The sequence below is a fragment of the Sporocytophaga myxococcoides genome (assembly GCF_000775915.1).
Classification (GTDB): Bacteria; Bacteroidota; Bacteroidia; order Cytophagales; family Cytophagaceae; genus Sporocytophaga; species Sporocytophaga myxococcoides_A.
On record NZ_BBLT01000001.1, the window covers coordinates 461,371 to 922,743 of the forward strand.

The following is a 461,373-nucleotide window of genomic DNA, read 5'->3' on the forward strand; positions in this document are numbered from 1 at the left end:
TTAACCAATATTTTTGATTCATCTATTGTCCTCAGAAGTTCGAACGTAAGATCTCCTACTGCTGCCTGATTGACTTCAAATATCTGATTCTGAAATACTGTATTTTCCTCAAGATCGGTCAGCCAATCCTGATAAAGGAAAAATGTCTGGAATAGTAATGAGTCACAGCTTATTCCGGTTTCTCTCAGAAATTTTACCAATTCCGGATAAGGATAACTTTGGAAAGAAATAAGTTTATTTATTTCTGCGTAGATCGATGAAGCAAAATTTTGAAATGGTGTATCAGGCTTTACGTCTGAATAAACAGGTTGAACGTTTGAGAAAAATCCCAAGGCCGTTTCAAATTGCTCTTCCGGACGATTTAAAAACGCAGTTCCTATGGTTAATGATTCTTGCCTTGTATACTTATAAAGCAAAACAAAATATGCTGATAAGAAAAGTGCATATCTGCTGATTTTATTTTTTTGTGCTATCGTATCGGCAGCTACCAATAAATCTTCTGGAAGACTAAAACATAAAATTCCTGGTGAAGATGAATTGGATGATTGAGCATCATAAGGAAGATTTAATCCTTGAAATAAATTGTTTTTAGATGTCCAGTATTCTTTGAGGCTTTCACTATTGGTTTGTAAAAGATTTTTGCTTTCCCAATCTGCAAAATTTAAAAACTGTAAATCTGTTACCTTTCCCCATTCCTCAGTAATATTAATATCCTTCTGATTATATAAACGAACGATTTCTTTTAATAGAATCTGACAGGACATACCATCTAACAATAGGTGAGAAGCATTCAGGTAAAGATATTTTTTGTCGTTGGAGCCTTGGATGATCTCAGTGTGAAACAGAGATTCTGTTTCTGAAGGTTTAAAAGGAATCCATGCTTTACTTAAAATATGTTGAGTGATTTCATTTCTGTCTCCGGGTACATTTGAAATTCTTAAGGATACTTTCTTTTCTGAAATTGTAAAGACAGGTTGATTGTCTATTTCAATAATTCTTCCTCTTAAGACTGGGTGATTATCCTGGATTTCGTCAAGTACTTTTGCCAAAAGGGTGATATTAATTTTATCAGAAAGTTGAAAAGCTAAAGGAGTGTTGTACCTGAATGTATGATGGTTTCTTGAGTAATCGATCAAAAGTCCGCGCTGATTTATAGATAGACCTGATTTTACATGAACACCTGATTCTTTATTATATGAATTTTCAGTAGTAGTCTTAGGTTCCGATATTTTTTTTAAAACCAAGTCCCCAAGTTTTCTGATATTTTCAGAGGTTACTATTTCACTTACTTCAATATTGATATCATAATGATTCTTTATTTTTCTTGAAAGCCTTATGAGTTCTATTGATCCAAGTTCAAAAATGGATATGTTTTCCGGATTACCTTTAAAGGATGATTTGTTAAAATCTGAGAAAAATTCCCTGATCTGTATTGTTATCGTATTTTCTTCATAAGCGTCATTTTTACTGTGAATCTCAGCATAGTAATCTTTGTGAAATGTTATTGCAAGACTGTTTGATTGAAATAGATTCTTACAGGCATTACGTTGCAGTTTCCCACTGGCTGTCGTTGGCAGTGACCCTCGTTTAACGAATATTAATTCGCCGAGCCTTATTCCATTGTACTCCAGCACGGATGCTGCCACCTTTTTGCAAAGTATGTTTATTTCATTAACTTCTGGCGGCTCTTCTGCTATGGCAATAATCTTTTCGTCCGAGTGATTATCAATAATTGAAAAAACAATTTTTCTGACATCAGCCAATAAGGTATCGCTTATTGCAACAGAGGTTTCTATATCGGCAGGGTAATGGTTTTTGCCATTTATAATTATCACTTCCTTAGTTCTACCTGCAATAAATAATTCCTCATCTTTAATAAACCCCAGATCACCTGTCTTAAAATATCTTTTTCCATTTCTCTCGGCAAATCCAGAATCATTATGACTGGTATTGGTATAGTTTTTAAAAAGAGACGGTCCAGATATCCATATTTCTCCTATTTCATCTGAAGCAGCCTGTTGATGATCATCTTTAATTATAAGTATATCTACCCCCGGTAGAGGAGTGCCACATCCTGAAATGGTTTTAGAAGTTCCGATTTCAGATGATTTTGAAATTTTATTCTGATTTAAAGCCTGGAGATCAATTTGCATAAATACAGGTGTACCCGAGTCTTTGGCTGCAACCGTACATGCCTCGGACATTCCATACATTGGCTTGAAGAAATCTACCCTGAGATTATGACTTTTAAATTTGTTATAAAATCGGTGGTATGTATTTTGTTTTATTGGTTCTCCTGCACAAAATGCAACACTTAAAGCTGTCAGATCACAAGATGTATTATTTTTTTCTGCTTCTATTGCTGCACAGTCAAAACCAAAGTTGGGAGAGCCAGTATGTGTAGCTTTGAAGTAGGATAGATGTTGGATCCATCTAAGTGGATCTGCTGCAAAGTCAGAAGGGGTAAAGAGTATAGATCCGGAACCTGAAAATAAAGGATATATAATATTTACAAGCATTCCGAATGCGTGAAAATGTGGAAGCCAGGATACAGTGATGCTGTTTTCTGAATAGCCATACCTACTTGTTACAGAAGCTCCGTTGTGTATCAGGTTATCCTGCGTTATTATTACTCCTTTAGGAGTGGAAGTTGAACCTGACGTGAAGAGGAAACAGGCATTTTCATTAGGCTCTTTAAAAAAAACTGTTTCTTCCAACAGTGTATGCTCAATTGCTATAATGTTAAAGTCAGAAAATAATTTATCGAGACTTTCTTTAATGACTTTATTCGTAATGATAGCCACCTTTTTCGAATTTTGTCCGGAAATAGTTTTAATCAGCGCTATAAAATTCGTGCTGTCTGGATTTGCAGGCAGAGGTAATGGAATTACCGTTTTTCCCGAAATGCCTGTAGCAAAAAAAGATTTTATATAATCCAGTCCTGCCGGAAATAGAAGAATTGCAGCATCTGAGTCTCCTGCATTATTATCTATGTGTTTTGCGAAAGATATACAGAAGGATAGTAATGATTTATATGTAATTTCTTCTGAAAGTATGCCCTCCGTATTGATGAAGCTGTAGGCAATTTTGTCAGGATGCATCTCCGCTTGCTTTTGCAATACATCGAAGAGTGATCTTGGTTTTTCCATAGGAGTATAATAAGCTTATCAGGTTATTGAAAGATGTTTTCCAGATCAGGTTTTTTGATCATATATTTTTGCTGGGTTGTAGCATCTGATTTCTTTTCGTTATCAGCTTTGTCATCTGCAGGACCTATTTTATAGTTTTCAAATTTTCCGAACTTGGTCAGATATATTGCTCTGAGTAGGGCATAGGCTTTTACAAGAATTTCTTTGTATTCTTCCTCCGGGTTTGATTCGGCAATGACTGCGCCTCCGCTACCGAATGATACTTCACTTCTGTTTTCATGATTTACAATTGTTCTAATCGCTATGTTAAAATCTGCCGCATGATCTATGGAAAGGTAACCTATACTACCAGTATAGACACCACGAGGACGTTTTTCCAAGCTGTTTATGATCTGCATGGTTCTGAATTTTGGGGCACCGGTAATTGAGCCACCAGGAAATGCTGATTTCAGGACGTCTACAGCTGTTGTTCCTTCTCTTAGTTTACCTTCTATAACTGATGAAAGCTGAAGCACAGTCGCATATTCTGTGATCTTCATAAAGTCGCATACATTAACTGTTCCTTTTTCACAACTCATACTTAAATCATTCCGGATAAGATCAATGATCATAAGTAATTCAGAATGATCTTTCTCACTCTCTGCAAGGCTTTTCCTTATTTCCATATTTTCATTTTCACTCTTGCCTTTAGAGCGAGTACCTTTAATCGGCTCACTTCTTATGTTACCGCTTTTGTCAAGAGTAATAAAACATTCCGGAGAGGAGCTCAGAATAGCTGTTCCAGGCATTTGTATATAGGCCGAGTAGGGGGCAGGATTGGATATTCTGAGTACTTTATATAACTCAAATGAGTTTATGTGAGCCTTAATTCTGAATTCGTTAGATAAGCACACTTCATATGTATCTCCGCTCTTAAGATAATTTTTAATTTTGGAGATATTGTCGAGATATATTTCTCTTGACTGGCTTAATGTAAGGTCCAGTCTGGGTGTCTCGTTTACTTCTTTGGTAACTAAGAACCTGAGCTTATTCTTTGTCTCCTTTTTATTAAGTTTCTCCCTGGTATTTAAAAGCCATTGATTACCTGATTCAAGATCTGGCCCTGCATAACAGAGGTATAGTTTGTTTTCCTGGTGGTCAAATGTTAAAAATTTTTCTACCCACATCTGAAGAGACTCAGGATACTCTAATGGATATTCATTTAATTCAATGTTTAAATGCATGGTGCTTTCATAGCCCAGGTAACCTATGAAACCTCCTTTGAAAGGGATTAAAGATCCGTTACTTTCTATTTCCTCATTTAGTAAACTTTCTTTTAGTATTCCAAATAGGTCTGTACTTATAATTTGAGATTTGTTTATGGTTTCAGAAGAGGTGGTGATAAAACGTATCTTTTTATTATGAGCTTCTATAATATACTCGGGGAGTCCCATAAATGAATATCTTCCATTGTACCCCGTTTTGCTGCTATCTAACCAGAATGAATAGGTTTGGTTCAGAAAGAGGTTTTCAAAAACTGATTCCGGATCTTTCCATTGTGTTTCCAGTGTGGTAAATTTTCTCTTTGTTTTTTTTGATGCCACAGGTAATCTTTTTGTACGGATCCAATAGTCACTTATATTTTTAAAGTTGCGAAATATTTCTTTGCCATATTCTGTTCCGATAGATTCAGGATGGAATTGTACTCCGTAAAATGGCTGTGTTTTATGTTCAAGAGCCATGACCAGTCCTTGATCTTTGGTTTCTGCAGTGCAGCTCAGATGTTCGGGGAATGATTCTCTTTCAACAATTAAAGAGTGGTATCGCACAACATTTATAAATTCTGGAAGGCCTTTAAATAAAGGAGAATCATGTATGATTAATTCAGAGTATTTTCCATGCATTTCCATTGGAGCCTTTTTAACAATACCTCCAAAATGCTTTCCCATGCATTGAAGTCCAAGGCATACACCCAGAATAGGAGTATCACGAAATCTTTCCAGGACTTCCATGCTTAATCCCACATCTTCAGGATTGTCAGGTGTTCCAGGTCCTGGAGATATCACTATGTTGTCAAACGGAATATTGGAAAGTTCATCAATATGAAATGAGTTATTTTTTATTACAATAGGTCTTTCTCCATTGATCTCCCATAAGTATTGATAAATAATATAAGTATAAGAATCATAGTTGTCTATTAGCAAGGTTGTCATAGCTTAGGTATTTTTAATGTCCTGTATATTCGCAAAAAATAAAGTAAACTCCGTATCCCATGTGGGCTTCGTGACTGTATTCCGGTTTGCATATGTTTCTGAGTACCAGTCCACCTTTTTCTATCATTTTTTTAAAAATTAATATTGGTTCTTCCGGTCTGTTATCCCAAGGTTCTTTTTGAAAACTAACTTCAGGTTTTTTTTCAAATGGTTCAAAGCAGCTTAGACAAACAATTGCACCCGGAAACAGGTAAGATCTTATTTGTGTGTAAAAGGCTTCATGAAGTTTCCACTTTACATCACTTGATATCATTGCATTTACATCGTTATTTATTTCATAAGCCCATGGGGGAGATGCTACCACAAGGTCGAATTTTTCATCTTTCGGAATACCATTCAAATTATCACCCCAATACACCTCAGCACGGTTTTCTAATTGGTTTTCTCTTATTGTTCGTTTTGCACAATCAGTAGCTTCACTATTTAAATCAGTTAATCTTATGTATTGAGTTAGATTATTTGCTAAAAGATTAAATCCTATAAATCCTGGTCCAGAGCACCATTCTAAGGTTTTGAAAAAGGTTCTATTAGGGAATTGTTCCCGTATAAGTCTGTTAAAGACATTTGAGTAAGTAGTACCTCCTCCGTCCAGATGAATTTTATACCATACTTTAAGCTTTCTGAAGTCTTTTACAAGCCATGTCCTTTTTAATTTTCTTAGTATTTCAATAAAATAAATTATCATCTCTTTTTCTTTGAATCCATTTGATAATTCAAAGAATGATTCATATAAGGAAATGTCTAAAGACAAGTGTAGGTCATCTTTATATTTTATAAATAAACTCTGAATATTTTGAATTAAATCTTCATCGTAGGTGTCTGTTGAAATAGTTGGTAATAGGTTGTTAAGTTCTTTAAGCAGGTTGATTCCTTTGGTTGTTTCTGTCTTTAATTCTTTAAACATATAGTAGTCCTTTTTGGAATCAGTATTGTTATAAGTTTGTCTTTATATATGATGGATGATGTTTTGTATTGTATAAAGTTATTGAATGTACATTCAATAACTTTTTCTTCATTAATCAATATCTTATCTATCTCAAATAGTTTCAGTCCACATGTAAGACCGGTAGTCAATACCTTTCCTAAGCATTCTTTGGAAGTCCATAATGTTGTCAGAAAAATATCAGTGTTTTCTTCGCCTGATAGTTGTATAATACTTTTTTCTCTGTCTGTCAGTTGAGAATATATAGATTCTCTGTTTGATCTATTTATTTGTTCTATGTCAATAGACATAGGATGACTTTCATTATATACTGCAGCAATTGCGGCTTTACCACTATGTGATATACTGACCTTTGTTGCTCCTATACTGGGAGCTTTTATCACAGGTTGATTGAAAACACCCGGTTCTATCCAGATAGAACTTGGTATGGTTATATTGCTATGTTTCTGTAACGCCTTTTTTACGCAATATCTTCCGAGTAAATAACTTTGTTTCCTTATGTCACTCGTGTAAGAATTATATCTTATTAGCTCTTCCTGATGTAGATATGATTTAAGACTTTCAATCTTGGATTCATCATTTAATTCTGCATAATATATGGATGAATTCAAATCCGTGAAATTATCCCTCTTCATGGAAATGAAAAGAAAGAATTCATTCATTATTGTTTCAATAAAAAAAAGCTTTGATTGTTAATGTCGCACCACCAAGATCATGACACAAAAAAAATTGTGTGCTCCTTCATTACTATAAACAAAAATAAATAAATTTCGGACAAAACAATTAAAGCTAACTTAATTTTAATAATTATTTATTTATAAAATTTATAATCAATATGTCCATTAATTATTTTAAGTATAAAGCTTCATATATATTCAACAGGCTTCTTAAAGCTTACTTCAGAATGTTGTTTCAAACATTGTTACTGAAAAAGGAATCTAAAATATGGAAATTGTATATTGAAAGATTGCAACATCCACTGGGGATTCCATATGCTATGTTAAATGCGCCTCGCTGGAATACTCATGCTTTCATAGCTTCAGCAGGTCCTGTTACAATCAATGAAAGTATAACTATTGATTTCTCAGAAGTCAATATGCTGTGTTCAAGTTGGACTTTTATTTTATATAAGCTCCCTGCAAATGTTACCAGTAAAGTGATTTCTTGTCTTGATGATTCAACTCTTTGTCATAAGGTGAATGTCGAACGTGGATCATATTCAGTTGTGCTTCGCTGTTATGAGTTAAAATATCCTGTCGAGCTTCCAGAGTTGATTATAGATAATGGAAAAGTGGTTATCGAAAAAAGATTATTATTGAATAAGACTCCAGTGTATCCCGATACCATTATGACTAAGGAAAGCAAATTTTATAGTTTTGTTCATTATTATCTTCATTATGCTTTCAGATATGGGAAGAGGTCAATTAATAGAAATTTAGAGTTTGAATATCTACCTGTAGGCAATCCGGAGACTACATTTTTGTTTGGATATTATAACAGGAATAGCATTGTTTATGTTGATATATTAGATAGAGCTGGAAGCTTTTTGATTTTTATTACCTGTTACAATGAAAGTAGTTTTCCGGTTTATTCTGAAAAAATACCTGTTTACGGTATTGATCTTTATAAGTCTGCATTACTTCCTGCTAATGGTACTTATCTTATAAGAATTATACCCTTAGTGAAAGGATTAACATCAGAGATGCTTAAGAAATGTGTTAAAGTTAATGTGGTTGAAGGAATACCTGATATGAATGCTGGTAATGTGAAGAAAGTTGCTGTTCAGAAATAGTGACTTGACTTAAAGAAATTCCATAAAGTTTTTTTGATTCGTTCGCATCCTGAATTTTATAAATGTTTCTTCATCATCAATCTGCATATAGATATTTGTTTTTAAAATAGATTCTAATTCTAATCCTGGGGCAATTCCATAGGAATGTCCTGGGAATATCTTTACTGATTTATTCAGATTCTTTTTTAAAAGCTGAATGGATTTAAACATTTCATTCGGGTTTCCTCCAAGACTTGTACAAATTCCGCATCCTTCCGGAAATAGAGTGTCTCCGCAAAACAGATGATTGTTTATCTTGAAGCAGGAGCTTCCTGCAGTATGTCCTGGTGTTACAATAGTTACACACGTGCAGCTTCCAAATTGAATTTCCTCATTATTGTTAAAAAGTAGAATATTATTAAGATTTGGTTTGTAAAATTCATATTCTTTTTCTGAGATCCAAACTCGAGCACTTGTTGTGTATGTATAATAATCGGAAAGGTTAATGTGATCAAAGTGATGATGAGTGAGTAGAATATGTCTTACAATGACTTCATGTTCATAAAGCGCGTTATTTATTTTTTCTGGTTCCCAACTTGGGTCGACTAATATTCCTTCTCTGGATGATTTGTCATAAATGATATAACAGAAATTTATGAATGATCCTTTGGTGGTACGAATTCCAAGGATAATAATGTTTTCATCCTGATGTATCATTGATAATATTAATAGGTAATTCTGCCTGATGAAAAAAGTTGTTCTATTTAATTAAAAACTTATTTTAATTCCAAGTCTCCAGGTATTGTCAAATCCATAAAGATTAAAGCTGGACTTATCTGTATTTAGTAGGAACTGATATTGAAAGTACAGGTTGAATCTCGATTGGAATTTGTAATAAATACCTAATCTGTTAAGGCTTCCAAGATCATTGATACAGGCAAAGGTAATCCATTCCAGTTCTGTATTTTTGAATAGATTGTTTCTCAGTAATCTTGCGAACATAAAGTCTCTTCTAAGAGGAAATACATTTGAGGTATATATTTTTTTCATTGTTGAAGTTGCAGTAGGAGCAAGGTTTTCAACGGCCCTCATAGCTTCAAGAGATTGAATGGTGTTCTGAAGCAGAATCCATTCATTGCCAGAATAACCTTCGCTGATATGAAAATATTCCAGTACTACGTTGTAATTTTGATTGGGTGACCAGTTGGCGCCAGCAAGGATGCGATAGTATAATCCTTTTTTAGTATTAAAATCAGAGGGGTATAATACATTGCTCTTTGAACTCAGAATAGCATCTGAGTGAAGTTCGAGTTTTTCTCCAATTGCTGCTGTCTGGTTGAAACCTGCCTGGTATTTACCGTCTAAATCTATTCTTCCTACAAGACTTATATCAAATGAATGGACATTTGTAAAGTATCTGAATGCTGCTGAGTGATTATTGAAATATAAATCATTTACGTTTGTTTTAGGCATTAAGTATATATCGTATTGTGACTTGGATCCTATGTAGGATGCCTGAAATAAATCGCTTCCTTTTATCTGAAATAAACGATCTGAGGGATCTGTTGGGGAAGGTGGATTTGATACGATATCTGTTGGACTTGCAACATATCCAACTCCCCATTTAATTCTTTTCCTTCCTATTCCCAATGTGAAATTGTTAAATGATTTCTGATAATATAGTTCGTTTGGATTGAAACGTATTTTATAATCATTAACATCGTATTTGTTTATTTCATCTCTGCTCAGCTGATTGAGCAAAGAAAATCTAAGATTGCCATTAAGTGAGCCTTTATAGATTTTAAATGACTTGTTATACAGAAATATATTGTTGACATTAATATATGGTAATAGCTGAATGTTTTGAGGATTCAGCCATTTTTTATTGATAGTATTGTATTCTACTTCACTTATGTATTTGGACGTTTGTGCCTGAACAGATAGTCCGTTCAAAAGTATAAATGCAACAATCAAGTATACATTATATGGTATTATTTTACTCACTAACCTCATCTGATACTTCGGCTAAGGAAGTTTTTATAAAAAATCTGTTTGGAATTGTTTTCTCTTGTGCAATTTTTGAAAAGTTCAATATGGATTTTTGATTAGCATTAAAGTGATCTATAAATTCTATTTGTGAATTGACTTCTTTATTATTGATGATTTCATACTTTGTAAATGTCATTGTTTTATACATCTTCCCGGATAATAAAAATACTTCTGATTTTAACGGCTTTGAAGTCTTTTTATCTACCCATAATTTTATTTTTTGATAGGTGGCTCCTTGTGATTTGGCTGCAAGATTAAGGAGGTAAGTTTCCGATGTGCCATTTTCGGTTTTTAATTCAGTTTCTTCACTTGAAACTATTATATAATCTTTAGACCAGCCAAGTCTGGCAAGATCACCATAGGAAACCGAACCGGATAATCTTTGCACGGGTGTTATACGAGTAGGCTTTTTGGTTTCTCTTACATAGTACCATAAATCTGCATCTACCATTAGAAGTAAATTCCCCTTTTCAAACTGAGGCTCCAGAAATGCGACTAGAGTATTTGTTTCGTCTTTAAAATAGACTTTATAAATACTTTTGGTTGTGCCAGATTTTGCATTAGTGTTTAACTCTGCTGTCATAGACATTTGTGTCCATGGTGATCTTTTGTTTTCAGCCTCTTTCAGGATTTGTTCCGGGTTTTTTTCTGAAATGAGTATTGTTGAAGATGTGAAAAGGGCTAATGCAAAAAATGCAAGCAAACCCTGAAGTTTAGTTTTCATAAAAGAGCTAAATCTTAAGCGTGTTCTAATGATTCTACTATGGTTAATTTTCTAATAATAAAGAATGCAGAGAGACTTGATAGTGTAATAGCCAAGACCACTGCAATCGCTATGAAGAGGTGGTAAGGTGATAAAGTATATACCTGTAGTGCATAGCACTGGTTCATTCCTGGTACAGGTGGCATTTCAATATTTAAGGCATTAATGATGTTGGATAATATTACTTGTGCTATTATTCCTATTAAAAGGCCTATTATGCTTATCAGAAATGCTTCAAGTAAAAAGATGAAAGTAATATTCGTATTTTTTAAACCTATTGCTCTTAATGTACCTATTTCACGAATTCTTTCCATTGTTGTCATGTTCATAATGTTCCAGCAGCTGAGTATGACTATGGTTAGAATAATGATACCCATAAAGCTAAAGATCATGTTAAATAAATCTTTTGCTGCTGTATAGTATTCTGCTAGTGTTTCCCAGGTTATCACTCCGATAGTTTTATTGTTATCCGGTCCTTTTGTAGAGGCCAGGATACTTTGAATTGTACTTACTTTGTAATCAAGGGAATCTCTGTTTTTAAACATCACAGATATTAGACTTATTTTATCTGTATTTACAAGTTTTTGTACCAGGTCTATATGTGTGAGCAAATAGTATTTGTCTGTTTCATTAAGCCCTGTAGACATTACTCCGACAAGTTCTACATCAATTGCATTTACTGCACCCTGCACAGTTGCTCCATATAGCATTAATGGATCTCCGATTTTTACACCAAGTGCGTTTGCAAGTTTTTTACCAAGAATTATCCCGAATTTGTTTTTGTCAAGTGGTTTGATTTCTTCACCTAGTTTGAGATTCGGATTAATGTCTGAAAGTCCGCCTCTTAATGCTGCTTCATGCATGGACTCTACACCGTATCCTATGAATGGAAAAGATTTATCACCTGTTGTGACAAGTCCTCCAAACTCTATTCTTGGTAATACATAATCTACTTCTGGTTGGTTTTTGATAGTTTTAACCATTTTCTGATAATCAGCCAGCCCGAATTCCAATGTATATTTTTCCTGACTTTCTAAACTTCTGCTATCTTTTATCTGAAGATGTCCTGTGCCTCCAGCCCCCCCGAAACCATTGCGGATTGTCATTTCCTGTAAGCCATAGATAGAGAATCCGTAATAGCCTAATGCTATGGCCATGGCTGCATATCCAGATGCTGCGATGAATATGGCAAATAAAGTTCTTCTTTTATTTCTGAATAAATTCCTATATGCCAAATGTAGTATTTTGGAAAAATGTTGTATCATACCAGTTCTTCTTTAAAAATTTTACCATCCTGAATTACTATTTTTGCTTTTGCTTTTTCTATAACATATGGATCATGGGATGCTACAATGATTGTTACCTTGTCATCTTCATTCAGCTTTGTGATGAGTTCCATAATTGATATAGCTGTTTTTCTATCGAGGTTGGCAGTTGGTTCATCTGCAATGATAAGTTCCGGATTTCCCACCAGTGCTCTGGCTATTGCAACACGTTGTTTCTGTCCTCCCGATAACCTTGCAGGCAAATGATCCATTCTGTCCTGAAGGCCTACTTTTTCCAATACAGTCGTAACACGCTCTTTAATTTCTTTTTTACTTATATTTTTAAAGAGCAAGGGGAGTTCTACGTTTTCATAAGCAGTAAGAACCGGGACCAGATTGAATGATTGAAATACAAATCCAATTTTGTTTAGTCTCAGTTGATGCAATGCTTCCAGGTTTACATGAGTGATGTCTAAGCCATTGAAAAGGATGTTTCCGGAGGTCGGTTTGTCAATACTACCCAGTATATTAAGAAATGTTGATTTTCCACTTCCGGAAGGGCCTGCAACGACAATGAAATCGCCCTTTGTAACATTAAAATATACATTGTTGAGCGCCTGGATTTCCGTTTCTCCTACTTTATATTTTTTAGTGACGCCTCTTAGTTCTGCTATAGATATGCTCATTTCATTAGGAAGGTTGTTTGCGTTTATTTTCTATGTTCTCTTCAAGCTAAAGAGTGTGTATATTCAAGATTTATTTTACTAGTTATTTCTTCTGTTTGCTGATTGGAGAATGCTTTCCGGTAAATCTCGCTGGCATCTCTTATTAATTTCAATCCAATTTCATCTACATGACGATTTCTCCAGTCTTCAAGGCGTGTTCCATTCACATATTGGTTGAATGCTCCAAGTGCCGGGCCACACTGGATTTGGAAATCGACTTTATGCGATAAGTCTCCGTTAAGTGCGTGTTGAGTCGACAGGACAAAATAATATTTAAAAATATTGGCCATTTTTAATTTGGGGTTGGATTGCATTTTTGCGAGTGTCTCTGGTCTGGCAGATTTAAAATAGTTTTCTACCTCTTTCCATACTTTTTCAAAAGATTTTCCAAAATATTTCTCCTGAATCATTTTAGAAGTTTCCTTAGGTAGCTCTTCTAACGAATTGTATTGTTTGTAAAGTTCGTATAATTTTTTCCCTCGCACAGGAAACAGAACTCCTTTTTTCAATACCTGAACCTGAGCCCCAATCTCAAACATGTCTCCGGCAGGAGCATAGTCAGTATCCTGAATGTTCATCTTTGAGATCATATCTTTGACTATATCGCTGGTTCCAGCCTCTACGGTGCATTGGTTGATTGAGCCAGTCAGGACATAGTCTGCTCCGAGCATAATTGATGCAACTATCGCCTGAGGTGTTCCAATGCCTCCGGCAGCGCCTATATGTATTTTTTGGTTATAACCGAATTTTTGTATGAATCTGTTTCTGAGAAGTGATATTACCGGAATTAATGTAAATGCAACGCCTTGATCAGTGTGGCCTCCGGAGTCAGCTTCAGTAGTTATGTCGGAAGCTAATGAAATATATTTTCCAGCTTCTGCTTCTTCACTGGTAAGATAACCTTTCGTCAATAATTCGTTGATGATGTTTTCTGGAGGAGGACTCAAAAATACTTCAGCTACTTCTGGTCTTGAAATTTTAGCTATAATATAGTGGTTAGCGAAAGCCTTACCATTTTCAAATTTTGCACCTTTCAGTCTGTAATATACCAGAGCAGTTGAAGCTGTTGCAAATGCGGAAGCTTCAATAACTTTTATGTTTTTGCTGATGCATAATTTTGAAAGATCTAATTCCCACTGTGGATTGATTGGGTTGTGCAGAAAATTTATTCCAAAAGGCTTTTGAGGAGATATATTGCTTTGAATATCTTCTATGGAACTTTTAATTTGTTCTAAACTCATCCCTCCGCAGCCAAGAAAACTTAACAGATCTGAATTAGCCATTTTTATTACCATCTTTGAAGATGATATCCCTCTGTACATGGCACCTGCGACATAGGCTTCTTGTATTTTATACCTGTTTCTGAAACTTTCAGATCCTATTTTAAATTGGGTAGAGGGAGTACTTTTAGGTGTGTTAGTTACCGGATAATTAGTCTCTTTGATTTTTTGTATGAGTCGTGTCAATACAACACCTGGCCCCACTTCTTTAAATTGTTCAGTGCCCTTATTAAGAACCATTTTTACTTGTTGTTTCCAGGAAACCGGATTAGAAATTTGTTTCGTGAGAAGATCAGCGGTATTTTGTTTTGTATATGCTATGCAATTGTAGTTTGAATAGACTGGTATTACGGGATCATTAAAAGAATAATTTAAAACAAATGATTTAAATTTTTCTCTTGCAGGCTCCATATATCTTGAATGAAAGGCTCCGCTCACATTCAATAATATTGTTTTCATTCCTGCTGCAGTAAGGAAAGGTTCGGCTTGCCTTAGCTGATCCTGGTTCCCCGATAGTATAGTTTGCTCATCAGAATTGTAATTGGCGAAATCTAATTGAGGAAATCTTGTTTTAATAATTTCTTCAAGATGGTTTTGATTGCCTCCCATTACGGCCATCATACCACCATCTTTAATTTCTGCAAAAAGTTCAGCGCGTCTTTTAACTATTTCAAGTCCTGTTTTAAAATCCATCACGCCGGCAGCCACAAGGGCATTGTACTCTCCAAGACTGTGACCTAAAAGATAATTTGTTTCGTTTGCACCTGATTTTATATAATCAAGGTAATACATCGTGTTTACAACATACAAGGCAGGTTGTGTATATTTTGTATAGGATAAATTACCGCCAGAGTCGTTCAGGCAGAGATCTGCTATGGAATAATTTAATATAGAGTCTGAGAGCTCTACCAGTTCAGGATACTTTTGAAAAAGCTCCTTGCCCATACCCTTGAATTGTGACCCTTGTCCCGGAAATACAAGACAGGTTTTCTTTTCATTGTCGGTTAACATATTTACCTTGATAAAAGAATAGCTGTGTTAAATGATATGATGAAGTCCCTTCTATGCTCTTAAAAAAAAATCCATATAACTAGTGAGGGACTGCCGAACAATTATCGGACTTATTTTTGATAGTTTCAAAAAAAATAAAAGAAAAATATACTAAAGTTAATTTCTTAATAATTTTTTAACTGAATTAATCATGAATTTATCGGTATGCTGCGTTCTCATTATTTATAATGATTAAGGGATGTTAAATGATGTTATTTTTTTTTATGAAGCTTATACACTTTAATGTTTTATGAATTACGCATACGGTAATTGAAGAATTTAGAGTCAAGACATATCGGTTAGTCTACTTGATTGGGATTTTTGTAGAATTTATTTAAAATTATTTGTTGTAGTATTTTTAATATTATGAGTAGTTGTCATGAAGTGGATGTGCATATAGTATAGCATTCTTACTTATTATTTTTCTTGTTCTTTAAAAAATAACAATATGGATATAAGTTTAATTAAATCTTTTCAATTATCATCAATGGTTATATAATCTGGCGGGTTTGGGAGCATTAGCTAACGTAGGAAGGATGTTTTGAATTTGTGTTTATTGTAAAGATGATGTTTTATAAAAGCTTCAAAAAGGAGCGGGTAGCAGGGAATGGAGAAATATCGAAAATTTGTTGATTGCCATATAGGAAGATTATACGATCATAAATTGAATCATATTGTTTTTTAAATCATAAAATGAAAATCAATGACATTTCGCTTATTAAACTTTGAAGTTTCATCGATGTTATTTGTAGATTAGAGGAGTGAAAAAAGGTGATATCTAAAAGTAATTTAGATTAAAAGAAAAATGTATAAACGGTTTTCCTGATATATTAAAATTCTTTATTCAGATTAGTTCGCAAAGATTGTTATTAGCATTTTATTCTTATTGAATTATTTCTTCGATTTCATTTGCTAATACAATTCAAAAGGACTTTTATGCCAGTCAAGAAATGACATTGGCGTTTTATGATAGCGATATCTTTTTTATCCTTCTATATCATTTGGTGAACTATAAATTATATACCACATATATGGGGATCATGATTTAGTTGGCTCGTTGATAATCTCTGTTTTATGTAATGATCTTCTTCATCAGGAATATTCCGATTCATATCCTCTTATATTCCTGTCAGGAATTGTATAAGATTGTTTGGAACTAAGGCAATGCCAATTTTTTTTTCTTGCGTATAATTAAATAAAGGATTAGAGAAAGAAAAGTAATATTAAAACTTACTATTATATAATTTATAGATAGTACGATACTTGAAAGATTAATATATCACAGACATTTTTAATACCTCTTCTCCTTTATTGATATTGATCAGATAGTAGGCTGCAGGTACTCTGCGATCGTTTGCATAACCGTCCAACAGTTTAGGCAATGTAAGATTGCAAATAGTATTGCCGAATTTATCAACAACTATAGCATTAACAGATCGAGTAAAATAATAATTGTCATTTACTCCGTCACCATTGGGAGTAAGAACTAACTGCTTACATTCTTATCGGTGAATTTCAATGGAATTTGGTTCTTGAGTAGGAACAGCCATATGTTGCAGATATCGTAAGTTTATATTCCGGATCTTCTAAATTTGCGAATTGACCTATATTGAAGAATGCTTAATACGTTTCTGCACTCCAAATTTATAATTGCTGTCAGGCTGATCAGATAAACTGATTTTTACTGCTCCTTGCTTCATATATAAGCTTCCTGTTATTATATATCTAACGGTCATATTGACACAAAATATAATATCAATATTAAAAGCATCAGTCTTTAATGTAAGATCAGGAAACACAGGGTGAGTTATTTTGACATAATAAATGCCCTTGTACGAAAGATTTGCTTTAATTACATTATAATCCTGGATGTTTGTCCCGCATTAAATCCTGAAAGGTTAAGTAGTTCTTATATAATCTTACTTTGTTAAGAAATAGGTAAGAAGTTAATGAGGGTATTTCTGAAATAAGGTTACTATCAAGATATACAGTTTGAATTCCTTTGGGCAAGGTGGGAAGTTCTTAATAAAGTTAATACTTGTGTCAAGTATCTTTAGGTTATCCAATCCTGAAAGATCTGGCAATTGTTTGATTTTATTTCTGAAACATTCTAGTTTCCTTAATTGGGGGAGACCAGTCAGATCCGGAAGTGGGAGATTCCAGTCAATGAGATTACCAGAAATTCAAACTTAGGTAATTTTAAAGCAGGTACATTATTAAATTTATTTGTATGGACTAATAACCGGGCAGTAATTTCTTTTCAAAGTATGTTCTTTTAATGATTTCCTGGCATTGTCAGACTTATTTTTAGTTGAATTAATTTGATTTTCAGAATTTATATTTGTTCTTAAAGTTGCTTTGGGAAGTTCTCAATAGATTTAACTTTTATTTCACTTTCTGTATATTGTTGTTTATTGGGGTACTGTCAGTTGAAACAGTGTTATTTTTAGTTTTTTCCATTTTACAATTTCTTAAGAAGATCGGAGTTTTAATAGTAATGGAGTTTTTTAGAATTTTTTTTGAATATTTTTATTTTCACCAAGACTAAGCTTTATTTTTTTTTTACTTTACAGGTGATTAGAAATTGTATTTGAGGATCATAAATTTAGGAATTTGAGGATAGGATTTTTGTTATATTTTTTTGAATTCACTTTAGTCTCATGATGGAAATATTTTCATCTTTTCTTTTTTTAAGCACAATCATTTTCTGCTATGCCCAGCAGATCAAGAACATTTATTTTTCCGATTATTATTCTTCAACTTCATTAGATTATTTAGCACTTATTAATTCAGCCTGGACTGCCGATAAAAGAGGTGACCTTAAATTGGCTTTATAAATCATGATTCTAGCTGTTAATGAAGTTGCTACTCAATCACAAGGCAATGTTGGATAGGTTTCAAGGGTAATATTTCAGGATAAAAAGAAGGGATCATATATATCGTCTCGCTATTTTTTGGGCAATTATGCAGTTAAAATACCTTTTCGAGAAGTTCTCTTTCTCTCATTATTAGCATTATTATATCTTAACTAATCTAATAATCTGATAATTATAAATTTTACCTTTAATAGTCGTTTCTTGAGTAATCGTCTTCTTACAAACGGTTCATATAAACTTGGCCTGTAATTAGGATAGTCCATTGAATTGGTATTCAGTATATACTAAAGCTTAATTTGTTTTTTTTGTTGGTATCAAAAGATACAGAAGGGGAATTATTTTTTTTATTACACCTGTGTTTCTTAAAGAAAAGAGCTCTATAAAGCATAGAATAATTAACTCAAAATTAATTCCACTTTTAAGCAAGCAATTAATTGCAAATGTTTTTAATATTGCATTGTAAAAGTTCAGCTTTTTTTAACAGGGCTTCGGTATTGCCCGCGCAGAGGGTGTTTAACAATAGTTTAATATTACTGCAAGGTCGTTTGTAAAGTTTTAAAGTATATTTGTAAAAGTTACATTTCTTTTTCAGTTGAAAAAGCTGTTTGATGTTTCCGTTTAGCTATGTTGTAAGTTTATTTATGGTAAAAAGATTAATTTTCAGTGTTGTTATTTTGTTTTTTGTTTCCCTGAATTTAAGTTATGGACAAGAAACATATACGCTTAGTGGCTCAGTCAAAGATTCGGCCAACGGAGAGGCAATGATAGGGGCCGTAGTAACAGTTAAGGAAATCAAGGCCGGTACTGCTACAGATATCAAGGGAGATTTTTCTTTAAAAGTCCCTCCGGGAAAATATACGGTTGAAATCAATTTCGTTGGTTATGGCACTGTTTCCCAAACTATTGTTGTGAAAGAGGATACCAAAATGTCCTTCAACATGAAGGAACAGATGTTGAAAGAGGTTGTTGTAACAGGAGAGCGTCCGGATGCTCAGGTGAAGAACCTGGAGATGGGAACTCAAAAGCTGGACATGAAACAAATAAATGCTATCCCGCCTTTGCTTGGAGAGGTAGATGTCATAAGAAGTATTCAGCTGTTACCTGGAGTATCAACCGTTGGAGAAGGTGCTTCCGGTTTTAACGTCAGAGGAGGAGCTGTAGACCAAAACCTTATATTGCTTGATGACGCTCCGATATACAATTCCTCTCACATGTTCGGATTTTTCTCTGTGTTCAATCCTGATATGGTAAAGGATATCAAACTATCCAAAGCAGCCATACCGGCTCAATATGGAGGCCGTTTGTCTTCCGTACTTGATGTGAAAATGAAAGAAGGAAATCCAGAAAAGATTGGAGTTCAGGGAGGAATTAGTACGATCTTCAGTCGTCTCACAGTTGGTGGACCAATTAAAAAAAATAAAGCATCGTTTATTATAGCAGGAAGAAGATCTTACGCCGACGTGCTGGCCAGGCCTTTCCTTACCAAAGCCTTCAAGGATGCCCAGCTTTATTTTTATGACCTGACTCTTAAAGCCAATTACACTATAAATAACAGAAACCGCCTATATCTGTCAGGATACATGGGAAGAGATGTATTTTCAGTTCCGGGAGCTTATTTCGGATGGGGGAATTCTACAGCTTCGCTGCGCTGGAACCATCTTTTCAGTGACAAATTACTTATGAATCTGATAGGATATTACAGCAACTATAATTATCGTCTGGAATTCGGGGAAAATATGACGGAAGATTCCTTTAAGTGGACGGCTAAAATTTTAAACTACAGTGTTAAGCCTGAGTTTACATTTTATTTGAACAGCAACAATACAGTTACCTTCGGTGGTCAGGCCATATATTATACTTTTGTTCCAAGCTCAGGAATTTTTTATTCAGGTGGTAACAGAAGAGATATCAGTCTTCCGGACAAATATGCAACGGAAAATGCTCTTTATATTGCCAATGAACAGAAACTGACATCAAGAATAACGCTTCAATATGGTTTGAGATACTCTTTCTTTAATTATCTGGGTTCTGGTACTGCCTACTATTATGATTCGACAGCAGGGAATTATGTCAGAAACCCTGTAAACATGGAACAATTTGGCGGCGGAAAAACCATTAAAGCATATACGCAGCCGGAGCCAAGGATAGCAGTAAATTATTCCCTGTCAGAAAATTCATCTGTTAAAGCCAGCTACAACAGAATGGCACAGTATATACACCTAATTTCAAATACTACGGCTTCTGTTCCTCTGGACGTATATCTTCCAAGTACAAACAATATTAAACCTCAGTTATCTGATCAGTACTCTTTAGGGTATTTCAGAAATATAGGTAAAAAGCAAAATATTGAAACTTCAGCCGAGATTTTTTATAAAGACATGTTGAACCAACTGGATTATATAGATGGGGCTAATCTGTTCTTTAATCCAAATCTTGAGGGTGAAGTCATTCCCGGTACAGCCAGAGCTTATGGACTTGAATTATTCGTTAAAAAGAAAGAAGGACGTTTTAATGGCTGGATCAGCTATACGCTTTCCAAATCTGAAAGAAGAGTGAACGGGATTAATAAGAATAACTGGTATCCGAACAGGTACGATAGAAGGCATAATCTGAGTGTTGTCGGTATATATGAACTTTCCAAACGAGTGAGCCTTAGCGGTACATTTGTATATGCATCAGGTACTCCGTTTACATTCGCAACAGACAAGATGGTAGTGCAGGGAGTTACGGTTCCTTTTAATCCGGGAGGACCAAGAAACAACTACAGATTGCCGGATTATCACCGTCTTGATGTGGCAGCAACTCTTAAGAGCAAAGAAAAAATTCGTAAGTCTAAAATCTTCGGTAATTACAATTGGGATCTGGTATTTACGGTATATAACCTTTATTCCCGACGCAATGCATTTGCTATTATGCCGCGACAAAACGAGGATAATCGTCAGATAAGCGAAGCTGTACGTTTCTCTATTTTCGGATCTTTTGTTCCTGCAATTACATATAACTTCAAATTTTAAAAGAATGAAAAATAAGGTTTTATTATTTTTATTACTTATAGGGCTTGCAGCGTGTGAGGATAAAGTTGATTTAAGTAAAACACTTAAATCTGGGAAGCCTGCTTTAGTAGTGGATGCTTTTATAACGGATCTTCCCGAAAAACAAACGATATATCTTTCAAGTACTCAATATTATTTTGACAATTCCGGACCTAAAAAAATAAGTGGAGCAACTGTTAAAGTATTGGATCAGACAACTCAGAAAGAGTATGTGTTTACGGAAGCTGGGGCAGGAGTATATGTTTCGCAGGTACGAGGAGATTCAATGCTGATTGTTGACCATTCTTACCGATTGTTAATAGAATTTGAAGGGCAAACGTATTCGGCTTATTCTTTGATGACAAGAGTTCCTCCGGTTGATTCGGTCTTTTTTGATCCTATAAAGGATATTAATGATGAAATCATACCCGGAAAGTATCAGGCAGAATACAGAGCAATAGATCCGGCAGGTTTGGGCGATAATGTATGGATCAGAAGTTATAAAAATGATGTCAGAAATACTGATGCCGACAGAATTGCTATTGCTTATGATGGAGGTTTAAGTGAGTCAGCAGGTGCAGATGGTCTTATGTATATCTATCCTTTAAGACGATTTCCTGTGAACGATAATGGAGGGGATGAAAATGATCAATGGCTGGATGGCCAAAAGTTTATGGTTGAATTGTTTTCCGTTACTAAAGATGCTGCCTTTTTTCTGCAATCTGTAGCTTCTCAGGCTTCACTTGGAGGCGGCGGACCTTTAGGAGCTTTATTTTCTCCTCCACCAGCCAACGTTCCAACCAATATTGTTAATATTACATCAAAGGATAATGAGGCTGTAGGCTTTTTCTGTACCTCTGCCGTTTCGAGAGCAGAGACTATTGTACCAAACTCATACGGCCGTATTAAATAATATAGCAGCCATACTTTTGTTCACGCATAAGTATGGCTTTTAAATTCCTTTTTATTCTTTTTATTTTTTCTCCTTAAGAGAATATTTTGAGTAATTAAAAATACACTCTCCTGTTTTGGGAATAATAATGGAAATTTTGGTCTAATTGGGATAACCTATTTGCGCATAAGGGTTAATTATATACTTTACTAGTTTTTATTTTTTATAGAAGGAATAAGTTAATCATGCTGACGTCCTTTTATTAATGGAAGTAAAGTCAATATAAGGACATAGAGAAAGCAAACAATACTTGCAGATCTTAGAGAAAGTATAAAGAAATTACCAAATGCTCCAGATTGATTGGTTCGTGAATCTCCTATAAGGAGTATGTTTTTTAATGATAGACTAAAAGCTTCTTTGATTGTAAAGGTTTTTCCGAAGTTAATAGTATCCATTAGATAAAATCCTAATGTTCCATATAATATTATTACAATAAATAAGAATAACGGAAACTTAAAATCTCTTTTGAAATCAGAAAGATTGGTTTGTAAAGTATAGTTTCTTTCGGTGTATAATAGTATTATGATGATCAGAAATGAAACTATCGAGTATTCATAATACCCGCCTTTGGTCAGATGTGCTATAGAGGATATAAAAGCTCCAAGAAGGGCAATGTACCATGCAGTTCTGTAACCTTGCCACAGATAAATAGAATTGATAATTAATATAGCGCCTGTCACATATTGTACATAGGTTGATGTATAAAAAAGTTCATTAGAAATCATGTCCCTGATTACATTGAAATGTATGAAATCTGCGGGAATTAGTAAGGTCAGGATATTAAGCATTCCTAACAAGAGGCAAACCAAGGCCGGTAATATTTTCAGAAATAAACTGTCTTTATACAATAGATATGAAAAGACAGAATAAAGCAAAGGAGTCCAGAAGCTAAATAATCTGTAGATAAGCGCTGTTAATAAAGCATGGGCCGGCGATAACCCATATTGCTTAAATAAATAAGTAAGTGCAGCTTCAATTGCTCCCAGTCCATTCATAAATGGAGAGATCATAGAGATGAAAAAAACAACGACATACGAGAGAAAAGCCATAGCCAGACTTCCTTTTCCTGATATAGCTTTCATTGCAGAGAAAGCAAAGTAAATGCCTGTAAAGTCAAGAAGAGCAGAAGTTAAGAAGGTGTAGATCAGAAATTTTGTTGAGAATTTTTCAAGATTTATCTCGTCTAATCTCTCTGACAAGGTGGGGTAATTCTTTTTAATTAATGTATAAGCTCTGCCGTGTTTTTTATAGGAGGAAAAAGTAATTACCAGTATTGCAAGTATAATGATTACCGGAATGACAATAAGAGGGTTTATAAGATTATCTTTTTCTGTCAGTGATGTGATCAGTATTGCAGGAATTGAAAATAAGAAGATTGAGGTGCAACTCGTGAACATGTATATGGATGATCCGAAAATTAATACGGGTCTGGATATATTTTGAGATTCTGTTTCCTTGGTTGAGAAAGCCAAAGATGTAACTCCACCAGCAGGTAGGATGACACTGATTAAGAATCGCTTTAAATAGAGTATGACCATGCTGAAATATCCTGGATAGCATCGTATGGTTCTGAAGCTGAAAAAGTATAATAGTCCCTGCAAAAGTACATAAACTACACTTGTTAATAATCCGGTAATGATCCAAAATGTATGAGCCTTTTCTAGTGCAGAAGATATTTCTTTGATCTCATTTCCGGATTTGGCAAAAAAAATGACAGCAAAGAAAAAGCAAAGAAGTCCTAATAGTATTTGCCAGTATGATCTTATCCAGGATTTGATTTTTTTTAACAAACTCATAACAAAAGAAAACCTGACTAAGAATAGAATGTTTTCTTTATGAGAATAAAAAATAATTGGAATTGAATAAGGTACTGCTTTAAGTTGTTGAATAACGTCAGTGTCTAAACTTTAACCTCTTGGGCTCCTGTCGGTTTTGTTGGTGTTTGAATTTAAATTATGTCGGGAAGTTTTTCAGTTTATTTTTCAATCTATTGAAAAATATAAAAAGTAGTGATTTTGAACAAGTTTAAACAACTTTTTTAATCATTTGATTAAAAAAGTTGTTTAAATGAGTGATTGTATTTTATTTGCAAAGAGGAATGATATGGCAAAAAAGAAAGAAAAAGAAATGGAAGCTGATTTTTCAGCTGAAGAGCGGTTGAAGGAAGCAGCCATAAAAGTCTTTACTCAGAAAGGTTATGCTGCAACCAGAACAAGAGACATTGCAAAGGAGGCCGGGCTCAACCTTGCTTTACTTAATTATTATTTCAGAAGCAAAGAAAAGTTATTTGAGATCATTATGATGGAAAAGCTGCAGCAGCTGTTTGAAATCATTATACCATTGGCAAATGACCCCTCCACAAGCCTAGATAAAAAGCTGACAGCAATCGCTTCGGAATATATAGATATGCTATCTGTAAACGAAAATTTGCCGTTGTTTATTCTTCATGAAATCAGAAGTAATCCTGAAAGATTTGTAAGTAAAATGCAGGTAACAAAAATATTTTCTGATTCTGTAATGATAAAGCAGATAAGGGAAAGAAGGTCTGATATAAACCCAATTCATTTTGTTATTAATATTCTTGGGATGGTTGTTTTTCCTTTCATTGCAAAGCCAATACTTTTTTCTTCTGGTCAGGTTGATGATAAAGCTTTTGGAGTACTTATCAACGAAAGAAAGAAACTGATCCCCTTATGGGTAAAGGCAATTTTGAAAGCAAAATAGTGAGATATGCATTACATTCGGATATGTTTCCTCTTTTGAGATTATAATAATGGATTTATGACAAGTAATATGAATACAGTAATCAAGTATTTTGGGGGATGTTTAATAGTTATTATCCTATTGTCCTGTTCCAAACAGACGTCCTATGATGCTACAGGTACTTTTGAAGCAGTTGAAACAATTATTTCTTCAGAAGGAAATGGAGTTATAAAGGAATTTGAGTTAGAGGAAGGACAGGATTTGAGCCAAGGTCAATATGTCGGATATATAGATACCATTCAGCTTTTCCTCAAAATGAAACAACTGGAAGCTCAGATTAAATCCACAATTAGTCAGAAACCTGATATAAGCAGGCAGATAGCTTCTCTGAAGGCCCAGATAAAGGCTGCTGAGAAAGATAAGGAAAGGTTTACGGACCTTGCAAAGGAAGATGCTATTCCTCAAAAGCAATTGGATGATATTACAGCTCAGGTTGATGTATTGCACAGGCAGCTGGATGCTTTGTATTCCTCTCTGAATATTACATCCAAAGGTATTACTCTGCAGGCAGATCCTATTACCATCCAGATAGCACAAGTCGAAGATCAGTTGCGAAAGAGTATTATTCTAAACCCTGTTAAGGGAACAGTGCTGAGTAAATATGTTGAAGCAAATGAAATCGCATCTGTTGGAAAACCTTTATATAAAATTGCAGATCTCTCAACTATTATTCTCAGAGCATATATTACAGGGAGTCAGTTGCCTATAGTAAAGCTGAATCAGAAAGTAAAGGTTCTTGTCTACGCAGATAAAGGTTCATACAAAGAATATTCTGGTATGATTGAGTGGATTAGTAGTACAGCAGAATTTACACCAAAGACAATTCAGACAAAGGACGAGCGTGCAAACCTGGTTTATGCCATAAAGATCAGGGTGAAAAATGACGGATATCTTAAAATAGGCATGTATGGTGAAGTAAAACTTTAGTGGGATCGTATGTCAGCCATAACAGTAAAAAATCTTACCAAAACCTATGAGAAAGGCAAAATCCTTGCCGTAGATAATATTTCATTTGAAGTAGGAAAGGGAGAGTTATTTGGCCTGATAGGTCCTGATGGAGCAGGAAAAACCAGTATTTTTAGGATGCTCACGACCTTATTGTTGCCTGATAAGGGAAAGGCTTCGGTTGATGGATTTGACGTTGTAAGGGATTTTAAAAAAATCAGAAATACGGTCGGATATATGCCTGGTAAATTCTCCTTATATCAGGATCTGACAATCGAAGAAAATCTGAATTTTTTTGCCACAGTTTTTAATACTACTGTTGAAGAAAATTATTCTTTAATAAAAGATATCTACATACAGATAGAAAAATTTAAAACAAGGAGAGCCGGTAAATTGTCAGGCGGGATGAAACAGAAGCTGGCTTTATGTTGTGCGCTTATTCATAAACCAACTACATTGTTTCTTGATGAACCCACAACTGGTGTAGATCCTGTATCCCGTAAAGAATTCTGGGATATGCTTAAACGCTTGAAGGAACAAGGAATAACAATATTGGTATCAACTCCTTATATGGATGAAGCCAATAGATGCGACAGAATAGCCTTGATTCAAAGCGGAAAGATTTTATCAATAGACACACCAGCTGCCATTATAAATTCTTTTTCAGAAAAATTATATGCCATAAAAGCAAACAAAATGTATCCTCTTCTTAAGCTATTGGAATTGTTTCCTCAAAGGAAATCCAGCTATGCTTTTGGAGAATTTGCTCATGCTGTTTTTGATCCGCAGATGGAAGATAATGAATTAATAAAATATCTTGAGGAGAGAGGATTAAAACAAATAGAAATAGAAATCATTGAGCCAACAATAGAAGATACTTTTATAAAGTTGTTAAGCCGATACAATCATGCACAAGAATAAATCTGATGCAATGGAAAAAGTAATAGTTTGCAAAGATCTTACAAAGCGCTTTGGAGATTTTATAGCTGCAAATGAGATTACATTTGATGTATATAAAGGAGAGATCTTCGGATTCCTTGGTGCAAACGGTGCTGGTAAAACCACTGCTATCAGGATGTTATGTGGTTTGTCGGTTCCGTCTTCAGGTCATGCGATGGTTGCCGGTTATGATGTTTATAAGCAAACTGAAGAGATCAAGAAAAACATCGGCTATATGAGTCAAAAATTTTCTTTATATGAAGATCTTACCATTCTTGAGAATATAGAATTTTTTGGAGGAATATATGGTCTTACAAGGAAGGAGATTAAAGATAAAGGGAGAAATCTTGTAGAAAAGCTTGATCTTGAGAATGAAGCTAGAAAGCTGGTTGCTTCTTTACCATTAGGATGGAAACAAAAGTTATCGTTCTCGGTGGCGGTGCTACATGACCCTAAAATCGTTTTTCTTGATGAACCTACGGGAGGTGTAGATCCTTTGACACGCAGACAGTTTTGGGATCTGATTTATGAGGCATCAGAGAGAGGCATAACTGTTTTTGTTACGACCCACTATATGGACGAGGCTGAGTATTGTGATCGTATCTCTATAATGGTTGACGGAAAAATGGAAGTACTGGACACTCCTTCCAATCTGAAGATAAATTTCAAGGCAACATCAATGGACGAAGTGTTTTATCAGCTGGCAAGAAGTGCAAAACGATCAGATTAGGAGATGAAACAATTTTTAGTATTTGTAAGAAAAGAATTCTATCATGTACTACGTGATAAGAAGACTTTATTGATTCTATTTGGAATGCCAGTTGTTCAGATACTTTTATTCGGATTTGCTTTGACCAATGAAGTGAAAGATTCTCCAATAGTAGTGGTGGACTATGCTCGTGATGAGGCTTCTCAGTCTATTATCACCAGATTAGGTGCCAGCCGATATTTTAAGCTTGAAAGAAATGTTTTGTCTCAAAAGGAATTAATTCAGAGTTTCAGAGATGGGAAGATTAAAGCTGCAGTAGTTTTTCCTGATCATTTTAATGAAAATCTGGAGCATATGAACAAAGCTCAGATACAGATTCTTGCCGATGCTTCTGATCCCAACACAGCAACTCTGGTTACTAATTACGTGTCAGCGATCGTCAGAGATTATCTATCCGATCGTATGGAGTTGATGGCGGTTCCATATCAGATTATACCTGAGGTGAGAATGTTATATAATCCTCAATTGCTGGGTGCTCCAAATTTTGTTCCAGGTGTAATGGCATTGGTCCTGATGCTGGTGTGTGTGATGATGACGGCTATTTCCATTGTGAAAGAAAAGGAAATGGGCACAATGGAGGTTTTGCTTGTTTCGCCCTTTCAGCCTTTTCTGGTGATTTTATCTAAAGCTATTCCATATATAGCGCTATCTTTGGTCAACCTCGGAGCTATCCTTACCTTAAGCACCTTTTTGCTGGAGCTACCAGTCAGAGGAAGCCTGATGTTATTAATAGGAGAAAGCACCCTTTTTATTATTTGCTGTTTGAGCCTTGGTATACTTATCTCTATTAAAGCCAAATCTCAGCAAGTGGCGATGATGATCTCTCTGGTGGGAATGTTTCTGCCTACCGTTTTATTCAGTGGATATATGTTTCCGATAGAGAATATGCCTCTACCTTTGCAGATTATATCAAATATTGTTCCTTCAAAGTGGTATTACATTATTGTAAAGTCAGTGATGATTAAAGGAGTAGGGTTTATGTATATCTGGAGAGAGACTTTAGTTCTTATAGGGATTACAATAGTGTTTCTGTTGATTAGTCTCAAAAGTTTTAAAATCAGATTGGAGTAAAAGATGATAGTCCGGTTATGAGAACATTGATCTTTTTATTAAGAAAAGAATTCAAACAAATATTCCGAGATAAGGCAATATTGGCCATTATATTTGTGATGCCTTCGGTTCAGCTTATAATTATGCCTCTGGCGGCTAATTATGAGGTGAAGAAGATTAATCTGGCTGTTGTTGATAATGATAAATCTACTTATACCCAAAAACTGATATCTCAGATCACTAGTTCTGGTTATTTTCGGTTGCAAAGTTATAATGCTTCTTATAATGATGCGTATGAATCAATTAAATCAGATAAAGCCGATCTTATATTGGAGATTCCTCATGGGTTTGAAAGGAATTTGGTAAGAGAAAATAAAGAGAAAATATTTGTTGCCATAAATGCTATTAATGGAACTAAAGCAAATCTTGGGGGAGCCTATCTTTCAACTATTATAGGTAATTTTAATAATGACCTCCGAATGAAGCTCACGGTAGGATCGAGATTTAGTCAGGCTACTACAATTGAAATAGCTTCTTCTAACTGGTTTAATATGTATATGAACTATCGGTTATTTTTTGTTCCAGGTATACTGGCAATATTGGTTACATTAGTGGGTAGCTTTCTTACCGCACTCAATATAGTCCGTGAGAAAGAAGTAGGTACAATTGAGCAAATAAATGTTACCCCGATAAAAAAGCATCATTTTATTCTTGGAAAGTTGATTCCTTTTTGGGTGCTTGCTAATGTGATATTCACGATAGGGCTGCTCCTCGGAAGGTTTGTATATGGTATCAGTCCTGTTGGAAATTTTGGACTATTATATCTGTTTGTAGGAGTCTATCTTCTGGCAGCCCTTGGTTTGGGATTACTTATATCCACCTTTGCAGACACTCAGCAGCAGGCCATGTTGATCATGTTCTTTTTTATGATGGTATTTATATTAATGGGAGGATTGTTCACTCCCATTGAAAGCATGCCTCAGTGGGCACAGATTATAACAAAATTTAACCCGGTAAGATATTTCATAGAAGTAATGCGTATGGTTATTCTTAAAGGTAGCACGCTGAGAGATGTGGCTTCTCAGTTTATTGCAGTGATTCTATTTGCTATTGTACTAAATAGTTGGGCAATATTAAATTATAAAAAGAGGAATTAGCGGACATTTAAGTAGTGTTATATCAGGGACAGTGAAGGAATTTGATATATATACATTATAGGATTTTTGATCTATAGTAAGTAATGGAAAATATTCTCAAGAAGATAAATCAATTGTATCCTCTTTCTGCAAAAGCTGTGGAACTGTTTCTGGATGGAATGAAGATTGTTTCTTTAGCAAAGGGAGCTATATTATTTAAGGAAGGAGCGATAAGCAGCAAAATATATTTTTTAGAAAAAGGAGCCGTAAGAGCATTGTATTATAAAGAAGACAAGGAGATTACATTTTGGTTTGGGTTTGAAGGAGAAATGATTATGACCCTTCATAGTTATATTGCAAATAAACCCGGGTATGAAACCATTGAATTGCTTGAGGAGTCTTTGTTGTATGAGATGGATCTTAACTATCTTCAGGATTTGTATAAAGAAAATATTGAGCTCGCTAACTGGGGAAGAAAAATGGCAGAGGAGGAGTTTTTAAAAGCTGAAAAAAGATTTTTGTCTCAGCAGTTTCAGACAGCAAGAGAAAAATACGAATCTCTTCAAATGCAATATCCTCGGATCACAGAGAGAGTTCAGTTAGGTTATATTGCATCATATTTAGGTATTAATCAGGTTACATTAAGCAGAATAAGGTCAGATCTGAGAAATTCTTAAATGATGAAAAATTATACTAAGAACGTTACCGTAAAACATTGATAAACCATTCATTGCTTATTTAATTATTTGTTTAATTGATGTTTTTTAAAACGTTTACAATATATAATGCAATTAAACTTATTATGAATTGTTTTATAGAATTGTGAAGGTGTCTTAAGTATTGTCGGATATGATGTCCATCAGTAATTTTAAGATATGTAAAATGCTTTTAGTGGTTAATTTTTGGAAAAGAGAGGGAATGTTTACCTTTTTAATAATTAGCATGTTTTGCGATTGAGATAGATGAAGGAAGAGTTTCTGTGTTTTAAAGACATTTTAGGGGAGTCCTGGATGTATAAGAAATTCTGAAATTTTTGAAATGAAGTACCATGAATTTACAAAATACCATTAAATAAGTGGCTCCTGCAGGACCTTACACCTGCAAGAGCCAAAAAAATAACCTTTAAAAAGTAACCCTAAAAAGAACTAAAAAAAAAGAGTTTTATTTTTTCAGTAGCTAGTATTCGTGCCCCGGAAATTCTTCTATTGCAGCTAAAGGTGCAATTTTCAGAACTGTTTCAATACCTTCCTCCCGGAGCCTTGGAGTAGGATACATTTCACTTTTACCTATGCGTTCCCCATTAGCAGATCTCAGGATAAAGTAGTACTCATTATTATTTGAAATTACTCTCTCGTATCTGGAACTCTTTGATGCACTGGATTTAACATGCTCTATTTTGTTGATGCATTCCAACCGTGTGGCATATCCCTCGCCGGTTAGAACTATGTCTCCTTTTGGAGATTTTAATCTGTAAAAATTAAGATAAATTTGGAATTTTGGATTGCTTTCCATATCTGTTTTAGCGTTTTGGTTATATCAAAAATATATTTTGCCAACGCAAATCATTTGCGTCCCCAAAAACTAATTTTACTTTTATAAAAGAATTGAAGAATTATGGCAGGAAGTAAAAATCAGATTTCAAGATATCAGGTAATTGACGAATGTCTTTCAGGAAAAAAGAAGTATTGGACTAAAAATGAATTGATACAGAGAATTGATGAGCGCGTTGATATTAAAATCAGTGCAAGGACTCTGGATAATGATATCCACAATATGCGTTATAATGCGCAGTTAAAATTTGAAGCACCTATTGAATTTTGTAAAGATCACAATGGGTATCATTATACAGAACCGAATTATTCTATTTATAGAATACCTCTTAACGAAGCACATTTAAAAGCTTTTGAATTCGCAACGGCTGTATTAGGGCAGTTTAAAAATTTTGGAATTCTGAATGAATTTGCAGGAGCTGTTGATAAAGTTGTAAAGGTGGTAAATAACCTGAAGAACAAAAATTTTGATATATCAGACACTATAGTTGATTTTGAAAAGGCTCCTTATTACAAAGGAGCTGATCATCTGGAAACCTTGATTGATTGTATAAAGGATAAAAGAGTTGTAGAGATTGTCTATAAAAAATTTAACTCAAAGACTGAGAAGAAACATATCATTCATCCTTATCTTTTAAAGGAGTATGCAAACCGCTGGTATTTGCTGGGCCTTGGTGAAAGCAGGAAGGAGGTTATCACACTCGGCCTCGATAGGATTGTAAGTATCAGTAATCATGAAGGGCTGATAAAATTCTCTATGCTGAAAGATTTCAGTGCAGAAGATTATTTTAAAAATACAATCGGAATAACTTATTCAAAGGGGCCGGTAGAGGATGTTATATTATCTTTTTCGCTCAACCAGGCAGAGTACCTGAAAACACAATATCTGCATAGTTCTCAGAAGATAATTAAACAGGATGATAAAGAGTTTATAATCAAGCTGAATCTGGTACCTAATTATGAACTTGTCTCCAAAATTTTAAGCTATGGAAAAGATGTGAAGGTGCTAGCTCCTGAATCTTTGAGAAAGCAGGTAGGAGAGGTGCTGAAAGAAGCATATGCGTATTATTGGGAGTAGAAAGCTTAAAGCGAAAAGTTAAAAGTATAAAGTTTAAAGTTGCTCAGACAACAAGCATTTTTACTCCTTCTTGCACTATTACATGACAGTTTAATCGACAGTAAGCACAATTTATTTTTTATTCATTCATAATTTTGAAAGTTCTTGCAGGTATTGTCCTGCAAGAACTTTTAGTTTAAAAAATGATTCCTTAAAAGTTAATTGCTTATGAGAAAAATAAGATTAAAAAGTATAGTCAAAAAGTTTAGAATATAAAATCTGCGTATTGTTCCACCATTGAGAATGGTGCTGTTCTGCTGACTTCGTCAATGGCTTCTTCTCTTGCTTCATGCGAGTAATACATTTCACTTCTGCCAAGTGAATCTCCGTTTGCTGATCTTAGTATAAAATAATACTGGTTGTTGTTTAATGAATTTTTTCTCTCATACCTGCTATCGTATGGTGCACTCGCTTTTACCTGTTCTATTCCTTTACGACACGCTTCCTGAGATATATAGCCTTGTCCGGATAAAATAACTTTTCCAGTTGTAGATTTTAATCTGTAATTAAACTGGTTATTAAACGTGATTTGAAACTTGGGTATAAATTCCATTTTTATTGCTTTTTGTTGATATATCAAAAGTAGAAGGAGGGGACGCAAGTGGTTTTCGTTGTGAAATATTTTTAAAAAAATGCTAGGAGCGTGTGGGATTAAAGAGAAAATAAGAGAGAAAGATAATGGGAGTGAAGTAGTTAATATTTAAAAAGAATGCTTGGAAATCGCATTGATCAATTTTTAAAATCATTAAAAATAAAAAATCCCTTCATTTATTTTGAATGAAGGGATCTTAATTCTGGTTGAAATTGATCTTATAATTTTACCAGTTTTACAATCTTTTTGTATTGATTATCGTGGTCTTCTATTTTTATAAAATAAATACCAGGAGTAAGGAATGAAAGATCTGCCTGACCTCCAGAAAGATTATTATAATCCTTTTCAAATTGAACAGTACCATTGATATCAGAAATAATAATTTTTGCATTTTCAATCTCCGGTCTTATTGTTACTTTATCAGCAACAGGGTTTGGATATATAAGTGCATCTGTTGAACTTAATGATGTTTCTTGAGCTGACTCACGTGCAGGGTAGTTCACAATCACTTCTACAGAAGAAGAGGTTATTGATTCTCCGTAAATGGTTTTAGCAACAGCTGTGATCTGGTAGTTTCCTGGATTTACATTTTCAAGAGTCACAGAGTATGGAGCGGTAGTATCTTCACCTAATTTTACAGATCCTTCATAAAATTCTACTCTGCTCACGTAATCCTGAGAAGTTGCAGGTATAAGAGAAGCATAGAGTTGGCCGCCTACAGCTCCGCCGTCAAATGCATTTTCAATTTTGGAATCTCCAAACCATAAGAATGGTGCAGAACCTCCTGTAAAGATGATCTTCTGTATACCTATTTTAAATGATCCCGCATTAGCACTGTATGGGAGCTCGAATACGTTTAGCTTTGTAAAGTCGATACTGGAGTCAAATGCTGATAATGGAATTGTAATAGTTACAAATTGATTCGTTGCGCCTCCTGCCTGACTGATATATGGAGCAAGAGCTACAGGATTGGCAATGCTTCCGTTTGGTCTTACCTGAATTTTTGTCCAGTCTGCGTTCCCGTCAAAATCTCTGAGGGTTATTTCAAGTTTATTGTTACCACCTGCAATTACGTTTTTAGTGGCATGGTAAATATTTACAGAATCATAACCCAATTTAAGCTTTCTATAGCCTGGAACACTTTTGATCAATAAATAAGCTTTCTGATCTGAAAGTTCAGCATCTACTTTAATGTCAGCAGGAGCTTCAAAGTTTGTACCTGTTGTAGGGTTTACAATAGTAATAGCTGGTTGGGAAATAAATTCAAATGCTCCAATGTCAGGCCTTGTTCTTAGATATCCCCTTTGATCAAAAGTAGCATCATTGGTAAATTTACCGCTATTAATGCATCTGCTTCCTTCCAGCAAAGAATGAGTAGTGGTAATGCCCCCATTATTTTGCAGGGGCCCTAAAAGTGGATTAATGGGTTTGGTTACATAACCTAGTTTGTTTGTTAATGCAGTCAGGTTGATCCCGTCATTTACGCCGATGAAGTTGTACCCTAAATCATTTACAGTGCCATATACTGATCCGTCTATTGAAAGAAGTTCTCCATATATTACAGGATCTCCTTCAATCTCATATAAGTTTAAAGGACCGTTCTGAGCGATGATTGTGTTTTTTATAGTTAGCGTTCCATAACTATACAGACCGCTATTTTGATGTCCGCCAAAAGAATAGCTTATATTAAAAGCAATAGTGGAGTTTTCTAAGCTGAGCACATTTAAGTTGTAAATTCCACCAGGAGAACCTCCTTTTGAAGAAGTTGAATTGCCGCTGATCGTGGAGTTGTAAATATTCAAATATCCGGAATTTTTAATTCCTCCTGCACCTGAGCTATATTGTCCGCTGGAAAGGTTGTTATTTATAGAGCTATTGTATATGCTCATTGTTCCCAGGTTAGATATACCGCCAGTGCCTGCATCTAGAAATATACCAAATCCGCTGTTGTTGCTGATTTCGCAGTCTGTAATCACTGCGGTACCTTCATTGAATAGCGCACCGGCGTCACCTTTGTATTGGCCAGTATATACAAAGTTGCCCGATATAATAACTTTATTGAGTGTAAGTGAACCGGTGTTGTAAATAGCACCGGCTGAATTTCCTTTCATCGTAACAAGCTCCATCGTAAGATTTCCCTCTGAATAGATGGCTCCGGAATGCAGATCATCACCTTCATAAGGAACATTTCCATCTGTTATTGTAATACCCGAAATAGAAACGTTTACAGCAGGTGCTATATTAAAAATCGCCCATCCATTGCTGCCACTAACAGATAGTTTATCTTGTCCGGGGCCTAGTATCACAAGATTTTGAGAAATCGTCAGTGAGCCTCCTGATAGAATAATTTTGGAGTTGTTAATAATTGGTGAAAAAATAATGGTATCACCTGGTGCTGAATTATTGACGATGTGGCGCAAAGAACCTGCACCATCGTCGTTGATATTAATAACAGTTAGTTTTGTTGCATGAGATTCTACAATCCTAAGAAAGCATAGCAATGCTAATGTAAAAATTAGTCTTCTTTTTTTCATGATTGAAATTGGTTGTTTTGGGTTAAAAAAAACAGTGCAATATACTGATAAATAATTGGTATACAACTTTTTAGCTGTAAAGTTGTTCGGTCTATTATGAGCAGGTTTGTATTATATAAAAAAGTAATGAGTTGGGATTAATATAACTCATTAGTAAAAAATAATAGGCAGAAAATTATTAAAAGTATATATGCAGTGGTATTATATCAGACCACTGCCTTTCCACGGATACTTTATCTTCAATGAATGTTACTTGAGAATAGTACAACTTCCTCCAATAATTTGCCACATGTCATGATTAAATTTCCATACTCGAAGGTATCTGTATTTTCCGTCTATGGTTACATCCATAAATTTACCCTTTAGTTCAATGGTGACTGCAACTACTGCGGTAGAATCGATAATATTAATTTTTCGATCGCTGGCGGAGATTTCAGTCACTTTCATTTTTCCTGTTCTGTATGCATCCAAATCCATAGACTTAGTACCGGTTTGTCCATCAGGCAGGTTGAAAAGTAAATTATCATGAATCAGTTCGTTTAAAGCGGATACATCACTTTTCATAACAGCTGATAAAAGTCTGTTTTCCTGTTCCTCAATTTCCTTGATTATTTTGGATTGATCAATGGTAGATTCCATATCGCCTTTTTTAGATTTATCAAGTTTTATATGTAAGTTGTGAAAATTATGATAAAAAAATATAAATGACAAAAGTATTATTGATCGGAGGAACAGGAAAACTAGGAAGGGCGATCATTATAGAATTAGTTAAGAATAAATGGGATATTGCTCTTTTAATAAGACATCCAAATCAAAGGGCAATTGAAAGTGAACATGGACTTACATTTTTTGAAGGAGATATTCTAAAACCTAATTCAATAGAGGTGGCGGTCTCCTGGTCTGATATTGTAATTAATGTAAGTGGATATGTTAGTTATAAAAAAGATCTAAATAAGCTCAGAGCAATTAATGTAGAAGGCACTGAAAATATCGTGAAAGCCTGTGAAAAGTTTAATAAGAAACTCCTTCATACCAGTTCTGTGGTTATATATGGAAGCACAATAAATCCTGATGTTTTGAATGAAGAATCTGTTCCGGTAGTGTCCTATAAATCTGCTTATGCATATTCCAAGATAGAGGGAGAAAAGATAGTTTTAGATGCCCGAATTCCAAGAATTATACTTCGCCCTTGCAGTCTTATTTCTAATGAAAAGTCTACAGTTAAAAACCTTTATAAATTTTATAGAAAGGGCTTTGTTGCCGGACTAAAAGGTGGAGCTGGTTTTGCTTTGATGGAAGATGTTGCTAAAGCTTATATTTTTGCTATTGAAAGACTTATTCTACAAACATCTCTGAAACCGCAGATTTATAATCTTGGAGGAAACAATCTTAAAATTAGTGAAGTTTTTGAGTGCTTTAAAAAGCTGGATAAGAGAAGTACAATTTACCTGCCTGCTGGTATTATGTTATTTTTAAGTTTGTTTAATGATAAAATTCTTTACCCGCTTTTTGGCAAATCTCTGATAACACATGAGAATTTTCTTACAGGGAATCATTTTATATATGTTGATTCATCAAAAGCCAGGAAGGAACTCAATTATGAAATAACTTCCATTGAAACCTCTATCAGGAGAATAATTCAATGCTCTGAAGAAGAAGAGCATTATTTTAACAAAGAAGAGTAGAACAGACAGAGTAATAATAAACTCTGTCTGTTCTTTTTACTTAAGCTTTTACCAATCCCTCATACGCATCTTTTAAATCCTGGATTATGATTTTGTCCATTTTTAACATGGCCTGCATAACTCTTTGAGATTTGGCTGGGTCCTTATCTCCCATAAGTTCTCCAAGAATTGGAGGAATAATTTGCCATGATAATCCGAATTTATCTTTTAACCACCCACATCTTCCCTTGGAACCTCCTTCAGATAATTTCTCCCACATGCTGTCTATTTCAGATTGTGTTTCGCATTTAACAAACAAGGAAATTGCTTCTGTAAATTTGAACATTGGACCTCCATTGAGTGCCATAAATTCTTGTCCGTTTAAGAGAAATGTTGCTGAAATAACCTTGCCATCAGGCATGCGGCTCATATTAACTACTTTTGAGTCTTTAAACATAGAAGTATAAAAGTTGACAGCTTCTTCTGCTTGTCCGTCAAACCAGAGAAATGGAGTAATCTTTTGCATATGATTGATTTTAGTCAATGAATAATTTAACGTAATTATTGCAAAGATAAATTAAGGAAAAGATTTGTTTGGATGTCATATTTGACAAAGAATATGGGGAAGTGCGACAGTTTAATTTTATTAACATGAATTATTATAAATTAAAGAAGCTGCAGATTGCATATCTGCAGCTTTCGATTACCTGGGGAACCCTTTAGCGGATTGGATGATGTATGTATTTAGTGATGGCTTATCCAGAACATTATTTTTTTTCAAATACGATTCTGTAATGATCCATCAGCTCTCTTTCAAAGCATACCATATTCGGACTTATTTTGAACACAGCTACTTTGTGTCTGAATTCTTTATCAGTAAGGTAACTTGGAATAAGGCTAAGGTAGTTAATGTATTTTTCCAGGTTAAATTGTCTGAATTTTTTTCTCCATTGTTTGATGGTTTCTATATAGTCTAATCTTCCGCTACTCATATCTACCAGACTAAAATAAGGATCTGCATTTTTTAAAATCATTTGAGATCCATATGGCAGCCAGGATCCAGGAAATTGTTTTTCCATTAAAGCCAGAATATAAGCATCTGAATTTTTATCTGCGTTGATATCAAATTTTTCATAAGGTATCATATTTTTACCGAACACCATTGTTTGAAGATAAAACCTTCCGCCTTTAGGTAGTAAGTCTGCGACAGATTTAAAGAAGCTCTGGTAGACTTCTTCTTGTTTGCCTGCTTTATATTCTTCTACAGAACAGAAATGCTCAAATGCACCCAAAGAAACCACTGCATCAAAAGTGTTGAAGTCTGTTGGTTTTACTTTTCTACAATCCTTAATGTGTACCTCAAATCCTTTGCTTTTGCAAGCTTGTGCCTGTCCGTCAGATAAGGTAAGTCCGATACATTTTGCACCTCTGTTATATGTTGCGTAGTTGATAAATGGTCCCCAACCACAGCCTAGGTCTAATACCCTTGATCCTTTTTTGATTCTTAACTGATCTGCTATATATTCATGTTTGGCTTTTTGTGCCTCTTCGAGAGTAAGAGAGAAGTCTCCATTGTACCTTGCTCCGCTGAAATCTCCGGTTTCCCCAATGCTGAGACGAAAAATTTTATCAAGTGTAGTATAAGTAAAATCCAGATCCTGTTTGGTTGCCATATATTAATATTGTTTCGGTTAAAATTGTTGTTTGACTTTTAATCAGATCGTGAGCACGGCCTGATTCTTAGGATAAGAAAAATTACCTTTTCCTGTTTAAAATAATTTTTTGAAGAAAATGTTTAATTATTTAGTATTTATTTTTCCTCAGGCATTGTTTTGAATACATAATCCCAGAAAGGTGACGATACACCAAATGCTTTTCCTGAATCTTTATAATGATGAATAGCATGGTGTTTCCAAAGTATTCTTAGTTTATTTCTAGGTGGAGGATAGGCATGTATGGAATAATGAATATAGAGATAAGTTGTATAGCCCATCACAAACCCTGGTAAGAAAGCAAATGCAAGGTCATTAATTAACATATAAGTGATTAATAAGAGCAGTAAGGCAACAAATAGTGAAAGGATAGGAGGCATTGCCAGCCTGCTTTTATCCTTTGGGTGATCATGATGAACACCGTGAATAAGATACTGTAATCTTTTAATTTTTTTGTTGTAAGTTGAATTGATATGATATAAAAATCTGTGCATTAGATATTCTGCCAGTGTGAATGCAATCATTCCTGTAAAAAATAATAAAAGGATGGGAAATGTCCTCAGATTTGTGTAGGCAAATGAGAAGCAAAGGAGAAAAGACGAAAATATAATAAATATACCTATCGGTACAGCAATATGTGTATGTGTTAGTTTCTCAAGATTACGATTCTCAAAAAGTTTGGGGGATCCAGCATTTTGTGAAGTTTTGGTTCTGATCATAGCGTTCAACTGGGTTTTCGGTTTGATTTATAAGGAAGACATTTAATCCTGTGAGAACCCCTATGAGGTATGAATATTTTTTTTAAAAAATAAAATATTGCAGTTGAATCTATCCGATAAACTTCACGGTGTGATATCCATTCAAACTAAATCAGATGTTCTGTTTCAGCTTATTTTTATACAATTCTCTGAAATTTTTAAGCTTTGGATCAATAACATTCTGACAATAGCCTCCTTCAGGGTTTTTGTTATAATAATTCTGATGGTATTCTTCTGCTTTATAAAATTGCTTATAAGCTGCAATTTCAGTGACAATTTTTTCATCAAGTAAATTTTGAATTTCTTCAATCACTTTAATTGCTGTAGAGTTTTCTTCTTCGTTTTTATAAAATATGATGCTTCTGTATTGTGTACCCCGGTCAGCTCCTTGTTTGTTAAAGATTGTGGGATTGTGCGTTGATAAGTGGATGCTTAATAAGTCTTCATAGCTGATTTCTGAAGGAATATAAGTAACTTCAATTACTTCAGCATGTCCAGTTTTTCCGCTTGATACTTCTCTGTAGGTAGGATTAACAGTAGTTCCGCCGCTGTATCCGCTTTCAACTTTTACTACACCTTTAAGCTGATGGAATAAAGCCTCCGTGCACCAGAAACACCCACCACCAAATACAGCTTTTCGTTCCTCTGATTTGATTTTCTCCAATGATACAGCATTGATACAGTAACGCAATCCGGAAGGAGGTGGGCCATCCTGGAATACATGTCCGAGGTGAGCATCGCAGGTATTGCATGTTACCTCTACTCTGTACATCCCAAAAGAAACATCTTTGTGGTATGCAATTGCATTTACCTTTATGGGTTGAGTAAATGAAGGCCATCCTGTACTACTCTGAAACTTTTCTTCACTATCAAACAACACGGTATGACAACATACACATGCATATTTCCCAGGTTCAAACAGATTGCACATTTCAGAACTATGAGCCCGTTCTGTCCCTTTTTTTCTGGTAATATAAAATTGTTCTTCGGTAAGTATCTGCTTCCATTCTTGTTCCGACTTATTTACCCGTTGGTCTGGTTCCGGATTACCTTGATTAATAAATTTTAGTACGTCGAGCCACTTTAGTATCATTTGAAGTTGGATGTTTTAGTTCACTTTTTTCTGAATGAACAAATTTAGATAGGAAAATTTAGTTAAAATATATAAAAAACAATCAATAACTAGAGTTTTTTCAAAATGACAGTCTTAAAAAAAAAAGAGACGCCTTATACGGCGTCTCTCCAATTAATATGAATAAATTTCTGTAAGGTATTATCGCCATCCACCTCCAAGAGCCTTGTAGATATTAGTCTTTGTAATATTTTGCCTTTTTCTTGCTTCCACGAGCAGGAGTTGAGCATCCAATGACTTCTGCTGGGAAATGATTACTTCCAGATAGTTAGCGCGTCCAGATTTAAACAATTCAGTGGAAATATCTACAGATTCACTCAGTGCCTGGGATTCCCTGGTTCTCAGGTCGTGAATCTCTTGAAGCCTTTTTAGTTTTGCCAGTTCATTATATACTTCAATATGTCCATTAATGACACTTTGCTGGTAATTGTATAATGCTTCTGTTTGTGCTGCGTTAGCATTCTGAAATTCTGCTTTGATCTGGCTTCTGTTTAACAGTGGAGCTGTAAGGCCTCCGAAAATCGTATAAGCTATAGATTCAGGACTTCTAAACAGAACCCCGGTTTTATATGCCTGATATCCATAGGCACCTGTAAGGTTCAGTGAAGGGTAAAAGGCAGCCTGTGCTGCTTTAACATCTGCTTTAGCTGCTTTTAATTGAAACTCTGATTGTCTTATGTCAGGGCGGTTTCCAAGCAAATCAGCAGGTGCGCCAACATTGACGATAAAATTAAGGGAATCTTTATATTGATCTTTATCTCGTCTAACGGACTGAGGAAATCTTCCAAGCAAAAAGTTTATTCTGTTTTCGGTTTCAAGTATTTCCTGAAGCGTTTCTTTCTCCAGGTTCTTTGAATTTAAAACTTGCCCTTCAAGTTGTTTTACTGCAAGTTCGTTGGTAATACCGGCCTCCTTTTGTGTTTGCACGATCAATAGTGCATTTTCCTGAAGCTTTATATTTTCTCTCAGAATTTCAAGTTTATTGTCGAGCGCTTGTAATTGATAGTAATGATTGGCTACATCAGCAATAATATTTGTCACAATAAGATTTTTGGCTTCAATGGAACCAAAAAATCTGGCAACAGCAGATTTTTTTCTGTTACGGAGCTTTCCCCAGATATCAATCTCCCAGCTGGTTTGAAGGCCGGTATAATAATCTCGTAAATTTATTGGTACAATTTCATCCGGGTTTATATATGTTGAAATATTACCGGCCCCATCCATAGTATAAAGTCCGTATCTTCTTTGTGCCACAGAACCGAACCCACTGACAGTCGGGAGCAAGGCTCCTATAGAGGCCCTGACACCTGCTCTGGAGGCCTCAATCCGCTGAAAAGATTTAAGTACGTCAAAGTTTTGGTTTAATGCGGTATCAATCAGATCTGTGAGAATAGGGTTATTAAAGTATTCTCTCCAATTGATCTTTGCAGCGTTCAGGGAGTCTTTCTCTCCGAGATAGGAGGAAGGTATTCTCTTACTAAATCCGGAACCTGGATCGGTGCTTTTGCACCCTGAAATAAGGATACACAAAGTTATATTTATAACTACTAATAAATTCTTCATTGGTTAAATCGACTCTGTTAATGAAAATTGTTCTTTCATGGCTTTCTTCTCTCTGCTTTCTACAATCTTTGCAAAGAATACATATAAGCCCGGTATGATGATCAAACCAAACACAGTTCCGAAAAACATTCCTCCGGCAGCTGCTGATCCTATGGTTCTGTTGCCAACTTCCCCTGCGCCGCTGGCAAACATAAGCGGAATAAGTCCGGCAACGAATGCGAATGAAGTCATTAATATTGGCCTTAATCTGATCTGTGAACCTTCTATAGCAGCTTGTAGAGGTGTTTTACCTTCTTTCTGCTTTTGCATTGCAAATTCAACTATAAGGATTGCATTTTTACCCAATAAGCCTATGAGCATCACCATAGAGATCTGAGCATAAATATTATTTTCAAGGCCAAGTATTGACAGCATGAAAAATGCTCCGAATACACCTACAGGAAGTGATAAGATTACAGATAAAGGAAGTATGAAGCTTTCATATTGTGCTGAAAGCAGGAGGTAAACGAAGAGTAGGCAGATAATAAATATATATATGGTCTGATTACCGGACATTACTTCGTCTTTAGTGATACCGGCCCAGTCTATTCCATACCCTGAAGGTAGTTTGGTTGCAGCAACTTCCTGTATAGCTTTAATGGCATCTCCGCTGCTGTAACCCTCTGCAGCTTCGCCATTGAGCTCAGCAGAGAGAAACATATTATACCTGGTAAGCTGTTCCGCTCCGAAAATTTTCTCAAGCCTTATAAATGCAGAAAGAGGAACCATTTCATCTTTATCATTTTTTACCGTCAGTTTCAATATATCATCAGGGTCGGCTCTGTATTCGGGTAAAGCCTGCACCATCACTTTATACATTTGTCCGAATTTGATAAAGTTAGTTGCATATTCACTACCCAATAATGTTTGCAATGAATTCATGGCTTTTCCTACCGTTACGCCTTTCTGAGCAGCCTTGTCATAGTCTACATGCAGCAGATACTGAGGGTAGCTGGCATCGAAGATGGTGAATGCAGTTGCTATTTCAGGTCTTGCTTTCAAATCTTCTATAAACTGATTTACCACACTTTCCATCTTTTTGATATCTCCTGTACCGGCCTTATCTAAAAGTCTGAGCTCATATCCGCTGGCATTACCATATCCGGGAACAGCAGGAGGAGGGAAGAACTCAATCTTAGCATCCTTTATATGAGAAGTTTTTTCTATTACAAGATCCATAATTTCATCAACAGACTCATCTCTTTTATCCCATGGTTTGAGGTTGATAAGGCAGGTGCCGAATGTAGCTCCCGTACCATCTGTAAGGATGTTCGTTCCTGCAAGTGTTGATACAGACTCAATAGCAGGAATATCTTTAGAAGATCTTTCTATTTCATCTACTATAGCTTTGGTCCTTTCCAGTGTAGAACCTGATGGTGTGGTAATACTGGCATAGAACATTCCCTGATCTTCTTCGGGAATGAATCCTGAAGGAAGCGTAGTACCTAATATTCCTGTTCCCGCTGAGAATGCCAGTAAGACAGCAAAGGTTACAACTTTTCTGTTTGCTATCATGCTTAGCAGTTTTTGATATCTTCCGGAGATCTTTTCGTACCAGAAGTTAAATATTCCGAAGAATCTGCCTAAGAAGTTTTTTTTGGGCTCGTCATGATGAACAGGCTTTAGAAATAACACACAAAGAGCAGGGGTAAGGGTAAGTGCACCAACACCAGAAAGAATAATGGCTATAGCCATAGTTATTGAAAACTGCTGATAAAAGATACCGACAGGCCCTGTCATAAATGAAGTTGGAATAAATACTGCTGACATAACAAGGGTAATGGCAAGTACTGCTCCGCTGATTTCTTTCATAGCCCTTTCCGTAGCTTTCTGAATAGTATATTTTCCTGTTTCCAGTTTTGCATGGACAGCTTCTACGACAACTATGGCATCATCAATTACAACACCAATTGCAAGTACTAAAGCAAATAAGGTTATCAGGTTCAGGGAAAAACCGAATAACTTCATGAAAAAGAAAGTACCTATCAAGGAGACAGGAACGGTGATAGCAGGAATGATAGTAGATCTGAAATCCTGAAGAAATATGAAAACTACCAGCGATACAAGTATAAATGCTTCAATAAGGGTTTTAATCACCTCATGTACGGAGGCATCAAGAAATCTTGAAACATCATAGCTGATCTCATAATCCATTCCTTTTAAAAAAGAAGCTTTCTTGATTTCTTCCATAGTGAGTTTTACATTTTTAATAACCTCACTGGCGTTAGAACCGGGTAGCTGCTTTAACATCAAAGATGCAGATGGTTTTCCGTTGAGCTTTGATTCTACGTCAAAGTACATAGTTCCGAACTCAATATCTGCTACATCCTTTATTCTAAGAATTTGTCCGTCTGAATTGGCTCTGATAGGTATATTGGCATACTGCTCCTCTGTGTTAAATCTCCCGGTATATTTTACAATATACTGCAATGCCTGAGCTGATTTGTCTGAACTTTCACCTATTTTACCCGGAGCAGCTTCTATGTTTTGTTCCTGCAGGACCCTGCTGATATCGTCTGTGTCAATATTATAAGCAAGCATCTTATCCGGCTTAAGCCATATCCTCATGGAATATTCTTTGGCTCCCAGGATATCTACATAACCCACACCCTGAATACGCTTAAGCTCGGCAAGGATATTTATATCTGTAAAGTTGTAAATGAATTTTTCCTGAAGATTCGGATCAGAGCTGAAAACATTTAGGTATAAAAGCATACTGTTTTCAACTTTAGCGATCTTTACACCGTTTTTGATAACCTCAGAAGGTAATTCCCCCATTACAGCAGAAACTCTGTTCTGCACATTTACAGCAGCAATATCAGGATCAGTACCGATATCGAAAATGATCTGAACGACACCGACACCATCGTTTCCAGCATCGGAGGACATGTATTTCATTCCCGGCACCCCATTGATAGCTCTTTCCAAAGGCACTATAGCGGCTTTGATCACTGTTTCTGCATTGGCTCCAGGGTATTCAATGGTTACGTTTACTTCCGGAGGAGCTATATTGGGAAACTGAGTCATTGGTAGCTGAGTCAGAGACAGCAATCCCAGCAAAGTGATAATCAGAGATATCACTATTGATAACACAGGCCTGTGTATAAATTTTGAAATCATAATGTACGCTATTTAAAAGCCTGTATTAATTATTTATTGAGTTAGCTGAATATAAATCAATGGAGGTAGGTTCTGGAATGATCTTATCTCCTTCACGAACTCTTTGCAATCCTTCATAGACTATTCTGTCTTTAGGAGAAAGACCAGATTCAAGCACAAACAGGTGAGGAAGCCTCAGCTTAGTTTTGATGTTCTGCAGCTTGACTTCATTGTTCTGATCCACAAGGAAAACAAAGGTTTTATCTTGTATGTCAAAGGTAGACTTCTGAGGAATGATCATCACCTTGTTTAGGTTAGTCTTCAAGAGTACTTTACCGCTTGCCCCATGCTTCAGAATTTTATCAGGGTTTGGAAAACGGGCTCTGAAAGAAATGTTTCCTGTTGCTTTATCAAACTCTCCTTCTATGGTTTCAATCTTGCCTTTATAAGGGTGTTCCGCTGAATTGGCAAGAAGTAAGCTTACCTCTCTTTTCTCTGCCTGTTGTTTTGCATGTGTTACAAAATTCAGGTATTCATTTTCAGAAACATTAAAGTATGCGAAAACTTCATTGTTATCAGATATGGTAGTTAATAGTGTTCCCTCATTTACAAGACTTCCCATCTTAAGAGGTATTCTGTCAATAAGACCATCAAATGGAGCTTTGATTTGTGTAAAGGATAGTTTCAAACTTGCATTGGATACCAGTGACCTTGCTTCTTCAATTTTTGCGTTAAGTGCTTCCAGCTTGGCTTCAGCTCTTGCCACTTCTGTTGAGGAAACAATATTTTTTTCAAGAAGGGTTTTGGCATTGACTAAATCAAGCTCCGCCGATTTAGCTTCTGCAACTGCATTTTTTAAATTAGAGTTAGCCTTGGAAAGTTCTTCCCTGTATGAATAATCTTCAATGCTGAAAAGCAGTTGTCCTTGCTTCACCGCCTGTCCTTCATCTATATGGATCTTTTTGATTTCTCCATATACTCTGGCTCTTATTTCGACATTTTTTACTGCATGCAGATCGGCAACATATTCTTTTATGTATGAAGTATCGAGTATAACTGGACTTGTTACTGGAAATGTCTCTATTTTGATTGGATTTTCTTTATGTGAAGAGCAAGCCATTATCAGTATGCACAAAAGCATACAAGCCGTCCCTGTATAATTTTTCATATTTAAGTCTTTTAAAAAGAATGGGAATACTTCAGACAGAATTTTTTTAAAGGAAATTCTGACTTAATGAAGTATCATTTAGATAATACTAAACAATCGTTCAATGCTATAATAAGCTATGAATTTGTTAAAATATGAATGAATTATGCCTGCTTTGGGGGAGGTGATGAATGTTCCAAAAAAGAAGAATAAGGCCTTAAAATTAATGGCGATTTTGGATCCTCTATCAAAAGGAAATGTTCTATCGAAATATCTATAATCTGACAATAATAAAAATCGTTGGTCTTCTTGACCCAGTCGGGATTGTCATCATCTTCATCTTCTGGAGTGTCGTCCGGCATTTCCAGGAAAACCTCCAGGATCAGCTCGACGATACTGTTATATTCTTCCTCCACTTCCTCAATATCATTGAAGGGGGTATCATCTTCATTTTCGCCAGGCAAAAGTGCAGTGTTGATAAAGAATAGTAATAGTATATATGTCAGCGCCTTTTTCCACATATGTTAGCCAATATAACGAAAAGATTTGCTTCGTTTGTACTTTTCGAATGGAAAAATAATTAAATAATTAAAAACGGCATAGGATATTGTATTATTGATAGAAATAATTGATTAAATTCATAGGCGGAAGGGGATGATGTAAAAGATTCAATTTCTTGCATCATATGTTTACAAAAAAACGAAGTTCTAAATAAAGTAAAAAGAGGAAGGTGATAGGGAAGATAATCAATCCTATAATAAATATGGCCTTTCCATGCTTTCGGTCATTTTGTATGTAAGCATAGATTTTTTGACCATTTGGAAGAGATTTTTTATAAGTTATTATATGCCAGTTGATAAATATTTCAATGAAGCCACCAAAAATAACCATTATATATCCCATTAATATCCAGGATTTTTGACTTTCTTCAGGTCTGGCTAGGTCCTCGATCCTCTGCGTCCTTAGGGCATTTAAAAGTTCAGGATCAAATTGTTTTCCTCTTTGTGTCAAGAGTTTGTGGGCGATCTTGTCATTAATATTGCTCCACGTCAGGTTTCATCAACATCTCATAAAGCTCTTCATCCGAAAAGCTGTGCAGGTAATGAGAGTCTTCTTCTGTCGTCAGTTGATCCGCTTCTTTGTCAAGAAAAGCATTGGCTTTTAGTTATGTTAAAGTGTAGATTTTGATAGTCAATGAAGTATAGGGCGATATTTAATTTCCGTTAATTTAAGGATATGATATCCGAAAAAAATATTTTTTCCCAGGTGACCTTTTATCAGATCTACCATTAATAATAAAAAACAATAATCATGAGTGACGAGCTTATTATTGAGTTGATTAAAACTAACAAAGAGGATAAAGCTTTTCGGGCCTTGTATAAGCATTTTCCAATGATCAGGAAAATGATCCTTTCTAATGGCGGAAAATTGGAGGATGCAGAAGATGTGTTTCAGGAGTCTCTTATTATTCTTTATAAGAAAGTAAGATACACTGAATTTAAGCTGACTTCCAAGCTAAGTACATATCTGTATAGCGTTTGTCGGTTCCTTTGGAAGGATATTTTAGTAAAAAATGGAAGGAGGGATTTCTCTGAAATAATTGATTTAAATGAAAGTAGTGAGGAGAGTATTTGGACAGAATTAACAGAGCCAGAGAGTGATCTGAAGATTTCGGAGAAAATCATAAATGAATTGGGGAATCGCTGTAAAGAACTATTAATCCTTTTCTATATAGAGGCAATGAAGCTAAAGGATATCGCATCAAGAATGGGATATAGTTCTGAGTCTACAGCTAAGAATCAAAAGTATAAATGTCTTGAGTCTGCAAAGAAAAGATTGAAAGAATTAAAACATTTAGGTTAAATATTATTGAATTTCAAATATAAAATCATGAGCAAGGCATTTGAAATAACAGAGATGATAGAGCGATATCTGACGAATAGACTTAGTGAAGTTGAAAAAAGGGAGTTTGAAAAGAACCTGTCGGAAAACACTGAATTAAAAGAAAGTGTAGAGCTTCAGATGGAAGTGATGAAAGGTGTGGAAAGTCTGGCATTGAAACAGAAAGTATCGAAAGCATATAAAAATTATAAGTTAACGAAATTACTTATTAAAGCTGGTATTATTAGTATTGGAGTTATAGCAGCCATTTTAGCCGTGCTTATCTTTAAATCAGTTAAGTCTGAATCTCATTCATCACATACCAATAAAGAAGAATTGTTTAATACAAAGGATATTCAGCCTGAAGAAACTAATGCACTCCCCAAGCAGCAATCCAAGCAAGGTACAGAAGAACAAAGAACTTTTAAGAAAAGCATATCAGAAGCAGGTCAATCTTTGCCAACGCAATTATTCATTTTAAATGCTGAAAGAGATACTATAATACAAACCAGAGCGGGTACTGTACTTGCAATCCCTGCACTGTGTTTTATTAATGAAAATGGTAAGCCTGCAAAAGGAAGAGTGCAACTGACGTTTAAAGAGGCCATGGATGCGGCTTCAATAATGAAAAGCGGGCTGACAAGTACTACCGACGGTGCTTTGCTGGAAAGTGCAGGTATGTTTTTTATCAGTGCCAGACAGAATGGCAAGGAGTTAACTGTTGATTCATTAAATAGCATTTATGCAGAAGTACCTACAAATAACAAAAGAGGTGATATGCAATTATATGATGGTGTACATACGAAGGATGGAACTATCAATTGGGTTAAGCCTAAACCTCTGAGTAATTATTTAACTCCTGTTGATATTCATTCTCTTAATTTTTATCCTCCTGCATACCTTGATTCTCTTGATAAGTGGGGGTATGATGAACGAAATAAAAAGTTTACAGATAGCCTTTATTATTCTTTTGCTGGTTTGTTTGTTAGGTCTGATGAATTAGACCAGGAAACTATTGAAGGTGGTGATGCGGTACAATATTCGCATACCAAGAAAAATTATAAACTGAATAAAAATGATATTCATGCGATAAACCCAGGCAAAATAAAGGCTATTTGGAGTGATCGTTTTCAGAATACTTTAATTGCAACACGTGAATTTCAGGAGCGGATACCATTCATCCATAAAACATGCAATAATAAAATACTGGACTTGTATGTGAAGAATATGAATAAGTCAATTTCTGCAATTGATCAAATGGCAGCTGAGCAGTTAAATGGAGAGTTAAAAGAAGTTTTTCTTGACTTTGCCTCCAGAAAAGAAGGAAAGGTAAATCTAGGCAATAGCCAGATGAAGAAGCTTGGTCAGTTCTATTCAATGCAAGCTAAAGCCGTCTCTGAAGCTGCATTTAAAACAGAACAGGCAATCAGAGAAGAACAGAAGAGGCTTGAACGAATGGCTCAAAAGAAAAAAGTAACCCATGATAGTGAAGATAAAGTAAGAGAAATTATGAATCTTCAACAGGAATATAGTCTTAATCTTAATGAGGCCTGTAGACAATTGGGGTTCGTAAAACCTGTTTTCGCATCTGCACAGGTTTATGGATTTCCAATACGATCTGGAGGTTGGAAAAATATAGATAGACTGGTCTGGGAGGCCACAGTGAATAGGACTACGTTCAAATACTCTGCAGGTGGAAAGAAAGCTGAAATTAAATATCTTCCATTCTCTGTGAGGTTCAAAGAGTATAAAAACTATGACAGGGTCTATGTTTATTTATTAGCAGATAAGCTGAACAGTTTTATGCGACTGAAGCAGGACAATAACCTGTTTATGGAACAACTTAATGAGTTAATGAAATACAAAATGGTTTGCCTTGGCTTTAAAGGTGATAAGCTTTATTTCTCTGAAGTTGAAAATGTAGAACCAAAAGTACATGAAGATATCATTTTGCAGGAGATAGATGAAAAGGTCTTAGATCAAAAGCTTAATACATTAAAGAATTTAAATCAATTGCAGGAGATAGTAAAAGAAGTGGATTATTGGAAAAGTGAACTTCAGGAGGAGAGAAGGAAGAAGAAGGAAATGAATAGATTGGAATTCAGAAAGAAGGTTATGAGGGTAATATTTCCGTGCGCCTTGATTACATTAAAGGAAGAGTCAGATTCGAAGAATTTTAAATTTTAGAATAAGGTGGGTGAATGAAACCCAAAAAAGATGCTCCAAGAACTTCAAGTTCTTGGAGCATCGTAATTAGATTTTCAGCATAGCAGATTTATTATCAAGAAACTCTTGAATTTCCTTTTCCAGACCTTCAAACAACTTTATCATATTTTCACCTTCCGATGTGAGTATTGCACCTTCACCCTCACCCTCTTCTCCGTCGATAATTTTTTCTACTAATGGCACCGAAGCTTTTTCATTCATAGACTGGATCAGGTGCAATGCTTGTTTATCGGCCATTTCCATGATGCAGCAGCTTTTGAAAAAGAGCCATTTTCTTTTCCTTTTTTAAAGTTCGACACGCCCTCGGCCCCAAAACGGCTGATCCAAAATCTGCCATCAATGCTATATTCAGAATTAGAAGCCTTGCTCATTTTTTTTTATTTTTGTCCGATAAAGATATATAAATGAATTTAATTAATGAATTGCCATTTTTAAAGCTTATTTTTTATTGTTAAGTTTTTGATTTAAAGTGTATTAATTGTAGGTGGTAATAATAGTAATATTTTTTTTGATCAACCTGTAACTTTTGAATTGAGTCGGTTGTCTTACGACTGATTTATCTGAACTGTGAGCATTTAAATGATTTGCACTAGGGAATATAATACTGCTGTAAAAGAGTATTCCAGAAATATTTTCAGGTATGTATACAAATGCATCAAGGACGAAGACGAAGCCAAGGATATCGTCCAGGATTGCTATTTGAAGCTGTGGACGCATAGAGCCAATGTTAATCCTGATAAAGTAAAATATTGGCTGTTCACCACTGCGCATAATACCATGCTCAATCATTTAAAAAAATCTTCAAAAGTTGTTCCAATGGAAGGCTTGTCTAACATAGATCCTTTTGTAGTGCCTAATGATGGCTTTGATTTGAAAGGGCTTATAGACAAATCTCTTGATTTACTTCCTCAGGTTCAAAAGACGATTATAATCTTACGGGATCTTGAGGGGTACAATTACAATGAAATAGGAGAAATGATGGAGTTATCAGAATCACAGGTAAAGGTGTATTTGTTCAGGGCGAGGCAGAAAATGAAGGAGTCGTTGAAAGAGTTTAATAAGTATTATGAGAACAATTGACCAAAGTAATTATGAAGAATGGATCTTCGAATATTACGAAGGTACATTGACTGCTGAAGAAGAAGTTCAGGTGTTGGACTTTGTGCAGCGGGATTCTATATATATGGAGGAGTTTGAAGCTTTCTCCAAAACTTATTTAAGAGAACCACTTCCTGATAAATTGTCTATAGAAAGTTCTTTGTTAAGAAAAGGAAGTTACTTTAATATAAATTATTCGATAGCTTCATTTCTTTTTATAATCGTCTCCGGATTATTTTTTATTAAAACATCTGAAGAGCAGTCTGAAGTTATCAATGCTTCTAAAGAACTCATTGTTCAGGAGGAATATCAGGAAAAGGAGGTAGTAATAAAGAGCTCTTCTATTCCAAAGCATAAATCTATAATTCCTCAGTTAAGCAGAAAGGAGAGGACAGAACAAAGTTATATGCATAACCAGAACTTGTATACAGATACAGGAAATACATTTATTCCCAGTATAGATAATGAGGCACATAAAGCTAATAATGATGTGATTAAAATTGATTACGATAGTCTACCAGCAGAACAACCCGTAATCATAAAAACAGAAAGGGCATCCGTCGGAACTACAAAAACAATTGTAAAGAAAACAAGACAGGAAAAGAAAGAAGAACGGAGAAAACAGAAGCAGATAGCCAGATTCAAAGAGAAGCAGAGAAGAAACAAAGAAGCTCAGCAATTGATGAAAGGGAATATGCCTTATGTTGTTCCGCTGGATCCTAATACTTTTTAATATAAAACAGATAGCATGGCTAAAGTGTAGTCTCCTGAAATATTGGAGAAGCAATGGCTACTAGTCTCAAAAAAATGGACTTAAATCATAGAGTCCAAAGAAGTAATTTATTGAAATATCAATCCATTTTGAGTTGAGCAAAGTCTTTTATAAAATTTTTTTAACAAGTATGAAAATGAAAAACATATATTTTTTATTCCTGATGATAGTGGTTGTCGGGATGTGTGAAAAGACTCATGCTCAATCTCGGTGGATTGGCATAATGCCTATGGAGTATAATCCTTCCTTTGCGGGGAATTCTGGTGGGCATAGGTCCGTTGCTTTTGCTGGATATACTTCCTCCGAAGGAGGAAGGAAATCATATAAAGGGGATGATCATCTTTTTCCAAAAACAAGTACTCCTGTTTTAGGGGTTTCATATGATAATTTTATTCCTAAAATTGCCAGTGGTGTTGGTTTTTTTGCCTCATGGATGCATTCACATGAAAGGAGATCGAGAGATGATCTTAAAGTTTCCGGATTAAAAACTGGAATTGTTATTTCTCCTAAAATCAGTTTGAAAGGAAAATATACAATAGCTCCTTCTTTAGGATTGACTTATAAATATTCGGAGGGTGAATATTGGGATCTGTATAAAAGTAAATATGAAGCATTTAATCTAAGTGTAGGACTGCTCTTTAATACTGAAAGGTTTTACCTGGGTTATGCCAATTATTATAACCCTTTTAAAGGGGAAGATATTCTCTTATTTTTTGAGGATTTTAAGCAAACTAAGGTGTATGGTTGGACTTATGGCCTTATACAAACCGGGTTTAAATATCAGAGAACTAAAATGTCAAAAACATCATACACATTACAAGCAGTATTTAGAATACGCGAGTATACTACATGGATTGGTTTGGTGAATAACATAAGTTTAACTGTTAAACATAATAAATTACTGTTTGGGGTTACAGCGGCAGAAGGAGTGATGGGACCAATTTTTTATACTCCCCCGCAAGATGAATTACATGTAGGTATTGGTTATCAGACATCCAAATTTAAGATCTTTTATTCACAGGATCTTATCAATTTAAAATTTCGCTATCGGAGTGAGATAACATGTCGTTTATTGTTACCTAAAAAAGGGAAAGTTATAAGTCAATTTTAATTAACAATATCATCAATCCAATTTGAGTTGAGCAAAGTCTTTTTCAAATTTTTTTTTAATGAAATTTAATATGAAAAACATTTACTTTTTATTCCTGATGATAGTGGTTGTCGGGATGAGTGAAAAGACTTTTGCTCAATCTCGGTGGATTGGCATAATGCCTATGGAATTTAATCCTTCTTTTGCCGGGAATACGGGAGGGCATAGGATTGTAGCATTGGGAGGATATGAGCATTCCGGAGGAAGAGCTAAGCAAACCAGTCCTAATTCTTCTATAGGTTTTATGAAACTGAATTCGCCTCTTGCTAGCATTTCTTATGATAATTTTATACCAAAAATTGGAAGTGGGATAGGCTTTTATATGTCCTCAAGAAAATATTCTTCAGGATCAAGAGAAGATGAGAATACTTATACTTCATTTGATGCTTTTAAAGCCGGCCTTATTATATCACCTAAGATCAGTATCCGAGGTAAATATACAATTGCCCCATCTATAGGATTAAATTATAAAAAACTAAGATATGATTATCAGCCAAGCGAGTTGTTAATAGATTTTGATTCTTTAAATTATAAGCCCGAACATTATAAGTCTGATATTTTTTATTTAACCGCGGGTTTATTGTTTAACACAGAAAACTTTTACATTGGCTATGCTCATTATTTGCCGACATTTAATGGAGCGCGACAAAAGAATTCTTTCTATGAAGAAAGGTACATTTCACATAATAAGCATAATTATTATTATTTGGACAAGCAATATGGTATCATACAGGCAGGTTATAAATTTCAAAAAAGTAAAGATTCCAAGACTTCATATTTACTGCAAAAAATGATTTGGACGAATCGCAAGCTGGATTTAATTACATTGTTCATAAGTAATTTATCATTTGTGTTTAAATATAGAAAAGTCCTTTTGGGAATTTCAACGACAGACCATTTTTTGGCTGGTGTAGGTTTTCAAACGAGCAAAATAAAGATATTCTATTCTCAGAATCTGGATTATATTAATTACCAGTACAGTGGAGAACTATCCTGTCGTGTTTTAATCCCAAACAAGAAAAGAACTTTTTATCAGTTTTAGCACCAACTTGTTATTAACCTTTAATTTTAATTGTTCAATTCAATTCCTTATTTTTATTACTTTTATAAGTAATGAAGGAATACGTAAAATCGTTTCATCTTCTTACTGAAGATGAAATAAATACATTTCTATCTAAGGCTGAGGTCTGTAATCTTGAAAGAGGGAAGTATTTCATCCGTGAGAGTAATATTTGTATTTCTCTACTATCAGGTATTTAACTTTTAAGTTGATCATGTGTCCTTCAGGAGTAGTAGGGTAAGTACCCTATCCATTATCGTGAATGGGACTTAAATAGCTAATCCAAAAAAAATATTTTATAAGTTTAATCGGAATGTTTTAATACTTCTGAACCTATTGGTATTAATTCTGCCTTAGCTATTTATATTCTTTAAAGGAGGCTTAACCCTCCTTTCTAATTACCTTTGCCATTGGTCTCATTTAGGATCCATATTGCATCATGTCTAATCATTGTGTCAAGAGGAAGATTTCTCTCAAGTGCCTTTTTAGCAACGGATGCTAACCATTCAGGAGAATTTTTGATGTTAGCTTCTACTTTTAATATTTGATATTCTCTGGGATTTAATTTAATTAATTCAGGATTGTTCAAAAGGTCGTAGGCTCTATCTCCAAAGTCAAATGAGAAATTTGAAAGATTTTGCTCTGTGGAAACTATAACAACAATATCTCTATTTTTTATTTCATTATAGAGATGAAATGTTCCGACATCTTGTCCATTTGCATGCTCTTCCGGCCAATATATGTATTTGTTGTAGCTCCAATATCTAGAGTCTGGAAGTAGTAATTCCTGAAAATAAGGATAAAATCCATAAAAGCTCTGAGTGAAACTATCACCGATAAAAAGACCATTTATTTTTTGTGTACTATCATTTTTTTCAAATTTAACAGTTGGATAATAAAGCGTGTCTGACGCTATAGGGAAGAGAAGGTTCATAGCATCTCCAATATCGTTATCCGTGTATTTTAAATTTATATTGGTTTTTTCTCCTGGTAGACAATGAAAGTTTATTAGGTTCTTATGACACAATCTTTCAATGGTTTTAAACATGGTATCAGCTGCAAGCGTAGTACCATATCCGCTCCAATGGATTCCGCATTTAGGGAAAAGAGGATAAGGAGATGAACTTTTCTGTTTGAGGAAAAACTGTTTCAGGTCAATATAGTTAACTCCATAGTTGTTAAATTCTCTTACTATAACATCATAATTTGATGTGCCTTTTTTGCTTTGCTCATATTGTTGAGGTAGATATTCCGGATAAAATGAGGCCTTCCCGGGTGCTATAACAAACAGAAACTGCACATTATTTTTTGCCAATTCATCCTGAACATATTTTAGTTTGGAAACCTTTGTTTTAATTGTTTCTTCACCAAGGAAGTCGTGTCCTAACAATGCTGAAATGTAAAAATCCTGAAATAGAACTTCATTTTTACCAACTATAACATTTGAAGCATTTACTTTATCAAAAGCGGAATATTCAATTTGATTTTTGATTTTTACAAACCAAGGTTTGAAACCTATTGCATCATTGATATATTCCTCAACACTGGATTGATAGCTGGACGCAAACCAGTCTTGGGTCTTAAACTCGGGTAAGTGTTTTTCTCTAAATGCGCCTTTAAGTGATTCTAAGGGAAATATGTTAAACTTATGTTGCAGTAATGGAAAAGTAAGAAATATAATAAATAGACTTACTAAGAATTTTTCTTTTTTCATTTTTATCTTAAAATCTGAAGTAAATGAAAGGATTAAAGCCTGTGGAAACTAATATGCTGGCGCTGATTACTAAAAGGACAGCTGTGGATATGTATCTTATAAAAGAGAACTCTTTAAGTGCTTCAGTTGGAGAAAAGAAATTTTCGATTTTCTGTTCCAGTTTTGGTATTGCACCGATAAATGAAAAGAATATTGCAATCAATAAGCTAATCCAAAAGCCTTTGTGAAGCTCCATAAATGTTAATCCTTCATCTTTAAATAGAAGCATTCTTCTTATGAAGGCAATAGCATGTTCCAAATCGTTAGCTCTGAATAATACCCATCCAAAGATTGTTATAGTAAAGGTTATGGGAAGCGCCATTTTAGTTCCTGTCTTTTGGTAAAACTCTAGCAAAAAGAGCCTGTCTATAATAAGGAAAAATCCATGGTATGCACCCCATAAGATAAAGGTCCATGCTGCACCGTGCCACAACCCTGAAATTAGAAAGACTATAAGTAAGTTCATTAAAACTTTGTTTGGAGTTACCCGGTTTCCTCCAAGTGGTATATAAAGATAGTCTCTCATCCATTGTCCTAGGGTGATGTGCCATCTTCTCCAGAATTCTGTTATACTTTTTGATATATATGGCAAATTAAAGTTTTCCGGAAATGTAAAGCCCATCATTTTTGCTAGTCCTATTGCCATATCTGAATATCCTGAGAAGTCGAAATAAATTTGGAACGTATAAGCCAATGCTCCAATCCATGCTGTAGATGAACTCATCATGTTAACATCTAAGGCAAAGATCTTATCTGCCTCCTCGGCAAGGACATTAGCAATCAAAACCTTTTTGGACAGCCCGATTGTAAATCTGAAAAATCCATATAACCTGTTGTTTGCATTATCTTCATTGTCTCTGTTACGAATCTGATCTGCGATTTCATGATACCTGACAATTGGGCCAGCAATCAGATGAGGAAATAAAAGTATATATAAAATGTAGTCAGAGATTTTTTCAAGAGGATTATTAAGTTTCCTGAATATATCTATTGAATAAGTAATTTTTTGAAAAGTGAAAAATGAAATTCCTATAGGTAAAACAACAGCAGTCCATTCTATTGAATTAAGTCCAAACTTTGTTAAAACCCAATTAAAGTTTTCAACAAAGAAATTAGAGTATTTAAAATAAGCCAAAAGCCCCACATTTAAAATAAGAGAGATGCCGAGTAGATATTTTCTGAAATCTCCTTCTACAGTCGCCATTTTTCTAACGATAAAATAGTCAACTATGATGGAAGCTAGAATCATAAATATAAATTTTGGCGCCCCCCAGGAATAGAAAAAAAGACTGGCTGCTACAATTACATAGTTTCTATATTTTCTAGGAGATAATATATAAACCAATAAAAAACAGGGAAGAAAATAAAAGAGAAATATTGTACTGCTAAATACCATTTTGTTTAAAAAAGTTTTCTGAAAATTAATGAAAAATTAGTTAACTAAGAATTGTAAAGTAATTATGTACTTGATTTTTTTTTACATGGTCAAATTGATTATGCTGAATTTAACTTTATATGTTATTGATTTTTAGTGTTATTTTTCTGTGTGTTCAAAAGGGAGGTATGCTGGAATAATTATTTTTTCTTTTAAAATACAAGCTTTAAATTTGAAATATTAATATCCTTAATAATATTCCATCAATAAGAGATTATTCAATGAAAAATTTTTTGAAATCGTTTAATCTTCTTACTGAAGATGAGATAAATTCTTTTCTATCTATTGCTGAAGTCTTTAATCTTGAAAGAGGAGAATATTTCATCCGTGAGGGTAATATTTGTAATACAGTTGCGTATGTTGATTCAGGCATATTGAGATCTTTTTATACTACACCTGAGGGAGAAGAAATGACATATTGCATTTCATTTCAAAATTCATTCATGACTGCTTATTCCTCTTTTATTACTGGGATTCCAACAATGGAAAACGTTCAGGCCATTACTCCTGTAAAACTTTTATTGCTTCAAAAAAAAGATATAGAACAAATTTCAGGAAACAGTGCGAACTGGCTCAGGTTTGCAAAAATAATGGCTGAAAATGAGTATCTGGAGCTGGAAAAAAGAGTGTTTTCCTATCAGCGTGAAAGTGCCAGGGAACGCTATAGAAATCTTTTACAGACGCGTCCTGAGTTTATAGAACAGATACCCTTGAAATTTCTCGCTTCTTATCTTGGTATTACTCCAAGACATTTAAGTCGCTTAAGAGCAGAGATGATTTAATAGACATTTGTCATTTCTGCCTTATCTTTCTTATTCTACTTTTACCGGAAATGATTTCGGTAAATATGAAAAATGTATTAATAATTAATGGTCATCCCTTCAGGGAAAGTTTTAATGCCTCTCTTGCCTACGCATATAAAAAGGGGGTACAGGAAGTAGGAGGTAGTGTAACAGAGATCTTTATCGGCGATCTTACTTTTAATCCGAATCTTCAGTACGGATATAGTAAAAGAATGGAACTTGAGCCTGATCTCCTGGCTGCCTGGAAAGCTATTCAACAGGCTGATCATCTTGTTTGGGTTCACCCGGTTTGGTGGGGAGGTTTACCATCGGTTATGAAAGGATTTATAGACAGATTGTTTCTTCCCGGAATGGTCTTCAGCTACAAGGAGAATTCAGTTTGGTGGAATAAATTACTCGCTGGTAAAACTGCAAGAATTATCACTACCATGGATCAGCCTGGATGGTATTACAGGCTTGTTTATGGCAGACCTAGCATCAATCAACTAAAAAAATGTACTCTTGAGTTTTGCGGGATTACGCCTGTGGCTGTTACCACTATAGGGATAATCAAGACTTCCGATAAGGCAAAAAGGGAGAAATGGATTAAAAAGGCTTATGACCTTGGATTAGCCTTAAGCTAAGTAAAGAGTAAATTTGTAATTTTCACAATTGGGAAAAAATTGGACTGTTTTTTAAAAACTTTTTGTGACCTTAAGGTTATTATTTAATCGATTTACTTCTATGGTTTCAAAAAAGCTTTTTGAGGCTCCATATTGTGAAATAAAAGAGCGCAATGATGGTATTATCTATGCTAAATGGAAAGGCTTTCTTAAGCCAGGACAAGTAAAGACAGGATGTCGGTTTATGACAGAATATGTCAGAAATAATAAGATTACTGTGCATTTGAGTGATCACAGGGATCTTAGAGTACTATCAAAAGATGTTCAGGATTATCTCATTACTGAATGGTTTCCTGAGATTGAAAATCAGGGGATGAGGAAAATTGCAGCCCTGGAAGCTCCTGATCCTTTTGCAAAAGTGACTGTGGATAAGGTAAATGTTGAAGCACATGTGGGAAATCTTATCATCCGTTCTTTTGAGACAGAAGAAGAATGTGTCAGCTGGTTACTTGAGTAATTTTAAATTTAAAGGAGATAATTTATGATATTAACTCCTTTAAATTTATTTATTTTTGAAGGCCTAATATCGGGTTACAAGCGCTAATCCCTGAAATTTTTCCAAGTCATTTTCTTCAACAAAAACGGTCTCTCCACCCTTGCATATGTTTTTCTCAATCATTTCATCAATTAGGTCATCAATGACATCAGGTTCATGGAGAGCACTATGATCTTTTAATTTTATACCATCACTTTCAACAATCCCTGGCTGAAAATGCCCCTTTTGTACATACAAGGTTTTACCCCTTCCCTGGTCAATAGCATTCCATATCTCGGTGATGTCACTAACGAATTTACCTGTTCCCACAGCAGATTTTAGTTCATTTATTCTTTCCCTCGCAGAATTTTTATGGAACTCATTTACTGCAGGCCATACCTTTGCTATAATCTGGTTTGTTTTTACTTCATTCCTGTCAATTGTTACATTTCCTATGATAGCAGATTTATTGTCTGCTACATTCATATAATGTACATAATTTCTTTCTTCAGTTGCCAGAATAAGTGGCTTGGGATTGTTTATAAGAATTTTCTGAACTTCTTTGTCCACTTTGTTGAAAAACTCCTCGGTGAGGTTTTCCTGCCCTTTTGGCATAGATGCAGCATGTCTGTCTTCAGGATAGGGTGAATCATTCATTATCGGAAATGGAGAAACATTATCCGTAATTTCCTGATCATTGAAAGCTTCTATCAATCGAGCTTCCTGAAGGCTCAATACCAGGATATAGTATGAAACTTGTTCATGAAGAGCTCTTATAAGATCTCTTGTGGCAAATGTATTGTCGATGATGACTCTGTCTTCTACATGAATAGGTAATCGTGTATATTCAAGTATGTCATCGTTAGCGAAAATGACCAGACTTTCTTTATTGTGATAGCTATGATTCAGGGTAACTGAAAGTTGGTTTAACTTATTTATTATATTTTTTGTTTGCTTTTTATCATTGTAGGCAGATAGCCTTTCCTCTGCTTCATTTATCAGGTTTTTAAGTTGAATAGGATCTTTTTTATTATCAGGGTGTGTTCGATGTGTATTTAAAATAATCGTGACACAGACGTCAGATCTGATATCTTTCAACTTTTCAAATAGCTCATTTATCATATCTCTTTCCTTTAGGTTCCTTCTTCATAAGAGGTAACAATGAATTCGAAGCTAAAAGTTTAGTGGTAAGTTTAAAGCTAAAAGTTTAAAGCTTAAAGTTTTGGAGAAACACTATTTAAAGTTATATGTGTTTAAGGAACATAAAAAGTCTGCTATCGTTCTTTCAGCATTGAATTGCAGATTCTCGCTTTATGTATTCTGCTTTACGAATTAATCTTTCATTTTCTGACTTTGAACTTTTTACTTATAACTTTCCAGTTTAAGCTTTAGCCTTTTGCTTTTCCCTTTAAGCATATTTAAAACTTAACAATTTTAAACTCCACTCTTCTGTTCAGTTTTCTTGTTTCCTCTTTAGTATTGTCGGCAATAGGTTTGGAACCTCCATAGCCTTTTCCAGATATTCTATCTCCTGATATTCCTTTGGATATAAGATAGTTTTTTACAGTTTCGACCCTTTGCTCTGAGAGCGTAACATTTTTTTCAGGATTACCCATATTGTCTGTATGTCCTGATAGTTCTATCTCTATTGTAGGGTTTTCAATAAGTAACTTTGCAAGTTTGTTTAATTCAGGGTAAGATATGGGCAATAATTTTGGTTCACTTCTTACAAAGAAGACGTTCTTCAATGGAATATCTTCTCCTACTTCAAGCGGAGTAAGATAGATATCACGCTCAATTTCCATGTATTCAGTTATGTTCGGAACACTGATGGTATCCCGAACGGAATAAAAACCGGGATGTTCAGCAAAGAAAGAATAAACCTGATTGTATGGTAATGCAATTTTATAATCTCCATTATGTGGATCTGAGCTTGCTATACCTGCCTCTTTATCATCATCAAGATCTCTGTAAGTAATACCTGTTTCAATAGGTTCCTTGGTCTTGCTATTAAGTACTTTTCCATAAATAAGTACTAGTGGATTAGGCTTAACAGGTCCTGGCAGCTTTATTCTGAATATATCACTTTTACCTGTTGCCTTTTCTTCAGAAATAAAATAAGCATACTCTCCGGAAGCAGGAATGCTGTAGTAGGCGTCCATACCTTTGGAATTTACAGGTAAACCTATATTTTGTGGAACGGACCAGTTGGTCCAGGTATTATCTAGTCTCCTTGAAACAAATATATCATTCTTTCCATATCCCGGATGTCCTGTGCTGCTAAAGTATAATGTAACACCGTCTGCTGCCAGGAACGGTGAAAGTTCAGTTCCTGGAGTATTAACAACTGGCCCTATGTTTTTAGGTACAGACCAGGTATTGTCATTTTCCAGAAATGAGACATAAATATCTCTTGAACCATAAGTTTCATCTCTTTGGAGCGCCATGAGCAATACTTTTTTATCACTGCTTAAAAAGTATTCGTTGAAGGTACTTTTATTGTAATAGTTCCTTACGTTAACCTTTGTCGGCATGCTCCATCCATTTTTGGTTTTATTAGACATGGATAATCCCATTCCCTGTGCAGCACCTTTAGAGTCATAGGTATTCATCAACAGGACTGTGTTGCCGTCAGGACTTACGGAAGATACAGCATTTGGTCCGTCATTATTGATAGGAGCTCCGATATTTACAGCTTTTCCCCATTTGCCATTCTGATAGCTTGAATAATACACATCCTGATAATCGCCAGTACCACCTTTGTTTTCCGGGGAATAATTTCTTGTGAAATATAATCCTTTTCCATCTGGTGTAACGACGGGTGTTAACTCTCCATACACAGTGTTTACACCAGCACCAAGGTTTTCAGCCGGGGAGCTGTAGTTCAAATTAGGAGCAGTATTAATTTTAAGTTTTGTTCCTTTGATAAAAAAATCATCTACGTCAAATGAAGAAGCGCCCCAGGCTGAAAAACCTACAGCTTTGCCTGTAAGAGCAGGGTAACTGATCTCTGTCAAAACATAATCATTGGCAAGAAAACGAACCGTAGATCCGCTCTTTTCTATTTTAAGGATATTATTGTCAACCTTTATTTTTAATGAAGTTGTAAAATCTTTGATCAAAGTGGGTTTTCCTTTTTTAATCTCAAGTACCCGGTATTGAAGATTTTTAACATTAAAGTATAAAGCATTCTCCTGATCTGCTCCAATCATCAGCCCATATTCGCTTCCGGGCTTGCGGATTCCGAATTTGGCCTCTGCTGAAAATGCGGCAGAGGTATTGAGTAAATTAAAGTAGTTGTTGATACTACCTCCCGCAGGATCGTTGTGTTGCCATACCAGTTTACCGCCTCTGATGTCTGATTGATCTGTAGGGCTATTGGGAAGCCGCCATCCTGTTTCGTTATTGTCAAAATGATCTTCTTCTACAATCCCTGCTGTTTGTGCATAAGAGGTAGCAGATAAAATAAAAAACAGCAAAATAAGGATGTTGGCTGATCTTGTCATATGTACATATTTAGGGAGTAACGAATGGCTTGAAGATAATATTTTGATGAAAAATATAAAATCAACTTCTCATTTAAATTGAAGAATCAATTCGGATAGTGTTATATGTCAGTCGTTTGTCGGGTTTTAATTTCTTTGATCATTTTATATGATATATATCCGATACCTGACATCAAAAGTAATATTGTAGCCCAGATTCAAAGCATTGATAAGAAAAGTGTTCGTTCATACTTTCCAGCTGTTGAGAAAGATCAATGATGGTTCAGGATTCTATATGACAGTTAAGTAATATACAAGTTGATAGCATATTGTACTTTTATCTTAAACCTTGTTGTCAGAATTTCAATGATAAGCTGGAAATTTTAAGTTAAAATGATCCAGGTCAGGAAGGATAGGGGGATGATAGTGTTATCCTTAATGAAACACCAATATTTTTTGTTTTCTTCTTTGCATCCGAATTTTTATGATCAGGCATATGTTGTCAATCTTGTTTTCTGTTGAATTCTGATTCTAATTGTAAATTTCTATTAAATGCTATAAAATAGATTTATTCTTATTAGTTTATTTTTAGGAATCCAAGGGAAACTTCTGGCCAGAATATCAGGTTCATTGCAGTCGCACTAATATATTGGTTATTATGTTTTTTATATAAGAATTTAAAAAAGGAGGGGAGCATGAAAAGTGCAGTAATTGCTAGGATTTACACGCTGGTATTTTTTGTACTATTTCTTTCAGGGTGTAAGGTGATAGAAGGTATTTTCAAGGCTGGTATGTGGACAGGAATCATTATTGTGGCATTGGTTATAGCCCTTATTATTTTCGTCCTCAGAAAAATATTTTGAGTAAGATTATTGAACATGGTTGTCTCTGTAGTTCTCTGAGAATAGTTTTAAATTAATTATCCGGAGAATACAGGGATGAATGATTTAAGGGAAATTATATACCTCTCAATCTTGAGTATGGTTAATGCTTTCTATAGCACTATCGACTACGAGAGAATTCCATCCGTTAAATTCTTTTTTATCGAGTACTTTAATTCGATCTTTGATTTTTTTCTTAAAGTTAGAGCAGGTTGATTTTCTTAGTGATAACATTTCGGATAATTCATCTGATGTGAGGTCTTGTTTATTTGAAACAAGGTACATCATGTAAAAGGCCTTTACTATCGGAAATTTAAGCTTATGAAAGATAGTATTTGCTGTTACAGATTCATTATATCCGCATTTGCTGCATCTTCTGTCAAATTGTTCCTTACCTTTTCCACAGCTGTTTGAATTGCATTTCTTACATTGAAATTTGTTTTGATTTTTAAGTTCTTCGAGGTATCTGAAACACGTGAGTTCATCGGGATAAACTTTAACAAACTCTTCAAAGTTTACCTGATTCTTCATAATTCTGGTCATGGCTATATCAGACATATCTTTCTTAAGAGCCCTGTTTGCAAGGTCCAATTGAAGATTCATTGCAGTGATTTCTTCAGTTTGGTTTATTAGTCTTTCATAAGCTTGTTTAAGCAGTTCTGTTCTCTCTGCTACTTTCTCCTCCAGTTCTTTGTTGATTTTATCCTTTAACAATTCTTTCTCCTTCATTTCTTCAATAGCTTTGTTCTGCGCTGCCTGTCTCATCTTAATTTCAGCGCCCATTCTGTCTGTCAGAGACATTGAGAGTAAAATTATATCAAGTATGATTCCAATATTCAGGCTGTATACTGTGAAGATATTTGACGTTATAAATCCATAGTTTTCTAATGCTGTTATTATAAATGCGGCCAAAAGACTTGTATATGCAACACATAAGAAAAAAGCTGTTTTATTTCCTTTTAAATAACTTCTAAGGGATATTTGATAGGCCAGGAAAAATGGTATAATATCAATGTATATAGCGAATAATACATTTCTGTTGAAGAATAAACCAAATAGTAATATCAGTCCTCTGATGACCACTATGAAGTTGATAACTTTGTTAAAAAATGGTTGAGTCTCCTTCAGGTTTAGAAATCCTTTTATGAATAACAGAGAAAAGGTAATGATGCCATACAAGGCAAGGCTGAATGCATAGAGATTCCATTCAGGATGATCTGGCCAAAGATACTGAAAAGCAAAGCCACTCTGACACATAGAATAAAGACTGAAGGAGAGTACATAAAATACATAGTACAGGTATATGGACATTTTAATGGATATGTACATTAAAAGATTGTACAAGGCCATCATGATTAAAATACCATAAAAAATTCCCAGTACATAATATTCTGCCAGGGCATAGGATATGAATTTTTTATAAGTTCTGATTTGTGGACTTAAATTGTTTTCGTTTTCTGAATTTATTCGAATGTAAAAAGTGTAGGTGTGATTATGAGGAATCTGTAATTCGAATTCTGGGTTTTTATGAAATAACATCCGTTTTTTAAATGAAATCAGGTTGCCCGATTGTGTCAACTGATATTGTCCGTTTTCATCTGGAGAATAAAATGAGATGTGGTTGATATTGTGATCAAACAATTCAATCAGCCAGTTTTTCTCATTTTTGGTCAAGTTTTTAATGGAAAATCTGAGCCAGTAAGCTGAAGCCTTATTATGGTTTACCGGATCAGAAGACTGATACATGAAACTGTCAGCATATGCAGGACTCAAAATCTCCTTAATACTAAGTTTGTTTGTCTTGTCTTCATACACGCCCAGATATTCTTTTCTTATTCCTTTTTCCTCAATGTCATTAGTCAATAAAAATATACTCTCAGCCTTTAAAGAGATGCTTGAAAAGTGTATTAGAAAAATGCAAAAAATACAATAATATGTTTTCATATTATTTTGTGGTTGTTAAAAACTTGTAAAGGCTAAATTAATAAGTTTTTTTTAATATGATGATGGATGGTCTGAAAAAAAATATAGATCAATATATGCCTACTTTAGATGAATGAAAAGTTTGTCTTTTAAATGTTTTTAAAAACAATAATCGTTGAAATTTGAATTTTTAGGCTTGTTTTTGTTGTCTTTTAAGCGAAAAATATAACTGATTTACTTGATATTAAATGGGTGTAAAACAAATTTTTCCTTCATTAAAATTTGACTTCTTCTCATCTTCTCGATAGTATGGTTTATAATCAGACCCGAATGTGAATAACAGTATTGTTAATGTCACTATTCTGGGAATATTCAAATTTATTAAATAAAAGAGTCATTAAATTTTATCTGAGATTTTGCCCAAACATTAAGTAATAAGACTTATGGAAAGAATTTTAAGTACACCTGTAATTGGATTAGAGGATCAGTTTAATTTCTTTGAACGGGACTTAAGAGTTGAACTGGCTGCTGCTAAAATTGAGAAATTTGAAAAGGGAAGTCGTATTCACAGGCAGAATGCCTTCCTGGTTTCTGTTCCTATACTATTAGATGGAAGTTTAAGAATTTTTCGTCAAACGGAAGACAGAGAAATTTTGCTCTATTATGTAAATAAAGGTGAAACCTGTATGATGTCTTTATTGTCGTGCTATGGCCAAAGACCAATGAATGCGGCTATGGAAGCGGCTGAGAAATCCGAACTGATTCTGGTTCCACGAATTAAAGTGTATGAGTGGCAAAGAAAATATTCCTCCTGGAACGATTATGTACTTAAAACTTTTGCCCAAAGGCAGGAACAATTGCTGGATTCCTTTGATTCGCTGGCTTTTTCAAGTATTGATAAAAGAATTAAGGATTACCTCATCAGGCTTTCTTCCAAAACAAAACAGCAGATTGTTTCAATAACACACCAGGAACTTGCCAATGAGCTAGGCACAACCAGAGTTGTAATTTCCAGAATCTTAAAATGTCTCGAAATAGAGGGAGCCATTGAATTGCTTCGTGGGGCAATAAAAGTAAAGGACTTGAAACTTAACTAAGGATTTAACTTTAATTTCTGCTTGTTTTGTAGCTATTGGTAATCCCAGGTATTATCAATAGCTTTTTTTTCAGTATACTTTTTATCGTTTTCTGTCTTCAGACTTTTTTTAAAAAAAAAATAAATAAAAGAACAAAGAATTCTTAGCTAAGTACAACTTAAACTAAGCTTAACTTTAAGTTATTGTATTATTTGTATATGTATTAGGATTTAAGGTTAAAATTGAAAATTGCTGGAAACTAATTTTAGGTAATTTCATCCTGGATATAAATTCTAAGAAGATGAATAAAACCATACTGTTTTTTTTAATGACTATATTGCTGGCTCCTCTGACAGCATCATCCCAATATGCTACACCCTGGTTGCATGTTGAGGGAAATCTAATAAAAGATCCAGCAGGAAACACTGTTATACTAAGAGGTGTCGATTTTCAGGATATCAAAGAACAAGCCACAGATAGAACCGTTGGCCTGAATGGCTTGATTGATGTAGTGACAAATCTTGATGATACATTATCCCAATCACCAGGATGGTATACGAGAGTAATTAGATTTACAGTAGAACCACCTATTTCAAATCTGGAGGAATATTATCAGCAGACTTTAAAACCTGCTGTGGACTACGCTACATCTAAAGGTCTTTATGTAATTATAGACTGGCATTACATTGCTGATGTAAACGGTAATATTGAGTCTACTAATGCTTTCTGGACTTATATGGCACCTAGGTTCAATAATTACTCCAATGTATTATATGAGGTATACAATGAACCTATTAATACTAATCTTACATGGGGGCAATTCAAACCATATATGCAGGCATGGGTAGATCTAATAAGAAAGTATGCGCCGCATAATCTTATTCTTGCCGGAAGTCCTGTATGGGATCAGAGAATGGGAGATGCCGCTACCAATCCGTTAACCGGAGGTAACATTGTGTATGTAGCCCATATCTATCCTGGTCATTGGACGGCAACAGGTGCTGGCTCAGTAAAATCACAGGTAGAGAGGGTGGTAAAGGTTCATCCTGTATTTTTATCGGAGTGGGGTTTTAGCGAGACCGTTTCTGCTACCAGTGCTTCTTTATTGAAGGGATCTATTGCAAGTTATGGAGATCCAATAGTTAAGTGGGCGGAAGACCTTGGCATAAGCTGGTCAGCTTGGGTTGCTGATAATGACTGGGAACCTGCGATGTTTACAAGAGACTGGAAGTTAAAAGTTGGTCCGGGAGAAATGGGAGGTTTTACCAAAGATAAGCTTTATGAATTCAGAGACGATCATCAGCCTTCTGATGTACCATGTTTCGCTCCTTACTTAGGTCTTCCTCAGACTTTATGCGGGAAAAACTCTGTTACAATCGGTCTTCAATCAACTTCCGATGATGTCTCGTTCAAGTGGTTTAAAGATGGAGTTGAACTAACTGATCAAACTGAAGCCTCAATTGAGGCTACTGAAACAGGAAGGTACAAGGTTGAAGCTACTTTAGGTTCTTGTACAATGGCTGATGAAGTGGAGGTTGTAAAAACTATGTTTCCTGTTAGCCTAGGAAAAGGAGCAGTCCTCAGTAAAGATCCCCTTATTATAAAGGTTGATAACGCGGAAGAAAAGTTTACTTACCAATGGTATCATAATAATAAACTGATTGAAGGAGCAGATTCAAGTTCTTTAGCGGTCTTCGATACTTGTGGCTCATTTTATTCTGTTCTTGTTACTTCCGAAGATTGCGGGTTTGTCTCAGATACATTTAAGATTTTATGTCCAAGAGGATATTTTAAAGGTAAACCTTTCGATATTCCTGGAATCATTCAGGCAGAGGATTATGATTTTCAAAATATTGCCAATACAACCTATTTTGACTCGGAGCCTGCAAATCAAGGTGGTGCATATAGAAATGATGAAGTTGACATAGAAGTAACTAAAGATATAAACGGAGCTTATAACGTGGGCTGGACAGAAACAGGGGAATGGTTGGAATATTCAATTTCAGTAAAAGAAAACGGGGAATATCCGGTATATCTCAGAGTTGCAGGAAATCCGACACCGGCAGTTGGAGGAAAAGTTCATATAAAGCTGAATGGTAAAAAAGCATCTTCTACGCTTACTCTTCCTGTAACTGGTGACTGGCAAAAATGGGAAACGGTATCTTTAGGTATTGTTAATTTCAATACTACTGATACTTTATTAAGATTATTCATTGAAGCCCCAGGTTTTAATATTAACTATATAGAAGTTGGGGCGAGGGTAGAGACTAGTATTTTCGGTAAAAGCAATACATCTTCATTAAAGGTTTATCCAAATCCGGTAAATGATCTCGTATTCTTCTCAGAGGAAATTCCATATGATTGGACAATTACTACGATTTTAGGAAATGTGCTACTTAGCGGGAACGGCATTAGTGCAGATGTGAGCAGCTTAAACAGAGGTACCTATCTGTTGAATGTGAATAGCAATGTCGTGAAAATAATTAAATAAATAAATAGTTAAGTGAATAAAGCAGAGTAACAAAGAAGGCCGATTGTCGGCCTTCTTTGTTTGTCAGATAAAAGTATAATTGCATTGCAATTTAATTCTTAATTGGATTATCAATAGTGTTGGAAACCTCCGGTACCTGAATGCCAGTATCTCAGCTTATCCATAGATTCTTATTCTGTCGATATAAACTCCAGAACAAAAAAACTAATTTTAATAAGATTTAGCCAGTTCAGGATGTTTTTGCTGATTATTGGACAACTAAAACGATCTTCAGTGTATGCGGGAATATTAATGGGGAGGTAACTGAACTTTTAATAGAAATTTCACTAAAGCAGTGATAAAAAGATATAAAAACAAAAGGGGCATTTGCATGCCCCTTATTGTCTGTCAAAAAAAGTAACCAACTTTTTTTACACCTTGTGAATTATAAAATTCACGACACCCCAAATTGTGAAATCCATTGTATCTGTAATTTCGACTGGCTTTTCAGCATTGTCAGAAAAAAGGTACAGTTTATTTTGATGTTTTCCAACCCTTTTTAAAACCATTTCTCCGTTAATTATCGCAATTACCATAGAGTTCTGGCCAGGTTCTTCTTTTCGGTCTACCACTAAAAGATCACCATCTGTGATCCCGGGCAGCTGAAGTTTGTTACCCTTTATACGGACATAAAACGTCGAGGACGGATTTTTGATGATAAGATTCTCCAGATTTTTTTCTTTTTCATTTTCGGATACTCTTGTTGACTGATTTACAGTGTTTTCATTAAAAATAGCCTCCTCGATTTTTAATGAAATTCTCTGGTCATTTGCAGATACTCTTAGCATTTCCGTTAATAATTTTAGCAAATATATATACGATATGCTAAATAATTTAGTTTTTGTGAAAATATTTTTTTTAACTTTGAGCCGTTAATCAGGAAGCTTTAATAAGAGAAAAAACGCATTCCTCCTGTTTAACTGTTCAAAATTTTTATAATCCATATGGTCACTTGCCGGATATAAAATAAATTTAATTTAACAAAGATTTAATGCTTTTTGCAATCGTCGATATTGAAACAACGGGGGGCTATTCCGAAGGTAACAGGATTACCGAAATTGCTATAATAATAACAGATGGCTATAAGGTTATAGACAGATTTGAGTCTCTGATTAATCCAGGTGTGCCAATTCCACCTTTCATTACGGGCCTCACAGGCATAGATAATTCAATGACTGATGGTGCTCCTCATTTTAGTGAAGTGGCCGAGGAAATTTATGATTATCTTAAAGACTGTATTTTTGTAGCACATAATGTTAGTTTCGATTTCAGTTTTGTGAAGTCAGAACTTGCTGAAGCTGGCATTGAATTAAAGGTAAAAAAACTCTGTACGGTAAGGTTATGCAGGAAAATATTTCCCGGATTTCCATCTTACAGCCTCGGTAACTTATGCAGATTTTTAAATGTGGAAATTGAAAACAGGCATAGGGCAGGTGGTGATGCCGAAGCTACCTACGAAGTGTTCACTAAATTGGTGGCCAGTGATTCGGAAGGTTTTATTATTACTTCTTTAAAAGCCAATTCAAAGGAAACTACGCTTCCTCCAAACCTTGACAAGGAACAGTTTAATAGCTTACCATCTTTTCCGGGGGTGTATTATTTTCATGATGAAAATGGCAAAACCATTTATGTTGGCAAAGCAATAGATATAAAAAAGCGCATTGCCGGACACTTTAGCTCCAGAAATTCAGCTGAAGAAAAACTTAGATTTTTTAACAATATTTACAGTATCTCATTTGAACTTGCTGGCAATGAGTTAGTGGCATTTCTCATGGAATCTCATGAAATAAAAAGACTATGGCCTCCTTACAATAAAATACAGAAATTTCCGGAAGCTCAGTTTGGTATTTTTTCCTATTATGATCAGAATGGTTATCAAAGGCTCAGTATAGGAAAGGTCCAGAAGACACCCCCCTTGTTTTCCTTTAACTATTTGACTGATGCCAGAGACTTTCTGTATGCTGCTGTCAGGGATTTTGATCTTTGTCCCAGATTGTCAGGGCTTCAAACTACCAAAAAAGCCTGCGTGGATTACAGTCTGAAAGCTTGCAAAGGAGCTTGTGTAATGGAGGAGTCTCCAGAAGACTATAATAAAAAGGTCGAGTATGCATTGGATGGAATGAAACAGGAAAAACCAACTTTTGCTATTATCGGTAAAGGTAGATCTCGGTATGAAAATTCGATAGTTCTTATTGAAGACGGGAAGTACCAGGGCTTTGGTTTTGTTGAAGACAATACCCTTAATCACATCGATGATTTCAGAAATGTCATCACAAAACAAAAGGAAAGTAAGGATATTCAGAAGATTATAAGTCAGTTTGTTGCAAAGCAGGAAAAAGGAAAACTGAAAGGATATAAATTTATTACCCTTACATCAGATAAAATCGTTGTTGAATAATAAGAACTCAGTCTTACATTTTTAATTAAAAGGGTCCCGGTGGAGGGACTCTTTTTTATTGAATGCATTCATTCAAATTTTTTATAAATTCTATAGAATTCTTTTATCTACTCTTGTTTTATGCCATTTGATATAAGTCTTATAAACTTTGGAACCTGGGTAGATTCATATGTTATATTAAAATCTTCTTTAGTTCCTGCTGTTATGAGGTAAGCAGAGCTTTAACGCAGCCATGAATAGTTATAATATTATTCTGCACCTTTTATCTTTTCTCTTAGTAAATCATTCTCCTGGTTTAATACTTTTAACTGCTGGCTCATTTCCATCTCTCTTCTCATCATATCTTCTTGCGTTGCACCTAGTTCTTCAAGGTTTTGTCTCATCTGCTCTTCCTGCTCTCTTAATTGCTGCGATTTTATCTGAGTTTCATCAAGAAGTTTTTTCATTTTCTCTGCTGTCATTGAATTTGAAAGAGAAGCAGCGATATTTTCAGATATCTTTAACAAAAAGTCAATTTCATGCCCTGCAAATATTTTAAAGGAAGCCAATTCTATGACTCCGTATATTTCTTCATTGTATTTAAGTGGAAATACAATAACTGATCTAGGCATTGCCAATCCTATACCGGACCTGATCTGCACATAATCCTCCGGTACATCGGACATGAAGATAGGCTCTTGCTCTACCCATGCTTGTCCAGCCAGCCCTTCTCCTTTTAAATAACGGGTTTTTCCGAATTTTCTTCTATTCCATGCATAAGACGCAATCTCTTCTATATATTCTTCCTCATTTTCTACCTGACAGACAAGGAACATTCCCTGGTTTACATCAAGGTATTTTACCAGAGAAGAAAGAATAGTATAAGCAAACTCTGTTCTGTCATTATAGTTATTCCTTAACAGGTCATTAAACTTCGCATTACCTTCGTTAGCCCAATTCCTGATCTTATCTTCCTCTGAAACTTTTTTAAGGTTGTTCCTCATTTCTAATAATGAATTTCCAAGAACATCCTGGTTACTTAAGGGACTAAAATCTGCTTCAAAATTTCCTTTCCCGATATTCTCTGCAAACTCAGAGGTTGCTTTTAATCCCTCAATTAAAGTGTTGATTCCTTTAGCCATTTTACCAACCTCATCGTTTTTAATGTTCTGAAGAGGTTGCGGATGCAAACCTTTGCTAAGATCTTCTGTGACTTCTCCGATCTTTTTAATCTGATTGAGAACCGTATTTGATGTATAAACTGATATTACCACACAGACTACTATGATTAAAATACCGGATATGAATAATCCATTTTTAAGAGACCCGAAAAACTCTGTCATCATCAATTCATCCTTTTCTTTTTCGGTTTCTTTTATCTTGATTATTATATCAGTCTGTTCTATAATCTTGTTTGCAATAGGGATAACTGTTGCCTCAAAAGCTTCACTTTCCAAAGAATCAGATGAACTTGCTTTGTAATTATTTATAATTGTAGTTTCAAGAGCGATAAGTTTATCTACATTATTCATTACTCCCTTCAATAGTTCTTTTGATTCATCTTCTTCCCAGAATACTCTGTTGGCAAGTAAATCTTTTTTCAACCTGTGTAAATTACTTATATAATTTATGTCGGATGTTTTATCAGCTTGTACAGGAGGATAGCCATAAACAAGACCGGAGATGTTATGTACACTTTGCAGTACTTCAAATCTGAACTGATTAAGATTTTGCAAAGAAGGATCTTTCTCTTTTAAAATCGCCCAAAGGGCTCTTTGAGAGTTGTTAATAGCAGAAAGGTTAAATACACCATTTAAACCAAAAATGATTATTAGAATGAGGAAACCTCCAATGATTTTCTCTCTTATTCCGAAGTTTTTTATTTCCATTGCAATAAGCTTCTATTCAACTATCTCAGAATGTTTTTGAAAGTATCTGCCGTAAAAAGCTATATAAACGTAACAGATAAAAGCTATAATTAGCGCTGCTTTAAGTCCTGAAAACGAACTTAAAGATTTATAGATTAAAGGAATAATTGCTCCTCCTGCAATACCCATAATAAGTAATGAGGCTCCTCTGCCTGTGTATTCACCCAACTTGTGCAATCCAGATGCAAATATTCCAGGAAACATAATTGAATTGAAAAAACCAATTGCAGCAAGAGCATAAATGCTAAATTCCTCAATTCCTGCAATCCCGACTGTTAGTAAACATAAGGTGCTCAAGGCAAAAATAAAAAGAAGCTTACCTCCATTAACATACTGTAAAATAAATCCTCCCGCAAACCTTCCTGCCATTGCCAAAGCCCAATAAGCGTATATAACTGTAGCTTTATCACTTGTCAGTTCCGGGCAATATTGATCTATGATGGCTCCTAGGTTCGATCCTATAGTCACTTCTGCACCAACATACATAAATATCCCAAGTGCTGCAAGGTACAGGTTTTGTTTAGAGATGTTTTCATTATTATGTTGTGTAGTTTGATTATTCTTTACAAGATCGGGCATGGGAAGAAAGAATATCAGAGAGCCAAGGATTATCAGCCATATGGCAACTGTCCAGTAGGGAGATTGAACAGCTATAGCCTGAATTTTTCTGAAAGACAGTAATTGGTCAGGTTGAAGTAGAGAAATCTCTTCATGGGTAAGGCTTGCCGTTTTCATTATCAGGAAAGTTCCAAGTATTGGTCCAAGTGTAGCTCCCAGAGAGTTTAATGCCTGAACTACTGTAAGTCTTGAAAATGAATTTTGAGAAGATCCAAGGTTTACAATATATGTATTTGCGGATATTTGTAGTAAAGTTATGCCTGAGGCGAGCACAAATAATCCTCCCATAAACAGAGGAAATGAGAGAAGCGTTGAAGCTGGATAGAACAGATAAGCTCCTGCAGCTGCTATTCCCAGTCCGGTTACCGTTAAATATTTATAACCAAAAAAACTTAGTAGATCTTTTTTGTATTCGGAGAAAAGAAAAAAAGCCAGTGCTACAAAGAAGTATGTTCCGAAGAACGTGAGATTTATAAGACTCTTTTTAAAATCGTCAAGCTCGAATATATAATCAAGCTGGGCTATAAGAGTACCATTTAATGAGGTCAGTAATCCCCATCCGAAAAATATTATGCTGAATGCCAGTAATGTAGTGTTTTGAAATGGCGGCGGTTGTATTTTCATTTTATAGTTTACATCGACAATATAATAATTTTCATATTCAACCCTCAACGGAAAGTATTCTAATTGGTTGTGCTAAGGGCTTGATTCAGTTAGATTTCCTAAGACTTTTATGCCTATTTTAAATTCATTTTTTGTTCAGAATAGCGTAAGAAAAAATAAGCTAATTTTTTTGAATGGTATTTTTAAATAAAGTCTTGATAATGTTTTATTAAGGCCATAGAATATGTGGTGCAGAACCATTTATATGAGATTCTGTTAATAATGAAGAAGGTAAATTCAAGAAGGTATATTCAGACAAAGAAGGAGGAGAAGTATGGAACTGATATCAAAGATTATTTGTCCTACAGATTTTTCAATTAATTCGAGTAATTCGGTACGCTACGGATATGAGCTGGCTAAAGTTTTAAAAGCAGAGCTTGTTTTATTTCATTGTATTGAATCAAAATATAAAGATGCATTTGATGAAAGCATTTACCGCGAAAAGGAAAAGGCTTTAAAAGAGTTGAATTCTATTGCTGAAGGGCATCGAATAAGGGATAAATATGGTAACGTAACCATTTCATCTTTAGTATCGGCAGGAAATCCAGCCAATGAGATCATCAAGACTATAAAAGCTGGGGAAGGAAATCTGGTAGTGATGGCTACAAAAGGAGTATCAGAAAGGTATGCCCCTTATAGTCGTATTACTTCAGAGGTAATTGAAAGAACATGCTGTCCTGTATTGGAAGTACCTCCGGGAACTACCTATACTCCTATTCAGAAAATAGTATATACAAGTGAGCTTTCAGGTGAGGATGAAAAGACAGTAGTCGATTTTGTTATAGGTCTTGGAGAATGCCTTCATGCGCATATCGATTTTCTCACTATTCAGGACAAGGAAGATTCACCTAATGCAGATGACCTTATTAGTTATGGTTATAATAATTTCCTGTTGAAAAGTGATACTAGCGATGTAGCCTTTTTTGTTCTTGAGAAAAAAGACATCATAAAAGGGATTAATGAATTTACAGAAAGGCATGAGGCTGATCTGATCATTATTTCACCAGGTCATGATAAAATGTACGACAATTTTATGGAAGCTAGTAGTACTCATCAGCTAGTTAATAAAACAAGTTTTCCTGTTTTGGTAATGCATAAGAATAAAGAATGTCTGGCTACTGCTTAATAAAATTCACAAATCATAAAATCCATAATTATGGAACAATCAGGGTTGAAGTCATTGGTTGGGGAAATTGAGCGTATAGGAATAACCAAAGCTAAGAATATATACTGGAATCTTTCTCCGGCAGAACTTGTTGAACATGCCATCCGAAACGGAGAGGGCATATTGACCAATGAGGGATCTCTTGCATGTGACACCGGAAGGTTTACCGGAAGAAGCCCGGATGATAAATATTTTGTTAAGGATGAATTAACAAAAGGAACCATTCATTGGGGAGAGATCAATCATCCCATAGATGGAAAATTCTTTGATGTTGTCTTCAAAAAAATGCTCGAATTCTCTGAGGGTAAAGAGCTATATGTAAGGGATGCATTTGTCTGTGCTGATTTTAATTACAGAAAATCACTTAGGATAATTACAACCAAAGCATACCATAATCTATTTAGTTATAATATGTTTATAAGGCCTGAATTATCAGAGCTTCAATATATAGACCCTGAATATACTATTTTATGCTTTCCTGAGTTTGAAGCCAATCCTGAGACAGATGGAGTGAGAAGCAATAATTTTTCTATAACGGATCTTACAAGGAAAGTAATGCTTATTGGTGGAACTGCATATACAGGAGAAATCAAGAAATCGATATTTTCAGTATTGAATTTTGTCCTTCCTCATCAGCATCAGGTTTTATCCATGCATGCTTCTGCCAATATAGGAAAGGAGGGTAGGGTAGCGGTGTTTTTTGGTCTTTCAGGAACCGGAAAAACAACTTTGTCTGCAGACCCTGATAAATTTCTTATCGGAGATGATGAACATGGTTGGGATGATAAAGGAGTATTTAACTTTGAAGGTGGGTGTTATGCTAAAGTCGCTAATCTTGATGCTAAAGCTGAACCTGAGATTTACGGTGCAATCAAATTCGGTTCAGTACTGGAAAACGTCAGATGTTTTCCTCATTCAAGAGAGGTCGACTACACTGATACGCGTGTAACTCAGAATACAAGGGTTTCATATCCTATTGATTATATTCCCAATGCTGTGCACTCTTCCAAAGGTGGCTTACCTTCTAATATTTTCTTTCTGACTGCTGATGCTTTCGGGGTTTTGCCTCCGATATCAAAGCTTACTCCTGCTCAGGCCATGTATCATTTTATATCCGGATACACAGCTAAAGTAGCCGGTACTGAGGAAGGGGTAGATGAACCTAAACCTGTGTTTTCAGCATGTTTTGGTGCGCCGTTTATGCCTCTGCACCCAACAGTATATGCTAACTTGCTCGGGGAAAAAATGAAAAAGAATAAGGTGAATATATGGCTTATTAATACTGGATGGACAGGAGGGGCATATGGCACGGGGACAAGAATTAAGCTAAAGTTTACAAGGGCAATGATTACAGCAGCTCTTGAAGGAAAGCTTGAACATGTTAACTTTAAAAAAGAACCGTTCTTTGGCTTGATGGTACCTGATACTTGCCCGGGAGTACCTAATGATATTCTTTTACCTTATAGTACCTGGCAGGATAAGGAAGGTTATAAATTGACTGCAGAGAAACTTTCAGATGCATTTGTAAAAAATTTTGAATCATTTGAAACATTTGCCAATGAAGAGATCCGTGCAGGAGCTCCGGTGGTAACAATCTAAGTTATTCAGAAAGCTTCTGTAAGATAGAGATAAAAGCCGGAGGAATTTTTTCCTATAGCGAAATCGACCCTAAGGTTGATTTTCTCTTTAGGTAAAATAGCAAAGCGTATGCCTGTTCCCAATGAATATTTCAAGCCATCTATGGAATAGTCTTTCAAACGTTCGCTTACTTCTCCTAATCCGGCAAATGCAACCGCACCAAACCTTCTCCATATATGCATTCGATACTCGCTTTGCACTGCTATAGCATTGTTATCTCTGTACCTTCCCAGATAGTAACCTCTCATAATAAATGGCCCTCCAATGTATGAAAGGTTTCTGACAGGAACGTCACCTGCTGTGATCTGTGAAAACAGCTGTAGAGCTAGTACATTCTGACTGCCTAATTTTATAAATTTTCTAAAATCAAAAAAGTTGGTTTGAAACTTAAAATTACTGCCGGTGATTTTTCTGTATAATACATAGGATACCTGAAGATATGCTCCTTTGGTAGGATAAAATGCATTGTTACGGTTGTCCCAGGCAATAAGTGGTCCAAGACCAGAGGCAGTGCCACCATTTCTACCTAAGATATTCTCCTGATCGAATAAACCTCCCGGTTCGTAATCAAGACTAATGACATCCTGTAGTTCATAATCAAATCCAGTATATAGCTTTTTATATATTTTCCTCATGTATTGAGAGGTAAGATATATTTGCCTGTATGTATATGTTTCCAAATTACTTTTAGGTGTGTTATTTCCCAGACCATAGAATCTGTCAGGGAAGTAACTATAAGTTCCAAACCATTTAACTATGTAGTTTTCTTTATTAAAAAATAATCCTCCTCCACTTTCTATGATGATTTGTTTCCTCTGAGTATAGATGATAAATGACTGCACATTGGAAGATCTTACAATTGTGTCTTTACCTATCTTAAAAATTACAGTGCCAAGCGCACCTCCTCCAAATTTTGTCTCAGGAGTGTTTATTACAAGCGGAAGAACAAGAAACGCTCTTTTCTTTCTGAGAATAGTAATGCTGTCCTGCACAGAGGATATTGCAATAAGAGATCTTGTGAGAAATAAGAGTAAAAAATATATTTTGATAGATCTCATATTTGAATTCTTCAGGTCAATTTTATAATTATCAGCGCAGCTTTTTGTTATTGAATCTTTATATTTATATGTCAAAACATTGAATGAGATAATTTTGACATTATCTAAGTTTAAACAGGATTTATTCATTTAGTTTCAATAAAATCCTGTGGAAAAATAGTTCTGGATTAGATTATCTTTTATTTTTATATTTCGTAAACAGGCTTGGAATGGAGGATATGGAAATCTAAATATAGTCGGAATTGAATGTAGGTAGCCGGAAGACAAAATCCGCTAAAAGTAAATATGAAGCTCTTAATTATTAATGAGTTATATATAATCCAAGTTTAGTACTCACAACAGGAGCAACCTGGAATAAAAATTACTTAACCTAATTCAATACTGCTATGAAAAAGATCCGTTACTATACTTTACCTTTCTTTTTTTGTGCAATATTTATTTCATGCGACTCGCTGGAAAAAAACGTATTTTTTAATCCTTCTTATCTTAAAAACTCAGCTTCTATTAATGTTAATAACCATGAACCTAGGGAATGTATTGCGTCTGTTGAGTTGTTCGATACTTTGACTAACTGGCAGAATAGAAAGTTTGATCCTTCCCGGGAGTTGGAAGGTTATATACAATATTCAGCTCAGGTATCGCATGGGATTGGGGAATATGGACTTCTTACTTATCTTAATAAGAAGGATTCTTCTTTTGTTATGATCTTCGCAAAAACTGCTGGTGATATGGTTTGTGAAGTAAAAGGTGTAAAAAGAATTATGGTTCAGGACAAGCAAGTTTTGTTTGAAACTTTATGCAGAACCCAGTGCGATTTTGAACAACCTGCTACAAGCATGATTAAAATCGATAAAGACGGAAACGTGAGAACAATAAAATCATGGGTGGTAGATAAATCAGTGGGAAAAGTTTATAAACTGAAAATTTCAAAAGTTGATTGTGTAGAAGCTTATTATACTGACTATGATTAATGAGGCTATATTTAAAATACATTTGGTGCAATAGTTATTAAATTATTTCAAAAGCCTGATTTTAGTTGTACCTTTGCATTCAGATAGAAGAGTAATCCAGTATGAATTTCAGTAAGTTGCAAAGAGTAGTTGTTATTCTTGCCGTTTTATCGTCAATTTTTATCCTTACCATTTTTTTACTAAGGGCTTCCATTGCCAATTGGGCTCTAGGTAAAGTCAAAGAAAAATTCAGAACCGATTATCATGCGACTCTTTCATTCAATAATATTTCTGTTCATGGCCTTTCCGGTATTAGCGGAAAAGAATTTTATATCGTTCAGGATAATAAAGATACTCTAACTAAGGCTGAAGCCCTTTCATTTGAATTGGACCTGTTTCATGCATTAACCGGCGATTTTAGATTTAAATCTTTTTCTATCAGAGACGGATATTTTCATCCTGTAAAAAAAGGGAAGGAAGATAATTACTCTTTCTTATTGAATAAGGGTACAAATCATGAAAGTTCCGATACATCCAAAGGGTATGGGTATATGCTTAACAGGCTTTTAAGATCATCCTTTAAAGCACTGCCTCCCAAATTAAAGATTTCTGGATTTAACTGTGTTTTTATAAAAGACCAAAAGGAGTTTGTTTTCATAATAAAGAAATTTTTTCTGTATGACCAAAATTATAGGTCATCTATAGAAATTCCGGATACCCATCAGGTTGTATTATCAGAGGGGCAAATTAATAAGCGCAAAAGACTGATCAGTGGAAATTTGTATGGTGAAGTCTCATCGATGGAAGTCCCATTCCTGAATGATCTTTTTCAGTTGGATTTCAGGTTTGATACACTCACATTTAATCTTGCAGAAAATAGATTTAGTGATGAAAAGCTAAATCTTAAAGGGAAAATTAAATTTGATGCTTTAAAAATTAAACATCCCAAACTTGATTCCAATGAATTGGCTTTTAAAAAAATAGCTGTGAATTATTTCATTTCCCTTGAAAAATCTTCAGTTACTTTTGAAAGCGATAGTGCCTATTTGAATGATATCTGTCTTAATGGTAAAGCCACTATTGACAGGAAGAATCAAGGCATATACTCTTTAAATCTGAACATGCCTGAAATGGAGGCTCAGAAGTTTTTTTCGTCATTACCGGTGGGATTATTTTCCTCTCTGGAAGGAATTAAGGTAGAAGGTAAACTTTCTTATCAACTCAACTTTTATCTAGATAGAAGCATGATTGATTCTTTAAAGTTCAGTAGCAACTTTAGCGAAAGCGGATTTAAGGTGATCAGTTATGGTAAAACGGATTTTTCTAAAATGAATAATCCCTTTGTTCATACCGCATTTGAGAAAGGGGTGGCTGTAAAATCTTTTACTGTAGGTATTGATAATTCAGAGTTTACGCCCATTGATCAGATATCTCCTTATCTTAAAAATGCCGTATTGTGCTCCGAAGATGGTAGCTTTTACTGGCATAAAGGCTTTAGAGAGGATGCTTTTGTAATGGCAATGAAAGATAATATTCGTAAGGGAAAATTTGCAAGAGGTGGTAGTACTATATCTATGCAATTGGTAAAGAATGTATTTCTTACCAGAGAAAAAACGATAGCCAGAAAGGTAGAAGAAGCTTTAATCGTATGGATTATAGAAAATAAAAGACTTACGGGAAAGGAAAGAATGTATGAGGTTTACCTTAATATCATTGAATGGGGGCCAGGTATCTATGGTATCGGTAATGCTTCAAAGTTTTATTTTAATAAGAAGCCATCTGATCTTACAATAGAAGAAAGTATTTTCCTGGCAAGTATAGTTCCTCAACCAAAAGCGTTTAAATATTATTTTGATGGAGGAGGTAAGCTGAAGCCCTTTCTTAATCAGTATTTCAAGAAGATAGGAACATTGTTACTGAGAAAGGAAATTATTACAGAAGAGGAAAATAATAAAATCGTTCCTTTGGTAAAACTCACTGGCGGAGCAGCTCAGTATGTATTCCAGGATAGCCTTGCTATTGATTCTTCTTTTTTTCAGCAAGATGAAACTTTGCCTTCGTATTTTATAAAAGAATAACAAAATTATCATACTCAGGTTAAGGTTGAAAAATCTTATAAACATGGGAAATAAAAATCAGCCTAAGGAAAGAGACAAGGCAAAAGAGAATCCATCTGAAAAAGATAAACTTCCAAACAAAGGACCATCTCAGCCAAATCCAAAGGAAAGAAATCGTTAAAGAAAAAGGGAGCTAGCTCCCTTTTTCTTTTAAAATCAATAGCTTATTTCTTTCTTTTCTTTAGGGTGTCAGGTTTGGCTACTGGCATATTATCTTTTGATTTTGGTTTCAGTACAGTTTCGGTATCACTATTTTTAGGGGGAAGTTTGGTGGGAATTGTATCTTCCTGAAGGGAGGAATCTCGCTCTAAGAGTGTCGTATCGACCATGTCAGTCCCTGTATCGACAGTTGTAGAAAAAATTTTTTCAGTTTTTCTCTCATTACATCCCAGAATAATAAGGCTTAATATAAAAGTGAATAGTCTGATATACTTCATAACCTTTTATTTTAAGAACAATAGGGATATCAGATTGTTTTGATCATTATAAACACATTCCATATTAAATTTCTGTTGGCATGGATAAATTGTTAAATCAGCTCAGATATATTAAAGCTGGCGCTATTTGCATGTTCTTTGCATTGTGTGGTAATCTTTTCAAAGGGGATGCTCTCAATAACTGGTATACTCAACTCACGCTTCCGGCATTTACTCTACCTATCTTATATTTCTTTGCTATGGGATTTATCTTCTATTTCATTTGTGGTGTATTGCTATACAAATTATTCTCTGAAGAAAATAATAAAAAAGAAACGATTTCTCTGATTACTCTGGTTGTCATTATGATGGCATATTACACGACTTGGGATCTTGTGTTTTTTGGATTAAGAAGTCCAATGGCAGGTTTTTTTGCTTATATACCATTTACCTTGTTTGTGTTTTATATCTTTTACAGATTTGCCAGATTGTATCCTGCCATATCAATCGTTTTCCTGCCATTCATTGGATGGCTTGCCTACGCATTCTTTTGGCTTATCAACTTATGGACATTAAATTAATAATAAAAAATCCTGATGTTTGTGCATCAGGATTTTTTAAATTCTGCTTTCCTAAGCCTGATATAATTTCTGATAATATTCTGTAGCCATTCTGTCTGAATCAAACTGTGGGTATACATCACACATAGCTTGTTTCATTATTGTCGTCCATCTGTTTGGATCCCTGTAGTAGGTAGGTATAATCTCTTCTTCTAATACTCTGAGTAGCTCTTTGTTATCCTGATCATCCCTTTGTACCCAGGAATCAGTTGGCTTACTGTTGATTATAAAACTATTTACTCCATGTTTGGCAAATTCAGGAAACCACCCGTCCGGAATTGAGAAGTTAATAGATGCATTCATTGAGGCTGTCATTCCGCTGGTTCCTGATGCTTCCCTTGGGGGAATCGGATTGTTAAGCCATACATCGGATCCTTTTTTCAACATGGCGGAAAGTTTCATTTCATGGCCTGTAAGGATTGCACAACGATCAAATTGCTCTACTGTGTGATTGATATAATTAAATATATCAATTCCCAGCTTGTCTTCAGGATATGGCTTTCCTGCCCATATGACCTGGATTGGTTCGTGCTTTCTGCTTATGAGGCCAAGGAATTTTTCATAGTTATGGAGTAAAAGCTGTGCTCTCTTGTATCCTGCAAATCTCCTCGCCCATACAAGAGTTAGTACATTCGGATCGAAAATCTTTCCGGTCTGGTCTGCAACCTCTTTAAATAGCTCTTGCTTTAATTCTTTCTTGCGCCTTACCAATAGTTCATCATTATTGGTATTGAGAGCATCTTCCAATACCTCATCTTTCCAGAATTTTTTATTTTGTGCATTTGTAATATGTATGATAGGACAAACTCCTTCATTGCCCTGCCACATAGATTGAGATACTTTAGAATGTATTTCCGATACTCCATTAGCTATTTTAGATAGTCTTAATGCTGTAAGAGTATAATTCAATGTATCACCACTGATTTTGGCGATTCTTTTCACTTCATCAAGAGGTATGCAGTGAAGAAAACTCATTTCTTCAAGCAGTTCCAGAGAATGTTCTTCATTACCTGCAAGTTCCGGAGTATGGGTAGTAAATACCATTCGGTTTCTGACTGCTTCTTCACTTCTGAATTTGGAATAAAGGTAAAATACCAGTGGAAGCGCGTGACCTTCATTCATATGGTATACCTCTGGTTCTGATCCAATAATATCCAGAAGCTTGGCACCGCCCACACCTAGTACAATAGACTGAGCTATCTTGGCTGCAAGGTTAGAATCATATAATTTATGAGTGATAGTCCTTGATAAATAATCGTTCTCAGGTATGTCAGTAGAAAGCAAAAATAAAGGTGCTGTACCGAATACATCTGGGGGAAGAAAATAGGCTTTTACGTTTACCTTTGAATCGTGAATTGTGACCGGAAATATTATTCCAGTATCTTCCAGAAAGGAATATTCCTTTTTCACAAATTTAGCCTCCATATAATGATCCTGATTCCACACCTGATCATAATATCCGTATTTCCATAAAATCCCGATACCAATCAGGTTTTGCTTTAGATCATAAGCACTTCTTAAATGTGACCCGGCAAGAAAACCCAGTCCTCCTGAATATATTTTCAGTGATTGATCAACAGCAAACTCCATTGAGAAATAAGCGGCCCTTTTGCTGAATTTAGGGTTTATATCATAAGTATGAAGTCTGTTTAGAAAAGTCCCATGCATAGAATTTTGCTTTATATAAGTATTCATCTTAATAATTCGATAGTCTTGATTTTGTTTCTTCCGATTAAAAGTAATTGAAGGAAAGATATGAAATTAATCCAATAAATTATGAATAGGCAGATGTCCTTATTGTCGGATTTATGCATCGCTATAATTAGGTTTTACATGTTTCTTTTTCCCTTTCTGTAATCTTTCTTTCAGATAAAGGGCGTTAAAGGGTGCGTAAGCATTTTGGTCATTATCAAAATATATAAAAACATCTTTTCCATCGGCCAACCAGTTTTTACAGCTTTCAGCCCATTCATTAAGTTGCTTTTTGGAATAATCCCCGGAGTATTTTTCTTCCGGACCATGCAATCTTATATAAACAAAATCGGCCGTTGTAATCACAGGAGACATATGATGATTTAGCTCATAAATACAAAAGGCACAATTGTTCTTTTTCAATAGTTCATATACTTCTTCATTATACCACGAAGGGTGGCGAAACTCAAATGTATATCTGAACCCTGAAGGAAGGTAACTGATGAATTCTTCTAACCTTTCAATATTCAATTTCATATTCGGAGGAAGTTGAAATAGAATAGGGCCAAGTTTTTCTTCCAGAGCTGAAATGCTGTCAATAAGTTTCTTTATACCTTCAGTGGGCATATTGAGACGTTTGATATGAGTAATGTATCTGCTTGCTTTAATACTGAATAAAAATCCCTTAGGCGTGTTATTATACCAGACTGAAAATTGCTCTGATGTGGGAAGTTTGTAAAAGGAATTATTTAATTCCAGGGTCTCAAAAAAACTGTCGTAATAAGCCAACAAATCTTTAGATGCCATTTTTTCCGGATAAAATTTTCCTATCCAATGTTTATAGTGCCAGCCTGAAGTACCTACAAAAATTTTCCCTTTTTTTTCTAACATAACCTTTTTTCTATAAAACATTATACAATAAGATTTTAATTCATTTAACTGATTGCAATGAGCTTTCTTCCTTTCTGCATCTGATGGAAAGTCCTAAACAATACATTGTTCTGAGGGTTTAGGCATTTATGAGAAAGAACAATTTAACAGGGACTATCCCTTCATTATGGGGGTTCCTATTCATCGGTTTTGCCATTGTTCAGTTAAATGATCAGGATCCTTTTATATGGATTTCTATCTACTCATTCGCAGCTTTAATATGTTTCTATTCTGGAATAAAAAGAATTCATTCACTGATATTAATGTTATTCGCCTCTTTATTTGCTGCTGGTTGCATTTATTTATGGCCTCCTGTATATGAAGGCATAGCAATGCCTATGGACTACAGCTCCAATATAGAATTGGCAAGGGAAGCTATGGGTCTTCTGATTTGTGCGGTAGCCATGATAAACCTCATTGTCCTTAACTGGATTTTCATGAGAAGAATAAAGATGGCTAAAAAAAGAGTTCACTAAAATCCGAAGAAACACTTATATGGAAAAAACTTTTTCTATACAGGAAGTAAAGGCCGCCAGGTACTTTATAGAAAAAAAAATTGCTCTTTTTATTACCGAAGATCAATATAAATGGTACATAGAGCAGATTGAAAAGGTAAGATCAGGAGTTTACAGAAATATTTATTTTGCTTTCAGTAAAGTATCAACAGTCTTTGGTAAACGCATACTTGATTTAAATGAGAATGATCTGATAGAAGCGGTTATAATTCGAAAAGGCTGGAATCCTTCTTTCTGGACTGTTTCTGAGTTTATAAGGATAAACATGCTGATGGAACTTACTTTTCTGAGTGGGGAAGAATTTCTTAATCTGATTAAAAATATTTTTGGTACTGCTGATCTTGATGAGCGGGTAGCAATATTAAAAGGCTTGCCTATTATGCCTTATCAAAGCAGATTGACTGAAATTGCTTCCGAAGGAGTGCGTTCAAATTCCAAACTGCTATTTGAAGCTATCGCCCTGAACAATCCCTATCCTTGTGACTTCTTTACTGAATCACAATGGAATCAGATGGTACTAAAGGCAGCTTTCATAGATAGTCCAATCAGCGATGTATTTGGTTTGGAAAGACGTGCCAATGCTGCTCTTTCTGATATGTCAATCGATCTCGTACATGAAAGAAAAGCGGCAGGAAGGGAAATCACTCCTGAGATCTGGAGAATCATAGCTCCATTCCTTTCAATAGATCATCTTGACGATGTAAAGGCTTTGTTTAATGATAACAATGTATTAAATCAGGAGACTGCAGCATTGGCTTGCTATATAAGCAATACAGAGGAAGCTATTCTAATGTTGCTTGAGTACAGACCTGATCTGCATACAAAGATGATGGATAATGAATTGTCCTGGCAGGATATCACCAATAAGTGGAATAAAAAGAAATTACAGGAGTTGTAAAATTTTAAATATGAGAAGATTTATTGATCCCCATGTCCACATGGTTTCAAGGACTACCGATGATTATCAGAGAATGGCTGAAGCAGGAATAGTTGCTGTCATTGAACCTTCTTTCTGGGTAGGACAGCCACGTACTGAAGCAGGTTCTTTTAAAGATTATTTTAGTGGACTTATTGGCTGGGAAAGATTTCGCGCAAGTCAATTCGGGATCATGCACTATTGCACAATAGGTCTTAATTCAAAGGAAGCCAATAATCAGCAGTTGGCTGAATCTGTTATGAACATTCTACCTTTGTTCTTGTGTAAAGAAAGGGTTGTGGGAGTGGGGGAAATCGGATATGATGAACAAACTCCATTGGAAGAAAAATATTTCAGACAACAGTTGATTTTATCTAAAGAGACTTTGTTGCCTGTACAAATTCACACCCCTCACAGAAATAAAAAAAGAGGTACTTTAAGAAGTATGCAGGTTTGTCTTGAACATAAAATTGATCCTTCATGGGTCCTGATTGATCATAACAATGAGGAGACAATAAAGGATGTATTGGATCATGGATTCTGGGCTGCTTTTACCATTTATCCGAATACGAAAATGGGAAATGAAAGAATGGTGGAAATTGTAAAAAAATATGGCAGTGAAAGAATCATTATTAACAGCGCAGCGGATTGGGGGATAAGCGATCCATTAGCTGTTCCCAAAACTGCCTTGTTAATGGAAGAAAAAGGTATTTCTTCAACAGACATCGATAAAGTCTGTTATCTCAATGCTCTCCGTTTTTTTGCTCTGAGCGGAAAAATTAGGGAGTCCGATTGGTTAAATACTGAAGAAAATATTGAGAATACTTACAATGGTAATTCAGTATTGAGGGGAGATCAGAAGCTGAAAAAAGTTGATCGAAGGTCTTTGCCAAAAAATGATAGTTCAAATACAATTGTCTGATGGGAAAGTTACAGGCATATTTAACAATCGCGAGACCTGCCAATCTGTTGTCGTCTGCTGCCGATGTTATGAACGGTGCATTCATTGCGACCTCTTCATTAGCTTTGTTTGACGATAATTCTTTGTTGTGGAAGGCTTTGATGCTTGTGTTATCCACAGCATGCCTTTATGCTGGAGGAATTGTATTTAACGATGTCTATGATTATGACATAGACAGAATAGAACGTCCTGAAAGAATGATTCCGAGCGGAAAACTTACAATTACCGAAGCAAAAAGGTTTGGCATTTGTCTTTTCTTTTTTGGTGTTTTCTTTGCATTGATGGTTTCGTTCTCCAGTGCTGCTTTGGCCCTTTGTATCGTGATTTCAGCCTTTACTTATAATGCCAAAGCTAAGCATTCTATTGTCTATGGTCCTTTAATGATGGGCATCTGCCGAGGTTTAAATATGTTGCTGGGAATTTCGATTGTGAGCAACAGCATTATTCAACATCTTTATCTGGCATTAGTACCCTTGTTTTATATCATTGGTATTACATTAATAAGTAAATGTGAAGCAGGAAGAATTAAGAAACGTATTCTGGATGCAGGATTCTTTTTTTATCTCCTTGCCTGTTCAGGTTTGATTACAATACTCTTTATAAAAGAATTTTCATTACTAAGTATATTGCCATTTTTGTTCGGCTTTCTGCTGCTTACTTCCATACCAATTATAAAAATGCAGGTGAAAGTCAACTATGGAGTAATCAGACAGGCAGTTAAAAACGGTATAATCGGAATAATCCTTTTGGATGCTACTCTGACCGCAGGATATGCCGGACCAGAGTTTGCTCTTGCCATATTGGCGCTGCTGCCAATGTCTATTGCTCTATCCAGATACTTTGCTGTTACCTGACTATTGTAAAGATAGATCTTTAGTTAGATCGGGTTTCCGTTTGTTTGATTACTAATAGTTGATTGAATATTTATGAAAAGTTTGCAGCAATCATTCTTAGTCCCTTTTACCTATAGTGTATTTTTTACAGAAGATATATTCGAGGAAAGAAATCATATTCTGAAAGGATTAATTAATAAGTCCCCAGACGAAAAGGTATTAGTGATATATGATGAAAATGTTCTTTGTAAAAGCGATAATTTATTAGCAGATACTAATCAATATTTTGAAAAAAACCTTCCCGGACAGCTTACGGAAGTTATGATTCTTCCCGGTGGTGAGGCAATAAAAAATGAAACAGGGAGAGTTAATGAAATCCTTGAAGCGATTGAGAGGGGAAAGTTATCAAGACATTCTTACATAATTGTAGTTGGTGGTGGTGCCTTACTGGACCTTGCTGGATATGCTGCTTCAATTGCCCATAGAGGCATTCGTCTGATAAGAATTCCAACTACCGTTCTTGCTCAGAACGATTCGGGTGTGGGAGTGAAGAACAGTGTGAATTATTTTAATAAGAAAAATTTTCTCGGATGTTTTGCTCCACCTTACGCTGTCATCAATGATAGAAAGTTTCTCATGACATTGGAACAACGTGACTGGATTGCCGGTATTGCTGAGGCTATTAAAGTCTCATTAATAAAAGATGAAGAGTTTTTTTATTTCATATTGAGTAATGCTTCTTCTCTTGTTGCAAAGGATCAGGATATAATGCAGGAGTTAATATACAGGTGTGCGGAACTTCATATGCAGCACATTGGTGGAGATGATCCCTTTGAGAGAGGCTCTTCTCGCCCATTAGACTTTGGACATTGGGCTGCTCATAAGCTTGAACAGATGGATATGTATCAGATAAGACATGGAGAAGCAGTAGCAGTAGGTATAGTTCTGGATGTGACAATCTCTTATCTCAGAAACTATATATCTCAGAAAAGCTGGTATCAAATATTTGACTGTATCAATCAATGCGGGTTTAAAGATATAATAGCTACTTACCTTCCGTTTCTAATCACCAATTATCTTGAATTGGAAAAAGGATTACATGAGTTTAGAGAACACCTTGGGGGAAAGCTGACGATTATGCTACTTGCCGCTATTGGAAAAGGAATTGAGGTAGGGACGATTGAAGGTGAAGAAATTTTACGAAGCTTAAAATATGCAAATTCATATTACCCAAAAAATGAAATAAGCCAGTTATGACTTTTAAGAAAGGCTTTCATCTTACATATTGCACCAATATACATCCTGGAGAAACCTGGGAAGAGACTTTCGGAAATCTGAAAGAATATCTTCCTTCAATCAAAGAGAAGGTTAATCCTGGAAGGCCATTTGGGATCGGTTTGCGTCTGTCTGATATAGCGGCAAGAGAATTGTTAGCAAATGATAATCTCTTCAGATTTCGTCAGTGGCTGGAAGTTAACGGCTTCTATGTATTTACTATTAATGGCTTTCCCTATGGAGGCTTTCATAGAACCATTGTGAAAGATAAAGTACATCTGCCTGATTGGAATTCTCGTGAACGTATTGAGTATACAGTCCGCTTGATTAAAATTCTGAACTTTCTTCTACCTCAAGGAATAGAAGGAGGAATCTCAACTTCTCCCGTTTCTTACAGGCATTGGTTTAAAACCAATGAGCAAATGGACCACATATTCAGAAAGGCAAGCTTTCATTTTGCGGTAATAACGGAATACCTGATACAGTTGAAGAGTGAAAGTGGAAAAATAATTCACCTCGATATAGAACCTGAGCCAGATGGTATTATTGAAGATACCAGAGGGATGATTAATTTTTACAACAACTGGCTCCTTCCTGGAGCAATAAAGTATTTTTCTGAAGTGAAAAATATGAGTGCCCACGAGGCAGAGGCTGCAATCAGAGAACACATTAAGGTTTGTTTTGATGTATGTCATTCTTCAGTGCTCTTTGAAAGCCCCGCTGAAATGCTCGCTTTATATAAGAAAGAAAAAATAGGTATTGGTAAGATCCAGATAAGTGCTGCATTAAAGTTCCGTCCTTCAGGATTAGATCATAAAGAACTAACCAATAAGCTCAAATCTATAAGTGATAAGATTTACCTTCATCAGGTCGTGGGAAGACATCAAAAGGAAATGAAGAGATATAAGGATTTACCCGATATGATTAATGACAATAATTATGGATCATGCGAAGAATGGAGAATCCATTATCATGTACCTCTTTTTGTATCCAATTATGGAATACTTGAATCAACTCAGAGTGATATATTAGATGTATTTCAATTACTGCAACATCAATCTGTCACTAATGTACTTGAGATAGAAACATATACCTGGAGTGTTTTGCCTGAAGAAGTTAAAATTGATTTGACGGAATCAATTGTAGGTGAATTTAAGTGGGTACTTGACAATTTGAAAGTTCAATATCAGAATTTATGGATAAAGTAGTTGTAATTAACCTTGTAGCTTTGTCTTCAAAGTTGCTTGGAGATTCTACTCCTTTTTTGAAGGAGTGGTCCTCCGGAAAAAAAGCAGTGCCTGTTAGACCAGCATTTCCTGCAGTTACATGTACCGCTCAAAGTAATTATTTAACAGGTAAAACTCCCTCGGAGCATGGTATTGTCGGGAATGGGTGGTATAGTCATGATGATTGCGAAATAAAGTTCTGGAAACAATCCAATAAACTTGTCCAGTCTGAAAAGATTTGGGATGTAGCAAAAAAGATTGATCCTAATTTTACATGTGCCAATATGTTCTGGTGGTACAATATGTATTCATCTGCTGACATTTCCGTAACTCCGAGACCACAGTATCATGCCGATGGAAAAAAACTACCTGATATTTACTCTAATCCTTCAAACCTGAGAGATTACCTGCAAAAGAAACTGGGTACATTTCCTCTTTTTAATTTCTGGGGGCCTAATACTTCTATAAAGTCGAGTAATTGGATTGCTGAAGCTTCCATGCTTGTTGATGGTATATTTAATCCAACCCTTACCTTAATATATCTGCCTCATTTGGACTATTGCCTTCAGCAATATGGACCTGACGATTCCAGGTGTAAAGCAAACCTAAAGGAAATAGACGAATTATGTAAAAGGCTGATTAATTTCTATGAAAGAAGAGGAGCGAAAGTGAATGTTGTTTCTGAATATTCCATTACGAATGTTTCCAATCCTATTCATATTAATAGAATTTTAAGGGAAAATGGATATCTGAAATTGAGAGAGGAGAGTGGTCGGGAGCTCTTGGATGCGGGAGCTTCCAAAGCTTTTGCAGTAGCGGATCATCAGATTGCACATGTTTATATTAACGATTTATCCATTAAAGAAGGTGTTAAAAAGTTACTTACATCATTCAAAGGTATTGATGTTGTTTTAAACGGACTGGATAAGGAACTTTTAAATATCGATCATGTAAGAGCTGGGGATTTAATTGCAGTTGCAGATAAGGACTCGTGGTTTTCATATTACTATTGGATGGAAGATCAAAAAGCACCTGACTTTGCCAGAACTGTAGAAATACATAAAAAACCAGGTTATGATCCTGTTGAATTGTTTTTTAATCCTGAAACAAAATTTATTAAAACCAAGGCAGCGTTTAAATTACTGAAGAAAAAAATGGGCTTCAGAACACTTATGGATTTTATTCCACTTGACGCAAGATTAATTAAAGGGTCACATGGAAGAGTTCCTGAGTCTAAGAGCGAATGGCCCTTGCTGATAACCAGAGAAGATTATAAATGTCCTGAAATTATTGAAAGTACGGGAGTGTATAGGGTATTATTAGATCAGGTTTTTTCTGAGGTTCCTTATCTATAGTTTATCTGGATTTAAAGAGAGCTCACTATCATTAGGATTTAGGAGGTGGCTACTCTAAATAAATGATTAAATTAACTTCTTTCTGAGTGATATTCCTGTATCTGCATGTTTAAGAACTTTTTAATTTTAATGTTATTTTTTTCAGTCATTATTCCGCAGATATTTTATTATTCTGCGGGATCAGGCACGACTTTGAAGAAAAAAGTTTCATCTGTTAAGATAACTATGGATGAAGAAGAGTCTGAAGATGATAATGAAAATGAGGAACAGAGAAAGGGTAAAGGAAAAATGTGTCTTGCATTAAAAACATTTGTATTGGAATTTCTTATTTTCAATATACAGTTTACCTATTCAAATTCCATCCATCTTCTTGGTCAGTCTCGGAAAATGATCAGCCCACCACCTGAAGTAGCTTAGAAACATTACCTGTAATTCAGGTTATTATCATTTCATAATTTATCCTGCCCAATATCATTGCCAGGGGATAATAGTTTCAATCTATTTAAAATTTTTAACATGAGTTTATTACATAATCTTTCAAAACAAATATCTGCTAATGCAAAATATGATATTCCATCTGGTATAGTGGTTTTTGTAGTTGCATTACCTCTTTGTCTTGGTATTGCTTTGGCTTCAAAAGCACCACTTTTTGCAGGTATCATAGCAGGTATAGTAGGAGGGCTTGTAGTTGCGTTGCTGAGCGGCTCTCCTCTAAGTGTAAGCGGGCCAGCAGCAGGACTTACTGTTATAGTTCTTAATGCTATCACGGAGGTGGGGTACAACGCTTTTCTGGTAGGAGTATTAATTGCGGGTTCAGTACAGATTATTTTAGGATTTATAAAAGCAGGTTCAATCAGTCTTTTATTCCCATCATCAGTGATTAGAGGAATGTTGGCTGCAATAGGTATTATACTTATCCTTAAACAAATTCCGCATGCAATTGGCTATGATGTGGATTATGAAGGCGATCTGTCATTTGAGCAGTTTGATAAGGAAAATACTTTTTCAGAACTTTTAAGGGCTTATCAGTCTTTGAATAAAGGTGCCATTATCATATCTGTTCTGTCGCTTCTTGTGATGGTTTTCTGGAATAAAATCACCAAGGGCTTTTTAAAATCAATTCCAGCTCCTTTAATAGTGGTAGTAATAGGCTCTTTATTAAATATCCTGTTTGTAGAAAAAATTCCTACCCTGGCTTTAAGTAAAGAACATCTTGTCTTAATTCCGGAAATAAAAGGTTTGGATTCTCTTAAAGAACTTTTAATATTTCCTGATTTCGGCGAGGTTACAAATTTTAAAGTATGGAAAATTGGACTAACTCTGGCTGTGGTAGCAAGTATTGAAACACTACTTAGTATTGAGGCTGTCGATAAACTGGATCCCTTAAAAAGACATACACCAACGAATAGGGAGCTCAAAGCGCAGGGAGTAGGAAATATCCTTTCAGGTATCATGGGTGGTTTACCTATGACAGCCGTTATTGTAAGAGGAACAGCCAACGTATCAGCCGGTGCTAGATCAAAGCTCTCCTCTTTTTACCATGGTTTATTCCTTTTGCTGTGTGTTATATTTTTTCATGAAATCTTAAACAGGATCCCACTGGCAGCACTGGCTGCGATACTTCTTGTAATTGGATATAAGCTTACTAATATAGGGTTGTACAAAGCTATTTTTAAAAATGGTGTAGAACAGTTTGTTCCTTTTATATCGACAATCCTTGCAATAGTAGTAACAGACCTTTTAAAAGGTATAATAGTAGGCATCATTGTCGCTATTGTATTTATACTTAGACGGAATTTGAAACTTGCTTATTCCTGTTCTATGAAGGAGGATGAACATACAAAAGTTATGAGACTTGATCTCGCAGAAGAAGTTTCTTTCCTGAATAAAGCAAGTATTATGACTATGCTCCGAAATATTCCTGATTATTCAAAAGTTATTATTGATGGTTCGAAGGCGAAGTATATCGATTATGATGTGATCGAGATATTGAATGACTTTAAAATAACTGCTAAAACCAGAGGGGTGGACTTGCAGATAGAAAATATTAAAGAGAGTTATGATATAGGATATAAAAACGAAAAGTAGTCAGATCGGAAGATGCTCATAACTTTTGAAATTCTTTTATAGTTCTTTTTATGGATGTGTATGTGAAAGGAGAGAATTATATGAGAAAAATAAAAAACCTGTTATTCCTTCTGATAGGAGGAATGTTATCCTCTTGTGCTTATGAGGAAATAGGTGGGCATCAGCAGTTTACAACATCTTCTTTGCCTGGTCAGAAAGTAAGCTCTGCTGATAATCAGAATTCAGGACACCATAGCCCTAGTTATTTTCATGAGTGGTTTGAAGATGAAAAAATAACCTCAGAGCAAAATACTCTTAAGCTTAACTCTTTCGGGAACCATGTAATTTATGAAAATATGGATTATGAATATAACAGATTCAACGATTACCTGGGGGGAAGTAATCCTCACAGATATCCTGAAGGTGATGAAAACCCTATAAGGTGGGAAGATTGGATTGGTTTGGAGGTTTATTATGCTCAGCGAGACTCTTCGTACCTGCAAAAAGGATATATATATCCTGAAACCGCATTTATTCCCCCAGGATTTTATCAATATCTTCAAAGTCAGGACTCAGCAGATGCGGAAGTACGCACTTGTTGCCCTGGAAGAAAAAAAGTAAGTGAAGCTCCTGAGGAAATTAAGAATGAAGTACTTCATGGTGAATCATGTTCTAAAATGAACAAATCATTATAGGAAGCGGTTGTATTAATAGAAGGTATGAGAGAGAGAGAAAGAAAAGTGGAGACTGGAAACCTTCGAATATCTTAAATAGCTAAACGTTATTTAAATATATGAGCTGCCTGTAAAAAGGCAGCTTTTTTTATGTGTAATTGTTTTTCTAATGCTTAAACTGTTACCGCTTTCTTTTTAACTGATTTTGTGAGGAGGCTAATGCTTTAAAATAAGCTCATATCAATATCCAATCCGTCATAAGCTAAATGAACATTTGCTGGCAGTTCACTCTCTACACTTTTGTGTAATCCCATTTTATGGGCTATATGAGTAAAGTATGCTTTTTGAGGTCTTATTTTAGCAACTACTTGTAAAGCCTGCTCAAGGTTAAAGTGGGATATATGTTCCTGTTTCTGAAGAGCATTCAGAATTAAAACCTTGGTCCCCTTTACTTTTTCAAGTTCCGGATCGGAAATATAATTAGCATCGGTAATATAAGTAAAGTCCTTTATTCGAAAACCAAAGACTGGCATTTTGTAATGCATTACCTCTATTGGCATAATTTCTGTTTTCCCGATGCTGAATGGTTTATTTTCTATTTCAATAAGCGTTAATTCAGGTACACCCGGGTATTTAAATTCGGTGAAGGCATAAGAAAATTCCTTTTTCAACTGCTCCAGAGTGGCCATTCTGCCATATACCGGCATGTCCCTTTTCTGAAAGTAATTGTAAGCCCTGATATCGTCAAGACCTGCTGTATGGTCTTTATGTGCGTGGGTTATTAAAACTGCATCCAGTTTCTTTATTCTTTGTCTTAAAGCCTGTGTTCTGAAATCCGGGCCGGTATCTACTACAATGCTTTGATCCTCCGTTTGAATATGAATTGAAGATCTGAATCTTTTGTCTCTGAAATCAAGAGAAGAGCATACCTCGCAATCGCAGCCAATTACAGGTATGCCCTGAGATGTACCGGTACCCAGAAATGAAATGATCAAAGGGATAATTCAGTTTGATTGATTTCCAGATAAAACTTTTTGTTTTTTTCACTCAATCTTGATACATCAAGCTTAATAGAACGAAGGATTTCAATTAAGCAGTTGATTTTACCTTCAACCGGAAAATATTTGTTGACAACCGCTACTTTGGTGTCTTTCAGAATGCAATAACCAGAATGAAAATTGCCCTTTTCATATCTGAGCATATATTCTGACTCTGCGAAAATATCTTCCAGTTTATTTAAAAACTGATTGGTGTATTTTATTTGCATCGTTTTATAAAGTCCATTTTTTCACGGTTTCGACCAGTTTGTCGAAATCGAGTGGTTTCTGAAGATACTCATTTATTCCGGCATCAACAAAATCTTTATCACTATAGTTTTTAGCATTCCCTGTTATAGCCACAATCGGCACTTTTGCTTTTATAGCATCAGGGTTTTTCCTGATTTCTTTAGCGCAAGTCATACCATCCATAAGTGGCATGTTTATATCCATCAAAATTATGTCGTAATTCTCTGATTCAACAGCTTTTAATACGTCTTTTCCGTTTTTTACGCTTGAAATTTTGTAATTCTGAAATTCCAGGATTTTTTTGGTCAGGTTTTGAATGACCGAACTGTCCTCGGCAATAAGAACTTTCTTGTAAGTGCTCATAATCTCTATTCTTTAAAAAATATTTTTGTAATAATCTCTGAATTCTTGAAAGGCGGCTTCTAATTCATTCAGACCTTCTTCCAGATTTGTCAAATTGTTTTGTTTTAGTCTTCCCTCTATTTCTCTTGCCAGCTCCTCTACCTTTGCAATTCCGAGGGTGCCGGATGTCCCTTTTAAGGTATGCAAATTATTTAAAATATTCTTAATATCTTCTGTTTTAAAAGAATTTTTACATGCCTCTATTTGCTCAATAGCCTCTGTTTCAAAGTCATTATAAATGGTAAACAAAGTGGCGGAATCGGCAAAAGCTTTCAGTTTTTCCAAAACCTCCTGATTAAGAATTGCATTGTTGGTCTTTAATGTTTCCTGACTGACATTTGTAACTGATTTTGTCTCAGACTTGCTCCATTCTCTCAGTTTGCCGATTAGATTTTCTGGTTTTATAGGTTTGGACAGATAATCGTCCATTCCGTCTTTTATAAACTTCTCCCTATCTTCCTTCATGGAATAGGCAGTCATGGCGATGATGGGAGGTGTTTTTGCAAGATTCAGCTTTCGTATTTCCTTTGTCGCTGTTACCCCATCCATCTGGGGCATCTGGATGTCCATGAAAATCAGGTCGTAGGAATTTGACTTTACTTTTTCAATTGCCTCAATGCCATTTTCGGCTATATCCACTTTGCAGCCAGCTTTCTTCAGTATCTCATTGGCCACAAACTGATTAATTTGATTATCATCTACCAGCAGCACATTTAATGGATTGTCAGAGTATGATTTGGTCTCTGACAGGTTCTCTGAAAGACTAGCTTTGGGCGATACCCGTTTACTCTCCTGGGCTTCGAATGTAAACCAGAAGGTACTACCCAGGCCTAGCTCAGATTCCACTCCAATCTGTCCATTCATCATTTTGGAAAGCTCTTTAGATATAGCCAACCCTAAACCTGTACCTGCATAGGCTTTGGTGGATGATGTATCTACCTGACTGAAAGATTCGAATAACTTTTTCTTATTTTCCTCAGAAATACCAATTCCTGTATCTTTTATCAATACTTTAATCCTGTAAGTACTTCCTTTTTTCTCGTCAAGCACTAATTCGATATTTACACTTCCATGATCTGTAAATTTGATTGAATTACTGGTAAGGTTAGACATGATCTGTAATAACCTTATTTCATCTGCAAGGATATATTTGGGAATATTATCGTCAATAGTATAGGCAAAATCAATTTTTTTGGAAGCTGCCTGCTGATAGAATAATGAAAATAATTTTTCAACAGTAGACTCTATAGAAACTGAAGTCAGACGAAGCTGCATCTTACCTGCTTCAATTTTCGAAAGGTCAAGTATGTCATTCAGAATGGTCAGAAGTGTTTCTGAAGACTTCTTAATGGTCTGAACATACTTTCTTTGTTCTTCATTAAGATGGGAATCAAATAATAGATCAATCACCCCAATGATTCCATTCATTGGTGTCCTGATTTCATGACTCATGTTGGCAAGGAAACTTTCTTTTACTTTCAGTGACCTTTCGGCAATTTCCTTGGCTTTAAGTAATTCTTCTGAAGCCTTTTTCAGATATGTAATATCTCTGGCTACACCATCTACCGCAATAGGCTTGCCTTCTTTGTTATAGATAAGCCTGATATTCGAAATGGATTGAATTACAGTTCCGTCTTTGAGCACCAGGTTGTTTTCGTAGTTTCTGATCGTTCCGGTACGTAGCAATTGTTTTACAAGCGCTGTTTGTTTTTTAGGACTAACGTAGAACTCTGTTATGTGTCTCCCAATGATCTGATCCTGGCTGTACCCGCTTAATTCACATCCTGACGGACTTACCATATTGATTCTGCCATGAACGTCTGTTCTGTAATAAATGTCCTGAAAGGATTCAAATATATTACGGAACTTTTCCTCACTTTCCTGCAGTGCAATTTCCCAATGTTTCTTTTCTGTAATATCATGTGAAATACCTGAAACTTCTTCTATTCTTCCATCAGGAAGAAATATGGGATTCAGGAAGGTTTCTCTCCATGTTTCCCTTCCATCAATGATTGTGCGGGCTTCAAAATGCTGTTGTTTGCCTTCAAATGCTTCTTTATATCTTGCATTGACAAAATCATGATAAATCTCATCCGAAAGCATTAATATTTTAGGCTTTTCAGAAGCTTGGTCCAATTCAGGGTAAGAACCAAATTTTCTCTTTATAGCTTCAGCATAGTTTCTGTTGAATGAGGTAAGGCCTCTTTGTCTGTTAACGGACCATATAAGGTGAGAACTACTTTCAAAAATTGAATTTAATCTGGCAGTTTGTTCAAGAATCTTTTCTTCATTTCTCTTCCTTTCAATTGCAATTGCAATCTGGCCTGATATAAAGTCGAGAAGATCCAGATGTCTTCTCTTGAATTTATTTCTGTCACTATGACTTTTTACTGCAATGACTCCAATGGTCCGGTTTTCCAGTCGCAAAGGAACTCCCAACCAAATTTTGGGTACTGGACCCATTAATTCTACTTTTCCCGAAGCTGCCAGTTCGTGAATGTCTTCCTCATAAAGAAATGTAGGTTTGTCGTTAAACAGAGAATATTCAGTTAAACCTTTTCCTACAATCCTTTTTTGAGTAGTGATTCTATCTCCGAAATTTTCATCAACATAGTAAGGAAAATTAAGATAGTTTTTATCCTTGTCATAAAGCGCAACGTGGAAGTTGTTTACTGCTATGATAGTCTTAAGTTCCTGATGGATATTGTATAGGAGAGATTCAAGGTTGTTGCTGCTTATTGTAAGATTGGCAATTTTGTAATAAAGAGTAACTCCTCTTTCAGCTCTTATTCTTTCAGTATTGTCGTGGAAAATACCTCTGAATGCTATAGGCTTTTCCTTCTCGTATCGAACGTTTACGCTACCTATTACATGAATAGATTTACCAGCTTTTGTAGTGAAAACAGTTTCGATTTTGTCTCCTTTTTCTCCGCTTAATATTTTTTGTAAATGATCAAAAGTAGCTTGCTGGTAGTCTTTGTGGACAATTTCTTTGAAATTAAGATTGGTAATATCGTCGTCTACATAACCAAGGGTATTCTTCCATGCATTGTTTACAAAAATAATATCGCCTTCAAGAGAAAATACCTGAATAAGATCATTGGCATTTTCAAAAAGATCATGAAGTTGCTCATTACTTTCCTTTAATGCTTTTATAACCCTCTTTTTTTCTGTTACATCTTCCCCCACGAGGGTAGTTTCAGAAAGCTTTCCATCCGTATTATTTTGAATCAAAACCTGAAATCTCACTGTTCTAACCTGTCCATCTTTGGCTATGATTTTTCTCTTGATGTTATTAAAAAGCTGGCCATTTTCAATAAGACTGAAAATTCCCCTATCTTCCTGGCCTTTACCTTTATGAATAATACTAGTCCATTCCTTTCCTAGAAGTGCTTCTTTGGAAAAACCAAGAAAGTCAGCAAATGTCTGGTTGCAATAAGCAATTTTCCCATCCTGATTGATTGTAAGAGCGAATAGGGTAATTTTTTCCAGGGCATTACGAAAATTCAGGTCAATCTCTGGTAATTTTTTTTCTGATTGTCTTTCAATTAAATTAATTTTATCCTGAAGCTTCAGGATCTCCGCAGCTAATTCTTCTCTCGATTTATTTTCTAATTCCATGGATACTCAGAGGATAAATGGACTTAAACAAATATAATCAATTTGATCTATAAAATCTTTTTACGCTAAAAAGCCCTTGTTTGTAATAGGTTGGTTTTTAGAATGTTTTTCGTGAACTCCTTAAAAAATAATTTTGAACTCCTTAAAAAATAATTTTCATTTAATTTATCTTACAAGAATTAGGTTACAATTTTTAAGTCAAATAATCATGAACCATTGAAAAATCCTGTTAATCATTATAATGAATAATTTATTGTGAATTCTAAATGAATTGATTAACAATGATATTTTTTTAAATGATTAATCCCGGTTTAATTTGCAAAAAAAATAGGCAATGGCCAGAATTATTTTTACGGTAACAAACGATCTTTCCTATGATCAAAGAATGCAAAGGATTTCAGCCACTTTGGCTAAAGCCGGGCATTCTGTTCTACTGGTAGGCAGGAAAAGAAAGAAATCTATAAGGTTGAAACAGGAACTGTTTGAACAAAAGAGGCTTAATTGTTTTTTTGAAAACGGAAAGCTTTTTTATCTGGAGTATAATTTTCGTCTCTTATTATTCCTTATGTTCAGAAAGGCGGATATAATCTGTGCTATAGATCTCGATACAATTCTTCCCTGTTATGTTGTTTCGAAGATAAAAAATAAGCCTTTGGTGTATGACGCCCATGAGTTATTTACTGAGGTAATTGAAGTTGTCAGAAGACCTGTTGTAAAGTCTATGTGGCTGAAGCTCGAAAGTTATATAGTGCCAAGAGTAAAGTATTCATATACAGTGAGTGAAGGGGTGAAGAGAATTTTTGAAGAAAGGTATCCCGGGGTTGGTTTTTCCTTGATCAGAAATCTTCCTTTTTACATGCCTCTTGAGCCTGAAACATCAAAAGAAAAATATATCGTATATGCAGGAGCAGTAAATGAAGGAAGAGGAATAGAACAAATGCTCAATGCAATGCCTGAAATCAATTGCAGTCTTTATATCTGTGGAGATGGTGAAATGTTAGAGAAGATGAAGGCTAAAACAAAGGATATGAATCTGGATGATAAAGTAAAATTTTTAGGCTATGTGGAACCGGAAAAGTTAAAAGAAATTATTCGTGGAGCATATGCAGGTGTGTTGCTATTGGAAAATAAAGGAGCTAGTTACTATTATTCACTTGCTAATAAATTTTTTGATTACATGATGGCTGGAATACCGCAGGTAACTATAAATTTTCCGGAATACAAACATTTAAATGACGAATATTCCTTTGCTTTACTGGTAGACCTTAAACATGAAGAAATAGTAAACGCTTTCAATAGATTGCTTAACGAGCCGGAACTTTATAATGAAATTAAGCAGAATGCTTTGAAAGCAAGAAAAGTTTTCAATTGGGAAAAAGAATCAGAAGTGCTTGCTGATTTTTATAATAGGGTTGAAAGTGGAAGGTAAATATCTGATCGTAATTGCAGGCCCGACGGCAGTAGGTAAAACTGATCTTTGTGTTGAACTGGCACAGCATTTTGGAGTTCCGGTGATATCAGCTGATTCAAGACAGTTCTTCAAAGAAATGAACATTGGAACAGCTAAACCTACCACTGCTGAGATGCAAGGCGTTACGCATTATTTTATTGATAGTCATTCCATTGCAGAGCCATTCAATGCAGGATTATATTCAGAGGAAGCTTTGAGGTTAATTGATCATTTGTTTATTGAAAAAGATTTATTAATTCTTACAGGTGGTTCGGGGTTATATATAAAGGCTGTTTGTGAAGGATTTGACGAAATGCCGGAGGTGGAGGAGGAGACGAGAAATAAGCTGGTTTCAGAATTCAATGATAAAGGACTCTCGCCTTTTTTGGAAGAATTGAAAATTTCTGATCCCGTTTACTACGAGCAGGTAGATAAAGCAAATCACCAAAGAATTCTCAGAGCTCTTGAAGTAATCAGAACTACAGGAGTTCCATTTTCTTTTTACAGAAAAAATGAAAAAACATCAAGAAATTTTCACATCATCAAAATTGCTCTTGAGCGGCCAAGAGAAGAATTATATGAAAGGATAAATCGACGGATGGATCTAATGCTGGAAGCCGGACTGGAAGCGGAGGTGAAGGCATTAATCCAATATAAAAATACGAATGCATTACAAACGGTGGGATATAAAGAGGTTTTTGATTTTTTAGATGGAGTGTATGATCGTGAAGAAATGATTCGTTTGTTGAAGCGGAATTCCAGGAGGTATGCAAAACGTCAGTTAACCTGGTTTAAAAAGGATAAAGAATATCACTGGTTTAATCCGGTCCAGAAAGCTGAGATTATTAATTTTATTAAAGCTGAAAGCGAAAGGCGGAAAGCTTAAAGTCAACAAAAAAGCCCCCGACACGTCGGGGGCTTTTTTTATTATAAAATTTCTCTTTCAATGTTGTGGTATTTTCTACCGTTCAATATCTCAACAATACGGATTAGCTCTTTATTAATTGGCTTTTTCTTCGTAATTGTATCTTTGAATGGTGTATAACACAATGTTCTGTTGATTACACCAGCCATCACATTCGTTTTACCCTTTATTAAACCTTCAACAGCGCCAAGTCCTAATCTGCTGGCAAGTACTCTGTCTGCAGCTGTAGGAGCTCCTCCTCTTTGTACATGGCCTAAAGTAGTTACCTTAGCGTCAAGTTCCGGAAGTTCTTTTTTCACTTTATCAGCGATACTTTGAGCTCTTCCTACTTCATGCCCTTCTGCAACTATAATAATGTGAGAAGATTTAGACTGGCTTGTTCCGTGTTTTAATTTTTGGATTACTTCTTTAATAGAGTTTTTACTTTCAGGCATTACAGACATTTCAGCTCCACCTGCAATAGCAGATCTTACAGCAATATAGCCAGTATCGCGACCCATTACTTCAATAAAAAATATTCTTTCATGAGCATCCGCTGTATCTCGGATTCTGTCTATTGCTGAAAGAGCAGTATTTACTGCAGTATCATAACCAATAGTGAAATCCGTACCATAAAGGTCGTTATCTATTGTTCCAGGAGCTCCAACGCAAGGTATCTGAAATTCATTGTAAAAAACTTCAGCACCGGTAAATGTTCCGTTTCCTCCAATCCCAACTAATCCGTCAATTCCAAATTTTTTAATATTTTCGTAGGCTTTCTTTCTTCCCTCCATAGTTCTGAATTCCTCACTTCTGGCTGACTTTAAGATCGTTCCACCTCTTTGAATGATGTTACTTACCGATCTGTCATCCATTTCGATAAGGTTACCATGAATCATTCCGTCATAACCTTTCAAAATTCCATATACTTCTAAACCAAAGTAATGCGCTGACCTAACTACAGCTCTTATACAAGCGTTCATACCTGGTGCATCACCACCGGAAGTGAAAACCGCAATTCTCTTCATACTTTATAACCTATATTTTCTGGGTCAATTTTAAGAAAAAATTTTATGTTTTTAAAATCCTTGTAATATAACAATCGATAAATCTGAAATTTCATCACAATTATATATACATAAGGTTTAATTTTTAAGCCTAAACGAATGTGTTTAAATAAAATTGAAAAATCAAGCTATTCATAAAAAATAAGATAAGTGAGTGATTTTATGGATTTAAGTATGTTTTTCTTTTGAAGTTTATTTTTCGACAAAGGTTGTTTGCGCTATAGAAGTTTTATAACCAGCTTCAAAATCTTTCTAAAATTGAAAAGTAAGGATACTTCAATAGTGAATGAATTGATAAAAAGTAACTTTGAGAGTTTTGTTTTATAGATTTTTTAATTGAGAATTATTTTATATGGGTTTTATTTATACTTTTTGCTAATTGGCGTTTAATGACTAAAACAACTTTAAACTGTGATTAAAATGCAAAATATATATTATATTTCGAGATAAAATAAATTGATTTTTTGTTGTAATAAGGTTCCTGATCGTGTAAATCAGAATTATCTGGTTATGAAATATCAGAGCTTTAATTGATTTGGCAGGACTAATCATAAGATGTTAAAAGGTTATATAGTATTGATTGTTTGATTCATTTAAAAATACTAATAACTTGGGATCTAATGTATTATAAAAAAAACGTGTTCTTCCTTCTAAACACATATGCAGAACACTAAAAGAAATAGCAAATAGAATACGAATATGAATATAGCGGTGATTACTGGCTCGGCCGGATTGATAGGAAGTGAAGCAGTAGGTTTTTTTAGTGATAAGTTTGATTTGATATTAGGTGTAGACAATGACATGAGGCAGTATTTTTTCGGAAAAAATGCTTCAACAGATTGGAATAGGCAAAGACTCGAATCTTCTTATAAAAATTATATTCACCACGCTCTTGATATCAGAAATCAGTCAGAATTAGATAAGCTATTCTCTCAATATGGCAAGGATATCAAACTTGTTTTGCACACTGCTGCTCAACCAAGTCATGATTGGGCTGCTAAAGAGCCATTTACTGATTTTACAGTAAATGCCAATGGTACTTTGAATATGCTGGAAATGACCAGGAAGTATTGTGATGAAGCCGTTTTTGTTTTTACTTCCACCAATAAGGTATATGGAGATACACCTAATTTTCTTCCTTTAGTGGAATTAGAAAACAGGTGGGAAATAAGTGAAGATCATGCATACTTCAAAAATGGAATAGATGAACATATGACTATTGATCAGTCTACTCATTCGGTTTTTGGAGCGTCTAAAGTAGCCGCAGATATATTGGTACAGGAATATGGTAGATATTTTGGACTGAAAACCGGCGTATTCAGAGGGGGATGTCTTACAGGGCCAAACCATTCAGGTACACAATTACATGGTTTTCTTTCTTATTTGATGAAATGTGCAATTACAGGAGAACATTATACTATCTTTGGCTATAAGGGAAAGCAAGTCAGAGATAATATACATAGCTATGATTTGATTAATATGTTCTGGCATTTTTATCAAGCTCCTCGTCAGGGTGAAGTATACAATGCAGGAGGAGGGAGATTTGCCAATTGCTCCATGAAAGAAGCTATTCTGGTTTGTGAAGAAATTACAGGGAAGAAAATGAATTATTCATATTCTGAAAACTCTCGTGTTGGCGATCATATCTGGTATATAAGTGATTTAACAAAATTTAAAAATCATTATCCTGGCTGGAATTATAAATATGATCTCACGACTACCTTAGAAGAAATTTTCAATGGTTTGAAAAGTAGAGTTTAGATTATTTTTGGTAATAGCGGATTATATAATCCGCTATTACTTCATATGATGATATTTCCATCGTATGTAATTGGTCAGCAAGTACGGCAGATTGTTTTTTCTTATTTTCTACCTGCTCTCTGGAAATATTTTTAGTAAATGTGTCCAATTGATTTTTTAAACTTTTATTGATATCAATGAGCCAGGATGCATTCTGAAGCATGAACCAAGTATCGGCTTCCTCATTTCCATAAAATAAAACAGTTCCACCGGTACATATAGAACTAATTGCTTTTGACGGAACGGCAATATGATTAAATTGAGGAAGTAAACTTACAAGGTGGATGTCTATATAGTGAAGTTGACTTCTTGGAACGTTTTTAAGGAGTGTAATTCCTGGTTTACCTTTTGCATATTCCAGGATATCATTAGCCTTAGGACCATACACGGCAAGTACTAAATGTTGAATATCCGGATTGAAGGAGTCTATAAATATTTTGAGGAATTCATGAGAATGAGGGGCACCCAGATTACCACAATATCCAAAGTATATTTTCCCGTCATTCTCTTTCCATTCCGGAATTCGTGTGTCTTTTTCGTAGTCTGTGAATACCCCGCAAGGTAAAATTGTTGTAGGTGGATTCGTTTTGTAATTTTCTAAAATATGTTCCGCCTGTTTAGGGCCTAATGAAATAAGTAGTTCTGGTTTGTTTCGATAAGTAATGGATTTGATGATCCTGTAAAGCAGAGAATTGTTGTTTATTTTTCCATTTGCTACAAAAGCTTCAGGGAATAAATCCATCGACCAGAAATACCACCTGATGCGAAATAATCCAAAGAAGATGGATGCCCAAAAAGGAAGGAGAGGTGGGCTGGTCATACAAATCACAGGTCCTTTTTTTACAAAAAGGGTTTTTATAATCAGAAATAATCCGTCAAGAAAGCCCGCAAGGGATTTGAGACTTTCATTTTTACCTTTGTATAAAGTGGGTACTGAAATTGTTTTCCCAATCGGACGTCTCACAGCTCCCCCGCCATCATCATTTCGAAGCACATGAATTATTTGTACCTGAATATTATATTTCTCTATAAGGTATTTGCTTAGATCCCAGGCAGATTCGCCAGTTATTCCAGGATTAGGTGGATAATGCCTGTTTACAATTGTTACCCACTTCTCTTTTTTATAATTATTAGGCATTATTAATTTAATTTACTTTTGGAAATTACCATCAGAGATTGATGTAAAGTTAATACTTTTATTTCAATGAATAGAAGTAATGGAGGTCAATGAAAGTTCTTTACTATTTCACTTTTATTGCAATCCAGGCAGAAATAGAGAAATAAGTAAACTGTTTAATTTGATATCAGAAAGAGAATTATTAAAATCATGAATTGAGCTATAATTTTAATCAAAATTTGTAAGTTTGTTTGATAAGGAAAAAGTACCAATCAGTCTGTAGCTCTTTCTGTTCAGACCTAAATTTATTTCTGAACTAATATAGAATAGCTTTATGTTGGAAATTCAGACAGAAGATTAAATTAAGTTAATTGCAAGTGATTGGTCAAAATTTATTTTCATACATATTTCTTTTGAATCCCTAAAAAGAGAATTTCTTTAGCAATGAATAATATCCCATACGGAAGACAACATATAACAGAGGAAGACATCGCAGCAGTAACAAAGGTCCTTAAATCTGATTTTTTAACTCAGGGACCAAGTATTGAAGAATTTGAAAAGAAGTTCGCTGAATATATAGGCGTTAAATATGCAATCGCAGTTGCAAACGGAACAGCAGCCTTGCATCTTTGTACAATGGCTTTAGGTGTGAAAGAGGGGGATAAGGTTTTAACAACACCCATTACTTTTGCAGCTTCTGCCAATTGTGTGAAATATTGCGGAGGAGATGTGGATTTTTCGGATATTGATTCAAAGAGTTACTTACTCGATTTGAATAAGATTGAAGACAAATTAAAGAAGTCTCCGGATAAATATAAAGGAATTATACCTGTAGATTTCGCAGGAGCAGCAGTAAATCTTGAATCATTAAAATATATTGCCGATAAATATAACCTTTGGATCATTGAGGATGCCTGTCACGCTCCGGGTGGATTTTTTACGGATAGCAAAGGAATCCAGCAAAACTGTGGAAATGGTAATTTTGCCGATTTAGCAATCTTTTCATTTCATCCTGTAAAACATATTGCAACAGGAGAAGGAGGAATGATTACAACAAACCGAAAAGATTTGTATGAGAAGATATTATTACTAAGAACTCATGGCATAACTAAAAATCCATCTCAAATGTCAAAAGTTGATGGAGGATGGTATTATGAAATGACTGAACTTGGATATAACTATCGCTTATCAGATATACAGGCAGCTCTGGGAGTTTCCCAATTATCCAGGGCCGGTTTAGGGTTAGCCAGGAGAAAAGAAATTGCTTCCGAGTATGAAAGAGCATTTAAAAATCTTAATTTAATTACTCCTATTAATGATAAGGGGCATGCCTATCATCTTTATGTGATTCAGATTGAAGACAGAAAGGGATTGTATGATTATCTTCGTACTAAAAATATCTTTTGTCAGGTTCATTATATTCCTGTTCATACAATGCCATATTATCAAAGTTTAGGATGGAAAAAAGGAGCTATGCCAATTGCAGAAAATTATTATGAAAAATGCCTGAGCATCCCGATGTATCCTACTTTGACGAAAGAAGAACAACAAAGAGTCATCGATGCTGTGACTGAATATGTTAAGTAGTTAACCTCAATACTTCATATAAATGGATTCTCCAGTTGAATCTTCGTTTTCAAATATTCTTTTTAGTTTTGACTTGTTAACATTAGCATTTTAAACATATTTGCTGAGACTAAATATCTCCATCTCACAACTTTTCAAATGGTCCGTACCTGATTGTTTTGATTTTTAATAAAAGTATTTGATTAGGAATCAGTTGTTTGTCTGATTTATTTCTATTAGTTGTATTAGTTTGAAGCATCTTCTAGTTATAATGCTGAGTTTAATATTTTTTTCTTAAAGATATTTAGAGCACTGGTAGTCAATGAAAGCATTCTTTATCTTTTACTTTAGGTGTGGTCCGTCAGAATTGGGGAATGAGAATGCAGAATAATTTAGCAATGATCAGCAGTCAGGAATTATTAAAATCAGGAATGAGGCAATAATTTTAATCAAAATTTGTAAGTTTGTTTGATAAGATAAAAAATACAAGCATGTTAGATTTGAATAATGCCTCGATTTTGATAACAGGAGGTACGGGTTCTTTCGGGAAAAAATTTATCGAAATCCTGCTTAAAAAATATCCTAATATTAAAAGACTGGTAGTTTTTTCCAGAGATGAGTTAAAACAGTTTGAGATGTCTCAGATATTTCCAACAGAGAAATATAAATGTTTAAGATATTTTATCGGGGATGTAAGAGATAGAGACAGGTTGATGCGGGCTTTTGAAGGTGTAGATATAGTTATACATGCCGCTGCATTAAAACAAGTACCGGCAGCAGAGTATAATCCAATGGAATGTATAAAAACAAACGTTCTTGGCGCTGAAAATATAATAGAAGCAGCTTTGGATAAAGGAGTAAAAAGGGTTGTTGCATTATCTACAGATAAAGCAGCAGCGCCCATTAATCTATACGGAGCTACCAAATTATGTTCTGATAAATTATTTGTAGCAGCAAATAATATGAAAGGGAGCAGAGATATTAAATTTTCCGTAGTAAGATATGGAAATGTAATTGGGTCGAGAGGTTCAGTCGTTCCTTTTTTTCTAAATCAAAAAAAGAAGGGCTTATTGCCGATCACAGATCCTAATATGACTCGTTTCAATATATCTCTGGAAGAGGGAGTGGATCTTGTTCTTTATGCATTAGAAAATTCCTGGGGCGGTGAAATTTTTGTGCCTAAATTACCTTCATTTAAAGTAACAGATCTTGCTGAAGCTGTGGGACCGGAATGTGAGAAAAAAATTGTAGGTATCCGACCAGGCGAAAAAATACATGAAGAAATGATTACAGAAACAGATTCATTTAGTACTGTTGAATTTGATAAATATTATGTAATCAAACCATCTACTCCATTGTGGGATGAAAATGAATGGATGAAGACATTTAATGGAAAACCGGTTGAGCAAGGTTTTAAATACAGTTCAGGAAATAACAACTGGTGGTTGAATGTCGAAGAACTCAGAGGTCAGATTCGTCAACACGTGGATCCGAATTTTACAGTATAGTTTTGGATCTAAAAACGGGATATGACAGTTATAAAAAAGTATTATGAAGAATGCCGGAACTTACCTGATTTTAATGTTAGGTGAAGAGCTGGATTATAACTGAAAGGATCAGACATTATTTCAAATGAAAAAGGTTGGAATTGTTACTCAAGCGAGGATGACCAGCACCAGACTGCCTGGGAAAATTCTTAAAGAAATAAATGGAAAGTCCCTTCTTCTTTATCATCTTGAAAGACTTGCCACTACCGGCCTCCCGGTCATAATTGCCACAACAGAAAATGTTACTGATGATCCAGTTGTGGAATTTTCGAAAAAAAATTGTATACCCTATCACAGGGGATCGGAAAATAACGTATTAAGTCGGTATTATAACGCAGCTGTGGAAAACAGCCTGGATGTGATTGTAAGGGTAACCAGCGATTGTCCTCTAATTGATGGACAGCTTATTCGTGCTGGAATAAACAGATATTTGGAAGAAGGTAATGAAAGTACATATCTGTCCAATGTATTAAAAAGGTACTTTCCCCGCGGATTTGATTTCGAAATATTTTCGTTTTCTTTATTAAAAGATGCTTTTATGAATGCTCAGACAACTTCAGATCTGGAGCATGTAACTCCCTATATCAATCAGAACAAATCAGGCAAAGTCAACTTTCTGGATGTAGTGGATTCAGAAGATAATTCGGATATCCGAATTACAGTTGATACTCCTGAAGATTTTTTGTTGCTTGATAAATTAATAAAAAATTATTCGGCAGATGTTTTGTCAGGTAAGGAGATAACAAAATTATTTAGAAAATTTCCTGAACTGATGCAAATAAATGCTCACATAGAACAAAAGAAGCTTTGAAATATCAGCGTGCCATAGCTAAACTATCAATAAAAGGCTGCCCCCAACCTAATTTTCGAACTATATGACCATTCACTTCAGGGCAGACGGTGATTCAAATATTGGCTTAGGGCATATTATAAGATCAGTAGCTTTGGCAGATATGCTGAAAGCTGATTTTAATTGTCAGTTTCTGATTCAGGATCCCTCTGATAAAATTTCCTTATTAATATTAAATGCCGGTTATGGCTTGCAGAAGCTTCCAATAACAAAGGATTATGCAGCAGAAGCCGAAGCAATTGCTGAGACTTATATTAATAATGGAGACATTGTTGTTCTGGATGGATATCATTTTGATATTAATTATCACAGGAAAATACGAAAGAAAGGGGCAAAGCTTGTTTGTATAGATGATCTCCATGAACAGGGGTTTGACGCTGATGCGATCATTAACCACTCTGAAGGAATTTTTCCTGCTGACTATCGGGCTCCATTTTATACCAGATTTTTTTTAGGAAGCAAATATGCTTTGTTGAGGAGACCCTTTGTTGTCGCTTCTAAAAGCCAACGAAAAATAGACAATATAAATACAATTTTTGTAAATCTTGGAGGAGCGGATCCTGATAATATTACTCTGGGTGTACTGAAAAAGTTGGATAAGGTAGCCTCAGCTAAGAAAATACATGTTGTACTGGGAGGTGCTTATCTTCATAGGAATACATTGGACTCTTATCAGACTAATTCAAAAGTCAAGCTACATCATGACCTTACGGCAGAAAAGATGTGCGAACTGATGCAAGATTCTCAAGCTGCAGTTTGTTCAGCAAGTACAGTTGCTTGTGAATATTCATCTGTAGGAGGAATTTTACTTGTAATCAAAACAGTAGAAAATCAAAAGTTAATGTATGATTTTCTATTAAAAAAAGGACTCGCAGCCGATTTTAAAGATCTTCAAAATGTGCTTTCCCAGCCTGATTTTGATATGGTCAAAAATCAAAGAAAATATTTTGATGGAAATTCTCCTTTGAGATTAAAACAAGTATTTGATAGCCTTTTGCTTGAAGAATCAATTACAATTCGAAGTGCAGAAGAAAAAGATGTCATGACTTATTTTGAATGGGCAAACGATAAAGAGGTAAGGCAAAATTCAATTAATAAAGAAAATATTAAACTGGAGGACCATTTAAACTGGTTTAACAGTAAAATAAAAAGCGAAAATCACTTTTTTTGTATAGCTGAAAATAGCAAAGGAGAAGCGCTGGGGCAGGTTAGATTCGACAAGAAGGAAAATGAAACCTGGTTAATCAACTTTTCAATAGATCGGGATGAAAGAGGCAAAGGTATAGGAGAGATCATGCTGCATAAAAGTATGGCAATGATTAGAAAAGATATAAATGCTTCATTATTTATGGCTTATGTTAGTATTCATAATACTTCTTCCCTTTCCATTTTTAATAAACTAGGATTCATAAAACTTCGACAGGAGAGGATAGGTAATGAAGACTATTTTTATTTTGAAAAGGAATAGTGCAGCTCCCTTCATCTTTTCTTTCGTCTCTCTCCTCTTTTATTTTTTCCATAAAGTAGTTAAGATTTTAGTAATTTAGCTTTCACAAAGAATTATTTTAACTTAATCTTAGTTCTCATTTAATTGATGGAGATAAAAATTGCAAATAAGGAAATAGGTGACAGTTCTCCGGTATTTATCATTGCAGAACTTTCTGCAAATCATGGACAACAATTAAATGTAGCACTGGATACGGTTAAAGCTGCCAGAGATACCGGGGCAGATGCAATAAAGCTTCAGCATTATTTGCCTGATACGATTACGCTAAATTGCGACAATCAGTATTTCCAGATAAAACAGGGAACAATCTGGGATGGAACAACGCTACATAAATTATATCAGGAAGCATACATGCCTTGGGAATGGACTGAAGCTATAATGAAAACGGCAGAAGAATGTGGTCTTATTTGTTTCTCCTCTCCATTTGATTCAACAGCAGTAGATCTTTTGGAAACGTTTGATGTTCCGGCTTATAAGATTGCAAGCTTTGAGATAAATGATATTCCATTAATAAAATTAGTAGCATCCAAAGGCAAACCTGTTATTATTTCCACAGGTATTGCAACTCTCGCAGACATTGAGTTAGCTGTCAAAACGTGCAGAGATGCAGGAAATAATCAGATTGCCCTGCTAAAATGTACTTCTGCTTATCCAGCCTTGCCTGAAGAAATGAATCTAAGAACAATTCCTAATCTGAAAGAAACATTTAACGTTGTTACAGGCCTTTCAGATCATACTCTAGGGATTGGTGTACCAGTGGCTTCAGTAGCTCTTGGAGCTAAAATTATTGAGAAGCATTTTATATTGGATAAATCATTAGGAGGGCCTGATGCTTCATTTTCACTAAATCCAGTGCAATTTACAGAGATGGTGAACGCTGTCAGGGAAGTTGAAAAGGCTTTAGGAACTGTGAATTATGATCTTTCTGCAAAGTCTATAAAAAACAAAGAGTTCTCCCGGTCTTTGTTTATTGTGAAAGATGTTAAAGAAGGAGAATTGGTGAGTAAAGAAAATGTCAAATCAATTCGTCCTGGATTCGGTATGCATACTAAGCATTATGAAACTGTTTTAGGCATGCGATTTCGAAAAGATCTATCCAAAGGAACACCACTGAGTTTTGATCAATTAAGTTAAATCATGATTTTTTTCTTAAAGAGGATTTTTGAGAATACAGAAGAACTGTTACTGAATATATATCATACAGTAATATCAATTATGAAGTTATTGCTGTTAAGTAAGTTTGGAATCAAAAATCCTAAAGCTACAAGTGAGAATTGTATCATATTGGGCAACGGACCATCTTTAAAGACATCATTCGAAGATAACTTTGAGTTCTTTAAAAAACACCCGCTTTTTTGTGTCAACCACTTTGCTCAGTCTAAGGAATATGATGAGTTAAAGCCGCAAAATTATGTCTTTCTGGATCCTAATTTTTTCTCAGAATATGGAATGAAAAGAGACCCAAACGTTTCAGGCACTATTAAAAAGTTGAGCACTGAAACCAATTGGGATATGAACCTATACATTCCTTTTATATCAAGGAAATCAAAGATTATTCGACAAATATTAAAACAGAATCCGAGAATTAAGTTGATATATTATAACTACACTATAGTTAAAGGTTTTAAGTCAGTCATCTTTTATCTTTTTAAAAGCAATTTAGGAATGCCTCTTTGCCAGAATGTCCTGGGAGCTTGTATATTTTTATCTCTTAATGCCGGGTATAAAAAGGTTTATCTATTTGGTGCCGAACATTCCTGGATACAAAATCTTAGAGTAAGTGATGATAATCATTTGTACATGAATCATGTTCATTTTTATTCGAATGAGACGAAACCTATGGTGACAAAAATATACAGATCTCAAGAGAGCGAAGAAAAGATGCCTATCAGTGAATACTTCTATGCATGTTTTAAAACCTTTAATGTTTATTATATTTTAGAAGCATATTCAAAAAAGATAGGAGCAAAAGTATTTAATTGTACCAAAGATTCTTACATAGATGCTTTTGAAAAAAAGACATTTGACAAAAACTTTAACGCTTAATGAAATCCATTCTTCAGATAATTTTTAGAAATCAGGTTTATTTAACCAAAGGAAAAGGAATATCTATTCTGGATAAACTTAAGTTGAAAGCTCAGGCCAGGTATAAATCAACTGAAATAAAATTTTTTGGAACCCCATTTTATATTAGTGATGCTTCTTCTTTTGTGTCAATGTATGAAGAGATATTTATAAAAAAAATTTATGAGTTTAAATCCATTTCATCCCAACCTCTTATTATAGACTGTGGGTCCAATATTGGCGTAAGTATTCTTTACTTTAAGAGGCTATATCCTAATGCAGAGATAATAGGTTTTGAACCGGATCCGACCATATTTAAACTTTTAAAATCTAACATTGAAAATCAGGAATTAGACAAGGTTGATCTAAGACAGCAGGCTGTCTGGAAGAATAGTGAACCACTGATCTTCCAAAGTCAGGGAGGTTTGTCTGGGCATATTTCTCAGGAAGGAGAATTTAATAATGTTACTAAAATAGATGCTTTCAGATTGAAGGATTTACTTGAATCAAAAGCTGCTATAGACTTTCTAAAAATTGACATAGAGGGAGCAGAATATGAGGTTCTGAAGGATTGTAAAGATGTCTTACGGAGTGTTAAAAATATTTTTGTTGAATACCATTCATTGGAAAAAGAGAACCAAAAGCTAGATGAAGTTCTTAAGATTCTTTCTGATTCTGGTTTCAGGTATCACATTCAAGAGGCATTTACTTCCTCTCAACCATATATGCATGTTAATACAATGTGTGAGATGGATCTGCAGTTAAATATTTTTGGGTTTAGAAATTAAAATTTTGACTGGGAAAGAAAATATTGTAGTTATAATTCCTGTATATAAAGAGGAACTTTCGGACGGAGAAAAAATTTCTTTTATGCAGGGATGTAGAATACTGGGAGATTATGATATCATTTTAGTCGCTCCCTTATCGCTTGACTTAAACAATTATTTTTCAATAGCCGGAAACACTCCTCTTAAAATAGAGAGGTTTCCATCAGAGTATTTTAAGGGAATAAAAGGATATAACCGCCTGCTACTGGGGAGCGAATTTTATAAAAGATTTTTATCATATGAATATATGCTCATCTATCAGTTGGATGCCTTTGTGTTCAATAATTCTTTAATAGATTGGTGCAAAAAAGACTTTGACTATATTGGAGCTCCATTTATGGATCCCGATTGGATAAAGAAATTGGAAATAAAGCTACATTTTCCCGTTGGAAGATGGATTAATAGGGTAGGGAATGGAGGCCTTTCATTGAGAAGAGTAAGTAAGTTTTATAGAGGAGCAAGGCTGTTGTTTCCACTTGCATATCTCTGGAAATACAATGAAGATTTTTTTTGGACCTCAGTAGCTGCCAGAATTTTACCTTCATTTAAAATCCCTGATTTTTCTACAGCCCTTCAATTCGCTTTTGAAGAGCGTCCTTCAGCAGCCTTCCGGATGAACAATTCTAATTTGCCATTCGGTGTGCATGCTTGGGAAAAATATGAACCTGAATTCTGGAAGGATTATATCGAAAGTTTTGGCTATCAGATCAAAGACTAAATTGATAGCCAAAACTTGGATTAATATTCTCAATCTAAAAATGTAAGAGAACTTGAATTTTTTATGATCTCTCTTTATTATTCTTTCTTACCTGAATGATCTGGAATCCTAACAGGGAGATAATCGAAACTAAGAATAGTATGGAACCAATTCTTGAAATTTTTTCTCCAACTATATAAGATCTAGGTTCGAATTTGAATAAAATTTCATGTTTCCCTGTGGGAATCTTCAACGCTCTCAATATATAATTGACTCTGATATGTTCTACAGGTTTTCCGTCTATATAGGCATTCCATCCGGGTTGGTAATATACATCAGAGAACACAGCAAGTTGATCACTATTGGTTTCTGCTTCAAATTTCAAATGATTTGGATGATAATCAATCAACTCTATAGTTGCGGTGGTGTCTTTTTTAGGGTTAATCCCTTTTACATATTCTTCAAACCTTTTATCCACAATAGCAGTTTCGGCTGGGTTAAAATTTTTCAACCCAATTAATTCTTCATCTGGTCCGGGTACTATTCTTATATTATCTACAAACCAGGCATTGCCCAGAGCGCCTGGGTTATTTTGAACCATAGGCTGATTAGTTTGCTTATCAGGAAAAATAAAATATTTTGTATTGAGCATATTCAGCACAGACATGTTGTTTTTGCTTAAGCAGGAATCAATCAGGTCCTGATACCTTGCCAGTTTGATTGCGCTGTACCCACCAATTGATTTGTGAAAATATGATGTTATGGCATCTGAAAATGGATTAGCAGTTACATTAAAGACTCTGAAATATGTGTCAGGATCTTTTTGAATAATTTCATCCGCTTGAGTTGGAACAAAGATTGACTCTTCATAATTTTCTTTTTTCCTAAAATCGCTATTGTCTAAGTACCTTTTATCTATACTCCATAAATCGATGAGTACAAGAGCAGATATTGCAAGGTAACATACGGTGGATTTTAGTTTATCATTGATGTAAAGCCAAATAACAGCCGCTGCTGCAACCACGAAGAATAAGGACCTGAAAGCATCCATTCTTAAATTTGACGCTCTGTCTTCTTTTAAAGATTCAGAAAGCCATTGAGGTACTTGCGCATCTGTAGCGCTTGAAAAATCAAAAAATGCACCTCCAAGAATTGCAAAAAATAATGCTATCCCTCCTGTAATACCCAAAGAAATTTTAAGTCCTTTTTGTATTTCATCTTTACTTAGCTCTCCATCAAATATCTTTTTTAATACAATAAATCCCAGCAGAGGAAATGTTATTTCCGCCATAGTAAGAATCATTGTTACACTTCGGAATTTATTATAAAGTGGAACATAATCAAAAAATAAATTAGTTAGGAGTTCAAAATTCTTACCCCATGAAAGAGTAATAGATAAAACTGTTATTGGAATAATCCACCATTTAATTGGCCCTTTTATAAGTACAAGGCCTAATACAAAGAGGAAGCAAACTATTGCACCAAAATAAATTGGTCCCGAAGTAAAAGGCTGATCGCCCCAATATAAAGGCATCCCTGAGATATATTCCTTAGCCTGGCGCTTATCTACACCATTTGAAATGAGGGTTTTATAGGTTGCAGAGCTAGTGCTTAACGGTTCATGAGAACTTCCACCATAAAATGATGGGATGAATAAAGTCATAGTTTCCATTACTCCGTTACTCCAGCTCAGAGCATAATCTTTATCGAGACCATCCCCTTGTGATTTTTTGGCTTGCAAATCAGATCCTCCTCTTGGAGTAGCTTTGGAATATTCAGACATAGTCCACAATCTTGAAAAGTTGGGTCCTATGCTGATGATGGCGCAAACTGCCAATATAAATGATGCAATAAAGAATCTTTTAAGTTGTTTTTCCTTTAGTGATCTTATAAACTCAGCAATGACTATAAATATGATCATTATCAGAAGGTAATAATTGATCTGTACGTGGCTGTAAAAAATTTGAAGGGCAAGGAACAGAATAGTAAGAGCAGCACCTGACACCATATTTCTCCTGTAGGTAAGAATAACCCCTGCCAGAACCGGAGCCATCAACATCATGTCAAATACCTTGTTTATATGACCTGCTTCAATGCTTATTAAGTTATAGGATGAAAATGTATATGCAAGACCACCGGCAAAGCACAGCCAGTAATTAAGTCCATATATATGTAATAGAATGTAAAATCCAAGAAACCCGAGAATGCAAAGTAAAACAGGGGTAGGAATGATGTTATTTATAAAATGATTTGCTTTGATGAATATATTTGTACCATAACCTCTCCACACTGGCATACCACTAAATGTACTGTTTGACCATAATATTTCTTCTCCTGTTTTCTTTTCAAAATCAACAGATTCTTTTAGAGCACCGATAGTTTGAATCATGTCATTCTGAGCCAGACTTTTATTGCTAAAGACGGGGGAGAAATAAATAAAAATAATAACTAAAAAAGCTGCAAAGGCAAGCAGATGTGGTAAAACGTTTTCTTTAAAATAATTAGTTTGCATATTCGAATTTAATGAATATTTAAATTTAAAAACTCAATCTAGTGCGGCAAATATATGGGAATTCTCCTATTACTAGTATATTTAACAAAGATTTCATTCAAATAGAAGTATGGGGATAGTTGTTCGGCAGGGAGTCAAAGGTACAGTTGTTACTTATCTTGGGGTTTTAATAGGAGCGATAAATCTTTTATGGATATTTCCCAAATTTTTGAAGCCCGAAGAAATAGGATTGATAAGGGTCTTATTGGATATTGGAATGGTTGTCGCAGCTCTTTCTCAAGTAGGTGCCGGAAATATTGCTGATCGCTTTTTCAGTCATTTCAGGGATGAAGAGAAATTCCACCATGGTTTCCTGGTTTTTTTGCTCCTTTTCCCATTGCTTGGCTATCTTTTCATAGGCGGAATTCTTTTAATCGGAGAAACTTATTTTATTGAATTCTATCAACAGAAATCTGCTTTAGTTTCTCATTACTTCTATTCCATTTTTCCTCTTGCATTCTTCCTGGTCTATGTTGGAGTTTTTGAGGCTTATTCTCGAATACACATGCGAATAGCAATTCCGGCCTTTTTCAGGGAAGTCCTTCTGAGATTATTGCTCGCAGGCATTGTTATTGTTTATTATTTCAAATTAATAGACCTGGATGGATTAGTTTTTCTGCTCATCTCTACCTATGCCATTAATTTTATTCTTCTGTGTTTCTATATTAAATTTCTGGGAAGGTGGTATCTGAATGCAGGCTATCTGAGGGCTAAAGTTGGATTGATAAAGGAGATAATTTACTATGGACTGTTTATTTTTCTGGCTGGTGCATTTGGCTTAATTGCAACAAAAATTGACATAATCATTTTAAGTGCTTACACAGGGCTAAAATTAACAGGAGTGTATACCATTGCATTTTTTATGGGAACAATAATTGAAATCCCAAGAAGATCTTTAAGTCAGATTGTAAGCCCTTTAATTGGAGAGGCCTGGAGAAATAATGACTTTGTCAAGATTGATGAGTTATATAAAAAGACAAGTTTAAATCAGCTTATTTTAGGAGTTCTTTTATTGTTACTGATCTGGGGGAATATTAATGAACTATTTTTTATGATCCCAAATTCAGAAATTTATATTGCCGGGAAATATATAGTTTTGATTATTGCTATATCAAGACTATCAGATATGGTTACGGGAAGCAACGCAGAAATCATCCTGAATTCCCCATTTTATAAAATAAATTTCATAATAGTTATAATTTCCGGAGTTTTAACAATCGCTGCCAATTTTATTCTCATTCCTAAATATGATATGTATGGTGCGGCTTTTGCAACCTTTATCAGCTTTGGAATTATGAATTTTATTAAATCATATATTATTTACAAAAAGATAGGATTACATCCTTTTACAAAGGAAACCCTTCATATTATCCTAATTGGCGGTGGAATTTTCTTACTCCTGGAGTGCGTGCCCGAAATAGGTAATAATAATATTTATTGGGTTCTGTTTTCGATAGGTTTAAAATCCTTCCTGACTATAATGATTTTTATATTTCTTGTATATTATCTCAAATTTTCAGCTGAACTAAATAATATTATTGATATGATATTACAATTTATCAAAAGTAAACTTTCAAAAAGGTAAAGGGGGGAAAACCTTATCTTTGTGTTTAGTTTTTAAAGTAGAATCTTGATCTTTTTTTAAGTTTTCCTTTAAAGAGGATGGCGGATTCAAAATACGTGGGGAGTAAAGTATAGAAAAAATAAAAATTGAAATTAAAGAAACAGCAATGGTAAGATTATTAAAGCGGTTTAGTTTTAAATAAACTGGCTTTTTATGAAGTGCATCATAAATTTTATCCCAAGCATACGGATCCGGAGAGGTTTCTAACACCTCTAGCTTATTTTTTATCAGCTCATATTTTGGATCTTGCTTTTCCATTCCCGTTCAGGGATAATTTTATTAAAAATAATTTTTTTAAAAAAAGTGAACAATCAAAAAAGATGTCAGGTTCTCTTTTAATTAAAACTCCTTATTACTAGATGCTTTTTTTTAGAAAAAGGTTGTATCGGCCAGTTAAAGATTTTTCTAAAAAATGAAAAAGAGCCTAAAATGCAATTAATCAATTGAAAATTACTCCTTAAATTCTGACAGAATTCAAGGTATTTCTTAATTTTGTGTTTTATTACTGATAATAATATGTTCGAAAGTTTAAGTTCAAAAATTGATAAAGCCTTAAAGACTCTTAAAGGGCAGGGAAAAATTACTGAAATTAACGTAGCTTCTACGGTTAAGGAAATCAGAAAGGCGCTTATCGATGCCGACGTAAATTATAAAGTTGCAAAATCTGTAACAGATAGTATCAGAGAAAAAGCTTTGGGCCGTGAGGTGCTTATCGCAGTTTCTCCAGGTCAGCTTCTTGTTAAAATTGTCAGTGAAGAGCTTACTGAACTGATGGGGGGGACCAAAGAGGATATCAATACCAAAGGAGATCCTGCTGTTATTTTAATTGCAGGTTTGCAAGGTTCAGGTAAAACTACTTTTTCTGCAAAACTTGCAAGTTTTCTTAAAAAGCAAAATAAAAATGTATTGCTGGCAGCCTGCGATATTTATAGACCTGCGGCAATTGACCAGCTTAAAGTTCTTGGTGAGCAGGTAGGGGTCGAGGTTTATTCAGAACCTGAAAATAAAAATGCAGTTCAGATCGCTAAAAATGCTATTGAACATGCTAAAAAGAATAATAAAAAAATTGTAATAGTCGATACTGCCGGACGTCTTGCGATAGATGAGCAGATGATGAAGGAAATTGAAGAGGTAAAAGCCTCAGTTAAACCTTCTGAAACGCTCTTTGTCGTTGATTCAATGACTGGTCAGGATGCTGTAAACACAGCTAAAACCTTCAACGAACGACTGAATTTTGATGGCGTAGTTCTAACCAAATTAGATGGTGATACCAGAGGTGGTGCTGCTTTGTCAATCAGGGCAGTCGTGGACAAGCCTATAAAGTTCATTAGTACAGGTGAGAAAATGGAGGCATTAGACCTTTTCTACCCTGATCGTATGGCTCAAAGAATCCTGGGAATGGGAGACGTTATTTCGCTTGTTGAAAGAGCGCAGCAGGTTTTTGATGAAGAAGAAGCAAAAAAGCTAAATCAGAAAATAAGAAAAAATCAGTTTAGCTTTGATGACTTTTTAGCCCAAATTCAGCAGATTAAGAAGATGGGAAGTATTAAGGACCTGGTTGGGATGATTCCTGGTATGAATAAAATGATGAAGGATATAGATATCGATGATAATGCATTTAAACCTATTGAAGCTATTATAAGAGCTATGACCTTGGAGGAAAGAGAGAACCCGGATATCATCAACGGTAGCAGAAGAAAGAGGATTGCAGATGGTAGCGGTACTACTATTCAGCAGGTTAATAATCTTATCAAGCAATTCTCTGATATGAGAAAGTTAATGAAGAATATGAATAAAATGGGGAAAAAAGGGATGCCTAATATGAATGCATTTGGAAGGTAGTTGTAGGTGAATAAATCTATAAAATGATATATATAAAAAAAGGGGCTCTCGTTAATCAGAGTCCCTTTTTTTATATATAAAGACTTAAAGTAAAAATTATTGTTCAAGTGCCTGAGCTCTGGCCATCCTGCTCCTTAGTATTCTGGTATACTTTAAAGCCAATTTAACATTGTAATCTTCATAAGCTTTTTGGGCCCATTTCATTGCTGAATCAAGATCACCATTTATTTCATGGATTATAGCATAATTATAAGCAGCTCTTCCTGCAATCTTTGGATCTGAATTTGAACTTTCATTTTTCCATATCTCTGCTGCACCGTCCCAATTACCAGCTCTGGCTTTTCTAGTAGCAATTTTCAAAGCATTATTACCTCTTATATAATAGTCTCTTGAAACACGTGTCCAGTATGGAAGTAGCCTATTGGCATAAATGGTACCAGATTCTCTACCCAAACGTGTTACCACTTCTTTTCTATTTACCAATGCTTTTACGGCTTCCATTGGATTTACTCCTTGACTATGTGAAACGAAGCTTCGGTCGAGATGACATTCATCCATTATGACCAGTGAGCCCATTGGATCGTATATACGCCATCCAGTTTTTACTAGAGTATTCAATGTGGCGTTATGGACTATACCCGGTACATTTCCCAATGGGGTAGAAATAGTTGTATTTGCTACATTTACAGCTAGTTTTGTGTCGGTATCAAAAAATTCAAGAGATAAAATTGCATCCACTTGATATGTTTGGCAAAGTTGAGACACTGTTTGAAGTGGAAGCGAATTAGGAAACACTCCAGCTCCCAAGGTTTTAAGATCATTTTTCTCAATGAATACCAAATTGAATCTATCCCCCGCAAGCTCATTTTGGAGAGCAGTGATGCTTGCTTCTGCACCTTCTTTATCCATATTTATTCCTTCAAGAGTCAATAACTTTTCTAAATCATCCAAAGGTTTCGTCTTTTGAGCAGGCAGTGTTCTGTTTATTACTCCAAACCTTTTTATGGATGGGTGCACCCTAACTACAGAGGGCTCAAGTACATTCATGGTAATAATGCCTTTTTTGCTACATGATGAAATTACTACAAGAGCAAAAAGCAGGTAAATGGTTCTCATTAATAAGTAAAGTTTAAAAGGCAAGGAAATAGCTAACCTACATAAGGTTAGATAAAAAGTAATACGAGAAATTATGGATTTGGTTAGCTGGAAAAGTTTAAAAACAGAGGTATAAAATAAAACAGACTGCCCTTGAGGCAGCCTGTTTATAAAAATTACAATGTAGAAAACTTATTATCTGTATAATACAGACTTGGCAGCTTCTACAGTTCTCTTAACGTTTGGAAGTATTACTTCAATTAGAGTTGGAGCATACGGAAGAGGAAGATCTCTGTTAGTTACTCTTCCAATTGGAGCATCAAGATAATCAAAGGCATATCTTTGTACATGATATGCAATTTCAGATGAAATACTCGCAAGTGGCCATGCTTCTTCAACTATAACTAATCTGTTAGTTTTTTTAACAGATTCGACAACTGTTTTATAATCAATTGGTCTTACCGTTCTTAAGTCTATAACTTCTGCGGAAATTCCATCTTTTGCAAGTTCTTGAGCTGCATTAAGAGCAACTTTCATAAACTTACCAAATGACACGATAGTAACATCAGTTCCCTCTCTTTTAATATCAGCTGTACCAATTGGAGTCAAGTATTCGCCTTCTGGAACAGCGCCTTTGTCTCCGTACATCAATTCAGATTCCATAAAAATAACCGGATCGTTATCTCTGATAGAAGCTTTTAAAAGTCCTTTTGCATCTGCGGGAGTAGAAGGAACCACTACTTTTAGTCCAGGGCAGTTTGCATACCAGTTTTCAAAGTTTTGACTATGCTGAGAGCTAAGCATACCTGCGTTTCCTGTTGGCCCTCTGAAAACCATAGGAGCGGAGTATTGTCCGCCTGACATTGACATTAATTTTGCTGCACCATTGATAATCTGGTCAATAGCGACAAGAGAAAAGTTAAATGTCATAAATTCCACAATTGGTCTTAAACCATTCATGGCAGCTCCTACACCGATACCTGCAAAACCAAGCTCTGCAATAGGAGTGTCAATAACTCTTTTGGGGCCAAACTCGTCAAGCATTCCCTGACTCACTTTATATGCACCATTGTATTCAGCCACTTCTTCACCCATAAGAAACACTTTATCATCTCTTCTCATTTCTTCAGACATGGCTTCTCTTAAGGCTTCTCTAAATTGAATCTCTCTCATAGTTACTAAAATGTTTGCAACAAAAATAAAAATTTAAGGGTTTAAAACCCAATAAAATAACAAAAAGGTTATAAACATTAGGGTATACTTCTTTAAAATTCATTTAAGGCATAGGAATTCAGAGATGATGAAAAGGCGATTAGTTTATAATTATTTGTAAATAAGAGTGGTGGGGTTGGCAAAAAAAAAGGCCACCATTTCTGGCGGCCCTTTTCAGTTTTCCACTTTATGCTTATTTAATAGCATTCTTAAAGTTTTCTGAGTTTTGATACTCAAGGAATTCTACATCGTTAAGTGCTTTTTCAGTTAGTTTGCTGTCTAATTGAACTGCTCTCTTAAGATTTTTGGTAAGAGTTCCTTCATCTTTTAATCTTGCAGCAGTAACTGCACTTAGGTAATAACCCCAAGCATTTTTATCGTTGCCTGCAGTAACAGCTTCGAAGCCTTTTTTCGCAGCATCATAGTTTCTGCTCAAAAGATTAGCCAATGCCAGGTTGTATAGAACGTCGTTGGTTTCGTTAGCTTTTGAAAGGCTTTGGATAGCATCATTGTATTTTGCTTGTTTGATTTCCAACGTTCCTTTTACAGCATTGATACCTTTTTTAAGTTCAGTAGAAGCTTGAAGAGCATCAGCTTTTTGTATTTCGGCAGTTGCCTGATCTTTCAAACCTTTAATAAGGTAAGCCACTGCAAGGTTTGTACGAGCTTCAGCATTGTCTTTAATTTTTAAAGAAAGCTCAAGTTGGTTGATTGCCTTATCAGCATTTGCAATCTTAGTTCCATTGTCAATAGCTTTTGCAGCCATTTCAAGATATACAGCTCCAAGGTTGTTATGAGCATCCCATGTATCTTGCTTTTTAATTAAAGCTGTATAGATAGCTTCTTTCTCAGTTAAAATAGGAGTAAGAGTAGCTGCATATGCCAATTCGTTGTAGTTAAGAGTATCTGCTTTTAAACCTTTTTCAGAAATTTCTTTAGCTAAAAGAGAAATCTGAAGGTCACTTTTCTTTGGTTTTACAGTTAGTATCTCAGTTTTTGCAGTTCTTAATTCAGGATAAACTTTTGTAATCAGTTTTTTGAAAGATTTCAGTTTTTCAATTTCTTTTTCTTTATCTAGGAAAGAGCCTGAACCATTGATAATTCTTAATATTTCTGATTTTTCTTCAGGAGAAAGAACTGTTGTAGATTCTAATTTCGCTTTTAGAGGTTCCCAATCCTGGAACACGCTCTTAGTTACAAAGTTTATGGAATCAATTGCATTTTTCTGATTGAAATACTTCATTCTGTCTTTGTAGTATTTCTCAATAACCTTAGCTCTTTCTTCAGCCAGTTTTGAGTTTTTGGCCTCAGTTCCTTCTGGTGAGTGATATCCTATGATTGTTACAGTTCTTGTAGCATTTTTCTTTGCTATAAAAGCATCAAGGTTTTTAGCTTCAGAACCTTTGGTCTCATTTTTAGAAAGTTTAGCACTTCCTTGCTCAAAATAAAAACCTACATTAACAGGGATCAGCTCTTCCTTATTGTTATACCCATGTTCAGCATAGGCAGAATAATAAATGTCTTTTACAAGTCTGGATGTTGTGATCAAACCTTTTGCAACTGGCAATTCAGCCGAGCTTTTGGTTTTGCTTTTGGTGATGTTTGAAGCAGTTCCTACTACAACAAGATCACCATTACCGATTTCAGGTTTGTAACCAAATGAAAAAGCTTTGCTTACTTTTGGTTGTTCTGTTTTAGCGTTCGGGAAATCAGTAGATTTAAATTCTACATCTGCAAGGTTAATTTTTTGATCTCCGTATTTGTAAGCAGTATTTAAGGTGTAGATTTTGTTCTTCTTAAGCATCTTAAGAGGAAGAGCGGCCGAAAGGTCAAATTTAACACTGTCACCATGCACCTCCAAAGGAGAAGGGGTCACAGTCAATTGTTGGTCTTTTGCCATCTTTACCATTTGCTTCAGGGCACAGCCATCTAAAAGCAAAACACCAGTCAAAAGCAATGCAACAGGAGCTTTTTTAGTCAAGGTCATATTAAAAGTGTTTAATTTCATCGTTGCGAAAATATCGTTATAATTTAATTAATACAACATCTTCATTAGGAAATTTTTATACCTATTCCAAGTTTTCAGATATTTTTTATTATATTTGAAATAGGTCAAAAAGATCAACATATGATTAAAATTCTGGCATTCTTTGAGAAACAAGCTTTTGGCGTGTGTTCTACTCTTGGGGAAAAATTGGGGATTGCTTCTTCCGCAGTTAGAATGTTTTTCGTATACGCCTCTTTCTTAACTTTTGGTTCTCCTTTAGTGATTTATCTTTTCCTGGCTTTCTTGGTAAATATTCACAAATATCTTAGAAGGAAAAGAAGTACAATCTGGGATTTCTAGAATTTCAACTTTCCGAATTTATTTTTCCGGAATAAAAAAAACTGCATTATAATAGATTTTTTTAACACTGTGGCGTCTTCTGACAAATACTGGTAACCTGCCTTTTTCAATCGCACCCTCTTAATATATAATTTTTTATACTGGCCATAAACGCTGAAATGAGCTTTGATGACTGCATTAAAATGTCTGTAGGAATCAGAAAATAACAATTTAAATGCCGCAACGCCATCTAATAACATCCGAATGAATATCGTTCTGAAAAAATGTTTATCTGAATGATTTTTAATTAATAAGGCAAGGTTATTTCTGAAATTTAAATATGTTTTTTGCGGATTTGTCGCAGAAAGGGTGCCTCCTCCTACGTGGAATACTTCAGCCTTTCCGCAATACATTATTTTATAGCCCAGTCTTTTTAGTCTCCAGCATAGGTCAATTTCTTCCATGTGTGCAAAAAAATCATCATCAAAGCCTCCTGTTTTATGGAAAAGTTCTGCCTTAATGAACATGCATGCGCCAGTCGCCCAGAAAATTTCTTTAGAATCATTATATTGTCCTTTGTCTTTTTCCAGTTTTTCAAATATTCGTCCTCTGCAAAAGGGATAACCAAGATAATCTATAAATCCTCCTGCTGCCCCGGCATATTCAAAATATTCAGGTTCTAAATATGATTTGATCTTCGGCTGGCAGGCTGCAATTAATGGATCCGAATCCATTAGGCTGATTATAGGGCTAATCCACCCTGCAGTAACCTGAACATCTGAATTTAATAATACATAATATTCAGCCTCAATTTGACTTAAGGCTGAATTATATCCTTTGCAGAACCCTTCATTTTTGGGTAATTGAATAATTTCTACTTCCGGATGATTTTTCTCAACATATTGGAGGCTTTCGTCAAAAGAATTGTTGTCTGCTACATAAACAGTGGCCTCCGGACTATATTTTATTACGTCAGGTAAAAACTTCTTTAAAAATGTTAAGCCATTCCAGTTAAGGATGACTACTGCTACTTTCATGTTAAATTATATTTCCTAAATCCAAGCCTGGTATGTTTGGCAATAAACCTTCTGTTGATTTTTTAAGACTTTCTTTGATCTTTTCTTCTATTTCTTCCATTCCTTTATTTACCGCTGCTACTACCAGGTCCTGTATCATTTCTTTGTCGTTACTTTTAAGCATTTCCGGATCAATATCCAGCTTTACTATTTTACGGTTGCCATTGATAGTTGCTTTAACCATTCCTGCTCCAGCTTCGGAAGTAACAGTGATGTTTACTAAATTGTCTTTAGCTTCTTTTACTTTTGCTTGTACTTCTTTTATTTTTCCAAGCATGTTCATCATATCAAACATGTCTATATCAATTTTTTTCTCAAATCTAAGATTTTATCTTAATAATGTAACTGTTCCTTTATATACCTTTTCTCTTCCTCGGTTATCTTTTGCTTTTATTAGGTAAGCATAGCTGTCTTGTTTAGCTACATCTCCTTTATAAAGTCCATCCCAACCATTATTAATGTCGGTACTGTGAAATACTATTTCTCCCCACCGGTTAAAAACGGTCATTTCAAATTCAGTAAAGAATTTCCCCTTTGGAATAAAAACATCATTAATACCATCTTTGTCCGGAGTAAATGCTGTAGGGGTAAATATCTGAATTTCGTATTTTACTGTTTTTATATTTGACTGTGAAAAGGGGATGACTTCAATTCCCGCCGGAATTGCTTTAATATAATATGTGAACCCAACAGAAGTGTGAGGATCAATTTCTGTGTCTGTAAAAGAAAGACTGGTGCCAGCATCAATTTCTTTTAAAATATTTCCTGATAGATCTGACTTTACTATTACGTATTTTGATATTCCTGAAACAAAACCTGAATAGGGTGTCCATTGCAGCATATTCTCGGTCTCGGACTCTTCTAGAGTGAGTACAACCGGGCATGTCTGATTACTCAGCGGTGATTTATTTCCGCAAGAATCCGAAAATTCAATCTGGTAACAATCACTATCTAAAAAGTTGATTGATGTAAAATAGGGCTGTTGCTTTACTTCTGTTATGATTTCAGGTGATCCTCCATTCGTACTTTTTAAAATAGTGTACTTTGGTATGGAAGAAACAGACGAACTCCATAATATTTTTACCTGATTGTTTTCTATGGTTGAATTCAGGTTACTAATAGCTGTGGGGATATTGTTAGATATTCCTTTTACACAGATTGCCGGAGATTCAAATACTCCTCCTGAAATCAGATGAGTGATAAGTTTATAGCAGTCTTCCTTTCCACATTTGATATCTGTATCACTGATGGTTGTTGTATTACTGGAGGTAAATGTTGAAAGTGTTACACTATTTTTAAGAATCTCATAGCTTTGAAAGCCGGGTTGATGATATTGAGTCCAATTGATATTGTTTGCATTGTTGATAGCCGAAACTGAAAAAGGAGAGGAGCAAATAGTTGAAGAAGAGCTCATGTTATTACAGTCATCAAAAGCTGAAATTCTGTAACAGTAGGAGTTGTTTTCTGTGTTTAGGTTTTCATCAAGAAAACTCGTATTGGTACCATCAATGGTATCGATGGGAGTAAATATCCCGGAATAATTAATGTCTCGTTCAACCTTGTATTGATTAAAAGAAGTTGAAACCGAAAACAAAATATTTATGCTGCCTGATGACTGACTAAAGTTGTTTGCTATGACTTTGTTTAACTGAGGAACCGGCAAAACGGAAAATGGAGTCACATTCTGGGTTGCTGAATTTCCACAAAGGGTAGGTCTGAATCTTCCTGTTAATTTTATAGCGGTCGGTCCTGCCAAAGTAACTATAAGCTCCTGCCCTGAATTAACTGCTATAGGGCCAGTGCCATAATCAAGCAAATATTCATGGTAATAAGTATCGGTAATTCGGATTTTGACCTGATTACTGATGCATCTGAAAACTTCAAAAGCAGGAGGAAGTTTATCCATCACAACTACTGTCTTCTTGGCAGTGTAACTATTGATAATCTGATCTATGACGTATGATCCGGATTTTTTATAGATATAGGATTTGCAAGCTACATAATTATCATATGTAATAGCATTAGGAATTGTGCCGCATGTATCAAGATTGGATCCGTGAAAATTGTAGTAAGTATTTGGTTTGTTGTCGTCACTGATAGTTAATAAATCGCCAACGCAAATAGTGTCGGCAGATAAATCAAATTTTTCCTGCCCTATACTATAAAAGCAGTGGAAAAGTAAAATGACCCCAAAAAAATACTTTACAAATTGAATCACCAGGCTTTGTTATTTTAGTTTTGCGATAATCTCATCAATAGTCAAAGACTCCTGTTCCCCGCTTACCATGTTTTTAACTGCGACTTTTCCGGCTTTAATCTCTTCATCACCTATGATCCCAACGTAGGTCACCTGTTTTTTATTGGCATAGTCTAACTGCTTCTTGATTTTTGCCACATCGGGATAGATCTCACTATTGATACACGCAGCTCTTAACTTGGTAAGCAATGGAAGACCGAATTGTTGTCCCTTTTCGTCAAAATAGCAAAGAAGAATTTTTGTAGAATCTAAATGCTCTTCCGGAAATAAATTTAATTCTTCCATTACATCATAAATTCTGTCAACCCCAAAAGAAATACCGACTCCGGAAACTCCCGGTAATCCGAATACACCAGTAAGATTATCGTAACGACCTCCGCCACTGATACTTCCTATTTGAACTCCGATTGCCTTTACCTCGAATATCGCTCCTGTATAATAGCTCAGGCCACGGGCAAGAGTAAGGTCAAATTCAAGACTGGAGGTTGTCAAACCCAGCAAGCCTACTTTTTCAAGTACAGCATTTATTTCTTCGATCCCTTTTAAACCAGTAGCCGAACTTGCCAGAATTTCTTTCATTGCTTCCAGTTTTTCTTTGCTATCACCTTGCAGATGAAGAATAGGTAAAAGCAATTCTATACTTTTTTCATCAAAATCCTTTTCTCTTAATTCTTTCAGAACTCCTTCGATCCCGATTTTGTCAAGCTTGTCAATGGCAACACAAAAATCTGTTTCACAGCCTGGCTTACCAATTATTTCAGTAATTCCGGACAATATCTTTCTGTTATTGATTTTTAAAGCGAAGTTTTCAATTTTCAGTTTTTTAAATACCTCATGAACCATCAAAACGATTTCAGCCTCGCATAATAAAGAGTCTGTGCCGACAATATCCGCATCACATTGGTAAAACTCACGATATCTGCCTTTTTGTGGCCTGTCTGCTCTCCAAACCGGTTGAATCTGATATCTTTTAAATGGAAAAGTTATTTCATTTCTGTTCATAACGACATACCGTGCAAAAGGTACAGTAAGGTCGTATCTTAAAGCTTTTTCCGTAAGAATATCAGAGTTGATGTTTTTTTCCAGGCCCTTATCAAATTCAGCTTTTAGTTCCTCTTTATTTTTCGCCTCGTAAAGCCTTGAGTTCAATATTTTGAAGATAAGCTGATCTCCTTCATCACCATATTTTCCCGTAAGGACTGAAATATTTTCCATGGAAGGAGTTTCCAGAGGAAGAAATCCAAAACGGGTAAAAACTTCTTTTATAGTAGAAAATATATAATTTCTTTTGGCCATTTTTTCAGGGCCAAAATCTCTTGTACCTTTTGGAATTGAGGGTTTTTGAGTACTCATAATCAGAATTTGCCGGCAAAAATACAAAAAGCGGCTAACAAATGACCTTTTTTGACCGTAAATAAAGGTCCAATTTGAGTAAAAATGAGTGTTATGAAAATTATTAAAAGTTTAGATTACATTTTAAAGAAAAGAGAAAATTACAAAATGCTATTAATCCCCGTGCTATTTCTGATTTTTGAATGTAGCGTGGCATTAATTCTGAATTGGGAATTGTTCGGAGAACGATATAAAGTCAGTGAAAAGACATTTTTAACAGAAGCATCTGTATCAGTACATAATCCATTGATTGTAATAAAGCCTATTCACTCTGACAGAGTGACTAATCCATTTGGAATAGAGGAGGCGAGAGGGTTTATCAGTTTTCATAGTCCAAAAGCTGCAATAAAAGCTGTAGTATATATTTTAAGCTTACTTTGTTCTTTCCTGGGTATATTTATAGCTGTGTTGTGGATCAAAAGGTTTTATGGTCAAAATTCAATAAATATCCGATGGGAGTTGTGGCCGGCAGCATGTATAATGGCTCATATCACATTTTACCTGATAGCCAGTGGAAATTTTAATAATATCTTTTAAAAAAGTTTTTCCATTATTAGAAAAAAGTATATCTTTGCGGACTCAATTCTAATTTTAAGAACAATGGCAGTCACTAGATTAAAAAGAAAAGAAAAAAAGAATAAAACTGTTTCTAAAGCAAGAACTACAAGCATTAAAAGACTTACTGCTGTTCCTGTGATCAAGAAAATAGATCTAGAAGAGTTGAAAAAACAAGCTGGTGCATAATAAAGCATTCATAAAGTTATTATAAAAAAAGGTGAATTCAGGTTCACCTTTTTTATTTTATCCTCTTTTGCCTAATTCAATTGCCTTCACATTTTCCAGTTTTTTATTATTGAGGTCAAATTTCATAATTGTTTTTATTTTATGAAACCCTTGATTACCAGCAGCTCCTGGATTTATCGAAATCAATTTAAGTTCCGGATCGGATATTACTCTGAGAATATGAGAATGTCCGCAAATAAAAAGATCAGGTTTTTCCTTTTTCAATTGATCTTTAATTCCTTTGGCATAGTGCCCAGGATAACCACCAATGTGAGTGATGAAGATTTTAAATCCTTCTTCTTCAAAAATCAAATCTTTTGGAAATTCAAACCGAATATCTTTATCATCAATATTGCCATATACACCTTTTAACGGCTTAATTCTGGCTAATTCTAATGCCACTTCTGCTGGTCCGAAATCTCCTGCATGCCAGATCTCATCTACATCTTTAAAATGATCAAAGACTTTTGGATCCAGAAATCCGTGAGTATCGGAAATTAAACCTATTCTTTTCAACGTGTTAAGACTTTTAGGCTAAAATTGTAAAGCCTTTCAAAGAGGATTTATGTTAAATCCAGCTTCGAAAGGCTTTATTAAAATTATAAAAATAAAAAGCTTATACTGACCATTTTTCGGGAGCTGTTCTCCAGGAACTTAATGTTTCCAGATCACTTTCTTTAATGTATCCAAGTTTGATGGCTTCTTTAAGCAATGCATTGTAATCTGTAAGTGATTTTAATATTACTCCTTTGTCTTTAAAGTTTTTCTCTGCAATATCAAAACTGTAAGTAAAGATGGAAACCATCCCAAGTACCTCGATACCTCCATCTCTCAATGCTTCTACAGCTTTTAATGAACTTCCGCCGGTGGATATAAGGTCCTCAACGACAACTACTTTTTGTCCCGGATGAATTTTTCCTTCAATAAGATTTTCCATTCCATGATCTTTTGGCTTGGGTCTTACGTAAAGGAATGGCAAGTTCATTTTGTCAGCGATTAGAGTACCTTGGGGGATACCTGCAGTTGCCACACCGGCAATAGCTTCTGTCTGAGGAAAATATTCTTTTACAAGAGAAACAAGTTCTTCTTTAATGATGTTTCTAACATCAGGAAATGAAAGAGAAAATCTGTTGTCACAGTAAATTGGTGAGTTCCAGCCTGATGCCCATTTGAAAGGATTTTCAGGACGAAGTTTTATCGCACCGATTTTAAGAAGGGATTCAGCTACTTTTTCTGAAGACATATAAATTTATTTGAAGGCAAATTTAGAATAATATTTAATAGCATGATACAATTCTATTTGTTACTTTGCATGATATATAATCAAAATTTACCATCCCAATTACCAATTTAAATGAAGCTTTTTTTGAATGACAAGCCTGTATGGATAGTGCAGCTTGGCGAGCAATTGGACAGCAGTGCTTATGATGCTGTGCTCGATGGCAAAAATGAGATTATTTCCAAAAACCTCGTGGGGAATGTCATTATTATGGGAGCTTCTCCTTCTCATATTGACCGTTTGCTTAAGTTACTGGAGGTGAAAAAATTGAAGAAACTTAAAGAAATAACCTTTGCTGTTCCTGATAAAAAATTTGCTGTTGAATTTGTCAAGGATCAGTTTAAGATTGTTAAAGCAGCAGGTGGGATTGTCGTGAAAGAGGATAAAATCCTCATGATTTTCCGGTTAAAAAAATGGGATTTGCCAAAAGGAAAGTTAAGAAAGAAAGAGGACACGGAGAAAGGCGCTAAAAGAGAGGTAGAAGAAGAGTGCAATATCAAGGTTGAGGTTAAAGAAAAAATTTGTAAAACCTGGCATACTTATGTTCGCAAGGGAAGAAGAATTTTGAAGAAAACGACCTGGTACCTTATGGAAAATGTAAATGACACTATGATGCGTCCCCAAATTGAGGAGTATATTGAAGAAGTCAGGTGGATGGATAAAAAGGATGTGAAAAAAGCTACTAAAAACTCCTACAGATCTATAGAAGAAGTTCTTGATAATTTTTATAGGGAAAAAACTATTTTGTAGGATAATCTAATTCATAAGGCAGAAAATGATCTGCCTTTGCTCCATATCTATGCAAATCTCTTATAATTGATGAGCTAAGTGCTGCTAATTCAGGCGAGGTTATTAAAAATATAGTCTCCATTTCATTCCAAAGGAATTTATTTGCCTGAGCTATGCCACATTCATATTCAAAATCTGTGGTGTTTCTTAATCCTCTGATTATAAATTTTGCATCTCTTCTCTTGGCAAAATCTGCAGTAAATCCTTCATAAGATTCAACGCTCACTTGTGGAAAATCTTTAAATACACCTTTAATTTTAGTCTCTATAAACTCCAAAGGAAAGTACCTGCTCTTATTACTGTTTTTTCCAATGCCTATAATAACTTTATCGAACAAACTGATACTGCGCATCACAATATCCAAATGTCCTTTGGTAAATGGATCAAATGATCCGGGAAAAAGTGCTATCCTTTCCATTCGTTAGTGCTATTCACAAAGGTGCATAGTATATAGATCAAAAAATTTGTGGTCGAAAACTTCATCAAAGTTATATCCAAAGTGAAGGCTGGAAGGCTTATCTCCGAACGAAATGTTTTTGATATATTTATAAAGTTTTTTATATAAGGTTGAATCAGGGCTGATTTCTCCGAATACAGTAACAGGTACTGATTCAGGGTTGATCTGAAGCTGATCCATCACAAACATGGTGAAGTATACAAAATCTTCCGGACTTATATAATTAAAAGAATTACAGTACTCTAAATTTTTACTTCGCTTTACCAGGATGGTCATATATTGATTTTCAACATTGATCACTACTGATAAATCCTGCTTATTAGTTCCGGTAAGCAAAACCCCCTCAATTAATGGGCTTGTATGATGTACAACCTTTACCTTTTTGGAAGGGTATCTTAAGTTAAACCATTCGATTATTTTTTTATCTGCAGAAAAGATATTCACCGCGTCCAATCTGTTCTGACGATAATAATATACTTCATCGTTGTTGTCATCAGAAAAATGACAATTGATATGCAGATAGTCTTTCAGATATTGTTTCTCAAATAGCGAGAAAGGAATTAAAGAGAAACAAGTATTTTTTATAGCAAGTCTTACATCCTTCCAGAACCCTGCTTGTAATAAAGCATGATCTTCATAAAGAAGTCTTAACTGCTCGAGCAATTGGTCCGGTGTGCGGATATTCTGTAGTTGATAATCTTCAAGTAATAGACACCTGTTTTTAACAGAATCTGTAATGCAGATACGGAAAAGGTCTTTACTTACCTGAAGTGATAGAGTATACCTTGCAATCAAGTCCACATTGAACTGATCGTCTTTTATTTTTTTGTTTAATTTGTACTGCGCTGTTAGTTCTTCCATCTTAACAAGATATTCACATTGCCTGAGGAATAATGTGGATAAATGGTTAATATATTATTTCTCTTTAAAATTAACCAAATTTTTACTGTTGAAAATATTTTTTCCACAAAAATGTTAAAATGTGGAAAAACTTTTCTTAACTATTATCTTTTTGAAGAATATAACCTTTTAGATTTAACAATTCTGTATTGGTTTTAGCCAGGCGAAAAATATTATGGAACAAACTGGCATCTTTTTTTTGAATGTCGCCAAGGTTCCAGAATTTAACTTCTTCTATGATCTGGCTGTCTGATTCCATCTCAGGGTCTTTCCCTAGTTTTAATTTCCCTCCTGTTTCTTCTATTTCAAAGAATAGCTCAACCTCATGAAATGGGGGATGAAGATATTCATGAGTGAAAAGGAATTTATTAATTCTGACTATAAGTCCTGTTTCCTCATAAAATTCTCGTATCAGGGATTCTTCAGCTGATTCTCCGAAATCTATTCCTCCTCCGGGAGGGGAATAAAAGAACTTATTTTTACCTATAGTAAGGTGCTTAATGAGTAGTACATCGGAAGTGTTTCTAAACAGTAATCCTCGTACTTTTACTCTTGTTTTGTTTCCAAAGATGTCAATTATATTCTGTTGAAGGTCTTGTATTTCTTCCATACCCTTAATCATTCCCTTTATGAAGAAAATAACCTTTTAGGTTTAATAGTTCAGACTTGGTTTTAGCCAGGCGAAAAATGTTGTGGAATAAACCGGCATCATTTTTTTTGATTTCTAAAAGACTCCAGAATTTTACTTCTTTTATTATCTGATTATCCAGTCCCATCTCCGGATCTTTTCCTAATGAAAGTGTTCCTCCAATTTCTTCAACTTCAAAGAAAAGTTCTATGGCATGTAACGGAGGCTCAAGGTATTCATGAGTAAGAAGGAATGACTTAATTCTTACTTTTAGCCCTGTTTCTTCATGAAACTCACGGATCAGAGACTCTTCAGCCGATTCACCAAAATCTATCCCACCTCCCGGGGGAGCATAAAAGAATATATTTTTCCCGATGGTCAAGTGCTTGACTAATAGTATATCGGAGTTTCTGAACAATAACCCACAAACTCTGACCCTGATTTTATTTCCGTAGGTATTGATTATTTCCTGATGATGCTCTTCCATATTAGTGCAATTTATCGGAAATTTGTATCCTGTGCGACCTTCGGCTTTAATTTCCTCCAACTTCCCTTTTGAACCTACCTATGGTCAGCAGGCAGTATTTAAAATGCTGGACGATTTCCTCTTTTCAAGGCAAATGAAAAAGCCTGTTTTTCTATTAAAGGGGTATGCAGGAACAGGTAAAACTACATTGGTTAGTGCTCTGGTAAAAGCTCTGGACACTTTGGAGATGCCCGTTGTATTAATGGCTCCTACCGGAAGAGCAGCTAAGGTCATGAGCAACTATTCTGGCCGAAAAGCTTTTACCATTCATAAACAAATCTATGTAAGGGAAGAGGATTCTGCTAGTGGAAACCTTCAGTTTAGAAGGAAAAAGAACCTTTTTGCCAACACATTATTCATAGTGGACGAAGCCTCTATGATTTCAGACGATGGGGATTTCGGAGAAAGAAAACTACTAACTGATCTTGTTGAATTTGTTTTCGAGAAAAAGTCTAACCGATTAATGCTAATCGGTGATAATGCTCAGCTTCCTCCAATAAAAAGAGAGATAAGTCAGGCATTGGAGGGGGATTATCTTCAGAGTAATTTCGGTGTTGATCTTGTGGAATACGAGCTCAATGAAGTGGTAAGGCAGGAGCAAGCGTCGGGAATTTTGTTTAATGCGACTTCGCTTCGCACGAATTTAGCTAAAGATAATTTCGATATCCGTTTTACAACCAAAGGATATAAGGATTTTTATAAAATGACGGGGGAGAAACTGGAAGAGGGTTTGAGATACGCATATGACAAGTACGGAGAAGAAAATACAGTCATTATTTGCAGGTCTAATAAGTCGGCTACACAATACAATAACTATGTTCGCAGAGCCATACGTTTCTGTGAAAGTGAAATTGAAGCAGGAGATCTGCTAATGGTTGTCAGAAACAACTATACAGTCCTGGAAGAAGGTACAACCCCTGGCTTTATTGCCAATGGTGATTTTGCGGAAATAAGGAAAATCAGAAGTATTACAGAGGCTCATGGGTTTCGCTTTGCAAAAGTTGAACTTCAGCTGATTGATTATCCTGATCTGCCAGCTTTCGAAACGCTCATTTTTCTGGATACTCTTCATAGCTTTACACCTTCCGTATCACAAGAGGAGAACAAGAAGCTATATGATTCCGTTCTTCAGGATTATCTGGACATAAAGACTAAAAAAGACAGGGTTGATGCTATCAGGAAAGATCCTTACCTTAATGCTCTTCAGGTAAAATTTGCATATGCTTTGACTTGCCACAAGTCCCAAGGGGGGCAGTGGAAAGCAGTTTTTGTTGATCAGGGATATCTTACTGAAGAGCAAGTCAACAAAGAATTTGCAAGATGGTTATATACAGCAGTCACCAGAGCGTCTGAGGAATTATTTCTTGTGAATTTTAACAGTAAGTTTTTCTGATAAATGGCAGGAAAATTGTTATTTTTAAAAGAAAAATGGAATAAGAATATGAAGCCTTTTATAATATATAGCCTTACTTTTTTTCTAGCGTTAGTTTTAAATTTTGAGACAAAAGCTCAGACTTCTAATGGCCCAGTACTCGAATTTGCAGAAAAGTCCTTTGAATTTGGAGATATCGTTCAGGGAGATTCTGTAAAACACGTATTTAAATTTACCAATACAGGTAATGCACCGCTTATGTTAAGGGAAGTATTGACAACATGTGGATGCACAGTTCCTAAATTTTCTAAAGAACCGATTATGCCTGGTAAAGAAGGCGAAATACTTGTGAAATTTAATTCAGAAGGAAAAGAAGGCCGGTTAACTAAAGTGATTACAATATTAAGCAATGCAACAAATAATCCTGCACGAGTTAATATTGTGGTTAATATCCAGCCTAAGAAATAACTATATTCAATCAGAGATTTCTCAAAATACTAATCAAAGCAAAGATCCATCCTGCGATTAGGAATAACCCTCCAATTGGAGTTATTGCTCCCCATTTGGATACATTTGTAAGACAAAGCACATACAAAGATCCACTGAAGATTATTATACCAGTTATAAAGCAATACCCGGAATAATTAAGTGTTTTAATATCACCTTTGATCAATAGTACTAATCCGATAAAAAGAAGAGCAAAAGTGTGGTAAAACTGATATTTTACAGCTGTTTCAAATACATCAGCTCTTCCAACTTTAAGAAGGTAATCTTTAAGTTTGTGAGCTCCAAAAGCCCCAATCATTACAGATAAAGCTCCTGATATGGAACCTAAGGTTAGGAATAATTTATGCATGATATTTTAAGTTATAAGTAATTTCTGGATCCGAATATAGCACTTCCAACCCGCACCATAGTACTTCCTGATTCGCATGCTAATTTATAATCAGAACTCATACCAATAGACAATTCTTCCATTTTTATCCGATCATTTTGATAAGAAGATTTAATCTGATTAAAGAGTTGTTGAATGTGCTGAAATTCTTTTTTTATTTGACTCTCATTTTCAGTGTTGCTAGCCATTCCCATTAACCCCAAAATTTGAATGTTCTTCATATCTTTAAGTTCCTCAGATTGGATAGTAATGAAAAGTTCTTCTTCCGAAAAACCAAACTTAGTTTCTTCCTGAGCTATGTGGATCTGTAAGAGACAGTTGATAATTCGGTTATTTTTTTTAGCCTCTTTATTTATTTCTTTTAATAATTTGAAAGAATCAACCGAGTGAATCAAATGTATAAAAGGAGCAATGTATTTTATTTTATTGCTTTGTAGATGCCCAATCAAATGCCATTGAATATTTTTAGGGAGAACTTCATATTTTGACATGAGTTCCTGAACTTTATTCTCTCCAAAATCTGTTTGTCCTGAGTTGTAAGCTTCTAAAATTATATCTGCAGGATAGGTTTTGGAAACTGCTATTAATTTGGTTTTAAAGGGATCTAAAAAGGATCGGATTTTCTGAAGATTTTGTGAAATACTCATTTAGTTCTTTTTGCTTGTAAAACCACGTAATTTTACTAAAAAATAGATAAAAGTTTAAATTCTTCAATTTATCTTAGCATTATTATTGCAAGGGGTTGGAGAGATAATTAGTTTAAGTTTAAAGTCTTTTAAAAAAACTGGCAGGAATGGCGTTATTTGGTGCTATATTAAACAAAGGGATTAAGCTAGGGAAAAAGATTGAGAGTGAGCAACGTTCTGCATTTGAAATGCAAAAAAAAGAGCTGAAAAAGCTTTTAAAAAAAGCCTCTGAAACACAATTTGGGCAGCATTATCATTTTCAAGGAATACTTCAGAATTTTAACGTTGGGGGAGAGAGCTTTTATTCAGAATATAAAAAGAATGTACCCATCTGGAATTATAATCAATTATTTAATAAATGGTGGCATAAGAGCAAAGCAGGAGAACGCGATGTCTCCTGGCCGGGTATAGTTCGGTATTTCGCTCTAAGTTCCGGTACTTCAGAAGCTTCTACCAAGCATATTCCTTTAACAAAGGATATGATCAAATCCAATAAGCGAACCGGTATTCAACAGATCCTTTCTCTTTCTGCTTATGACCTTCCAAGTGAGGCATTTGAAAAAGAAATTTTAATGCTAGGAGGAAGTACAGAGTTGCTCAAAGCTGGTTCATACTACGAAGGAGATTTGAGTGGAATTCAGGCTAGTAAAATACCTTTGTGGTTTCATCTTTTTTATAAACCAGGAAGAAAAATTGCTAAAAACCGTGATTGGGATAAAAAGCTTAACGAAATTACTGTTAATGCAAAAAATTGGGATATCGGATTTGTAGTTGGCGTACCAGCCTGGATCCAGATAATGATGGAGAGGATTATCGAATATCACAAAGTCAAAAATATTCATGAAGTTTGGCCTAATTTAAAAATATTTGTGCATGGTGGAGTTTCCTTTGAACCATACAAAAGGGGATTCGAAAAACTACTGGGAAAACCTTTGATTTATATGGAGACTTATCTGGCATCCGAAGGTTTTATAGCATTCCAGTCTAAGCCGAATAGCAAATCCATGAAACTTGTTTTAGATAATGGTTTGTTTTTCGAGTTTGTTCCTTTTAATGAAAAGAATTTTAATCAGGATGGAGACTTAGTTGACAATCCTGAAACTCTGATGATACACCAGATTGAGGAGGGTGTGGATTATGCTTTGTTACTGAGTACAAATGCAGGTACATGGAGATACCTGATCGGTGATGTAATCCGATTTGTATCTAAAGCTGAATCAGAAATAATCATTACAGGTAGAACAAAACATTTTTTGAGTCTATGTGGTGAGCATCTTTCTGTTGAGAATATGAATAAGGCTATACATCAGATTTCTGAGGAGTTTAATATTGAAATCAGGGAATTTACAGTTTCAGGTATTGAACATGATTCACTTTTTGCGCATCAATGGTTTATCGGTACTGATCAACCAGTAGATCAGGAAAAGCTTAAACTTCGACTTGATGAACATCTGAAACAATTGAATGATGATTACAGGGTTGAAAGGGGACATGCTTTGAAAGATATTTTTGTAAATGTAATTCCTTCTGCAGTTTTTTATAAATGGTTCAAAAGTAAGGGAAAAGAAGGGGGGCAGAATAAGTTTCCAAGGGTAATGAAGAAGGCTTTGTTTGATGAATGGTCGAAATTTGTGAAGCAGGAAACTGAAAACCTTCATTAATGGCCGAAATCATTGCAAGCGCTTTAGGATTTGCGGCATTGCTGGCATTGCTTCCCGGTCCTGTTTTCTTTGCTCTGATTCAGACAAGTATTCAGAAGACTTTTAAATATGCGGTTTTTTTCGCTTTGGGAGTCGCATTGAGTGATATTTTTTTTATCCTCGCATCTTATTTGGGTATCTCAAACTTTATAGATGATGCACACTTCGAAAAAATAATAAAATCTACAGGAGGTGCAATCCTGTGTCTTTTTGGGTTGTTCTATTTTTTTAAACCTGAAGATAAAAAAGTTAACCTTGAGCCTATTCAAAAGGAATATAAAAAGGGCAATTTTATCATTAAAGGTTTAGCGTTGAATTTCTTAAACCCTTCAACATTCTTTTACTGGCTTGCTCTTACCAGCGTCGTTAGCGTCAAGTATAGCGATAATCAGGCTGATGTATTTACTTTTTTTGCAACTTTGATCCTTTCGATCTTCGGAATGGACATACTTAAGTCTTACCTTGCTCACAGGATTAAAAAGGTATTTACTAATAACACAATTTTATTATTGAATAAACTGTTGGGAGGAATATTGGTCCTGATCGGAGTAAATTTTTTGGTCTCGGCCTTTATAGGTGTTACATTGGTTTAATACTCCGGGAGTCAATCCTCTAAAGCATTAGAGATAAATGTAGATTTTAAAAATAGCCATATCAAGTAAATGATCATTGCCCAGAATAAATATACCTGATAATAATCACGGGTATTTTTGAATCTGTTTTCTTTGATAATTCCTTTTTCGAAAGAGTCAATAAGTTTAAAGGTTTGTTCAAGAGCTTTTCTGTTAGAGGCTCTGAAAAACTTTCCATCACTGATTTGGGCAATTTTTCTTAAAGTAGTTTCATCAAGATGTGAATCGACATATGCTTTTTGTCCATAAGTATCTTTCCCCCAGGCTACTTTTCCTTCCCGGCCAATTGCGATGGAATATATTTTTATTCCGAATGCTTTTGCCAGTTTAGCAGCCATGAGCGGGTTCAAATTTCCTGCAGTATTTTCTCCATCACTTATCACAATCATCACCTTTGATTTGGATTGTGATTCACGAAGTCGGTTTATTGCAACACCTATTGCATTTCCAATGGCAGATCCTCCACTTTCTATCATTCCCGAGTTCAGTTCTGCAATAAAACTTTGGACAAGTTGATGATCTGTTGTAAGTGGTGACAAAGAAAAGGCATCCCCTGAGAATACGACAAGACCTATTCTGTCTTCCTTTCTGGATTCGATAAAACGGGAAGCAATATTTTTGGCCGCGGAGAGTCTATTTGGATTCAGATCCTCTAATTCCATAGATTCAGAAATATCAAGGACCAAAATAATATCAATGCCTTCCTTATAGACTTCTACTGTTTCATCATTCTTTTGAGGTCGGGCCAGCGCTAAAAGCAATAACCAGATACTAATAATTATAAAAAAATATGGAATAAATCTAAGCTTACCCACAAACCAGGAGTAATTTATATCCCTTAAAGGAAAAGCAACATCCAGCTTCTGTCTGAATCGATAATAAAATGCCCATCTAAGCAAGACCAAAAGTGGAATTACCGGAATCAGGTAAAGAAAGTAAAGTGAGTCCCAATGAAAAGACCTTAAAGTAGAAGGAAGAAACCAACTCCAGGAAAACCAGTCTGATATATCTTTTAAAAAATCAAACATTGCTCAATTTATTCTTTACTTCGAGAAATCTTTTATTAGAAAATTTTTTCAGGATTGCAAGAGACCTTGCAGGTGCGGCAGAAACAAGACCTCCGTATATTGCCCGGTCAATATCCTGTAATCCTTGCTGTAAATCTTCCTGCTTATATAAGTCAATAATTTCTGTAGTGGTATATGTATTAACAGGAATGTTTTCAAGTCTGGTAAGATATACTTTCCATAGATTTAAAGCCCGCTCGACAATGTCAGGATCATTTTCCGTCTTAAATTCTTTTTCATGTTTTTCAAAGTTCCTCAGAAAAGTGAGATGTGCTTTTCTTATGACATAAAGTTTATAACTTCTGACAATCGCCTTTCCAAAAAGCATGTAAAACAAGAAGAGGAGGAAGAAAATGATTGCAGCTATTCCAATAATCAAAGGGTAATTGATTGTTCTCTTTACTTTTGAATAATGTGTATCACTTAAGAGCTTCTGTCCTGACAATGTCTTAATGTTTTGGATGATTGCAACAGAGTCTGACTGACTATAAATCTTAAGGCTATCTCCATTACGAATGTAAAAGACCGGAAGGCTTAATTTTTGTATGCTGTCTGTTTTAAAGGTTTCAAAAATGTAAACGACACAATCTTTACTGATTCCGTTAATTGTTTTAGTCGGAAAATAATTTTTGCTTATGAGTTCGAACGGTTTATAGTTGTAATTGGAGTCTGGGAATAAAACCTGTTCATCTGCATTATAGGAAAGGCTAAGGGCAAAGCTAAACGGGGCACCTATTTGAACAGAGTCTTCCTGAAAAAATCCCTTGGGAGGTAAAGTCTGACTCATTGGAAGAATTGGATATATAATAGTAAGAAGTAACGTCAACAATCTTTTCATCTCTACCTTTTGCTTCGTATTCTTCTTATTTTAAATAACTGAACAAGTTTAGTTAAATAATCTTCATTCGTATTTACCCAAAGATAGTTAGCTCCATTTCTTCTGCAAAACTGCTCAAGTTTAAGTTTATTTTCAGCATGGCCTTTATTTATTTTTTCTCTGAATTTTGAGGAAGAAGAATTAACCCAGATTGTCTTTCTGGTTTCTTTGTCATAAAGTGGGATAATGCCAAGATTGGGAAATCTGATCTCTCTAGGATCGTTGAGATGAATAACAACCAGGTCATGCTTGTGTGCAAGAGCAGAAAGATTGGTATGATAGCCAGTGTCTATAAAGTCAGAAATAAAAATTACCACACTTTTTTTCTTGAGCATGGTTAAGGTAAATTTTAAAGATTTCTGAAGGTCTGTTTTTATTGAAACCGGAGTCAGATTGAAAAGAGTGCCAATCATTTGATAGGCGTGGCGCATTCCTTTATCAGGTTTTATATATGCTTCCTTCTGATCACTGAAACATATCAGGCCAACACTTCCATTGTTCTTAACAGCTGACAGTGCAAGCACTGCACATATTTCTCTCCCAATATCAATTTTTCTTGTATTTTTTCCTATTTCCTGAGAAGCACTAACATCCAGAATGAAAAATACGTTTTGTTCTTTTTCTTCTTTAAAAGTCTTTACGAAAGTACCATGGCCTTTTGCTGAAACGTTCCAGTCAATTGTCCTTACATCATCCCCATATTGATAGGAGCGGACATCATCAAATTCCAGGCCTGATCCTTTAAATACAGAATGAAAGTCACCATGCATGTGATTATTCACTGCTTTTCTAATCTGTATTTCGTATTTCCGTATTTTCTTTAGAAGTTCTTTCATTGCTGAACTTAAACAAGGGAAAGAGACTTTTTAAAATTAGCATTAAAATAAGTAATTTTCGACGTGAAAAAGTTTTTTTTGGTTTTATTATTGGCAATTGCATCTTGCAAGGGGCCTGCTGAAGAAATTCCTGAGGATATCCTGCCAAAGGAAAAGATGGTTCAGATACTTATAAGAATTCATATTGCGGAAGCAGCAGTAGGAGTGAAAAACCTGCCATCAGACTCAGCTTCAAAGCTTTATAAGTCATATCAGAATGAGATATTCAAAGAAGAAGCTGTAGGAGATTCGGCTTATGCCAAAAGTTATTCCTATTATGTTGTAAGGCCGGAGCTGATGGATAAAATTTATGGTGCAGTAGTAGACAGCCTGAGTCTTCGGGAGGCAAGAGGTAAACTGAATTAGTTTACCTGTCTTTTTCCTGATTTTGTTTTTTCAGAGGGCTTTCGGATGAATTACCTTCATTTTCGGAAATCCAGATTGCTAGAAATACAATAAGAATTATCAGAATAAATCCGAGAAATTTTTTGTCTTGGTATAATGGTCTTACTGCCTTTTTATAGTCAGTCAGCTGATTATAATTTTTTATTAACTGGTCAAAGTTTTGATGACTGGCAATTTTATCGTCAGAGGGGCGGGGTTTATTTTTGTTAATTTTAAATTTTCCCATGGTCAGGCTTTAAATCTTTGATTAAGGATTTCCCTTAATTTATCTAATATTCTGTAGATTTTTACTTTTGCATTATTTTCGGTTATTCCCAGAATGTATCCTACTTCTTTGAATGATTTCTGATCAAAGAACCTCAGTTCTATCATTTGCATTTCTTTTTCATTCAGGTTTTCCATGGCTTTGAGCATTCCATCTTCAATGTTTTCAGTTTTGTCAAGGTGAAGCTCTTCTTTCAGTTCTAAAATATCCGCCTCTTCAATATTTATAGAACGGACAGATTTAGTTTTTCTATAATACAAATTCACTTCATTTGTAGCTATACGAAAAAGGAATGCTGAAAAGGGGAGACCTTTAAATTCATACTTTTTAATATTAACCAGTGCCTGAAGAAATACATGGCTGGTAAGATCCGCAGTCAGGTCCTCATTGTCTGTTCTTTTATATATAAACAGAAAAATCTTTCTATAGTATTTATTATATATATGAGAGAAATGTCTTGGGTCAGACCTGGAGGCCTGTATCCATTCCAATTCCCTGGCGATTTCTTCTTTGGTCTGATGATTACTCAAAATAAAAAGTTTATTATATAATACGGAAACTTAAAAAAGATACAGATAAAACGTTATATTTTTTTTATTTCATTTAACGCACCTCTGGCTTTGTTGTCTATACCGTTTTTGTAGTAGTAGTCTTTATAGGTCAGAGCTTTTTCGAAGTAAAAAACAGCCTGTTCTTTATTGTTTTGATATCTGTATATGTAGCCTAATTGAAGGGCAGCATTAGGGGCAAAGTATAGCTTCTTGTCTCCTGAAAGATCAATGGTTTTTTTATAAAATTTTATAGCCTCTATAATTTTACCTGTTTTATGATAAAACCTAGCAAATCTGTAATAGTATTCAATTTTATCTTTTTGGGAGTGAAAATCATTTGGGGATAACTTCTGTAGAATATCTTCTGCAGTATTGAAATATCCGCCATCAATCGCCAATCTGACTTTCATAATATTTTTGTCGGAAAAATCTCTGTTTTCTGCAAAGTAAAGTGCATACTTATCTCCATCATAAATAGCATTACCTTCTTTTTTTATCTGTGGTAGTATTTGTATAGCTTTATCATCTTCATTATTTAGCCAGTAACAAAGGAAAATTTTATAATAGGCTTCCTTTTTAAAATTTCCTCCTCTGTATTCATTGAGAAATCTTTTATAGAGGTAAAATGCTTTGGTATAAATACCTTTTTGGAGATAGATATCACCAGTCATCAGATATAGATAGGCAAAGTTGAGATAGTTGCTACTGTAGTCAGGACTGCTTTCCAGAATGCATAGAGCTTCCTCTGAATGAGCATTTTTCATGCAGACGGAAGCATATAAAAAAGTGTAAAGTAAGTTGTCATTTTCACTGAGATATAAATCTTTTACAGCTTTCTCCGATCCAGTTTCCTTTCCCAAAATAAAATTCAATACAGCAATGCGAAGTATTTTTGCCTCTGAAGCAAAAGGAGTCTCAGATTCCGATACTGTCTTAAGCATTTCCAGACCTTCTTTTACACTTCCTTCCATGCCCACAAGATTTACAATCCATGTATATTTTTCAGGAATTGATCCTACCAGTATTTTTAAAAGTCCGATGGATTTGTTGTTTGGAAGGAAATCAGGATGTTTAATAGCATTTTCAGCAAGAGTTTTATAGGCAAGCCTTAATTCCCACATGGAACTTATTTCTTCTCCGAATTTGAGCTTTACAAAAGCCCTTTGGAGTTTTATTTCCCCTAATACAAATAAATAATATGGAGAATTTGGGTTTAATCCGGATACCTTTATTTCTGCTGCTTCAGAATTTTGCTTATACCTATCAAGAAGCTCTGGATTTTCTTCAACCAGCATTTTAATTGTTTCAGCAAGGTGTTCTATATACGTATTTATCCCATTTGCTGCCTGGTCTTGCTGTGCAGAGGGAAAGCCTGTCACGGATTTTAATTTAAGTACTTCCTTATATTTTGCTTGGCTGGCTTCGGTGAAGAAAAATTGTGCACATAAAGCGGGAGAAAGAGAAATGAAAAAAAGTATAAAAAAAGGGCGTACTAAAATAGCAGCCCTTTTTTTATATTTCTGATTAAAAACTTTAATCTTCAAATTGTTATTTTTTTGCAGTTTCAAGCACAATAGTTTCAACATCTGCGAAAATACGACCGCAATGTTCACAAACAATCAACTTTTTCTTATCTCTGATATCTACTTGTCTTTGTGGGGGTACAGTGTTGAAACATCCGCCGCAGGCATCTCTTTTAACAGAAACAACAGCCAGACCATTGTTTGCGTTAAGACGGATTTTATTGTAGGAATTGAGTAATCTTTCTTCAATTGATTTTGAAGCTTTTTCTCTTTCCTTTAAAAGTTTGGCTTCTTCGTCTTTACTTTCTGAGCTTAAAGTTTCGAGCTCATCTTTTTTTAGCTTCAGATCTTTCTTTCTGTCATCTAGAATTCTTTGGGTATTCGCGATGTCATCATTTTTCTGGTTGATCTTGTGCTGGTATTCTTTGGTTCTCTTTTCACTAATTTGAATTTCAAGTTGTTGTAATTCAACTTCTTTAGTGATAGCATCATATTCTCTGTTGTTTCTTACATTTTTCTGCTGATCTTCATACTTTTTGATATTTTTCTCAGCGTCTTTTATTGCAAGCTTGTTTTTGGTAATTTCGTCGTTTAGGTTTTGGATATCACTCAGATACTTTCCAACCCTTGTCTCGTATCCTTCAAGCTCATCCTCAAGATCCCTAACTTCTTCGGGTAAGTCTCCTCTTATTTTTTTTATTTCCTCGAGTTTAGAGTCGATGGTCTGAAGTTTTACCAGAGCCTCAAGTTTTTGTGCTATCGTGGTTTCCATTTATTCTAAATATAACTTATGGGGTTTGTGTTAATTTTTGACAAAACGACTGCAATATTAGTAAAATTTTTGTTCAAAAGCTCGCAAATTAGCTCTTTTGTAAAAACTTCACTTTCATAGTGCCCAATATCAGCAATGACTATCTTTCCATCTGCGTCGAAATACTCATGATATTTGAAATCTGAGGTGATAAATATATCGGCTTTTTGCTGTATTGCATTCTTTAAAAGAAAATTTCCTGCGCCGCCACATGCCGCAACTTTTTTAATTTTTCCTGGAAGTAATTGGGTAAATTTGATTACTGACAGATTCATTCTTTCTTTTAAGTACTTCAAAAACGCTTCCGGATCCATTGCTTCCTGCAGCTCTCCTATAACACCCGATCCTGTTTCTAAGTTCTCATTTTCCAATAATAATATGTCAAATGCAGGTTCTTCATATGGATGAGATGCTCTCAAAGCCTGTACAACCTGTCTTTGAATATGGCCTGGAAATATAATTTCTATTCTGGCTTCTTTTACGAATTCAGGCTGATTAGCTTTCCCAATAAAAGGGCTAGCGTTTTCATTTGCCTTAAATGTACCAGTACCTTCAAGCTGAAAACTACAATTGCTGTAATTTCCTATATTACCTGCACCTGCTTTGTAGAGAGATGATAAGACATTTTCTTTATTGGCAACAGGAACAAACGATATAAGCTTTTTTAATAATCCTGATTTGGGTGCAAGGATTTTTGGATTCAGCAGAGATAGTTTTTCTGCAATTTTAAAGTTTACACCATTTGTAACATTGTCGAGATTGGTGTGAATGGCGTAAAGACAAATATCATACTTAATTGCTTTGATAACTGTACGCTCCACATAATTGCTTCCGGTAAGTCTTTTTAGTCCTCTGAAAATAATTGGATGGTGAGCTATAATCAGATTGTATCCCAATGATTTGGCCTCCTCAATAACCTCTTCTGTTAGGTCAAGGGTAACTAAAACTCCTGAAAGCTCAGCTGCTGCATTACCTGTGAGGAGTCCTGAATTGTCATAATCTTCCTGATATGCAGGTGGGGCAAAAGATTCCAGAAAGTCTATAACGTCTTTAATTTTGGTCATTTTAACACCTTTTAAAAAATAACATGCTATTTTACTAAATTGCAGCCTTGACAGCAATTAATTTGAGATGTTTGTTTTGAAAATATTACTATGGCCTTTTGCAGTTCTTTATGATGCTGTCACAAGAGTAAGAAATTATCTTTTCGACATTGGGAGAAAACCATCTTTTTCTTTTGAAACTTTTGTTATAAATGTCGGGAATCTTACTGTTGGAGGTACTGGTAAAACTCCTCATGTAGAGTTACTTATAAATGTGTTGTCGGATCATTACAAAATTGCTACCCTGAGTCGTGGATATGGCAGAAAATCCAGAGGATTTTTACTTGCAGATAAAAATTCTGATGCAGATTTATTGGGGGATGAACCTATGCAGTTTTATCATAAATATGGAGAGAAGGTTACTGTTGCTGTTGGTGAGGAAAGGGCGCATGCTATTCCCTGTATTTTACATGAAAGAGAAGATACAGAAATTATTTTACTAGATGATGCCTATCAGCATCGATATGTCAAACCTGATATAAATATTCTTTTATCTGATTATACCCGACCTTTTTATAAAGATATGGTCTTGCCTGCAGGCAGACTCAGAGAATCCAGAAAAGGAGCAGTGAGAGCAGATGCGGTAATAGTTACCAAATGCCCGGAACTATTATCTGCCGAAGAACAGGAGAGGATCATCAATGATGTCAGAAAATATGCCGGTAAAGAAAAGCCTGTTTATTTTACTACCATAAAGTATCTAAAACCTGTTCCTGTTTTCAAAAAATCTGAGGATATCCCGAAGAAAATAGTTTTTTTTGCAGGTATAGCCAACCCATCGCAGGCAATTGAAAAAATCAGTAAAGATTATAACCTGCAGGAAAGTGTCCGATTTTCGGATCATCACACTTATAAACTAAAAGATGTTGAGCATTTAATATCAAAAGCCAGAGTGTTTGGGAATGATACCGGATTGCTTACAACAGAAAAGGATATGGTACGACTTTTGACCCCGGAATTTACCGAAATATTAAAAGTTATTCCTTTTTTTTATATCCCTATTGAAGTAAAATTTCTTGAGGGAAAACAAAAATTTGAAGAATGGATTTTAAATTCTGTCCATTCTAAATACAATTCTGACAAGATTTGATTAATATTGAAAGTGACTCTTAGACTACTTTTTATTTTATCCTTGAGTTTATTCTTGTTTGTGCGCAATGTCAGTGCACAGATTCTGGATGATTCTACAAAAAACATTTATGGGCCGACTACTACCAGATACATTCTGGAGGAAGATTTATATAATATAAAAGGCAAACCTCATAGTCTGGATACCTCTCTGACTAATGCACACCTATATGATTATCTATACGGATCAAATCCACATCAGAATCTTGGCTTGATTGGTACACCTTTAAATCCGATTTATTATACACCTCCACAGACCATAGGTAGAAATTTGGGTATTAACATTTTTGATGCATATGCCTATGATCCAAGCGGAATCAATTACTACAATACCAAATCGCCTTTTAGTAAATTAAGATATGTGCAAGGAAGCAGAGGACAGCAGATCCTTGAAGCTGATTTTGCCAGAAATGTCAATCCCCGCTGGAACCTCGGAGTTGATTTCAGAAGAGTTGCTTCTGTAAAGCAAGTAGGATCCACTGTTGCCAGGGATCCTCAAGCCAGTGGTTATGCTGCTGCGGTTTACACCAGGTATTCTACCAAAAATCAAAGGTATCAGCTCTTGTTTAACTATACGCATTTGCACCAAACTAACAATGAATTTGGAGGCATATTAAATAGTGATTCTGTTAGAATTCAGGACTTAACTAATTACAGAGTGCTTGATGGTCAGTTAAATAGCGGTGTAACAAGAGAAAGACGAAATAACTTTCATCTTTACCACCAATATGGAATTCTAAAAGATTCAGTACTACAGATTTTTCATATTGCAGATTATCAATATAGAGATAACAGATATCAGGACCTTGCAATGGCCGGTGACTCATTTTACTTCAATTTGAAAGTTATACCTAGAAATTCCTCATCAATGACAGACAGGACCGATTTTAATCTTTTTGAAAATAAAATCGGGTTAAAAGGACAAATTAAAAGGTTCAATTATAAAGCTTATTTCAGGGCTAAGCAATTTACATACGAACAAATTACTACTGATACTATTAAAAGCAAATACGACTACAAAGAAGATTTTTTAGGAGGAGAACTTGCTTACGTTTTTAAAGACACATCCGTTCTATCCTTTTCAGGACAAAAGTATGTCAGGGGAAGAGACTATTATCTTAAAGCATATTATACAAGCAAATTTTTGTCAGGAGGTTTTTACAGGATAAATTATTCTCCAACTCTGGTTCAGTCAAACTATATCGGAAATTTTTTTAGCTGGAACAATCCCAACTTTGATAATACTACCACCGATAACCTCTGGCTGGACTTAAATTTAAGGGTCGGTAAGTTATTGAGGATTAATCCGGGAGTAAGATATACCGGCATAAAAAATTATATATACTTTAATGAAAGCTTTGTTCCGGCTCAGGAAAATAGCAATATTAAGTTATACATGGCAAGTATGAATTTTTTCTTGCGTTTAGGGACCTTTAATATAACCGAAAGGTTTATTTATACTAAGTATGATGGTGCTCCGGTATTGAATGTTCCGGAAGTTTACAGTCATACCAGGGCTTATTTTCAAACAAGAGCATTTCATAAGGCTGCTGTATTGCAATTTGGATTAGATGCATTCTGGAGATCTACTTACTATGCCAATGGATACATGCCTATTATAGAACAGTATTATCTGAATAATTCAGTACCTGTAAAGAATTATATGCTTGTAGATTTGTTTTTAGATGTAAGAGTAAAAAGAGCCAATGTATTTGTGAAAATCTCTAATTTGCTTCAGGGGGTAGGTTCTTCAACTTCACCATTTAGAAAAACTTATTATACTACTCCCGGCTATCCAGGTCTGCCCAGGTCTTTTGATTTTGGTATTATGTGGATGTTTTTTGATTAATGAATTGAAGTCTGTATTTATAAATAGGAAGGCCGGAAGCAAAACCGGCCTTTTTACTTTTTATGAAGACTTTTATCTTTGTGGCTTATTTAATGAATTATGCTTGGTTTGAAGCTTCCCACAGATCCGCGCTGGGTAAATCTCGCGGAAAAAAGTATTGAAGAAATCTTGATAGATCATGCCTATTGTGAGCAAAAGGCAGCTTCTACCTGTATTTCACTGATTATTCAGTTTCCTGAAAAAGAAAAGATGGTTGAAACCTTAATGCCAATTGTCACTGAAGAGTGGGGGCATTTTCGAATGGTACTTAAGGAGCTTAAAAAAAGAGGCTATTCACTTGGACGAAAAAGAATTGATAAATATGTTGTAGAGTTGATGAAGCTTGAAAGAAAAGGCGATAAGCTGGAACGTCAACTCATGGATAAATTGCTGATCAGTGCCTTGATTGAAGCCAGATCCTGCGAGCGATTCAGACTTCTGTCAGAGAGCATTTCAGATTTGGAACTGAGAGACTTTTACAGAGAACTTATGATTTCTGAGGCTGGGCATTATCGTACCTTCCTGGACCTTGCAAAAGAATATATGCCGGAAGATGTTGTAAAAGTAAGATGGCAGGAAATGCTAGATGCAGAAGCTGAAATTATCCGCAATCTTGAGATCCGGGGAGATAGAATGCATTAAATTCGAAAGACATTTTGGGTGAATTTGAAAAGCAAAAAACGATCAGGTTTTTTGCTTTTTCTTTTTAGCGGCAGGAAATAGAATATTGTTCAAAATCAATCTGAAACCCGGAGAGTTTGGATGTAAATTCAGGTCTGTAGGCTCTTCTCCCACAAAATGTTGGTAATCTTCCGGGTCGTGACCACCATAAAACGTCCAGGTCCCCTTTCCAAACGTACCGTGAATATATCTGGCTTCGTTTATAGATTTGGTTTCACCAAGCACCAATACGTCAGTTTTTAGTAATTTTTTCTTAAATGCTGTTGTTTGGCCCATAAAACCTTTAATGTTGGATTCATGACACTGGGTAAGCATAGTAGGTACTGGATCCCACTTTGCAGAAAACTGGAATAAGTTAAAGTAATCATTGTTTTCAACAAGATTTCTTTCCTGAGGAAGGTTATCTATATTGGAATATTCATATTCATAGGGGTCCATACTAATGGTAAAATCTTTGAAAGCAAAAGTTTTTGAGAAGTCTAGCTTTCTCTGGGCAGACGGATCCGCTTGATCACCATCATACATAGATTCACAAATATCGACCCCCTCAGCTGCAAGAGCAATATCATAAGTATCAGTAGCAGAACACATAGCAAATAAAAAACCACCTCCGGCACAGAAATCACGGATCCCTTTAACTACAGCCAGTTTTAGCTGTGAAACTTTATTGAAGCCGTGTTTTCTCGCAGATTCTTCATATTCTTGCTGTTGTTTTACATACCAAGGTTGAAATTTATACATGGAATAAAATTTTCCATATTGTCCGGTAAAATCCTCGTGATGGAGGTGGAGCCAATCATATTTTGGTAAATCTCCATTTAGAACTTCATCATCAAAGACTACAGTGTAAGGAATTTCAGAGTAAGTCAGCACCATGGTCACTGCATCGTCCCAGGGTAATTTTGTTTTAGGGCTGTAAACAGCAATTTTAGGTGCCTTTTCAAGTTTAACAACATCCATATTAACATCAGGACTACTGATTTCCTCAAGGATAGAAAGTTGTTGTGCATCTGAGATTACCTCATAACTTACACCTCTTATAACGAGCTCATTCTGAAATTCTCGACTTTGTTTAAAAAGGAAACTTCCTCCTCTATAATTTAAAAGCCAGTTCACTTCTACCTCTTTTGTTAGAATCCAATAAGCAATACCGTAAGCTTTTAAGTGATTTTTCTGAGTATTATCCATTGGTAACAGCAGGTAGGACGCTTTTACCTCTGAAAGGATGAATAGTAAAAAGAAAAAAAACATCAATCGTTTTAGCATAAAGTATAAATCAGAAGTTATGGAAACTGTTAACGCAAAGAAAAAAAATATGTACTTTTTTCTCTAAAAATAAAACGATTTTTTAGAGAATACGATATAAGACTAAAAATATTTTAAACGAATTAAACTCCACTTTTAAAAGAAATTGTTTCTGATTTATCAAAAGGAATATAAATGTTAAGCGAAAAGGCTCATTAAATTCTCAGGTAACGCAAACTTTTTTTGAAAATTTTTGTCTAACAAAAAGTGATAAAAATAATAAGTTTTGTTACTTGTAAAATTATTAAAATATGCGCATTTTTGTTTAGATTTGTATTTAATGGATAAGATTAGCTTATACAAATTCTTTTGATTATCAAGAACTGAATGAAATTTATGAAAACCAAATTTTTGTTATTGTCGCTGATTCTCTTTGTTACCGGAGCAAAGGCTGGGATTTTAACAGTTTCAGGCGTTTATCAGGGAAAAAATCTCTATGTGCAGAACCCTTTCACAGGAAACATGAAGGATTTTTGTACTAATGACGTTTTTGTGAACGATGTGAAAATCATGTCTAATATTCAGTCTAGTGCTTACGAAATTGACCTTTCAAATTTAAAGTTGAATGATCCGGTTACCGTAAAAATCACTCATAAAGATGATTGTAAGCCTAAAGTTCTTAATCCACAGGTAATCAGGGCGTCAAGCAGCTTTCAGTTCAGTTCGTTCAATATTGACCCTGAAAATATTATGTGGGCTACTAAAGGAGAAAAGCCGAGAGGGAAATTCTTTGTAGAGCATTTTATCAATAACAGCTGGGTTACAGTAAAAGAAATATCTGGTAAAGAATCAGGAATGTTAAATAACTATGATATTAAATCTGCTCATCATTCAAAGTTAAACAAGTATAGAATCAAATATCTTGAAAATGACGGACAGGTGTTTTATTCTCAGGTGCTTGAGTTTAATTCTGATTTGGCTCCAATTAACTGGTATCCAAAAAGGGTTACAGATAAGATTTATCTTTCAAGAGAGGCTGATTTCGAAGTATTAGACGCATATGGAAATGTAGTGAGAAAGGGTGCAGGTAAAGAAATAAACATGGCAGACTTATCTTCCGGTGTTTATTACCTGAATGTTGACAATACAACTAATAAGGTTTTGAAAAAGTAAGCTTAGCTATAGAAATCAATAAAAAGAAAGAGGCTACCTGAAAAGGTGGCCTCTTTCTTTTTATTGATTTCTTACTTTGTATCCATCCTTAAATGTCAGGAGATTAATTTTTAATCAGGGAACAGAACTACTTTTATTAATCGATTAAGTTTATTTGCTTTTCATGGTAATTGAATAAACTAAAATTGAGTATCAAGTTTAGGTGGAGGAAATAATAAATAAAGAAGAATAAATACTGGCTGGGGGAGATGAAAAAATATATAATTCTTGGCAAGAATAATTAATCAGAAATCTTATTGGGTAACAAAAAAAACTCCGGAGTGGCTTGCTCCGGAGTTTTTTTGCATATTATCTTAAGAATAACATTTCTCTGTATTTTACCAAAGGCCAATCCTCGTCATCAACCAAAAGTTCTAATTTGTCAACAGCATATCTTATCGTCTCAAAATGACCTTTAACTTCGCTGCCATACATAATTGCTCTTTTGCGTGCTTCGTCAGTATGGTTGGCTTTCTTTCTAGCTTCAGTCATTTCCTCAACTTCAGTCTGAATAGTGCTGATATGCTTAGAGATTTCTTTAATAATCTCAATCACTGGCTTAGACTCTTTTTCAAGACCAAGATCTTTCAATCCTTTCACGTTGGTGATAAGTTTGTTTTGATAAGCGATAGCCGTAGGTATGATATGGTTTAGGGCAAGGTCTCCAATTACGCGGCCTTCAATCTGAATTTTCTTGATATAATTCTCCAGCATGATCTCATGTCTTGCATGAACTTCACGCTCGTTCATAACATCATGTTTTGCAAATATTTTAACAGCTTTTTCTGTAGAGAAGAAATCTAGCGCTTCTGGAGTTGTTTTTACATTTGACAATCCTCTTTTTTCAGCTTCTTTAACCCACTCTTCAGAGTAACCGTTAGCTTCAAATCTGATTTTTTTAGAAGCAACAATGTAATCTCTCAATACATTGATGATCGCAACTTCTTTCTTTGTACCTTTTTTGATTTGCTTGTCAACATCTTCTTTGAATTTAGTAAGAGTCTCAGCAACAATAGTATTAAGAACAGTCATCGGAAGCGCACTGTTTTGGCTTGATCCAACCGCTCTGAACTCAAATTTATTTCCTGTAAATGCAAATGGAGAAGTTCTGTTTCTGTCAGTATTGTCCAAAAGGATTTCTGGAATTTTGTTAATTCCAAGTTTCATATAAACGTTATCACCTTTGTCAATCTTGATGTTACCATTTTTCTCCAGTTCATCAAGCATTTCGCTTAGTGTTTGTCCTACGAATACAGACATGATTGCAGGAGGTGCTTCGTTAGCGCCTAATCTGTGGTCGTTACCTGCAGTAGCAATAGATGATCTTAGTAGATCTGCATAATCGTGAACTGCCTTTATTACATTCACAAAGAAAGTAAGGAAGATCAGGTTTTCTTTTGGTTTGCTGGTTGGTCCAAGAAGGTTTTTCCCAGTGTTGGTGCTTAGCGCCCAGTTATTATGTTTTCCGCTACCATTAATTCCAGAGAATGGTTTTTCGTGGAAAAGGACTTTCAGATTATGTCTTTCTGCTACTTTCTGCATCACATCCATCAAAAGCTGGTTGTGATCACAGGCCAGGTTACACTCTTCAAAAGTAGGAGCTACCTCGAACTGGCTTGGAGCCACCTCGTTGTGACGAGTTCTTACAGGAAGACCAAGTTTTAGAGCTTCAATTTCAAAGTCAACCATGAAATTGTTTACTCTTGGAGGGATTGATCCAAAGTAGTGATCTTCAAGTTGTTGACCTCTGGCTGGAGAATGGCCGAATACAGATCTTCCAGCCATAATAAGGTCTGGGCGAGCCATATACAAAGCTTTGTCAATTAAGAAATATTCCTGCTCAGCACCAAGAGTTGCGGTTACTTTAGTAATGTCTTTATCAAAATAATCACATACTTCAACAGCTGCTTTGTCTATAGCTGCAAGTGATTTTAAAAGCGGAGTTTTATAATCCAGAGCCTCACCTGTGTAAGATACAAAGATTGTAGGAATACATAGAGTGTTGGTCCCGGAGGAGTTTGGCATTAAAAAGGCTGGTGAAGAAGGATCCCAGGCTGTATATCCTCTGGCTTCAAAAGTATTTCTGATACCACCATTTGGAAAGGAAGATGCATCAGGCTCTTGCTGAACAAGTGCAGAACCTTTGAATTTTTCAATGGCTCTTCCATTTTCATCAGCTTCAAAGAAAGCGTCATGTTTTTCAGCAGTTGCATCGGTTAAGGGTTGAAACCAGTGAGTATAGTGAGTAGCACCTTTTTCGATAGCCCAGGCTTTCATCGAAGCTGCCACAGCATCGGCAGTAGAGCTGTCTATCTTTTCACCTTTTTCAATTGCTGTAATTACTTTTTTCAAAACAGCATTTGACAATGTTTGTCTCATTGCTTCAGTACTGTACACATTGCTACCATAATAATCTGAAGCTTTAATTGATGGTACAGTTACTTTCACAGTTTCCCTGTTTCCTACAGTTTCAAGCGCCTTAAATCTTAAATAAGCCATATTAGGATTTTTGAATTTTGGTTTTGTGGGTAAAAATATGAAATTTTTATTATTTGGTCAGATTTTCCAATAATTTTTTGTCGATTTGACCTAAAAACAGATTTTTTTTGGAAAAATTCCATCAAAAATAAATGAGATTTTCAAAAAAAACACGTTTTTTTAACTGATTCCCTATAATTAATTACTTCTCTTTCAGCCTGATTTTTTTAAAGCTCAGAGCGTTAGTTTTTTAATATTTTTTCTAATTCTCATAACAAATTTTATGATTGAATTATTTTATCCCCAACTTTGTAATCTAATTCAAATAAATATTTAACTGTGAAAGCTAGAATCGAATATATTTTCAGATACCTGTTTTTCTGGGTTGCTTTTTTCCTAATTGCAAAGGTTTTGTTTTTGATCTATCATTTTAAAACCTACTCGGAATTTGGTCTGATCAATAGTCTGAAAGTGCTCTTTTATGGACTCAGATTAGATTTATCTATTACGGCGTATTTCTCCATTTTACCTTTTCTTCTGATTGCTGTATCTTCTTTTTTTAAGAATTTTAATCTTTTTAAAAGGATTATAAAAATATATACGCTGGTCCTGGCCACTATTGTAGCATTTCTCCATATAATAGATCTGGAGCTTTTTTCAATCTGGGGCTATCGTCTTGATGCGACTCCACTGAAGTACATAAATACTCCGGGGGAAATGCTTGCGTCCGCAGGTGCCTCTCCTGTGACTCTTTTATTAGGACTGCTTGCGTTATTAATCATTTTCTCTTTTTTTCTATTCTATTTTTTATTTAAGAATATTGAAACTACCAGGAGAAGTATTGGGACCGTTTTCCTTGTTCTTCCTCTTACTGCGTCTTTGATAATACTTATCAGAGGCGGGCTTCAGCTTGCACCAATCAATCAAAGTGCGGTTTATTTTTCTACCAACAGTTTTCTAAATCAGGCTGCAGTTAATGTTCCTTGGAACCTTACTCACTCGCTTCTTGAAAAGACCTATAGTACTAAGAACCCATTTGTATTTCTGAGCAAAGAAGATAGTGAGGATATTGTCAATTCATTGTACAGTAAAGAGACCATTCCATCTGTCAGGATTTTAAAGGAAGGAAAGAAAAATATTATCCTTATCATATGGGAGAGCTTTACAGCAAAAGCTTTGAATGATGTTGAAGGAAAACAGATTACTCCGAGATTTAAAGAGTTGATTAAAGAAGGTGTTTACTTTGATAATATTTATGCTAGCGGAGATAGAAGCGAAAAAGGGATAATTGCTTTGTTAAGTGGATATCCAGCACAGCCTACAACGTCCATTATTACATTCCCGGGAAAGACAACAAAATTATCAACACTGCCATTGCAATTTAAAAAAGATAAATATTTTACTTCTTTTTATTATGGAGGAGAAATGGAGTTTGCCAATATTAAGTCTTACCTGTGCCACTGTGGATTTGATAAGCTCACAGGTATTGAGGCATTTGACAAAAAAGATCAAAACTCCAAGTGGGGAGCACATGATGAAGTAGTATTAAAAAGAATGTTGGAGGATACAAAATCATTTAAAGAACCATTTTTTAATACTTTATTTACGTTAAGCAGTCACGAACCCTTTGAGATTCCTGCAGAACCTTTACTTTCGCCGGATTCAAGAGAAAGGATGTTTCTCAACTCTTTACATTATACGGATGCAAGTATAGGTGCATTTATAGATGAAGCAAAGAAACAACCATGGTGGGATAATACAGTTATCATCATCACTGCTGATCACGGGCATGTTATGCCTGGAAATGGAATTGCAACACATCAGCCTCAGGAGTTTAAAATACCTATGTTGTGGTTAGGTGGTGCACTTACGAAAAAAGATACAGTAATTACTCAATTGGGGTCGCAGACTGACCTTGCGAGTACGCTTTTAACTCAGTTTGATAAAACCTCTGATGGATTTCGTTTTAGCAGAGACTTATTTGTTCCCTCTAAAAATCCATTTGCATACTATGCTTTTAATAACGGATTTGGTTTAATGAACGATAGTTGCAAAGTGGTTTATGATAACGTGTCAAATCAGCCTGTATTTAAGGAAGGAACTGATGATACTCAGTTTATTAAAAAGGGAAGAGCTTATTTGCAGGTTTCTTTTCAGGATTATCTGAATAAATAAGTAAATTTGCAGTATGAAAAAAGTAGCTTTTTATACCCTTGGCTGCAAATTAAACTTTTCTGAAACTTCCACCATCGGAAGGCTTTTTGAAACGAATGGATTTCAAAAGGTTGAATTTCAGGAAAAAGCAGATGTGTATGTCATTAATACATGTTCGGTAACTGAAAATGCGGATAAGAAATGCAAAAAGGTTGTAAAAGAAGCTCTTAAATATTCTCCGGATGCCTTTATTGCTGTTATTGGTTGTTATGCCCAATTAAAGCCTAAAGAAATTTCTGAAATACCGGGAGTTGATGCTGTCTTGGGAGCTGCAGAAAAATTCAGATTGATTGAATTGCTTGGAACTTTTGAAAAAAAAGATAAAGGTGAAGTATATGCTTCTGAAATAAAAGAAGCTACTTCATTTAATCAGGCTTATTCTTACGGTGACAGGACAAGAACTTTTCTGAAAGTTCAGGATGGTTGTGATTACTCTTGTTCATTCTGCACTATTCCGCTCGCTCGTGGTAATAGCAGAAGCGATACCATAGAAAATATTATTGCAGGTGCTCGTGAAATAGCAGCAACGGAAGTAAAGGAGGTTGTACTTACAGGAGTGAATATAGGTGACTATGGGATTATAAATGGGGAAAGAGTAAATTCTTTTTTTGACTTGGTTAAAGAACTGGATTATGTTGATGGAATTGAAAGAATAAGGATATCCAGTATTGAACCTAATTTGCTTACTAATGAAATCATAAACTTTGTATCGAAGTCAAATAGGTTCGCACCTCACTTTCACATTCCTCTTCAATCAGGAAGTAACAAAATGCTGAAACTGATGAGAAGACGCTATCAAAGGGAGCTATATAAAGAAAGAGTTGAAGCTATTAAAGCCGTGATGCCTGATTGTTGTATTGGTGTGGATGTGATTGTTGGTTTTAATGGCGAAACACATGAAGATTTTCTTGATACTTACAATTTCTTGAATGAGCTTGAAGTTTCCTATTTGCACGTATTTACCTATAGTGAGAGAGCCAATACACATGCTGTGAAGATGCCTGGTAAAGTGCCCATGAACGAAAGAAATGAACGTTCAAAGATGCTAAGAAGCCTTTCGGAGAAGAAAAGACGCAAGTTTTATGAAGACCAGTTATCAAAAACAAAGACCGTACTTTTTGAGGCAGATGAAGAAAACGGAATGATGTTCGGCTTTACTGAAAACTATGTTAAAGTAACTGCCAAATATGACCCTGTTCTGGTGAATGAAATGAAAAAGATTAAACTTATGGGAATTAATAATGAAGGTATTGTAGAAATTGAGGAGGCTGAGACAGAGCAATTGATTCATAGATAACACTAAAGGCTGAAGGAGACTTCGGCCTTTAATTTTTTACAAAAGTTGTATTTAAATTTTTTAAGCTTGTGGTAGAAGTTCTGGATACTATAATTTTTTGCAACGGTTCTTCGATAAACTTATAGACAGCAATTGAAATAAGAATTAAAGAAGTGAATACCATTGTGTAATTCGTATTGAAAAAATTATAAAGCAGTATCTGTAAAAATCCCATGTGCAATAGATAAAAAGCATATGAACTTTTTCCGAGTAGCTGGAATATTTTGGTTTCAAGTAATCTTCTGATAATAGAATCTTCAGTTAACAGTCCCCAAAGCACAATTGCAATAAATATTGGCAATGCCCAAATGTGAATAATGGTTTTTAATATTTGTAAATCTGAAAGGTTTGACAAAAGAATTAAGGTTAAAACAACTCCTATAATTCCTGAAAAAGTGCGTAGCGCGAAGCAATTTTGAATCCTTTTTTCAACTGTTTGATTTTTATATAGATCAAAAAGTTTTATTCCGATATAAAACTCCATAATACGGCCAAAAAATGTTACTCCTAATGTAAATTTTAAGGATGAGAAAAATCCGAAGAAGTTTATTTTACTACAGATACAAGTTAATAAAAGGCCAAACACAAATAATATGCAGCATTGCAAAAAAAGATTAAATCTGGTTCTTAACAGGAATAAAATTGGAGCGCATAGATAAAAACATTCTTCAACTGAGAGAGACCATGCCTGAGGAAGACCAGTGTTTTTAAATAGATCGAAAAAGCCTTTCAGGAATGTTATATTTAATAGATAAAGAAGAAATGAATTAAATTCTTTTGGACTTGTCCCTGATGGAAGCGGATGGAGATCAAGCCAAATAATCGCAAAGGTAATTGTCGTCAAAAGGAAATAGATGGGGTAGATTCTGGCAAAACGTTTTAAAAGATATTGTTTAAACCAAGGCCAGTTGGATTTAACATTGCCCTGATATCTTGAAGCTATTAAAAATCCACTAAGCACAAAGAAGATAGGTACCCCGGCATTAAACTGATCGAAGAAACTGAAAACTCTGTTACCAAATTTTTCCGGTATAAACGGATTGAAGTGGAATATATAAACCATAATGGCTGCAACAGCTCTCACACCTGTCAGCGAGGGGAAATATTTTTGTTCAAGCATTCTTAGTTTAAATATCAGGTATTGATTTAACGCCCCCTATTCATTTCGGGTATTTCCTTCAAGAATAAATTTAGATAAATCTTTATTGAAAAATCTGGTGAATATCTAAAATAATACTGTCTCTATTCGAATAATTTTAAAAAATTGTATTAATGTTGAACTGTAATGAGTTAACCTAATTAAATTCACTTTATGAACATTCCTAAGAACTACCTTCCTGTAATGCCTTACTTAATTTTGAAAGAGGCTAAGGCTTTTATGGATTTTGCTAAACGTGTTTTTGAGGCAAAGGAGCAATTGATTGTTCCGGGAGAAAATGAGACAATTATGCATGGTGAATTAAAGATTCATGATGCTATAATCATGTTTGCCCAAGCAGGTGAAATTTGGACGGAAAAGACAGCGGGGATGTATATCTATGTTACAGATGTAAACAAAGTATATCAAAAGGCTTTGGAAAATGGATCGACTACACTCATGGCCCCTGAAAAGAAAGAATATGGATATTCCGGAGGATTTGAAGACCCTTTTGGAAATCATTGGTGGATTGTAGAAGGCTGATCAGAAAGTTTTCATATTGCCAAGCTTCTTTTTGCATATTTTCTGGCAAAATAGGATCTAACTTGTTACATTTAAGGAGAATATTCTCATTAAATGTTCCATTTTTAATTCAACCATATTTTTGATTCTTGGCGAAGAAAGTTAAAATACCGGTAAAAGAAGATGCACGACAAAACTCCACTCAGTATGGGTACCAGGGCAATGTCAGGAATCAATATGGATATAGTCCCGCTGATGTTGATTTCTATGATGATAAAGACAAAGTAGAAAAAAAAGACAGCAGACAGGCACAGGTTGTAGATGCTTCTCATGAAGAGAAATTATATAGGTTATTATTCAGGATTTCAAAAAAACTGAAAGAGGAAGAAGAGAAAGCTGCGGCAACCTCATCAAAAGAGCCGGAGATAAAAGCGCCTCAAACACCAGCAGCCTCTGATCCACATCCACAATCAGCTGCAAGCCCTGATTCAAAAACATCAGCAGAGTCGGATGAAAGGGATGCAGTATTGCCTGTTTCAGCTTTAAGTCCCAAAAAGACTGAGGCCAAAGATCTTGAAGAACCTCAAAATACGGTCAGTGCGGCAAACGATTCCAGAAATAGAGTATCGGCCTTTCCAGCACCCACTGAGGGAGCTGCTGGAGCCAATACAGAAGCAGAAAAGCCAACAAGGAAGAAAAAGGCTGCTATTTCTCATACAGGCACCTCGGAGGAAACCAAATCGGAAGAGAGCGAATCAGCGGAAAGTAAATCAGGAGGAAACGATTCAGAAGAAAGGGCTGATGTTGCAGAACAGCCTGAACATGCTCAATCCGCAACTCCTTCAGATAATAATTCAGATAATTCAAGAAAGGCACAAGAGGTACCTGCTCTTGCAGGCACAGAGAGTAAGGCAAGTAATGCTTCTGTTGAAGAGAAGTCAGCGCCTGCAGAAGATCTTCCAGAGCCAGGGAAAAAAGCAGCAAGTGGTGGAGGAAGCGGAGGTAGGGTTATCGATATGGCTGATGCATCTATGGATGGAGGACCAGAGAGGGTTGAACAAGAAAATGCTGCTCTTGATAAAAAAGAAAAGACACATCTGGAAGTTCATTCCAAAGCTAAGGCTGCTCAGGCTGGCACAAAGATTGGAGGTTTAAGCACTAATCAGAAAAAGAAAGAAGATGCTACAACCAAGCTGGATAAAACCAAAGATGCGGTTGTTGAAAAAACATCAGAGAAAGAAGCCGAGGTCAATGCGGGACAGGTCGGCAAAGTTGCAGAAGCCGAGACTCCTGAAGTAAATAAAGACGAAGCCAAATCTACGCTTAATCAATCTTTACAGGCATCCTTGCCTCAGACGGTAGAAGATGTAGATAATTTCAAAGATAATCGTGTAGCATCAAAAATAGGGGATAAGGTAAAAGCAGCGATAGATGCCAAAGCAGGTGAAGTGACAGGAACCTTTGAAGTACTTGATAAGACTCCAAAACCTGACGAGCCTCGCAAGTCCGTTCCATTTGCAGACATAGAGCAGGCTCCAGCAACTCCTGAGATTAATGCGGGAAATAATCTTATTCCAAAAGTTGATGAAAAGTCTATCGATCTTAACTCCTATCTTACCGAGTCTGACAATCTACTGAAAAAAGAAGGCATCAAACAGGAACACCTGGACCTTGTGGATTCCGGTGATCTCTTTGAGGCCAAAAAGATTCAGAAAGACATAGATAAAAAAGCCAAGGAAGAGCCTGGAAATTTGCGCACAGAAGAGAAAGAGCTGCATGGTAAGAATGAGGCAGAGCTTCAAAAGAAAGAAGCTGATGAGAAAGGCAAAATGCAGAAGGAACGCGAAGCCGGATTAGGCAGCGCACGAGGGAGCCAGGTAGGGACGAAGGGAAGTCTGGAAGATAAGAAGAAAGAAGTTACTGACCACATCAACAAGATCTATGAAGATGTAAACAAACAGGTTCAGGATAAGCTGACCAAACTCAAGACCGATTCGCTTGCAGCCTTTGACAGAGAGGAAGCAGCAGCGTCTTCTGCATTTGAGAATAATGTCAATACCAAGATGGATAAGTTCAAAGATGAACGTTATTCAGGTGTGGGCGGAAAGTTCAATAAAGTGCGTGACTGGTTCCTTGGAATAGATGACCTTCCTGAAGTAAAGCAGATATTTGAAGAAGAAAAAGCAATCTATATCAACAGAATAGATGGTGCAATTTCTAAAATAATTAATGATAGCCAGAAAGTAATTGATGAATGCAAAACATTAATTGCCAATGCAAGGAAAGAGATTGAGGAATATGTAAAAGGCCTTAGTCCCGCTCTACAGAAGATAGGAGAAGAGGCTGAAAAAGAAATCAAGAAAAAACTTGATGAGCTTGATGAGAAAGTAAACAAAGCTGCGGAGGAGCTTAAAGAAGAACTCGCCAAGAAACGTACTGAAGCTATAGCCAATATTGACAAGAAGATCGAAAAGATGAAAGAGGAAATGTCTGGTTTCCTTTCTAAAATGGGAGATCTTTTAGTTGATGCTGCACTTAAATTTTTTAAATGGGCGCTTGAAGCCGCAGGCCACAGTGCAGATGAGATTATGGGCATCATCAACAAGGGTAAAGCTGTTCTTACTGCCGTAGTAAGTGATCCTATACAGTTTCTTAAAAACCTTGCTGCTGCGGTCGGCGGAGGTGTTAAGAACTTCGGAGCAAATATCATGAAGCATCTTGGTGAAGGCTTCATGAACTGGCTTACCGGTCAGCTTAACTCCCTTCCGATACAATTACCTGAAAGGTTCGATCTTAAAGGGATTGTATCATTGACTCTTCAGGTACTAGGCCTTACTTATGCAAGCCTAAGAGGTAAGCTTAGCAACAAGGTTGGAGAAGACAAAGTACAAATGGCTGAGGCAGGTGTCGAAATGATGATGGAAGTGAAAGAGAAAGGTCCTATTGCCATGTACGACATGATGGCAGATAAGGCCGACTCTATCAAAAACGAATTCATTGAAGGCGCCAAAGAGTGGGCGATCACCAACCTGATTAAGCAAGGACTTATCAGACTTGCTACGATGATCAACCCTGCCGGAGCTATTGTTCAGGCTGTGCTTGGGATCTACAACGGAATCATTTTCCTTGTCAACAACTGGGACAGAATACTTGCGTTTGTTAACTCTGTGTTCGACTCTATTGCGGCTATTGCCAGTGGAGCTATCTCACAGGCATCAGCATTTGTCGAGAAGACGATGGCCCAAACTATTCCGCTGATCCTTGACTTCATTGCTCAACAGCTAAACCTTAGTGGCATTGCAGAAAGAATTACAAAGATTATTCACAGGATCAGGAAGCCGATTGATCAGGTGATTGATAAGGTTATTGACTGGATTACCAAGAAAGTAAAGCAGCTTGCAGATAAACTTTTAGGAAAAAATAAAGACAAGAATAAAGATAAAAACAAGGAAAAAGCTGAGGATACTAAAAAAGACTTTGAGAAGGAAAAAGACAAGGATAAAAAAGAAGAAGATCCAAGATCGATGGAACAAAAACTCGCTGACTTAGCGGAGGCGAAGGGAGAAGCTCAAGCCTTGTTAGATAAGAAGGATACCACTATTGAAAAAGTCAAAGCAGGTTTACCAGCTATAAAGAAAAGATACAATCTTACAAAGATAGAGGTGGAAAGTCTTGGAGACTTTACATACGATGTTTTTGTGGAGATAAACCCCAAAGACAAAACAGAAAAGCGTAAGATAGCTTCTGTAGAGGAAATGCTCTCTAAATCGAAGGCAAATTTTAATGGTAAAACCTTTAAGATGCAAGAGCTGAAAACCTTTATTATGGGCGAATTCAGTATAAAAGATACTAAATGTGGAGAGGTAATCAAGGAATTCAAAGATCAGGGGGAATTATTTGAATGCGCCTCTGAGAAAGCAGGTCCTAATGATTCCAATAAAATTGTCAGCTTTGACAGGAGTCTACTCTCTGGTGAGGTACGACCAGTCGAAATAAATGAAAGTAACAGAAGTAAGTTCGGATATGATAATCCTGCTAAAGATTCCTCTATTGGTTTAATAATTGTTAAAAAAGGATTAATCAGAGAAGCCCAATACAATTATTCCCCGGAAAAAGAAGACGATAAAAATTATCTGGAAAACGAAGCACGCTATAAATGCGCAAGGAGTGGCAAAATTATAACATGGGCAAAAATTGCACTAGGACATCATGACGATGTTGGCTGCTCTGTTCATTGGAATGATGGAGGAGGACATGGTCCACATACCAAACCAGGTCATACACAAACCAAAGATCAAAACAGAGCATGGAACAAAAACCCAGATAATTATCAAGGACCTGAAGATAGGGATGAATCTAATAAGTCAGGGGGAAGTTCTCCAAGATATATTCTTCCAGGCCCTCCTAATAACCCTGACAGCCACAAAATGTGGTGGGATCCTACTCACCCAGATTATATTGGTAATAAAAAATAGATGATAAATGAAAAAGGAAAAGCTACTAAATAAATATCACGAAGAAGTGGGTAAAGAAGATTTTCTTATAGATGCAGCCCCCTATTTTCAGGGGTATCTTGCATTTATACTTCCAGATGAAGAGGAAGATGTTTTTTTTTCAAGTATCACAACAATAGGTTTGTCCAATCTTTTTAATGAAAAAAAATATATTCCGACAGAAATAATTCTGGAAATAGATGAAACATTTTCAGAGGAAACAGTCGAAGGCTTTTCTAAACAGCTTTTAGAATTTTACAATAAGGAACTTTCGAAAAAGGATGGATTTAAATTGAATACTATCATTCCACATTCAATTGATTTAATCCGCTCAACTCCTTATTTTTTTGTTAGTCAATATTTGGGCCTCTCTACAGAATGGGGATTTGAATCTGACCCTACTGTGCAAATGCTACAATTAATTCCTTTAACTGAAGGAGAAGCGAAGGAATTGGAGAATATTGAAGACAAAACCAAAAGTATAATTATCAACGAAACATATAAGATATTAAGAAACCCTTACAGAACATCATTGCCCCTTGTCGCCACTACTATTAAAAATTTATGGTCTAAAATAAGTAAGTGGTATTCTAAAAATTCTGAAACTTTGAAATCTAGACTTATGTCAGGTGCTTCAGAAAAAGAAATGGAAGAGTTTAGGAATTCATATCCAGTTGAAATACCCAAGGACTATTACTATTCTCTCCTCCAACACAATGGAAAGATGTCTTTTTATAATGGATATGAATACCTGAAAGCAAATCTGGCTGTGGATCTTTGGAAAGAAATGAAATCGAATAAAGAGCAGGGAGCATTTAACAAATTACCTGAATATTCCGGTAATAAAATTAAGCAAACATGGTGGAATCAATCATGGATACCTTTTGCAGTAGATAGTGGTGGTAATTTATTTTGTATTGATCTTGATCCGGCTGAAGGAGGCTCCAGAGGTCAGGTCATTCTTTGGGAAAGAGCTGAAGGCCCTTTAGAAAGTGGAGCTGCATCTTTCACTGAATGGTTATATTTATATCTGAGAGGACTATATAACGGCATTTATAAGTTGGATGATGAAGGCTTTCTTGAGACTTAAGTTAATTATACTTTTAAAATTTCGGATAGACATTAAGGCCATTGATGAATCAGCGTCAATGGCTTTATTGTAATATAACCACCATTTATGATAAAACTAAGAAACACATTTTTTGTCATGTAATGGGTAAAACTTCCAACTTGGATAAAATCTTTATTCGAAAGTTTAATATATGCTGAATGAGCCCGTTCCGGGGGCTGAAAGGGGGATGATAGGAGACAGATCTTGATAGGGAGGAGCATCAGAAGTATGTTGCAGAAATTCATGCAAAATTAGTTTAGAAATCAGGTAATCCTGCACAAAGTTTTGAAGAGTTTGTTAAAAAAGAGAAGAAGAATTTGACAGCAGAACTTTAAGAAACTTATAATGCAAAACTAAAAGAAGGTTTTAAAAAAAACATTAATCTCATTCCAATCGATATTGAAAACATGATTGTAAACCGAAAGATAATATCAGATTCGAAGTTGATATCTCACCTAATAATACTCATGATGAAGGAATAATTGTTTTTGATGGTTGAGAGGCCTAAGTTTAAAATTCAGAAAGTATACTTTTCGTGCATAATAGGGAAGTAGGTCTCATTAACATCAACATTTATTGAGACACAATGACACAGACGATTTCAGTGATTCTTGGCTTCATTGCTCAGTAGTTAAACTTAATTGGTATAGCAGAAAGAATTACGAAGTTCATTCACCGGATCAGGGAAGCCGATTGATCGGATGATTGATAAGGTAATTGATTTTATTATCAATAAGGTAATGAAGATAGCTGGCAAGCAACTTGCCAAGATAAAGACAAGGCAAAAGATAAGGATAAGCATAAAGAGAAAGCAGAGGACAGTGAGAAGGATTTTGAAAAGGACAAGGGAGATCAATGATCTTTTTTCGGTCGTACACTTTTTTATAGCTAGATAAGTTTAATTCCGGTAAACTTTTTTTTGAATATTATGTTTTTGTATTTTATTAATATGGAAGTAGTTAAATTTAATAATTTTAAATATTAGTATTGTAAAATATTGTAAAGCTAAATTTTTCTTCTTTCTTAGTAAAACATACTTTTTCTCACCACTTCATTCATGTTTTATGGCAATAAAAGTCGCAATTAATCATTGTACTACTTATAGATATGACAGGTTGGTATGCATGTCTCCTCACATATTCAGACTAAGGCCTGCAGTACATTCAAGAACGCCAATAGAAGCGTATTCTCTGAAAATTACGCCGGAAGAACATTTTATCAACTGGCAGCAGGATCCCTTTGGTAATTATATGGCAAGGGTTGTATTTCCTGAGAAAACAAAGGAAATGATTATAGAGGTGGAAGTTATAGCTAATCTTGTAGTAATAAATCCATTCGACTTTTTTGTAGAAGAATATGCTGAGTCTTACCCTTTCAAATATCAGGGCCAATTAGAAAAAGAACTTTCTTTATATATGGAGAAAAAGGAAAGTGGTCCATTGCTGAAGAGGTGGATTGCTGAGCTTGATATAAATAAAGAGAAGGGGATTGTTGATTTTCTGGTAATGATTAACCAGAAGCTAAATACTGATATTAATTATGCCATCCGCATGGAGCCTGGTGTACAGAGTTGTGAAGAAACTCTTGGAAAAGCTTTGGGGTCTTGTCGTGACTCAGCATGGTTGTTGGTGCAGGTATTAAGACATCTTGGACTTGCAGCCAGATTTGTGTCAGGATACCTGGTTCAGTTAACAGCAGATATTAAATCCCTGGATGGTCCGTCTGGTCCGGAAGAGGACTTTACTGACCTGCATGCATGGACAGAAGTCTATATCCCGGGAGCAGGCTGGATAGGTCTCGATCCTACTTCAGGATTATTTGCAGGCGAAGGGCATATACCTCTTGCTTGCACTCCCGACTATGTGAGCGCTGCTCCTGTCGTAGGAGCAACGGATAAGTGTGAAGTTGATTTTTTCTTTGATAATAAAGTAACTCGTATACATGAAGATCCTCGTGTAACGATGCCATATTCGGAAGAACAATGGGCTGCAATCAATGCTGTTGGAAATAAGGTCGATGATGATCTGGAGAAGTGGGATGTAAGAATGACAATGGGAGGGGAACCTACCTTTGTTTCAATTGATGATATGGAATCAGCTCAATGGAATACGGCAGCAGATGGTCCTCATAAAAGATTGCTCGCCCATGATCTGATTTTTAGACTCAGGGAAAAATTTGGACCGAAAGGTATGTTGTATTATGGTCAGGGTAAGTGGTATCCCGGAGAGCCTTTGCCTCGTTGGCAATATGGCCTTTTCTGGAGAAAAGATAATTATCCTATCTGGAAGAATACACAACTGATAGCACACGAAAAAACTGATAAAACCTATACTGTCGAAGATTCCAGGATTTTCATGGAAGAGCTTGCAAGGCATCTTGCAGTCAGCAGATATAATATTTCTCCAGCATACGAAGATGCCTTTTATTTCCTTTGGTCTGAAGGAAAGACACCTATCAATATAGATCCCTTAAAATACAATCTTAAAGAAAGTCTTGAACGTCGAACGCTTGCAACACTATTAGATAAAGGGCTGAACAAGCCAGTTGGTTATGCGCTTCCAATAGAGTGGAATTACTGGAATGGAAAATGGAAAAGCTGTAAATGGCAGTTTACTCGTGACTATTTGTTTCTCATACCAGGCAATTCTCCAATGGGATTCAGGTTACCTCTTGAGTCTCTGGCTTATGTTTCCAAAAGCTTAAGACCTCAGGAAATAGATCGAAGTTTATTTGAAGAATTACCACCACTTGAAAATTATCATGAGAGAATAGCACTTAGATACGGTAGAATTTTTGAGCATGTGGCACCGCCCCAGAGAATAAGACATCAGGAGTTAGCAGTAACTGACGGGAATGACAAGAGTATTGGAAAAGACAGAAGAAGCCGAAATGTTATTAAACCAGAGGAAGAAGATGATGAAATAAAACCAATGTTTGAAACTGATGTCACAAAGACCGCTATTTGTACAGAAGTAAGAGATGGCTATCTGTATGTATTTCTTCCGCCAGTCAGCTACCTGGAGCATTATCTGGACCTGGTAGCATCTGTAGAAGCTGCAGCCGAAAAGTTAAACATGCAGGTAAGATTAGATGGATATGAGCCTCCACGCGATTACAGAGTAGAAAGGATGGTAGTTTCCCCAGACCCTGGAGTTATAGAAGTTAATATTCACCCTTCCAAAAGCTGGAAAGAGCTCAACAGTATTATCAATACGCTTTATGAGCAGGCTTATCTTTCAAGACTGGGCACTGAAAAGTTTATGCTTGACGGAAGACATACAGGTACAGGAGGAGGAAATCATATCACAATCGGAGGAAGCACTCCTTCAGATAGCCCTCTGCTAAGACGGCCTGACCTTCTGAGAAGTCTTATTGCATACTGGCAGCATCATCCAGGACTCTCATATTTGTTTTCAGGAGCTTTTATTGGTCCCACGAGTCAGGCACCAAGAATTGATGAGGGAAGAGATGAGATGTTGTATGAAATGGAAATTGCTTTTGAACAGGTACCTGAAAATGGGTTCATCCCATACTGGCTTGTTGACAGAATATTCAGGCATTTGCTGACAGATATAACCGGCAATACACATAGGGCAGAATTTTGTATAGATAAATTATATTCTCCTGACTCTTCTTCTGGAAGGCTGGGAATACTTGAATTCAGAGCATTTGACATGCCTCCTCACAGGCAAATGAGTATGGTGCAGATGTTGCTCATCAGGGCTTTAGTTGCACGTTTCTGGAACAAACCATACAAACATGATCTTGTAAGGTGGGGAACGGAACTCCATGATAAGTTCCTGCTACCGCATTTCGTATATGAGGATATGAAAGAAGTTGTCAGTGAATTGAATGAGGCAGGTTATCCTTTTCAGATGAGCTGGTTTGATCCCTTTTTCGAATTCAGATTTCCAAGATATGGTTCAGTGATGGTTAGAGGAATAGAAATGGAAATAAGGATGGGGATTGAACCATGGCATGTATTGGGTGAGGAAATGAGTAATTCTGGCACAGCGCGTTTTGTTGATTCATCTTTGGAAAGGGTTCAGGTAAAATTAAAAGGAATAAACAATTCAAGATACATCCTATTATGCAATGGTTGTAGAGTTCCACTCAGACCAACAGATGTAAGAGGAGAATTCGTAAGCGGTGTACGCTACAGAGCATGGCAACCCCCATCTGCATTGCATCCTTCCATTGGGACAGATACTCCTTTGGTTTTTGATATCGTTGATACGTGGAACAACAGATCTGTAGGGGGCTGTACATATCATGTTTCTCATCCTGGAGGCAGAAGTTATGATACCTTTCCAATCAATACATATGAAGCCGAATCCCGAAGGGGCAATCGCTTCTGGGAATATGGACACACTCAGGAGGTTATGAGACCAGCTCCTTATTTGTCGAAAATTTCCCACTATATTAAGCAGGACAGACCTCCGCTTGTCAAGTACGATCCTCCAGTCGTTGAGATTAATAAGGATTATCCAAGTACATTAGATATGAGGAAATTTAGAAAATCTAATAGAAATTAGTATAAGGGGATGTTAAATGGGGGAGCGAACATCGCTCCCTTTTATTTTTTCTTTTTTAAAATAGTGTTCGGATCCAGCGGAGAAAGATTTTAGTAAAGGATTGAATCTGGTTTTATCTCTAAATAATGATCATATAGAATGTCTTAGATTAATATTGGTATTAGATATCGTTTTTTCAGCTCCTTTTTACATCCACTTCTACACTAAGTTCGTGACTGCCGCTGCTAAAAATTACCCCTTTTAATGGTACTATATCTCTGTAATCTCGCCCCCATCCGATTGTTATATGTTTTTGGGAAGGAATCATATTGTTGGTTGGGTCAAAGTCAATCCATCCGATATTAGGAACAAAAATAGAAAACCATGCGTGAGATGCATCCGCACCAACAAGTTTTTCTTTGCCATTAGGTGGAACGGTTTCTATATAACCGCTTATATATCTTGCAGGCAGACCTAGCGATCGAATACAGGCAATCGCAAGATGGGCAAAATCCTGACACACCCCTTTTTTATGTTTCATCACTTCTGATGGCGGGGTGGCAATGGTTGTGAATCCCGGTTGAAACTTAAAGTCATTGAAAATTCTTTGCATAAGATTTTCAGACGCCTCAATAAAAGGTCTACCTTTAATAAATGATTTTAAAGTATAGTTAACAATAGCCTGGTTGGATGAAGTCATGGCCGTTTCCTGAATAAATTGGCGAGCTTCAAAATATTCCTGTTTTGGTTCATATAACATCCCTTTTACTATTTCCCACGAAAGTTGATCATATAAAGAGATCTCTGGCTCATCCATCTTTTTTTCGATGAGAGAATTAACAGTTACTGTTAATTCTTCATGGGCTTTTTGTAATGAGAAATAGACTGACTTATTACCGAAATAATCTTCATATTTATTCACCACATCAGGTTCTGGAAATATGGTTATTTCGCTTTTGATGCACTTCTGAATTTCTGTATTTCGGGGAAACAGCTTAGCAATATTCTGACATAAACTCACTTGTTCATTGTAAGTATATTTTGTCTTATGGGAAATGCTGTACATCATAAAGATAAATGCTTACGTGATATCTGAAGAATATAATTGCTTTTGGCTTTGTGCATGTTTGAAAAATGTCCTGGAAATTTCATACGGAACAGATGACAGGATTGAAAATAATTTTGAAAGAAGTTCCTCTAGGTGTCTGTATTCCCTTGTCTCAGGATCAGCTTTAATCAGTATTTTTTTATCTGATATTTTAAGAATAGTGATGGCTTCAATAACAAGCTTTTCATGAAGATGCAATTCATATATATTAGTTCCTTTGGGTAAAGCCTCAAAGTGAACTTTTAATTTTTCAAGTAAATGAATTAAAGAATGCGGATTGTGATTGTCGAAAAGCATCAGATCAAGTACAAGAGGCATTTGAATATGTGTCTTATAATTGTATCTGTAATTAACAAGACTTTCATTACTGGACAAAAATGTTTCCATCATATCGTATTGACTTGATGCTCCATGATTCTGGATCAGCAGAGATTGGAGCATGGTAATCAAAAGAAGACTTTGTTCTATTTTTCGTCCGCTGTCCAGAAGCAGCCATCCGTGTTCTCTTGAAATGCTTTCTCTGTTAAGGCCAATAAATGCTACCATAGATGTAATCAAATTGTCCAGAGAGCTGATCAGCTTGTGGCGATTTTTAAGCGTTTGCTGATTTTCCCGGTTTTCTTCAAGGCTTTTTAATATTCTCCAAGTATCTGCAGACCAGTAATCTCTGACAGCATCGGCAGATCTCATTATCATATTGATATTATACCTTAGTCCTCCGATTCTCTCCCCATTCATGAATAGATCATAAATTTCCCCCCATGGATTTTGAATGATTTCTTTGTTATTTTCATCGGTAAATCCGGGATAAGAATATGTATAGTGAGTTAATGTTTTGAGTAGTACTTTTTCAGTATGGTTGTCCTGATCTGCAGAGAAACCTTCTTTACTGTTGATATATTGAATTACTGTCCTCATGTACCGGGCATTTGCTAATATTCTGTCTGCATATCTTCCAACCCAGAATAAGTTTTCAGCAGTACGACTAGGCAAGGCATCATTATGTTGATCACGTTCCGCTTGTTGAAGATCTTTGGGTGTTTCTTCTGATTTATACTCAGATGAAATAATCCAGGTGTCTTTGCTTAAGCCTCCGGCCTGGTTAGAAATAATGAAACTTTTGGCATCGTTTGATATTCTTGTCAGTCCACCTGCCATTGCTTCGTATGATCCATTATTGCTTACAAGGAAACTTCTGAACATAACATTCCTTGGTTCAATGGTACCGTTTACATAAGAAGGAACAGATGAAAAAAGAATTTTTTCCTGACCAATATACAGGTAAGGTTTCATCTTTATTTGATCCTTTAATTCTTTTAAACCTGCAGAGGATAAAGAAGAAGCATCTATTGATGAACTCGTAACCGTATCTCTGTATATTCTGCGGATGACGAGAGAACTTAGATTGTCCAGTACATATTTCAATTCCCTTGGTTGTCCGCACCACCATGAGGCGAGGGTAGGGAGAATAAGTTCTTCACCGGTAAAGTAATTGGAAATATTTTGTAGAAAAGGAATTAAACCAGGATTTTCCAGAATACTGCAACCAAGCGGGTTTGCAAGACTTACGTTGCCGGCACGTATTACCTGTAAAAGACCGGGTACTCCAAGTTGAGAGTCTTCCTTTAGTTCTAGAGGATCACAATATATATCATCAACCCTCCGTATGATTACATCGACCTTTTCCAACCCAGCAATAGTCTTAATCCATACATAGTTATCTTTTACCATCAGATCATCTCCCTGAACAAGAGAAATGCCCAGGTAAGAGGAAAGGTAGGAATGTTCAAAGTATGTTTCATTTCTGGGGCCAGGGGTTAAAAGAACTATACGAGGATGAGAATCCGATGAAGGAGCAATCGAATTAAGTGTTTTTCTTAAAGTGGTAAAATAGGAAGAAAGTCTTTTTACTTTTACTTTTTTGAAAAACTCCGGAAATATTCTAATCATAGCGGCTCTGTTTTCCTGAGAATATCCAGATCCGGAAGGAGCCTGAGTACGGTCATTCAAGACCCATATATTTCCATCCGGACTTCTCGCCACATCTGCTGAATACAAAATCAGCCCGTCTTTATTTTTAAATGAAACTCCTGCACATTCCCTTAGATAACCTGCGTGATTGTATATCAGTTCAGCTGGAAGTAAACCGTTTTTAATGAGTTTGTTTTCACCATAAATATCCTTGAAGATAAGATCTAATAAATGAGCTCTTTGCTTTAAACCTGACTCAATTTTTTTCCATTCCTCATTATTTATTAAAAATGGAAATGGATCAAGATTCCAGGTTCTGCTTTGTCCTGTAGGATCGCCATATACATTATAGGTAACTCCGTTTTCCTGCAATAACTTTTGAAGATGCACATTTCTGTTAACAAATTCTTCGTGGCCCAGAGTTTTATATGTTTCCAAAAACTCTTTCCAATGGGCGAGTAAATTCCCGTCCTCATCAAGTAATTCATTATACGAAGGCTGTTTACTTATATAATTTTTAAATATTGCTTCTTCTGTATTGCTTAAAGGCATGTAAGTAGTTTGAAGTAATTCGGAATGATGTAATTATTCAATATACATTTTATTTGAGTAAAAGAACAGTTCTATATTATTAAGGTTTTAATCTTCCTTGTAAAATCAAAGGATTTCAGGGGAAGTTTATAAATTAAGGATTGCATCACCTGATACATATTTGACATTTTAAAATCGGAAAAGCAAGGCAATGAATTTTGCCTTGCTTTTTAGTATTTTAAAATGTACTTGATATAGTATTATTTTTTTATCATTATTTTCTCAGTAAAGTTATGAAAATTGGATCTGAAGATAATGAAGTATAGGCCTGAGGAAAATCCTTCATTAGCAAGATTAATATTCACAGATTGATTATTACCTGATATTCCTTCGAATAATGTTTTTAAAGGCACCCCTTTTTGGTCTAGCAATTCTATCTTTGTAAAGTTATTTTCCGGGAGGTTAAATTCAAGAGTAAGGTTTTCTTCAACAGGAGCAGGGTAATACCTGAAGTAAAACTGAGAAGAGGAGTTAGTTAATGTTTCAGTTCTTAATGATGCAGTCCCTTCTTGAGAGACTTCTATCCCGTCCACTTTTGCGACGTTTAAAGTGGCGGTTAAGCTAAGGTCAAGAGATCCATCGCTCACATCAATAACAAAATTCTTTTGGCCACCTGCATCCCCAAAAGTTTTATGAATATCAAATTCATGGAGAATTTCATTCCCTTCCGCCTGGACATTAATCAACCTTGTTCCATCTTTTTGTCCTGCGTCAGAAAAGTAAAGTTTTAGGATGTATTGTCCGGGATTAACAGGGAAGCTCCATTGTATAGGTGTTAAATTCTGATAGGAGTATCGGTTATTACCAAATACATTATTGGGAGCATCTGAATTGTTGAGTCCTTTCCAATTGTCACTTCCCGTAGTAAGTGTTGTGGTTGGGGTTTCAAGATATTCAGACGGTGAAAGCTGTTTGTCCGATGACCAGTTTAACATCGAATCCTGAATTTCAGAACCTCCGCAGTTAATTCTGTAAAGAAGAATTGGGGCATCAGTAGCAGGCCTGTTAACAAAAACTTTGATAACGTCAGAACTTGAAGCACCATCATTATCAATAGCTCTGAATTCAAACGTGTAAATTCCTTCAATAAAGCCATAGGCATTGGTTGTAATATGAGTGCTATTGGAAAGAGAAATTAGGCTTGGACCGGAGATCTGCGTCCAGGAATATTCTTTGATTATACCATCTTCATCTGAGGCTTTACCAGAAAGTATGACTTTATCTAATGGCAATTCGGCTATTATATCCTCTCCTGCAAAGACCGAAGGATATATGTTCGGGATAGTATGGTCTGTTCTGTAACTCAACAACCAATCGTATATGGCATTGGTGTATAATCCGGTAGAATCTTTAGATGGAGATAGTGAAAGGTTTTGATATACAGTTCCCCAAAGGGAGGTATTATGACCTGCTCCTGTGATTACAGTCAGTTTTCCAGGGATAGGAGGATTACATTTATTGTAAGCAGTGTTCCATGATGTTGCACTTTTACCATCATTTTCACCCTGGAATGACCATACAGGGATTTCTTTAGCATTACATACGTTGGAGTTGACGGTAACTGCTGCTATGGGAAGGATAGCAGCTACTTTCTCTGGATAAGCAATAGCGTAATCCCAGGTGCCTCTGCCTCCGGAACTTAAACCTGTTACATATATTCTCGATATATCAATCCTGTATTTTGATTTTGCCATTTCAATAAACTCATCAATAAAGGAAGTGTACCAGTAAGTTCTCGGACTTTGTGGTGACAAAACGATAAAGTTGCTGAACCCATCGGTTTTCCCATCTGCAATGAGTCGGGGAGGAACACCTGGAACGAGTGTTTTTGAAAGTACAGTCCCAGCTTCACCTGATCCGTGAAGAAAAATTAATAAAGGAAATGAGTGTCCAGAAGCAGAATAGGATGGAGGAAGGTATTCATAATAGTTTATTGTAAACCGAAAGAAATTTGAAGAATAGGATGTAGCTTTTTGTTGGGCTCTGGAAGTTTGTGAAATGTATAACATAAATAATGTAGACAATAAGATTTTTATCAATGTGGAATTTTTATACAACCTTGTGCTGGTTAGATTTTTCATGATTTGAGTAGTTTTTAATGCTTAAGAAGATTTAATGAGTACACAAATAAAGTTGTAAATTTCTTTCTTAAGGGAGGCCAATGGTCTTTAAACTTTTGATAAGTATTGAGCCATTAGAATGGTGCAGAGTATTATTGAAATTTTTATAGAAGTTGTATATGTGAAATAAAAAAAAAGTAAAAATGTTTTAAAAAGTAGATTGGATCTGTTTTAAATAAAGAACCCCTCCTTTCTTTACAGAAAAGAGGGGCTAACCAGTATGATATTAAAAACTATTCAATTATTAATTTTTTCAAAACTTTTAAATTGAATTCGTTTTCAATTTCAGCAATATAAATTCCGGAAAGTAAATTAAGGTTTAAGGAATAATTCTCTTCTTCTGGACCAATATTCCCAAAGAATAATGTTTTCCCGTACAGGTCAGAAATTGTCAAGGTTTTTGAAGAATATTCAGAAAAACTGAAAGTAATAGGTTCCCCTTTTTTGGAAGGTACAGGAAAAACTATAATCTGGCTATCTGAATTGTAGGCATTAGAAGAAACAATTTTAGATGTTTCAGAAGCTCCATTGAAGTCTACCTGAATAATTCTGTAATAGTAGGAATTATTGCCTTTGCCGGTGACGTCAGTAAAAGAATATTTATTTATAGTATTGGAATTTCCACTTCCTACGACCTGGCCAATATTATGGAATGTTTTTCCATCCAGACTTTTCTGAACAATAAATAATTTGTTGTTTAATTCCCAGGTGGTAGACCAGGTTATGATAGTACCTGAAGCATTTGATTTAGCTTCAATGCTTAGGAATTCTACCGGCAGTGTACAGGATTCGGTAGTTGCACAAACGAAAACCCTACCACAAGAATTGGTTTTGCCAGATGTTGCATTGATGCTGGCTATGTTTCCTTTTCTTTCGGGATAACAAGCCCCATCAGCAATGTCACCAATGCTTAATACATTTTGTCCGGGGGAGTTATTGTTTAAAGTACCATAAGGTTTTGTACTTGTTGAAATTCCAAATTCAGCTCCTGTTATCTCAATCCAATAAACTATACCAGCAGTTGAACCTGGCAGGGAAACATTTAAAGGAATTGTTCTTAATGTCGCGGTAGTGGTTTTGGGCAATGTGATAGAGCCCACATTGGGATAAACGATTACATCAGGTGTATTTGCATTATTCTTCCCACAGGAATTAGCAATTTTATTTGAGTAAATGTTTACTGTATAGGTGGCAGTTCCTCCTGTACTGTAATTCATTTGATAGAAATCAAGAGAATTTAGAGCAAGGTTATTCCCTTTTACTACAATCATAGTTCTAATGGTATTGTTGTTGGCAGAAATAGTTCCCATTGCTCCTTGAGAAGCTGTAGTATTAAATGAATTTTTATCTTCAGCATAAAGACCATATTCACAAACGCCCGGAATTGTGACGTAATTGGGACTTTTAACATTGATAGTACTATCGTTTTTAATTGTAGCAGTAAGCTTAGAACCTCCCGTTGCTACATTATACCATTCAACATTTATGTTGCCTCCGATTTTATTTGCACCTTTTACAGTAAAAGTTGCTTCTTTCGGAGTTGAAGTACTGCAGTAAACTCCTGTGCCCACCATTGTAGGTACAATTTTGGTGATTTTCATACTTCCGCTTGCTGGGGGGCATCCAGGTTTAGTTACGCTTAATTTATATGTTCCATCAGCTATGGCCTGATGGGCTGCGGTATTGGTTGAGAGAGGAGTATTATTTCTTTCCCAGTTAAAAGTTATTCCAGGAGCAGTTATATGTGAGTTAATAGTGTAATTGATAGGATCGCACAATAATTGATCGGGTGCAATATTTACCTTTAGTTCATTCAGAACAATTACTGAATCTGTCCTTGGGCAACCAATATTATCAGCTATTGAGTCATAGCATAAATAATATTTGCCTGCTGCAGGAGCGGATGTGAAAGAATAGGTTGAGCCAGTATTGGTACCCGATAAAGCAGTTCCGGAGCTATTTTTCCATTGAAAGGTATATTTCGATGCTCCAAGCTGAGGGTTGAGTGTAATGGGCAATGCCTCATTGCATGCATAAATCGTATCAGGTAGAATACTTGTTTTACCAAGTGACGCAAGGTTTTGAATATATTTGCAACTAGTGCTGAATGAAATGTCATCCAGCGCAAGGTCATTACCACCGCTTCCTGTCCTAATATTCTCTATTCTGATGGTAATATTTCCTGAAATTGCACCGGAATTCCATGTGACAAAAAATTGATTCCATGCATGACTGGTACTATCAACCCTTACAATATTTCCAACTACTGCATTATTAATTGAGAAACGAATCATAGGCGAATTCTCAAAATAGATTCCTCCACAAGTTGCGCAATTTTTATTTGTATTGATATTGGAAAACCAGGCAGAAAAAAAGTAGGTCGTATTGGGAAGTACATTAACTGTAGTATTGTAGGCATTTTTTCCCACCGTTCCATCCACGTCTATTATTAGCATATTATTTTTACCAGCTCCTGGAGTATGGTCCTGTATATTTGCAAAATATGAGTTGGAGGTATTTGGACTGGTTCCCACTGTATAATTTCCCGGTCCAACGGAGGGGGAAGAATAAGTATAATCACTACCAAACCCAGTATTGCCAGCTTCAAAATCACCATTGACTATCAATTCAGTACCGGCATCTGGGGGACAGATCTGGGAATAAGCATTATTGTAAAATATGTAAATGCATGTCAGTAGCAATGATAAGCTTATTGAGTATACGTTTTTATTCATATTTAAATGTTTCGATTTTTGTCTGATTTTGATAATTAATATAAATATATTTAAATATTTGCTAAGGTTGATACATTATTATAAATAAAGGTAACCTATTAGGGATAAGCATTCTTATTGAAATAATGATATCAGTGGATATTTTTTGATGAGAAGCATTTTATCTTAATTTTTTTAAGGAATTATTTGATGGATATTCTTATGCTTTCTAATTAAAGGAAGCTTAATTTTTAAATTTTGATTGAAAAATGACCCTTACTTTTTGAAAAATATATGTAAATCCTCATAAAATGGTCTTTTTTTAAGCTGTGGATAAAAAAAAATAAAAAAAATGATCCTAACTTTTGTTTTTTGACTAAAAATCGCAAAATTTATATAAGTTTTCAAAGTATCCCTTTAAAAAGAGGGTAGTTTAAATAAAATCTTTACTAATTAATCAAAAATAAGCTCATTTAGCAATGGCAAAATCGAAATTAGAGTACATCTGGCTTGATGGTTACAAACCGACACAAAGTCTTCGTAGCAAAACTAAAATTGTTAATGATTTCAGCGGAAAATTGGAAGATTGTGAAATGTGGTGTTTTGATGGTTCTTCTACCGAGCAAGCTCCGGGAGGATCTTCAGATTGTTTGTTAAAGCCGGTTTATATCTGTCAGGATCCGCAAAGAAAGAATGGTTACCTTGTAATGTGTGAAGTTTTATCTCCAAACGGAACACCGCATCCTACCAATGGTCGTGCTACTATTGATGATGATGATAATGATTTCTGGTTTGGTTTTGAACAAGAGTACTTCTTGTGGAATCCTGCAACAAATAAGCCTTTGGGATTCCCTGAAAACGGATACCCAGCTCCGCAAGGTCCATATTACTGCTCAGTAGGTGCTAAAAATGCATTTGGTCGTGAAATCGTTGAAGAGCATCTTGATGTTTGTCTTGAGGCAGGCTTGAACGTGGAAGGTATCAATGCTGAAGTGGCAGCAGGACAGTGGGAGTTCCAGATTTTTGCTAAAGGTGCTAAAGAAGCTGGAGATCAAATCTGGGTTGCTCGTTATTTACTTGAAAGAATCGGGGAAAAATATGGTGTTTCTATCAACTGGCATTGCAAACCTCTTGGATCACTTGACTGGAATGGTTCAGGAATGCATGCTAATTTCTCTAACTCTGCACTTCGTACAGCTGGTAAGAAAGAAGTATATGATAGTATCTGCAGCGCATTTGCTCCTGTTGTAAAAGAGCATATTGAGGTTTATGGTGCTGATAACCATCTTCGTTTAACTGGTAAGCACGAAACTCAGTCTATCGATACATTCTCTTACGGGGTGTCTGATCGTGGTGCTTCTATCCGTATTCCAATTGCGACAGTTGAGCGTGGATGGAAAGGTTGGTTAGAGGATCGTCGTCCAAATTCTGCTGCAGATCCATACAAAGTGGCATCAAGAATTATAAAGACGGTAAAAACTGTTTCTAGTAACTAACAATTATTTTATATAAGGATTTTTTTAAGGGAAAGGTGCATTCTGTCACCTTTCCCTTATTTTTTATGCAATTCATTAGGTAAGTTGAGAGTAGGGAATGTGTTTTTAGACTAAACTTTTCTAGTTATTTTGCATGATGGATGTAAAAGAATTTATTACCTGGGCAGATTTTGAAAAGATTGAAATGCGCACCGGTACAATTTTGACTGCAGATGACTTCCCGGAAGCGAAAAATCCTTCCTTCAAGTTGAGAATTGATTTTGGCGTATTAGGTGTAAAAAAAACATCAGCGCAAATAACAAAACTTTATTCCAAAGAAGAGTTAGTCGGAAGACAAGTTGTAGCGGTTGTAAATTTTCCTCCAAAACAGATAGCGAATTTTATGAGCGAATGTTTGGTTTTGGGGGCAGTTAATGATAAAAATGAAGTCATATTGCTTCAGCCCGATAAGAAAACGGAAAATGGACAGAGGATAGCATAGCCTGGGATGTCTCATTTATTTATTCTGTAATTGATCGAATTTGCAATTTTGGTCCGAAGAGCCTATTTTTAGAGCCAAATTTTAAATTCATCAGCTGGTTGGCTTAATTGAACTGTCACAAAATTTAACAAAGAGCATTGTAATTAATTTTCTTCTATGGGGTACCTTCTGTGTCCTTACTAATTCATCCCTTATGTTTTGTAGTATAACCTTCTTCTGATACTTGAAAATAACTTTTTGTAAAGGTCAGAGAACTATAAATTGGTTTAGTAAAGACTCAAATTATTTTGTATTGTTCTTTTTGAGTGATTTGTAATAGAAATTGAATTACCAGGAAAATAAAATTGTATAAAGAAAATATTATTTGGTCTCTATCGCTTAAGGATAAAAGAATCAGGGGATTCCTTGTAATCATAATATAAAAATGAAAAGAGTAGTAATTACGGGTATTGGAGCTTTAACTCCTATTGGAAATACAGCAGAAGAATTTTGGAAGTCTCTTATAGAAGGAAAAAGTGGGGCAGCCCCAATAACAAAGTTTGATGCACAATATTTTAAAACAAAATTTGCATGTGAACTTAAAGGCTTTGACCCTCTAAAGTTTATTGAAAAAAGTGAAGCCAGGAAATATGATATGTTTACTCAATACGCATTGATTGCAGTTGGGGAAGCTGTAAAGAATGCAAATATATCTTTTGGTGATCTTAATCCCCACAGGATTGGTGTAATCTGGGGTTCTGCCGATGGTGGAGTTATTACTTTTGAAGAGCAATATAGTGAGTATATTGCTAATAATAGAACTCCAAAATTTAATCCGTTTTTTATACCCAAAAGACTGGTAAACATTGCTTCTGGAATTATATCAATAAAATATGGATTAAAAGGAATAAACTTTACCACAACTTCTGCCTGTGCTGCTTCAAATACTGCATTGATTGATGCCTTCAATTATATTCGTTGGGGAAAAGCTGATATGATTATTACAGGTGGCTCCGAAGCTCCTGTTAATCAAAGTTCTATTGGTGGGTTTAATGCTCTTAAAGCACTTTCAACGAACAATGATAATTACTCCTGTGCTTCAAGGCCTTTTGATGTGAACAGAGATGGTTTTGTTATGGGTGAAGGAGCTGGAGCTATCATCCTCGAAGAATATGAATCCGCTAAAAAAAGAAATGCTCCGATTATAGCTGAAATAGTGGGAGGTGGGATGGCGGCAGATGCATATCACCTCACCGGTACTCATCCTGATGGTGATGGTGCTTATAATGGAATTATGCTTTCGCTGGAAGATGCAGGTATAAAAGCTTCTGAAGTAGGATATGTAAATGCTCATGCTACTTCTACTCCAATGGGGGATATGAGCGAGCTTAAAGCAATTGAAAGGGTTTTTGGAGTTAATTCTGGATTGAATATCAGTGCTACTAAATCAATGACAGGACATTTGCTTGGAGCTGCAGGAGCTATTGAGGCAATTGTATGTATAAATGTGGTAAGAAATGACATTGTTCCACCAACTATCAATACAGAAAATGTTGATGGTAATTTTGGAAATAAGTTTGATCTTACACTTGGCAAGGCTGTAAATAAAACGGTAAATTATGCAATAAGCAATACCTTTGGTTTTGGGGGGCATATTGCAACCGCTTTGTTTAAAAAATACGAAGATTAACTTTTCCAGAGTTCATAAAAAAAAGAGGGGTATTCAAAATATCCCTCTTTTTTTATTGAACTTATTCTTTTTACATAAAGCCAATTAATTAATTTTTAAGAATTGTTCGGGTGTAGCTTCCGTTAGGAGTTGTTATATGTAGAATATATAATCCTTGGCTTATATTTTCTCCTATCTCTATTGTTTCTGAATCTATAGGACCTGAAGAGAAAACTTCTTTTCCTTGAAGGTCACATATTTTTACAGATAAAATAGGATCTCCATTATCTACTGACACATTGGTGGAAGATATAAATGGGTGAGGAACTGAATTAACTGCTGTTCGTTTATTGTTATCGCAATTTCCTAACAGTATTAGTTTGGAGTACTCTTTATAGAATGGAGCAGTTGAATAGTTTACTCCTGCATATAAGGAAACTGAAGTGTTATTATACCGGCTAAAATTGACATTTACTTTCTTATAATCAGAACCGTCACGTATTATTTTCCCATCATTGTTTGTCCACCATGATATATTGGTAGTTGGAAGTTCATTTTTGAAGGTATATGTATATGAAAAGTTTGTTTCTATGCATGAAGGACCATTAATTCCGACAGGTAATTCCGGTGATACTACAATGATTGTGATTACTTCTGAAGATACTGATGAGCCCTTGTTATCTGTTGCTGCAACTCTGAAATTGTAAGTTCCCGCTGTAATCTTAGGCACTGTATAAGTATATGGAGCAGTAGTAGAAGCAAATAAGGATTCATTTTCTTTGTAAAAATTCACTGCTGTTATTTGTCCGTCTGAATCAGTAGCCTCAACAGTTATTGTAAGATCTGTTCCTTCGGTAATCACTGTTCCGCTTTTCGGAGAAGTGATCACAACAGAGGGAGGTATATTGGGAATTTCTCTTATGATCAATGAAGAAGTGGAGTCATTAAATTTATTGTCATATAGGCAATTATCATTTATCCGTAGTGTTATAGATGTGCCACTGAAATTATTATTTTGATAAAGTGTAATTTCATATTCTGGAGCAATCTTGATGCCTGAGATATCCTTATCTTTAATTCCTAAGGATAGCAGTCTTTCTGATGTGTATCGACCTGTGTCCAGTCCAATTGCATAACCAGATAGCTGGTAGCTACAGTGCTGATAGATTGTGGCGATAGGATTTTTAATGGTAATAGTTATCTCAGGAGTGATGGTGAAAGTTCCTTTGTCGTCAGTTGCTTTGGCGGTGAGTTTACTTATTCCTGGAGTAGCTGTTTTCCATGTAATTAAGTAGGGGGCAATAGTATCTTCTCCAATTTTAGTTTTACCGTTATAAAATTCAACTTTTATTACTTTGCCATCAGTATCAATTGCATCAGCAGATAATTCAACAGATGGGGCTAGAAATATACTTCCATTGGAAGGCATCAGTAAGGATATATTAGGAGCTTTATTAATAGTTGGAGTAATATTTATAGTGCCTGATATAAAGTATTCTCCTACAGAACCGTATTCAGAATAGCCACCTCTGTTTGGACTTTCTTTACCTGAACCTTTTATATGAAGGAAGTATGTGCCTGCATTGAGATTAATAGTTAGTTTGGAAGAAAGGCTGTCAAAAGGAGAAGATAGTGCTACGATCTTTCCTTCTTTATCAGTAATACTGGCATATATATCAAGATTAGGATTAGATGAGGATGGATTGATAAGTAAATTGGTTACGCCACCAGATGTTGTGAAGTAATATATGTCTTCATCTGAAGCATTAGCAATAATTCCGGAGTTTTGACCTGCGTTTACTTCTCCTGCATCTGAATATATGAGTTGTTTGGAGGTGCTGGTAGTTGAACCGGCTTCATCAGGCCTAAACCCCAGTTTTGCCACGCCTGTAGATAATATGGCAATATCATCTTGTTGGTTACTAGCATCGGCATATTCTCCTTTGCTCCATTGCACAATTTTGGAATAATAACCAACTCCCATTATTGGCGCCCATTCTTCAGTTCCGGAGTAGTATTCTTCTTGTGCAGATATTCTACCATCATGACTAAGGCCTAGAGTGTGCCCAATTTCGTGAGAAGCAGCTTCTCCTGCACCTTTGATTCCATCATTAAATACCCAACAAGGAGTTTCAGTCCCCCAGCTGAAAGAGCCTATATAGGCAATTCCACCTGCTCCTGGCGAGGCGGTAGTGGTTGGAGTGAATATACAACGCATTCTTTTGTCTGCAGGAGCAGCCTGATAGATACTTTCACTGGTAGTAATATTGAGATTAAATGGTCTGTAGTCTTCACTTACAAGTTTCCAGATCTCTATTATTTCACTTTCAGAAAGAACAGATGGAAGTGCATTAATTGGATTTCCTCCATTCCAGTAGGTTCCGGAGACATACTGACCGTCAAAGTCAAGTAATATAACCCCTTCAGCTCCGGGGAAACTTTGAAGGTTTAAAACCGGTGCTGAAATAGCAAATGAGCTGTTGGTGTTACTCTGAGAATTGGCGACTTCAATATAGTTTATGCAAACCACTTTATCTATTGCTACTTCTTTTACATAAACATCACCATGCTGATCAGAATAGTATTCATAAGCTTTTTCAATTTCCGGAATAATAGCTTTTCCATCCAGTTTTTTACCTTCTATATTATAATAAATAGTGGATTGGGGATAGTCTTTGAATATTCCAATAGCCTTATTTTTTTGATCTGAAGATGATATATAATTAAAAAATCCAGGATATGATGAATCCGTAGTTAAGAATACTTTTTCAGATTTGCCTGACCTTTTCTGCTTGCTTATTGAGCTTTCAATAGAATTGACAGTTCCTATTTTTTTAATGTTTTGTGAAAATGAAACCAGATGTATGATTAGGGATAAAAAAACAGTATATGTGATTTTAAAGAAGGTTAACCTTCTCTCATGTAGCGGATTTTTCATATTTGTTGTTTTTGTTGTTCTTTAAGTTTTTGATTGTGTTTTGATAAAAGTTGTTTTTGATTTTTTTTTAGAAATGAAGATATATTATAACTTGATGTATTATATGATTAGGAAATTTATAATAAATGGGTCGATTGTATATTCTATTTGATAGTGAAGTTGAATATTTGTTGTTTGTAATTCGATGAACGATCGTTTTGTGTAGATGTAATATCTTTTAATGGGTTTTCTTACTTTTATTTTTAAGTAATAATTTTTATTAAAAGTAATTTTTGAAGAGTGAATGGTTTAACTACAATTTGTTAGTTGTTTTTTGTTAGTTGTTGATTAAAAGGTTACTGGGGGAAAATTAATAGAATTGAATTGAATGTTGAATAATTGGAGACCAAAATGGATTATTCTAATATCACTGATTAGATTTAAGCATTGATTAATTTTAATCTGATTTTAGATTAACTGAATTTAATAAGTGATTGGTGGTCTTGATGATATTTAATCATAAAAATAATAAAAGTGCATTTATTTAAGGTTTAGCTGATTTTTCTTATATTTGATAAGCAAATCTTTTCATGAGATCATTCAATTGATGGTACTTTTCAATGCTTTTCTGGGATTAATATTTATTTACGTATCGATTTCGGTTTTCTATGCTTTTGTTTTTGCATTTGCAGGACGGTTGGGTAAAACGAAAACTACCCCATATTCCACAAGCTATAGGAAATTTGCCGTGTTTATACCATCTTATAAAGAAGATGAAGTGATTTTGAATACTGCAAAGGAGGCCTTAAAACAGGCCTACCCGGCTGAATATTTCGATGTAGTAGTTATTGCAGATTCTTTAAAGCCTTCAAGTATTGAATTATTGAAAGCTATGCCAGTGAAATTGGTGGAGGTTAGTTTTGATCTAAGTACTAAAGCGAAATCTATTAATGAAGCATTTAATTTCCTTCCGGAAATATATGACTACGTTTTGATTCTTGATGCTGATAACGTAATGGCTCCTGATTTCATTGATAAGTTAAATTCAAGACTTGTTTATACAGGAGTAAAGGCCATACAAGGGCATAGAGTGGCGAAAAATCTTAATACTAAATTTGCTATCCTGGATGCAATCAGTGAAGAGATTAATAATCATGTTTACCGGAAAGGACATAGAGTATTGGGGTTCTCATCAGGATTAATAGGGTCAGGAATGGCATTTGACTACAGGTATTACAAATCTTTAATGAAGACCAATAACGCTATTGGTGGTTTTGATAAAGAGTCTGAATTAAAAATACTGAGAGATAGATTAAAAATTGAATATGTAGAAGATGCATATGTTTACGATGAAAAGGTAGAGAATTCAGAGGTCTTTAAAAATCAAAGAAGGAGATGGATATCAGCTCAGCTTCATTATTTTAGAAAATATTTTTTATCAGGCTTTTATCATCTGGTGACTAAGGGTAATTATGATTTTTTTGATAAAGCATTTCAACAATTTTTATTACCAAGAATGTTATTACTTGGGTTTGTCTCCTTAATGGCCTTTCTTTCAGTTTTTTTAAAAGGTGCGTTGGATTTTGATTTGTTTCCAGGAGTATATTTTTGGGTTGGTATTGCCGTGTTGAAATGTAGCAGTGTGTTTTTATCTATCCCAAATAAGTATTATAACAAACAAACTCTTAATGCTGCATTGGAACTACCAAAGGTTTTAATTTTGATGTTTCTGACATTGTTTAAGTTGAAAGGCGCTAATAAAAAATTTATTCATACTCCTCATTCAGGTAATATCATTATTAATGCTGAAGAAGAAGTAGAGTCAGGAGTAAAATAAATTAAAGAGAAAAGGCTGGAGACATCTTGAGCCAAACTTATGTATGAGATTAAAGAAATAGATAGAAGCTAAGGTGGCTTGTAGAGAAAAGAATCGCAGTACTATATAAATATATTCTGTCTTATTGAAAAGGATTATAAGCAGATGGAAGAATTAAATATTAAATATTAAATAAAAAGGGCTTTCATTTATATTGAAAGCCCTTTTTATTTGTCTAGTGACTGATGAAAATTTTTTCAGTTAGCTCTTTTTGCTTTTTCCCACACTGCCGATTGTTTTCCTTTCAGGTATCTGAAGAGACCCAGATACACCGCATAATTCATGATAAAGAAGTAATAAGGAACAAATAATGCCTTAATTCTGATTTGTTTATTTTCTAAATACCATCCTAGAAGAGCCATTGCATAAAAGAATAATTGCCCTGCAAGTATAATTTCATAAAAAGGAGATTTATCGATCAGCAGAAAATTAAGGGGAATAAGTATCAGAAGAAATAGAGGCGCAAGTGTCCATCTTAAAACCCTGTGAGAAATATACTGAAAGGTAAGGGTAAAATGTTTCAATGGATTTAAGACATGGCTAAGACGTACCATTGATTGCCATGCGCCTGCACTGATTCTTATTTTACGTTTAAGTTCTTCTGTTACACTTTCAGAAGCAGTTTCCATAGCATAAGCTTTAGGTTCATAAATTACACGATATCCCTGAGATGCAATTCTCATAGATACCATAAAATCATCTAGGATAGTGTCCTCTTCCAGGTCTGAAAATAATTCTTTTCTAAATGAGAATAATTCCCCTGCTGCCCCTACAATTGTTAGTAATTCTGAATCCAAACGTTTTAAGAATGACTCATATTTCCAGTAAATACCTTCACCTGCACCAGATGCAGAATCTTTTTCTTTCTTTAAAATTCTTTTTTCACCTGACACAGCTCCCACAGCTGGATCAGCATAGTGCTTTACGATTTCTCTTATAGCATTGGCAGGTAATATGGTGTTAGCATCAGAGAAGATGACAATAGGTGTATTTACAAATTTCATCGAGCGGTTTTCTGCTGCAGATTTACCACCTCTTTTGGCTTCATGAAGTACTGTTACTCCTTTGTATCTGGAAGCAATTTCCGGAGTGCCATCATTAGAGCCGTCTGTAATAAAAATTACGTTTAATTTTTCTGTAGGGTAATCAAAAGAAAGACAATTTCTGATTTTGTCTTCAATTATACCAGCCTCATTATATGAAGGAACTATAAAGGAAACTTCAGGTTCAAAATCATGATCAGAAATGGGGGGAGCTGGATTAAAAATTCGTTTGATTTTAACTATTGCGAATAATAAAATGCCATACCCTATATATGAATAAAAAATTGTAAAAATTCCTAGCCAGAATAGTATTTCAAAAATATTCATGTTAATTTAATTAAAGTTCTAAATTTAGGCTTAATTTAAGTAAATATTAGTAAAGAACATCATAAGTTTAATGAATATAATTCGTTAAATTTGTCCTAGGCGAAAATAATAAAATTGGATTTAGCATGGATTTTAAACTTTTTCTAAAGGTTTTATTGAAAAGAAAGTGGCTTATTTTAGGTATTACCATTTTGAGTTCAATGGCGACATTTTTACTTGTTTCAAGAGCTCCTAAAATTTATGTTTCATCTGCTCAGTTGGCCACCGGGTTTACGGAAAGAAATGATGAAAAGAATGAAAATGCGATTACTATTGCCAATAAGTTTAACAATCTTACAGAAATAATCAACTCCCCCCATTGTATGAGTCTTGTTTCTTACAGACTTGTATTGAATGATCTTCGTTCTGATCAGCCATTCGGAAAAGTTTATAAAGTAAAGGATGAATTTACAAGTGAAGAATTAACTGATATTGTTAAGGTATACAAAGGTAAATATGATTCCCTTGATATCATTTATGGTAATGATGACCGCGAGCTGAATGCAATTCAAGTATTGAAAACACTAGGGTACGAATATCAGACCCTTATGGATAACTTTACTGTTACCAGGGTTCCTAACAGTGATTTCATTGAAGTGAAATTTTCTTCCACAAATCCTAAATTATCGGCTTATGCAGTTAACGTCTTATGTGACGAAGTTTCACGATATTATGGATTTATTAAGAATCAGAAAAGTGAATCATCATTAAATTATTATTCAAAAATTTTAGTAGAAAAAAAGGCAGAGTTGGATAGCAAAATTGATTCTTTGAATAAATTTAAAGAAATGCATGCTGTTACAAACTATGGCCTGGAAACTCAGTCTAAGCTGGATCAGGTGGCCAGACTAGAGTTAAGCAAGGATGAAGAATATAAAAAAATTCAAGCCTTGAAGAGGGCTCTGACTCTTATTAAAAAAGAACTGAATAAAGGGGGGATAGATGACTCTGAAGTGTCAAGCGGTAGTTCCAACTCAAAAATATATGATCTGAAAGGGAAAATTTCTGATCTCAATAATAGATATGTAGTATCCGGGCAGACAAACAAGGTACTTAGAGACTCTCTTAATTATTTGAGAAATCAGTTGGAAAATCAGATCTCAAGATCACTTAATGAGAATACAGGAGGAAGCATCAGCAATGCAGGAATAGATTTGATGGAGAAAAAGATCAATACTGAAATTGAGTTGGAAATTGCCACAGAAAATTTAAGTTCAATTGAAAGCTCGATTATAAGCCTGAGGGGGAATCTTTCAAATTTTGCCACTAAAGAAACAGCAATATCCCGACTTGAATTGGCAGTGTCAGTTGCGAAAGAAGAATATCTGCGCATCCTTGATAAATTTAATGCTGCTAAAAATACTTCCTCAAACGCAGGCAATATTCGTCAGTCTGAGCTTGGGCTTCCGGCTAATGCTCCTCAACCTACCAATAAGTCACTGCTGACGATCCTTGCAGGTGTTATCAGTTTTACATTCTGTATTGTTTTTGTTTTTGTGCTTGAGTATCTGGATGTGAGTGTCAAGACTCCTTCAAATTTTGTAAACCTTACCAACTTTTTTCTTTTAGGTAGTCTTCAAAAGATTAATACCAAAAAAGGAAATCTTTTAACAGCCATAGATGCCAGTAACTCCAATATTGGATTCAGAAATCAATTAAGAAAAGTGCGCTTTCAGATGGAGCAATCAAAGGCAAAAGTTTTCCTCTTTGTCAGCACACAAAAGGGGCAGGGAAAATCATTTACCTTACTTGCACTGGCAAATACTTTAAGTCTTAACAACAAGAAAATTCTGATTATCGATAGTAACCTGAAAGGAAATAATATTACCAAGGCACTTTCGACTAAAATTAATATCGAACAATACTTAAATCTTGATGATACCAATAGTAATAAAGATCTTGCCAAATGCGGCTTTAACCTTATTACTAAAACTGATATAAATGGAGTTGATTTAATAGCATCAAAAAATACCTTATCATCTCCTTCGGAGTTTTTTGGAGGGAGAAACTTTGCTGAATTTTTGAATATGGCTAAAGAGAAGTATGATTTTGTACTTCTCGAAGCATCTGATCTAAACGAATATTCTGACGCATATGAGTTTGCAATTTATACTGATAAGGTAATCGGTGTTATTTCAGCAGATTCTGAAATTAAAAATGTAGACAGAAGGTCATTCGAATTCTTGAGTGGCCTTAATGAAAAGTTTGCAGGTTTTGTGCTTAATAGGGTTGAATCGGATCATATTATATTGTAATCATGAGAGGTTTATATATTTAATTAAGTAGATCTCCCAGATAGCCATTATTATAGGGGATAAGGTTCAGATCATTTTATGTATTTTTAATATGCGGAAGAAGAATGAAATTTTCTAAAAATTCATACTGGATTCAGTCGGGGATATATACGACCCTTCAAAAGTTTGCAATTATATTTTTTAACTTTGGCGGGTTCTACTTTCTTGTCAGGACATATTCAAAAACTGAGTTCGGAATCTATGCGCTGTTTACAACAATATTTTATCTGATCGAGACGGCGAGAGCCGGTTTGATCAGAAACTCTCAGGTAAAGTTTCTGGCCTCTGAGCCTGAAGAAGAACATCCTTTCATTAATACGGCTTCTCTTGTAATGAATGTTGTATTTACTCTGGCTACGTCAGTGATTATAGTGGCTATCGCATCCTATTTGACAGACATATGGAAAGCGCCCAACCTTGATTTAATGTTATATTATTCCCTGCTTACCTCCTTTGCTTTGATACCCTCAACCCAATTTGAGTTTATACAACATGCAAGAGGTGATTTTAAGGGCGTTTTTATAGCAACTATTGCAAGATATGGTACGATATTCCTTTTTATTTTAATAAGTTATCTTGTAGATTATAAATATAGTCTTGTTACTCTGGTTAACATTCAGACAATTGCAGCCCTGATCGGATCTTTAGTGAGTTATCTGGCTGTAAGGAAAGCACTTCAGTTTTCCGCCTCTTTAAGCAAAGAATGGTTTAATAAGATTTTTCATTACGGTAAATATACCTTTGGTACTAATGTAAGTGCGATGGTAAATAAAAACATAGATCAGGCAATGCTGGGTTCTATGATATCAACTGCCTCTGTTGCAACATATACGGCTGCTTTGAGGATTTCTACACTTATTGAAGCTCCTACCTTATCTGTAGCAACAATAGTATTTCCACAAAGTGCTAAAAGAATGCAATCTGAAGGACCCGCAGCTGTAAAATACTTATATGAAAAGTCTGTGGGAATTCTAATTGCCATCATGCTACCCGCTATGATATTTGTTCTTGTTTTTCCTAAGTTTATCATTCAGGTTATAGCCGGAGATAACTATCTGGATACCGTGCCGATTTTACAGGTGACGATCATATATAGTTTTTTTGTGCCTTACGCCCGTCAATTTGGTACGGTGCTTGATTCAATAGGTAAGCCAAAAGTAAATTTCTATTTCGTAATCTTTGGAGCATGTTTAACAGCATTGTTTAACTACCTGTATATTTCCAGATTTGGTCTCATAGGAGCAGTTTATGGAACTCTAACTACATATGCAATAGTTTTTACCTTGAATCAAATTATACTAAAAAGGTTAATGGATATCAGGACGGTCAATACATTCATATATGCCAGAAACTTTTATATAGATCTTTTTAACATCGCTGTTACAAAGATGAAGCTTGGAGGTTTACAGATTAATATAAAAAATTGATTTATGAATCGTGATTTAGACTTTATCTTTTTTGCCCTGCCAAGATGGGATGGTAATTATTCATCAACTTCATATTCGCTGGCTAAAGAGTTTTCGAAAAACAACCGGGTGTTTTATATTGACAATCCGTTTACTATAAAAGATTTTATCACACAAAATAAAAGTCCGAAAATACAGACAAGAAAATCGGCTTTAATTTTTGGTAAAAACATATATAAGAAAGTTAAAGGATTATCTGATAATTTTATAGCAGTTACACCTCCATTAACAATACCAAATAATTTTCTTCCTTCAGGATATTTTTATAATGCCTTGTCATCTGCCAATGACAAATTGATTTTCATGACCATATCCAGAATAATTAAGGATTATGATGTAAAGAAATATATCTTCATAAATTCCTTTAATCCGTTTTATGCCAGACAGCTTCCTGAAAAGATTAGACCGTTGCTAAAAATTTACCAAACGGTGGATGATATTGCTCAGAGCGGCTACACTTCCAAACATGGGCCAAGATTAGAAAGGAATGCCGTTGCTTCGGCAGACCTTACACTAGCTACTTCTCAGCAGCTGACAAAGCTAATGAAAGCTTATTCTTCAGAGGTACATTATCTGCCAAATGCAGCTGATGTGGAATTATTCAAAACGGCTGCTTACACAAAGCTGGATCAGCCCAATGAGTTGGAAGGGAATGAAAAAAAGGTTATTGGTTATGTAGGTAACCTTGACAGGCTAAGAGTAGATTACCCTCTGCTAAAAAAAATCGCTGAATTCCATAAAGATAAAATTCTGTTACTAGTAGGGCCAAGCAAGTATGAAACCTACAAGGATTTTGGCCTGGATAAATATCCTAATGTTGTCATTACAGGAGGAAAAAAGCTGGAGGAATTACCTAGGTACCTTCAAAATATCAATTGTGCAATCATTCCATTCGTTTGTAACGAGCTGACAAAAAGTATTTATCCTCTTAAAGTGAATGAATATCTGGCAACAGGAACACCTGTGGTTTCTTCCAGATTTTCCGATGATATTAATGATTTCAGGGATGCAGCTTATCTTGCGGACTCACATGAGGATTTTCTCAATAAGATTGAAGAAGCTATCAAAAACGACAATGAGGACAATAGAAAGCTCAGAATTCAATTCGCAGAAAAAAATACTTGGTCTGCAAGAGTAAAAAGTTTCTGGGAAATCGTTAATCCCTATATAGAAAGTAAATAATCAGATAAAGAAGATTACAATGAAAAAAAAGGAGGAGAGAGAAAGTGAAGCTTTTAATAAGGCTTTAGAGAAATTTATGATTCTTTTCTGCCTTGCTACATGCGTATTTTTCTTTATTAAAATACTATTCTTTTGATGATGGAAGGACTATTAAAAGAAAAGTTGGGTGAAGCAAAAGAATGGTTAACGAAAAAAGCCATTATTGAAAAATTTAATAATATACCAGGATATACTTTCCTGATATTTATAGCTCTGTCTTTTGCTTTTGTAGTGAGTAAAGGCGGCCTTTTGCCAGGTACGATTATGTTGTGTCTGATAATAGGAGTGCCTGTTATTTTTACATGTCTTTTTCGACTTGAAATCGGAGTTTTTATAGTATTAATACTTTCATTTTTCATATTAACAGTACTTAGATTTGTCGATGCTCCATTAGGTTTAACAATGGATGCGTTGATTTTTTTGATGTTTTTCGGACTTTTTATCAAGCAAACAAGGGAACGGGACTGGAGTTTTGCAAAAAATCCTATCAGCTATGTAATTCTTATCTGGATCTTCTATAACCTGATACAAGTACTCAATCCAGGAGCAGCCTCACGTCTGGCCTGGTTTTATACAATCAGAAGTATGGCTGGTATAATGGTATTATTCTTTATAGCTCTTTATTCTTTTAAAACAGTGGATCAGATTAGTTTGTTTTTTAAGATCTGGTTGTTTTTATCGTTTCTTGCAGGAGCTTACGGGATATTTCAGGAAGTACATGGTTTGATGCAATTTGAGTTGGATTGGATTATGGCCGATGAATTGAGATATAACTTATATTACAACTGGGGCCGTTTCAGAAAATTTTCTTTCCTTAATGATCCAACTACATTTGGAATCGTAATGGGATTTTCGGGGCTAGCTTGTTTTGCATTGTTGGCAGGGCCTTTTTCCGATTTTAAAAAGATTTTATTGACTGTAGCAGGAAGTACTATGCTTGTTTCTATGATCTATTCCGGGACTAGAACAGCCTATGCGCTCGTACCTGTAGGTTTTATGTTTTTTACATTGCTTACATTCAAAAGAAATATATTAATAATTTCAGGAATAGTATTTTTTCTTGGAACTCTGATAATTGTCAGCCCTATCAAGAGCTTAGGACCATTGGGGTCAAACAGTCTTACAAGGATACGATCTACCTTTCAATTTGATGAGGATCCGTCTTACAATGTCAGAGCTGTAAACCAAAAAAATATCCAACCTTATATTCAGACTCATCCTCTTGGTGGAGGCTTAGGAAGTGTTGGGATCTGGGGACAACGTTTTTCACCTAATTCTCCGCTTTCAGAATTTAAACCGGATAGTGGATATATGAGGGTGGCCGTGGAAATGGGATGGATAGGCTTAATCATAAACCTATGTGTGTTTTTTACAATATTAAGGGTGGGGATTAAAAATTATTATAGTGTTAAAGATCCAAAAATAAAAGCGTATCTTGGGATGATTTTAACGGTTGTTTATAGTCTTGTCGTTGCGAACTTTCCTCAACAGGCAATAACAATATATCCAACTATTGTTATATTCTATGTTCTTATTGCCCTTTTAGTTAAATTAAAAGAATTTGACGGAGCATTAAAAGTAGGATAATTTTTAGTTTTTAGATGGAAATTGTTTAATTTTATAAGATATCATTGAATTATGAAGAGAATATTTTTCTTGATTTTGTTTGTAATCTCAAATGTTTCTTTTGGCCAGACGATTAATTATAACAGAGAAGTCTCTGCTCAGGATTCACTATTTGAAGAGCAATTAATAGATATTGCCTGGAAGAATTATCCTGAAAATGAAGAGTTTCGGTTGCTTTTGGAAAAGAGCAGAAAAGAGGTATTTCCGGAGCAAATGCGCTTTACCAGAAATCTGAGACTTACCTACAATTTTAATAATAAAGTTATGGAAGATGGCAGTATGAGCCAAAAACCAATTTTTGGTTTGGGAGTCAGTTTAGCCATAGGCGATTTATTACTGCTGCCTAATACATCCAAACAAGCTAAGAAAGATGTTGTAATTGCTGAAACCAGACTAAATACTCAGAGGTTATATATCAGGAATGAAGTCTTGAAAAGATATTATACTTATGTACTTGCCCTTGATCTTCTTAAATTAAGAACAGCAAGTTATGAAGATGCGGCTTTAATGAATAAAATAGTTAAAGAAAAGTACAAAGGAGGAAAAGCCACATTAAATGAGTTTAACCAATTCGATGAGATTTATAATAAGAAATTGGAAGATTTATTAACTCAAAGAACTCACCTGGCAATAGCCAAAGCCTCTCTGGAAGAATTGCTGGCAATGAAAATTGAAAATATTCCAGGCTATAAGGAAATGCTGGAGCAACATCAGTAAAAAGCCCCATTTTTTGCAGAAATATCTTACTTATAAAAGTTTCATTTTTCAAAGATGAAACTTCATATTCCTTATATAATACAATATTTCATTTCCCCCATTCATGTGACTACCTATATTAAGTAGTGTAATATTTTAGTAATTTTTCTAAAAAAGCATTACTGTGGAATATTTCTACAGATTGTAAAAAAACTAGTTTTATAATTTATCGACGATTTGTAACTTTTGGTCGGTATAACAAGTAGATAGTAAAATAATGTCCATTTCTGATATTTTAGTTTATTTTGTTGGGTTTAAGGTTGTTTTTGTCTGACATAATACTGTATTCGTCTATTTGTTTTGTTTTGTTTTTTTTGCTTTGTCCTAGTTAAGTTGTTGATATTTAATTGATTTTAAATTATAATTTGTATAAAAGGTAGAAATATTAGGATAAGAATCATGTTAATGTCTTAGATAGTTGAATTTTCTACGTTGGATTATTTTTTTTCAAGGATTAGTACTATTTGTCTTATTTTTCGACGAATAATAATGGTTATGTAATTTTTGTATTAAAAAGAGGAGATATTGAAGTGGAGATAGATCTTACTTTTGTCTTATCGGGACTTATTATAAATTTTTAGATTCACACATTTTAAAATTCTAGTTTGAAAAAAACAATTTTCACTAAACGTTTACAAAACTTTATGAAAAAATTTTTATTCTTAATCCTCTTTTTGTTGGGGATAGGTATTATCCATTCCAAAGCTCAATACAGTGCTATTTCCTGGAGTTGGAATACAAAAGCGTTTGATTCTCTCTTTTTTAAAGGGTCAGCTGCAGTAGAGAACTATACAATGCCATACAGGTTATTGAAGCCGCAGACTTATAACCCCTTAGATCAGGGAACCCGTTATCCTTTGGTGATAATGCTTCATGGTAAAGGGGAGGGGATGGGCACGGATTGTAGTACCCAAAGAGGAATAAATATTTGCCAACTTGGTTGGGGTGGAAAAATGGAGCTGGATTCTGTAGGGAAGTATCCGGCTTTTTATGTTCACCCGCAAACGTTTGGAGGAGGTTGGTCTTCTTCAGATGGTAGTGGTGATTACACCGTGAATCCTGAAAGACCAATGGCTGTTTTGATTGAACTTTTGGATTATCTATTCAGGACTTATCCTGTAGATTTAAATAGAGTTTACATCCACGGCTTATCAGGTGGTGGTCAAGGTGTGTGGGAAATGTTATTTAGATTTCCTGGCTTGTTTGCCGCAACATCACCTCATAGTGCAACAGGAAACCTGTATTTAGCTCAAAACATCATTTATAATCCGATCTGGACTGTTCAAGGTCAGACCGATACAAATCCGCGTCCTGAGAATTCGATTAAAATGATGGATTCGTTAAGGAAATATGGAGCTTCTCCGATTCTTACTTATGATGCTGCATTAAATAAACAAGTATGGCCTGCAGTTAGTAATGTCGCAGGTAATCCTATTTATACTTATGTACCCAATGTAGGGCATGATGCATGGACAACTTTATATAATAGTCCTGTTTGGTTAAAGTGGATGTTTTCACAGAGCAAACTTAAAATTAAAGTCTGGAACAATGGTGATCTAGGTATTTGCCAAAATGCAAATGACAGCAGATTATTAGGTATTTCACCGGGTTATGAGGAATATGAGTGGAGAAAGGATGGGATGGTCATTGCTAATTCAAACTCTCATACATATACAGCTACAGAACCAGGTGCATATAGTGTTAGATTTAAAAAGAAGCAATATTATTTCAGTGGGGCAAGTGTATGGACCGACTGGTCAGAACCAGTAAATATTATTTTTAAGGCACCTACTTCGCCAGTAACTATAATCCAATTAAGCAGTACTGCTCTTCCTTCACTAGACGGTAAAACATCCGTTACTTTAAATGCTCCATCAGGTTATTCTTATTTATGGTCCACAGGAGCTACTACACAAAACCTTACTACTTCAACGGCTGGTACTTATACTGTTAGAGTTACTTCTCCAAATGGCTGTCAAAGCGTTCCTTCTGCACCGGTAATAGTGACAGTCGGAAATCAGCCTAATAGACCTGCTGCTCCTGAAAACCTTACTGCTGTTGGAATTTCTACTAGAAAGATAAAACTTTTCTGGGAAGATAAATCAAATGATGAAAGTGGATTTGAGATTTATCATGCAACAGCACCAGGAGGACCATACGTATTCAGAAAATTAGTAGCCTCAAATACTGTTACTTATGAAGATGATCAACTAATTCAGAATAAAACATATTATTATAAAATAAGAGCGATAAATAATAATGGAGGGTCTTCATATTCTTTAGAGAAATATGCAAAAACTTCTCCTGATAATATTATTCCGACTACTCCTCTTAATTTAACCATTACTGCAAAAACCAGTACAAGTGTAAGTTTGTCCTGGACAGGAAGTACTGATAACTATGGATTGAGTAAATATCTTATTTATGCAAATAATACAGTAGTTGCAGAGGCAAATGCTTCTCCTTTCACCGTAACCAATCTTAACAGGGATACTTATTATGCTATTACGGTAAGGGCACTTGATAATGCTGGATTACTTTCAAATCCATCCAATCAGGTTTCCTTCTCTACCAACATGCCAGGGTTGGATTATTCTTACTATGAAGGTAACTGGAGCATGCTTCCTGATTTCAGCACGCTAACTCCGGTTAAAACAGGTTCTATATCCACTTTCTCCTTATCTCCTAAGATAAAATCTGATTATTTCGGATTTAGATTTACAGGCTATATCAATATAACTACTGCCGGTACTTATACTTTCTATACTAATTCTGATGACGGTAGTAAACTTTATATTAATAATAATCTGATTGTTAATAATGACGGTGCCCATGCTCCGCAGGAAAGATCTGGTACTGTAAATTTACCGGTTGGTAAACATGCTATTAGAGTAGATTTTTTTGAAATCGGTGGTGGTGAACAATGTGATGTTAGTTATTCAGGTCCTGGAGTATCAAAAATGATAATTCCTAGTTCGGTCCTATTCACGGGAACAGGTGCTACTTCTTCTACACCTCCGGCAGCTATCAGCTCATTATCAGCAGCAGCAGTGAGTTCTTCTAAGATTAAAGTTACATGGACTAACTCAGCTCCAAATGTAAACTTTGAATTATATAGAACTAATTCTGGAGGAACAACCAATACACTTATTTATACAGGAAATGCATTAACTTATACTGATTTTGGATTAAATGCATCAACAAAATATTATTATAAGGTAAAATCAATTACACCAACAGGTGAAACTGCTTATCCTACAATTGTAAATGCAACTACAACTGCAAAGCCAGTAGCACCTAGCGCTCCAGGGGCTCTGGCTGCTGAAGTGTTATCTTATTCTCAGGTTAAATTGACCTGGACAGATTCCAATAACGAAGATTATTTTGTTATTGAAAGATCTGAGTTTAATTCAAATAACTTTACAGCAATTGATAGTGTATCGGCAAATACCTTAACATACACTAATACAGATGCATATTCAAATACTTCTTTTTATTATCGTGTAAGAGCGAAAAATGATGGTGGCTATTCAGGATATACTTCAATTGTTAATGCAGTAACAGCGAAAAACATACCTCAGGTTCCAACAAACTTATCGTCAGACGTTAAATCGGCATTGAAAATCAACCTCTCATGGACTGATAATGCGACGAATGAGGATGGGTTTATTCTTGAGAGAAGTTCAGATATAAATTCAGGATATGTTGTACTTGCTACATTACCTGCTAATACAACTACGTATACTGATAAGGGAGTGGAGGGAGCAACTTATTACTACAGATGGAAGTCTTTTAATGCTCATGATGGTATATCAGAATATTCAGCTGTTCTTACAGTACTTGTGCCTCAGGCTCCATATGCTCCAAATGCTGGCAGCTGGAGAATAGCAGCTGATGAAGCTGCAGATAACGGTGGCGATGCTAACTTCATCACTGCCCTTAAAAATAAACAAGATTATCTAACAAGCCTTACCGTTGCCCCAGGAGCTACCAGAACAGTTTCTGTTAAACTTCCAGCTTTATCAAACGATGGTATGTTTGTGTTTAATATTGAAAATAACATTGAGTCAGTTCCTGTAACAGCTTTCACTTCTGACAATTCAACAAACGGTGTTGATGGAAACTGGACAGCAGTTACAAGTCCTTATGTATCTTCATATGAAAATGACCTTCAGAAGTTTGATATTCCTCAGGCTTATGGCGGAAAGTGGATCAGACTATCTTTCAAAAACAATTTCACTGGAAATGTGAGATTGAAAGAATTTGGTCTTTATCAATTCTCTCAAACAGGAAGAGATAATTATTTCCTTATCTGCGGTGCATCTATAGAAGAAGCATGGGGAAGCCATAATGAAGTTAAAAAAGAAATTGAAGCAGCTTTCCCAGGTCAGGGGTATGAGCCTGTCATTTTCAATATTTCAGTAAGTGGTCAGAACGTAGGAGGATTAGCATCTACTATTGATGCAATTCTTGCAAGACACCCTCATGCATCATATGTATTTATCCATCAGGGAGGTAATAACGTTACGCCTAAGAGGCCATTCCAATATTCGGATTTTTATAGTACCTATACAAAGAACCAATTTGTCGGCCAGTTCAATAAAATTGCTGAGTCCATTATAAATGCTGGTAAACTTCCATTCTTCTCAAGAATTTCTTACCGTGATTATAAGACTGAACCTAAAGTTAATGGTGGTCTGAACCAAGAAGTGGGTTCACTACCTTTTAACATATTAATGGATGATTTAATCAAGAAGTATTCTCCTGAACTTTACGATTTTGCAGAGAAAAAGGGGAGAATAGATATGTATGAGCTTACTCTTAACAATCAAGGGCTTCTTACTCCTTATGATGGGATTCATCCATTGGTTGGACAAACAGATAAGTATATTAAGTTCTTTGTAAACACAGCGGTTAAATATATTTATAAAGGAGTTTGGAATACACCAGTACCATATACTGAATTTGTTCCGAATCTGCACGCTAAAGCAACTACAGCTGTTGAAGCTGCTGAATACAGCTATAAAGGTATCGATTGGTACAATGCCAGAATATTAACAGAACAGATTGGTAATTCTTCTGTAAGAGTTCCATTGCTTCAGAGACTGGAGGCTATTGATACAAATTATATACCTGCTGTACCTGTGATTGCTAATGATGTAGTAGCTTCAGCTGTGTCATACAATAAGATTAATCTGAACTGGAGTGATCTATCCAATAATGAGTTAGGGTATGAAGTTTATAGATCTGCTACTCCAGAAGGCACATATGCTAGGATCTTCGTTTCAGCTAAAAATGTTACTTCTTACACAGACTCAACTTTAAATCAGACGACGACTTATTATTACAAGTTAAAAGGATTTAATAAAGGTGGGGCTTCTGTATTTTCAAATATTGCATCTGCAACGACACCGGTAAAACCATTTATAAATACACCTCCTACCTTTACTGCAATTGTAAACCCTACTGTGAAGGAAGCAAATACATTGGTTATTCCTATTAAGACAAATGATGTTGATCCAGATCAAATTACACTGAAAGGTTACGGAATCCCTGCATTTGCAACATTCGTTGATGATCTTAATGGTAGCGGAAGAATTATTGTAAATCCTGGATTAAGTGATGCCGGAACTTATAATATCTCTCTGACTTCCAATGACGGTCAGGGTGGAAAAGATAGCATATCTTTTGTTCTGACTGTTATCAATAATGTGATAGAGACAACTGTTCACAAATTACATACAGGAGGTCCTGCAATAAGTACTCCTCCATTTGATTGGGCAGCTGATACTAAGGAGGCTCCGTCTCCATACTTGGATCCTGCTACTCAGAACTTAACTCAGACTTTTACATTTAATGCAGTCAACAACACGGATGCTCCAAATGCTATCTATTCGATGTATAGATATGTTCAGAATAACGTTCCGCTTCAATATAATTTCCCTGTTTCCAGTGGATATTACAAAGTGAAATTGTACTTCTGGGCGAGAGTTACTGGCGTTGGACAAAGAGTGATGAACGTTAAGCTTGAAGGTACTCAGATGTTAACAAACTTTGACGTTTATGCAGAAGGAGGAAATGATCCGATCATGAAAACTCTGTACGTAAATGTTACGGATGGTATATTGGATCTTGACATTTTAAGAGTTACTGGTAACTCAGTAATTAGTGGGGTCGAAATTGTTAAAGTTGAAGAGCCTGCTCCAAATCATAATCCTGTAATAGATCCTATTGCAGATTTGTTCTTGAATATTTCGAATAGCGCTAATATATCAATAAATACATCCGATGCAGATGGGGATATAGCTTCTCTGTCTGTTTCAGGTCTTCCTGCTTTTGCTACATTTACTAACAACGAAAATGGAACTGGAAATATCATATTTAATCCTTCAGTTGAGTATGTTGGTAATTATGTAATTGTAGTTACTGCAAATGATAATAAAAACGGAATAGCAACTAAAGCATTTACCGTAAATGTTAGTACAACTGTTCCTGAAAACCATAATCCTGTAATAGCAACAGTAGATCCACAGACTGTTACGATTCCAAATGTTCTGACATTTGGTGTATCTGCAACAGATCAGGATGCTGATCCTCTTACCTTGTCTGTAACTGGATTGCCGTCTTTTGCTACATTTACTGATAATGGAAATGGAACAGGAAGTGTGACTGTTACCCCAGGTACAAATGATGCTGGTGTTTATACATTTTCATTAACTGCGGCCGATAATAAAGGGGGGGCAGTCATTCAGGAGATATCAATTACAGTTAATCCTGCACCAAATCAGAATCCAGTAATTGCTCCAATAGCACCTCAGGCTGTTATAATACCGAATACTCTAATTTTAGGTCTTTCTGCAACGGATGCCGATGGAGATGCAATTGCCTTGTCAGTAAACGACCTTCCATCATTTGCAACCTTTACAGATAACTTAAATGGTACTGGATCTCTCATCTTGAATCCTTCAGCAGGTAGTGAAGGTGCTTATGAAATTACTTTAACCGCTACGGACAGCAAAGGTGGCACAGCTACTCAGATAATTTTGATAACAGTAAATGCAGCTGCTGTGAACAATAATCCAGTAATTGCTCCAGTTGCACTTCAGACAGTTACTATTCCTAATAGTCTTTCAATAGGAGTATTTGCAACTGATGCAGATGGTGACGCTATTACACTTTCTGTTAGTGATCTACCTTCATTTGCAGTGTTTACTGATAGTACTAATGGAAAAGGATCAATCGTTTTAAATCCTGCAACAGGCAATGAAGGTGCTTATGAGGTTTCTCTAACCGCAATAGATAACAAAGGCGGTACTGCTACACAGTTAATTTCAATAACCGTAAATGCAGCGCCTGTTAACCATAATCCAGTAATAGCTTTGATTGAACCTCAGACAGTTACTATCCCTAATAGTCTTGCAATTGGAGTATCTGCAACTGATGCAGATGGTGACGCTATAACACTTTCTGTTAGTGATCTACCTTCATTTGCAGTATTTACTGATAGTACTAATGGAAAAGGTAGTATAATAGTAAATCCGGTTTTGAGCACAGAAGGGGTATATTCATTGATCCTTACTGCTACAGATAGCAAAGGAGGAACATCTTCCCAAACAATTACAATTACTGTAAATGCACCAAGTGTTCCGGTAAATCATAGCCCTGTATTGACATCAGTTCCTGCTCAGACAGTAACAGCTCCAAATACACTCTCTGTCGGCATTTCATCTTCAGATCAGGATGGCGATGTTATTACATTGACTGCTACCGACCTTCCTTCATTTGCAGTATTTACTGACAATGGAAATGGAACCGGAAGCCTGGTATTTAATCCGTTAGTTTCAAATGCAGGAAATTACAATGTCACTATAACCGCTATTGATTCAAAAGGAGCATCGTCAAATATAGTCGTAGCTCTTACTGTACAGGCACCTGTTCAGTCTGATATTATTGTTTATAGAGTTAATGCGGGAGGTACGGTAATTACGGATGCAGTCCTTGACTGGGCTACTGATACAAAAAATTTACCAAGTCCATATCTTGATTTAATTGAGAATTCAACAAACCTAGTTTCAGGCTCAGCAACTTATTCAGGAGTCAATACAACAGGTGCTCCTAATAATATTTTTGGATACTATAGATATAGCACAACTTTACCATTGCAGTACAACTTCCCTGTAACAAACGGAACATATAAAGTGACTCTTTATTTTATTCCGAAAGTGGCTGCGGCAGGAAACAGAGTTGCTAGAGTTATGTTAGAAGGAATTGCAGCGGGGCCTAATATAGACTACTATGCAGAAGCTGGTGGGGATCTGCCATTCAAAAAGACCTATCAGGTGAATGTCACTGATGGTGTGCTTGATTTTGATCTGGTAAGAGTAAGCAATAACCCTACACTTTCAGGTATTGAGGTAGTATCAGTAGGAGGAGGAACTCCTGTTAATCACAACCCTGTTATTGCGTCGATTGGTATGCAATCTGTTACAGTTCCTGCTAGTCTGACTGTAAATGTTTCAGCAATGGATCAGGATGGAGATGCAATTACGTTATCTGTAAGCGGTTTACCTTCATTTGCCAACTTTACGGATAATCTTAACGGAACAGGAACAATTGTAGCAAATCCTGGAACAAGTCATGCCGGAACCTACAATTTGGTTTTAACAGCTACTGATAGTCATGGCGGAACAGCAACTCAGAATTTTTCAATAGTTGTAAATGTTCCGGTAAATCATAATCCGGTATTGGCAGCAGTAGCTCCTCAGACTGTTACTATTCCAAACAGCCTTACAATCGGAGTATCTGCAACAGATGAAGACGGTGATTTGATTACCTTATCTGTAAGTAACTTACCTTCGTTTGCTGTATTTACAGATAATGCCAATGGGACTGGAAGTATTTTGGTTAATCCTTCTTCAAATACAGAAGGTTTATATAATGTGACTGTTACTGCAAGTGACGTTCACGGAGCTTTAGTATCTCAAGTAATTACAATTATTGTTAATTCTGCTGGCGCACCTGTTAATCATAACCCTGTAATTGCATCAATTGGATCTCAGTCCATAATAGCTCCAAATACTCTTGTTATTCCGGTTTCGGCAGTGGATCAGGATGGAGATGTTATTACTCTTTCTGTTAGCAATTTACCTGCTTTTGCAACATTTACAGACAGCTTAAATGGTAAAGGAGGAATTGTAGTAGCGCCTTTTGTTTCCAATGCAGGAACCTACAACCTGACTATTGTTGCCACAGATTCCAAAGGAGCTTCTTCAAGTCTGGTATTCTCAATAACTGTAAGCGCACCTGTTGTTGCAGATCAGATAATTTACAGAGTTAATGCAGGTGGATCAGTTATCACAGATCCTGTCTTTAACTGGTCTGTTGATACAAAAAATTCACCAAGCGCGTACCTTGATTTAGTAACAAATACTACTAATCTTGTTTCAGGATCTGCTACTTATTCAGGAATTAATAATACAGATGCTCCTAATGACCTATTCGGGTACTACAGATACAGTACAACATTACCGCTAGAGTATAATTTCCCAGTTGTAAACGGTAATTATAAAGTGAAGTTATATTTCAAGCCTAATGTGGCTAATCTGAAAAACAGAGTGGCAAGTATTGCATTGGAAGATGTAGTCGTTGCTCAGAATATGGATTATTATGGAGAAGGTGGTGGAGATTTACCATTCCAGAAGACATATGTGGTTCAGGTAAATGATGGAGTTCTTAATTTTGATTTAATCAGAGTTACAAACAACCCTTCTCTTTATGGTATTGAGATTTTAGCTACTAGTGAAAATCCTCCAGTTAGATTTGCTCAGTTTGCATCCTCTTCTGCAATAAGCAATAATTTAAATGTGAGTTTTTCTCCAAATCCTGCATCAGATATCCTCAATGTAGAGTTTAATGAGGAGATCGATCAGCCTGTTAAGCTCTCAATGATTGACGAAATGGGTAAAGTTGCTTTTGAAATTCCTGCGGAAACTTATTCAATGGGAGCAGTTAGATTAGATCTTTCTAACCTGATACCTGGAATGTACCTATTGAATATAATAACTGAAGACGGGAAGAATAAAATATTGAAGGTTATAAAAAGATAGATTGAGGTTTTAATATGATTGCATAAGGCCCGGAAGTTTATACTTTCGGGCTTTTTGTTTTAAGTAAATCAGAAAATTATTTAAAGAACTTTTATTGGTTCATTCACAAAGTCTTTAAATAAGAGTTTGGAAGGAAGATGAATACAAAAAAGCCTGAATGGGATTATTCAGGCTTTTATAATTTTAAATTTATTATTGAATATTCAGTTTTTTCTTTAATTCTCTGATATATTTAAAGGTTCTTATAGATACTTTGATTCTGGTCTTTAAACTTCCACCACCTTTGGCTTCTCCAAATTTTCTTGTCTTAAATACAACAGGAATTTCATAAATGGTTCCATATTTTGTAGCAAAATACTGGGCATAAAGATCAAGTGAAAAGTCATATGGAGCTTTGTTCTTTAGATAGGTGATATAAAAGTCTTTGCTGAATACTTTTGGTTGTGCTCCTATATCAACAAGCTTAACTCCAAGCTCGGCTGACGCTATCAATTGCATCATATAAGTAAAAAATGCAGGTCCCCAGGCTCTGTTTTGTCTTTTGCCTTTTACAAATGCCCTGGAATTATTGATTTCTTTAAATTTCTCATATGCAATGATTACATCAATAGGATCTGTTTGTAAGTCAGCATGCGTCCATGCTAAAACATTTCCTTCAGCAGCATCTAATCCGGATAATATGCCAAAACCATATCCCTTATTAATTTCAACTTTTACTGATCTGAACCTGGCATCATTGATTTTACTGAATTCTTCGATCAAAACTTCGGATGAATTATCAGTTGAACCGTTATTTACTAATATAACTTCTATATTTTGTCTTTCTTTTAATGCTTCCCTGAATTGACTAATAATATGAGGGATATTCTTAGCCTCATTGTAACAAGGAACTATAATTGAAAGATCTCTTTCAGTTGAACTCATGAACTAAATTAATTTTTCTGGTAAACTTCGATAAATGAATCGCCTTCTTTTCTAGGAGAAGGGAAGGTATCAATCAATTTATACTTTGAGCGAAGGACATCTCTTGTTTTTTCAGGATAAAAATTGTCAAGCGAAGGTACTTCTTCAAATAAAACAAGATCAAATTCATTATTTAAAATTCTTTGATTCACTTCATTGACTTGTTTGTCAAACATTCCAATGTTAAGATGATACCATAGTGGAAGGTCTGTGACGGGCGTATATTTTAATTCATAAGATAATGGAGTAAGTTCAGACATATTAAGAATCTTTAAGTCTTGTCCTTTTTTTCCAAGATCCATTTTCAGGATTTTATGAAGCCCTTCAACAGTCTTTTCAGGCATAGAAACCTTTCCAAAGGATTTTAAGCCAGTAAGAATCCATGGGCCATTATCAGCTTTTTTCTCATCTTTAACTCCTATAGCAGGCCCATCGGAGATTTTCAAAATCCTGCCTGCATATTTCCAAAACATAGCCGACCACCATAGGAATAAGCAGAGAATGAATATTGGCAGAACAGTAATTTTTTCGAATGTAATATTCAGGTTAATGTTTGTTAGAAAAAAGGCAAATGCAAATGCATGAAAGTAAGTAGTTGTATCCGATGGCAGTCTGCTTGTAACTTTAGTAATTAAAGTCTCTGCAATGATGCCAATTGTTATAAGGGCAAAGAACACTGCTTTTTTATCTTTAAAAAAAGCAGATATATCCTTAAGTTTATAAAGGATGATTATGATGAATATAAGAATATAGAATTTCTCCCAATGTGACTCACCCAGAAATGAATTAAGGAAGTTTATGGATTTTAATCTGGACTGATGCGGTGGTTGCCCATAGTTGAACCAGTATCCGAATCCATATTTGAGAAAAGGTTTTATCACAATAAATCCTGTCAGAAATGTGGCGCCAACATATATAAGAATAGGGGCAATTTTTCTTTCGTAGAAGAGATTTAAAATAATTAATGACAGGCAGAAAAAGAAAGCCAGTCCGCCATAGTCTTGCTTTGTAAAAAATGAAAGGAATGTAAAGACAGATGCAAAAAACAAAAAGCCTATTCTGAATTTACTTTTTTCCTGAAAGATATAATGAAGTACAAACTGGATAGCGAATAGTTCGAATACAAAAGCTGTATTGTTATACCAGGGCCAGAAGAAAATGAATGTATAAGAGAAGCAGAAAACCAACGTAGAAAAGAGAATTACAGCAGGTTTAACGTTAAGAGTTTTTAATATGGTTCTGAATGAAAGAAGTGAAAGTACATTGATTAAAAATTGAGCTTTCAATAAAGATGACAGAAATGGCCCAAAGATCTTAAAAAAGATTGTAGGAAATATAAAGAAACCAAATCCTAAAGGCATTCCGAAGTCTTTAAATGGAACCTGTCCCAGATAAAGTCTGTATGAGCCTTCCCAGGTCAGATACAAATTATCTCTGAATGGCAGTGTGAAGAATAATGGAAATATTGAAAAAGCAATGATGAAGAAAAATTCGATAAAGAAAAGTTGTCTTTCTGAAAATCTGGATTCTAACATTGTTTATACCTTGGGAATATTGAAAATTCGTTGTTTGGGTTTAAAAGGAGTAACTATTAATGAAAGTTCATACGCGCCTGTTCCTCTATAGTTCCTGGTGAGCGAAGAGGAGTTAAGATCATAGCTTAATCCCATTGAATAATAGTTATTACCAAAACTTACTGTAAATATAAAAGAATCCTCAATTCTATACCACATTCCAAATCTAATCTCATTCGGGACAAGCGGTTTTGAAGCGGGTTTATAATAAAATTTTTCATCAAGGAGGTAATAATGAAGACTTAAGCCTAGATTGATTTGTCTGAAGCGCTCCTGTAATTGAACTATTGTATTTGGAAGAATATAAACTCTGTCTTTCAATTTAGTTTCCAGTCCTGCATTAAATTTATAAAGAATTGGTAGCCTTTCATTCGATGCCTCATATAGGCCTAATTTAGGTCTGTTAAAGTGATAAACTGACATTCCGGCAAAGGAACTGAAATTTGCACCTCTGCGGCCATAGTTTCTCAGAGGATTAAAGTAATACATGATACCTCCTGTGAGATCAGGTCTTGAACTTGTATGGTTTCTGAGATTAACATCCAAATGTGCATTTGGATCTATACCTTCAGGTGAATATTGGCTTCCCCATTGCAGCTGATCATAATTGACGCTTTTTTGAATAAATCCTATCTGTGCTCCAAAAAGCACATGATGTAATGATGCCAATGGAAGATCATATGATCCGTTAACGCTTGCTCCAAGAGTTTTCATAATTCCATCTCCTGTTTTGTCATTATTGATTGTCAGCCCAATGGCTCCGTATGGACTTCTTGTTTTACCTGGTCTGAAAAACGGATTTATTACAGATACCTGACTTGTGGAATAAGGCGTTCCTATATTTTTCCATTGAACTCTGTGATTCATAGAAACAGAAAATCCACTATATGTAGCAGATAGAGCAGGATTTAAATATAGAGCAGCAGGATAAAACTGTGAAAATTGAGCATCCTGAGCTTTACTAATTCTGGTGAATAATACTGCAACAATAAAGAGTATGCTTAAGCTTAGTTTAAATTTCATTATTCTACCTGATTAATGTAATAGTACCAGATTTTTCAATTTTTTTCCCATTATCTTCCTTTGCTTTTAAAACATAGGTATATGTGTCCATTGGAGCGTTGTTCCCGTCCCAACCATTATTTTTGGCCTCAGATAAATCAGTTGTGGAGTAAAGAACTTGTCCCCATCTGCTGTATATGGTAAAGCTAAAGTCTTCAGGAGCCAATTTTCCATAAACCTTTATTACTTTATTTTCAGGGTTGGTTTCATATGGGCTTAAAGCATTCGGTATCCAGTATGATTCCCGAGCTTGTAATGCAGTATCCTTTACCAGGATTTGTACCTCTTTGGATATTTCACAACCATTTACATCAGTAAGAATTAAAGCTGCTTTATAAAGTCCTCCTTGAATAAAATTATGAGCCAGGAGTTTCTCTTCAGATGATGTTCCATCACTTAAAGACCATTCGAAGGATTTTATTTTTAAAGGATTGAGATCTGATTTAATAAGGAAGTATACAGAATCCAGTGTTGTGGTTTGTATAGTATTTCCGCTGCCTGATTCAATAGTATCATTCACTGTTATGATGTCAAATGTAACTACCGGAATTTCCATAATGGATATTGATATACTGGAACTGCTTTCCCCTCCCTTATTATCATAGGCAGTAGCAGTAATAATATTTGGTCCGGGATCAAGATTTCTGACAGATAAAGTATATGGTGCTGATAAGTCAGTACCTATCATTTGATCGTTCGCATAGAATTCTACTTTGGTAATATTACCATCTTCATCAGTTGAAGTGGCAGTCAATGATATTTCAGAGCAATAGGAGTAGGTGCTGTTGGAGCCAGGTGAAATTATGTTGACAATAGGAAGTTTATTGGGACTGTTTATTTTAATCACCACTTTATTAGATGTGTCTCTTTTTCCATTATCTTCTGTAACCACTGCATAAACTTCAAAATTACCTTCAAGCGAATTGCTCCAGCTATATTGATAATCTGGAGCAGAGCTTTCTCCGATTTTAATATCATTTGCATAAAATTCAATTTTTACTCCTGCGTTGTCCGGGTCTGTAACTTTTGCAGAAAAATCAATGGTTGAGCCAAATTCATAATTACTATTTATTTGAGGAGAAATCAACGAAACGATAACTGGCCTCTTGCTTATGGAAATTAGTACCGGTGCAGAAGCAACTTTGGCTCCATCATTGTCAGTAGCAAATGCTACGATTTCATAATCTCCGATAGGAGCATTAGTCCACATAAATGATAAATCAGGATAAAAACGTGTTGCGCTCAGAACTCCATTAATATAATATTCTACATTTTTTATTGAACCGTCAGGGTCATTTGCATCTACATTTAAAAGAATTGGTTCAGAAAATTTAAATGTGGTGCCATTTGAAGGTTTCGTAATAGATATAGAAGGAAGTTGATTACTTACTGTAATCTGAATTGTTTTAGAGTCTTCTTTATTTAAGTTGTCAGTTGCTTTTACTGTTATGTTATAAGTGCCTAATGGAAGGTTATTAACTGTCAGGTTATATGGAGCAGAAGGAGCGGTTCCTAAAAGGGAATCATTAAGGAAAAATTCTACTTTACTGATCGAGCCATCGCTGTCAGTTATAGTGGTGTTGATTAATACAAGGTCATCAGAGTCAAACGTCTGATTATTAGCTGGGGTATTGATTGTTACAACTGGAGGTGCATTGTAAATAGTTATGGTTATCGGAGCTGATGTGGTTGTTTCATTGTCATCGTCCGTGGCTTTTGCCGTAATTACATAAACTCCTTCAGCTAAATTTGTCCAACTGAAATAGTATGGTTGAGTTGTGCTTTCTCCGATCTGTGAACTGCCATTGAATAATTCTACTAGAACAACATTACCATCTATGTCAGAGGCATTGACTTCAAAATTGATATTTCCAGGACTTAAAGTCTGATTATCGACTGGGTTGATAATGGTAATATCAGGAGGAATATTGGTGGTGACATTAACTACAATTTTAATTGCAGCAGATACGTTTTGTTTTCCAAGATTATCATAAGCAACCGCTGTGATGCTATATGTTCCATTCCGAACATTTTCCCAAGTATAGGAATAAGGGCCTGTAAGGTCTTCTCCTAAGATAGCTGTCCCATTATAAAAAACAACCTTACTTATAGAGCCGTCACTGTCTAAAGCTTCTGCTTTAATTTCAATATCAGCACCTGTCTCATATACTGATAAATTGGCTGGAGAGGTGATTTTTACAGTAGGGAGATTGTTTACAACTGTGATATTAATAGTTGTAGTTGCTGTAGCTCCTGCATTGTCTGTAGCTCTTGCAGTTATGGTATAGTTGCCTTCAGGCACATTATTCCAATTAATACTGTATGGAGCTGTATTATCAGATCCGATAAGATTACTGGTGTTATAAAAAAACTCAACTTTGGATATACTACCATCTTCATCTGCTGCAGTTGCATCAATTGTAATATTGGCACCTGGAGAAAATTTCGCATTGTTTAAAGGTGCTGTAATATTTACAACAGGAGGACTATTAGTAATTGAGAACTGGATTGGAAGTGAGGTTGTTGTTCCGCCTATATTATCAGTAGCTTTTGCAGTAATAGTGTAAGTACCCAAAGGGATATTCTTCCAGGTGAAAGAAAAGGGAGTAGTGGTTGATTCTCCTATTTTTGTAGTGCCATTAAAATACTCGACTTTCACGATGTTTCCATCAGCATCAACCGCATTAACCTTTAATTCTACATCGGTAGCAAATGGAAAAGAACTATTATTAGTTGGAGTAACGATGCTAATAGTTGGTAAAGTATTTGTAATCGTAACAGTGATAGCAGCTTTGGAAATAGCTCCATTGTTGTCTGTTGCTTTGGCAATTAGTTTGTAAATTCCAGTAGATAAGGGAGTCCAGGAAATCTTATATGGACTTACAGTGGAAGATCCTATTAAGATGGTATCTTTATTGTTTATTGTATAGTAAAACTCAACCTTTGTAATTGTTCCATCACTATCTGTTGCATTTGCTTCGATATTAACAGCTTTACCTGCAGCGCTGCTGCTATTATTTGCAGGTTTGGTTATAGTTATGACTGGTAAGGCATTTTTAACAACCAAAGTAATTGTCGAAGAAGCTGTGCCGCCTCCATTGTCTGTTGCTACCACTTTGATTGTATATGTACCTTCCTGTATGGTAGACCAATCAAAGCTATAAGGAGCAGTTATATCTTCACCTAGTTTTGTTGCTCCATTATAGAATTCCACTTTAGTTATCGAACCATCAGGATCATTAGCATCTACTTTTATTGATATAACAGAACCAGGTGCAAAGACAGCATTATTTAAAGGCTGTGTTATTTTTACAATAGGAGGGATGTTTCCAAATTCAAAAGCCCCAATATCGAATGCAGCCCCGGAAGGTCTGGGGGCAAGATCAAAATCTTTAGTAACGCCATACGAAGTTAAATCTTTCCCTTTGTCAATTGCAGGAGAGGTAGATTGCAGGTGTACATTATAGGGAGCTGTTCCGCTGATAAACTTTACGTCTTCAATTGTATTGGTCAAGTAATTATTGGATTCTTCAAATAAAGTGACATCATTAGCCCTCTTTAGAAGACTTCTGCCGGGCCCAACCTTTGCAATGATATTGTTATATACTCTTTTTGGTCCCCCTCCTGGTCCGAAAAAATTAAAACCGTCTAATCCCGCATTAATTATCGTGTTATTAAAAAAATTATAATATCCAACTCTAACAACTGCTGCACCATCCCAGCATACGAATCCATATTCTTTAGGGTTTATAATTACATTATTAAATATATCCTGATTCCCCATGGCATGGTTTTGAATACCATTTCCTGTCCCGTTCTCTATCCAGTTATTATATGCTTTTCCAGTTGTTCCTTCGCCAAGAAGTAGTCCTTCATTCTGGGTTTCCTCATTTCTCAGTCCATAATTTTTTATAATGTTATTGTATACTTCGCAGTCTTCGTCTGCATTTTTAATCTGAATACCGTCCAGCCCTGTATTTTCAGTGATGTTATTATAGACTCTTGCCCCGATGATTGAATGCGAGCGAACTGTTTTGGGGCAGGTTTTGGAAGGGTCATCCGGACATGGACAATTAATCGTTCCTTCTTTATACCATCCATAGCCCATGTAGATACCTTCTCCTCCTGTATCGTGGATGTAATTATCATGGATTATTGGATTGTACATGGTCCACACGCCTCTTTCTGCAGATCCATCGCATAATGGATTTGTTTTAATTCCGATCCCTGCAAACCCTGCTGTATCCGAATGAGTGTTAGGGCTGGCTCCTGCTATTTCAACATGGGCAATTTCAAAGTTGGTGGTGAATTCTTTAGCATCCATAAAAAAATGATTCTTATTCCTTGCTGTTATTTTAAAACCGTATTTAACAGCCGGATCACCGTTTCCAAGAAATTTAAAGTGTTTTGAATTTTGGAATATGACACCAAATTCTCTGGTATCTATCACCGTTTGACCTCCACAGTTTTTGATGATGATAGGCTGGCTTTCAGTCCCTGCAAAATTTAATATCCTGATGCCTCTGGAATAATGGATATTTTTGAAGCAGAATACATCTCCGGGTTTAATTTGTATATCATTAGCATTAACATACCAGGGAACTCTAAGGGTAATTTCTACTCCTTTGTTTAATACTTTACCATCGGCTTGTAAAGTGAAATCGCATCCGCAATCCTGAGCAGATAAGGTATTGAATATGCCAAGCAGGATGCAAAATAATAATATTAAAGAAGCTTGAAATTTCATGTTGTAAAAGTGCTATTAATAAAAGGAGGACTAAACAATTGGAGCTATTAATAAATTACTTCCTTTATGTAGGGTTTATATTTTTATATTTTTTATTCAATAAGTTATATTGACTTAAAGATATTACTTTTGTTTTATCTTTTCAATACCTGGGCTTATACGATAATTTTATTACATGTGTCAGTTTTCTGTAAAAAGTCAAATTTAAAAACTTGGACATTTTATGGAGGAGAATTGTAATGATAAGGGATGATTTTGATAGTGGTTTGAATTAAAATATTGTAAATTAAAACTTTAAGTTGTAAGGTTTTAGAATCTGAAAAGTAAAATTCAAAGTTAGATTCTCTGATTATTGAAAAAAAAATCTTTTTATTGGTATATATTAATACTTAATATCTTGAGGCTTTTTTTTAGATAAGAATGGTCTAACCACAAAACCTTTTAAAAGTAAAACGATGATGTTAATGAGTAAATACAGTCTGGTCGTCTTACAATTTTTATAATTTATAGTTAAAAGACTTTTAATTTAAGTTATAGTAGATTTGAGCAATGTAAGATCTGAGCAATACGAGCTGTAACCTTTATTTATTCAGTGATTGAAATATGAATTTCTTTAAATAGAGCTATAATGTCTGACTTAATTCTCATGAATAAAGATTGAGTTATCAGGTTAATATTTATTATAGAATTTTACAGTTTTTCTACTTTTTATTTTATATTTTTACAATGATGTATAAAGTTGGATACCACCCCTGACCAGCTTTATTCAGAGGTATATTGTTCAAAAGGATTAGAGATAATGCCTCGGGACTAATTAAATCTTTTTTAGCTATTAATCCGTTAAGACTTAGGGGATAATTTGAGTTTAATATGCAACAGAATAAGACTATCATTTTGTGTGGCGGATCTATTGATTTTTTAAATCTTCCCATCAATACAAATCAATCACATGCAATGATACCTGTTAATGGCAAACCCGTCATTGGCTGGATTCTAGATGATCTTTTATCAGAAGGAATAAATGAAGTAATTATAACAAGGAAGGCAACGGATTTTCAGCTTTGTGATTTTTTAATCAACTCCTACAGAAAAAGAATGAAAATTACCCAAGTACCGCTTCTTTTCAATGGAAATATATTGGATTCTCTTCGGGCAGGATTGGACTTGGCAGCTACAGACGGAGAGGTTAAAGTAATACTGGGAGATACACTGATCTACGATTCTTATAAAGAAAAAGGAGATTATGTATATGTTCACGAGGTTAAAGAGTCGCACCGCTGGTGTCTTGCCAGTATCGATAAAGATGAAAAAATAATTGATTATATAGATAAAAAAGAAGACGTACCTGCACCTAATTTCGCATTATGCGGGTATTATAATTTTCAGAATGGCCAATATCTAAGAAAGGTTCTTGTTAAAGCACTAGCAGATGGAAAAAAGCAACTTAGTGATGTACTGAAATTGTATGGAGAAAAGTATAATCTTTATGCTATCAAAGCTCAGCATTGGTATGATTTCGGTAATATCGATAATTTGGTTTCTTCAAGACAAAGGTTATTGCAAGGAAGATTTTTTAATTCTCTGACAATAGATGGTGTTTTAAATACAATAACCAAAAATAGTACATACAATGAAAAACTGAGAGATGAACTGAATTGGTATTTTCAGATTCCGGACGAATTAAAGGTACTTACTCCCCGCATAATCAATCATAGTCATACGGATGAAACTATTAAGATAGTTCAGGAATACTATGGATATTCTACATTGTCGGAGCTATTTCTGTATGCAGACATTCATATAGAAACATGGAGATCCATCCTTAATAAATTATTCAGCATACATGGTAAATTCAGAGAGTACAAAGGGGAATTAAGCAGAGCTGATGTAAGTAAAATTTACAAAGATAAAACCCTTGAAAGGTTGGATACTCAGAAAGGGCTTAGTAGCTACTGGAACAACCTTTTATCAAAGGAGACTATTATCTGGAATGGAAAGAAATTAGTCAATGCATTTGAGCTAATCACTACTTTATCAGATTCAATTGAAGAGTTGATTGATCATGCAAACATTACAGTAATTCATGGGGATTATTGTTTCTCTAATATCCTTTTTGATATCAATACACAGATTACCCGACTTATAGATCCAAGAGGAAGTTTTGGGAAGAAAGGAATCTATGGAGATTCAAGATACGATATAGCGAAACTGAGACATAGTATTTGCGGGTTATACGACTATATCGTTTCTGATTTATTTACTGTACAGGAAGTTAGTGAAGGAGTGTTTGAAACTGCTATTCTAGCTTCTGAAACATCTTTAAGGCTTGAGAATATCTTTGATAAATTAATAATAGAAAACGGATATAAGTTAGAAGAAATAAAGCTTATTGAAGGACTCCTGTTTATTTCTATGCTCCCACTTCATAAAGACAAGCCTGAGCGTCAGAAACTGATGTATTTAAGGGGGCTTGCTTTGCTGAACGAGGTTGTCACGTTAATAAAAGAAAAAAAAATATCTGCATTATGAGAATTGTGATAGATCTAGATGGAACTATTTGTCCGATTAAGGAAAAAGGTGAATCTTATGCTGACCTTAAGCCATTTGATGGAGCTAAAGAGAGAATTAGAGAGCTGAAAGATGCCGGTCATTATATTATTATCAATACTGCGAGAAACATGGCAACGTGCGAAAGCAATGTGGGTAAGGTAATGAAAAATGTAGGCAAAATAACTCTTGATTGGTTAGACGAGCATGGAATAGTTTATGATGAAATATTCTTCGGAAAGCCTAATGGGCATGTATACATAGACGACAGAGCTTTAAGATTCTCCGGCTGGGATACAGTAACACAACCGTTAATCAATGAAATAGCCAAGGAAAGATGAAAGTAATCCTACCAATGGCAGGTCGTGGTTCCCGCTTCAATGGCAGCGGGTATAACGTACCAAAGCCTTTTATACCTGTTGAAGGTAAACCTATGTTTGCCTGGGCGATGCAGAGCATTGATGGAATTGATTGTTCTGAGCTTATTGTTATTGCTTTGAGAGAACATGAAGAAAGTTACAAATTGACTGATCTGATTTCTGAATTCGCTCCTGCTAATACAAGATTGGTTCTGATAAATGACGTTACCGAAGGGCAACTGTGTACAGTCCTTGCAGCAAGGGATTTTATCAATGACGATGAAGATATCCTTATTATCAGTTCTGATACAATTGTTATTTCAGAGATAGGAAAAGAAATCCTGAATAAGAGAGAGGGGTGTAAGGGGATTATTTCTGTTGCAGATATGCCTGGTGATAGATGGAGTTTTGCCAGGTTAAATAATGATGGATTTGTTGATTTAGTTGCTGAAAAAGAAAGAATATCTGATCATGCAAGTACAGGAATATACTACTTTTCCAGTGGGAAGGAATTTGTAAATATGGCCGAAGAGATTGTTAATAAAAAAGAAAAAACAAAAGGAGAGTACTATGTAATACCTCTTTATCAAAAGCTGATCAACAGCGGGTATAAAGTAATGATTTCGGAAGCTTCTGAAATGTGGGACTTGGGAACGCCAGAATCATTAAATACTTTTTTAAAAACGAAAGGCGGAAGGGTAGGAGGAGGTTAATCCTTTAGAAAACTTACTATGGCCGCATTTACTACATCAGGCTTTTCATAATTGGAAATATGTCCAGCCTGATCTACTTCCTGAAGTTTTATTGAAGGAAGTATTTTTTTGTATTTTTCACTTGCAGCTATTGGAACCACAGGGTCTTGTTTTCCCCAAATCAATAATACTTTTTTATTTCTCTCCTGAAGTCTTTCAATAGCAGGGGTAAGATCTTCTGCTAGGATATTTGACCAGGCTGATCTGGCGTCTGCTTTTACTCCTTTAAATTCTGAAAGGTACTTCAAATGAGATTCATATTCAGCCAGCTTTTTTCTATCAAAAAATTCAGCCATTTGCTTTTGGACACATCTTGGATACCAGTAGACGCTCACAAGGAAGTTTCCTAAAAGGGGATTGTCAATATACCATCTTTTTTTACCTGGATTTACAGCAATTGGAGAGATCAATACTATCCTATCTGTTTTTTCCGGATATTTATCCGCAAACCCTGTTGCGATGCTTCCTCCCATTGATACACCAATGACTTCAAATGGTCCGGACAGATTCAATGAATCTGTTAATTCATTGATCTGAGATACAAACAAATCAAGAGTCTGAGCTTCATTGATCCTGTCGGAAAATCCTCTTCCGTACATATCAAACTTTAGCACCTTGAAGCCAGAATCCACCAGAGCTTTATAATTTTTCTCCCATACATAATCGCCTATGACACTTCCTCCGTGAAGAAGGATTATGGTTTTAGCAGTATCAGGGCCCTCCAGAGTGTATCTTGTTATTCCTTTTGATAATCTGATAAACTTACCTGCAACTCCTTTTCTTGCAGATGTGTCCATTATTTTGGTTTCCTGACTAAGTGCGTAAAAACTATAAACACCAGCCAAGGCAATAATCGCTGTAAGGAAACCGATTATAAGAAATATTTTTATTTTTTTCATTTAAGAAAAGGAGAAGCAGGATTAATGGTGAAGCTTTTTGATCACCTTAGCCGGAACTCCTGCAACTACAGTGTATGGAGGGACATCTTTAGTTACAACTGATCCAGCTGCTATAACAGCGCCTTCCCCAACTGTGACACCTTTTAAAATCATTGATTTTGTTGCAATCCAGACATTGTCACCAATGGTTACGGAAGATGTTTTTCCGTCAGAAAAGTGATCTGTGGCACTGTGAAAGTCACTGTCAAGAATAAGAACATAGGGAGCAATCCTTACATTTTTTCCAATCGTCACTTCACTTTTAACAGTTATATGCACTCCATTAATTCTGGAATTGGAGCCAACAATAAATTTAGCCCCTTTATGTACATATATTTGAGTAGGGTTAAAGTTAGACCATATTCTGACTTTATCACCTAAAGAAATAAAACCCTTATTCTTGATGATAGGCTTTCCATTAGTGGAAACCATGGAGCCGATCTTATTGCATTTTCTTAAATAAAACTTTGCAGACACTAGTCTCCAGCCAGCACCGATAATTTCCTGTGTTATTTCAAGAAGAGAATTGTCTTTGTTCTTTTCTTTTAATTGTGAAAATTGTGCTCTAAGTATACTCGCAGTAGTAGTCATATGCTGTTGTTGGTTGAAAATTTATGCGATTGATTCAGTTAACTCAAAACTTTCCGTTTCACTTACATTAAAGTGGGTCAGATTCCAGGCTAAAGCCCTGTAAAAGGCTTTCAGATGGTCAAACTCACCTTTTGCTATAAACTTTAAAGTGTTTTTAGGAACTGATATGAAAAAGAAGAATAAAAGGCTGATCAGAAGTTTTATTCCAAATACATTTCTTCTCATAAATACTACTCTGTTTCTATTCATGTAGTAGGTTTTAAGGATACTGTTTTTTCCTACTGACATTGATTCTTTATGATAGATCTTGGTTACCCCTGAATAATAAATTTTAAATCCGGCTCTCTTTGCGCTTTCACACCAGTCGTGTTCTTCATAATATAGAAAAAACAATTCAGGCATGAGGCCAATGGTTTTTATGAGTTTTCTGGAAACCAGCAGTGCGGCTCCATGGCCAAGGAATGTTTCTCTTACGTCGTTATATTGTCCGTTATCAGTTTCCATACTGCCAATTTTTCTTCCTCTTCCGGTAAAGGGATTGATGGAATATGAACCTGCATATTGAATGATGTTAGTTCCGAAATAAACAATTTTAGGAGTAACCATTCCTATATCACTGTTGTTCTGCATCAATGCAACCAGAGGTTCCAGAAAATCTGGTTCAACCTCTGTGTCATTATTCAGAAAAAGAAAATATTCACCTTTGGCAGCTTTAATACCTAAATTATTGCCACCTGAAAATCCAAGATTTTGTTTACTTCTGATTAGTCGAACCTCCGGATAAGCAGCTATAGAAGACAGGTCTTCAGAAGATGCATTATCCACCACAATAATTTCTATATTGGGGTAATGAACCTTTTTAAGGGATTCGATTAATTCACAAGTAACTTTAGCCTGGTTATAATTAATTGAAATGATTGATACTAAAGGCTGGTCAGACATTTTCTTTCTGGATTAAAGCCGGAATCGTTTTCAAAATAATTTTTATATCATTTACAAAAGAATAGTTAAGGGCATAGTCGATATCAAGCTGAATACGTTCAGCCTCGGACATTTCGCCTGTTCCTCTTTTAGTAACTTGCCATAAACCTGTAATCCCGGCTGGAGCAAGAAAACGAGTCGTAAATTGGTCTGTTGTAATTTTTTCAGCCTCGTATAAAGGTAGAGGGCGATTACCTACAATGGACATATCTCCTTTGAGTACATTGAATAATTGCGGAAGTTCATCAATACTTGTGTTTCTGATAAACTTTCCAACACGCGTTACTCTTGGATCATTATTTATTTTGATAAATGTGCTTCCGTTTTTCAGAGTTTTATTTCTAAAATGTACCTTTTCACAAATAGCATTTCCATCAAGATAAACAATGGACTGACAGGAGATACGTTGCTCTTTGCACGAATCACAAAGTTCATTTTCTGCGATTAATGAAGCTTGTCCTTCTTTTTTATTGTACTGATTCAGGTGAGCGATATCTTTCAACTTACTATCCGCTCCAGTACCCATGGAGCGGAATTTATAAAAGTTGAAGATCTTGTACCCTGTTCCTACCCTTTTGGAGCTATAGAATATTGGTCCTCTGGATTCAATAACTATAAGTAAACCCAAAATGCAGAAAAATGGGAAGAGGAAGATCAAAATTGAAAGAGAAATGACAATGTCAAATATACGCTTAGGAAGCGGGATCTTATATGAAGCAGGAATGTTTGGCTGCTGTTCTACAACTTCACCAGGCTCAACAGGATTTGCAATAAGATAACGAACTCTTTTTACAAAGTTTTCTTTTTCAAAATTTGTAGGAAAAAGTTCGTTAACTCCTTGTTGGTGTATTTGCTTTTTTGTCTTTATATCAAGGTTATCAGCAATAAGGATAAAAGGAATATTCCTTGAAGCATTATGTGCTCTCAGTCTTTGAAACAGAGCAGTGCCTTTAGGACTCTCAAATGGACCTTCAGTAACAATTGCTTCAAAACCTTCATTTTCCTTTGATATTGAGTACAGTAAGCTAATGCTGTTGTCAAACCAACGAATACTAAATTCGTCCTGAAGTTTATCTGTTAAGCTTTGAATGAGGTCTGAGTTCGTCCCAACAAATGCGATTTTGGATTTCATTCAGGTTGAGATTAAGCCAGAGCCCTTTCAGATATACGTAATACGTTTGAAATTCTTAATTCAAGTTCTTCCGGATTAAATGGCTTAACAACATAATCGTGAGCACCTAATCCCAGAAATTTAATTTTTTCGGCACTGTTGTCCATGGCAGATAACACAATTACCGGAATATGTCTGTAAAATCCGCTGGCCTGAAGGTGTTCCATAAACTCCTGACCGCCCATTTCAGGCATATTAATATCAGTAATTATAACATCAGGGATATTTCCCTGTTGCATCCAATCTAATGCTTCTTTTCCATTATTCTTTTTAACAACCTCATATTTTTCATTAAAGAAATAATAGATGATTGTTAAAATGGATTTCGCATCGTCAACTGCTAGTATAGTTTTTTTCATAAAAATAGATTTTAAAAATTCCCTTTAATTTTTTAACATTTTTATTTGAAACTTTGCAATATAAAGATCGTATAGTGTAATTTCCCTCTATAGATCATATTATAAATTTAACTAAAAAATTGTAAGCATTAAACTCCTGAAAAGTATATTTCCCTAATTTTCTATTAAATAGTATTTTCTCCGGATAAATGTAATGAAAATTCTGGTAAATACAGTAAAATTATCTATTCCAATATAAGTATTTTTCCTTAGGCAATTTAGATTAAAATTTGTATTTTTTTTATTTTTATTAATGGTTGTCTTTGAGGTATAGAATGTTATAACTTTTAAATTTGCGCCTTAAAAGTGATTTAGAAAGTGATATTTTTTCTTTAAAAAGGATAATTTTGTGTAATTGGATAATATTAATTTTGAAAGAATTTTTACTTAAACCTAAGTCTTGATTCTTTGTTTTTTTATAATCTTTATCTTTTGTAAAAAAGACAAGGGAGTTGCACAAGATTTTATTCTTCCAAGCCAGGGTATTCCAGTTTCATTTCTTTTAAGGTTTCTTTTATTTTCTTTGCAACCAGATACTCTTTATACCAATTTTGATCAGAAGGTATAATATTCCATTCCGGAGCTTTGCATTGTTTGAAAACCTCTTCATATGCTTCCATATAACGATCAAATTTTTTAGCAGTTTCCCAATCTCCATCATTGTGCTTCCAAAACTTCTTTGGATTTGTTTTTCTTTCCTTCAATCGTTTTTTCTGTTCTTTCTTAGAAACGTGAAGGTAAAATTTCAAAATCACAGTGCCATTATCCTGTAGGAGTTTCTCAAAATTATTGATATGTTCAAATCTGTTTTTAAGCTCGGTTTTATTAATCCAGCCTTCTACAGTCGGAACCAATACATCTTCATAATGTGACCTGTTGAAAATAGAGATCTGTCCTTTCGGGGGAACCGCTTTATGTACCCTCCATAAAAAATCGTAGGATAATTCTTCTTTTGTGGGAGCTTTAAATGCCTTTACATTGCAACCAAGCGGATTGACTCCATGAAAGACAGTATTGATTAATCCATCTTTTCCCGATGCATCGAGTCCTTGCAGGATTACTAAAAGACTATATTTAGATTGTGCGTATAATATTTTTTGATAATCAGAGATCTGTTCTGACAATTCAGGAATGAGTTTTTTTATTTTTTCTTTTTCAAATTTTTCAGGTGCTTTGGTAGATAAAGAGAGTAATTTCTTCATTTTCTGGTTTAATTAATATAAGGATTGTAATACTCAATAAATTATTAATAGTTTAGTGAAGAAAGGAAAATTTTATTAAAACATTAATATAAGGATGACTGAAATAAGGGAGGAATATTTTGAACTCTGGTTGGAGGATGGAGTGGTAAAGTATCGATATCATAAAGGAATAATAATCGATATGGAAATGGCAGAAAAACTTGTGCAATATAGGTTAAAACTGATCGAAGGAAAAACATATCCCGGATTTGTAGATGCCAGGGAAACAGTATATATCTATAATGGGGCTAAAAAATACCTTGCCAGTGATATCGGATTTATAGGTACTTCGGCTGTTGCTATATTAATAAAAAGTCATGTTCAGAAAATTCTGGGAAATACTTTTATTCTTCTTAAGCCAGCTAAAATACCCGTAAAGCTTTTTACAGAGGAAGATAAAGCTTTACAGTGGCTTGAAGATTACAAGTAAAGTTACTTTTCTGCAATGGATTTTCCTGCAACAAATCCTGTAGACCAGGCAGCCTGAAAATTATACCCCCCCGTAATTCCATCTATATCTAATACTTCTCCAGCAAAATATAATCCCGGGCATGATTTGCTCTCCATGGTATGGATATCAATGCTATCCAGACTCACGCCACCACATGTAACAAACTCTTCTTTGAATGTTGTTTTCCCTTTTACTCCAAATTCACTGCGTAACAGGTTCTCCAAAAGTTTGTTCATGTTTTTCTTAGACATATCCACCCATTTTAGTCCTGTTGAAATATCAGATAATTCACATATCCTTTCCCAAAGTCTTCTGGGGAGATTAAAAAATGGATGTCCTATAACTGTCTTTTTTGGGTGAAGTAATTTTATTTCGGACAAAGTGGATCTTAAGCTTTCTTCATTTCCTGAAATCCAGTTTACATGGGCTATAAAACGATATTGCTCTTTTGCAAGCTCTCTTGCTCCCCAGGCTGAAAGTCTTAGTATAGCCGGCCCGCTGAGTCCCCAGTGTGTGATTAATATAGGTCCTGTTTCCTCTAGTTTTGAACCTCTGACTCTTACTTTTGCCAAGGGCACACTTATCCCTTGTAAATCTCTGAAAGGAGAATCAGGTACATTAAAAGTGAATAAGGATGGAACAGGTTCTTTGATTTCATGGCCCAGATCTTTTAACCACTGATAAGATTCTTGATTTGGATTACCTCCTGTTGCGATCAGTATTTCATCACAGTAAAGTAATTCACCTCCGAAAAGCTGTATGGAAAATCCTCCGGTTTCATTTTTTCGTATGCTTTTGGTACCAAAGCCTTCCATTAATTTTACTCCCATAACACGGGCTTCCCGGATAAGGCAATCTATAATGGTTTGTGAATTATCTGATTGGGGAAATATTCTTCCGTCTTCTTCCTGCTTTAATTCAGCTCCTCTGGATTCAAACCATCCAATAGTATCTTTAACAGAAAACTGTTGAAAGGTGTATTTAAGGGCTTTGCCTCCTCTAGGGTAACCTTTAAGAAGTAAGTTAATGTCAAAGCATCCGTTGGTAACATTACATCTTCCTCCTCCTGATACTTTTACTTTTGATAAAAACTTATTGCTCTTTTCAAGCAAAGTAATTTCAGCTTCGGAATTGAACCTCGCACAGGATATAGCCCCGAAAAAGCCTGCGGCTCCGCCTCCAATAACAACTACTTTTTTAGGCCTCATAACTGAATTAGGTAAGTCTAAATTATCTTCTCCTTCTGGATGAGGTTGATACCCCTAGTACTCCTAATAATCCTCTTGTAAGCTCTCTGAATACGGTTCTTCCGATTTCGCGGGTTATCTTGCTATCCATGACTTCTTCCAGCGCACTTTTTTCCTTTCTGCTGTTTTTTTCTTTGGAGACAGCAGCTGGCCTTTCCTGATCTGCTTCTTTATCCTTTGAATGGATTTTTTCAGTAAGCATTTCGTATGCGCTCTTTCTATCAATAACAGTATTATATTTCTCTATCAACGGACTGTTTTTTATAAGCTCATCTGTCTCTGCGGGAGATAGTATATTCATGCGTGACTGTGGCGATCTTAGCAGCACGGCAGCTAGAGGAGTTGGTGTCCCTTTTTCACTTAATACAGTTACCATTGCTTCTCCGATTCCGAGTGAAGTAAGCAATTCTTCTGTTTTATAAAAATCCGTAAGCGGATAGTTTTCGGCAGTAAGACGAATCATCTTTCGGTCATTGGCTGTGAAGGCTCTCAAAGCGTGTTGTACCTTCATACCCAGCTGGCCAAGTATAGCCTGTGGTATATCTGATGGATTCTGTGTGCAGAAAAATATTCCAACGCCCTTGGATCTGATTAGCTTTATGATTGCCTCAATCTGATCAAGCAGGGCTTTGCTGGCTTCATCAAATATCAGATGGGCTTCGTCAATAAAGAGCACAAGCTTTGGTTTTTCAAGGTCTCCGGCCTCAGGAAAAGTTGCATAAATCTCGGCAAGAAGACTCAGCATAAATGTGCTGAATAATTTTGGCTTATCCTGTATATCGGTTAAACGGATGATTGAAATAAAACCCTTGCCATCTTTATCCACCCTTACCAGGTCATCAACTTCAAATGATTTTTCTCCGAAAAACTTTTCCGCACCCTGTTGCTCAAGTTCAATGATTTTCCTAAGTATTGTTCCTGTAGAAGCAGAGGAAATAGCTCCGTATTTTTTCTGGATATGCTCTTTACCTTCATTGCCTATATGCTGAAGAACTGACTTGAAATCTTTAAGATCAAGAAGGGGGAGGCGTTCATCATCACAATATTTAAAAATCAGCGAAACAATTCCGCTTTGAGTATCATTAAGATCAAGAATTTTACTGAATAATACTGGGCCAAACTCTGAAACGGTTGCCCTGAGTCTTACACCCTTTTCGTCAGATAGACTAAGTAATTCTACAGGAAATTTCTTAGGCGTAAATGGAATCCCAATTTTCTGTTGTCTTTCTTCAATTTTTGGATTGGTCTCTCCAGCAGCTGCAATTCCGCTTAAGTCCCCTTTGATATCCATCATCAGCACGGGTACACCGTGTTCCGACAAACCTTCTGCAATTGTCTGAAGCGTTTTGGTTTTACCTGTACCGGTAGCACCTGCAATCAAGCCATGACGGTTCATTGTTTTTAAGGGCAAAGAAACCATTGTTCCTTTAACAACATCTCCATCTAGAAGGGCTGCACCCAACTTAATCTGTTCACCTTTAAAAGTATATCCAGCCAATAGCTGAGCCTCAAATTGTTTCAGTCTGTCAGACATTTTTCTCTTCTTTTACTGTAAAAATAACAATTATTGCCTTGTAATGGTATCTGTTGATAAAATCATTTTAACTAATTGATGGTTTAGTAAGTTAACATAGAAAATGCTTAAGTATGAAAAGTCAGAAACCCGTGGTAAAATCGTCTAAAAGTGAAACGGTTGAGGTAAGGGAAAAAAGGGATATTGATGTAATAATAAAGGAAAATGAGGAGTTGCAGAAAAGCATCAGAGAAAACAGACTTAAGTTCTGCAAACAATACGGGTGTTAAAGAGGTCTAACGCGTATTAGCTATTTATTTAACAATATCATGCTCTGCTAGAATCATGATTTGATTTTAGCATTTTGATAATATTCTCCAGTATAACTAAAGCTTGGAGTACTTGAATTGTACATGCTTTTATCGATTAAACATGCGAAACTCCTGGTTTTTGTCTTTTTTCATTCTTTTGTTTTATAGTGCTTCTGCTCAGAAAAGTCCGGAAAAAATATATGGAGAATTGTTTGAAGTGGTGCAGATGCAAGAGGTATTTGAAGACTCCAAAACATTTGTAGACTGTATTCCGATTTATGATCCTGATACTATTCTTAAAAATTATTATCATGAAAAAAAATCTCCTTACTTTGACCTAAGTAAATTTGTCGCGAATCATTTTTTAAAGCCTTGTACACCCTCAACTGACTACCTGAGTGACACAGCAATGACAACCAAAGAGCATATTGAAAAACTCTGGCCATTGCTTACCCGAATACCTGATACAATACTTAACTCCTCTCTGATTCCCCTTCCATTTTCTTATGTTGTGCCTGGTGGCAGGTTCAGGGAGATTTATTACTGGGATAGTTATTTTACTATGCTGGGCTTGCAGGTTTCAAATGACACTGCACTAATCCAAAATATGGTATCCAATTTTTCTTTTTTAATAAGACATGCAGGCTTCGTACCTAATGGTAACAGAACCTATTATCTTAGCAGATCTCAGCCTCCTTTTTTTTCATTGATGGTAGAATTGCTGGCAAAACAAAAAAGCGATACCATCCTTAATTTTTACCTTCAGGATCTTGTAAAAGAATATGAGTTCTGGATGAACGGAAAAGATTCTATTAATATTCACTCAAACTCTTACAGAAGAGTAGTAAAGCTTAACAGGAAACAAATTTTAAACAGGTATTGGGATGATCTCCCAGAGCCAAGACCAGAATCTTTTAGAGAAGATATGTTATTGTCATTAAACACGGAAAGGCAAAAGGAAGACCTGTTCAGAAACATCAGAGCTGCTTGTGAATCTGGCTGGGATTTCAGCAGCCGGTGGCTTGATGAATCTCAAAAGCTTGAGACCATTCATACTACCGATATAATTCCTGTTGATCTTAATTGTCTTCTTCTGCATTTGGAACAGGCTATTTCTAAAGTATATGAATATAAAGGGGACAAAGACAAAGCAAGTTATTATCAAAATCTTGCTAAAAAAAGAAAAAGAGCTATCATAAAATTCTGCTGGAATAAAAAGCAGAAATTTTTCCTTGATTATGATTTTGTCAAACAAACCAATACTCCCGTAAAATCACTGGCTGCAGGCTTTCCATTGTTTTTTGAAGTATGCAATAAAAAGAAAGCAAGATTAGTGAAAGATGAGCTTTTAATTAATTTTTTAAACAAAGGAGGTCTGTTCACAACCTTAAACAAGACGGCCCAACAATGGGATTATTCCAATGGTTGGGCTCCATTGCAATATATAGTTATTAAAGGATTGCTAAATTATGGCTATACTACAGAAGTGACAGCAATCGCTCAAAGATGGATAGGAATCAATGATGGAGTTTTTAAAATGACTGGTAAAATGCTGGAAAAGTATAATGTGAAAGATCCTGAAATAAAAGGAGGAGGAGGTGAGTATCCTTTACAGGATGGATTTGGCTGGACGAATGGTGTTTATCTTAAGCTTTTCGAAATGCTCTGTAAAAAAGAAGAAAAAAAACGCTGAAAGCCTTCTCCATAAATAAGGGAGAAAACTTTCTGGCTTATTAAGCTTCTATTCAAACAAGTTAAAACTTTCTCCGGGATAGATCTTTGGTGCCATCTGAATACATTCCGGAGTATCATACATGGCTGAGTTGACAGCACGATGTGCTTTGTAGTAACACATCTTCTCTGAAGGATAAGGTTTTAATAATTCGGTAACTTCATTGTCGGATAAGTCCATTTTGATCCATTCTTTTTCTAACTCCTTAGGCAATATCACTGGCATTCTTTCATGTATCTCGGCCATCAGAGAGTTAGCATTGGTGGTAATGATTGTAAAGGAATTGATGATATCTCCTTTCTTATCCTCCCAGGAGTCCCATATGCCGGCAAAGGTAAATATCTCATCGCTGGAAAGTGTGATTCTGTGAGGCACTTTTGTTTTACCTACTTTTTTCCATTCATAAAATCCATCGGCAGGAATCAGGCAACGATGACTTTTAATGATTTGTTTGAAAGGACCTTTTGTTAATATAGTTTCAGATCTGGCATTGATCAGATTAGTAGAAGTAGATTCATCCAGTGACCAGTTGGGAATAAGCCCCCATTTCATAAATGAAGTTTCAGAAGGGTTCCTGTTGGTGATGACCGGCAACAATTGTGTCGGCGCAGCATTGAACCTTGGTCTGAATTCATTAGTCACTTTTATGTTAAATCGTTTCGCTAATTTTTCTATCGAGGAGGTAAGGGAGTATCTTCCGCACATAATTTGAAGTGCTCTTTTAAAGCAACAGCAAGTTATAAATAATCAGAGATAAATTCAACGGCTCTTTTCTCAGACCAGTATATACCGCTGATTTTTTTTTCTATAAAACCGACATGACCACCTTGCTCAGGCATTTCAAGGAACAACTGAGGATTTTCCTCAGCTTCCTTAATCGGGAAGCATTGAGGTGTTAAAAAAGGATCATTACAGGCATTTACCAGTAAGGTAGGAATTCTGATATCTTTCAGGTAATAAAGGGAACTACATTCCTCCCAGTATTCAAAAGCATTTTTAAACCCATGAATCGGGGCTGTATACATTTCATCGAACTCAAGAAAATTCCTTATTTTATCAAATCCTTTAGCACTGATTACTTCAGGCATTATCTTTGATTTTTCGGTAACTTTTTTTTCGAGGCTGTTCAAAAATCTTTTCATATACACATAACTTCCCCAGCCAGCAAGTTTTTTAGCGCCGGAAGCAAGATGACATGGTACTGAAAAATTAACACTGCAAATGACCTTTGGATTGATATTAGTACCTTGTTCTCCAAGGTATTTAAGAGTAATATTACCTCCAATGCTAAACCCAATCAGCACAACTTTGGAATAGTTTTTCTTTCTGGTCGCATGTTCAATTACAAAGTCGAGATCTCCAGTCTCTCCGCTATGATAGAATCTGTGCAGTTTGTTGATCTCTCCGCTACATCCCCTGTAATTCCAGCTTAAAGTGTCATATCCAAGTGAGTTTAATAGAAATACCATTCCCAGAATGTATTGGGTCTTTGAGTTACCTTCGAGGCCGTGAGAAAGGATTATCAGTGTGTCAGATCCTTTAAAAGACCAATCCAGATCAAGAAAATCTTGATCTGGTGTGTCTATTCTTTCACGCTGATATTTAATCGGTTCATTCTTCCGGAATAAAGCAGGTATAATCGTTTCCAGATGTTCTGAAAAAAGAAAATAAGGAGCTTTATACGCAGAATGAATGATTGGCATTAACCGAACAATGCTGTTTTAGAGAAATTTAGCTTTCTTGATTCATAAGCCTGGAACTTTTCTATTTCTTCCGAAGCATATTTCAGGAACCATGCAAATAAAACTAAATCATCAGCAAATCCCAAAAACGGAAGGAAATCCGGAAATACATCAAACGGAGAAACAAAATATAAGATTACAGCCAGGCCAAGAATTACTTTAAATTTTGGAACCTCCGTATATTCATTTAACAAGGAAGCTCTTATAAGTCTGAACATTGCCTTTACTTTTCCCCACATTTCGCCAAATGTCCTTTCTGCATTTTCATTGGTAGCTTTATTATAGGCTTCTGTCAGAATTTTATTAAGCTCTTCAGGGTTTCTGATATAGTATTTTGCTCTCTCCACAAACTTTTCATATTTAGGGGATTTTGAAATTAAGGCCCCCAACTTTGCCTTGATCAACATTGCATTTACTGATCTCTTTTTTCTTCTTTCCATATGATTAAAGTGTTTCTAGCCCACTAATAAATAAATAATTTTTGAAAAAAAATGTTAATGGTTGGGGTAAATGTATTGAAATATAGTGTGTTGGGTGTGTTGTAATCTTTCCTGAAAGAATAGGGCTGAACCCAGTATTTTTATTTATTTTTGCCAAAAAAAAGTCAATTTATGAGCGAGATTTTACGCCTTGCTGTGCAGAAGTCTGGAAGGCTAAGTGAAGATTCACTAAAACTTATCAAGGAATGTGGAATTGAATTTAGCAACGGAGGGGGAAAACTAAAATCTACTGCTTCTAATTTCCCGGTTGAATTGCTCTTTTTAAGAGATGATGATATTCCGGGATATGTTGCAGATGGTGTGGCAGATATTGGAATTGTAGGAGAAAACGTTTCAGTTGAAAAGAAAAAGAAAGTTGAACTTGTAGAAAAACTTGGATTTTCTCAGTGCAGACTTTCTATCGGAGTGCAGAAGTCTTATGACTATAAAGATGTTAGCAATCTTAATGGATTAAAAATAGCTACTTCTTATCCCAACATCCTTTCTGATTTTCTTTTTGAAAATAAAGTACGTGCCTCCATTCATGAAATAAGCGGTTCGGTAGAAATTGCTCCAAGCATAGGACTTTCTGATGCTGTTTGCGATATCGTAAGTAGTGGAAGTACGCTTATTAGCAATGGCTTAAAAGAAGTAGAGGTAGTATTCCGTTCTGAAGCAATACTTGTTTCCTGTCCTGAACTATCAGCTGCTAAAACTAAAATTCTGAATGACCTGTTGTTCAGAATCCATGCAGTTAAGAATGCCAGAAACACAAAGTACATCCTTTTAAATGCTCCTAATCATTCTATTGACAGAATTATCAGTCTGCTTCCGGGAGTTAAGAGTCCAACCGTAATGCCTCTTGCAGAAGAGGGGTGGAGCTCTTTACACTCTGTTGTAAGAGAAAATGAATTCTGGGGTGTGATAGAAAAGCTTAGAGAAGCGGGAGCTGAAGGCATACTTGTAGTACCGATCGAAAAAATTATCAAGTAATTAATGAAAATTATAAAATATCCCGAAACTGGTCAGTGGAAAGATCTTTTGAAAAGACCTGTTTTTGAAACGGCCAGTCTGGAAGCAAGAGTAATTCCTGTATTGGAGGCTGTTAAGAAAGAGGGGGATATTGCCTTAAAAAGATTTACATCTCAGTTTGATGGTGTAGATATAACTGATATTAGGGTTTCTTCTTTAGAAATTGATGAAGCAAACCTGTTGGTTGATGAAGAGCTGAAAATCGCTATACGTGCTGCCAGACAAAATATCGAGAAGTTTCACTCTTTTCAGAAAGAGGAGACTAAATTAATTGAAACGACCCCTGGTGTTACATGCTGGAGGAAATCAGTTCCTATTCAAAAAGTAGGATTTTATATTCCAGGAGGTACCGCACCTCTTTTCTCTACCATATTGATGCTCGCTATTCCTGCTGATATTGCAGGATGTGAGCAGAAGGTTCTTTGTACTCCACCAAATAAAGAAGGGAAAATACATCCTGCCATTCTATTTACTGCTAATCTTCTGGGAATTAAAAATATTTACAAAGTAGGAGGAGCTCAGGCTATTGCTGCAATGGCTTATGGCACAGAGACTGTTCCACAGGTATATAAAATTTTTGGTCCAGGTAACCAGTATGTTACCGCTGCAAAGCAACTGGTATTTAAAGATGGAGTAGCAATAGATATGCCTGCCGGACCTTCTGAAGTAGCTGTAGTGGCTGATGATACTGCGAATCCTGCATTTGTTGCCTCTGATTTACTTTCGCAGGCGGAACATGGTGTTGACAGCCAGGTGATGCTTTTTACCAAGTCAGAGAAGAAAGCTATAGAAGTACTGAATGAAGTAAAGATGCAAACAGAAGAACTTTCAAGAAAAGGCTTTGCAGAGAAGTCTCTTGAAAACAGCAAATGTATAGTTTTGAAGAACGATGAAGAGATCATGCACATGGTAAATGAATATGCACCGGAGCACCTTATTCTTCAGACTTCCAATGCTGAAGAGCTTGCAGGTAAAGTGATCAATGCAGGTTCTGTTTTTATAGGTCATTATACTCCTGAATCAGCCGGAGATTATGCATCAGGAACAAACCATACGCTTCCAACAAATGGCTATGCAAAAGCTTATTCGGGAGTTTCAGTAGACTCTTTTGTGAAGAAGATTACATTTCAATCAATAAGTAAGGAAGGTATAAAATGCCTTGGCCCAGTTATTGAAACAATGGCAGCAGCAGAAGCACTGGATGCGCATAAGAATGCGGTATCGGTGAGGTTGAAGAGTTTGTAAGGATTAAGTATTTATAAAAGAAAACCTCATGAATGGCAAGGTAAGCTGTACATGAGGTTTTTTTTGTCTGAACAGGGATCCTAAGGGATTAAAGGATAGATAGGATTTTTCTTATTATAATTTTATTTGTTTCGTAATATCAATGGATGCTTTTTTTGACATTGTAGGTTATTCCATTCCCAATATCGGTAAAGAAAAAAATGGGGATAGCTACATTTTTGAATATCTGGAAAACGAGGAAATATTAGTAGCTGTCGTTGCAGATGGCGTAAGCAAACAACCTTGTGATTGGTTTGCTTCAGAAACAACCTGCAAAAAGCTTCTGGAATGTTTTAAGCTACAAGAAGGGGATAAGAATATCCATCAAAGGCTTCTGGCCAGTATTTCAGAGACCAATAAGTTTGTGATCAACATAGAAGGTAATTGCAGAAAGATGGCCTCAACACTTTCTGTTATAGTCTGGCCGACTTCTGGTAATAACCTTTACATTTCCAATATTGGAGATTCCAGGATTTATAGCTTAAAAGACGAGACACTGGAGCAACTTACAAAAGACGATTCGTTCATTACTAATGAGAAGGTACTAATGCATGGAGGTCTTAGATTAATTGATAAATCAACATTAACAAAAGTTATTGGACAAGATAACATTTCAATCGGTATTGCAGAAAAATCACTTGAAGTTGGAGAAATTATTATTCTGGCAACAGATGGATTTTATGATGCAAGAAAAGCAGTTTATAATAAGATCATGATTGAGCTAAGTAAATCGGAAAGTTTTAAAGATGGCTTTACAACTGTTATAAATAAGCTGGAGATGCTTAGGGGAGATGATTTGACGGCTATTGCGATGAGAAGGAACAGATAGTTATCGATTAGGTAAAAAAATGTCCAAGATAAACTCAATGATTTTAATTGATAAATTAAACAAAGCCTGCCTAGTGCTGTTCGTATTAAGCTTCGCCTGTTCTGGCGACCCTCATACAAAAAAGGATGAAGAGCTGCCAGATAGGGATACTGTTGAAATGGCTGATACATCAAACCAAATAGAATCTACTGATATCAGCTTGCAAAAGGATACTTTTAAAGTTGAGGCCGGTAAGGTATTTTTTCAAAAATATCCATCTGGTTTTTGGTTGGACAGCATCCAAAAAACAATGCCCGAAGATGAATGGAATGAAGTAGTTGCGGATAATGTCTATTACCTGGATTTAACACGACAATTTTTGGAGAAAAACGGATATAAGGAAATAGGTTATGCCGATTCTAAGATCCTTGAGTTCCCATTAAAGGAAAAGACTACTGAATTCATTAGTACAAAGGAATATTTAAATGAATGGGGGTTCTTCATTTCTAATGGTATAGATTCGGTATCTTTTTACAACAGTTCTGATCCTGAAACAGATCTAAAAGGGATAATAAAATAACGAACAAAAAAGGGAAGACATACCAGCTTTCCTTTTCATAATAAAGTAAAATAATCAGGTTAAAGCCTATTCAACGATTACTTCTGCATTAATTTGCCTTGTTCTGTCTCAATATGAAGGAACCTATAAACCTTTCAATTGAGTATGAATCTCATCACCTGCGGTATGTGATTCTTAGCTACAATAAAACGAAATATGTAACACTGATTAAGATTTAGTGATTTTTCCTAACATTAACAGATTGTCAGGGTTTAGTATATAATTGTTTTTCCTAAAAAGTTCATATGCATATTTGTTTAAGAGGGTAGTATTTCAAATAAATATGATCGGAAGAGTGCTTTAAATAAAGCAAAATGGATGATCAAGGACAATCGATACAAACCTTAGAAATTTTAACCGCAATTCTGGATAATTCTCCCGAATGTATAGTCTTGATTTCTCCAGAGCATAAGGTATTAGCCTTTAATAAAGTAATTAAAGAGGTTTTAAAATTATATTTTGGAAGAGAAATAAAAGTGGGAGATGACTATAGGGACTTTGTTGCTCCTGGATCAAAGGAGTTATATCATACTTCATTCCAAAAAGCCACAATGGGATCGAATGAGGTTGTAATAGGTCAAACAACAGCAGAAAATACTTCAGTCTGGTTTGAATTTAAAATGAATCCGGTCTATAACCAATCCAAGACTCTTCTTGGGGTAACTCTTACTGCAAAAAACATTGATAAGGAAAAAAGAATGCAGATGGAGATGGAGAATATGGCTGAGATGTTTGAGGCAATTATTGAAAATGCGAGTGAATCCATATTGCTTTTTGATAAAGATCACAAGGTCTTAATGTTTAATAAAGTAGCAAAAGAAAGACTTTTAAATTTTACCTCCAAAGAAATTTATCAAGGTGTTGATTTTAATGAGTTTTTGAATGAATGGAATAGGGAGAGTTTTTTTACTGCCTTTGAAAAAGCTCTTCAAGGATATAGTAGCGATGCTGAACGTGATTTAAGTAAGGAATATAATGCTGATCTTTGGGTGCTCTCAAAAATGTTTCCCGTATACAGAAGCAATGGAGAGTTATTGGGTGTATCTCTTTTTACCATTGATATAAATGAAAGAAAACAAGCGCAGATTGCAATGGCAGAAAGTGAAGAGAAGTTCAGAAAAATATTGGAATCAGTGCCACTCGCAATTTTAATTTTAGATAAAGATTTAAAAATACGAATTGCTAATGATGCTACTGAGGAAATTTTTGGTTATTCGTCTGATGAATTGGAGGGACAGAAAATTGAAATATTAGTTCCGGAGCGCTTCAGAACTCTTCATCATAAAAATCTAAAACAATATTTAGTAACCCCTTCTTCATTTCAGATAAAGTCCAAAAGGCTTACAACTGCTCTCAAGAAGGGAAAGAAAGAAATAATTGCAGAAGTTAATCTTAATTTAGTTCGGATAAAAAATGAAGACTTTATACTGTTAATTGTAGAGGATGTTACAGACAGAATTAAAGCGGAGCAAAAGAATCTGAATCAGCTAAGGAGACTGGAGACTATAGCCTGGCAACAGTCTCACGAAGTGCGTCGGCCGGTCGCGAATATTTTAGGATTAGTAAATACATTAAGAAAGGAAGAACTGTTGGATTTTGAAAAAAAAATATCTCTCGATTATCTTTTTGAAATGACAGAAGAGTTAGATTCAATTATTAAAAAAATCGTCCTGTATGCCAGTGGGTCAGACCTTAAAAACGAAATAAAAAAGTGACTCTGTTCAATTGAATTTAAATTCCCAAATCAATTTCTTCCGATAAGAGTTTTCATAAGGCCAAAGCCGACTTATGAAAATAACCTTCTATGTTTTACTTTTAGTTTCTCCTGTAATTATCAATATGGAAAAAATACAGCCCCCAGGATTAAAAGGAAAAATTGTATTACTCATTCATGGTGGAGCAGGCAATTTTAAAGAATCTGATCTTACTCCGGTTCAACAAAAGATTTACGAAAAGTATCTCCGTGAGGCACTTGAGGAAGGTTATAAAATTCTAGATGGAGGTGGCTCTGCGCTTGATGCAGTGGAAGCTTCGGTGAAGCTTATGGAAGACGCTCCTGTATTTAATGCTGGTAAAGGATCTGTGTTGAATAAAGAAGGGCATGTAGAAATGGATGCTTCCATTATGCATGGTAAAGACCTTAAAGCAGGTGCTGTTGCAGTGGTAAGGAATGTTAAAAATCCGATATCAGCAGCAAGGATGGTGATGGAAAAGTCAAATCATGTATTATTAGCAGGGAATGGTGCTGATGAATTTGCCAAATCTATTGGAATGGAAATGGAAGAGGAAGATTATTTTATTACTCCTTCTTCTTTTGAACAATGGAAAAAAGCAAATGAGCCAGCTTCTGTACCTAAAGGTATTAACAAACATGGAACAGTGGGTGCTGTAGCGCTTGATCAAAATGGTAATCTGGCTGCAGCTACTTCAACAGGTGGAGTTCTTAATAAACTACCTGGCAGGGTAGGTGATTCTCCTATAATAGGTGCGGGAACCTATGCGGATAATAATTCATGTGCTGTGTCTGCAACAGGTCATGGTGAATATTTTATCAGGCTGACAATAGCTCGTTCAATTGCCGCTTTGATGGAGTATAAAAAGATTTCTCTTGAACAGGCTGTCAATGAAGTGATTCATGAAAGGCTTCATAAATCTGGAGGGACGGGGGGAGTAATAGCAGTGGATAAAAACGGAAATTTTACAGTGAGCCATAATACTACTGGTATGTTCAGAGCCTGGAGAACAGAAAAAAGATGTGAGATCAGGTTTTTTAAAGAGTAGAAAACCACCCATAGCTCTTAAACGTATTATAAGAGTTATCAAATAATTGCTATGCATAAAATTGTATTTACCGCCTCTTTCTTAATGTTTAGTTCAGTGGTTTCATTTAGTCAGACCAGTAATAAGAACTTTGCAGTCAGCAAGACAAAAGAAACTTCTTATGTAAATGGTGAGGATGATTTGTATGGTTTTATTTTCAAGCATTTAAAATATTCAGAAGAAGCAAAAGCTAAAAAAATTGAAGGTGAAGTAATGGTTTCCTTTTTTGTAGAAAAAGATAGTTCTATTACTAATATTAAGATACTCAGAGATATGGGGTATGGCTGCGGAGACAGTATCAGAGCCCTTTTTAAGAATATTAAATATGTACCTGCTCAGGAAAATGGTGTTGCTGTGAGGTCAAACGTTATGGTCAATATTCCTGTCAGAAGTCACTAATTTTTTTTCAAATAAATGACCTGGAAGTAGAAGCCTTCATTTGAATAGCCGATTATATGCGAATCTGGAACAGTAAATTGAAAGAAGGTAATTATGATTTTTATATCTCGGTTTTACTTTTCAAAGTAAAATAATCAAATTAACTTTTATTATTCGAATTGGTCTTATAGGTTTATTCTAAAATCTGTTTCAGTCTTCTTGTATTGTATTCCTACCTTGATGAATTTTATTTTTTATCTGCAAAATTTCTGAACTCTGCAGGGCTCTGCCCAGTAAGCTTTCTAAAATATTTAGAGAAATAAGACTGATCTGAAAAGTTAAGCTGAAAAGCAATTTCAGACACTGTTAATTCCGAATAAATGAGTAGACGCTTTATTTCTACAAGCAATTTCTCATTGATTAGATCAGTAGAGGTTCTTCCTGTAAGTTGTTTTACAGTCTCGCTTAAATGATTAGGAGTGACAGCAAGGTGTTCTGCATAATCTTTTACAGAAAGATTATCCTGATATTTCTCTTCAATCAGCTGCTTGAATTTTTTTACAAGAAGTCTTCCCTTGTTCATTTTATCTCCTGCATTCTGAGGATAAAGTCTTTTGCAGTGAATCAGAAGAATGTCGAGCAGAGCTCCAATAAGATCAGGAGAATCTTCGAAGTTTTTCTCTCTTTCTGCAATAGCTTGTATAAAAATATCACTAAATGTCTTAACCTCTTCAATTGTATTTATATACAGAGGGGGAGATCCAGGAATCAGGGGGTAAAAGAATGGCAATTCAAGGAGTTTGTTCTGATCGTTTTTATTAATAAGATAGAACTCGGATGTGAAAAGAAATATATATCCTGAAATATCTTCAGAAAGGTCAAGATCATGAATTTGTCCGGGGGATAAGAAGAAAATACTGCCGGGTTTTATTTCATACTCAAAGAAATCAATGGTGTGTTTTCCTGACCCTTTTGTAATAAACAGAATTTCGTAAAAGTCGTGCCTGTGAGGGTATTGCACCTTAAAATCTCTGTTTTTGTCAAAAATTTCAATCTGGAAATAAGTGTAATGACCGCTTCTTTTAAAGCGGTCAATACTATAAACAGGTATATTATTTTTTCCGGATGAATGCATTTCTTGGTCGTAGTGCTTTATTTAGCTGAAAACCACGCTAATAGGCGTAAGTATAACAACCGAAGCCAGTAGAAGGATAAAAATCCTTTTAAAACCTCTGAAAATGCTGATTAAAGTTTCACTATGTTGTGGATATCCTGAATTCTCAGCATATTCTTGTGAATTCTTTCAGAATCAGAAGGGTCAATGTCTACTTCTATCAGACAAATAGCTAAACCAGCATCCTGAACTCTATAGTTCAGACTGTTCACCATCATTCCTCTTTTACGGATTGGCAATAAAATCCTGTCAATAGTTTCTGGGGTATGTTTGCACTCGATTTGCCAGCAGAATGTCTCTTTCATCAGTTGTGTGTTAGATTTGTATAATTCTGATCAGGTCTCAAAAGTTTCCTGATTCACATTTTTATTATTAGTAAAGATATTAAGTAATCCGGTCAACGACAAATATAGCTATTCGAATGTGCAATTTTCAAGATAGAGGTAATGTTCTCAGTGAAGGAGAAAACTTGTACTTAAATTGTAAATTATGCGCTGTTAGAGAATAATATGCCTAATAGCGAATAAGTAAACTGTAAATTTCTCGCTTGTTGTGAATTTTTGGCATAAAAAAGCTAATTTGCAGCTCTTATTATAACTTTAGTACTACTTTGTTCAGCTTAGATAAACTCCTTAGGGAGAACATAAAAAACGCCAAACCATATTCTTCAGCAAGAGACGAATACAAGGGAAAAGAAGGGATCTTTCTTGATGCAAATGAAAACCCTTATGGTTCAGCAGCAACTGGCGATTTCAACAGATATCCTGACCCGCTTCAATGGGAAATCAAAGGGATCCTTTCTAATATTAAAAGGGTAGAGCCTGAAAAAATATTCCTGGGCAATGGAAGTGATGAGCCGATTGATCTCATTATCAGAATGGTATGTCGTCCAGGGAAAGACAATATTATCATTCTACCTCCGACTTATGGCATGTACGAAGTATCTGCGGCTATTTCCGATGTGGAAATCAGGCAGGTACCGCTTACCGAAGATTATCAGTTGAGACCGGAGGAGATTCTTAAAACAGTTGATGAAAATACAAAAGTCATTTTCATCTGTTCGCCGAATAATCCGACGGGAAACATCATGAATAAAAAGGATGTGGAGCAAATTCTGAAAGGGTTTAACGGGATAGTAGTAGTAGATGAAGCTTATATTGATTTTGCTCCTTCTTCATCTTTCCTCAGCGAACTTGATCAATTCCCGAATCTTATAGTGCTTCAGACACTTTCCAAAGCATGGGGAATGGCAGGTCTTAGACTGGGAATGGCTTTCGCTTCTAAAGAGATTATCAGTGTTTATAATAAAATCAAATATCCTTATAACATCAACATTGCTACTCAGCAATTTGTGAAGGAGGGATTATTGAATATTCTGAACAAGGAGAAAATGGTAGCCCAGATTCTTGAACAGCGAGAGAAACTAGGTGAAGAATTGAAGAAACTCTCATTTGTTTCAAAAGTGTATCCTTCAGATGCCAATTTCCTGTTGGTAAAAATGGATAAAGCTCCTAAGATTTTTGAATTTTTGATAGGAAATAAAATCATCACAAGAGACAGATCCAAAGTAAGGTTGTGTGAAGACAGTATCAGAATTTCCGTAGGAACCGAAAAGGAAAACGAGGCTTTGATGAAGAAGCTTTCAGAATGGAAAGGATAATTAAGAGAGAGAATTAGGTTAAAATGAAGAAGAAGATTTTATTCATAGACAGAGACGGAACTATTATTGTTGAACCTCCGATAGATAAGCAGGTTGATTCCCTTGAAAAGCTTGAGTTTTTACCAAAGGCCATTACAAGTCTTTCCAGAATTGCCAATGAGATGGATTATCTCCTTGTAATGGTTACGAACCAGGATGGATTAGGTACATCATCTTTTCCGGAGAATACATTTTGGCCTGCTCAGGACAAAATGGCTAAAACTCTGGAAGGAGAGGGCGTTGTATTTCATGCCGTTCATATAGACAAGTCATTTGATCATGAAAACCTTCCGACAAGGAAACCAGGCACTGCAATGCTTACTGAGTATTTCGGTGAGGGATATGATCTCTCCGAGTCAATTGTAATCGGAGACAGACAGACGGATTTACAGCTTGCGAAAAATCTGGGCGCAAAGGCTATTTATTTTTCTTCCAGTACAAATAACGAAGCGGTTTTAAGTACTGATAACTGGGATGAAATTTATTGGTTCCTGAAAAAACAGAATAGCAGAACCGCCAGCATCAGAAGAACGACAAAGGAAACGGATATCGAAATTTTTCTCAACCTTGACGGCACAGGAAAAACGGAGATCCATACAGGTCTTGGTTTCTTTGACCATATGCTGGATCAGCTGGGCAAACATTCCGGGGCAGACCTCAAGGTAAAGGTTGCCGGTGATCTGCACATTGATGAGCACCACACTATCGAAGATACTGCTCTGGCTTTAGGGGAAGCTTACCTTAAAGCACTAGGAGATAAAAGAGGCATAGAACGTTATGGATTCTTATTGCCAATGGATGATGTGCTAGCTCAGGTTGCAATTGATTTTTCCGGAAGAAACTGGCTTGTCTGGGATGCATCATTTAAAAGAGAAAAAATCGGCGATATGCCAACAGAAATGTTTTACCATTTCTTCAAATCTTTCTCTGATACTTCCAAAGCCAACATTAACATTAAAGTTGAAGGAGATAACGAGCATCATAAAATAGAAGCTATATTCAAAGCTTTCGCAAAATCCATTAAAATGGCAGTGCGCAGAGATTTTAACAATAATCAGATACCTAGTACCAAGGGGATACTTTAGAGATTCAGTTTCGGACATCATCTCAATGGACCGGAATTGCAAACTCAAAAATCAAAAAAGTGAAAATTGCTATCATAAAATATAATGCAGGTAATACCCAGTCTGTAAGTTACGCGCTGAACAGGCTAGGAGTAGACCCTATTATCACAGATGAGCCGGAATTGCTGAAAGCTGCGGATAAAGTAATCTTTCCGGGAGTTGGAGAAGCAAGTACTGCAATGACTTATCTGAAACAAAGAAATCTTGACAAGCTCATTCCTGAGTTTAAGCAACCATTTCTCGGAATATGCCTTGGACTGCAGCTGATGTGTCAGCATAGCGAAGAGAATGATGTTGAATGTCTGAAAGTATTTCCAATGACGGTAAAAAGATTTCCCCCTAAAGACAAAGTGCCTCATATGGGATGGAATTCTATTACCAATCTGAAAGATCCTCTATTCAATGGTGTAAATGAAGGAGAGTTTGTTTACTTTGTTCACAGCTACTATGCAGAGTTGTCAGACTATACGATAGCTCAATCTGATTATATTTTGCCTTTCAGTGCATCTATCCGGAAAGATAACTTTTACGCTGTCCAGTTTCACACAGAAAAAAGCGGAAAAACCGGAGAAAAAATTTTAAAAAACTTCCTTTCATTATGATTGAAATAATACCAGCCATTGACCTGATCGATGGAAAGTGTGTCAGACTGGTTCAGGGCGATTTTGATAAAAAAACGGAATATCATAGCAATCCTCTTGAGGTTGCTAAAAAATTTGAAGATGCCGGAATAAAGAGACTTCACGTAGTGGATCTTGATGGCGCCCGTCAGAAAAAGGTAGTAAATCATAAGGTGCTTGAAGAAATTTGCACGAACACATCATTGCATGTTGATTTCGGTGGAGGCATTCAGTCTGATGAAGATATACAGATAGCTTTTAATGCAGGCGCGAAGCAGGTTACCGGAGGAAGCATTGCAATTAAGAATCCGGAGCTTTTCAAAAGTTGGTTGAAAAACTATGGTGGTGAGAAGATTATTCTCGGTGCTGATGTAAAAAATAAAATGATTGCTGTAAGCGGGTGGCAGGAGGTTACGACTACTTCTTTGTTCGACTTCACAGAGGAATATGCTGCTTTAGGTGCAAAGTATTTGTTCTGCACCGATGTGTCCAAAGATGGATTGCTAGCTGGTCCCTCATTTGAGTTATATAATGAGGTCAGAAATAAATTCCCTAAACTTAAGCTTATTGCAAGCGGTGGAGTAACAACCGTTGATGATATTGCAAAACTAAATGAAATGGGTGTTTATGCCGCAATCATTGGAAAAGCTTATTACGAAGGAAGAATAAAACTTGAAGACCTAAAGAGGTTTTTATAAGATGCTTACAAAAAGAATTATTCCTTGTCTTGATGTAAAAGACGGGAAAACAGTTAAAGGCGTAAATTTCGAAAACCTCAGAGATGCCGGAGATCCGGTTGAGCTGGGGCAACTTTATGCTGAGCAGGGAGCGGATGAATTGGTATTTCTGGATATTACCGCTACGCTTGAAAAAAGAAAGACACTTGTAGAGCTGGTTAGACGAGTAGCACAGAATGTAAACATTCCATTTACAGTAGGAGGTGGAATTGCAAGTATTGAAGATGTATCTGCCCTTTTAAATGCAGGAGCGGAGAAAGTATCTATCAATTCTTCTGCTGTTAAAGATCCGGGTCTTATTGACAGATTAGCTTTAGAGTTTGGTAGTCAGTGTGTTGTTGTGGCTATTGATACAAAATTATATGAAAATCAGTCAAGAGTGCATACTCATGGAGGAAAGAAACCTACGGAGATTGATACCTTTCTTTGGGCCAAAGAAGCGGAAAACAGAGGTGCGGGCGAAATTCTTCTGACTTCAATGGATCATGATGGCACCAAAGCAGGTTTTGCAGATGAGTTAACTGCAAAGCTTTCATCTTCCCTTTCTATTCCGGTTATTGCTTCCGGAGGAGCCGGAACTATGGAACACTTTGTTAATATATTCACAAACGGGAAAGCAGATGCTGCGTTGGCAGCAAGTATTTTCCACTTTAAGGAAATTTCTGTACCCGAGTTGAAACAATACCTAAAAGATCACAAAATCAATGTTAGAATTTGAGTTAAAGAATGTAGATTTTGGAAAGAATAATGGTCTGGTACCAGCTATTATTCAGGACGAGGTTACACAGAAAGTGCTTATGCTGGGCTATATGAACCAGGAAGCACTTGATAAAACATTAAAAGAAAAGAAAGTTACTTTTTTCAGCAGAACCAAAAACAGACTTTGGACTAAAGGGGAGACCTCAGGCCATTTTTTGTATTTGAAAAGTATCTCCCTGGATTGTGATCAGGATGCTCTGTTAATTAAAGTTACTCCTGACGGCCCTACCTGTCACACAGGTACGGATACCTGCTGGAATGAAGAGAATCACGGTAAAATCTATTTTCTTCAACAGTTAAGTAACGTTATCAAAAGCAGGAAAAACAATCCAGACGAGAAGTCATATACAAGTTCATTATTTGCCAAAGGTACTAATAAAGTTGCTCAAAAAGTTGGAGAAGAAGCTGTAGAGTTAGTAATAGAAGCCATGGACAATAACGATGAGTTATTTAAAAATGAAGCGGCAGATTTGTTGTTTCACCTTCTGGTACTCCTTGAACAAAAGAATATTGAACTGGATGAAGTGCTGGATGTACTCATTAAAAGGCATAAATAAACGTCGCTCCTATTATAAGATAAAAGTCCCGACAAAGATCTTGATACTTTGTCGGGACTTTTTAGCTTATTATCCCTTTAATATAATCAGAAGTCCTTTTGTCTTTCGGATTTTCCAATACCTGATAAGCGGGACCATGTTCTATAATTTCACCCAGATACATAAATATGATATAATCCGCGATACGGATAGCTTGTCTGAGTATGTGAGTTACCATTACAATGGTATACTTATTTTTAAACTCCACAAATTTTTGTTCAATGTGCGCACTTGATATGGGGTCTAATGCTGAAGTAGGTTCGTCTCCGAGGATAATTTCAGGTTTAACCGCCAGCCCTCTTGCAAGACAAAGCCTTTGTTGTTGCCCAATGGACAATCCCGAAGCGGGAGTATTAAGCCTGTCCTTTACTTCGTCCCACAGACTTGCCTCTTTAAGATAGTATTCAACAATTTGATTTAATTCCGACTTTTTCCTTATACCATGTATCCTTGGCCCATATGCTACATTGTCAAAGATGGACATAGGTAACGGGTAAGGTCTTTGGGATAAAAGTCCCATTTTTTTTCTGATCTTAATTACATCGGCATGAGGGTCAAATATATCTTCTCCATTTAACATTACTTTACCTGTAACTTTAGTACCGTCAATGGAGTCAATCAAACGATTAAAGCATTTAAGCAAAGTTGTTTTTCCGCAACCTGATGGACCGATGATTGCCGTGATTTTTTTGGCTGGTAAGGTTATGTTAATATCCTTAAGAGCTTGTCTGTCTCCATAAAAAACATTTAACCCCTCCACACAGATATTACCTTCATCACAGATATCAGTTATTTGCGGTACGAATATTTCAGTTGCCATTTTCATTTATCTCAAATTTTAAACTAAACTTTTATGTTTAGTGAATTTTTTTGTAGCGATTCGGGATAAGATACTTATAAGAAGGATAATGACAGTCAGAACCAGTGCCGAGGCATAGGCTCTGTCCTGAACCTCAGGAATAGGAGTACTCAACTGAAAGAAAATGGCCAGCGGCAGATTTGCTGCAGGTTGCATTAACGAAGTTGGGATTCTATCAGTAAATCCGGAAGTAAATAGTACTGAAGCAGCGTCTCCGATACTTCTGCCAAAGGAGATTAGAACAGCAGTGAGTATTCCGGGTAAAACCTGTTTGCTTACCACTTTTATAGATGTTTCAATTTTGGTGGCACCAAGGGAATAAGAAGCATCTATTAAACCTTTTGGCACGGTCATTATAACTTCATCCATAGCTCTTACCATTATAGGTATAACCATTAAAGTAAGGGTAAAAATTCCTGCTAGTAAAGAAGCTTTTAATCCAATCAAAAGCATGATTGCAAAGCCAAATGCTCCATATACAATGGAAGGGATTCCCCATAAAACGTCAAGGCATAATCGGGTAAAATCTGCAAACCGGGATGTTTTGGTCCTGTATACATTCAAATAAAGGGCCACAGGTAAACTTATAAGCAACCCGAGAATTGTTGAACCTCCAGCGAGATATAAAGAACCTACAATGGCATTTAAAATACCTCCTCCTTTTCCAAGAAAAAATCCTCCTTTGGGTGTTTGAGTGATCATTGCCCAGGATAATGATGGCAAACCTTTCTGAAGAATGCTGTAAATAATTAAAAACAGACTTACCAATACGAGTAAAGTAGAGGCCTTCATCAATACTTTAAAAATCCCTTCTTCCACCTTATTTATGTTCATAATCTTATGCTATTTTTCTTTCTATATTTTTTAGAATTCTTCTGGATATGAAATTGAAAATCAGTACGATCACAAACAGGATGAGGGAGGCAAGCATTAATGCTGAATCGTACAGCGGGATAGACATCATTTCTCCGTAATTATTAGCTATTAATGCGGTGATCGGATATCCTGGATCTAAAGGGCTGATAGGGATCATAATCACATTTCCAACAACCATTAATACTGCAAGTGTCTCCCCAAAAGCTCTGGAAAGTCCCAGAACAATAGCAGAAATTACCCCAGGGGCAGCTTTTCTCAGTATTACCAGTTTTACTGTTTGCCATTTAGTGGCGCCTACAGAAAGCGATGCGCTTTTAAGATCTTCCGGAATTGTTTCAAAAACTTCAAGAAGAACGTGAATAATGATAGGAAAGATCATTATGGAAAGAACTATACCTCCTGTGAGAATAGTATATCCGGAAGAAGTAATTCCAAAAGCCGGAGCTATATAATCTCTTACCAATGGCACTACTTCAATAATGCCCCAGATTCCGAAAATAACAGAAGGGATACCGGCTAGTATATCTATTAATGGATTAACAAAGGCTATAACCCTTTTATCTGCATATTCAGAAAGATAAATAGCTGAGAGAAGACAAAGTGGTACTGAGATGACAACAGCAACTATAGTTACATAAAGTGTGCTAATAATAAATGGAAGCAGGCCAAATTTCATTTTTAAAGGCTGCCATTCTGTAGAAAAAAATAAATTCCCGAACGAGGTTTCTTTTAAAATTGGTACAGATTTGTAAATAAGTCCGATTAATATCAAAAACAGGAGTGTGATTGAAAAGTAGGTTAGACCTTTCATTGCCCAGAAACTAAGCTTCTCAATCCAGAGTCGCCTATGATATAAGTCTGTTTTTCCCAAGATTCCCCCCTTTTGTATAATGATTTAGTTTAACCCAATGATTTAAACTTATTTACTTTTCAGGGGTGATAAAGTTTGTCAGTAGATAAAAATTTTAAACAGAATGAAGAATAAGTATTACAGTTTGAAAAAAAGGTCCTAAAGGCTCACTTCAAGGTATGTCCGAGGTGGAATTTGCAAAAAAAAAGATCTTGAATTGAATTTATCATTTACCACTATTATTTCATTTGAATTTTTGAAAATCGATGTGAGGAGATGAACCTTAACAAGGAGAAAAAAAAGAATTTAATGATTGCCTGACCTTTAGAGATAAAAGTCAGGCAAAATATTACCTTATGATTTACTTAAGTTTTTTTAGCTCTTCCTCGAGTTGATCTTTGGATAGATTCACATATCCTGCTTCTTTCACAAATTGCTGACCGTCGGTTAATACCCAGTTTAAAAATGTCTTTATAGTTTGCGAAGTTGGCTCCCCTTTAGTCACAAAATATAGTGGACGGGCAGGAGGGTGAGGGAAAATTCCTTTGGCTATTCCCTCCATAAGTTCATTTAAAGTTCCATAAAAATTCTCTTCTGGAGTGATTTTACCATTTCCGTCAATGTCGATCGGAATGACAGCAATTCCCGGAGAAGTTTTTCCGGTAGATTTGTCATACACATATGCGATGTTGTTAAATCCGATTGCAAACTTATCTTGTTTAACTACCTGTGCGAGGCCTGGGTCTCCGAATACTCCAACACCTTTCAGATCTTCCTGTTTTTTGCCAAGATATTTTGCCCAGGTTTCAGGTGCACCTGCAGCATCCGAACGAGTATAAACTTTAATAGGATCAGTGGATTTGGTGCCTAATGCGTCTCCCCATGTTTTTAATTTTTCCGTGATCCAGATATCCTGAAAGTTCTCTTTTGTTAGTCCTTTTTTTTGTACTTCTGCAATATTTGGATTCTTATCATTGATGGTTGGAATTACGGCATCTATGGTTACGGCAAATTCGAAAGCACCTCGTTCATGTTCTACTGGATTAATTTCTCTGGAAACCATTCCTAAATCGACATTACCAGAAATCACGTCAGCCATACCCTTGCCAGCTCCACCCGCCGTGATGTCAATTTTAACTTCAGGGTGAATTTTATTATATTCTTCTGCCCATTTTATAGCAAGAGGGTATAAGGCAAATGCTCCAGAAATAGTTATATTTTTTTCATCGTCTCCGCAGGATGAAAAAAGTGCAACAATGAGTAAAAATAAAAATGCCCTCTTCATAGTATCTTAAGTTTAAGGATTGATGAATGAAATTAATGAATGCCTCAATTAATTCCAATTAGAATTTTATCCTTCCTCTCTCTTTAATAAATAAGTTATTTTTTTGTTCAGCTTTATCTTTTCATAATCTGATTCGTCAATCTTTCTTTTCTTAAAAAAATTATTTTCCTGTTTAATTGTGTAAACATTAGTAATTATATCTAAAAACACATTTTGTTACAATTGTAAATGATACACATGGATTGTTTTAATTATATTTATATTATTGTTCAATCCTGTAAATAGGCCATAAAAAACTACTGATTTTTGTTACTTACAATTGTAAATATGATTTTTAATATAATAAAATTAATTACTAAATTACTTAGTATTTTATGTTTTGTGTTGATTATTTTATTTATTATCAAGTTACAGATGTGAAATGTTTTAACTTATACTTTAAAGTTAAATCATATATTAAATTGCACTGTCTTGAATTTACTTTTATGACTTGTTAGAGTATTTAAAAGATCTAATTTTAGAACTTTATAAGTATGTATTGGTAAAATTATATAGTTATAAATGTAAATTATGATGTTTACATTTGTGATCGACCAGTGAATTTATAAATGTAAACTTGATTTATTTAGTTTTATTTAGGAGAAAAATACAATCTTTAGTTGGCGTTTTTTTTGGGAAAAATTAACAATGAGGAATTTGAAAGCGTTCATAAAGTAGGTACGAAATTGCCCACTATATAAATGAACCAGAGATGAAATACATATTCAAACTATTAATATCTGCAGCCATTATTCTAGGAGCTACATTTTTGTTGCCGGGAATTTTGATTAAAAGTTTCGGTGTTGCATTGCTGGTAATGTTTGTTCTGTCAATCTTAAATGTAATCCTTCGTCCCGTTTTAATCCTATTAACAATACCGGTAACAATACTTACTTTAGGCTTATTTTTACTGGTAATTAATGCAGTGATAATTCTATTGACAGCTTGGATGATTGATGGATTTGAGGTATTGAATTTCTGGTGGGCCCTTTTATTTAGTTTAATAGTGTCGTTGGTCAATTATATAGCGGACCTCATAATCGGGGATTAATTCATGGAAGTTGCAAGAAGAAGTTTTTATCAGAGTTTTCTGTATCCGTTTGTGTACATAATGGTACTTTGGGGAGTCAAGGTGTTTGAGCTCAGGTATGGGTATGATCTTAGTAGATTTGGTATTTTTCCAAGAACATTTTTGGGGCTGACCGGGGTGGCATTTGCTCCCTTAATACATGGAGATTTCAATCATCTGATATCAAATACATTTCCTTTGCTCATTTTGGGAATGGCTATGTTTTACTTTTATAGAACAATAGCGTTTGAAATTTTCCTTTGGATCTATTTCCTCCCTAATATCTGGGTTTGGATTTCTGCAGTTGGCCAAGGGTACCATATAGGATCTAGTGGTATCATTTATGGTTCAGTCAGCTTTCTTTTTTTCAGTGGAATTTTCCGCAAAAATCAAAAAGCAATGATTCTCTCCTTGATTATTATTTTCATCTATGGTAGTTTAGTTTGGGGTATTTTTCCCTTTACCAGAGGTGTTTCCTGGGAGACTCACTTTTTTGGAAGCTTATCAGGTGGATTAGCAGCCTATTTTTACAGAAAAACAGGAGAGGAATATCTTAAAAGCAAGGAGAAGGAACCAGAAGGCCCCGGCAATGATTCTTTAATTGGGGGAGAACATCATGAAAGTTAAAATAAAGGAAAAATCATTAATAGCGAAAATGGCTGCCTGGTACATGGGGTCCAAAAATATAGCTATTGTGTTTGGTAAAACCATTCATTTACATGGGGTAAACAAGAATGAGTTTATGGCAGTGGAACAATGGGTGAATCATGAACTTGTGCATGTAAGACAATATCAGCGCTATGGTTTTTTTACCTTTCTTGCCATCTATGCAATAGAAAGTTTGAGAAAAGGATATTATAACAATAGGTTTGAAGTTGAGGCAAGAATTGGAGAAACTACCGGAGAAAAAATAACCATTCATTAAATATTTAATGAATGGTTATGAATACAGGCACAGACTTTTGTTAAACAGTTGAACAATCGTTAATTCTATTAGATCTTGTTAATTTAGCTTAAAGCATCTCATTCGCAAGATTCGCCAGCTCAGAACGCTCTCCTTTTTCAAGAGTTACGTGAGCATACAATTTATGATTCCTCAATCTGTCAATCAGGAATGATAATCCGTTACTTTGAGAATCCAGATAAGGAGTATCAATCTGGTAAATATCACCTGTGAAGATAATTTTCGTGTTTTCTCCAGCCCTTGAAATAATTGTTTTCACTTCATGCGGAGTAAGGTTCTGAGCTTCGTCTACAATAAAGCATATATTTGAAAGGCTTCTTCCTCTGATATATGCTAAAGGAGTTATGACCAACTTCTCTTTATTTACCATTTCGGTAATTCTCTGATAATCACTATCTGTCTCATTAAACTGATTTTGAATAAACTTCAGGTTGTCAAACAATGGTTCCATATAAGGATTCAGTTTGCTTTTAATATCTCCTGGAAGATATCCTATATCTTTATTGCTAAGTGGTACTATTGGTCTTGCCAGATAGATCTGTTTGAAGTTTTTCCGTTGTTCCAATGTGGCGGCAAGAGCAAGTAGGGTCTTGCCTGTTCCAGCTACTCCTTGCATAGAGACTAGCTTTATATCTGGATTCATGATAGCATGAATGGCAAATGTTTGTTCTGCATTCCGTGGTTTTATGCCGTAAACAGTTTTTTTCTCAACATGCTCAATGCGATCTTCTGATGCATTATAATAACCCAAAACTGAATTTTTCTCACTTTTTAATATATAATAGTGGTTCTGTATCAGTTGTTGCTTGGGGATTATTGAACTATGGATAGATCCTTTTTCATAGATTTGGTTAATATCTTCATAAGGAACGTTTTCAATATAGGTCCTCCCTGTATAAAGACTATCAACATCTTTGATCTTTCCTGTAGAATAGTCTTCTGCAGGTAAATTCAGTGATTTAGCTTTCAACCGCAAGTTTATGTCTTTGGTGACAAGAACAACTTTTGCGTCTTTAGCCTCATGTTGCAGATTCAGAGCAGCATTCAGTATCCTGTGATCGGCTTTATTATCATTAAAAACTCTTTCAGCGTCAAGTGTAGCTTTGCTAGATGTGTTCATCACCACCTTAAAACGTCCTTTATTGCTACCAGGAAGAGGAATCCAGTCCTGTAACATATAAGTTCCGGAAAGATCATCCAGGAATCTGATGAACTCTCTCGCCTCAAAGTTAATGATATCATTACCTTTCTTGAAATTGTCAAGCTCCTCCAAAACAGTTATGGGAATCGCTATATCATGTTCCTTAAAATTTTTGACTGCATTGTGGTCATAAAGTATGACTGAAGTATCCAGCACAAAAATCTTTTTATCTTTTTTCGCTTTAGCCATTTTAGAAGACGATTAAAAATGAATATTAAATGCACCTCTGAAATATAAGAGATATAGATATAAAACTTTAAATTATTCCTTATTATTATTTAAATATGTTTACGACCTTTTTTTAAAAATGGCTGAATAAAAAAGCTCTTTCAGATAGCCTTTTTCATGTATTATATTAAAACCGGATTGAAGTATTTCTGTTCGGAGGTCAATAAGAGTTTTACCGCTGATAGAGGTTGTATTTCTGAAGAAGAAGTACAAAACTTTAATATACATGTTCTTCATGAAGGTTCTCAAGGTTTTGCCTCTGCTGATTTGCAGATCGGTATAATAAAATAAGCCTTCACTAGATAGCTTCTCATGTATAAAGCTGATCCAGGTTTTGACTTCTTCCTGGCTGAAAAGGTCAAGAAAAAAATTGGTTATTATAAGATCGAATTTTTCTTCTTCTGCAATTTTGTCGAAGCTGCCTCTCCGGAACTCCACTTTGCAATCCTGATACAAATCTTTAATTTTTACAGACGCTTTAGCAAGCATTTTTTCAGAAATGTCAAGATTTACAATATTTGTAACCTTGCCGGAGATAATTAGAGATCTTAAAAAGTTGCCTGTGCCTCCTCCAATAATCAGACAGCTTTTTTTCTCAGGAAGCAGATGGATTAACTCCTCCTGACTTTTAATAAACCCTCTTCCAGGAGGAATTAATAGCAGATAATCATAAATTGCAGCAAGTCGGTTAAAACCTTTTCTTTGTCTTTCCAATTTTAAATTGACCAAAACCCGATTAAATTTACATTTTAATTTTATTTCTATGCCATCTTTCGATATTGTAAGTAAAGTTGATCCGCAAACATTGGACAATGCTATCAATGTTGCCAAAAAAGAAATCCTGAACAGATATGATTTCAGAGACTCTAAAAGTACCATTGACCTTGATAAAAAGGAAAATGTTATTAATCTGGTAAGTGAAAATTCAATGCGTATCAATGCAATGATAGATGCAATACTAACGCGTATGGTAAAGCAGGGTATTGACGGTAAGTCGTTAGATATGAGTGAAGAAGAATATGCTTCAGGAAGCATGATCAAAAAGAACCTTAAAGTAAGAACCGGCCTTGATAAGGAGGTGTCTAAAAAGGTGGTTAAGCTCATTAAAGACTCCAAAGCAAAGGTAACTCCGGCCATTATGGATGATATGGTGAGGGTTACAGGTAAAAAAATAGATGATTTGCAGGAAATAATAGGACTACTTAGAAAAGAAGATTTGGGAATCCCTTTGCAATTTACCAACATGAAATCATAAGCAGCTCCGGTTGATTTATCTATTCATACAATAAGGTGAGGCCAGACAAATAGCATTTAAAATGGTATTTGTCTGGCCTCTTATCATATTAGCTTATTTAAGTATTATGTAACAGTCACATTGCTGACCGTCTTTATTTTTTTAGTACTGTTTATTTATTCTTTCATCCCTAACTATATCTAAATTAAAATTCATGTCTGTTTTTTTCAGGATTGACCTAAACTAGAATTGTTTTTGCTTCCTGGATAACATTAAAAGAAAAGCGCTAGTTGTATAAGTAGATTGTTAATAAGCGCGCAGAGATGAAAGTACCAAATTCAAAATTGTATGATGTTATAATTATAGGGGGAGGGCCAGCTGGCTTGAATGCAGCATTATTATTGGCCAGATGCTTAAGAAAGGTACTTTTATTTGATTCCGGAAAACCAAGGAATTATAAGAGTCAGGCCCTGCATGGATTTATCTCCAGAGATGGAATTAATCCATTGGAATTGCTTCGGATTGCGAAGGAAGAGCTGAATAAGTATGATGTTTCTTTTGAAGAGGGCAGAATAGTGAAAGCTAATTTTTTTGAAAACGATGCATTTGAAGTTACCGATGAGGAAGGAAAGAAATTTTATTCCAGAAAAATTTTACTTGCAACTGGTATTGTAGATCAATTACCTCCAATAGCAGGAATTGATCGCTTGTATGGCAGAAGTGTTCACCATTGTCCATATTGCGATGGTTGGGAAGTAAGGCTGAAACCAATTGCCGTAGTTGGAGGAAATGGAAAATCAGGCTTGGGTTTAGCGGTTTCGCTAACAAATTGGTCGGATGATATTGTCCTATGTACCAATGGCAAGTCTGTGAGCAGAGACGAGATGGAATGGATGGACATGAAGGAAATCAAAGTGGAAACCAGAAAGATAGCAAGACTTGAAGGCAGAGCAGGTCAGTTGGAAAAAATTATTTTTGAAGATGGAGACTCACTCGAACGCTCCGCCTTGTTCTTCAGCAGTGATAAGTTTCAGCGATCAGATCTGGCAGAACAGATGGGATGCAGGTTTACGGACAATGGACTTATTTACACAGATAAATATCTTCAGACATCTGTAAGAGGAATATTTGCAGCCGGGGATGCTGCAAAAGATATGCAGCTAGCAGTTATAGCTGCTGCAGAAGGCGCAAAAGCGGCTTTGGTGATTAATAAGCTATTGCAGAAAGAAGAAAAGAAATTTCACAGGGCTAAATTGTTAAGGCCAATATAAGGAAACAATTTTTTCCGAGTCGGGTTAACTTAATAAATTTTTATAAATATTCTATTATGATTGTATTGTTGTTTGTATTTATCGCATTCACCATGATAATGGGCATTATGTTATATGCCAATGTGAGAGCAAATAAGCCCAGGCAGAACTTTGTGGTTGCCCTTCATGGAATTTTAGCCGGGGCAACACTATGCCTGCTCACTTATATTGGTGCCGACTATATCGGACAAAACAATGTCTTGTTTAACTTTTCATTTATGCTTTTCTGGATTGGGGGGATTCTGGGGGTGTTCATGCTCATGAGGGACAAGCTATTTACTAAGGGTATTCCCACCTGGCTTGCAGGTTATCCTACCGGAAAAGGGGGAATACCCAAATTTCTGCCTTTAGTCCATGCTGGAATTCAGGTTGTTGCTGTTATTTTGTTGATATTGTTTATTATGGAAAAATAATAATTTTTATCGGAAGAGATTAAAACAGCCTGAGCTAAATTAAAATAACTCTGGCTATTTTATTGTCTTAGCTTTTTGGGAAACAAAAAAAGCGAAGGTCTTCTTCGCTTTGTATTTTTTATAATATCTTATTTTTTAGCTATTCATCAAAGAAAGTACTTTTCTTTTATGAATATGAAAGAATGCTTCCCAGTCGTTTAGCAGACAATGGTTAAAATTTATACTATGGTTTTCTAACTCTATTTTAAATTCTTCCCATGTAAGGTTATACCATCCACTTATTCTTTCATTGAAATTGCTGATCCCAAAGTCTATATACAATACTTTGTAAAATTGGGTCAATGCAAGCGCAAGCTCCTTGTTGTTTATTTCATTCACTATTTCTATCTCCATTGTTTTTTTCTTTACTCAACCATTAATGTTAAAACCCGCCGACTTGCAGCATTGTTTTGATAACTCAGTTTTATTTGAGTATAAAGAAAATTTAGATATCCATATAGGAAAGATAAATGTTATATAGTATATAAGATTAGATACAGCAAAGAATTGTGGCACTCTTTGTTTTATTTATATCTCAAAGGTTAATAGTGAGCATTCTTAACAATTCAGGTTTGGGTATAAGTCCTGATTGTCTCCATTTAATCTGTCCTTTATAAAATAATATTAATGTTGGAATACCTGAAATTTTATAAGCCGTGGAAACTGCAGGATTCTTTTCAACATCTACTTTTATAACCTTAATTTTTTCAGACATTTCAACAGCTATCTCTTCGATCATAGGAGCCATTGCCTGACAAGGGCCACACCAGCCTGCATAAAAATCAACTAATACCGGTTTGTCTGAATTGCTTATTAAATCTGCAAAATTAAGTTTAGTTTTAGTTTCCATAAATCTTTTTGTTTCCTCTTATTAATTCAACAGGATCAAATATGATTTGTTTCCAGGATACTGGCCCTCAACAGTTTTTTTGAATTTCATCCAAAGTCTCTACTATCAGATCACAGGAAATTTTTATTTCTTCTTCAGTAATGACTAGAGGAGGAGCAATTCTCATGGCTTTATCACAAAAAAGAAACCAATCGGTGAGGACTCCCTTCATAATGGCTTTATCAATGGTCTTTTTTAGAATTTCAAAAGACTCCAACTCTACCGCCATCATTAGACCTTTATGTCTCACCGAACGGATTAACGGATGCTTTAATAGTTTAAGGAAAAGTTTTTCTTTAGATGGTACCTGTTCTGCCAGCTTTTCACCTTGTATTACATCGATTGTCGCTAGGGCGGCAGCGCAAGATACCGGGTGTCCCCCGAAAGTAGTAATATGACCCAGAACTGGATTTGAAGAAAGTTTTTTCATCAGTTCTTTTGGAGCTATAAAGGCACCAATAGGCATACCACCACCCATGCCTTTGGCACATACCACAATGTCGGGAACTATTCCAAAATTTTCAAATCCCCAGAAAGTACCTGTTCTGCCGAAACCAGCCTGTATTTCATCTGCAATAAAAAGAGCACCTGTTTCAAGACACCTTTCTCTTAGCTTTTTAAGAAAATTGTTTTCGGGAACTCTGACACCTGCTTCGCCCTGTATACTTTCTACTATTACTGCTGCAGTATTGCTGGTTACAAATTCAAGATCTTCTTCTTCATTAAAATTAAGGTGTCTGATTCCCGGCATTAATGGCCGGAAGGCTTGCTTGAAGTATTCATTACCGTTTAAAGCCAGTGAACCTGTAGTGCTTCCATGATAGGCATTTTTAAAAGAGATAATTTCATACCTTCCGGTAACCCTTTTTGCCAGCTTTATAGCGCCTTCAACAGCTTCGCTTCCGGAGTTTACAAGATAAACATTGTCTAATCCTGATGGTAGGGTTTTAGCTAAAGCCTCTGCAAGTTTTACTTGAGGAGATTGAATAAATTCTCCATATACCATAAGATGAAGGTATTTGTCGAGTTGGTCCTTAACAGCCTGAATAACTTTTGGATGCCTGTGCCCAACATTGCTTACCCCGATCCCTGAAATTAGATCGATATATGCTTTTCCGTTTTTATCAAACATCTTTATACCTTCAGCTTTTACAATTTCCAGCATCAACGGGGCATCAGAGGTTTGAGCAAGATATTGTAGAAATAAATGTCTTTGAGATATCATGCCTAAATTTACTAAGCATAAAGCTAAAATAATAATGAAGTAGGAGAGAGGAATTATTTGTTGTTGTAGAGCCTCAGAGTAGTAGTAGCTCCTGATCGGATGGAAAAGTTTTGTACATCGGTGAAATTAGCCCCATTACTTTTTTTGGTTCTGAAGATGAGCTTATAATTGCCTGGTTGCATGGTAAGCATGGTTCTGCTGGTTTCATTTTCCAGATTATGAATAAGCACCTGTTCTCCATTAGGTTTTATCTCATAAATACTTCCATAGCCAACCAACTGGTCTATAATGTTTAATGAACCGGGTTGGACAATATCCAACACTGTTGTTTCGCTTTGTTTGATCTTTACATCTGTAAAAATAGTTCGGGGTAAAGTAAGGACCTCTACATCATAGGTTCCCACCAGGTATTTCTCTTTAATGCCAGCATTCTGGATGTTTAATGTTTCGGATTTTTTAGTCTCTCTTACTACAGCTTTAAGTGCTTTGTACTCTTTGGAGTTTTCCCGGATAAATAAAGATCCTTGCGGTGCTTTAATAGTAATAACATTTTCTTTGCCTCCGATAAGACCTATATTCTTTTTTTCAACCCTTGGAATTGTATTCACAACGAGGTCATAGGTGAGAATCGCATCTACTTTAAGTTTGTCAGGTTCTCCCTTATCATCAAGGTAGTGAACGAAATCATAAACGGGTTCCCCGGTTACAGAATTAAAAAAAGTGATATTGACATTTGTTTCTGTTGGCTTGTTATCAATATCCAGAATTTTTACTTTCACAGATGTTTCCGATAAAGTCTGATGCAGAATCAGGTTCATCATGTTTTTAAATTTATTTTCATTAATAGCATTAAAATACTGGCCCATACATTCAAATGCTTTATCCCAGCTTACGTCGTTTCCTATGCCTATAATGAATGGTTTAAGAAAGATTTTTCGTTTTTGAAGTTCTCTGGAAAGGTCGCAAGGATCACCTCCGCATGACTCAATGCCATCGGTGAGTAGTATGATGACGTTTCTTGAATTTTTATCTATGGGAAAATCAGAAGCTGCTTCTTTAAGACTATGAGCAATAAGGGTGGTACCTTTAGGCTCAATGTTTTTAATTCTCATCTTTATAGCATCATGGTTTCCGGGACGGAATGGAACTTCGAGTTTAGTATCCTTGCAGTTGTTATATCTTTTATCCCATTCATGACCGTATACTCTAAGACCAATTTCCAGATATGGAATGTTTTTTAGAGAATCTACCAGTTCACAAAGTGTCCTTTTAGCTACTGTCATTCTGGTACTGCGTTCCCATTTATCAGACATACTGCCAGATGCATCCAGTATAAATAATATACGGGTTGTAGGAGGAGTTTTTTCTACTTTAGTCTGACAAAAAGTTTGCTGAACGTAAAGTAGAAATACTACTAATAGATAGACGTAATTTTTATACTTCACCTTTTATCTAAATAAAATAAAAAAGGAGTAGTTTTCTACTCCTTATTGTAAAAACCCTATAAAAGGCTCATTGTTTATTTTAATATCTGTTCAGTGTGGTTTTCTGTAGTTACTTTTGATATAATTTCTTCAATTACACCATTTTCGTCAATGACAAAAGTAGTTCTGACTGTGCCCATGTAGGTTTTACCAAAATTGGTTTTTTCCTGCCATACGCCATATAGTTCATTGATCGTTTTATCCGGATCGGCAATCAAGGTAAAAGGCAAATTGTATTTCTTAATAAACTTCTGATGTGATTTTTCATCATCACTACTTACGCCTAGCACGACATAATTGGCTTTAATCAGGGCATTGTAATTATCTCTCAGATTGCAAGCCTGAGCTGTGCAGCCAGGAGTATCATCTTTAGGGTAAAAATAAAGAACAACTTTTTTCCCTTTAAAGTCAGATAGCTTTACTACTTTTCCGTCCTGATCTTTGCCTTCGAATAGGGGGGCTTTATCTCCAGTATTTAATGTCATAGAAATTATAAGTTTTTGAAACATCAATATCATAAAACTAATACCCTAAATCAAGGAATATTGGTCGAAAATGTACTGATGTTTCCTGCCTGATCTTTTACTTCAAGTTTAAATGCACCTTTGAGTGGTACTGTTTTATCATAACGCTCAGACCACAACAGATTTCTCTTGTGATCATAGTTCATTAATATCCATTCTCCATTTAATGTGGCTTTAAAAGAATCTATTCCTGATTTGGAATCAGCAATAGTAAATTTTATACAATTGCCAGATACTCCCAAGCTTTTTATAATGGGCTTGACTGAATCTTCCACAATTACAAACTTTCCAAAGCTTTTGGTTTTAAAGGAAATGGTGTTTTCATTCCAACATCCTTTTTCATGCTGTTGACCGCGCATTTTGTTTTTTATGTTCACATAGGAACATCTTCTGTCTATTGCTTCTGGATGGGCAGCTTCATATGCAACATCTATTCCGGTGAAAAGAGGTGTTGAATAATGTCCAAGTATAAATGATTCTTTCCCTTCTAAAGTGGTATCTATATTGGTTTGCAGATAAAGCGTATCAAAAATGGCATCAGCAGGAATTTTTACAGTCATATTACCACTCCTGATTGTTTTTTCCTGTCCCGGTGGAATGCTCGCGACAAAATTAAAATGGAGAGTTTTGTTGTCCAAAGCTACTGAATCTGGCAGACCTTTTCTCAAATCATAAAGGTAGATCGCCTGTCCATTCTTAAAGTAGTCTGGAGTTAGTGTGGATAATCCATTTGAAGAATAGAGTTTTGCAGAGCAGTTGTTCGCTGCCTTACCTCTTATCTTTAATACATTTTCAGAAACTTCAAAATCACAGGTAGCTTTAGAATTTGGTATAATTGTTCCTTTGACAGGTTCAGTTGATTGAATGTTGAAGATAAGTTTTGAAATGTTATCATAACTATCTTCAATCTCAATTTCTATTTTATGATTCTGGCCATCTATAAGATTGAGAAGGCCTTTGCCCAGACTCCTGTTATAGGTACTTAATTTATCCCCATCACTGATATAACATTTCTGAAACTTAACTCCCCTTTCAAGAAGTGCTTCATAGTCCATGTGGACATTGATATATCTGTTTTCATGAAAACCGAAGGTGGACAGATCGTGGTCAAATATTATTTTTCCATCAGCGTATACTCTTATGTATTTAACTCCATATGAGTTGGCTGTTCCATTCATTTTGTCATTTACTTTAATCTGAAGACCGACATTGCCCCAAGCGGTTATTTTGGAAGGTATAGTATAATTGGTCCCTAACTTTGTTGCTTTAAATTCAAACCTGCCAAACTCCTGGTTTACTCTTGATTTTTCATCAGTGGCAATGAGGGCTATTTTATCAAAAGTAGGCGCAATGTTATCTTTCAGTTCTGAAAATTTAAAATCTAAAGGGTTTAGAAGGTTTTCTTTTGCATCTCTGATTTCATAGTGAAGATGTGGTCCCCCTGAACTACCTGAGTTTCCTGATAAAGCAATGATGTCACCCTTTTTAACAGGAAGCTTACCTTCTGTGAGCGTAAAATCTACTTCAAATTGCTGGTTTTCATATTGGAACTGTCGGACAAAATCTCCGATTTCCTTATTGAACTTATCTAGATGTGCATATACTGTTACCAAGCCATTTGGATGGGTGATGTATACTGTATTGCCATATCCGAAAGAAGAGACTTTTAACCTTGAGACATAACCATCTGCAGATGCATAAACAGGAAGACCTATTCTCATTTCTGTTTTTATATCAAGTCCACCATGAAAGTGATTTGGACGTAGTTCTCCCATATTTCCGGCGAGAAAATTTTGTTGGCCGGGTTTTATCGGAAACAGAAAGTAGCCAACTGGAATTTGTGTTTGAGAAAAAGAGGTAAGAGGTAAAATAACTAATAAGTATTTTATCAGCTTATTTAACTTCGAAATCAATAAATTTTTCATTTTCAATAAAGCCTTCTAATCTGTCGCCAATCTTAACAGGTCCAACTCCAGCAGGAGTGCCGGTAAAGATAATGTCTCCCTGTTTTAGTGTTATGAATTTAGATATATAACTGATGATTGCATCAAAATTATGTATCATTTGTCCGGAATTTCCGGATTGTTTTAGCTCGCCGTTTTGTATCAGTGAAAAGCTGAGATTATTCAGATCTTTAAAATTTGTTTTCTGAACAAATTCAGAGATAGGAGCACTTCCGTTAAAGCCTTTGGCTAGAGTCCAAGGTAAGCCTGCAGCTTTCGCTTTATCCTGAATATCCCTGGCTGTAAAGTCAATTCCCAGACCAATTTCCTGAAAATACTTATGAGCAAACTTCTCTTCAATATTCTTTCCTTCTTTTGAAATCTTAATTATTAACTCAACTTCAAAATGGATGTTATTGCTGAAGTCAGGATAATAGAATGATGAATTATTCCGGAGTAATGCAGTATCGGGTTTTAAAAATATTACAGGCGCTTCGGGCTGTTCATTTTTTAATTCCTTAATGTGATCTGCATAGTTTCTCCCTATTGCAAGAATCTTCATATAAAGTTTTGGCGCAAAAATAGCATAAAATCTCAATGTGAGTGTGTGGAAAACAATACTTTTCCCTTATTGGTTTCTAATATAGGACCAAAATGGATGAGATTGATGGAGATGTTGAACAAAGTGAAATTGATACTATTGTCATTTGCCATAGTTATTGGCTGCAGCAAGGTTCCGGTGACAGGAAGGAAACAATTGGATATTGTTCCTAATTCGCAGGTATTGGCCCTTGCAAAGACTGAGTATAATGAGTTTTTAAGAACCAATAAGGTCGTAAATAATACATCACAGGCTGAGGAGGTAGAAAAGGTAGGACGAAATATTGCCAATGCTGTAGAGGCTTATATGAAGAAAGAAAAGCAGACAAAATTGCTTGAAGGGTATAATTGGCAGTTTAATTTGGTGGAAGATTCACAAATCAATGCTTGGTGTATGCCTGGAGGAAAGGTTGTCGTATTTACTGGTATTTTGCCTATTACTAAGAATGATGCCGGACTTGCAACAGTTATGGGACATGAAATTGCCCACGCCGTTGCAAGGCATGGGAATGAAAGGATGAGCCAGGGGTTAACTGCTCAGCTTGGAGGTCTGGCGCTTGACGTTGCTTTGAGTAGTAAACCGAATGAGACAAGGAATCTGTTTATGGCAGCATATGGCGTAGGAACAAATGTTGGAATTTTACTTCCCTATAGCCGATTACAGGAGTCAGAAGCTGACCGCATAGGTTTAATATTTATGTCAATGGCTGGTTATGATCCTCGAGAAGCGATAAACTTTTGGGAGAGGATGGAAAAAGCAAGCCAGGGAGGGGAACCTCCGGAGTTTCTTTCAACTCACCCAAGTCATAAGACCAGGATTGAGGAATTGAAAAAACAACTTCCAGAAGCTCTGAGATACTATAATCAAGCAGTTAGTAGAAGATAAACTATCTTAAAGCAAAAAGCTTCCCATTGGGAAGCTTTTTGCTTTAAGTTTTATTAAATGAGTTATTGTTTTGGGCTACAGGCTCTGCAAAAGTATACTTTTAGTTCTTCTTCTTTAAAAAGCATAAAATTAATTTTATCAATTCCGAAAAGACTACAGAATCTAAGAGGATTCATATCTTTCGCTTTTAGAAAATAAGATTCAAATTCCTTTTTTTCAAAGAGTTCGGGCCTTGTAATTGCTATAGAGAGAAAGTTAAATAGCATATCCTCTGAATATTCCCCTTTTTGCATAATAGGAAATAAAATTTCAAGCGCCCATGCTTGACGACCACTTTCGGCGAAAAACTTTGCAACGGCAAGCAAATCATCAGAATTTAACTCAGTTGTTTTATAGTATTTTTTTACCAGATTTATGGCATCGTCTCTGTATTTAAATTTTTTATTGGTAAGAAAATATGGAGAAATCAGAATCTGAAAGTTGAGATATAATTTATTGATCAGCTTTTTGTCAATCTTAGTGTTATAAAGTGCTTTTATATTTTTCATAAAGCCTTCCGGCGACTGAAGATAAGCAGAATCTGCAGCCCAGGCTTTTAATGTGAGATCACAGATATTATATTTAATGTATACATTGGTTGGGTCTAATGCTGATGCCTGATTGAGCTCTCCTATATAATCAAATTTTTGACCAAGTTCCTTTCTGAATAGTATCTGATTGTTTATCAGCTGGGCAAATTCTTTTGTTTTCGGAGGGTTCAACGAAGTTAACAAGTCTGCAGAAAGTTCTCCATTGCTAATAGCATCAAATATAACTGTTTGAAGAGTTGTGGCTACCGGAATATCTTTTTTGGCCAATGCATTTTTGTAATGAATAGCAAGAGAGTCTTTATTTCTTGTCAGGTCTATCCTTTCAACAATCTTAAGAAACAGGATAGCTTTACGTTCTCTGGCAAGAAGAAATTCCATTGCTCTGGAAAGACTGTCTTTCTGGAGCTCTTCTTTTATTTTTTCTTTACTTAATTTAGTAAGGTAATTAAAAGGAGTATTTTTTACGTCACGGTAAAACTGGTCCCAGTTTTCCTGGGCTTTAATTACACGCTTTATGGTATCATTAAGCTGAAAAGACTGCAATACCTGGATGATGCTTTCGGCCCTGCTTTTCTGCAATTCCTGATTTCTTTCAGTACTACCTTCAATAGATGAGTAGGCAAGAACAACAACCTCAGTTATATTATATTTATTTAAATTGAGAGAGTCATAAAATGGTCTGATATCTTGTTCAGAATAAACAGACTTGTCTTTCTCAAATGGTATGGTAAATTTTAAATTCTTTTTTTTGGAGATTTCTGATTTCAAGAGAGTGTCAACAAAAAACTCTGTAGAAATAATCGATCTGCTGGAAGAAAGTCTGGGATAGTCTACATAATAGGTGCAGAGGTGATTGTCTTTAATGACCATCAGATTACACACATATTCATCGTTTTTCAATTCTGTCGGAATTTCACCAAGATATGCATATAGAGCATTGGAGGAAGCTTTCGTGTTAGATTTTAAAAGGTCTTTTAATGCAACCGGAACAAGCATAATTCCATCGAAAGCAAACGATCTGTGTACTATATTTCCGCTAGAACATGGAAATTGACTTCTAAGAACTATATCTACAGAAAAAGAAAATATTCCTTCGGTTTCAGGAAATGTTTTATTGAAAAGTCCGAGATCTCCAAAGGAATAATAAACCTTCCCATTTTCTACAATGATTTTATTTTCTACATAATCCGGAATTTTATTAAAATCTCCGGCACATTTTCCGCATATAACTTCATTAGAAGGTGCAATGCCAAAAGCATTTTCAATATTTATTTTTTTTGATGGATAAAAAGTCTTTTTGTCCTTGTTCTTTATAGATGAGGGGAAATTGTAAGCCATAGGTCCAAATACCTGAGCTATATAAATACATTTTTTTTCAGGAATTATTCCTATCCCTATTCCTGTAGCAGAAAATTCCCGGTTTACAAGGTTTATTGAGTTGCTGGAAGTATTCAGACTTGATCTTACAAAAGCAAGTGCTGCGCTTTCATAAGTATTTATTTTAATTGGCTCTTTTTCTTTATAAATAGTAAAAGGTCTGTCCGTATAAATGACATCAACATTTTCAGCTACCTTTTCATGAGTACCTTTAAAGCTTTCCACCCTTTGTTCCACTGTGGCCATATTGGGATTATCCTGATTATGGACAAGGTTGTCTACTTTTTTAATGTATTTTGCCTGGTTATTGGCAGCCGCTGTCAGTATGGAGTCTTTGACAAAAGGAGAGAGGCCCAGAGAATCACGTACCTCATTTAGTTTCAGGTAGATTTTCTGTGTAAGAAGTTTTTCGTCAAAATTATTAAAATCGATGGGGGTTTGAGCAAATAGTCCTCTGAAAGAAAGTAATAATATTAAAAATGAAAAAGTGATCAGTCTCATATTTTACCTCAAACCTTATCTTTACTAAACTTTATGATTAAATTTTCTAAGTTTTATCTCTGTCAGTTTTTTCTTAGTGCTTAGGGCAAAGTCTCCTTTCATCATCCAATCGTAGTAAGAAGGGTCCTTTTGTAATACGTCTGTAACCTTCATGTTCTTATACTTTCCAAAGTTGAAAACTTCTTCACCTTTGTCGTTAAGAACCATTCTACCAGCAAGATCCACAAATTGAGAAGCTGTGAGTTCATGCAATGCATTCATGTCGTTTTTAACAGGAATGAATTCTTTTCCGTCTCCATCTTTAATGGTACAGCCTTCATATTTAAGGATCTGAGCTTTCAGAACTTCGAATGTAGCGATGGTATCAGCTTCAGCACTATGAGCTCCCTCGAGATCTTTATTGCAATAGTACTTATATGCGGCAGAAAGGTTACGTGGTTCCATCAAATGATAGATTCTTTGTGCATCTACCATTTTCCTGTTGGTTATATCGAAATCGACTCCGGCTCTTAAAAACTCTTCTACAAGAACAGGTACATCAAAACGAAGGATATTAAACCCTGCGAGGTCACACCCCTGAAGCATTGTAGCAAACTGAGCAGCAACACTCTTAAAGGTTGGTTTATCTTTTACATCTTCATCATAAATACCATGAATGAGGCTGGATTCCAGGGGGATTGGTATTGTGGGGTTTATCCTGGTGGTTTTAATGATTTGCTCATTATTGGGCATTACCTTCAGGACGGATATTTCGACAATTCTGTCGTTGGTAATGTTTGTACCTGTTGTCTCCAGGTCAAAAAAAGCGAGAGGTTTTTTTAGATTTAGCCCCATTGATGTTTTACTGAAAATTGATAACTGGTTCTGATTTTCCACAGTGAAACTGAAGTTAATGATTCCTCTTTCAGTAAATAACCATGTTAAATATTTGACTAAAATAATAAAGCAATTGAAAGATTCCAATTGCTTTATTATTTAAATTATTGCTGAACTATCTCCTTGGCAAGTTTCTTCAGATCAAAACCTCCAAAGTTTCCTGAGCTCATCAGTAAGAGGTTTTTACCTTTCCAGTTTGTTTTTAAGATAAACTCTTTTAACGATTGATTTTCAGTGAATACTTTTAACTTTTCACTGTTAAAAGCTTTGATTACATCTTCCGGTGAAATCGGGTCAAGCTTTTTATGTTCAAATGTTTGAGGATTAAAGTATACAACCGGAAGGTCAGCAGACTTAAACGTATCTTTATATTGTACTAAAAATTCTTTATTTAAAGAACTGAAAGTGTGTAATTCAAGGATAGCCACCAGTTCATTTTCAGGAAATTGCTTTTTTACAGCTGCAGTTGATGCCTTTAGCTTTGAAGGTGCGTGAGCAAAGTCTTTAAATACAGTGGTGTCATTTGTTTTCTCAAGCACTTCCAGTCTGTCTGCTGCTCCTTTAAAACTTTGAATAGCTTCATAGAACATCTCGTCTGTTATTCCAAGTTTCGAAAGTACTGTTTTAGCACCACTCAGATTGCGCATATTATGCTTTCCGAAAATCTGCACCGGAATTTTTTTATTGTGATCAATCAAATATGTTTGACCATTGATAATATCATGCTTATGAGCAGTATATGCAATTCCTTGAACATCTTCTCTTTCTTTTCTGCAAATTACAGAGACAAGGTCATCGTTCTCACAGAAAATTAAGGTACCCCCTTTAGGAGATGAATCTGCAAAAAGATCAAATTGTTTAACGTATTCATCAAATGTGGGATATACGTTAATGTGATCCCAGGCAATTCCACTCATCAGACCTATATGATGATGGTAATGAAGGAATTTAGGGGTTTTATCTATTGGAGAAGACAAATATTCATCACCTTCAATAATAATAATCGGAGCATCCTCCGTTAATTTTACCATCAAATCAAATCCTTCAATCTGAGCTCCAACAAGATAGTCAAACTTTCTGTTGAAGTGTTTCAGAACATGAAGAATCATGGAAGTGATGGTAGTTTTGCCATGGCTTCCTGCTATTACTATTCTTTGTTTGTCTATTGATTGTTGATAGACATATTCAGGAAAGGAATAGATTTTTAATCCAAGTTCTTGCGCCTTTATTAATTCCGGGTTGTCCTTTTTTGCATGCATGCCAAGAATGACAGCATCTAACTCTGTGGAAATTTTTTCAGGAAACCAGCCAATTTTTTCAGGAAGAATTCCTGCTTTTTCAAGTCTGGTTCTGGAAGGTTCAAAAATTTCATCATCTGATCCTGTTACTATTAAACCTTTTTGAAGCAAAGCGAGGGCGAGATTATGCATTGCACTGCCTCCGATTGCAATAAAATGGACTTTTTGCCTTTTGGGGTTCATCAATTCCTATTTTGGGACTGCAAAATTAAAATAAATTAAGAGAGCTACAAACAGTTGTATAGAATATGACTTTTCCTGTGAATAACTATGAGGATAATTTAATGGAAAATAAAAGTGGTCTATCCCTGAAGTTTTAATGACTTATTATATTTTTGTTAATAATATGGAGTCAGAAAAATCGGTAAGAAAACCTTCAGGTAAGAGTAAATTAGCACAAACTGGTCTTATTCAGTCATTAGGGAAAATGCCTCCTCAGGCATCTGAACTTGAACAGGCAGTTTTAGGTGCTTTAATGATTGAAAAGGAAGCCTTAACCATAGTAATAGATATTTTAAAACCGGAAAGTTTTTATCACGAAAAACATCAGAAAATATACGCATGTATATTGGAACTTTTCGATGAATCTGAACCTGTTGACATATTAACAGTTACCCAAAAGCTTAGGACAAAGGGGGAGCTTGAGTTTGCCGGAGGAGCATATTATATTACTGAACTAACTACTCGGGTTAGTTCTGCTGCGAACATTGAAACCCATGCCCGTATCATATCTGAGCAGGCAATTAAAAGAGAGCTAATTTCCATAGCTTCTGAAATTCAAAGAGAAGCTTTTGAAGATACTACAGACGTTTTTGAATTGCTGAACAGGACTGAACAATCTCTTTATCAGGTTTCTGAAGCGAATATCAGGAAGAATTATGCTGAAATGAGAGCTATTTTAAGAGAAGCTCTAGATGAACTTGTTTCCAGAAGAAATCAGGAAAATGCACTTACAGGGGTGCCAAGTGGGTTCACAGATCTGGATAGAATTACATCAGGTTGGCAAAAAAGTGACCTTATCATCTTGGCAGCTCGTCCAGGTATGGGTAAAACTGCATTCGTTGTCTCAGCAATGAGAAATGCTGCTGTAGATTTTAAAAAAGGAGTTGCAATCTTTTCACTAGAGATGTCTGCTGTTCAGTTGGTAAACAGGTTGATATCAGCAGAAGCTGAGCTTGATAGTGAAAAAATCAAAAAAGGAAACCTGGAAGAATATGAGTGGCAGCAGTTGCATCACAAAATTAGAAAACTTGATTCTGCACCTATATTTATAGATGATACTCCCGGTCTTTCAATTCGAGAGCTTCGTACTAAATGTCGAAGGTTGAAAGCAAAGAACGATATCCAAATGGTTATCATAGATTACCTTCAGCTCATGACTGCAGAGGGCGGAAAAGGCGGACCTGGAAACAGGGAGCAGGAAATTTCTCAGATATCTAGGGCTTTAAAGAACCTTGCAAAAGAAATAAATGTGCCGGTAATTGCACTTTCTCAGCTAAGCAGGGCCGTGGAAACCAGGGGAGGCGATAAGAAGCCTCAGTTGTCAGATTTAAGGGAATCTGGAGCTATTGAACAGGATGCGGATATGGTGGTCTTTCTTTATCGTCCTGAATACTACAAAATTGATGAGGATGAAATGGGTAATTCTTTAAAAGGAATGGGTGAAGTAATTATTGCCAAGCACAGGAATGGTAGTCTTGATAGTGTTTTTCTCAAGTTTATTGGGAAATACACCAAATTTGCCGATCTTGAAAAGTCGTCGTTCGGCGGAGGTGGCGGTGGTGCTAGTCCTATGGAGGATAATTACAATCCTAATAATTTTGATTCTGGAGGAGCAAAGACTTTCAGCAGTAAAATTAATGACTTCGGAAAACAAAACAGCCCGGAAGGTGGTAATGACGATGACTCGGTTCCTTTTTAAATAATAAATCAAGGTTCATGAAATTTATATCCCATCAGGAAATAAACCCCGTCATTTGTGGATATTATATTCACCCAATGGACCTTGAAGTTCCAAAAGACAAAGAGTTGTTTATTAAGATTATTAAATGTCTTTTTAAACCAGGTGATGAAATGTATTTCATTGCTTATGGGAGAGAAAATAAAGATCTGGATTTTGATCTAATCCGGGAGCAATTCTACGAATTTGGAGATATTAAAGAAGTACAGCTGGAAAAGGTGGAAGATTTAGCTTGTCTTTGCAGGATAACTTATACCAAAGAAAGACATCGTTTAATTTTTGCTCTATGGTCATTTTTTAAATCACTACGTTTTTTTAATCCTTTGCCAGATCTGGATTGGAAAACATTTTCCTCTTACGATTGCAATTTATTTGAATCAGATCCAGAAGGCAGGAAAATGTTTGCGTTTAACTTCATGAATTTCCTTTGCATTAAAGGGTCCGGAGGGGAAAGTATGATGATCAATTATAAAAAGGAATATACGCTTCCTGATATACATCAATTAATAGGTATTTAATTTACCATTGAATTACTCCTTCTTTGTATAAGAAGAAATCTGTTGCATAAGATAAGAATAGAGCTCCTTGATTTCTGAAGGTGCATCTTTGCTGCCGCTTCCCCAGACATATCTGTATGTTTTGCCATCTTTTTCTATTTCTATAAAATGAAAAAGATTACCAGGCTTATTATATTTTATTGATTCAACTTTTACCTTTTTAAGTTCTTTGTTAATACTCTTAATATTTTTTTTATCTAATGTTCCTATTTTCTCCTGAGACTTGCTTTCGTGAAAGCCTTCTGTAGCATATATTTCACCATCTTCAGTAAAGCCATAAGTTTTTTCCATACCGGTAAATCCTCCGCCACTGCCAAACTCCACAGAGTTATATATAAGCTTTTTTGAACTTGAACAAGCAAACGAACCAAGTAAAAGCATCGAAATTATAATTCTGGGAAATGTCATCACTACAATCAGTTTTTTAAAATTAAATTCTGGTTAAAAATAAAAAATGCCTGATTAAACAGGCATTAAAATTACTTATATTTTTTCTTGAATTGCTTTTCTTGTTTAGCGAGCTTATTTTTTTTCTTTTCAAGCTTTATTTTGTCGCTATACATTTCATCCTGGTTTCTTAGTTTTTTACGTTCCTTTTTCAGTTTCTTAACTTCTTTGCCAGGACCAGCAAGGCTGATGTTATTGTCAGCAGCCATCAGTGAAGATGCGGAAGATAGAGAAATCATTGCAGCTGCTGCCATTACAAACAGTTTTTTCATAGCTTTTAATTTTTGATGAATAATCATTAATTGTTGGATACTAGACTAAACCTGCAATCAAAAAAAATAGTTCCTCCTGCAAATTCTCTTGTTATGATACTTTTTTTGTTCAGTGATATTTTTATCTATCTTTGCAAAAAAATATTCGGGGTGTAGCGCAGCCTGGTAGCGTACTTGTATGGGGTGCAAGGGGTCGTGGGTTCAAATCCCGCCACCCCGACGAACAAACCGCCTGTAATTCAGGCGGTTTCCTTTTACCTGTAACCGAATTGGCAGAGGACCTGCCAAAAGGAACATTTTTAAAAGACTTCATCGGAGGTGTAAAACTTGGAAATATCCAACATCAACCCTGATGAAAATTATACGAGCTAGAAAGAACGTGAAGGAGAATTCCATTACTTCAAATCCAACCAAAAAGAAAACCTTATACCCATACACTCTTGGGCGCATTGTTAAACCCAAGGATGAAAATGGAAACATTACATTAGATAAAGATTGGCATGTCGAGTATTGGATCTGGAATATTGACCTGGAAAGACTAGTAAGGAAACGCGAATCTGAAGGGATTAATAAATTCGCCACTATTAGCCAAAGGTTACAAGCTGCAGAACTTAAGAAAAAGGAGATTGATTCTTTTCTAATTGCGGGAGCTGTGGCTTATTTAAAAGATGAATTACATGAAGCAGAAAAAGGAATTGATATTAATAAGGCCACACTGATTGAAGCTTTTGATTACGCCTGTCTTTGCAAATTTCCGGACCTTGAAAGGGGAACCAGAAAAGGATTTAATGCCCTCAGGAAACATTTGGTGCGGTGGATGGATGTGAACGAGAAATATAAAAATGCATTATTCACTTCTTACACAACCCAAACCATTTATAAATTTTTAGATTTCCTCAGTGTTTATGTTGTAGACGAGAAAAAAGGGAAGATCATATCAAAGAAAACATATAATAATAATATAGGATATCTTTCCGGGATATACAATTTTTACTTAGATCGTGAGGTAATCAGTTATAATCCGGTTTCGAAAGTAAAACGAAAAAAAGCTTTATCAGGCGGACATATTCCATACCTGGATGACGAAATAGAATTAATCAAAAAATACTTAGATGAGACCGGAGATCACCAGCTGCTTCTGTTTATACAATTTATCTATTATGGCTTTTTCAGACCGCATGAAGAATTGAGATACCTGCAGGTTGCGCATATCAAAAAAGACACAATTTACATTCCTCCGGAAATTGCTAAAAATGATACAGGACAATATATCCGGATCCCCAAACCCCTTGAAAAGCTAATAGTGGAGAATAACCTTAGAAATTATCCCAAGAATTATTTCATATTCACTAAAGACCAAAAACCAGGTCCTGTAATGGTAGGTGAGAATTATTTCTATAAACGGCATAGAAAAATGCTCGAAACTATAGGTTTACATGGGTTAGATAAGGACCTATATTGTTACAAGCACACGGGGAACATTAAGCTCTTTAAAGCCGGGGCAGATATAAAAACCATTCAGGAACAAAATCGCCATTCAACTATCCAACAGACAGATACCTATTTGAAAAGCTTAGGATTGTTCCGGGATGGCACCGAACTTGACATTTTCCCTGAATTTTAAAATTTATAATACGAACATGAAAAAATTTATAGCATATTTTGACTTTTTGGGTTTCAGTGATTTTATAGAAAAAAATGATTCAGCCAAGCAGCACAAAGTAATGCGGAATATTTACCTTGCAATTGAAAATGCCTTAGCTAATTGGGTGTCAGTAAAAAATCATGCAGGTTTTTATAATCCAGATATATCAAAATCAACATTAAGCACACTCAACTTTTCAGATACTGTAATTTTCATCACCCAAGATGATTCTATGAATTCATTTTTGGAAATTATGAAAGTTGCATTTGAGTTTAATTCCTATTCAATAAGATTGGAATTTCCTGTTAGAGGGTGTATTGTTTATGATGAAATATTTTTCACTCCTTTTAATCAAAAAAATCAAGCCGGAGGAGTCTATCATTTAACTTCTGTTTATGGAAAAGGCTTAGTCAAAGCTCATATAATTGCAAATAGTCAAGATTGGGCAGGTACTATTGTTGAAAAAAGCGCAATCGATTACGTAAATGCTTTGCCAACAAATACAGAAATTGAGCCTATTCTAGAAGAGTTTACTAAACGTTATCATGTACCCTTTAAAAATGGGGATAAAAAAGAAGAATATGTACTTAGAATCACTAAAGGAGACTTAGATGATATGTTAATCGAAAACCTCAAAAAAAACATTGCGAATAACTTTATTCAATACAATAAAAGCATAGAGGATTCTAGTGTAAAGCAAAAGTTGCATAATACACTAGAGTTCATTGAAAGTTTTAGAAATGAGAAAAAAGGTTAATTAACCTTTACATCAATTGGAGTAGTATATACACCAGGAGGAACACCGTGACCTCTTTCAAAAAACATAGCAATATGAATAAATAGGAGATAGCCAATAAATAGCACCAATATTGTTGATATTGTGGTTGCAGCAACAAGTTTTCCAAATGATACAGGTGAATTCATATTTTCTCTTTTTTCTGTTTTAAATAATTATTAATAGCAATTACCCCTGCAACAATGCTGATAACTGCAGCAATCACCTGAAGGAATACTAAAACGGTTCTTAATTTCATTTTCGTAAACATTTACTATCAACGGGCCTTTCTTGAATATTGCTCCAAGAGGCGGTTTGACCGGCAAGATCAGGAGTAAAAACAAATGTTTTCATTAGAGGCTGAAGGTCCTCCGCTGTTATAAGATCAATCTGTTTATTCTGCTTTTCGAGCAAATGAATGTAATAATCAAATATAATATGATTGATTGCATAACAATGAAGACAAAATGAATACCTGGCTAAAGATAGATTCCCTTTATATTTAGAAGGCTTTAAACAATGTTCAGCACCAAACAATATCATTTGCCAATCATTCGGCAAATGAGGAAAATACAGATCTGCCAGATCGTTTATTTCTGGCTTAAAAAAGACATCATCTTCCAGAATCAAAATGCTTTTATAACCTTTTACTTTTGCATCCTTAAGGATTTTTAAGGTAGTAAGTAAGAGGCCGTAAGCACCTGCATTCCAGTATAGATCATCAAAGGCTGAATAACTCTGAACCGTCAAGTTGAGAGCGCTACCATTTACGGCGCTAACCCTTTCAAATGGAAGCCCGATTTTATTACATTCATTTGTAGCACTCTCAAGACGGTCCGTTCTTTCGTCGAGATTGATCAGATAAACATGGTCAACCTTATCTTTAAGCATTAGGAGATTGTCAAAATTTGCAATTTGTCCTGAGCAGTTTTAAGCTCACTTTTAAGAGCAGTAAGTTGCTCATTTGTTGTCTTAAGCTTTGCAGTTGCTTCCGCATTTGCAGGATTCTTTGTCAATAGCTTGTTAAGATTAAAAGCAGTGTATTCCAAATTTGCAATCTGCTTATTCAAATCTGTAACTTTTGCGCTTAGTTGCTCTTTACTTTCAACAGGTTTTCTGTACCACTGAAATAAAAAGTATGCGCCAACGGCCAGCACAAAAACTGCAGCTGTAATCATCAAGATTTTTTTGCTTGGTAGTTTCATTTATAACTTTCTTAAAATTAAAAATAGAAGTAAAAAAAAGGAGAATATTATCCCGAGAAGAAACTCAATGAAGTATTTACCCTCATAGAATAATACTCCGGGACACTTGTTATTAAGGGCTGGAACACTAACTTCAGCTTCCTTATGAACTGCAATATCAGCCCTATTTACTGATTGTTTTAGAATCCCATTTTCAGTCCAGGTCTTAACAGTCAAATCCGGATATTCATTAACCAATGTATCCTTTATAAAATTCTCCTTGTAAATTTTCGAGAGTTTATTTCTTGTTTTGACAGTAGCAATGTAAATCAAACTATCATACTGCTCTTTAGGAATATACTTATTTCTTAGAGCCTGAACAATTGAATCCATTGCCAATTTAAGCACCTCATCAACAGATGCAGTATCCTCATTTATTTCCGAAGTACTTTCCTTTGTATAACCAGGAATAATTGTATCTAAGGAAAACTTTACAATTGAATCCTTTTTTAACTCAGGATACCGCTTTAAGAGGCGATTCAGCTTTCTTTCTCCACGAGATAAGTCATTATTCCTGAAAAGTCCGCAACTCGTTGTGAGAAGCGTAAAAATACAAAAATATACAAGTCTTTTCAGAACCATCTTGAAACTGTGTAAATTTGAGACTTTAACCTATATTTTCTCAAAACTCCATCGCCTTCACGGGAGCCTGCAGCATTTGTATTACCTTCAACTGTGACTACTGTAGTTTTTGAATAATTCCAATTATCAATAAATCCTACATGACCAACTCTTTTTAAGTTGAGGAAATAGATTCCAAAAACATCTCCCTGAGATGGAGACGGTTTTTCCGGGAGACTCTTCCCATTTTTAAAGATTACATTTTTATTAGGAAACCAGGACGGGGCCCAGGCTGATTTTATTGCCTTAATATTTGCCCGATCAAATACCCAGGACACAAAAGCAGCGCACCAGGCATGACCTTTGGGCAAACCGCAAACTCTTAGGTAAGCTTCTATCTCAGGTCCGTCATTGTTTCCAGTCAATTCGTGTACACCTATCTGACTGGTATACAGGTTAACTACTTTCTTTTTTATATTGCCTTCAGTATCTCCACCATAAGCCAGAAGAGACAAAAAAAGCGAGCAAAAAATAAGATAGATCTTTGCCATGCGGTTAAATTTTTAAAGTCAGTAATTTGATTAGGTTCTTCACTTGCCTTATAATAATTATAATCTGCAAACCAATTGAATTTTAAGGCCAGGAATATAATGCCGTTAAAAAATATCATGCAGGCAGCTGCAAATATTGGCCTTTGAATTACCCCAAGATCGTAAGATCCGGCTCCAGGATTGAGATACCAAATCACAAAAGGAGACAGCACAAAAATAACGCTGGCAATTGGTACACTCCATAACTCAGGCCATCTGCGGATAAAACCTGGTAGTTTTACCATTCTCTTTTTAAGAGAAAAAAAGATAAAAAGGAAAAAATCCTTTAAGTATCTGATCAGTTGAAAAAGTAAGTCGAACATATTTTTATTTATTTTTTACTTGCAATTATTTCCAATATTTTAACCGAATTACTTCTTACCTCATAAAGATCAGACTTAACATCTCTAAGCTGTTCTCTTAATTCTGTTAGTGCTTGCTCATCAGGTTTTTTTGCCAAAGATTCTTCAATCCTGGCTAGCCTTGTTTCGTGAACAGATAAACTGTTATTGGTAGTGAAATAAAAGCTATTTGCCGTGATAATAGCACCCGCCAGAAATGGAAGGAGAAAACCGGCCAAACCAATTAATAATTTATTTTCCCGGAAAAATTCTTGAACGTTCATTTTCTTAATGCAAAAAATAGTATGAATCCTGTAATAAAAATTAAAACCAATGCACCAACTCCCACCATTATCAATTTTTTCTTTCTTTCCTGTTCCAAAACCGCTTCATCAGTTGTCAAAGCAGTATCAGTTTTAGTTGTAGCAGAAGATGAAGAAGCAGATGCATTTGAGGCGGTTGTTTCAGTTTTAGGCTTTTCGGCAAGAGGAAAAACACCCATTACCTTACCCTCATCTTTACCCTTTAAGGCATTTAGATCAACAACCGGAGCGGTTGCTGCCTGAACACCTTGACCAAGGAGATTACCCAGTTTTGTATCGTAATTTACCTCTATTGACTTTCCAGATATTGCACTACCAATTGCAGTGGTTGCCAAAACTGGTGCTGCTACAGAAGCTTTTACGGTATCCTTAACAAAACCTACTGCGCTTTTAAAAAATCCCATATTTCAAAAATCAGATTAAAAAGTAAAATCTTTAAAATACTATAACGTAAAACTTAGGTCTAAATATTTACAATTAACAATATCCCAAATATATTAATACAATGCCTCTTTAAGAGCATTGATTAAGAAGTCTTATATAGTAAAAACAAATTTGTATCGAAAGCTGTGACTATTTCACCATAAGAGATATTATTAGGGTGTAGGCCATCTCCAGTACGATTCACACGCCATTTTCCAGAATTTCTAGATGTTTCAGCTTTATCAGCACAGTCAAAATACCCTATTGCGGGGTGACCATATTCTCCAAACCTTACTATATTAGAACCCGTAGCTCCAATTGCTGCTGCAGCTTTCGTAGTAATATCTATAGGCGCACCATCCCTTATCCAATCGTTCATCCCAACCCTGTCAGATTCGAAGGACATAACAGTTTGATTTTCTGTAGTTGTCCACCCATCTGTAGATGTCGTATTAGGTGTAATTGTGCATTGATATGCCTCTACCCCGCGGGAATAGAAATAGTACCAAAATTCAATTGTTCTTGATATAATAGTAGCCTTGGACGAGCCAGCCCTAAAATCGTTTATACCTAGATTGCATATTACATAGTCACAGGATGAGAGCAGTTCGTCGTAGGCCCATGAATTACGACTAGAACTTCTGATCCACGCTATAATTCTCTGTCCGGACATATTGCATCTCATTACGGGCCACTGATCTCCAAATAACCGTCCAAGGTATCCGCCAGATTCTCCATTTCCTAATGAAGGTTGTCCTGAATCTCCATGCCCTGTAACTATAGAATCTCCTGCCCAGAGTATTGAGGCTTTATTGGTATCAGAAATTCCCACAATAGCGCAAGGGCCAAAGCCGTAAGATTGGCTATTGGGAATTGTTCCGCTCATAACTAAATTACTTCCAGTTACTACACCTTCCCCAGGCCCAGTATTGCCAGCATTTGTAGACCTTGACTTTTGCCACTTTTCACCTGGGTTTACGGTTACATTAGTTCTTATCCTATACCATGTATTAGGTGGAATGTAGATATTGATTGTATCGGAAACGATGCCTGATCCCCTTCTTAATAGAAAGTTGGTAGACCCATTATTAAAGGTAATTCTTGTCCATGTTCCTATTGGATACTCGACGGAAGCTTCAATAGTTATATCCGCTGCTTCGTCTGGCACCGTGGCGTTTATAGAGTCTGCGTTCAAAAAATAAACTGCTAACTCAGTCACAATACCAATATTTTTGCCCACAAACTGACTAGTTTCAGTGGTTGCTATACCATCGCTGAACTGATCAACAAAATTAGGTGATCTACTGCCAAAGGCAACTACCTTTCTTCCTGCAAACTTCCCTGACCTTCTATTTGCAATATTTCCAACTTGTATTTTTTTTGTCTCCCCATCTTGAACTACTGGAATAAACTCCTTCCCTGAAGTCTTAGAAGCTAGTGACAATTCACTAATTGATTTATCTTCTGCTATTTCAGCCATATTGATTTATTATAATTTAAGCAATCCGCCTGTTTCTGTTGTTAAATTGCCTCTGCTCTCAGTAAGCAAGTGAGGTTCTGCATCAGGTCCTGATGCGAAAGTTACTGTCCATTTATACTTTTTAGGGCCTCCTGAACCAGACCCATCAACAGTTTGATTTTCTGCAACCCAAATCTTTTCTTTCTGGGTTGCTGGAGTGCCGTTGCTAACACCATAGCTAAAGCCTGATGGCATTTGGTACGTGCCTGATGGAGCATCATTTGTGCCTCCGATGTTTAAGGTCTTCGGCACTGCATTATTAAAATTATCCAACCCTGAATACCAATTATCTATAGTGGCATTTACATTAGTAGAATTCATGCCATTATTAGCAATATTTATTGTTGGACATTTAATTCCTCTTGGACTTACTCCTAATGGAAATGTAATATTTAGTTGACAATCATTAGCCGTAAATATATTTGAAGTAGAAGGCATATTAAGAAGACTCAAATTATTTATTGCAGTGATGGGATTGTACTCAATTCTTAGACCCTGCACTATTGTATGATTGACAGCAGGCAAAGAAATAGAAGTAAATTTTCCAGGGGCAGAAGATATTCCGTAAAGTAATATAGTCTGCATTGTAACACCAACTGTTTTACTTGATAAGTCTAATACCGGACTTCCTGTTAATGAAGTCAATCCTGAAAAATCTATTGTAGTTATAGAATTAATATTAAAAGCAGGTAAAGAAGTAATAGGGTTACCGCCAATAGCTAATGATGTTAAATTTAAAGAAGCAAAACTTGGTAAAGAAGTATATAAGTTTGAATTTATTGCTATATTATTGATACTACTAGGAAATGAAGGTAATGATCCTGATAATTGATTAGCATTAGCAACTAAAACACTACAAGTACTCGGTAAAACTAAAGTAGATATATCAGTAAGTTTGTTGTTAGATATATTAATTAATGCGAATCCAAAATCTGAAAAATTCATAGGAGATATAACAGTAGCTCCCATTCCTTGAATTAATAAAGATCCAGTAGTAAACGGTCTATTAATAAATATAGAAAAATCTCTAGCAGTTCCGTCATTGTTTTTACTTGCAGCATTACCTGACCCTGCAACTACATTTACAACACCATCCCACCATTTAACTACTAAACCAGGATTTCCGGCCCCCTGCCATGCAATCCCTGATATACTACCGTTTTGGGTAGTTGTTACTTTTATTTCTCTATATTTAGTACTTCTTCTCATTTATTAAAATGGATTAACTCTTATATAATATTCAGGAGTAACGCCAACAACTCTTGCTTCTATAATTATTTCAAAATAACTATTAGCAGGACTGGTTAAGATAATTGTGTTATTTACAGCATTACCGATTCCTATGCTAGCAGTTGGAACAGTAAATGTTAAATTAGAAGCACTTTGTTTTTTAACCTTTACCCCCACCACACCACCATCTCTAAAATTTAAAAAGTTCACTGTTATTGCTGTTCTCGCTGTTTCCAGGTAATAGTTCCGGATAAAATTGCTATTGGCATTTATTGCGATTATGGCAGCATCGGTTAAAGATTGGTAGTTGGAACCAATATCCGCTTGATTTTTAGCTATTCCCATATTATTTAATAAGTTGCTGCGTTTATTTGCCTTAACCCAGTTCCAAAATACTCACTTCTTAACTCCAACCAATGACCTCTTTCTCCATTCAATACAAGTGTTGAAGATTCCAATACAATATCATTTTCAGTTGCTGTTGCAGGATCTACGCTATTAACCGTTAAGCTTATAGACACAGGAATCAACACAAATGAATGTTCAGGTGGATTATCAATTGTATTTAAAGTTTCAGATGAATTTGAAGATGTGAGTTTAAATACATTGTAATTATGATACTCTGCAAGGTCAATTGTGGTTTGTCCGGTAATATCAATTACCGCTTCATTAAAGTATCCCATTGCAGTTTTTTTGACAAACTTTACATTTGGGATGCTTTTGTCAGTAAAGCACTGTTCAATATCTTCACTAGAGTAGAATAGTTGCTTTTCTGCGACACCACCTTGTTTTGTTAATGGAGTAATCTCAATCCATGATGTTTTATCGCGACCTAGTACAAATAGTTTTGCAGGTTGATATTTAAATATAGTTAGCCGGGTATTTGGCACATTGACGGTCACATACAACAAACCTGTCTTAGTGTCAAATACAATAGATCTGGTCTGCCCCCCTACAGGACTTGTACTCATCACCAGTCCGGTCTTTGCCTCTATTTCGACGATTGTCCCTGCTCCGAATACGGGAACAAAAATCGAATCTTCATTTACAATAAGATTCCCCGCGGAACATGGCCGATTTCCAACTATAATATCTTTTTCGAACTTATGTTCCAATAGATCAATAATAGATACTGATTCACTACCATTGTTTGCAACATATAAGTTACAGGAAAAAACAACTGCGTCTACAGGCGTAGTTCCAACATTTATAGGAGAAAGGAAATCATCTAATTCAGTATCATAAATCAAAACTTGTCCTGCCACACGAGCCATAAAAGGGATTTTGCCTTGATAATTAACGTATGACTTTTCTCCTTTATCAGCACGAGTTGCAACGCTAGTTGTTTCTGCCGGTACTGTTAATGTTTTTACAATGGTATTGTTATAATAGTTTAAAACTATTATTTGTGTACCTGTAGCACTGCAGCAAAATATTCTATCTTGTTTTTCATCTACCGCAAATGTAAATGCAGTAGATTGTGCAACTGTTGTAATTAGGGAAAATGTGAGTTTATTAATAATATATACTAAGCCTGAACCTCTTGAACCGATATAAATTTTGTTCTTATGACATATTCCGGTAAGAGTGTTTGTCCCGACTGATATTTCTAATCCGAAAGTATCATTAGCAATATCATAATAAGATAACCAGCCTTGTTGAACTAAATTTGATACTATAAAATATAATTTATTATCATTGTAAAATAAAACTCTGCTATTAATATAACTTGCCCCAGTAATTACTTTTGTTGCAACTAATGCATTACCTTCAAAAATATCGATATTAATACCTGTATTACTGCTATTTCTTGCCGAATTAAACACGTATACCCTATTGTCAACCTTAGAAATCGTTGAGGGAGCATCGAGGGTATATTGAGAATCAGTATTAAACTTAGCATTCCTGTAATAAAACATTCCAGGAGCTTTATTTTTTTGATTATCTCTATTTTCATCCGAATCGCCCTGCCTGTGACCTCCTAATAATAACTCTTTAAGTTCTTCAATTACTTCTGTACCATGATCCACAACTGATACATAGGACAACAAGACTTTTGTACCAGGTATGGTTGGAGTTGTGGCCGAAACATCCGGAGTACCCTCAATTACACTAGCAACGCCACCTACACCTAATACAATTGCATCAAATCTTTCTAACTCTTCTCCGGCAGATAGAGTCAAACTACCACCATCATAAGTATATGCAACGCCATCAATCATATAGGTGGCAGGAGCAATATTTACTTTTAATTTATCAGTATCATCTATGGTCACCTCACCACCCGAAAGAAGAATTGTAGCTGTACTTTCTCCACCTTCTCCCGGAGAAGATTGCAAAAATGAATCAAAAAATCCGTAAGCCATTTTCTTAATTATAGGTGATAAACATAGTTTATTTCAGAATCTCCATTTGCTTTTATTTTTATTCCCTTGTATCCGTGAGGGATAGGGGGAAGACTAAAGTGAGTCCCGTGTACCGTATCAACCCAGGTTCCGTCTGGCTTTTGACAAGATAAAGTCCAAGTTCCGGACAGTCTTTCTATCATAAGAGTCACTATCCCGCATTCAAATTCCTTTTCTTGGCCTGGGCTTAAATTCCCATTAATTAGAATCGTTTTGTTAGCCATTTTTAATTATTTATTAAAGAGGGACTTGGAAATGAAAAATCCTATAGCAGATAGCACAACACTTGCAACAATGACTGCTCCAAGTTTATAGAAAAAGGAGTTTGGAATGTCCACAACTACTTTAATTCCATCCTTTTGAACACTATTTAGAAAATCATTCATCTTATTTAAAAATTGTAGTTTGAAAATGCCCTATTGATATTTTGTTCCAAAATGTTTCACTAATGTTTGTCCGCTTCTTATGCAGTAAAAGGGCATTTTCTGTTTCCTGATCAAAGACTCCATTAATGCCGGCAGGAAAAAGAGAGCTATCCATTTTTTTCAACCAGATTTGAACCTGTTCAACTCTTTTACCCCTCTTACCAATTTTAAGCGGAAATGAATCATCATTCACATTCTGCACTTTTACTTTAGCCCTTTCTTTACTCTTAACAAATAAGAATATCAACAAGAAAAGACATATAAAAATTATGAGACTTCTTTTACTCATACCCCTGGTAAAACTGTAGAATTATACAAATCCTTGGATACCTCATTCATTGGAGGTGCAATCCCATTTTTTATACCAGGTAAAGTACTTTTCTCAAAAGCTGACTGAGTTAACATTCCCCAAATGCCATCTATACAAAGTCCCGCATTAACGGACTTATTAAGAAACTTTTGAAGGTTTTTAACCTCAACTCCTTTTGAGCCTTGCTTCAATGGAAATGTAGCAGCATTATTGTTTTGATTAGCAAAGTCAGAACATCCGGGGGAAGGAGCGGAGGAATCAAGACCATTCTTTTTGAAAACAAAATAATAAGCCGTCAGTGTCAGCACAACAATGATAAGCCCGATTGTAATAATTACTTTTGCTCTTTTCATCTTAATTATATTTTTTTGCCTCCTTTGGTATTGTAAATATTACCATTGTATTCAAATGTACTGGTACCTGCTTTGGTGCCTTTAGCCCAAGCGATTAAGTAATCGGTTTCAAAACCAGATTGAAGATTTGCAGAGCTATTACCCGCCTCTGTAATTATTTTAATTGCTTTACTTTTAGTCAGCCTAAAAACGAAAAAATACAGAACGCCTGCAGCGATTAACAAAACAGAAACAATTAAAATCCACTTTTTAGACTTCATATAGAAAAATTATTTTGCACTCTTGACAATATTCAAAACAGCTTGATACCCTGCTGTATCATACCCAAAAAGATCACTAAAGATGGAATTCAGATGATCATTGAATTTTATTCCATAGGCATTTTGAAATTGAGCACAAATAGCTTTTATCTGCGCTTTAGATTTTCCTGCAAGGACCTGATTAATATACTCCGGATGATCAGGAAATAAATAGGAACCTTTTGCATTTCTTAATTTTTCAAGATCTGCCTGAGGTAATGTATAGTTAGCAGGAGTAACATTAACCAAAACGCTGTCAATATCTTCTCCTAATAGGCCGACATCGCTATTGATTGTTTGTCTAATTGTAGATATTTCTTCGGCAATCTTTTTTTTCCTTGTTATGGCATAAATGATAATACCAACTATAAGTATTATAAAAAAGATAACGCCCAATGTGATCTTCAGATTCTTTGTCATTTTCCGCTAAAAGTTTTGATGCCGTCAACAATTACCGCTGGATTTCTTGCAATGTTAAAAACCAGTATAAACAGAGGAATTATTATCAGAATGAATAAAATGATAAATACTGTTTTGGTTACACCAAATGCCGTTGTAATACCCGTTTCAATATCATCCAAAAGATCTGCCGGATAACTCATTAAGCCATCACCAGAAATTTGTATTCCCTGATCTTCAAGGAAATTTCTTAAGGTCGTGGTATTTGCTTTTGTGCCCGATAAAAAGTTAGAAGAACCTCGTCTCCGTTCCCAAGCAGAAAGAAATAAATCATTTGCATTCCTTTTTCCATACCTTTTCCTCAATAGGTTATACCATGAAATCCACTGTACGTCTGTAGAATTAACAGAGGGAATATTTTGTAAGGCAGGTATCTCCATAAAAAATGTTATTATTTAATAAACGGAAAATCATATTGGGATTATTTAATTAACCCAATTCGCAAAAAAAAAGACCAAACAAAACCCTTATTTCAAGAGGAAATTGAAAGAATTACTGTTTTAAAAAATGATCAACGATATTCAATTTACTTTTCCTTACAATGAAAAAATAATATGATAATATCAATACTGCTATCGCTGCAATGAATATGAAAATCTTTCCTTTGTTGTTTTTTATAAATTCAAAAGATTCGCTTCGGGACAGCCATCCGGAGATAAAAGAAGAATCAGAATTTGCCAAATACCTTTGCTCTCTGAATTTTTTAAAAGCCTCGAAAAGCTTCTCCTGATTGGCTTTATTTATTGCCGATACAGTATCTGAGTTTATAGGGAATGTAGGTTTAACAGTGATAGAAAGCTCTGTGAATGCCTTTTGAAGAATACTTTTCATTCCCCCATTACCTTGATTTACATGAGTATCAAATAACGCATTAGCAAAGCTTTGATTTTTAATTTCATCGCCTTTTATCGGAACCCAATACTTTGTATGATAAATCTTGATAGCAGTTTCTCGACTGAGATTTTTCATTTCTGCAGCTGTAGGACAACGGCCTAACCAGTCTTTTAAAACAGGAGCAGAGATGCCGAAGTTTGTCCCTACATTAACACCACAAACAAAGTTACCGTTGTCTTTTGGATTATTCTGATAACCCTTTTCATGATCAAGAACAATGTCTATTGCTTTAGAAAAACTAGCCATTTTTTAAGTCCAATTTTGAATAAAATCCTTGATTGCAACTATTCTATTTTCTCTTTCAATCCTTAATCCTGCATCAAGATTTGGCTTCATAGTTTTGAAAGTTTTTGAAAATGCATATAGAATTTCTGTTTGAGAAAACCCAAGATTAAGTGCGAGCTCTGCAGCAAACTTATCACAAGCAAATTCATCTGCAGTTTTTAAAAAGTAATGCCCGAATTCATGCGCCAAAAGAACAAAAATACCTGGGACAGTATGTTTTTTAAGCTCCCTGATTGAAGCTTCCAGATGTCCAGAATTTACGCTGACAGAAATTGGAGTATCTTCTTCCTTTCCAGTAACCCTATTTTTGACCTTATCATCTATTTTAATTAACCATCGACCATCTTCAGAGGTCCAATACCCTTTAACCATTTTCCGAAGGTTTAAAGCCACGTCTGAAGCAAATCCAATGAATGACTTCATTTCTGGAAGGACTACAGCATTTTTAATAACCAATGGTTTAAATGGAACAGGTTCATTTATTATAATACCCTCAGAACTTCCATCACTTAAAACTTTAATTCCCAGTTTTTCAGGTGCAAATGGAAGAGGTATTTCATAAATCTCTTTTTGTGACTTTCTTCCAGGAATCTGCCGGTCAAAAAAAACAGTTGCCGGGAATGAGTAATCATAGCCTATAATCCTTACACCTGCAACTTTTTTAGTATAGGTCACAGGAAGGAATATCACTTTAGGTTCTTTATTTAAGACAATGGAATAGCCCATTATTTATTTCTTTTAACAATAAGAAAGATTATTATGAGAAGTGCGATCACTCCAAGCACGATCCAGACATATACAGGAACCTTTCCTGTGTTATCCGTTTCTAAATTTGGATCAGTGATTGTTGATTTAGAGCTACCTTTCAAGCTTCCAAACAAACCAAATACAGAATCTACAACATTAGTTGCTTCATTTATAGTTTTGGAAAGTCCGCCAGCTGCCAACCAGGATTTAATTTTACCTGCTTTTTCTGATTTACCTTCCTTTTCAAGCTTTGCCTGATATTGCTCTAATGTTAATCCCTGTGCTTCGGCCTCTTTCTTTAGTGTCTCAATTTCTGCTTCTGTTGGCTTATCAGATGAGCCAAACAACCCACCAAGAAAATTTGCCGTCGGCTCTGTTGGAGCATCTACCTTCAATCCGACCTGGGTATTATACTCCGTACAAGTCTCAGTCATCTTAAGCTTAAGATCCTGAAGCTTTTTTATTGAAGCGTCACTTAAATGAGTTATCATAGCGATTAGAATAATAATTTTTTCAAAACAAAAATGATAAGAAATACAATTGTCAGGTTAATGATAAGTTTCTTATGTTTCTCAAATTTACACTTAAGGCACTCATCAGTTCCCGTACAAGTTTGAGCAGAAGGTTTTGTTTGAGACTCTATTTCCGTTTGAATCTGCTCTATTGGCTTTTGGATGAACAAATCCAACTCTGATTTATTCGAAGCAATGGACTCCTCTTTGACCGGCAGATTCTTGCCAGTAAGAAATAACATCACTTTAGTATAATAATCCTTCAATACACTGTTCTGATCTTTATCAGCAGGGACAGAGGATCCAAAATATTTTGCCACCCATTGTGCAACTTCCTCTGGATTATATTCGCTACCGGTGAAGTTAAACACCTGGTTACGGAGTGGAGATAAAAATTTCATAGGTTTCTTTTCTTAAAAAATATTGAAATCATAATGACAATCAATGAGATTGTTGCAAGGCCAATTACCAGAATATAAAAATTAAAGTCTTCCTTTTTCTTCCTTTCATTGGTTGCTGTTAAATAAGTAACTGTTAAAGAATTGAGTTCATCTTCTTCCTGAATTTGGGCGGTTTTGTCCTGATTGGCTTTTACCTTTTTGCCAATTACCTTATTGATAACCTCAACTATCCAAGCCATTTAATTTTCCTATCCTTTTTTTCGGAATATCAGGAATAGAATTATTCCCATCACTAAAACAAATCCAATAACCAAACCTACCATAAGACTGGTATTGGTACCGGCTCCGGAACTTGCCTGATTGGATATCACATTAGCCAGCTGTTCTTTAAGATCAGCGGAAGAAGCTTTATCTGCAGCGTTGAGAGCTCTGTTTTCTTTACAAGTCTTTGATCCAAAGCACCAACCCATACTTTGTGCGAATTCTACAAATGCCATTTTTTAAATTTTTCTTTTTTTATAGATAATTAACCCTATTAACAAAGCGACTACGATAATTATCACAATCGCTGCAATCCAGATATATTTTGAGTTGTTATTACCCGCAACACTTGATAGATATGAAAGATAACCTTGTGTAGTACTTGCATCCGCTTGAGCTTGTGAAGCTTTTAATTGCTCTTTACTTGCTTGAAGGTTCATTATTCCCCCTATCATTCCCATCCATCCACCGCCACCGGAAGAAGAGGAAGAGGAGGAGGAAGAGGAGGTATTGCCCCCCCCACCAAATAAGTTGCCTATATTAAAACCCATAACTTATTTTCTTAATGCTATTACAACAATTACAAGAATTACTATCAGTGCAATGGTTTGAAACTGATTTGAATGCCAGAAGTCATTTTTTGAATAGATTGACCTGAGATCATCCAACGACACCGAAGGTTTAACATTAGCTTTCTCAATTGCCTGAAAACTTATATTAGATTCTTTCGCTTTATTAAGCTCAAGAATTGCCTCCCGATCCGGGTGGTAAGAATACAACTTTTCAATAGACTCAAGCCCTCTATCCTTTACAATACTTAAAACTTCCGGATATATCTCACTGATATTATTGAATGTCGTTTTTTTGCCGTAATGTGACAAAAATGAAGTAATACCATCTGGATTATTGGTGGTAATATATTGGATAAGGCTTTGAATATGTTTTGAACTGTCGGTACAAGCCATATTATTATCGGGTTTTAAACAAAAAAGGCCGTGGCCAATCGGCCCGGCCTTTTTTATAACAGTTGAAAAAATGATTCTTAGTATGACTTTCTTCCAGTCGTTACAACTGTTTGTGCCCTAAGTGCATTTGTCGCATCGAACCTTGCACCAGTTGTAAGAGCCAATTGGACTGTTTTTCCGGCACCTACCACAACAAACAGGGTTGTCTGAGCATTAACCACCATGAAGAAATCGTGATCTTCAAGTACAGTGTTAATGTTGTTCGCCAGATTCTGTTTGTTCTGAGGGTAATAAGGAGTAGTGATGTATGATACACCATCTTTTTTCCTCATTACAAATTTTTTCTTCAGCTGAGTATTATCACCGAAATCATATCTCAGCTTTGTGATTGTAAAAGGAGAGTTCTCCGTCATTTTTTTCAACTCGTTATGAGTATAATCCTGAGGAGTGATGATAATTCCCTTACCTGATGATGCAGTATTACCGGTAATAGTATCTGTTACACCGCCATAAGGTGTTGAGATCCCTTCATTTGCACTGAAAATTGGTGCAGCAAGATCGAGTGAGTCGGTATTCTCAATAGTGATCACAATCTCGTTAGGGACATCGCCTTCTGAGACCATTCCAGAAAGATTAAAGTTCTGATTAGAACCTAAAAATTCACTTCTTTTACCGCCAAAATTTTGAAATGATTGTTCTGCTTCTCTTTCGAACGCCTGAACTAAATTATTTACTGTTTTCATAGGTCAAAAAATCAAGTTTAAAACTTAGAATCCTTTTATTAAGCAGCCGGAACCAGAGCTAATTCTTTTTCTTTTTCCTGCCTCTTTTTCCACGCCTCATGGGCTAAAATGGCAACAAAAACGCCGACTACGACAATTAAAAACTGGATGATAATTTCCTTTTGCTTTTGAGAGAGATTCATAAAAAATGTTGCTTTTAATTAAACAGATTTCTTACAAAACGAAAATTAATAATTAAATATTTAGATTGGCTAACCATTTAACCAACAATACAAGAACAAATTATTATTCGATTATTTAATTATTGGCTTTTTTTGTTTTGTGTTTTTTTATAAAAAAATCACAGATCAATATTATTGCACCCATAATAAGATTTGATTTTAATAGTATAAGGTTAAATTGAGGAATTACTATTTCATTAATATTTTCTACCCCCATTGGATTAGCAATCCAGGGGACCTGGCACGGCTTTTTTATAATGTAGTAGATTAAAATAGTAATATTTGTAAATAGGATGAATTCATTAAAATTGTATAACATCCTGCGAAACCAGGTTAGATATTTAAGTATTTTTGAATATGTTCTTCTATCCATAAATGCCTTGCTTTTTCCCTGTCAGCATGAACAGGAGTTGATCTTTTATTTTCACTTGCCACAATAAATGATAAATGGTTTATTGTTTCTCGTGGATGACTAGTTGTATATTTAATTGCAGCTTGCCGGAATTCTTCAACTGTACACCCTTTAATTTTCCTTTCTTGTGTATCGAGATACAGAAAGAAATATTTATTCGGATGCGCTTCTACTATCAATTGAGCAAGCTTGAATAATTCGTACTGCTTGATTCTATCCCTGATAGTACTTACATCTATTTCATCTTTATGGATTCTGAATTTATAACACGCTTCAAAAAGAATAGGTCTTACAGGGTTATACGACTGCATGTGAATGATTATATCCTGCCCTTTGTGTCTGATATTCTTAAAAAGGGAAATGATAGAATCCTCAGCGAATGAGATTACATAGGCATTAATATCTTCCAATAGGATCAATGCTCCCCTGACATTTTGCAGGATGGTAACCATTGTTAATTTCATCTGTTCTCTGGTCATTGAGTCCCCATATCGGTTGTATGGAAGAATCCTACGAATTTCAGGTTTTTTAAACTGCTGAAGATTCTTTTCGCTTTTACAAACTATCCTCCTGTTTTCCTTCTTTTCCTTCTTGCGGGTTGCCTGCACTTCTTCAATGTCAAATGCAAGAGTTTTAAACTTATGATATGTATCTTCATTATTAGGATCAAAAACCAAAATAGGCCGCTTCAGAAGACGTAAATATTCTAATATAAATTTATTGGTAGTATGTGATTTCCCGACTCCCATACGACCGGTAACAATCATTAAGCTTGGCTCTCTTTCGTCTGCCATTATTCAGGATCTTGTTTCTTTTTCTTCAAATCTTCTAACCTTCTATCCAGATTTCGCAGTAAAAATCTGTTACTTGCATTTACTTCTTTAACAGACATCCAAAGCATTCCCGCAACAATAACCACTCCTATAAGAAGTTTAGCCCAGGCAGGAACCTTAACATCCATTCCGTTTTCCTGCAGCCACTCTTTAAGAGGAGGATAAATATTATCCTTATGCCAACTCTTAATTTTCAGAGATTCTTTATTATTTACATTAGCTCTGGAAATTGTATCTTTTATAAGGTTTAAAGTCTCAATATCAATCCCTGATTCATCATATCTGGTTTCATCTATCTTAGTGGTTTGATGAAGAATTTCAGGAGTAATATTTTCGAAATTATTCCAAATCCAATCAGCTGTGGAGTTGGCAGCTTGTTTGGCAGCTTGATCAATAACAGGAGGAGCATTTTCGCTTGTATCAAGAACTTCCTCTCTTTTGTCAAAGGTCATTTCTGGGGAATCCGGAATCTCAAAACGGCTGGCCTTTTTATGTGAATTAAGATCAGGAACGGGTTCAGACTCAGAGTCTCTTTCATGTTCTGCAGCGACATCAACTTCTGTTTCTGTTTGGGATTCAGATTCAATTTCTTCCGGTTCCGGACCACCTGATTGTTCCGGAAGTTGAATTCCTTCAGCGTACGCTCTCTTTTTAATCGGCTGTAACATTCCGCTATCAGACAAATTCACATCGTCTTCCTTTTTTAACTTTTCTTGCATATATGATTTAGTAATAAATCCAGAGATAATTGCAGACCTTGAATAAGCTTTGTCCTATCATTTATGCGCTTTTTCTCAACCTGTTCTTTTACTTTTTTAATTGCATTGTAAATGTGAGTATGCTGTTTGAACTCAAACAATTTTGCGATGGTGCGGTCTTTTAATCCTGCCTGATTCAATACATAATAACATACCTTTCGAATGTTATAATACCTCGCTTGTGTACCTTCTCTTATGTCAGAAATTGGGGTATCAGTAAGAACAGATGCAGAAAGGAGAACAAACTTAAATTTTGCTTCTTCATCCTTAATCCTTCCCATGCGAACACTATTAATTGTATCCATATCCAACATTCTAGCAATTTGCTTTACCTTATTTTCATACATTGCTACTCCTTAAGCTGTTTAGTAGAATCATTTTTAAGTTCTGCAGCAATTACTTTCATCAGGTCCTTAAGCAGGAATCGTTGGAAAGGTATGGTTTCGTCTGCTACGATTTCATTGAGGCAGATCCCTAATTCATCAGTCTGAACACCATCTTTTTCCACAATAAATACTTCAAATGATACTGAACGACCTCTTTTGGCCTGAAAGTTTTTGATAACCTCAACTATATGAGGTTGAATTTTAGGAATAAGAGGAGCAATAGCCTTATCTATTTCCTCAAATGAAACCTTTTGTCCTGACATCATTTTCATTAGTAATGATGTTGGGATCATTCCCATAATGTCACCGAAATTATTAAACATAGAGCTCTAAGCGATTTAAAAAGTAATTTTTCAGCTCATTTTGTTTTGACAGTTTTGGTCGTTTTAGTGACAAAAATGTCATTATGTTATTAAATTTTTTTTTCCTTCAATTCTTCTTTCAAAATTTTTTTCAGTTTATGCAGTCGAGAGTTTAATTTGTCTATACTCCATTTTACCTGCTTTGCAATCTCTTCACGTTTATATCCCTGCATATAGAGTATAACTATTTTCTTGTTTTCTTTAGAAAAGCTGTCAATTACTTTATAAAGATCTGAGTTGTCGATAATTGCTACCCCTGCATTTGTACAAACCCCCTTGTGATAGTCTTTAATTTCAACTTCCTGTATATTCTTCCTTTTTCTAAGAGCATCAATAAACAGGTTTTTAATTATTTTTTTTGCCCAATGATTGAAATTTGTACCTCGATTAAAAGAAGAGGCATTTTTGTACATGTTGATATATGAATCATGTACAATATCCTCAGCTTCTTCTTTAGATTTAGTCAGACTAAATGCATATTTCAATAAGACAGACCTATTCTTTATAAAAAGCATTGAAATTTCCTTAACAAGAATTTCAGACATGCTTTAATGTTTTATTATTTTATAGTTGTTAGCAAACTTTCCTTTTTGAAGGGAAAAATTAGATAGCTTCTCCCCGGTACTTCCTAAATTTCTTGTGTTATAACCATATTTCACCAAATCATTATGCGACACTTCAGTTTTTCCGGAGTTAAGAAAATTTCTGAGGATATTTTCCTTTATTTCCTCATGAGTAAGATCAGCAGATAGCTCTTGATCAATTTCTTCAGCTATTAATTCACATAACTCTTTATCCAAATCCTTAAGTTGAAGCTTTATTTCTTTAATATCATCAGGATCTTCTTCGTCTTCCAGATCATATTCAAGTTTATGAAATTCCCCTATAACAGTCTTAATTTCTGCCGGTAGATCATCCACTACAATTGAATTTTTCTCCAATAATTTCTGAAATTTGTAAGCCATATTTTAAAGATTATGAGAACTTAATAATTGATTAGCTTTTTTCCAGAGGTCATATTCTTTTGAATAGGTATTAGAAGAAATAGCCTCTTTGATTTTTTTGGTCAGATTTTCATTCTGAATTTTTTTTAACCTGGTAATTAAATTTTGCCAATTTGCGAGGCACTTCATTTTTTCCAGGTCTTCTGTTCTCTGCTCTGCATATAAACTGACACGTTCTAAGTAATGATCAAAATTCTTTTTATAAAAGTATAATTTAGTGACAATTTCTGTCACTTCAATATCAAATTTTGCACATTTAATTTTTAACTCCAAATCATCACTTTCCTTATTTTCTTCAATAAATTCCTTTAGAAATTTAACAAGAGTTTCGTGCTGTTGGATAAGGTCCTTATAATATCCCAGTTTGATTTCTTCTTCTATCATTATCAAAAATTATATTATGATTCCAATTAGTATTTCGATGTTCACAAAGGATTGAGGTATCAAGCCAGGCAGTAATACCCGCTTTAAAAATATCATGGTAAAAGAAAGCATCTGGATGCATCAGTTTTGTTTTCTCATATCTGAAACTTACTTTTTCTAAAACTGATCTATGAATTAAAGTACACCCTATTCCGCACGAAAAAACCCTCTTTAATCCTCCATCAGCAAACATTATATCCGATATCCTGTGATCAATCTTATTTGCATTTCTCACATTTCCAAAATCTTCTACAACATTTATAAGTAATTTACTTCTTGAACCTTCTCCGTAAAAGTACATACCGGAGACTACGTCAACACTGTGAAATAACAGTTCTTCTATTATTCCAGAAGGGGGGAAAACATCACTTTCAAGGTGTAATAGAAAGTCCGCATTTGTAGATAAAAAATAATCTCTTACCTGGTTGTGACTCTCGCATAATACCTCAATTGTAGTTTTACCGGCAGGATCTATATGCCCAACCTTAGCAAACCCTTTAAGAAAATTCGAATAATTTAAATCAAATGAATTATCAGAAATGAATAACTCAAAATCTGGATAGGTAAATGATTTTACATTACCTATCCAGTCCTGAAAGCAATAGTCTTTTGCTCGTGAAGTGAGACTTCCGACCAATACTTTAGGCTTCATCATCAATTTTCAATGGTTCCACTATAGTACTGGATTCTTCCATTTTTTGCTTTTTGTCGATGAGGAATTTTAAATATTTCTGTTGATCTCGTATCTCCTCATTTCTGAATCTTGTTTCAGAGTCCAGGTAGCGGGCAATCCTTCTATTCATTCTGATATTTGAAATTAATGCAAGAATGCATACAACTAAGAAAAGGAAGGAAGTTGCACCAATTGTGATTTCAATAATTTTCTTTTGATCTTTCATTTTTAACTGTTATATGGGACATGATTATGAAATACTCATCAAGTATACAATTACACCTATTGCAAACAGTATCATTACTGTGAAAAATAGAGGATAGACTTTGTTTTGTGTTTCTTCTGACATATTATTGATTATGGTGTAAGCCTTTAATTTTTTCAGATATTTGGTTCATCTGATTTTCAAATTGATTGATCAACTTGTCATCATCATTTGAAATTCCCGAAAATGCGAGACGTAGTTTTTTAAACGCATTAGTAAATAGGGAAGTGGCTTCATCAAATTTATCTACCTTGATTTTATTTACCTTTTCCGGTACCGCTTCCCTCTTAACAACCTTTATGATATCCTCTGTAAATTTATCAACCAGTATATCCGTTACCTTCTTTTTACCTACAGAGCCTTTTTTAACAGGCTGATAGTTTCCAAGGACATTTCTGATATCTTCAATTACTATTTTGCAGGAAGCAGCCTTTTCCGGGGTTAATCTCCTTTTTGCTTTTTCTTCAGCTTTAAGCCTTTCTTTTTCCTTTTCCTGAGCTGCTTTCCGAATATCATTTCTTTTACTTTGAACCTCGGTAATTTTTAATTCTCTATACTTCAATGCGAACTCATAATACTTACTATCAATATCTTCGAACTTACTATATAAATGCTCACTGAAATTTTCAGTATCCTCTTTGAATTTTTCAATTGCTTCACGGAGCTTTACCGGCAGTGATTCAATTTTCTTTTTTGATAATGTTTTTACCTTATACATAAATTCAACAATTTAATTTATTAGTGATCCATGAATTCACCCCAGATATCATTGTAAGCTTGAACATTTCGGCACTTTTCACATATATATTTATCATCCTCCTCCGACATTAACTTTAAGTCCTTTTCTGAAAGTTTTTCGAGACAAAAATTACAAAGGGGATGATCAATAAGTATATGACATTTCATTTTAGTTTACTTCATCCACTTCATATCCATTTCCATTTCAAGAACTGATACCATTTGATTTTGCACCCTTCGTGAAAGTTCTATAGTATCCTTATTCTCTTTTTTTTCGGGAGGAGCGGGCACAGGTTCAATTTCAGGCGTTTTTTTATCTTCGCTTTTTTTATCCTCTTTCATACCGGTGAAAATAGTTGCTATGTTATTATCAAATACGGCCTGCAATGCATACCTCCAAGCAGGAAGGTTTAATCTAATCGATTCTTTCTTGATAGTTTTTTCAAATTCCGGGCATACGTTTTTTACAATTGTCAGAAAAGAATCTTCAAATCCTCCACTAAAGCCCGGCTTTACAATTACCATAGTTCCTTTACCAACGGTCTGTTCGCTGCGGACCTCAATTTTTGTCTTAAACCGATCTTCAAGAAATCTTTTTACGTGAGTACCTTTTGTGATCTTATCAATAGCTTTACTCATGTGCTTTAAGTATTTTTTTTATATCTGAACAAATAGAATCAAAGTCTGCCTTGAATGTATATTGTGATGCAGCGAGAATGGATTCGCATTCTAAAATTTTCTGAACTCTTAAAGTCTTAAGATTCGAAATTTTATTAATGTCAGTAGTGGAAAAAATGGATAGGTTGATATTTTTAATTTCAGATTTTAGAATATTCAGCTGCTCATTCAAATCTTTGCTTAATACTTGCCTTACAATTATTTCTGCATCGGCCATTCTTTCTGAAAAGTGAATATTGATACCATGATCAGAAACTCTGATCACATAGGGGAATTTTTGCCCGACGAGAGGATCACATTTTTTAAAGTACTCTTTCTTGAACATCAGAGAAAGATATAAACTCTTTGTCTGCTTCGAATGGCGGTAATTCAATTCCAATTTTGAAGACTTTTGAAGCTCTTCAGCCAGGAGTTCAAAAAGTTTTCCTTTGATATAAGAAAAGCAAGTATTTTTAGTGTCAAAAAGTGTCATAGTTATGACATTATATAACGAAAAAAGTATGCTCTTATATTTTGATGTTCAGAAGTTTATTTTAGAATTTCATGGCAAAAAAATATAATTTACTGAGATATAGAGGGAATAAAAAAAGGGGAAATCCCCTTTTTATGGAAACTATTCTAAAGGCTGAGTATTAGGATCGGCCAACTGTTCAAAAAAGGCCCAAATAAACATAATATCTTCTTTTCTTTCCTTGCTGACACTTGAATAAAATTCTGTGTTTGTAGATAACTCCATACACATTCTGTTAAAAGTTTGTCTGAGATCCTGAGCATCTGAAAAATTAAGTAACCGCTTCACTGGACATTCTAAATCCGACTGACAGCAATTTGTCCCTCTGCAATTCTGATTCATTGTTTAATTAAAAATTTTTAAAAAGAATTTTACAATAATTACATCAAGAACGAAAAGGTAATTTAGATGTTGGATATTACATGAAAAACCCATGTACTGAATTTTTCAAAATAGATGTTACCACGCTTAAAATTCAGGATTACTGATTTAGTTTAATAGATTAATTGATTCAAAATTTAGATAAAAATATATGAGTGAGATGTAAATAAAATTTTAAAAATGTTATTTTTCTAATAATTTATTGTAATATTTCGTAACTTCTGGATTTAAAAGTTACCTTTTTGATCGGGGAAAACTTCCATTTAAAAGGACTTGAATAGAAATTTTATTGCATTATTTATGTTAAATCTTACAAAGGTATTCAGCATTAAATGTTTAATAAATACGCAATTGCAGTAAAAAAGGAAAGCATTGAAAAATTATGAAGAAATGATAATGTACTAAAAAGCCAAGGTTTCACAGAAAAACCTTGGCAGCATAGTTTTGCTATCTAATAGCCGTTTCGAGTAATTCAAAGATACTGTAATTTCAATAAATATTAATACTTTTGATATCTCAAATTTGTCATAGACAAAAAAAGTAACCATAAGAAAGTCAGATTTATTCTGACTTTTTTAGTTTAATTTCTACAACTAAGCAATTAGCAATCCATAAAAAGATAGAAAGAATTAATGACGCTTGACGCAAAGAATCAACGTTATGAGGTGAAAGTAATGCTCCTCCTCTTGGACCGAATGGAGAACTTTTTGTAATATCCAAACCACAGGCATTACCCGGAACATATATATGCTCCGGGCCCCATTCCCCCCAATAAACTTTTAATCTATCCATACTATGTTTAAATCCATGATCTTCCAATAACTTTGGGCCTAACTTTTCAAATGCATTATCAATATTTTCCTGTGTAATACCAGATTTTGAGATTGCATCTTTCCAGTCCGGGAATAACTCAATGCTAAAAGCAGCTCCGTTCATCTTAGGTTCAGGACTCCAATTTGTTATATGATACAGCATAAGCTTTCTATAATTTGATTAGATTTTTGTTAGTTTTTGAGGCTTTAAATTCATTTTTAAATAAAGTGGATGCCTGGGATTTCCTGTTTTTGTTAAAGACAAATAATAAAATTTCCCAATATCAATACCTTTCAATGGTTTACTTTCTGTTTTTGGATGATTTCCCCAGGCAGCTATCACTATTTGACATTTCTGTAACATTTCAGTCAAATGTTTATTATTGTCCGGCCCGATAGGATCAATGACCTGTTTAATAACTTCGGGTTTTGTTGATCTATAAGCAAAAATATTCCCTACATAAATCCCTCCATACCCCCACGATTTCGCAAAATTAACACATCTTTTTATTGTCCTGTCATCTTCACTTTCGTCAGCGGTTGATGGATTGTGCATAATGAACATTACAAATGGTTTTGACTTATCCCATATCCTCCACAACCTGTATCTATAATTTTTACAGGTGGAGATAATTGCCCCTGATTCATCGTATATGTTTTTCATTGTGCATTGTTTGTTTTAGTACATAATTCATGACCATACAATTTCATTGCATCTGAATGATTGTACAAATTGATTAAATGCGCACAGTCTACGCAATAATATTTTTTTGTAGAATGATTATACCAATCCGCATGTTTATTACTACATGCGGACCGGTTACACTCCTGATTAAATTCTCCTTTAGTTTTTATTGATTCATCCATGACTAATGTTAGTTATTGAAGTAATCTGACCTTTTATATTCGCCTTTAGAGAGCTTCCATCCATAATAAACCAGAGAGATTAACTTCCTTTCTGATTTGCACATTTTATCGGGATGTATTAATCTATTTTCACCCTTTTCGAGAGCTGCAATAAATTCCATATCACGAGCAGCTTCAATGAAAATCTTATTTATACCATAATCGGAATTGCTATGCATTGAGGATACATTAGCGATTGGAGCAATAAGGAAAGCCTCAATTATTTTGAATAATATTTTCATCTATCTGCCTTTCTAATTGTCCTCTTTTCCATTTTAATCCTAGTTTCTTCACAGATTCATTATTATTGGGAATTGCCAATATATTTTTTCCGCAGTAAGGCACTTCAATGAATAACTTATCTGCCTCTTCTTTTTTGACTGGAAAGCTAGATTCCGTATTGTGGTATCCTTCTTCCGGAACTTCGTAAATCCCTGCTTCTGATTTTACCCAGAAATATCCTTTATTGTCACGTCCCCACAGGGTAATAAATTCGTCGGTTTTACGGGTGTGTTTCAATGAAATGATGTAGTACATATAATTTTTATTTTGTGTTAATTAATCTCTTTGTCAATATCAGATTCTAAATCAATATCAAGCTCATCCATCAAATCATATACTGATTCACTAGCTTCATCACAAGGATCCTTCATCACTGCAAATAATAGCAATAGTAGTATTGAGGCGATTTTTTGAATCAGAAATATGAGTTCCATAGGTTTAGGGATTTATTCGTTATGTGAAATAATAAACCAAGAGTTACCGCCATCATTACTTTGTAAGAGCTTAATTACAGGCTTATCAAAGATGGGAGAGTGTTGAAATAACCGTTTAAAATATGGCACGGCTATTTTAATATGTCTGGTCACTAGATTTTCCAGTTTACCATATCTGACTTTATATAAAGTATTCATTAATTAATTTCCAGTTTGATTAAAAATTCTTTAGTGAGAAGATCTCTAATGAAGAAGATTTTAAAATATTCGGCTATCTTGTGAAGGTCTTTAATACCGGGTGTTACCCGGCCTGTCTCCAAGTCCCATGCACGATTTTTACTAATTCCTAACTCTTTAGATAGCTCTGCAGAAGTAAGCATTTTAGAGAACCTCAGTACTTTTAAATTCTTTTGAAATCTGGTTAGAGATTCTTCGTTAATTTCAATTGATATATTTTCCATTTTTTACCAATAGGGATACATTTTCTTACAACATGCGTCTTCAAGTAGACTCTTATAGTAGATTTCAAGATTATGTATTGATTTGAATGTGAGGGTTTCATATAATCTCTTACGACTTTTAGAAACGCCGTCTGGATTGATGTATTCAACAATCTGTACTATCCTGCAATTGTGAGCTCCTTCACACTCATAACTTCCTCTGTATTCAGGAAATGATTTGATGACTTTACCTTCAATTATTCGAAAGGGCTCATCCGGGGTATTATCAACAAAAAACACAGTCATAGTTATTTGCCTTTTACTTTTTTCAATGAATCTTTAGCGTTGTAAATCGCTACACTCAATATGGATGGATTATCAGGAAGAAATCTTTTGCTTATATCAATCAAATCCTGAAGCGACTGGATGAGCTCCTCTTTTTCTTTCTTAAGCTTTATATTTTCAGCCAATAGATCAGGAGCGGAGGCAACTAAAATAGCATTTTCCAAAATCTCTTCAGATGTTTGAAGACCTCCACCAACTTCCCCAATAAAAGCATTACTAGACTGAATATAATAACCAAGAGACTTGACAGGTTGCTCTATGAATGTCCAAGGTCCTGGTGTATGTGTCATTTCAATTTCCATGTTTTATTATTGATTAAATATTTACTTCAATTCAACTATCTATATTCTTCTTCAAAATACCTATCTAGTGAATCTTCGCAGCTTCTACATACATAATGACCTTTGCCGTTGTAATCTATTGAGGCAGGCGTAGCATTACATTTTTTACAGATACCATATTGTTTTTCGGCAGCTTCAATCAGTTCAATTTTTTTACTGAACTCCTTAATCTTACCTTCCTCAATATTTATTTGCTTCCGAAGTCGTCCAATCTCATTTCTTGACTCTTCAATATTTATGAGATATAATTCTTTTTCTGTTTTCATGTCTTTATTATTTTGAATTGTTAAACTGCTTCTTTTAAAACCATCTCTGAAATAGCGGAGTAGCTTCTTTCAATGAGAGCCTGAACCATCGGAGGAGGAACCGAATTACCAATAAATTTTTTCTGATCAGTTTGATTTCCTTTTAATATGTACTCTTGCGGGAAGCCTTGTATTTTGAGCAATTCAGGAACTTTAAGCATTCTCATTTTTATATCGACAATGCCATACAAAGCCATGAATTCTTTAATCTTTCTTACAATTTCACTATCTGTTTCAAATACAGGAATTGCAATAATTCCTTTTTCTACAGAGACATAATAAAGAGGGGCTTTATCCTGTCTTGCTACTATTGTAGGGCACGGAGATTCAATTCCGGTTGAATGACCTCCCCAGGCGGGATTTAAAAGGTATTTTTCACCTGAGATACATTTAACAAGTGAGTATTTATCTTTTGTAAGAATTGAGCCGGATGGCTGATTAATATTTTGATGATTGTGCATGCCTGAATAATGCTTATTTATAAAGTATTGGGAAGTCATCAAACAATGCTTATCATTTGTCAGAATTGCACCTGCAGGTGAATCTATACTCTGATGATTGTACCTACCTGAAAAGTTCTTATCAAGCCAGAATTTTGGCTGAACTAATGAAATTCTGTCTTTAGTTGTCAATGTGCTGCATACTTGTCCTACACTGGATAATTCGCCTCCGTTACTATAGTATTTTGCAAGAAATTTGGTTTGAACAATCGCTAATCTGTTTTGACAGGTAATTACAGGGCAAGGTTCTTCAACTGACTTGCCATTATTAATTCCAGATTTTGAATCATTCCCAAGATATTTTTTCAGGAAGGAAATTTTAACATAAGAATGTGCATCTGAAGTTTTGATCGTGCCGGCAGGTCCGGATGTTGGAATTACTTTGCCCTCTGGCTTTCCAGAATAGTACTTAGCTAAAAAATCTTCATATCCACCTGCAACATACTTAATCAATCCTGCATAAATCCTTTCATAGCTTTTGGTGGATAATGGCTTTTCCCGGAATATGCTTTTACCCTCATCCTTGAAATCAAGACAATCCTTCACCGGTTTCCATTTCTGAAGATTGGAAAACAGGTCAATTGAAGGATTTTTACTGTGGGTGGCTGCAGGCCATGAAATTGGCAAACCTGATTTTGCGAATTGTGCAAAATACCTTTTGCGTGAAGTATATGCACCGTAATCCGCACAGTTAAGAATGCGGTAATCATATTCATAACCATAGGATTTAACTATCTCAACCCATCTCAAATAGTCACGTCCATTTTTCCTGCTTAAAGGCTTTCCGTTCTCATCCAATGGACCCCATGCCATGAATTCTTCTACATTTTCCATCCAAAAGTAGTCAGGATTCAATGCCTCGATATACCTGAAAAGATGATTTGGTAAGGTCCTGCTATCTGCATCACGGGGAAGTCCTCCTTTAGCTTTACTGTAATTCGTACATTCTGCAGAAGCCCATAGGCAAATTTTAGCATTAGGATCTTTTTTCCGGATTGTTGCTACTAAAGCCACTAGGGCGGAAAGATCAAGAGTTCGAATATTCTCTATAAAGTGATGTATGCCTTTATGATTTGCAGAATGACTTTTAATAGCCAGTGGATCATGATTCACACACGCAATCACTTTAGCAATGCTTTTTCCTTTAAATTTTGCACGTAATATTCCTGTCGTGACACCACCGGCACCACAAAACAGATCTATAAAATATAGATTCATGTTAACTTTCTTTTTTGGATGGATTAAATGTGAGCCTCTATTGATTTAGGGTTATGCGGACAGCTGCCTGAATGCACCCGTGCTGAATTTGGGCTATCCTTTATTTCTTTACAGTGTTTGCACCTGCAGGCATCTTCCCATTTTTGTTTGTACTGAATGAGCTCATTGATAACTTCATTGGCTTTTTCCCTGTGAGATTTTTCACGATTCAATTCTGATTGCAGGTGTTTCACTTTGGATTCATCCTGAATTTTATTTGATTGAATGGAATTAAGCTCTGTACTCACCTGAATGTAGTCTGATTTAACCTGAATCAACTCTGAATTAAGCTCATTCAACTTTTTTTCAGCCTGAATATTTTTTGAATCAAGCTCATTGAGAGCAAATTCAGCCTGATTTAATTTTGATTGAAGTTGATTCCGCATTGATTGAGTATTTTCCAAATCTGATTGAAGTTGATTCACCCACAATTCAGATTTATACTTCTCTGAAGAAAGAATTTGTACCATGTTTTCACTTTCTTCCAGATCAGATTTTAAGCGTGACATTAGTTCGGCATCTTCCTTCAGCTGATCCTTGCTTTTGAATCTTGTCGAATGCAGAAAAGCGAATGAACTCACTCCATAGCCGAACATCAATGTAAATATCAGTTCAGCTGCTCTTCGATTAAAGTCTTCTGAAAAGGCTCCCGGCCATTCGTAATACAAAAGGTTGATCAGAAACATTAGCACCTGGAAAATGACCGCTTCAGGCCACCGTTTGAGATGAATCCAGACCACAATTGACAAATCAAGTACTATGATTACAAGGATCGATTTGTACCAGTCAAGGTTTTTAATGTGAAATATTTCTTCCAGATGCCTTTTTCCTATGTCGTAATAGACCTTTGTCAAATGATCCAAGTTATTTAGCATATACAGGATCACAATTGCGAGAATCAGGTTTTCCAGACTGAAGAGGTAATTTTTAGTTTTAGCGATTTTAATTTCAGTCATTACAATATTTGTCTTTTAGGTGTCAAAAAATGACACTGATATTTCAAAAAAAAGGTGGTCAAATAGTCCTATTTTTTGCCATGATTTTTTTTGTTATCAGTTTAATAATCAATGTAAATACTTCTCGTTTCTTATAACCTTAGCAGGGTATTTTGAATCAAGTAATATGAAAATTCCCTGCAGCTGTGGTGAAATTTGGGTTCTTATAAAACAAGCAACCAAGGCCATTTGCTCAACTGCATTTACATTTAATTTAATGAATTTTTTCTCTTCCACTGAATATACCTTAGAGGAAAGCTTTTGACCTATTTTGGACAAAATTTTATGCCGGTACACTTCGCATTCCTGAACAGGATTTTTTTCCTGTACAAAGGTCAGGTACATATTGATTCGGTTTATTACTTCAATAATCTGAGCCGAATCCATGACTATTTTTATCTTATATTCGTTAAGCATAGCTTATGATTTTTTAGGTAAAATTCTTACTCTGCAATAATCTACATCAACCGCTGATCTTATAGCACTTTCACCACCAGACCAGTCTTGTTCAGTTTCTGTCAAATTTTCCCAAATAAAATCTGCCTCATTATTTAGTTTTTTCTTTTGATCTTCAGGGATTTTTACAACCTTCTTTTCAAAGACAATCTGAGGAAATGTTATTTCAACTTCTATAAAATTTTCCATAACGTTCATAGATTTTTAGCCAGTTTACTGAGTCTTTTAAATACTTTATTGAATTCCTTTTTAGGTATTCTGTTGAGCTTCCTGAGGCTTTCAAACTTGGATTCATCCAGATCATAAATTTGAATGTATGTTCCATTGAAAAGGGAAGGATTCTCAGTAATGGCCACACATTTTAAGGCTCTGATTTTGAATAATTCATTTTCATTTTTTCGATAAATTGCTCTAATCATAAGTGTATAGTTTAAGGTTAGAAATTTGCAGGGAATGAAGGTGATTTTTTCGGTACCAAAATTCCGGATTTATACTTTTCAAGTTCTTCACCAGATATGTTATCATAAATGATAGCTGTTTCAGTATTTGCAGCATATTTGGCAATCAATATTCGAAGCCTTGAAAGGCCCAGTTCCTTTGACCTGGTCTTTGAGTTTTGATGCACCCAGTCCATCGAATAGCGGGTAAATTTTCCTCCGTTTTTGTCATACAAAATGGCCTTTGTGAAGCTGTCAATTTTTAATTTCCATTTCGGCATAGTATATATTTTTTAGTTAATCCAAGAATGATACTCTGATACCTGTCTGCATACCGTTGATCTTTTAGATTCAGCATAGCCCTTAAACCTATTCTTTGCAGCTCAATTGGGTCCCTTCTCTTAGTTTGAGGTTTTCTTAGGTTATTTTCAAAAGCTCTCACATGCCGTTTCAGTAGTTTATCTGGTTCCCCCCCAAACTTTTTGAAATCAGTAAATTTCTTGAATAACTTTTCTACAGAACCGCTGAATCCATAAGCATAATCCGGATCAAAGTACAGGTGCGGAAGCACGGCATAGTATTTACCTTTTGAATTTTTTATCACAGTGGCATGATTGAGCAGTTTTGATACACAATAGTTGTGAAAATCAGGTAAATTATATGTGTGCTGCTTGTCGTAGTAGTAGGTTCGGAGCATGTTCTTTGCTTGATCTTTCTGCGATTCTGCAAATGTTTTATCCTTCCATAGAAACGAAATTGCCATTTTCAACAGGTTATCCACATAGTATTCGATCTCCTTTTCTCGCTGCCTTTCGGGAGGTGCGAAGGCATATCCTTCGCTCTCCGTTAGGCTAATTGGAGGTTTTGCACCCCGGCATGTATCTTCTGTTTGGCCCGCCCCGCCTGCGCCCCCGGGCCCCGCCTCGGAAATGTTTCCCAGATCCTCTTTATCATGATTTTTGTACACAGGCATGTGTTTTCCAGTCTTTTTTGCCTTGCCAGTATGTGTCTCCGGTCGAAGCTCTGCTTCGTTTTTAACTGAAGTCGCAGACTTCTCCACATTACTATTAAGTATATTATTAATTTCTTGAGTCTCTGAAGGGCTGAAATTTTCCTGCATTGTGTGAAAGTTTCGAGACTCTTTTTCCTTTAAATTAAATTCGTGGCGAATTTTTTTAAGCTCTGCTTTTAAAGTTTCGGCATCTTTTTTTTCACCAGTAAAGATAATTTCCGGTGAAAAGGATAGGTCATAATTGTGAAACCACCCGTGATTTTTTGTAGATGTTATAAATCCGGCTTTTTCCAGCCTTTTTCTCCTGTTCCTGACTGTATCTTTACAAATTCCCACCATAGATGCCATCTGAGCATTATTCGTGCTGAAATTTGGTGTATAGTCAGGAGGAAGCATTGAATTAATTCTGCTTATCTCTAAAGCATAGACAGATATCATTTTTTGAATAAGCCTTAAATCTCCATCTTTTAACCTCTCTTTGCGAGGCTTATTCATATTGTATTTATGGAAGTTCAACTCTGCAAGCTGATGCGACTCTGTAATTAATATCCTTCTCATTTTTTCTGAAGGTGTGGTGGAAGAATAAGACCAGGTTTGGCGGAGGTTGCTATTGAATTCTGAATTTTATCAGATAGCTCCTTTACTTTTATCATGTCCGTCTGGACATATAAAAGCTCCCTTGTAATAAGCATTATAGCAATGCCAAACCCTAATGAACAAGCAATATCCCCTGTCAAAAAACAGGGATTACTAGATATCAGATCTAAAATTTCCTGTCTGGATTGGTTTTCCTTTCTAATGATCTTGCCTTTATTTGTGGCAACTTCCAATTTATCTACACCTTCCGGAAGAACTTGTCTTGCAAGCTCTGTATTGATTAAAGCACCTTCCATATTAATTTGAAAAACAGACTTTAGAGATAAAAATTCCTGCTGCAAAGCTCAAAGCTATGCCCATATATAAAATTTGTAAATCCATAATAGTTACTTATATAAAAACCATAAAACCTTTACATGTACCAGTATTAACAGGCTGTACAAGACATTAAGTATTAATGAGCAGTCAAAAATGAGATTGATAACTATCATAAAAAGGATAGTATAAATTGTATTTTTAACCAGATAAACAATTGTTTTCCTTGTCCTGTAAGGAATGCTAAACCAGAATGTTAAAGCCCGATAAAGCAGAATGAAAATTCGTTTGTATGAAGACATGTAATTTCTCTTTAACGACAAAAATGTCACTCGTGGTTCAAAAAAAATCCTTTTGAATTCAATCTATTCATTAAAATATCCTGACATTCTAATTGAAGATCCATCAGGAAGATTGCTCTGAATGATCGACTGTTTTTAATGATTATCCTCTGCAGCTTTGAAATATAAGCTTTAAGATCATCCAGTGATTCAAACCGGTCACAAATCTCCTGTGACTTAGAAAGAATTATATTGTCCCTTTTTGACATAACTTTTTAAATATTGAGGACAGCCCGGAATCGAACCGGTAATATGGAACGTCTCCCATATTATTGAAATAGCAGCCAGCTATACTGTCCTTTCCGACATGTAAGTTTAACCTGCAACTAACAGTACATGTCACCCTTTCCGCGCGACACCATGTATTCGGGATTTCAAACCCTTGTACTTAAAGTACTCACCATGGACAACGGTGGGATTTCTCGTGGAGGTGGCCGGATTCGAACCGGCAACCAATTGTCTGGTAGTTTTTTGGCTTAAGCTGAGTTCCGTATTGTTTTCCTATCGCTCTTACACAATATTTGTTAATCAATCTACACCAGTCAGCATTGCGTTTACCAATTTCGCCACACCTCCAAATGCTCGTCTATTCCGAGCTGTCACGAGTCTGAAACACTTCGAGAGTCCAGCAACCCGCATAACTTCCCAGTTACTATATTTGCTGATTTATTCGGGCTTCGTGGAGATGGCAGGAATCGAACCTACTTTAGCACAACTTATGAATCGTAATTCCAACTGCCCGACTTTAACGGTAAAGTATTATGTGCTTCACGATCTAAGGGCAACCATGCGCCACACCTCCAAATTTCTGGAATATTTGAATTCTGTTACTATTCTCCTATGAATACTCTTACATCCCTTCCTATTGCTGTGAAAATTGCTTTTCTATATGTTTTATGTCTCCCGCAAATTCCGCCATTATGATTAATTTCCCTGAAGATATACCCTCCATTATCCTCCTTTTCCCCAGGTTCAAAAACTAATTTCCATCTTTCATAATAGGCTCCATTTTGTTGAATATACTTTATGCCAGTTCTTTTTATTGATTTTATTCCCACCGACCAGGGAATACTTTCTTTTAAATTCAACTTCCATTCAATTGTAGGTTTAAGTCAAACTTTCATAAATAAACCGGTTTCTCTGAACTCCGGTAAAGTCACCTGTCCTTATCAGGTCCGCATCAATTCTATTATGTGAGAATTGAGAACTACCATGATGAGCCATACATTTTAGAGGTTGTTTGCCATCAATCTACCTTCCTCGAGAAAGTGACCGGATTCGAACCGGTACGAGCTGCAGCATCGCAAAAAGATTTTACTGTCTCGAATATCAGCGTTACCAATTACGCCACACTTTCTAAATAAACCGGCAACGAAGGCGGGGACGTTGCCGGGTAATATGCCACTGTACTAGGATAAAACCTTCCTGCCTTTATATCCCGACGTCTTCGGGATTGTTTCTTTAATGTTTGGTAAGGAGGTCGGAAAGGGAGGCCGACATCTCCTTTGTTACATACCTGGAACATAACAAAGACGCATTATTATGCCACTTCCTTACAAGGCCACAAGGGCGAATATCTTTAAAACTTAATTTTAGCTTTGTTAAAAATCATCTTGAATTCCTCTTTTGAAATCTTCTCAAATGAAATATTGATCTTGCTTTCATGCATTGTCAAGATGGAATGCAGTGGGTTTCCCTCTTCATAAAATGACTCCATGAAAATCGTTTCTTTTGAGTTGTAGTATAAGCTTACTACACGGATTTTTGAATCTCCAATTCTTTCGAACATCATTGAATCTCCGAAATCATCTTTAAAAAAAATCTGTTCAAACTGCTTCAGATTTCTAAGAGAAAATTTTGTATGCAATTCCGTTTTCATGGGTGTTTTAACTGGCTCGTCTAACTTTATTTGTGATGATCTTCTGAATGATTATCAGATCCCTATTAAGTATGCCCTGAATTGTAACTCTCAGTTTATCGACGACATCACAAAATTTTCTTTCATGTGAGAATTTTACCTTTAATTGATCAAAGCTATTTTCACCTTCGAAAAGTCTGTTAAACTGCTTCCTCCTGTCAATCAAAAGTGCTCTTAGCTCGTCTGGATTTTTTTCCTCAAATTCAAGCAGCTCTTTATCTCCTTCAAGTATCTGGTAAGTAAGCAAGTCGAGGATTCGCACTGCTTCAATATATTTTTCAGATCCGGTAAAGCCACTGGACATACCAAGGATTTTTAAGTCACCTTCCAGGATGCGGAGAGGGCGTTCACTTATTCTTATCAGATCTGAAATTTTCATGGTACCTAATAGTTTATAAATTTGATGCCTCGTTTCTTCATTCTTTCATCAGTGCTTCCTTCGTATTTATAGCTTTCTACTGCGAAAGAAGTATTGTATAGTTCATAGGGCTGAACTTCCAGAATCATTGCGATTTTCACTAAGTCAATTCCGGAGATGTCTTTGTATGTGGAACAGTCCAACTTTTCATAGTTTATTACTCTATCAAGTTTTCGCTCGCTCCATTTCAATTCCTTTAGGATTCTAAGAAATACACGTTCAATTTCAGAACCAGTAAGTTTCTGAGACATGATTTCATGCAGTCTATATCTAAGCTTAGATCGGTTTACTTTACGCAATCTCATATTTGATAAAAAATTGTGTAATACATTTTTTGGCACACTTTTTAAGTAAAAAAAGGCATCTCGGTATTAAACCGGATGCCTTCACACTTAATCAGCGATTCTTATAAATGACTTCCACATCAATAGAGAAGAAACCGCTGAAGAGTATCTTCCAGGAATAAATATTCTTATGTTTTTTGAAGTTGTGGAAATCATTTGGGTAAAATTTATTTACCCAAAGGTAAAATTGTTTTTAATTAAGTTCCAAATGAATTCCAAAATATTTTTCCTAAAGGTAAATATAATTGATCTAACTAATTGAATTTTAAACATTTTCTTTACCTAGTTTTGTTTTATGGTAAAAATCGGAGTTATAATTAAGGAGAAATTGGAGGAGCGAGGGCAAAGCGGTAAATGGCTTGCTCAAAAAGTGGTGATGACGAAACAAAACATGTATAATATCTTCAATCGAAATTCAGTTAATTCTGACCTGTTATACAATATTTGCAAAGCAATGAATTATGATTTTTTCAAATTTTACTCTGATGCTTTGGCGGTTGAAAATATAAAGAATGACCCTGAAGCCGAAAGTGGACCGATTAAAGAGTTAAGAAGTGAGATTATATCCTTACAAAATGAGAGTTCAGCGCAGATTGAAAAAATTAATCAACTAAATACCAGAATCAACGATCTAAATGAGATCATTGCCTCTAAAGATAAATTAAACAAATTCTATGAGGAAGCTCTTAACAACTGTAAAGAAAAGCTAAATCAAGCTTCTTAATTATTTTAGCCTTTTAGAGACAAAAAATGACATCTTAATGACAAAACAAAGAGCAATAGGAGAGATCATAAAGGAAATAGCGAACAAGCAAGAGGTAAGTGCTGATGATATCGCTGAAAAATTAGGTCGTACCAAAAGAACCGTTTGGAGGCTTTTCCATGCTGAAGACGTTTCAATCAAAGAATTGAGGATACTTTCCAAGTTGTTAAATCACAACTTTTTCAGCGAATACCTTCACATCGGAAAGAAGGTTATTCCGTATGAAGAACTTATCGAATTGAAAAAGTCACACTCAAAAGAAATTCAGGAAAAGGAAAAAAGAATTAAGGAGCTTGAAGATCTTATTGAGCACTACAAGCTATTAGCTTCTAAGAAAAAATAATTATTTATACTATTTTTAAAATTCACTTTTAAACAAACTAAAGAAAAATGAGAAAAGTAATTTATCTATTTGCCTTGTTAGTGGTTTTTTCATCTTGTAAAAAGGACAAGGAAAATCCAACTCCCGCCAGTAATGAAGATTTGATCGCAGGTACAACTTCAAAAACATGGGGAATTACAAAAGTAACCCAGGCAGGCCAGATTAAGACAATGCCAGATTGCTTCTATGACAATATCGTTATTTTTAATAAGAACCTGGTTTATCAGGAAATTGAGAATACCAAATGTGATGAAGAAGAGGACAAAGATCTCTATACTGGCTCATGGAATCTAAGTACTGATAAAAAAGTAATTAACATCAATTCGGACGGAGATGCTTATAGCTTTACCATTTTAAAATTAACAGAGACTGAACTTGTTGTTTCTACAATGGCAGGAGCTGCTTTGATTGAAATAACTTTCACAAAAAAATCTTAAATAATTGAAAAGGGGAGTTTAGTAATATTCCCCTTTTTGATTTAATATTTATTTATGGAAGCGTAAAGGAGATAAATGCGAGAGGTTTATTATTAAAGTGATATGGTACCAAAACTAGGTGATCATAATCAATTTGATTCTAATCTAATAAATAAAAATACCCCAAAAAGGAGATACTTATGATGGATAATATTGACGAGTATTCTAAGGAAGTTTTTGAAGCAATTATTGATTATGGGTATGTAGTAAGATTTTATAATGAATTTCGTAAGCTTAATTTAGCTTTAGATTCAGACCCAGGAAGTGCAGAACTATTTTTTAAAAGAGGGTCACTTTATTACGATAATTATAAATATGAAGAAGCCTTAAAGGATTTTGATAAAGCTATATTAATTAACTCTAAATATTCCAGTTGTTATAATTCTAGAGGGTGTTTATACGGGAAGATGAAGAGATATGAAATGGCTGAATTGGATTTTACATTAGCAATAAAATATTCAAATAATGAATCCAAAGGAATTTATTTTGCTAATAGATCGGCGTGTCGTGAAGATTTAAAAAAGTATCAATTGTCAATCGTAGACCTAAAGAAAGCAGCAGGATTAGGGCATAAGGCAAGTATCAAAAAATTAAAGAGAAGAAATATAAAATTTGGAGAATATAGAGAAGATGAAAAATATTGTCCTGCTTGCCAAGAAAAACCTTGTATGTGTAGTTCGTTCAACCCTTGAATTGGATCATAATTTAAAAACAGATTCAACAAGATTTTTGCAATTTTCAGCAAAAACTTTGCCTATTATCGACAAGATTTTTGCAATGAAATGGTTTATTAATTAACTATTTAACATTTTTAATAATTTCTAATTGTAGTAAAAATACAAAATGGAAAATGTCAGAAACTGGCATCTGTACTGGCTTTCAGAGGTCCAAAAAAGGCATTGCCAGAAAAAAGCGGTTCTGTAAATATGCTTTGTGTTAACAACTTACAGGTTATCAATTGATTAAAAAATAAAAGACAGCGGGTTCAAATCCCGCCACCCCGACGAATATAACTCTGATTGTCAGGTGGTTGTCTGTGACAGTCGCCTTGGCAGGCAGAAAAAAAGCCAATTTTTTGTCAAAATTTTTATAAATAATTAGGGGAAAACACTCTTATTACCCCTGATGAGACCTAAAATCAGAAAGTATATAATTGAAAATTATTCAGTAAATGATTCTACTTTATATCCATATGAATTAGGAAGAATAGTAATTCCTAAAGATGAAGCAGGAAGACCAGATCTTAAAAGGAATTGGCATGTAGAATATCGGATATGGAACATTGACCTTGAAAGGCTAGTAAGAAAAAGAGAAAGCAAAGGCTTAAATAAATTTGCCACAATAAGTCAGCGGAACAAAGCAGCTCGAATTCTTAAAAAAGAAATAGACCTCTTGTTAATTAAGGGAGCTGTTACTTTCTTAAAAAGCAAGAATGGTCAAAGTGGTATTGATCTTAATACAGCTACACTCCTGAATGCTTTTGACTTTGCATGCAAGATAAAATTCTTGGATTTGGAAAAGGGGACAAAGTCAGGATTTAAATCTCTTAGAAAGCATTTAGTATCGTGGTATAGCCATGAGCCAAAGTATGAAGCCTATCTCTTTAAAGAATATACTACTCAGATAATATATCAGTTCTTTGATTTTTTAAGTACTACCATTGTAGATGCTAAAACGAAAAAGGTAATGAGTAAAAAGACTTACAATAACTATGTAGGTTACCTTTCGATTATTTTTAACTTTTATCTAGATAGAGAATTGATTCGCCACAATCCAGTAACTAAAGTAAAAAGGAAAAAGGCCTACTCAGGAAAGCACATACCATATAGTGATGATGAAATAGAAAGAATTAAGAATCATATTATTGAGAAAAAAGATCATCAACTATTATTATTTATCCAATTCATATATTTTGCCTTCCTCAGACCAACCGAAGAGTTAAGGTATTTGAAGATTGATAACATTCAAAAAGATACAATTTACGTTCCCCCGGAAATTGCAAAAAACGATAGAGGGCAACATATAAGGATACCAAGAGCTTTAGAAATAATCATTGAAGAAAAGAAATTGCGAGATTATCCTAAAAGTTTTTATATCTTTTCTGCTGCAGGAACACCAGGGCTTGATCATGTTGGTCAAAATTATTTCTATAGAAGACATAGAAAAGTGTTAGACTCTCTTGGTTTATATGGATTCGGTAAGGACTTGTATAGTTATAAACATACTGGAAATATTAGGCTCTTTAAAGCTGGAGCAGATATAAAGACGGTACAAGAACAGAACCGACACTCATCGATGCAACAGACTGACACTTATTTGAGAGGTCTCGGGCTTTTTCGGGATGGGAGAGAGTTAGATATTTTTCCAGATTTTTGATATGTAAAAAAAGTATTTTGATGTTATAATTTTTATATAAATTATAGCAACTTATTTGTTGTTTGATAAAATTAAAGAACCTGTAATTTTTTCTAAATGAATAACATTGTTTATAATAATTCCATTACAAACTCTTCTATAATTGGTAAGATACCAAATTTTCCTCAAGAAGAAGAAAAGTTAATTTTTGCAAATATATTTGAACAGCTATTACTATTTGATAAATTAGTTTTAAATACTGATTACGAAAATTATACACTTTCCTTTTTAATTAGTAAACTGGGTTTAGCGACTGTTGAAAGATTGATTGCAAGTAATTACATAAACTTTTCAATAAAATCATCAGTAATTTTTACCAGCACAGGCAAACAGAAAAATGATGGAACAATTGATACCTCTTCTATCTATTCTCAGCCTCCTATAGTTGGCGGAGTATTATCTGATAATGAACTTGACCCTGAAACCAATATTTATAAGGCACTAAGAAGATTCAATATTGACAAAAGTAATAGAAATAGACTTATTAAAATCATTACACCAAAGTATATAAAGATTGACAATATGAAACTTGGTGTAGATACAACTAAGTTTATAATTGATTCATATACAAATAATACTTTAGCAAAAGTTGGATTACCATTTCTAAAAGACCCATTTGATTTAGACATTGTTGAAAGACAAAAATTACTTGAGCTTGGGCACTCTATTTTGGAAGCAGGAATAATAAATAAGAATGGCTTTAAAAGTTACAATAATTACAATCATTTAGAAATTGTAGAGCAAAGTTTTGAAAATATTGGTAAGGCTTATCATATAAGTGAGAATGTCTCCGAGATTTTAAGGATTGAAAATACTCCAGATCTAAAGGAAATATATTTACAAAACAGCTTTAATATGTCAGATATTTTTAAATTAAGACATTTAAAAAGCGCAAAATATTTTAGAAAATGGATAAATGAGGTTGGAGAAAATTCTAATGCAAAAGAAGTAACTGAAGCCTACATAGCGGAGATAAAAAATGCAAAAAGATTTTTCGACTCTGCTAAAGGAAAGATTATTAAACACACAGTTTTATTTGGTGCAACTGCTGGATTAGGAGGATTAATTGCAGGTAGTTTAGGATTAGCTTTGGGCGCGGCAGCAAAAACTATTGTCGACCCCGCAGTAGATTATGGTTTGGGAATGATTGAGGAGTTTACTGTAGATAGATTGCTTGAAGGTAAGAATCCTAAAATTTTTATCGACAAAATGAAGGAGGAATTAAAGAAATAAAGCAATTGACAAGGCATAAAAGGTACGGAGGAATTATAATTAAAAGAGCGTGGATAATGATACTACCCAAAAGCTGAATCGCAATTTTACAGACGTGCACATTTAAGAGATTTCGGAACTTTTTTGTAATAAAACAGACTTTGAAATTTTCCGGAATTTTAAATCACATTTTTTATGGATAAAATTAAAGTAGAATATATTGTAGTAATTGACACTCAAGATGGCTTCTGTAGCACAATTCAGGCCTTTAATAATTACTTAGAATCTAATGCAGATATTCAAATTATTAACAAAGGCAAATGTATAAAATTTAAAGAATTGGAAATTGCCTATGACGTTTTATTAGATAATGTAGTTGATCCGCATTTTAAATCATTTCATACTAAATTTATTTGTAATAATGTTGGTGGAATAGAAGTGTTTTCTTCCTTTCTGAAAGTGATTAGGGGACTTTTGATCACTGCATCGGGAAAGAAGCCAGTTTCGCTATGGGATGATATTAGTTTGTATTATTCTCAGCAAGCATATCCCAAGATCAATGAAATTGAAAATTTGATGCGGAAGCTTCTTACAAAATTTTCAGTCACAAAGCTAGGTAGCAAATGGATTGATGAAAACATACCTGAAGAAATTAAAAGCTCAGTAAAGAAAAAGGAAAAGGAAATGTTCTCAAACGAAGCAGACTATTTATATCAAACCGATTTTAAAGATTTAACTACATTTCTTTCCGGAAAAATAAAGACTCCTGATATTAAAGAGTTACATGAGAATATAAATAATGCTTCTAAGATTGAAGATTTAGATTTAAATCATCTTAAGAGTTTTATACCAACCAATAATTGGAATAAGTACTTTTCAAAAGTTGTTAAAATAGAATGGAAGGATTTTGAGACTAAATGGCTAAATCTATACAAGCTCAGGTGTAAAGTTGCGCATAATAATTTTATAAATAAAAATGATTACAATGAAATAGTTCAACTTACAACCAAGTTGCGTGAGCCTCTTGAAATGGCAATTTCAGAATTAGATAAAATTGATCTTTCACCGGATGATTTCAATCATCTCACAGATGCATTTTCTGAACGTTCATTTTATTTAGAGGTTAAGTTTCAAGAAAAGATGCTAAGTATTTATGCCTTATTTAAAAAATTGGCTAATCAGCAAGACAACCTTTATTTGGACTTATTTGATGACGATAACATGGAGGTAGCTATGTATCTTATAGGAAAAGGTGTACTACCTTCTTCAATATTAAGCGAACTTTATGCTTTAATCGGAATGGAGAAAATTATAAAATCTGGCCATGGCAAGGCTTCTTCTAATGATATTGAAAGATGTATATGGGATGCAGAAGTATTTATGCACCAGCTTTCAAATTTTCTAAAACAAGAAGATATAAAATAAAAAAAATTACATCCATTTCTCATTTTCCCTTCCATTTTCTGATAATCAAAATTTTGACCGATTTCAACATAAATTAGGATTGAATACAACAAAAAATATGTCGATTTTCGACAAGATTTTTGTAATGAAATGCTTTATTAATTAGCTATTTAACTTTTTTAACTTATATTTGATTATAGTAATAATCCAAAATGGAAAACGTCTGAAACTGGCATCTATACTGGCTTTCAGGGGTTCAAAAAAGGTAGTTGCCAGAAAAAGGCAGATCTGGAATTAGGTTTTAAGTCAATAACTTACAGATTTTCAGTTAATTAAAAAGTTAAAAACAGTGGGTTCAAATCCCGCCACCCCGACGGATATTACTTAAATAGCCGATCATTTTTGTGATCGGCTATTTTTTTTACTCTTCTGAAATTTCATCCAGAAACTGATTGTATGCAGATCTTAATTCCTGATTTGCCTTCATATCTTTTACTTTAAAAGTAATTTCCAAACCTTTCTTATAAACTTCTTCCGCTTTTTCAAGTTGTCCTAATTTGAAGAATAGGTTAGCTGCATGGTAATATGTCCCCGTGTAATCTTCATGATTTTCCAGAAGAATTGAAAAATAATTTACTGATTTCTGAACATCTGTATTGAGGTACTCTATAGCTAATGCATATATGGTAAATGGATCTTGAGGGTCTTCCTTATAATATTGCAAGAGTAATTCAAGTCTTGAATTATTCATTAATTTTTATTTTTATTAGTGAAATATGTAACTTCATCGCAAATTTATAGTTTATTAGAAGGAATTAAACATATTTTTATGAAGATATTAGTTTGTATCAGTAACGTTCCGGACACCACTTCCAAAATCTCATTCACAGATAACAATACAAAATTAAATACTTCCGGTATCCAATATATAATTGGTCCATATGATGAATATGCGCTTTCAAGAGCTATTGAGCTGAAGGAAGCTGCCGGGGGAACTGTTACTGTATTAAATGTTGGAGAAGCCGACACCGAGCCTACCATAAGAAAAGCCTTGGCAATAGGAGCAGACGATGCTATCAGAATCAATGCATTTCCTAAAGATGCATTTTATGTAGCAAGTCAGATAGCTGCAGTTGTTAAATCTGAAAATTACGATTTAATACTAATGGGTAGAGAGTCTATTGATTATAACAGTGGACTTGTTCATGGTATCGTAGGAGAGTTGCTGGGAATTCCGTCAGTATCTCCTGTTATGAAACTTGATATTGAAGGCGGAAAAGCGATCATGTCTAGAGAAATTGAAGGCGGAAAAGAAATTGTTGAAGCCCAGCTTCCTTTGGTTGCCGGATGTCAGGAGCCTATTGCTGAATGGAAGATTCCAAACATGAGAGGCATTATGTCTGCAAGAACCAAACCTTTGAAAGTTGTTGAACCTACTGATGTAGCTGATAATGTAAAGTTGCTGAATTATGAATTGCCTGCTCCGAAAGGTGCCTGCAAAATGATCGATGCATCAACTCCTGAAAAGCTTTTTGATTTGTTGAAAAACGAAGCAAAAGTTCTTTAATTAATTAATCTAATTTTTAAATCATAAACTAAATTTATATATGTCAGTTTTAGTTTTTGTAGAAGGCGCAGGCGGTGAGATTAAAAAATCTTCTCTTGAGGCTGTAGGATACGCTTCAGCACTTGCCAAAAAAATCAATACTCAGGCAGTTGCATTAGTTATAGGAAACTATTCTGATGATCAAATAAGTTCCCTGGGCAAATTCGGAGCTTCAAAAGTTTTATCCTGTAAAAATGATAAACTTTCACAGCCTTTACCGATGCCCTATGCTTCTGCAATTGCTGAAGCGGCAAAAAAGGAAAATGCAGACACTATTATCCTTTCAAGGTCTTCTGTTGTAGATGCTATAGCGTCAAGGCTAGCGCTTAAACTTGGAGCTGGAATTGTAACCAATGTTGTTGACCTTCCTGACCTTTCTTCCGGGTTCAAAGTTAAAAAATCCATTTATACAGGTAAAGCTTTTGCTTTCTACGATTTAACTTCTGCTAAGAAAGTAATAACAATATCAAAGAATGCATATTCTGCAGTGGAGGGTAGTGGTTCAGCTACAGTTGAAGCTTTTGACCCCCAATTATCTGACAGCGATTTTAAAGTCCAAATTAAGGAAACTCAAAAGGCAACCGGCGATGTTTTATTGACTGAAGCTGATATAGTTGTTTCTGGTGGCAGAGGTTTGAAGGGTCCTGAAAACTGGAATCTGGTTATTGATCTTGCAAAAGCTTTGGGAGCCGCAACAGGATGCTCTAAACCAGTTTCTGATCTTGACTGGAGGCCACATCATGAACATGTGGGGCAAACAGGTGTAAAGGTCAGTCCAAATTTGTATATTGCATTAGGAATCTCGGGAGCAATTCAGCATCTTGCAGGTGTGAATTCCTCAAAAGTGATCGTCGTTGTTAACAAAGATCCTGAAGCGCCGTTTTTTAAAGCAGCAGATTATGGCATTGTGGGCGATGTTTTTGAGGTAGTGCCTAAATTAATTGAAGCTGCCAAGGCATTAAAATAAAAAAAAGTGGATAAGATCAAGTTAGAAATATTAGGTCTCTCTTCGAGCCAGTCTCAATCTGGCTCTTTTGCATTAGTATTAGGTGAAGAAAGTGGTAACAGACGGTTGCCAATTATTATTGGTATGTTTGAAGCTCAGGCGATTGCTATAGAAATCGAAAAAATTGTGCCAAACAGACCCATGACTCATGATCTCTTTAAATCATTTGCGCTTGGATTTAATTTCACAGTTGATGAAATCGTGATCTCAGACCTAAAAGAAGGGGTATTCTTTGCTAAAATAGTTTGTACGGATGGCATTAAATCCATTGAGATAGACGCCAGACCTTCTGATGCCATTGCAATAGGCTTGCGGTTCGAAGTTCCTATCTATACTTATGAAAATATTCTCTCTGAAGCTGGCATTGTTCTTAGCGATCTCAGTGAAGAAGAATCAGGGGTAAAACCTGAAAAAGAAAAAAAGGAAGAAGCAAAAAAAGCAGAACCCAAAAATCTTTCTGATCAAATTAAAGATACTTCATCTGATCAGCTAAAAGTTATGCTCGATGAGGCCTTGATGAAAGAAGATTACGAAAAAGCTGCTCGAATTCGTGATGAGTTAAATAAAAGAAATTGATTAAAACCGGAGTCCTTCTCCGGTTTTTTTATTTTTGAAAGTTTAATACTATAAAATTTTTGAACTCAATTTTGAACTTGAGTAGTACCTTATTTTTTTAAATCCTGATTTATTTTAAGCTGCTTCTTTCTACTTCTTTTCCATTTGTGGAAGAATTACTATCACATCATTTTTTAGATTAAAGTGATGGTTTAATAAAATGCTTCAGTTGAATGGGCAATTTGAGCTGATTTTCTAATCCTTTGATTTAAAATTTTAACCTCACTAAAATGTCTTTGTATAATTACAATATGTTAACCTTTTGCTTTTCAGTTTGTAGCATTAAAACATAATAGCTAACATGAAATCAACTCTACACAAAATTCTATATATCTTTTTTCTTGTTATAATTTCTTTTGGAAATTCTTTCTCCCAACATGAGGAAGAGGAAAATGAAGACATTCCTGAATTTATGGAAATGCGAAAACCTGATTTCCATAAAATATAAAAAAGAGCCAACCGATATTTCAAACACAAGAAGCTTAGGGAAAAAAATGATGGTCTTTCCAGAGATTCATTTGCTACTGAAAATGTAATGGGTGGAAGGGTAGAAAACAACGAATACCATAGATATAAAAGATGGGAATGGTTCTGGCGAGACAGAGTTAATCCGGATGGAAGTTTTCCTGATCCTTTAAAATCATTTGAAGTATACAAGCAGATGCAAGGTCATGTCAAGCGTTCAAAGAATGCAATGGCACAGTGGACAAGCATTGGTATGAAAACTAATAGTGGAGGCTATTGGGGCTTGGGGCAAGCAAGATCAGTTGCTGTGTTTCCAGGTAACCCAAGCATTTACTATGTCACTACTGTCGGCGGTGGAGTATGGAAAATTACATATGGCGGTACTTCTTATACTTCGGTTGGTGATGGTTCACCTCAATTATTTTGCGGAACTGTGCTTGTTGATAATCAGAATGCAAATATAGTTTATGTAAATATTGGTGGTACAGGAGAATGGTGGCTTCCTGGCCTGGGAGTTTACAAGTCATCAGATGGTTGTCTTACATGGTCTGCTACTGGATTGACGGGCACTAAGGCAAATGGTATAAATGTAAAGAAGATGGCGATGAGTCCTTCCAACTCTCAGATCATTTTAGCTGCAACAAACAAAGGCCTTTACAGAACAACAAACGGTGGTGTCAGCTGGACTGTTGTCAGAACAGGAGAACATGGTGATGTCGTATTTCGTCCGGGAGATGGAAGTACTATTTATGCTGCATCAGATGATTATTATATTGGCAGTGAACTCTTTCATTCCGTCGATGGTGGTGCTACGGAGTAAGGTAAGCAGTTTAGGTAAAACTAAAACAAGGATTTGGCTCGGGGTTTCCGCTTCTGATAAGGAGTTTGTCGCTGCTGTTTTTAAAACAGATGGTTCTACAAAAGACTTGTATGTATCAAATGACAGAGGTAACTAATTTAGTTACAAATCTAATACAATGTCAGATGCAGATATTTTTTACGTCTCACAGTTGAATAAAAATATAATGTATGGTGGAGCTGTTACATTGAAACAGTCAAAAGACGGAGGCTCAACTTGGACTGAAATTACAAACTGGTGTTGTGGAAATGATGCTGTAAGAACTGAAGTGAATGCTGACTTCAGAGGTTGTTTTTCATAATCCGGCAAACCTATCAGAGATATATTTTTGCAATGATGGTGGAGTGGATAAATTTAATGAACAGTCAAGGTCTGGACAAGCCTTTCAAATGGACTTGTGATTACAATGTATTACAGAATAGCTTCGGCACAAACCAATAATTTAATGGTCTCCGGGGCGACCCAGGACGATGGAGGCAATGCGAGGCTTTCAAATGGAAACTGGAGAGTTACGACAGGAGGCGATGCCACCATGTGTATCATTGATCCGACCAATGAAAGCGTGCAATATTCTTCTTATATCAAGATGATGGAATAGTGAGAACTACTCAGGCATGGAATAATTCCAAGGATTTGACTAATGCTTTAAGAAAGGCTGAAGCTGTGGGGGGGCTACACCATTTGCAATAGATCTTACCAATTCTCAAAATCTTGTTGAAGGGTATCAGGATGTGCTCAGAAGTACTAATCGTGGTGACTCCTGGATCAAAATAAGTAATAACCTTAAAGGAGAGCTAATTTGCAACATATCACAATAGCTCCTACTGATGGTAAAACAATTTATACCTCTAACGGAAGTAATTTTTATCGCACTTTTGATACAGGAACGAAGTGGACAAAAAAATTCAGTCTGCTGGTGATATTACCAGAATTACTGTGAGTCCTACTGATGCTATGGCTGTTTATTTAACTACAAATGGAGGAAACGGTAAACGCATTTTCAAGTCAACCAATGGCGGTGATACCTGGACAAATATAACGCTCAATTTTCAGAATGATGTAGGTGCCATTTGTATCGCCTATGAAAAAGGCACCAATGAAGGATTATTTATAGGATCACCAATCGGTGTATTTTATAAGAATGCTTCACTAACTCTGTGGATATACTACGGTCATGGATTACCAAATACGGAGGTTAATGATATCAGTATTGCATATGGAGCAAAGAAGTTAAGGATTGGAACTTGGGGAAGAGGAGTATGGGAGTGGATCTTTATTCGGATCCCAAGGTATATCGTGAGCCAGAAAATCCTCTAAGTGTAGTAAATATTATCAGAAAGGTTATGATATGCTTCCTGATTTTTCTTTGGAAACGCCTTTATGGAAAGGTGCAGTAATAAGGTCATTTAATACTTCCTTTGATCATACCGCTGATAGCTTTGCAGTAAAATACTATGGCTATATTGATGTTCCTGCAGATGGAGAATATATCTTCTATACAAATTCAGATGATAGAACAAAGCTGTATATAGGAAATCAACTGGTTGTTCTAAATAATGGGATACATGGTATGACTGAGCAATCAGGGAATATCCTTCTTAAAAAAGGCAAGCATGCTATTGCACTTGAATATTTTGAAAGAAATAGTGGAGATGGGCTTGAGGTTAGCTACAGCGGCCCCAGCATATCTAAGCAAATCATTCCTTCGAGCATCCTTTACATTCCTTCGATGCGTGATCCTGAAAACCCGGTAGGTTTTGCAGTTAATGGTTTAGATTATAAATTTTATACAGGGACTTATACTATTTTACCTGATTTTAACTCTCTTGTTATAAATAAATCTGGTCGTATCAATCAGTTTAACCTTACTATACCAGAAAGAACTTCATCCAATTTAGCGGTTAGATATGTTGGATATATTAATATTCCTTCGGACGGAATATATACGTTTTATACAAGTTCTGATGATGGGTCAAAGTTGTATATTGGAAGCACAATCGTCGTTAGTAATGATGGCATCCATGGAATGATTGAAGCTCAGGGTAGTATAGGACTTAAAAAAGGAAAACATGCGATTGTTTTAGAGTATTTCCAGGGTACAGGTGTATTGGACTTGAAGTGAGCTATTCAGGTCCTATGTTAACGAAGAGAATAATTCCAACATCATCCTTGTATAGAATTGTTCCTCTTAGAACACCAGAGAATCCGGTTTCCGTAATGAATGCAGTAAATTATTCTCTTTATCCGGATTATGAAGGAAACGTTATTCCGGATTTTACAACTTTGGGAAATGCCTCTCGGACAAACCGTGTAAACCAGATCAACCTTAATATTGGAGGATTACCAGTAGATCATTATGCCATAAGATATACAGGATATATTGAAGTCCCGGAGGATGGAGAATATACCTTCTAATTAAGTCTGATGACGGCAGCAGACTTTTTATCGGTAATACAATGGTTGCTAATAATGATGGTTTGCATGTAACCACTGAGCAAAGTGGCTATATAGGATTGAAAAAGGGGGGTACATGCTTTTACCGTAGAATATTTGAATATGATTATGACCAGATACTTACAGTTAGTTATGAATCTTCTAAAATAACAAAGACTATAATTCCATCATCAGCATTATATGCGGATGCAATTATAACTTCGTTGGCAAAATTGAATCAAAAGAATAACATTGAGGTATTTCCAAGTCCGTTTACAGATAAGCTAAGTGTGAATTCACAAAGTCAGATTCAGTCAGTAAAACTTATAAGCAATGAAGGTAAAAATGTTAACGAGGCTGCTATGATTTCTTCTCAATTTCAGTATATAATTTCTGTTCCTCAGGAGCTTCCATCAGGTGTTTACTTTGTTCAGGTCGAGATAAATGAAGGTTTGAAAACAATTAAAGTATTGAAAAAATTACCAAGTTTCCTATTGACATAAAGTATACACGTAATCAGAGGCCTTTGCTTAAAATGAGTTTCAAGCTCTCTCTGAAAGATCTTTTTTAAATATCTTGTTCTATTATTTGATTCTCTGAAAGGGGCTGTTATCCTAGCTATTACATGTGTAATGCAGAAAAAAAGTCTAACTGTGAATTAGAAGTTAAGAGTAGTTTTACATGTGAAATAAAGTATAAGGCAGTTAATTAAAGTTAAGTAATGCCGATATCTTATTTGGTATTTTTAGTATATAATGAAATTCCATTAAAAGAGAAGTTAAAAAATAAAGCGTAATTTTATTGCTATATTCAATGTAGATGAAAAAGCGAGATCAAAGTGTTTATGGTCTGCTAAATATGATATCTCATTTTTAATATTTTTTTTTGAGATATTATACCCCCCAATATTGACTATATGTTTCATTATCAATAGATGATTATGAACCCCCATTTCTTTCACAGGAGTTTAAATCCTAATGTATCTTTTGTTACCATTTTAATTCTGTAAAATCTTTTACTTCGGGCTAGCATGAAAATACCCCCGAATAATAATTAGGGAATTAGTTTAAAAGAAAGTTTTATAAAGCTCAAAGGTGAAATCTGTTTTCATATCCATTATCCTATTTTCCTTTTTGTTTGCTGAATTAGTCGGATACCTGTATTGGGAAAATAAAAGGGTGGAAGCTAAAATAGCTGCAAACTCTGCAATGGAAAGTAATACGGAGCTATTGATGAGGATAGCGGTAAAAAAAGATAAACATACTTTAGGCTGGAATAGATCAAATGAATTTTTACACAATGGAATAATGTATGATGTAGTTTCATCAAATGTCAGTAAAGACAGTATTGTGTTTTTGTGTTTTCAGGATAACTATGAAAGCTGGATAAAAAGAGAAGTTGATAGATATCTCAATATTTTTTTTGGAAAATCCGGACATAAAAAAAAGCCTAATTTTTACAGTAAATATGGTAGCAAAAAACTGATACAGCCTATTAATATTGGTTTAGAAAAAATATTTTTATTAAAATATTATAGATTTTGTATTGATTTTATCTTTCATTATCAGCTGATGATTACCAATACTCCTTTTGTCCCACCGGAATTTAAATTCTAATGTATCTTTTATAAAATGAAATTCTATAAAAGATAATCTTAGTAACATCAATAATATTATTAAAAATTAGACTTCACTCAATAATGAAAAGATTTCTATTCTTAAATCTTTTCCTTTGGGCAATTATTTCCATGTCTTCAGGACAGGAAATTTTAAGAGGAAAAGTGATCGATAAACAAACTAAGTCTCCTTTATCCGGAGCAAATATTTTTATTAAAAGCCAAACTGTAGCTAGCACTGATGAACTGGGGCAATTTGAAGTTGCTTGTAAAGATTCGTTAAAGATTACCGCTTCATATATAGGTTATCAGGATTATCAATTAAATGTGGTTAGTTGTCAGGATGTTCTGATAGAATTGGTTCAATCAGATTCGCATCTGAAAGAAATTGAAATTTCAGCAACGTCTAATGCTAATAAGGCCATTCTGAATCAACCTCAATCAATCGTTAAATTGAACGAAACAGAACTTAAAAGAGGGACAGGTCTATTCCTTGATGATGCTATTAATACAAATGTTCCTGGAGTATATATGGAACGAAGAACTGTATCTGCAGGCCAGCAATTTAATATCCGGGGATATGGTAATGGAGCAAGGGGGACAAATGGGATAAATAGCAATTTTGACACTCAGGGGTCCAAGGTTTACCTAAATAATATTCCCATAACAGATGCAGAAGGTATCACCCTCATGGATGATATCGATTTTGGTTCTGTAAGCAATGTAGAAGTAGTCAAAGGGCCTTCAGGATCTCTATATGGACTGGCAATTGCAGGTGTTGTAAACCTTCAAACTAAAAAAGCAGAGAAGGGGAAAACTTCTGTCAGTCAGATTGCAATGCTGGGAAGCTATGGCTTGCAAAGGTATACGACTTCTCTTGAAATAGGAGGGGAAAGATCTTCTTTGTTGATTAATTATGGTAAACAAAAATCAGATGGGTTCATGGCACATTCTGCTTCTCAAAAAGATTTTGTTAATGTAATGGGCGATTTTAATCTGAATGCGAGACAGGGAATAACCGCATATTTTGGATATAGCAATAGTTATGATGAAAGAGGTGGAGAGCTTACTATTGAGCAATATAAAAATAGAGATTATTCAGGCAATAAGGCTTATATTAAAAACAATGCACATTCTGAAATAATAAGCTTTAGAGCTGGCATTGGACATCTCTATAGAATAAAAAGAAATATTTCCAATAATACGACAGTCTTTGGTTCCGGCATGAATAGTAATGCCAGCTCGGCAGGAGGCTGGACGGATAAGAGGCCTGTCAATTATGGTTTTCGTTCTACATTTGATACCAGATTTGCTCTAGGTAGTAAAATCAGTTTATCCGGAATTACAGGAATAGAATTTCAAAGCCAGCATGCCCAGATCATTGGTTACGGAATGGTAGCGGATAGTTTTAATCTAAGTGGCTATAACATTATAGGTCCGCAAAGAAGTAATCAGTCTACCATTACTTCCACTTCATCCTTGTTTTCTGAATGGACTTTGACATTACCTCATGATATATCATTGACAGCTGGTGTTGGCTGGAGTACCATGAATATAAGATTAGATGACAGAAATTACCTTGCTTTAAATAATAATCCGTCAAATACGAAAGCGAAACATGTTCCTACCTCTTACAAGGCTTCTTATACAGATATGGTTTCTCCAAAGTTCGCATTTAATAAGGTGTTTAGCAGACAAATTTCCGTTTATGCATCCTATAGTAAAGGATACAAGGCTCCTGTTAGTTCTTATTTTTATATTCCAACAACGGGGGAATTAAATCTCGGGTTGAAGCCAGAAATAGGAACTCAATTTGAAATAGGTTCCAAAGGAAATTTGCTGGACGAAAGACTGCAATTTCAGGTAGTTGCTTTTAATACAATATTTTCTAACAAAATGACAACAGTTGCTGTTCAAAATCCGGCAAATACAGCAACCCTCTATACATATCTTGTAAATAGCGGAAGTCTTAATAACAAAGGCCTTGAAGTAATGCTTATTTATACTGCTTATCAATCAAAGAATGCTGCTTTTACTTCAGTTCGTCCATTTGCAAATTTTACCTACTCGCATTTCAGATATGATAACATACAATATCAATCAGTAGCAAAAACTAAAACAAATAAAGATAGCCTGGTAACAGTCGATTACAGCGGAAATGCAGTAGCTGGAGTTCCTCCTGTTACTTTAAATGCTGGAATTGATTTTCTTACTAAATATGGAGTTTATGGAAATGTAAATTATTCATACAGAGATCAGATGCCTTTTACTTCAGATGGAAATAATAAAGCTGAAGGTTACAGTTTGTTGAATGCTAAAGTAGGATATCAACATAAGTTTTTTGATCATCTTAATGTAGGTGTCTATTTTGGAGCTAATAATATTACAAGCACTCAATATTATTATATGGTTTTCCTGAATCAGCTACCTGATGCATATCTTCCTGCCCCATATAAAATAAATTATTTCGGAGGCTTAAACCTTAAGTATTCATTCTGATAAAATCCAAGACGAGGCATTCTTTTTTAGAATGCCTCTATTAATAATGAAAATTATGAAACGACTGATTTTACCTGTTTTAGTTTTGTTTGTTTGTGATGCTTGTGGCCGTTTTGGAAATGAAGTCAAAAAGGAGGGCAGGCAGGAGCGTATTGTCTGTATTGCCAAACAATATAATGAGATTATTTATGCATTGGGAGCTCAGGATAATCTTGTAGCAGTGGATGTTTCAAGTACCTATCCTGGTGAAATAAAAAAACTTCCGACGGTAGGTTATCACCGGGCATTAAGTGCGGAAGGTATGATTGCGGCTCAGCCATCCTTAATTATTCATGATAATAATGTTGGTCCAGAACATGTGATGTCTCAGATGGAAAAACTTCAGATTCCCATGAAAACGTTTTCAAGAGCCAAAGATATTGAAGAAACAAAAGCTTTGATTAAAGAAATGGGAACGTACTTTCATAAAGAAATTCAGGCAGACTCACTCTGTAGAAAAATTGACAATGACTTGAATGCCGCCTTAAAAAGTGAAAGGCCAATTGTGGATACTCCCGATGTGGTCATTATTCATTATGGAAGAGCTATGAATGTTTATCTTGTGATGACCCAGCTAAGTAATGCTGCGCAAATGGTTACATGGGCGGGGGGGCGAGTACCAGTAACTGGAGATAAAGGTATGCAAAATATTTCAGCTGAAATCATAGCTGATGCAAACCCTGATATTATTCTGCTTACTGACTTCGGATATGATCGTCTTGGCACTCCTGAAAAGATCAAGGAGCTTCCCGGTATCGCAACTACAAAGGCAGCAAAAAAAAACAGGATATACAGATTCGAGGAGCATGATCTTGTTTATTTTGGTCCCCGGATTGGTGAGAATATCTTAAAAATGAAAAAGTTATTTCATTCTGATGAATAGATTTGATCAACAGCACAGACCTATATTCTTATTTCTGCTTTTGATATTGTTTATGCTTGCATTGACTTCTGTGAGGTTTGGAGCAGTGAGTATTTCATGGATTGAAATCCTAAGTTCAATTCAAAAGTGGATAAGATCGAATGAAGAAGCACTTAGTTTAAGGGAAAATATATTTCTTCAGATAAGATTTCCCCGAGCTATTCTTTGCATTGTGACAGGTGGATCACTGGCTATTGCTGGTGTGTTGATGCAGGCTTTATTTCGAAATCCAATTGTAGAACCTGGACTGATCGGCACCTCCAGCGGAGCCGCTTTTGGAGCCGCTTTATACCTTGTTCTAGGGACAACAATGAAAATTGATGCCGGAGAATGGACATTGACAATTGCAGCTTGTATTGGAGGAGTCATTGCAACAATTCTGGTAATGATGTTTGCAAGTTCTGAAGAAACTGGTAAATCATCCGTTGTAGTTTTGTTACTTACTGGTATTGCAATTAACTCTTTGTTTATGAGTGGTGTTGGCTTTTTATCATATATAGCAAGAGATCCACAGGCGAGGTCAGTAACATTCTGGAATTTGGGCACTTTATCCGGGGCAAGTTGGAGTGCTGTCTGGGTTGTCAGTATAGTTTGTGGTTTATGTTTTTTGATAGCGCTTCGTTATTCAAAAGCCTTGAATGCTCTGATGTTAGGTGAAGAAGATGCCTTAATGCTGGGCGCAAACATCACAATGATTAAGAAGAATATAATGGTGTTAAATGTACTTCTGATAGCAGTGACTACAGCTTTTGTCGGAGTTATAGGCTTTGTCGGTTTAATAGCTCCTCATCTTATCAGAATTCTGATCGGGTCGGATAACAGGTATCTTATAATAGGAAGTGCAATGATGGGAGCAATTTTACTTACAAGTGCTGATCTCATATCCAGGCTTTTGCTTGCTCCTGCAGAACTGCCAATCGGCGTGGTTACTTCTTTTGTAGGGGTTCCCATTTTTTTATATCTGTTAAAAAAGAGAAATCAATACTTATTTTAATTATGTTGAAGGTCTGTAGTGTGAGTTTTGAAATTGGAGGCAAAAAAATTTTACAAGATATTTCTTTAACATTGGAACCAGGTAAAATGAACCTAATATTGGGACCTAATGGCTCTGGCAAGTCGACATTGATCAAGGTGTTTTCAGGACTTTTAAGGCCCACGGCAGGAGAGGTAAGTGTTGGAAATCAAGCATTGCGAAGTTATAGCAATAATGATCTTGCAAAAGTAAGAGCTGTTTTATCTCAGCAAACAGACTTACCTTTTTCATTAACAGTTCGTGATGTGGTATTAATGGGAAGGTATCCTCATTTTGGTGGCAAAGCTACTCCAAAGGATCATCAGATATGTGAAGAGCTTATGAAGTATTTCGAGCTTTATGAATTAGCTGATAGGAATTATCAAACCCTGAGTGGAGGAGAAAAACAAAGAGTGCAGTTTGTAAGGGTTATGTCTCAGATCAGTCTATTGTCAGACGATTCATCAGTAAAATACCTGATTCTGGATGAACCTCTTACTTACCTTGACATTTATTACCAGCTGCATTTTATGACAAAGCTTCGTGAAATATTAAGAGCAAACCTTGTTATTGTTGGAGTAGTTCACGATTTAAACTTGGCAGCTCAGTTCGCCGACAATCTGATCTTAATGAAAGAAGGAAAGATCCTGATGCAAGGTCCTCCGGAAGTTGCAATGACGAGCGAGACACTGTATGAGCTTTATAAGGTTCAGGTAAAAATTAAACGTCTGGATGAAGCACCAATGCATTTAATATTTACATAAAAGGGAAGAAGCATATTGAAGTTGTGATAAGCATAAAATAAAAAAGACATCATTTCTGATGTCTTTTTATTTTTTAAGATTAAGCTTCTTATTGTTTAGCAGCTGCTTTCTTAGCTGCGGACTTCTTAGAAGCTGTTTTTTTAGAAGCTGCTTTTTTAGAAGCTACTTTCTTAGAAGCTGTTTTTTTAGAAGCTGCTTTTTTAGAAGCTACTTTCTTAGAAGCTACTTTTTTAGATGCTGCTTTTTTAGATGCTGCTTTCTTAGATGCTACTTTTTTAGAAGCTGCTTTCTTAGAAGCTGCTTTTTTAGAAGCTGCTTTCTTAGAAGCGGCTTTCTTTGCTACTTTTTTAGCAGCGGCTTTAACTACTTTTTTCACTTTTTTTAGGGTTTTGGTGTCTACTGATTTTAAAACATCTTCAAGTGATTTGAGGAACCCGTCCTCTATGATCTTGAAAAGTTCTTTGTTACTATATTTTGACATTAATTATATAGTCTTAATAAAAAATAAAATAACAGTTCTTATTACTTTATTGTATTTATACTTAAAAATAATAAAAAAGTTTTTTTTTTTACAAATATATGGCAAGATACTTTTTAAAAAAAATAATTTTTCTATCTATAAGTTTACTCATCAAGTGAAAATTTTTAACTGAAATACTTATTACTATTTTATATTTTTTTTATTGACCTTCTGTTTCCCTTTGATATCAATACGTTTGACGTGTATAATGTTTATGTGAGCTTAAAGATTCATATATTATCATTACCTCTTTTTATATCAAATAAATAAAGTTGAAGCTTGAAAAAAATATGTATTAATCTCAACTCTGAGGTAATTTTATGATAGCTCTTGTTCCTTCATCTAGTTTGCTTGTTAGAATCAACTTTCCCGATAACCTATGAACAGCTACTTTTGCAAGATACAACCCCATACCTGTTCCAATTGAATAGTCCGATCCTTTGTAAAACATTTCGAATACTCTTTCCATTTTATTCTCAGCTATTCCAAGCCCATTGTCTATTACTTCGAATACGATTGCAGAGCTATCTTTACTTACCTTAAGTTCAATAGTTGGCTGCTGTCTGGTCTTCTTTTGAAATACAAATGCATTCAGCAACAAATGCTTTAGTGCGATTCTGAATACTCTTATATCTGTGATAAAGACCGGCAATGTTTCTGGAACGGAAAGTTGAACATTGTTGAATAATACTGGTACTTGTTTTTGAATCTCATTTTTTAGCTCGGAAATAAGTTGATGAAGATCTATTGCTTCTTCAACTATTGGTGTCGCCTGGACCCTGGATAGCTCGAGCAAGGTGGTTATAAGTGCTTCTAACTTATCCGAACATGTTCGGATCATGTTTAAAAATGGAATGAATGCACTGTCTTTCAATTCATCTGCAGCAATATCAAGTACACCGTTCAAACTGGTAAGTGGCCCTTTAAAGTCATGTGATACCTTATATATAAAAGTATTTATATCTTCTTCTTTCTTCTTTAGCTCATTCTGCTTTAAAGAACTATTTGCATCTGGAAATAGCGTAATGATATTTTTATCCACCAAAGAAAGTATAGATGCTACATAATCGGAGATATGATCATTGAACTTTAGTTGAAGTGGAATGAAGAAACAATCTCCAGCGTAAAAGGTATCTTCATAGAGGAAATTACCTTTTTTGTCTAATAATATTTCTTTTAAATCCATCTCTATTAACCTTCCGGATACTGCTGGATTTATATTTTCGAATGCTTTATTGTATGAAGTTATTTTAAGATATGTGTCAGTTATTATAATAGGATAAATATATTCCTGAATTTTATTCTTAAGCTCTGTAGCTGTAAAGTCGGGTCTTATCAGGCCGTTGAGCGAAAAAGAATTTCCATTATCATTTAATTTAACTGTCCATTCAATCTCCAGAAAGCCTTTGTTGTTTTTATGTCTGAGAATAATTGCAGCTGGATTATTTTTTTCAACTATAGATAGAAAGGAAGTAAAAAGTTTAGCATATTTATCCAGACAGGTATTATGAAAGTTTGATGATGGTTGCATTTCCTCGTCTAATAAGATGGTTCTGCATCTGTCGTCAACCTTAAGAAAAGTACCGTTGATGTCTATCAGGCAAGAGAGCCTTCTATGTTCAATTTGTCCGTTAGATTTTTCCATATGCGGTAAAAGAGAAACTCTTCAGTCTGTAACTTGTTTAATAAATGTTTGAATTAACTCAATAAATCGTTAAGATAAATGATTGCCAGAATATTTCCAGTATTAACAATTGGTTTGTTTTTAATTTTAAACTCTGCATGTGGCCAGGGTGCATTGACAGAATTAAAGAAACTATCAGAGACAAATGATTTGAAGCGGGGGAGTATTTCTTTTTATGCTCATGAATTGTCTACCTCCAAAACGATCCTTAATTACAATGGCACCAAACTATTGATACCCGCATCTAATCAAAAGTTGCTGACAACAGCTGCTGCATTAAACATACTTGGATCTGATTTTACATTTAAAACATATGTTGAACATGATGGACAAATTACTGATAAAGGAATCCTTGAAGGAAACATTTATATCAGGGGAGAAGGAGATCCCACATTTGGTAGTGGCAGAATTTCTTCATCTCAAGCATGGAGTGAAGTATGCAATAAAGTTTGTAAAATATTATCTGATGCTGGTATCAAAAAGATTAATGGTGGTATAATAGGTGATGCATCGTGGTTTGAATATAATTCTATCCCTGACTATTGGATCTGGACAGATATTGGTAATTATTATGGTACAGGTGCCTATGGGTTAAATGTAAATGAGAATACATATAAGCTTTTACTCAAACCAGGAAAAACAATTGGTGATTCAGTTGAAGTTTTGGGAACAGATCCGGTAGTACCTAACATTCAATTTCTCAATTCTATTAAAACTGCAGCTGAAGGAACCGGCGATAACGGTTACATTTATGGTGCACCTTTTACCAGTTTGAGAATTTTATCAGGGACTATTCCTAGAGGAGGGAATTTTTCCATTAAAGGCTCAATGCCAGACCCTGCATATTTTGTGGCATCAGGAATTAAGGAAGCTTTAGTAAAAAATAAAATAGAGATTCTTCTTCCGGCAAGTTCTTTATATACTTTTAATGGTAAGGCAATAACAGAAAGGAAAGTACTACACACCTTTACCTCTTCTCCTCTAAAAGATATAATAAAGGAGACCAATGTTAATAGTCTTAATCTTTATGCTGAATCATTATTAAAAACCATTGGTAAAAAGTTGTTTAATGAAGGTTCTACTAAAGCAGGAATTAAGGCATTGCAGGAATTTTGGAACTCTAAGGGGATAGATCCTTCTGCAGTTATTATTTTCGATGGTAGCGGACTTTCTACTTTTAACTGGACATCTTCTGAAGCATTCAGTTATGCACTTTTGCAAATGAGCAAAGAAAAGTATTATTCTGATTTTTATAACTCACTTCCAGTTGCGGGCGTAAATGGTACTTTGAAAAAGGTTGGGAAAGGTACTATGCTTGAAAATAATATGAGGGCTAAAAGTGGCAGTATGAAAAGGGTTCTATGTTATTCCGGATACATTAAAAACCCTGAAACCGGAAAGGAATACTCATTTTCTGTTATGGTAAATAATTTTGATTGCTCTGCTTCGTCTTTATTACCGAAATTGGAAAAAATTCTTTTGTTGGTACAGAAAGGTCAACTTAATTAATCTTGAGGATATTAATTGATGAGACTTTTGATTCTTGAGGAATGATTTTTTGATTATATAAAAGTGAAGATCAGTATTTTAAAATAAAAGTATTGAGGAAGATAGAGATCGGGTGCCTTAATAATAATAGCACATCATCCGATTCTAAAACCAAGTTGGAAAAACTCTTTGTAAGGTAAGACCTGTAATAACAGGCTTACTTATTTTCATTAGCTTCTACAGAATTGTCTTTAGGCTCTTCATCTTTTTTAGGAAACCAAATTGAAAAAAGAATTGAAAGAGCCAGTATTCCTGCAACTATCATCAGGGCATACTTCATATCTATTTCAAACCAGCCAGCTCCTCCGGCAACAAGCTTTACTCCAATGAATATCAAAATTAAGGAGAGGCCGTAGTGGATGTAATGGAATAATTGCATTATACCAGCTAAAGCAAAGTACAGAGATCTAAGGCCTAAAAGAGCAAAAACGTTTGAAGTATAGACAATGAAAGGATCTTTACTTACTGCAAGGATAGCAGGAATTGAATCAGCAGCGAAAACAATATCCGTTGTTTCTACTACCAGAGTTACAATAAACAAAGGTGTAGCAAACAACTGCCCGTTGATTCTGGTGAAAAAAGAATCTCCATGGTATTGTTTCGTTACTCGTAAGAATTTGTTTACTAAAGTTATAATGGGATTTTTTTCAGGATTAATTTCTTCATCACTTCCCAAAAACATTTTGATTCCGGTAAATACTAAGAAAGCTCCCAAAACGAAAACAGTCCAGTGGAATTGATTGATTAAAGAAACGCCGACAACTATAAATAGAGCTCTTAGTACAAGCGCTCCAATGATTCCCCAAAACAAAACCTTTCTTTGATATTCAGCAGGGACTCTGAAATAATTGAAGATCAGCATGAATACAAAAAGGTTATCTACGCTTAAAGATTCTTCAATCAGATACCCTGTAAGAAATTCAAATGCAGCGGTTTTACCTTTCCAGAAATAAACAAAAATATTAAAAGCTATTGCCAGACCTATCCAAAATGCAGACCACCATAAAGCAGATTTAACAGTTACAGTCTCATTTTTTCTATTCAGAACAAACAGGTCCAGAATCAGAAGGCCCAGTACACAAATGTTAAAGATTATCCAAAAGTAAATGTTATCCATTAAGTTGATTTGTCAGCAGATACCCTAATAAAATTCAATAAAATTAATTAAAAGAACAGACATTGAAAGTAAAATATTTGAAATTTTTTTCAGATCTGCTCGTTAGTCTTTTTAACTTTCCGTCTTTCAGAAAGGTAAGTTTTTATGACAGGAATCCACGTAATGACTACTATTCCTCCTATAAATAATTCAAGGTGCTCTTTTATTTGAGGAAACATTATACCTAAAAAATAACCCAGTAAAAGCATTGAAAAGACCCAAAGTAATCCACCTATTACATTATAGGCAAAAAACTTTTTAAAGTTAAATTTTACAACTCCTGCAAATATAGGTGCAAATGTTCTTATGATAGGGAGGAATCTCCCCATTATTAAAGCCAGTCCTCCATATTTTATAAAAAAGGCTTCAGCTGCCATAATGTATTTCTTTTTAAACAGGAGGGAATCTTTTCGGGAAAGTAATGCTTCTCCCATTTTTTTTCCAAATGCATATCCTGCAAGATTACCAAGTACTGCAGCAAGGGATATGGTACCTAGTAGAAAGAGAATAGAAGTGTTCAATATGCCTGTAGCACAGAATATTCCTGTTGTAAAGAGAAGTGTGTCACCCGGCAGAAAAAAACCGAAAAACAAACCATTCTCAACAAATACAACTATAAGGATTAAAGTTACACCTCCAAACAGTATCAGTTTCTCGGGATCGATCAGTTGCTGGAAGAGGTGTAGTATAGAATCCATTACAAGAATAATTTGATAAGACTTCTGCTTTAAGTTAAAGACTTTATAGCATCAATAAATAGGCCAGGAGTTACTCCAAGTAAAATTATTATGCAGCCTATTAATACTAAAACAGCTTTATTTATAACAGTAAGTTGTATTGATTCCGTTTCAGATTCTCCTGAATACATTGAAATAATTACTCTGAAATAATAGTAAACGCTTATTAAAGAACCTAATACAGCTACAATAACCAACCCTAAATAGCCTTCCTGAAGTACAGCTGAGAATAGATAAAATTTAGCAAAGAATCCTACAGCAGGTGGAATACCAGCCAAAGAAAGCATGGAAATAACCATTATTACAGCCAGTAAAGGATGAGATTTTCCAAGACCACTGAAAGATTCAAATGAATCATTGCCTTTTATTTTAATGACATAATGTAAAACTGCAAATGCACAAAGTGTTGAAAGTGCATAAGAGGAAGTATAAAGTACCAACGCATCTTGGCTTTCATACCTGGTAAGTAGAATAGTCATTAGCATGTAACCGGCCTGAGCAATACCAGAATATGCTAGCATTCTTTTGACACTTGTCTGATATACTGCTAAAATATTTCCGGTTAAGATGGTAAAGATAATAATCACTGAAAGTGTAGATCCCCATTGAGGAAGCAATGAAACAAACGAAGTATTGAATAATCTGTAGAAAGCTGCAAACGCTGCTGTTTTTACAATAGTTGCCATGAAGGCAGTAATAACGAGAGGCGCTCCTTCATAAACATCAGGTGTCCAGAAGTGGAATGGTACTGCAGAAACTTTGAATGCAAGACCAATCATAACCATAAATATACCTGTGTAAAATAAGACAGATACAGAACCTGAATTATTTGACGCGATTAGCGCAATTTCATGAATATTGAATGTGCCGGTGGCTCCATACAAAAGTGCAATACCAAACAATAAAATACCGGTAGCAAAAGCACCCATTATAAAATATTTTAAAGAAGCCTCGTTGGAAGACAGTTCTTTTTTTCTGCTACCTGCCAGAATAAACATTGGAATAGAAAGGATTTCAATTCCAAGGAAAAGCATTGCAAGATGGGTAAAAGATACGAGTACAATTGTACCTGTTAAGGTAAACATTATCAGTGAATAGTGATCTGCCTGATTGAATTCATTGGAATCATATTGATCTTTAGAGATAAAAAACCAAACAAGAGCCATTAGAATAATCAGACCGGAAAATACTCCTGCATAATGATCAAATACAATCATATTAGGAAAGTACTGATATGCAGAAGTTAACTCAGATAGGTTTACACAAAATACTCCAGTTAGGCCAAGAACTAAAATTGTCCAAAGGTATTTTCTGAATCCGAAGATCTCGGATAACATTGAAACTATGCCAAGTAATGCTGTTAGAATTAATGTTTTCATCGGTTATTTCAAACTTAAAGATGTCCCTGTCCCTTTGATTAATACTTTAACTGCTGGTTCCGAAATTTCAAGGAATGTTTCAGGGTATATCCCCATCCAGAATATTAAAATGATAATTGGAATTAATACCAGTTTTTCACTTGTAAACAGATCTGTAAATCCTGAAGTTAACTGGTTCGTTTCTCCCAGCATAATCTTCTGGAAGCTAGATAACATATATACAGCACCAAGAATTATAGAAACTCCGGCTACTGCAGCTATCCATGGATTGTACTGGAAAATTCCGACGAAAAGAAGGAACTCACCAGGAAAACCTCCTGTAAATGGAAGTGCAATGCTGCTGAAAAGCAAAATGATAAATGTAACAGTAAAGAAAGGAGCAACATTTCTTATTCCTCCTAAAGAAGATAGTTCAAGTGTTTTGGTTCTGTCAAACAGAACATCAATCACAAAGAATAATCCTACAACATTAATTCCATGGGATAACATCTGAATAATCCCACCCTGAAGACTTTCTTCCGCAAGCGTGAATATTCCCGCTGCAATCAGCCCTACGTGAGCGATTGAAACATAGGCAATAAGCCTCTTGAAGTCTTTTTGTTTAATTGCTATAATTGAAGCATAGATAATTCCGATGACACTAAGGATAATTGCCGGCATTCCATAATTATGAACAGCTTCTGGTACAAGGGGAAGAATCCATCTTATAACTCCATAGATACCCATCTTTAGCATGATTCCGGAAAGAAGCATTGTACCTTGAACAGGCGTAACTGTATAGGTATCAGGTTGCCATGTATGGAATGGGAATATCGGCATCTTAATAGCAAATGCCAGGAAGAAAGCAAAGAACACAAGAGCCTGATCTGTTGAACTTAATGTACTTCCAACGGCATAGAATTGATTGATGTCAAATGAACTGTTTGGAGTCTGTAAATACAGATAAATGATAGCAATTAGCATTAAAAGGCTGCCTGCCAATGTATAAACGAAGAACTTGAAGGTGATTTTTTTTCTGTTTTCTCCACCCCAGATCAATGCAATGAAATAGATCGGGATAAGCGCAAGCTCCCAGAATACATAAAATAGAAATGCATCACGAGCAACAAATACACCAACAAGGGCAGACTGCATAATTAATATAAGCCCATAGAAATAGTTGCTGTTAGCAAATGATCTTCTGAATGATGAAAGGATGATTAAAGGTATAAGAAAGGTGGTAAGCATTACCAGAAGTATGCTAATTCCGTCCATTCCTACGCTGAATGATATCCCCATTGATTTCACCCAAGGTATTGATGTAGCATAAGCCAATGTATCTTGAGGATTAAATTTTAAGAGTAAAACCAGAGAATAAGCAAATTCAGCTAATGTGGCCGCAAATGCAAATTGTTTTGCCCTATTGTCAGGAAGCAGGAATGAAATTAAGCCTGCTACCAGCGGTAGAAAAATTAAAATACTGGTTTCCATTAAAACTTGATAATCGTGTTAAAGAACAATATTAATATGATGCCAATAACCATAGCAAACATGTAGAAACTGATGCTACCGTTTTGTAGAAATCTTAAAGCTGCACTGCCTTTGTCTACTCCTTTACCCCATGCATTTACAAAGTTGTCAATAATTTTTATCTCAAACACTTTGTAGAAAATATCTCCAAGCCAGTAAAGAGGTTTTACTACCAGAGCTCTGTATATTTCGTCGATGTAGTATTTGTTGTAGAGTATTTTATGAGTAGCAGAAAGATTGGATCCCTCAGGAGCCGGAACTGCTTTTTTGGATATGTAAACTAATGCAGTAATTGCAATTACCAATAAAACTGCTCCGACTGAAATACCCATTAGCATTAATTCTGTTGAATGGCTTAGTGCATGTCCCGCATGTTGATTAATCGGCGCTATAACTGGGCTAAGGAATGATTTAAGAAAGTTATGACCTCCAAGGACTTCAGGAACACCTACAAAACCTCCAACAACTGAAAGGACTGCAAGTACCATCAATGGGATAGTCATGATAAGCGGAGACTCATGCAAATGCGATTTCTGATGTTCTGTACCTCTGAATGATCCAAAGAAAGTTAAGAAAACCAAACGGAACATATAGAATGTAGTCATTAAGGCACCTAAAACTCCAAGTGCCCAAAGGATAGGGGAGTGTTCATAAGCATGAGCCAGTATTTCGTCTTTAGAGAAAAATCCAGCAAATGGAGGAATGCCCGCAATAGCAACAGTTCCTATGATAAAAGTAGCAAAGGTAATTGGAAGTTTTTTCCAAAGTCCGCCCATGCTTCTGATATCCTGCTCGCCACTCATAGCATGAATTACGCTACCAGCTCCAAGGAAAAGAAGTGCTTTAAAGAATGCGTGAGTTGCTACGTGGAATATTGCTGTTGAATAAGCTCCCATTCCAAGTGCGAAGAACATATATCCCAACTGGCTAACTGTAGAATAAGCAAGTACCTTTTTGATATCGTTTTGAACCAGCCCTATTGTAGCTGCAAAAAGAGCAGTTGTAAGACCGATAATTTGAATTACTTCAAGAGTAAATGGAGCTAATGAGAAAAGTACATTTGATCTTACAATCATGTAAATACCTGCTGTTACCATGGTTGCTGCGTGAATTAACGCTGAAACCGGAGTAGGACCTGCCATCGCATCAGGTAACCATGTATAAAGTGGAATTTGTGCACTTTTACCGGTGGCTCCAAGGAATAATAACAAAGTGATTGCTATTAGTACAGGCTGAACAATACCTGGTTTGAATATAGTTTGAGCTTGTTCGAAGACAACGCTATATTCAAGACTACCGAATGTAACGATGATCAAAAGCATTCCTAATAGGAAGCCAAGGTCACCGATACGGTTCATTATGAATGCTTTTTTCGCAGCATTGTTATAGTCATTGTTTTTAAACCAGAATCCGATAAGGAGATAAGAGCAAAGTCCTACACCTTCCCAGCCTGCAAAAAGAACAAGGAAGTTAGAGCCCATCACAAGGATCAACATGGAGAAAACAAATAGATTCAGGTAAGCGAAATACCTTGCAAATCCTTCATCATGAGACATGTATCCGGCAGAATACAAATGGATTAAGAATCCAACCCCTGTAATGATTGTCATCATTGTAACAGAAAGCGGATCTATAAGAAATGAAAGCTTTATATCAAGTGAACCTGCTGAAATCCAGTTGAAATAAGTAAGCGTTTCAGATTGAATGCTTCCGTTTAATACATTGATCAAAAGGGAAAGCACAATAAGGAAGGATCCAAGAATACTTCCGCAACCAACAATTCCTACAAGGGCTTTGTTTAATTTTTTATTAGCTAAACCAATTATCAAAAATCCAATAAGAGGTAAAACAGGTATTAACCAGGCTAATTGTAACATCTTTTATCTATTTATTCTACCACTTTAATTTATTCAGAGAATTTATATCTACCGATCCTGTATTTCTGTATATCATTACAAGAATAGCCAGACCGACCGTAATTTCAGCTGCTGCAACTGCCATGATAAAGAAAACGAATACCTGTCCTGACGCATCATTATGAAATACAGAAAATGCCACAAGCAAAAGGTTTACAGCATTCAGCATCAGCTCGATGGACATAAATATGATAATGATATTCCTTCGTACAAGAACCCCCATGACGCCTATCGCAAAAAGGATACTTGCAAGAACAAGGTAGTTTGTAACTGTGTTTGATAAAACTTGCATGATCTGCTATTTCAATTATTAATGATCTTTAAGATTCTTTTTTCCCAACATCACAGCTCCGATCATTGCAGAAAGGAATAGTGTGGATGAAACTTCAAATGGAAGTAAATATTCATCAAAAAGGATTTTGCCCAGATTTTTAACTGAACCCATATCTGAATTTACCACCTGTGCTGCTTCAGCCTGATGAAGACCTTTAACAGCTCCAAGCAATACAATCAACAATAACCCTCCAGAAATAGCACCGGCTATTTTAGGTAGCATAGACTTGTCTGTATCGTTAGTTTTGTTAAGGTTTAATAGCATGATAACAAAGAGGAACAGAACCAAAATTGCTCCCGCATACACTATAATATGCACAATGAAAAGAAATTCTGCATTCAAAAGAACATAGTGGCCTGCTATAGAAAAGAAAGTCAATATCAGAAATAATACACTATACACCGGGTTTTTAGAAAATATAACCGCTAATGCAGCACCTATCGAAATGATAGACAAAATCAAAAATACCAACTGATCCATTGTTACTTTTTGTAAGGTTTATAAGTTTTAGGATGTGCGCTTGTTCCTATTGGTTGAACAAGTTTATCTTTTCCGAAAATAAAATTCGACCTGTCGAAGTTTGCAGGTGCAAGCTCTTCTGTAAGATATACTGCATCTTTTGGACAAGCTTCTTCACAAAGACCACAGAAAATACATCTAAGCATATTTATTTCGTATGTCTTAGCGTATTTTTCTTCACGATACAGATGTTCTTCACCTTTTTTTCTTTCAGCAGCAACTATTGAAATAGCTTCAGCAGGACAAGCTACGGCACATAGACCACAGGCAGTGCAGTTCTCTCTGCCTTGCTCATCTCTTTTCAGAATGTGTCTGCCTCTGTATACCTTACTGAACTCTCTTTTTTGCTCAGGGTATTGAATGGTTGGTTTTCTTTTAAAGAAGTGCTTGATGGTGATCATCATCCCACCAAATATTGCAGGAAGATACATTTTCTCCTTCAATGTCATTTCTTTATTTACGACAACCTTTGATCTGTTAGATAAAGAGTGCATAACTGATTATTTTAATACTATGATTAAAAGTCCTGTAATAATTATGTTGATCAATGCCAATGGTATAAGCATTTTCCAGCCCATTCTCATCAATTGATCATATCTGAATCTCGGAAGTGTCCATCTTACCCACATGAATAGGAATATGAACAGTACAATTTTCGCGAAAAGGAAAATTGTTCCCATGATAGTTACAAGATTATGAGGTAATCCTAACTGATCCATGAATGGGAAGTTATATCCTCCGAAGTAAAGCGAACTCATAATTGCAGCAGATATGAACATATTGGTATACTCAGCGAAAAGGAAGAAGCCCAGTTTCATACTGCTATACTCTGTATGATAACCTCCCACAAGCTCATTTTCAGATTCAGGAAGGTCGAACGGAGTTCTGTTACATTCTGCGAAAGCACAAATCAAAAAGATTAAGAATCCCAGAGGCTGATAAATAATGTTCCAGGAAGCTCCGGAAATACCGAGTATTGGTGCATTCTGCTGTTGTACGATTTCACCAATGCTTAATGTTCCTGTGGTCATGATAAGAGCAATGATAGATAACCCCATTGCAATCTCATAACTGATCATCTGAGAACTAGCTCTCAATGCTCCAAGAAGCGAGAACTTATTGTTTGATGCCCATCCTCCGATCATGATTCCATAAACTCCTATGGAAACAACTGCAAATACATAAAGGATACCTATGTTAAGATCGGTGATTTGCAAGCTGATTACTCTGTCAAATAATTCAAGTGAATTACCCCAAGGAATTACTGCACTTGTCATTAGTGCAGTTGTCATGGATACAGACGGACCTAAAATAAACAAGGCCTTGTCTGCATGTTTAGGTATAAACTCTTCTTTTAAAAAGAATTTTACTCCATCTGCAAGTGGCTGAAGAAGACCGAAAGCTCCAGCTCTGTTAGGACCTAGTCTGTCCTGAATAAATGCGGCTACTTTTCTTTCAGCATATGTGCTGTATAGCGCAAATAAAAGTGTAATGCCGAAGACGGCTACAATTAATACTATCTTATCTATCAGAAATATTTCCATAACCTATATTCTTCGGTGCATCTACTTTTATTCCCTGTAAATATTTATTTTGAGCCTGAACAGAATTTCTCTGAATTGGAGCAGGTCCTTCTACAGTCCAGTCGCTGGCTAATTTTTTCTCAAATCTACAATCGTTGCAAATGAAATCTTCTACTTCTCCATACTGATCTTTTCTTCCTGTAACTCTGAATACTTCATCTCCTTTCATCCAGACTGTTGTTTTTCCGCAGCATTTATCGCAGTTACGATGAGCATACATTGGTTTTACAAACCAAACCCTGCTTTTGAAGCGGAATGTTTTATCTGTAAGAGCTCCGACAGGGCAAACATCAATTACGTTTCCTGAAAAATCATTTTCAATTACGTTTTCAATGTAGGTACCAATTTCGGCAGCGTCTCCTCTGTTAAGAATACCATGTACACGCTCATTGGTGATCTGGTTTGCAGTGAAGACACATCTGTAGCAAAGAATACATCTTGTCATGTGGAGCTGTATCTTACTACCAATATCTATTTTATCGAAAGTTCTTCTTTCTTCTTCGTATCTGGTCTTTGCAGAACCATGCTCAAAAGCAAGATCCTGTAGGTGACATTCACCTGCCTGATCACAGATTGGGCAATCAAGAGGGTGGTTTATCAATAAGAATTCCACAACACCTTTTCTTGCTTCAAGTACTTCGGGAGAAGTAATGTTCTGAACAACCATACCATCCTGAACAGGAGTGGAGCAAGAAGCAACCAGTTTCGGCATAGGTCTTGGGTCTTTAGCAGAACCAGCAGCTACTTTTACAAGACAAGTTCTGCATTTTCCTCCTGAACCTTTAAGTTTAGAGTAATAACACATGGCTGGAGGTACAAGATCGCCTCCGATTTGTCTGGCAGCATTCAGGATTGTGGTTCCTGGTTCTACCTCTGTTTCAACACCATCTATAGTTACCTTAATCATTGTAATACAGTATTTAATTCTCTTTTATAATCCGCACTGTGTGCAAATGGACTATGTGCTACTTTTTCAGGAAATTTAACGTGGTACTCAAACTCCTCTCTGAAGTGTCTGATGTGACTTGCCACAGGCCATGCTGCCGCATCTCCAAGCGGACAGATTGTATTTCCCTCAATTTTTTTAGCAATATCAACCAAAAGGTCGATATCACTCATTGATCCATGTCCGTGTTCTAATCTGTGCAACACTTTTTCCATCCATCCTGTACCTTCTCTGCAAGGACTGCACTGACCGCAAGATTCATGATGGTAGAATCTTGTAAAGTTCCACAAATTTCTCACGATGCAGGTGGTCTCATCCATGGCAATAAATCCTCCGGAACCAAGCATAGAACCACTTGCAAAGCCTCCTTCAGAAAGTGATTCGTAGCTCATTAATCTAGCTACACCTTCTTTAGTTTTGTAGAACAGTTCTGCTGGTAAAATAGGTACAGAAGAACCACCAGGTACAACCGCTTTCAATGTATGGCCAGTTCTGATTCCACCGCAATACTCATCAGAATTTAGGAATTCGTCAACAGGTAAGCCCAATTCGATTTCATAAACTCCCGGTTTATTCATATGTCCGCAAGCAGAGATCAGCTTTGTGCCTGTTGATCTGCCCACGCCAATTTTAGCATATTCATCCCCCCCCATGTTAATGATAGGAACTACTGTTGCCAGAGTTTCCACATTGTTTACCACTGTAGGGCAGTTATAAAGTCCAGATATGGCAGGGAAAGGAGGTTTCATTCTTGGATTTCCTCTTTTTCCTTCAAGTGACTCAATCAAAGCGGTTTCTTCACCACAGATATAAGCACCACCACCTGGCTGTACATAAATTTCAAGATCGTATCCTGAGCCAAGAATATTTTTTCCAAGGAAGCCATTGTGTTTTGCTTCAGCAATCGCATGCTCAAGAATGTCTACAATCCATCTGTATTCGCCACGGATGTAAATGTAAGTTGTATTTGAACCTAAGGAATAACTGGAAACTATTAAACCTTCAATAAGAAGGTGAGGGATGTATTCCATTAAAAATCTATCCTTGAATGTACCTGGCTCACTTTCATCAGCATTGCATACCAGATATCTTGGTTTATCTGATTTTCTGTCCAGGAAACTCCATTTCATACCGGTAGGGAAACCGGCGCCACCACGTCCTCTTAGGCCTGATTTCTTCACTTCTTCCATCACGTCGTCAGGAGACATGGTTTTCAGAGCTTTTTCAACTGAGCGATAACCACCCTTGGCTCTGTAAACGTCAAAGGATTTAATCCCCGGAACGTTTATATTTTCTAATAATAATTTCCTGGCCATTAGATCTCGTATTTATTATCAGGATTAAAATCTTGTCCTAGTCTTGCAATAATTTTGTCCATCTTTTCTTCGGTAAGATGTTCATAGTAGAACTTACCGATCTGAGCCATTGGAGCATATCCGCAAGCGCCAAGACACTCAACGGCTTTCAAAGAGAACTTATTGTCAGGAGTTGTTTCTCCGACTTTTATTCCAAGTTTCTTTTCTGTATATTCAATAATCTGATCAGCTCTGTTATGCATACAAGGACCTGTTCTACAAAACTCTATAAGGCATTTACCAACAGGCTTCAGGTTAAACATTGTATAAAATGTTGCCACCTCATAAACCTCGATTGGTTTAATGTTCAACAGAGAGGCTACATAATCCATTACAGGAACTGAAAGCCATCCGTCAAACTCTCTCTGTGCAAGATGGAGAATAGGAAGTAATGCAGATTTTTGTCTGCCTTCAGGATATCTGGATATGATCTCCTGAACCTTTTTCAGCTTTTCTTCTGAAAATTTGATTTCTGATTGTACTGTTCCCATTGTATTTGCTGTAGGCACTTAGTTTTTGTCGAAGGAAAACCGCACAAAAACTTTTTACTCAGTTTATATTAAACTCAAATTTATAAAATCTTATTGAAATCAGGCATCCATTTCACCTGCAATCAGGTTAAGGCTACTCATAGTTAAGACAGCATCAGAGATTGTTGCTCCTTTTATCAGTTCTTCATAAGCCTGATAGTATATGAATCCAGGTCTTCTGAAGTGCAGTCTGTATGGCATTCTACCTCCGTCACTGATCAGATAAAAACCTAGTTCTCCGTTTGCCCCTTCAATGCTATGGTAAATTTCTCCTTTAGGTACTTCAATTTCTCCCATTACAATTTTGAAATGATAAATTAAAGCTTCCATGTTGGAGTATACTTCTTCTTTAGGAGGAAGATAGATATCCGGAACTTCTGCATGGTAAGGACCTGAAGGTAGCTTTTCCAGTGCTTGACGAATGATGCTAAGGCTTTGCCAAACTTCTTCGTTTCTTACCATAAAACGGTCATAGGTATCACCGTTTGTTCCTATTGGTATTTCGAAGTCAAAATCCTGATATGAAGAATAAGGATTCATTACTCTTACATCATAGTCAACGCCTGCAGCTCTTAAATTTGGACCTGTGAATCCATAATTTAATGCTCTTTCGGCAGAAATAGCTCCCACACCTATGGTTCTGTCCATGAAAATTCTGTTACGGTTAAACAGATTTTCCATTTCTTTCCATACTATTGGGAATTCCTCAAGTAGTGTATTTATTTTAGCAAAGGCAGCAGGGGTGAAATCTCTTTCCAAACCTCCGATACGACCAATGTTTGTGGTAAGTCTTGCTCCGCAGATCTCTTCAAATATCTCATATATTTTCTCCCTTTGCTGCATTACATAAAGGAAGCCTGAATAAGCGCCTGAGTCAACCCCGAGAATACTGTTGCAGATAAGGTGATCTGCTATTCTTGAAAGCTCCATGATGATTACTCTCAGGTATTCAACTCTTTTAGGAACTTCAACACCAATTAATTTCTCAACAGTCATATGCCAGCCCATATTATTGATAGGAGCGGAGCAATAGTTAAGACGATCGGTGAGGGGAGTAATCTGATAGAATGGTCTTCTTTCTGCCAGTTTTTCAAAAGCACGGTGGATGTAACCGATTGTTGATTCCGAAGAAACAATTTTTTCTCCATCCATCTTTAGAATATTCTGAAATACACCGTGAGTTGCCGGGTGAGTAGGCCCGAGATTCAGTGTAGTCAGTTCACTCTGGTCTGTAACTTGAGTATTAGTGTTGTTAGGTTGTGTAAGCATAACTGTTATCTGCCAAACAAGGAATCGTCTTTATCCGTTCTCGTTGAATCTTCTAATGCATATTCTTTTCTCAAAGGAAAATAGCCCAGATCATCAACATTTAAAATTCTTTTCAGATTTGGATGTCCTTTAAACTGGATACCAAAAAAGTCATAGGTTTCTCTTTCCATCCAGTTTGCACCTGAGAAAACCGGAGTAGCAGAATCAATTACAGGATCATTTTTCGGAAAAAAAGCCTTTAAACGGATTCTTTTATTTTTAGGTAAGTTATGCAAATGATAAACAGCCCCCAGAACTTCTTCTGGTGCTGTGAAGTGAACTCCCGTAATATCTGTCAGAAACTGGAATTCAAGTTCCTGATCGTTATAGAGAAATCTGAGAATATCAAGTAAAGATTCTCTCTTAATTGTTATGGTAAGTAAATTGTATGGTTCTTCTACCTTGATGATGGCGTCACCGAACTTTTCAGTAAGTTTTTCCTGTATCCTCTGGTGGGTTAGTTCTTCCATTATTCTATTCCGTAAGAAGCCAGTAATTGTTTGTATTCAGGAGTATTTCTTCTGTTAAGTGGTTCATTTTCCACCAGCTCCTGTATTTTCATAAGTCCGTCAAGTATCTGTTCAGGTCTTGGAGGGCATCCTGGAACATAAACGTCTACAGGGATAATTTTATCTATTCCCTGAAGTACACTGTAAGTATCAAATATTCCACCGCTTGAAGCACATGCACCAACAGCCATTACCCATTTTGGTTCAGCCATTTGTTCATATACCTGGCGTACGATTGGTCCCATCTTTTTCGCGATTGTTCCCATCACCATCAGAAGGTCTGCCTGTCTTGGCGAAAAGCTAGGTCTTTCAGCGCCGAATCTTGCAATATCGTAGTGAGAGCCCATGGTAGCCATGAATTCAATACCGCAACAAGAAGTTGCAAATGGTAAAGGCCATACAGAATGCTTTCTGGCAAGGCCAACAGCTTTATCTAAGCTGGTAGCAAAGAAGCCTGGTCCGTCAAAACCGGCAGGTGGATGAACTATATTTGCCATAATTTAGAATAATTCTAATGTTGATAATTTAATCCCATTCAAGGGCACCTTTCTTTATTATATAGACAAAGCCTATAATAAATGCACCCATGAAAAGTAACATTTTAAGAAAATCGTCGATTCCTTTTTGAGCAAATTCTTTGAAATTTACAGCCCAAGGGTAGAAGAAGATAACTTCAACATCGAATAGGACGAAGAGTGTAGCAACCAGAAAATATTTAATGGAAAATTGCATTCTGGCGTTGCCGACAGAGTCAATTCCACTTTCAAATGTTTCGGTTTTATGTTTGGTAGTTATTTTGGGACCAAGAATGTAGCTGGCTAGGAGACTGACGCTGACGAATCCAGCGGCGACCAGAAATTGAATTGCAATTGGGAAATAAGGACTGGATAATATTTCTTCCTTCATACTTCTTTTTTAATTGGTTTTAATCTCATTTTGTCGAATGAAATTGTAATTCTTAAAGGACAGATTGTAACTAGTAACGAGATTTTGTTGATGTTTATGAAAAAAACAAGATCTACAATAGTTTTATTCTTCATAAGATACAGCGTAAAATTATACAATTTCTTTCACAAAAAAACATTTTGCACAAATTTTTGGCACACCTCTTATTACAGGAAAAAATCCTAAATAGTTTCAGATAATAAATAATTCACGAATTTATTCTGGGATAATTTATATATACATATTTTTGTATTCCGACTCCCTTATTTGAGATGGGTCGTCAGAGGATGGATATGTACTAAATATCGTTCTCTATTCATTTATGCTATTAGATGTTTTCTATACCTTATTACTTGTTTTTTTAAACGGTTTTTTCGTAGCCGCTGAATTTGCAATTGTTAAAGTCAGGTCTTCTCAATTGGAAGTAAAGGCAGCTGGAGGAAATAAAACAGCGGACCTCTCCTTAAATATTCTCAAAAACCTGGATGGTTATCTTTCTGCCACTCAGCTTGGAATTACCCTTGCAAGTCTTGGACTCGGTTGGATTGGTGAGAGCGTTGTTACGAGAATTATTCTCAATATAATTGAATTCCTGGGTTATGAACCTAACGTGGACCTGGCTCATAAAATTGCTCTTCCGATTGCATTTGCAATTATTACTATTTTACACATTGTTTTCGGTGAACTTGCCCCTAAATCCATTGCAATTCAGAAACCCGAAGAAACTACACTATCTGTATCTTATCCTTTAAGGTTTTTTTATATTTTATTTAAACCGCTGATCTGGATATTAAATGGGTTTGCTTCTCTTATTTTAAGAATGTTAGGCATCAGCATGTCTGATATTCATGAAATTCACTCTGCTGAAGAGCTTCAATTGATTCTGGATCAGGGGAAAGTTTCCGGTGCAATACAGCCGAGCGCTCATGAGCTGATTAAAAATGTGTTCAGCTTTAACCTTATTACGGCCAGGCAAATAATGGTGCCAAGGACTAGTATTAATGCAATTGATGAAGACACTTCTCCTGAAGAGATTTTGGATAAGGTCATTAATGAAGGTTATTCAAGGATGCCTGTTTATCGGGAAACTATAGATAATATCATTGGTCTTGTCTATACAAAAGACCTGCTCAAAATGATCAACAAAAAGGAAGATATAGACCTTCAGAAGGTTATAAATCCTCCTTATTTTGTGCCTCAGACAAAAAAGATCAGTGAACTTTTAAAAGAATTGCAGGAAAAGCATCTTCACATGGCTATAGTTACCGATGAGTTTGGAGGTGTTGCCGGTATTGTAACCATTGAGGATATTCTGGAAGAACTTGTAGGTGAAATTCAGGATGAGCATGATGAAGAAGCTCCTTTTGTGGAAAAAACCAATGAAGAAGAATTTGTCGTCAATGCTCTTTCTACAATAGAAGATGTAAATGAATATTTACCTGTTCCATTGCCTAAAAGCGGAGATTATGATACAGTTGCAGGTCTTGTAAATAAGGTCTTCGGAAGAATCCCGGATCTCAATGAAAAGATTAAATTTGAAAGATACGAAATATCAATTTTGAAAAAATCCAAACAGAGTGTATTGGTGGTTAAAATGAACTTGCTGGAGGAGGCACCTGAAGACAATGAGGAAAAATAACGCATTCCAGAGAATCGTTATACTTTTATTTTTTTTCTTTATAATAATTTTTAATACTGCCTATTCTCAATATGTAGAAACTGGGCAGGACCCTTCACGGCTCAGGTGGAAACAAATAGTTACAAAGAATTTTCAGATAATTTATCCCGTTGAAATAGAAGAAGAGGCGATAAGAGCCTCCAGGTCTTTGGAGAAGGTTTATCTGTATGTATCTTACAGTCTCCATCATGAACCTAAAAAGATATCAGTAATTCTTCATCCACAGTCAAGCGTATCTAATGCGTTTGTAGTTTGGGCACCAAAGAGGGTAGAATTTTATACAATTCCTGATCAGGATATTTATCCGCAAAACTGGATAGATCAGCTTGTAATACATGAGTTCCGGCATGTTGTACAGCTCGATAAACTTAATCAGGGACTTACAAAGATTTTATATTTCCTGCTTGGGCAGCAGGCGATTGGCGCTGTTGCTGGTCTTTATCTGCCTCTCTGGTTTCTGGAAGGGGATGCTGTGGTTACAGAAACCGCTTTGTCTCATACTGGAAGAGGCAGGTTGCCTGAATTTACAATGCCTTTGAGAACACAGGTACTGCAAAGAAAAATTTACAGCTATGAAAAAGCATATTTCGGGTCATTCCGCGATTTTGTACCAAATTATTATTATCTGGGATACCAGCTTGTAGGATATACAAGAAACAGATATCCTTCTGAAGTATGGAGCAAATCAGTGGACAATGCAGCCAGAAGACCTTATAACCCCATGCCATTCAATCAGGGAATTAAAAGATCTACAGGACTATCTAAGTGGAAGCTTTATGATTCCTGCATGTATTTTTTGCGTAATGATTGGAGACTTCAACAAGATTCGACCACATTTTCAACTAGGGTAGATACAATACATTTTAATGACACCAAAACTTTTACAAGCTACCGTTTTCCTCAATACCTATCTGATGGAAAGGTTATAGCTCTAAAGTCTGGTCTTGGAGATATTCAGCAATATGTTTTGACAGGGCCTGGGAATAAAGAGAAAACCATATTTGTCCCAGGTTATTTTAATCCTCGGATGCTTTCTGCTTCTCATAATAAAATTGTATGGGCTGAGTATGGTTTTGATAAAAGATGGAGTAATAGAATTTATTCCAATCTCATAGTTTTTAATGCTGATAAAAGAATAAATCAAAGAATAAAACTCACTCGGAAAAAACATCTCTTTGCACCTGCTTTCTCGAAGGATGGAAGTATGATCGCTGCTGTTGAATCAAAAGGTAATGGAAGGTATTGTATCTCTGTTTTTGAAACCAAATCAGGCAGGCTTTTAAAAGAAATATTTCATCCAGAAAACGATTACCCGATAATGCCTGCATGGGACAGTGAAGGGAGCAAACTCTATACAATTATGTTGGATGATGATGGCAAAAGGATTGATGAAATTTCAATCAGTAAGGCTGAATTCAAAACAATTTTTAGGTCCGGATATATGGATATATCGCAACCCGTTGCCTCATCAGATCATGTTTTTTTCAGAAGTGTATATTCAGGTATTGACAATATTTATGCTTTTCGTTTTAAAGATTCATCGGTGTATCAGGTTACATCAGTAAAATATGGAGCATTTGATCCTTGTTTAAATAGAAGCCAGGATACATTATTGTTTTCAAGCTACACAGCAAATGGGTATCAGATATCTCGTATTCCTCTTGATACTGCAAATTGGATAAGTTTGAGTGATATTAAAGATCAATCAGTAAAGCTTTATCCTGAATTGGCTAAGCAGGAACTGGGGATTCCTTTACCAGTTTTAAATAAAGATACAGTTGCAGAAGGATTGACAATTAAAAGATATAGAAAAGGTACACACTTGTTCTATCTGCATAGCTGGGCTCCGTTATATATTAATGCTAATACCTATGAAGTAAATTCTGGTATAACAGTATTTTCTCAAAATAAATTGAGCACAGCGATTAGCAAATTGGCCTATCTATACAATTATAGCGACAGGACAGGAACTACAGAAGGCTCATTTACTTATAAAGGTTGGTTTCCTGTTTTGTCCATTGCAGCCTCAAGAGGGCAGAGGCTTGGGCTGGATACTACAGGTAATGACGCTGTATTTAAATTTAAGGAAGACAAACTTACTTTGTCTGCATCTGTACCATTGAATTTGACAAGAGGCAAATATGGCCAGGGGATCACTTCTTCAGTATATAATTATACTTCAAGCTTTGTAAGGAATGATGAAACACCATCATATTTCAAGACTGGAGTTAGAAATATTTTTGAATATGACATTAGGGGATTTAGATATTTGAAAATGGCCCCACGGGACCTATTGCCAAAATGGGGGCAAACATTCAGGTTGAACTATCGGCAATCTCCATTTGGTAAATTTGACTATGGAAATTCCTTTGTAGGCCAGGCAGCACTATTATTCCCGGGCATATTAAAACATCACAGTCTCAGACTTGACTTTGGAGGGCAAATCAATGAAAATGGTAGTTATATTTTTTCAAACTACCTATTGTACCCTCGAGGCTATTTTAGCCAGGTAAACCAGAGGTTTTCAAGGATTATTGCTGAATACCGGCTACCTCTTTGTTATCCTGATTGGAAGGTCGGGCCAATTCTTTATTTAAAAAGAATAAAGGGGCTATTATTTTATGACTATGGGGACGGGAGAAATAAAGGATCTTCAAGATACTATAATTCCACCGGAATTGAATTAACCGGAGATATGCATTTATTTAATTTTGTAGCACCAATCGAATTAGGGGCCAGAGGAATTTACTTCCCCCATGATCAGTATTTCAGAATCGAATTTTTATTCAATATAATTTTTTCAGCTCTTTAGTTTAAGTTATTGATTTGTAGAATTTAAAGGGTTTTTTTTAGTAATTGTTAAATTTTTTATCGATTTTTTACTATTTTTGTGTGACTTTTTTAATAAAAAATAGTAATTATACAAACATTTAATTCTTTTCAATTAAAATCGTTTTTTGCCACATGCACAAATTTTCTGTTAGATTGATCATATTGGTAGTTTTACCTTTTCTTTTTTCATTCAGAAATTCAGAAGTAATCACTGGTGAAAAAATAACAGCGGCGGATACTTCCGCATTATTTGTTTGCACTGTTGATGACAAACCAATGGTAATTAAGAATATTAATGCTTATATGAGAACAGTGACCGGTGGTTACCGTCAATTATCATTGAGCAATGACAGATTCAGTAAATTTTTTCTTATAAAGCCCGAAGTGGCTGAAATAAAACTAGGTGCAAGCTCATTAAGACAAGTTGTTATTCATTATACTGATCCTGCAAACTTAAATCTTTACAAGCCTCTTTCAGGAGTATTAAAAATTAAAGTACTCGATGAGAATAAAAAAGTACTTTCCGGTGAATTTGAAATGGAATTGACTTGTAAAAATAATCCTTCCAAAAAGATTAAGATCAAAAACGGTAAGTTGATCAATATTCCTATAGTATACCTGCAGTAAAAATCAAGGCCAATAGTAGCCGGATTTATAATTTTCTTGCAATTTATCATCTGCTCTCCTTGCATAATCGTAACAGGAGTATTAAAATCTTTTTTTATATTTAAAGAAAAATGTTTTGAGGGATGACAAATTTTGAAAAAGAGAGAGTAAATATTACGAGAAGTAATCGCGGGTGGAAAAAATGGGGACCTTATTTATCTGAAAGGCAGTGGGGAACAGTAAGAGAAGATTATAGCCCTTTTGGTTCAGCATGGGAATATTTTTCATTTGATCAGTCACGTCACAGAGCATACAGATGGGGAGAGGATGGAATATCAGGTATATGCGACTATAAGCAGCTTGTCTGTTTTTCAGTCGCAATGTGGAACGAAAAAGACCCTTTCATAAAGGATAAACTTTTCGGTCTTACAGGAAATCAGGGAAATCATGGTGAGGATGTAAAAGAGGTTTATTATTACCTTGATAGTACGCCTACACATTCATACATGAAATTTTTATACAAATACCCTCAAGCTGAATTTCCATACTCTAATTTAATACTTGAAAATAAAGTTAGAGGAAAGCTGGATCCCGAATATGAATTGATGGATACCGGAGTGTTTGATGAGGACAGGTATTTTGATGTATTTACTGAATATGCCAAGGCAGATATGGAAGATATGTGCATTCGTATAACAGTTTATAATAGAGGCCCGGAAACATCTACAATTCATCTGATACCAACTATCTGGTTCAGAAATTTCTGGTCATTTTTAGAAGATCCTTACAGACCTGCAATTTCTGCCGGTAAAAATAAATCACTACTAGTTGAGCATAAAGACTGGGGATTATATAATCTTTATTACGAAGGTAAACCTGATTTGCTATTTTGTGATAATGAAACCAATCATGAGTTGGTTTATGGTCATCCTCCGACTGAAGGATATTGGAAAGACGGAATTAATTTCCATGTCGTAAATGGAAAACCTACCGTAAATCCAGAATTAACTGGCACTAAGGCGGCATTGCGATACGCACTGACCATAGAACCAGGGCAATCTAAAGAAATCCGACTAAGACTCAGTGATCAACCTATTCAGGATGCGTTTGAAGATTTTGAATTCATATTCAGATCAAGAATTAAAGAAGCTGATGTCTTTTATGATGAACTTGCAGAAGGCATTACTGATCCTGACTTAAAAAGTATCCAGCGACAGGCTTTCGCTGGAACCCTTATTTCCAAACAGTTTTATTATTTCGATGTATCCTTGTGGTTGAAAGGTGATCCTGGATCAACTCCACCGCCCGAAAGGCTACATGGCAGAAATAAAGACTGGACCCATTTGAATAACATGGAAATAATTTCCATGCCTGATAAATGGGAGTATCCATGGTATGCAGCCTGGGATCTCGCATTTCATTGCATTACTATTGCAATGGTGGATCCTGACTTTGCCAAACGTCAATTGATTCTTTTGTTAAGAGAATGGTATATGCATCCTAATGGTCAAATACCTGCTTATGAATGGAGCTTTAATGACGTTAACCCTCCTGTGCATGCCTGGGCTTGTTGGAGAGTCTATGAGATAGAAAGGGATTTCTTCGGGAAAGGAGACATAAATTATCTTGAAAGAGTATTTCATAAGCTTATGCTCAACTTCACCTGGTGGGTAAACCGCAAGGACAGTGAAGGACATAACATATTTGAAGGAGGCTTCTTAGGCTTGGATAATATCGGAGTCTTTGACAGAAGCAGCCCATTGCCGACAGGAGGTAAGATTGAGCAGGCGGATGCTACCAGCTGGATGGCTATGTATTCTCTAAATATGCTTAGAATTTCTCTTGAGCTGAGTAAGAATAACTCTTCTTATGAAGATACTGCCTCAAAGTTTCTTGAGCATTTCCTTTACATTACGGGTGCCATCGTAAATCTGAATGGTTCTAAGTATAGTCTTTGGGATGAAGGTGACGAGTTTTTCTATGATGTGCTGAACCTCCATAACGGACAATTCATACCTATGAAGATTAGGTCTATGGTTGGCTTGATTCCGATATTTGCGGTTGAAACTCTGGAGCCTGAAATAATTGAAAAGTTTCCTCATTTCAGCAGAAGACTAGAATGGTTTCTAAATTACAGACCTGAACTGGCTAAACTGGTTTCAAGAAGAGAGATAGAGCATGAAGGTATCAGAAGAAGATTTTCTCTTATTAGACAAAATAAGTTGAAAGCAATTCTTAAGAGAATGCTTGATCCTAATGAATTCCTTAGTGACTATGGGATCAGAGCGCTTTCAAAATTCCATAAAGATAATCCATATGAATTTCCGACTAAAGACCATGTTTATAGCGTTACCTATAACCCTGGCGAATCGGAAAGTGGAATGTTTGGAGGAAATTCTAACTGGAGAGGTCCAATATGGTTTCCTGTAAACTATCTTATTATTGAATCGCTGATGAAATTTTACAATTACTATGGAGATGAAGTGCAGGTTGAATGCCCTACTGGTTCAGGAGTAATGATGAACTTAAAGGAAGTTGCTGAAGAGATAAGCCGCCGTCTTGTAAAAATATTTCAAAGGGACGAAGACGGAGATCGTCCAGTTTATGGTGCAGATGAAAAATTCAGCAAAGATCCACATTTTAAAGATTATATCCTGTTCTATGAGTACTTCCATGGCGATAATGGAAGAGGGATCGGTGCATCTCACCAGACTGGTTGGACAGGCTTGGTTGCGGCATTGTTAAATACCAGATTTAAAGAGAAAAAAACTGCAAAAGGCAGCTCGAAAACTGCATCTGCAAAAAATACCTGATTGCTGTTTATTGATTAATGGCAAAGAAGAAAAAGATAAAAAGAACCTACAAGGCAGAGACTCCGGGAATGCCAATAAGATGGTATGCCTGGGGAACTCTGGCTTTAGCAATTCTGGCTTTATATTATGTTTTCCTTTTCCCGAATTTCAAATCCCGTTCTGAAAAATTCTATTACTATCTTCCAGGCAGGGCATCTTCACATTACCTGGCAGATTTACTTAATGAGGAAAATGTATTAAAATCATCCTTAACTTTCAAGCTGGCAGCAACTCTGTTTGATGTAAATGCTGATGAAGGACTTTATGAATTCAAAAAAGGCTGGAATAACCTTCAGATTCTTTTTTATCTGAAAGGAAAACCTGCAAAAGAAGCGATGACAATAGATATTCCAGTAATAAGAAGTCGCAAGAAATTAATTAATCTTTTGGCGAAGGAAATAGGAGTTGAAGCAGATTCATTAAAAGCAGCCCTTAAGGATTCATTATATTTAAAAGAGCTTTCTGGATTGGATAATGAAGCATTTTACAGTGTATTTTTACCTGGTGAATTAAAGGTCTACAAAACATGTAACAGCTATCAATTAATAGATTTTGCTTACAGCAGGTATGAGCAATTCTGGAATAACTGGAGGGCAGAGAAAGCGGAGGCTGCAGGATTATTGCCTGAAGAAGTTGTGATCTTATCTTCTATTGTTTACTCTGAATCAAAACTAAAAGAAGAAATGCCGATGATTGCTGGTCTCTATATTAACAGATTGAATAATAATATGAGGCTGGAATCGGATCCTACTGTTGTATTTGCTCATAATAGATTTAACATACGGAGAGTCTTTAACAAGCACAAGCAGGTAAAATCTAAATATAATACTTATAGAAACAAAGGTTTGCCCCCAGGGCCAATCAGCACAATACCATTATATGTTATAGATTCTGTGCTTAACTTTGTGCCTCATCGATTCATTTATTTTTGTGCTAAAGATGATATGTCCGGATGTCATGTGTTTGCAGAGACATTCGAAGAACATAAGAAAAACGCCATCCTATATCAAAAAAAACTTGACAGCTTGAGGATAAAATAGAAAGTGCTGAGGGAACCAATTACCTCAGCACTTTTAGGTTTATTTTTGTAATTTATTTGCTTACAGGTTCGGATATAGGAACCATTGTCAATATTTCCATCAAACCATCACTGATCATATCTTTTACTTCTTCAGGTGTTTTACCTAATCTATCAGTAAGTTTTTCAATAAGTATCTCTTCTTTGGAAATCAGATTTCTTTTCTCACGTTGGGACATCCTGATTTTTCTAACAGCCTTATTGATGTGTCCCTGTACCTGTCTTAAATATCTTGATTTTTTCATAAAAGTATAATTAAAGTTTTTTAATCATTTTAAAAATGTATACCAATAACATGATTCAATGTAATTTGTTGTCCTAGAATGGAAAATTTGCTGATTAATTTTATTTTGCAACTTGTAATTATAACCAATACAATCTCCAATTTTGCTGAAAATAGCCTGGTCAAAAGAGTTTAATCATCCCCTTCCTGAAGGACATAGGTTCCCTATGATTAAATATGATTTAATTCCTGAACAATTACTTTATGAAGGAACAATTAGACCGGGAAATTTATTCCAGCCCGCTTTTTTAAGTGAGGAAAATATCCTTTTGACTCACACTCTTGAGTATTGGCATAAACTGAAATATCTTGAATTGTCTCCGGCAGAAATAAGAAAAACCGGGTTCCCGTTAAGTAAGGAACTTATTGATAGAGAAGTAGTCATTATGGGAGGGACTTTTGAAGCATCAATGTTTGCGAAAAAATATGGTATTGGAATGAATGTCGCAGGTGGGACACATCATGCTTATACCGATAAAGGGGAAGGATTTTGCCTTTTGAATGATAATGCCATTAGTGCTAATATTTTAATAGCTCGAAAACTTGCCACAAAGGTACTTATAATAGATCTTGATGTCCACCAGGGGGATGGGACTGCTGAGATTTTCAGAAATAAAAATGAGGTATTTACCTTTAGTATGCATGGCGCCAATAATTTTCCTGCGAAAAAAGAAAAATCGGACCTTGATATTCCTTTACCAGATAAGACAGGAGATAAAGAATATCTGAAGATATTGGATATCACACTAAATTCCTTATTGGAAAAAGTCCAACCTGATTTCATATTTTATCAATCTGGTGTAGACGTGCTATCCTCTGATAAGCTGGGGAAATTAGGGCTCTCCAGAGAAGGTTGTAAGCAAAGAGATTTTATGGTGCTTGATCTTTGCAAACGAAATAATATTCCTCTGACCATAAGCATGGGGGGAGGATATTCAGAAAACCTTAAAGATATTATTGAAGCACACTGCAATACTTTCAGACTGGCACAAAATATATTTTTTTAACAATATATGAAAGCTTTATGGAACTCTTGATGACTGAAAGATCAGTAAATATTTCACCAATTTCCATGAGGAGGAAAAAACAGATGAACTTTTCAAAACAAAGTTTTGATGGGAATTTTATTTGTGAATTAATAGTTTCTTCACCGTTTTGATCGGAGCAAATTTGCTGAAAGACAATTGAATCTTTTCATCCTGAAGTTTGAAGCTGAGAAGAGAAGCCAGACCAATCAATAATATTAATACTGAGAAAATTAAGTGGAATGTAATGCCTATATCTAATAAAATCCCTGTAATTAAAGGACCAATTGCTGTACTTAATATATTGACTGAAGTAAATACGGATTTAAGATTAGCAAGAGATTTTAATCCATATATTTCTGCAATTATACATGATTCAAGTGTTATTCCTGATCCTACAGAAACTCCGGCAAAGAACATTGCTGCAAATATTGCATAAGGATGATTGATATATAATAAAGTAATAATGCACATTGCAAATGGCCATAAAAAGTATGGGAAAATTTTGGTGCTACTTATTTTATCCAGAATATTACCTGTAAAAAAAGTAGAGATAAAATTACCCGAAGCAAAGAATGGAAAAGCAAAGGCAATAAGTTCTGGTGAACAGTTTTTACTTTTCGCTATCGGAACAAGGAAAAACATCAATGTTGTGACCAGAAATGCTAATAGAAACACCGGAAATGCAACAATATAGAATCTCTGATCTTTGAATAGTTTTTTAATTGTCCATTTCTTGTTGGAAAGTTGAGGTTTTACTTTAGGTTTAGTGCCGGGGAATTTTTCAAATACCTTATTTTTTTGTTTTAGAAGAAAAATAGCCGGAATAAGAACCAGTGCCAGAACCATTGAACTATAAAATATCGCTGGTCTCCATCCATAGTGATGAACCCCCCAGGCTACAACCAAGGGGAGAATGGCTTCTCCTAATGGTGTACCTATAATGGCCAGGCTTAAGGCTTTTCCTCTGCATCTTTTAAATCTCTGACTTATGATCGTTAAGGAGGTATGGTTCATAAGTCCTTGTCCTGAAAGTCGCATACCTAATACTGCAATAAAAAGGAACACGAGATTATATGAAAAGGAAAGTAAACAACAGGAAATGACTAGCCCGATCGCTACCCATAGTGTATAGGTAAATATTTTTGTCTGATCTATAAGTTTACCAAGATAGAAAACCAAAATCCCGCTGGTAATGGTTGCTACGGAATATATAAGAGCAAAGCCAGTAGTACTCAGCTGGAACTCCTGGATCATGTCAGGTATGTATAAAGAAAAAAGAAAAGTCTTTCCGAAGCCTGCAAAAAATGTGAGAAGTATAGCAACGAAGAGAAGCTTCTTATTAGAATAGAATAACCTGAAGTAAATCATTTCCATATATACGTAACGGGTAAAAAAATAGTGTAAAATTTCATTCCGAAAAACTTAGATTTAAGCTGTATTGTTCATAATATAAAAGGAGGACCATATGGATTTAATACAAAAAGCTTACTCCTGGAAAGAAATACATCGAGATTCATTGATAGTAGCGGGATTAAGAGTGCTTTTAGGGATATATCTGATGGTAAAAGGAATTTTATTTATTTCTGACACCACTGCTTTGCAGAATATTATCTCTACAAGTAATATGGAATTCGGAGCTGTAGTAATTGCTCATTATATTGCATTAATGCACCTTACGGGCGGAGTACTGATCGCCATGGGTACAATTACCAGAGTTGCTGTACTATTTCAGTTGCCTATATTGATAGGAGCGATAATATTTAATGCAAGAAATTATGTGATTACAATACACTCGGAATTGTTGATCTCAATACTTGTACTGCTATTACTCGTTTTCTTTCTGTTTTATGGATCAGGTGTTTATTCTGCAGACTATTTGCTGAGAAAATATGATAATCAATAAAAGGTTCCGGTTAATCCGGAATCTTTTTATTTTTACTACTTATCCAAATCATTAAAGTGCATAATAACTACTTTTTTATTTCCCAATTGTCATCGGCTCTTCAGTTTTTACAAGGGTTTGAAGTAGCAGATTGTTTCAGTCAACAAAAAGAAGAGCTTATTGTTGTCTTTCAGAAAGAGGAAAAAGAGTTTTTTATTCAGGCTCATTTTCATAATACTTTTTCATGTTTATTTTTCCCGGATGACTTCAAAAGGGCCAGACAGAATTCAGTCACACTTTTTCAGGATATATTAGGTTTGAAAGTGGTCAAAGTTGATACTGCATTGAACGAAAGATGTATTGTATTTTCTTTGGAATCGGGTAAATCTCTTGTTTTTAAACTGTTTGGCAACCGAGCCAATGTCATTTTGTTTGATCTTGATAAGGTTGTAAAAATCTTTAAAAATAATCTGAAACTGGATTTAGATTTATCTCTTCAAAACCTGAACAGATCGCTGGACCTTTCCCTTACAAAATTTAATGAAGTAAATGGAAATCTTAATAATTTCCTTCCAACTTTAGGAAAAGAAGCGGTAGCGTGGTTAGAGCAAAAGGGGTATGAAGCAATGTTGCTTGAAGACAAATGGAGTAACCTTACTTCTTTGCTTTCATATTTTGAAAACCCTGATTTTTATATTATTACCGATAAAAAAGGCAAGCCGGCAATTAGTGTTTTGCCAGAAAATAGATTCCTTGAAAAATATGATAATCCCATAAAGGCAATAAATTCCTTTTATCGGCAATACATAAAGGACCTTCATATTCATACAACCAAGGAGGAGCTCTATAGGGATATTGAACGAAGGTTAAAACATTCCAAAGCAGTAGTGTCTGATTTACAGAAAAGACTCAAGGAAATTCAGGAACGGATCCCAATGGATCAGACAGCAGATATAATCATGGCAAATTTGCATGCCATACAACAAGGGGTTGAAAGTGCTATATTATTTGATTTTTACAGAAATGAAGAGAGAGAAATTAAACTTAATTCAAAACTGTCCCCACAGAAAAATGCCGAAGTTTTATATAAAAAATCTAAATCCAGATTTAAGGAAGTAGAAGTACTTGAAAATCTGATTCTGCAAAGATTAGAACTTATTCAACAACTGGATGCAGATAGGGAAACGGTTAGGGAAATTGAGGATTCCAGAGAGTTAAAAACTTATCAGAGTAAATATTTTAAAACAAAAGAGACAGAACGAGAGCGTCAGGAGGGACCTTATAAAACCTATGATTATCTGGGGTATAAAATTCTGGTTGGAAAATCAGCTAAGGCTAATGAAGAATTGACATTCAAAACTGGTAAAAAGGATGATCTTTGGCTTCATGCAAAGGATGTAGCCGGATCTCATGTGATTATTCAGCAGAGACCGGGACAGAATTATCCTATCCCAGTTATCGAACGTGCAGCTTCCCTTGCTGCTTTTTATTCAAAGAGAAAAACAGATTCTCTTTGTCCTGTAATGTATACCCAGAAAAAATTTGTGAGGAAAATCAAAGGTGCTGCTCCAGGTATGGTAAAAGTTGAAAAGGAAACCGTGATTATGGTTGTTCCTTCCGGGATAGATTAAATATCGCCCTTTAATCATGATGATATTTCTCTCCCTTTAAAATTGTAAAAGCCCGGTATAATTGTTCAGTAAAAAACAATCTCACCATTTGATGTGAGAAAGTCATTTTGGATAAAGATATCTGGTCTTTAGCCTTTTCATACACTTCATCCGAAAATCCAAAAGCCCCGCCAATTACGAAGATTAAAGCCTGAGCGCCCGAGTTCATTTTTTTCTGAATAAATCCCGAGAACTCTCTTGAGCTGAAATCTTTTCCTTTCTCATCGAGTAATATGAGTTGGTCCCCAGCCGTAACTTTTGCCAATATAAGTTTTCCTTCCTCTTCCTTTAGTTTAAGAGTGGTTAATTTAGAGCCTCCCTTTACATCAGGTATAGTGATAAATTCAAAAGATATGTAATGTTTTAATCTGGAGATATACTTGTCAATTCCTTCATTCATGAAATCTTCTTCTGTTTTTCCTACGACAAGCAACTTTATTTTCATTATTTTGTATTAATTAAGGGAAAACAATTTTTAAATAATAATAAAAATATCCTTTTTCCGGTTTTGATTCTGTAAAGGTTTCAATTTAGTTAGAATTGACAAAAAAAATAGGTGTGGTTTGAATGAAAAAATGGTTTTTTATAATTTTTATTAATTTACTTTCTTTAAATCTATTTGCCCAAAATAAGACGGATTCATTAATAACTGTTTATCTGCAAGAAGCTAAGATTTTAATTTCCAGAAATAATTTTATTGAGGCTGAAAGGACTATTAAAAAAGTTTTTGATACCAAAAGCGTATTGCCGGATGAGACAGTATACCTTTATGGAATAACTCAGTTTGGAGTTGGCAATTATAAAGGAAGTATTACAGCAATGGAAAAATACCTGAGCTTAACAGGTAAAAAAGGCGAGTTTTATACTGAGGCACAGCAATACATTAAAGATGCTCATTGTCATGAATCTGGATATTATGAAGCTGTTGAATTATGTGACATGTGCTTTGGTAGTGGAGATGAAGAGGCTCCTTGTCCTAATTGCAGGGGAAAGGGGAAGATTTTATGTACTGTTTGTAAAGGTAGCGGAGTGAATCGTGAAAGTAAAAGTTATGGAGACTCTTTCCATAAGTGCAGTAAATGTGAAGGGTCGGGATTCGGAAATTGCGGTCAGTGCAAGGGAAAGGGGATAGTGCACATTGCTTGTATCAGTTGCCAGGGATCAGGAAAGATTAAAGTCAGAAAAAAATGTAATAAATAGATAGAGAGAGGATTTTTCTGTCTTAATTTTTATTGATTATTTTTCCTGAAATTATTTCCCTTGGAAAATCAATCAGAAAATCGAAAAGGTGAGAAGCTGTTGTTATTTGTATTAGCGGCTATCAATTTCACCCACATCATGGACTTTGTAATCATGATGCCAATGAATCCTGTATTGCAGTCTGTATTGCATATCAATAATAAACAATTCTCTCTTTTAGTCGCCGCTTATGCTGCAAGTGCCGGTATATTTGGTTTTGTGGGGTCATTCTTTATTGACAGGTTTGACCGAAAGACGGCATTGTTAGCGCTATACCTTGGTTTTATAATTAGTACCCTTGGATGCGCTTTAGCGCAAAGCTATAGTTTATTTTTGGCCGCCAGATTTTTGGCTGGTGCATTTGGTGGCATATTGGGAGCTTTGGTTTTGGCCGTCATAGGGGATGCCATTCCGGAGGAAAGAAGAGGAAAAGCTACAGGATTTGTTATGGCAGCATTTTCCGCTGCTTCTATTGCCGGAATTCCTTTGGGGTATTTTCTGGCGGTAAAGATTAACTGGCATATGCCCTTTTTTTTAATTACTGCAATATCTTTGGCAGTATGGGTTGTCGCCTGGAAAACCTTTCCATCGCTCAGGAGCCATATTTCAGTGGGTATCAAGCAAAACCCTTTCGCTCTGATAAAGCACATTTTTAGTAATTCCAACTTGTTGTGGGCTTTGTTGTTTACGTTTGTTTTAATGATCGCTGGACTTACCGTTATTCCATTTATAAGTGATTATATGGTGAAAAATGTAGGCTTTGAAAAAGATCAGATTGCCTACATCTATCTGTTTGGAGGCCTTGCCACTTTTTATTCCAGCCCTGCGATAGGGAAACTTGCAGACCTGCATGGGAAAAGAAAAGTGTTTATTATAATGGCATTGATTTCAATTATCCCTATCTTACTTGTTACAAATCTCCCTCAAGTACCGAAATATGCAGCTTTCCTGGTTACTACTTCTTTCTTTATTGCATTCGGAGGACGGTTTGTACCTGCTATGGCCATGGTTACTTCAAGTGTTGAGAAAAAACAACGCGGTGGTTTCATGAGTTTCAATTCTTCTGTACAGCAGCTATCGTCAGCATTGTCTTCATTGTTGGGTGGACTAATTATTTCAACTACTCTTGATGATAAAGTTTCTGGATTTTGGAAGCTTGGTCTTATCGCAAGTTTAGCCACTGTCCTTTGCGTATTGATTTCAATGAAGGTTAAACAAGTGGAATAAATAGAGAATATTACTTACTTTAAAGAAAATAAGGATAGTAGCTTATCTACAGCTTGAACGAAATATTATGAGGTCATTTGTTTTATCAGATATACATGGGTGTGCTATAACACTCAGGCATATGGTAGAATCAATCATAAATCTAACCAAACAAGACTGTTTATATTTCCTGGGAGATTATATTGATCGAGGTCCTGATAGCAAAGGTGTAATTGATTATATTCTGGAATTGAAAGAAAAAGGGTATAATTTAAGATGTCTTCTGGGGAATCATGAAGATATGTTGCTTCAGAGTTTTTCAGACAGCACTTATGAAAGAATGTGGCTTTTAAATGGAGGAGATACTTCACTGAAGAGTTTTGGAGTGTCAACGATACATGAGATTGATGAAAAGTATGTCTCTTTTTTTAAAGAACTAGAGTTGTATATAGTACTGGATAATTACATATTGGTTCATGCAGGTCTGGATTTTAAATCCGCGAATATTTTTTCAGGAAAAGATGTGCTTGTATGGACAAGGTATTCAGAAGTTGATCCATTGAGGACTGGTAATCGAATAGTGGTACATGGACACACTCCTATGGATCAGGAAAGGATTTTATCTAAGTTAGATTCTTCCCATGAAAATTTTGAGATTAACATAGACGGAGGTTGTGTCTATGCACTAAGTGCTCGTAAATACGGTTATTTATGCTGTCTTCTCCTCGAAACAAAGGAGATATTTTTTTCTGAAAACCTCGAATTGCAATAATTACCAATCAACAGCAGGTTTAGTAGGAGTGGGCTTCACCACATCAATATTTTTCATTGCAGATTTTAAGCTGCTGATTTGATTTTTTATCAATTTGTCATTGTCAATTTTATGATTGTCCCAGGATTTCTGAAATCCTGCAAATTTTTCTTCTTCTAATGGTTTTTCTTTCCCCGTTGGTACATATTGATAATTCCGGTTTTGCTGATAATATTCAAAAACAAAATCGCTAAAGTTGTAACGGTATTTATTGTCTTTTACTTCAATTAGTAAATTATATCTGATAGCGCCATGAACCTGCTTGGAAACTACACCCTTGTTATAAACAAGGTAATATCCCTTTGCAGTTACCTTACCGGCAGCAGAGTCAAGTTCTATTGATTTGGATGTGGACTTATGATGTTTGTATATCCAGTTTTTAGCCTGGAGATATAATTGTTGCGCACTGGCTCCGCTATCAATGACTATGTCAGTATAGGTAATTTTTCCGTTTTGATCTTTCGGTAGATTGATCTGAGCAAAAGTTTTATTAAAGGAAAGAAGTACGATGGCGATAAATATGAATATTCTCATATTTTAAATTTATTAAAATTACCAGGTATCTAAAACAAAAAAGCCTTCAAATTTTTCAATCTGAAGGCTTTTTGCGGACTGGACGGGACTCGAACCCGCGACCTCCGCCGTGACAGGGCGGCATTCTAACCAGCTGAACTACCAGTCCAATATTTTCAATAAGTCTTTTCTAATTTTAAAACCTAAACTTTCTTTTTGTTTCGGCTACCTCTTTCGTTTAAGGTGGTGCAAAGCTATACCTTTTATTCATACAATGCAAGTCCCTTTCAAAAAAAAGTCTATATTTTTTTTATTTATTTTATAATATGTTCACTATCAGTTCTGAAAAAAAGACAATTTTTATTTTACATTTTGCTAAATCTGAAATTATGGTCTGATGAAACTGTTTTTAGGCGAAAAAATCGAAACATTGCCATGCCTTTTCATTTTTAATAACATTTCAGGTAAACAAAAAAAGCTATCTGTCAGGATAGCTTTTTTTGTGGAATATCAAATTAGTTTTACTCTTTGGAAATTTTCCTTATCGACTTTCCTTTGTCTGTTTCAATTTCCATGTAGTAAATACCATTACTCATGTTGGTCAATTCAATCTGGTTAGCAGATTGAAGGCTATGGACAATACGACCAAGATTATCACGAATAATTATTGACCTTATGTTCAGATCAGTTTCAATTGTTAACTTTTCTGAAGTAGGGTTTGGGTAAACCAAGATTTCCGTTACATTTTCTATTGAACCTGGAATACCTGTACAGACCCCATTTCCAACAACTAAAGTGCTGGATGTTTTACAACCTAGCATGTCAGTTACAGTATAAGTAAATGACCCAGCCTGAATATTACTTAATTTTGAAGAAGCTGATGATTGGTTTTCCCAGGCATATTGATATTCAGGGACACCACCACTGACCGCAAGGCTGATGCTTCCATTTGCTGCTCCAGGGCAACCCTCATTTTCAATTACAGAAGTAACAGTCATTTTTGAAGAAGTACTTGAAAGCTCAATTGATTTAGTGGCCTTGCAGTTTTGATTATCTGTTATTACAACAGTATAATTACCAGGGGCCAGATCGCTGATGTCTTCAGTACTAAGACCGTTATTCCACTCGAATTGATAAGGGACTGCTCCTCCGCTTACTTTAAGTTCTATAGATCCGTTTTTATCATATGAACATACCGGGTTACTTATAATTGCTGAAACAGATATTAACTGTTGTTCTGTTATTGTAAAGTCTTTAACTCCGGTACATCCTCTTCCATCTTGCACAAGTACGCTATAACTTCCTGATTCAAGGTCTGATATGGAATTGCCTGTTGAACCGTTATTCCATGTATAATTAAATGGTGTAGTTCCGCCCAATACTGATGATATAGTAATTGTTCCATCAGCTTTACCTTCACAACTAGGGCTGGTAATTATAGAATTAATAGTCATTGCCTGCGGCTGCTCTATTGTTTCTTTCACTTCCTTTTTACATCCATTGGCATCAGTAACGATAACAGTATAGGTTCCGGAGAAGAGGCTAGTGGCATTTGGCCCGGTAACAACTGGTGGATTCCAGTTATAGTTATATGGACTTGTACCTCCGGTTACCTTTACAGCAATTGAACCAGAATTATCTGCAAAACATTTTGCATTAGTGACATCAGTCGTTGCTTCTAAGGCAAGTGGTTGTGTAATAACTACAGATTTGGTTGCACTACAATTTTTACTGTCTTTAATCGTAACTGTATAAGTTCTCGGAGCAAGATCACTGGCTGCTGAGCCTGTACCTCCTGATGGAGCCCAGGAGTAAGTGTAAGCAGGAGTTCCTCCGGAAGCAATCAAAGTGGCACTTCCATCTGCAGCGCCGAAGCAACTTACATTGGTAGTTACAGCTATTGCACTTATGGCATCAGGTTGGTTGATGGTAACAGATTTTGTTACAGAACATCCAAGGTCATCTGTTATCGTGCATGTATAATTTCCGGCAGGAATTCCGGATAAGGAAGCTTCTGATCCGGTTACGGGTGACCAGCTATAAGTATAGGTACCGCCACCACCAGTCGCTGATACTGTCGCAGATCCGTCAGACTTTCCGAAGCAACTTACATCCGTTTGTACAGATGATGCCTGAAGTGTAGATGGCGAGGTGATTGTTACAGATTTTTCTATTTTGCAGCCATTTGCATCCGTGATGGTACATGTATAAACTCCGGCAGAAAGACCTGCTGCCTTTGCTGCTGTTCCTCCTGAAGGAGACCAAGAGTATGAATAAGGGGAAGTTCCTCCAGTAGGAACTACTGTGGCCTCACCTGAGCTACCATCCAAACAGGTTACGTTTTTCTGTGTAGTTGTGGCAGCAAGTGCTGCAGATGGTCCATTTATTGTAACCGATTTTTCAATAAAACAAGATTTCGCATCTGTGATTTTACATATATAGGTTCCTGTGCTGAGGTTTGATGCAGTAGCAGTTGTTCCTCCGGAAGGTGACCAGCTGAATGTATAACCAGCTGTTCCGCCAGTAGGTATCACAGTAGCACTTCCATTATTTCCACCAAAGCAACTCACATCTGACTTAGTTGAAGAAGCTTCCAGTTTCTGAGGTTCTGTAATGGTTACAGAAGATGTAGCTTTACAGTTTTTAGCGTCAGTGACTGTCACGGTATATACTCCCGCAGCAAGATTATTTGCAGTGGCAGTTGTTCCTCCGGGGGACGACCAAGCATAAGTGTAAGGAGCATTTCCGTTTGAAGCAGTTGCAACAGCACTTCCATTGTTTCCACCAAAACAGCTGGGGGCTGTTTTTACAAATGAAATACCAATAGACGCAGGCTGAGTTATAGTAATTGTTTTGGTTGAATAACATCCTTTGCTGTCTGTAACAGTTACTCTGTATTCTCCTGCAGTTAATCCTGTTGCTGTAGAAGAAGTGCTGGATGCGTTAGTCCATGAATATTGATAAGGTGTTATTCCGCCAGTTGCGGAGATGGCGATAGTTCCATTATTCCCTCCGTAACAAGTAGCATTGGTCTGGGTTGCAGAAAGCGCAGGTCCAGGGCAAGGAGCTAAAATTTCTAGCTTAGGACCGTTGCCATTAGTGTTTTCTTTGGAGTTGAAATAGATCCTTGGAAAGCTTTGCTCTATATTTTTAATAACCAATGTGATTCTACTTCTTCCAGCTGCTCTTTCACTCTTAATATAGTTAGTTACATCCCAATAGTAAGTATTATAGGTATATCCTTTTACTACAGTAGTATCAAGGGCAACAGAGGATATAGAAGGCTGGTTGTTCCATGTGATAGTATTTTCTGTCCAATTTGTCGGGGAGGTATAAACACCAACAGCTATTGAAGATTTTTTATCTGTATCTGTTTCTTCGATATAGCCATATAGTTTAAGCTTGGCAGTTAAAATACTATCTTTATAATCAGAGATATCAAAAGTAATAAAGGTATTTCTGTTATTTCCTTCGGGTAATAGCACTTTTGAGATCAGGAATTGAGGATCAAGAGTACCGTAAGTTTTACTTTTAAATGAAGTATCATACCTTGCATTTTGAACATATGCATCATGTATAGGAGAATAAGAAGAAGTATCCTGATAAATTCTCTTAAATACTGCAGTGTATGTTGTATTGGTTAAAGGTGTATAGATGATCTGATCAGCGCTTCCTCCATGAACCCAATGATCAAATACATAAGGGATACCATTAACAGATTGAGGAGAAACAGGGCTGATTGAACGTTCTACTCCTTGCACTGAAAGGGTGGAATATGGAGTTGTTTTTGGTTGTCCGTCTATTTTTAACTGCAGGCCAGCTGGTTCAGTAGCCAGTGTAAGTGTAGATTTTTTAGGGAAAATTTCAACATATGCAGTGTCGGTAAGCCCTAGATTATCTTTAACGATGAGTTTAATCCTGAACCATACATTGTCTTCTGTTTCCCCTGAAACAGGAATGGTAAATGTTCCACTTTTAATTCCATTTAAAGGAAGCCCATCGTGAACGTGTGTATTATGGTGAAAATCGAATAACCAAGTAAACGCAGAAGCAGGCAAGGCGCCATCCTCTGGGTCAGTACCAGAGCCGCTAAAAGTAATTACGTCTCCTCCCTTGTAAAGAGTCTCGTTTATAGGTGTTAAAATAGTTGCTACAGGCTTCGAGTTTTTCGGACCAACAGTAAGTATAGCAACGTTACTTGTTACTGAACCTGCTGAGTTACTTACTTTAACTGAATATTCACCTGCATCTCCTGTTGTAGTTGCTGAAATTGTATATGTTGAAGAGTTGGCATTAGGAATGTTTACTCCGTTTTTCATCCATTGATATGTGAATGGTGATGTGCCTGTAATTGTTACAGAAAATGTGACAGGTTGAGTTTCGAAAATATTAGCGCTTTGAGGTTGGTTTACGATTTCAGGAGCAGAATTACCTGAATATATAATCTTGTATACAGCTTTATTGGATCTGCTGAGATAATATAAATTTCCGTCAGCTCCTGCGTCTATTGCAACCGGAGCTCCAGCTACATTGGCAGAAAATGTTTGCCTCTTGAAGTTGTTTTCTGGGTCAATGAAGTTTATCCAGTTGTTACAGTAATCCATAAAGAAATACTTGCCAATATATTTGGATGGATAGTTGGTGGATTGAGGGTTAAAGAATGTTCCTCCTGTAATGGCGCATCCAGTGCTATCCGTAGTAGTATGGCCATAAGCATATACAGGACTTGTAAAATTGGGATTAGTAGTTTTCCCCTCCGTAGTAGGCCAGCCGAAATTTTTTCCTCCTACAGTTACATCATTTATTTCCTCCCATGCATTTTCTCCCACATCATTTACATATATTTTACCTGTTCCTGGTTGAATATCAAAAGTGAAAGGATTTCTAAGTCCATATGCCCAAACTCTTTTTCTCTTTTCAGAGCCTGTCGGAAAAGGATTGTCGGCAGGAGCGCTTCCATCTGGATTTATTCTCAGAATCTTACCAAAATAACTATCAAGGTCCTGTGACACGTGAGGGGTAACCTTTTGTTGATTATCTCCAGTTGCGATATAAAGTTTACCATCTTTTCCGAATGCCATTGCTCCGCCATTATGGCTGACAGACTGATCAGTTAGTGTTTCCAGCTCCAATAATATCAATTCACTACCTGCAACAACTACATCTCCATTCAGTGTAAAACGACTCACCCTGTTATGGATCCCGCTGGAATTAACAGTATAGTATAAGTATATATAATTGTTTGTTAGAAAGTCAGGATCAAGAGCAAGGCCTATCAAGCCTCTTTCGCTATAGCTTCCAAACTGAGGCAGATAAACTGCTGTCTGAACAGTAACCGCAGGGGTAGAAAGTAAATTTCCATTTTTGATTATTCTGAGTTTCCCTTCCTGCTCGCAAACAAAGATTCTGCCATCGGGAGCACATACCATTACTGTTGGATTTGCAAGATTTGAAGCAACAACAGAGTGAACAAAAGTGGCAGTTGGAGCAGAAGATTCAACCAGTGTCAATGTTCCGAATATATCCGCAGTTTTATAGGCAACGTTTTTATCAGGTCCTGTAACGATTTCAGATCCCATGAAATTATCTCGGGTTGAAGCTCCGTCATTATCGCAATAGGCGAGAGCAAGTCCCATCTTTTTATTTACTGTGAGATTCGCTTTGGGATTGCTGGAAGCTCCATAAACAAAAGCATCAGTATAAACTGTAATAGCTACTTCCCAAGTATATACGTCTCCGTTTTTAGTCCATTTAACATTGACATGATCGTTGAAAAGGCGAGCGTTGCCATCAGTGCCAATATCCACAGCATCTAACAAGGTTGAAATATGATAAGCAAAGGCATTGTAGTTTTTTTCATGATCTCCACCGGATTTATCTTCGTCCAGGAGAACTTCAAAACAATCATCCTCCCAATAATTTACAAGCGGTGCAGCTGTTTTGTCGCTTAGTACATTATCTGTAATTTCACCTAAAATATAAAGTTTATCGGCATCCCAAGCAGCTTTAAATCTACCTGAAAAGTCTGCTGCTGTTGGTGTTGAGCCCAGCCAAGTCTGATCAATATAATACCAGTTTGCTAAAGCCCAGCATGCATCGTTCCCAACTCCATCTATAACCGGAGCGGTCTGAGCTTTTGGAGCTTCATAATCTCTGGCGAAAGATAATTGTGAAAACAAGGTGATCAGCAATACCAGTCCCGTTTTTAATAAAAACTTTAATTGATGTGTCATTGTGTTTTTAGAAAGAGAATTAGTTGATTTAAAGTCAATCAATTATAAATAAAGTCCAATTTAAGAATTTTAGCAGTCTTAATGAAATCAATTTATCGAAATGTAGTGTAGGGGGAAGCCAAATTGCTCCACACTATAACTTTGAAAAAAAAATAATCATTTTCAAGTTAAAAAAAAAGAGGCTGCCTATAATGGACAACCTCTTTTCAAAACTTTCAAAACTTTTGAAGTTATACGCTTAAGGATTTCATTGCAGCCTTTCTCTCTACCACCTTCATTGCTGCTTTAACAATGTCATTTGCAGTTAATCCATATTTTTCCATTAACTGATCCGGTGTTCCGCTTTCTCCAAAGCTATCATTTACCGCAACAATCTCAAGGGGTAAAGGATAATTTCTGGCAAGTACCTGAGCAATACTTTCTCCCAAGCCACCACTAACCTGATGCTCTTCTGCAGAGACAGCGCATTTGGTTTTTTGAACAGACTTAAGAATAGCAGCAGTATCTAATGGCTTTATGGTATGGATATTAATAATTTCAGCATCAATTCCTTTCTGCTCAAGAATCTCTCCAGCTTTTATTGCTTCCCAAACCATATGACCTGTAGCAAAGATGGAAACATCCGCCCCTTCATTTAAAAGAAGTGCTTTTCCAATTTCAAACTTCTGATCTTTTGGAGTGAAATTTGGCACAGCAGGTCTTCCGAATCTTAGGTATACCGGCCCATAATGATTAGCTATGGCAATGGTAGCAGCTTTAGTCTGATTAAAATCGCAGGGATTGATTACTACCATATGAGGTAGCATTTTCATCATTCCGATATCTTCAAGAATCTGGTGCGTTGCGCCGTCTTCACCCAGTGTAAGTCCGGCGTGAGATGCACAGATTTTAACGTTTTTTTCAGAATACGATACTGATTGTCTTATCTGGTCAAACACTCTTCCTGTAGAGAAGTTTGCAAAAGTACCTGTATATGGGATTTTGCCTCCGATGGTTAATCCCGCAGCCAAACCTATCATGTTGGCTTCTGCAATTCCAACCTGAAAAAAACGATCAGGAAATTCTTTAATAAAATCTCCCATTTTTAATGAACCTATAAGGTCGGCACAAAGAGCAACAACATTGGAGTTTAATCTTCCTGCTTCAACCAGTCCTACTCCAAATCCTGATCTTGTATCTATTTTTTCTTCGAATGTAAATTTCTTCATTTTCTTAAGAGCAATAAAAATTTTAAGATGGATTAATAATCGCCAAGAGTTTCCTCAAGTTGTGCAAGTGCCTTTGCCAGTTGTTCATCATTTGGAGCCGCACCATGCCATTTATGTGATCCCATCATATAATCAACACCATAGCCCATTTCGGTCTTCAATAAAATTGCAATTGGCTGACCTTGTCCTGTAAGTGATTTTGCTTTTTGAAGTGTTTCTATAATGGCTTCCATTTTATTGCCTTCTGCACATTCAAGAACTCTCCAGCCAAATGATTCATATTTAGCTTTGAGATCTCCCAGTGACATCACTTTATCACAAGGTCCATCAATTTGTTGTCCATTGTAGTCTACTGCAGCAATTATGTTATCTACTTTGTGATGAGCAGCATACATTAAGGCTTCCCAAATCTGGCCTTCTTGTTGTTCTCCATCTCCCATTAGTACATAAACCAGTCTGTTATCTTTATTTAATTTCTTTGCTTGTGCAGCACCTACAGCTACTGACAAACCTTGTCCAAGTGAACCGGAAGCGATCCTGATTCCTGGAAGATGCTCTTCTGTTGCAGGATGTCCTTGTAATCTGGAATTAAGTTTTCTGAAAGTTCCCAGCTCTGAAGCAGGGAAATAACCTGCTCTTGAAAGGACACTGTACCAAAGCGGTGAAATATGGCCGTTTGATAAGAAGAATAGGTCTTCATTTATCCCATCCATATTAAATTGGGTATTATGCTTCATTTCTCTGAAATAAAGCGCAACAAGATAGTCTGCGCAACCAAGTGACCCGCCAGGGTGGCCTGAGCTGCAGCAATGTACCATTCTTACAATATCTCTTCTCACCTGTGAAGCAATTTTCTTCAGCTCCTCCACAGTGGTGGTCTTTTCGACATTTTCAATTAGCATAAATGATTGTTCCTGGTTTTATCCGATTTATTTTCTGAATAAGAGAATTCTCAAGTGAAAATCTTTTATCAAACTGCTAATTTAACAATTATTTTTTAGCAAATTTTAATTTTTATATGGGAGTGGTAGCAGGAATCAGATAAAACAAAAAATAAACAGGAAATGAGTTGGGGGGAGCTTATTAATGGTTTGAATTTTAGTAATTTAAATGTGTTGGAGAGGCAGAAATAAAAAGAGGCTGTACTTTAATATACAGCCTCTTTAAAAAAATTATAAATAATTTAAAGCAAGATCATAGGCCCGTTCATAGTATACAGACAAATTTTTCCAGTCAAATGTCTCAGACGAACTTTCAACCAGATTTCTTTGGGTGATCCTTTCTCTTCTAGCAAATTTAACAAATGAATATAGCTGATCGGTAAGTTGATTTGCAGCCTCATCAAAGCTCTTGTATCTTCTGTTAACTACATAAAGTCCTTTTTCTTCATGTTGAGGAATGTTTGAAAGAATATAATCACCAAAACCGGAAAGATCACTCGTTACTGCAGGTACTCCGCTTGCAATAGACTCTAAAGGAGTATATCCCCATGGCTCATAATAACTTGGGAAAATTCCCAAATGACAACCTCTTACGAACTGACCGTATTCCATACCGAATAATGGGTTGGTTGGAGATATAAAGTCAGGATGATATACGATTTTTACTCTGTCATACCAGTTGTTGACCAGATTGGCTGTCCTCAGGAAGCTCAGGATATCATCGTATTGATCATGAACTAAATTATGTGTCACTACAAATGGCAGGTGATTTGATTTCCAGGATTGAAGTGTTCTCCTTAATCTTAATCTCCAGTATTCGTCAACAAAATTATTAAGGTTTGGCATTGCGATGTCACCACTCGCTGCCGCTTCATTGAAAAGTCTTTCTCCTACCTGTTTTTCAATGGCTTTGCAATCTTGTCTGACTTCCTCCATTACCGCTCTGGATTGCAGTACCGATGGGTTTATAGAGTGATAAGGTTGTTTGGTAATAAAGAACATGACCACAGTCATATCCATATTTTCCTGTCTCATCCTCCAGTTTAGTCTGGCTAAGGCTTCCAGAGTTAGGTCAAAACCTTTGTTTTTGTATTCATATCTGCCAGACGTGAAGAAATATAGAGTTTTATCCAGATCAAAAGAATAACTGTGAAAAAAGTGCCCCATGATAAATTGGTGTATCTTTTCTTTGTATTCCTTGTGAAGGTTTTGAAACTCATGAAGAGCGGTAAAACGTTCGATATTCAGACCGTTTGGCAATATGAGATCAGGATTTCTGCCAAGCAATGAAGCACATTCTCTGGCAGTTACTTCACTTACTGTAGTAAATACATGTGCCCCATGGGCAGCAGCACGTTCTATTTTGACAGAGGTTTCTATGTTAAAATTGACAGCTTCTTTTTCCCAGTCATAAAAGGGGAGATGGTCATAAAAATGAGCATCATTCATTGCCAGGTATCGGCCTAGAAGCGTTGCATGGGTTGTAAATACCGTGGTAGCCTGTAAGTTATCTCTTCTTATTGCCGGAATTGCAGTCCCTGCCATCCATTCATGGAAATGACCTACGATTTTTTTCTCGGTTACAAGAGTAAGCTCAGCAAAATATAATTTAACTAAATGTCCAAATGCAATGACTTGATTTATAAGATCATCACCTTCAGGAGAAGAAATTCCATGGTGTTCCCATAAAATATACTTCACTTCATTCAGTTTATTGTATATACTAAAAGGATTTAAAAGTACAACTCTGGGTTTTCCAGAAACAAGCCAGTAGCCATAATGAACTTCATATCCGAAACTTCTGAGTTGCTTGGCAGCTTGATAAAATGGATCTTCTTCGTTTTCAACAGGTTCAAATTCAGCTGGCATTCTGCTATGGACGTATGGACCGATCAAACAATAGTTTTCATCCCACTTCTCAATCATGCTTGGGACCTTTGAACGAATGACGGTATATATTCCGCCCACCTGATTGCAAACCTCCCAGGCAATCTCTACTAATAAGGTATCTGCATGTTTTTTATCCATTCAACTACTACTTTAAAGTTTAAAATATGTTAGGTTATTTAATTGTTTCAAAATTAATTTTAAAAAAGACATATGAAAATAAAAGCAACCTAATAGAACGAAAAAAAGGTATTTATGTTATAAATATTTTGTAAGTCCTATTGTTTTGTCTGGAATGTTATTAGTTCCTCAAACTCTTTGTGATGCAATCAAAAAAGCCTATAAATCATTTATTTGAAAAAAAAGTTTTTTTTTAATAAAATAAATTTTACATTATAACTATTTGGTTTTAAGGAGTTAGTATCTAAAGTTACATTGAGGTATATGTTCAGAAATTATATTTTCTAAATTTGCAGTAATACTATTGTTAACAAAATATGTTATTGGACTTTGAAAAACCAATCGCGGAACTGGAAGCTAAGTTAATTGATATGAAGTTGCTGGCTCAGGAAAATAATGTTGATGTTTCCTCTGCGGTTAAATCTTTGGAAGAAAAAATCAAAACTTTGAAAAAAGAAACTTACTCTAATCTTACCAGATGGCAGAGAGTGCAATTGTCCAGACACCCGGACAGACCATATACACTCGATTATATCAATGCCATTGCTGATAAATTTATTGAGTTGCATGGGGATCGTTCAGTAAAAGACGATAAAGCTATGGTTGGTGGACTTGCTCAGGTCGGCGATCATTCTGTAATGATTATTGGCCACCAAAAAGGAAGAAATACCAAACAAAGACAATTGAGAAACTTTGGAATGGCTAACCCTGAAGGCTACAGAAAAGCCCTTCGCCTTATGAAAATGGCAGAAAAGTTTGATGTGCCTATTGTTACATTTATTGATACTCCCGGAGCTTTCCCTGGTCTTGAAGCAGAGGAAAGAGGCCAGGCCGAGGCTATAGCCAGAAATATTAAAGAGATGTTTCTGCTAAAAGTGCCGGTAATATGTATCATAATTGGTGAAGGAGCCTCAGGGGGAGCTTTAGGTATTGCAATTGGAGACAAGGTGTTAATGCTGGAAAATACCTGGTATTCGGTTATATCTCCGGAATCCTGTTCATCCATTTTATGGAGAAGCTGGGACTATAAAGAGCAGGCTGCTGAAGCTTTAAAACTTACAGCAACCGATATGCATAAAAATAAAATGGTTGATGATATTATCAAAGAACCTCTTGGCGGCGCTCACGTAGACCCTGTTGGAACAGCTAAAAAAATCAGAAAAGTAATACTTGATAGCATAGATGAATTATCAAAGTTTTCATCTGAAGAAAGAATAGCTCAAAGAATTGAAAAATTTGGTGCAATGGGAGTCTTTGTTGAATAATTCAATTTTCTGAAGAAATATTAAAAGCTGTTTAGGAAACAATTAGGACCTAAACAGCTTTTTGTTTTTTATAAATATCCGATAAAATAACATTACTTTTTAGATCAATTATTCATGAATTTACACGTAATAAATACAGGATTTTTTAAACTTGATGGCGGAGCTATGTTTGGTGTAGTGCCTAAAACACTTTGGCAAAAAACTAATCCGGCCGATGAGAAAAATTTATGCACCTGGGCTATGCGTTGTCTTCTTATAGAAGATGGGAATAAACTCATATTAATAGATACAGGAATTGGAGATAAACAGGATGATAATTTTTTACGCCATTACTATTTGCATGGTGAAGATACTCTGATTAAATCTATTCATAAGGCAGGTTTTTCTGAAAATGATATTACGGATGTGATACTGACCCATTTACATTTTGATCATTGCGGAGGAGCTACTGTATATAATAAAGATAGAACGAAAATTGAACCGACTTTTAAAAATGCCGTTTATTGGTCTAATGAAGATCACTGGAAATGGGCTTCAATTCCAAATCCCAGAGAAAAGGCGAGCTTTTTAAAGGAAAATATATTTCCACTTAGGGAAAGCGGGAACCTTGAATTTGTGGGGATCCGAGAGGAGACACCTTTCAGGTCGATAGATTTTTTATTTGTAGATGGACATACAGACAAGCAGATGATTCCACTTATAGAATATAAGGGAAAGAAAATCGTTTTTGCTGCAGATCTGTTGCCTTCAGTTGGGCATATTCCTATTCCTTATATCATGGCCTATGATACTCGACCATTGATTTCAATGCAGGAAAAGGAACTCTTTTTTACAGATGCAATTAGCAAAGATTACATCATGTTTCTGGAGCATGACTCTGTACATGAGTGCTGTACTGTTCAGGAAACTGAAAAGGGATTTAGAGTAAAAGATACATTTAAATTAAAAGAAGTGTTGTAAATGAAAATCGGATTGACACTTTCCGGCGGAGGGGCAAGGGGTATTGCTCATCTTGGAATTTTAAAGGCATTAGAGGAAAAAGGATTAAAGCCGGATATGATTTCTGGTGTGAGTTCAGGAGCAATAGTTGGAGCATTATATGCTGCCGGACTGAAACCTGAACAAATTCTTGCTACCCTTTTGAAACCCAGGATGTTTAAGTATTTCAGGCCAGCATGGAGCAAATTTGGACTTTTAAATATGCAAAGACTGATTCCAATTTATAAGCTTTATCTTCCTTGTCTGACTTTTGAAGAACTTGAAATAAAGCTATTTATATCAGCAGCTGATTTAAAAGAAGGGAAAACTATATATTTTGACAGTGGAAATCTGATTGAGCCAATACTTGCATCTGCTTGTATCCCATTGCTTTTTGCTCCATTTGTTTATGGCGAAAAAAGACTTGTTGACGGGGGAGTTATTAATAATTTGCCTGTTGAACCTCTTATTGGTAAAGTAGATTTCCTCATTGGGGCTCATGTGAATCCTAATAATCCCAGTTATGAAGTTACATCAATAAAATCAATGGTAGAAAGAACTTTTAATCTGGCAGTTGGTTGTAACGTAAAACCGAGGAAAGATTATTGTGATTTGGTTATCGAACCCCAGGCTTTGTGTAAATATAGGATTTTTGATTTGGGTAAAGCGGAAGAAATTTTTAATATCGGATATGAAAGTGCTTTAGAAACGATTTGTAAAAATGAAAAACTAGATGCCTTTCTAAAGCAGAAACCTTAGTAAACGAGTAAATTTTTATTATTGAAAAAAGTAAAGTTTATATTACAGTTATTATCTAATCCAGCCTGAATTGAATAATTATAGGTTTTGGATTTTTTCAGTTTTTATTTGAATTAAAAGTGAATTATTAGGATATTTGATAAGCAAAAAAATCCAATCTTAGGATATGAAGAAACATTTAATAATTGCCGCCCTAGCTTATACTGCAATTTCATCCGTTTCCGCACAAAACGACAAATCAAAATCAAAATCATCACCTTATACTTATGTAAGTGCTGATGCGAAACTAACTAAATACCATACTGAAGATGAGTTGAAAGGTCTTGGAAAACTAGAACTTACTCAGCTATACATGGAAAGAATTAAAATTCTTACAGAAGTTGTTCCTTATTTGGCATTACAATCTAAGCCAGGAGCTACTTTAAAAGAAATGGGAATTCCTGAAACACCTTTGAATCTTGACCACGTGGAGAAAGAAGTGAAAAATAAAGGAACCTACCTTGCTGCGGTACAAAATACCTTAGATGATATAATTCCATATGCAGATAAAGGCAATATAATCTGGTCTATTATGTTTTTTGAGGAGATTATAAAAAAGGCTGAAACTGGTCACTGAAATTTTAAAAAAGTCCCGAATTCCGGGACTTTTGTTCTTTTAATTAACTTTTAAAAGGAAATAATTTTTCTTTCCTTTTTGAACAAGCAGATATTTGTCCTGAAGTAATTTATAATCAATTCGTTGTTCCGACTCGATTTTTATTTTATTAATACTTACGCCACCACCCGTTATCATTTTTCTTGCCTCTCCTTTAGATGTGAAAATTACATTTCCGGTAGCAACTGAAAGTAAATCAGTAATAGTAGGTGTTTCTGCCAGCAAATCTTTAGTAATTTCTACCTGAGGTACCCCTTCAAATACTGACAATAAAGTGTCTTCATCCAGACTTTCAAGATCTTCTGTTGTAGACTTGCCGAAAAGTATTTCGGAAGCTTTAACAGCGGTAATATAATCTTCTTTGGAATGTACACGTGTTGTTATTTCTTCAGCCAAAGCCTTTTGAAGTATTCTCATATGAGGAGCAGTTTCATGCTCTTTCTCCAATGCTTCTATATCTTCTTTAGTCTTTAATGTGAAAATTCTAATGAATTTTTTTGCATCATCATCAGCACTATTCAGCCAAAACTGATAGAACTTATAAGGAGAAGTCATTGAAGGATCTAACCAGATATTCCCTCCTTCAGACTTTCCAAATTTGGTACCATCGGCTTTTGTCAACAAAGGGGTGGTCAAAGCAAAAGCTTCACCTCCTTCCATTCTTCTGACAAGTTCAGTTCCTGCAGTAATATTGCCCCACTGATCAGAACCTCCCATTTGAAGACGGCAGTTTTTATTTTTGTATAAATGAAGGTAATCATAACCTTGCAGCAACTGGTAAGAAAACTCAGTAAAAGAAATACCAGTTTCAAGTCTCTTCTTTACAGACTCTTTTGACATCATGTAATTAACTGTCAGATGTTTTCCAACATCTCTTAAAAATCCTATAAAACTAAAATCTTTAAACCAGTCATAGTTGTTAACTACCTCTGCCGCATTTTCTCCTGTAAAAGAAAGAAACTTCGTTAACTGTTTTTTTACACAGTTCTGATTATGAGTTAACGTTTCTTCCGATAGCAGTTTGCGCTCCTCTGATTTACCGCTTGGATCTCCGATCATTCCGGTAGCACCTCCAACCAGAGCAACAGGTTTATGACCTGCGTTTTGAAAGTGAACAAGGATCATCACCTGAACAAGATTACCTACTGTAAGTGATGATGCAGTAGGATCAAAGCCTATGTAACCCGCTGTAATTCCTTTATTCAGAAGTTCTTCCGTCCCTGGCATGATATCGTGCACCATGCCTCTCCATTTAAGTTCTTCAACAAAATTTTTCATTATTCAGATATTAAAAGATCGCAAAGATAGGAAAATCAATTGATTCCTGAAGAGGCAGAACAGTAAATGTCATAATAATAATTTAGGCTCTGTTATTAAAAATTACTTAACTTTAACAGTTAAATTCAAAATATCTAAATCGTGGCTGTAAGTCCTGAGAGTGTAATTAAAGATCTTAAAAACGGGAAATATGCTCCGGTTTATTTTCTGCAAGGAGAAGAGCCTTATTTCATTGACACAATCTCCGACTTTATTGAAAAAAACTGTCTCAATGAATCAGAGAAAGGCTTTAATCAGACAATTCTGTATGGTAAAGATGTTAATATCAGCACAATAATGCAAAATGCAAGGAAGTTTCCTATGTTTTCTGATAAGCAGGTTGTTGTCATAAAGGAAGCTCAGGAAATTTCTGATCTGGGAAAAGAAGCGGGAGATAAGTTGCTGGATGCTTATATTCAGAATCCCTTGGCATCAACAGTATTGGTATTTTGTCATAAGTATAAAACTGTTGATGGAAGAAAAGCAATTGGTAAAAGTCTTGAAAAACATACTGTATTCGTCAATTCCAAAAAGCTCTATGATAACAAAATACCGGAATGGGTAGAGGGATATTTTGCTGATAAAGGATTTAAAGTCAACCCAAGAGCAGCAGGCATGATCAGCGAGTACATCGGTAATAACCTGAGCAGGATTGCTAATGAAATAGACAAGCTTCTTATCAATTTAAAGGAAAAGGTAGTGATAGATGAAGCCCTTGTTGAGAAGTATGTTGGGATTAGCAAAGAATACAACGTATTTGAGCTTCAGAATACTTTAATTAAGAGAGATGTTCTTAAAGCTAACCGGATCCTTAAATATTTTGAGGCTGACCCCAAAAGCAATCCCGCAATTCCGATAATTGTTACTTTGTTCAATTTCTACATGAAGGTTCTCATGATCCATGCGTCAGAAGACAAGTCGGAAGGAGGGCTGGCGAAGTTGTTAGGAGTGAATCCATTCTTCGTTAAAGACTATATTGCTGCGGCCAAGAGTTATCCTCCTCAAAAAGTCATTAATATAATTCATTACATTCGTCAGGCAGATCTGATGTTAAAAGGGGTCGATAATGTGAGTGTTGGAGAGGGGGATATTTTGAAAGAACTTGTCTTTAAAATTCTACACTAATTCAAAAACAGGTAATTAATCCGTTTTTAATTTTAATGATCAAATTCAATTTTTATTTTTACAAAAATAAAAATTGAAATAATACCGTTTACGCTTTAAAAATTCATATTAGTTTTATTAAATAAGGCACTATGCTGAAAAAACTTTTAATTTTTTCTTTTATACTACTGACTCCTCTTTTTGTGCGTGCTCAGAATACAATGGTCAAAGTTTCTTATGATCAGTTGTTCAGAGATGGGGTGGAGCTTTTAGACAAAGAAAAATATGCCGCCGCCCGCCATGCATTTGAGAAATATGTTGGTCAGGGAATAAATGACCTGAAAACCATAGATGCAGAATATTATATTGCATTTTCTGCCTTGAATCTCTTTAATCCTGATGCAGAGCCTCTTTACAAACAATTCATTTTAAAATATCCATACCATGCAAAGGCTTCTCTAGCTCATTTTGATCTTGCTACTTTTTACTATAACGGCAAAAAGTATGAGAAAGCAATTCAATATTTTGAAAAGGTAAATCATGAAAACCTGAATGAAGAGCAGCAGCTTGATGCTAATTTTAAACTGGCCTATTCATATTTAAATGTTAAAGCTTTTGATAAAGCAGCTCCTCTTTTTAATAAAATCAAAGGAGGAAAGCACAAGTATACATATGCTGCCAGTTATTATGCCGGTTATCTTGAGTTCAGAAATGGTGAATATGATGCCGCTTTAGCTGATTTAAAGAAGGCAGAGGAAAATGAATCATATAAGCCACTTGTGCCATACATGATTGTCAATATCTATTATAAAAAAGGCGAGCTGGACCAGTTGATAGCATATGCAGGATCTGTTACAAGCAGTAAGCAGGACATCCAGAACGCAGATGAATTTTACCTGCTGACAGGAGAGGCTTACTTTAGAAAAGAAGATTATCAGAAAGCTGAGGAGAATTTTTCTAAATATATCCGAACTGCTAAAGTAAAAGCAAATCCTGAGATTCAATACAGATTATCCTATTCTCAATTTAAGAATGGACAATATGAAGATGCTGCTGAAAACTTTAAGGGACTGGCAATAGGTAATGACTCCATCTCCCAGGCAAGTGCATATTATCTTGGGGTTTCTTATTTACAAACCGGAAAGAAAGACTTCGCAGTTACGGCTTTTAATCAGGCTAGAAAAAGTAATCTAAACAAGGATATTCAGAAAGAAGCTTTATTTAATTATGGCAAAGTAAATTTTGATCTTGAAAGGTATACTGAAGCAATTCCAGCCTTAAAAGAATTTTTGAAAAATTATCCTACAAGCACTCATATTCCTGAAGCAACAGAAATTCTTAGTGAGTCTTTATTAAAAACCAAAGACTACTCTGATGCAATCTCATACATCGAAGGTCTTAAATCCAGAAGCCTTAGAATAAATGCTACTTATCAGATTGTAACTTTTTTGAAAGGAACCGAGCTGTTGAATAATAACAACTTTCAGGAAGCAATTAATATGTTTAACAAGTCACTGGAATATCCTATTAATAAGGATTATGTGATTTATGCAAACTTCTGGAAAGGTGAGGCTTTGTCATACCTGAAAGATTATAATGCAGCTATAAATGCTTATGCTGCTGTATTTACAAATAGTAAAGATGACAACGAGTATTATCTGAAGTCAAGATATGGAATAGGATATGCCTATTATAACACTAAACAATTTGACAAAGCATTAACTCATTTCAGAGCTTATGTAGACAAAGTAAAAGGCGAGAAAAATAAACAAAACTACAATGATGCATTGTTGCGATTAGCGGATTTGTATTATGTAACGAAGCAATATGAGCAGGCAATAAAATATTATGATGAAGCTGTTGCAGATAAGAGCTCTGATATTGATTATGCCTATTATCAGCGTGGTCTTGTAAAAATGAACTTAGGAGAAGTGCTGGATGCGAAGGCAAATTTCGAGGCTGTAATCAAACGTTATCCTAATTCTTTATACTATGATGACGCTTTATTTCAGAAAGGTCAACTGGAGCTTCAGACAGGTGAAAATAATGATGCTGTAAAAGCATATAGTGCTTTGATCGGCATAAAACCAGGAAGTCCATATGCTCCCTATGCATACAGCAGAAGAGCAATAGCATACTTCAACCTGAAAGATTATGAAAAAGCGATTCGAGATTATCAATACATACTAGATAATCTCCCTACTCATGAAGAATCACAAAATGCTCTTAAAGGTATACAGGAAGCCCTTGCAGCAGCGGGAAGGGAAGAAGAGTTTCCAGCTATACTTGCTAAGTTCAAAGAATACAATCCAGATAATAAAGAATCTGCTTCTTTGACAGTTCTTGAATTTGAAAATGCAAAGGCTCTTTATAACAATCAAAAATACCCTCAGGCTATTCAATCATTTCTGACTTTTATCAATGGAAATCCGAATAACCCTAATGTAAAAGAAGCGCAGTATTATATGGCTGAATCTTATTTCAGACAAAACGAATTGCCAAGTGCAATTGAATATTATAAAAAGGTTACAGAAAGCAGAGCAAGTAGTTATTACAATAAGGCAATTCAAAGGCTTGCAGATCTTAGTCTTTTAAATAAGGATTATCAGTCAGCAAAAAATTATTATCAGATTCTCCTTGCTCAGGCAAGTAGTAAAAAAGATAAGTCTATCGCCAATGTAGGTCTTGTAGTTTCTTATTATAATACTCAAAAATATGATTCCGCTCTTTATTATACTTCTGAAATTCTGAAACAAGGTAACTCCACTCTGGATGCAGAAAGCAAAGCGATGCTTTATCAAGGCAAGATAGCTATGGCCAAAGGAGAGAATGATAAAGCTGTAGACTATTTTATTCAGACAATAAATGCTGCCAAAGATGTCAATGCGGCAGAGGCTCAATACCTCATCGCAAAGATTCAATACAATGACAAAAAGTATAAGCAGTCTCTTGAAACCTTATACGATCTGAATAATAATTTCTCTATCTATGATGATTGGCTTGGGCGTTCATTTTTGCTTATAGCAGAAAATTTTGTTGCTCTTAATGAGTTGTTCCAGGCTAAGGCTACATTGAAGTCAATAATAGAAAAGTCACCACATAAAGAAACTGTAGAAAAAGCCAAAGTGCGATTAAGCGAGCTGGAATCAAAAGAGAAAGAAACTGAAAAGATAGAAAAAGGACAGGAGGGAAAGAGCAATGAATAAAGGAAAAAAGACTTTTATGAGATCATTTAAAATAGCGGTTATTTCAGTTGTTGCCGTTTCATTTTTTAACACTGCTTTTGGTCAGGGCGAGATTGAAGACAAAGTTGTGATCATTGAAAAAGAAAGGAAGCTTGATCTGCCTGAAGCGAACAGAAACTTTGAGAAGGTTCATTTTGATGTGAAGACACCTCCGGCTAAGCCTCAGGAATATAAGCTAGAGGAGGTGAAATTAAACCTACCTAATCTTCCAAGTAAGATAAAATTACTTATGATGCCGGATGAGCCTTTGAAAAAATTCTATGGCAACTATGTAAAGGCTGGTTTCGGTAATTATGGAACTCCATATCTGGAAGCTTTTATAAACAGTAAGAGAAGTGAAAAATATCTTTATGGACTTCATTATAAACACTACTCATCCAAAAATGGTCCTGTTGGTAAATCGCTATCAGGCATGAGTGATAACCTGGCAGAAGCTTATGGTAAATATTTTACCTCGAATCAGGTAATCTGCGGAGGTATAGGGTATTCCAGAATGAGATTCAACTACTACGGTGGTGATGAGAACATAATAAAGTTCCAAGATATAAAACAAGTTTATCAATTGTTTAATGTTAATGCGGGCATTGAAAATCTTGATAAAACCAACCAGATCAGTTATAATCTTGGATTAAATTACTATCATTTAAGCGACAGATATAACGCGAAAGAAGGCGAATTTCTGACTGATTTCAATGGCGTTTATAAGTTGGACGAAGACAGAAAAGTCAATGTAGGTGCGGTACTTTCGTTATCAAACAGAAAAGACTCAAGTAAAGTTAACAGAGCATTTTTTATGCTGAAGCCTTCATATTCCATGGTAATGGATAAAATTAGGCTTAATCTTGGATTCAATGTAGCTTATACAAATGATTCGGTTAAGTCAGTGAAAGGTGTTCATCTGTACCCTAATCTGAAAGCAGAGTATGATGTTGTAGATAAGCAACTGATTGCTTATGCCGGATTAGATGGAGAGATGCAAAAGAACACTCTGAGGAAGTTTGTGTATGACAACCCTTATCTTGGGGGCAATGCGGCTTTATTGCATACTAACAAGTCAATAGAGTTTTTTGTAGGCGCAAAAGGTCATGTTATTGGGAGATTGAATTATAATGCAAGATTCTCTTATCAGAACTATAAAAACCTTTATTTCTTCAACAACGGAAATCCTGATACGTCAAGATTTGTTACCCTATACGACAAAGGAAATACATCCCTTACTCAGTTGACCGGGGAGCTGTCTTATGATGTTTCAAAGGAATTGCTAGTGGAGTATAAATTGAATTACTATGGGTATAATGTCAGTGACTTTGAATATGCCTGGGAAAGACCCTCATTTTATACTTCTTTTAGCGGAAGGTATAATTTGGAGAAAAAAATATTTATAAATGTTGATATTTACTATATTAGCGGATTAAAAGCTAAAAACTTTGTGAAGAATGAAGTCGTAAAACTAAAACCTATAACAGATCTTAATCTTAAGGTCGAATATAGATTTTCACCTGCTTTTTCTGCGTTTTTGGAGTTTAATAATATTTTATCTAAAAAATATCAAAGATATTTGTACTACCCCGTTAAAGGAATTAACGTATTAGGTGGTTTAACTTACTCGTTTTGAAAATGATAGAAATTTATATAAAAGATTTACTCTATACCTATGATTGCGTGGTGATACCCGGATTCGGAGGGTTTATTACAAACTACTCTTCGGCCGATATTCATCCCGTTAGTAATAAGTTTATACCACCTGTTAAAAAAATTGCGTTTAACGGGCAACTAATCAATAATGATGGCGTATTGATAGGCTATGTGGCGGAAATTGAGGGAGTTGATAGGAAGCTTGCAAATCAAATGGTTGAAACCTTTGTAAGCAACCTTAAAGAAAATCTGAAAAGGTATAATCAATATTTTTTTAAAGGCATAGGAGGTTTCTTCTATAATGCAGATGGTTTATTAGAGTTTGAGCCGGAGAATAAAATAAATTACCTGGATGATAGTTTTGGATTATCTGAATTATATTTCAAACCAATAGATAGAGATTCTAATATGGCAAAAGTACCAACCAGAGGCCTTAGACCTCCGGTAAAAAAAGCGGCAGAAAAACCAGAGCCTGTTACGCTGGATGAGAATGGAAATCCGGTAGTAAAAGAAAAAAACAAAGGAGTTAAAGTTATTTTAGTATTACTTCCAATTCTTGTTTTGGGAATTGCAGGTGCATTTTTATATAACCAGAAAAATAACAGTCTGAGCAGCATTTTCCCATTTGACCTACTCAATAAAACTGAAGCTCCTGTAGCAGAGAAAATTGAACCACTGGTAAAAGATGAAGTTGTTGCCGAAGTAACAGAAGCGACAGAGGAAGTAGCACCTGTTAATACTGAAGCTTATCAGCCAGAGCATAACAACATTGAATTAAGTACAGATATCTCTTCTTCAGCAAAAGCTGCAGAGCCTGTCAAAACACCTGCAATATCTGAAAAGTCTGGGCGTTTCTTCATTATTGTAGGGTCTTTTGCAAAAAGAGACAATGCCTACAGACTTAAAAAGAAATTTGATAAAGAAGGTATAGATGCTACTTTAATTAAACCATCTAAAACTAACAAATTTTACAAAGTTTCTGTTGCAGACTTCTCTGATAAAGAGGAAGCTAAAAGCAAACTGGAAGATTATAAATCAAAATACGGAAGCTCAACCTGGGTGATGACTTTTTAATTGCCCTGATTAAAAAATCAAATCAGTTTGAACTATTATTGAAGTAAGAAACTTAGTAGTGAACTTGAATTTGGAATAGAACGAATGACTAATCAGGAAAAACAGGATATAAAAAACGAAAGAATAGGGGCAATGACTTCCGTTGGAATTCATTGCCTTCTTGCTATTTGTCTCTTTTTTCTTTTAGCCTGGGACAAGCCAGATCCCCTTATGGACGGAGATGGTGGAAACAGAAAAGGCGGAGTGGTTCTTAATTTTGGTATTGATCCGGCTGGATATGGTGATCTTCAGAATACTGGTCCTGTTGGAGATTCCGAAAATGATGATCCTGCACCCGGTGAACCGGCTCCCAATGAAATGGAATATATAGAAGAACCAGTTGTTGAAGAGATACTTGAAAGTACAAAAGGAGAAATTGTAACTGGTACTGAAGAAAGTGCTTATCAGTTGGAAGAGAAGAAGGAAGAGGCCAAAAAGAAAGTAGAAAAGAAAGATTTAGAGATCAAGGAACAAAAGAAAGAGCCTAAAAAGGAACAGACTGTCACTACTCAGGCCCTCTTCCCTGAAAAATCAGGTGCAGGAGGAACTTCGGGTACAAGTCAATCCGGATCCAATAATAATGGTGATAGAAAGGGTAAAGTTGGTGATCAGGGAGATCCTAATGGCTCTATAAATTCAAATGCTCTATATGGTACTCCAGGCGATGGAGGACCAGGGCCCAGACTGGAACTTACAGGCTGGAATCTGGCATTCAGACCTGAAAAAGATCAAACAAATGAAAACGGAAAGATCGTTTTTAACATAGAAGTTGATGAAGAAGGTGAGCTGACGAGAATTACAGTTCTTGAAAAAACAGTTAGCCCTTCACTGGTAAAATATTATCAGGATGAAATAGAAAGAAAATGGAGTGTGGAGCGGACTAGAGATAATGTAAAACCACCACCAAGAGCTTCAGGAAAATACACCATTATAGTGCGGTCGAGATAAAGTGAATTCATTTCAGGAAACAGTAAAATATTTATATGAGAGCCTGCCTATGTTTGAAAAGGTGGGCTCCTCTGCTTTAAAGAGTGGCCTTGACAATATAAGCGCACTTTGCGAAGCCCTCGATAATCCTCAAAAAAGCTTTCCTTCCATTCATATTGCCGGAACAAATGGGAAAGGAAGCTCATCTCATTTTCTTGCGGCTATATTGCAGGCTGCGGGATATAGAGTGGGGCTTTTTACTTCTCCCCATCTGAAAAGTTTTGCAGAGCGAATTAAAGTTAACGGAGAAAATATTCCCGAAGAGATTGTAGTAAACTTTGTGCAAAATCATAAAGTACTTTTTGAAAAGTTAAATCCCTCATTTTTTGAAATGACTACCATTCTGGGATTTGATTATTTCAAATCACAGAAGGTTGACATTGCTATTATTGAAACCGGACTTGGTGGCAGGTTGGATTCAACCAATATTATACAACCTCTTGTATCACTCATTACCAATATCAGCCTCGACCATCAGAATATTCTCGGTGATACATTAGCTAAGATTGCAGGAGAAAAAGCAGGGATCATTAAACAAGGTGTTCCTGTGGTTTTAAGTGAAATGCAGGAATCTATTGCAGAGGTGTTTATTCAGGCTGCTGAAGCCAAAAAGTCTACCATTACTTTTGCATCATCTGAATTCAGTCTGATTAATAAAAGGCTTGAGAACGGATATCTGATATCAGATGTATTTCACAATGGCTCATTGAAATACAAAGATTTGAAATCAGGTCTTCCAGGTTTATATCAACTGAAAAATCTTGCGGGTGTCCTGGAAACAACAAATGTTTTAAATCAAAAGGGATTTAAAATTGATGAAACAGCTATCCGCAAAGGAATTGAAGACGTTGTGGGGCTGACTGGTTTAAAGGGGCGCTGGCAGGTGTTGGAAACTGATCCTATGGTGGTTTGTGACACAGGTCATAATGAGGCAGGAATAATGGAGGTTTTGAACCAGCTTAAATGTTATTCTTATAAAAGACTTTTTATGGTATTTGGCGTGGTAAAGGATAAGGATGTTTCAAAAATCCTTGCGCTTTTGCCAAAAGAGGCAATATATTATTTTTGCATGCCGAAGATTCCCCGCGCTCTTGATGCAGAAGTTTTATATCAGAAAGCTGAACAATATGGCTTGAAAGGTGAGGTTGAGAAAGATGTCAATTGCGCGCTTCAAAAGGCGAAGGCTGCAGCATCACAAGATGATTTTATATTTATAGGAGGTAGTACATTTGTAGTATCGGAGTTAGATAATTTATAGTTAGTAGTACTTATTAGAAAATGGGAAAGAATAAATTAAAAAGGTTTGCCGTAAATGCTCAAAGAAGGAATGTAGTAGAGCCAGGTAAGGAAATATTTGAGAAGATTAAAGGTAATTGGAATAACTTTTTTGATAACAAAAATGAAATAATACTTGAATTAGGTTGCGGAAGAGGGGAATATACCACTGGATTAGCATCACTTTTTCCTCAGAAAAACTATATAGGTGTTGATATAAAAGGCGCCAGAATCTGGAAAGGAAGTTGTGTTGCAGAAGAAAATAATCTAACCAATGCTGCATTTCTGAGAATAAGGATGTATGAGCTGGAGAATTTCTTTGCAGAGGGAGAAGCCAATGAAATCTGGATTACTTTTCCTGACCCAAGACCTGTTGATAAGCATGAGAAGCACAGATTGACCTATCCGAGATATATAGATAGTTATCTGAAAATTTTAAAACCAGGAGGGATACTTCATTTAAAAACAGATAACCTTCAATTGCATGAATATACTTTGTCGGTAATGGAAAATTATAAAGATCGGATAAAATCGATTGTTCATACAGAGGATCTTTATAATTCCCCAATGCTCTCTGATCATTATGGCATTCAAACAACTTATGAACGCAGATTCTTAATGGAGAATGCGCTCATCAATTACTTGAAAGTAGAGTTCAACTGATCGGGTTGACCTCTTTTTTCCACAGTATTGACCCAATTATAAAGCATATTGACATCTTCAAGCTTGCAAAGCTCTGTACCAGGATTCATTGTTGCAGCAGTTCCACAGGCAATTCCGTACTTTAGAGCATCCAGATGATCCCATCCTCTTGAAAGAGAAAGAACTATCCCTGCTACCATACTGTCTCCGGCTCCCACCGTACTTTTTTTAGCAGCAGATGGAGCCGATATATGATTTACTCCCTCTTTCGATGCAATGAATGCTCCGAAAGCACCAAGCGAAACCACCATAATTTCTATCTTGTGTTTTTTGATGATTTCAAGAGCAGCTTCTTCCTGTTGATTAATGGTTTTTAATTCCGAGCCGATCAGTTCGCTAAGTTCCTTGACATTAGGTTTTAATAGGTAAATACCTTCGTTGATTGCTTCTTTCAGAGCATCCCCGGAAGTATCAAGAACCAGCTTTGCATTTTTTCGCTTGCCTATTTTAGCCAGTCTCGCATAGAAGTCAGATGGAACACCAGGAGGCATGCTGCCACTGGCAACGAGATAATCAATTTTTTCTGCATGACTATCGATTTCATTAAGGCAGTTCATCCATTCTGCCTCAGAAAGAGGAGCACCTGGCATTCCAAATCTGTATTGTCGGTTAGTAGTTGTCTCCACAACAATGAAATTTTCCCTGCTCCAATGCTCAACTTCAATGGGATATTGACTGATCCCTTCTTGATTTAAAAGCTGATTTAACAGCTCTCCGGTTGGTCCTCCTTTAGGATAAACTGCAATAGAATCACCACCGAGTTTTTTAATTGCTCTGGATACATTAATTCCACCGCCTCCTGGCTCATGAACTGGTTCTGAACACCTTAGTTTGTGCTCTGCATATACATGATCTACAGTGCAGCTTTTGTCAATGGTAGGAGAAAGTGTAAGCGTAAAAATAGTTTTCATCTTGTCAGTCATTTACTTCCAGTTCTTCTAATATGTCAGATAACTCGGAGAAATCTTTAAGTCCGGGTTTTATTTCTTCCCCACCTTTGAGTGCGATCCCAGAAGGGTTAATTGTGTCAATAATAAGTGGTAAAGCAGATTGCTGAATACCAAATCCTAAAATGACTTGAAATTTTTTGCAAATATCCTCAAGTATCCCCTTCAAATCATTTAACTCCGGTTCTGTATTATTTTCTAACAGGAAATAAGCAACCTTGTTTTCATATTTTTTTAATACTTCAATCGTCTCCGAAGGCTTTTCATTATTGAAGTCAACTTTTAGTATTACAGGTTTTTTGAGTCCTGGTAAAAATTCGGGATGTATTAAATGGTTGAGTTGAATATAGTCAAGGTTCAGTTGCTCAGCCAGGTAATTCATGTTATAAATATTATCCCCTGAAAATTCTCCAACTACCTTAACCCCTGAAATCCAGTTTACTATTTCTCTAATAGAGCTTAATTCTATAAATTTAGGATGGTTTTCATCCAGTGGAAATCCTACTAATTCAACCCCCATGCCAGCACAGTAGCGTGCATCACTCAGGTTATTTACTTCACTTACCTTTACTAGTGTTTTTAATGCCATATCCCAATTACCGTTAAATAGTTCAAAAACAAATTAATTTAAAAATAAGTTAAAAGGCGAAAGTTTCAGGAACATTTTTTCGGTATCTTTGAACTCAAAAATTTAGTTATGGCAGTTATAGCAGTAGAAGATTCTAATTTTGATGCAGAACTTGCAAAAAATCCTAAGGTGATTGTGAAGTTTTATGCGGATTGGTGCGGTTCATGTAAATTGTTTGCCCCGAAATATAAGAGATTATCTAATGATGAGAGATATCCAGGGATTGTATTTCTGGAAGTTAATGCAGAAAATAACCCTGAAGCCAGGAAGAAAGCTAATGTTAATAACCTTCCTACTTTCGCCACATTCCAAAACGGAGTTTTAGTAGAAACTCTTTGCTCCAGTAAAGAAGAAGCTGTCGTTGAGGCGCTGGAGAAACTTCAATAGTATTGGAATGCAGGTTTTTTAATTGGAAATAAAATAATACTTAAATGAAAATACCTGCGATAAAATTACTTGTAGAAAATTATTTACCATCAGATCTAAAACAGGCCGAGAATGACCTGATAGAGGGTGAAGGCCTGAAAATAGATGTGGAAGGGGAGGATGAAGGAGAGCAGTTGACGCATGTGATTGCGGCTCTTTGGATTATGGAGGAAATGAATGCTAAAAATATTGAGTTTAAAGAAGCGTTAAGAGAATACACAAAAAAAGTAAGGGAGTCTATAAACTGATTTTTTTCACTCAGATTATCTTAAACATCTTAACCTTTGAGGTTACAGTTGAGATATTTCCCGGAATTAATTTAAATAATGAGTACTAAAGGAAGAGTTTTGGTAGCTATGAGCGGCGGAATTGATAGTTCTGTTGCTGCTGTTATGCTTCATGAAGAAGGATATGAAGTGGTTGGTATGACTATGAAGACATGGGACTATGCGTCTTCCGGAGGTACTAAGAAAGAAACCGGATGCTGTAGTCTTGATTCTATTAATGATGCCAGAGATATTGCGGTTAAACTTGGTTTTCCTCATTATATCCTTGATATCAGGGAAGAGTTTGGTGATTATGTGATCAATCATTTTACTGACGAATACCTTGCCGGAAGAACCCCTAATCCCTGTGTATTGTGCAATACACACATCAAATGGGATGCCTTATTAAGACGTGCAGATAAACTAGGATGTGAATTTATTGCAACTGGTCATTATGCGAATATCAGAAAGGAAAATGAGAGATATGTCATCTCTAAAGGCCTTGATGAAAATAAAGACCAGTCTTATGCGTTATGGGGAATATCTCAGGAAAGTCTGAGCAGAACAAAGTTTCCGCTTGGTCATCTCAAAAAGACTGAAATCAGAGCATTTGCTCAGGAAAGAGGATTTGTAGATTTGGTTAATAAATCTGAATCTTATGAAATCTGTTTTGTTCCTGACAACGATTACAGAGGCTTTCTGAAAAGGAGAATTCCAGGTTTGGAAGATTCTGTAAGAGGAGGTGAGTTTGTGCTCGAAGACGGCACAATTGTAGGAAAACATGAGGGCTATCCTTTTTATACAATTGGTCAGAGAAAAGGATTAGGGATAGCGCTAGGATATCCAGTATTTGTTTCTGAAATTCAAAAGGATAAAAATCGAGTAGTACTGTCATCATTAGAAAAGCTGGCTAAAGATGGAATGATGGTGAAGAAGTTAAACATGCTTAAATATCCTGATCTAATAGGCAGAAAGCTAGAAACTGTAACAAAGGTCAGATATAACGATGGCGGTACTCCGGCACTTATAGAACAAATAGGTGATGAAATGAAAGTGTTGTTTCATCAAGGAGTAACAGCTATAGCACCTGGACAAGCAGCTGTTTTTTATGAAGGAAATGATGTGGTTGGCGGAGGATGGATTACATCAAGCTTTAGACAAAACAATGAATAAATTTTTCTCTTTATTGCTCTTTTTTGTTGCATCTTTTTTAATCTCCGGATGCTCAGAGCAGCAGGAACCGGATGTGTCTGACTATCAGTATTTCCCAATTGAAAAGGGAATGTATGTTCTCTATTCTGTAGATAAAAAAACTTACGGAGTGGGTGATTCTACTCATTCATTTTATTATCTCAAGGAAATAATCGGTGATACATTCAGAGCTGGTGGCGAACTAAAATACAGAGTGGAAAGATATACAAAAAACAGTCTCACAGATCCTTGGCCGGCGCAACCAGATTCAGTATGGAGTCAGTTCAACAGCAAGAGTAATGTTACAAGAACGGAAAATAATATCAGGTTTATCAAGATGACCTTTCCTTTGGTAAATGATAAAACATGGGATGGGAATGCTGAAAATACTATGGGATCAGAGTATTATAAAGTAAAGGATTTCAAACGTACTTTTTATGTTGATACAATTTATTTCCCTAATTCCGTAAAAATAATCCAGGCTGATAATCAGAACCTGATTGAAAAAAAATACAAGGTTGAATATTATGCAAAACATGTTGGCCTTATTCATAAAGAGAAAAGAATTTATGAGTATGACCAGTCTCCTTCTGCTATAGGGAAATATATTATAAAAACTGGGGAAACCTATCTTCAGAAAATTTATGCTTACGGCAAAGAGTAAAGCAATTTTATGCTTCATTATTTTTATATCATTTCAAAGTCTAGCTCAGACTAATTTATATTTTGTAACATTCACCGATAAGTCTGACAGTGAATATTCCTCCAAGACTCCGGAAGAGTTTCTTTCTCCAAAAGCCATTAGCAGGAGACAGGCTCATAACATTCAGATTCAGGAAGAAGATTTGCCAGTCAATAAAAATTATCTGGATTCTTTCACGAAAACAGGTATTATTATTAAAGGATCTTCAAGATGGATGAATGGTGTGATCGTAGAAATGTCAGAAGAGGTATCTGAACTAACAAGAAGTAAGCAATTTGTAAAATCTGTAAAGTACCTTCAGCCAGCACAAACATCTCTTAACCAATTGAAGCTTTCTTCTCCGGTATCGAATATTCAGAGACAATCGGCTTTTTTATCATCATCATCGTCTTCTATTGACTATGGTTTTTCTCTGAATCAAAATGCTATGATTGGAGTTCCTTCTGTTCATGCTTTAGGTTATTCAGGAAAAGGTAAGCTTATAGCAGTTTTGGATAATGGGTTTTTAAATGCCAATACACTTACATTTTTCACTCATTTATATCAGAATGAAAAAATTTTAGGTACCTATGATTTTGTTTCTAGAGATCAGAATGTTTATGACGACGGAGGACATGGAGTGAATGTACTGTCGGTGTTGGCGGGTTTTGAAGAGGGAAAGATAGTAGGGCCTGCTTATGATGCTTCTTTTTTGTTATTGAGAACTGAAAATGATTTTTCGGAAACCATACTGGAAGAATATAACTGGCTTATGGCAGCAGAGTATGCAGACAGTGCAGGTGCTGATATCATTTCAAGTTCTTTAGGATACAATACTTTTGATTTTACGGAACAGGATCATTCTTATGCTGATCTTGATGGGACGTCTACTATTGTGACGAAAGCTGCAGAGACAGCTTTTTCTAAAGGAATGATTGTGGTGAACAGCGCAGGTAATGAAGGAAATAAATCATGGAAATATGTGACAGCTCCAGCAGATGGACCTTCAGTAATTGCAGTTGGTGCAGTAAATTCAGATAAAAAATATGTAACGTTCAGTTCAATTGGTCCTTCAGCTGATGGTCGAATAAAACCAGACCTGGCAGCAATGGGAGCTGGGGTATATGTTGGTAATCCGGACAATTCTTATTCGAGCACCAATGGTACATCTTTTTCCTGTCCGCTTGTAGCAGGTCTGATTGCTTGTCTTTGGCAAGCAAGACCATATTTATCCAACAAAGAAATCTCAGAAGCTTTGAAAAAATCAGCTTCCAAAGGGAATGACCCTGATTTTCAATATGGATTTGGAATTCCAAATTTTCAAAAAGCTCTTACTTATTCAAGCCCAGACACATTAAAAATTGCAGGGCTTTTCCCAAATCCTGTATCTATTCCGGGAAATGTAAAACTTATTATTGAAAACGATTTAGTAGGCAATGATGTGGAAGCTGAATTATTTGACCTAACAGGTAAAAAAATATTTGCCAAGACTTTATCAAAGGCAGAAAAGATAAATCAAATGGTATTTCCTGGTGACATTCAAAGAGGTGTGTATATTCTGGTTCTAAATACTAACAGTGCAAATCAGGTAATAAAAATTATCCTTCAATAAATACGTTTTTCTTTAAGTTAACATTCCTTTCATTTTATTTATATTTGTGGTCATTATGAAACCGATTATAGCCCCTTCAGTTCTTTCTGCTGATTTTGCAAACCTGCAAAGAGATGTTACAATGATCAATGAAAGCCAGGCAGACTGGTTCCATGTTGATATTATGGATGGTGTTTTTGTTCCTAATATTTCTTTTGGCTTGCCAGTTTGTGCTGCTATAAATAAACATGCTAAGAAACCTTTGGATGTGCATTTAATGATTGTGCAACCTGAGAAATATATTGAAGCTTTTAAAGAGGCAGGGGCTGCATATATCAGTGTTCATGCAGAAGCTTGTACTCATCTTCACAGAGTTATCCAACAAATTCATGCTGCCGGATGTAAAGCTGGTGTGGCGATTAATCCACATACTCCTGTAAATGTATTGGAAAACGTATTGAATGATATTGATCTGGTTTGTATCATGTCTGTGAACCCAGGATTCGGAGGGCAACAGTTCATTACCAGAACCTATGAAAAGATAAAGCAGCTGAATAAGATGAGAGAAGAGGCCAAAGCAAATTTTCTGATAGAAATTGATGGCGGGGTTTCAGATAAAAATGCAAAACAATTGCTGGATCTAGGTGCCAATGTACTCGTTGCAGGAAATTTTGTATTTAACTCTAAAGATCCTCAGGCTACAATAGCATCTCTTAAATCTTTAGGATAATATTTTCCTTGGAACCGTCGTTTAAAGCTGAGATGGGTAAAAGGATTTTTTATTTTATTTTTTTGCTGGTTATATCCTCTTTGGCAGCTCTTGGGCAGGATAAAGGGGTCTTTTCAGGGCAGGTGCTAAACGAACAAGGAAAAGTTGTTCCTGATGCGAATGTTGTATTATACAACCAGCAATGGAAACCTGTATCTCAAGTTCATTCAGATTCAGAAGGGCGTTTTTTATTATATCTGCCAGGTGATTCTGTCTATACAATTGTCATATCTTTTCTTGGTTTTGAAAATTTCGCAAAACAAATAACTCCTTCAGAAAGAAATGCAGGAACAATTGTGTTTCAACTAAAGCCTGATGTTCAGATGCTCAAGCATGTTGAAGTCAAAGGGAAATTTAAGGAGGAATCAGGTGGGCAGGTAAGTACAATCAAAATAGATCCCAAGATTCCCAAATACCTTCCGTCTGCATTTGGAGATTTTAATAAAATCCTTTCCACGGCAGGGCTTGGTGTTGTTTCTAACAGTGAACTTTCGTCTCAGTATGGTGTGCGTGGAGGTAATTTTGAGGAAAATCTGGTATATGTCAATGGTATTGAAATATACCGACCCTTTCTGGTAAGGAGTGGGCAGCAGGAAGGTTTAAGTTTTGTCAATCCTGACATGGTCGCTGATATTGAATTTTCTGCCGGAGGATGGCAGCCGAGATATGGAGATAAGTTGTCTTCTATGTTATCTGTAAAGTACAGAGAACCTAAAAATCTGAGAGGGACTATTACAGCAGGGCTGTTGAACAATGCCTTATATCTGGAAAATTCAGCATTCAAGAAGAGGTTATCTATTGCAATCGGCGCCAGACAGAAGTCCTCTCAATACCTCCTTAAAACCCTTCCGGTCAAAGGTCAGTACAAACCAAAATTTTATGATATACAATCCTATATTTCACTTGATTTAACCAAAAAAAGTCGTGCCGCAGAGTATGGAAAACGGACGACATTGGGACTTTTATTAAGCTATTCAAAAAATAAATACCAGGTATTTCCCTCCAGGAGTAAAGTCCAGTTTGGCACACTTAATCAGGTGATGAATTTGACAGTTGACTTTGACGGTAAGGAAATCATGGAATATGAAACTTTTCAAAGCGGACTAGTTTTGACACATCAATTTACCAAAAGATTTAAAACGGAATTTATAGTCTCTGGTGTCAGGACAATAGAAAATGAAGGGTTTGATGTGGAAGCTGGTTATAAACTATACGAAGTGGAATCAGGTCCGAGTTCTAATTTTATCCCTCAGCTAAATGCTCCCCTCATTATAAGAGGGATTGGAACTAATTTTGATCACGGCAGAAATTCCCTGAAAGCTTCAATTTTCAATTTTACTCATCGAGGGTATTATCGTCTCAATTCAAAGAATAAGGTTGAATATGGATATAGTCTTACTAAAGAAATAATCGATGATCAGTTGAATGAGTATTCTTTCACGGACTCTGCTCAGTATATAACGCTTACAAGATATATCAATACGACAGTTGATTTAGATTCTTGGAGAAATCAGGGATATATTCAGAATACGTTCAGTCCTGATTCAACTCATATTTTAACTTATGGAGTAAGATTAAATTACTGGTCATTAAATAACCAGTTGCTGGTAAGTCCTCGTCTTCAGTATGGCTGGATACCGACTTCAAGACCCAATTTGATGCTAAGGGCTGCAGCCGGAGTATATCAACAACCTCCATTCTATAGGGAACTTAGAAATTTTGACGGGATTGTCAATACTAATCTCAAAGCCCAGACCTCTTATCATTTTATTGCAGGAAGTGATCTTAAGTTTATGTCATGGGGAAGAGAGTTTAAATTTATCTCAGAGATTTATTATAAATATCTGACAAACGTAGTACCTTATGACATTGATAATGTAAGGCTGCGGTATTATGGACAGAATCTTGCCAGGGCATATGCTACAGGAATTGACTTCAGGGTCAGCGGGGAGTTTGTGAAAGGTGAACAGTCCTGGTTCAGTCTCAGTTTTTTAAGAACAATGGAAGATGTTCAGGGGGACGATCGGGGTTATATCAGAAGACCTACAGATCAGAGAGTAACAGCAGCAATCTTCTTTCAGGATCATTTGCCAAATAATCCAACAATTAAAATGTACCTGAATCTTGTGTTCGGCTCAGGATTACCTTTTGGTCCTCCGGAAAATAAAAACTTCAGAGCTGCAGCTACAGCTCCATTTTACAGGAGAGTGGATATTGGTTTTTCGAAGTTATTAAGCATGCAGGATAAGGAAGTATTGAAAAAGTCTCTTTTTGAGTCACTTTGGTTGAGCATTGAAGTGCTGAACCTTCTTGGGGTAAATAATACAATCAGTTATTACTGGGTAAGTGATTTTCAAAATCGTCAATTTGCTGTCCCTAATACCTTATCGGCAAGGTTTTTGAATGTCCGCCTGATAGCGAAATTTTAAACATACAGAATAAACAATGCATACAATGAGAATTCCCTTTAAAGTTATTTTCAGCCTACTTACAGTTTTAGTTCTTGCAGGTTCATGTACTAAAAAGACGGTAACAAGAGTAAGCCCAGATCAGCAGATAGATCTAAGTGGCAGATGGAATGATGTAGATTCAAGGCTGGTTGCTGAAGAAATGGCTAAGGATATGATCAACAGACCATGGAGAAATGATTTCATGGCAAGGAATAATAAAAAGCCAACGATTATATTAGGTGTAATCAGTAATAAGAGTCATGAACATATTGATGCTCTTACTTTCATTAAAGACCTTGAAAGAGAATGCATCAATACAGGTACAATAAGAGTTGTTCAGAATGCAGAATTCAGAGAAAAGCTGAGAGTAGAAAGAGCAGATCAGCAGCAATTTGCATCTCCTGAAACTCAGAAAAAATGGGGCAGAGAGCTTGGAGCAGATTATATGGTATTCGGTACGATCAATTCAATTGTAGACTCTGAAGGTAAGAGAAAAGTAGTGTTTTATCAGATCAATCTTGAACTTGCTGATCTTGAAACCAATGAACTTGTTTGGATTGGGGACAAGAAAATTAAGAAATATATAGTTAATTAAGTTGCATAAGTACTGGTGGGGGATGGGACGAGTTATAATTTGTTTGATTTTTGCAGGTCTGTGTTTTTCCTGTGTTTCCTATTATCAGAGAAATATTAGGTTCAATACTTATTTTGTTCAAGGCCAGCTGAAGGAAGCAGAGGATGAATTGGCCAAAGATAAAAAGGGAGCAAAAGGAAAAAACAAACTTATATATTATTTAAACAAAGGCGTTGTTGCTTCTATGCAAGGAAATTATGCTGGAAGCAATGACCACTTTGAAGAGGCTTACAGAATTGCAGATAATCACCACAGAAATCTGCTCAATGAAGGACTATCCTTTCTGACCAATCCTAAAATAGTCGAATACTATGGAGAGGAGTTTGAACTCCTTATGATGCATTATTACAAGGCTTTAAACTATCTGAAGATGGGACAGTCCGAAGAAGCCCTTGTAGAATGCAGAAGGATGGATATCAGATTAAAACAGCTAAGCGATAAGTACAAATCGGAAAATAAATATAAAAGAGATGCATTCATCCATCTTTTAATGGGAATCATATATGATGCTAATAAAGATTATAATAACGCTTTTATAGCGTATAGAAATGCTTTAGAGGTGTACCAGGCAGATTATCAAAAAATGTTCAATCTTGGCCCTCCTGAACAGCTTAAACAGGATCTTTTGAGAACAGCCTACCTCAGTGGTTTTAATGAAGAACTTGTAAGGTTTGAAAAAGATCTTGGTATTAAGTATCAGCCTTCTTTAGGCAAAGATGAAGGCGACCTGGTTTTCATCTGGCATGATGGTCTTGGGCCTGTTAAAGAAGAATGGAGTATCAACTTCAGTATTATCAGAGGAGAGGGAGGCGTTGTGACTTTTGTTAATCCTGAACTCGGATTAAACTTTCCTTTTGCCATTAGCAATGACAATTACGAGTCCAGTGGTTTAAGCAAGCTTGAATTTATACGTGTAGCATTTCCTAAATACGTAGAGCGGCCACTGGTATATGAAAGTGCAACTTTATCCGGAGGAGGAAAAGAGGTTCCTTTACAACTGGCTCAAGATATTAATGCCATTGCCTTTAAGTCTTTAAAAGACCGAATGCTATTAGAACTTGGTAAATCGCTTCTCCGTGTTGGATTAAAGAAAGCTGCAGAATATAAAATACGACAGGAAAACGGAAATCTGGGAGCGGCTTTCAGTATTGTTAATGCTATAACAGAACAGGCAGATACAAGAAACTGGCAGACGTTGCCTCACAGCATTTATTATGCAAGGCTTAAACTCCCGGAAGGGAAGCAGACTATTTCCTTTACCACAAAGGGAAGGCAAGATCTGAAGAAGCAAGAAATTTCAGTAGAAATTAAAAAGAATAGTACCAATTTTCAGACCTTCAGTTCGCTGGACGCTATGCCAGCCCTAATCTATTATTAGTAAATCTGATAAACTATGATTTCTATGTTGTTTGTAATACAGAATTTCATTCCTCCTGAATGATTTTAACTTTCAATATAGTTAATGACTCCTAATGCTCAAAAACTTCTCCACAAGAGAGAGCATCTTATTTTAATTAAAGAGTAAAAGAAAAAGGTTCTTATAATTATAAACAGCAGCCTGGGCAGAAAATACAGTTAAGAATAAAATAATTATTATTGAAGCAAGAGGAGACGTTTTAGGAGATCAGAATAAAAAAAAACATCCGGCAGGTAAGTATGAAGTCGAAAGACTAATCATTCTCCGGTAATTCATGGTAGTGATAGTAAGATAAAATCAAAAAAAATGCAAAAAGCAGTTTTTTGCTGGAGTGGAGGTAAAGACTCCGCTTTTGCTTTATATAAGACAATATCATCAGGCGCATTTGAGATCTTGGCATTGCTAACAACTATTAATTCCGCCTATTCCAGAGTGTCTATGCACGGGGTGAGAGAAGAGTTGATGGATCTTCAGGCAAAGCATATAGGAATTCCATTGTATAAGGTATATATACCTGAAGTTTGCACTAATGAAGAATATGAAAAGCAAATGGAAGAAGCAATGATATACTGGAAAGAAAAGGGAGTTTCTCATATTATTTTTGGAGATATATTTTTAGAAGATTTAAAAAGATACAGAGAGGAAAAGCTGGAAAAAGTAGGAATGAAAGCTGTTTTCCCTTTATGGAAGGAGGATACAGCAGAACTGCTCTCAAGCTTTTTGAAGTTAGGTTTTAAAACAATGATTTGTTCAGGAAGCTGTAAAAACATAAACGAGGAATTAGTAGGAGAAACCCTATCTGAGGAAATAGTGGGATTGATGTCACCTGGTACTGATCCATGTGGTGAAAATGGAGAGTTTCATACATTTGTCTATGAAGGTCCGGTATTCAGAGAAAAGCTGGATGTAGCCTGTACGGAAAAAGTAGTAAAATATTACAATGTAAAAAAAGAAACGGAGGGCAGGATAGTGGAAGAAGAAGTTGGATATTGGTTTGCCGACATAAAGTTGAAGGAATAAAAAGTGTTAACTCTTTTTATTCCTTCATATATCTTAATGCTGGAAATTAAAGTAATATCCGGATTTTTTCTTCTTCGATTTTTTAGCGCTTTTATGCTTTCCCGGCTTTTTGGGTGTAAAAGCAAATGACTCAGCCATGTTAGCGGTAACAAGAACCAGAGTAAGGATAAATATAACGTGAAGTTTTTTCATGATTAATAAATTTATTATTTCCCAAATAATTGACAATTTAATAAAAAAAATAGACTTATTGCAATTTTTAATAGAAAAAAAACTAGAGGATCATACCACTAAAGACTTAATAGTCAAATAATATCGGTAAAATACAATTAGTAAAATAATCATAAATGGGATTGAATTGTTTTTGGAAAAAATACACTCTGAATTTTAAGTTTGATGCAGGGACTTCACGAGGGGTGCTTAAAACTCATGATGTGCGGTATCTTGTAATATCAAATGAAAAGAATTATTCGACTTTTGGAATAGGGGAATGTGCGCCGTTAAAAGGACTGAGTATCGATGACAGACCTGATCTGGATGAAAAGCTGGAGGAAGTTTCCAGGCTTATTTTAAAGAAGAATTCAATAGATGAATGTGAAGAGTTTTTCATGTATCTGCAAGAGTGGCCTTCCATTCGTTTTGCTTTGGAAACAGCGTTACTGGATTTAAAGCAAGGAGGAAAAAGGAAGCTTTTTGACACAGATTTTACTACGGGAGGAAAAGGAATTCCGATCAATGGTCTGATCTGGATGGGGGACTTTAATTTTATGGAAAGGCAGTTGTGGGAAAAGCTGGAACAAGGATTTAACTGTATTAAGATTAAGGTAGGTGCAATTGATTTTAATAAAGAATGTAATCTGCTGGAAAAAATCAGAACCAGATTTTCTCCGGAACAGATTGAGATCCGTCTTGATGCAAATGGCGCATTTACAGAAACGGATGCTGAAATCAAATTAAAGCAACTCTCAGAATTTACTATTCATTCTATTGAACAACCTGTAAAGGCAGGCCAGGTAGAATTAATGAAGCATCTTTGTACTTTGAATATCATACCGGTAGCGTTGGATGAGGAACTTATAGGTGTATATACAAAAGATACAAAAGTAGAATTGCTTCAAAAGATCAAACCTCAATACATCATACTCAAACCCACTCTTTTAGGTGGATTTAAGCAAAGTGCGGAATGGATTGATGCAGCAGATAGAATAAAGGCTGGCTGGTGGTTTACTTCTGCTCTGGAGTCTAATGTTGGCCTCAATGCCGTTGCTCAGTTTGCATATAGCCTGAACTCTCCAATGCCGCAGGGATTGGGCACCGGCAAGCTTTATCATAACAATATTGATTCTCCGCTTGTTATTCAATCAGGGGCTCTGTACTACGATCCTTCACAAAATTGGAATTTTAATCCCTTGTTATAATGGCAATAGTATGATATGAGGTATACATTAATTACCGGAGCTAGCAGAGGTATTGGCCTGGCATTGGCAGAATATTGTGCGTCTAAAAATTTTAATTTGGTTCTTGTTTCAAGATCCGAAAATAAGCTTTGGGAGATAGCTGAAAGATTAAAAGCTACCAAAAGAATTGATGTAAAAGTTTATTCTGCAGATCTTACAGAAAGTGATGTTCCAGAGAAACTTTATAACTGGTGTTTAAAAGAAGGAATAAAGGTAAATGCGCTTATCAATAATGCAGGAGCAGGTCTGTATGGCAAGTTCTCTTCATTATCACTGGATAATCAGTTAAATCTGATTAAATTAAACCAGTCTGCTTCTGTGTCGCTGATCTATAACTTTATTCCTATGCTTAAAGCTGAAGGCGGATATATTATGAATGTAGCAAGCACTGCATGTTATCAGCCAATTCCATTTATGAGTGTGTATGCTGCTACTCAGTCTTTTCTGCATTCATTTACTCTGGCACTGCGTGAAGAGTTAAAGCCATTTAACATATCTGTCAGCTGTCTTTGTCCTGGACCTACTGCAACCGATTTTTTTGAAGAAGCTGGATTGAAAAATCTTCCTGTTGATTCAAGTGAAGTGAAAATGTCTCCTGAAGAGGTAGCTGAAATAGCTGTAGAAGGTATGCTTGCTCATGATTCTGAAATAATTCCAGGAACAAGCAATATGTTTGGAGCCTACTTCAGTAAGATTTTTCCAAACAAGTTTATTGTAAGGACTCTTAACAGACTTTTTGCACCAAAGAATTAAATATTAGTGGTTGGTTTGTTTTTAAAATTCATTTTCACTTTATGGAAATGAATTTTTTTTTATATTGAAATTATGGAAGACAAGTTACATTCAGACGGGAACATTTTATTTTTTAATAAAGATTATATTTCCGAATTCATTTATGGAGGTATTGATGGTGCAATTACCACATTTGCAGTTGTTGCAGGAGCTGCAGGAGCAAATTTATCAATATCTGTAGTAATTATTCTTGGCTTTGCTAACCTTATTGCCGATGGCTTTTCAATGTCGGTGGGAAACTACTTTTCAACTAAGGCAGAGCAGGATACTTACGAGAAAAATAAAGCTGTTGAATATTGGGAAATCGAAAATATGAGGGAAAAAGAAATTGAGGAAATAAGGGAGATATACCAAAAGAAAGGATTCGAAGGTGAACTACTAAATAGGGTTGTTGAAGTGATTATTTCCAATAAAGATGTATGGGTGGATACTATGATGAAGGAAGAACTTGAGATGTCTAGAGATGAAAGAACTCCTTTTAAAACCGCCGGAATGACTTTTCTATCTTTTGTCACAATCGGTCTGATTCCTTTGCTGGCGTATCTATTTGCAATTCTGAATATATTGGAACCAAGCAATTTGTTCCTGGTAAGTTGTATTCTCACTGGTATAGCTCTTGCAATTGTAGGTAGTTTTAAGAGTATAGTTACAAATAAAAATAAATTAGTAGGGATCATGGAAACACTTTTCCTTGGAGGTATTGCGGCATTTCTTGCATATTATGTCGGAGCTGTTCTTGAAAAAATCTTTACATAATATTATATAAAGAAATTCACCAGCTGGTTTAAAAGAGCTCAAATACTAATTTTTAAGTGAATAAAGTCTTTCTAATTCAATAAACATTTTAATGTTGATATCTGTAGAGACGCCATGCATGGCGTCTCCTTATCCACGGGCATGGTCTTTAAATTTATCAGGACACATTAAACGGCAGATATTGTTTTCTATAAAAAAACATTATAAAAGATATGAGACGCCAATGTGTAGTGTTTCTACAAGTAAAAAGCTAACGCTTATCGGCACTCCAAATTTTCTTAATTTTTTCATCCGGATAAGTAACCTCCTGATATAATCCCTTTATATTCCCTTCTGAAATTACTCCATTCCAGCGAATGATACTTCCATCAGAAGGGTTGTAGGAGGAAAAAGTTATACCTTTACTGTTAGTAGATCCTTTAATTTTACCCCGGAATGGATATTTTCCCTTTCTTAAAATTCTTCCTTCAACTTTACCCAAGTGGTCTATAATTATAAATAACTCAAATTTACCATTTAGGTCATTGGAGTAATTGGCAAAAGAACCATAATAGTGGCCCGCTGGATTCATGGATTCTTTATTCTGATAAAACTCCCAGAGAGCCCAAAAAGTAACAAGAATACTAATCATTGCTGCTGTTGCCTCGATCTTCCTTAAAAATCCTTCATTACTGCTCATAGCATGTTCTTAATAAAATAAAAAGCCATCTCCCTTAAATTTTGTTTAGGAGGAGGTCAAAAATATGAGCCTTTAATTGGAAACAATTGCAGTAACTTCTATTTCTATCAGAAGATCAGGAGATATGAGTCGGTTTACTTCCACCATTGTAGCAACCGGATTTATTCCAATAAAAAAATGACCATGAGCTTTACCTATTTCTTCCCATTGACTAATATCGGTAACATACATGCGCGTCCTCACCACATCTTTCATACTGCATCCGAAATGTTCAAGACATTTTTCAATTTTTGACAAAATAAAATGAGTTTGTTCATAAACATTTCCTATACCGATTACTTTGTCTTCTTCCATTGCAGTAGTCCCTGCTACTTCTATTATGTTTCCTATTTTTACTGCTCTGGAATATCCAACTATGTCTTCCCAAGGTGTTCCGGATTTTAAAACTTCTCTTTTCATGTGTATATTTTCTTAAAAAAACTAATTGTCAAAAATAGCTACAACCCTGGCTGGGGCTGCCGATGCTCCCTTTATCTTTAATGGAAAAACAGCAACTTTAAATCCGAATGGGGGAAGTGCTTCCAGATTTACCAGCTGTTCCATATGAAGGTATTCGTGCTTTTGTCCTACAAGATGGGCTTGCCAGAAGAGTTCAGAATTGGACGTTTCTTTAGCTTTGGCAGCCATATACCTTAATGGCAGATCAAAACCCCACTGATCTATACCCATTACTTTTATACCTCTTTCAATAAGCCATTCAGTAGCTTCTTTACTCATGCCTGTTCCTTTATTTATATAATCTTCACCCTGAACCTTTGATCGGCCGGTTTTAATAAGGACAATTTTACCAGGAGCTATTTCCGCACCAGACTTTTTAAGGTCTGCTTGAATATCATCGATTGTTATGATATCAAAGTCTGCCTTATGACTCATATCTATAACAATTCCTTCCCCATAAAGCCATTCAAGAGGAACCTCATCTATGGTCTTTGCCTTCTTTCCATTTACTGTCTCTGAATAATGCCATGGTGCATCAATATGGGTTGAAGAGTGAACCCCCATTCCAAGGATTGTATCATCTGCCCATCCTATGAACTTTGAAGGGAATAGGCGGACAGGAAGACCAACAAAAAAACGGATAAGAAACTTACTCTTTCTATGAGCTTTGTTTTCGACTTTTATCCTCATAAACCATGGATCTTTTTTGTTGTATTCAATGGTTTTGGAAAGATCAATAATACGTGACATTTTATGATTTAATTTTTTTATAATAGATGTTTTTACTTTTGGTAAAACATTCCATGCAAACCTATTGGCAGATGTACAGGAGCATAAGCCCTTGCAATTTCAGTCAAATCAGCTGCATTTAATAGCAAAAGAAATGAAGATTGTTTTTGTATATCAAGGACCACTGATAAAATGATACCATCGTCTTCTGAAGACCCTCCGGGAGCGGCTACAAATAAAGGTTCTGAAGGATACATATCTTTATGATACCAAACCTTTACATCTCCTGAGCTGATATCTATTTTCACAAGCTGGTTATTTACTTCAATATTCTGAGTTTCCTTTAAGCCAAGTCCATAAACGAAATTATAAGATTTGCATGACCTTTTCATATTGAAAGATGGCAGATCCAGAGAGGTGTCGGAGAGTTGAATAAGATCCACGGTTCCGGTTTTTAAATTTATTTTTGCTCTATAAAGCAACCCCATGCTTTCTTTTTTAAGACCGTTTTGTTTGAGTTTATCTAAATAAAGATCTTTGATTACTGAAGGATCATTGTATAAGCAAAGATCAATTAATACCTCATCTGATTCTTCGAAAGCATTGACTGTATGGAAGAAAAAGAAGGGGCTAGATTTAAAGGTTTTAATTTTTCCGCTTATGCGATTCACGAGATGAAATTTAGTGCCATTTTCAGGTTTCCAATGATAGCAGGCTTCATATGGTCTGTTAAGAAATCTGCTGAACATTAGTTGCCATATGTTAAGCTCCAAAGGTTGCTCTATGAATATGAAATAATTCTTTGTTAATGCATAGCTGTGAAAATAAGTATGCTTAGGTGCAGATAAGGAACCGAATGGTTTTCTTTCAAATGTGGATTCTGAAATTTTGATAAAAGAGAAGTTTCCTTTGGGGCCTGGTTTTCCAAGACAGTTAAAAACTTCTTTGGTTTCAGGATCGTAACAACTATGAGCTGCACTAAACATATAATCATTTCCAAACTGATCAGAAAATTTAATTTCTCCTATGGTTTCAAGTGAATTAAAATCAAACTCAACCATATAGGAGAAGTCTGATACAGCTGCTATTCTATTACCGTTTTTTAGAATGCTCACACTTGCATTTGATGCTTCAGGCTTGGAAAAAGCACTGAAAAACTTATTGAAAATGGAAGCGCAAGGATCAGCAACTGTTCCCCAACTTCTGTTTTTTATATAATTGGCAGATGTACTTTTTATATAATCTTTGGATTGAAGAAACTTACTTTTATAAGATACTTTTCCATCCTGAATAGAAAATTTATGAATCATGGAAAACCCGTCAAACCAATGGTTCAGCTTGTATTCTCCAACTTCAAATTTGGCAGGTCCGTTTCTGATAAGGTCACCCGAGAGCCATTCAGGTATTTGTCCTTCTATATCAAGATTACAATTTGATGTTTCTTTTTCAACGCTTGTATAAATGAGTGAATCCATAGGTGCTTTATTTAAAAATATGCTTTTAATCAACTTTTGTAAAGGGAAATTGGTATGCTGTAAACCTGTTTTTATTAAACATTTTTTTCCAATTAAGCTTTATTGGTTTGACAGATATTTGTTAAAAATAAACCAACATGAGTTTAAGGCTAAATATAGGAAAAGTTGCGCCGGAAGCAATACAGGCCCTTAATGTCCTGGATGAATTTCTTCAATGTTCCGATTTAGCTAATAACCATAAAAATCTTATCAAAATAAGAGTCTCTCAGATTAACGGCTGCTCATACAGCATTCATAAATATTCTGGAGAAGCTCGGCGATCAGGGGAAGTAGAAGAGCGGATATACGGGCTGGCAGCCTGGAAAAATTCAAACTTATATACAGAAGATGAAAGATCTGTTTTGGCTCTTGCAGAAGAGGTAACTTTAATCGGAGATAACCATGTTACGGATGAGGTGTATGCCAGAGCAATGAAATTTTTTGATGAGCATTATTTCTCTCATATTATAATGAGCATTATCACGATTAATGCCTGGAACAGGTTAACCATAGTTGCCAGGATGCTCCCTGAAAAACATGGAGAAATTAGATCTTAAGCCATTAGTATTTCTACAACTTTTTCTACCCCTGTGCTTGCCTTTTCTTCTATCAAATGAAGATTGGGGCGTTTTCTTACGGCAGGCATATTGGGATCTATTACATAGACAGGAATACTTTCTCCTACATAATCAAGCAATCCTGCAGCAGGGTATACCTGAAGGGAAGTGCCAACTACGATAAAAATATCAGCTTTCATTGCCAGCTTCATGGCTTTGTCCATCATTGGTACCATCTCTCCGAACCAAACAATATGTGGTCTTAGCTGAGATCCATGCGGACATTTTTCTCCAAGCTTTAACTCCCAGCTATCCATATCATAGATCAGGTTTTCATTTAGTGAACTGCGGCATTTAAAAAGCTCTCCGTGCAAATGTATTATTTTAGAAGAACCCGCTTTTTCATGCAGGTTATCTACATTTTGTGTAACAATAGTGACATCGTATTTTTCCTCCAAGGTTACCAGACCAAGGTGCCCTGCATTAGGCTGAGCGTCAAGCGCAGCTTTACGTCTGAGGTTATAAAATTCCAGCACAAGAGCGGGATTCTTTCTCCAGCCTTCAGGAGAAGCTACTTCCATTATATCATGTCCCTCCCATAATCCCCCTGCATCTCTGAAAGTAGATATACCGCTTTCAGCTGAAACTCCGGCTCCGGTTAATACAACAATTTTTTTCATCTTTTTTACAAATCCTGTATGAGTAATAAAATTACTTTTGTAATCGAAAATAAAAAAGGTCCATGTGAAAACATGGACCTTCAGGTTATTTTTTCTTTGCTGCTTTTTTAGCTGTAGTCTTTTTAGTCGCTGTTTTCTTTGCTGCCGCTTTTTTTGCCGTAGCCTTTTTAGCGGTGGTCTTCTTGGCAGCAGGCTCAGCAGTACTTTTTCTGGCGAATCTACTTTTCTTTTCCGGAACGCTTTCTGCCCATTCAAGTGCTTCCGCTAGGGTTATGCTCTGAGGTTCGCGGTCTTTAGGAATTTTTACATTTTTCTTACCGACAGCGATATATGGTCCCCATCGACCGTTAAGTACTTTTACCTCTTCATTTTCAGGGAACTCTTTGATAAGCTTTTCAGCATCAGCTTTACGTTTATTAAGGATCAGCTCAATACAACGTTCTTCTGTTATTTCCAAAGGATCATCCTCTTTTCCCAGAGAATAAAATTTATTATCGTGTTTGATATATGGACCAAACCTTCCTATAGCAACTGTCATGGCCTTATCCTCAAAGAAGCCAGTATCTCTCGGAAGCTTGAAAAGTTCAAGAGCATCTTCAAGATTTAAGGTTTCTATAAGCTGACCTTTTCTTAAGCTTGCATATTGAGGTTTTTTTCCTGTTGTCTCATCAGCTTCACCAATCTGAACAATAGGTCCGAATCGACCAAGTCTTGCGATTACCTTTTCACCTGTAACAGGATGTGTCCCAAGCTCTTTGGATGTCTGAACTACAGATCTGTCGATAGCTTCAGTAGATTCTACTTTTTGGTGGAATGAATTATAAAAAGTCTCCAGCATTTTTTCCCACTTCTTTAAACCTGAAGCTATTTCGTCAAACTCTTTTTCAACTGTAGCTGTGAAAGAGTAGTCCGTAATATTAGGGAAATATTGCACAAGGAAATCTGTTACAATCATTCCCATATCTGTTGGGAATAACTTCGCTTTCTCTTGTCCGGTAATCTCTGTTCTGTCCTTTTTATTTATTGTATTATTCTTCAGAGACAGTTCTTTATATTTTCTTTCTTTTCCGTCTCTGTTTTCTTTTATCACATAGCCTCTTTTCTGAATAGTAGAGATTGTTGGAGCATATGTAGAAGGACGGCCAATTCCCATTTCTTCAAGTTTTTTAACAAGACTGGCCTCGGTATATCTTGAAGGAGGTCGTGAGAATCTTTCCACAGCTTTCATCTCATCAAGATTAAGCTTTTGTCCAACAGTAAGAGGAGGAAGCATGCTACTGTTTTCTTCTTCAGATTCTTCATCATCAGAAGATTCAATATATAGTTTAAGGAAACCTTCAAATTTGATTACTTCACCAGTGGCAGTCAATGTTTGTGGAACAGTTGATATGGCAATGGTTGCGACCGTTTTTTCAATTTGAGCTTCAGCCATCTGAGAAGCTATAGCTCTTTTCCAGATGAGTTCGTAAAGTCTTTGCTCGTTTCTTTCTTCTCCGGCCTGACTTTTGGAAAAATCGGTTGGTCTGATGGCTTCGTGAGCTTCCTGAGCACTTTCTGATTTGGTCTGGTATTGTCTTATGTTAACAAACTCCGGTCCATAGCTTCTGGTAATCTCTTTTTCCGCAGCATTCAAAGCATCCTGAGAAAGACTTACAGAGTCAGTTCTCATATAAGAGATCTTTCCTGATTCGTAAAGTCTTTGTGCTAAAGTCATTGTCTGAGCGACAGAAAACCCTAATTTTCTACTTGCTTCTTGTTGAAGAGTAGATGTTGTAAATGGAGGAGCAGGAGATTTTTTAGCAGGTTTTTTCTCAAGGTTTTTAATGCTAAATTCAGCCCCGATCACTTTGGTTAAAAAAGCCATTGCTTCATCTTCAGAATTGAAGCGCTCACCAAGTTCAGCTTTAAGTACTTTACCTTTATCTACGATAAATTCGGCAGAAACCTTAAATGCAGCTTTAGTATTGAATTTTTCAACTTCACGTTCTCTTTCTACCACTAATCTTACTGCAACCGATTGTACTCTACCTGCAGAAAGACCGGTTTTTATTTTTTTCCATAATATAGGAGAAATCTCAAAACCTACAAGCCTGTCAAGAATACGTCGTGCCTGTTGAGCATTTACCAGGTCAAGATCAATACCTCTAGGACTTTGAATTGCATTAAGAATTGCATTTTTGGTGATTTCCCTGAATACAATGCGTCTTGTATTTTTTTCATTTAGATTTAAAGCTTCCTTGAGATGCCAGGAAATAGCTTCACCCTCGCGGTCATCGTCGGTCGCTAACCAAACCGTTTCGGCCTCCTTCGCAAGTTTTTTTAGTTGTGAAACAACATCCCTTTTGTCATCAGAGATTTCATATGTCGGCTTAAAGCCATTTTTTATATCGATCGCCTTATCTCCTTTAGGAAGGTCCCTCACGTGACCGTAACTTGACGTTACCAGAAAATCCTTTCCCAGGTATCCTTCTATGGTTTTAGCCTTCGCAGGCGACTCAACAATAACTAAATTTTTTGACATTGAACTAATTATGACTTTAAATCAAAAGCAAATTTGGGCCAAAGATGATTAAAAATTTTTAAAAAAACACTTTGCAAAAATTTTTAGTGCCATATTCAGATAAATTTGTACTTTCGGTGTTATATATTTTTATAGGGTTACATTTTAATTTATCCATTGATCATGAGTAAGATAATTTACCTCGCCAGGCATGCGAAGTCAGATTGGTCCATACCGGGGCAAAAAGATTTTGAAAGAGAATTGAATACCAGAGGTTTGACAGACGCGCCTAAAATGGGTAGAAAACTGCATGAAATGCAGGTGCTTCCGGATCTGATCTTATCCAGTCCGGCAGTAAGAGCAAAAAATACAGCCGAACTAATGGCAGAGCAGCTTCAATATGACTTGAATAAAATTGTTTATGAAGAAGAGCTTTATGAAGCATCCGTAAGAAGTTTAATGGCGGTTATAAGTAGAGTAAGTCCTGAAAATAATAGGGTTATGATTTTTGGTCACAATCCTTCATTAACTTATATGGCTGAGTATCTGACCAAAGAAGTGATTGGTAATATTCCGACTTCAGGGATTTTGGAAATTTCTTTAAATATTGACACCTGGGAAGAGGTGAGTGGAGAGTTGGGTAAATTAAACTGGTTTATTTATCCTAAACTTATTTTCGGAACAGAAGGAAATTAGTACTCCTTAAAAATAAAGACGGCCGTCTTTATTTAATAAAGCGGCTGTTTTAATGTGTTTTAATATATTTTTTCTTTTTCTTAGAAGTTCTTCCCTTGGCTTTATTCAGTCGCTTGGCGGCTATTTTGTCAGCCTTTTTTCTAGTCCGTTCCTGCTCTTTTTTCTTTTTTTTCTGCGCTTTTTTCTGCTCTTTCAGGTAGGCCTTTTGCTCCTTGCTCATCCTGTCTTTTTCCACATCTGCATTCGCATTATCAAGATCTTTTTGTGTATTACCTTTTCTTCTTTTGGAGCCATTATTGTCGTCCTGACCTTGTGCTGTACTGTTGAAAAACAGAATTCCTGCAAAAATAAAGGCAGAGATAATGAAAATCTTTTTTAAGCTCATATAGTGAATTATAAAACGAAAATGGCAGAATTTAGATTTCTGCCATTTATTATTCACCCAAATTTAAACTTTTTTTGGAATAACTAACACTTTAATTAATACCAACCTGATCTTCTCCTTCTGCTATCACCCGAAGATGCAGAAGAATCTCTTTTGACCTTTGATCTGCTGAATTTGGTTTTTCTGGTATTAAAGTATTTCTTACTACCTGAATTGCCAAAATGCTTTTTGTTGTGTTTGATTTTTAGCATTCGTTTGTTGTACTGAGTTCTTATCCTTTCGTCTCTGTTTCGTGCAGATATTTTGTCTTCACGACTTATTTTCTCTTCAGAATCAGCTCTTGAGGACTTACTTACAGCTTTGGAATGCTTAATCTGAGTTTTATTTTGGGCATTTGCTGTATTGCTAAGCCATGCCAGCATCATTAATATTATAAAAAACAGATTTTTCATACGCCTTCTTAATTTCTTCCCACTAAAAAATCAACTTCTTTTATAAAGATTTTGTTAAAAAGTTCTCTTTATTGTTTGAAAAAAGAAATCGTGTATGTGAGTAAATTCATTTTTGCAATTATTACATTTGTCAACTTATCAGGTATTATGTTCAGAAAAATCAGAACCACATTATTCCTTTTATTGGTCTGTCTTTCAGGTATTCTGAAGGCTCAGTCTTCTTTATTGTGGGAAGTGAAAAGTCCTGATAATAAAAATGTTTCTTATATCTATGGTACAATGCATGTTGAAGACGAGAGAGTGTTTGATTTCGGAGACTCTTTAATGATTTGCTTTAATAAGTGTAAAGCATTTGCCGGAGAAATAGTACTTGATAAAATTAACAAAAGCGAGCTGGCTTCACAGATTTTTATGCCGGGTGATACTACCCTTAAAATGCTCATTGGCAAAAAAAAATATAAACAGGTAAAACGAAAAGCAAGAAAAAGCTTAGGGGTTTTCGCGGGACTCATTAATAGGGTTAAACCTGTATTCACTGCTTCTTTAATTTCTGAAAGTTCATTTAAAAAAGGTAAGGGCAAAATTCTGGATGAATATTTTCAAGATCTTGCCAAAGAAAAGCAGATGGTTTTGTTAGGCATTGAAAGTCCTTCAGAACAAATTGCGGCACTGGATGAAATTCCATTGGCAGAGCAGGCCCAGATGCTGATTGAATCTCTGGAAGCCCCCGCAGAGGAGGAAGGGGCTGATGAACTGGTTAAAATTTACAATACAGGAGATTTGGATAGTTTATATAATCATTTTCTGAAATTTGATTTAAGTGACAATTTTACCAGGTCTTTATTAACCAAAAGAAATTATGTAATGAGTGAAAGGATTCAGGATATAATAAATGAGTATCCTGTTTTTGTGGGTATAGGAGCCGCTCACTTACCAGGAGAAGAAGGCGTATTGAATCTCATGGTAAAGCAGGGTTATATGGTAAGACCAGTGCAGATAAAAACAAATAAAAATAAAAAGTAAAGTATTAAAATAGTTTGATTGAATGCAAGTATCACATGTTTTAAAAATTGCTGGGGAGTTGAATATTGCTCCCAAATCCGTTGAAGCTACGCTGGAGTTATTGGCAGAAGGAGGTACCGTTCCATTTATATCCAGGTACCGGAAAGAAGCTACTGGCAGTCTTGACGAGGTGGCTATTACTAAAATCAGGGACAGAAGCATCCAACTGGACGAGCTTGATAAGAGAAGGGAAAGCATCATCAAGTCTATCAAAGAACAGGGTAAACTTACAGCTGAACTTGAGGCTAAGATCAATGATGCAGAAACAATGACTGTATTGGAAGATCTTTATCTTCCTTATAAGCCCAAAAGAAGAACTAAAGCTACGATTGCAAAAGAGAAAGGATTGGAGCCGCTTGCTGAGCTAATATTCAAACAAGAGCTTGCTGATCCTGATAAAGAAGCAGAGCTTTTTGTTAATCTGGAAAAAGATGTAAAAGACATTAATGAAGCACTTGCTGGTGCCAGAGATATTATGGCAGAGTGGGTAAGTGAAAACCAGGAAGCCAGAGCAAAATTAAGGGAAGTATTTTACAAACAGGGTACAATTAAAAGCCGTGTAGTTCCTGGAAAAGAGGAGGAAGGACAGAAGTATAAGGATTATTTCGAGTTTGAAGAAGCAATTTCAAAAGTGCCTTCTCACAGATTGTTAGCGATGAGAAGAGGTGAAAAAGAAATGTTTTTAATGCTGGATATTGAACCTGCAGAAGAAACATCACTTGAAGTACTTGAAGGAATATTTGTAAAAGGAAGAAATGCAGCTTCTGGTCAAGTAAAAACAGCAGTTAAAGATTCATATAAACGACTATTAAGGCCAAGTATCGAAACTGAGGTAAGGCTAGGTACCAAAAAGAAAGCAGATGATGATGCTATTCAGATTTTTGCAGAAAATCTTCGTCAGCTTTTACTTGCTGCTCCATTAGGCCAGAAGGCAGTTCTTTCGATAGATCCTGGTTTCAGAACGGGCTGTAAGGTGGTTTGTCTTGATAGGCAGGGAAAGTTATTGGCTAATGAAAATATTTATCCTCACGAGCCTCAGAGAAAGGTAGCAGAAGCAATTTCAATTATTAAAAGACTTTGCGAAACTCATCAGGTAGAAGCCATTGCTGTTGGAAATGGTACTGCAGGAAGAGAAACAGAAACATTTGTACGTACAATAGATTTCGGAAGAGCTATACCAGTAATAATGGTTAACGAAAGCGGCGCATCAATATATTCTGCATCAGAAGTTGCAAGAGAAGAATTCCCTGATTATGATGTAACTGTTAGAGGTTCTGTTTCCATTGGGAGAAGATTGATGGACCCACTTGCAGAACTTGTAAAGCTAGACCCTAAATCAATAGGAGTAGGGCAATATCAGCATGATGTGGATCAAAACGCATTAAAGTCAAGTCTTGACGATGTAGTTATAAGCTGCGTAAATAATGTTGGAGTAGAAGTAAATACTGCAAGCAAGCAAATATTAACTTATGTATCAGGTTTAGGGCCTCAGCTCGCACAGAATATAATTGATTATAGGAATCAGAATGGAGCTTTCAAGTCCAGAAATGACCTTAAAAAAGTTCCAAGAATGGGAGAGAAAGCTTTTGAACAAGCTGCAGGATTTTTGAGAATTAACAATGGCGAAAATCCCTTGGATGCTTCGGCTGTTCACCCTGAAAGCTATCATATCATTGATAAAATAGCAAAAGATCTGAAAGCTTCTGTAGCTGATCTGATGAAAAAATCGGATCTGAGAAAACTTATAGATCTTAAGTCATATGTAACAGACACAATCGGTTTACCAACCCTTCAGGATATATTGAAAGAGATAGAGAAACCGGGGCGTGATCCAAGGGAAAAATTTGAGGTATTTGAATTTGCTTCTGGAATTGAAAAACCTGAAGATCTGAGAATTGGTATGAAATTGCCCGGCATTGTAACAAATATTACAAAATTTGGTGTATTTGTGGATGTTGGTGTTCACCAGGATGGACTTATCCATATAAGTCACCTTGCAGATAAATATATATCAGATCCTTCTGAAGTAGTGAAGGTTCATCAGAAAGTTGAAGTTACAGTTATTGAAGTAGATCTAGCAAGAAAAAGGATTGCGCTTTCAATGAAGGGAAATGTTGCTGCGGAAGGACCTAAAAAGTCAAAGGATAAAAAGGAAACAGAAAAAGAAGTTTCTTTTGAAGATAAACTGGCAATGCTGAAAGGCAAATTTAAAAATTAAGAAGGTATAAAAATAAAAGGGCTACTTCATCCAGAGGTAGCCTTTTTATTTACACTTTGACTTTTTCAGTTTTGATTTCCTTTAGATCTTTTTTCAGATAGGTTGGGCAGGTTCTGTGTCCATAACAGGAAGCCAGTGAAAAAACTACAGTGAAAACAATAAGTAAGTTTCTGATTTTCATAAGCAATTATTTTTGGGAAACATCTTCTTTTACGATGCCTCGATTTTGAGGGTTATTGGATAGTTTTGTGAAAAAATAGGAGAATTGTTTAACGGGAATATTAAGCAATTGTAATTTAGACGGTTTAAGGCAATATTATTTTTCTCTTAACTTTACTTTTTTACTTAAGTTCTTCAATTATAGTCACAAGAGTTTAATTGTTGGGGTTGATTTCTATGAGAACTTTCATATATGTTTTTCTATTATCCATAATTTCTTACATCGCGAATGCAGGCGTGTATATTACAGTAAGGGATGGTATGCTGAATTCCAGGATCTGGGAAGGCGGATTTATTCCTAATTTAAAATCAGAAGACACTGTATTTATAAACCATTCAATCAGTTATGATGCACCTGTTAGTTTAGTGTCTGTAGTTGTGATCAATGAAAATGGAAATCTTAATCTTGGGGCTAATCCTTTGATCATTTTGCCAACCGGTAAGGTTATCGTAAATGGAAGACTAATGGTAAGTTCAATAATCAATAAAGGAACTTTGGTCAATAATGGAAAAGTGGAAGTGCCCGGGGTTATGACAGATTTGAAATCAATGTGTTTAAAAGGAGGTCTCAGTTTTGAATTGGTGAGAGAATTAAAGCATGTATACGAGAATGTACATTGTGCAGGATGCTTTACAGAAGGAATGAAAAGTCAGACGGAGCAGGAAAGATTTGATTCATGTTATTTGGGGCTTCAGACAAGATTGAATTTTAAAGCTAATTATGAAAATGAAGTCGTAAAGTTATATTGGGATCCAATTCTGCAGACTGACCACTTAAGTCATTTTGAAATAGAAAAAAGTTATGATGCTAAAGACTTTAGAAAAGAAGTTATTATAACTCCTGAGCCATCAGGCACAGGAAAATTTTTTTGGGAAGATCATATTAAAGAGTCAATAATTACATATTACAGATTAAAGCTGGTAGATAATAATGGACAATATATATATTCCCAACCAGTGAGTGTAGTTTTGAAAAAAGATTAAAAGTAAAGGTGGATTTGCTATTGAGTATCAAAAAGTCAAAAAAAAACGTTTCATTAAAAATAAAAAGAGCATCTTTGTATTATTTAATGAACAATTATTTTCTTTTTGATCTATATTTTCACCTTCTAAAATGAAAGAGTTAGGATTTATTGGTTTCGGGAGTTTTGGGAAATTTATCATTCCATATCTGAAACCATATTTTGATATAACAGTCTTCGATGTTAAGGATTTTTCCACAGAAGCAAAGGCGCTGGGAGTAAAGTGGGGGGCACTTGAAGAGGTTTCCGGAAAAGAATTTTTAGCTCTGGCCGTTCCAGTGCAATACCTTGAAGATTTGCTGATTCAGATAAAAGATTTTGTTAGACCTAAGTCTTTGGTCTTTGATTTATCGTCAGTTAAGGTAAAGCCAGTAGAACTGATGATAAAGTATTTGCCGGAGAATGTTGATATAATCGGGACACACCCATTGTTTGGCCCCCAAAGTGGTAAAAATGGAATTGCTGATTTAAACATTGTTGTATGCCCGGTGAGAACAAAAAAGAATGGCAATCTTATACGTTTTTTTGGTCAGGAGTTAAAGTTAAACGTCCTCGAAAGAACGCCATTGGTGCATGATCAGCAAATGGCCTATGTACAGGCATTGACACACTTTATAGGCAGGGCAGTAAATCAGATGGATATTCCTGATGTGGAGCAAAAGACGCCAGCATATCAATTCTTACTTAATATTAAAGGAAATCTTGGACAGGATTCAATGGATCTCTTTTATACGATAGAAAGGGAAAATCCTTTTGCAAAGGCAGTAAGGGATCAGTTCATAGAAGAGTTGTATAAGCTAAAAGACAAAATCGAGTGTTAATTAAAATAATGCTGAAAGGGCATTTGATAGAATAAAATAAAAAATCCCGGCCTTATGACCGGGATTTTTATATTTATTTTCTTTTATCAATCGGAACAAAATCTCTGGTATTAGAACCAATGTACACTTGTCTTGGTCTTCCGATTGGCTCGTTATCCTCTCTCATTTCCTTCCACTGAGCAATCCATCCAGGAAGACGACCTAAGGCAAACATTACGGTAAACAAGTCTGTTCTAAGGCCTAATGCTCTGTATATGATTCCTGAGTAGAAGTCTACGTTAGGGTATAATTTTCTTTCCTTGAAGTAATCATCATTTAATGCAGCCTCTTCTAGACCTTTAGCGATTTCTAGAACAGGGTCTTTTACGCCAAGTTTAGCAAGCACAGAATCGCAGGCTTTTTTAATGATTTTAGCTCTAGGATCAAAGTTTTTGTAAACTCTGTGACCAAAGCCCATCAGTCTGAAGTTATCATTTTTATCTTTTGCCTTAGCTATGTATTTTTTTACATCACCACCATCATTCTTAATAGCCTCAAGCATTTCGATTACCGCCTGATTCGCGCCACCATGAAGCGGTCCCCAAAGGGCATTGATTCCTCCTGCAACAGAAGAATATAAACTTGCATGAGCAGAACCGACAATTCTAACAGTCGATGTAGAGCAGTTTTGTTCGTGGTCCGCATGAAGTATAAGAAGAACGTTTAATGCTTCAACAACAACAGGGTCAATTACATAATCCTGGTTTGGCAATGCAAACATCATGTAAAGGAAGTTAGAAACGTAATCCAGGTTGTTTTTTGGATACATTAATGGCTGTCCTTTTGAGTTCTTGTATGACCAGGCTGCAATAGTAGGAAGTTTTGCCATAAGTCTTACGATAGTAAGATCAAGGACTTCTGCATTAGCATCAGGGTCAATGGCTCCTGGATAGAAAGCTGTTAAAGAACTTACAAGAGATGATAACACGCCCATAGGGTGTGCGTTGGAAGGAAAGCCATCAAATATTTTTTTGAAATTTTCATGAAGATTTGTATGCTTTGTAATTCTGTTTGAGAAGTTAGATAACTGATCTGCAGTTGGTAATTCTCCGTAAATCAGAAGGTAGGCTACTTCAAGGAAGGATGCTTTCTCCGCAAGTTGTTCAATAGGATAACCTCTGTAACTTAATACTCCAAGCTCTCCATCCAAAAAAGTTATTGAGCTTTTAGTAGCTCCGGTGTTTTTATAACCTGTATCAAGAGTGATGAACCCTGTTGCGCTTCTGAGGTTGGAAATGTCAATAGCCTTCTCATTTTCTGTTCCGACTACTATCGGAAACTTGTAGCTTTTACCATCAAGAATTAGTTCTGCAAATTCAGACATCTTTATGAAAATTTTATTTATTGAAGAATTACTTTGAGCGAAAATAAATAAAAAATGATTTTAAAAAAATATACACAAAACATTTATTGGATTTCGGCAAGATTTTTTTTCATATACCCCTTTCCGCCATTGTGTCCCTAGCAGAAGAAGGCTTCTTAAGGTTTGAGAATTGGCACCAGATGACATAACGCATGGATTACTGTATCTTGAAAATGATAGTAAATCGGGTTCAGCAAGATGGCCTATCAGGGAATTGATAGGATAAGAAAGAATTGCTTAAAGTAGGGAGCCAAAAGTCTGCTTTTAAAAAACAGTTGCCCAATAGAAGGTAAAGTAAAACAGACAATTGATTAATAAACTGATTGTTCGTTTTCTTTATTTCGCTCTTTTGAATATCGATTCAGTCAGGAAATAATCGTTGTTTTCTTTTTTTACACTGACATAGATCGTCTTATCAGGAAGCTTTACCTGAAACCCTTTAATTTCTTCTGCAGATAATGGAGCACCTTCAGATATCTTTTCATATTTACTCTGATATAAGTTAAGCGTTTCCTTGTAAATATTCAAAGCCTTATATTTTGAGTTTTCCTCATATAAATAAGCTCTTTTGCTGATTACCCCGATTAGCTTCAGTTCATGAAATACATATGTATAAGTAAAGTAAAAAGAGGAGTCCGAAAATTCAACGAAAGATAGATTCTTGTGTCTATTCTTTTCGATATTTTCATTTAGCAGAGCACCTTTTTCATTCGCTTTGACTTTTTCAGGAGAATCTCCCCATTTTGCATTTCTAAAATCCTGAGAATATGAAGTCAGCGTTAAAAAAAGAAAAGTAAAAAATGTCAAATACTTCATAAGATCCACTATTAATTCGATCAGAGTAAAGATACCAAATAGTAATGAAAATTAAAACAAAAATTGGATTTTAATTAGAGTACGGGAATTATTACAACTTAGTTACTGTAGTTTAATAAAGGAACATTAAGTCATTACGAACAAAAGGAAAGTTTGTAATCAGTTTTGGAAAAAATATCAGGATACAAAATAATTGATAGTTATGCAGCCGGAAGAGAAAATTAAAACAAAAAATAAATCAGTCAATCCTTCTTTGGAAAAGCCATTTATACCTCATGCTCCTGGGTCTAATATCAAGGATGATCTGGATCCTGAATCGCCGAATCCTGAATCGAATCCTAACTACTCTTATATGCCTGCTATAGCCTATCCTGATGGAATTCCGAATTTTAATCTAAAAGCTGAATAAATTGAGATGGAAAAGAAAAAAGAGGCCTTATTGGCCTCCTATGTTTTTCCTTATTCTTCAGAACCTTTTCTCGTACCCTCTGGCTTTGTCGAAATCTGTAAATTTGCTCATCATTTCTCCGGGAGCATCATCTGTCTCGTTTGATTTTTCAGCAATGAATTCACTTCCTTCACTTTCGTAATAGAAATTTTTATGAAATGAACGTGTATCCCCTCCCTTGTTTAAATTTTCTGTACGCTTGTTCGCTTTCATGACTCAATTCAATATTTAATAAATCAATTAACCTGGCAATAGTTTGTATTTAAATACCTCTCTACCCTTAATAATTAACCTGCCTTTTTGTCTACTGTTTATTACCTTTTGTAAATGCTTTTGTATCAGAGATTAGTGGGGTGAGGGCATTATGAAATTGGGGCAGTTGTTGATTTAAATTATGGTATAAACAAAACCTCTCTTTGTCTGTAATTTTTCTTTATTAAGCTCCTCAGCATATGGAAAACACTCGCCCAAGGAATATCAACGCATTCTGGAATTCATTTTTACTATCGACTGGGACCTTTTTGCAAGACCTAGGAGGATCGTTCAGTAATAGTGCTTTGCGTAGTAGTAAAACAATGATAGAAAATCTTGGAGAGTACCCCAGAGGACTTGAAGAAACTATAAAATTTCCTCTCATTGAAGCTTTATATGGAAGGCGGGCAAGAAGGTTCCTTCTAGGAGCTGAAATACCTGATGGTCCATTAAAATATAAATCTTCCAAAGCACCTGTTCCTCTTGATGCATTGGAACAAATGCTTATATTAAATTCCTGTGCCGGGAATACGGGTTGGCATTCTATGATCCACAGAGCTGAAAAATATGCTCCTCATATTGCTAATTACTCTGCTGCTGCCGGAGGAAGGACCTTTCCCTCTGCTGCCGGTTTCCATACTTCAGAGATTTTTTATACAGATGATTTCGGAGTTTATTTTTTACCAACCAGAGATGCTCCTTCACTTGTTTCTTACGATAACGATAGATTTAACCTTAAATATTGGCTGGAAGTTCATGCAGCGAGGAAAATCAGACTTTCCGATAAAAGACTTTATATTCCGCATTCTGAGCCTTATATGGAACCTCATAATACATGGTGTGTAAATAAACCTGGAAGTACGTTGATTATTCCTGTGGCTGATGTTGCTCAGCATATGCTTGCAATACTTTGTTTCGTCGTACAGAATGGGTATTGTATATTTGATGACATTAAAGGACTTCCAATTCCTGGCCTTGATAAATTTAGCAAGCTGGTAGATCTTAATAATCCCTATCCATTGACTTTTATAGAGCAGTATGCTCTTACAGAAGCAACTTCTGAACTTTCTGCTTCATGTTACGCAGGAATGCTGATGCTTCAGGCAATGGGCTTAGGCGGGTGGATGTTTGATGGAATTGACAGATTCTCAATACTGGGAGCAAGTGGAAATCCTGAAGTGCCCGGATTAGGTTTTATATTTAATAAAAATCTTAAATATTCGTTGCCTGATATTACCGGTCTTCCAGGAGTATTTGAAGGATTTTGTCCTCCTCATTTTAAAACAATGGAAGATGCTACAAGGGCTTTGGTTAAAAGGAAATTTAGTGTAGGAGGTCCTTATCATAGAGATACAGCCGGTCCTTGGAAAGAATCATCCAGGATTAGATCAAGTGCTCAAATGCATAGCGAAGAATTTATCGCGTGTGTAAGCACTATGGCACAGTATATATATGACACATATGAACGTTTTCCTGCTACAGTTCCGTCCATATTTTGTCTTACATATCTTCAGGCACATCATCTGGATCTTGATTTTTATGATTATTACTACAAGGAGGGGGCTTATCTTAAAACGCATAAGCATCATATGGAATGGTGGAGGCATTAAACCGAAAGATTTAGGAGAGCTGTTAGTCAGGTAATAGATATGTATGTATCTTTGCAGTGTGAAGATTGAAAAGATATTTGTATATGGAACTTTAAGAAAAGGAGGTACTGCCTATCATCTTATGAGTAGTTGTATGTTGCTGGAGGAAGGAATAACTGTTTCCGGATTTAAACTATATGATGCGGGAGAGTATCCTTTTGCTTTCTATACAGCAGATCCAATGGATATCATAACTGGTGATATGTTTGAAATTAAAGAAGATATATTAATATCATTGGATGAGTATGAAGGGGAAGAGTACAGGAAGAAAGTATTACCAGGTTTTGATTGTTATATTTATATCTTAAATAAGAATAATGCTCCCTTTCTTCCTGTTGTCTCTGGAGGAGATTGGTTATTATATAAGAAATAATTTATCTGTTTTTACAATTAAATATGTCTAAGAGAAATATATATCAGGTTGATGCATTTACTGATGTTGCATTTAAAGGAAATCCTGCTGGTGTGATGATCCTGGATAATCCAATGGAAGAGCAATTAATGCAGAAAATTGCTAATGAAATGAATCTTGCAGAAACTGCATTCGCATATCCCGTGAATGACGGTTACAACCTTAGATGGTTTACTCCGGAAAAAGAAGTAAAGTTATGCGGGCATGCAACGCTGGCAACAGCGCATATTATGTGGCAGGAAGGATTTATCAAGACAGATAAAATAAATTTTCATACATTATCAGGAATTTTATCTGCGGAGAGAGTAGGTGATTATATTCAACTCAATTTTCCAGCCATTATAGGGAGGGACACTAATACAAAAGAATTAGTAAAGGCTCAGCTTGGAGTTGATCCGATTGGTTTTGAAGAATCTGATAAAGGCTATATGGTGGTTGAGCTTACGAATAGTGATGAAGTGAAAAACTTCCTTCCTGATTCAGAAAAATTATTAAAGCTTGGTGAGTTTGTGGTGATCATTACTGCAAGAGATAAAGAATATGATTTTGTTTCAAGAGTCTTTGCTCCGGCTTTTGGAATTGATGAAGACCCTGTAACTGGTTCTGCGCATTGTTTGCTTGCTACTTATTGGAATAATGTTCTTGGTAAAAAATCATTTAAAGCTTACCAGGCTTCCAAAAGGGGAGGGCAAATTGATGCATCACTTGAAAAGGATAGGGTTTACCTCACGGGTAAAGCCGTAACAGTTATAAAGGGAGAAATCTTATTTTGATTTCTCCTTCTTAAGAGACGTCCTTAAACCAATATAGATATTTCTGGTGGGAGAGGGTTCAAAGTATCTTTGTCCCGCTGCATTAGGTATTACGGAGCTGGAATAATTCCTGTTAAACAAATTATTTATGCCTCCGAAGATATTAAAGGCTAGTGTACCTGCTTCAAATGTATAGCCAACTTTTGTGTCAAATGTCCAATAACTTTGATTTACAAATACACCGGTATTGGCAAAACCAGGCTCAAAGTCGTTAAGATCGTTTGTGTAGACTTTTCCGGTCCATTGTCCACCCATTTCAAAAATAAAATTTTTAACCGGGATAAAAGCGATATTGGAATAAAATCTATGATTAGCTGTACCAGGTACTTTATTACCTTTCAGCTGAAGTTTTTGTCCCTTGGAGTTGTATTCATAATCAACAAAGGTATAATCCATTAAGGTATAATTAATATTTAATTTTAATCCCCTTACAGGTGTTACAAAACCACTTACTTCTAATCCCTTGTTCTGTGTCACTGCTGCATTGCGGTAAAATACCTGATCGCCTCCGGCACTTGTCTGGTAAGGTATAAGCTGATTGTTGGTCCTTACATAAAAAGCAGCCATATCAATGTAGTAAAGTGTTTTGAATATTCTGATTCCTGCTTCACCGCTACGTGTTCTTTCGGGTTGGAGCTGTTTATTGAAGCCACTGCCGTTTACATTATTGCTAAATTCATTTGCAGTAGGTGTTTGAAATGATGTTGAGAAGTTGGAATAAATATTTGAGTATTCAGTCATCTTATATGTAAGGCCAGCACCTGGATTTAATTTATTAAAGATCTTGCTGCCAGACTGGTTAATCGAATCTGTTAATTGATCTTTTACAGAAAAATTAATCAGATCATATCTTAATGCAAGCGTTAGTTTGATTCTTTGTCTTTCAATATCAGAAAGGATATATAATCCTCCGTTATGAATATTTTCATTTTGTTTTAACAGAAGGTTTCCTTTGGCTACTGCTGAAATGAGATCTTGTATTGGAAGGTCTGCCAGATCTTTATCAGTAACACCTCTATTTTCGTATTCAGAACGTTTATCAGACTGGAACTCATAATCAATCCCTGTTCTGATATTTATGTAAGTTTTATCCAGATCAATTTTTTTAATATAGGCAAATCTTGCTCCTCCTGAATGTCTTCTGAGATCAATATACCTTCCTATAATAGGGTTGTTGAGCTTTCTTCCAATATAATAGACTGAAAGATCAAGCTCCTGATTACCGGAGAGTTTTTTAGTCAGGTTGATACCACTAATACCCTGAAGCAGTGTTTTACCGCTGGCATTTTTCTTAATAGCCATTCTGGTTTTTTGGGGATCGGCAGTCTCTGCATATGTTAATCCTGAAGGATTATAGAGATAGGGTGCATAATAGATATTCTGGATGAAAGAAAGTGTATAGTTTTTTTTCAGTTTCTTTTTCAAAGCCATGTTCAACGTATAAAAGCGGGCATTTGAAAATTCTCTGTAACCTTTGATATCAGTTACATTTCCGCTTATTAATAGTGATGAATTATTATTGACTTTACTAAATTGAAGTCCTGCTTTAAAAAGACCATAAGAACCTGAAATAAGATAATTTTCAAATGAGTAACCTTTTTGAATCGGCAGATCAGATTTAAGATAAATCACCCCTCCGGAAGAATTACCATAGATCTGAGATGATGGGCCTCTTAAAACTTCGATAGATGAAATGGAATACAGGTCAGCACCGGTTAATTGAGTTGTTCCATCTGCTGAGGTAAGTGGAATACCATCCAGAAATACTTTTATATTTCGCAAGCCAAATGAAGATCTGCTTCCCTGACCTCTGATAATGATTCTTTCTCCCTGAGCAAAATTATTTCTATTTTGAACAAATATGCCAGGTACATTTTTTAAAGCATCTTCCATAAATATCCCGGTCCTGTTTGTTTGAAACTGTTCTTTGCCAATGATCGTCGTGGCTGAGGGTATAGATTTAAGATACGAATTAGTTCTGCTTGCTTTGATTTCAATAGTAGCTAAAGAATCAGAGCTCATCTGTGCTTTTAAAGACAGCGCATGGAGAGCAAAGATTAAAATGATAATGTTTCTTATAGATATCTGCATAGTTAAGTTGCTAAAGATATAAAAAGCCATATAAAATATCGTTTTATTTAATTGTTGGTGGTATGAAACCGGAAACAATTTTTCATATACTATTCAGAATATTAAGGAAATAAAATCAATGAACCTCATTCAAATGGCTACTCTGGTGGTATTCTGGCCGATTGGAAAAATATACAATTGGTAAATGATATATCTTTACATTCCATTAGCCACCAGATGGAAAAACAATAATCAATTCATTTAGTAATTCGTCAATATAGTTTTTGTACATACGAAAAGTAAAAAACTAACAGGAAGGTTTACTTATAAGATTTGTTTTTTTTTGTTTATAAAAATCTACTTAACCGATAGGATTTATATGATTAAAGAATCGAGACTTCATATAGCACTTAGCGATGCTTGGTTGCTTATCAAAAAAATAGGAGTAACAGTATTGATATACCTTGCTCCGGTGGTCATTATAGCTGGAGGTCTGCTGCTTACAGCCAGTATTTTTCAGGAAGAGCAAGAGGCTCCGTCAGATATTAAAGTTGAATCAAAAGTTGAATCAAGTATTAACCTAAACGATTAAGCTATGTCCGCACCAGATCCTTCAATCAGAAATAGAATTATCAGGAATGCACTGCTGAGTATAGTGTTATACTCATTGCCTGTAGTGGCTTTGTTTATATACCTGAAGGTCACAGGAGAAAAGCCATGGAATAATAAAGATCAGAAAGCATACTATGGTCAATTTGAAAGATATAAAAAGAAATAAAAGCTATGAAAGAAATCTTTACATCCGTATTTGAAAACCTTAGCTCTTGGGGGCTGCCTCTATTCCTCTTCTTACTAGGGATTGCAGAGTTTATTGCTGGTAGGTATGATAAACATGACTGGGATGAAAACGAAAAAGCCACAGATTTAATTTGTTATGCTGCTCCTAAGATATTGTTAACTCCTGTTTTTGCCTTCTTCAGCCTTAAAGCCTTGCCTGTATTATTTCCGGGCATGATGGGGATTTTTTCATGGGTGCCTTTCTGGTTTGGATTTGCTATAATAGCAGTGGCAGATGACCTTACTCAATACTGGTATCATCGTCTTCATCATGAAATTCCATGGTTGTGGAGATTTCACAGAACACATCATTCAGCATCTTATATGGGAATGGCAATGGCCAGCAGGCAAAACGTGATCTATACTGTTTTCTTTTCACAGACTTATGTAACTGCAACGTTGGTATTTCTAGGTTTGGGCTTTCCTGCTTTGTTTGTAAAAGTATTAAAATCGTTTATTACAATTTCAGCACATTCCAGTATTCCTTGGGATAAACCATTTTATAAATACAGAATTTTGAATCCTATAGCATGGGTACTTGAAAGACTTATCTCTACACCTGCAACACATCATGCTCATCATGCAGATGCAAATGATGGTGTTGGCCACTATAAAGGAAATTTTGGAAATATGTTCTTTATATGGGATATGATCTTTGGTACAGGGCTTATAACGAGACAATACCCTGCCGGCTATGGTGTAAAGCACTACTTCAAAGAAGAATGGTACGTTCAATTCTTATGGCCTTTCTTCAAGTCTAAGAAAGCCGGAAGTGAACTGGCTGTCGGTGGTCCTGAATTCTATGATGAGGTAGGAGAGACAGGTGGATATACAGTTAAAGAACTTAAGAGTAAACTTCCTGAACCTGTATTACATGATGAACTTCTGGAGGAACCTCAATATAATCAGATAGCTGTATAGGAAAAAAATAAAATTGAAGGATCACTCTTTATGTCCTTGTTCTGCTCATTACTAGGAGCAGAACAAGGTTATTTTATTTTGATTTTGAAATTTTAATTCACCACCAATTAAATTAAGCAATGAGAAGATTTAAAATCTACTTCATTATAGCAACAATATTAAGTGCATTGATCTTTATTAAAGCAAAATTTTTTACATCTGATAAGGGCAAGTCAAACACTGCAAATAAAAGTTCTGACAGGCCTTCTACTCCGGTTTCTGTATTTGTTGTAGGAAATGAAAGCATAGAACCTAAAGTTTTTGCAACAGGTACTATACTTGCCAATGAAGCAACAGAACTGAAAGCTGAAGCAAGTGGAAGGGTGGTTTATCTGAACCTACCTGAAGGGCAATTTGTAAAAAGTGGAACGCTTTTATTGAAAGTAAATGATGCTGAGTTTCAGGCTCAGTTATCAAAGCTGAAAGCTCAGATAAAGCTTGCTTCCTCCAATGAAGAAAGACAACGTCAGCTATTGGAAATAAATGGGATTAGCAGACAAGAATATGACAATGCTCTGGCAACTCTTTTAACGCTTAAAGCTGACAGTGCTTTTGTACAGACACAGATTGCCAAAACAGAGATCAGAGCGCCTTTTAACGGTTTGATTGGTATCCATTCTATTGGTCCGGGAGCTTATATAACTCCTGCAGTTACAGCTGCATCTATTTATCAAACAGACCCTGTTAAAATTGAATTTTACCTCCCTGAAAAATATTCCGCTATGATAAAGACAGGTGATCAGATTAAGTTCAGAGCAGAAGGTTTGAAGGATGTCTTTACAGCAAAAATAATTATTAAGGATCCTGCTGTAGATACGGATAGCAGAAGTATTCGCTATCATGCAGTCTGTACAAATACCGGTGGAAAGCTTTTACCAGGGACCTTTGTAAATGTTGAGCTAAGACAAAATGAAAATTCTAAAACTTTATTTGTGCCTACAGAAGCAATCGTTCCTGTGACTAATAATAAAATTGTCTTTGTTGTTAAGGATGGCATAGCTAAAGAAAAGATAGTCAAAACCGGTATCCGAACAGAAGATTTTCTTCAGATTATCTCAGGTATTTCAGTTGGTGATTCTGTTGTGATCAACGGAAACTTCAGACTTAAGAATGAGGCTAAAGTTAAAGTCGTAAAGTCAAAAGAAAGAGTTGCAGTAAACAGAGAGGAATAGCAGACTTATGAGTTTATCGACAATAAGTATCAAGAGGCCTGTATTAGCCATTGTGATGAATCTTATCATTCTATTTTTTGGCTTTATGGGATTCAGGGCGCTTGGAATTCGGGAGTTTCCTGTTGTAGAAGCCCCAATGGTTTCCGTGCGGACTTCCTATGCCGGAGCGAGTGCTGAGATCATTGAGGCCCAGATTACTTATCCGCTGGAAAAGGCTTTGAACGGTATTGAAGGAGTTAAGTCTATATCTTCAACAAGCAGCCTTGGTTCAAGTTCAATTTCAGTAGAGTTCAACCTTGATTCAGATTTAGAAACAGCTGCAAACGATGTCAGGGATAAGGTTTCCCAAACGCTTCGTTCTTTGCCTCAGGATCTGGATGCTCCTCCGGTCGTAAGCAAAGATGTGGGAGGGGAATATATCATTGTAATGACTGTTACCAATGATAAAATGACAGATCTTGAGCTGAATGATTATGTAGACAACATGATTCTGCCAAGACTTCAGACTATCAAAGGTGTGGGATATGTTTATCTTTTTGGTGAAAAGAAGTATGCCATGAGATTGTGGCTGGATCCTGTAAAGCTTGCCGCGTTTAAAGTAACGCTTCAGGATGTAAGACAGGCATTGGATAAAGAGAATGTGGAGCTGCCGACAGGAAGACTGGAAGGCAACAGAACAGAGTTGACTGTAAAAGCCAGTGCAAAATTCAAGGATGAAGCGGGCTTTAATAATATGATAATTAAAGCATCATCCGGTAAAGTTGTACGTCTGCAGGATATCGGATATGCAAGATTGGGCGCTGAAAATGAAGAATCCATTTTCAGAATCAATGACATTCCAAGTTTAGGCTGCTCTATAGTGCCTCAGCCAGGGGCTAATCATACGGATATTGCAGAAGAATTCTATAAACGATTTGAACAACTCCAGAAAGAGTTGCCTCCTGATTTTAAACTCGCCGTATCAACTGATAATACAAAGTTTATTACAAAATCAATAACAGAGGTTACTGAAACGCTGATTATAGCAATCTTACTGGTTGTCGTAATTATCTATCTGTTCTTCAGAGACTGGTCTATTGCACTTCGCCCTTTGATAGATATTCCAGTATCTCTGGTGGGAACATTTTTTATAATGTTCATATTCGGCTTTTCTATCAATGTACTTACACTCCTTGCTATAGTCCTTGCAACAGGATTGGTTGTGGATGATGGGATAGTTGTTACGGAGAATATCTTTAAGAAACTTGAACAGGGCATGTCCCCATTTGAGGCAGCTATAGAAGGTTCAAGGGAAATAACATTTGCGGTTATCTCTACCTCAATTACTCTTGCTGCTATATTCCTTCCAATTATATTTATGGAAGGGTTTGTAGGAAAGTTATTTAAGGAGTTCGGAATAGTGGTATCTTCTGCAGTTCTGATTTCAATTTTTGTATCGCTCAGTCTCACACCTATGCTGAATGCATGGCTGGTGCATGATCATACTAGGAAGAGCAGGTTTTATACCTATTCGGAACCATTCTTTATCTGGTTGAATGAATCTTATGCAAAATCTCTTGATACCTTCTTTAAACGTCGCTGGTTAGCTTTTGTTATCCTGGGGGTAGCGGTAGTAAGCACTGTATTTATCTGGAAGATTATTCCTGCTGAAGTTGCTCCTACAGAAGATAGAAGTATGTTGCGCATTACAATGACATTACCGGAAGGAGCATCATATGAATATACAGACGAGTTCATGCAAAAGTATGTACAACTGATTCGAGATTCGATTCCTGAAAACAGACTTGTCATGGCTATTACTGCTTCCAGCCCCGGAGGTTCAAGTTCCGGTGGTGTTAATTCAGGTTTTTCAAGAATCCCCTTGATAGATCCTGATAAAAGGGAAAGAAGCCAGCAGGAGATAGTAGATAAGATCAATCAGCTTGTAAAAAGATTTCCTGAGGCTAAAGTTCAGGTGGGGCAGGATCAGACTATCAATACCGGCGTAAGAGGGCTTCCTGTACAATATGTTATTCAGGCTCCTGATTTTGAAAAGCTCGAGGAATACCTTCCGAAGTTTATGGATGAAGGTCAGAAAGATCCTACCTTCTCAGTTGTGGATGTAAACCTTAAGTTTAACAGGCCGGATATTCAGGTAATTATAAATCGTGAAAAGGCAAGGGAAGTAGGGGTAAACGTGTCCGATATCGCTCAAACTTTACAGCTTGCTTTAAGTGGTCAAAGATTCGGTTTCTTTTCTATGAATGGTAGACAATATCAGGTCATAGGTCAGTTTGACAGAGTCAACAGAAACGAATCTGTTGATTTAAAAAATATTTATGTAAGAAATACTTCCGGGAATTTAATTCAGCTTGATAACCTGGTAGAGTTTGAGGAGTCAAGCAGTCCGCCTCAGTTGTTCAGATATAACCGCTATCAGGCTGCTACGATATCAGCAGGACTGGCTCCGGGTAAAACTATTGGTGATGGTGTGAAGGCAATGGATGCTATTCGGGATAAAGTGCTGGATGATTCCTTTTCCACCGCATTGATAGGTCAGGCGAGGGATTTTGCTGAGAGTTCATCCAATACATCCTACATATTTGTACTGGCTTTGATTCTGGTATATCTTATTCTGGCAGCACAGTTTGAAAGTTTTGTAGATCCATTTATCATCATGCTTACGGTTCCTCTGGCTGTTGCCGGTGGTGTTATATCTTTATGGTATTTTAACGAGACCAATAATATATTCAGTCAGATAGGGATGATTATGTTAATAGGCTTGGTAACAAAGAACGGTATCCTTATAGTCGAGTTTGCCAATCATCTAAGAGAATCCGGAAGGGATGTGCGCACAGCTGCCCTGGAAGCCGCAAACGCAAGGTTAAGGCCGATATTAATGACAAGTCTGGCTACAGCATTAGGAGCATTGCCTATAGCGATTGCTTTTGGTGCTGCGGCAAAAAGCAGGATGGGAATGGGGATTGTTATCGTAGGTGGATTAATGATATCATTATTGTTTACGCTTTATGTAATACCTGCTATGTATACTTATCTTTCAAAAGATAAATCTGCTAAAAGGGTTAAAACAACGGTAAAGGAAACGGCTAAAGAAGAAAGTTTTGTAAGTGAAATTTTTTAAGTTCAAGTGAAGGTCATGGGCGTGGGGCAGAGCCTCACGTCCTGCTTTTTTAGATATATGTGTTGAATTCGTTGAGATCAGGAAGAAAATAAAAAAAGCTCTCAAAATCAGATTATGAGAGCTTTTTGATTTTTGTAATAATGCTTCAGTTAAAAATAATTTAAGACAATCTGATATTCAGGATTTCCTCCGTTGGCACCTCAATGCGGTGAAAATATTTTCGGAGTACAAGGGCTGTAATATTCCCGTCCTGATCTGTTTTGCTTCCGGTAAGCATTCCATCAGTCTTTCCACTAATGGTGCTTATAAACACATGCTTTCCATCGTTCAGCAATGTGTACTCCTTAAAATCGATCATAGCAGTATATTTATTTATTAGACGAATAAAACCTAATTATATTTTAGGAATTAAGATTGGGATTTGATCAAATACAATTCCCCTTATGGTATCTGTAAAGCGAACTACGTGCCAACATTGCAAACTGTTTTTATAAAGAACAATATTTCAACTATTTAGTCACTAAGTGAGTTTCAATTTGTTGATTTTTAGTGAATTGTTTTGTTGACCTTTCTGGCAGTTTTCATGTCAGATTGATATGAATTTATCCTGAAAATACCGTATGAAAAAGTTCCTTTATCCGTAAATAATTTTTATTTCTAATTTGGGTACCCTACCTGAATTATGTCATTTATGTTGAACCAGAACGGACACTCTGGACATAATGTGTATCCATAAGATAGAGCCTCTAATAATCTATAGAACCAATTCAGCCATTAATCTCCTAAGTGTTTCACTTGCATCGTTGCATAGACCAGGATGCACAGCTGAAGTCTGAACGATGGTACTTCTGTTTGCTGTCAACCATCTGAATCTTCCGGAAAGAGGAAGGCCTCCGATGGGTCCTGCTTGTTTACCTCCTTCACAGATTCTTTCAAAGGCACGGAGTCTCTTTTCCAGTTCTGGGATATCTATATCTTTACAAAAAGCCTTTAGTCGTTCCTGGTTCAACTCAAACTTAGTTTGTAAGAATCCCTGTGATGAACAGAATAGTATTACTCCAACGTTCAAAAACTCTTCGCGTTCAACCCTTGGTACCACACGAATAACGGCATACTCAAACAATTGCTTTCCTTGCATTTTTCGCTTCGTTTACAAAAGTTTCAGAATTAGCAATTCGTGTTTCCAGAAACTTCACATAGGCTTGTCTATGCGCTTCAACAGTGTCAAAGGGTGATTCAGCCTTTAACAGCCATTCATCAGGAATCAGGGCCACTATTGATTGTATATTTTCAGTTGTGAGTTTAGTTTTGAAAGTTTCATTGACCTTATCCAGTTCAGATGCTTTGGAAAGGAGGACATGATCTTTTATCTGTGGAAATGGCTTCTTCCCTTGCTCTTCGGGATTGGGCCATGAATGATGAAAATAAAAGGATGCTCCATGGTCTATAAGCCAAAGCTCTTTATTCCAGGAAAGCATATTGGTATTCCGGGCGGTACGGTCAACATTCATAATCAGACAATCAAACCATACAATTTTAGAGGCGAGCTCAGGATCAACATTGGTAACAAGCGCATCGAATGTAATGGCTCTTGAAAGATAATGAAGTCCAAGATTTTGTCCTTCACTTGTTCTCAGAAGATCCTGAATCTCTTCATCTGGTTCAGTGCGTCCAAAAGCTTCGTCAAGATGGATAAAGACAATCTCTGGTATCAGAAAGCCCAGAAGTCTGGCAATCTCTCCGGCGATAAGTTCTGCTATCAGGGTTTTTATTCCCTGGCCTGCACCTCTGAATTTAACCACATATAAAAAGTCGTCATCAGCCTCTACTATGGCTGGCAGAGAGCCTCCCTCACGAAGGGGAGTCACATAACGGATAACGTTTACTTCTCTTATTTTGGGGTTGTAATTACTCACAGAAATTAAGTTCATGCCCGTCTGCTCTGTGCTTCCGGAATTTTTATGCTGAAAGTTATATCATTTTTTTCAGAATCTGCTAGAGATTAATGATTTTATAAAATAGGAAGAATGCCCTTAAAGACTATTATTATTAAGATAGGAATATACTGCAGTTTTATAAAATGTTCATATTAAGGATATTCTCCTGTGAAAAGGTATTTTATTTTTCTATCTGTTTACGGTATTTCAGGATCCTTTTTTCATCTGCACTTTTGTATCGTCAATCAGATAGTCGGGTAATTCCGGGTTGCTCTTTATCTGAATAAAGCTAAAAGTTTAAAACCTAACAAAACACTATAAAGAACCAATACTAAAATGAAAACCAGATCTAAATTCTTTAACAGACTTTTAACAGCAGTTGCTGCTTCTGTTCTCCTTCCGGGAACACTTTTCGCTCAGGCTTGGGTTGCCAGACATGGATTAAGTCCTGCAGAATACCAGACTGAATTTAATACACACACAGCTAATGGATACAGGCTGACTTCCGTAAATGGTTATACCTCCAATGGAGCTGAAAAGTACATTGCTCTTTGGGAAAAGGTTTCAGGTGGTGCTTATGTTACAAAGCACTCTATGACTGCAGCGGAATATCAAACCGCTTTTAATACATACACATCTCAGGGATACAGACCTACATTAGTATCAGGTTATGCAGTGGGAGGAGAAGCTCAGTTTGCAGCTATCTGGGAAAAGAAATCAGGTGGTGCATTGATTGCAAGACATAATCTGACTGCTGCTCAATATCAGGCGGTATATGATACTTATACTGCTCAGGGATATCGTCCAACTTATATCAGCGGATATGTTGTGAATGGTGTTGAATACTTTGCAGGTATCTGGGAAGTGGTTTCCGGAGGCGGAGCTTGGGTTGCAAGGCATAACTTAACCGCTGCTCAATATCAGAGCGCATTTGACACTTATACTTCTCAGGGATATATTCTGAAAAGAATCTCAGGATATAACAAAGGCGGCACAGATCTATATGCTGCTGTATGGGAGAAAGTCAGTACACCTTTGTGGTCTGCAAGACATGGAATCACTGCTGCAAATTATCAGTATGTCTTCGACAACCATTATTACTCGGGTTACAGACCTGTATTGTTGAATGCTTTCGCATCTGGCACAAGCTCTAAGTACAATGGATTCTGGACGAATACCAACATCTCCAGCTCCAATATGGCTAAAATTGATAATGCTGTAAATAGTTTTCTTACAAGTGAGAATGTAACAGGTCTTTCACTGGCAATAGTTAAAGACGGAAGACTTGTTTTTGCTAAGGGGTATGGATATGCAAATCCTTCAACAGGAGAAGAAATGTCTCCTGATCAACCAGGACGTATCATGAGTGTCTCTAAACCAGTTACTGCCGTTGGAATCATGACTCTCATCCAGAAAGGTCTTCTTTCTAAAGAGTCTTTCGTATTCGGCCGTAATGGAGTGCTTGGCTCTAAGTATGCCACACCTGCCAATAAACCTTCATTGAACAGAATCAGAGTACGTCATTTGTTAAACCATACATCTGGTCTTAGATCATGTAACGGAGAGTCAGTATTCTGGGATGCAACTAAAACACCAGATGATGCAATGGCTGTGTTATTGGCCGCAAACGATCTTGTATTGACAGATACCAGTGTAAATTTTGAATATTCTAATACCAACTATTTCATTCTTGAAAGAATCATTGAACAAGTAAGTGGTAAGAAATATGAAACTTACATCAGAGAAAATGTATTGAACAAATGCGGTATCGGATCTACTATGTATGTTGGTCAAGCTTCCGGAAATTCGAAAGCAGGAGAGATGCACTATACTTCTGCAACTAAGATGAACCTTCAGTTATGGGCAGGTTTTGGCGGCTGGGTAGCTCGTCCTATAGATTTGTTAAAATTCTTAAACAGAGTTGATGGTGCTGCTTCACCTTCAGATATCTTAAATGCTACTACACACACTACAATGACAACCGGCTCTACATTAAGACCAGGGTATGCATTCGGATGGGGAATTTCCGGTAATCGCCAAGGGCACAATGGTTGCCATGGTTCTTCAAGATCTAACTTAACTGAACTGGGTAATGGTGTAAGTTATGCCGTAATTATTAACAGCAAGCCAAAGACGGACGAGTGTAATGAGGTATTGATTCCTGCCATTGAAAACGCTCTGAACCAGGTAACAGCGTATCCTTCTTACAATCTGTTTGACAATATCGGTACTGGTGCCCGTGCAGATGAGTTTGCGATCACTGAAGAAGAGCAAGGATTTAACATAAACCTGGATGCATCTTCAACGAATAGAGTTCTTGCTTACCCAACTGTAAGTACTGATGGTATCATCAATTTCAGCAATGCAGCAGATGTTACCTCTGTAACTGTATCAGATATGCTTGGCAATAAAGAAACACACAAAGCAGTTGATCGTATACAAACACAGTTGAAAGGTATGCTGATCCTTCACATAGAAACTGAGCAAGGTAAAGTAACTCAAAAAGTAATTGTAGAATAACTGTTTGGTAATTTTTTGAAAGAGGGAGTGCCAGGGCTTCCTCTTCTTTTTATATAAATCTAGGATTTTTATCAAGTATTAAGCTTCAGTTAGCATGTATCTCAAGTAACTGCATACTGAACAGATATTTTAAAATTCATTTATTCATATTTGCAGCGTGAGTTTAACAAGCAAATCATAAACAAACTTCATAAAAGTTAATTGAAAAATAGAAGGTGTTCCTCTGAGATAAGTGCTTGTTAAAACCTAATAATACACCTGCAAAAGTTAATAGTTAAGAGCGATTACAAACCAATACAAAATATTGGATAGGATTGAGTATTTAGTTCTTCTAACGCAAATGGGTTGCATTGATTCCAGATATCTTTAAGAAGAAACTTATAGATAGGGAAAAAACAAAAGTGTTAATTTTTTTAGAATTTACTGATTGGCTTAGCTCTGAATATAATTGGAAGTCAGTATCTCTTACAATACATATTCAGCAAAGGATTTTAGTATATAGAAAATGTTAAAGTCGTAGATATGATGAACTTTCTACCTTATTCCTCATATTAAATTTTCAATTCTAAAAGCACTATACTCTTAAAAATTCAACGAAGATAAAGTTGATAGAAGATTATATAACTATAGAACCTTAGCATTCATGTAGATTGAACTCTAAATGAATAATCTATTTATTTTATATAAGGAGGAGGCTGAAAATCCGCAATAGAGTAGGCACCCAGGAAGCTGAAAATGGGAAGCAAGAGTAAGCAAAATGTATTTTTTGGTTAAACGAATGAAAATCATTGATTATGCTTTGCAAAGCACAACAGTTGCCAATCCAGACGGCACAATGCCAGCCACGGTAGTAAATTGTTCTACGCTACAAGGACCTGGTAACATTGCTACAGGAAATTTTCCAAACGCTTTGGACCTTGGTTCCAATGGAAGAATTCAGGTTCAGTTAAATCCTACAGTAATCACCACAAATAAGTTTTTTGTAAGAGTTGTTTTTAAAGTTGATAGCGCTGTGGTTGTGAGACAAAATCTTATTGAGTCCAATTGTCTGCCATTTTCTATGTTTATTGATAAAGGAACTGGGAATTCAGATTTTAAAGTGGCAGTTTCTGTAGATCCTAAAGCACATGGATGGTCAGGAACAACCAGTGAGTTTTTTACTGATTTAAAACTGGGACAATGGTATACTGCAGACCTGGTTTATGATACTGATACAGTAGCTTTGTTTATTGATGGAGTTATATTATCAGTTCATGCCTATCCATCTGGTTTAATTGAAAAGTTTTCTGGAAATCAATTGTACATAGGTACTTGGGTAAATGGTTCAAGTTATCATTTCAATGGAAAGATAGCAGCTGTTCAGCTTTTTACTGATGAAATCCCTGTAGCAATTGAGCAGCAATTAGACGAGCGTCGCAGCCATCCAGAATGGTTTATTACTTTCAAGCTGGAATCTATTAAAAGTACCATGAATTTTGGAAATCCACATGGTAAGTGGCAGTATGATGGTGCAACTATGTCTTACAGCCAAATGTATGATGCAGGGCTTATTATGTACAATGAAAGTGTAGGAGTTGCTTTTGAAATGCATGGAGCGATATTTCAATATTATAAAAATCTTGCAAACAAATCAGAACTTGGTTATCTGGTAAGTGATGAAATCAATACGGCAAAAGCCGGGGGTAGAAAGAACCTGTTCAGCAAAGGTGGTATTTACTGGGGGCCTGAAACTGGAGCAGCTCATGTTTCAGGACAATTGTATATTGATTATGAACTTTTCAATGAGTCTGCATTAATTGGATGGCCAATTAGCCCTGCTGTCGCATTAAATAATGGAAAAGAGCAAGTCTTTCAAGGTGGAAGAATGTATTTTAAGAATAGTACAGCAAAGGCCTTCGAAGTACATGGAGCAATTCTTAATAAATTTCTTGCAACAGGAGGTATAAACAAATGGGGATATCCTGTAAGCAATGAATCAGATGTAAAAAACAACAACCAGGTAATTGGAAAATTCAGTGAATTTGAAAGTTGCACAATATACTGGAGCAGTACTACTGGCGCATTTGAAGTACATGGAGATATCCGGAATAAATACAAATCAGTGAATGGACCGATTGGTCAACTTGGTTTTCCAACTTCTGATGAAGCTGATATTCCGGGTGCATCAGGAGGTGCTCGCCATAATACTTTTCAGAATGGAAGCATCCTTTGGTTTGGAAGCTCGAGCAATATGTTTGTTTGTTTGCCATTTACCATTTTCCTAGGACGTGTGGATACTAAAGAATCTGAAGGAGCATTTATGGGGCAGAATGATTTATACATGAAGGCTACTTTACAGGATAATGGAAATTTGATATATAATCAGCGGTTTCCAAGTTCAGGTGATTTTGATGGTAAAAATATAGTTGATGTTAATACTCATAGTTCTGTCATAGTTCCTAACAGTCCTAACAGAATTATTAAGTTCACTTTAGATGTTTGGGAAAGTGATGGTGGTGCTCCTTTCGGAGGTGATGACGATCATTTAGGTATATTTTCTAAAACCTTGTCTATGGCCAATGCATGGGGATTGGCTGAAAATAACGGAATTTTCAAAACTGGACCTTTTGGTATGGTTAATTCCGTCACCTGGTCAGTTCAACCCAAAGTTGATCCTAATACTCTGACACCTATTCAAAAATGGTGGGGCGTAAAAAATAGGGGTACAGCTTTAATTAGTTATGATGAATATGCTTCTGCATTCAGGGACGTAGATAGCGATCCGGAAGACTGGGATTTGACAGATTGGCTTGAGAAAGCTTTTTACGAGTTGGTAATAGATAGTCTGGCAAGTAGTGGTAATTGTTTTGGTATGTCTTTAGAAGCAATCTACGCATCTAAATTCAGAAGTCTGTTCAGCATGCCTTTGGATCGCTTCAATAAATGGGAAACTGTAGAAAGAGAATTCAATATTAAACATCAGTATCAGGTGGGGGCTGCAGGCATCTGGTGGTTTGTAGGACAAGTGCTTTCAGGCAATACACATAATCCAGTTGACGTTTTCAATGAAACCAGAAAAGAATTTTTACGTGGATGTGATCCTGTTGTATGCATTGCTCAAAACTATGATTTCAGTGGTAAGCCACACTGTATATTGCCAGTTGGATGGGATAGTAGCAGTAAGCCATGGAAAATAAGTATTTTAGATCCTAATTTTCCTGGTGAATTAAGAACATTGTTTGTTGATCCGGATAAAAACGAGTTTAGTTATGATGGCGGAAATAAATACAAAGGTGGAGCATGGGAAGGAGGTCGTTTTCACTATATGCCATATTCTGTTACAAATGAAAGGCCAAGAACTCCTATCTGGGATGCAATTGCATTACTACTAACAGGAACAATAATTTTTGTTGGTTCAGATACTGAAACCACCAATCTTGTGGATGATAACGGAATCGATCTTAATGCATACGGAAGCAATAGTATAAACCTGTTAAAACAGAATAAGTCACTATATAATCAATTTGTATCTATTAAGGGAGTAGCTGCAAAACTAAATCCAGCATCGAACATAGGGAAAATTAATATTGATTTATCATCCTTGTCATCTAGAAGAGGTAGTATAGCTTCAGAGATGTTCATGCGTTCAGTAAAAGATTCTCAGTTTGACTTAGTAAAGAATCCTAACCTTGGAAGGTTATCCGATGTGATGTTATCTAACCTTACTTTAGCAGACGTTATGTCTGATAAGAAGTTGGCCCAAAACCTTTCTGCACTATCAGGTAATTCTGCTCTATATAATAGCATGCGCGACAGAAAACTGAGTTATATCGTTAGTGACAAGAAGCTGATGAGTAAACTTGATCCAACTTTATCCGCATCACTTGCTTCTCTTGCAAGCTCGTCTAATTCAAAGAATTTTAAGCATGATCTTCGTGGTATCAATAACGGAAATCTGTTTTATGCAATAAAGGACAAACTAAATGAATTTAGTGTGCAGTCCACAATTAAATCAGGAGAAATTAATTCTTTTGAATCAAAGAATCTCGGCACCAATTCATCAGTTGTTAAAATGGTAAGCGCTGAAAATAAAACAGTAAAATTGGAGATCAATAATAAGTTAGGCGTAGGGAAAGACAATTTAAAAATAGTGATTGACAAGATTCCTGCTTCAGCTGGAAAAGATTTAAACCTTAATATTAAACCTGGACTTGCAGGACTTGATCTCATCACTGCGGCTGAAAGAGTGCAGGCATCGGTATCCATTCAGGCTGTTATTTCAGGAAAAACATATCAACAGAAATTTGGAGTGGACATCGAAGGTGGTATTCGTATTCGTCCTTCTACTGTACTTACCAATAATGAATTGAAGATCGGAAAGATTGATACATTATTTGGGCAGATGATAAATTCAAAAATGGTTAAAGGTAACTAACCTTGAAGTAATTTTTGAAAGTGCATTTTGATGTTGCTAGCGGATGAAGAGTGCACAACATCCTTTTATCACGCAGGCCTTTTGTGATTTGCGATAGTATACATTTCTAATCAAATCTGGTTTGGCTCAACATCAGGGTAAAAGTTTTCTATGAATTGTAAAATAGAGTGCAGTGTTTTTTTACACTGCACTTTTTATTTTATTAAACTATAAGTATAGTCTGTTTTTCCAAATGAGAACATGTTTATACAATGGCTTGTAACTTTTCTTTTTAATTTTTTTAATAAGCTCTGTTGTGAAAATGAGGTGATTATAATAGGTTCAGTCTTTGATAATAGTTTTTTTAAATGAAAAAATATCAGAAAGCTTTCCAGAAAGCATGAATTTCTTAAATTTAATTTCTATTGAATGAAATTTCTACAATCCCTAACACTAATCTAAAATGTTCTTATGCTTAAATTATCAAAAAAGGCAGTAACATTAGGTCTATTGCTTAGCCTGGGAATCATTGGAGTAAAGGCTCAAAATAGCACTGTAGCCGCTGGCGGAGATGGCTCCGGTAGCGGGGGAACGGTAAGCTATTCTATTGGTCTGACAAGCTTTGAAGCTGCTTCAGGTACCTCGGGCTCTGTTTCTGCTGGCGTGCAACATGCATATGTTTCTGTAGTATCTGGCTTAGATCACCCGGAAATTAATTTATTGGCAGAAGTTTATCCTAATCCTACTGCAAACAATGTAACACTAAAGGTTGATGGAATAAGCACCGATCACCTGAGTTTTGTTCTGCTGGACATAACCGGCAATGTACTTCAACAAAGTTCTGTAATCAACAGCACGACAACCATTAATCTTGAAAACCTTTCCAATACTACTTATTTGTTAAAAGTTTTCAGAAAGAAACATGAACTAAAAACTTTTAAAATCATTAAAAATTCTTAACCCATGAAAAAATACTTTTACTTTATAATTATTACTATTATCGGTCTGCACGTAGCTTATGCGCAGGCCCCAAATCTAATAAGCTATCAGGCTGTGGTGAGAAACAGCAGTAATGAACTGGTATCTAATACTACAGTAGGTATAAAAATCAGTATTCTTCAATCATCTGCAAACGGAACAGAAGTCTATTCTGAAGGACATCAGACAGGAAGCAATGGCAATGGTCTGGTAAGTATAGCAATAGGTGGAGGAGAAATTATATCCGGAAGTTTTGCTGCAATAGACTGGTCTAAAGGGCCGTATTTTATAAAAACAGAAATTGATCCTGCAGGAGGATCTGATTATACAATTACAAGCGTTTCGCAATTACTAAGCGTACCTTATGCACTTTATGCCGAGAAATCCGGTAGTAACATTCCGGGACCGGCAGGTCCTCAGGGTCCGGCTGGTCCGCAAGGTGTACCAGGCTCTCAAGGTCCAATAGGCCCACAGGGAATTACTGGACCACAGGGAGTAGCAGGTCCTGCTGGAGCTACAGGCCCTCAAGGCCCGGCAGGTCCGCAAGGCCCGGTAGGCCCTATAGGAGCCACTGGCCCTCAGGGACCTGCAGGGGTGAGTGTTAAGACTATTACAGGTTATGTAAACCCAACAAATAAAATTGGAACAGGATACACACTTGAGCGACTGGCTAACCAGCAATATAAGGTTACCTGGCCTGCGGGATCATTCCCGAGTTTACATTTTCCAGCTGTTTTTACTTATAGCGGAGCAGTTCCTTTAGCAAGCTGGAATGCCAATGGTGATGGCTCAGGAGATTTTGTAACCAGAACCAATGTAGGAGATACGATCTGGTTTACTATAACTGAGATTAAATAATCTATTTGAGTAAGAGGTGTCCAGTTTTTTTTGACACCTCTTTTAGTTTTTCATTCATTGTTATCATAAGTATCAGCTTAGATAATAACTTTCTTCCAGGTATATCCATTGATTTTAAGCAACTCTATCACCTTTTTTACATCCGGTTCATGTCCAATTGCAATGGTCTTTCTTATTTTCTTTTTTGAGTCAAATACTTTTAATGTAATGTTGGGTGTGATATATCAAAGTCAGAAATTTTTAGAGTTTCAGATAAAATAGTTAGGAACAAGTATTTTATTCTGAAGATAAACTCACCTTCCTTAAAGTTTGATTCGCAAGTATGACTTAATGTGAAAGGAGATAATGTAGCTATCGTCACTCAGGTTCCCACTATATAGTGTTTCACAGCAAAGAACTCAATCGTTGAAAAAAATAAGGCAACACAAATTATTCCTATTAAGGTGATTACGTTGGTTGATAAAATGCTGAATTTTTAAATCATATTCTAGGTTAGTAATAAAGGTAGGTTCTTGCAAACTGTATTTTTCTGCTTATAAGATATTATATCTCTGCCTATTGTCCTCATCTAAGTAATAAGACCACCTATCCAGTAAAAAGGTATTTTACTTTTCTATCTGTTTACGGTATTTCAGATTTTTTTTTGCAGATGCAAATTTGTTTTATCAATTAGATATATCAGTAAAGTAATTGTGTTGATATGCTTAAGATAGGACTTATAAAAACTGAAGCTTATTCAATAGTTATAAATTTTGCTTGATTATATATTTTGAAAGAAAGACCAGAGTATCCATTTTTATTAACTGGTTCTTGGAATATAACCTTCAATTCTGCTGACTATGACTGTCTTTTATATTGAATTCTAAACATTAAACCTATGCCAGAGAACATCAACAAAACCGATATTTTTAAATTTGTAGCGCTAAGACCTCCGGTACCTGTCAACAAAAGAGATCTTGAAACCAACTTTATTAAAGACAATAGAAAGCCAGAAGAATCGCCTGTTGGTAAATTGGTTTCGACCTTCGAAAGGAGTGACGGAGATAAAATTCCCGGAAAGATTTCAGATTTCATTCAAGACAACAAATATTATATTGATTTTCCGGAGTCTGCTGGTGACTATAGACTTTCAAAAATATATGAAGAAGCAAAATCCATATCCAAAGACTCATTTAACCTTGAAAGTATAAAAGAGAAAATATCAGGGAGTATTAATGATTCAATTGCATCTTTCCTGGAAAAGGAAGAATCAAAGCAACTACTGAATAATATCTGGGACAGATATTATGCGTTTTATATTTTATCAAAAACTGAAAATCAAAACTTAGAGATTTTAACCAAAGGCTTAAGGGTTTTTCATCTACTGGATTTAATCAATCAATCAAGGATAAATAATATTTCAGATTTTCAAAGAGCCATTACTGCTCAACCTTTGATAGCATCATTGTTTACTGACCTGCCTAAGCCAACTGTCAAAGTTGAAAAACCAGAGGAGAAGAAACCGGATCCTGAGAAGTTAAGGGAATATAATAAGCTGTGGAATGACTTCATTACCACACACAGGGCTATTGAGGAATTGAGGAAGTTAAAATTTGAGAACAAATTAGTTTCAGAAACTCAGGATGCTCCAAAGTCTGATAAGAAAAGAGGCAATGATATTACAGGTAAGATTACGTTTGCGAAGAGCATATCCGTAATAGATCAGAGGAGTTTTGCTAAGTTGCATCCTGCTACAGTATCCATATTAAAAGAGTATGCGATAGATAAAGATAATTTTCAGGTTAGCGAACCTGCTACTGAACTTCAACAGTCTCTGGATTCTCTGTATCTGAGTATGTCAAATATAGAAGATGTTGAATTCATAAATGTAATGCCAGTTGAAGCAAGATCTATTGCTGGTTTGGCATATTTGGAAAACAAAATAAAAGGATTAGCCGGAATTCAATACAAACCCTATATTCCACCTACTAATGTCAGAGCGTCTATCAAACCTTTGGGAATTGGAGAACTGAAAGTTGTTAAACAAAAGCTTAAGAACTATACAGCAGGAGAGGTAGCGCATATAGAAAATGTACTACGTGGAGAGTATAAAGAGAGAAAGCACCGGGTGCTTGACAGAACAGAAGAGATCTTTACTGTTAGCAGCGAAACTTCGGAAGAAACGACCAAGGATACTCAAAGCACTGAACGCTTTGAACTGAAAAAGGAAAGTGAGAAAACCATTGAAGAGCAGATGAGTGTTCAGGCAGGCGTTACTGTTTCCGGTTCCTATGGGGTAGTAACCTTTGGTGCACACGGAGAATTTGCTTACAGTACATCAAGTCAGGAATCAAACAAAAATTCTTCCAACTTTGCAAGAGAAGTTATAGATAGATCTGTTTCAAAAATTCAGAAAAGAACGAAAGAGGAGAGAACAGTTAAAAAGCTTCACGAAGTAGAAGAGATTAATACGCATGGAGTTGATAATAAAGAAAAACCTGATCATGCAGTAGGTATTTACAGATGGGTGGATAAATACTATGATGCTCAGATCTATAATTATGGAAAGAGAATGATGTTTGAGTTCATTATTCCTGAGCCAGCAGCATTTTATGAATATGCTCAGACTCATAAGCCAAAGAAAGATATCAAGCCTCCAAAGGTGCTTAGTTCAACTCTGACACATAAGAATATAACAGAGTTCAACTATCAGGATTTTATAAGGGATTATAATATTCAGGGAATCACACCCCCGCCACCGTACTATAAAACAGCATCAACAGTCTTATCAAGTGATGCCAGCATACAGAATGGGACGTCCTTGTCCAAGAGCACCAAAGAACTGATCATTCCGGAAGGTTACTCTCTGACAAGTTTGAGTTTTAGTTTATCTACAATTTATGAAAATAATCCTCAGTTTAAGCTTTCCATTGGCTCTAATGATATGGGATGGGCAGTCATTACGGATAATGATGCAAGAAGAAGATGGGACTTCCAAGCAGGGGCTGTTAATTATATAGATGGCATCATTCCTGTATCATTGAACTGTTATGATATTAATTCTTTCTTTGTAAATGTAACTGTAGGCTGTGTGCGTAGTGCTGCCAAATATGAACAATGGCAGATACAAACATTCGAAAAAATTATGAATGCATATAAGGCATTGCAAATGGAGTACGAAGAAAAAGTGGCAGCTCAGGAAGTTCAGCAGGGTATTGCGATTACAGGAGTGAATCCCCGGATCAATAGAGAAATTGAAAAGGTTGAACTTAAAAAACAGTGCATTAAATTGTTAATGGATACTTACCTTTTCGGATCTTTTAATGCTATGAAAGATAATGGATCCAACCCTCCGGACTTTGATATATTTGACGCTATGGATGAAGGCAAGACCATTCAGTTTTTTGAACAGGCATTTGAATGGGAAAACCTTACGTATCTATTCTATCCTTACTTCTGGTCAAGGAGGAGCCAGTGGATGCACAAATCCAGTATCTATGATAATGATCCTTTGTTTACGAAGTTCCTGCAGGCAGGATCTGCCAGAGTAGTAATTCCTGTTTATCCGGCGTACAATGATGCTGTAATGTATTTTCTTGAAAACAATGGAGCTATCTGGAAAGGAGGAGAGCCGCCTAGATTGAATGATCCGCTGTATATCTCATTGGCAGATGAATTAAGAGATGAAACAGATGACCTTGGAAATGCAACACCTGAAGGAACTCCATGGGAGGTAGTGCTTCCGACTACATTAGTTTATTTACAAAATGACTCCAACTTGCCAACTTTTTAATCTTTAAGAAATGGAAATACAGAATCCACCTTTAAGCGGCACTTATGATTGGCTTCTTTATGACAGGTTGGTTTATACCAGACTGTCGCTTGAGACCAGTCCTCCCTGGCCAGATGCAATCATTCGGCAAAATACCTTTTGTAATGCCTGTCTGAACATTACAAGAGCAAGGAGAGCCAGCGAGTTTACATCTGTGCGGCAAAGGAATGCCTATTATGATTTTATGTCATATGTGTTTGAATATTCTTCTATACCAGACAGACGAGCAAGGGGGATTAAGTTTTTCCACGCTACCACTGCGGTCACAACCTGGGCTGCTCTTGGAGCAATAGAAGGGGTTGCACGATCTGTTGTTTTAAGCCCGGCAACAATAAATGTGCTTTCGGAAGTAAACCGTCTTCTGTTAGAAGAAAATATGTATGTGATCTATTGTCTTCTCTTTACTACAGACAATAACTTTCCTTTTGCTTTTGTAAATAATTCACCATGTGTGATACATCCAAGAGAGATCAGTTGCTTTGATTTTGATCTTCAGATGGTTCGCTTTGAGCAATCAATTGTCGAAAACTACATTACTTCACATAGAGATCAGTTTACAGACACTGTGAGGAATGAAATCAATGGTACATTAAATCCTTCCGGAGCTTTAATGTCCACGGTATCTTTTATTACCGGAGGAATTTCAAGGCAAGCTATGAATATGGCTAAAAGTGGACTTGGCGTTTCTGAACTTAGCTTTATGAATTATAGACACAGAACAGCAATAGGATTTGCCTCTGTCCATATTTTTCATCGCAGGATATCAGATTATACCAATTATTTAAGGTCAATCGGTTACATTTAATATTCAAATACTCAAGTTAAAAAAGGAATTGGACTGTGTTTCAATTCCTTTTTTATCAATTAAAAGAAGCTTTAATAACCCACAGTGGGGACTGCAAATGATATCAAATATTAAAGATTTAACATTTAAGAAAAATAATTTAAAAGTAAAATTTCATTTTGATCGTCTTCATTGTCATGATGAAGCAGGAGGATGGGGGAATGCTGAACCCTATATGTGGACAGTGTTTTTTAAGATAGATGGCACGACCTGCCGTTTAAATGATTCATTGATGTTAGAAGGTACAGCTACCATTTTTACATCTCCTGGTAATTATGGCCACTTAGCTGATTCGGATGTAGATGCCGGTGATACGATGCCTATTCCATCAACCATTGGACTAAAGGAAATGACATTAATTCCGATACCCGTTCCGGATACCGTCAAGAAAACTGGTATTGGTGATATACCTGCTTTTGCGGGTTGTATTGTGGTATTAATGGAAGGTGATCGGACGAAAGCTGGATTTCAAGCATTTGATGCAAACATTCAGAAGGCATTAAATAGCCTTATTCCAACTCTGGGATTTGCCAAGAAGGATATTTCTGAAGAGGATATAAGGAGCCTGACAGGAAAGATTCAAGTTAAGATTGAAGATGCCATTAAGAATCAACAACACCTCTTGGAGAACTTCCAAAGCTGGATCAATGCTGATAACACCATCGGTACAGCAGCGTTTAATTTTTCGGGTGACCAGCTGTTAGCACACAAGCTTACTTCGTTGAATGAAAGATGGATAAATGATAACGGCGACTGGGAATTATTCGGTTCCGTAAATGCAATAGAGCAGCCCAGCTGTTCTGAAAGAGTCTGATCATTAGATCAGACTCTTTTTTGTAATCTATATGTCCTCTGAAACTTAAATATTTTAAAAAAAATTTCCTGGGGCCTCTTTAAAGTTTCGGTTTTCTTCGATTTATATCCTTTACCTTTTAGTAGGTTATTTTTTATATCCTGTTCATAACCTATAGCAATTGTTTTTCTCCTTTTTTATATGGAATTAAAAATTGACCTGATAGCCTTAAATTGAAAATTTCATAATAGGGAATTTAACTCTATAAAACTGAATTTTTCCGAGGGTAGGTATAAAAATATAATAATCACGACGAAAAGCTTCTTTCATTATACCCGATGTGGTATAAGCTTTTCCAACCTTAAACAAAGTTCTGCCAATCATGTTGCAATGGAATAATTATAGATAAATTAATCAATAGATTGTTCCCTTGTCCATGAAAGTCAAACTTGTATTTTTAATATTATCCTTCTGCCTGATCGAAGCAAAGGCACAGGGCATCATTAAAGACTATAATAATATAGGCTGGTATGGTTATTTCGGTGATCATAAATTGAGCAGGAAATTTGGATTGCATACGGAATATCAATGGAGAAGAACACATTTTATCACAGCATGGCAACAATCTCTGGCCAGGGCAAGTGTTAACTATAAGATAACCGAAGACCTTTCTTTCGCCCTGGGATATACCTTTGTAGAGACTTATCCATACGGTGATTATCCGAGCACTAAAGAACCTTATCCAGAAAACAGGATCTATCAAGATCTGAAATTTAAAATTCCATTTTGGAAATTTGAATTTGAAAATCGATTAAGATTAGAGCAGCGGTTTATTGCAAAGCTTACAGATAGTACTGGTCATAAAATTACCGGGTGGGATTATAGGAATAGAATCAGATATCAGTTAAAAGTTGAATTTGCAGTTAAGGGAAATACCATAGATGCCAAAGAGCCATACCTGACAGCTTATGATGAAATTTTTATCCGGTTTGGCGGTAATACAGGTAAAAACTGCTTTGATCAGAACAGGTTATTTATTGGTCTCGGTTACAAATTCACGAAAGATTTCAAATTTGAAGGAGGTTATTTCTTTCAACTATCAAAGCATCAAAATAAAGAAAAGAACACGGGAAAATACGTTTATGAATACAATAAAGGATTTATTGTTTCTTTGTATTATGATATAGATTTCAGGAAAAGGGAAGGGGAATAGGCCATCTCGCAGAGACACCATGCAGGTGTCTCATAAACTATGGTATTTTTACCTGTTGTAAGCGATGAGGAAATTCAGGAGGGGATTAGATTGTGAAGAAAATAAGCCCTGTATCATGAATATACCCTGTTAGGCGTATACTTTCAGAATCACTATTAACTTTAATAAAACATGACTATATTTCAATGTTGTTTTTGAGGTGTTTAAATATTTGAAATACAATGAGAAGAGGGTTTTGTCTGACAGCATTGATACTTTATCATAGTACTAAAAATGACTTTTTTAAAAAAAAATATTTACTTTTCCATCAGTATTAATTTTAATCATATTCTATGAAATTCAGATTTTTACTTCTTTTATTTTTCTTTTTCCTTTCAGTTCATTCATATAGCCAGATAAAATTTGAAAAGGGATATTTTATTGATTCTGAAAACCAAAAAACAGAATGTTTGATTAGGGATTCTGACTGGAGAAACAATCCTTTAAAATTTAAATACAAGCTAGGTGAAGCCGATGAAGTTAAAGAGGCTGATATCTCTTCTGTAACTGAATTTGGCATTTACGAAAGAGTAAAATATGTTCGTGCCAATGTAAAAATCGATAGGTCAGGTGAAGAGCTGAGTAATTTAAGTAATAGCAGAAATCCGGAGTTTTCAGAAGAACTACTATTTTTAAAGGTAGTAGACGAAGGCTCTGCAACGCTATATTATTACAGAGATCCTAAGATTTTCAGGCTGTTTTACAAAGTGAATGATTCAGCTATTGAGCAATTGGTTTACAAAGAATATTATACTGCAGATGGCTTAGTTGCTACCAATGCAATGTTTCGTCAGCAACTGTTTATAAATGTTAATTGCAAAAAGAGTGTGTCGGTTGCTTCAATCGAAAATGTTCGCTATACAGAGAAGGAACTTGCAAAATATTTTCAGAAATATAATGAATGCATAGGAGACTCTATCTTCAAGCTGAGCAAAGAAAAAAGAGATTTGTTTAATTTAAGAATTACCCCGGGTTTTAGTTATTCCACCTTCAGCTTAAAGGATAATTTTTACAAAATCGACTTCGATAAAAAGCTGGCTTTCAGAGTAGGTTTACAGACAGAGTTTGTGTTGCCATTTTACAGGAAGTGGAGTGTGATTTTTGAACCCACCTATCAGAATTTCAATTCCAAAGGAAAAAACAGTTCTAATGACATAGGGAAAATTAAATATTCATTTATAGAGTTTCCTGTTGGTATTCGTCATTACTTCTTTTTAAATGAAAACCTAAAGCTTTTTGTAAACGGGTTGTTTATAATAAATATGAATTTGAAATTTAATTCGTCTCTGGTAACAGGAAATGAAGCTATGGGTTACTATAGCATTAAGACCCTTGAAGCTAAAGATAGTTTTGGTTTGGGGGCTGGAATTGAGAACAAAAGGATCAGCGCTGAAATCAGGTACTATCCCCATAGAAGTCTTACAAGTTCGAAAACATACACAACAAATTTTTCAAGGCTATCGCTAATAATTGGGTTTAAAGTATTTTAAAGAAAAGAATAAATGACCTCACCTTAAAGTCCTTCTCCTGAAGGAGAGGGATTTAGGGTGTATGTTATTAGTTATATCACTTTTAAATTTTTAACCCGCATAAAATAGGAGGAACAATACCTCTCTGACTTAATTAAACTACAAACCTCTATTTAGTTCATTCTTAGCCCAGCGAAGGATCTGATAGCTACAATATAAATTTACCATTTCAAGAGGAGTCTGCCAGATAGTTCAATTTTCATTCTTTGTAAAGCCCAAATGTTTTGCAAGCTCAAGGATGACAGGGAAGGTATTAGCAGTAAAGTAAAGCATTGCAACAGATCAATTCACTTTAATGTTAATGTTAATATAAAAACAAAAGTTATGAAGTATCAGAATGAAAAAGAGGAGTTAGATTCACTTTATGCTTTAGCTAAAGAGGAACAAAGGAACAGTGACAAAAAGTTTCTGGTGTGGGCAGGGGGAGACTCACCGAACCAACAAGATCAATTGTACCATCAGTTCAAAAATAGATTTCCGGAAATTGATATTGAGATTATAGTCGACTTATCTAAATACCATGATATAAAAATCTATGAACAATTGAATGATGGCTATTTAGAGCCAGATGTAACAATGCTTCAGACATTGAACGATTTTGAAAACTGGAAAAAAATGGAAGTTTTAGAGCCGTTCAAACCTGAAGGATTCAAGCACATTAGAGAGGGCTATTCTGATCCTGACGGACATTTTATTGCCGCATTTATATTTGCATTTTTACCTCAATATGCGAAAGAAGGTGTGGGTTTTGTTCCCGGCAACTATAAAGACTTTCTGAATCCGGTCTTTAAAGACAAGTTGGTGATGACTCCTCCTCACGATGATGATGCAGTGCTTTATGTTTTTGATAAGATCATCCAGAAATACGGAGTAAAATTTCTGTATGAATTAAAAAAGCAAAATCCTGTTTTTGTGCGAGGCACTGCAGCTCCGGCAGCGCTGGTAGGGCAAGAGGGATTTTTAGGAAATATAGTAGGTTATCCTGCTTATCCTGATCAACCTTCGCTATCGTTTATTCCTAAAGATGAATTTTTCATATCCTGGCCTCAAAGAGCAGCAATGTTTAAGCTGACAAAAAACAAAGCATCAGCCAGATTATTTTTAGCTTATGTTGCAAGTTTTGAGTATCAAAATTCAAGAGGATTTTGGTCAACCCGTACGGATGTAACGGAAATGGGAGGGTTAGAACCTCTGCAGAATTATAAAAATACCGACCCTCTCGGCTTTATTGAATGGATGAGAGACAGGGAACATATTCATGAGTTGCGCTCATTATTCACCGAAATATTCGGAGAGGTAAAAGGCGAATCACCTTTGAAGGACCAAAGTTTATTGAGAGTGTATTATAATACTTTGTAAGATAATTTGTGAGACAGCTAAATTATACACTGAACCAGCCTATGGAGACACCATAGTCAACTTAACAGAATCTTTCCTTTGTCATCTGAGCCCTGCGAAGAAACTGAGCTTTCAAAAATGAATAAAATTAAGCTATCTGGCAGGATAGTAGTTTAAATAACAAATTTTTAGTGATTATCAGATTCTTCGCAGGGTTCAGAATGACAATTTCATTGAATTTTGGACGGTTGAATCCTCTTAAATTAGTATGAATATAGATTAGAATTCAATAATATTGTATGTATCAATGAAAGTTACATGTACCTCGTTTGTATAAATAGGTTAGTGATTATTGTCACTGACGGCATAGCCAACATGGATACAAATAAGTAAATGTGAAACATAACCAATAATAATAAAATCAATATGCATACAAATCATCAATCAAAATATCAGACAATTATCAAAGCACCAATTGAAAAAGTTTGGAATGCTTTAACAAATCCTGAAATCGTAAAGCAATATTTCTTCGGCTCAAATCAGGAAACGGATTGGGCTGTAGGAAGCCCAATTTTATGGACTGGCGAATACGAAGGAACAACTTATGTGGACAAAGGTGTGGTATTAGAGTTTTTGCCTAATAAAAAACTTTCATTTAGCTATTTAAGCAGTTGGAGTGGGTTGGAGGATAAACCGGAAAATTATCTGTTGGTATCATACGAAGTAAATAAGACTGAAAACGGAACAGAACTTACCATTACACAATCCAACTATGACGAAGAAAAAGCAAAACATTCTGAAGAAAATTGGGGTGTAGTTATAGACGGGTTGAAGAAACTTGTAGAATAAAAAAACGAATTTCCTTCTTTGTCCTGTTACCTTTAAACACTATGTTTTGGTTCCTTTCCTAAAGCTATACAATGACCTGGAAGGTGGAAAAATAACTTTAAGGGAAGGTAAGTGTCTATGATACATTCTGTATACTTACAATAAGATATATAAATAAATTTGCTTTTTTCTCTTTTTGTTGATTTCTCAATTTGGGAAAGCACAGCCTAAAGTCAGAGCCTGTAACATCAACCTGGCTTTAGAGATAGACACAAGTATACAAATTGCAAACTGGGCCTTATCAGATTATGGTATTGTAGGTATAGAAACAGCTGAGCAGGCCTGGCTTGCCCTTGTTAAGAGGGCAAATTCTTCAAAACATATTTCTCGTATCCCAATATGGGATAAAAATTTGATTTCAGTGAGTAAAGATTCTGTTTATGCAGATTTACTTTTGACCCTTGTTAAAAACAAGGATACCATGTCGATCAAAATGCAAAACCTTTTGCTCGACCAGAGAAGTTGCAGCCTTTACTATGCTAAACATTATATGCCTTTCATTAAAGGTAATTTTATTGTCAAAATTAATAGGACGTCTGACTTCTGTTCATATAACGGAGTATATAGAAAAGCAGAATTAATGTTCCCTGGTTATGGCCCGAATATCTGGGATATAACGCCTGTGGACTGGAGTGCTCATAAAGTTGATTAGGGATAGATAATTTTACTGCATTATTCTGAAATTAAAGTTTGGCCATAGTCTCTATGGCCTGTTTTTACAAGTAGAGACGCCATGCTGGCGTCTCAGAAACTGTGGTTAAGAGGGGAAAGGAATAATAAGAACCAAATCATAATATGTATAAGGTATATTTATTATTTGAGGCTCGTTTTGTTATTCCTTCTGGAAGAGATTGTGAAATGAAGCACATGGTGGAAAGGGAGACGCCAGCATGGCGTCTCTACAGGCAATCGAAAGCAATACATACCTTATTGCTCATGAAGACATAAGCTGTTTCCATCCAGATCTTTCAGCCATGCAAACTTACCCCAGGGAGTTTCATCAATCCTGCCGACTTCTATGCCTTTGCTTTCAAGTTCTTTGATTTTACTTTTTATATTATCCGTTTCAATAATGATTCCATGAAAACCTGAAAGAGCAATAGTAGTATCACTACCCGGAATTCCCATCTGTATCCATTCATTACCATGAGCATCCGGAGCTTCTACAATTATTTCAAAGCCAAGGTTCAGATAAAACGCTTTAGCTTTTTGCCTGTCTTTAACAGGAACCATAATAATTTCAACTGATTTCATTGTTCTTTTTTTATTCCTTCATAAAAATACGAAGGTTATTCGAGTATGGGAAGGGTAAATAACGTCAAATTCCGCCTCTGTAAGTGACGGATTTTACTTTTTGTTGGGTCCTCGTAGAGACGCCATGCTGGCGTCTCAGAAACTGTGATAAAGAGCAATATGTAAATCCATCCGATCATCATGCTAATTGAGATCTTTAGTTTATTTGAAATGATTCTGATGAAAGGATAACATTGCCATGGAGGAAAAGGCTAATAGAGTATACCTGGGTAATAATGCATAGTCATATTCATAAAGCCACATTATGAAAAAAATGAACTTTTAATTTACCTTTTTAAGCAGCTGATTGTAGTTGTAAAATTCCATTTAAACCGGAAATAAGATTTGATTGATATGAATAAAATTGGTCTGCTATTTATATTGGTGAATATTCTGAATATTCATTTATATGCACAAAACACAATAACTGTCAATTTATCCAATAAAATTCGACCTGTTACACACTGTGCATCTGGTTCTTTATATGGAGTCATTGAAACCTTGCCCTCCGATATTGCTAATCTGGTCGCTCCTCTGAAGCCACATGTTTTTGCCAATCCTGCACAAAGTGGATCGGGAAAACAACAGCCTGTCGGAGATGCTATAAAAGTTTCTGAACGACTGCAAAACACCTCAGCCAAGGTGCAGGTACGTCTGCCTGATGTTTTGCCTGGATGGCCATATAAGTGGCCAGGTACTCAATCCTATTTAGATATCTGCAAACAAGTAATTAATGCAAAGAAAGCTTCAGGTAGAACTAATTATGATGGTTACGAAATCTGGAATGAACCTCAGGGAACCTGGAACGCATCTAATGGAAACTTTAACACCACCTGCTGGAAACCTACTTTTGATCTGATCCGTTCGATGGATCCCGGTGCAAGAATAATAGGGCCGTCATTGGCATATTACAACAATAACTATATGCGTGATTTCCTGACTTTCTGCAAGGCTAATAATTGTATTCCGGATGTTGTCTGCTGGCATCAATGGGGAGCAGGTGGGTTTGTAAACGCGTACAACCAATACCGTGCGCTTGAAAAGGAATTGGGAATTTCTCCGAGGCCAATCAGCATTAATGAATATTCTTCAAAAACCAGTGATCCCAATGAAGGTTGTCCAGGGTATTCTGTACCATTTATCAGTAAATTCGAAAGACATGGTGTGGAAAGTGCCTGTATCTCCTGGTGGTTTACCAACCTGCCAGGCAGACTGGGAAGTTTACTAACTTCCAATAACCAGAAAGGCGGAGGATGGCATTTGTACAAATGGTACGGGGATATGACCGGAAACATGGTACAAGTAACTCCCCCTAACGATTTTAGCGAAGGCTTGGATGGTTTTGGTTGTATAGACGATGTCAGTAAATATGCCAGCATTTGCATTGGTGGGAATTTCACAGGAAATGCTTCTGTAAAAATAAACGGAATTCCTGCCTATTTCGGCAGCAGTGTCAAGGTGAGGCTGGAATATGTTTCATGGTCTGGTAAGGACAATCCGGTAGCTGGTACCTCATTGATTTCCAATTCTGTTTTTAATGTGAACAATGGATCTGTTACTGTGCCTGTAAATGTAACAAGTATTTATTATGCCTATCGCATTTATTTAGAGCCATCGGTGAATACACCTTCGGTTACAATTGCTGTTCCAGCAAAAGATACAGTGGTTGCCAATCCTTCAGATGTGTTGGTTCGTGCAAATGTTTCAGACCCATCAGCAATTAATGATCTGAAGTTTTTTGTCAATGGTGTGCAGTCTGGAAAAACGCTGACTGCTCCTCCTTTTACCACCACTTTGAATATCAGAACAGCAGGTGTTTATGCAGTTACAGCAGAAATCACTGATAAAAACAATAACAAAGTTGTTTCGTCTGGTAAAATCATAAGGACCGCAATTGCACAGGTTGGTTATAACTATCAGTCTCATACTATTCCCGGTACCATTCAATCTGAAGAGTTTGATCT

424 protein-coding genes and 3 tRNA genes (2 of these 427 cut by a window edge) are annotated in these 461,373 nt (G+C 35.6%); 200 read left to right on the plus strand and 227 right to left on the minus strand.

Going from position 1 to position 461,373, the window contains the following annotated elements:
* The 4 genes in view from MYP_RS01875 to MYP_RS01890 are tightly spaced (at most 23 nt apart) and all read right to left on the minus strand, a layout consistent with a single transcriptional unit that may run on beyond the window.
* Positions 1-3,149: the 5' portion of a non-ribosomal peptide synthetase gene (locus MYP_RS01875; protein ID WP_045457665.1), read on the minus strand. 2,017 nt of this gene lie to the left of the window's left edge; the window shows 3,149 of its 5,166 coding nt (coding positions 1-3,149); the start codon lies at positions 3,147-3,149; its stop codon lies off the left edge, out of view.
* 23 nt (positions 3,150-3,172) lie between these two features.
* Positions 3,173-5,341, minus strand: a complete 2,169-nt coding sequence (locus tag MYP_RS01880) for a chorismate-binding protein (protein WP_052429891.1) — start codon at positions 5,339-5,341, stop codon at positions 3,173-3,175.
* A gap of 13 nt (positions 5,342-5,354) precedes the next feature.
* Positions 5,355-6,305: a methyltransferase gene (locus MYP_RS01885; protein WP_045457668.1), complete on the minus strand. Its 951-nt coding sequence runs from the start codon at positions 6,303-6,305 to the stop codon at positions 5,355-5,357.
* Positions 6,290-7,006 (minus strand): 4'-phosphopantetheinyl transferase family protein, encoded by a 717-nt coding sequence (locus MYP_RS01890; protein ID WP_045457672.1) that lies wholly within the window; start codon positions 7,004-7,006, stop codon positions 6,290-6,292. The genes MYP_RS01885 and MYP_RS01890 overlap by 16 nt, the downstream gene beginning before the upstream one ends.
* Before the next feature lie 173 nt (positions 7,007-7,179).
* Here MYP_RS01890 and MYP_RS01895 point away from each other — a divergent pair, with 173 nt between their 5' ends.
* Positions 7,180-8,136, plus strand: a complete 957-nt coding sequence (locus tag MYP_RS01895) for a DUF6208 family protein (protein ID WP_045457676.1) — start codon at positions 7,180-7,182, stop codon at positions 8,134-8,136.
* Positions 8,137-8,145: 9 nt separating this feature from the next.
* On the opposite strand, the gene MYP_RS01900 is transcribed toward MYP_RS01895, so the two are convergent.
* Genes MYP_RS01900 through fabD form a run of 6 tightly spaced genes read right to left on the minus strand, consistent with a single transcriptional unit; the run spans position 8,146 to position 15,208 of the window.
* A complete protein-coding gene (locus tag MYP_RS01900) occupies positions 8,146-8,832 on the minus strand; it encodes an MBL fold metallo-hydrolase (RefSeq protein ID WP_045457680.1) in 687 nt (228 codons plus the stop codon).
* A 51-nt stretch (positions 8,833-8,883) separates the two neighbouring features.
* Entirely contained in the window at positions 8,884-10,119 is a 1,236-nt protein-coding gene (locus MYP_RS01905) for a hypothetical protein (protein WP_156140249.1), read from the minus strand.
* Entirely contained in the window at positions 10,112-10,888 is a 777-nt protein-coding gene (locus MYP_RS01910; RefSeq protein WP_045457686.1) for an outer membrane lipoprotein-sorting protein, read from the minus strand. The genes MYP_RS01905 and MYP_RS01910 overlap by 8 nt, the downstream gene beginning before the upstream one ends.
* 14 nt (positions 10,889-10,902) lie before the next feature.
* Entirely contained in the window at positions 10,903-12,192 is a 1,290-nt protein-coding gene (locus MYP_RS01915; protein WP_045457689.1) for an FtsX-like permease family protein, read from the minus strand.
* The gene (locus MYP_RS01920; RefSeq protein ID WP_045457692.1) at positions 12,189-12,878 is read right to left on the minus strand and encodes an ABC transporter ATP-binding protein; all 690 of its coding nucleotides are present in this window, start codon (positions 12,876-12,878) and stop codon (positions 12,189-12,191) included. Before MYP_RS01920 ends, MYP_RS01915 begins: the two co-directional genes overlap by 4 nt.
* A gap of 41 nt (positions 12,879-12,919) precedes the next feature.
* On the minus strand, positions 12,920-15,208 hold the full coding sequence (fabD, locus tag MYP_RS01925; protein ID WP_045457695.1) for an ACP S-malonyltransferase: 2,289 nt from the start codon (positions 15,206-15,208) through the stop codon (positions 12,920-12,922).
* A gap of 3,556 nt (positions 15,209-18,764) precedes the next feature.
* On the opposite strand from fabD, the gene MYP_RS01935 reads away from it, so the two are divergent.
* On the plus strand, positions 18,765-21,137 hold the full coding sequence (locus tag MYP_RS01935) for a TonB-dependent receptor (protein WP_045459065.1): 2,373 nt from the start codon (positions 18,765-18,767) through the stop codon (positions 21,135-21,137).
* Between the two features lie 4 nt (positions 21,138-21,141).
* The gene (locus tag MYP_RS01940) at positions 21,142-22,068 is read left to right on the plus strand and encodes a DUF4249 family protein (RefSeq protein ID WP_052429892.1); all 927 of its coding nucleotides are present in this window, start codon (positions 21,142-21,144) and stop codon (positions 22,066-22,068) included.
* Positions 22,069-22,286: 218 nt separating this feature from the next.
* Here MYP_RS01940 and MYP_RS01945 read toward each other — a convergent pair whose 3' ends face one another.
* Entirely contained in the window at positions 22,287-23,903 is a 1,617-nt protein-coding gene (locus MYP_RS01945; protein ID WP_045457701.1) for a lysylphosphatidylglycerol synthase domain-containing protein, read from the minus strand.
* A gap of 271 nt (positions 23,904-24,174) precedes the next feature.
* Between MYP_RS01945 and MYP_RS01950 the strand changes: the two genes are divergently transcribed.
* The 7 genes from MYP_RS01950 to MYP_RS01980 all read left to right on the plus strand — a co-directional run bounded on the left by MYP_RS01950 (position 24,175) and on the right by MYP_RS01980 (position 30,386).
* Positions 24,175-24,831, plus strand: coding sequence for a TetR/AcrR family transcriptional regulator (locus MYP_RS01950; protein WP_231569988.1), 657 nt, complete (start codon positions 24,175-24,177; stop codon positions 24,829-24,831).
* A gap of 69 nt (positions 24,832-24,900) precedes the next feature.
* Positions 24,901-25,797 (plus strand): HlyD family secretion protein, encoded by an 897-nt coding sequence (locus MYP_RS01955; RefSeq protein ID WP_052429938.1) that lies wholly within the window; start codon positions 24,901-24,903, stop codon positions 25,795-25,797.
* Between the two features lie 9 nt (positions 25,798-25,806).
* The gene (locus MYP_RS01960; protein ID WP_045457707.1) at positions 25,807-26,736 is read left to right on the plus strand and encodes an ABC transporter ATP-binding protein; all 930 of its coding nucleotides are present in this window, start codon (positions 25,807-25,809) and stop codon (positions 26,734-26,736) included.
* Positions 26,723-27,484 carry an ABC transporter ATP-binding protein gene (locus MYP_RS01965; RefSeq protein ID WP_052429893.1) on the plus strand — a complete coding sequence of 254 codons (762 nt, stop codon included), beginning with the start codon at positions 26,723-26,725 and terminating at the stop codon, positions 27,482-27,484. Before MYP_RS01960 ends, MYP_RS01965 begins: the two co-directional genes overlap by 14 nt.
* Positions 27,485-27,487: 3 nt before the next feature.
* A complete protein-coding gene (locus MYP_RS01970) occupies positions 27,488-28,594 on the plus strand; it encodes an ABC transporter permease (RefSeq protein ID WP_045457710.1) in 1,107 nt (368 codons plus the stop codon).
* 17 nt (positions 28,595-28,611) lie between these two features.
* On the plus strand, positions 28,612-29,730 hold the full coding sequence (locus MYP_RS01975; RefSeq protein ID WP_045457713.1) for an ABC-2 transporter permease: 1,119 nt from the start codon (positions 28,612-28,614) through the stop codon (positions 29,728-29,730).
* A gap of 83 nt (positions 29,731-29,813) precedes the next feature.
* A complete protein-coding gene (locus MYP_RS01980; RefSeq protein ID WP_045457717.1) occupies positions 29,814-30,386 on the plus strand; it encodes a Crp/Fnr family transcriptional regulator in 573 nt (190 codons plus the stop codon).
* Between the two features lie 499 nt (positions 30,387-30,885).
* Here the strand turns inward: MYP_RS01980 and MYP_RS01985 are convergent, their stop codons facing one another.
* Positions 30,886-31,221 carry a DUF1508 domain-containing protein gene (locus MYP_RS01985; RefSeq protein ID WP_045457720.1) on the minus strand — a complete coding sequence of 112 codons (336 nt, stop codon included), beginning with the start codon at positions 31,219-31,221 and terminating at the stop codon, positions 30,886-30,888.
* Positions 31,222-31,323: 102 nt separating this feature from the next.
* Here MYP_RS01985 and MYP_RS01990 point away from each other — a divergent pair, with 102 nt between their 5' ends.
* Positions 31,324-32,337, plus strand: a complete 1,014-nt coding sequence (locus MYP_RS01990; RefSeq protein ID WP_045457724.1) for a helix-turn-helix transcriptional regulator — start codon at positions 31,324-31,326, stop codon at positions 32,335-32,337.
* A gap of 244 nt (positions 32,338-32,581) precedes the next feature.
* Here MYP_RS01990 and MYP_RS01995 read toward each other — a convergent pair whose 3' ends face one another.
* The 3 genes from MYP_RS01995 to MYP_RS02005 all read right to left on the minus strand — a co-directional run bounded on the left by MYP_RS01995 (position 32,582) and on the right by MYP_RS02005 (position 36,141).
* Positions 32,582-32,929 (minus strand): YegP family protein, encoded by a 348-nt coding sequence (locus MYP_RS01995; protein WP_045457728.1) that lies wholly within the window; start codon positions 32,927-32,929, stop codon positions 32,582-32,584.
* A gap of 257 nt (positions 32,930-33,186) precedes the next feature.
* On the minus strand, positions 33,187-35,502 hold the full coding sequence (locus tag MYP_RS02000) for a choice-of-anchor Q domain-containing protein (protein ID WP_045457732.1): 2,316 nt from the start codon (positions 35,500-35,502) through the stop codon (positions 33,187-33,189).
* Between the two features lie 249 nt (positions 35,503-35,751).
* On the minus strand, positions 35,752-36,141 hold the full coding sequence (locus MYP_RS02005) for a nuclear transport factor 2 family protein (RefSeq protein WP_045459073.1): 390 nt from the start codon (positions 36,139-36,141) through the stop codon (positions 35,752-35,754).
* A 65-nt stretch (positions 36,142-36,206) separates the two neighbouring features.
* On the opposite strand from MYP_RS02005, the gene MYP_RS02010 reads away from it, so the two are divergent.
* Positions 36,207-37,187 carry an NAD-dependent epimerase/dehydratase family protein gene (locus MYP_RS02010; RefSeq protein ID WP_045457735.1) on the plus strand — a complete coding sequence of 327 codons (981 nt, stop codon included), beginning with the start codon at positions 36,207-36,209 and terminating at the stop codon, positions 37,185-37,187.
* A 40-nt stretch (positions 37,188-37,227) separates the two neighbouring features.
* Here MYP_RS02010 and MYP_RS02015 read toward each other — a convergent pair whose 3' ends face one another.
* The 9 genes from MYP_RS02015 to MYP_RS02055 form a co-directional block, all read right to left on the minus strand.
* Positions 37,228-37,692, minus strand: a complete 465-nt coding sequence (locus tag MYP_RS02015; RefSeq protein ID WP_045457738.1) for a VOC family protein — start codon at positions 37,690-37,692, stop codon at positions 37,228-37,230.
* Positions 37,693-37,933: 241 nt separating this feature from the next.
* Positions 37,934-38,839 carry a class I SAM-dependent methyltransferase gene (locus MYP_RS02020; RefSeq protein ID WP_045457742.1) on the minus strand — a complete coding sequence of 302 codons (906 nt, stop codon included), beginning with the start codon at positions 38,837-38,839 and terminating at the stop codon, positions 37,934-37,936.
* 137 nt (positions 38,840-38,976) lie between these two features.
* Positions 38,977-39,597 (minus strand): sterol desaturase family protein, encoded by a 621-nt coding sequence (locus MYP_RS02025; RefSeq protein ID WP_045457745.1) that lies wholly within the window; start codon positions 39,595-39,597, stop codon positions 38,977-38,979.
* 151 nt (positions 39,598-39,748) lie between these two features.
* Positions 39,749-40,729, minus strand: a complete 981-nt coding sequence (locus tag MYP_RS02030) for a bifunctional methionine sulfoxide reductase B/A protein (protein WP_197059987.1) — start codon at positions 40,727-40,729, stop codon at positions 39,749-39,751.
* Between the two features lie 180 nt (positions 40,730-40,909).
* Positions 40,910-42,331 (minus strand): efflux transporter outer membrane subunit, encoded by a 1,422-nt coding sequence (locus MYP_RS02035; RefSeq protein WP_045457748.1) that lies wholly within the window; start codon positions 42,329-42,331, stop codon positions 40,910-40,912.
* A 3-nt stretch (positions 42,332-42,334) separates the two neighbouring features.
* On the minus strand, positions 42,335-45,490 hold the full coding sequence (locus MYP_RS02040; protein WP_045457752.1) for an efflux RND transporter permease subunit: 3,156 nt from the start codon (positions 45,488-45,490) through the stop codon (positions 42,335-42,337).
* 25 nt (positions 45,491-45,515) lie between these two features.
* Entirely contained in the window at positions 45,516-46,637 is a 1,122-nt protein-coding gene (locus MYP_RS02045) for an efflux RND transporter periplasmic adaptor subunit (protein ID WP_045457756.1), read from the minus strand.
* 143 nt (positions 46,638-46,780) lie between these two features.
* Entirely contained in the window at positions 46,781-47,137 is a 357-nt protein-coding gene (locus MYP_RS02050; RefSeq protein WP_045457758.1) for a hypothetical protein, read from the minus strand.
* A 160-nt stretch (positions 47,138-47,297) separates the two neighbouring features.
* Positions 47,298-47,627 (minus strand): hypothetical protein, encoded by a 330-nt coding sequence (locus MYP_RS02055; protein ID WP_052429894.1) that lies wholly within the window; start codon positions 47,625-47,627, stop codon positions 47,298-47,300.
* A 300-nt stretch (positions 47,628-47,927) separates the two neighbouring features.
* On the opposite strand from MYP_RS02055, the gene MYP_RS02060 reads away from it, so the two are divergent.
* Complete coding sequence (locus MYP_RS02060; RefSeq protein WP_045457760.1) at positions 47,928-48,479, plus strand: RNA polymerase sigma factor; 552 nt, start codon at positions 47,928-47,930, stop codon at positions 48,477-48,479.
* A 27-nt stretch (positions 48,480-48,506) separates the two neighbouring features.
* A complete protein-coding gene (locus MYP_RS02065; RefSeq protein WP_045457762.1) occupies positions 48,507-50,684 on the plus strand; it encodes a hypothetical protein in 2,178 nt (725 codons plus the stop codon).
* A 66-nt stretch (positions 50,685-50,750) separates the two neighbouring features.
* On the opposite strand, the gene MYP_RS02070 is transcribed toward MYP_RS02065, so the two are convergent.
* Together MYP_RS02070 and MYP_RS26320 are read right to left on the minus strand one after the other, a co-directional pair.
* Complete coding sequence (locus MYP_RS02070) at positions 50,751-50,966, minus strand: hypothetical protein (RefSeq protein ID WP_045457764.1); 216 nt, start codon at positions 50,964-50,966, stop codon at positions 50,751-50,753.
* A complete protein-coding gene (locus MYP_RS26320) occupies positions 50,933-51,094 on the minus strand; it encodes a hypothetical protein (RefSeq protein ID WP_197059988.1) in 162 nt (53 codons plus the stop codon). The genes MYP_RS02070 and MYP_RS26320 overlap by 34 nt, the downstream gene beginning before the upstream one ends.
* A 208-nt stretch (positions 51,095-51,302) precedes the next feature.
* On the opposite strand from MYP_RS26320, the gene MYP_RS02075 reads away from it, so the two are divergent.
* The 5 genes from MYP_RS02075 to MYP_RS25950 all read left to right on the plus strand — a co-directional run bounded on the left by MYP_RS02075 (position 51,303) and on the right by MYP_RS25950 (position 55,003).
* The gene (locus MYP_RS02075; protein ID WP_045457767.1) at positions 51,303-51,803 is read left to right on the plus strand and encodes an RNA polymerase sigma factor; all 501 of its coding nucleotides are present in this window, start codon (positions 51,303-51,305) and stop codon (positions 51,801-51,803) included.
* Positions 51,790-52,554, plus strand: a complete 765-nt coding sequence (locus MYP_RS02080; RefSeq protein ID WP_045457770.1) for a hypothetical protein — start codon at positions 51,790-51,792, stop codon at positions 52,552-52,554. Before MYP_RS02075 ends, MYP_RS02080 begins: the two co-directional genes overlap by 14 nt.
* A gap of 175 nt (positions 52,555-52,729) precedes the next feature.
* A complete protein-coding gene (locus tag MYP_RS02085) occupies positions 52,730-53,704 on the plus strand; it encodes a hypothetical protein (protein WP_156140251.1) in 975 nt (324 codons plus the stop codon).
* Positions 53,705-53,774: 70 nt separating this feature from the next.
* Positions 53,775-54,785: a hypothetical protein gene (locus MYP_RS02090; protein ID WP_156140253.1), complete on the plus strand. Its 1,011-nt coding sequence runs from the start codon at positions 53,775-53,777 to the stop codon at positions 54,783-54,785.
* Between the two features lie 71 nt (positions 54,786-54,856).
* Positions 54,857-55,003, plus strand: coding sequence for a hypothetical protein (locus tag MYP_RS25950; RefSeq protein WP_156140255.1), 147 nt, complete (start codon positions 54,857-54,859; stop codon positions 55,001-55,003).
* Positions 55,004-55,197: 194 nt separating this feature from the next.
* On the opposite strand, the gene MYP_RS02095 is transcribed toward MYP_RS25950, so the two are convergent.
* Both MYP_RS02095 and MYP_RS02100 read right to left on the minus strand, forming a co-directional pair.
* Positions 55,198-56,517 (minus strand): alginate O-acetyltransferase AlgX-related protein, encoded by a 1,320-nt coding sequence (locus tag MYP_RS02095; RefSeq protein WP_045457784.1) that lies wholly within the window; start codon positions 56,515-56,517, stop codon positions 55,198-55,200.
* Between the two features lie 7 nt (positions 56,518-56,524).
* On the minus strand, positions 56,525-57,805 hold the full coding sequence (locus tag MYP_RS02100; protein WP_197059989.1) for an MBOAT family O-acyltransferase: 1,281 nt from the start codon (positions 57,803-57,805) through the stop codon (positions 56,525-56,527).
* Positions 57,806-58,212: 407 nt separating this feature from the next.
* Between MYP_RS02100 and MYP_RS02105 the strand changes: the two genes are divergently transcribed.
* The 3 genes from MYP_RS02105 (at position 58,213) to MYP_RS02115 (ending at position 59,913) form a co-directional block, all read left to right on the plus strand.
* The gene (locus MYP_RS02105; RefSeq protein ID WP_045457790.1) at positions 58,213-58,773 is read left to right on the plus strand and encodes a Crp/Fnr family transcriptional regulator; all 561 of its coding nucleotides are present in this window, start codon (positions 58,213-58,215) and stop codon (positions 58,771-58,773) included.
* A 65-nt stretch (positions 58,774-58,838) separates the two neighbouring features.
* Entirely contained in the window at positions 58,839-59,417 is a 579-nt protein-coding gene (locus tag MYP_RS02110) for an NAD(P)H-dependent oxidoreductase (protein WP_045457795.1), read from the plus strand.
* A gap of 100 nt (positions 59,418-59,517) precedes the next feature.
* On the plus strand, positions 59,518-59,913 hold the full coding sequence (locus MYP_RS02115; protein ID WP_045457798.1) for a hypothetical protein: 396 nt from the start codon (positions 59,518-59,520) through the stop codon (positions 59,911-59,913).
* A gap of 63 nt (positions 59,914-59,976) precedes the next feature.
* On the opposite strand, the gene MYP_RS02120 is transcribed toward MYP_RS02115, so the two are convergent.
* Together MYP_RS02120 and MYP_RS02125 are read right to left on the minus strand one after the other, a co-directional pair.
* Positions 59,977-61,053: an AOC03_06830 family ribosome hibernation factor gene (locus MYP_RS02120; protein ID WP_052429895.1), complete on the minus strand. Its 1,077-nt coding sequence runs from the start codon at positions 61,051-61,053 to the stop codon at positions 59,977-59,979.
* 296 nt (positions 61,054-61,349) lie between these two features.
* A complete protein-coding gene (locus tag MYP_RS02125; RefSeq protein WP_052429896.1) occupies positions 61,350-63,437 on the minus strand; it encodes an OmpA family protein in 2,088 nt (695 codons plus the stop codon).
* A 674-nt stretch (positions 63,438-64,111) separates the two neighbouring features.
* Here MYP_RS02125 and MYP_RS26325 point away from each other — a divergent pair.
* Positions 64,112-64,279 carry a hypothetical protein gene (locus tag MYP_RS26325; protein WP_197059990.1) on the plus strand — a complete coding sequence of 56 codons (168 nt, stop codon included), beginning with the start codon at positions 64,112-64,114 and terminating at the stop codon, positions 64,277-64,279.
* 105 nt (positions 64,280-64,384) lie between these two features.
* Here MYP_RS26325 and MYP_RS02130 read toward each other — a convergent pair whose 3' ends face one another.
* Positions 64,385-66,241, minus strand: a complete 1,857-nt coding sequence (locus tag MYP_RS02130; RefSeq protein WP_081990372.1) for a 7TMR-DISM family protein — start codon at positions 66,239-66,241, stop codon at positions 64,385-64,387.
* Between the two features lie 422 nt (positions 66,242-66,663).
* Between MYP_RS02130 and MYP_RS02135 the strand changes: the two genes are divergently transcribed.
* Together MYP_RS02135 and MYP_RS24675 are read left to right on the plus strand one after the other, a co-directional pair.
* Entirely contained in the window at positions 66,664-67,317 is a 654-nt protein-coding gene (locus MYP_RS02135; protein ID WP_052429897.1) for a Crp/Fnr family transcriptional regulator, read from the plus strand.
* Positions 67,318-67,597: 280 nt separating this feature from the next.
* Complete coding sequence (locus MYP_RS24675) at positions 67,598-69,787, plus strand: cellulase family glycosylhydrolase (protein ID WP_052429898.1); 2,190 nt, start codon at positions 67,598-67,600, stop codon at positions 69,785-69,787.
* Between the two features lie 410 nt (positions 69,788-70,197).
* Here the strand turns inward: MYP_RS24675 and MYP_RS02145 are convergent, their stop codons facing one another.
* Positions 70,198-70,614: a LexA family protein gene (locus MYP_RS02145; protein WP_052429899.1), complete on the minus strand. Its 417-nt coding sequence runs from the start codon at positions 70,612-70,614 to the stop codon at positions 70,198-70,200.
* A gap of 203 nt (positions 70,615-70,817) precedes the next feature.
* Between MYP_RS02145 and MYP_RS02150 the strand changes: the two genes are divergently transcribed.
* On the plus strand, positions 70,818-72,224 hold the full coding sequence (locus tag MYP_RS02150) for an exonuclease domain-containing protein (protein WP_045457808.1): 1,407 nt from the start codon (positions 70,818-70,820) through the stop codon (positions 72,222-72,224).
* Positions 72,225-72,472: 248 nt separating this feature from the next.
* On the opposite strand, the gene MYP_RS02155 is transcribed toward MYP_RS02150, so the two are convergent.
* On the minus strand, positions 72,473-74,092 hold the full coding sequence (locus MYP_RS02155) for a GAF domain-containing protein (protein WP_045457811.1): 1,620 nt from the start codon (positions 74,090-74,092) through the stop codon (positions 72,473-72,475).
* A 12-nt stretch (positions 74,093-74,104) separates the two neighbouring features.
* The gene (gene gluP / locus MYP_RS02160) at positions 74,105-75,373 is read right to left on the minus strand and encodes a glucose/galactose MFS transporter (protein ID WP_045457814.1); all 1,269 of its coding nucleotides are present in this window, start codon (positions 75,371-75,373) and stop codon (positions 74,105-74,107) included.
* 313 nt (positions 75,374-75,686) lie between these two features.
* Here gluP and MYP_RS02165 point away from each other — a divergent pair, with 313 nt between their 5' ends.
* Together MYP_RS02165 and pckA are read left to right on the plus strand one after the other, a co-directional pair.
* Positions 75,687-76,538 carry a universal stress protein gene (locus tag MYP_RS02165; protein ID WP_045457817.1) on the plus strand — a complete coding sequence of 284 codons (852 nt, stop codon included), beginning with the start codon at positions 75,687-75,689 and terminating at the stop codon, positions 76,536-76,538.
* Between the two features lie 30 nt (positions 76,539-76,568).
* Complete coding sequence (gene pckA / locus MYP_RS02170) at positions 76,569-78,176, plus strand: phosphoenolpyruvate carboxykinase (ATP) (protein ID WP_045457821.1); 1,608 nt, start codon at positions 76,569-76,571, stop codon at positions 78,174-78,176.
* Positions 78,177-78,181: 5 nt separating this feature from the next.
* On the opposite strand, the gene MYP_RS02175 is transcribed toward pckA, so the two are convergent.
* A complete protein-coding gene (locus MYP_RS02175) occupies positions 78,182-79,273 on the minus strand; it encodes a BamA/TamA family outer membrane protein (RefSeq protein WP_197059991.1) in 1,092 nt (363 codons plus the stop codon).
* 386 nt (positions 79,274-79,659) lie between these two features.
* Between MYP_RS02175 and MYP_RS02180 the strand changes: the two genes are divergently transcribed.
* The gene (locus MYP_RS02180; protein WP_045457825.1) at positions 79,660-80,244 is read left to right on the plus strand and encodes a hypothetical protein; all 585 of its coding nucleotides are present in this window, start codon (positions 79,660-79,662) and stop codon (positions 80,242-80,244) included.
* Positions 80,245-80,345: 101 nt separating this feature from the next.
* Positions 80,346-82,301, plus strand: a complete 1,956-nt coding sequence (locus tag MYP_RS02185) for a biosynthetic peptidoglycan transglycosylase (RefSeq protein ID WP_045457827.1) — start codon at positions 80,346-80,348, stop codon at positions 82,299-82,301.
* Between the two features lie 203 nt (positions 82,302-82,504).
* Here MYP_RS02185 and MYP_RS02190 read toward each other — a convergent pair whose 3' ends face one another.
* On the minus strand, positions 82,505-82,777 hold the full coding sequence (locus tag MYP_RS02190) for a hypothetical protein (RefSeq protein WP_045457830.1): 273 nt from the start codon (positions 82,775-82,777) through the stop codon (positions 82,505-82,507).
* Between the two features lie 80 nt (positions 82,778-82,857).
* Here MYP_RS02190 and MYP_RS02195 point away from each other — a divergent pair, with 80 nt between their 5' ends.
* Complete coding sequence (locus MYP_RS02195; RefSeq protein ID WP_045457833.1) at positions 82,858-83,337, plus strand: TspO/MBR family protein; 480 nt, start codon at positions 82,858-82,860, stop codon at positions 83,335-83,337.
* A 51-nt stretch (positions 83,338-83,388) separates the two neighbouring features.
* On the opposite strand, the gene glgP is transcribed toward MYP_RS02195, so the two are convergent.
* Both glgP and MYP_RS02205 read right to left on the minus strand, forming a co-directional pair.
* Positions 83,389-85,071, minus strand: coding sequence for an alpha-glucan family phosphorylase (glgP, locus tag MYP_RS02200; protein ID WP_197059992.1), 1,683 nt, complete (start codon positions 85,069-85,071; stop codon positions 83,389-83,391).
* 111 nt (positions 85,072-85,182) lie between these two features.
* A complete protein-coding gene (locus MYP_RS02205; protein ID WP_045457837.1) occupies positions 85,183-85,959 on the minus strand; it encodes a DUF72 domain-containing protein in 777 nt (258 codons plus the stop codon).
* Positions 85,960-86,087: 128 nt separating this feature from the next.
* Here MYP_RS02205 and MYP_RS02210 point away from each other — a divergent pair, with 128 nt between their 5' ends.
* The 10 genes from MYP_RS02210 (at position 86,088) to MYP_RS02255 (ending at position 95,841) form a co-directional block, all read left to right on the plus strand.
* Positions 86,088-86,474: a transmembrane 220 family protein gene (locus tag MYP_RS02210; RefSeq protein WP_045457841.1), complete on the plus strand. Its 387-nt coding sequence runs from the start codon at positions 86,088-86,090 to the stop codon at positions 86,472-86,474.
* Between the two features lie 19 nt (positions 86,475-86,493).
* Positions 86,494-87,411: an EboA domain-containing protein gene (locus tag MYP_RS02215; protein ID WP_045457844.1), complete on the plus strand. Its 918-nt coding sequence runs from the start codon at positions 86,494-86,496 to the stop codon at positions 87,409-87,411.
* A 10-nt stretch (positions 87,412-87,421) separates the two neighbouring features.
* Positions 87,422-88,351: a TatD family hydrolase gene (locus tag MYP_RS02220; protein ID WP_197059993.1), complete on the plus strand. Its 930-nt coding sequence runs from the start codon at positions 87,422-87,424 to the stop codon at positions 88,349-88,351.
* The gene (gene eboC / locus MYP_RS02225) at positions 88,351-89,244 is read left to right on the plus strand and encodes a UbiA-like protein EboC (RefSeq protein WP_045457848.1); all 894 of its coding nucleotides are present in this window, start codon (positions 88,351-88,353) and stop codon (positions 89,242-89,244) included. The genes MYP_RS02220 and eboC overlap by 1 nt, the downstream gene beginning before the upstream one ends.
* Positions 89,245-89,316: 72 nt before the next feature.
* The gene (locus MYP_RS02230) at positions 89,317-90,480 is read left to right on the plus strand and encodes a 3-dehydroquinate synthase (protein ID WP_045457850.1); all 1,164 of its coding nucleotides are present in this window, start codon (positions 89,317-89,319) and stop codon (positions 90,478-90,480) included.
* Positions 90,477-91,706, plus strand: coding sequence for a metabolite traffic protein EboE (gene eboE, locus MYP_RS02235; RefSeq protein WP_045457854.1), 1,230 nt, complete (start codon positions 90,477-90,479; stop codon positions 91,704-91,706). Before MYP_RS02230 ends, eboE begins: the two co-directional genes overlap by 4 nt.
* Positions 91,694-93,079, plus strand: coding sequence for an alkaline phosphatase family protein (locus tag MYP_RS02240; RefSeq protein ID WP_045457856.1), 1,386 nt, complete (start codon positions 91,694-91,696; stop codon positions 93,077-93,079). Before eboE ends, MYP_RS02240 begins: the two co-directional genes overlap by 13 nt.
* Before the next feature lie 129 nt (positions 93,080-93,208).
* The gene (locus MYP_RS02245; RefSeq protein ID WP_045457857.1) at positions 93,209-93,496 is read left to right on the plus strand and encodes a hypothetical protein; all 288 of its coding nucleotides are present in this window, start codon (positions 93,209-93,211) and stop codon (positions 93,494-93,496) included.
* 99 nt (positions 93,497-93,595) lie between these two features.
* A complete protein-coding gene (locus tag MYP_RS02250) occupies positions 93,596-95,167 on the plus strand; it encodes a SulP family inorganic anion transporter (protein WP_045457858.1) in 1,572 nt (523 codons plus the stop codon).
* Between the two features lie 80 nt (positions 95,168-95,247).
* Positions 95,248-95,841, plus strand: coding sequence for a hypothetical protein (locus tag MYP_RS02255; protein WP_156140257.1), 594 nt, complete (start codon positions 95,248-95,250; stop codon positions 95,839-95,841).
* Positions 95,842-96,044: 203 nt separating this feature from the next.
* On the opposite strand, the gene MYP_RS02260 is transcribed toward MYP_RS02255, so the two are convergent.
* The 4 genes from MYP_RS02260 to MYP_RS02275 are packed head-to-tail and all read right to left on the minus strand — an operon-like array spanning position 96,045 to position 101,129.
* Positions 96,045-96,815: an MBL fold metallo-hydrolase gene (locus MYP_RS02260; protein ID WP_045457864.1), complete on the minus strand. Its 771-nt coding sequence runs from the start codon at positions 96,813-96,815 to the stop codon at positions 96,045-96,047.
* Complete coding sequence (locus MYP_RS02265) at positions 96,812-97,087, minus strand: hypothetical protein (RefSeq protein WP_028982339.1); 276 nt, start codon at positions 97,085-97,087, stop codon at positions 96,812-96,814. Before MYP_RS02265 ends, MYP_RS02260 begins: the two co-directional genes overlap by 4 nt.
* A gap of 4 nt (positions 97,088-97,091) precedes the next feature.
* Complete coding sequence (locus MYP_RS02270) at positions 97,092-97,469, minus strand: response regulator (protein WP_045457869.1); 378 nt, start codon at positions 97,467-97,469, stop codon at positions 97,092-97,094.
* Positions 97,470-97,481: 12 nt separating this feature from the next.
* On the minus strand, positions 97,482-101,129 hold the full coding sequence (locus tag MYP_RS02275; RefSeq protein WP_045457873.1) for a PAS domain S-box protein: 3,648 nt from the start codon (positions 101,127-101,129) through the stop codon (positions 97,482-97,484).
* A 334-nt stretch (positions 101,130-101,463) separates the two neighbouring features.
* On the opposite strand from MYP_RS02275, the gene MYP_RS02280 reads away from it, so the two are divergent.
* Complete coding sequence (locus MYP_RS02280; protein ID WP_052429901.1) at positions 101,464-102,558, plus strand: glycosyltransferase; 1,095 nt, start codon at positions 101,464-101,466, stop codon at positions 102,556-102,558.
* On the plus strand, positions 102,521-103,465 hold the full coding sequence (miaA, locus tag MYP_RS02285) for a tRNA (adenosine(37)-N6)-dimethylallyltransferase MiaA (RefSeq protein WP_231569989.1): 945 nt from the start codon (positions 102,521-102,523) through the stop codon (positions 103,463-103,465). The genes MYP_RS02280 and miaA overlap by 38 nt, the downstream gene beginning before the upstream one ends.
* Before the next feature lie 41 nt (positions 103,466-103,506).
* On the opposite strand, the gene pfkA is transcribed toward miaA, so the two are convergent.
* A complete protein-coding gene (gene pfkA, locus MYP_RS02290; RefSeq protein ID WP_045457880.1) occupies positions 103,507-104,511 on the minus strand; it encodes a 6-phosphofructokinase in 1,005 nt (334 codons plus the stop codon).
* 738 nt (positions 104,512-105,249) lie between these two features.
* On the opposite strand from pfkA, the gene MYP_RS02295 reads away from it, so the two are divergent.
* Positions 105,250-106,311 carry an NAD-dependent epimerase/dehydratase family protein gene (locus tag MYP_RS02295; RefSeq protein ID WP_045457883.1) on the plus strand — a complete coding sequence of 354 codons (1,062 nt, stop codon included), beginning with the start codon at positions 105,250-105,252 and terminating at the stop codon, positions 106,309-106,311.
* 1 nt (position 106,312) lies between these two features.
* Here MYP_RS02295 and MYP_RS02300 read toward each other — a convergent pair whose 3' ends face one another.
* Entirely contained in the window at positions 106,313-107,488 is a 1,176-nt protein-coding gene (locus MYP_RS02300; protein WP_045457886.1) for a hypothetical protein, read from the minus strand.
* Between the two features lie 423 nt (positions 107,489-107,911).
* Here MYP_RS02300 and pseC point away from each other — a divergent pair, with 423 nt between their 5' ends.
* From pseC to MYP_RS02340, 8 genes are all read left to right on the plus strand, one after another.
* Positions 107,912-109,054 (plus strand): UDP-4-amino-4,6-dideoxy-N-acetyl-beta-L-altrosamine transaminase, encoded by a 1,143-nt coding sequence (gene pseC / locus MYP_RS02305; protein WP_045457889.1) that lies wholly within the window; start codon positions 107,912-107,914, stop codon positions 109,052-109,054.
* A gap of 470 nt (positions 109,055-109,524) precedes the next feature.
* Positions 109,525-110,541: a UDP-N-acetylglucosamine 4,6-dehydratase (inverting) gene (pseB, locus tag MYP_RS02310; RefSeq protein WP_045459097.1), complete on the plus strand. Its 1,017-nt coding sequence runs from the start codon at positions 109,525-109,527 to the stop codon at positions 110,539-110,541.
* 124 nt (positions 110,542-110,665) lie between these two features.
* The gene (locus tag MYP_RS02315; RefSeq protein ID WP_045457892.1) at positions 110,666-111,391 is read left to right on the plus strand and encodes a cytidylyltransferase domain-containing protein; all 726 of its coding nucleotides are present in this window, start codon (positions 110,666-110,668) and stop codon (positions 111,389-111,391) included.
* 64 nt (positions 111,392-111,455) lie between these two features.
* Positions 111,456-112,898, plus strand: coding sequence for a UDP-2,4-diacetamido-2,4,6-trideoxy-beta-L-altropyranose hydrolase (gene pseG / locus MYP_RS02320; RefSeq protein WP_045457896.1), 1,443 nt, complete (start codon positions 111,456-111,458; stop codon positions 112,896-112,898).
* 126 nt (positions 112,899-113,024) lie between these two features.
* On the plus strand, positions 113,025-114,071 hold the full coding sequence (gene pseI, locus MYP_RS02325; RefSeq protein WP_045457899.1) for a pseudaminic acid synthase: 1,047 nt from the start codon (positions 113,025-113,027) through the stop codon (positions 114,069-114,071).
* A gap of 81 nt (positions 114,072-114,152) precedes the next feature.
* Positions 114,153-114,983, plus strand: a complete 831-nt coding sequence (locus tag MYP_RS02330; protein WP_156140259.1) for a hypothetical protein — start codon at positions 114,153-114,155, stop codon at positions 114,981-114,983.
* Entirely contained in the window at positions 114,983-115,789 is an 807-nt protein-coding gene (locus MYP_RS02335; protein ID WP_045457903.1) for an FkbM family methyltransferase, read from the plus strand. The genes MYP_RS02330 and MYP_RS02335 overlap by 1 nt, the downstream gene beginning before the upstream one ends.
* A gap of 4 nt (positions 115,790-115,793) precedes the next feature.
* Entirely contained in the window at positions 115,794-116,546 is a 753-nt protein-coding gene (locus tag MYP_RS02340; RefSeq protein WP_081990391.1) for a DUF5672 family protein, read from the plus strand.
* A gap of 61 nt (positions 116,547-116,607) precedes the next feature.
* On the opposite strand, the gene MYP_RS02345 is transcribed toward MYP_RS02340, so the two are convergent.
* Complete coding sequence (locus MYP_RS02345) at positions 116,608-119,037, minus strand: YfhO family protein (RefSeq protein ID WP_045457905.1); 2,430 nt, start codon at positions 119,035-119,037, stop codon at positions 116,608-116,610.
* Positions 119,038-119,146: 109 nt separating this feature from the next.
* On the opposite strand from MYP_RS02345, the gene MYP_RS02350 reads away from it, so the two are divergent.
* Positions 119,147-120,661 (plus strand): polysaccharide biosynthesis C-terminal domain-containing protein, encoded by a 1,515-nt coding sequence (locus tag MYP_RS02350; protein WP_052429903.1) that lies wholly within the window; start codon positions 119,147-119,149, stop codon positions 120,659-120,661.
* On the opposite strand, the gene MYP_RS02355 is transcribed toward MYP_RS02350, so the two are convergent.
* Positions 120,650-120,958, minus strand: a complete 309-nt coding sequence (locus tag MYP_RS02355) for a hypothetical protein (RefSeq protein ID WP_045457909.1) — start codon at positions 120,956-120,958, stop codon at positions 120,650-120,652. The genes MYP_RS02350 and MYP_RS02355 overlap by 12 nt on opposite strands.
* A 258-nt stretch (positions 120,959-121,216) precedes the next feature.
* Here MYP_RS02355 and ffh point away from each other — a divergent pair, with 258 nt between their 5' ends.
* Positions 121,217-122,542 (plus strand): signal recognition particle protein, encoded by a 1,326-nt coding sequence (ffh, locus tag MYP_RS02360; RefSeq protein WP_045457910.1) that lies wholly within the window; start codon positions 121,217-121,219, stop codon positions 122,540-122,542.
* Positions 122,543-122,638: 96 nt separating this feature from the next.
* Here the strand turns inward: ffh and MYP_RS02365 are convergent, their stop codons facing one another.
* The 3 genes from MYP_RS02365 to MYP_RS02375 all read right to left on the minus strand — a co-directional run bounded on the left by MYP_RS02365 (position 122,639) and on the right by MYP_RS02375 (position 126,836).
* Complete coding sequence (locus tag MYP_RS02365; RefSeq protein WP_045457912.1) at positions 122,639-123,658, minus strand: DUF6340 family protein; 1,020 nt, start codon at positions 123,656-123,658, stop codon at positions 122,639-122,641.
* A 174-nt stretch (positions 123,659-123,832) separates the two neighbouring features.
* Positions 123,833-124,810, minus strand: a complete 978-nt coding sequence (locus MYP_RS02370) for a pyruvate dehydrogenase complex E1 component subunit beta (protein WP_045457914.1) — start codon at positions 124,808-124,810, stop codon at positions 123,833-123,835.
* 232 nt (positions 124,811-125,042) lie between these two features.
* Entirely contained in the window at positions 125,043-126,836 is a 1,794-nt protein-coding gene (locus MYP_RS02375) for an OmpA family protein (RefSeq protein WP_045457916.1), read from the minus strand.
* Between the two features lie 141 nt (positions 126,837-126,977).
* Between MYP_RS02375 and MYP_RS02380 the strand changes: the two genes are divergently transcribed.
* Positions 126,978-127,196, plus strand: a complete 219-nt coding sequence (locus MYP_RS02380) for a PspC domain-containing protein (protein WP_045457918.1) — start codon at positions 126,978-126,980, stop codon at positions 127,194-127,196.
* Here MYP_RS02380 and MYP_RS02385 read toward each other — a convergent pair.
* The 4 genes from MYP_RS02385 to hisS are packed head-to-tail and all read right to left on the minus strand — an operon-like array spanning position 127,193 to position 131,861.
* A complete protein-coding gene (locus MYP_RS02385; protein ID WP_045457920.1) occupies positions 127,193-128,212 on the minus strand; it encodes a glycosyltransferase family 2 protein in 1,020 nt (339 codons plus the stop codon). The two genes, MYP_RS02380 and MYP_RS02385, sit on opposite strands and share 4 nt — an antisense overlap.
* Before the next feature lies 1 nt (position 128,213).
* Complete coding sequence (locus MYP_RS02390) at positions 128,214-128,546, minus strand: YbaB/EbfC family nucleoid-associated protein (RefSeq protein ID WP_045457922.1); 333 nt, start codon at positions 128,544-128,546, stop codon at positions 128,214-128,216.
* A gap of 33 nt (positions 128,547-128,579) precedes the next feature.
* The gene (locus MYP_RS02395; RefSeq protein WP_045457924.1) at positions 128,580-130,469 is read right to left on the minus strand and encodes a gliding motility-associated C-terminal domain-containing protein; all 1,890 of its coding nucleotides are present in this window, start codon (positions 130,467-130,469) and stop codon (positions 128,580-128,582) included.
* 9 nt (positions 130,470-130,478) lie between these two features.
* Positions 130,479-131,861, minus strand: coding sequence for a histidine--tRNA ligase (gene hisS / locus MYP_RS02400; RefSeq protein ID WP_045457926.1), 1,383 nt, complete (start codon positions 131,859-131,861; stop codon positions 130,479-130,481).
* Between the two features lie 93 nt (positions 131,862-131,954).
* On the opposite strand from hisS, the gene MYP_RS02405 reads away from it, so the two are divergent.
* A complete protein-coding gene (locus tag MYP_RS02405; protein WP_156140261.1) occupies positions 131,955-132,437 on the plus strand; it encodes a hypothetical protein in 483 nt (160 codons plus the stop codon).
* A 63-nt stretch (positions 132,438-132,500) separates the two neighbouring features.
* Complete coding sequence (locus MYP_RS26330) at positions 132,501-132,644, plus strand: hypothetical protein (RefSeq protein WP_169716572.1); 144 nt, start codon at positions 132,501-132,503, stop codon at positions 132,642-132,644.
* 57 nt (positions 132,645-132,701) lie between these two features.
* Here the strand turns inward: MYP_RS26330 and MYP_RS02410 are convergent, their stop codons facing one another.
* The gene (locus tag MYP_RS02410; protein WP_045457930.1) at positions 132,702-133,199 is read right to left on the minus strand and encodes a metallophosphoesterase family protein; all 498 of its coding nucleotides are present in this window, start codon (positions 133,197-133,199) and stop codon (positions 132,702-132,704) included.
* 100 nt (positions 133,200-133,299) lie between these two features.
* Positions 133,300-133,926, minus strand: a complete 627-nt coding sequence (gene pyrE / locus MYP_RS02415) for an orotate phosphoribosyltransferase (protein WP_045457932.1) — start codon at positions 133,924-133,926, stop codon at positions 133,300-133,302.
* Between the two features lie 111 nt (positions 133,927-134,037).
* On the opposite strand from pyrE, the gene MYP_RS02420 reads away from it, so the two are divergent.
* Positions 134,038-134,712 carry an NUDIX hydrolase gene (locus tag MYP_RS02420; protein ID WP_045457935.1) on the plus strand — a complete coding sequence of 225 codons (675 nt, stop codon included), beginning with the start codon at positions 134,038-134,040 and terminating at the stop codon, positions 134,710-134,712.
* Here the strand turns inward: MYP_RS02420 and coaD are convergent.
* The 4 genes from coaD to MYP_RS02440 form a co-directional block, all read right to left on the minus strand.
* Positions 134,702-135,169, minus strand: a complete 468-nt coding sequence (coaD, locus tag MYP_RS02425; RefSeq protein WP_045457937.1) for a pantetheine-phosphate adenylyltransferase — start codon at positions 135,167-135,169, stop codon at positions 134,702-134,704. The genes MYP_RS02420 and coaD overlap by 11 nt on opposite strands.
* A gap of 9 nt (positions 135,170-135,178) precedes the next feature.
* A complete protein-coding gene (locus MYP_RS02430; RefSeq protein ID WP_045457938.1) occupies positions 135,179-136,069 on the minus strand; it encodes a DUF3822 family protein in 891 nt (296 codons plus the stop codon).
* 136 nt (positions 136,070-136,205) lie between these two features.
* Positions 136,206-136,718, minus strand: a complete 513-nt coding sequence (locus tag MYP_RS02435; protein WP_045459100.1) for an NUDIX domain-containing protein — start codon at positions 136,716-136,718, stop codon at positions 136,206-136,208.
* A gap of 4 nt (positions 136,719-136,722) precedes the next feature.
* Complete coding sequence (locus MYP_RS02440; RefSeq protein ID WP_045457940.1) at positions 136,723-137,223, minus strand: NUDIX domain-containing protein; 501 nt, start codon at positions 137,221-137,223, stop codon at positions 136,723-136,725.
* Positions 137,224-137,254: 31 nt separating this feature from the next.
* Here MYP_RS02440 and MYP_RS02445 point away from each other — a divergent pair, with 31 nt between their 5' ends.
* Together MYP_RS02445 and MYP_RS02450 are read left to right on the plus strand one after the other, a co-directional pair.
* On the plus strand, positions 137,255-138,655 hold the full coding sequence (locus MYP_RS02445) for an ATP-dependent DNA helicase (protein ID WP_081990392.1): 1,401 nt from the start codon (positions 137,255-137,257) through the stop codon (positions 138,653-138,655).
* A gap of 3 nt (positions 138,656-138,658) precedes the next feature.
* The gene (locus MYP_RS02450) at positions 138,659-139,102 is read left to right on the plus strand and encodes a DUF1573 domain-containing protein (protein WP_231569990.1); all 444 of its coding nucleotides are present in this window, start codon (positions 138,659-138,661) and stop codon (positions 139,100-139,102) included.
* A gap of 10 nt (positions 139,103-139,112) precedes the next feature.
* Here MYP_RS02450 and MYP_RS02455 read toward each other — a convergent pair whose 3' ends face one another.
* A complete protein-coding gene (locus MYP_RS02455) occupies positions 139,113-139,490 on the minus strand; it encodes a DUF423 domain-containing protein (protein WP_045457942.1) in 378 nt (125 codons plus the stop codon).
* A gap of 11 nt (positions 139,491-139,501) precedes the next feature.
* Positions 139,502-140,176, minus strand: a complete 675-nt coding sequence (locus tag MYP_RS02460; protein WP_045457945.1) for a YggS family pyridoxal phosphate-dependent enzyme — start codon at positions 140,174-140,176, stop codon at positions 139,502-139,504.
* A gap of 146 nt (positions 140,177-140,322) precedes the next feature.
* On the opposite strand from MYP_RS02460, the gene MYP_RS02465 reads away from it, so the two are divergent.
* Both MYP_RS02465 and MYP_RS02470 read left to right on the plus strand, forming a co-directional pair.
* Positions 140,323-141,876 (plus strand): GH3 family domain-containing protein, encoded by a 1,554-nt coding sequence (locus MYP_RS02465; RefSeq protein ID WP_045457947.1) that lies wholly within the window; start codon positions 140,323-140,325, stop codon positions 141,874-141,876.
* A complete protein-coding gene (locus MYP_RS02470; protein WP_045457949.1) occupies positions 141,876-142,508 on the plus strand; it encodes a LysE family translocator in 633 nt (210 codons plus the stop codon). The genes MYP_RS02465 and MYP_RS02470 overlap by 1 nt, the downstream gene beginning before the upstream one ends.
* 11 nt (positions 142,509-142,519) lie before the next feature.
* Here MYP_RS02470 and MYP_RS02475 read toward each other — a convergent pair whose 3' ends face one another.
* The 3 genes from MYP_RS02475 to MYP_RS02485 are packed head-to-tail and all read right to left on the minus strand — an operon-like array spanning position 142,520 to position 145,327.
* Complete coding sequence (locus tag MYP_RS02475) at positions 142,520-143,575, minus strand: vWA domain-containing protein (protein ID WP_045457951.1); 1,056 nt, start codon at positions 143,573-143,575, stop codon at positions 142,520-142,522.
* The gene (locus MYP_RS02480) at positions 143,568-144,452 is read right to left on the minus strand and encodes a hypothetical protein (protein WP_045457953.1); all 885 of its coding nucleotides are present in this window, start codon (positions 144,450-144,452) and stop codon (positions 143,568-143,570) included. Before MYP_RS02480 ends, MYP_RS02475 begins: the two co-directional genes overlap by 8 nt.
* A gap of 2 nt (positions 144,453-144,454) precedes the next feature.
* Positions 144,455-145,327 carry a DUF58 domain-containing protein gene (locus tag MYP_RS02485; protein ID WP_045457955.1) on the minus strand — a complete coding sequence of 291 codons (873 nt, stop codon included), beginning with the start codon at positions 145,325-145,327 and terminating at the stop codon, positions 144,455-144,457.
* 63 nt (positions 145,328-145,390) lie between these two features.
* Between MYP_RS02485 and MYP_RS02490 the strand changes: the two genes are divergently transcribed.
* Positions 145,391-145,732, plus strand: coding sequence for a DUF4296 domain-containing protein (locus MYP_RS02490; RefSeq protein WP_052429904.1), 342 nt, complete (start codon positions 145,391-145,393; stop codon positions 145,730-145,732).
* A 1-nt stretch (position 145,733) separates the two neighbouring features.
* On the opposite strand, the gene MYP_RS02495 is transcribed toward MYP_RS02490, so the two are convergent.
* Genes MYP_RS02495 through MYP_RS02515 form a run of 5 tightly spaced genes read right to left on the minus strand, consistent with a single transcriptional unit; the run spans position 145,734 to position 149,985 of the window.
* Positions 145,734-145,997 (minus strand): hypothetical protein, encoded by a 264-nt coding sequence (locus MYP_RS02495; protein ID WP_045457957.1) that lies wholly within the window; start codon positions 145,995-145,997, stop codon positions 145,734-145,736.
* Positions 145,998-145,999: 2 nt separating this feature from the next.
* The gene (locus tag MYP_RS02500) at positions 146,000-146,566 is read right to left on the minus strand and encodes an RNA polymerase sigma factor (RefSeq protein WP_052429905.1); all 567 of its coding nucleotides are present in this window, start codon (positions 146,564-146,566) and stop codon (positions 146,000-146,002) included.
* Positions 146,567-146,619: 53 nt separating this feature from the next.
* Positions 146,620-148,131, minus strand: a complete 1,512-nt coding sequence (locus MYP_RS02505; RefSeq protein ID WP_197059994.1) for a tetratricopeptide repeat protein — start codon at positions 148,129-148,131, stop codon at positions 146,620-146,622.
* 4 nt (positions 148,132-148,135) lie between these two features.
* Complete coding sequence (locus MYP_RS02510; RefSeq protein ID WP_045457962.1) at positions 148,136-148,882, minus strand: zinc ribbon domain-containing protein; 747 nt, start codon at positions 148,880-148,882, stop codon at positions 148,136-148,138.
* Positions 148,883-148,887: 5 nt separating this feature from the next.
* Positions 148,888-149,985, minus strand: a complete 1,098-nt coding sequence (locus MYP_RS02515; RefSeq protein WP_045457964.1) for a Nif3-like dinuclear metal center hexameric protein — start codon at positions 149,983-149,985, stop codon at positions 148,888-148,890.
* 67 nt (positions 149,986-150,052) lie between these two features.
* Between MYP_RS02515 and lpxK the strand changes: the two genes are divergently transcribed.
* The 3 genes from lpxK to MYP_RS02530 all read left to right on the plus strand — a co-directional run bounded on the left by lpxK (position 150,053) and on the right by MYP_RS02530 (position 153,682).
* Entirely contained in the window at positions 150,053-151,114 is a 1,062-nt protein-coding gene (gene lpxK / locus MYP_RS02520) for a tetraacyldisaccharide 4'-kinase (protein ID WP_045457965.1), read from the plus strand.
* A 42-nt stretch (positions 151,115-151,156) separates the two neighbouring features.
* Positions 151,157-153,001 (plus strand): putative porin, encoded by a 1,845-nt coding sequence (locus MYP_RS02525; RefSeq protein WP_197059995.1) that lies wholly within the window; start codon positions 151,157-151,159, stop codon positions 152,999-153,001.
* Between the two features lie 99 nt (positions 153,002-153,100).
* Positions 153,101-153,682, plus strand: coding sequence for a tRNA-(ms[2]io[6]A)-hydroxylase (locus tag MYP_RS02530; protein ID WP_045457970.1), 582 nt, complete (start codon positions 153,101-153,103; stop codon positions 153,680-153,682).
* A gap of 42 nt (positions 153,683-153,724) precedes the next feature.
* Here the strand turns inward: MYP_RS02530 and MYP_RS02535 are convergent, their stop codons facing one another.
* A complete protein-coding gene (locus MYP_RS02535; protein WP_045457973.1) occupies positions 153,725-154,987 on the minus strand; it encodes a hypothetical protein in 1,263 nt (420 codons plus the stop codon).
* A gap of 375 nt (positions 154,988-155,362) precedes the next feature.
* On the opposite strand from MYP_RS02535, the gene MYP_RS02540 reads away from it, so the two are divergent.
* Entirely contained in the window at positions 155,363-156,139 is a 777-nt protein-coding gene (locus tag MYP_RS02540) for a T9SS type A sorting domain-containing protein (protein WP_231569991.1), read from the plus strand.
* A gap of 348 nt (positions 156,140-156,487) precedes the next feature.
* On the opposite strand, the gene MYP_RS02545 is transcribed toward MYP_RS02540, so the two are convergent.
* Positions 156,488-158,677, minus strand: coding sequence for a glutamine synthetase III family protein (locus tag MYP_RS02545; protein WP_045457979.1), 2,190 nt, complete (start codon positions 158,675-158,677; stop codon positions 156,488-156,490).
* A 318-nt stretch (positions 158,678-158,995) separates the two neighbouring features.
* Here MYP_RS02545 and MYP_RS02550 point away from each other — a divergent pair, with 318 nt between their 5' ends.
* Together MYP_RS02550 and mtaB are read left to right on the plus strand one after the other, a co-directional pair.
* The gene (locus MYP_RS02550; RefSeq protein ID WP_052429906.1) at positions 158,996-160,831 is read left to right on the plus strand and encodes an LTA synthase family protein; all 1,836 of its coding nucleotides are present in this window, start codon (positions 158,996-158,998) and stop codon (positions 160,829-160,831) included.
* A 13-nt stretch (positions 160,832-160,844) separates the two neighbouring features.
* The gene (gene mtaB, locus MYP_RS02555; RefSeq protein ID WP_045457982.1) at positions 160,845-162,167 is read left to right on the plus strand and encodes a tRNA (N(6)-L-threonylcarbamoyladenosine(37)-C(2))-methylthiotransferase MtaB; all 1,323 of its coding nucleotides are present in this window, start codon (positions 160,845-160,847) and stop codon (positions 162,165-162,167) included.
* A 28-nt stretch (positions 162,168-162,195) separates the two neighbouring features.
* On the opposite strand, the gene MYP_RS02560 is transcribed toward mtaB, so the two are convergent.
* Positions 162,196-163,326 carry an acyltransferase family protein gene (locus MYP_RS02560; RefSeq protein ID WP_045457985.1) on the minus strand — a complete coding sequence of 377 codons (1,131 nt, stop codon included), beginning with the start codon at positions 163,324-163,326 and terminating at the stop codon, positions 162,196-162,198.
* Positions 163,327-163,518: 192 nt separating this feature from the next.
* Between MYP_RS02560 and MYP_RS02565 the strand changes: the two genes are divergently transcribed.
* From MYP_RS02565 to MYP_RS24680, 3 genes are all read left to right on the plus strand, one after another.
* Entirely contained in the window at positions 163,519-163,887 is a 369-nt protein-coding gene (locus MYP_RS02565; protein ID WP_045457987.1) for a VOC family protein, read from the plus strand.
* Between the two features lie 128 nt (positions 163,888-164,015).
* Positions 164,016-168,341 (plus strand): phage tail protein, encoded by a 4,326-nt coding sequence (locus MYP_RS02570; protein WP_045457990.1) that lies wholly within the window; start codon positions 164,016-164,018, stop codon positions 168,339-168,341.
* Between the two features lie 7 nt (positions 168,342-168,348).
* Positions 168,349-169,449, plus strand: coding sequence for an SMI1/KNR4 family protein (locus MYP_RS24680; RefSeq protein WP_052429907.1), 1,101 nt, complete (start codon positions 168,349-168,351; stop codon positions 169,447-169,449).
* Positions 169,450-170,150: 701 nt separating this feature from the next.
* Here the strand turns inward: MYP_RS24680 and MYP_RS02580 are convergent.
* Positions 170,151-170,348 (minus strand): hypothetical protein, encoded by a 198-nt coding sequence (locus MYP_RS02580; RefSeq protein WP_045457992.1) that lies wholly within the window; start codon positions 170,346-170,348, stop codon positions 170,151-170,153.
* A 186-nt stretch (positions 170,349-170,534) separates the two neighbouring features.
* Between MYP_RS02580 and MYP_RS02585 the strand changes: the two genes are divergently transcribed.
* Complete coding sequence (locus MYP_RS02585) at positions 170,535-174,005, plus strand: transglutaminase family protein (RefSeq protein ID WP_045457995.1); 3,471 nt, start codon at positions 170,535-170,537, stop codon at positions 174,003-174,005.
* A 175-nt stretch (positions 174,006-174,180) separates the two neighbouring features.
* Here MYP_RS02585 and MYP_RS02590 read toward each other — a convergent pair whose 3' ends face one another.
* The 4 genes from MYP_RS02590 to MYP_RS02605 form a co-directional block, all read right to left on the minus strand.
* Positions 174,181-175,053 (minus strand): transglutaminase family protein, encoded by an 873-nt coding sequence (locus MYP_RS02590; RefSeq protein WP_045457998.1) that lies wholly within the window; start codon positions 175,051-175,053, stop codon positions 174,181-174,183.
* Positions 175,054-175,065: 12 nt separating this feature from the next.
* Positions 175,066-177,615: a circularly permuted type 2 ATP-grasp protein gene (locus MYP_RS02595; protein ID WP_045458001.1), complete on the minus strand. Its 2,550-nt coding sequence runs from the start codon at positions 177,613-177,615 to the stop codon at positions 175,066-175,068.
* Between the two features lie 239 nt (positions 177,616-177,854).
* Positions 177,855-179,735, minus strand: coding sequence for a PKD domain-containing protein (locus tag MYP_RS24685; RefSeq protein WP_081990377.1), 1,881 nt, complete (start codon positions 179,733-179,735; stop codon positions 177,855-177,857).
* Positions 179,736-180,007: 272 nt separating this feature from the next.
* Positions 180,008-182,509, minus strand: coding sequence for a T9SS type A sorting domain-containing protein (locus MYP_RS02605; protein ID WP_045458004.1), 2,502 nt, complete (start codon positions 182,507-182,509; stop codon positions 180,008-180,010).
* Between the two features lie 458 nt (positions 182,510-182,967).
* Here MYP_RS02605 and MYP_RS02610 point away from each other — a divergent pair, with 458 nt between their 5' ends.
* The 3 genes from MYP_RS02610 to fabF all read left to right on the plus strand — a co-directional run bounded on the left by MYP_RS02610 (position 182,968) and on the right by fabF (position 186,134).
* Positions 182,968-183,984 carry a glutamine synthetase beta-grasp domain-containing protein gene (locus MYP_RS02610; RefSeq protein WP_045458007.1) on the plus strand — a complete coding sequence of 339 codons (1,017 nt, stop codon included), beginning with the start codon at positions 182,968-182,970 and terminating at the stop codon, positions 183,982-183,984.
* Between the two features lie 133 nt (positions 183,985-184,117).
* On the plus strand, positions 184,118-184,465 hold the full coding sequence (locus tag MYP_RS02615) for a tRNA-binding protein (RefSeq protein WP_045458010.1): 348 nt from the start codon (positions 184,118-184,120) through the stop codon (positions 184,463-184,465).
* A 424-nt stretch (positions 184,466-184,889) separates the two neighbouring features.
* Positions 184,890-186,134: a beta-ketoacyl-ACP synthase II gene (fabF, locus tag MYP_RS02620; protein WP_045458013.1), complete on the plus strand. Its 1,245-nt coding sequence runs from the start codon at positions 184,890-184,892 to the stop codon at positions 186,132-186,134.
* Between the two features lie 88 nt (positions 186,135-186,222).
* Here fabF and MYP_RS02625 read toward each other — a convergent pair whose 3' ends face one another.
* On the minus strand, positions 186,223-189,051 hold the full coding sequence (locus MYP_RS02625) for an Ig-like domain-containing protein (RefSeq protein WP_045458017.1): 2,829 nt from the start codon (positions 189,049-189,051) through the stop codon (positions 186,223-186,225).
* 550 nt (positions 189,052-189,601) lie between these two features.
* On the opposite strand from MYP_RS02625, the gene MYP_RS02630 reads away from it, so the two are divergent.
* Complete coding sequence (locus MYP_RS02630; protein ID WP_156140263.1) at positions 189,602-190,867, plus strand: glycosyltransferase; 1,266 nt, start codon at positions 189,602-189,604, stop codon at positions 190,865-190,867.
* A 236-nt stretch (positions 190,868-191,103) separates the two neighbouring features.
* On the opposite strand, the gene MYP_RS02635 is transcribed toward MYP_RS02630, so the two are convergent.
* Positions 191,104-192,276 (minus strand): glycosyltransferase family 2 protein, encoded by a 1,173-nt coding sequence (locus tag MYP_RS02635; protein WP_045458022.1) that lies wholly within the window; start codon positions 192,274-192,276, stop codon positions 191,104-191,106.
* A gap of 125 nt (positions 192,277-192,401) precedes the next feature.
* Here MYP_RS02635 and MYP_RS02640 point away from each other — a divergent pair, with 125 nt between their 5' ends.
* The 6 genes from MYP_RS02640 to MYP_RS02665 all read left to right on the plus strand — a co-directional run bounded on the left by MYP_RS02640 (position 192,402) and on the right by MYP_RS02665 (position 209,784).
* The gene (locus tag MYP_RS02640) at positions 192,402-194,570 is read left to right on the plus strand and encodes an exopolysaccharide transport family protein (RefSeq protein ID WP_045458025.1); all 2,169 of its coding nucleotides are present in this window, start codon (positions 192,402-192,404) and stop codon (positions 194,568-194,570) included.
* A 104-nt stretch (positions 194,571-194,674) separates the two neighbouring features.
* Positions 194,675-196,036 (plus strand): flippase, encoded by a 1,362-nt coding sequence (locus MYP_RS02645; protein WP_045458028.1) that lies wholly within the window; start codon positions 194,675-194,677, stop codon positions 196,034-196,036.
* A 3-nt stretch (positions 196,037-196,039) separates the two neighbouring features.
* A complete protein-coding gene (locus MYP_RS02650) occupies positions 196,040-197,257 on the plus strand; it encodes a glycosyltransferase (protein WP_045458031.1) in 1,218 nt (405 codons plus the stop codon).
* A 135-nt stretch (positions 197,258-197,392) separates the two neighbouring features.
* Positions 197,393-198,883, plus strand: coding sequence for an O-antigen ligase family protein (locus MYP_RS02655; protein WP_052429909.1), 1,491 nt, complete (start codon positions 197,393-197,395; stop codon positions 198,881-198,883).
* 51 nt (positions 198,884-198,934) lie between these two features.
* Positions 198,935-199,639 carry a TolC family protein gene (locus MYP_RS02660; RefSeq protein ID WP_045458033.1) on the plus strand — a complete coding sequence of 235 codons (705 nt, stop codon included), beginning with the start codon at positions 198,935-198,937 and terminating at the stop codon, positions 199,637-199,639.
* Positions 199,640-200,322: 683 nt separating this feature from the next.
* Positions 200,323-209,784 carry an Ig-like domain-containing protein gene (locus tag MYP_RS02665; protein WP_045458036.1) on the plus strand — a complete coding sequence of 3,154 codons (9,462 nt, stop codon included), beginning with the start codon at positions 200,323-200,325 and terminating at the stop codon, positions 209,782-209,784.
* A 192-nt stretch (positions 209,785-209,976) separates the two neighbouring features.
* Here MYP_RS02665 and MYP_RS02670 read toward each other — a convergent pair whose 3' ends face one another.
* From MYP_RS02670 to MYP_RS02685, 4 genes are read right to left on the minus strand one after another with little or no spacing between them, the layout of a single operon-like run.
* A complete protein-coding gene (locus tag MYP_RS02670; RefSeq protein ID WP_045458039.1) occupies positions 209,977-210,708 on the minus strand; it encodes a glycosyltransferase family 2 protein in 732 nt (243 codons plus the stop codon).
* 8 nt (positions 210,709-210,716) lie between these two features.
* Positions 210,717-212,282, minus strand: a complete 1,566-nt coding sequence (locus MYP_RS02675) for a hypothetical protein (protein ID WP_045458042.1) — start codon at positions 212,280-212,282, stop codon at positions 210,717-210,719.
* A 3-nt stretch (positions 212,283-212,285) separates the two neighbouring features.
* Positions 212,286-213,344, minus strand: a complete 1,059-nt coding sequence (locus MYP_RS02680) for a PorP/SprF family type IX secretion system membrane protein (protein WP_045458044.1) — start codon at positions 213,342-213,344, stop codon at positions 212,286-212,288.
* 4 nt (positions 213,345-213,348) lie between these two features.
* Entirely contained in the window at positions 213,349-218,130 is a 4,782-nt protein-coding gene (locus tag MYP_RS02685; RefSeq protein WP_045458046.1) for an Ig-like domain-containing protein, read from the minus strand.
* 870 nt (positions 218,131-219,000) lie between these two features.
* On the opposite strand from MYP_RS02685, the gene MYP_RS02690 reads away from it, so the two are divergent.
* From MYP_RS02690 to MYP_RS02700, 3 genes are read left to right on the plus strand one after another with little or no spacing between them, the layout of a single operon-like run.
* On the plus strand, positions 219,001-220,659 hold the full coding sequence (locus MYP_RS02690) for a nucleotidyltransferase family protein (protein WP_045458048.1): 1,659 nt from the start codon (positions 219,001-219,003) through the stop codon (positions 220,657-220,659).
* A complete protein-coding gene (locus tag MYP_RS02695) occupies positions 220,656-221,018 on the plus strand; it encodes an HAD hydrolase family protein (RefSeq protein ID WP_045458051.1) in 363 nt (120 codons plus the stop codon). Before MYP_RS02690 ends, MYP_RS02695 begins: the two co-directional genes overlap by 4 nt.
* On the plus strand, positions 221,015-221,749 hold the full coding sequence (locus tag MYP_RS02700) for a glycosyltransferase family 2 protein (protein ID WP_045458055.1): 735 nt from the start codon (positions 221,015-221,017) through the stop codon (positions 221,747-221,749). The genes MYP_RS02695 and MYP_RS02700 overlap by 4 nt, the downstream gene beginning before the upstream one ends.
* Here the strand turns inward: MYP_RS02700 and MYP_RS02705 are convergent.
* The 6 genes from MYP_RS02705 to MYP_RS02730 form a co-directional block, all read right to left on the minus strand.
* On the minus strand, positions 221,746-222,687 hold the full coding sequence (locus MYP_RS02705; protein WP_045458058.1) for an alpha/beta fold hydrolase: 942 nt from the start codon (positions 222,685-222,687) through the stop codon (positions 221,746-221,748). The two genes, MYP_RS02700 and MYP_RS02705, sit on opposite strands and share 4 nt — an antisense overlap.
* 21 nt (positions 222,688-222,708) lie before the next feature.
* Positions 222,709-223,317: an acyltransferase gene (locus tag MYP_RS26870; protein ID WP_052429910.1), complete on the minus strand. Its 609-nt coding sequence runs from the start codon at positions 223,315-223,317 to the stop codon at positions 222,709-222,711.
* A gap of 21 nt (positions 223,318-223,338) precedes the next feature.
* Entirely contained in the window at positions 223,339-224,259 is a 921-nt protein-coding gene (locus MYP_RS02715; protein ID WP_045458061.1) for a glycosyltransferase family 2 protein, read from the minus strand.
* Positions 224,252-225,430, minus strand: coding sequence for a sugar transferase (locus MYP_RS02720; protein WP_045458063.1), 1,179 nt, complete (start codon positions 225,428-225,430; stop codon positions 224,252-224,254). The genes MYP_RS02715 and MYP_RS02720 overlap by 8 nt, the downstream gene beginning before the upstream one ends.
* 11 nt (positions 225,431-225,441) lie before the next feature.
* On the minus strand, positions 225,442-225,828 hold the full coding sequence (locus MYP_RS02725; RefSeq protein WP_045458066.1) for a response regulator transcription factor: 387 nt from the start codon (positions 225,826-225,828) through the stop codon (positions 225,442-225,444).
* Between the two features lie 503 nt (positions 225,829-226,331).
* On the minus strand, positions 226,332-227,069 hold the full coding sequence (locus MYP_RS02730; protein ID WP_045458069.1) for a PPK2 family polyphosphate kinase: 738 nt from the start codon (positions 227,067-227,069) through the stop codon (positions 226,332-226,334).
* Between the two features lie 94 nt (positions 227,070-227,163).
* Between MYP_RS02730 and MYP_RS02735 the strand changes: the two genes are divergently transcribed.
* Positions 227,164-227,538 (plus strand): DUF7793 family protein, encoded by a 375-nt coding sequence (locus MYP_RS02735; RefSeq protein ID WP_045458072.1) that lies wholly within the window; start codon positions 227,164-227,166, stop codon positions 227,536-227,538.
* Between the two features lie 2 nt (positions 227,539-227,540).
* Here MYP_RS02735 and MYP_RS02740 read toward each other — a convergent pair whose 3' ends face one another.
* Complete coding sequence (locus MYP_RS02740; protein ID WP_045458075.1) at positions 227,541-228,767, minus strand: NAD(P)/FAD-dependent oxidoreductase; 1,227 nt, start codon at positions 228,765-228,767, stop codon at positions 227,541-227,543.
* Between the two features lie 22 nt (positions 228,768-228,789).
* On the minus strand, positions 228,790-230,340 hold the full coding sequence (locus tag MYP_RS02745; protein WP_045458080.1) for a helicase HerA-like domain-containing protein: 1,551 nt from the start codon (positions 230,338-230,340) through the stop codon (positions 228,790-228,792).
* A 113-nt stretch (positions 230,341-230,453) separates the two neighbouring features.
* Here MYP_RS02745 and MYP_RS25955 point away from each other — a divergent pair, with 113 nt between their 5' ends.
* Both MYP_RS25955 and treF read left to right on the plus strand, forming a co-directional pair.
* Positions 230,454-230,609, plus strand: coding sequence for a hypothetical protein (locus MYP_RS25955; protein WP_156140265.1), 156 nt, complete (start codon positions 230,454-230,456; stop codon positions 230,607-230,609).
* A 160-nt stretch (positions 230,610-230,769) separates the two neighbouring features.
* Positions 230,770-232,323, plus strand: a complete 1,554-nt coding sequence (gene treF / locus MYP_RS02750) for an alpha,alpha-trehalase TreF (RefSeq protein WP_231569992.1) — start codon at positions 230,770-230,772, stop codon at positions 232,321-232,323.
* 48 nt (positions 232,324-232,371) lie between these two features.
* On the opposite strand, the gene MYP_RS02755 is transcribed toward treF, so the two are convergent.
* Genes MYP_RS02755 through MYP_RS02765 form a run of 3 tightly spaced genes read right to left on the minus strand, consistent with a single transcriptional unit; the run spans position 232,372 to position 234,544 of the window.
* A complete protein-coding gene (locus MYP_RS02755; protein ID WP_045458086.1) occupies positions 232,372-233,067 on the minus strand; it encodes an SOS response-associated peptidase in 696 nt (231 codons plus the stop codon).
* 32 nt (positions 233,068-233,099) lie between these two features.
* Entirely contained in the window at positions 233,100-234,065 is a 966-nt protein-coding gene (locus MYP_RS02760) for a YheT family hydrolase (RefSeq protein WP_045458088.1), read from the minus strand.
* A complete protein-coding gene (locus tag MYP_RS02765) occupies positions 234,065-234,544 on the minus strand; it encodes a YkvA family protein (protein ID WP_045458090.1) in 480 nt (159 codons plus the stop codon). Before MYP_RS02765 ends, MYP_RS02760 begins: the two co-directional genes overlap by 1 nt.
* A 171-nt stretch (positions 234,545-234,715) precedes the next feature.
* On the opposite strand from MYP_RS02765, the gene hisG reads away from it, so the two are divergent.
* The 7 genes from hisG to MYP_RS02800 all read left to right on the plus strand — a co-directional run bounded on the left by hisG (position 234,716) and on the right by MYP_RS02800 (position 241,545).
* Positions 234,716-235,576, plus strand: coding sequence for an ATP phosphoribosyltransferase (gene hisG, locus MYP_RS02770; RefSeq protein ID WP_045458092.1), 861 nt, complete (start codon positions 234,716-234,718; stop codon positions 235,574-235,576).
* A gap of 3 nt (positions 235,577-235,579) precedes the next feature.
* Positions 235,580-236,860, plus strand: coding sequence for a histidinol dehydrogenase (hisD, locus tag MYP_RS02775; protein WP_045458097.1), 1,281 nt, complete (start codon positions 235,580-235,582; stop codon positions 236,858-236,860).
* Between the two features lie 142 nt (positions 236,861-237,002).
* Positions 237,003-237,728: a PP2C family protein-serine/threonine phosphatase gene (locus MYP_RS02780; protein ID WP_045458100.1), complete on the plus strand. Its 726-nt coding sequence runs from the start codon at positions 237,003-237,005 to the stop codon at positions 237,726-237,728.
* A 19-nt stretch (positions 237,729-237,747) separates the two neighbouring features.
* Positions 237,748-238,287, plus strand: coding sequence for a hypothetical protein (locus MYP_RS02785; protein WP_156140267.1), 540 nt, complete (start codon positions 237,748-237,750; stop codon positions 238,285-238,287).
* A gap of 353 nt (positions 238,288-238,640) precedes the next feature.
* Entirely contained in the window at positions 238,641-240,041 is a 1,401-nt protein-coding gene (locus MYP_RS02790) for a PAS domain S-box protein (protein ID WP_045458108.1), read from the plus strand.
* Positions 240,042-240,165: 124 nt separating this feature from the next.
* Positions 240,166-241,107, plus strand: a complete 942-nt coding sequence (locus MYP_RS02795; RefSeq protein WP_231569993.1) for an isoaspartyl peptidase/L-asparaginase family protein — start codon at positions 240,166-240,168, stop codon at positions 241,105-241,107.
* Positions 241,108-241,158: 51 nt separating this feature from the next.
* Entirely contained in the window at positions 241,159-241,545 is a 387-nt protein-coding gene (locus MYP_RS02800) for an energy transducer TonB (protein WP_081990378.1), read from the plus strand.
* A gap of 226 nt (positions 241,546-241,771) precedes the next feature.
* Here MYP_RS02800 and MYP_RS02805 read toward each other — a convergent pair whose 3' ends face one another.
* Positions 241,772-242,659 (minus strand): helix-turn-helix domain-containing protein, encoded by an 888-nt coding sequence (locus MYP_RS02805; RefSeq protein WP_045458115.1) that lies wholly within the window; start codon positions 242,657-242,659, stop codon positions 241,772-241,774.
* 110 nt (positions 242,660-242,769) lie between these two features.
* Positions 242,770-243,003 carry a hypothetical protein gene (locus MYP_RS02810; RefSeq protein ID WP_045458118.1) on the minus strand — a complete coding sequence of 78 codons (234 nt, stop codon included), beginning with the start codon at positions 243,001-243,003 and terminating at the stop codon, positions 242,770-242,772.
* Positions 243,004-243,308: 305 nt separating this feature from the next.
* On the opposite strand from MYP_RS02810, the gene hisC reads away from it, so the two are divergent.
* Genes hisC through hisIE form a run of 6 tightly spaced genes read left to right on the plus strand, consistent with a single transcriptional unit; the run spans position 243,309 to position 248,194 of the window.
* Positions 243,309-244,358, plus strand: coding sequence for a histidinol-phosphate transaminase (gene hisC, locus MYP_RS02815; RefSeq protein WP_045458121.1), 1,050 nt, complete (start codon positions 243,309-243,311; stop codon positions 244,356-244,358).
* A 23-nt stretch (positions 244,359-244,381) separates the two neighbouring features.
* Complete coding sequence (gene hisB / locus MYP_RS02820) at positions 244,382-245,482, plus strand: bifunctional histidinol-phosphatase/imidazoleglycerol-phosphate dehydratase HisB (RefSeq protein ID WP_045458124.1); 1,101 nt, start codon at positions 244,382-244,384, stop codon at positions 245,480-245,482.
* A 59-nt stretch (positions 245,483-245,541) separates the two neighbouring features.
* A complete protein-coding gene (gene hisH / locus MYP_RS02825; RefSeq protein WP_045458127.1) occupies positions 245,542-246,123 on the plus strand; it encodes an imidazole glycerol phosphate synthase subunit HisH in 582 nt (193 codons plus the stop codon).
* Entirely contained in the window at positions 246,120-246,839 is a 720-nt protein-coding gene (hisA, locus tag MYP_RS02830; RefSeq protein WP_045458130.1) for a 1-(5-phosphoribosyl)-5-[(5-phosphoribosylamino)methylideneamino]imidazole-4-carboxamide isomerase, read from the plus strand. The genes hisH and hisA overlap by 4 nt, the downstream gene beginning before the upstream one ends.
* Position 246,840: 1 nt before the next feature.
* Positions 246,841-247,596, plus strand: coding sequence for an imidazole glycerol phosphate synthase subunit HisF (gene hisF / locus MYP_RS02835; RefSeq protein WP_045458133.1), 756 nt, complete (start codon positions 246,841-246,843; stop codon positions 247,594-247,596).
* The gene (hisIE, locus tag MYP_RS02840) at positions 247,583-248,194 is read left to right on the plus strand and encodes a bifunctional phosphoribosyl-AMP cyclohydrolase/phosphoribosyl-ATP diphosphatase HisIE (protein WP_045458137.1); all 612 of its coding nucleotides are present in this window, start codon (positions 247,583-247,585) and stop codon (positions 248,192-248,194) included. The genes hisF and hisIE overlap by 14 nt, the downstream gene beginning before the upstream one ends.
* A gap of 61 nt (positions 248,195-248,255) precedes the next feature.
* Here hisIE and pstB read toward each other — a convergent pair whose 3' ends face one another.
* From pstB to MYP_RS02860, 4 genes are all read right to left on the minus strand, one after another.
* The gene (pstB, locus tag MYP_RS02845; RefSeq protein ID WP_045458140.1) at positions 248,256-249,059 is read right to left on the minus strand and encodes a phosphate ABC transporter ATP-binding protein PstB; all 804 of its coding nucleotides are present in this window, start codon (positions 249,057-249,059) and stop codon (positions 248,256-248,258) included.
* Positions 249,060-249,071: 12 nt separating this feature from the next.
* A complete protein-coding gene (pstA, locus tag MYP_RS02850) occupies positions 249,072-249,926 on the minus strand; it encodes a phosphate ABC transporter permease PstA (RefSeq protein WP_045458144.1) in 855 nt (284 codons plus the stop codon).
* 4 nt (positions 249,927-249,930) lie between these two features.
* Entirely contained in the window at positions 249,931-250,779 is an 849-nt protein-coding gene (gene pstC / locus MYP_RS02855; protein WP_045458147.1) for a phosphate ABC transporter permease subunit PstC, read from the minus strand.
* A 400-nt stretch (positions 250,780-251,179) separates the two neighbouring features.
* On the minus strand, positions 251,180-252,103 hold the full coding sequence (locus MYP_RS02860) for a PstS family phosphate ABC transporter substrate-binding protein (RefSeq protein ID WP_045458151.1): 924 nt from the start codon (positions 252,101-252,103) through the stop codon (positions 251,180-251,182).
* 751 nt (positions 252,104-252,854) lie between these two features.
* On the opposite strand from MYP_RS02860, the gene MYP_RS25630 reads away from it, so the two are divergent.
* From MYP_RS25630 to MYP_RS02875, 3 genes are read left to right on the plus strand one after another with little or no spacing between them, the layout of a single operon-like run.
* Entirely contained in the window at positions 252,855-253,193 is a 339-nt protein-coding gene (locus tag MYP_RS25630) for a phage holin family protein (protein ID WP_081990379.1), read from the plus strand.
* A gap of 3 nt (positions 253,194-253,196) precedes the next feature.
* On the plus strand, positions 253,197-253,838 hold the full coding sequence (locus tag MYP_RS02870; protein WP_045458155.1) for a rhomboid family intramembrane serine protease: 642 nt from the start codon (positions 253,197-253,199) through the stop codon (positions 253,836-253,838).
* A complete protein-coding gene (locus MYP_RS02875; protein ID WP_045458158.1) occupies positions 253,828-254,136 on the plus strand; it encodes a hypothetical protein in 309 nt (102 codons plus the stop codon). Before MYP_RS02870 ends, MYP_RS02875 begins: the two co-directional genes overlap by 11 nt.
* 88 nt (positions 254,137-254,224) lie before the next feature.
* Here the strand turns inward: MYP_RS02875 and MYP_RS02880 are convergent, their stop codons facing one another.
* Positions 254,225-255,565: a PhoH family protein gene (locus MYP_RS02880; protein ID WP_045458161.1), complete on the minus strand. Its 1,341-nt coding sequence runs from the start codon at positions 255,563-255,565 to the stop codon at positions 254,225-254,227.
* A gap of 99 nt (positions 255,566-255,664) precedes the next feature.
* Positions 255,665-256,318: a class I SAM-dependent methyltransferase gene (locus MYP_RS02885; RefSeq protein ID WP_045458165.1), complete on the minus strand. Its 654-nt coding sequence runs from the start codon at positions 256,316-256,318 to the stop codon at positions 255,665-255,667.
* Between the two features lie 49 nt (positions 256,319-256,367).
* Between MYP_RS02885 and MYP_RS02890 the strand changes: the two genes are divergently transcribed.
* The 3 genes from MYP_RS02890 to MYP_RS02900 all read left to right on the plus strand — a co-directional run bounded on the left by MYP_RS02890 (position 256,368) and on the right by MYP_RS02900 (position 258,561).
* The gene (locus MYP_RS02890) at positions 256,368-256,859 is read left to right on the plus strand and encodes a YajQ family cyclic di-GMP-binding protein (RefSeq protein WP_045458168.1); all 492 of its coding nucleotides are present in this window, start codon (positions 256,368-256,370) and stop codon (positions 256,857-256,859) included.
* Positions 256,860-257,161: 302 nt separating this feature from the next.
* Positions 257,162-258,109, plus strand: coding sequence for an NAD(P)/FAD-dependent oxidoreductase (locus MYP_RS02895; RefSeq protein WP_045458170.1), 948 nt, complete (start codon positions 257,162-257,164; stop codon positions 258,107-258,109).
* 56 nt (positions 258,110-258,165) lie between these two features.
* Positions 258,166-258,561 (plus strand): hypothetical protein, encoded by a 396-nt coding sequence (locus MYP_RS02900; RefSeq protein ID WP_045458173.1) that lies wholly within the window; start codon positions 258,166-258,168, stop codon positions 258,559-258,561.
* Between the two features lie 135 nt (positions 258,562-258,696).
* Here MYP_RS02900 and MYP_RS02905 read toward each other — a convergent pair whose 3' ends face one another.
* The 7 genes from MYP_RS02905 to MYP_RS02935 form a co-directional block, all read right to left on the minus strand.
* Positions 258,697-258,954: a hypothetical protein gene (locus MYP_RS02905; RefSeq protein WP_045458176.1), complete on the minus strand. Its 258-nt coding sequence runs from the start codon at positions 258,952-258,954 to the stop codon at positions 258,697-258,699.
* Between the two features lie 181 nt (positions 258,955-259,135).
* The gene (trxA, locus tag MYP_RS02910) at positions 259,136-259,450 is read right to left on the minus strand and encodes a thioredoxin (protein ID WP_045458180.1); all 315 of its coding nucleotides are present in this window, start codon (positions 259,448-259,450) and stop codon (positions 259,136-259,138) included.
* A gap of 67 nt (positions 259,451-259,517) precedes the next feature.
* Positions 259,518-260,711: an aspartate aminotransferase family protein gene (locus MYP_RS02915; protein WP_045459127.1), complete on the minus strand. Its 1,194-nt coding sequence runs from the start codon at positions 260,709-260,711 to the stop codon at positions 259,518-259,520.
* 56 nt (positions 260,712-260,767) lie between these two features.
* On the minus strand, positions 260,768-262,159 hold the full coding sequence (locus MYP_RS02920) for a vWA domain-containing protein (RefSeq protein ID WP_045458184.1): 1,392 nt from the start codon (positions 262,157-262,159) through the stop codon (positions 260,768-260,770).
* A 74-nt stretch (positions 262,160-262,233) separates the two neighbouring features.
* Complete coding sequence (gene bcp / locus MYP_RS02925) at positions 262,234-262,683, minus strand: thioredoxin-dependent thiol peroxidase (protein ID WP_045459130.1); 450 nt, start codon at positions 262,681-262,683, stop codon at positions 262,234-262,236.
* Positions 262,684-262,733: 50 nt separating this feature from the next.
* Entirely contained in the window at positions 262,734-264,647 is a 1,914-nt protein-coding gene (locus tag MYP_RS02930; protein WP_052429913.1) for a M23 family metallopeptidase, read from the minus strand.
* Complete coding sequence (locus MYP_RS02935; RefSeq protein WP_045458187.1) at positions 264,616-265,227, minus strand: fumarylacetoacetate hydrolase family protein; 612 nt, start codon at positions 265,225-265,227, stop codon at positions 264,616-264,618. Before MYP_RS02935 ends, MYP_RS02930 begins: the two co-directional genes overlap by 32 nt.
* Positions 265,228-265,272: 45 nt before the next feature.
* Here MYP_RS02935 and MYP_RS02940 point away from each other — a divergent pair, with 45 nt between their 5' ends.
* On the plus strand, positions 265,273-266,151 hold the full coding sequence (locus tag MYP_RS02940) for a M48 family metallopeptidase (RefSeq protein ID WP_231569994.1): 879 nt from the start codon (positions 265,273-265,275) through the stop codon (positions 266,149-266,151).
* Between the two features lie 62 nt (positions 266,152-266,213).
* Here MYP_RS02940 and MYP_RS02945 read toward each other — a convergent pair whose 3' ends face one another.
* The 3 genes from MYP_RS02945 to MYP_RS02955 form a co-directional block, all read right to left on the minus strand.
* Positions 266,214-268,619 (minus strand): CAP domain-containing protein, encoded by a 2,406-nt coding sequence (locus MYP_RS02945; protein ID WP_045458191.1) that lies wholly within the window; start codon positions 268,617-268,619, stop codon positions 266,214-266,216.
* A gap of 24 nt (positions 268,620-268,643) precedes the next feature.
* Positions 268,644-269,453 carry a 3'-5' exonuclease gene (locus MYP_RS02950; RefSeq protein ID WP_045459138.1) on the minus strand — a complete coding sequence of 270 codons (810 nt, stop codon included), beginning with the start codon at positions 269,451-269,453 and terminating at the stop codon, positions 268,644-268,646.
* Positions 269,454-269,599: 146 nt separating this feature from the next.
* A complete protein-coding gene (locus tag MYP_RS02955) occupies positions 269,600-270,976 on the minus strand; it encodes a UDP-N-acetylmuramate--L-alanine ligase (RefSeq protein WP_045458194.1) in 1,377 nt (458 codons plus the stop codon).
* 163 nt (positions 270,977-271,139) lie between these two features.
* On the opposite strand from MYP_RS02955, the gene dnaB reads away from it, so the two are divergent.
* Together dnaB and MYP_RS02965 are read left to right on the plus strand one after the other, a co-directional pair.
* A complete protein-coding gene (gene dnaB, locus MYP_RS02960) occupies positions 271,140-272,714 on the plus strand; it encodes a replicative DNA helicase (RefSeq protein WP_045459141.1) in 1,575 nt (524 codons plus the stop codon).
* A gap of 17 nt (positions 272,715-272,731) precedes the next feature.
* Positions 272,732-273,271, plus strand: coding sequence for a hypothetical protein (locus MYP_RS02965; protein ID WP_045458198.1), 540 nt, complete (start codon positions 272,732-272,734; stop codon positions 273,269-273,271).
* 12 nt (positions 273,272-273,283) lie between these two features.
* On the opposite strand, the gene MYP_RS02970 is transcribed toward MYP_RS02965, so the two are convergent.
* On the minus strand, positions 273,284-273,718 hold the full coding sequence (locus tag MYP_RS02970) for a hypothetical protein (RefSeq protein ID WP_045458201.1): 435 nt from the start codon (positions 273,716-273,718) through the stop codon (positions 273,284-273,286).
* A gap of 71 nt (positions 273,719-273,789) precedes the next feature.
* Positions 273,790-274,029 carry a hypothetical protein gene (locus MYP_RS02975; RefSeq protein WP_156140269.1) on the minus strand — a complete coding sequence of 80 codons (240 nt, stop codon included), beginning with the start codon at positions 274,027-274,029 and terminating at the stop codon, positions 273,790-273,792.
* A 146-nt stretch (positions 274,030-274,175) separates the two neighbouring features.
* On the opposite strand from MYP_RS02975, the gene MYP_RS02980 reads away from it, so the two are divergent.
* From MYP_RS02980 to MYP_RS02990, 3 genes are all read left to right on the plus strand, one after another.
* Positions 274,176-274,249 (plus strand) — tRNA-Pro (locus tag MYP_RS02980).
* A 132-nt stretch (positions 274,250-274,381) separates the two neighbouring features.
* On the plus strand, positions 274,382-275,653 hold the full coding sequence (locus tag MYP_RS02985; RefSeq protein ID WP_045458207.1) for a tyrosine-type recombinase/integrase: 1,272 nt from the start codon (positions 274,382-274,384) through the stop codon (positions 275,651-275,653).
* 16 nt (positions 275,654-275,669) lie between these two features.
* Entirely contained in the window at positions 275,670-276,431 is a 762-nt protein-coding gene (locus tag MYP_RS02990; RefSeq protein ID WP_045458210.1) for a hypothetical protein, read from the plus strand.
* On the opposite strand, the gene MYP_RS25960 is transcribed toward MYP_RS02990, so the two are convergent.
* The 64 genes from MYP_RS25960 to MYP_RS03300 form a co-directional block, all read right to left on the minus strand.
* Complete coding sequence (locus tag MYP_RS25960; protein WP_156140271.1) at positions 276,428-276,598, minus strand: hypothetical protein; 171 nt, start codon at positions 276,596-276,598, stop codon at positions 276,428-276,430. The genes MYP_RS02990 and MYP_RS25960 overlap by 4 nt on opposite strands.
* A 106-nt stretch (positions 276,599-276,704) precedes the next feature.
* Positions 276,705-277,340, minus strand: coding sequence for a glycosyltransferase family 25 protein (locus MYP_RS02995; protein ID WP_045458213.1), 636 nt, complete (start codon positions 277,338-277,340; stop codon positions 276,705-276,707).
* Positions 277,340-277,654 carry a hypothetical protein gene (locus MYP_RS03000; RefSeq protein ID WP_045458216.1) on the minus strand — a complete coding sequence of 105 codons (315 nt, stop codon included), beginning with the start codon at positions 277,652-277,654 and terminating at the stop codon, positions 277,340-277,342. The genes MYP_RS02995 and MYP_RS03000 overlap by 1 nt, the downstream gene beginning before the upstream one ends.
* Positions 277,655-278,275, minus strand: coding sequence for a hypothetical protein (locus MYP_RS03005; RefSeq protein WP_045458220.1), 621 nt, complete (start codon positions 278,273-278,275; stop codon positions 277,655-277,657).
* Positions 278,266-278,805: a CHAP domain-containing protein gene (locus MYP_RS03010; protein WP_197059996.1), complete on the minus strand. Its 540-nt coding sequence runs from the start codon at positions 278,803-278,805 to the stop codon at positions 278,266-278,268. Before MYP_RS03010 ends, MYP_RS03005 begins: the two co-directional genes overlap by 10 nt.
* On the minus strand, positions 278,727-279,089 hold the full coding sequence (locus MYP_RS26335) for a hypothetical protein (RefSeq protein WP_197059997.1): 363 nt from the start codon (positions 279,087-279,089) through the stop codon (positions 278,727-278,729). Before MYP_RS26335 ends, MYP_RS03010 begins: the two co-directional genes overlap by 79 nt.
* Positions 279,090-279,175: 86 nt before the next feature.
* On the minus strand, positions 279,176-279,469 hold the full coding sequence (locus MYP_RS03020) for a hypothetical protein (RefSeq protein WP_045458228.1): 294 nt from the start codon (positions 279,467-279,469) through the stop codon (positions 279,176-279,178).
* Entirely contained in the window at positions 279,466-279,912 is a 447-nt protein-coding gene (locus MYP_RS03025) for a hypothetical protein (protein WP_045458231.1), read from the minus strand. Before MYP_RS03025 ends, MYP_RS03020 begins: the two co-directional genes overlap by 4 nt.
* Positions 279,913-280,034: 122 nt before the next feature.
* Positions 280,035-281,411, minus strand: a complete 1,377-nt coding sequence (locus MYP_RS03030) for an SGNH/GDSL hydrolase family protein (RefSeq protein ID WP_045458235.1) — start codon at positions 281,409-281,411, stop codon at positions 280,035-280,037.
* Between the two features lie 9 nt (positions 281,412-281,420).
* On the minus strand, positions 281,421-282,659 hold the full coding sequence (locus tag MYP_RS03035) for a hypothetical protein (RefSeq protein WP_045458237.1): 1,239 nt from the start codon (positions 282,657-282,659) through the stop codon (positions 281,421-281,423).
* A 3-nt stretch (positions 282,660-282,662) separates the two neighbouring features.
* Positions 282,663-283,025 (minus strand): hypothetical protein, encoded by a 363-nt coding sequence (locus MYP_RS03040; RefSeq protein WP_045458239.1) that lies wholly within the window; start codon positions 283,023-283,025, stop codon positions 282,663-282,665.
* A gap of 5 nt (positions 283,026-283,030) precedes the next feature.
* Positions 283,031-285,046, minus strand: a complete 2,016-nt coding sequence (locus MYP_RS03045; RefSeq protein WP_045458241.1) for a YncE family protein — start codon at positions 285,044-285,046, stop codon at positions 283,031-283,033.
* Positions 285,047-285,054: 8 nt separating this feature from the next.
* On the minus strand, positions 285,055-285,309 hold the full coding sequence (locus MYP_RS03050; RefSeq protein ID WP_045458242.1) for a hypothetical protein: 255 nt from the start codon (positions 285,307-285,309) through the stop codon (positions 285,055-285,057).
* A gap of 6 nt (positions 285,310-285,315) precedes the next feature.
* The gene (locus MYP_RS25965; RefSeq protein ID WP_156140273.1) at positions 285,316-285,471 is read right to left on the minus strand and encodes a hypothetical protein; all 156 of its coding nucleotides are present in this window, start codon (positions 285,469-285,471) and stop codon (positions 285,316-285,318) included.
* A 1-nt stretch (position 285,472) separates the two neighbouring features.
* Positions 285,473-285,799: a hypothetical protein gene (locus tag MYP_RS03055; protein ID WP_045458246.1), complete on the minus strand. Its 327-nt coding sequence runs from the start codon at positions 285,797-285,799 to the stop codon at positions 285,473-285,475.
* Positions 285,796-286,173: a hypothetical protein gene (locus MYP_RS03060; protein WP_045458250.1), complete on the minus strand. Its 378-nt coding sequence runs from the start codon at positions 286,171-286,173 to the stop codon at positions 285,796-285,798. The genes MYP_RS03055 and MYP_RS03060 overlap by 4 nt, the downstream gene beginning before the upstream one ends.
* Positions 286,174-286,178: 5 nt before the next feature.
* Positions 286,179-286,433 carry a hypothetical protein gene (locus MYP_RS03065; protein WP_045458253.1) on the minus strand — a complete coding sequence of 85 codons (255 nt, stop codon included), beginning with the start codon at positions 286,431-286,433 and terminating at the stop codon, positions 286,179-286,181.
* Between the two features lie 9 nt (positions 286,434-286,442).
* Complete coding sequence (locus MYP_RS03070) at positions 286,443-286,892, minus strand: hypothetical protein (RefSeq protein ID WP_045458256.1); 450 nt, start codon at positions 286,890-286,892, stop codon at positions 286,443-286,445.
* Positions 286,889-287,311, minus strand: a complete 423-nt coding sequence (locus MYP_RS26985; protein ID WP_045458259.1) for a hypothetical protein — start codon at positions 287,309-287,311, stop codon at positions 286,889-286,891. The genes MYP_RS03070 and MYP_RS26985 overlap by 4 nt, the downstream gene beginning before the upstream one ends.
* Positions 287,312-287,423: 112 nt before the next feature.
* Positions 287,424-288,071, minus strand: coding sequence for a glycoside hydrolase family 108 protein (locus MYP_RS03080; protein ID WP_045458262.1), 648 nt, complete (start codon positions 288,069-288,071; stop codon positions 287,424-287,426).
* A gap of 3 nt (positions 288,072-288,074) precedes the next feature.
* Positions 288,075-288,836 (minus strand): hypothetical protein, encoded by a 762-nt coding sequence (locus tag MYP_RS03085; protein ID WP_045458265.1) that lies wholly within the window; start codon positions 288,834-288,836, stop codon positions 288,075-288,077.
* Positions 288,836-289,348 (minus strand): hypothetical protein, encoded by a 513-nt coding sequence (locus MYP_RS03090; protein WP_045458268.1) that lies wholly within the window; start codon positions 289,346-289,348, stop codon positions 288,836-288,838. The genes MYP_RS03085 and MYP_RS03090 overlap by 1 nt, the downstream gene beginning before the upstream one ends.
* 5 nt (positions 289,349-289,353) lie before the next feature.
* The gene (locus MYP_RS03095; protein WP_045458271.1) at positions 289,354-289,770 is read right to left on the minus strand and encodes a hypothetical protein; all 417 of its coding nucleotides are present in this window, start codon (positions 289,768-289,770) and stop codon (positions 289,354-289,356) included.
* Entirely contained in the window at positions 289,767-290,009 is a 243-nt protein-coding gene (locus tag MYP_RS03100) for a hypothetical protein (RefSeq protein WP_045458275.1), read from the minus strand. Before MYP_RS03100 ends, MYP_RS03095 begins: the two co-directional genes overlap by 4 nt.
* Positions 290,010-290,018: 9 nt before the next feature.
* A complete protein-coding gene (locus tag MYP_RS03105; RefSeq protein ID WP_045458278.1) occupies positions 290,019-290,267 on the minus strand; it encodes a hypothetical protein in 249 nt (82 codons plus the stop codon).
* 3 nt (positions 290,268-290,270) lie between these two features.
* Entirely contained in the window at positions 290,271-290,582 is a 312-nt protein-coding gene (locus MYP_RS03110) for a hypothetical protein (protein ID WP_045458282.1), read from the minus strand.
* A 3-nt stretch (positions 290,583-290,585) separates the two neighbouring features.
* Positions 290,586-290,996 carry a hypothetical protein gene (locus MYP_RS03115; protein WP_045458285.1) on the minus strand — a complete coding sequence of 137 codons (411 nt, stop codon included), beginning with the start codon at positions 290,994-290,996 and terminating at the stop codon, positions 290,586-290,588.
* 77 nt (positions 290,997-291,073) lie between these two features.
* Positions 291,074-291,739 (minus strand): hypothetical protein, encoded by a 666-nt coding sequence (locus MYP_RS03120; protein WP_045458289.1) that lies wholly within the window; start codon positions 291,737-291,739, stop codon positions 291,074-291,076.
* A 38-nt stretch (positions 291,740-291,777) separates the two neighbouring features.
* Positions 291,778-291,921, minus strand: a complete 144-nt coding sequence (locus tag MYP_RS25970) for a hypothetical protein (protein ID WP_156140275.1) — start codon at positions 291,919-291,921, stop codon at positions 291,778-291,780.
* Positions 291,922-292,293: 372 nt separating this feature from the next.
* Positions 292,294-293,166, minus strand: a complete 873-nt coding sequence (locus MYP_RS03130; protein ID WP_045458296.1) for a hypothetical protein — start codon at positions 293,164-293,166, stop codon at positions 292,294-292,296.
* Complete coding sequence (locus MYP_RS03135) at positions 293,166-293,924, minus strand: hypothetical protein (protein WP_045458299.1); 759 nt, start codon at positions 293,922-293,924, stop codon at positions 293,166-293,168. The genes MYP_RS03130 and MYP_RS03135 overlap by 1 nt, the downstream gene beginning before the upstream one ends.
* Entirely contained in the window at positions 293,909-294,310 is a 402-nt protein-coding gene (locus MYP_RS03140) for a hypothetical protein (RefSeq protein ID WP_045458302.1), read from the minus strand. Before MYP_RS03140 ends, MYP_RS03135 begins: the two co-directional genes overlap by 16 nt.
* A 2-nt stretch (positions 294,311-294,312) precedes the next feature.
* Positions 294,313-294,672, minus strand: coding sequence for a hypothetical protein (locus MYP_RS03145; protein WP_045458305.1), 360 nt, complete (start codon positions 294,670-294,672; stop codon positions 294,313-294,315).
* Between the two features lie 89 nt (positions 294,673-294,761).
* Positions 294,762-295,256, minus strand: coding sequence for an RNA polymerase sigma factor (locus tag MYP_RS24690; protein ID WP_052429914.1), 495 nt, complete (start codon positions 295,254-295,256; stop codon positions 294,762-294,764).
* Positions 295,257-295,259: 3 nt separating this feature from the next.
* Complete coding sequence (locus MYP_RS03155) at positions 295,260-295,676, minus strand: hypothetical protein (protein ID WP_045458309.1); 417 nt, start codon at positions 295,674-295,676, stop codon at positions 295,260-295,262.
* Positions 295,677-295,679: 3 nt separating this feature from the next.
* Entirely contained in the window at positions 295,680-296,099 is a 420-nt protein-coding gene (locus tag MYP_RS03160) for a hypothetical protein (protein ID WP_045458312.1), read from the minus strand.
* Complete coding sequence (locus tag MYP_RS03165; protein WP_045458316.1) at positions 296,065-296,793, minus strand: hypothetical protein; 729 nt, start codon at positions 296,791-296,793, stop codon at positions 296,065-296,067. The genes MYP_RS03160 and MYP_RS03165 overlap by 35 nt, the downstream gene beginning before the upstream one ends.
* Positions 296,780-297,037, minus strand: a complete 258-nt coding sequence (locus tag MYP_RS03170) for a hypothetical protein (RefSeq protein WP_045458319.1) — start codon at positions 297,035-297,037, stop codon at positions 296,780-296,782. The genes MYP_RS03165 and MYP_RS03170 overlap by 14 nt, the downstream gene beginning before the upstream one ends.
* Before the next feature lie 124 nt (positions 297,038-297,161).
* Entirely contained in the window at positions 297,162-297,794 is a 633-nt protein-coding gene (locus MYP_RS03175) for a hypothetical protein (RefSeq protein ID WP_045458322.1), read from the minus strand.
* 194 nt (positions 297,795-297,988) lie between these two features.
* Positions 297,989-298,453: a hypothetical protein gene (locus MYP_RS03180; protein WP_045458325.1), complete on the minus strand. Its 465-nt coding sequence runs from the start codon at positions 298,451-298,453 to the stop codon at positions 297,989-297,991.
* Entirely contained in the window at positions 298,446-298,964 is a 519-nt protein-coding gene (locus MYP_RS03185; protein WP_045458327.1) for a hypothetical protein, read from the minus strand. Before MYP_RS03185 ends, MYP_RS03180 begins: the two co-directional genes overlap by 8 nt.
* Before the next feature lie 141 nt (positions 298,965-299,105).
* A complete protein-coding gene (locus MYP_RS03190) occupies positions 299,106-299,345 on the minus strand; it encodes a hypothetical protein (RefSeq protein WP_045458330.1) in 240 nt (79 codons plus the stop codon).
* A gap of 600 nt (positions 299,346-299,945) precedes the next feature.
* Positions 299,946-300,359, minus strand: coding sequence for a hypothetical protein (locus MYP_RS03195; protein ID WP_045458332.1), 414 nt, complete (start codon positions 300,357-300,359; stop codon positions 299,946-299,948).
* An 18-nt stretch (positions 300,360-300,377) separates the two neighbouring features.
* Positions 300,378-300,860, minus strand: a complete 483-nt coding sequence (locus MYP_RS03200; protein ID WP_045458334.1) for a DUF1643 domain-containing protein — start codon at positions 300,858-300,860, stop codon at positions 300,378-300,380.
* Positions 300,861-301,071: 211 nt separating this feature from the next.
* A complete protein-coding gene (locus tag MYP_RS03205; protein WP_045458337.1) occupies positions 301,072-301,344 on the minus strand; it encodes a hypothetical protein in 273 nt (90 codons plus the stop codon).
* Entirely contained in the window at positions 301,319-301,639 is a 321-nt protein-coding gene (locus MYP_RS03210) for a hypothetical protein (protein WP_045458338.1), read from the minus strand. The genes MYP_RS03205 and MYP_RS03210 overlap by 26 nt, the downstream gene beginning before the upstream one ends.
* Before the next feature lie 17 nt (positions 301,640-301,656).
* Complete coding sequence (locus MYP_RS25975) at positions 301,657-301,818, minus strand: hypothetical protein (protein WP_156140279.1); 162 nt, start codon at positions 301,816-301,818, stop codon at positions 301,657-301,659.
* A 197-nt stretch (positions 301,819-302,015) separates the two neighbouring features.
* Positions 302,016-302,279, minus strand: coding sequence for a helix-turn-helix transcriptional regulator (locus tag MYP_RS03220; RefSeq protein ID WP_045458340.1), 264 nt, complete (start codon positions 302,277-302,279; stop codon positions 302,016-302,018).
* A 3-nt stretch (positions 302,280-302,282) separates the two neighbouring features.
* Positions 302,283-302,564 (minus strand): hypothetical protein, encoded by a 282-nt coding sequence (locus tag MYP_RS03225; RefSeq protein WP_045458341.1) that lies wholly within the window; start codon positions 302,562-302,564, stop codon positions 302,283-302,285.
* A gap of 2 nt (positions 302,565-302,566) precedes the next feature.
* The gene (locus MYP_RS03230) at positions 302,567-302,905 is read right to left on the minus strand and encodes a hypothetical protein (protein ID WP_045458343.1); all 339 of its coding nucleotides are present in this window, start codon (positions 302,903-302,905) and stop codon (positions 302,567-302,569) included.
* Positions 302,906-302,940: 35 nt separating this feature from the next.
* Positions 302,941-303,210: a hypothetical protein gene (locus tag MYP_RS03235; protein WP_045458344.1), complete on the minus strand. Its 270-nt coding sequence runs from the start codon at positions 303,208-303,210 to the stop codon at positions 302,941-302,943.
* 20 nt (positions 303,211-303,230) lie between these two features.
* Positions 303,231-304,967, minus strand: coding sequence for a DNA cytosine methyltransferase (locus tag MYP_RS03240; RefSeq protein WP_045458345.1), 1,737 nt, complete (start codon positions 304,965-304,967; stop codon positions 303,231-303,233).
* A gap of 23 nt (positions 304,968-304,990) precedes the next feature.
* Positions 304,991-305,962 carry a hypothetical protein gene (locus MYP_RS03245; RefSeq protein WP_045458346.1) on the minus strand — a complete coding sequence of 324 codons (972 nt, stop codon included), beginning with the start codon at positions 305,960-305,962 and terminating at the stop codon, positions 304,991-304,993.
* Positions 305,963-306,070: 108 nt separating this feature from the next.
* Positions 306,071-306,418: a hypothetical protein gene (locus tag MYP_RS03250; protein ID WP_045458347.1), complete on the minus strand. Its 348-nt coding sequence runs from the start codon at positions 306,416-306,418 to the stop codon at positions 306,071-306,073.
* A gap of 3 nt (positions 306,419-306,421) precedes the next feature.
* Entirely contained in the window at positions 306,422-306,646 is a 225-nt protein-coding gene (locus tag MYP_RS03255) for a hypothetical protein (RefSeq protein ID WP_156140281.1), read from the minus strand.
* Between the two features lie 5 nt (positions 306,647-306,651).
* Complete coding sequence (locus tag MYP_RS03260) at positions 306,652-306,876, minus strand: hypothetical protein (RefSeq protein ID WP_045458350.1); 225 nt, start codon at positions 306,874-306,876, stop codon at positions 306,652-306,654.
* Positions 306,877-306,893: 17 nt separating this feature from the next.
* The gene (locus MYP_RS03265) at positions 306,894-307,175 is read right to left on the minus strand and encodes a hypothetical protein (RefSeq protein ID WP_045458351.1); all 282 of its coding nucleotides are present in this window, start codon (positions 307,173-307,175) and stop codon (positions 306,894-306,896) included.
* A complete protein-coding gene (locus MYP_RS03270) occupies positions 307,157-308,464 on the minus strand; it encodes a hypothetical protein (RefSeq protein ID WP_045458353.1) in 1,308 nt (435 codons plus the stop codon). The genes MYP_RS03265 and MYP_RS03270 overlap by 19 nt, the downstream gene beginning before the upstream one ends.
* Positions 308,461-308,799, minus strand: a complete 339-nt coding sequence (locus tag MYP_RS03275) for a hypothetical protein (protein ID WP_045458354.1) — start codon at positions 308,797-308,799, stop codon at positions 308,461-308,463. The genes MYP_RS03270 and MYP_RS03275 overlap by 4 nt, the downstream gene beginning before the upstream one ends.
* A gap of 1,190 nt (positions 308,800-309,989) precedes the next feature.
* The gene (locus MYP_RS03285; protein ID WP_045458361.1) at positions 309,990-310,247 is read right to left on the minus strand and encodes a hypothetical protein; all 258 of its coding nucleotides are present in this window, start codon (positions 310,245-310,247) and stop codon (positions 309,990-309,992) included.
* Between the two features lie 175 nt (positions 310,248-310,422).
* A tRNA-OTHER gene (locus tag MYP_RS25980) sits at positions 310,423-310,516 on the minus strand.
* A gap of 222 nt (positions 310,517-310,738) precedes the next feature.
* The gene (locus tag MYP_RS03290) at positions 310,739-311,038 is read right to left on the minus strand and encodes a hypothetical protein (RefSeq protein WP_045458364.1); all 300 of its coding nucleotides are present in this window, start codon (positions 311,036-311,038) and stop codon (positions 310,739-310,741) included.
* Positions 311,039-311,045: 7 nt separating this feature from the next.
* Entirely contained in the window at positions 311,046-311,456 is a 411-nt protein-coding gene (locus MYP_RS03295; RefSeq protein ID WP_045458367.1) for a hypothetical protein, read from the minus strand.
* Positions 311,457-311,461: 5 nt separating this feature from the next.
* Entirely contained in the window at positions 311,462-311,800 is a 339-nt protein-coding gene (locus tag MYP_RS03300) for a hypothetical protein (RefSeq protein ID WP_045458369.1), read from the minus strand.
* Positions 311,801-312,134: 334 nt separating this feature from the next.
* Here MYP_RS03300 and MYP_RS03305 point away from each other — a divergent pair, with 334 nt between their 5' ends.
* From MYP_RS03305 to MYP_RS03335, 7 genes are all read left to right on the plus strand, one after another.
* Entirely contained in the window at positions 312,135-312,563 is a 429-nt protein-coding gene (locus MYP_RS03305) for a hypothetical protein (RefSeq protein ID WP_045458372.1), read from the plus strand.
* A gap of 37 nt (positions 312,564-312,600) precedes the next feature.
* Positions 312,601-312,945, plus strand: a complete 345-nt coding sequence (locus MYP_RS03310; RefSeq protein ID WP_045458377.1) for an HTH domain-containing protein — start codon at positions 312,601-312,603, stop codon at positions 312,943-312,945.
* Between the two features lie 47 nt (positions 312,946-312,992).
* On the plus strand, positions 312,993-313,421 hold the full coding sequence (locus MYP_RS03315) for a lipocalin family protein (protein WP_045458379.1): 429 nt from the start codon (positions 312,993-312,995) through the stop codon (positions 313,419-313,421).
* Positions 313,422-313,600: 179 nt separating this feature from the next.
* Positions 313,601-314,152 carry a tetratricopeptide repeat protein gene (locus MYP_RS03320; protein ID WP_081990381.1) on the plus strand — a complete coding sequence of 184 codons (552 nt, stop codon included), beginning with the start codon at positions 313,601-313,603 and terminating at the stop codon, positions 314,150-314,152.
* Between the two features lie 433 nt (positions 314,153-314,585).
* Complete coding sequence (locus MYP_RS03325) at positions 314,586-315,836, plus strand: tyrosine-type recombinase/integrase (protein WP_045458385.1); 1,251 nt, start codon at positions 314,586-314,588, stop codon at positions 315,834-315,836.
* Positions 315,837-315,932: 96 nt separating this feature from the next.
* Positions 315,933-317,108: a hypothetical protein gene (locus MYP_RS03330; protein WP_045458389.1), complete on the plus strand. Its 1,176-nt coding sequence runs from the start codon at positions 315,933-315,935 to the stop codon at positions 317,106-317,108.
* Between the two features lie 174 nt (positions 317,109-317,282).
* Entirely contained in the window at positions 317,283-318,512 is a 1,230-nt protein-coding gene (locus MYP_RS03335; RefSeq protein WP_045458391.1) for a HEPN domain-containing protein, read from the plus strand.
* A 400-nt stretch (positions 318,513-318,912) separates the two neighbouring features.
* Here the strand turns inward: MYP_RS03335 and MYP_RS03340 are convergent, their stop codons facing one another.
* A complete protein-coding gene (locus MYP_RS03340; protein ID WP_045458395.1) occupies positions 318,913-319,242 on the minus strand; it encodes an enzyme of heme biosynthesis in 330 nt (109 codons plus the stop codon).
* Between the two features lie 78 nt (positions 319,243-319,320).
* Between MYP_RS03340 and MYP_RS03345 the strand changes: the two genes are divergently transcribed.
* From MYP_RS03345 to MYP_RS03415, 15 genes are all read left to right on the plus strand, one after another.
* Positions 319,321-320,058 (plus strand): electron transfer flavoprotein subunit beta/FixA family protein, encoded by a 738-nt coding sequence (locus MYP_RS03345; RefSeq protein ID WP_045458398.1) that lies wholly within the window; start codon positions 319,321-319,323, stop codon positions 320,056-320,058.
* A gap of 40 nt (positions 320,059-320,098) precedes the next feature.
* Positions 320,099-321,064 carry an electron transfer flavoprotein subunit alpha/FixB family protein gene (locus tag MYP_RS03350; RefSeq protein WP_045458401.1) on the plus strand — a complete coding sequence of 322 codons (966 nt, stop codon included), beginning with the start codon at positions 320,099-320,101 and terminating at the stop codon, positions 321,062-321,064.
* A 6-nt stretch (positions 321,065-321,070) separates the two neighbouring features.
* Positions 321,071-321,679 carry a bifunctional nuclease family protein gene (locus MYP_RS03355; RefSeq protein ID WP_045458404.1) on the plus strand — a complete coding sequence of 203 codons (609 nt, stop codon included), beginning with the start codon at positions 321,071-321,073 and terminating at the stop codon, positions 321,677-321,679.
* A 574-nt stretch (positions 321,680-322,253) separates the two neighbouring features.
* Positions 322,254-323,003, plus strand: coding sequence for a WD40/YVTN/BNR-like repeat-containing protein (locus tag MYP_RS03360; RefSeq protein WP_045458407.1), 750 nt, complete (start codon positions 322,254-322,256; stop codon positions 323,001-323,003).
* Positions 323,004-323,160: 157 nt separating this feature from the next.
* Positions 323,161-323,343: a hypothetical protein gene (locus MYP_RS03365; RefSeq protein ID WP_045458409.1), complete on the plus strand. Its 183-nt coding sequence runs from the start codon at positions 323,161-323,163 to the stop codon at positions 323,341-323,343.
* 105 nt (positions 323,344-323,448) lie between these two features.
* Positions 323,449-323,640: a hypothetical protein gene (locus MYP_RS03370; RefSeq protein ID WP_045458411.1), complete on the plus strand. Its 192-nt coding sequence runs from the start codon at positions 323,449-323,451 to the stop codon at positions 323,638-323,640.
* Between the two features lie 293 nt (positions 323,641-323,933).
* Positions 323,934-324,359: a hypothetical protein gene (locus MYP_RS03375; protein WP_045458414.1), complete on the plus strand. Its 426-nt coding sequence runs from the start codon at positions 323,934-323,936 to the stop codon at positions 324,357-324,359.
* A 31-nt stretch (positions 324,360-324,390) separates the two neighbouring features.
* Positions 324,391-325,164: a PA14 domain-containing protein gene (locus MYP_RS03380; protein ID WP_045458417.1), complete on the plus strand. Its 774-nt coding sequence runs from the start codon at positions 324,391-324,393 to the stop codon at positions 325,162-325,164.
* A gap of 14 nt (positions 325,165-325,178) precedes the next feature.
* The gene (locus tag MYP_RS03385; protein WP_156140283.1) at positions 325,179-325,457 is read left to right on the plus strand and encodes a PA14 domain-containing protein; all 279 of its coding nucleotides are present in this window, start codon (positions 325,179-325,181) and stop codon (positions 325,455-325,457) included.
* A 41-nt stretch (positions 325,458-325,498) separates the two neighbouring features.
* Positions 325,499-325,978: a T9SS type A sorting domain-containing protein gene (locus MYP_RS03390; protein WP_045458422.1), complete on the plus strand. Its 480-nt coding sequence runs from the start codon at positions 325,499-325,501 to the stop codon at positions 325,976-325,978.
* Positions 325,979-326,569: 591 nt separating this feature from the next.
* The gene (locus MYP_RS03395; protein WP_045458425.1) at positions 326,570-327,091 is read left to right on the plus strand and encodes a hypothetical protein; all 522 of its coding nucleotides are present in this window, start codon (positions 326,570-326,572) and stop codon (positions 327,089-327,091) included.
* Positions 327,092-327,174: 83 nt separating this feature from the next.
* On the plus strand, positions 327,175-329,589 hold the full coding sequence (locus MYP_RS03400) for a TonB-dependent receptor (protein WP_045458427.1): 2,415 nt from the start codon (positions 327,175-327,177) through the stop codon (positions 329,587-329,589).
* A gap of 55 nt (positions 329,590-329,644) precedes the next feature.
* Entirely contained in the window at positions 329,645-330,511 is an 867-nt protein-coding gene (locus MYP_RS03405) for a heme/hemin ABC transporter substrate-binding protein (RefSeq protein WP_045459148.1), read from the plus strand.
* Positions 330,504-331,544, plus strand: coding sequence for a FecCD family ABC transporter permease (locus MYP_RS03410; protein ID WP_045458430.1), 1,041 nt, complete (start codon positions 330,504-330,506; stop codon positions 331,542-331,544). Before MYP_RS03405 ends, MYP_RS03410 begins: the two co-directional genes overlap by 8 nt.
* 2 nt (positions 331,545-331,546) lie before the next feature.
* Positions 331,547-332,326, plus strand: coding sequence for a heme ABC transporter ATP-binding protein (locus tag MYP_RS03415; protein WP_045458433.1), 780 nt, complete (start codon positions 331,547-331,549; stop codon positions 332,324-332,326).
* A gap of 88 nt (positions 332,327-332,414) precedes the next feature.
* Here MYP_RS03415 and MYP_RS03420 read toward each other — a convergent pair whose 3' ends face one another.
* Together MYP_RS03420 and MYP_RS03425 are read right to left on the minus strand one after the other, a co-directional pair.
* The gene (locus MYP_RS03420; protein WP_197059998.1) at positions 332,415-332,807 is read right to left on the minus strand and encodes a hypothetical protein; all 393 of its coding nucleotides are present in this window, start codon (positions 332,805-332,807) and stop codon (positions 332,415-332,417) included.
* A 340-nt stretch (positions 332,808-333,147) separates the two neighbouring features.
* On the minus strand, positions 333,148-334,491 hold the full coding sequence (locus MYP_RS03425) for a sensor histidine kinase (protein WP_045458436.1): 1,344 nt from the start codon (positions 334,489-334,491) through the stop codon (positions 333,148-333,150).
* 78 nt (positions 334,492-334,569) lie between these two features.
* Between MYP_RS03425 and dacB the strand changes: the two genes are divergently transcribed.
* The gene (dacB, locus tag MYP_RS03430) at positions 334,570-336,039 is read left to right on the plus strand and encodes a D-alanyl-D-alanine carboxypeptidase/D-alanyl-D-alanine endopeptidase (protein ID WP_045458439.1); all 1,470 of its coding nucleotides are present in this window, start codon (positions 334,570-334,572) and stop codon (positions 336,037-336,039) included.
* Between the two features lie 196 nt (positions 336,040-336,235).
* On the opposite strand, the gene MYP_RS03435 is transcribed toward dacB, so the two are convergent.
* The 16 genes from MYP_RS03435 to MYP_RS03510 all read right to left on the minus strand — a co-directional run bounded on the left by MYP_RS03435 (position 336,236) and on the right by MYP_RS03510 (position 350,765).
* A complete protein-coding gene (locus tag MYP_RS03435) occupies positions 336,236-337,195 on the minus strand; it encodes a TerC family protein (RefSeq protein ID WP_045458442.1) in 960 nt (319 codons plus the stop codon).
* Between the two features lie 89 nt (positions 337,196-337,284).
* Positions 337,285-337,932 carry a DedA family protein gene (locus MYP_RS03440; RefSeq protein WP_045458445.1) on the minus strand — a complete coding sequence of 216 codons (648 nt, stop codon included), beginning with the start codon at positions 337,930-337,932 and terminating at the stop codon, positions 337,285-337,287.
* Positions 337,933-337,961: 29 nt separating this feature from the next.
* Positions 337,962-339,350, minus strand: a complete 1,389-nt coding sequence (locus tag MYP_RS03445; RefSeq protein WP_045458447.1) for an NADH-quinone oxidoreductase subunit N — start codon at positions 339,348-339,350, stop codon at positions 337,962-337,964.
* A gap of 3 nt (positions 339,351-339,353) precedes the next feature.
* Complete coding sequence (locus MYP_RS03450) at positions 339,354-340,820, minus strand: complex I subunit 4 family protein (protein ID WP_045458449.1); 1,467 nt, start codon at positions 340,818-340,820, stop codon at positions 339,354-339,356.
* The gene (nuoL, locus tag MYP_RS03455; RefSeq protein WP_045458455.1) at positions 340,820-342,736 is read right to left on the minus strand and encodes an NADH-quinone oxidoreductase subunit L; all 1,917 of its coding nucleotides are present in this window, start codon (positions 342,734-342,736) and stop codon (positions 340,820-340,822) included. Before nuoL ends, MYP_RS03450 begins: the two co-directional genes overlap by 1 nt.
* A gap of 16 nt (positions 342,737-342,752) precedes the next feature.
* Positions 342,753-343,067 carry an NADH-quinone oxidoreductase subunit NuoK gene (nuoK, locus tag MYP_RS03460; RefSeq protein WP_045458458.1) on the minus strand — a complete coding sequence of 105 codons (315 nt, stop codon included), beginning with the start codon at positions 343,065-343,067 and terminating at the stop codon, positions 342,753-342,755.
* A gap of 18 nt (positions 343,068-343,085) precedes the next feature.
* Positions 343,086-343,589 carry an NADH-quinone oxidoreductase subunit J family protein gene (locus MYP_RS03465; RefSeq protein WP_045458460.1) on the minus strand — a complete coding sequence of 168 codons (504 nt, stop codon included), beginning with the start codon at positions 343,587-343,589 and terminating at the stop codon, positions 343,086-343,088.
* A gap of 2 nt (positions 343,590-343,591) precedes the next feature.
* On the minus strand, positions 343,592-344,122 hold the full coding sequence (locus MYP_RS03470) for a NuoI/complex I 23 kDa subunit family protein (protein ID WP_045458465.1): 531 nt from the start codon (positions 344,120-344,122) through the stop codon (positions 343,592-343,594).
* A 6-nt stretch (positions 344,123-344,128) separates the two neighbouring features.
* On the minus strand, positions 344,129-345,172 hold the full coding sequence (gene nuoH / locus MYP_RS03475; protein ID WP_045458468.1) for an NADH-quinone oxidoreductase subunit NuoH: 1,044 nt from the start codon (positions 345,170-345,172) through the stop codon (positions 344,129-344,131).
* Positions 345,150-346,118 (minus strand): 2Fe-2S iron-sulfur cluster-binding protein, encoded by a 969-nt coding sequence (locus tag MYP_RS03480; RefSeq protein WP_045458471.1) that lies wholly within the window; start codon positions 346,116-346,118, stop codon positions 345,150-345,152. The genes nuoH and MYP_RS03480 overlap by 23 nt, the downstream gene beginning before the upstream one ends.
* Complete coding sequence (gene nuoF / locus MYP_RS03485; RefSeq protein WP_045458474.1) at positions 346,115-347,473, minus strand: NADH-quinone oxidoreductase subunit NuoF; 1,359 nt, start codon at positions 347,471-347,473, stop codon at positions 346,115-346,117. Before nuoF ends, MYP_RS03480 begins: the two co-directional genes overlap by 4 nt.
* Positions 347,473-348,003, minus strand: coding sequence for an NADH-quinone oxidoreductase subunit NuoE (gene nuoE / locus MYP_RS03490; RefSeq protein WP_045458477.1), 531 nt, complete (start codon positions 348,001-348,003; stop codon positions 347,473-347,475). The genes nuoF and nuoE overlap by 1 nt, the downstream gene beginning before the upstream one ends.
* A gap of 99 nt (positions 348,004-348,102) precedes the next feature.
* Positions 348,103-349,311 carry an NADH dehydrogenase (quinone) subunit D gene (gene nuoD, locus MYP_RS03495; RefSeq protein WP_045458480.1) on the minus strand — a complete coding sequence of 403 codons (1,209 nt, stop codon included), beginning with the start codon at positions 349,309-349,311 and terminating at the stop codon, positions 348,103-348,105.
* 5 nt (positions 349,312-349,316) lie between these two features.
* Positions 349,317-349,820, minus strand: a complete 504-nt coding sequence (locus MYP_RS03500; RefSeq protein WP_045458483.1) for an NADH-quinone oxidoreductase subunit C — start codon at positions 349,818-349,820, stop codon at positions 349,317-349,319.
* Positions 349,820-350,356 carry an NADH-quinone oxidoreductase subunit B gene (locus MYP_RS03505; RefSeq protein WP_028982166.1) on the minus strand — a complete coding sequence of 179 codons (537 nt, stop codon included), beginning with the start codon at positions 350,354-350,356 and terminating at the stop codon, positions 349,820-349,822. Before MYP_RS03505 ends, MYP_RS03500 begins: the two co-directional genes overlap by 1 nt.
* Before the next feature lie 28 nt (positions 350,357-350,384).
* On the minus strand, positions 350,385-350,765 hold the full coding sequence (locus MYP_RS03510) for an NADH-quinone oxidoreductase subunit A (protein ID WP_045458487.1): 381 nt from the start codon (positions 350,763-350,765) through the stop codon (positions 350,385-350,387).
* A 361-nt stretch (positions 350,766-351,126) separates the two neighbouring features.
* Here MYP_RS03510 and MYP_RS03515 point away from each other — a divergent pair, with 361 nt between their 5' ends.
* From MYP_RS03515 to mltG, 5 genes are all read left to right on the plus strand, one after another.
* The gene (locus MYP_RS03515; protein ID WP_045458489.1) at positions 351,127-352,443 is read left to right on the plus strand and encodes a hemolysin family protein; all 1,317 of its coding nucleotides are present in this window, start codon (positions 351,127-351,129) and stop codon (positions 352,441-352,443) included.
* Positions 352,430-355,294, plus strand: coding sequence for a hypothetical protein (locus MYP_RS03520; protein ID WP_045458492.1), 2,865 nt, complete (start codon positions 352,430-352,432; stop codon positions 355,292-355,294). Before MYP_RS03515 ends, MYP_RS03520 begins: the two co-directional genes overlap by 14 nt.
* A 152-nt stretch (positions 355,295-355,446) precedes the next feature.
* Positions 355,447-355,941: a hypothetical protein gene (locus MYP_RS03525; protein WP_052429915.1), complete on the plus strand. Its 495-nt coding sequence runs from the start codon at positions 355,447-355,449 to the stop codon at positions 355,939-355,941.
* Between the two features lie 122 nt (positions 355,942-356,063).
* Positions 356,064-358,733 carry an MGH1-like glycoside hydrolase domain-containing protein gene (locus tag MYP_RS03530; RefSeq protein ID WP_045458495.1) on the plus strand — a complete coding sequence of 890 codons (2,670 nt, stop codon included), beginning with the start codon at positions 356,064-356,066 and terminating at the stop codon, positions 358,731-358,733.
* Positions 358,734-358,750: 17 nt separating this feature from the next.
* Complete coding sequence (mltG, locus tag MYP_RS03535) at positions 358,751-359,812, plus strand: endolytic transglycosylase MltG (RefSeq protein WP_045458497.1); 1,062 nt, start codon at positions 358,751-358,753, stop codon at positions 359,810-359,812.
* A gap of 52 nt (positions 359,813-359,864) precedes the next feature.
* Here the strand turns inward: mltG and MYP_RS03540 are convergent, their stop codons facing one another.
* Complete coding sequence (locus tag MYP_RS03540) at positions 359,865-360,095, minus strand: hypothetical protein (RefSeq protein WP_045458500.1); 231 nt, start codon at positions 360,093-360,095, stop codon at positions 359,865-359,867.
* A 142-nt stretch (positions 360,096-360,237) separates the two neighbouring features.
* Between MYP_RS03540 and MYP_RS03545 the strand changes: the two genes are divergently transcribed.
* On the plus strand, positions 360,238-361,140 hold the full coding sequence (locus MYP_RS03545; RefSeq protein ID WP_045458503.1) for a histone deacetylase family protein: 903 nt from the start codon (positions 360,238-360,240) through the stop codon (positions 361,138-361,140).
* 117 nt (positions 361,141-361,257) lie between these two features.
* Here the strand turns inward: MYP_RS03545 and MYP_RS03550 are convergent, their stop codons facing one another.
* Entirely contained in the window at positions 361,258-362,535 is a 1,278-nt protein-coding gene (locus MYP_RS03550) for an MFS transporter (RefSeq protein WP_045458506.1), read from the minus strand.
* 91 nt (positions 362,536-362,626) lie between these two features.
* Here MYP_RS03550 and MYP_RS03555 point away from each other — a divergent pair, with 91 nt between their 5' ends.
* Together MYP_RS03555 and MYP_RS03560 are read left to right on the plus strand one after the other, a co-directional pair.
* A complete protein-coding gene (locus tag MYP_RS03555; RefSeq protein WP_045458508.1) occupies positions 362,627-363,064 on the plus strand; it encodes a DoxX family protein in 438 nt (145 codons plus the stop codon).
* An 86-nt stretch (positions 363,065-363,150) separates the two neighbouring features.
* Positions 363,151-364,674: an NFACT RNA binding domain-containing protein gene (locus MYP_RS03560; protein ID WP_052429916.1), complete on the plus strand. Its 1,524-nt coding sequence runs from the start codon at positions 363,151-363,153 to the stop codon at positions 364,672-364,674.
* Between the two features lie 10 nt (positions 364,675-364,684).
* Here MYP_RS03560 and rlmH read toward each other — a convergent pair whose 3' ends face one another.
* Complete coding sequence (gene rlmH / locus MYP_RS03565) at positions 364,685-365,158, minus strand: 23S rRNA (pseudouridine(1915)-N(3))-methyltransferase RlmH (RefSeq protein WP_045458515.1); 474 nt, start codon at positions 365,156-365,158, stop codon at positions 364,685-364,687.
* A gap of 122 nt (positions 365,159-365,280) precedes the next feature.
* On the opposite strand from rlmH, the gene MYP_RS03570 reads away from it, so the two are divergent.
* The 3 genes from MYP_RS03570 (at position 365,281) to MYP_RS03580 (ending at position 367,930) form a co-directional block, all read left to right on the plus strand.
* Positions 365,281-365,913 carry a hypothetical protein gene (locus MYP_RS03570; RefSeq protein ID WP_045458518.1) on the plus strand — a complete coding sequence of 211 codons (633 nt, stop codon included), beginning with the start codon at positions 365,281-365,283 and terminating at the stop codon, positions 365,911-365,913.
* Between the two features lie 60 nt (positions 365,914-365,973).
* Positions 365,974-367,179 (plus strand): MFS transporter, encoded by a 1,206-nt coding sequence (locus MYP_RS03575; RefSeq protein WP_081990382.1) that lies wholly within the window; start codon positions 365,974-365,976, stop codon positions 367,177-367,179.
* A gap of 67 nt (positions 367,180-367,246) precedes the next feature.
* Complete coding sequence (locus MYP_RS03580) at positions 367,247-367,930, plus strand: metallophosphoesterase family protein (RefSeq protein ID WP_045458522.1); 684 nt, start codon at positions 367,247-367,249, stop codon at positions 367,928-367,930.
* Here MYP_RS03580 and MYP_RS03585 read toward each other — a convergent pair whose 3' ends face one another.
* The 6 genes from MYP_RS03585 to MYP_RS03610 form a co-directional block, all read right to left on the minus strand.
* The gene (locus tag MYP_RS03585; RefSeq protein WP_045458525.1) at positions 367,931-368,503 is read right to left on the minus strand and encodes a DUF4468 domain-containing protein; all 573 of its coding nucleotides are present in this window, start codon (positions 368,501-368,503) and stop codon (positions 367,931-367,933) included. It abuts the gene before it with no gap.
* 74 nt (positions 368,504-368,577) lie between these two features.
* A tRNA-Asp gene (locus MYP_RS03590) sits at positions 368,578-368,651 on the minus strand.
* A gap of 352 nt (positions 368,652-369,003) precedes the next feature.
* Positions 369,004-374,715 (minus strand): PQQ-dependent sugar dehydrogenase, encoded by a 5,712-nt coding sequence (locus MYP_RS03595; protein ID WP_045458528.1) that lies wholly within the window; start codon positions 374,713-374,715, stop codon positions 369,004-369,006.
* A 230-nt stretch (positions 374,716-374,945) separates the two neighbouring features.
* Complete coding sequence (locus MYP_RS03600; RefSeq protein WP_045458532.1) at positions 374,946-375,923, minus strand: transketolase family protein; 978 nt, start codon at positions 375,921-375,923, stop codon at positions 374,946-374,948.
* A gap of 32 nt (positions 375,924-375,955) precedes the next feature.
* The gene (locus MYP_RS03605) at positions 375,956-376,825 is read right to left on the minus strand and encodes a transketolase (RefSeq protein WP_045458535.1); all 870 of its coding nucleotides are present in this window, start codon (positions 376,823-376,825) and stop codon (positions 375,956-375,958) included.
* Between the two features lie 270 nt (positions 376,826-377,095).
* Entirely contained in the window at positions 377,096-378,892 is a 1,797-nt protein-coding gene (locus tag MYP_RS03610; RefSeq protein WP_045458538.1) for a glycosyltransferase, read from the minus strand.
* Positions 378,893-379,248: 356 nt separating this feature from the next.
* On the opposite strand from MYP_RS03610, the gene MYP_RS03615 reads away from it, so the two are divergent.
* The 4 genes from MYP_RS03615 (at position 379,249) to MYP_RS03630 (ending at position 382,549) form a co-directional block, all read left to right on the plus strand.
* Entirely contained in the window at positions 379,249-380,196 is a 948-nt protein-coding gene (locus MYP_RS03615; RefSeq protein ID WP_045458541.1) for an acetyl-CoA carboxylase carboxyltransferase subunit alpha, read from the plus strand.
* Between the two features lie 114 nt (positions 380,197-380,310).
* Positions 380,311-381,156 (plus strand): MBL fold metallo-hydrolase, encoded by an 846-nt coding sequence (locus tag MYP_RS03620; protein ID WP_045458543.1) that lies wholly within the window; start codon positions 380,311-380,313, stop codon positions 381,154-381,156.
* Complete coding sequence (locus MYP_RS03625; RefSeq protein ID WP_045458548.1) at positions 381,157-381,933, plus strand: patatin-like phospholipase family protein; 777 nt, start codon at positions 381,157-381,159, stop codon at positions 381,931-381,933.
* Positions 381,934-382,099: 166 nt separating this feature from the next.
* Complete coding sequence (locus tag MYP_RS03630) at positions 382,100-382,549, plus strand: hypothetical protein (RefSeq protein WP_045458550.1); 450 nt, start codon at positions 382,100-382,102, stop codon at positions 382,547-382,549.
* A gap of 39 nt (positions 382,550-382,588) precedes the next feature.
* Here MYP_RS03630 and tyrS read toward each other — a convergent pair whose 3' ends face one another.
* Positions 382,589-383,866 (minus strand): tyrosine--tRNA ligase, encoded by a 1,278-nt coding sequence (gene tyrS / locus MYP_RS03635; RefSeq protein ID WP_045458553.1) that lies wholly within the window; start codon positions 383,864-383,866, stop codon positions 382,589-382,591.
* A gap of 141 nt (positions 383,867-384,007) precedes the next feature.
* Between tyrS and holA the strand changes: the two genes are divergently transcribed.
* The 7 genes from holA (at position 384,008) to trmB (ending at position 393,927) form a co-directional block, all read left to right on the plus strand.
* Positions 384,008-385,030, plus strand: a complete 1,023-nt coding sequence (gene holA, locus MYP_RS03640) for a DNA polymerase III subunit delta (protein ID WP_045458555.1) — start codon at positions 384,008-384,010, stop codon at positions 385,028-385,030.
* A gap of 131 nt (positions 385,031-385,161) precedes the next feature.
* Positions 385,162-388,215 (plus strand): tetratricopeptide repeat protein, encoded by a 3,054-nt coding sequence (locus MYP_RS03645; protein ID WP_045458559.1) that lies wholly within the window; start codon positions 385,162-385,164, stop codon positions 388,213-388,215.
* Positions 388,208-389,869 (plus strand): TonB-dependent receptor, encoded by a 1,662-nt coding sequence (locus MYP_RS03650; protein ID WP_045458562.1) that lies wholly within the window; start codon positions 388,208-388,210, stop codon positions 389,867-389,869. The genes MYP_RS03645 and MYP_RS03650 overlap by 8 nt, the downstream gene beginning before the upstream one ends.
* Before the next feature lie 2 nt (positions 389,870-389,871).
* On the plus strand, positions 389,872-390,963 hold the full coding sequence (locus MYP_RS24695; RefSeq protein WP_052429917.1) for an SPOR domain-containing protein: 1,092 nt from the start codon (positions 389,872-389,874) through the stop codon (positions 390,961-390,963).
* A gap of 84 nt (positions 390,964-391,047) precedes the next feature.
* Positions 391,048-391,950, plus strand: coding sequence for a hypothetical protein (locus MYP_RS24700; protein ID WP_052429918.1), 903 nt, complete (start codon positions 391,048-391,050; stop codon positions 391,948-391,950).
* 1 nt (position 391,951) lies between these two features.
* Entirely contained in the window at positions 391,952-393,247 is a 1,296-nt protein-coding gene (locus tag MYP_RS03665; RefSeq protein ID WP_370568829.1) for a bifunctional folylpolyglutamate synthase/dihydrofolate synthase, read from the plus strand.
* Between the two features lie 20 nt (positions 393,248-393,267).
* Positions 393,268-393,927: a tRNA (guanosine(46)-N7)-methyltransferase TrmB gene (trmB, locus tag MYP_RS03670; RefSeq protein ID WP_045458566.1), complete on the plus strand. Its 660-nt coding sequence runs from the start codon at positions 393,268-393,270 to the stop codon at positions 393,925-393,927.
* On the opposite strand, the gene MYP_RS03675 is transcribed toward trmB, so the two are convergent.
* Positions 393,903-394,877, minus strand: coding sequence for a 1-phosphofructokinase family hexose kinase (locus MYP_RS03675; protein ID WP_045459169.1), 975 nt, complete (start codon positions 394,875-394,877; stop codon positions 393,903-393,905). The genes trmB and MYP_RS03675 overlap by 25 nt on opposite strands.
* A gap of 4 nt (positions 394,878-394,881) precedes the next feature.
* A complete protein-coding gene (locus tag MYP_RS03680) occupies positions 394,882-395,502 on the minus strand; it encodes a hypothetical protein (RefSeq protein WP_045458569.1) in 621 nt (206 codons plus the stop codon).
* 108 nt (positions 395,503-395,610) lie between these two features.
* On the opposite strand from MYP_RS03680, the gene MYP_RS03685 reads away from it, so the two are divergent.
* From MYP_RS03685 to MYP_RS03730, 10 genes are all read left to right on the plus strand, one after another.
* Entirely contained in the window at positions 395,611-395,928 is a 318-nt protein-coding gene (locus tag MYP_RS03685; RefSeq protein WP_045458573.1) for a thioredoxin family protein, read from the plus strand.
* A 44-nt stretch (positions 395,929-395,972) separates the two neighbouring features.
* Positions 395,973-396,215 carry a DUF6952 family protein gene (locus MYP_RS03690; RefSeq protein WP_045458576.1) on the plus strand — a complete coding sequence of 81 codons (243 nt, stop codon included), beginning with the start codon at positions 395,973-395,975 and terminating at the stop codon, positions 396,213-396,215.
* A 78-nt stretch (positions 396,216-396,293) separates the two neighbouring features.
* A complete protein-coding gene (gene mnmA / locus MYP_RS03695) occupies positions 396,294-397,406 on the plus strand; it encodes a tRNA 2-thiouridine(34) synthase MnmA (protein WP_045458580.1) in 1,113 nt (370 codons plus the stop codon).
* Entirely contained in the window at positions 397,399-398,088 is a 690-nt protein-coding gene (locus MYP_RS03700) for a hypothetical protein (protein WP_045458583.1), read from the plus strand. Before mnmA ends, MYP_RS03700 begins: the two co-directional genes overlap by 8 nt.
* On the plus strand, positions 398,069-399,718 hold the full coding sequence (locus MYP_RS03705; RefSeq protein ID WP_052429919.1) for a S8 family serine peptidase: 1,650 nt from the start codon (positions 398,069-398,071) through the stop codon (positions 399,716-399,718). The genes MYP_RS03700 and MYP_RS03705 overlap by 20 nt, the downstream gene beginning before the upstream one ends.
* Positions 399,719-399,773: 55 nt before the next feature.
* Positions 399,774-400,427, plus strand: coding sequence for a ribulose-phosphate 3-epimerase (gene rpe, locus MYP_RS03710; protein ID WP_045458586.1), 654 nt, complete (start codon positions 399,774-399,776; stop codon positions 400,425-400,427).
* 32 nt (positions 400,428-400,459) lie between these two features.
* Complete coding sequence (locus MYP_RS03715) at positions 400,460-402,895, plus strand: TonB-dependent receptor (RefSeq protein ID WP_045458589.1); 2,436 nt, start codon at positions 400,460-400,462, stop codon at positions 402,893-402,895.
* A gap of 25 nt (positions 402,896-402,920) precedes the next feature.
* Positions 402,921-403,511: a penicillin-binding protein activator LpoB gene (locus MYP_RS03720; protein WP_045458592.1), complete on the plus strand. Its 591-nt coding sequence runs from the start codon at positions 402,921-402,923 to the stop codon at positions 403,509-403,511.
* 22 nt (positions 403,512-403,533) lie between these two features.
* Positions 403,534-404,928, plus strand: coding sequence for a COG3014 family protein (locus MYP_RS03725; protein ID WP_045458595.1), 1,395 nt, complete (start codon positions 403,534-403,536; stop codon positions 404,926-404,928).
* A gap of 345 nt (positions 404,929-405,273) precedes the next feature.
* Positions 405,274-405,987, plus strand: coding sequence for a diphthine--ammonia ligase (locus MYP_RS03730; protein ID WP_045458598.1), 714 nt, complete (start codon positions 405,274-405,276; stop codon positions 405,985-405,987).
* A gap of 33 nt (positions 405,988-406,020) precedes the next feature.
* Here MYP_RS03730 and MYP_RS26340 read toward each other — a convergent pair whose 3' ends face one another.
* Positions 406,021-406,179 carry a hypothetical protein gene (locus MYP_RS26340; RefSeq protein WP_197059999.1) on the minus strand — a complete coding sequence of 53 codons (159 nt, stop codon included), beginning with the start codon at positions 406,177-406,179 and terminating at the stop codon, positions 406,021-406,023.
* A 155-nt stretch (positions 406,180-406,334) separates the two neighbouring features.
* Between MYP_RS26340 and MYP_RS03735 the strand changes: the two genes are divergently transcribed.
* The 3 genes from MYP_RS03735 (at position 406,335) to MYP_RS03745 (ending at position 408,992) form a co-directional block, all read left to right on the plus strand.
* The gene (locus MYP_RS03735) at positions 406,335-407,405 is read left to right on the plus strand and encodes an o-succinylbenzoate synthase (protein ID WP_045458601.1); all 1,071 of its coding nucleotides are present in this window, start codon (positions 406,335-406,337) and stop codon (positions 407,403-407,405) included.
* 15 nt (positions 407,406-407,420) lie between these two features.
* Positions 407,421-408,197 (plus strand): SDR family NAD(P)-dependent oxidoreductase, encoded by a 777-nt coding sequence (locus tag MYP_RS03740; RefSeq protein ID WP_045458604.1) that lies wholly within the window; start codon positions 407,421-407,423, stop codon positions 408,195-408,197.
* 72 nt (positions 408,198-408,269) lie between these two features.
* The gene (locus tag MYP_RS03745) at positions 408,270-408,992 is read left to right on the plus strand and encodes a VIT1/CCC1 transporter family protein (RefSeq protein ID WP_156140287.1); all 723 of its coding nucleotides are present in this window, start codon (positions 408,270-408,272) and stop codon (positions 408,990-408,992) included.
* Between the two features lie 250 nt (positions 408,993-409,242).
* Here the strand turns inward: MYP_RS03745 and MYP_RS03750 are convergent, their stop codons facing one another.
* The 4 genes from MYP_RS03750 to MYP_RS03765 all read right to left on the minus strand — a co-directional run bounded on the left by MYP_RS03750 (position 409,243) and on the right by MYP_RS03765 (position 412,373).
* Positions 409,243-409,671 carry a hypothetical protein gene (locus MYP_RS03750; RefSeq protein WP_045458610.1) on the minus strand — a complete coding sequence of 143 codons (429 nt, stop codon included), beginning with the start codon at positions 409,669-409,671 and terminating at the stop codon, positions 409,243-409,245.
* A gap of 72 nt (positions 409,672-409,743) precedes the next feature.
* Entirely contained in the window at positions 409,744-410,130 is a 387-nt protein-coding gene (locus tag MYP_RS03755; RefSeq protein WP_045458613.1) for a RidA family protein, read from the minus strand.
* Positions 410,131-410,151: 21 nt separating this feature from the next.
* Positions 410,152-410,919, minus strand: a complete 768-nt coding sequence (locus MYP_RS03760) for a cyclase family protein (RefSeq protein ID WP_045458617.1) — start codon at positions 410,917-410,919, stop codon at positions 410,152-410,154.
* A gap of 32 nt (positions 410,920-410,951) precedes the next feature.
* Entirely contained in the window at positions 410,952-412,373 is a 1,422-nt protein-coding gene (locus MYP_RS03765; protein WP_045458620.1) for a carotenoid oxygenase family protein, read from the minus strand.
* 137 nt (positions 412,374-412,510) lie between these two features.
* On the opposite strand from MYP_RS03765, the gene MYP_RS03770 reads away from it, so the two are divergent.
* Positions 412,511-412,969 carry a carboxymuconolactone decarboxylase family protein gene (locus MYP_RS03770; protein WP_045458625.1) on the plus strand — a complete coding sequence of 153 codons (459 nt, stop codon included), beginning with the start codon at positions 412,511-412,513 and terminating at the stop codon, positions 412,967-412,969.
* Here MYP_RS03770 and MYP_RS03775 read toward each other — a convergent pair.
* Together MYP_RS03775 and topA are read right to left on the minus strand one after the other, a co-directional pair.
* The gene (locus MYP_RS03775) at positions 412,966-413,649 is read right to left on the minus strand and encodes an SIR2 family NAD-dependent protein deacylase (RefSeq protein ID WP_045458628.1); all 684 of its coding nucleotides are present in this window, start codon (positions 413,647-413,649) and stop codon (positions 412,966-412,968) included. The genes MYP_RS03770 and MYP_RS03775 overlap by 4 nt on opposite strands.
* Positions 413,650-413,734: 85 nt before the next feature.
* A complete protein-coding gene (gene topA, locus MYP_RS03780; protein WP_045458631.1) occupies positions 413,735-416,170 on the minus strand; it encodes a type I DNA topoisomerase in 2,436 nt (811 codons plus the stop codon).
* A gap of 162 nt (positions 416,171-416,332) precedes the next feature.
* Here topA and MYP_RS03785 point away from each other — a divergent pair, with 162 nt between their 5' ends.
* Positions 416,333-416,845, plus strand: coding sequence for a SixA phosphatase family protein (locus tag MYP_RS03785; protein WP_045458634.1), 513 nt, complete (start codon positions 416,333-416,335; stop codon positions 416,843-416,845).
* A 49-nt stretch (positions 416,846-416,894) separates the two neighbouring features.
* Here MYP_RS03785 and MYP_RS03790 read toward each other — a convergent pair whose 3' ends face one another.
* On the minus strand, positions 416,895-417,230 hold the full coding sequence (locus MYP_RS03790; protein WP_052429920.1) for a hypothetical protein: 336 nt from the start codon (positions 417,228-417,230) through the stop codon (positions 416,895-416,897).
* A 95-nt stretch (positions 417,231-417,325) separates the two neighbouring features.
* Positions 417,326-417,682 carry a hypothetical protein gene (locus MYP_RS03795; RefSeq protein WP_045458637.1) on the minus strand — a complete coding sequence of 119 codons (357 nt, stop codon included), beginning with the start codon at positions 417,680-417,682 and terminating at the stop codon, positions 417,326-417,328.
* Between the two features lie 75 nt (positions 417,683-417,757).
* Between MYP_RS03795 and MYP_RS03800 the strand changes: the two genes are divergently transcribed.
* Together MYP_RS03800 and MYP_RS03805 are read left to right on the plus strand one after the other, a co-directional pair.
* Entirely contained in the window at positions 417,758-418,705 is a 948-nt protein-coding gene (locus MYP_RS03800) for a TraB/GumN family protein (protein ID WP_045458639.1), read from the plus strand.
* 22 nt (positions 418,706-418,727) lie between these two features.
* On the plus strand, positions 418,728-420,962 hold the full coding sequence (locus MYP_RS03805; protein WP_045458643.1) for a Tex family protein: 2,235 nt from the start codon (positions 418,728-418,730) through the stop codon (positions 420,960-420,962).
* Positions 420,963-421,011: 49 nt separating this feature from the next.
* Here MYP_RS03805 and MYP_RS26705 read toward each other — a convergent pair whose 3' ends face one another.
* A complete protein-coding gene (locus MYP_RS26705; protein WP_262506720.1) occupies positions 421,012-421,143 on the minus strand; it encodes a hypothetical protein in 132 nt (43 codons plus the stop codon).
* 215 nt (positions 421,144-421,358) lie between these two features.
* Here MYP_RS26705 and MYP_RS03810 point away from each other — a divergent pair, with 215 nt between their 5' ends.
* Positions 421,359-422,165 carry a hypothetical protein gene (locus MYP_RS03810; RefSeq protein ID WP_045458646.1) on the plus strand — a complete coding sequence of 269 codons (807 nt, stop codon included), beginning with the start codon at positions 421,359-421,361 and terminating at the stop codon, positions 422,163-422,165.
* 130 nt (positions 422,166-422,295) lie between these two features.
* Positions 422,296-423,024 (plus strand): prephenate dehydrogenase/arogenate dehydrogenase family protein, encoded by a 729-nt coding sequence (locus MYP_RS03815; protein ID WP_045458649.1) that lies wholly within the window; start codon positions 422,296-422,298, stop codon positions 423,022-423,024.
* A 73-nt stretch (positions 423,025-423,097) separates the two neighbouring features.
* On the opposite strand, the gene MYP_RS03820 is transcribed toward MYP_RS03815, so the two are convergent.
* On the minus strand, positions 423,098-424,387 hold the full coding sequence (locus MYP_RS03820) for a citrate synthase (protein WP_045458652.1): 1,290 nt from the start codon (positions 424,385-424,387) through the stop codon (positions 423,098-423,100).
* A 375-nt stretch (positions 424,388-424,762) separates the two neighbouring features.
* Positions 424,763-425,242 (minus strand): hypothetical protein, encoded by a 480-nt coding sequence (locus MYP_RS03825; protein ID WP_045458654.1) that lies wholly within the window; start codon positions 425,240-425,242, stop codon positions 424,763-424,765.
* Between the two features lie 202 nt (positions 425,243-425,444).
* Here MYP_RS03825 and MYP_RS03830 point away from each other — a divergent pair, with 202 nt between their 5' ends.
* A complete protein-coding gene (locus MYP_RS03830; protein ID WP_045458657.1) occupies positions 425,445-425,651 on the plus strand; it encodes a hypothetical protein in 207 nt (68 codons plus the stop codon).
* Between the two features lie 57 nt (positions 425,652-425,708).
* Here the strand turns inward: MYP_RS03830 and MYP_RS03835 are convergent, their stop codons facing one another.
* Positions 425,709-425,903, minus strand: coding sequence for a hypothetical protein (locus MYP_RS03835; RefSeq protein ID WP_045458659.1), 195 nt, complete (start codon positions 425,901-425,903; stop codon positions 425,709-425,711).
* 239 nt (positions 425,904-426,142) lie between these two features.
* Between MYP_RS03835 and MYP_RS03840 the strand changes: the two genes are divergently transcribed.
* The 3 genes from MYP_RS03840 to MYP_RS03850 are packed head-to-tail and all read left to right on the plus strand — an operon-like array spanning position 426,143 to position 428,776.
* On the plus strand, positions 426,143-427,552 hold the full coding sequence (locus tag MYP_RS03840) for a hypothetical protein (protein ID WP_231569995.1): 1,410 nt from the start codon (positions 426,143-426,145) through the stop codon (positions 427,550-427,552).
* Between the two features lie 43 nt (positions 427,553-427,595).
* Positions 427,596-427,964, plus strand: a complete 369-nt coding sequence (locus tag MYP_RS03845; RefSeq protein WP_045458663.1) for a gamma-glutamylcyclotransferase family protein — start codon at positions 427,596-427,598, stop codon at positions 427,962-427,964.
* Positions 427,965-427,987: 23 nt separating this feature from the next.
* Entirely contained in the window at positions 427,988-428,776 is a 789-nt protein-coding gene (locus MYP_RS03850; RefSeq protein ID WP_045458665.1) for a PhzF family phenazine biosynthesis protein, read from the plus strand.
* Here the strand turns inward: MYP_RS03850 and MYP_RS03855 are convergent.
* A complete protein-coding gene (locus MYP_RS03855) occupies positions 428,768-430,906 on the minus strand; it encodes a TonB-dependent receptor family protein (RefSeq protein WP_045458668.1) in 2,139 nt (712 codons plus the stop codon). The genes MYP_RS03850 and MYP_RS03855 overlap by 9 nt on opposite strands.
* Positions 430,907-431,264: 358 nt before the next feature.
* Here MYP_RS03855 and MYP_RS03860 point away from each other — a divergent pair, with 358 nt between their 5' ends.
* From MYP_RS03860 to MYP_RS03880, 5 genes are all read left to right on the plus strand, one after another.
* Entirely contained in the window at positions 431,265-431,477 is a 213-nt protein-coding gene (locus MYP_RS03860; protein ID WP_045458670.1) for a hypothetical protein, read from the plus strand.
* 3 nt (positions 431,478-431,480) lie between these two features.
* A complete protein-coding gene (locus MYP_RS25985) occupies positions 431,481-431,663 on the plus strand; it encodes a hypothetical protein (RefSeq protein WP_045458673.1) in 183 nt (60 codons plus the stop codon).
* Positions 431,664-431,668: 5 nt separating this feature from the next.
* A complete protein-coding gene (locus MYP_RS03870) occupies positions 431,669-432,643 on the plus strand; it encodes a sterol desaturase family protein (protein ID WP_045458676.1) in 975 nt (324 codons plus the stop codon).
* A 119-nt stretch (positions 432,644-432,762) separates the two neighbouring features.
* Positions 432,763-433,854, plus strand: coding sequence for an efflux RND transporter periplasmic adaptor subunit (locus MYP_RS03875; RefSeq protein ID WP_045458679.1), 1,092 nt, complete (start codon positions 432,763-432,765; stop codon positions 433,852-433,854).
* A 7-nt stretch (positions 433,855-433,861) separates the two neighbouring features.
* A complete protein-coding gene (locus MYP_RS03880; protein WP_045458682.1) occupies positions 433,862-436,975 on the plus strand; it encodes an efflux RND transporter permease subunit in 3,114 nt (1,037 codons plus the stop codon).
* 160 nt (positions 436,976-437,135) lie between these two features.
* On the opposite strand, the gene MYP_RS03885 is transcribed toward MYP_RS03880, so the two are convergent.
* The 3 genes from MYP_RS03885 to MYP_RS03895 form a co-directional block, all read right to left on the minus strand.
* Positions 437,136-437,333 carry a hypothetical protein gene (locus MYP_RS03885; RefSeq protein ID WP_045458685.1) on the minus strand — a complete coding sequence of 66 codons (198 nt, stop codon included), beginning with the start codon at positions 437,331-437,333 and terminating at the stop codon, positions 437,136-437,138.
* A gap of 396 nt (positions 437,334-437,729) precedes the next feature.
* On the minus strand, positions 437,730-438,113 hold the full coding sequence (locus MYP_RS03890) for a DUF3037 domain-containing protein (RefSeq protein ID WP_045458688.1): 384 nt from the start codon (positions 438,111-438,113) through the stop codon (positions 437,730-437,732).
* A complete protein-coding gene (locus tag MYP_RS03895) occupies positions 438,091-438,906 on the minus strand; it encodes a HipA family kinase (RefSeq protein ID WP_156140289.1) in 816 nt (271 codons plus the stop codon). Before MYP_RS03895 ends, MYP_RS03890 begins: the two co-directional genes overlap by 23 nt.
* A 342-nt stretch (positions 438,907-439,248) precedes the next feature.
* Between MYP_RS03895 and MYP_RS24705 the strand changes: the two genes are divergently transcribed.
* The 12 genes from MYP_RS24705 to MYP_RS03960 all read left to right on the plus strand — a co-directional run bounded on the left by MYP_RS24705 (position 439,249) and on the right by MYP_RS03960 (position 458,768).
* Positions 439,249-441,432, plus strand: coding sequence for a serine hydrolase (locus MYP_RS24705; protein ID WP_052429921.1), 2,184 nt, complete (start codon positions 439,249-439,251; stop codon positions 441,430-441,432).
* 778 nt (positions 441,433-442,210) lie between these two features.
* Positions 442,211-445,846, plus strand: a complete 3,636-nt coding sequence (locus MYP_RS03905; protein ID WP_045458691.1) for a LamG-like jellyroll fold domain-containing protein — start codon at positions 442,211-442,213, stop codon at positions 445,844-445,846.
* A gap of 450 nt (positions 445,847-446,296) precedes the next feature.
* Entirely contained in the window at positions 446,297-446,785 is a 489-nt protein-coding gene (locus MYP_RS03910; RefSeq protein ID WP_052429922.1) for a T9SS type A sorting domain-containing protein, read from the plus strand.
* Positions 446,786-446,788: 3 nt separating this feature from the next.
* Positions 446,789-447,661, plus strand: coding sequence for a collagen-like protein (locus MYP_RS26710; RefSeq protein ID WP_052429923.1), 873 nt, complete (start codon positions 446,789-446,791; stop codon positions 447,659-447,661).
* Between the two features lie 877 nt (positions 447,662-448,538).
* Positions 448,539-451,433, plus strand: a complete 2,895-nt coding sequence (locus tag MYP_RS24715; RefSeq protein WP_052429924.1) for a hypothetical protein — start codon at positions 448,539-448,541, stop codon at positions 451,431-451,433.
* A gap of 10 nt (positions 451,434-451,443) precedes the next feature.
* A complete protein-coding gene (locus MYP_RS03930) occupies positions 451,444-452,277 on the plus strand; it encodes a hypothetical protein (RefSeq protein WP_045458694.1) in 834 nt (277 codons plus the stop codon).
* Positions 452,278-452,374: 97 nt separating this feature from the next.
* Entirely contained in the window at positions 452,375-453,130 is a 756-nt protein-coding gene (locus tag MYP_RS03935; RefSeq protein WP_156140291.1) for a hypothetical protein, read from the plus strand.
* A 415-nt stretch (positions 453,131-453,545) separates the two neighbouring features.
* On the plus strand, positions 453,546-454,322 hold the full coding sequence (locus MYP_RS03940) for a DUF2490 domain-containing protein (protein WP_052429925.1): 777 nt from the start codon (positions 453,546-453,548) through the stop codon (positions 454,320-454,322).
* Positions 454,323-454,654: 332 nt separating this feature from the next.
* Positions 454,655-455,851 carry an outer membrane beta-barrel protein gene (locus tag MYP_RS03945; RefSeq protein ID WP_045458700.1) on the plus strand — a complete coding sequence of 399 codons (1,197 nt, stop codon included), beginning with the start codon at positions 454,655-454,657 and terminating at the stop codon, positions 455,849-455,851.
* A 363-nt stretch (positions 455,852-456,214) separates the two neighbouring features.
* Positions 456,215-457,249, plus strand: coding sequence for an ABC transporter substrate-binding protein (locus MYP_RS03950; RefSeq protein ID WP_045459194.1), 1,035 nt, complete (start codon positions 456,215-456,217; stop codon positions 457,247-457,249).
* A 405-nt stretch (positions 457,250-457,654) separates the two neighbouring features.
* Entirely contained in the window at positions 457,655-458,077 is a 423-nt protein-coding gene (locus tag MYP_RS03955) for an SRPBCC domain-containing protein (RefSeq protein ID WP_045458703.1), read from the plus strand.
* Positions 458,078-458,252: 175 nt separating this feature from the next.
* Positions 458,253-458,768 carry a hypothetical protein gene (locus tag MYP_RS03960; protein ID WP_156140293.1) on the plus strand — a complete coding sequence of 172 codons (516 nt, stop codon included), beginning with the start codon at positions 458,253-458,255 and terminating at the stop codon, positions 458,766-458,768.
* Between the two features lie 275 nt (positions 458,769-459,043).
* Here the strand turns inward: MYP_RS03960 and MYP_RS03965 are convergent, their stop codons facing one another.
* A complete protein-coding gene (locus MYP_RS03965; RefSeq protein ID WP_045458710.1) occupies positions 459,044-459,370 on the minus strand; it encodes a VOC family protein in 327 nt (108 codons plus the stop codon).
* A gap of 393 nt (positions 459,371-459,763) precedes the next feature.
* On the opposite strand from MYP_RS03965, the gene MYP_RS26345 reads away from it, so the two are divergent.
* A protein-coding gene (locus tag MYP_RS26345; protein ID WP_197060000.1) for a carbohydrate-binding protein crosses the window boundary here: on the plus strand, positions 459,764-461,373 show its 5' portion. The gene runs 955 nt beyond the window's last position; 1,610 of the gene's 2,565 nt are visible here — the first part of the coding sequence; it begins with the start codon at positions 459,764-459,766; its stop codon lies off the right edge, out of view.

Coding starts and splice junctions, on each gene's coding strand:
- MYP_RS01880 (WP_052429891.1), bottom strand. CDS start 5,341: ATGACAACCTTGCTAATAGACAACTATGATTCTTATACTTATATTATT.
- MYP_RS01885 (WP_045457668.1), bottom strand. CDS start 6,305: ATGTTTAAAGAATTAAAGACAGAAACAACCAAAGGAATCAACCTGCTT.
- MYP_RS01890 (WP_045457672.1), bottom strand. CDS start 7,006: ATGAATGAATTCTTTCTTTTCATTTCCATGAAGAGGGATAATTTCACG.
- MYP_RS01895 (WP_045457676.1), top strand. CDS start 7,180: ATGTCCATTAATTATTTTAAGTATAAAGCTTCATATATATTCAACAGG.
- MYP_RS01900 (WP_045457680.1), bottom strand. CDS start 8,832: ATGATACATCAGGATGAAAACATTATTATCCTTGGAATTCGTACCACC.
- MYP_RS01910 (WP_045457686.1), bottom strand. CDS start 10,888: ATGAAAACTAAACTTCAGGGTTTGCTTGCATTTTTTGCATTAGCCCTT.
- MYP_RS01915 (WP_045457689.1), bottom strand. CDS start 12,192: ATGATACAACATTTTTCCAAAATACTACATTTGGCATATAGGAATTTA.
- MYP_RS01920 (WP_045457692.1), bottom strand. CDS start 12,878: ATGAGCATATCTATAGCAGAACTAAGAGGCGTCACTAAAAAATATAAA.
- fabD (WP_045457695.1), bottom strand. CDS start 15,208: ATGTTAACCGACAATGAAAAGAAAACCTGTCTTGTATTTCCGGGACAA.
- MYP_RS01935 (WP_045459065.1), top strand. CDS start 18,765: ATGGTAAAAAGATTAATTTTCAGTGTTGTTATTTTGTTTTTTGTTTCC.
- MYP_RS01940 (WP_052429892.1), top strand. CDS start 21,142: ATGAAAAATAAGGTTTTATTATTTTTATTACTTATAGGGCTTGCAGCG.
- MYP_RS01945 (WP_045457701.1), bottom strand. CDS start 23,903: ATGAGTTTGTTAAAAAAAATCAAATCCTGGATAAGATCATACTGGCAA.
- MYP_RS01950 (WP_231569988.1), top strand. CDS start 24,175: ATGAGTGATTGTATTTTATTTGCAAAGAGGAATGATATGGCAAAAAAG.
- MYP_RS01955 (WP_052429938.1), top strand. CDS start 24,901: ATGAATACAGTAATCAAGTATTTTGGGGGATGTTTAATAGTTATTATC.
- MYP_RS01960 (WP_045457707.1), top strand. CDS start 25,807: ATGTCAGCCATAACAGTAAAAAATCTTACCAAAACCTATGAGAAAGGC.
- MYP_RS01965 (WP_052429893.1), top strand. CDS start 26,723: ATGCACAAGAATAAATCTGATGCAATGGAAAAAGTAATAGTTTGCAAA.
- MYP_RS01970 (WP_045457710.1), top strand. CDS start 27,488: ATGAAACAATTTTTAGTATTTGTAAGAAAAGAATTCTATCATGTACTA.
- MYP_RS01975 (WP_045457713.1), top strand. CDS start 28,612: ATGAGAACATTGATCTTTTTATTAAGAAAAGAATTCAAACAAATATTC.
- MYP_RS01980 (WP_045457717.1), top strand. CDS start 29,814: ATGGAAAATATTCTCAAGAAGATAAATCAATTGTATCCTCTTTCTGCA.
- MYP_RS01985 (WP_045457720.1), bottom strand. CDS start 31,221: ATGGAAAGCAATCCAAAATTCCAAATTTATCTTAATTTTTACAGATTA.
- MYP_RS01990 (WP_045457724.1), top strand. CDS start 31,324: ATGGCAGGAAGTAAAAATCAGATTTCAAGATATCAGGTAATTGACGAA.
- MYP_RS01995 (WP_045457728.1), bottom strand. CDS start 32,929: ATGGAATTTATACCCAAGTTTCAAATCACGTTTAATAACCAGTTTAAT.
- MYP_RS02000 (WP_045457732.1), bottom strand. CDS start 35,502: ATGAAAAAAAGAAGACTAATTTTTACATTAGCATTGCTATGCTTTCTT.
- MYP_RS02005 (WP_045459073.1), bottom strand. CDS start 36,141: ATGGAATCTACCATTGATCAATCCAAAATAATCAAGGAAATTGAGGAA.
- MYP_RS02010 (WP_045457735.1), top strand. CDS start 36,207: ATGACAAAAGTATTATTGATCGGAGGAACAGGAAAACTAGGAAGGGCG.
- MYP_RS02015 (WP_045457738.1), bottom strand. CDS start 37,692: ATGCAAAAGATTACTCCATTTCTCTGGTTTGACGGACAAGCAGAAGAA.
- MYP_RS02020 (WP_045457742.1), bottom strand. CDS start 38,839: ATGGCAACCAAACAGGATCTGGATTTTACTTATACTACACTTGATAAA.
- MYP_RS02025 (WP_045457745.1), bottom strand. CDS start 39,597: ATGATCAGAACCAAAACTTCACAAAATGCTGGATCCCCCAAACTTTTT.
- MYP_RS02030 (WP_197059987.1), bottom strand. CDS start 40,729: ATGATACTAAAGTGGCTCGACGTACTAAAATTTATTAATCAAGGTAAT.
- MYP_RS02035 (WP_045457748.1), bottom strand. CDS start 42,331: ATGAAGAATTTATTAGTAGTTATAAATATAACTTTGTGTATCCTTATT.
- MYP_RS02040 (WP_045457752.1), bottom strand. CDS start 45,490: ATGATTTCAAAATTTATACACAGGCCTGTGTTATCAATAGTGATATCT.
- MYP_RS02045 (WP_045457756.1), bottom strand. CDS start 46,637: ATGAAAAATTATACAGGGACGGCTTGTATGCTTTTGTGCATACTGATA.
- MYP_RS02050 (WP_045457758.1), bottom strand. CDS start 47,137: ATGTGGAAAAAGGCGCTGACATATATACTATTACTATTCTTTATCAAC.
- MYP_RS02060 (WP_045457760.1), top strand. CDS start 47,928: ATGAGTGACGAGCTTATTATTGAGTTGATTAAAACTAACAAAGAGGAT.
- MYP_RS02065 (WP_045457762.1), top strand. CDS start 48,507: ATGAGCAAGGCATTTGAAATAACAGAGATGATAGAGCGATATCTGACG.
- MYP_RS02070 (WP_045457764.1), bottom strand. CDS start 50,966: ATGGAAATGGCCGATAAACAAGCATTGCACCTGATCCAGTCTATGAAT.
- MYP_RS26320 (WP_197059988.1), bottom strand. CDS start 51,094: ATGAGCAAGGCTTCTAATTCTGAATATAGCATTGATGGCAGATTTTGG.
- MYP_RS02075 (WP_045457767.1), top strand. CDS start 51,303: ATGATTTGCACTAGGGAATATAATACTGCTGTAAAAGAGTATTCCAGA.
- MYP_RS02080 (WP_045457770.1), top strand. CDS start 51,790: ATGAGAACAATTGACCAAAGTAATTATGAAGAATGGATCTTCGAATAT.
- MYP_RS02085 (WP_156140251.1), top strand. CDS start 52,730: ATGAAAAACATATATTTTTTATTCCTGATGATAGTGGTTGTCGGGATG.
- MYP_RS02090 (WP_156140253.1), top strand. CDS start 53,775: ATGAAAAACATTTACTTTTTATTCCTGATGATAGTGGTTGTCGGGATG.
- MYP_RS25950 (WP_156140255.1), top strand. CDS start 54,857: ATGAAGGAATACGTAAAATCGTTTCATCTTCTTACTGAAGATGAAATA.
- MYP_RS02095 (WP_045457784.1), bottom strand. CDS start 56,517: ATGAAAAAAGAAAAATTCTTAGTAAGTCTATTTATTATATTTCTTACT.
- MYP_RS02100 (WP_197059989.1), bottom strand. CDS start 57,805: ATGATTCTAGCTTCCATCATAGTTGACTATTTTATCGTTAGAAAAATG.
- MYP_RS02105 (WP_045457790.1), top strand. CDS start 58,213: ATGAAAAATTTTTTGAAATCGTTTAATCTTCTTACTGAAGATGAGATA.
- MYP_RS02110 (WP_045457795.1), top strand. CDS start 58,839: ATGAAAAATGTATTAATAATTAATGGTCATCCCTTCAGGGAAAGTTTT.
- MYP_RS02115 (WP_045457798.1), top strand. CDS start 59,518: ATGGTTTCAAAAAAGCTTTTTGAGGCTCCATATTGTGAAATAAAAGAG.
- MYP_RS02120 (WP_052429895.1), bottom strand. CDS start 61,053: ATGATAAATGAGCTATTTGAAAAGTTGAAAGATATCAGATCTGACGTC.
- MYP_RS02125 (WP_052429896.1), bottom strand. CDS start 63,437: ATGACAAGATCAGCCAACATCCTTATTTTGCTGTTTTTTATTTTATCT.
- MYP_RS26325 (WP_197059990.1), top strand. CDS start 64,112: ATGAAAAGTGCAGTAATTGCTAGGATTTACACGCTGGTATTTTTTGTA.
- MYP_RS02130 (WP_081990372.1), bottom strand. CDS start 66,241: ATGAAAACATATTATTGTATTTTTTGCATTTTTCTAATACACTTTTCA.
- MYP_RS02135 (WP_052429897.1), top strand. CDS start 66,664: ATGGAAAGAATTTTAAGTACACCTGTAATTGGATTAGAGGATCAGTTT.
- MYP_RS24675 (WP_052429898.1), top strand. CDS start 67,598: ATGAATAAAACCATACTGTTTTTTTTAATGACTATATTGCTGGCTCCT.
- MYP_RS02145 (WP_052429899.1), bottom strand. CDS start 70,614: ATGCTAAGAGTATCTGCAAATGACCAGAGAATTTCATTAAAAATCGAG.
- MYP_RS02150 (WP_045457808.1), top strand. CDS start 70,818: ATGCTTTTTGCAATCGTCGATATTGAAACAACGGGGGGCTATTCCGAA.
- MYP_RS02155 (WP_045457811.1), bottom strand. CDS start 74,092: ATGGAAATAAAAAACTTCGGAATAAGAGAGAAAATCATTGGAGGTTTC.
- gluP (WP_045457814.1), bottom strand. CDS start 75,373: ATGAAAATACAACCGCCGCCATTTCAAAACACTACATTACTGGCATTC.
- MYP_RS02165 (WP_045457817.1), top strand. CDS start 75,687: ATGGAACTGATATCAAAGATTATTTGTCCTACAGATTTTTCAATTAAT.
- pckA (WP_045457821.1), top strand. CDS start 76,569: ATGGAACAATCAGGGTTGAAGTCATTGGTTGGGGAAATTGAGCGTATA.
- MYP_RS02175 (WP_197059991.1), bottom strand. CDS start 79,273: ATGAGATCTATCAAAATATATTTTTTACTCTTATTTCTCACAAGATCT.
- MYP_RS02180 (WP_045457825.1), top strand. CDS start 79,660: ATGAAAAAGATCCGTTACTATACTTTACCTTTCTTTTTTTGTGCAATA.
- MYP_RS02185 (WP_045457827.1), top strand. CDS start 80,346: ATGAATTTCAGTAAGTTGCAAAGAGTAGTTGTTATTCTTGCCGTTTTA.
- MYP_RS02190 (WP_045457830.1), bottom strand. CDS start 82,777: ATGAAGTATATCAGACTATTCACTTTTATATTAAGCCTTATTATTCTG.
- MYP_RS02195 (WP_045457833.1), top strand. CDS start 82,858: ATGGATAAATTGTTAAATCAGCTCAGATATATTAAAGCTGGCGCTATT.
- glgP (WP_197059992.1), bottom strand. CDS start 85,071: ATGAATACTTATATAAAGCAAAATTCTATGCATGGGACTTTTCTAAAC.
- MYP_RS02205 (WP_045457837.1), bottom strand. CDS start 85,959: ATGTTAGAAAAAAAAGGGAAAATTTTTGTAGGTACTTCAGGCTGGCAC.
- MYP_RS02210 (WP_045457841.1), top strand. CDS start 86,088: ATGAGAAAGAACAATTTAACAGGGACTATCCCTTCATTATGGGGGTTC.
- MYP_RS02215 (WP_045457844.1), top strand. CDS start 86,494: ATGGAAAAAACTTTTTCTATACAGGAAGTAAAGGCCGCCAGGTACTTT.
- MYP_RS02220 (WP_197059993.1), top strand. CDS start 87,422: ATGAGAAGATTTATTGATCCCCATGTCCACATGGTTTCAAGGACTACC.
- eboC (WP_045457848.1), top strand. CDS start 88,351: ATGGGAAAGTTACAGGCATATTTAACAATCGCGAGACCTGCCAATCTG.
- MYP_RS02230 (WP_045457850.1), top strand. CDS start 89,317: ATGAAAAGTTTGCAGCAATCATTCTTAGTCCCTTTTACCTATAGTGTA.
- eboE (WP_045457854.1), top strand. CDS start 90,477: ATGACTTTTAAGAAAGGCTTTCATCTTACATATTGCACCAATATACAT.
- MYP_RS02240 (WP_045457856.1), top strand. CDS start 91,694: ATGGATAAAGTAGTTGTAATTAACCTTGTAGCTTTGTCTTCAAAGTTG.
- MYP_RS02245 (WP_045457857.1), top strand. CDS start 93,209: ATGTTATTTTTTTCAGTCATTATTCCGCAGATATTTTATTATTCTGCG.
- MYP_RS02250 (WP_045457858.1), top strand. CDS start 93,596: ATGAGTTTATTACATAATCTTTCAAAACAAATATCTGCTAATGCAAAA.
- MYP_RS02255 (WP_156140257.1), top strand. CDS start 95,248: ATGAGAAAAATAAAAAACCTGTTATTCCTTCTGATAGGAGGAATGTTA.
- MYP_RS02265 (WP_028982339.1), bottom strand. CDS start 97,087: ATGCAAATAAAATACACCAATCAGTTTTTAAATAAACTGGAAGATATT.
- MYP_RS02270 (WP_045457869.1), bottom strand. CDS start 97,469: ATGAGCACTTACAAGAAAGTTCTTATTGCCGAGGACAGTTCGGTCATT.
- MYP_RS02275 (WP_045457873.1), bottom strand. CDS start 101,129: ATGGAATTAGAAAATAAATCGAGAGAAGAATTAGCTGCGGAGATCCTG.
- MYP_RS02280 (WP_052429901.1), top strand. CDS start 101,464: ATGGCCAGAATTATTTTTACGGTAACAAACGATCTTTCCTATGATCAA.
- pfkA (WP_045457880.1), bottom strand. CDS start 104,511: ATGAAGAGAATTGCGGTTTTCACTTCCGGTGGTGATGCACCAGGTATG.
- MYP_RS02295 (WP_045457883.1), top strand. CDS start 105,250: ATGAATATAGCGGTGATTACTGGCTCGGCCGGATTGATAGGAAGTGAA.
- MYP_RS02300 (WP_045457886.1), bottom strand. CDS start 107,488: ATGCCTAATAATTATAAAAAAGAGAAGTGGGTAACAATTGTAAACAGG.
- pseC (WP_045457889.1), top strand. CDS start 107,912: ATGAATAATATCCCATACGGAAGACAACATATAACAGAGGAAGACATC.
- pseB (WP_045459097.1), top strand. CDS start 109,525: ATGTTAGATTTGAATAATGCCTCGATTTTGATAACAGGAGGTACGGGT.
- MYP_RS02315 (WP_045457892.1), top strand. CDS start 110,666: ATGAAAAAGGTTGGAATTGTTACTCAAGCGAGGATGACCAGCACCAGA.
- pseG (WP_045457896.1), top strand. CDS start 111,456: ATGACCATTCACTTCAGGGCAGACGGTGATTCAAATATTGGCTTAGGG.
- pseI (WP_045457899.1), top strand. CDS start 113,025: ATGGAGATAAAAATTGCAAATAAGGAAATAGGTGACAGTTCTCCGGTA.
- MYP_RS02330 (WP_156140259.1), top strand. CDS start 114,153: ATGAAGTTATTGCTGTTAAGTAAGTTTGGAATCAAAAATCCTAAAGCT.
- MYP_RS02335 (WP_045457903.1), top strand. CDS start 114,983: ATGAAATCCATTCTTCAGATAATTTTTAGAAATCAGGTTTATTTAACC.
- MYP_RS02345 (WP_045457905.1), bottom strand. CDS start 119,037: ATGCAAACTAATTATTTTAAAGAAAACGTTTTACCACATCTGCTTGCC.
- MYP_RS02350 (WP_052429903.1), top strand. CDS start 119,147: ATGGGGATAGTTGTTCGGCAGGGAGTCAAAGGTACAGTTGTTACTTAT.
- MYP_RS02355 (WP_045457909.1), bottom strand. CDS start 120,958: ATGGAAAAGCAAGATCCAAAATATGAGCTGATAAAAAATAAGCTAGAG.
- ffh (WP_045457910.1), top strand. CDS start 121,217: ATGTTCGAAAGTTTAAGTTCAAAAATTGATAAAGCCTTAAAGACTCTT.
- MYP_RS02365 (WP_045457912.1), bottom strand. CDS start 123,658: ATGAGAACCATTTACCTGCTTTTTGCTCTTGTAGTAATTTCATCATGT.
- MYP_RS02370 (WP_045457914.1), bottom strand. CDS start 124,810: ATGAGAGAGATTCAATTTAGAGAAGCCTTAAGAGAAGCCATGTCTGAA.
- MYP_RS02375 (WP_045457916.1), bottom strand. CDS start 126,836: ATGACCTTGACTAAAAAAGCTCCTGTTGCATTGCTTTTGACTGGTGTT.
- MYP_RS02380 (WP_045457918.1), top strand. CDS start 126,978: ATGATTAAAATTCTGGCATTCTTTGAGAAACAAGCTTTTGGCGTGTGT.
- MYP_RS02385 (WP_045457920.1), bottom strand. CDS start 128,212: ATGAAAGTAGCAGTAGTCATCCTTAACTGGAATGGCTTAACATTTTTA.
- MYP_RS02390 (WP_045457922.1), bottom strand. CDS start 128,546: ATGTTTGATATGATGAACATGCTTGGAAAAATAAAAGAAGTACAAGCA.
- hisS (WP_045457926.1), bottom strand. CDS start 131,861: ATGAGTACTCAAAAACCCTCAATTCCAAAAGGTACAAGAGATTTTGGC.
- MYP_RS02405 (WP_156140261.1), top strand. CDS start 131,955: ATGAAAATTATTAAAAGTTTAGATTACATTTTAAAGAAAAGAGAAAAT.
- MYP_RS26330 (WP_169716572.1), top strand. CDS start 132,501: ATGGCAGTCACTAGATTAAAAAGAAAAGAAAAAAAGAATAAAACTGTT.
- pyrE (WP_045457932.1), bottom strand. CDS start 133,926: ATGTCTTCAGAAAAAGTAGCTGAATCCCTTCTTAAAATCGGTGCGATA.
- MYP_RS02420 (WP_045457935.1), top strand. CDS start 134,038: ATGAAGCTTTTTTTGAATGACAAGCCTGTATGGATAGTGCAGCTTGGC.
- coaD (WP_045457937.1), bottom strand. CDS start 135,169: ATGGAAAGGATAGCACTTTTTCCCGGATCATTTGATCCATTTACCAAA.
- MYP_RS02430 (WP_045457938.1), bottom strand. CDS start 136,069: ATGGAAGAACTAACAGCGCAGTACAAATTAAACAAAAAAATAAAAGAC.
- MYP_RS02435 (WP_045459100.1), bottom strand. CDS start 136,718: ATGGAAGAAATACAAGACCTTCAACAGAATATAATTGACATCTTTGGA.
- MYP_RS02440 (WP_045457940.1), bottom strand. CDS start 137,223: ATGGAAGAGCATCATCAGGAAATAATCAATACCTACGGAAATAAAATC.
- MYP_RS02450 (WP_231569990.1), top strand. CDS start 138,659: ATGGCAGGAAAATTGTTATTTTTAAAAGAAAAATGGAATAAGAATATG.
- MYP_RS02455 (WP_045457942.1), bottom strand. CDS start 139,490: ATGCATAAATTATTCCTAACCTTAGGTTCCATATCAGGAGCTTTATCT.
- MYP_RS02460 (WP_045457945.1), bottom strand. CDS start 140,176: ATGAGTATTTCACAAAATCTTCAGAAAATCCGATCCTTTTTAGATCCC.
- MYP_RS02465 (WP_045457947.1), top strand. CDS start 140,323: ATGGCGTTATTTGGTGCTATATTAAACAAAGGGATTAAGCTAGGGAAA.
- MYP_RS02470 (WP_045457949.1), top strand. CDS start 141,876: ATGGCCGAAATCATTGCAAGCGCTTTAGGATTTGCGGCATTGCTGGCA.
- MYP_RS02475 (WP_045457951.1), bottom strand. CDS start 143,575: ATGTTTGATTTTTTAAAAGATATATCAGACTGGTTTTCCTGGAGTTGG.
- MYP_RS02480 (WP_045457953.1), bottom strand. CDS start 144,452: ATGAAAAGATTGTTGACGTTACTTCTTACTATTATATATCCAATTCTT.
- MYP_RS02485 (WP_045457955.1), bottom strand. CDS start 145,327: ATGAAAGAACTTCTAAAGAAAATACGGAAATACGAAATACAGATTAGA.
- MYP_RS02495 (WP_045457957.1), bottom strand. CDS start 145,997: ATGGGAAAATTTAAAATTAACAAAAATAAACCCCGCCCCTCTGACGAT.
- MYP_RS02510 (WP_045457962.1), bottom strand. CDS start 148,882: ATGGAAACCACGATAGCACAAAAACTTGAGGCTCTGGTAAAACTTCAG.
- MYP_RS02515 (WP_045457964.1), bottom strand. CDS start 149,985: ATGACCAAAATTAAAGACGTTATAGACTTTCTGGAATCTTTTGCCCCA.
- lpxK (WP_045457965.1), top strand. CDS start 150,053: ATGTTTGTTTTGAAAATATTACTATGGCCTTTTGCAGTTCTTTATGAT.
- MYP_RS02530 (WP_045457970.1), top strand. CDS start 153,101: ATGCTTGGTTTGAAGCTTCCCACAGATCCGCGCTGGGTAAATCTCGCG.
- MYP_RS02535 (WP_045457973.1), bottom strand. CDS start 154,987: ATGCTAAAACGATTGATGTTTTTTTTCTTTTTACTATTCATCCTTTCA.
- MYP_RS02540 (WP_231569991.1), top strand. CDS start 155,363: ATGAAAACCAAATTTTTGTTATTGTCGCTGATTCTCTTTGTTACCGGA.
- MYP_RS02545 (WP_045457979.1), bottom strand. CDS start 158,677: ATGGCTTATTTAAGATTTAAGGCGCTTGAAACTGTAGGAAACAGGGAA.
- mtaB (WP_045457982.1), top strand. CDS start 160,845: ATGAAAAAAGTAGCTTTTTATACCCTTGGCTGCAAATTAAACTTTTCT.
- MYP_RS02560 (WP_045457985.1), bottom strand. CDS start 163,326: ATGCTTGAACAAAAATATTTCCCCTCGCTGACAGGTGTGAGAGCTGTT.
- MYP_RS02565 (WP_045457987.1), top strand. CDS start 163,519: ATGAACATTCCTAAGAACTACCTTCCTGTAATGCCTTACTTAATTTTG.
- MYP_RS24680 (WP_052429907.1), top strand. CDS start 168,349: ATGAAAAAGGAAAAGCTACTAAATAAATATCACGAAGAAGTGGGTAAA.
- MYP_RS02585 (WP_045457995.1), top strand. CDS start 170,535: ATGGCAATAAAAGTCGCAATTAATCATTGTACTACTTATAGATATGAC.
- MYP_RS02590 (WP_045457998.1), bottom strand. CDS start 175,053: ATGATGTACAGCATTTCCCATAAGACAAAATATACTTACAATGAACAA.
- MYP_RS02595 (WP_045458001.1), bottom strand. CDS start 177,615: ATGCCTTTAAGCAATACAGAAGAAGCAATATTTAAAAATTATATAAGT.
- MYP_RS24685 (WP_081990377.1), bottom strand. CDS start 179,735: ATGAAAAATCTAACCAGCACAAGGTTGTATAAAAATTCCACATTGATA.
- MYP_RS02605 (WP_045458004.1), bottom strand. CDS start 182,509: ATGAATAAAAACGTATACTCAATAAGCTTATCATTGCTACTGACATGC.
- MYP_RS02610 (WP_045458007.1), top strand. CDS start 182,968: ATGGCAAAATCGAAATTAGAGTACATCTGGCTTGATGGTTACAAACCG.
- MYP_RS02615 (WP_045458010.1), top strand. CDS start 184,118: ATGATGGATGTAAAAGAATTTATTACCTGGGCAGATTTTGAAAAGATT.
- fabF (WP_045458013.1), top strand. CDS start 184,890: ATGAAAAGAGTAGTAATTACGGGTATTGGAGCTTTAACTCCTATTGGA.
- MYP_RS02625 (WP_045458017.1), bottom strand. CDS start 189,051: ATGAAAAATCCGCTACATGAGAGAAGGTTAACCTTCTTTAAAATCACA.
- MYP_RS02635 (WP_045458022.1), bottom strand. CDS start 192,276: ATGAATATTTTTGAAATACTATTCTGGCTAGGAATTTTTACAATTTTT.
- MYP_RS02640 (WP_045458025.1), top strand. CDS start 192,402: ATGGATTTTAAACTTTTTCTAAAGGTTTTATTGAAAAGAAAGTGGCTT.
- MYP_RS02645 (WP_045458028.1), top strand. CDS start 194,675: ATGAAATTTTCTAAAAATTCATACTGGATTCAGTCGGGGATATATACG.
- MYP_RS02650 (WP_045458031.1), top strand. CDS start 196,040: ATGAATCGTGATTTAGACTTTATCTTTTTTGCCCTGCCAAGATGGGAT.
- MYP_RS02655 (WP_052429909.1), top strand. CDS start 197,393: ATGATGGAAGGACTATTAAAAGAAAAGTTGGGTGAAGCAAAAGAATGG.
- MYP_RS02660 (WP_045458033.1), top strand. CDS start 198,935: ATGAAGAGAATATTTTTCTTGATTTTGTTTGTAATCTCAAATGTTTCT.
- MYP_RS02665 (WP_045458036.1), top strand. CDS start 200,323: ATGAAAAAATTTTTATTCTTAATCCTCTTTTTGTTGGGGATAGGTATT.
- MYP_RS02670 (WP_045458039.1), bottom strand. CDS start 210,708: ATGAGTTCAACTGAAAGAGATCTTTCAATTATAGTTCCTTGTTACAAT.
- MYP_RS02675 (WP_045458042.1), bottom strand. CDS start 212,282: ATGTTAGAATCCAGATTTTCAGAAAGACAACTTTTCTTTATCGAATTT.
- MYP_RS02680 (WP_045458044.1), bottom strand. CDS start 213,344: ATGAAATTTAAACTAAGCTTAAGCATACTCTTTATTGTTGCAGTATTA.
- MYP_RS02685 (WP_045458046.1), bottom strand. CDS start 218,130: ATGAAATTTCAAGCTTCTTTAATATTATTATTTTGCATCCTGCTTGGC.
- MYP_RS02690 (WP_045458048.1), top strand. CDS start 219,001: ATGCAACAGAATAAGACTATCATTTTGTGTGGCGGATCTATTGATTTT.
- MYP_RS02695 (WP_045458051.1), top strand. CDS start 220,656: ATGAGAATTGTGATAGATCTAGATGGAACTATTTGTCCGATTAAGGAA.
- MYP_RS02700 (WP_045458055.1), top strand. CDS start 221,015: ATGAAAGTAATCCTACCAATGGCAGGTCGTGGTTCCCGCTTCAATGGC.
- MYP_RS02705 (WP_045458058.1), bottom strand. CDS start 222,687: ATGAAAAAAATAAAAATATTTCTTATAATCGGTTTCCTTACAGCGATT.
- MYP_RS26870 (WP_052429910.1), bottom strand. CDS start 223,317: ATGACTACTACTGCGAGTATACTTAGAGCACAATTTTCACAATTAAAA.
- MYP_RS02715 (WP_045458061.1), bottom strand. CDS start 224,259: ATGTCTGACCAGCCTTTAGTATCAATCATTTCAATTAATTATAACCAG.
- MYP_RS02720 (WP_045458063.1), bottom strand. CDS start 225,430: ATGAAATCCAAAATCGCATTTGTTGGGACGAACTCAGACCTCATTCAA.
- MYP_RS02725 (WP_045458066.1), bottom strand. CDS start 225,828: ATGAAAAAAACTATACTAGCAGTTGACGATGCGAAATCCATTTTAACA.
- MYP_RS02730 (WP_045458069.1), bottom strand. CDS start 227,069: ATGAAGAAATTACTCTCTTTATCTACCAAAGCACCTGAAAAATTTGAA.
- MYP_RS02735 (WP_045458072.1), top strand. CDS start 227,164: ATGACTGAAATAAGGGAGGAATATTTTGAACTCTGGTTGGAGGATGGA.
- MYP_RS02740 (WP_045458075.1), bottom strand. CDS start 228,767: ATGAGGCCTAAAAAAGTAGTTGTTATTGGAGGCGGAGCCGCAGGCTTT.
- MYP_RS02745 (WP_045458080.1), bottom strand. CDS start 230,340: ATGTCTGACAGACTGAAACAATTTGAGGCTCAGCTATTGGCTGGATAT.
- MYP_RS25955 (WP_156140265.1), top strand. CDS start 230,454: ATGAAAAGTCAGAAACCCGTGGTAAAATCGTCTAAAAGTGAAACGGTT.
- MYP_RS02755 (WP_045458086.1), bottom strand. CDS start 233,067: ATGTGCGGAAGATACTCCCTTACCTCCTCGATAGAAAAATTAGCGAAA.
- MYP_RS02760 (WP_045458088.1), bottom strand. CDS start 234,065: ATGCCAATCATTCATTCTGCGTATAAAGCTCCTTATTTTCTTTTTTCA.
- MYP_RS02765 (WP_045458090.1), bottom strand. CDS start 234,544: ATGGAAAGAAGAAAAAAGAGATCAGTAAATGCAATGTTGATCAAGGCA.
- hisG (WP_045458092.1), top strand. CDS start 234,716: ATGAGCGAGATTTTACGCCTTGCTGTGCAGAAGTCTGGAAGGCTAAGT.
- hisD (WP_045458097.1), top strand. CDS start 235,580: ATGAAAATTATAAAATATCCCGAAACTGGTCAGTGGAAAGATCTTTTG.
- MYP_RS02780 (WP_045458100.1), top strand. CDS start 237,003: ATGGATGCTTTTTTTGACATTGTAGGTTATTCCATTCCCAATATCGGT.
- MYP_RS02785 (WP_156140267.1), top strand. CDS start 237,748: ATGTCCAAGATAAACTCAATGATTTTAATTGATAAATTAAACAAAGCC.
- MYP_RS02790 (WP_045458108.1), top strand. CDS start 238,641: ATGGATGATCAAGGACAATCGATACAAACCTTAGAAATTTTAACCGCA.
- MYP_RS02795 (WP_231569993.1), top strand. CDS start 240,166: ATGGAAAAAATACAGCCCCCAGGATTAAAAGGAAAAATTGTATTACTC.
- MYP_RS02800 (WP_081990378.1), top strand. CDS start 241,159: ATGCATAAAATTGTATTTACCGCCTCTTTCTTAATGTTTAGTTCAGTG.
- MYP_RS02805 (WP_045458115.1), bottom strand. CDS start 242,659: ATGCATTCATCCGGAAAAAATAATATACCTGTTTATAGTATTGACCGC.
- MYP_RS02810 (WP_045458118.1), bottom strand. CDS start 243,003: ATGAAAGAGACATTCTGCTGGCAAATCGAGTGCAAACATACCCCAGAA.
- hisB (WP_045458124.1), top strand. CDS start 244,382: ATGAAGAAGAAGATTTTATTCATAGACAGAGACGGAACTATTATTGTT.
- hisA (WP_045458130.1), top strand. CDS start 246,120: ATGATTGAAATAATACCAGCCATTGACCTGATCGATGGAAAGTGTGTC.
- hisF (WP_045458133.1), top strand. CDS start 246,841: ATGCTTACAAAAAGAATTATTCCTTGTCTTGATGTAAAAGACGGGAAA.
- hisIE (WP_045458137.1), top strand. CDS start 247,583: ATGTTAGAATTTGAGTTAAAGAATGTAGATTTTGGAAAGAATAATGGT.
- pstB (WP_045458140.1), bottom strand. CDS start 249,059: ATGAAAATGGCAACTGAAATATTCGTACCGCAAATAACTGATATCTGT.
- pstA (WP_045458144.1), bottom strand. CDS start 249,926: ATGAACATAAATAAGGTGGAAGAAGGGATTTTTAAAGTATTGATGAAG.
- pstC (WP_045458147.1), bottom strand. CDS start 250,779: ATGAAAGGTCTAACCTACTTTTCAATCACACTCCTGTTTTTGATATTA.
- MYP_RS02860 (WP_045458151.1), bottom strand. CDS start 252,103: ATGAAGAGGGCATTTTTATTTTTACTCATTGTTGCACTTTTTTCATCC.
- MYP_RS25630 (WP_081990379.1), top strand. CDS start 252,855: ATGAAATACATATTCAAACTATTAATATCTGCAGCCATTATTCTAGGA.
- MYP_RS02870 (WP_045458155.1), top strand. CDS start 253,197: ATGGAAGTTGCAAGAAGAAGTTTTTATCAGAGTTTTCTGTATCCGTTT.
- MYP_RS02875 (WP_045458158.1), top strand. CDS start 253,828: ATGAAAGTTAAAATAAAGGAAAAATCATTAATAGCGAAAATGGCTGCC.
- MYP_RS02880 (WP_045458161.1), bottom strand. CDS start 255,565: ATGGCTAAAGCGAAAAAAGATAAAAAGATTTTTGTGCTGGATACTTCA.
- MYP_RS02890 (WP_045458168.1), top strand. CDS start 256,368: ATGCCATCTTTCGATATTGTAAGTAAAGTTGATCCGCAAACATTGGAC.
- MYP_RS02895 (WP_045458170.1), top strand. CDS start 257,162: ATGAAAGTACCAAATTCAAAATTGTATGATGTTATAATTATAGGGGGA.
- MYP_RS02900 (WP_045458173.1), top strand. CDS start 258,166: ATGATTGTATTGTTGTTTGTATTTATCGCATTCACCATGATAATGGGC.
- MYP_RS02905 (WP_045458176.1), bottom strand. CDS start 258,954: ATGGAGATAGAAATAGTGAATGAAATAAACAACAAGGAGCTTGCGCTT.
- trxA (WP_045458180.1), bottom strand. CDS start 259,450: ATGGAAACTAAAACTAAACTTAATTTTGCAGATTTAATAAGCAATTCA.
- bcp (WP_045459130.1), bottom strand. CDS start 262,683: ATGACATTAAATACTGGAGATAAAGCCCCCCTATTCGAAGGCAAAGAT.
- MYP_RS02930 (WP_052429913.1), bottom strand. CDS start 264,647: ATGAAAAATTTATTGATTTCGAAGTTAAATAAGCTGATAAAATACTTA.
- MYP_RS02935 (WP_045458187.1), bottom strand. CDS start 265,227: ATGAAGATTCTTGCAATAGGGAGAAACTATGCAGATCACATTAAGGAA.
- MYP_RS02945 (WP_045458191.1), bottom strand. CDS start 268,619: ATGAGACTGATCACTTTTTCATTTTTAATATTATTACTTTCTTTCAGA.
- MYP_RS02950 (WP_045459138.1), bottom strand. CDS start 269,453: ATGGGGCTAAATCTAAAAAAACCTCTCGCTTTTTTTGACCTGGAGACA.
- MYP_RS02955 (WP_045458194.1), bottom strand. CDS start 270,976: ATGAACCCCAAAAGGCAAAAAGTCCATTTTATTGCAATCGGAGGCAGT.
- dnaB (WP_045459141.1), top strand. CDS start 271,140: ATGGAGTCAGAAAAATCGGTAAGAAAACCTTCAGGTAAGAGTAAATTA.
- MYP_RS02965 (WP_045458198.1), top strand. CDS start 272,732: ATGAAATTTATATCCCATCAGGAAATAAACCCCGTCATTTGTGGATAT.
- MYP_RS02970 (WP_045458201.1), bottom strand. CDS start 273,718: ATGACATTTCCCAGAATTATAATTTCGATGCTTTTACTTGGTTCGTTT.
- MYP_RS02975 (WP_156140269.1), bottom strand. CDS start 274,029: ATGAAAAAACTGTTTGTAATGGCAGCAGCTGCAATGATTTCTCTATCT.
- MYP_RS02985 (WP_045458207.1), top strand. CDS start 274,382: ATGAAAATTATACGAGCTAGAAAGAACGTGAAGGAGAATTCCATTACT.
- MYP_RS02990 (WP_045458210.1), top strand. CDS start 275,670: ATGAAAAAATTTATAGCATATTTTGACTTTTTGGGTTTCAGTGATTTT.
- MYP_RS25960 (WP_156140271.1), bottom strand. CDS start 276,598: ATGAATTCACCTGTATCATTTGGAAAACTTGTTGCTGCAACCACAATA.
- MYP_RS02995 (WP_045458213.1), bottom strand. CDS start 277,340: ATGCTTAAAGATAAGGTTGACCATGTTTATCTGATCAATCTCGACGAA.
- MYP_RS03000 (WP_045458216.1), bottom strand. CDS start 277,654: ATGAAACTACCAAGCAAAAAAATCTTGATGATTACAGCTGCAGTTTTT.
- MYP_RS03005 (WP_045458220.1), bottom strand. CDS start 278,275: ATGGTTCTGAAAAGACTTGTATATTTTTGTATTTTTACGCTTCTCACA.
- MYP_RS03010 (WP_197059996.1), bottom strand. CDS start 278,805: ATGGCAAAGATCTATCTTATTTTTTGCTCGCTTTTTTTGTCTCTTCTG.
- MYP_RS26335 (WP_197059997.1), bottom strand. CDS start 279,089: ATGGTAAAACTACCAGGTTTTATCCGCAGATGGCCTGAGTTATGGAGT.
- MYP_RS03020 (WP_045458228.1), bottom strand. CDS start 279,469: ATGAACGTTCAAGAATTTTTCCGGGAAAATAAATTATTAATTGGTTTG.
- MYP_RS03025 (WP_045458231.1), bottom strand. CDS start 279,912: ATGGGATTTTTTAAAAGCGCAGTAGGTTTTGTTAAGGATACCGTAAAA.
- MYP_RS03030 (WP_045458235.1), bottom strand. CDS start 281,411: ATGGCTGAAATAGCAGAAGATAAATCAATTAGTGAATTGTCACTAGCT.
- MYP_RS03035 (WP_045458237.1), bottom strand. CDS start 282,659: ATGAGAAGAAGTACTAAATATAGAGAAATAAAAGTAACAACTACCCAA.
- MYP_RS03040 (WP_045458239.1), bottom strand. CDS start 283,025: ATGGGAATAGCTAAAAATCAAGCGGATATTGGTTCCAACTACCAATCT.
- MYP_RS03045 (WP_045458241.1), bottom strand. CDS start 285,046: ATGGCTTACGGATTTTTTGATTCATTTTTGCAATCTTCTCCGGGAGAA.
- MYP_RS03050 (WP_045458242.1), bottom strand. CDS start 285,309: ATGGCTAACAAAACGATTCTAATTAATGGGAATTTAAGCCCAGGCCAA.
- MYP_RS25965 (WP_156140273.1), bottom strand. CDS start 285,471: ATGAATGATTTTCTAAATAGTGTTCAAAAGGATGGAATTAAAGTAGTT.
- MYP_RS03055 (WP_045458246.1), bottom strand. CDS start 285,799: ATGAGTAAAAGAAGTCTCATAATTTTTATATGTCTTTTCTTGTTGATA.
- MYP_RS03060 (WP_045458250.1), bottom strand. CDS start 286,173: ATGAAAAGAGCAAAAGTAATTATTACAATCGGGCTTATCATTGTTGTG.
- MYP_RS03065 (WP_045458253.1), bottom strand. CDS start 286,433: ATGAAGTCTAAAAAGTGGATTTTAATTGTTTCTGTTTTGTTAATCGCT.
- MYP_RS03070 (WP_045458256.1), bottom strand. CDS start 286,892: ATGACAAAGAATCTGAAGATCACATTGGGCGTTATCTTTTTTATAATA.
- MYP_RS26985 (WP_045458259.1), bottom strand. CDS start 287,311: ATGGAGATACCTGCCTTACAAAATATTCCCTCTGTTAATTCTACAGAC.
- MYP_RS03080 (WP_045458262.1), bottom strand. CDS start 288,071: ATGGCTAGTTTTTCTAAAGCAATAGACATTGTTCTTGATCATGAAAAG.
- MYP_RS03085 (WP_045458265.1), bottom strand. CDS start 288,836: ATGGGCTATTCCATTGTCTTAAATAAAGAACCTAAAGTGATATTCCTT.
- MYP_RS03090 (WP_045458268.1), bottom strand. CDS start 289,348: ATGATAACTCATTTAAGTGACGCTTCAATAAAAAAGCTTCAGGATCTT.
- MYP_RS03095 (WP_045458271.1), bottom strand. CDS start 289,770: ATGAAATTTTTATCTCCACTCCGTAACCAGGTGTTTAACTTCACCGGT.
- MYP_RS03100 (WP_045458275.1), bottom strand. CDS start 290,009: ATGGCTTGGATAGTTGAGGTTATCAATAAGGTAATTGGCAAAAAGGTA.
- MYP_RS03105 (WP_045458278.1), bottom strand. CDS start 290,267: ATGGCATTTGTAGAATTCGCACAAAGTATGGGTTGGTGCTTTGGATCA.
- MYP_RS03110 (WP_045458282.1), bottom strand. CDS start 290,582: ATGGGTTTTAATATAGGCAACTTATTTGGTGGGGGGGGCAATACCTCC.
- MYP_RS03115 (WP_045458285.1), bottom strand. CDS start 290,996: ATGGCTTGTACCGACAGTTCAAAACATATTCAAAGCCTTATCCAATAT.
- MYP_RS03120 (WP_045458289.1), bottom strand. CDS start 291,739: ATGAAAACAGTAAATAATTTAGTTCAGGCGTTCGAAAGAGAAGCAGAA.
- MYP_RS25970 (WP_156140275.1), bottom strand. CDS start 291,921: ATGAATCTCTCTCAAAAGCAAAAGGAAATTATCATCCAGTTTTTAATT.
- MYP_RS03130 (WP_045458296.1), bottom strand. CDS start 293,166: ATGGCAGACGAAAGAGAGCCAAGCTTAATGATTGTTACCGGTCGTATG.
- MYP_RS03135 (WP_045458299.1), bottom strand. CDS start 293,924: ATGCAAGAAAAGTTAAAAAAGGAAGACGATGTGAATTTGTCTGATAGC.
- MYP_RS03140 (WP_045458302.1), bottom strand. CDS start 294,310: ATGTATGAAAATAAGGTAAAGCAAATTGCTAGAATGTTGGATATGGAT.
- MYP_RS03145 (WP_045458305.1), bottom strand. CDS start 294,672: ATGTTTAATAATTTCGGTGACATTATGGGAATGATCCCAACATCATTA.
- MYP_RS24690 (WP_052429914.1), bottom strand. CDS start 295,256: ATGTCTGAAATTCTTGTTAAGGAAATTTCAATGCTTTTTATAAAGAAT.
- MYP_RS03155 (WP_045458309.1), bottom strand. CDS start 295,676: ATGGCTTACAAATTTCAGAAATTATTGGAGAAAAATTCAATTGTAGTG.
- MYP_RS03160 (WP_045458312.1), bottom strand. CDS start 296,099: ATGATAGAAGAAGAAATCAAACTGGGATATTATAAGGACCTTATCCAA.
- MYP_RS03165 (WP_045458316.1), bottom strand. CDS start 296,793: ATGATGAAGCCTAAAGTATTGGTCGGAAGTCTCACTTCACGAGCAAAA.
- MYP_RS03170 (WP_045458319.1), bottom strand. CDS start 297,037: ATGAAAGATCAAAAGAAAATTATTGAAATCACAATTGGTGCAACTTCC.
- MYP_RS03175 (WP_045458322.1), bottom strand. CDS start 297,794: ATGTATAAGGTAAAAACATTATCAAAAAAGAAAATTGAATCACTGCCG.
- MYP_RS03180 (WP_045458325.1), bottom strand. CDS start 298,453: ATGAGTAAAGCTATTGATAAGATCACAAAAGGTACTCACGTAAAAAGA.
- MYP_RS03185 (WP_045458327.1), bottom strand. CDS start 298,964: ATGACACTTTTTGACACTAAAAATACTTGCTTTTCTTATATCAAAGGA.
- MYP_RS03190 (WP_045458330.1), bottom strand. CDS start 299,345: ATGAATCAGAATTGCAGAGGGACAAATTGCTGTCAGTCGGATTTAGAA.
- MYP_RS03195 (WP_045458332.1), bottom strand. CDS start 300,359: ATGCTGTATCATATAACAAATTGGAGTCCTGAACCTAAGATGAACGGA.
- MYP_RS03200 (WP_045458334.1), bottom strand. CDS start 300,860: ATGAAAAACATATACGATGAATCAGGGGCAATTATCTCCACCTGTAAA.
- MYP_RS03205 (WP_045458337.1), bottom strand. CDS start 301,344: ATGAAAATATTATTCAAAATAATTGAGGCTTTCCTTATTGCTCCAATC.
- MYP_RS03210 (WP_045458338.1), bottom strand. CDS start 301,639: ATGTACTACATCATTTCATTGAAACACACCCGTAAAACCGACGAATTT.
- MYP_RS25975 (WP_156140279.1), bottom strand. CDS start 301,818: ATGGAACTCATATTTCTGATTCAAAAAATCGCCTCAATACTACTATTG.
- MYP_RS03220 (WP_045458340.1), bottom strand. CDS start 302,279: ATGGAAAATATATCAATTGAAATTAACGAAGAATCTCTAACCAGATTT.
- MYP_RS03225 (WP_045458341.1), bottom strand. CDS start 302,564: ATGACTGTGTTTTTTGTTGATAATACCCCGGATGAGCCCTTTCGAATA.
- MYP_RS03230 (WP_045458343.1), bottom strand. CDS start 302,905: ATGGAAATTGAAATGACACATACACCAGGACCTTGGACATTCATAGAG.
- MYP_RS03235 (WP_045458344.1), bottom strand. CDS start 303,210: ATGAAAACAGAAAAAGAATTATATCTCATAAATATTGAAGAGTCAAGA.
- MYP_RS03240 (WP_045458345.1), bottom strand. CDS start 304,967: ATGAATCTATATTTTATAGATCTGTTTTGTGGTGCCGGTGGTGTCACG.
- MYP_RS03245 (WP_045458346.1), bottom strand. CDS start 305,962: ATGACTGAAATTAAAATCGCTAAAACTAAAAATTACCTCTTCAGTCTG.
- MYP_RS03250 (WP_045458347.1), bottom strand. CDS start 306,418: ATGCTTAACGAATATAAGATAAAAATAGTCATGGATTCGGCTCAGATT.
- MYP_RS03255 (WP_156140281.1), bottom strand. CDS start 306,646: ATGGAAAATTTTATAGAAGTTGAAATAACATTTCCTCAGATTGTCTTT.
- MYP_RS03260 (WP_045458350.1), bottom strand. CDS start 306,876: ATGATTAGAGCAATTTATCGAAAAAATGAAAATGAATTATTCAAAATC.
- MYP_RS03265 (WP_045458351.1), bottom strand. CDS start 307,175: ATGCCGAAATGGAAATTAAAAATTGACAGCTTCACAAAGGCCATTTTG.
- MYP_RS03270 (WP_045458353.1), bottom strand. CDS start 308,464: ATGAGAAGGATATTAATTACAGAGTCGCATCAGCTTGCAGAGTTGAAC.
- MYP_RS03275 (WP_045458354.1), bottom strand. CDS start 308,799: ATGGAAGGTGCTTTAATCAATACAGAGCTTGCAAGACAAGTTCTTCCG.
- MYP_RS03290 (WP_045458364.1), bottom strand. CDS start 311,038: ATGAAAACGGAATTGCATACAAAATTTTCTCTTAGAAATCTGAAGCAG.
- MYP_RS03295 (WP_045458367.1), bottom strand. CDS start 311,456: ATGAAAATTTCAGATCTGATAAGAATAAGTGAACGCCCTCTCCGCATC.
- MYP_RS03300 (WP_045458369.1), bottom strand. CDS start 311,800: ATGAGATTGCGTAAAGTAAACCGATCTAAGCTTAGATATAGACTGCAT.
- MYP_RS03305 (WP_045458372.1), top strand. CDS start 312,135: ATGGTAAAAATCGGAGTTATAATTAAGGAGAAATTGGAGGAGCGAGGG.
- MYP_RS03310 (WP_045458377.1), top strand. CDS start 312,601: ATGACAAAACAAAGAGCAATAGGAGAGATCATAAAGGAAATAGCGAAC.
- MYP_RS03315 (WP_045458379.1), top strand. CDS start 312,993: ATGAGAAAAGTAATTTATCTATTTGCCTTGTTAGTGGTTTTTTCATCT.
- MYP_RS03320 (WP_081990381.1), top strand. CDS start 313,601: ATGATGGATAATATTGACGAGTATTCTAAGGAAGTTTTTGAAGCAATT.
- MYP_RS03325 (WP_045458385.1), top strand. CDS start 314,586: ATGAGACCTAAAATCAGAAAGTATATAATTGAAAATTATTCAGTAAAT.
- MYP_RS03330 (WP_045458389.1), top strand. CDS start 315,933: ATGAATAACATTGTTTATAATAATTCCATTACAAACTCTTCTATAATT.
- MYP_RS03335 (WP_045458391.1), top strand. CDS start 317,283: ATGGATAAAATTAAAGTAGAATATATTGTAGTAATTGACACTCAAGAT.
- MYP_RS03340 (WP_045458395.1), bottom strand. CDS start 319,242: ATGAATAATTCAAGACTTGAATTACTCTTGCAATATTATAAGGAAGAC.
- MYP_RS03345 (WP_045458398.1), top strand. CDS start 319,321: ATGAAGATATTAGTTTGTATCAGTAACGTTCCGGACACCACTTCCAAA.
- MYP_RS03350 (WP_045458401.1), top strand. CDS start 320,099: ATGTCAGTTTTAGTTTTTGTAGAAGGCGCAGGCGGTGAGATTAAAAAA.
- MYP_RS03360 (WP_045458407.1), top strand. CDS start 322,254: ATGGGTGGAAGGGTAGAAAACAACGAATACCATAGATATAAAAGATGG.
- MYP_RS03365 (WP_045458409.1), top strand. CDS start 323,161: ATGTCAGATGCAGATATTTTTTACGTCTCACAGTTGAATAAAAATATA.
- MYP_RS03370 (WP_045458411.1), top strand. CDS start 323,449: ATGTATTACAGAATAGCTTCGGCACAAACCAATAATTTAATGGTCTCC.
- MYP_RS03380 (WP_045458417.1), top strand. CDS start 324,391: ATGCTTCCTGATTTTTCTTTGGAAACGCCTTTATGGAAAGGTGCAGTA.
- MYP_RS03385 (WP_156140283.1), top strand. CDS start 325,179: ATGTTAACGAAGAGAATAATTCCAACATCATCCTTGTATAGAATTGTT.
- MYP_RS03390 (WP_045458422.1), top strand. CDS start 325,499: ATGGTTGCTAATAATGATGGTTTGCATGTAACCACTGAGCAAAGTGGC.
- MYP_RS03400 (WP_045458427.1), top strand. CDS start 327,175: ATGAAAAGATTTCTATTCTTAAATCTTTTCCTTTGGGCAATTATTTCC.
- MYP_RS03405 (WP_045459148.1), top strand. CDS start 329,645: ATGAAACGACTGATTTTACCTGTTTTAGTTTTGTTTGTTTGTGATGCT.
- MYP_RS03410 (WP_045458430.1), top strand. CDS start 330,504: ATGAATAGATTTGATCAACAGCACAGACCTATATTCTTATTTCTGCTT.
- MYP_RS03415 (WP_045458433.1), top strand. CDS start 331,547: ATGTTGAAGGTCTGTAGTGTGAGTTTTGAAATTGGAGGCAAAAAAATT.
- MYP_RS03420 (WP_197059998.1), bottom strand. CDS start 332,807: ATGTCAAAATATAGTAACAAAGAACTTTTCAAGATCATAGAGGACGGG.
- MYP_RS03425 (WP_045458436.1), bottom strand. CDS start 334,491: ATGGAAAAATCTAACGGACAAATTGAACATAGAAGGCTCTCTTGCCTG.
- dacB (WP_045458439.1), top strand. CDS start 334,570: ATGATTGCCAGAATATTTCCAGTATTAACAATTGGTTTGTTTTTAATT.
- MYP_RS03435 (WP_045458442.1), bottom strand. CDS start 337,195: ATGGATAACATTTACTTTTGGATAATCTTTAACATTTGTGTACTGGGC.
- MYP_RS03440 (WP_045458445.1), bottom strand. CDS start 337,932: ATGGATTCTATACTACACCTCTTCCAGCAACTGATCGATCCCGAGAAA.
- MYP_RS03445 (WP_045458447.1), bottom strand. CDS start 339,350: ATGAAAACATTAATTCTAACAGCATTACTTGGCATAGTTTCAATGTTA.
- MYP_RS03450 (WP_045458449.1), bottom strand. CDS start 340,820: ATGGAAACCAGTATTTTAATTTTTCTACCGCTGGTAGCAGGCTTAATT.
- nuoL (WP_045458455.1), bottom strand. CDS start 342,736: ATGTTACAATTAGCCTGGTTAATACCTGTTTTACCTCTTATTGGATTT.
- nuoK (WP_045458458.1), bottom strand. CDS start 343,067: ATGCAAGTTTTATCAAACACAGTTACAAACTACCTTGTTCTTGCAAGT.
- MYP_RS03465 (WP_045458460.1), bottom strand. CDS start 343,589: ATGGATCAGTTGGTATTTTTGATTTTGTCTATCATTTCGATAGGTGCT.
- MYP_RS03470 (WP_045458465.1), bottom strand. CDS start 344,122: ATGCACTCTTTATCTAACAGATCAAAGGTTGTCGTAAATAAAGAAATG.
- nuoH (WP_045458468.1), bottom strand. CDS start 345,172: ATGGAAATATTTCTGATAGATAAGATAGTATTAATTGTAGCCGTCTTC.
- MYP_RS03480 (WP_045458471.1), bottom strand. CDS start 346,118: ATGATTAAGGTAACTATAGATGGTGTTGAAACAGAGGTAGAACCAGGA.
- nuoF (WP_045458474.1), bottom strand. CDS start 347,473: ATGGCCAGGAAATTATTATTAGAAAATATAAACGTTCCGGGGATTAAA.
- nuoE (WP_045458477.1), bottom strand. CDS start 348,003: ATGGGAACAGTACAATCAGAAATCAAATTTTCAGAAGAAAAGCTGAAA.
- nuoD (WP_045458480.1), bottom strand. CDS start 349,311: ATGCTTACACAACCTAACAACACTAATACTCAAGTTACAGACCAGAGT.
- MYP_RS03500 (WP_045458483.1), bottom strand. CDS start 349,820: ATGGAAGAACTAACCCACCAGAGGATACAGGAAAAACTTACTGAAAAG.
- MYP_RS03505 (WP_028982166.1), bottom strand. CDS start 350,356: ATGGCAAATATAGTTCATCCACCTGCCGGTTTTGACGGACCAGGCTTC.
- MYP_RS03510 (WP_045458487.1), bottom strand. CDS start 350,765: ATGAAGGAAGAAATATTATCCAGTCCTTATTTCCCAATTGCAATTCAA.
- MYP_RS03515 (WP_045458489.1), top strand. CDS start 351,127: ATGCTATTAGATGTTTTCTATACCTTATTACTTGTTTTTTTAAACGGT.
- MYP_RS03520 (WP_045458492.1), top strand. CDS start 352,430: ATGAGGAAAAATAACGCATTCCAGAGAATCGTTATACTTTTATTTTTT.
- MYP_RS03525 (WP_052429915.1), top strand. CDS start 355,447: ATGCACAAATTTTCTGTTAGATTGATCATATTGGTAGTTTTACCTTTT.
- MYP_RS03530 (WP_045458495.1), top strand. CDS start 356,064: ATGACAAATTTTGAAAAAGAGAGAGTAAATATTACGAGAAGTAATCGC.
- mltG (WP_045458497.1), top strand. CDS start 358,751: ATGGCAAAGAAGAAAAAGATAAAAAGAACCTACAAGGCAGAGACTCCG.
- MYP_RS03540 (WP_045458500.1), bottom strand. CDS start 360,095: ATGAAAAAATCAAGATATTTAAGACAGGTACAGGGACACATCAATAAG.
- MYP_RS03550 (WP_045458506.1), bottom strand. CDS start 362,535: ATGGAAATGATTTACTTCAGGTTATTCTATTCTAATAAGAAGCTTCTC.
- MYP_RS03555 (WP_045458508.1), top strand. CDS start 362,627: ATGGATTTAATACAAAAAGCTTACTCCTGGAAAGAAATACATCGAGAT.
- rlmH (WP_045458515.1), bottom strand. CDS start 365,158: ATGAAAATAAAGTTGCTTGTCGTAGGAAAAACAGAAGAAGATTTCATG.
- MYP_RS03570 (WP_045458518.1), top strand. CDS start 365,281: ATGAAAAAATGGTTTTTTATAATTTTTATTAATTTACTTTCTTTAAAT.
- MYP_RS03580 (WP_045458522.1), top strand. CDS start 367,247: ATGAGGTCATTTGTTTTATCAGATATACATGGGTGTGCTATAACACTC.
- MYP_RS03585 (WP_045458525.1), bottom strand. CDS start 368,503: ATGAGAATATTCATATTTATCGCCATCGTACTTCTTTCCTTTAATAAA.
- MYP_RS03595 (WP_045458528.1), bottom strand. CDS start 374,715: ATGACACATCAATTAAAGTTTTTATTAAAAACGGGACTGGTATTGCTG.
- MYP_RS03600 (WP_045458532.1), bottom strand. CDS start 375,923: ATGAAGAAATTTACATTCGAAGAAAAAATAGATACAAGATCAGGATTT.
- MYP_RS03605 (WP_045458535.1), bottom strand. CDS start 376,825: ATGCTAATTGAAAATGTCGAAAAGACCACCACTGTGGAGGAGCTGAAG.
- MYP_RS03610 (WP_045458538.1), bottom strand. CDS start 378,892: ATGGATAAAAAACATGCAGATACCTTATTAGTAGAGATTGCCTGGGAG.
- MYP_RS03615 (WP_045458541.1), top strand. CDS start 379,249: ATGTTATTGGACTTTGAAAAACCAATCGCGGAACTGGAAGCTAAGTTA.
- MYP_RS03620 (WP_045458543.1), top strand. CDS start 380,311: ATGAATTTACACGTAATAAATACAGGATTTTTTAAACTTGATGGCGGA.
- MYP_RS03625 (WP_045458548.1), top strand. CDS start 381,157: ATGAAAATCGGATTGACACTTTCCGGCGGAGGGGCAAGGGGTATTGCT.
- MYP_RS03630 (WP_045458550.1), top strand. CDS start 382,100: ATGAAGAAACATTTAATAATTGCCGCCCTAGCTTATACTGCAATTTCA.
- tyrS (WP_045458553.1), bottom strand. CDS start 383,866: ATGAAAAATTTTGTTGAAGAACTTAAATGGAGAGGCATGGTGCACGAT.
- MYP_RS03645 (WP_045458559.1), top strand. CDS start 385,162: ATGCTGAAAAAACTTTTAATTTTTTCTTTTATACTACTGACTCCTCTT.
- MYP_RS03650 (WP_045458562.1), top strand. CDS start 388,208: ATGAATAAAGGAAAAAAGACTTTTATGAGATCATTTAAAATAGCGGTT.
- MYP_RS24695 (WP_052429917.1), top strand. CDS start 389,872: ATGATAGAAATTTATATAAAAGATTTACTCTATACCTATGATTGCGTG.
- MYP_RS24700 (WP_052429918.1), top strand. CDS start 391,048: ATGACTAATCAGGAAAAACAGGATATAAAAAACGAAAGAATAGGGGCA.
- trmB (WP_045458566.1), top strand. CDS start 393,268: ATGGGAAAGAATAAATTAAAAAGGTTTGCCGTAAATGCTCAAAGAAGG.
- MYP_RS03675 (WP_045459169.1), bottom strand. CDS start 394,877: ATGAAAACTATTTTTACGCTTACACTTTCTCCTACCATTGACAAAAGC.
- MYP_RS03680 (WP_045458569.1), bottom strand. CDS start 395,502: ATGGCATTAAAAACACTAGTAAAGGTAAGTGAAGTAAATAACCTGAGT.
- MYP_RS03685 (WP_045458573.1), top strand. CDS start 395,611: ATGGCAGTTATAGCAGTAGAAGATTCTAATTTTGATGCAGAACTTGCA.
- MYP_RS03690 (WP_045458576.1), top strand. CDS start 395,973: ATGAAAATACCTGCGATAAAATTACTTGTAGAAAATTATTTACCATCA.
- mnmA (WP_045458580.1), top strand. CDS start 396,294: ATGAGTACTAAAGGAAGAGTTTTGGTAGCTATGAGCGGCGGAATTGAT.
- MYP_RS03700 (WP_045458583.1), top strand. CDS start 397,399: ATGAATAAATTTTTCTCTTTATTGCTCTTTTTTGTTGCATCTTTTTTA.
- MYP_RS03705 (WP_052429919.1), top strand. CDS start 398,069: ATGCTTACGGCAAAGAGTAAAGCAATTTTATGCTTCATTATTTTTATA.
- rpe (WP_045458586.1), top strand. CDS start 399,774: ATGAAACCGATTATAGCCCCTTCAGTTCTTTCTGCTGATTTTGCAAAC.
- MYP_RS03715 (WP_045458589.1), top strand. CDS start 400,460: ATGGGTAAAAGGATTTTTTATTTTATTTTTTTGCTGGTTATATCCTCT.
- MYP_RS03720 (WP_045458592.1), top strand. CDS start 402,921: ATGAGAATTCCCTTTAAAGTTATTTTCAGCCTACTTACAGTTTTAGTT.
- MYP_RS03725 (WP_045458595.1), top strand. CDS start 403,534: ATGGGACGAGTTATAATTTGTTTGATTTTTGCAGGTCTGTGTTTTTCC.
- MYP_RS03730 (WP_045458598.1), top strand. CDS start 405,274: ATGCAAAAAGCAGTTTTTTGCTGGAGTGGAGGTAAAGACTCCGCTTTT.
- MYP_RS26340 (WP_197059999.1), bottom strand. CDS start 406,179: ATGAAAAAACTTCACGTTATATTTATCCTTACTCTGGTTCTTGTTACC.
- MYP_RS03735 (WP_045458601.1), top strand. CDS start 406,335: ATGGGATTGAATTGTTTTTGGAAAAAATACACTCTGAATTTTAAGTTT.
- MYP_RS03740 (WP_045458604.1), top strand. CDS start 407,421: ATGAGGTATACATTAATTACCGGAGCTAGCAGAGGTATTGGCCTGGCA.
- MYP_RS03745 (WP_156140287.1), top strand. CDS start 408,270: ATGGAAGACAAGTTACATTCAGACGGGAACATTTTATTTTTTAATAAA.
- MYP_RS03750 (WP_045458610.1), bottom strand. CDS start 409,671: ATGAGCAGTAATGAAGGATTTTTAAGGAAGATCGAGGCAACAGCAGCA.
- MYP_RS03755 (WP_045458613.1), bottom strand. CDS start 410,130: ATGAAAAGAGAAGTTTTAAAATCCGGAACACCTTGGGAAGACATAGTT.
- MYP_RS03760 (WP_045458617.1), bottom strand. CDS start 410,919: ATGTCACGTATTATTGATCTTTCCAAAACCATTGAATACAACAAAAAA.
- MYP_RS03765 (WP_045458620.1), bottom strand. CDS start 412,373: ATGGATTCACTCATTTATACAAGCGTTGAAAAAGAAACATCAAATTGT.
- MYP_RS03770 (WP_045458625.1), top strand. CDS start 412,511: ATGAGTTTAAGGCTAAATATAGGAAAAGTTGCGCCGGAAGCAATACAG.
- MYP_RS03775 (WP_045458628.1), bottom strand. CDS start 413,649: ATGAAAAAAATTGTTGTATTAACCGGAGCCGGAGTTTCAGCTGAAAGC.
- topA (WP_045458631.1), bottom strand. CDS start 416,170: ATGTCAAAAAATTTAGTTATTGTTGAGTCGCCTGCGAAGGCTAAAACC.
- MYP_RS03785 (WP_045458634.1), top strand. CDS start 416,333: ATGAGTAAGATAATTTACCTCGCCAGGCATGCGAAGTCAGATTGGTCC.
- MYP_RS03790 (WP_052429920.1), bottom strand. CDS start 417,230: ATGAGCTTAAAAAAGATTTTCATTATCTCTGCCTTTATTTTTGCAGGA.
- MYP_RS03795 (WP_045458637.1), bottom strand. CDS start 417,682: ATGAAAAATCTGTTTTTTATAATATTAATGATGCTGGCATGGCTTAGC.
- MYP_RS03805 (WP_045458643.1), top strand. CDS start 418,728: ATGCAAGTATCACATGTTTTAAAAATTGCTGGGGAGTTGAATATTGCT.
- MYP_RS26705 (WP_262506720.1), bottom strand. CDS start 421,143: ATGAAAATCAGAAACTTACTTATTGTTTTCACTGTAGTTTTTTCACTG.
- MYP_RS03810 (WP_045458646.1), top strand. CDS start 421,359: ATGAGAACTTTCATATATGTTTTTCTATTATCCATAATTTCTTACATC.
- MYP_RS03815 (WP_045458649.1), top strand. CDS start 422,296: ATGAAAGAGTTAGGATTTATTGGTTTCGGGAGTTTTGGGAAATTTATC.
- MYP_RS03820 (WP_045458652.1), bottom strand. CDS start 424,387: ATGTCTGAATTTGCAGAACTAATTCTTGATGGTAAAAGCTACAAGTTT.
- MYP_RS03825 (WP_045458654.1), bottom strand. CDS start 425,242: ATGAAGTATTTGACATTTTTTACTTTTCTTTTTTTAACGCTGACTTCA.
- MYP_RS03830 (WP_045458657.1), top strand. CDS start 425,445: ATGCAGCCGGAAGAGAAAATTAAAACAAAAAATAAATCAGTCAATCCT.
- MYP_RS03835 (WP_045458659.1), bottom strand. CDS start 425,903: ATGAAAGCGAACAAGCGTACAGAAAATTTAAACAAGGGAGGGGATACA.
- MYP_RS03840 (WP_231569995.1), top strand. CDS start 426,143: ATGGAAAACACTCGCCCAAGGAATATCAACGCATTCTGGAATTCATTT.
- MYP_RS03845 (WP_045458663.1), top strand. CDS start 427,596: ATGTATCTTTGCAGTGTGAAGATTGAAAAGATATTTGTATATGGAACT.
- MYP_RS03850 (WP_045458665.1), top strand. CDS start 427,988: ATGTCTAAGAGAAATATATATCAGGTTGATGCATTTACTGATGTTGCA.
- MYP_RS03855 (WP_045458668.1), bottom strand. CDS start 430,906: ATGCAGATATCTATAAGAAACATTATCATTTTAATCTTTGCTCTCCAT.
- MYP_RS03860 (WP_045458670.1), top strand. CDS start 431,265: ATGATTAAAGAATCGAGACTTCATATAGCACTTAGCGATGCTTGGTTG.
- MYP_RS25985 (WP_045458673.1), top strand. CDS start 431,481: ATGTCCGCACCAGATCCTTCAATCAGAAATAGAATTATCAGGAATGCA.
- MYP_RS03870 (WP_045458676.1), top strand. CDS start 431,669: ATGAAAGAAATCTTTACATCCGTATTTGAAAACCTTAGCTCTTGGGGG.
- MYP_RS03875 (WP_045458679.1), top strand. CDS start 432,763: ATGAGAAGATTTAAAATCTACTTCATTATAGCAACAATATTAAGTGCA.
- MYP_RS03880 (WP_045458682.1), top strand. CDS start 433,862: ATGAGTTTATCGACAATAAGTATCAAGAGGCCTGTATTAGCCATTGTG.
- MYP_RS03885 (WP_045458685.1), bottom strand. CDS start 437,333: ATGATCGATTTTAAGGAGTACACATTGCTGAACGATGGAAAGCATGTG.
- MYP_RS03890 (WP_045458688.1), bottom strand. CDS start 438,113: ATGCAAGGAAAGCAATTGTTTGAGTATGCCGTTATTCGTGTGGTACCA.
- MYP_RS03895 (WP_156140289.1), bottom strand. CDS start 438,906: ATGAACTTAATTTCTGTGAGTAATTACAACCCCAAAATAAGAGAAGTA.
- MYP_RS24705 (WP_052429921.1), top strand. CDS start 439,249: ATGAAAACCAGATCTAAATTCTTTAACAGACTTTTAACAGCAGTTGCT.
- MYP_RS03905 (WP_045458691.1), top strand. CDS start 442,211: ATGAAAATCATTGATTATGCTTTGCAAAGCACAACAGTTGCCAATCCA.
- MYP_RS03910 (WP_052429922.1), top strand. CDS start 446,297: ATGCTTAAATTATCAAAAAAGGCAGTAACATTAGGTCTATTGCTTAGC.
- MYP_RS26710 (WP_052429923.1), top strand. CDS start 446,789: ATGAAAAAATACTTTTACTTTATAATTATTACTATTATCGGTCTGCAC.
- MYP_RS24715 (WP_052429924.1), top strand. CDS start 448,539: ATGCCAGAGAACATCAACAAAACCGATATTTTTAAATTTGTAGCGCTA.
- MYP_RS03930 (WP_045458694.1), top strand. CDS start 451,444: ATGGAAATACAGAATCCACCTTTAAGCGGCACTTATGATTGGCTTCTT.
- MYP_RS03935 (WP_156140291.1), top strand. CDS start 452,375: ATGATATCAAATATTAAAGATTTAACATTTAAGAAAAATAATTTAAAA.
- MYP_RS03940 (WP_052429925.1), top strand. CDS start 453,546: ATGAAAGTCAAACTTGTATTTTTAATATTATCCTTCTGCCTGATCGAA.
- MYP_RS03945 (WP_045458700.1), top strand. CDS start 454,655: ATGAAATTCAGATTTTTACTTCTTTTATTTTTCTTTTTCCTTTCAGTT.
- MYP_RS03950 (WP_045459194.1), top strand. CDS start 456,215: ATGAAGTATCAGAATGAAAAAGAGGAGTTAGATTCACTTTATGCTTTA.
- MYP_RS03955 (WP_045458703.1), top strand. CDS start 457,655: ATGCATACAAATCATCAATCAAAATATCAGACAATTATCAAAGCACCA.
- MYP_RS03965 (WP_045458710.1), bottom strand. CDS start 459,370: ATGAAATCAGTTGAAATTATTATGGTTCCTGTTAAAGACAGGCAAAAA.